Source organism: Sphaerisporangium rubeum, from assembly GCF_014207705.1.
Classification (GTDB): domain Bacteria; phylum Actinomycetota; class Actinomycetes; order Streptosporangiales; family Streptosporangiaceae; genus Sphaerisporangium; species Sphaerisporangium rubeum.
Genome location: NZ_JACHIU010000001.1, coordinates 631,543 through 1,092,915, shown reverse-complemented (window position 1 = coordinate 1,092,915; position 461,373 = coordinate 631,543). Strand labels below are relative to the sequence as shown.

Annotated in this window: 410 protein-coding genes, 1 tRNA gene and 6 pseudogenes (2 of these 417 cut by a window edge); 191 read left to right on the top strand and 226 right to left on the bottom strand. The window is 69.5% G+C overall.

Annotated features, from left to right (window positions below; genetic code table 11):
* From BJ992_RS04485 to BJ992_RS04465, 5 genes are all read right to left on the bottom strand, one after another.
* Positions 1-958 carry the 5' portion of a glucose-1-phosphate thymidylyltransferase gene (locus BJ992_RS04485; RefSeq protein WP_184978674.1) on the bottom strand. Its footprint begins 110 nt before the window's first position, so only the first 958 of its 1,068 coding nucleotides appear in the window; its start codon is at positions 956-958; the stop codon falls past the left edge of the window.
* Entirely contained in the window at positions 958-2,421 is a 1,464-nt protein-coding gene (locus tag BJ992_RS04480; RefSeq protein WP_184978673.1) for a sugar transferase, read from the bottom strand. The genes BJ992_RS04485 and BJ992_RS04480 overlap by 1 nt, the downstream gene beginning before the upstream one ends.
* Before the next feature lie 342 nt (positions 2,422-2,763).
* Complete coding sequence (locus tag BJ992_RS04475) at positions 2,764-3,114, bottom strand: hypothetical protein (RefSeq protein WP_184978672.1); 351 nt, start codon at positions 3,112-3,114, stop codon at positions 2,764-2,766.
* A gap of 46 nt (positions 3,115-3,160) precedes the next feature.
* Positions 3,161-3,778, bottom strand: coding sequence for a GntR family transcriptional regulator (locus BJ992_RS34125; protein WP_343072498.1), 618 nt, complete (start codon positions 3,776-3,778; stop codon positions 3,161-3,163).
* Positions 3,775-4,719, bottom strand: coding sequence for an EamA family transporter (locus BJ992_RS04465; RefSeq protein ID WP_184978671.1), 945 nt, complete (start codon positions 4,717-4,719; stop codon positions 3,775-3,777). The genes BJ992_RS34125 and BJ992_RS04465 overlap by 4 nt, the downstream gene beginning before the upstream one ends.
* Positions 4,720-4,888: 169 nt before the next feature.
* On the opposite strand from BJ992_RS04465, the gene BJ992_RS04460 reads away from it, so the two are divergent.
* The 4 genes from BJ992_RS04460 (at position 4,889) to BJ992_RS04445 (ending at position 8,508) form a co-directional block, all read left to right on the top strand.
* Positions 4,889-7,183, top strand: coding sequence for a sensor histidine kinase (locus BJ992_RS04460; protein ID WP_184978670.1), 2,295 nt, complete (start codon positions 4,889-4,891; stop codon positions 7,181-7,183).
* Entirely contained in the window at positions 7,180-7,548 is a 369-nt protein-coding gene (locus BJ992_RS04455; RefSeq protein WP_184978669.1) for a DUF742 domain-containing protein, read from the top strand. Before BJ992_RS04460 ends, BJ992_RS04455 begins: the two co-directional genes overlap by 4 nt.
* Before the next feature lie 256 nt (positions 7,549-7,804).
* A complete protein-coding gene (locus tag BJ992_RS04450) occupies positions 7,805-8,005 on the top strand; it encodes a DUF5999 family protein (protein ID WP_184978668.1) in 201 nt (66 codons plus the stop codon).
* Positions 8,006-8,007: 2 nt separating this feature from the next.
* Positions 8,008-8,508, top strand: coding sequence for an ATP-binding protein (locus BJ992_RS04445; RefSeq protein WP_184978667.1), 501 nt, complete (start codon positions 8,008-8,010; stop codon positions 8,506-8,508).
* A gap of 21 nt (positions 8,509-8,529) precedes the next feature.
* Here BJ992_RS04445 and BJ992_RS04440 read toward each other — a convergent pair whose 3' ends face one another.
* The 4 genes from BJ992_RS04440 to BJ992_RS04425 form a co-directional block, all read right to left on the bottom strand.
* A complete protein-coding gene (locus tag BJ992_RS04440) occupies positions 8,530-8,958 on the bottom strand; it encodes a VOC family protein (RefSeq protein WP_184978666.1) in 429 nt (142 codons plus the stop codon).
* Between the two features lie 47 nt (positions 8,959-9,005).
* Positions 9,006-9,533: a pyridoxamine 5'-phosphate oxidase family protein gene (locus BJ992_RS04435; RefSeq protein ID WP_184978665.1), complete on the bottom strand. Its 528-nt coding sequence runs from the start codon at positions 9,531-9,533 to the stop codon at positions 9,006-9,008.
* Between the two features lie 32 nt (positions 9,534-9,565).
* A complete protein-coding gene (locus tag BJ992_RS04430; protein WP_184978664.1) occupies positions 9,566-10,981 on the bottom strand; it encodes an MFS transporter in 1,416 nt (471 codons plus the stop codon).
* Positions 10,982-11,122: 141 nt separating this feature from the next.
* Entirely contained in the window at positions 11,123-12,427 is a 1,305-nt protein-coding gene (locus BJ992_RS04425; RefSeq protein WP_184978663.1) for a phenylacetate--CoA ligase family protein, read from the bottom strand.
* A 379-nt stretch (positions 12,428-12,806) separates the two neighbouring features.
* Between BJ992_RS04425 and BJ992_RS04420 the strand changes: the two genes are divergently transcribed.
* Together BJ992_RS04420 and BJ992_RS04415 are read left to right on the top strand one after the other, a co-directional pair.
* Positions 12,807-14,606: a glycoside hydrolase family 6 protein gene (locus BJ992_RS04420; RefSeq protein ID WP_184978662.1), complete on the top strand. Its 1,800-nt coding sequence runs from the start codon at positions 12,807-12,809 to the stop codon at positions 14,604-14,606.
* Between the two features lie 28 nt (positions 14,607-14,634).
* Positions 14,635-16,419, top strand: a complete 1,785-nt coding sequence (locus BJ992_RS04415) for a glycoside hydrolase family 6 protein (protein WP_184978661.1) — start codon at positions 14,635-14,637, stop codon at positions 16,417-16,419.
* A gap of 48 nt (positions 16,420-16,467) precedes the next feature.
* Here the strand turns inward: BJ992_RS04415 and BJ992_RS04410 are convergent, their stop codons facing one another.
* A complete protein-coding gene (locus tag BJ992_RS04410; protein ID WP_184978660.1) occupies positions 16,468-18,525 on the bottom strand; it encodes a glycosyl hydrolase family 28-related protein in 2,058 nt (685 codons plus the stop codon).
* A gap of 244 nt (positions 18,526-18,769) precedes the next feature.
* Here BJ992_RS04410 and BJ992_RS04405 point away from each other — a divergent pair, with 244 nt between their 5' ends.
* Together BJ992_RS04405 and BJ992_RS04400 are read left to right on the top strand one after the other, a co-directional pair.
* On the top strand, positions 18,770-19,279 hold the full coding sequence (locus BJ992_RS04405; protein ID WP_184978659.1) for a hypothetical protein: 510 nt from the start codon (positions 18,770-18,772) through the stop codon (positions 19,277-19,279).
* 250 nt (positions 19,280-19,529) lie between these two features.
* Positions 19,530-20,885, top strand: a complete 1,356-nt coding sequence (locus BJ992_RS04400; protein ID WP_343072497.1) for an extracellular solute-binding protein — start codon at positions 19,530-19,532, stop codon at positions 20,883-20,885.
* A gap of 67 nt (positions 20,886-20,952) precedes the next feature.
* On the opposite strand, the gene BJ992_RS04395 is transcribed toward BJ992_RS04400, so the two are convergent.
* Both BJ992_RS04395 and BJ992_RS04390 read right to left on the bottom strand, forming a co-directional pair.
* A complete protein-coding gene (locus tag BJ992_RS04395) occupies positions 20,953-22,335 on the bottom strand; it encodes a hypothetical protein (protein ID WP_184978658.1) in 1,383 nt (460 codons plus the stop codon).
* Between the two features lie 35 nt (positions 22,336-22,370).
* Entirely contained in the window at positions 22,371-23,684 is a 1,314-nt protein-coding gene (locus BJ992_RS04390; RefSeq protein WP_184978657.1) for a M23 family metallopeptidase, read from the bottom strand.
* A 231-nt stretch (positions 23,685-23,915) separates the two neighbouring features.
* Here BJ992_RS04390 and BJ992_RS04385 point away from each other — a divergent pair, with 231 nt between their 5' ends.
* A complete protein-coding gene (locus tag BJ992_RS04385; RefSeq protein ID WP_184978656.1) occupies positions 23,916-24,719 on the top strand; it encodes a helix-turn-helix domain-containing protein in 804 nt (267 codons plus the stop codon).
* Between the two features lie 10 nt (positions 24,720-24,729).
* Here BJ992_RS04385 and BJ992_RS04380 read toward each other — a convergent pair whose 3' ends face one another.
* The gene (locus BJ992_RS04380) at positions 24,730-25,236 is read right to left on the bottom strand and encodes a carboxymuconolactone decarboxylase family protein (RefSeq protein ID WP_184978655.1); all 507 of its coding nucleotides are present in this window, start codon (positions 25,234-25,236) and stop codon (positions 24,730-24,732) included.
* 28 nt (positions 25,237-25,264) lie between these two features.
* Positions 25,265-26,179 carry an RNA polymerase sigma factor SigJ gene (gene sigJ / locus BJ992_RS04375; RefSeq protein ID WP_184978654.1) on the bottom strand — a complete coding sequence of 305 codons (915 nt, stop codon included), beginning with the start codon at positions 26,177-26,179 and terminating at the stop codon, positions 25,265-25,267.
* Between the two features lie 153 nt (positions 26,180-26,332).
* On the opposite strand from sigJ, the gene BJ992_RS04370 reads away from it, so the two are divergent.
* Positions 26,333-26,713 (top strand): hypothetical protein, encoded by a 381-nt coding sequence (locus BJ992_RS04370; RefSeq protein WP_184978653.1) that lies wholly within the window; start codon positions 26,333-26,335, stop codon positions 26,711-26,713.
* On the opposite strand, the gene BJ992_RS04365 is transcribed toward BJ992_RS04370, so the two are convergent.
* Together BJ992_RS04365 and BJ992_RS04360 are read right to left on the bottom strand one after the other, a co-directional pair.
* Positions 26,697-27,626 carry a sigma-70 family RNA polymerase sigma factor gene (locus BJ992_RS04365; RefSeq protein ID WP_184978652.1) on the bottom strand — a complete coding sequence of 310 codons (930 nt, stop codon included), beginning with the start codon at positions 27,624-27,626 and terminating at the stop codon, positions 26,697-26,699. The two genes, BJ992_RS04370 and BJ992_RS04365, sit on opposite strands and share 17 nt — an antisense overlap.
* Before the next feature lie 10 nt (positions 27,627-27,636).
* Positions 27,637-28,812: an NAD(P)/FAD-dependent oxidoreductase gene (locus BJ992_RS04360; RefSeq protein ID WP_184978651.1), complete on the bottom strand. Its 1,176-nt coding sequence runs from the start codon at positions 28,810-28,812 to the stop codon at positions 27,637-27,639.
* Between the two features lie 199 nt (positions 28,813-29,011).
* Between BJ992_RS04360 and lgt the strand changes: the two genes are divergently transcribed.
* Positions 29,012-29,989 carry a prolipoprotein diacylglyceryl transferase gene (gene lgt, locus BJ992_RS04355; protein WP_184978650.1) on the top strand — a complete coding sequence of 326 codons (978 nt, stop codon included), beginning with the start codon at positions 29,012-29,014 and terminating at the stop codon, positions 29,987-29,989.
* 243 nt (positions 29,990-30,232) lie between these two features.
* A complete protein-coding gene (locus BJ992_RS04350; protein ID WP_184978649.1) occupies positions 30,233-30,538 on the top strand; it encodes a hypothetical protein in 306 nt (101 codons plus the stop codon).
* 221 nt (positions 30,539-30,759) lie between these two features.
* Here BJ992_RS04350 and BJ992_RS04345 read toward each other — a convergent pair whose 3' ends face one another.
* Positions 30,760-31,761 (bottom strand): SDR family NAD(P)-dependent oxidoreductase, encoded by a 1,002-nt coding sequence (locus tag BJ992_RS04345; RefSeq protein WP_184978648.1) that lies wholly within the window; start codon positions 31,759-31,761, stop codon positions 30,760-30,762.
* Positions 31,762-31,842: 81 nt separating this feature from the next.
* On the opposite strand from BJ992_RS04345, the gene BJ992_RS04340 reads away from it, so the two are divergent.
* From BJ992_RS04340 to BJ992_RS04330, 3 genes are read left to right on the top strand one after another with little or no spacing between them, the layout of a single operon-like run.
* Positions 31,843-32,742, top strand: a complete 900-nt coding sequence (locus tag BJ992_RS04340) for a phosphotransferase family protein (protein ID WP_184978647.1) — start codon at positions 31,843-31,845, stop codon at positions 32,740-32,742.
* Between the two features lie 12 nt (positions 32,743-32,754).
* Positions 32,755-32,910 (top strand): hypothetical protein, encoded by a 156-nt coding sequence (locus BJ992_RS32510; protein ID WP_184987573.1) that lies wholly within the window; start codon positions 32,755-32,757, stop codon positions 32,908-32,910.
* The gene (locus tag BJ992_RS04330; RefSeq protein WP_184978646.1) at positions 32,910-33,341 is read left to right on the top strand and encodes a GNAT family N-acetyltransferase; all 432 of its coding nucleotides are present in this window, start codon (positions 32,910-32,912) and stop codon (positions 33,339-33,341) included. The genes BJ992_RS32510 and BJ992_RS04330 overlap by 1 nt, the downstream gene beginning before the upstream one ends.
* A gap of 82 nt (positions 33,342-33,423) precedes the next feature.
* Here the strand turns inward: BJ992_RS04330 and BJ992_RS04325 are convergent, their stop codons facing one another.
* On the bottom strand, positions 33,424-34,422 hold the full coding sequence (locus tag BJ992_RS04325) for an RNA polymerase subunit sigma-70 (RefSeq protein WP_221474684.1): 999 nt from the start codon (positions 34,420-34,422) through the stop codon (positions 33,424-33,426).
* A gap of 136 nt (positions 34,423-34,558) precedes the next feature.
* Between BJ992_RS04325 and BJ992_RS04320 the strand changes: the two genes are divergently transcribed.
* Entirely contained in the window at positions 34,559-35,266 is a 708-nt protein-coding gene (locus tag BJ992_RS04320) for a DUF899 family protein (protein WP_184978645.1), read from the top strand.
* Positions 35,267-35,288: 22 nt separating this feature from the next.
* A complete protein-coding gene (locus BJ992_RS04315; protein WP_184978644.1) occupies positions 35,289-35,438 on the top strand; it encodes a hypothetical protein in 150 nt (49 codons plus the stop codon).
* A 128-nt stretch (positions 35,439-35,566) separates the two neighbouring features.
* Here BJ992_RS04315 and BJ992_RS04310 read toward each other — a convergent pair.
* From BJ992_RS04310 to BJ992_RS04300, 3 genes are all read right to left on the bottom strand, one after another.
* Positions 35,567-36,372 (bottom strand): IS5 family transposase gene (locus tag BJ992_RS04310; protein ID WP_425503720.1). Its coding sequence is split into 2 segments (ribosomal slippage): positions 35,567-36,024 and positions 36,024-36,372, totalling 807 coding nucleotides; the frame shifts between segments, so codons are not numbered across the junction.
* Between the two features lie 76 nt (positions 36,373-36,448).
* The gene (locus BJ992_RS04305; RefSeq protein ID WP_184978643.1) at positions 36,449-37,402 is read right to left on the bottom strand and encodes a hypothetical protein; all 954 of its coding nucleotides are present in this window, start codon (positions 37,400-37,402) and stop codon (positions 36,449-36,451) included.
* A gap of 295 nt (positions 37,403-37,697) precedes the next feature.
* Positions 37,698-38,531, bottom strand: coding sequence for a helix-turn-helix domain-containing protein (locus tag BJ992_RS04300; protein WP_184978642.1), 834 nt, complete (start codon positions 38,529-38,531; stop codon positions 37,698-37,700).
* A gap of 165 nt (positions 38,532-38,696) precedes the next feature.
* On the opposite strand from BJ992_RS04300, the gene BJ992_RS04295 reads away from it, so the two are divergent.
* On the top strand, positions 38,697-39,716 hold the full coding sequence (locus BJ992_RS04295; protein ID WP_184978641.1) for an aldo/keto reductase: 1,020 nt from the start codon (positions 38,697-38,699) through the stop codon (positions 39,714-39,716).
* A gap of 225 nt (positions 39,717-39,941) precedes the next feature.
* Here the strand turns inward: BJ992_RS04295 and BJ992_RS32080 are convergent, their stop codons facing one another.
* Entirely contained in the window at positions 39,942-40,196 is a 255-nt protein-coding gene (locus BJ992_RS32080; protein ID WP_221474683.1) for a hypothetical protein, read from the bottom strand.
* Positions 40,197-40,304: 108 nt separating this feature from the next.
* Positions 40,305-40,979: a TetR/AcrR family transcriptional regulator gene (locus BJ992_RS04285; protein ID WP_184978640.1), complete on the bottom strand. Its 675-nt coding sequence runs from the start codon at positions 40,977-40,979 to the stop codon at positions 40,305-40,307.
* A 379-nt stretch (positions 40,980-41,358) separates the two neighbouring features.
* Here BJ992_RS04285 and BJ992_RS04280 point away from each other — a divergent pair, with 379 nt between their 5' ends.
* From BJ992_RS04280 to BJ992_RS04265, 4 genes and pseudogenes are all read left to right on the top strand, one after another.
* Positions 41,359-41,847 carry a DUF6326 family protein gene (locus tag BJ992_RS04280; RefSeq protein ID WP_184978639.1) on the top strand — a complete coding sequence of 163 codons (489 nt, stop codon included), beginning with the start codon at positions 41,359-41,361 and terminating at the stop codon, positions 41,845-41,847.
* Between the two features lie 1,939 nt (positions 41,848-43,786).
* The gene (locus BJ992_RS04275; protein WP_184978638.1) at positions 43,787-45,868 is read left to right on the top strand and encodes a PQQ-dependent sugar dehydrogenase; all 2,082 of its coding nucleotides are present in this window, start codon (positions 43,787-43,789) and stop codon (positions 45,866-45,868) included.
* Positions 45,869-46,004: 136 nt separating this feature from the next.
* The gene (locus BJ992_RS04270; RefSeq protein ID WP_343072964.1) at positions 46,005-46,709 is read left to right on the top strand and encodes a replication initiator; all 705 of its coding nucleotides are present in this window, start codon (positions 46,005-46,007) and stop codon (positions 46,707-46,709) included.
* A gap of 621 nt (positions 46,710-47,330) precedes the next feature.
* Positions 47,331-47,995 (top strand): annotated as a pseudogene (locus BJ992_RS04265) (response regulator).
* A 137-nt stretch (positions 47,996-48,132) separates the two neighbouring features.
* On the opposite strand, the gene BJ992_RS04260 reads toward BJ992_RS04265, so the two are convergent.
* Positions 48,133-48,432: a helix-turn-helix domain-containing protein gene (locus tag BJ992_RS04260; protein ID WP_184978636.1), complete on the bottom strand. Its 300-nt coding sequence runs from the start codon at positions 48,430-48,432 to the stop codon at positions 48,133-48,135.
* Complete coding sequence (locus BJ992_RS04255) at positions 48,429-48,785, bottom strand: type II toxin-antitoxin system RelE/ParE family toxin (RefSeq protein ID WP_184978635.1); 357 nt, start codon at positions 48,783-48,785, stop codon at positions 48,429-48,431. Before BJ992_RS04255 ends, BJ992_RS04260 begins: the two co-directional genes overlap by 4 nt.
* Positions 48,786-49,239: 454 nt before the next feature.
* On the opposite strand from BJ992_RS04255, the gene BJ992_RS04250 reads away from it, so the two are divergent.
* The 3 genes from BJ992_RS04250 (at position 49,240) to BJ992_RS04240 (ending at position 52,506) form a co-directional block, all read left to right on the top strand.
* Positions 49,240-50,745 (top strand): serine hydrolase, encoded by a 1,506-nt coding sequence (locus BJ992_RS04250; protein WP_184978634.1) that lies wholly within the window; start codon positions 49,240-49,242, stop codon positions 50,743-50,745.
* A 70-nt stretch (positions 50,746-50,815) separates the two neighbouring features.
* Positions 50,816-51,856 carry a histidine kinase gene (locus BJ992_RS34120; RefSeq protein WP_184978633.1) on the top strand — a complete coding sequence of 347 codons (1,041 nt, stop codon included), beginning with the start codon at positions 50,816-50,818 and terminating at the stop codon, positions 51,854-51,856.
* A complete protein-coding gene (locus BJ992_RS04240) occupies positions 51,853-52,506 on the top strand; it encodes a response regulator (RefSeq protein WP_184978632.1) in 654 nt (217 codons plus the stop codon). Before BJ992_RS34120 ends, BJ992_RS04240 begins: the two co-directional genes overlap by 4 nt.
* Before the next feature lie 287 nt (positions 52,507-52,793).
* Here BJ992_RS04240 and BJ992_RS32500 read toward each other — a convergent pair.
* Positions 52,794-52,892: pseudogene (locus BJ992_RS32500) on the bottom strand (peptide-methionine (S)-S-oxide reductase MsrA); the annotation flags it as partial.
* Positions 52,893-52,930: 38 nt separating this feature from the next.
* Here BJ992_RS32500 and BJ992_RS04235 point away from each other — a divergent pair.
* On the top strand, positions 52,931-53,353 hold the full coding sequence (locus BJ992_RS04235) for a recombinase family protein (protein WP_184978631.1): 423 nt from the start codon (positions 52,931-52,933) through the stop codon (positions 53,351-53,353).
* Between the two features lie 480 nt (positions 53,354-53,833).
* The gene (locus tag BJ992_RS04230; RefSeq protein WP_184978630.1) at positions 53,834-55,192 is read left to right on the top strand and encodes a P-loop NTPase family protein; all 1,359 of its coding nucleotides are present in this window, start codon (positions 53,834-53,836) and stop codon (positions 55,190-55,192) included.
* Between the two features lie 782 nt (positions 55,193-55,974).
* Here the strand turns inward: BJ992_RS04230 and BJ992_RS04225 are convergent.
* A pseudogene (locus BJ992_RS04225) lies at positions 55,975-56,276 on the bottom strand (transposase); the annotation flags it as partial.
* Positions 56,277-56,764: 488 nt separating this feature from the next.
* Here BJ992_RS04225 and BJ992_RS04220 point away from each other — a divergent pair.
* From BJ992_RS04220 to BJ992_RS34115, 4 genes and pseudogenes are all read left to right on the top strand, one after another.
* The gene (locus BJ992_RS04220; RefSeq protein ID WP_184978629.1) at positions 56,765-57,244 is read left to right on the top strand and encodes a hypothetical protein; all 480 of its coding nucleotides are present in this window, start codon (positions 56,765-56,767) and stop codon (positions 57,242-57,244) included.
* A complete protein-coding gene (locus BJ992_RS04215) occupies positions 57,241-59,700 on the top strand; it encodes a M48 family metalloprotease (protein ID WP_184978628.1) in 2,460 nt (819 codons plus the stop codon). Before BJ992_RS04220 ends, BJ992_RS04215 begins: the two co-directional genes overlap by 4 nt.
* Positions 59,701-59,710: 10 nt before the next feature.
* Positions 59,711-59,893, top strand: a pseudogene (locus BJ992_RS34500) (transposase); the annotation flags it as partial.
* A 125-nt stretch (positions 59,894-60,018) separates the two neighbouring features.
* A complete protein-coding gene (locus BJ992_RS34115) occupies positions 60,019-60,342 on the top strand; it encodes a transposase (RefSeq protein ID WP_343072496.1) in 324 nt (107 codons plus the stop codon).
* Positions 60,343-60,548: 206 nt separating this feature from the next.
* On the opposite strand, the gene BJ992_RS34495 is transcribed toward BJ992_RS34115, so the two are convergent.
* Positions 60,549-61,013, bottom strand: a complete 465-nt coding sequence (locus BJ992_RS34495) for an ATP-binding protein (RefSeq protein WP_184978627.1) — start codon at positions 61,011-61,013, stop codon at positions 60,549-60,551.
* Complete coding sequence (locus BJ992_RS04200; RefSeq protein WP_184978626.1) at positions 61,010-61,348, bottom strand: hypothetical protein; 339 nt, start codon at positions 61,346-61,348, stop codon at positions 61,010-61,012. The genes BJ992_RS34495 and BJ992_RS04200 overlap by 4 nt, the downstream gene beginning before the upstream one ends.
* A 104-nt stretch (positions 61,349-61,452) precedes the next feature.
* On the opposite strand from BJ992_RS04200, the gene BJ992_RS04195 reads away from it, so the two are divergent.
* Positions 61,453-62,376, top strand: a complete 924-nt coding sequence (locus BJ992_RS04195; RefSeq protein WP_221474680.1) for a helix-turn-helix domain-containing protein — start codon at positions 61,453-61,455, stop codon at positions 62,374-62,376.
* Positions 62,373-62,618 (top strand): DUF397 domain-containing protein, encoded by a 246-nt coding sequence (locus BJ992_RS04190; protein WP_184978625.1) that lies wholly within the window; start codon positions 62,373-62,375, stop codon positions 62,616-62,618. Before BJ992_RS04195 ends, BJ992_RS04190 begins: the two co-directional genes overlap by 4 nt.
* Here the strand turns inward: BJ992_RS04190 and BJ992_RS04185 are convergent.
* A protein-coding gene (locus BJ992_RS04185; protein WP_184987567.1) for an IS3 family transposase occupies positions 62,566-63,791 on the bottom strand; the annotation gives its coding sequence in 2 pieces (ribosomal slippage) (positions 62,566-63,479 and positions 63,479-63,791; 1,227 coding nt in all). The two genes, BJ992_RS04190 and BJ992_RS04185, sit on opposite strands and share 53 nt — an antisense overlap.
* A gap of 447 nt (positions 63,792-64,238) precedes the next feature.
* Here BJ992_RS04185 and BJ992_RS04180 point away from each other — a divergent pair.
* Positions 64,239-65,801, top strand: a complete 1,563-nt coding sequence (locus tag BJ992_RS04180) for an ISL3 family transposase (RefSeq protein WP_343072495.1) — start codon at positions 64,239-64,241, stop codon at positions 65,799-65,801.
* Positions 65,802-66,041: 240 nt separating this feature from the next.
* Here the strand turns inward: BJ992_RS04180 and BJ992_RS04175 are convergent, their stop codons facing one another.
* The 3 genes from BJ992_RS04175 to BJ992_RS04165 form a co-directional block, all read right to left on the bottom strand.
* Positions 66,042-67,457 (bottom strand): replication initiator, encoded by a 1,416-nt coding sequence (locus BJ992_RS04175; protein WP_184978624.1) that lies wholly within the window; start codon positions 67,455-67,457, stop codon positions 66,042-66,044.
* Complete coding sequence (locus tag BJ992_RS04170) at positions 67,454-67,711, bottom strand: hypothetical protein (protein WP_184978623.1); 258 nt, start codon at positions 67,709-67,711, stop codon at positions 67,454-67,456. Before BJ992_RS04170 ends, BJ992_RS04175 begins: the two co-directional genes overlap by 4 nt.
* A 451-nt stretch (positions 67,712-68,162) precedes the next feature.
* A complete protein-coding gene (locus BJ992_RS04165) occupies positions 68,163-69,680 on the bottom strand; it encodes a recombinase family protein (protein WP_184978622.1) in 1,518 nt (505 codons plus the stop codon).
* 74 nt (positions 69,681-69,754) lie between these two features.
* Between BJ992_RS04165 and BJ992_RS04160 the strand changes: the two genes are divergently transcribed.
* The 7 genes from BJ992_RS04160 (at position 69,755) to BJ992_RS04130 (ending at position 77,127) form a co-directional block, all read left to right on the top strand.
* On the top strand, positions 69,755-70,879 hold the full coding sequence (locus tag BJ992_RS04160) for a recombinase family protein (protein WP_184978621.1): 1,125 nt from the start codon (positions 69,755-69,757) through the stop codon (positions 70,877-70,879).
* Positions 70,880-71,576: 697 nt separating this feature from the next.
* Positions 71,577-72,983: a replication initiator gene (locus tag BJ992_RS04155; RefSeq protein WP_184978620.1), complete on the top strand. Its 1,407-nt coding sequence runs from the start codon at positions 71,577-71,579 to the stop codon at positions 72,981-72,983.
* 153 nt (positions 72,984-73,136) lie between these two features.
* The gene (locus BJ992_RS04150) at positions 73,137-73,916 is read left to right on the top strand and encodes a helix-turn-helix domain-containing protein (RefSeq protein WP_221474678.1); all 780 of its coding nucleotides are present in this window, start codon (positions 73,137-73,139) and stop codon (positions 73,914-73,916) included.
* Positions 73,907-74,236, top strand: a complete 330-nt coding sequence (locus BJ992_RS04145; protein WP_184978618.1) for a PCC domain-containing protein — start codon at positions 73,907-73,909, stop codon at positions 74,234-74,236. The genes BJ992_RS04150 and BJ992_RS04145 overlap by 10 nt, the downstream gene beginning before the upstream one ends.
* 149 nt (positions 74,237-74,385) lie before the next feature.
* Positions 74,386-74,766 (top strand): hypothetical protein, encoded by a 381-nt coding sequence (locus BJ992_RS04140; RefSeq protein ID WP_184978617.1) that lies wholly within the window; start codon positions 74,386-74,388, stop codon positions 74,764-74,766.
* A 1,018-nt stretch (positions 74,767-75,784) separates the two neighbouring features.
* Positions 75,785-76,096 carry a hypothetical protein gene (locus BJ992_RS04135; RefSeq protein ID WP_184978616.1) on the top strand — a complete coding sequence of 104 codons (312 nt, stop codon included), beginning with the start codon at positions 75,785-75,787 and terminating at the stop codon, positions 76,094-76,096.
* Positions 76,097-76,107: 11 nt separating this feature from the next.
* Positions 76,108-77,127, top strand: coding sequence for a hypothetical protein (locus BJ992_RS04130; RefSeq protein ID WP_184978615.1), 1,020 nt, complete (start codon positions 76,108-76,110; stop codon positions 77,125-77,127).
* Between the two features lie 338 nt (positions 77,128-77,465).
* On the opposite strand, the gene msrA is transcribed toward BJ992_RS04130, so the two are convergent.
* On the bottom strand, positions 77,466-78,128 hold the full coding sequence (gene msrA, locus BJ992_RS04125; RefSeq protein WP_184978614.1) for a peptide-methionine (S)-S-oxide reductase MsrA: 663 nt from the start codon (positions 78,126-78,128) through the stop codon (positions 77,466-77,468).
* Between the two features lie 188 nt (positions 78,129-78,316).
* On the opposite strand from msrA, the gene rarD reads away from it, so the two are divergent.
* Positions 78,317-79,264, top strand: coding sequence for an EamA family transporter RarD (gene rarD, locus BJ992_RS04120; RefSeq protein ID WP_184978613.1), 948 nt, complete (start codon positions 78,317-78,319; stop codon positions 79,262-79,264).
* Between the two features lie 252 nt (positions 79,265-79,516).
* Here rarD and BJ992_RS04115 read toward each other — a convergent pair whose 3' ends face one another.
* The 17 genes from BJ992_RS04115 to BJ992_RS04035 form a co-directional block, all read right to left on the bottom strand.
* A complete protein-coding gene (locus tag BJ992_RS04115; protein WP_184978612.1) occupies positions 79,517-80,512 on the bottom strand; it encodes a polyprenyl synthetase family protein in 996 nt (331 codons plus the stop codon).
* Between the two features lie 7 nt (positions 80,513-80,519).
* Positions 80,520-82,079, bottom strand: a complete 1,560-nt coding sequence (nuoN, locus tag BJ992_RS04110; RefSeq protein ID WP_184978611.1) for an NADH-quinone oxidoreductase subunit NuoN — start codon at positions 82,077-82,079, stop codon at positions 80,520-80,522.
* Positions 82,076-83,605 carry an NADH-quinone oxidoreductase subunit M gene (locus BJ992_RS04105; RefSeq protein WP_184978610.1) on the bottom strand — a complete coding sequence of 510 codons (1,530 nt, stop codon included), beginning with the start codon at positions 83,603-83,605 and terminating at the stop codon, positions 82,076-82,078. The genes nuoN and BJ992_RS04105 overlap by 4 nt, the downstream gene beginning before the upstream one ends.
* Positions 83,605-85,476: an NADH-quinone oxidoreductase subunit L gene (gene nuoL, locus BJ992_RS04100; RefSeq protein ID WP_184987563.1), complete on the bottom strand. Its 1,872-nt coding sequence runs from the start codon at positions 85,474-85,476 to the stop codon at positions 83,605-83,607. The genes BJ992_RS04105 and nuoL overlap by 1 nt, the downstream gene beginning before the upstream one ends.
* 54 nt (positions 85,477-85,530) lie before the next feature.
* Entirely contained in the window at positions 85,531-85,827 is a 297-nt protein-coding gene (gene nuoK, locus BJ992_RS04095) for an NADH-quinone oxidoreductase subunit NuoK (RefSeq protein ID WP_184978609.1), read from the bottom strand.
* Positions 85,824-86,663: an NADH-quinone oxidoreductase subunit J gene (locus BJ992_RS04090; protein ID WP_184978608.1), complete on the bottom strand. Its 840-nt coding sequence runs from the start codon at positions 86,661-86,663 to the stop codon at positions 85,824-85,826. The genes nuoK and BJ992_RS04090 overlap by 4 nt, the downstream gene beginning before the upstream one ends.
* A complete protein-coding gene (gene nuoI / locus BJ992_RS04085; protein WP_343072494.1) occupies positions 86,656-87,171 on the bottom strand; it encodes an NADH-quinone oxidoreductase subunit NuoI in 516 nt (171 codons plus the stop codon). Before nuoI ends, BJ992_RS04090 begins: the two co-directional genes overlap by 8 nt.
* Positions 87,158-88,519 (bottom strand): NADH-quinone oxidoreductase subunit NuoH, encoded by a 1,362-nt coding sequence (gene nuoH / locus BJ992_RS04080; RefSeq protein WP_184978607.1) that lies wholly within the window; start codon positions 88,517-88,519, stop codon positions 87,158-87,160. The genes nuoI and nuoH overlap by 14 nt, the downstream gene beginning before the upstream one ends.
* Positions 88,516-90,927, bottom strand: a complete 2,412-nt coding sequence (locus tag BJ992_RS04075) for an NADH-quinone oxidoreductase subunit G (RefSeq protein ID WP_184978606.1) — start codon at positions 90,925-90,927, stop codon at positions 88,516-88,518. The genes nuoH and BJ992_RS04075 overlap by 4 nt, the downstream gene beginning before the upstream one ends.
* Positions 90,924-92,213 (bottom strand): NADH-quinone oxidoreductase subunit NuoF, encoded by a 1,290-nt coding sequence (gene nuoF / locus BJ992_RS04070; protein ID WP_184978605.1) that lies wholly within the window; start codon positions 92,211-92,213, stop codon positions 90,924-90,926. The genes BJ992_RS04075 and nuoF overlap by 4 nt, the downstream gene beginning before the upstream one ends.
* The gene (gene nuoE / locus BJ992_RS04065; protein WP_343072493.1) at positions 92,210-92,878 is read right to left on the bottom strand and encodes an NADH-quinone oxidoreductase subunit NuoE; all 669 of its coding nucleotides are present in this window, start codon (positions 92,876-92,878) and stop codon (positions 92,210-92,212) included. The genes nuoF and nuoE overlap by 4 nt, the downstream gene beginning before the upstream one ends.
* Positions 92,875-94,227, bottom strand: a complete 1,353-nt coding sequence (locus tag BJ992_RS04060) for an NADH-quinone oxidoreductase subunit D (protein ID WP_184978604.1) — start codon at positions 94,225-94,227, stop codon at positions 92,875-92,877. The genes nuoE and BJ992_RS04060 overlap by 4 nt, the downstream gene beginning before the upstream one ends.
* Positions 94,224-94,901 carry an NADH-quinone oxidoreductase subunit C gene (locus BJ992_RS04055; RefSeq protein WP_184978603.1) on the bottom strand — a complete coding sequence of 226 codons (678 nt, stop codon included), beginning with the start codon at positions 94,899-94,901 and terminating at the stop codon, positions 94,224-94,226. Before BJ992_RS04055 ends, BJ992_RS04060 begins: the two co-directional genes overlap by 4 nt.
* The gene (locus BJ992_RS04050) at positions 94,898-95,449 is read right to left on the bottom strand and encodes a NuoB/complex I 20 kDa subunit family protein (protein ID WP_184978602.1); all 552 of its coding nucleotides are present in this window, start codon (positions 95,447-95,449) and stop codon (positions 94,898-94,900) included. Before BJ992_RS04050 ends, BJ992_RS04055 begins: the two co-directional genes overlap by 4 nt.
* 39 nt (positions 95,450-95,488) lie before the next feature.
* Entirely contained in the window at positions 95,489-95,848 is a 360-nt protein-coding gene (locus tag BJ992_RS04045; protein ID WP_184978601.1) for an NADH-quinone oxidoreductase subunit A, read from the bottom strand.
* Positions 95,849-95,963: 115 nt separating this feature from the next.
* Positions 95,964-97,238: a geranylgeranyl reductase family protein gene (locus BJ992_RS04040; RefSeq protein WP_184978600.1), complete on the bottom strand. Its 1,275-nt coding sequence runs from the start codon at positions 97,236-97,238 to the stop codon at positions 95,964-95,966.
* Between the two features lie 127 nt (positions 97,239-97,365).
* Positions 97,366-98,109 carry a demethylmenaquinone methyltransferase gene (locus BJ992_RS04035; protein ID WP_184978599.1) on the bottom strand — a complete coding sequence of 248 codons (744 nt, stop codon included), beginning with the start codon at positions 98,107-98,109 and terminating at the stop codon, positions 97,366-97,368.
* Between the two features lie 97 nt (positions 98,110-98,206).
* Between BJ992_RS04035 and BJ992_RS04030 the strand changes: the two genes are divergently transcribed.
* Complete coding sequence (locus tag BJ992_RS04030; protein ID WP_343072492.1) at positions 98,207-99,454, top strand: hypothetical protein; 1,248 nt, start codon at positions 98,207-98,209, stop codon at positions 99,452-99,454.
* Here BJ992_RS04030 and BJ992_RS04025 read toward each other — a convergent pair.
* Positions 99,451-99,651 (bottom strand): DUF4229 domain-containing protein, encoded by a 201-nt coding sequence (locus BJ992_RS04025; protein WP_184978597.1) that lies wholly within the window; start codon positions 99,649-99,651, stop codon positions 99,451-99,453. The genes BJ992_RS04030 and BJ992_RS04025 overlap by 4 nt on opposite strands.
* Before the next feature lie 310 nt (positions 99,652-99,961).
* Between BJ992_RS04025 and BJ992_RS04020 the strand changes: the two genes are divergently transcribed.
* Positions 99,962-100,183 carry a BldC family transcriptional regulator gene (locus BJ992_RS04020; protein WP_184978596.1) on the top strand — a complete coding sequence of 74 codons (222 nt, stop codon included), beginning with the start codon at positions 99,962-99,964 and terminating at the stop codon, positions 100,181-100,183.
* Positions 100,184-100,385: 202 nt separating this feature from the next.
* On the opposite strand, the gene BJ992_RS04015 is transcribed toward BJ992_RS04020, so the two are convergent.
* Entirely contained in the window at positions 100,386-100,634 is a 249-nt protein-coding gene (locus BJ992_RS04015) for a hypothetical protein (protein ID WP_184978595.1), read from the bottom strand.
* Positions 100,635-100,644: 10 nt separating this feature from the next.
* Complete coding sequence (locus BJ992_RS04010; RefSeq protein ID WP_343072491.1) at positions 100,645-101,688, bottom strand: hypothetical protein; 1,044 nt, start codon at positions 101,686-101,688, stop codon at positions 100,645-100,647.
* Between the two features lie 114 nt (positions 101,689-101,802).
* Here BJ992_RS04010 and BJ992_RS04005 point away from each other — a divergent pair, with 114 nt between their 5' ends.
* Positions 101,803-102,108, top strand: coding sequence for a PLDc N-terminal domain-containing protein (locus BJ992_RS04005; RefSeq protein ID WP_246496516.1), 306 nt, complete (start codon positions 101,803-101,805; stop codon positions 102,106-102,108).
* 66 nt (positions 102,109-102,174) lie between these two features.
* Here the strand turns inward: BJ992_RS04005 and ccsB are convergent, their stop codons facing one another.
* The 6 genes from ccsB to BJ992_RS03975 all read right to left on the bottom strand — a co-directional run bounded on the left by ccsB (position 102,175) and on the right by BJ992_RS03975 (position 107,638).
* Positions 102,175-103,137: a c-type cytochrome biogenesis protein CcsB gene (gene ccsB / locus BJ992_RS04000; protein WP_184978593.1), complete on the bottom strand. Its 963-nt coding sequence runs from the start codon at positions 103,135-103,137 to the stop codon at positions 102,175-102,177.
* Entirely contained in the window at positions 103,127-104,686 is a 1,560-nt protein-coding gene (gene resB, locus BJ992_RS03995) for a cytochrome c biogenesis protein ResB (protein ID WP_184978592.1), read from the bottom strand. Before resB ends, ccsB begins: the two co-directional genes overlap by 11 nt.
* Complete coding sequence (locus BJ992_RS03990) at positions 104,686-105,420, bottom strand: cytochrome c biogenesis CcdA family protein (RefSeq protein ID WP_184978591.1); 735 nt, start codon at positions 105,418-105,420, stop codon at positions 104,686-104,688. Before BJ992_RS03990 ends, resB begins: the two co-directional genes overlap by 1 nt.
* Positions 105,410-105,985, bottom strand: coding sequence for a TlpA family protein disulfide reductase (locus BJ992_RS03985; RefSeq protein WP_343072490.1), 576 nt, complete (start codon positions 105,983-105,985; stop codon positions 105,410-105,412). Before BJ992_RS03985 ends, BJ992_RS03990 begins: the two co-directional genes overlap by 11 nt.
* A gap of 78 nt (positions 105,986-106,063) precedes the next feature.
* Positions 106,064-106,693 carry a histidine phosphatase family protein gene (locus BJ992_RS03980; RefSeq protein ID WP_184978590.1) on the bottom strand — a complete coding sequence of 210 codons (630 nt, stop codon included), beginning with the start codon at positions 106,691-106,693 and terminating at the stop codon, positions 106,064-106,066.
* A 12-nt stretch (positions 106,694-106,705) separates the two neighbouring features.
* A complete protein-coding gene (locus tag BJ992_RS03975) occupies positions 106,706-107,638 on the bottom strand; it encodes a LysR family transcriptional regulator (protein ID WP_184978589.1) in 933 nt (310 codons plus the stop codon).
* Between the two features lie 139 nt (positions 107,639-107,777).
* Here BJ992_RS03975 and BJ992_RS03970 point away from each other — a divergent pair, with 139 nt between their 5' ends.
* Complete coding sequence (locus BJ992_RS03970) at positions 107,778-108,410, top strand: DedA family protein (RefSeq protein ID WP_184978588.1); 633 nt, start codon at positions 107,778-107,780, stop codon at positions 108,408-108,410.
* On the opposite strand, the gene hemL is transcribed toward BJ992_RS03970, so the two are convergent.
* The 7 genes from hemL to BJ992_RS03935 form a co-directional block, all read right to left on the bottom strand.
* Positions 108,407-109,705: a glutamate-1-semialdehyde 2,1-aminomutase gene (hemL, locus tag BJ992_RS03965; protein ID WP_184978587.1), complete on the bottom strand. Its 1,299-nt coding sequence runs from the start codon at positions 109,703-109,705 to the stop codon at positions 108,407-108,409. The genes BJ992_RS03970 and hemL overlap by 4 nt on opposite strands.
* 54 nt (positions 109,706-109,759) lie before the next feature.
* Positions 109,760-110,413: a bifunctional DNA primase/polymerase gene (locus BJ992_RS03960; RefSeq protein WP_184978586.1), complete on the bottom strand. Its 654-nt coding sequence runs from the start codon at positions 110,411-110,413 to the stop codon at positions 109,760-109,762.
* A gap of 82 nt (positions 110,414-110,495) precedes the next feature.
* The gene (gene hemB / locus BJ992_RS03955) at positions 110,496-111,488 is read right to left on the bottom strand and encodes a porphobilinogen synthase (RefSeq protein WP_184978585.1); all 993 of its coding nucleotides are present in this window, start codon (positions 111,486-111,488) and stop codon (positions 110,496-110,498) included.
* A 66-nt stretch (positions 111,489-111,554) separates the two neighbouring features.
* A complete protein-coding gene (locus tag BJ992_RS03950; RefSeq protein WP_343072963.1) occupies positions 111,555-113,096 on the bottom strand; it encodes a bifunctional uroporphyrinogen-III C-methyltransferase/uroporphyrinogen-III synthase in 1,542 nt (513 codons plus the stop codon).
* An 86-nt stretch (positions 113,097-113,182) separates the two neighbouring features.
* A complete protein-coding gene (hemC, locus tag BJ992_RS03945) occupies positions 113,183-114,121 on the bottom strand; it encodes a hydroxymethylbilane synthase (protein ID WP_184978584.1) in 939 nt (312 codons plus the stop codon).
* The gene (locus tag BJ992_RS03940; protein ID WP_184978583.1) at positions 114,118-115,443 is read right to left on the bottom strand and encodes a glutamyl-tRNA reductase; all 1,326 of its coding nucleotides are present in this window, start codon (positions 115,441-115,443) and stop codon (positions 114,118-114,120) included. Before BJ992_RS03940 ends, hemC begins: the two co-directional genes overlap by 4 nt.
* A complete protein-coding gene (locus BJ992_RS03935; RefSeq protein ID WP_184978582.1) occupies positions 115,440-116,135 on the bottom strand; it encodes a redox-sensing transcriptional repressor Rex in 696 nt (231 codons plus the stop codon). The genes BJ992_RS03940 and BJ992_RS03935 overlap by 4 nt, the downstream gene beginning before the upstream one ends.
* Before the next feature lie 406 nt (positions 116,136-116,541).
* Between BJ992_RS03935 and BJ992_RS03930 the strand changes: the two genes are divergently transcribed.
* Positions 116,542-116,787, top strand: coding sequence for a glutaredoxin family protein (locus tag BJ992_RS03930; protein ID WP_184978581.1), 246 nt, complete (start codon positions 116,542-116,544; stop codon positions 116,785-116,787).
* A gap of 72 nt (positions 116,788-116,859) precedes the next feature.
* On the opposite strand, the gene BJ992_RS03925 is transcribed toward BJ992_RS03930, so the two are convergent.
* Positions 116,860-118,860 (bottom strand): antibiotic biosynthesis monooxygenase, encoded by a 2,001-nt coding sequence (locus BJ992_RS03925; RefSeq protein ID WP_184978580.1) that lies wholly within the window; start codon positions 118,858-118,860, stop codon positions 116,860-116,862.
* Positions 118,861-119,035: 175 nt separating this feature from the next.
* On the opposite strand from BJ992_RS03925, the gene BJ992_RS03920 reads away from it, so the two are divergent.
* The 3 genes from BJ992_RS03920 (at position 119,036) to BJ992_RS03910 (ending at position 121,416) form a co-directional block, all read left to right on the top strand.
* Positions 119,036-119,680, top strand: a complete 645-nt coding sequence (locus BJ992_RS03920) for a sigma-70 family RNA polymerase sigma factor (RefSeq protein WP_184978579.1) — start codon at positions 119,036-119,038, stop codon at positions 119,678-119,680.
* 84 nt (positions 119,681-119,764) lie between these two features.
* Positions 119,765-120,457: a DUF5667 domain-containing protein gene (locus BJ992_RS03915; protein ID WP_184978578.1), complete on the top strand. Its 693-nt coding sequence runs from the start codon at positions 119,765-119,767 to the stop codon at positions 120,455-120,457.
* A gap of 95 nt (positions 120,458-120,552) precedes the next feature.
* Positions 120,553-121,416, top strand: coding sequence for an HAD family hydrolase (locus tag BJ992_RS03910; RefSeq protein ID WP_184978577.1), 864 nt, complete (start codon positions 120,553-120,555; stop codon positions 121,414-121,416).
* Positions 121,417-121,492: 76 nt separating this feature from the next.
* On the opposite strand, the gene BJ992_RS03905 is transcribed toward BJ992_RS03910, so the two are convergent.
* From BJ992_RS03905 to BJ992_RS03855, 11 genes are all read right to left on the bottom strand, one after another.
* Complete coding sequence (locus tag BJ992_RS03905) at positions 121,493-122,446, bottom strand: lysophospholipid acyltransferase family protein (protein ID WP_425503641.1); 954 nt, start codon at positions 122,444-122,446, stop codon at positions 121,493-121,495.
* A complete protein-coding gene (locus tag BJ992_RS03900) occupies positions 122,443-123,483 on the bottom strand; it encodes an NAD-dependent epimerase/dehydratase family protein (protein WP_184978575.1) in 1,041 nt (346 codons plus the stop codon). The genes BJ992_RS03905 and BJ992_RS03900 overlap by 4 nt, the downstream gene beginning before the upstream one ends.
* A gap of 109 nt (positions 123,484-123,592) precedes the next feature.
* The gene (locus BJ992_RS03895) at positions 123,593-123,691 is read right to left on the bottom strand and encodes a 30S ribosomal protein bS22 (protein ID WP_018654693.1); all 99 of its coding nucleotides are present in this window, start codon (positions 123,689-123,691) and stop codon (positions 123,593-123,595) included.
* Positions 123,692-124,023: 332 nt separating this feature from the next.
* Positions 124,024-124,227 carry a helix-turn-helix domain-containing protein gene (locus BJ992_RS03890; RefSeq protein ID WP_030456159.1) on the bottom strand — a complete coding sequence of 68 codons (204 nt, stop codon included), beginning with the start codon at positions 124,225-124,227 and terminating at the stop codon, positions 124,024-124,026.
* 321 nt (positions 124,228-124,548) lie between these two features.
* Positions 124,549-125,340 carry a phosphatase gene (locus tag BJ992_RS03885; protein WP_184978574.1) on the bottom strand — a complete coding sequence of 264 codons (792 nt, stop codon included), beginning with the start codon at positions 125,338-125,340 and terminating at the stop codon, positions 124,549-124,551.
* A 93-nt stretch (positions 125,341-125,433) separates the two neighbouring features.
* Entirely contained in the window at positions 125,434-126,597 is a 1,164-nt protein-coding gene (locus BJ992_RS03880) for an arginase family protein (protein WP_184978573.1), read from the bottom strand.
* Between the two features lie 130 nt (positions 126,598-126,727).
* Entirely contained in the window at positions 126,728-127,912 is a 1,185-nt protein-coding gene (locus BJ992_RS03875) for an ABC transporter permease (protein ID WP_184978572.1), read from the bottom strand.
* Positions 127,909-128,700: an ABC transporter ATP-binding protein gene (locus tag BJ992_RS03870; RefSeq protein ID WP_343072489.1), complete on the bottom strand. Its 792-nt coding sequence runs from the start codon at positions 128,698-128,700 to the stop codon at positions 127,909-127,911. Before BJ992_RS03870 ends, BJ992_RS03875 begins: the two co-directional genes overlap by 4 nt.
* Complete coding sequence (locus BJ992_RS03865; RefSeq protein ID WP_184978571.1) at positions 128,697-130,109, bottom strand: permuted SH3 domain-containing protein; 1,413 nt, start codon at positions 130,107-130,109, stop codon at positions 128,697-128,699. The genes BJ992_RS03870 and BJ992_RS03865 overlap by 4 nt, the downstream gene beginning before the upstream one ends.
* 121 nt (positions 130,110-130,230) lie before the next feature.
* Positions 130,231-131,025 carry a pyrroline-5-carboxylate reductase gene (gene proC, locus BJ992_RS03860; RefSeq protein WP_184978570.1) on the bottom strand — a complete coding sequence of 265 codons (795 nt, stop codon included), beginning with the start codon at positions 131,023-131,025 and terminating at the stop codon, positions 130,231-130,233.
* Between the two features lie 53 nt (positions 131,026-131,078).
* The gene (locus BJ992_RS03855) at positions 131,079-131,960 is read right to left on the bottom strand and encodes a proline dehydrogenase family protein (protein WP_184978569.1); all 882 of its coding nucleotides are present in this window, start codon (positions 131,958-131,960) and stop codon (positions 131,079-131,081) included.
* Between the two features lie 158 nt (positions 131,961-132,118).
* Here BJ992_RS03855 and BJ992_RS03850 point away from each other — a divergent pair, with 158 nt between their 5' ends.
* The 6 genes and pseudogenes from BJ992_RS03850 to clpB all read left to right on the top strand — a co-directional run bounded on the left by BJ992_RS03850 (position 132,119) and on the right by clpB (position 139,524).
* Positions 132,119-132,565, top strand: a complete 447-nt coding sequence (locus BJ992_RS03850) for a hypothetical protein (RefSeq protein WP_184978568.1) — start codon at positions 132,119-132,121, stop codon at positions 132,563-132,565.
* Positions 132,566-132,765: 200 nt separating this feature from the next.
* Positions 132,766-134,643 carry a molecular chaperone DnaK gene (gene dnaK, locus BJ992_RS03845; RefSeq protein WP_184978567.1) on the top strand — a complete coding sequence of 626 codons (1,878 nt, stop codon included), beginning with the start codon at positions 132,766-132,768 and terminating at the stop codon, positions 134,641-134,643.
* Positions 134,640-135,284, top strand: a complete 645-nt coding sequence (gene grpE / locus BJ992_RS03840) for a nucleotide exchange factor GrpE (protein WP_184978566.1) — start codon at positions 134,640-134,642, stop codon at positions 135,282-135,284. The genes dnaK and grpE overlap by 4 nt, the downstream gene beginning before the upstream one ends.
* Before the next feature lie 35 nt (positions 135,285-135,319).
* Positions 135,320-136,492: a molecular chaperone DnaJ gene (gene dnaJ, locus BJ992_RS03835; RefSeq protein WP_184978565.1), complete on the top strand. Its 1,173-nt coding sequence runs from the start codon at positions 135,320-135,322 to the stop codon at positions 136,490-136,492.
* Between the two features lie 41 nt (positions 136,493-136,533).
* Positions 136,534-136,765 (top strand): annotated as a pseudogene (locus tag BJ992_RS03830) (heat shock protein transcriptional repressor HspR); the annotation flags it as partial.
* Positions 136,766-136,947: 182 nt separating this feature from the next.
* Complete coding sequence (gene clpB, locus BJ992_RS03825) at positions 136,948-139,524, top strand: ATP-dependent chaperone ClpB (protein WP_184978563.1); 2,577 nt, start codon at positions 136,948-136,950, stop codon at positions 139,522-139,524.
* A gap of 53 nt (positions 139,525-139,577) precedes the next feature.
* Here clpB and BJ992_RS03820 read toward each other — a convergent pair whose 3' ends face one another.
* A complete protein-coding gene (locus BJ992_RS03820; protein WP_184978562.1) occupies positions 139,578-140,933 on the bottom strand; it encodes an alpha/beta fold hydrolase in 1,356 nt (451 codons plus the stop codon).
* 138 nt (positions 140,934-141,071) lie between these two features.
* On the opposite strand from BJ992_RS03820, the gene BJ992_RS03815 reads away from it, so the two are divergent.
* Positions 141,072-143,351: a WD40 repeat domain-containing protein gene (locus BJ992_RS03815; protein ID WP_184978561.1), complete on the top strand. Its 2,280-nt coding sequence runs from the start codon at positions 141,072-141,074 to the stop codon at positions 143,349-143,351.
* A gap of 109 nt (positions 143,352-143,460) precedes the next feature.
* Positions 143,461-145,419, top strand: coding sequence for an ATP-binding protein (locus tag BJ992_RS03810; RefSeq protein WP_184978560.1), 1,959 nt, complete (start codon positions 143,461-143,463; stop codon positions 145,417-145,419).
* Between the two features lie 19 nt (positions 145,420-145,438).
* Here the strand turns inward: BJ992_RS03810 and BJ992_RS03805 are convergent, their stop codons facing one another.
* Positions 145,439-145,624: a DUF397 domain-containing protein gene (locus BJ992_RS03805; RefSeq protein ID WP_343072961.1), complete on the bottom strand. Its 186-nt coding sequence runs from the start codon at positions 145,622-145,624 to the stop codon at positions 145,439-145,441.
* Positions 145,625-145,626: 2 nt separating this feature from the next.
* Entirely contained in the window at positions 145,627-146,463 is an 837-nt protein-coding gene (locus BJ992_RS03800; protein ID WP_184978558.1) for a helix-turn-helix domain-containing protein, read from the bottom strand.
* A 220-nt stretch (positions 146,464-146,683) separates the two neighbouring features.
* Between BJ992_RS03800 and BJ992_RS03795 the strand changes: the two genes are divergently transcribed.
* From BJ992_RS03795 to BJ992_RS03780, 4 genes are all read left to right on the top strand, one after another.
* Positions 146,684-147,100: an ATP-binding protein gene (locus BJ992_RS03795; protein ID WP_184978557.1), complete on the top strand. Its 417-nt coding sequence runs from the start codon at positions 146,684-146,686 to the stop codon at positions 147,098-147,100.
* Positions 147,101-147,161: 61 nt separating this feature from the next.
* A complete protein-coding gene (locus BJ992_RS03790) occupies positions 147,162-147,743 on the top strand; it encodes a WD40 repeat domain-containing protein (RefSeq protein WP_184978556.1) in 582 nt (193 codons plus the stop codon).
* The gene (locus BJ992_RS03785; protein WP_184978555.1) at positions 147,743-150,034 is read left to right on the top strand and encodes a WD40 repeat domain-containing protein; all 2,292 of its coding nucleotides are present in this window, start codon (positions 147,743-147,745) and stop codon (positions 150,032-150,034) included. Before BJ992_RS03790 ends, BJ992_RS03785 begins: the two co-directional genes overlap by 1 nt.
* The gene (locus tag BJ992_RS03780; protein WP_184978554.1) at positions 150,034-152,298 is read left to right on the top strand and encodes a WD40 repeat domain-containing protein; all 2,265 of its coding nucleotides are present in this window, start codon (positions 150,034-150,036) and stop codon (positions 152,296-152,298) included. Before BJ992_RS03785 ends, BJ992_RS03780 begins: the two co-directional genes overlap by 1 nt.
* 10 nt (positions 152,299-152,308) lie before the next feature.
* Here BJ992_RS03780 and BJ992_RS03775 read toward each other — a convergent pair whose 3' ends face one another.
* Complete coding sequence (locus tag BJ992_RS03775; protein WP_184978553.1) at positions 152,309-152,830, bottom strand: hypothetical protein; 522 nt, start codon at positions 152,828-152,830, stop codon at positions 152,309-152,311.
* A gap of 155 nt (positions 152,831-152,985) precedes the next feature.
* On the opposite strand from BJ992_RS03775, the gene BJ992_RS03770 reads away from it, so the two are divergent.
* On the top strand, positions 152,986-153,294 hold the full coding sequence (locus tag BJ992_RS03770; RefSeq protein WP_184978552.1) for a hypothetical protein: 309 nt from the start codon (positions 152,986-152,988) through the stop codon (positions 153,292-153,294).
* Here BJ992_RS03770 and BJ992_RS03765 read toward each other — a convergent pair whose 3' ends face one another.
* The 3 genes from BJ992_RS03765 to BJ992_RS03755 form a co-directional block, all read right to left on the bottom strand.
* Positions 153,295-154,185 (bottom strand): alpha/beta fold hydrolase, encoded by an 891-nt coding sequence (locus BJ992_RS03765; protein WP_184978551.1) that lies wholly within the window; start codon positions 154,183-154,185, stop codon positions 153,295-153,297.
* Between the two features lie 92 nt (positions 154,186-154,277).
* A complete protein-coding gene (locus tag BJ992_RS03760) occupies positions 154,278-154,985 on the bottom strand; it encodes a TetR/AcrR family transcriptional regulator (RefSeq protein ID WP_425503640.1) in 708 nt (235 codons plus the stop codon).
* A 114-nt stretch (positions 154,986-155,099) separates the two neighbouring features.
* The gene (locus tag BJ992_RS03755; RefSeq protein ID WP_184987547.1) at positions 155,100-156,158 is read right to left on the bottom strand and encodes a CapA family protein; all 1,059 of its coding nucleotides are present in this window, start codon (positions 156,156-156,158) and stop codon (positions 155,100-155,102) included.
* Positions 156,159-156,624: 466 nt separating this feature from the next.
* Between BJ992_RS03755 and BJ992_RS03750 the strand changes: the two genes are divergently transcribed.
* Together BJ992_RS03750 and BJ992_RS03745 are read left to right on the top strand one after the other, a co-directional pair.
* The gene (locus tag BJ992_RS03750; protein ID WP_184978550.1) at positions 156,625-158,814 is read left to right on the top strand and encodes a molybdopterin-dependent oxidoreductase; all 2,190 of its coding nucleotides are present in this window, start codon (positions 156,625-156,627) and stop codon (positions 158,812-158,814) included.
* 80 nt (positions 158,815-158,894) lie between these two features.
* Positions 158,895-159,836 (top strand): Rieske (2Fe-2S) protein, encoded by a 942-nt coding sequence (locus BJ992_RS03745; RefSeq protein ID WP_343072487.1) that lies wholly within the window; start codon positions 158,895-158,897, stop codon positions 159,834-159,836.
* 3 nt (positions 159,837-159,839) lie between these two features.
* Here the strand turns inward: BJ992_RS03745 and BJ992_RS03740 are convergent, their stop codons facing one another.
* From BJ992_RS03740 to BJ992_RS03725, 4 genes are all read right to left on the bottom strand, one after another.
* Entirely contained in the window at positions 159,840-160,073 is a 234-nt protein-coding gene (locus BJ992_RS03740; RefSeq protein ID WP_184978549.1) for a hypothetical protein, read from the bottom strand.
* 30 nt (positions 160,074-160,103) lie between these two features.
* The gene (locus BJ992_RS03735) at positions 160,104-160,859 is read right to left on the bottom strand and encodes a sulfite exporter TauE/SafE family protein (RefSeq protein WP_221474676.1); all 756 of its coding nucleotides are present in this window, start codon (positions 160,857-160,859) and stop codon (positions 160,104-160,106) included.
* Between the two features lie 109 nt (positions 160,860-160,968).
* Positions 160,969-161,901 carry an SPFH domain-containing protein gene (locus BJ992_RS03730; RefSeq protein WP_184978547.1) on the bottom strand — a complete coding sequence of 311 codons (933 nt, stop codon included), beginning with the start codon at positions 161,899-161,901 and terminating at the stop codon, positions 160,969-160,971.
* An 84-nt stretch (positions 161,902-161,985) separates the two neighbouring features.
* On the bottom strand, positions 161,986-162,780 hold the full coding sequence (locus BJ992_RS03725) for an ABC transporter ATP-binding protein (RefSeq protein WP_184978546.1): 795 nt from the start codon (positions 162,778-162,780) through the stop codon (positions 161,986-161,988).
* A gap of 134 nt (positions 162,781-162,914) precedes the next feature.
* Between BJ992_RS03725 and BJ992_RS03720 the strand changes: the two genes are divergently transcribed.
* Positions 162,915-163,652 (top strand): hypothetical protein, encoded by a 738-nt coding sequence (locus tag BJ992_RS03720; protein ID WP_184978545.1) that lies wholly within the window; start codon positions 162,915-162,917, stop codon positions 163,650-163,652.
* Positions 163,653-163,773: 121 nt separating this feature from the next.
* Entirely contained in the window at positions 163,774-164,334 is a 561-nt protein-coding gene (cpt, locus tag BJ992_RS03715; protein WP_343072486.1) for a chloramphenicol phosphotransferase CPT, read from the top strand.
* A gap of 104 nt (positions 164,335-164,438) precedes the next feature.
* On the opposite strand, the gene BJ992_RS03710 is transcribed toward cpt, so the two are convergent.
* Complete coding sequence (locus tag BJ992_RS03710; RefSeq protein ID WP_184978544.1) at positions 164,439-165,071, bottom strand: response regulator; 633 nt, start codon at positions 165,069-165,071, stop codon at positions 164,439-164,441.
* Positions 165,068-166,198 (bottom strand): GAF domain-containing sensor histidine kinase, encoded by a 1,131-nt coding sequence (locus tag BJ992_RS03705; RefSeq protein WP_184987541.1) that lies wholly within the window; start codon positions 166,196-166,198, stop codon positions 165,068-165,070. Before BJ992_RS03705 ends, BJ992_RS03710 begins: the two co-directional genes overlap by 4 nt.
* Before the next feature lie 133 nt (positions 166,199-166,331).
* On the opposite strand from BJ992_RS03705, the gene BJ992_RS03700 reads away from it, so the two are divergent.
* The 3 genes from BJ992_RS03700 (at position 166,332) to BJ992_RS03690 (ending at position 168,652) form a co-directional block, all read left to right on the top strand.
* Positions 166,332-167,003, top strand: coding sequence for an SDR family oxidoreductase (locus BJ992_RS03700; protein WP_184978543.1), 672 nt, complete (start codon positions 166,332-166,334; stop codon positions 167,001-167,003).
* Positions 167,000-168,013 (top strand): S-adenosylmethionine:tRNA ribosyltransferase-isomerase, encoded by a 1,014-nt coding sequence (locus tag BJ992_RS03695; protein ID WP_184978542.1) that lies wholly within the window; start codon positions 167,000-167,002, stop codon positions 168,011-168,013. Before BJ992_RS03700 ends, BJ992_RS03695 begins: the two co-directional genes overlap by 4 nt.
* 84 nt (positions 168,014-168,097) lie before the next feature.
* A complete protein-coding gene (locus BJ992_RS03690; protein WP_184978541.1) occupies positions 168,098-168,652 on the top strand; it encodes a hypothetical protein in 555 nt (184 codons plus the stop codon).
* Positions 168,653-168,901: 249 nt separating this feature from the next.
* On the opposite strand, the gene BJ992_RS03685 is transcribed toward BJ992_RS03690, so the two are convergent.
* Together BJ992_RS03685 and BJ992_RS03680 are read right to left on the bottom strand one after the other, a co-directional pair.
* The gene (locus tag BJ992_RS03685; protein WP_184978540.1) at positions 168,902-169,774 is read right to left on the bottom strand and encodes a lysophospholipid acyltransferase family protein; all 873 of its coding nucleotides are present in this window, start codon (positions 169,772-169,774) and stop codon (positions 168,902-168,904) included.
* Positions 169,771-170,544, bottom strand: coding sequence for a GNAT family N-acetyltransferase (locus BJ992_RS03680; protein ID WP_184978539.1), 774 nt, complete (start codon positions 170,542-170,544; stop codon positions 169,771-169,773). Before BJ992_RS03680 ends, BJ992_RS03685 begins: the two co-directional genes overlap by 4 nt.
* Before the next feature lie 112 nt (positions 170,545-170,656).
* Here BJ992_RS03680 and serB point away from each other — a divergent pair, with 112 nt between their 5' ends.
* The gene (serB, locus tag BJ992_RS03675) at positions 170,657-171,871 is read left to right on the top strand and encodes a phosphoserine phosphatase SerB (protein WP_184987539.1); all 1,215 of its coding nucleotides are present in this window, start codon (positions 170,657-170,659) and stop codon (positions 171,869-171,871) included.
* Between the two features lie 304 nt (positions 171,872-172,175).
* Here serB and BJ992_RS03670 read toward each other — a convergent pair whose 3' ends face one another.
* The 4 genes from BJ992_RS03670 to BJ992_RS03655 all read right to left on the bottom strand — a co-directional run bounded on the left by BJ992_RS03670 (position 172,176) and on the right by BJ992_RS03655 (position 176,431).
* The gene (locus BJ992_RS03670) at positions 172,176-172,658 is read right to left on the bottom strand and encodes a histidine phosphatase family protein (RefSeq protein ID WP_184978538.1); all 483 of its coding nucleotides are present in this window, start codon (positions 172,656-172,658) and stop codon (positions 172,176-172,178) included.
* A gap of 147 nt (positions 172,659-172,805) precedes the next feature.
* A complete protein-coding gene (locus BJ992_RS03665) occupies positions 172,806-175,142 on the bottom strand; it encodes a sodium-translocating pyrophosphatase (RefSeq protein ID WP_184978537.1) in 2,337 nt (778 codons plus the stop codon).
* A gap of 468 nt (positions 175,143-175,610) precedes the next feature.
* A complete protein-coding gene (locus BJ992_RS03660) occupies positions 175,611-176,078 on the bottom strand; it encodes an ATP-binding protein (protein WP_184978536.1) in 468 nt (155 codons plus the stop codon).
* Between the two features lie 2 nt (positions 176,079-176,080).
* A complete protein-coding gene (locus BJ992_RS03655; RefSeq protein WP_114029683.1) occupies positions 176,081-176,431 on the bottom strand; it encodes an STAS domain-containing protein in 351 nt (116 codons plus the stop codon).
* Positions 176,432-176,586: 155 nt separating this feature from the next.
* Between BJ992_RS03655 and BJ992_RS03650 the strand changes: the two genes are divergently transcribed.
* Positions 176,587-178,905, top strand: a complete 2,319-nt coding sequence (locus BJ992_RS03650; protein ID WP_184978535.1) for a DEAD/DEAH box helicase — start codon at positions 176,587-176,589, stop codon at positions 178,903-178,905.
* Between the two features lie 470 nt (positions 178,906-179,375).
* Here the strand turns inward: BJ992_RS03650 and BJ992_RS32495 are convergent, their stop codons facing one another.
* Complete coding sequence (locus BJ992_RS32495; RefSeq protein WP_343072485.1) at positions 179,376-179,753, bottom strand: Rv3654c family TadE-like protein; 378 nt, start codon at positions 179,751-179,753, stop codon at positions 179,376-179,378.
* 84 nt (positions 179,754-179,837) lie between these two features.
* Here BJ992_RS32495 and BJ992_RS32490 point away from each other — a divergent pair, with 84 nt between their 5' ends.
* Positions 179,838-180,146 (top strand): hypothetical protein, encoded by a 309-nt coding sequence (locus BJ992_RS32490; protein ID WP_246496512.1) that lies wholly within the window; start codon positions 179,838-179,840, stop codon positions 180,144-180,146.
* An 80-nt stretch (positions 180,147-180,226) separates the two neighbouring features.
* On the opposite strand, the gene BJ992_RS03640 is transcribed toward BJ992_RS32490, so the two are convergent.
* From BJ992_RS03640 to BJ992_RS03610, 7 genes are all read right to left on the bottom strand, one after another.
* Complete coding sequence (locus tag BJ992_RS03640; protein WP_184978534.1) at positions 180,227-180,556, bottom strand: TadE family type IV pilus minor pilin; 330 nt, start codon at positions 180,554-180,556, stop codon at positions 180,227-180,229.
* Between the two features lie 632 nt (positions 180,557-181,188).
* A complete protein-coding gene (locus BJ992_RS34110) occupies positions 181,189-181,551 on the bottom strand; it encodes a DUF4244 domain-containing protein (protein WP_343072484.1) in 363 nt (120 codons plus the stop codon).
* Positions 181,552-182,282: 731 nt separating this feature from the next.
* Complete coding sequence (locus BJ992_RS32480) at positions 182,283-182,720, bottom strand: type II secretion system F family protein (protein WP_343072483.1); 438 nt, start codon at positions 182,718-182,720, stop codon at positions 182,283-182,285.
* 717 nt (positions 182,721-183,437) lie between these two features.
* Entirely contained in the window at positions 183,438-184,226 is a 789-nt protein-coding gene (locus BJ992_RS03625) for a type II secretion system F family protein (RefSeq protein WP_184978533.1), read from the bottom strand.
* A 145-nt stretch (positions 184,227-184,371) separates the two neighbouring features.
* Positions 184,372-185,526 (bottom strand): TadA family conjugal transfer-associated ATPase, encoded by a 1,155-nt coding sequence (locus BJ992_RS03620; protein ID WP_184978532.1) that lies wholly within the window; start codon positions 185,524-185,526, stop codon positions 184,372-184,374.
* Positions 185,523-186,578 carry a septum site-determining protein Ssd gene (gene ssd, locus BJ992_RS03615; RefSeq protein WP_184978531.1) on the bottom strand — a complete coding sequence of 352 codons (1,056 nt, stop codon included), beginning with the start codon at positions 186,576-186,578 and terminating at the stop codon, positions 185,523-185,525. The genes BJ992_RS03620 and ssd overlap by 4 nt, the downstream gene beginning before the upstream one ends.
* Before the next feature lie 1,644 nt (positions 186,579-188,222).
* Complete coding sequence (locus BJ992_RS03610; RefSeq protein ID WP_184978530.1) at positions 188,223-189,023, bottom strand: Fic family protein; 801 nt, start codon at positions 189,021-189,023, stop codon at positions 188,223-188,225.
* 480 nt (positions 189,024-189,503) lie between these two features.
* Between BJ992_RS03610 and acs the strand changes: the two genes are divergently transcribed.
* The 4 genes from acs to BJ992_RS03590 all read left to right on the top strand — a co-directional run bounded on the left by acs (position 189,504) and on the right by BJ992_RS03590 (position 193,512).
* A complete protein-coding gene (gene acs, locus BJ992_RS03605) occupies positions 189,504-191,480 on the top strand; it encodes an acetate--CoA ligase (RefSeq protein WP_184978529.1) in 1,977 nt (658 codons plus the stop codon).
* Positions 191,481-191,645: 165 nt separating this feature from the next.
* Positions 191,646-192,113: a phage holin family protein gene (locus BJ992_RS03600; protein WP_184978528.1), complete on the top strand. Its 468-nt coding sequence runs from the start codon at positions 191,646-191,648 to the stop codon at positions 192,111-192,113.
* Positions 192,110-193,033, top strand: coding sequence for an alpha/beta fold hydrolase (locus BJ992_RS03595; protein ID WP_343072482.1), 924 nt, complete (start codon positions 192,110-192,112; stop codon positions 193,031-193,033). The genes BJ992_RS03600 and BJ992_RS03595 overlap by 4 nt, the downstream gene beginning before the upstream one ends.
* The gene (locus tag BJ992_RS03590; protein WP_184978527.1) at positions 193,033-193,512 is read left to right on the top strand and encodes a DUF309 domain-containing protein; all 480 of its coding nucleotides are present in this window, start codon (positions 193,033-193,035) and stop codon (positions 193,510-193,512) included. Before BJ992_RS03595 ends, BJ992_RS03590 begins: the two co-directional genes overlap by 1 nt.
* Before the next feature lie 240 nt (positions 193,513-193,752).
* Here the strand turns inward: BJ992_RS03590 and BJ992_RS03585 are convergent, their stop codons facing one another.
* Positions 193,753-194,943 carry a MarP family serine protease gene (locus tag BJ992_RS03585; RefSeq protein ID WP_184978526.1) on the bottom strand — a complete coding sequence of 397 codons (1,191 nt, stop codon included), beginning with the start codon at positions 194,941-194,943 and terminating at the stop codon, positions 193,753-193,755.
* A gap of 61 nt (positions 194,944-195,004) precedes the next feature.
* Between BJ992_RS03585 and BJ992_RS03580 the strand changes: the two genes are divergently transcribed.
* Entirely contained in the window at positions 195,005-195,595 is a 591-nt protein-coding gene (locus BJ992_RS03580; RefSeq protein WP_184978525.1) for a HEAT repeat domain-containing protein, read from the top strand.
* 43 nt (positions 195,596-195,638) lie between these two features.
* Here the strand turns inward: BJ992_RS03580 and BJ992_RS03575 are convergent, their stop codons facing one another.
* From BJ992_RS03575 to BJ992_RS03535, 9 genes are all read right to left on the bottom strand, one after another.
* A complete protein-coding gene (locus BJ992_RS03575) occupies positions 195,639-196,286 on the bottom strand; it encodes an NUDIX hydrolase (RefSeq protein ID WP_184978524.1) in 648 nt (215 codons plus the stop codon).
* Between the two features lie 52 nt (positions 196,287-196,338).
* The gene (gene nth / locus BJ992_RS03570) at positions 196,339-197,067 is read right to left on the bottom strand and encodes an endonuclease III (protein ID WP_184987528.1); all 729 of its coding nucleotides are present in this window, start codon (positions 197,065-197,067) and stop codon (positions 196,339-196,341) included.
* A 107-nt stretch (positions 197,068-197,174) separates the two neighbouring features.
* Positions 197,175-197,990, bottom strand: a complete 816-nt coding sequence (locus BJ992_RS03565; protein ID WP_184978523.1) for a maleate cis-trans isomerase family protein — start codon at positions 197,988-197,990, stop codon at positions 197,175-197,177.
* Between the two features lie 28 nt (positions 197,991-198,018).
* Complete coding sequence (locus BJ992_RS03560) at positions 198,019-198,705, bottom strand: transglutaminase-like domain-containing protein (protein ID WP_184978522.1); 687 nt, start codon at positions 198,703-198,705, stop codon at positions 198,019-198,021.
* 25 nt (positions 198,706-198,730) lie between these two features.
* On the bottom strand, positions 198,731-199,885 hold the full coding sequence (locus BJ992_RS03555) for an acyl-CoA dehydrogenase family protein (protein WP_184978521.1): 1,155 nt from the start codon (positions 199,883-199,885) through the stop codon (positions 198,731-198,733).
* A 79-nt stretch (positions 199,886-199,964) separates the two neighbouring features.
* Positions 199,965-200,339, bottom strand: a complete 375-nt coding sequence (locus BJ992_RS03550; RefSeq protein WP_184978520.1) for an ectoine synthase — start codon at positions 200,337-200,339, stop codon at positions 199,965-199,967.
* Positions 200,340-200,435: 96 nt separating this feature from the next.
* On the bottom strand, positions 200,436-200,693 hold the full coding sequence (locus BJ992_RS03545) for an acyl carrier protein (RefSeq protein ID WP_184978519.1): 258 nt from the start codon (positions 200,691-200,693) through the stop codon (positions 200,436-200,438).
* On the bottom strand, positions 200,690-202,168 hold the full coding sequence (locus BJ992_RS03540) for an AMP-binding protein (RefSeq protein ID WP_184978518.1): 1,479 nt from the start codon (positions 202,166-202,168) through the stop codon (positions 200,690-200,692). The genes BJ992_RS03545 and BJ992_RS03540 overlap by 4 nt, the downstream gene beginning before the upstream one ends.
* A 455-nt stretch (positions 202,169-202,623) precedes the next feature.
* Positions 202,624-203,070 (bottom strand): MarR family winged helix-turn-helix transcriptional regulator, encoded by a 447-nt coding sequence (locus BJ992_RS03535; RefSeq protein ID WP_184978517.1) that lies wholly within the window; start codon positions 203,068-203,070, stop codon positions 202,624-202,626.
* A 104-nt stretch (positions 203,071-203,174) separates the two neighbouring features.
* Here BJ992_RS03535 and BJ992_RS03530 point away from each other — a divergent pair, with 104 nt between their 5' ends.
* The 5 genes from BJ992_RS03530 to BJ992_RS03510 all read left to right on the top strand — a co-directional run bounded on the left by BJ992_RS03530 (position 203,175) and on the right by BJ992_RS03510 (position 205,424).
* Entirely contained in the window at positions 203,175-203,360 is a 186-nt protein-coding gene (locus BJ992_RS03530; RefSeq protein ID WP_184978516.1) for a hypothetical protein, read from the top strand.
* A 69-nt stretch (positions 203,361-203,429) separates the two neighbouring features.
* Positions 203,430-203,912, top strand: a complete 483-nt coding sequence (locus BJ992_RS03525; RefSeq protein ID WP_184978515.1) for a nucleoside deaminase — start codon at positions 203,430-203,432, stop codon at positions 203,910-203,912.
* A 2-nt stretch (positions 203,913-203,914) separates the two neighbouring features.
* Complete coding sequence (locus BJ992_RS03520; protein WP_343072481.1) at positions 203,915-204,571, top strand: DsbA family oxidoreductase; 657 nt, start codon at positions 203,915-203,917, stop codon at positions 204,569-204,571.
* 79 nt (positions 204,572-204,650) lie between these two features.
* Positions 204,651-204,971: a DMT family transporter gene (locus BJ992_RS03515; RefSeq protein ID WP_184978514.1), complete on the top strand. Its 321-nt coding sequence runs from the start codon at positions 204,651-204,653 to the stop codon at positions 204,969-204,971.
* A gap of 45 nt (positions 204,972-205,016) precedes the next feature.
* Positions 205,017-205,424: a DMT family transporter gene (locus BJ992_RS03510; RefSeq protein ID WP_184978513.1), complete on the top strand. Its 408-nt coding sequence runs from the start codon at positions 205,017-205,019 to the stop codon at positions 205,422-205,424.
* A 154-nt stretch (positions 205,425-205,578) separates the two neighbouring features.
* On the opposite strand, the gene BJ992_RS03505 is transcribed toward BJ992_RS03510, so the two are convergent.
* Positions 205,579-206,442, bottom strand: a complete 864-nt coding sequence (locus tag BJ992_RS03505) for a LysR family transcriptional regulator (RefSeq protein WP_184978512.1) — start codon at positions 206,440-206,442, stop codon at positions 205,579-205,581.
* Positions 206,443-206,534: 92 nt separating this feature from the next.
* Between BJ992_RS03505 and BJ992_RS03500 the strand changes: the two genes are divergently transcribed.
* Positions 206,535-207,272 (top strand): SDR family oxidoreductase, encoded by a 738-nt coding sequence (locus BJ992_RS03500; protein WP_184978511.1) that lies wholly within the window; start codon positions 206,535-206,537, stop codon positions 207,270-207,272.
* Between the two features lie 27 nt (positions 207,273-207,299).
* Here the strand turns inward: BJ992_RS03500 and BJ992_RS03495 are convergent, their stop codons facing one another.
* The 7 genes from BJ992_RS03495 to BJ992_RS03465 form a co-directional block, all read right to left on the bottom strand.
* The gene (locus BJ992_RS03495) at positions 207,300-209,138 is read right to left on the bottom strand and encodes a condensation domain-containing protein (RefSeq protein ID WP_184978510.1); all 1,839 of its coding nucleotides are present in this window, start codon (positions 209,136-209,138) and stop codon (positions 207,300-207,302) included.
* Positions 209,139-209,273: 135 nt separating this feature from the next.
* Positions 209,274-209,678, bottom strand: coding sequence for a type II toxin-antitoxin system VapC family toxin (locus tag BJ992_RS03490; RefSeq protein ID WP_184978509.1), 405 nt, complete (start codon positions 209,676-209,678; stop codon positions 209,274-209,276).
* 23 nt (positions 209,679-209,701) lie between these two features.
* Positions 209,702-210,913 (bottom strand): fumarylacetoacetate hydrolase family protein, encoded by a 1,212-nt coding sequence (locus tag BJ992_RS03485; RefSeq protein ID WP_184978508.1) that lies wholly within the window; start codon positions 210,911-210,913, stop codon positions 209,702-209,704.
* Entirely contained in the window at positions 210,910-212,091 is a 1,182-nt protein-coding gene (locus tag BJ992_RS03480) for a mandelate racemase/muconate lactonizing enzyme family protein (RefSeq protein WP_184978507.1), read from the bottom strand. The genes BJ992_RS03485 and BJ992_RS03480 overlap by 4 nt, the downstream gene beginning before the upstream one ends.
* 10 nt (positions 212,092-212,101) lie before the next feature.
* Positions 212,102-212,932, bottom strand: a complete 831-nt coding sequence (locus BJ992_RS03475; protein WP_184978506.1) for a carbohydrate ABC transporter permease — start codon at positions 212,930-212,932, stop codon at positions 212,102-212,104.
* Complete coding sequence (locus tag BJ992_RS03470) at positions 212,932-213,876, bottom strand: carbohydrate ABC transporter permease (RefSeq protein ID WP_184978505.1); 945 nt, start codon at positions 213,874-213,876, stop codon at positions 212,932-212,934. The genes BJ992_RS03475 and BJ992_RS03470 overlap by 1 nt, the downstream gene beginning before the upstream one ends.
* 64 nt (positions 213,877-213,940) lie before the next feature.
* Positions 213,941-215,212 (bottom strand): ABC transporter substrate-binding protein, encoded by a 1,272-nt coding sequence (locus tag BJ992_RS03465; RefSeq protein ID WP_184978504.1) that lies wholly within the window; start codon positions 215,210-215,212, stop codon positions 213,941-213,943.
* Positions 215,213-215,358: 146 nt separating this feature from the next.
* Here BJ992_RS03465 and BJ992_RS03460 point away from each other — a divergent pair, with 146 nt between their 5' ends.
* The gene (locus BJ992_RS03460) at positions 215,359-216,141 is read left to right on the top strand and encodes an IclR family transcriptional regulator domain-containing protein (RefSeq protein ID WP_184978503.1); all 783 of its coding nucleotides are present in this window, start codon (positions 215,359-215,361) and stop codon (positions 216,139-216,141) included.
* 69 nt (positions 216,142-216,210) lie between these two features.
* Here BJ992_RS03460 and BJ992_RS03455 read toward each other — a convergent pair whose 3' ends face one another.
* Positions 216,211-217,809 (bottom strand): alpha/beta hydrolase-fold protein, encoded by a 1,599-nt coding sequence (locus tag BJ992_RS03455; RefSeq protein ID WP_184978502.1) that lies wholly within the window; start codon positions 217,807-217,809, stop codon positions 216,211-216,213.
* Between the two features lie 479 nt (positions 217,810-218,288).
* Here BJ992_RS03455 and BJ992_RS03450 point away from each other — a divergent pair, with 479 nt between their 5' ends.
* Positions 218,289-218,969, top strand: coding sequence for a Crp/Fnr family transcriptional regulator (locus BJ992_RS03450; RefSeq protein ID WP_184978501.1), 681 nt, complete (start codon positions 218,289-218,291; stop codon positions 218,967-218,969).
* Between the two features lie 6 nt (positions 218,970-218,975).
* On the opposite strand, the gene BJ992_RS03445 is transcribed toward BJ992_RS03450, so the two are convergent.
* From BJ992_RS03445 to sp36, 4 genes are read right to left on the bottom strand one after another with little or no spacing between them, the layout of a single operon-like run.
* Positions 218,976-219,893: an MBL fold metallo-hydrolase gene (locus BJ992_RS03445; RefSeq protein WP_184978500.1), complete on the bottom strand. Its 918-nt coding sequence runs from the start codon at positions 219,891-219,893 to the stop codon at positions 218,976-218,978.
* Positions 219,890-220,828, bottom strand: a complete 939-nt coding sequence (locus BJ992_RS03440) for an NUDIX hydrolase (RefSeq protein WP_184978499.1) — start codon at positions 220,826-220,828, stop codon at positions 219,890-219,892. Before BJ992_RS03440 ends, BJ992_RS03445 begins: the two co-directional genes overlap by 4 nt.
* A gap of 53 nt (positions 220,829-220,881) precedes the next feature.
* A complete protein-coding gene (locus BJ992_RS03435) occupies positions 220,882-221,343 on the bottom strand; it encodes an Atu1372/SO_1960 family protein (RefSeq protein WP_184978498.1) in 462 nt (153 codons plus the stop codon).
* Positions 221,340-221,495, bottom strand: coding sequence for a Sp36 family protein (gene sp36, locus BJ992_RS03430; RefSeq protein WP_184978497.1), 156 nt, complete (start codon positions 221,493-221,495; stop codon positions 221,340-221,342). Before sp36 ends, BJ992_RS03435 begins: the two co-directional genes overlap by 4 nt.
* A 124-nt stretch (positions 221,496-221,619) precedes the next feature.
* Between sp36 and bagA the strand changes: the two genes are divergently transcribed.
* Together bagA and bagB are read left to right on the top strand one after the other, a co-directional pair.
* Complete coding sequence (bagA, locus tag BJ992_RS03425; RefSeq protein WP_184978496.1) at positions 221,620-222,624, top strand: ATPase BagA; 1,005 nt, start codon at positions 221,620-221,622, stop codon at positions 222,622-222,624.
* Complete coding sequence (bagB, locus tag BJ992_RS03420) at positions 222,621-223,781, top strand: ATPase BagB (RefSeq protein WP_184978495.1); 1,161 nt, start codon at positions 222,621-222,623, stop codon at positions 223,779-223,781. The genes bagA and bagB overlap by 4 nt, the downstream gene beginning before the upstream one ends.
* Positions 223,782-223,870: 89 nt before the next feature.
* Here the strand turns inward: bagB and BJ992_RS03415 are convergent, their stop codons facing one another.
* A complete protein-coding gene (locus BJ992_RS03415) occupies positions 223,871-224,167 on the bottom strand; it encodes a WhiB family transcriptional regulator (protein WP_184978494.1) in 297 nt (98 codons plus the stop codon).
* A 268-nt stretch (positions 224,168-224,435) separates the two neighbouring features.
* On the opposite strand from BJ992_RS03415, the gene BJ992_RS03410 reads away from it, so the two are divergent.
* Positions 224,436-226,712 carry a transglycosylase domain-containing protein gene (locus BJ992_RS03410; RefSeq protein WP_343072480.1) on the top strand — a complete coding sequence of 759 codons (2,277 nt, stop codon included), beginning with the start codon at positions 224,436-224,438 and terminating at the stop codon, positions 226,710-226,712.
* A gap of 186 nt (positions 226,713-226,898) precedes the next feature.
* Here the strand turns inward: BJ992_RS03410 and BJ992_RS03405 are convergent, their stop codons facing one another.
* Positions 226,899-227,354, bottom strand: coding sequence for a GatB/YqeY domain-containing protein (locus BJ992_RS03405; RefSeq protein ID WP_184978493.1), 456 nt, complete (start codon positions 227,352-227,354; stop codon positions 226,899-226,901).
* 107 nt (positions 227,355-227,461) lie between these two features.
* Here BJ992_RS03405 and BJ992_RS03400 point away from each other — a divergent pair, with 107 nt between their 5' ends.
* The 3 genes from BJ992_RS03400 (at position 227,462) to BJ992_RS03390 (ending at position 229,440) form a co-directional block, all read left to right on the top strand.
* Positions 227,462-228,388, top strand: a complete 927-nt coding sequence (locus BJ992_RS03400) for a metallophosphoesterase (RefSeq protein ID WP_184978492.1) — start codon at positions 227,462-227,464, stop codon at positions 228,386-228,388.
* A 32-nt stretch (positions 228,389-228,420) separates the two neighbouring features.
* A tRNA-Pro gene (locus tag BJ992_RS03395) sits at positions 228,421-228,494 on the top strand.
* Positions 228,495-228,750: 256 nt separating this feature from the next.
* Complete coding sequence (locus tag BJ992_RS03390) at positions 228,751-229,440, top strand: alpha/beta fold hydrolase (protein WP_184978491.1); 690 nt, start codon at positions 228,751-228,753, stop codon at positions 229,438-229,440.
* Positions 229,441-229,574: 134 nt separating this feature from the next.
* Here BJ992_RS03390 and BJ992_RS03385 read toward each other — a convergent pair whose 3' ends face one another.
* Complete coding sequence (locus tag BJ992_RS03385) at positions 229,575-230,282, bottom strand: GntR family transcriptional regulator (RefSeq protein WP_221474674.1); 708 nt, start codon at positions 230,280-230,282, stop codon at positions 229,575-229,577.
* Between the two features lie 215 nt (positions 230,283-230,497).
* Here BJ992_RS03385 and BJ992_RS03380 point away from each other — a divergent pair, with 215 nt between their 5' ends.
* The 12 genes from BJ992_RS03380 to BJ992_RS03325 all read left to right on the top strand — a co-directional run bounded on the left by BJ992_RS03380 (position 230,498) and on the right by BJ992_RS03325 (position 243,791).
* Positions 230,498-231,298 (top strand): transketolase, encoded by an 801-nt coding sequence (locus BJ992_RS03380; protein WP_184978489.1) that lies wholly within the window; start codon positions 230,498-230,500, stop codon positions 231,296-231,298.
* A complete protein-coding gene (locus BJ992_RS03375; protein ID WP_184978488.1) occupies positions 231,291-232,295 on the top strand; it encodes a transketolase family protein in 1,005 nt (334 codons plus the stop codon). Before BJ992_RS03380 ends, BJ992_RS03375 begins: the two co-directional genes overlap by 8 nt.
* Positions 232,296-232,308: 13 nt before the next feature.
* Positions 232,309-233,601, top strand: a complete 1,293-nt coding sequence (locus tag BJ992_RS03370) for a M24 family metallopeptidase (RefSeq protein ID WP_221474673.1) — start codon at positions 232,309-232,311, stop codon at positions 233,599-233,601.
* A 25-nt stretch (positions 233,602-233,626) separates the two neighbouring features.
* The gene (locus BJ992_RS03365; RefSeq protein ID WP_184978487.1) at positions 233,627-234,502 is read left to right on the top strand and encodes an NAD(P)-dependent oxidoreductase; all 876 of its coding nucleotides are present in this window, start codon (positions 233,627-233,629) and stop codon (positions 234,500-234,502) included.
* Positions 234,503-234,723: 221 nt separating this feature from the next.
* Complete coding sequence (locus tag BJ992_RS03360) at positions 234,724-235,917, top strand: ABC transporter substrate-binding protein (protein WP_184978486.1); 1,194 nt, start codon at positions 234,724-234,726, stop codon at positions 235,915-235,917.
* Positions 235,918-235,984: 67 nt separating this feature from the next.
* The gene (locus tag BJ992_RS03355; RefSeq protein ID WP_184978485.1) at positions 235,985-236,881 is read left to right on the top strand and encodes an ABC transporter permease subunit; all 897 of its coding nucleotides are present in this window, start codon (positions 235,985-235,987) and stop codon (positions 236,879-236,881) included.
* Positions 236,878-237,834, top strand: a complete 957-nt coding sequence (locus BJ992_RS03350) for a branched-chain amino acid ABC transporter permease (protein ID WP_184978484.1) — start codon at positions 236,878-236,880, stop codon at positions 237,832-237,834. The genes BJ992_RS03355 and BJ992_RS03350 overlap by 4 nt, the downstream gene beginning before the upstream one ends.
* Positions 237,831-238,604 (top strand): ABC transporter ATP-binding protein, encoded by a 774-nt coding sequence (locus BJ992_RS03345; protein ID WP_184978483.1) that lies wholly within the window; start codon positions 237,831-237,833, stop codon positions 238,602-238,604. The genes BJ992_RS03350 and BJ992_RS03345 overlap by 4 nt, the downstream gene beginning before the upstream one ends.
* Entirely contained in the window at positions 238,601-239,317 is a 717-nt protein-coding gene (locus tag BJ992_RS03340; protein WP_221474672.1) for an ABC transporter ATP-binding protein, read from the top strand. The genes BJ992_RS03345 and BJ992_RS03340 overlap by 4 nt, the downstream gene beginning before the upstream one ends.
* A 12-nt stretch (positions 239,318-239,329) precedes the next feature.
* A complete protein-coding gene (locus BJ992_RS03335; protein ID WP_184978482.1) occupies positions 239,330-240,820 on the top strand; it encodes an LVIVD repeat-containing protein in 1,491 nt (496 codons plus the stop codon).
* Positions 240,817-242,439, top strand: a complete 1,623-nt coding sequence (locus tag BJ992_RS03330; RefSeq protein ID WP_184978481.1) for an amidohydrolase — start codon at positions 240,817-240,819, stop codon at positions 242,437-242,439. Before BJ992_RS03335 ends, BJ992_RS03330 begins: the two co-directional genes overlap by 4 nt.
* Positions 242,436-243,791, top strand: coding sequence for an amidohydrolase family protein (locus BJ992_RS03325; RefSeq protein WP_184978480.1), 1,356 nt, complete (start codon positions 242,436-242,438; stop codon positions 243,789-243,791). Before BJ992_RS03330 ends, BJ992_RS03325 begins: the two co-directional genes overlap by 4 nt.
* A gap of 65 nt (positions 243,792-243,856) precedes the next feature.
* Here the strand turns inward: BJ992_RS03325 and BJ992_RS03320 are convergent, their stop codons facing one another.
* Genes BJ992_RS03320 through BJ992_RS03295 form a run of 6 tightly spaced genes read right to left on the bottom strand, consistent with a single transcriptional unit; the run spans position 243,857 to position 248,819 of the window.
* Complete coding sequence (locus BJ992_RS03320) at positions 243,857-244,861, bottom strand: amidohydrolase family protein (RefSeq protein ID WP_184978479.1); 1,005 nt, start codon at positions 244,859-244,861, stop codon at positions 243,857-243,859.
* Entirely contained in the window at positions 244,858-245,400 is a 543-nt protein-coding gene (locus BJ992_RS03315) for a 3-hydroxyanthranilate 3,4-dioxygenase (protein WP_184978478.1), read from the bottom strand. Before BJ992_RS03315 ends, BJ992_RS03320 begins: the two co-directional genes overlap by 4 nt.
* The gene (locus BJ992_RS03310; protein ID WP_184978477.1) at positions 245,397-245,831 is read right to left on the bottom strand and encodes a Rid family hydrolase; all 435 of its coding nucleotides are present in this window, start codon (positions 245,829-245,831) and stop codon (positions 245,397-245,399) included. Before BJ992_RS03310 ends, BJ992_RS03315 begins: the two co-directional genes overlap by 4 nt.
* Positions 245,828-246,574 (bottom strand): fumarylacetoacetate hydrolase family protein, encoded by a 747-nt coding sequence (locus BJ992_RS03305; RefSeq protein WP_184978476.1) that lies wholly within the window; start codon positions 246,572-246,574, stop codon positions 245,828-245,830. The genes BJ992_RS03310 and BJ992_RS03305 overlap by 4 nt, the downstream gene beginning before the upstream one ends.
* Positions 246,571-247,377 (bottom strand): fumarylacetoacetate hydrolase family protein, encoded by an 807-nt coding sequence (locus BJ992_RS03300; RefSeq protein WP_184978475.1) that lies wholly within the window; start codon positions 247,375-247,377, stop codon positions 246,571-246,573. The genes BJ992_RS03305 and BJ992_RS03300 overlap by 4 nt, the downstream gene beginning before the upstream one ends.
* Positions 247,378-247,385: 8 nt before the next feature.
* Positions 247,386-248,819, bottom strand: a complete 1,434-nt coding sequence (locus BJ992_RS03295; protein WP_184978474.1) for a 2-hydroxymuconic semialdehyde dehydrogenase — start codon at positions 248,817-248,819, stop codon at positions 247,386-247,388.
* A gap of 201 nt (positions 248,820-249,020) precedes the next feature.
* Between BJ992_RS03295 and BJ992_RS03290 the strand changes: the two genes are divergently transcribed.
* Positions 249,021-249,965 (top strand): LysR substrate-binding domain-containing protein, encoded by a 945-nt coding sequence (locus BJ992_RS03290; protein ID WP_184978473.1) that lies wholly within the window; start codon positions 249,021-249,023, stop codon positions 249,963-249,965.
* A 1-nt stretch (position 249,966) separates the two neighbouring features.
* Here the strand turns inward: BJ992_RS03290 and BJ992_RS03285 are convergent, their stop codons facing one another.
* From BJ992_RS03285 to BJ992_RS03235, 11 genes and pseudogenes are all read right to left on the bottom strand, one after another.
* Positions 249,967-250,431, bottom strand: coding sequence for a helix-turn-helix domain-containing protein (locus BJ992_RS03285; protein ID WP_184978472.1), 465 nt, complete (start codon positions 250,429-250,431; stop codon positions 249,967-249,969).
* Between the two features lie 202 nt (positions 250,432-250,633).
* On the bottom strand, positions 250,634-252,004 hold the full coding sequence (locus BJ992_RS03280; protein WP_184978471.1) for a beta-1,3-glucanase family protein: 1,371 nt from the start codon (positions 252,002-252,004) through the stop codon (positions 250,634-250,636).
* Between the two features lie 204 nt (positions 252,005-252,208).
* Positions 252,209-252,745 (bottom strand): RBBP9/YdeN family alpha/beta hydrolase, encoded by a 537-nt coding sequence (locus BJ992_RS03275; protein ID WP_184978470.1) that lies wholly within the window; start codon positions 252,743-252,745, stop codon positions 252,209-252,211.
* Positions 252,746-252,748: 3 nt separating this feature from the next.
* Positions 252,749-254,449, bottom strand: a pseudogene (cmlS, locus tag BJ992_RS03270) (chloramphenicol-biosynthetic FADH2-dependent halogenase CmlS); the annotation flags it as partial.
* Positions 254,450-254,478: 29 nt separating this feature from the next.
* Complete coding sequence (locus BJ992_RS03265) at positions 254,479-255,111, bottom strand: LbetaH domain-containing protein (protein ID WP_184978468.1); 633 nt, start codon at positions 255,109-255,111, stop codon at positions 254,479-254,481.
* On the bottom strand, positions 255,108-256,466 hold the full coding sequence (locus BJ992_RS03260) for a long-chain fatty acid--CoA ligase (RefSeq protein ID WP_184978467.1): 1,359 nt from the start codon (positions 256,464-256,466) through the stop codon (positions 255,108-255,110). The genes BJ992_RS03265 and BJ992_RS03260 overlap by 4 nt, the downstream gene beginning before the upstream one ends.
* On the bottom strand, positions 256,467-257,153 hold the full coding sequence (locus tag BJ992_RS03255; RefSeq protein ID WP_221474670.1) for an SDR family NAD(P)-dependent oxidoreductase: 687 nt from the start codon (positions 257,151-257,153) through the stop codon (positions 256,467-256,469).
* 57 nt (positions 257,154-257,210) lie between these two features.
* Positions 257,211-257,552 carry a hypothetical protein gene (locus BJ992_RS03250; RefSeq protein WP_184978465.1) on the bottom strand — a complete coding sequence of 114 codons (342 nt, stop codon included), beginning with the start codon at positions 257,550-257,552 and terminating at the stop codon, positions 257,211-257,213.
* A 63-nt stretch (positions 257,553-257,615) separates the two neighbouring features.
* Entirely contained in the window at positions 257,616-258,896 is a 1,281-nt protein-coding gene (locus tag BJ992_RS03245; protein ID WP_184978464.1) for an MFS transporter, read from the bottom strand.
* Entirely contained in the window at positions 258,893-261,364 is a 2,472-nt protein-coding gene (locus tag BJ992_RS03240; protein ID WP_184978463.1) for an ATP-grasp domain-containing protein, read from the bottom strand. The genes BJ992_RS03245 and BJ992_RS03240 overlap by 4 nt, the downstream gene beginning before the upstream one ends.
* Before the next feature lie 65 nt (positions 261,365-261,429).
* Complete coding sequence (locus BJ992_RS03235; RefSeq protein WP_246496508.1) at positions 261,430-262,707, bottom strand: condensation domain-containing protein; 1,278 nt, start codon at positions 262,705-262,707, stop codon at positions 261,430-261,432.
* A 767-nt stretch (positions 262,708-263,474) separates the two neighbouring features.
* Between BJ992_RS03235 and BJ992_RS03230 the strand changes: the two genes are divergently transcribed.
* Positions 263,475-263,954, top strand: coding sequence for a hypothetical protein (locus BJ992_RS03230; RefSeq protein ID WP_184978461.1), 480 nt, complete (start codon positions 263,475-263,477; stop codon positions 263,952-263,954).
* 154 nt (positions 263,955-264,108) lie between these two features.
* The gene (locus BJ992_RS03225) at positions 264,109-265,332 is read left to right on the top strand and encodes an MFS transporter (RefSeq protein ID WP_184978460.1); all 1,224 of its coding nucleotides are present in this window, start codon (positions 264,109-264,111) and stop codon (positions 265,330-265,332) included.
* 39 nt (positions 265,333-265,371) lie between these two features.
* Here BJ992_RS03225 and BJ992_RS03220 read toward each other — a convergent pair whose 3' ends face one another.
* From BJ992_RS03220 to BJ992_RS03175, 10 genes are all read right to left on the bottom strand, one after another.
* Positions 265,372-266,751 (bottom strand): alkaline phosphatase family protein, encoded by a 1,380-nt coding sequence (locus BJ992_RS03220; RefSeq protein WP_425503639.1) that lies wholly within the window; start codon positions 266,749-266,751, stop codon positions 265,372-265,374.
* Positions 266,748-267,854: a metabolite traffic protein EboE gene (gene eboE / locus BJ992_RS03215; RefSeq protein WP_184978458.1), complete on the bottom strand. Its 1,107-nt coding sequence runs from the start codon at positions 267,852-267,854 to the stop codon at positions 266,748-266,750. The genes BJ992_RS03220 and eboE overlap by 4 nt, the downstream gene beginning before the upstream one ends.
* Entirely contained in the window at positions 267,854-268,705 is an 852-nt protein-coding gene (locus tag BJ992_RS03210; protein WP_184978457.1) for a TatD family hydrolase, read from the bottom strand. Before BJ992_RS03210 ends, eboE begins: the two co-directional genes overlap by 1 nt.
* Complete coding sequence (locus BJ992_RS03205; RefSeq protein ID WP_221474669.1) at positions 268,705-269,313, bottom strand: EboA domain-containing protein; 609 nt, start codon at positions 269,311-269,313, stop codon at positions 268,705-268,707. The genes BJ992_RS03210 and BJ992_RS03205 overlap by 1 nt, the downstream gene beginning before the upstream one ends.
* Positions 269,307-270,173 (bottom strand): TIM barrel protein, encoded by an 867-nt coding sequence (locus BJ992_RS03200; RefSeq protein ID WP_184978456.1) that lies wholly within the window; start codon positions 270,171-270,173, stop codon positions 269,307-269,309. Before BJ992_RS03200 ends, BJ992_RS03205 begins: the two co-directional genes overlap by 7 nt.
* Positions 270,170-271,036, bottom strand: coding sequence for an SCO3242 family prenyltransferase (locus BJ992_RS03195; protein ID WP_184978455.1), 867 nt, complete (start codon positions 271,034-271,036; stop codon positions 270,170-270,172). The genes BJ992_RS03200 and BJ992_RS03195 overlap by 4 nt, the downstream gene beginning before the upstream one ends.
* On the bottom strand, positions 271,029-272,168 hold the full coding sequence (locus BJ992_RS03190; RefSeq protein WP_184978454.1) for an inositol-3-phosphate synthase: 1,140 nt from the start codon (positions 272,166-272,168) through the stop codon (positions 271,029-271,031). The genes BJ992_RS03195 and BJ992_RS03190 overlap by 8 nt, the downstream gene beginning before the upstream one ends.
* A gap of 96 nt (positions 272,169-272,264) precedes the next feature.
* On the bottom strand, positions 272,265-273,971 hold the full coding sequence (locus tag BJ992_RS03185) for a ThuA domain-containing protein (protein WP_184978453.1): 1,707 nt from the start codon (positions 273,969-273,971) through the stop codon (positions 272,265-272,267).
* A 17-nt stretch (positions 273,972-273,988) separates the two neighbouring features.
* Positions 273,989-276,742 (bottom strand): PQQ-dependent sugar dehydrogenase, encoded by a 2,754-nt coding sequence (locus tag BJ992_RS03180; RefSeq protein WP_343072479.1) that lies wholly within the window; start codon positions 276,740-276,742, stop codon positions 273,989-273,991.
* Positions 276,743-277,298: 556 nt separating this feature from the next.
* A complete protein-coding gene (locus tag BJ992_RS03175) occupies positions 277,299-278,372 on the bottom strand; it encodes an ROK family protein (protein ID WP_343072478.1) in 1,074 nt (357 codons plus the stop codon).
* A gap of 743 nt (positions 278,373-279,115) precedes the next feature.
* Here BJ992_RS03175 and BJ992_RS03170 point away from each other — a divergent pair.
* The gene (locus tag BJ992_RS03170) at positions 279,116-280,375 is read left to right on the top strand and encodes an ROK family protein (protein WP_343072477.1); all 1,260 of its coding nucleotides are present in this window, start codon (positions 279,116-279,118) and stop codon (positions 280,373-280,375) included.
* A 78-nt stretch (positions 280,376-280,453) separates the two neighbouring features.
* On the opposite strand, the gene BJ992_RS03165 is transcribed toward BJ992_RS03170, so the two are convergent.
* Entirely contained in the window at positions 280,454-280,930 is a 477-nt protein-coding gene (locus BJ992_RS03165; RefSeq protein WP_184978450.1) for a hypothetical protein, read from the bottom strand.
* 200 nt (positions 280,931-281,130) lie between these two features.
* Positions 281,131-281,529 carry a winged helix-turn-helix transcriptional regulator gene (locus BJ992_RS03160; RefSeq protein ID WP_184978449.1) on the bottom strand — a complete coding sequence of 133 codons (399 nt, stop codon included), beginning with the start codon at positions 281,527-281,529 and terminating at the stop codon, positions 281,131-281,133.
* A 99-nt stretch (positions 281,530-281,628) separates the two neighbouring features.
* Here BJ992_RS03160 and BJ992_RS03155 point away from each other — a divergent pair, with 99 nt between their 5' ends.
* Positions 281,629-282,495, top strand: coding sequence for an SDR family oxidoreductase (locus BJ992_RS03155; protein ID WP_184978448.1), 867 nt, complete (start codon positions 281,629-281,631; stop codon positions 282,493-282,495).
* Between the two features lies 1 nt (position 282,496).
* Here BJ992_RS03155 and BJ992_RS03150 read toward each other — a convergent pair whose 3' ends face one another.
* Positions 282,497-283,141: a TOPRIM nucleotidyl transferase/hydrolase domain-containing protein gene (locus BJ992_RS03150; protein ID WP_343072960.1), complete on the bottom strand. Its 645-nt coding sequence runs from the start codon at positions 283,139-283,141 to the stop codon at positions 282,497-282,499.
* Positions 283,142-283,216: 75 nt separating this feature from the next.
* Here BJ992_RS03150 and BJ992_RS33600 point away from each other — a divergent pair, with 75 nt between their 5' ends.
* The 5 genes from BJ992_RS33600 to BJ992_RS03125 all read left to right on the top strand — a co-directional run bounded on the left by BJ992_RS33600 (position 283,217) and on the right by BJ992_RS03125 (position 286,333).
* Positions 283,217-283,615 (top strand): ATP-binding protein, encoded by a 399-nt coding sequence (locus BJ992_RS33600; protein ID WP_184978446.1) that lies wholly within the window; start codon positions 283,217-283,219, stop codon positions 283,613-283,615.
* A 55-nt stretch (positions 283,616-283,670) separates the two neighbouring features.
* Positions 283,671-284,921, top strand: a complete 1,251-nt coding sequence (locus tag BJ992_RS03140; RefSeq protein ID WP_184978445.1) for an AAA family ATPase — start codon at positions 283,671-283,673, stop codon at positions 284,919-284,921.
* 6 nt (positions 284,922-284,927) lie between these two features.
* On the top strand, positions 284,928-285,545 hold the full coding sequence (locus BJ992_RS03135) for an RloB family protein (protein WP_184978444.1): 618 nt from the start codon (positions 284,928-284,930) through the stop codon (positions 285,543-285,545).
* Between the two features lie 169 nt (positions 285,546-285,714).
* The gene (locus BJ992_RS03130; protein ID WP_343072476.1) at positions 285,715-286,137 is read left to right on the top strand and encodes a DUF433 domain-containing protein; all 423 of its coding nucleotides are present in this window, start codon (positions 285,715-285,717) and stop codon (positions 286,135-286,137) included.
* Positions 286,118-286,333 carry a hypothetical protein gene (locus tag BJ992_RS03125; RefSeq protein WP_184978442.1) on the top strand — a complete coding sequence of 72 codons (216 nt, stop codon included), beginning with the start codon at positions 286,118-286,120 and terminating at the stop codon, positions 286,331-286,333. Before BJ992_RS03130 ends, BJ992_RS03125 begins: the two co-directional genes overlap by 20 nt.
* Before the next feature lie 28 nt (positions 286,334-286,361).
* Here the strand turns inward: BJ992_RS03125 and BJ992_RS03120 are convergent, their stop codons facing one another.
* Both BJ992_RS03120 and BJ992_RS03115 read right to left on the bottom strand, forming a co-directional pair.
* Positions 286,362-286,904 carry a hypothetical protein gene (locus BJ992_RS03120; RefSeq protein ID WP_184978441.1) on the bottom strand — a complete coding sequence of 181 codons (543 nt, stop codon included), beginning with the start codon at positions 286,902-286,904 and terminating at the stop codon, positions 286,362-286,364.
* Between the two features lie 109 nt (positions 286,905-287,013).
* Entirely contained in the window at positions 287,014-292,275 is a 5,262-nt protein-coding gene (locus BJ992_RS03115; RefSeq protein WP_184978440.1) for a DUF4082 domain-containing protein, read from the bottom strand.
* Between the two features lie 363 nt (positions 292,276-292,638).
* Between BJ992_RS03115 and drmA the strand changes: the two genes are divergently transcribed.
* From drmA to BJ992_RS03080, 7 genes are all read left to right on the top strand, one after another.
* Positions 292,639-296,154: a DISARM system helicase DrmA gene (drmA, locus tag BJ992_RS03110; RefSeq protein WP_343072475.1), complete on the top strand. Its 3,516-nt coding sequence runs from the start codon at positions 292,639-292,641 to the stop codon at positions 296,152-296,154.
* Positions 296,151-297,995: a DrmB family protein gene (gene drmB, locus BJ992_RS03105; protein ID WP_184978438.1), complete on the top strand. Its 1,845-nt coding sequence runs from the start codon at positions 296,151-296,153 to the stop codon at positions 297,993-297,995. The genes drmA and drmB overlap by 4 nt, the downstream gene beginning before the upstream one ends.
* Positions 297,992-298,783 carry a DISARM system phospholipase D-like protein DrmC gene (drmC, locus tag BJ992_RS03100; protein ID WP_184978437.1) on the top strand — a complete coding sequence of 264 codons (792 nt, stop codon included), beginning with the start codon at positions 297,992-297,994 and terminating at the stop codon, positions 298,781-298,783. Before drmB ends, drmC begins: the two co-directional genes overlap by 4 nt.
* A gap of 329 nt (positions 298,784-299,112) precedes the next feature.
* Positions 299,113-300,615, top strand: coding sequence for a TIGR02677 family protein (locus tag BJ992_RS03095; RefSeq protein WP_221474667.1), 1,503 nt, complete (start codon positions 299,113-299,115; stop codon positions 300,613-300,615).
* Complete coding sequence (locus BJ992_RS03090) at positions 300,612-301,832, top strand: TIGR02678 family protein (protein ID WP_184978436.1); 1,221 nt, start codon at positions 300,612-300,614, stop codon at positions 301,830-301,832. The genes BJ992_RS03095 and BJ992_RS03090 overlap by 4 nt, the downstream gene beginning before the upstream one ends.
* Before the next feature lie 16 nt (positions 301,833-301,848).
* Positions 301,849-306,069 (top strand): TIGR02680 family protein, encoded by a 4,221-nt coding sequence (locus BJ992_RS03085; protein WP_184978435.1) that lies wholly within the window; start codon positions 301,849-301,851, stop codon positions 306,067-306,069.
* Complete coding sequence (locus BJ992_RS03080; protein WP_281390286.1) at positions 306,066-307,406, top strand: TIGR02679 family protein; 1,341 nt, start codon at positions 306,066-306,068, stop codon at positions 307,404-307,406. The genes BJ992_RS03085 and BJ992_RS03080 overlap by 4 nt, the downstream gene beginning before the upstream one ends.
* A gap of 103 nt (positions 307,407-307,509) precedes the next feature.
* Here the strand turns inward: BJ992_RS03080 and BJ992_RS03075 are convergent, their stop codons facing one another.
* From BJ992_RS03075 to BJ992_RS03055, 5 genes are all read right to left on the bottom strand, one after another.
* Complete coding sequence (locus BJ992_RS03075) at positions 307,510-308,487, bottom strand: radical SAM protein (RefSeq protein WP_184978433.1); 978 nt, start codon at positions 308,485-308,487, stop codon at positions 307,510-307,512.
* 20 nt (positions 308,488-308,507) lie between these two features.
* Positions 308,508-308,948: an HhH-GDP family DNA glycosylase gene (locus BJ992_RS03070; protein ID WP_184978432.1), complete on the bottom strand. Its 441-nt coding sequence runs from the start codon at positions 308,946-308,948 to the stop codon at positions 308,508-308,510.
* 43 nt (positions 308,949-308,991) lie between these two features.
* Positions 308,992-309,627, bottom strand: a complete 636-nt coding sequence (locus BJ992_RS03065; protein ID WP_184978431.1) for a dTMP kinase — start codon at positions 309,625-309,627, stop codon at positions 308,992-308,994.
* Between the two features lie 39 nt (positions 309,628-309,666).
* Positions 309,667-309,993, bottom strand: a complete 327-nt coding sequence (locus BJ992_RS03060; protein WP_184978430.1) for a MazG nucleotide pyrophosphohydrolase domain-containing protein — start codon at positions 309,991-309,993, stop codon at positions 309,667-309,669.
* 501 nt (positions 309,994-310,494) lie between these two features.
* Positions 310,495-311,976, bottom strand: coding sequence for a type I glutamate--ammonia ligase (locus tag BJ992_RS03055; protein WP_221474666.1), 1,482 nt, complete (start codon positions 311,974-311,976; stop codon positions 310,495-310,497).
* A gap of 35 nt (positions 311,977-312,011) precedes the next feature.
* On the opposite strand from BJ992_RS03055, the gene BJ992_RS03050 reads away from it, so the two are divergent.
* Positions 312,012-313,145, top strand: coding sequence for an amidohydrolase family protein (locus BJ992_RS03050; RefSeq protein WP_184987510.1), 1,134 nt, complete (start codon positions 312,012-312,014; stop codon positions 313,143-313,145).
* Between the two features lie 108 nt (positions 313,146-313,253).
* Entirely contained in the window at positions 313,254-313,391 is a 138-nt protein-coding gene (locus BJ992_RS03045) for a hypothetical protein (protein ID WP_184978429.1), read from the top strand.
* A 22-nt stretch (positions 313,392-313,413) separates the two neighbouring features.
* Here the strand turns inward: BJ992_RS03045 and BJ992_RS03040 are convergent, their stop codons facing one another.
* Genes BJ992_RS03040 through BJ992_RS03015 form a run of 6 tightly spaced genes read right to left on the bottom strand, consistent with a single transcriptional unit; the run spans position 313,414 to position 320,521 of the window.
* Positions 313,414-314,952: a class I adenylate-forming enzyme family protein gene (locus BJ992_RS03040; protein ID WP_184978428.1), complete on the bottom strand. Its 1,539-nt coding sequence runs from the start codon at positions 314,950-314,952 to the stop codon at positions 313,414-313,416.
* A 55-nt stretch (positions 314,953-315,007) separates the two neighbouring features.
* Positions 315,008-315,886 (bottom strand): ATP-binding cassette domain-containing protein, encoded by an 879-nt coding sequence (locus tag BJ992_RS03035; RefSeq protein ID WP_184987508.1) that lies wholly within the window; start codon positions 315,884-315,886, stop codon positions 315,008-315,010.
* Positions 315,886-316,830: an ABC transporter ATP-binding protein gene (locus BJ992_RS03030; protein WP_184978427.1), complete on the bottom strand. Its 945-nt coding sequence runs from the start codon at positions 316,828-316,830 to the stop codon at positions 315,886-315,888. The genes BJ992_RS03035 and BJ992_RS03030 overlap by 1 nt, the downstream gene beginning before the upstream one ends.
* The gene (locus BJ992_RS03025) at positions 316,827-317,711 is read right to left on the bottom strand and encodes an ABC transporter permease (RefSeq protein ID WP_184978426.1); all 885 of its coding nucleotides are present in this window, start codon (positions 317,709-317,711) and stop codon (positions 316,827-316,829) included. The genes BJ992_RS03030 and BJ992_RS03025 overlap by 4 nt, the downstream gene beginning before the upstream one ends.
* Positions 317,708-318,703 (bottom strand): ABC transporter permease subunit, encoded by a 996-nt coding sequence (locus tag BJ992_RS03020; RefSeq protein WP_184978425.1) that lies wholly within the window; start codon positions 318,701-318,703, stop codon positions 317,708-317,710. The genes BJ992_RS03025 and BJ992_RS03020 overlap by 4 nt, the downstream gene beginning before the upstream one ends.
* A gap of 57 nt (positions 318,704-318,760) precedes the next feature.
* Positions 318,761-320,521: an ABC transporter substrate-binding protein gene (locus tag BJ992_RS03015; protein WP_184978424.1), complete on the bottom strand. Its 1,761-nt coding sequence runs from the start codon at positions 320,519-320,521 to the stop codon at positions 318,761-318,763.
* Positions 320,522-321,089: 568 nt separating this feature from the next.
* Here BJ992_RS03015 and BJ992_RS03010 point away from each other — a divergent pair.
* From BJ992_RS03010 to BJ992_RS03000, 3 genes are all read left to right on the top strand, one after another.
* The gene (locus tag BJ992_RS03010; RefSeq protein ID WP_184978423.1) at positions 321,090-322,115 is read left to right on the top strand and encodes a substrate-binding domain-containing protein; all 1,026 of its coding nucleotides are present in this window, start codon (positions 321,090-321,092) and stop codon (positions 322,113-322,115) included.
* Positions 322,116-322,344: 229 nt separating this feature from the next.
* On the top strand, positions 322,345-322,680 hold the full coding sequence (locus BJ992_RS03005; RefSeq protein ID WP_184978422.1) for a hypothetical protein: 336 nt from the start codon (positions 322,345-322,347) through the stop codon (positions 322,678-322,680).
* Between the two features lie 105 nt (positions 322,681-322,785).
* Positions 322,786-323,673 carry a DUF4429 domain-containing protein gene (locus BJ992_RS03000; RefSeq protein ID WP_184978421.1) on the top strand — a complete coding sequence of 296 codons (888 nt, stop codon included), beginning with the start codon at positions 322,786-322,788 and terminating at the stop codon, positions 323,671-323,673.
* A gap of 65 nt (positions 323,674-323,738) precedes the next feature.
* Here the strand turns inward: BJ992_RS03000 and BJ992_RS02995 are convergent, their stop codons facing one another.
* The 3 genes from BJ992_RS02995 to BJ992_RS02985 all read right to left on the bottom strand — a co-directional run bounded on the left by BJ992_RS02995 (position 323,739) and on the right by BJ992_RS02985 (position 326,253).
* A complete protein-coding gene (locus tag BJ992_RS02995) occupies positions 323,739-324,239 on the bottom strand; it encodes an HNH endonuclease family protein (RefSeq protein WP_343072474.1) in 501 nt (166 codons plus the stop codon).
* A gap of 322 nt (positions 324,240-324,561) precedes the next feature.
* Entirely contained in the window at positions 324,562-325,374 is an 813-nt protein-coding gene (locus tag BJ992_RS02990; protein WP_184978420.1) for an alpha/beta fold hydrolase, read from the bottom strand.
* Between the two features lie 90 nt (positions 325,375-325,464).
* Positions 325,465-326,253, bottom strand: a complete 789-nt coding sequence (locus tag BJ992_RS02985; RefSeq protein ID WP_184978419.1) for a CPBP family intramembrane glutamic endopeptidase — start codon at positions 326,251-326,253, stop codon at positions 325,465-325,467.
* Between the two features lie 183 nt (positions 326,254-326,436).
* On the opposite strand from BJ992_RS02985, the gene BJ992_RS02980 reads away from it, so the two are divergent.
* The 10 genes from BJ992_RS02980 (at position 326,437) to BJ992_RS02935 (ending at position 338,507) form a co-directional block, all read left to right on the top strand.
* Positions 326,437-327,267, top strand: coding sequence for a glycosyltransferase family 2 protein (locus BJ992_RS02980; RefSeq protein ID WP_184978418.1), 831 nt, complete (start codon positions 326,437-326,439; stop codon positions 327,265-327,267).
* 147 nt (positions 327,268-327,414) lie between these two features.
* Entirely contained in the window at positions 327,415-329,055 is a 1,641-nt protein-coding gene (locus BJ992_RS02975) for a carbamoyltransferase family protein (RefSeq protein ID WP_184978417.1), read from the top strand.
* On the top strand, positions 329,052-330,008 hold the full coding sequence (locus BJ992_RS02970; RefSeq protein ID WP_343072473.1) for a glycosyltransferase family 2 protein: 957 nt from the start codon (positions 329,052-329,054) through the stop codon (positions 330,006-330,008). The genes BJ992_RS02975 and BJ992_RS02970 overlap by 4 nt, the downstream gene beginning before the upstream one ends.
* Positions 330,005-331,141: a glycosyltransferase family 9 protein gene (locus BJ992_RS02965; RefSeq protein ID WP_343072472.1), complete on the top strand. Its 1,137-nt coding sequence runs from the start codon at positions 330,005-330,007 to the stop codon at positions 331,139-331,141. Before BJ992_RS02970 ends, BJ992_RS02965 begins: the two co-directional genes overlap by 4 nt.
* Complete coding sequence (locus BJ992_RS02960) at positions 331,138-332,331, top strand: glycosyltransferase (RefSeq protein ID WP_184978415.1); 1,194 nt, start codon at positions 331,138-331,140, stop codon at positions 332,329-332,331. Before BJ992_RS02965 ends, BJ992_RS02960 begins: the two co-directional genes overlap by 4 nt.
* 5 nt (positions 332,332-332,336) lie before the next feature.
* Positions 332,337-332,888 (top strand): D-sedoheptulose-7-phosphate isomerase, encoded by a 552-nt coding sequence (locus BJ992_RS02955; RefSeq protein WP_184978414.1) that lies wholly within the window; start codon positions 332,337-332,339, stop codon positions 332,886-332,888.
* Positions 332,889-332,901: 13 nt separating this feature from the next.
* On the top strand, positions 332,902-334,248 hold the full coding sequence (rfaE2, locus tag BJ992_RS02950; protein ID WP_184978413.1) for a D-glycero-beta-D-manno-heptose 1-phosphate adenylyltransferase: 1,347 nt from the start codon (positions 332,902-332,904) through the stop codon (positions 334,246-334,248).
* 42 nt (positions 334,249-334,290) lie between these two features.
* Entirely contained in the window at positions 334,291-334,971 is a 681-nt protein-coding gene (locus BJ992_RS02945) for an SDR family oxidoreductase (RefSeq protein WP_184978412.1), read from the top strand.
* The gene (locus BJ992_RS02940) at positions 334,968-335,954 is read left to right on the top strand and encodes a UDP-glucuronic acid decarboxylase family protein (protein ID WP_343072471.1); all 987 of its coding nucleotides are present in this window, start codon (positions 334,968-334,970) and stop codon (positions 335,952-335,954) included. The genes BJ992_RS02945 and BJ992_RS02940 overlap by 4 nt, the downstream gene beginning before the upstream one ends.
* A 255-nt stretch (positions 335,955-336,209) precedes the next feature.
* A complete protein-coding gene (locus BJ992_RS02935) occupies positions 336,210-338,507 on the top strand; it encodes a rhamnogalacturonan lyase family protein (RefSeq protein ID WP_184978411.1) in 2,298 nt (765 codons plus the stop codon).
* 57 nt (positions 338,508-338,564) lie between these two features.
* Here the strand turns inward: BJ992_RS02935 and BJ992_RS02930 are convergent, their stop codons facing one another.
* From BJ992_RS02930 to BJ992_RS02920, 3 genes are all read right to left on the bottom strand, one after another.
* The gene (locus tag BJ992_RS02930) at positions 338,565-339,044 is read right to left on the bottom strand and encodes a PIN-like domain-containing protein (RefSeq protein ID WP_184978410.1); all 480 of its coding nucleotides are present in this window, start codon (positions 339,042-339,044) and stop codon (positions 338,565-338,567) included.
* On the bottom strand, positions 338,977-339,642 hold the full coding sequence (locus BJ992_RS02925) for a DUF433 domain-containing protein (protein WP_184978409.1): 666 nt from the start codon (positions 339,640-339,642) through the stop codon (positions 338,977-338,979). Before BJ992_RS02925 ends, BJ992_RS02930 begins: the two co-directional genes overlap by 68 nt.
* A 166-nt stretch (positions 339,643-339,808) precedes the next feature.
* Positions 339,809-340,273, bottom strand: coding sequence for an NUDIX domain-containing protein (locus BJ992_RS02920; RefSeq protein ID WP_184978408.1), 465 nt, complete (start codon positions 340,271-340,273; stop codon positions 339,809-339,811).
* A 170-nt stretch (positions 340,274-340,443) separates the two neighbouring features.
* On the opposite strand from BJ992_RS02920, the gene BJ992_RS02915 reads away from it, so the two are divergent.
* Positions 340,444-342,702, top strand: coding sequence for an MMPL family transporter (locus BJ992_RS02915; RefSeq protein WP_184978407.1), 2,259 nt, complete (start codon positions 340,444-340,446; stop codon positions 342,700-342,702).
* A 103-nt stretch (positions 342,703-342,805) separates the two neighbouring features.
* Here BJ992_RS02915 and BJ992_RS02910 read toward each other — a convergent pair whose 3' ends face one another.
* Together BJ992_RS02910 and BJ992_RS02905 are read right to left on the bottom strand one after the other, a co-directional pair.
* Positions 342,806-343,576 carry an MBL fold metallo-hydrolase gene (locus BJ992_RS02910; protein WP_184978406.1) on the bottom strand — a complete coding sequence of 257 codons (771 nt, stop codon included), beginning with the start codon at positions 343,574-343,576 and terminating at the stop codon, positions 342,806-342,808.
* A 98-nt stretch (positions 343,577-343,674) separates the two neighbouring features.
* Positions 343,675-344,310, bottom strand: a complete 636-nt coding sequence (locus BJ992_RS02905; protein WP_184978405.1) for an NAD(P)-dependent oxidoreductase — start codon at positions 344,308-344,310, stop codon at positions 343,675-343,677.
* Positions 344,311-344,411: 101 nt separating this feature from the next.
* Here BJ992_RS02905 and BJ992_RS02900 point away from each other — a divergent pair, with 101 nt between their 5' ends.
* The 5 genes from BJ992_RS02900 to BJ992_RS02880 all read left to right on the top strand — a co-directional run bounded on the left by BJ992_RS02900 (position 344,412) and on the right by BJ992_RS02880 (position 351,264).
* Positions 344,412-345,020, top strand: coding sequence for a TetR/AcrR family transcriptional regulator (locus tag BJ992_RS02900; protein WP_184978404.1), 609 nt, complete (start codon positions 344,412-344,414; stop codon positions 345,018-345,020).
* 145 nt (positions 345,021-345,165) lie between these two features.
* Positions 345,166-346,365, top strand: coding sequence for an acetyl-CoA C-acyltransferase (locus BJ992_RS02895; RefSeq protein ID WP_184978403.1), 1,200 nt, complete (start codon positions 345,166-345,168; stop codon positions 346,363-346,365).
* Complete coding sequence (locus BJ992_RS02890; RefSeq protein WP_184978402.1) at positions 346,362-348,452, top strand: 3-hydroxyacyl-CoA dehydrogenase NAD-binding domain-containing protein; 2,091 nt, start codon at positions 346,362-346,364, stop codon at positions 348,450-348,452. Before BJ992_RS02895 ends, BJ992_RS02890 begins: the two co-directional genes overlap by 4 nt.
* A gap of 84 nt (positions 348,453-348,536) precedes the next feature.
* Positions 348,537-349,358: a putative RNA methyltransferase gene (locus tag BJ992_RS02885; RefSeq protein ID WP_184978401.1), complete on the top strand. Its 822-nt coding sequence runs from the start codon at positions 348,537-348,539 to the stop codon at positions 349,356-349,358.
* Positions 349,359-349,473: 115 nt separating this feature from the next.
* Entirely contained in the window at positions 349,474-351,264 is a 1,791-nt protein-coding gene (locus tag BJ992_RS02880) for an alpha/beta hydrolase family protein (RefSeq protein ID WP_184978400.1), read from the top strand.
* Positions 351,265-351,268: 4 nt separating this feature from the next.
* Here the strand turns inward: BJ992_RS02880 and BJ992_RS02875 are convergent, their stop codons facing one another.
* Positions 351,269-352,837, bottom strand: a complete 1,569-nt coding sequence (locus BJ992_RS02875) for a PP2C family protein-serine/threonine phosphatase (RefSeq protein ID WP_184978399.1) — start codon at positions 352,835-352,837, stop codon at positions 351,269-351,271.
* 121 nt (positions 352,838-352,958) lie between these two features.
* Here BJ992_RS02875 and BJ992_RS02870 point away from each other — a divergent pair, with 121 nt between their 5' ends.
* Both BJ992_RS02870 and BJ992_RS02865 read left to right on the top strand, forming a co-directional pair.
* Positions 352,959-357,143 (top strand): HAMP domain-containing protein, encoded by a 4,185-nt coding sequence (locus tag BJ992_RS02870; protein ID WP_184978398.1) that lies wholly within the window; start codon positions 352,959-352,961, stop codon positions 357,141-357,143.
* Positions 357,143-357,769 carry a response regulator gene (locus BJ992_RS02865; RefSeq protein WP_184978397.1) on the top strand — a complete coding sequence of 209 codons (627 nt, stop codon included), beginning with the start codon at positions 357,143-357,145 and terminating at the stop codon, positions 357,767-357,769. Before BJ992_RS02870 ends, BJ992_RS02865 begins: the two co-directional genes overlap by 1 nt.
* Before the next feature lie 67 nt (positions 357,770-357,836).
* Here BJ992_RS02865 and BJ992_RS02860 read toward each other — a convergent pair whose 3' ends face one another.
* Together BJ992_RS02860 and BJ992_RS32460 are read right to left on the bottom strand one after the other, a co-directional pair.
* Positions 357,837-359,576 (bottom strand): HD domain-containing protein, encoded by a 1,740-nt coding sequence (locus BJ992_RS02860; protein ID WP_184978396.1) that lies wholly within the window; start codon positions 359,574-359,576, stop codon positions 357,837-357,839.
* A gap of 151 nt (positions 359,577-359,727) precedes the next feature.
* Positions 359,728-362,214 (bottom strand): NYN domain-containing protein, encoded by a 2,487-nt coding sequence (locus tag BJ992_RS32460; RefSeq protein WP_343072470.1) that lies wholly within the window; start codon positions 362,212-362,214, stop codon positions 359,728-359,730.
* Positions 362,215-362,447: 233 nt separating this feature from the next.
* Here BJ992_RS32460 and pyrE point away from each other — a divergent pair, with 233 nt between their 5' ends.
* Positions 362,448-362,984: an orotate phosphoribosyltransferase gene (gene pyrE / locus BJ992_RS02845; RefSeq protein WP_184978395.1), complete on the top strand. Its 537-nt coding sequence runs from the start codon at positions 362,448-362,450 to the stop codon at positions 362,982-362,984.
* Positions 362,985-363,017: 33 nt separating this feature from the next.
* Here the strand turns inward: pyrE and BJ992_RS02840 are convergent, their stop codons facing one another.
* A complete protein-coding gene (locus BJ992_RS02840) occupies positions 363,018-363,476 on the bottom strand; it encodes a DUF4115 domain-containing protein (RefSeq protein WP_184978394.1) in 459 nt (152 codons plus the stop codon).
* Between the two features lie 156 nt (positions 363,477-363,632).
* Positions 363,633-364,328, bottom strand: a complete 696-nt coding sequence (locus BJ992_RS02835; protein WP_184978393.1) for a DedA family protein — start codon at positions 364,326-364,328, stop codon at positions 363,633-363,635.
* Between the two features lie 227 nt (positions 364,329-364,555).
* Between BJ992_RS02835 and fbaA the strand changes: the two genes are divergently transcribed.
* The 11 genes from fbaA (at position 364,556) to tenA (ending at position 377,246) form a co-directional block, all read left to right on the top strand.
* On the top strand, positions 364,556-365,575 hold the full coding sequence (gene fbaA, locus BJ992_RS02830) for a class II fructose-bisphosphate aldolase (protein WP_184978392.1): 1,020 nt from the start codon (positions 364,556-364,558) through the stop codon (positions 365,573-365,575).
* Positions 365,576-366,288: 713 nt separating this feature from the next.
* On the top strand, positions 366,289-367,398 hold the full coding sequence (locus BJ992_RS02825) for a class I SAM-dependent methyltransferase (protein WP_184978391.1): 1,110 nt from the start codon (positions 366,289-366,291) through the stop codon (positions 367,396-367,398).
* Entirely contained in the window at positions 367,398-369,341 is a 1,944-nt protein-coding gene (locus tag BJ992_RS02820; protein WP_184978390.1) for a glycosyltransferase family 2 protein, read from the top strand. Before BJ992_RS02825 ends, BJ992_RS02820 begins: the two co-directional genes overlap by 1 nt.
* Positions 369,338-370,975 carry a glycosyltransferase gene (locus BJ992_RS02815; RefSeq protein WP_184978389.1) on the top strand — a complete coding sequence of 546 codons (1,638 nt, stop codon included), beginning with the start codon at positions 369,338-369,340 and terminating at the stop codon, positions 370,973-370,975. Before BJ992_RS02820 ends, BJ992_RS02815 begins: the two co-directional genes overlap by 4 nt.
* An 88-nt stretch (positions 370,976-371,063) precedes the next feature.
* Positions 371,064-371,483, top strand: a complete 420-nt coding sequence (locus BJ992_RS02810) for a DUF3151 domain-containing protein (protein WP_184978388.1) — start codon at positions 371,064-371,066, stop codon at positions 371,481-371,483.
* A gap of 102 nt (positions 371,484-371,585) precedes the next feature.
* Positions 371,586-372,869 (top strand): adenylosuccinate synthase, encoded by a 1,284-nt coding sequence (locus tag BJ992_RS02805; protein WP_184978387.1) that lies wholly within the window; start codon positions 371,586-371,588, stop codon positions 372,867-372,869.
* Positions 372,870-372,932: 63 nt separating this feature from the next.
* Positions 372,933-373,847 carry a glycerophosphodiester phosphodiesterase family protein gene (locus BJ992_RS02800; RefSeq protein ID WP_184978386.1) on the top strand — a complete coding sequence of 305 codons (915 nt, stop codon included), beginning with the start codon at positions 372,933-372,935 and terminating at the stop codon, positions 373,845-373,847.
* A 108-nt stretch (positions 373,848-373,955) separates the two neighbouring features.
* Positions 373,956-374,777 carry a hypothetical protein gene (locus tag BJ992_RS02795; protein ID WP_184978385.1) on the top strand — a complete coding sequence of 274 codons (822 nt, stop codon included), beginning with the start codon at positions 373,956-373,958 and terminating at the stop codon, positions 374,775-374,777.
* Positions 374,764-375,909 carry a helix-turn-helix domain-containing protein gene (locus tag BJ992_RS02790; protein WP_184978384.1) on the top strand — a complete coding sequence of 382 codons (1,146 nt, stop codon included), beginning with the start codon at positions 374,764-374,766 and terminating at the stop codon, positions 375,907-375,909. Before BJ992_RS02795 ends, BJ992_RS02790 begins: the two co-directional genes overlap by 14 nt.
* A gap of 64 nt (positions 375,910-375,973) precedes the next feature.
* Positions 375,974-376,465: a hypothetical protein gene (locus BJ992_RS02785; protein WP_184978383.1), complete on the top strand. Its 492-nt coding sequence runs from the start codon at positions 375,974-375,976 to the stop codon at positions 376,463-376,465.
* A 79-nt stretch (positions 376,466-376,544) separates the two neighbouring features.
* On the top strand, positions 376,545-377,246 hold the full coding sequence (tenA, locus tag BJ992_RS02780) for a thiaminase II (protein ID WP_184978382.1): 702 nt from the start codon (positions 376,545-376,547) through the stop codon (positions 377,244-377,246).
* 151 nt (positions 377,247-377,397) lie between these two features.
* On the opposite strand, the gene BJ992_RS02775 is transcribed toward tenA, so the two are convergent.
* Positions 377,398-378,528, bottom strand: coding sequence for a magnesium and cobalt transport protein CorA (locus BJ992_RS02775; protein ID WP_184978381.1), 1,131 nt, complete (start codon positions 378,526-378,528; stop codon positions 377,398-377,400).
* A gap of 332 nt (positions 378,529-378,860) precedes the next feature.
* Between BJ992_RS02775 and BJ992_RS02770 the strand changes: the two genes are divergently transcribed.
* The 7 genes from BJ992_RS02770 (at position 378,861) to BJ992_RS02740 (ending at position 386,868) form a co-directional block, all read left to right on the top strand.
* Positions 378,861-379,244 carry a metalloregulator ArsR/SmtB family transcription factor gene (locus BJ992_RS02770; protein ID WP_184978380.1) on the top strand — a complete coding sequence of 128 codons (384 nt, stop codon included), beginning with the start codon at positions 378,861-378,863 and terminating at the stop codon, positions 379,242-379,244.
* Entirely contained in the window at positions 379,241-379,885 is a 645-nt protein-coding gene (locus BJ992_RS02765; RefSeq protein ID WP_184978379.1) for an SRPBCC domain-containing protein, read from the top strand. Before BJ992_RS02770 ends, BJ992_RS02765 begins: the two co-directional genes overlap by 4 nt.
* A gap of 118 nt (positions 379,886-380,003) precedes the next feature.
* Positions 380,004-381,242, top strand: coding sequence for a phosphoribosylamine--glycine ligase (purD, locus tag BJ992_RS02760; RefSeq protein WP_184978378.1), 1,239 nt, complete (start codon positions 380,004-380,006; stop codon positions 381,240-381,242).
* Between the two features lie 91 nt (positions 381,243-381,333).
* Positions 381,334-382,503 carry a hypothetical protein gene (locus BJ992_RS02755; protein ID WP_184978377.1) on the top strand — a complete coding sequence of 390 codons (1,170 nt, stop codon included), beginning with the start codon at positions 381,334-381,336 and terminating at the stop codon, positions 382,501-382,503.
* A 173-nt stretch (positions 382,504-382,676) separates the two neighbouring features.
* Entirely contained in the window at positions 382,677-383,948 is a 1,272-nt protein-coding gene (gene murA, locus BJ992_RS02750) for a UDP-N-acetylglucosamine 1-carboxyvinyltransferase (protein ID WP_184978376.1), read from the top strand.
* Between the two features lie 441 nt (positions 383,949-384,389).
* The gene (locus BJ992_RS02745) at positions 384,390-385,622 is read left to right on the top strand and encodes a transcriptional regulator (protein ID WP_184987501.1); all 1,233 of its coding nucleotides are present in this window, start codon (positions 384,390-384,392) and stop codon (positions 385,620-385,622) included.
* Positions 385,623-385,923: 301 nt separating this feature from the next.
* Positions 385,924-386,868, top strand: a complete 945-nt coding sequence (locus BJ992_RS02740) for an EamA family transporter (RefSeq protein WP_184978375.1) — start codon at positions 385,924-385,926, stop codon at positions 386,866-386,868.
* Here the strand turns inward: BJ992_RS02740 and hisC are convergent.
* A complete protein-coding gene (gene hisC / locus BJ992_RS02735; RefSeq protein WP_184978374.1) occupies positions 386,855-387,916 on the bottom strand; it encodes a histidinol-phosphate transaminase in 1,062 nt (353 codons plus the stop codon). The two genes, BJ992_RS02740 and hisC, sit on opposite strands and share 14 nt — an antisense overlap.
* 95 nt (positions 387,917-388,011) lie before the next feature.
* Between hisC and BJ992_RS02730 the strand changes: the two genes are divergently transcribed.
* Complete coding sequence (locus BJ992_RS02730; protein WP_184978373.1) at positions 388,012-388,674, top strand: NUDIX hydrolase; 663 nt, start codon at positions 388,012-388,014, stop codon at positions 388,672-388,674.
* 8 nt (positions 388,675-388,682) lie between these two features.
* Here the strand turns inward: BJ992_RS02730 and BJ992_RS02725 are convergent, their stop codons facing one another.
* The 4 genes from BJ992_RS02725 to BJ992_RS02710 all read right to left on the bottom strand — a co-directional run bounded on the left by BJ992_RS02725 (position 388,683) and on the right by BJ992_RS02710 (position 394,759).
* Positions 388,683-390,497 carry a DUF4434 domain-containing protein gene (locus BJ992_RS02725; RefSeq protein WP_184978372.1) on the bottom strand — a complete coding sequence of 605 codons (1,815 nt, stop codon included), beginning with the start codon at positions 390,495-390,497 and terminating at the stop codon, positions 388,683-388,685.
* Positions 390,498-390,597: 100 nt separating this feature from the next.
* Positions 390,598-391,686, bottom strand: coding sequence for a glycosyltransferase (locus BJ992_RS02720; RefSeq protein ID WP_184978371.1), 1,089 nt, complete (start codon positions 391,684-391,686; stop codon positions 390,598-390,600).
* A gap of 16 nt (positions 391,687-391,702) precedes the next feature.
* Positions 391,703-392,968, bottom strand: a complete 1,266-nt coding sequence (locus tag BJ992_RS02715; protein ID WP_184978370.1) for a nucleotide sugar dehydrogenase — start codon at positions 392,966-392,968, stop codon at positions 391,703-391,705.
* A gap of 129 nt (positions 392,969-393,097) precedes the next feature.
* Positions 393,098-394,759 (bottom strand): glycosyltransferase, encoded by a 1,662-nt coding sequence (locus tag BJ992_RS02710; RefSeq protein ID WP_184978369.1) that lies wholly within the window; start codon positions 394,757-394,759, stop codon positions 393,098-393,100.
* Positions 394,760-394,835: 76 nt separating this feature from the next.
* Between BJ992_RS02710 and wecB the strand changes: the two genes are divergently transcribed.
* The 4 genes from wecB (at position 394,836) to BJ992_RS02690 (ending at position 401,941) form a co-directional block, all read left to right on the top strand.
* Positions 394,836-395,972: a non-hydrolyzing UDP-N-acetylglucosamine 2-epimerase gene (wecB, locus tag BJ992_RS02705; RefSeq protein ID WP_184978368.1), complete on the top strand. Its 1,137-nt coding sequence runs from the start codon at positions 394,836-394,838 to the stop codon at positions 395,970-395,972.
* A gap of 110 nt (positions 395,973-396,082) precedes the next feature.
* Entirely contained in the window at positions 396,083-398,161 is a 2,079-nt protein-coding gene (locus BJ992_RS02700) for a glycosyltransferase family protein (RefSeq protein ID WP_184978367.1), read from the top strand.
* A gap of 192 nt (positions 398,162-398,353) precedes the next feature.
* A complete protein-coding gene (locus tag BJ992_RS02695) occupies positions 398,354-399,874 on the top strand; it encodes an MFS transporter (protein WP_221474663.1) in 1,521 nt (506 codons plus the stop codon).
* A gap of 483 nt (positions 399,875-400,357) precedes the next feature.
* Entirely contained in the window at positions 400,358-401,941 is a 1,584-nt protein-coding gene (locus BJ992_RS02690; protein ID WP_184978366.1) for an ImmA/IrrE family metallo-endopeptidase, read from the top strand.
* A gap of 98 nt (positions 401,942-402,039) precedes the next feature.
* Here BJ992_RS02690 and BJ992_RS02685 read toward each other — a convergent pair whose 3' ends face one another.
* The 4 genes from BJ992_RS02685 to BJ992_RS02670 all read right to left on the bottom strand — a co-directional run bounded on the left by BJ992_RS02685 (position 402,040) and on the right by BJ992_RS02670 (position 405,165).
* A complete protein-coding gene (locus BJ992_RS02685) occupies positions 402,040-402,825 on the bottom strand; it encodes an isocitrate lyase/PEP mutase family protein (RefSeq protein ID WP_184978365.1) in 786 nt (261 codons plus the stop codon).
* Positions 402,822-403,310, bottom strand: coding sequence for a carboxymuconolactone decarboxylase family protein (locus BJ992_RS02680; RefSeq protein ID WP_184978364.1), 489 nt, complete (start codon positions 403,308-403,310; stop codon positions 402,822-402,824). The genes BJ992_RS02685 and BJ992_RS02680 overlap by 4 nt, the downstream gene beginning before the upstream one ends.
* Before the next feature lie 115 nt (positions 403,311-403,425).
* Positions 403,426-404,949 carry an SPFH domain-containing protein gene (locus BJ992_RS02675; RefSeq protein WP_184978363.1) on the bottom strand — a complete coding sequence of 508 codons (1,524 nt, stop codon included), beginning with the start codon at positions 404,947-404,949 and terminating at the stop codon, positions 403,426-403,428.
* A 36-nt stretch (positions 404,950-404,985) separates the two neighbouring features.
* Entirely contained in the window at positions 404,986-405,165 is a 180-nt protein-coding gene (locus BJ992_RS02670; protein ID WP_221475921.1) for a hypothetical protein, read from the bottom strand.
* A 379-nt stretch (positions 405,166-405,544) separates the two neighbouring features.
* Here BJ992_RS02670 and BJ992_RS02665 point away from each other — a divergent pair, with 379 nt between their 5' ends.
* Positions 405,545-407,458, top strand: a complete 1,914-nt coding sequence (locus BJ992_RS02665; RefSeq protein WP_184978361.1) for an NAD(P)-binding protein — start codon at positions 405,545-405,547, stop codon at positions 407,456-407,458.
* A 2-nt stretch (positions 407,459-407,460) separates the two neighbouring features.
* Here BJ992_RS02665 and BJ992_RS02660 read toward each other — a convergent pair whose 3' ends face one another.
* Both BJ992_RS02660 and BJ992_RS02655 read right to left on the bottom strand, forming a co-directional pair.
* Positions 407,461-408,525 carry an acyltransferase family protein gene (locus tag BJ992_RS02660; RefSeq protein ID WP_184978360.1) on the bottom strand — a complete coding sequence of 355 codons (1,065 nt, stop codon included), beginning with the start codon at positions 408,523-408,525 and terminating at the stop codon, positions 407,461-407,463.
* Positions 408,526-408,658: 133 nt separating this feature from the next.
* Positions 408,659-409,495, bottom strand: coding sequence for an SDR family NAD(P)-dependent oxidoreductase (locus BJ992_RS02655; RefSeq protein ID WP_184978359.1), 837 nt, complete (start codon positions 409,493-409,495; stop codon positions 408,659-408,661).
* A 108-nt stretch (positions 409,496-409,603) separates the two neighbouring features.
* Here BJ992_RS02655 and BJ992_RS02650 point away from each other — a divergent pair, with 108 nt between their 5' ends.
* The 5 genes from BJ992_RS02650 to BJ992_RS02630 all read left to right on the top strand — a co-directional run bounded on the left by BJ992_RS02650 (position 409,604) and on the right by BJ992_RS02630 (position 414,978).
* A complete protein-coding gene (locus BJ992_RS02650; RefSeq protein ID WP_184978358.1) occupies positions 409,604-412,273 on the top strand; it encodes a sensor histidine kinase in 2,670 nt (889 codons plus the stop codon).
* Entirely contained in the window at positions 412,270-412,674 is a 405-nt protein-coding gene (locus tag BJ992_RS02645) for a roadblock/LC7 domain-containing protein (protein WP_184978357.1), read from the top strand. The genes BJ992_RS02650 and BJ992_RS02645 overlap by 4 nt, the downstream gene beginning before the upstream one ends.
* Positions 412,671-413,045 (top strand): DUF742 domain-containing protein, encoded by a 375-nt coding sequence (locus BJ992_RS02640; protein ID WP_184978356.1) that lies wholly within the window; start codon positions 412,671-412,673, stop codon positions 413,043-413,045. The genes BJ992_RS02645 and BJ992_RS02640 overlap by 4 nt, the downstream gene beginning before the upstream one ends.
* Positions 413,026-413,598 (top strand): GTP-binding protein, encoded by a 573-nt coding sequence (locus BJ992_RS02635; protein ID WP_184978355.1) that lies wholly within the window; start codon positions 413,026-413,028, stop codon positions 413,596-413,598. The genes BJ992_RS02640 and BJ992_RS02635 overlap by 20 nt, the downstream gene beginning before the upstream one ends.
* 84 nt (positions 413,599-413,682) lie before the next feature.
* Positions 413,683-414,978 (top strand): sulfotransferase, encoded by a 1,296-nt coding sequence (locus tag BJ992_RS02630; protein WP_184978354.1) that lies wholly within the window; start codon positions 413,683-413,685, stop codon positions 414,976-414,978.
* 4 nt (positions 414,979-414,982) lie between these two features.
* Here BJ992_RS02630 and BJ992_RS02625 read toward each other — a convergent pair whose 3' ends face one another.
* The 6 genes from BJ992_RS02625 to xylA all read right to left on the bottom strand — a co-directional run bounded on the left by BJ992_RS02625 (position 414,983) and on the right by xylA (position 421,404).
* Complete coding sequence (locus tag BJ992_RS02625; protein ID WP_184978353.1) at positions 414,983-415,345, bottom strand: DUF742 domain-containing protein; 363 nt, start codon at positions 415,343-415,345, stop codon at positions 414,983-414,985.
* Positions 415,345-415,731 carry a roadblock/LC7 domain-containing protein gene (locus BJ992_RS02620; RefSeq protein ID WP_184987496.1) on the bottom strand — a complete coding sequence of 129 codons (387 nt, stop codon included), beginning with the start codon at positions 415,729-415,731 and terminating at the stop codon, positions 415,345-415,347. Before BJ992_RS02620 ends, BJ992_RS02625 begins: the two co-directional genes overlap by 1 nt.
* 2 nt (positions 415,732-415,733) lie before the next feature.
* The gene (locus BJ992_RS02615) at positions 415,734-417,833 is read right to left on the bottom strand and encodes a sensor histidine kinase (protein WP_184978352.1); all 2,100 of its coding nucleotides are present in this window, start codon (positions 417,831-417,833) and stop codon (positions 415,734-415,736) included.
* Positions 417,834-418,071: 238 nt separating this feature from the next.
* Entirely contained in the window at positions 418,072-418,623 is a 552-nt protein-coding gene (locus BJ992_RS02610) for a DUF998 domain-containing protein (RefSeq protein WP_184978351.1), read from the bottom strand.
* A 235-nt stretch (positions 418,624-418,858) separates the two neighbouring features.
* A complete protein-coding gene (gene xylB, locus BJ992_RS02605; RefSeq protein WP_184978350.1) occupies positions 418,859-420,256 on the bottom strand; it encodes a xylulokinase in 1,398 nt (465 codons plus the stop codon).
* The gene (gene xylA, locus BJ992_RS02600; RefSeq protein WP_184978349.1) at positions 420,253-421,404 is read right to left on the bottom strand and encodes a xylose isomerase; all 1,152 of its coding nucleotides are present in this window, start codon (positions 421,402-421,404) and stop codon (positions 420,253-420,255) included. The genes xylB and xylA overlap by 4 nt, the downstream gene beginning before the upstream one ends.
* A gap of 170 nt (positions 421,405-421,574) precedes the next feature.
* Here xylA and BJ992_RS02595 point away from each other — a divergent pair, with 170 nt between their 5' ends.
* Entirely contained in the window at positions 421,575-422,726 is a 1,152-nt protein-coding gene (locus BJ992_RS02595) for an ROK family transcriptional regulator (RefSeq protein WP_246496502.1), read from the top strand.
* 123 nt (positions 422,727-422,849) lie between these two features.
* Entirely contained in the window at positions 422,850-423,359 is a 510-nt protein-coding gene (locus BJ992_RS02590) for a VOC family protein (RefSeq protein ID WP_184978347.1), read from the top strand.
* Between the two features lie 114 nt (positions 423,360-423,473).
* On the opposite strand, the gene BJ992_RS02585 is transcribed toward BJ992_RS02590, so the two are convergent.
* The gene (locus BJ992_RS02585; protein WP_221474662.1) at positions 423,474-423,893 is read right to left on the bottom strand and encodes a hypothetical protein; all 420 of its coding nucleotides are present in this window, start codon (positions 423,891-423,893) and stop codon (positions 423,474-423,476) included.
* Between the two features lie 145 nt (positions 423,894-424,038).
* Here BJ992_RS02585 and BJ992_RS02580 point away from each other — a divergent pair, with 145 nt between their 5' ends.
* From BJ992_RS02580 to BJ992_RS02570, 3 genes are all read left to right on the top strand, one after another.
* Positions 424,039-424,752 carry a TetR/AcrR family transcriptional regulator gene (locus tag BJ992_RS02580; RefSeq protein ID WP_184978346.1) on the top strand — a complete coding sequence of 238 codons (714 nt, stop codon included), beginning with the start codon at positions 424,039-424,041 and terminating at the stop codon, positions 424,750-424,752.
* A 170-nt stretch (positions 424,753-424,922) separates the two neighbouring features.
* A complete protein-coding gene (locus BJ992_RS02575) occupies positions 424,923-425,243 on the top strand; it encodes a trypco2 family protein (protein WP_184978345.1) in 321 nt (106 codons plus the stop codon).
* Entirely contained in the window at positions 425,243-428,971 is a 3,729-nt protein-coding gene (locus tag BJ992_RS02570; protein ID WP_184978344.1) for a tetratricopeptide repeat protein, read from the top strand. Before BJ992_RS02575 ends, BJ992_RS02570 begins: the two co-directional genes overlap by 1 nt.
* Before the next feature lie 135 nt (positions 428,972-429,106).
* On the opposite strand, the gene BJ992_RS02565 is transcribed toward BJ992_RS02570, so the two are convergent.
* Together BJ992_RS02565 and BJ992_RS02560 are read right to left on the bottom strand one after the other, a co-directional pair.
* Positions 429,107-429,286, bottom strand: coding sequence for a DUF397 domain-containing protein (locus BJ992_RS02565; RefSeq protein WP_184978343.1), 180 nt, complete (start codon positions 429,284-429,286; stop codon positions 429,107-429,109).
* Positions 429,274-429,981: a helix-turn-helix domain-containing protein gene (locus BJ992_RS02560; protein WP_184978342.1), complete on the bottom strand. Its 708-nt coding sequence runs from the start codon at positions 429,979-429,981 to the stop codon at positions 429,274-429,276. The genes BJ992_RS02565 and BJ992_RS02560 overlap by 13 nt, the downstream gene beginning before the upstream one ends.
* A 55-nt stretch (positions 429,982-430,036) precedes the next feature.
* Here BJ992_RS02560 and BJ992_RS02555 point away from each other — a divergent pair, with 55 nt between their 5' ends.
* Together BJ992_RS02555 and BJ992_RS02550 are read left to right on the top strand one after the other, a co-directional pair.
* Positions 430,037-430,465, top strand: a complete 429-nt coding sequence (locus BJ992_RS02555) for an ATP-binding protein (RefSeq protein ID WP_343072469.1) — start codon at positions 430,037-430,039, stop codon at positions 430,463-430,465.
* A gap of 298 nt (positions 430,466-430,763) precedes the next feature.
* Positions 430,764-432,005 carry an IS256 family transposase gene (locus tag BJ992_RS02550; RefSeq protein WP_184987493.1) on the top strand — a complete coding sequence of 414 codons (1,242 nt, stop codon included), beginning with the start codon at positions 430,764-430,766 and terminating at the stop codon, positions 432,003-432,005.
* A gap of 137 nt (positions 432,006-432,142) precedes the next feature.
* Here BJ992_RS02550 and BJ992_RS02545 read toward each other — a convergent pair whose 3' ends face one another.
* The gene (locus BJ992_RS02545) at positions 432,143-432,850 is read right to left on the bottom strand and encodes a class I SAM-dependent methyltransferase (protein ID WP_184978340.1); all 708 of its coding nucleotides are present in this window, start codon (positions 432,848-432,850) and stop codon (positions 432,143-432,145) included.
* Positions 432,851-433,009: 159 nt separating this feature from the next.
* On the opposite strand from BJ992_RS02545, the gene BJ992_RS02540 reads away from it, so the two are divergent.
* The gene (locus BJ992_RS02540) at positions 433,010-433,591 is read left to right on the top strand and encodes a TetR/AcrR family transcriptional regulator (RefSeq protein ID WP_221474661.1); all 582 of its coding nucleotides are present in this window, start codon (positions 433,010-433,012) and stop codon (positions 433,589-433,591) included.
* 11 nt (positions 433,592-433,602) lie between these two features.
* Here BJ992_RS02540 and BJ992_RS33595 read toward each other — a convergent pair whose 3' ends face one another.
* The 4 genes from BJ992_RS33595 to BJ992_RS02525 form a co-directional block, all read right to left on the bottom strand.
* A complete protein-coding gene (locus BJ992_RS33595; RefSeq protein WP_281390274.1) occupies positions 433,603-433,725 on the bottom strand; it encodes a hypothetical protein in 123 nt (40 codons plus the stop codon).
* Between the two features lie 110 nt (positions 433,726-433,835).
* A complete protein-coding gene (locus tag BJ992_RS02535) occupies positions 433,836-434,957 on the bottom strand; it encodes a HesA/MoeB/ThiF family protein (RefSeq protein WP_221474660.1) in 1,122 nt (373 codons plus the stop codon).
* Between the two features lie 278 nt (positions 434,958-435,235).
* Positions 435,236-436,201: a phosphotransferase gene (locus BJ992_RS02530; RefSeq protein ID WP_184978339.1), complete on the bottom strand. Its 966-nt coding sequence runs from the start codon at positions 436,199-436,201 to the stop codon at positions 435,236-435,238.
* Between the two features lie 51 nt (positions 436,202-436,252).
* Complete coding sequence (locus BJ992_RS02525) at positions 436,253-437,065, bottom strand: hypothetical protein (RefSeq protein WP_184978338.1); 813 nt, start codon at positions 437,063-437,065, stop codon at positions 436,253-436,255.
* 286 nt (positions 437,066-437,351) lie between these two features.
* Here BJ992_RS02525 and BJ992_RS02520 point away from each other — a divergent pair, with 286 nt between their 5' ends.
* A complete protein-coding gene (locus BJ992_RS02520; protein ID WP_184978337.1) occupies positions 437,352-438,524 on the top strand; it encodes a M20 family metallopeptidase in 1,173 nt (390 codons plus the stop codon).
* Positions 438,525-438,611: 87 nt separating this feature from the next.
* Positions 438,612-439,712, top strand: coding sequence for an o-succinylbenzoate synthase (gene menC / locus BJ992_RS02515; RefSeq protein ID WP_184978336.1), 1,101 nt, complete (start codon positions 438,612-438,614; stop codon positions 439,710-439,712).
* Here menC and BJ992_RS02510 read toward each other — a convergent pair.
* Positions 439,702-441,030 (bottom strand): serine hydrolase, encoded by a 1,329-nt coding sequence (locus BJ992_RS02510; RefSeq protein WP_343072468.1) that lies wholly within the window; start codon positions 441,028-441,030, stop codon positions 439,702-439,704. The genes menC and BJ992_RS02510 overlap by 11 nt on opposite strands.
* 121 nt (positions 441,031-441,151) lie before the next feature.
* On the opposite strand from BJ992_RS02510, the gene BJ992_RS02505 reads away from it, so the two are divergent.
* Positions 441,152-441,724, top strand: coding sequence for a TetR family transcriptional regulator (locus tag BJ992_RS02505; RefSeq protein ID WP_184978334.1), 573 nt, complete (start codon positions 441,152-441,154; stop codon positions 441,722-441,724).
* A gap of 5 nt (positions 441,725-441,729) precedes the next feature.
* On the opposite strand, the gene BJ992_RS02500 is transcribed toward BJ992_RS02505, so the two are convergent.
* Both BJ992_RS02500 and BJ992_RS02495 read right to left on the bottom strand, forming a co-directional pair.
* Positions 441,730-442,452, bottom strand: coding sequence for an SRPBCC family protein (locus tag BJ992_RS02500; protein WP_184978333.1), 723 nt, complete (start codon positions 442,450-442,452; stop codon positions 441,730-441,732).
* A gap of 82 nt (positions 442,453-442,534) precedes the next feature.
* Positions 442,535-443,953 carry an amidase gene (locus BJ992_RS02495; RefSeq protein WP_184978332.1) on the bottom strand — a complete coding sequence of 473 codons (1,419 nt, stop codon included), beginning with the start codon at positions 443,951-443,953 and terminating at the stop codon, positions 442,535-442,537.
* Positions 443,954-444,111: 158 nt separating this feature from the next.
* On the opposite strand from BJ992_RS02495, the gene BJ992_RS02490 reads away from it, so the two are divergent.
* Positions 444,112-444,984: an LLM class F420-dependent oxidoreductase gene (locus BJ992_RS02490; protein WP_221474659.1), complete on the top strand. Its 873-nt coding sequence runs from the start codon at positions 444,112-444,114 to the stop codon at positions 444,982-444,984.
* 83 nt (positions 444,985-445,067) lie between these two features.
* Here BJ992_RS02490 and BJ992_RS02485 read toward each other — a convergent pair whose 3' ends face one another.
* Positions 445,068-446,582: an MFS transporter gene (locus BJ992_RS02485; protein WP_184978331.1), complete on the bottom strand. Its 1,515-nt coding sequence runs from the start codon at positions 446,580-446,582 to the stop codon at positions 445,068-445,070.
* A 112-nt stretch (positions 446,583-446,694) separates the two neighbouring features.
* Positions 446,695-447,345: a TetR family transcriptional regulator gene (locus tag BJ992_RS02480; protein WP_221474658.1), complete on the bottom strand. Its 651-nt coding sequence runs from the start codon at positions 447,343-447,345 to the stop codon at positions 446,695-446,697.
* Positions 447,346-447,520: 175 nt separating this feature from the next.
* On the opposite strand from BJ992_RS02480, the gene hypF reads away from it, so the two are divergent.
* The gene (gene hypF / locus BJ992_RS02475) at positions 447,521-449,758 is read left to right on the top strand and encodes a carbamoyltransferase HypF (protein WP_343072467.1); all 2,238 of its coding nucleotides are present in this window, start codon (positions 447,521-447,523) and stop codon (positions 449,756-449,758) included.
* A gap of 120 nt (positions 449,759-449,878) precedes the next feature.
* The gene (locus BJ992_RS02470; protein WP_184978328.1) at positions 449,879-451,147 is read left to right on the top strand and encodes a chymotrypsin family serine protease; all 1,269 of its coding nucleotides are present in this window, start codon (positions 449,879-449,881) and stop codon (positions 451,145-451,147) included.
* 47 nt (positions 451,148-451,194) lie between these two features.
* Here the strand turns inward: BJ992_RS02470 and BJ992_RS02465 are convergent, their stop codons facing one another.
* The 3 genes from BJ992_RS02465 to BJ992_RS02455 are packed head-to-tail and all read right to left on the bottom strand — an operon-like array spanning position 451,195 to position 454,422.
* Positions 451,195-451,665: a GNAT family N-acetyltransferase gene (locus BJ992_RS02465; RefSeq protein WP_343072466.1), complete on the bottom strand. Its 471-nt coding sequence runs from the start codon at positions 451,663-451,665 to the stop codon at positions 451,195-451,197.
* Between the two features lie 10 nt (positions 451,666-451,675).
* Positions 451,676-453,832 (bottom strand): alpha-galactosidase, encoded by a 2,157-nt coding sequence (locus BJ992_RS02460; RefSeq protein WP_184978327.1) that lies wholly within the window; start codon positions 453,830-453,832, stop codon positions 451,676-451,678.
* Positions 453,833-453,870: 38 nt separating this feature from the next.
* Positions 453,871-454,422 (bottom strand): DinB family protein, encoded by a 552-nt coding sequence (locus BJ992_RS02455; RefSeq protein WP_246496500.1) that lies wholly within the window; start codon positions 454,420-454,422, stop codon positions 453,871-453,873.
* Positions 454,423-454,798: 376 nt separating this feature from the next.
* Between BJ992_RS02455 and BJ992_RS02450 the strand changes: the two genes are divergently transcribed.
* Entirely contained in the window at positions 454,799-455,221 is a 423-nt protein-coding gene (locus BJ992_RS02450; protein ID WP_184978326.1) for a cellulose binding domain-containing protein, read from the top strand.
* 51 nt (positions 455,222-455,272) lie between these two features.
* Here BJ992_RS02450 and argG read toward each other — a convergent pair whose 3' ends face one another.
* A complete protein-coding gene (gene argG / locus BJ992_RS02445; RefSeq protein WP_184978325.1) occupies positions 455,273-456,730 on the bottom strand; it encodes an argininosuccinate synthase in 1,458 nt (485 codons plus the stop codon).
* Positions 456,731-456,962: 232 nt separating this feature from the next.
* Between argG and BJ992_RS02440 the strand changes: the two genes are divergently transcribed.
* Complete coding sequence (locus BJ992_RS02440) at positions 456,963-457,187, top strand: FitA-like ribbon-helix-helix domain-containing protein (protein WP_221474657.1); 225 nt, start codon at positions 456,963-456,965, stop codon at positions 457,185-457,187.
* A complete protein-coding gene (locus BJ992_RS02435) occupies positions 457,184-457,597 on the top strand; it encodes a type II toxin-antitoxin system VapC family toxin (RefSeq protein ID WP_184978324.1) in 414 nt (137 codons plus the stop codon). The genes BJ992_RS02440 and BJ992_RS02435 overlap by 4 nt, the downstream gene beginning before the upstream one ends.
* A gap of 151 nt (positions 457,598-457,748) precedes the next feature.
* On the opposite strand, the gene BJ992_RS02430 is transcribed toward BJ992_RS02435, so the two are convergent.
* The 3 genes in view from BJ992_RS02430 to BJ992_RS02420 are tightly spaced (at most 10 nt apart) and all read right to left on the bottom strand, a layout consistent with a single transcriptional unit that may run on beyond the window.
* Positions 457,749-459,080: a DUF4407 domain-containing protein gene (locus tag BJ992_RS02430; protein WP_184978323.1), complete on the bottom strand. Its 1,332-nt coding sequence runs from the start codon at positions 459,078-459,080 to the stop codon at positions 457,749-457,751.
* Positions 459,073-460,200 carry a hypothetical protein gene (locus tag BJ992_RS02425; protein ID WP_184978322.1) on the bottom strand — a complete coding sequence of 376 codons (1,128 nt, stop codon included), beginning with the start codon at positions 460,198-460,200 and terminating at the stop codon, positions 459,073-459,075. Before BJ992_RS02425 ends, BJ992_RS02430 begins: the two co-directional genes overlap by 8 nt.
* A 10-nt stretch (positions 460,201-460,210) precedes the next feature.
* Positions 460,211-461,373, bottom strand: partial view of an nSTAND3 domain-containing NTPase gene (locus BJ992_RS02420; protein ID WP_184978321.1) — the 3' portion only. The gene runs 826 nt beyond the window's last position; only the last 1,163 of its 1,989 coding nucleotides appear in the window; the start codon falls outside the window, past its right edge; the stop codon is at positions 460,211-460,213.

Sequence of the window (461,373 nt, the reverse complement as noted above, 5' to 3'; positions counted from 1 at the left end):
TGCGGCGCACCCCGATGATGGACGCGCGGCGCAGCAGGATCGAGTACTCGATCTCGCTGTCCACGATCTGACAATTTTCCGCGACCGAGGTGTAGGGCCCGACGTACGAGTCGCGCACCACCGCGCCGGCCCCGATGACCACCGGCCCGACCACACGCGACCGGACCACCTCGGCGCCGGTCTCGACCACGACCCGGCCGATGATCTCGCACTCGTCGCCGATGACGCCGTGCAGGCCGCGCTCCAGGCCGTCGAGCACCAGCCGGTTGACCTCCAGCATGTCGGTGACGTTGCCGGTGTCCTTCCAGTAACCGGAGATGACCGACGACTCCACGCGCCGGTCCTGGTCGATGAGCCACTGGATCGCGTCGGTGATCTCCAGCTCGCCGCGCCAGGACGGCTTGAGCGAGGCCACCGCGTCGTGGACGTCCGGGGTGAACAGGTAGACACCGACCAGCGCGAGGTCGCTCTTGGGCTCGATCGGCTTCTCCTCCAGCGCGACGACCCGGCCGCGCGCGTCGAGCTCGGCCACGCCGAACTGCCGGGGGTCGGCCACGCGGGTGAGCATGATCTGCGCGGCGGGACGCTCGGCGCGGAAGCGGTCCACGAGCGTCTCGATGCCGCCGACGATGAAGTTGTCGCCGAGGTACATCACGAAGTCGTCGTCACCGAGGTAGTCCCGCGCGATCAGCACGGCGTGGGCCAGGCCGAGCGGCGCGTCCTGCCGCAGGTAGGTGACCTCCAGGCCGAACGCCGAACCGTCGCCGACTGCGGACTCGATCTCCTCGTGGGTGTCGCCGACCACCATGCCGACCTCACGGACCCCGGCCGCCGCGATGGCTTCCAGGCCGTAGAACAGGACGGGCTTGTTCGCGACCGGCACGAGCTGTTTGGCCGATGTGTGGGTGATCGGCCGCAGCCGTGTGCCGGCCCCCCCGGCGAGCACAAGCGCCTTCACTAGTAGGCCCCTCCCCCGTGGACGACGGCCGACCAGGTCTTCCACAGGATCTGCAAATCCAGGATCAGGGACCAGTTCTCCACGTACCGCAGGTCCAGGCGGACCGACTCCTCCCAGCTCAGGTCGGAGCGTCCGCTCACCTGCCACAGGCCCGTCATGCCGGGCTTGACGACGAGGCGGCGGCGCACGTCGGTGCCGTACTGCTCGACCTCGTCGGGCAGGGGGGGACGGGGGCCGACCAGGGACATCTCACCACGAAGGACGTTGAGCAGCTGCGGCAGCTCGTCGAGCGAGTAGCGGCGCAGGAACCCGCCGACCTTGGTGATCCGTGGATCGTTCCGCATTTTGAACAGCACGCCGTCGAATTCGTTGTCGACCAGCAGGTCGACCTTCATTTTCTCCGCGTTCTGGACCATGGTGCGGAACTTGAAGACCTGGAAGGTCCTGCCGTCGCGGCCCACCCGGGTCTGGGTGAACAGCGCGGGGCCCTGGCTGGTGGCGCGGATCAGCACGGCGATGAAGAGCATCGGGAGGGCGAGCACCGCGAGCGCCGCCGTCGCCACGAGCCGGTCGAACAGGCTCTTGACGACCTGGCGGGTGCCGTCGAACTCGGGGTGCTCCACGTGCAGCAGCGGCATGCCGGCGACTGGCCTGATGCTGGTGCGCGGCCCGGCGACGTCCATGAGCGCCGGCGCGACGAACAGCTCGGTGCCTTTGGTCTCGATGCTCCAGGCCAGGCGGCGCAGCGCGGCGCCGTCGAGCTCGGGGCAGGCGAGCACGGCGACGGCGTCCGCGCTGACCTTGTCGGCCACGGCCGCGACGTCGGCGAAGTCGCCGTACACGGGGACGCCGTCGACGTCGAGCCCGTTGCCGGGGAACTGGCCGGGTGGCAGGCACGCCGCGACGACCCGCATGCCGTGGTAAGGCTGGCGCCTGAACTGCATGACCAGGTCGAGCACCGCGGTGCGGTGGCCGACGGCCACCACGCGGCGCAGGTACTCGCCCTCGATGCGCCGCCGGTGCAGCCGCTTGCGCATGCGGAACCGGAACACCAGCGTCAGCACGGTCGCGAGCGGCAGCATCGCCATGACGTAGCTGCGCGCGATCATGGTCTGGGTCGCGTACGCGCCGATGGCGACGGCGGCCGTGACACCCACCCCGCCGTTGAAGACCGCGCGGAACTCCTCGCTGCCCTCGCCGTGGCTCTTCTCGCGGTACACACCGGCGAGCGCCAAGGCGAACGGCCACGCCAGTGCGAGGCCGAAGCCGAACAGCAGCTCCGACCACGGGATGAAGGCCCCCACCCAGAGCCTGAATCCCATGACCGTCTCACAGGCGATCAAGGCGCACGCCATGTCACCCGCCAGAAGAGCCCGCATATAGGAACGTGTCCAAATGCTGGACGCCTTCAGCGGGCCCGCGTCGGGAAGCGTGAACACACGCTCCTCCAGCCCCACCCTCATGCCCACCCCTACCCTGCTCCTGCATCGTCGTGCAGATAACAGACGGCTGTCGCGTCACTTTGGTTGTCACGTTGCTCCGTAACAACACGGGCACGGGTACCCGTTCACATACTAAAGATCATCTTTACCGGACGAAATACCTGGGCAATGGCCACATTCGGCCTAGAACCTCTGGCCAACCTGCTTGACGGAACGGTCCAAATCTGTGTACTCGGCCCCCTGGCGTTACATGTCACGCCATCTCTGACATGCCGGTACGCCGGAGCGGCCTCGCTCGGCGTCGCTCCGCGTCGCTCGAAGGCCACGTGGCGCGGACGGCCCGGGCCACGACGAGTGCGCGGATCAGTCGTATTCGAGGTCCGGCAACGGCGACGGCGGGTCGGGACTGCGCCAGACCACGACGTAGCTGGAGTTCGCCGTCAGGAACGCCTCGCTCAGCCGGTCCAGGTCGAACTCCGGCAGGTAGCGGAGCCTGGCCAGGAAGGTCGCGTCCGTGGCGGACCGCGGCACGACGCAGCCCTGCCCGTCCCGGTCGAGCAGGACGATCAGGATGTCGGACTCGGTGACGCCGCCGACACGGACCTCGACCACGTCCTCCCACGCCAGGGCCTCGACGCTGCCGTCGGCGTAGTGGCGGGTGACGCCTTCTTCGGTGACGTACACATAGGAATCCGGCACAGAGTTGCCGCGCATGGGCGCGATTGTGACGACTCCCGAGCCATCCGTGCAAGAGAAGTGGCTAATCAGCACCCCAGGTGTGATCCAAATGGGCCGCCACGGCACGCCGCGCCACCTCGGCGGGACCGGTGGCGATGGCCCGCAGCAGCCCGAGGTGCTCGGCCACCAGCCGTTCCCTGTCCTGGTAGACGGTGCGCAGCCGCACCAGCCCGAGCCGGGTCTCGGCGGTCAACGTGGCGTACATGCGCTCCAGCCGCGGGCTGCCGACGGCGACGATCAGCGCCTCGTGCAGGGCCATGTGCTCGGCCACGACGTCGGCCCACGGCGCGTCAGGCGGCAGCGCGGCCATGCGCGACAGCGCGCGGTCGGCGGCGGGGACCCGGCTGCCGGCGAGGCTGGTCGCCATCAGGTTCTCCAGGGGACGCCGCACCAGCATCAGGTCAGCGAGGTCGGCGAGGGTGACCTCGGGGACGTACGCGCTGCGGTTGGGCTCGCGCCGCAGCAGTCCCTCGTGCACCAAGGCGGCCAGGGCCTCGCGGACGGTGGGCCGCGCGACGCCGTACCGGCCGGACAGCTCCTGCTCCGGCAGGGCCGTGCCGGGGGCGATCTCGCCGGAGAGCACCCGCCGGCGCAGGTCGGCGGCGAGGGCCTCGACCGTGGAGACAGGGCGGATCTTCACCTCGACGATTCTGCCTCTCCCCGAGCGCCGGTCGGTACCTGAGCGCGTCCGGGGACGGCCACCAGCACCAGTGCGGCGCCGAGGAGCACCAGGCCCGCCAGGGAGACAGGCGCGAGCCGTTCGTGGAGGAGCAGCACCCCGAGCAGCGCGGCCACCGCGGGCTCGGCGAGAGTCAGGGTGGCGGCGCGGGCCACCGGTGTGGCGCGCAGTCCTCTGCCGTACAGATAGGCGGCCAGCGCGGTGGTGACGCAGCCGAGGTAGCCGGCGGCGAGCAGGCCGTTCGGTTCGGCGAGCCAGCCGGTGCCCCGCCACAGCAGCACCGGCAGCATGATCACCGCCGCGCCGCCGAACAGCACCCCCATCACGGCGCCTGAGGGAGCGCCGCCGGTGATGGACCGCGCCGCGACGACGGCGTAGAAGGCGTACAGGAGACCACCGGTCAGCGCGAGCAGCACGCCGAGCGGCTCCGCGCCGGAGGCCTGGCCGCCGGAGACGAGGACCGCGCATCCGGTGACGGCGGCGGCCGTGGCGAGGGTCCAGCGGCGGCCCGGCCGCTCACGGTCCCGCGACCAGGTGAGCAGGCCGGTGAAGACGGGGCCGCTGCCGATGGCGACCACGGTCGCGATCGCCACACCGGTGCGGGTCACGGCGGCGAAGTAGCACAACTGGTACGCGGCGGCCGCGGCCGCCGCGGCGGTCATGCGCGCGGGGCCCGAGCGGATCACGGCGGCCACGTTGGCGAGGCCGGCGAGCACGGCCACCACCGCGCCGCCGACGACGAGGCGGGCCGCGGCGAGCGCGACGGGGTCGGCCGTGCCGCCGAGAGCCAGTGTTCCCGCGGTGCCGGCGGTCCCCCACAACACGGCCGCGGCGACCACGGCGACCGGGCCCGCGGCCGTTCCGCGCGCGGGGATCGGAGCGAGGGGTAGCACGGATGTCATGACATGGATTGTCTGACAACCAGACAGTTATTGCCACTGATTACGTTGACGATCCCACGCAAAATGAGCCGTTTCGTTGCTTCAGGGCACTACCTACGCACGATCCCCGTTGGTAATGTTTCGCCACCGATAACCCGCGTGTAACGATCCGGTTCCCCTGCGAGGTCATATGGGCGGGCAGAGTAGGTCCATCAAGTTCAAGATCCTGACCCTGGTGCTCGTGCCACTGGTCTCCCTCATCGGGATCTGGACGTTCGCCGCCACGATCACCACGCAGGACGGCTTACGGCTCCTGCGGATCAGGACCGTCTACGACAACGTCATCAACCCGGCCCGTGCGGTCACCGCGAACATCCAGCAGGAGCGCTATCTCTCGCTGCTTTACCTCGGATCCTCTTCCTCCGACCGCGGCGAACTCGACGAGCAACGCGCCAGGACCGACCGCTCCAGGGCCGCCTTCGAGCGGCTGGCCCTCACCGACGACGTCCGCGCGATCACCAGCCCTCCGCTGCTCGCGGCCGTGACCGACTTCGTCACCGTCACCCGGCGGCTCCCCGACATCCGCGCACGCGTCGACACGCGCAGCTTCACGCGCATGCTCGCGCTCGACGCCTACCGCCTCATGTCGGACGCGGTGACCCGCATCTACGACAAGAACCAGATCTCCGACGACCCCTCGCTCAGCGAGCCGACCCGGGCCCTCACCCTGCTCGCCCGCAGCCGCGAGCTGATGAACGAACAGGCCGGTCTCCTCGCCGCCGTCGTCGGGCTCGGCGCCATGACCGCCGAGGAGAAGACGTTCTTCACCTCGACGGTGACCAAGCGGCGGCTGCTGTACGACATGGGCTACCAGCTCCTGGACACCGAGCTGCGTAAGCCGTACATCACACTGCAGAGCACCCCGGCGTACACGCGATACGCCTCCATCGAGGACTCGGTCAACTACGAGGTCAAGCCCGGCCGGCCGCTGCCGGGGTCGTCGGCGACCTGGGGATCCACGATCCAGAGCCTCAACATCACCTTCGACCGGCAGGCCGGCATCGCGGCGCAGCAGGTCGCCGACCGCGCCGAGAGCCTCGCCGGCCGGACGCTGTGGCAGGTCGGCACCGTGGCTCTGCTCGGTCTGCTCGGCATCGGCCTGTCGCTGTACGTCTCGGTGCGGTTCGGCCGCCGCATCACCGCCGAGCTGGTCGATCTGCAGCGCGCCGCCTTGGAGCTGGCGCACCACCGGCTCCCCGAGGTCGTACGGCGGCTGCGGCGCGGCGAGGACGTCGACGTGGCGGCCGAGACGCCGCCGATCACCACGAGCGGCACGGCGGAGATCGAGAACGTCGGCCGCGCGTTCACCTCGGTGCAGTCCACCGCGATCGAGGCGGCGGTGGGGCAGGCCGAGATCCGCAAGGGTGTCGGCAAGGTGTTCCTCAACCTCGCGCGGCGCAACCAGTCGCTGCTGCACCGGCAGCTGACCATGCTGGACTCCCTGGAGCAGCGGGTGACCGAACCCGACCTGCTGGAGGACCTGTTCGGCATCGACCACCTCACCACACGCATGCGGCGGCACGCCGAAGGCCTGATCATCATGTCGGGTGCCGTGCCGGGCCGCGGCTGGCGGCACCCGGTGCCGCTTTACGACGTCGTGCGCGCCGCCGTGGAGGAGGTCGAGGACTATCTGCGGGTCCACATCACCATCCCGGAGGACACGGCGCTGAACGGCGCGGCCACCACGGACGTGATCCACCTGCTGGCCGAGCTGGTCGAGAACGCCACGATCTTCTCCCCGCCGCACACCCACGTGGAGGTCCGCGGCGAGGCGGTGGCCAGGGGCTTCGTCATCGAGATCGAGGACCGCGGCCTCGGGCTGAGCCAGGAGGAGGCTGCCGAGATCAACCACCGGCTGTCGGAGCCGCCGGAGTTCGACCTCGCCGACAGCGACCGGCTCGGGCTGTTCGTCGTCGGCCGCCTCGCGGCCCGGCGCGGCATCCGCGTCTCCCTGCGCAACTCGCCGTACGGCGGGACCACCGCGATCGTCCTGATCCCCGACGACCTGGTGACCCCGATCCCGGCGGGTGGCACGCAGAACGGGCAGTACCTCGTCGAGCAGATCACCGCGCTCGAACCCGGCGCGGGGGACGGCCCCCGGCAGGCCGGCGGCGAGGCCTACGTACCGGCGCACCGCGCGCCTGCGGAGGCCGCGTCCGGGGGCTTCTCCGAGAGCGAGACCCTCACCATCGGGGACGACGACGGCCCGGAGAGAAAACGCCGGGCCGGCCTGCCGCAGCGGGTGCGGCAGGCGAGCCTCGCACCGCAGCTCAGGGAGTCGGCGCAGCGGGCCGCCGCCGAACGCCGCACCGCCGCGAGCCTGGAGGAGCGGCAGGCGGAGGAGCCGCAGCCGTCACCTGACGTGTTCTCCTCATTCCGCGCGGGTTGGCAGCGCGCGCGTGACGGGCAGGGGGACGTCTCATGAGTCAAGGTGAGCGCTGGCTGGACGAGGACGCCGGGCCCCTGGTCCGTCCGTACACCGTCACGCGGGGCCGCACCCGGCCCACCGGCCCGGATTTCGACATGATGGCGCTGGTGACCGCCGTCCCCGGGACACGGCCGCGGCACGGGCTCGGTCCCGAGCACATGCGGCTGCTGCGCATGTGCGCCGAGCCGACGTCCGTGGTCGACCTGGCCTCCGACAGCGGCCTGCCGCTGACCGTGACCCGCGTGCTGCTCGGGGATCTGCGCGAACAGCGGCTCGTGTCCGTGCGCACGCCGGCCGGGGTGGCGTCACTGCCTCAGGAACGCATTCTGCGCGAGGTCATCCAGGGCCTGCGCGCCTTGTGATTCCCGCTTTGCCCGTGGGGGTGTCCGGTGCCTGCGCACCGGACACCCCTCCTGCTTTTCCAGCCTGCCGGAGGGTGGCTGAGCAGGGCCGGAGTCACCTGGCCAGCCCTCGGAGGTAAAGGTTTCGTACCCATTTGTGTGCTATGGGTAGCGAAATGGGTAGAAATCCCGTTAGTTGGTATTAGCCGGTCGAGACCGACTCAGAAGTTGGCAAAGACCGGCAGACGCGAAAGCGATCAGATCGAAGGTAACTCCCATGTGTCACCACGAACCTCAATGCCCGCCCGCGCACGCTGTGGACCACGAAGCGGCGTGCATGGTGGCCTTCCACCCCGAGCAGGGCTGGGGCTTGCTGTGCAACGGCGTGGTCGTCTTCGAGGACACTGGCGAGCTGATGCCGGACGGACGCAGCGTGCCGATCCACAAGGCGATGCCGGCCTACGGGCAGGCGGCGTGACCATGTCGGCCACGACGACCGCCACAGGACGGCTCACGACGCCGGCCCGGGTACATCTCGGGGGCCAGAGCCGGCCCGTGCAGCCGGTGCGCTCGGCGTGGCGCGACGGCACGCGTGCCTCCTGGGTGCTGGTCCCCGAACCCACCACGGTGCCGCGCATCCGCAAACGGGTGCGCAGGCAGCTCGCGGAATGGAATGTGCCCGGGTGCGGTGACACCGTCGAACTGCTGGTCAGCGAGACCGTGACCAACGCCATGCGCCACGCGTGGGGTGCGGTCCTCACCCTCACGATCGAGAACGGCACCTGCCGCTGCGAGGTACGCGACACCAACCCCGCCATGCCCGCCGTCTGCCACGCGCACGAAGGCGACGAAGGCGGCCGCGGCATCTACCTGATGGAAGCCCTCGCCGACCGCTGGGGAGCCCGCGCCGAACCCACCGGCAAGGTCGTCTGGTTCGAGGTCACCTGCCGCACCCCGGCACCGACCGACCACGACACCTGACCCCCGGCACCCCTGACGCACTCACCCGACGTCCACGGAGCCGTCCGCGTGGAAGGGGAAAGCCCCCCAGGCGATCTCCCACAGGTAGCCGTCCGGATCGGTGAAGTAGCCCGAGTAGCCTCCCCAGTGCGTGTCGGCCGCCGGTTTGACGATTTCGGCCCCGGCGCGGCGCGCCTGCTCCAGCACCTCGTCGACCTCGTGACGTTCTCGTACGTTGTGCGCGATGGTGATGCCGGTGAACGTCGAACGCGGCCCGTCCCACCCCGGCCCCACGTCGTCGGCGAGATCGGCGTAGGGATAGAGCGCCAGCACCACCCCCGAGGTGCGGAAGAACACGATCCCTTCCTCCGGTTCGCGGGTGGTCGGCAGCCCGAGACCGTCACGGTAGAACGCGTGCGACCGCCGGAGGTCGGACACCCCCAGTGTGATCAGTGAGATCCGAGGTTCCATCCCCCGAGTATGGCCACCGACGGCGACATTCCCGCGTGCGCGGCGGTTCAGGACGCGTTCGGCGCCACCTTGTCGGGGTCGCCGGCGTAGACGACCATCCAGTGGGGCTCCAGGCGGTAGTACACGACGTCGCCCCAGCCGGTGGGGGACTCGCCGTAGTGAGCGATCAGGTGGGCCTTGACCTCGTCCCAGGTGGGGTCGGCGGGGCCATCCTCGGGGTTGAGGAGGTGTGCGGTGCCGTGGGTGAAGACGCCGATCTCCTCGCCGCGCAGGTAGGCGGCGCTCACCGCGGGACGGGCTCGCAGGTGGCGGGCCTTGGCGGCGGTGGCGGAGGTGCCGAAGATCCACTTGCCGTGCAGGAAGTGGCCGTCGACGCCGCTGATCCGCGGCTCACCGCTCGCCGTCACGGTCGAGAGGGCCAGCGTGCACATGCCGTTGAGGATCTCGGTGAGCCGCCGCGCCGGGATGGTGCGCTCCCCGGGGGTGATGATCGATCTCAGGTGCGCGGTGGAACTCGCCAATGAGGCGTCGAGCAGGGCCTGGAGCCGGTCCAGCTCCGCTTCGGTCTCGAACATGCCACCCACTATGGCGGACGCCGCCGACAATCTCAGGAGGCCGGCGCGCGGCCGGCGCGTGCGGACAGCAGCCACGCGGCCGGCAGGGTCACCAGGACGGCGACCGCCACGCCGAGCATGGCGTAGGAACCGGCGGCGACCACCACCCCGGCGACCATGGTGCCGGTGGCGCCGCAGACGTTCATGATCAGGTCGGACAGGCCCTGCGCGGACGGCCGGTGGTCGATGCCGACCGACTCGCTGAGCAGCGCCGAGCCGGCGACCAGGCCGCAGGACCAGCCGGTGCCGAGCAGGAAAAGGCCGAGACTGAGCAGCGCGACGTCACCCGGCGCGGCCGAGGCGGCGATCGCGGCGGCGAGCAGGAGCTGGCACAACCCGATGACGAGGACGGGGATGGCGCCGGCGCGGTCGGCCAGCCAGCCGACCAGCGGCGAGAAGACGTACATGCCGGCGATGTGCGCGCTCAGCACGATCCCGATGATCGACAGACCGGCGTCGCCGTGGTCGAGATGGACCGGTGTCATCGACATGATCGACACCATGGCGGTGTGGCTCGCCGCGATGGCCACCAGCGCACGCCGCGCGTCCGGCGTCTCCCGCACGACCCGCCACGACCCGCGCAACGTCCGCTTCGGCCGTACCGCCGCGCCACCGCGGCCGTCCTGCGTACCGGGACCGTCCGCTGTGCCGAGACCCCCGGCGACGCCGCCGTCCGAGGCGCCGGAGCCGTCCGAGATGTGGGGGCCGGTCGAGATGCGAGGGCCGGTCGAGGTGCCGGTGTTTCCCGCGGTGCCACGGGCCACCAGGAGCGGGTCGGGACGTAGGCCGGCGACCACGATCACGGCGGCCACGGTGAACGTCACGGCGGCCAGCGCGAAGGGGCCCTCCTCACGGCCGAGTCCGAGCGCGACGGCGGCCTGCTCCGCCGGGCCCGCGAGGTTCGGGCCGGTCACCGACCCGATCGTCGCGGCCCAGACCACCAGGGAAAGATGACGTCCCGCGTACCCGGGTGGCGACAGATCGGTCGCCGAGTAACGCGCCGCGAGATTACCCGCGCTCGCTCCCCCGGCCAGCACCAGCCCGGCGAGCAGCAGCGGCCACGACCTGATGGCGATCGCCGCCACGCAGATCACGCAGCCGAGCACCGCCAGCCCGTACGCGAGCAGCAGCCCCGTCCGCCGTCCCGACCGGTTCGCGGCCTGCGCCGCGGGTATCGCGAGCAGCGCGGCCCCGAGCACCGTCGCCGTCCCGGCGAACCCGCTGATCGCCACCGACCCCGAGATGTCCGCCACCAGAAGGGAACTGACCGCCGCGCCGGTCGCCACCCCGATCCCGCCGGCGACCTGTGCCGCCGACAGCACCCCGAGCGTCCGCCGCTGGAGCCGCCGCAGGTCCGGCCGTTCGTTCTTGTGCGGGGCGACGGTGGCAGGCACGGAATCCGGGGTCACGAGTGAAGTGTGCCATCACTCCTGTTTTCCACCCCAACGGGTTTTCCGCCGGCCCGAGCCCCCGGCAACGGGTTTTCCGCCGACCTGGGCCCTCGGCAGTCGCGGACACGCCGCACCGTGACCCCGGATTCCGGCCCAGGGTCAGCAGCGCAGGACGGCCGCGTCCCAGTCCTCGTCCGGGCCGAACAGCCGGCGCGGCTTCATCGCGTCCAGACGGCCGGTCAGCAGCTCGGCCGGGACCAGCGTGCCAGGCGGGACCGGCTCCACCGTGGCGGGGACGTCCAGCAGCTCCTCGATGATCGCCAGCAGACCGCTCACCGCGTCCGCCGCGTGCTCATGCTCCACCTCGATCTGCACGACCAGCCGTTCGGGATGCGCCTTGGCCCGCCAGAACAGCACGCCGAGCCCGGCAGGCAGGCGGTAGACGGCCTCCTCGACCTGCCGCACCGACAGGCTCCGTCCCGCCACCTCGTTGCCGTGCGAGATCCGGCCGAGCACCCGGATGGTCGGCAGGTACCACCCGCACGCGCACTCGTCGTAGTGGATCTCCACGTGGTCGCCGAGGTCGTACCGGATCAGCGGCATGGCCTCCTGGTACAGCGGCGTCACCACGAGCTGCCCCGACCCCTCGCGCGCGAACGCACCGGTCTCCGCGTCGTACACCTCAGGCAGCAGCCGGTCGGCCCAGAAATGCATCACCCCCGCCGGACAGGTCCCGGCCACCGAGCCGACCTCCGTGGACCCGTACACGTCGAGCACCGGCGTGCCACCCCACACCTCGCTGATCCGCGCACGCCGTGCCGGGCTGAGCGGCTCACCGGCGGTGTAGAAGGCCCGTAAGGAAGGAAAGTCCGTCTCGGTGCGGTACCCGGCCAGCCTGGCCCCCGCGGCCCACACCAGCACCTCACTAGGCGTCGACCACGTCAGGGTGACGTCGAGGTCGTGCAGCGCACGAACCACGCGCGAGTACGGCGACGCGAGCGACCGGCAGTCGCTGGGGATCACCGTGGCCCCGACGGCGAGTCCCGCCTGGTGCGCGAGGTGACCGGCCATCACCAGCGCGTACGGGATGCGCACCAGCAAGGTGTCGTCCGCCGTCATCGGGATCGAGTTCCGCAGGAACCGGTCGACCAGCTCGTCCCACTCCTGCGCCGTGTAGTACGTCGGAGTGGGTGTCGCGGCGCCGCTGGTCCCGCTGGACTCGTGATAGGTGGCGAGTCGCGCCTTCGGCACCGCCAGCATGCCGAACGGATAACTGTCCCGCAGATCGTCCTTGGAGGTCATCGGCAACCCGTCGAGCTCCGTGACCGGCCGTCCCCCGAACCGCTCCCGATAGAACGGAGACCTGCCGACCTGCTCGAACACCATGTGAAGCTGCTTGTCCTGCGCCGCACGCAACTGGTCGAAACCCGTCCAGTACCCGGCCGCCGGCAGTTCCTCGCTCATGAGCCCCTCCTCACCGATCATCCGAATCTCTCACCGCGCAGCGAACCGCCACATCTCCCGTGATGCGCACCTGACCTCTCCCAAGCCCGTGACCGATGATGGGGACACCGCCACCGATGACCTGCCGCCGGGCTGAATCTTTCAATGGGTTGTGCACCGCCATCAGGTCGCCACACGGCGTTTGCCGAGGTTCCGAGTCGATTCGGTCAGGCCGTTGTCCCCTTTGTCGTCCATCACAGAAGGTGAGGGCCGGCGTCGTTCTGTACGCGTCGCCGGGGTGTGCCGCACCGTGAAGTCACCGGCGTCCGGACGGACGGTGCCGCGGCCGTCGGACGGGGACGGCGGACCATCGGTTCATCGATCATGGAGTTGATCGTCCATGGGGCTTGCTCAGACCCCGCGCAACCTCCTCACCGTCCTCATGGCCGCGGTGCTCGCGGCGGTGGGGCTCGTGGCCGGCACCTCTGTGCGTGCCGACGCCGCGGTGAGCTGCGAGGTCACGTACTCCACCACCACGTGGGGGTCGGGCTCCGGCGGTCTCACCGCGTCGATCGCCGTCAGGAACACCGGTGAACCCCTGCCGCGCTGGACGCTGACCTTCACGTTCCCGGGGAGCCAGCGGCTCACCCAGGGCTGGTCGGCGAACTGGACCCAGAACGGCCGTCGCGTCAGCGCGACGAGCCCGGCCTGGAGCGGCACCATCGCGACCGGCGGGTCGTTCACGATCGGCTTCAACGCCACCTGGACCGGGAGCAACCCGCCTCCGACGGACTTCGCGCTCAACGGCGTGCCATGCCGGATCATCCTGATCCCGAGCCCCACACCGACCCCCACACCGACACCGACACCGAGCCCCACACCGACACCGACACCGACACCGAGCCCGACGCCGACGCCGACGCCTGACGTGCCGGTCGACAATCCCTTCGCCGGGGTGGCGGGGTACGTCAACCAGGACTGGACGGCCAACGTCGAGAGCTCCGCCGTGGCGGCCGGCGGGTCCGCCGCCGACAGCATGCGGCGTCTGAAGTCGGTGTCCACGGCGGTCTGGCTGGACAGCATCGCCAAGGTCACCGGCGGCCCGGGAGTCACCCGAGGCCTCGCGGCGCACCTGGACGCCGCCGTGGCGCAGGGAGCCGGCTACGTCACACTGGTGCTGTACAACCTGCCGGACAAGGACTGCCTGAACCTCGTCTCCCCGGCCGAACTGCACTGGCAGGACAACGGCCTCAACCGGTACAGGACCGAGTTCGTCGACGCGATCACCGCCGTCGTCTCCCAGCCCAAGTACGCGCGGCTGCGTGTCGCCGCGATCGTCGAGCCCCGTTCGCTGGTCGACCTCATCACAGGGAACCACTACGTGTCGTGCGTCCAGGCCGGGCAGTCCGGCGCGTACACGCAAGGCATCCGGTACGCACTGGACCGCCTGTCGCCGCTGCCGAACGTCTACACCTACCTCGACGCCGGCCACGCGGGGTGGATCGGCTGGGACGCCAACTTCGGCGCGCTCGCCGACCTGATCGCGTCCGTGGTGCGGGACACCGCGGCGGGAGCGGCGAGCGTGGACGGCATCGCGACCAACGTCGCCGACTACGTCCCCACCGAGGAGCCCTACCTGACCGACCCGTACGCCATGATCGGCGGCTCCCCGGTCCGCTCGGCGAGGTTCTACGAATGGAACCCGTACTTCGACGAACGCGACTACGCGACGGCGATGCGCGGCGCGCTGATCCAGCGGGGCCTGTCCTCCGCCATCGGCGCGGTGATCGACACCTCACGCAACGGCTGGGGCGGGCCGGACCGTCCGGGCTCCCCCGGCGTCGGCGGCACCGTGGACGAGTACGTCGACGGCGGCCGCCTCGACCGGCGTCCCTACCGCTTCAGCTGGTGCAACCAGAAGGGTGCGGGCCTCGGCAGCCGGCCGGTCGCGAACCCGTTCCCCGGCGTCGACGCGCTGTTGTGGATCAAGCCGCCTGGCGAGTCGGACGGCGCCGGCGGCCCGCTGCTGCCCCCGGAGTCCGACCGCCTCGTGGACCGCATGTGCGACCCGTCCGCGAACAACCGGTTCAACCCCGCTGTGCCGACCAACGCGCTGCCGAACGCGCCGATGTACGGAGACTGGCACCACGACCAGTTCGCCGCACTGGTGGCCAACGCCTACCCCCCGGCTGCCGGCTGACCGGCCGCGCTTCAGGAGAGGATCCCGGATGGGTCCCTGGAACAGCCGCTCCCCGTGGTACCGCGTCCTGGTCCTGCCGGTGGCCTTCCTGCTCGCCGTCACCGGCCTGTCCGCCGCCGCGTCGGCCGCCGCGTCGTGCGAGGCCACCTACACCGTGCAGCAGTGGGGCACCACCGGTTCAGGTGGCTTCGTCGCCTCCTTGGCGGTGCGGAACACCGGCGACTCGCTATGGGGCTGGACGGTGGCCTTCACCTTCCCCGGGCCCCCGGGAAGCCAGACGATCCAGAACGGCTGGAACGCGCAGTGGATCCAGTCCGGCACCCAGGTGACGGCGCTGAGCCAGTCGTACACCCAGCCACCGAACCACGTCCTCAACGCCGGCGCGACCATGGTCCTCGGCTTCACCGCCACGTGGCAAGGCGCCAATCCCCACCCCACGGCCTTCACCCTCAACGGCGTGACCTGCCGCACCATCGTCACCGCCACCCCGACGCCGACCCCCACGCCGATCCCGACGCCGACCGTGAAGACCCCCGTCAACCCGTTCCTCGGCGGGACCGGCTACGTGAACCCCGACTGGACCGCCAACGCACTGCGGTCCGCCTCCATAGTGCGCTCCGGCACGGGGAACAACCAGCTCGAACTGCGCATCTACGCGGTGGCGGGCACCCCGACCGCCGTGTGGCTGGACCGCATCGCCAAGGTGACCGGCCCCTACAGCTCCCGGACGCTGGTGGACCACCTGGAAGGAGCCCTGCAGCAGCGTGCGACGTACGTGACCTTCGTGCTGTACGACCTGCCGTACCGCGACTGCACGAGCCCCGCAGGCGGGGGTGAGCTCGGATCACCCGACGGCCTCGGCAGGTACCGGGCCGAGTTCATCGACCCGATCACCGAGATCGTCTCCCGGCCCCGCTACCAGGGCCTGCGTGTCGTCTTCGTCGTCGAGCCGCGGTCGCTGGCCTCGCTGGCCGTCGCGCCGTTCCAGCCGACCGCGATGTGCCAGACGGCCGAGGCGAGCGGGGTCTACACCGACGGCATCCGGTACGCCGTGGACCGCCTCGGCCCGCTCCCCAACGTCTGGCTGTACCTGGACGCCGGGGTCTCCCACTGGATCGGCTACGACACGGTCTTCCCGGGCTTCGCCGACCGGATCGCCGCGACGGTGCGCGGCACCGCGCGCGGTATGTCGGCCGTGACCGGCTTCGCCCTCAACGTCGCCGACTACGTACCGCTGGACGAGACCTTCCTGCCGGACCCCTACCGCCTGGTCGGCGGACAACCGGTGCACAGCAGCAGGTTCTACGACCGGAACCCCGTCTTCGACGAGGGCGACTTCTCCACGGCGCTGCTCAACGCCATGACCAGCCGGGGTTTCCCCTCCTCGGTCGGCATGATCGTCGACACCTCACGCAACGGCTGGGGTGGGACCTACCGTCCGAGGGCACCCTCGACGTCGACCCAGGTCGACACGCATGTCGACCAGGCCAGGATCGACCGGCGCACCTACCGCCACAACTTCTGCAACCAGGCCGGCGCGGGTCTCGGCGAGCGGCCGAGACCCGTGTCCCCGAACAACTACCACGCCTTACTGTGGATCAAGCCACCCGGCGAGTCCGACGGTCTCAGCCGGCCACCCATCCTGGACGTGGACGACCCGAACGCGCGCTTCGACGTGATGTGCAGCCCCACGGCGTACGGCCGCATCAACCCCGCCGAGCGCACCGGAGCGCTCTACGAGGCCCCGGCACCGGGGCAGTGGCACCATGACCAGTTCACCATGCTGGTGACCAACGCCTATCCCCCGATCTGACCCCCGGCCGGGCCGCTCCGAGCGGCCCGGCCCCGCGTTCCGGCCTGATCACCAGGGGGACGGCGCGGGAGGCGGCACGACCGGGGGACGGTCGTCGCAGGTGATGGTGTTGGGAAGTTCCCACGGCGCGAGCCAGGGGCCGGTGGTGCCGCCGCCGTCGTTGCCGCCGCGGTCGACCAGGGTGAACTCCGAGCCTGCCGGGGTGAAGTGGAACGTCCCGCAGTTGTTGACGCCGACCGCGCCGACGTTGCGCGCGTCGACGTTCTCGAACGTCGCCGAGCCGGCCACGCGCGCGCTGACGACCGAGGTGCCGGTGCCGTCCACTCTGATGTCCTTGAAGTGGACGTCGGAGATGGAGTAGAGGTCCTTCACCGACCACTCGCTCACCAGCATGATCGCGTTGTAGGTGTTGTCGAGGAAGTGGTTGCCGACCACCTGCACGTCGGCCTCGATGTTCTTCTCCAGCGCGTAGAACCAGATGGCCCCGAGACCGATGTTCCAGTTCAGCTCGTACGTGCCGGCCCGCACCGTGGTGTTGTCCCTGATCCACAGGTGACCGGTGAACGGCTCGGCGCCGAAGCGTGAGCCGACCTGGATGCCGCTGCCCTCCCTGATCGGGTCGGCGACGAGATTGCCGGTCAGCGTGTTGTCGGTGCCGCCGTAGACGGCGATGCCGTTGGCGAGCACCGGTGTCTGCACGGTGTTGCGTGCGAAGGTGTTGCCGGTGTTCGCGGTCTTCTCCGACCACATGGCGAGGCCGTCGTCCCCGGTGTTGCGCACGAAGGTGCCGGACACGACCGAGTCGCGCACCCCGGTGTGGAAGTTGACGGCGTCGGCGATCTGGTCGACGATGACGGTGCCGATGATCCGCAGGTTCCGCATCGGGCCGTCGAACCACATGCCGGCCTTGGTGTGCCGGATGTGCAGGCCCTCGATGGTGGAGTCGCTCATCGCGCCGCCGACGCCGTTCACCTGGTCGGTGTCGACGCGCTCGCGCACGTCCCCTTCGATGGCGAAACCCGACAGGTGCACGTCGCGGCTGCCGCCGTCCGCGGCGTCCTTGCCGTAGAAGCCGACGCCGGTGTGCGTGGAGCCGTCCGGCGCGGGGACCGGCAGCGCGACCTCGCGGCCCTTGATGATCGTGTACCAGCTGCCGGCGCCTTCGATGGTGACGTCGTCCACGATGATGTGGCGGTTCACCTGGTAGGTGCCAGGCGGGATGTAGACCTTGAGCTTGTTGCGCTTGGCGAAGGCGATGGCCTTGTCGAACGCGCCGGCGGAGTCGCGCCTGCCGAGCGGGTCGGCGCCGAACAGCAGCACGTCGGCCGCGACCAGCCGGACGTGGGGTGCGCCGACGAGCTCGGAGTCGAGCAGGTCGATGACGGTCCACGCGGCGTTCGTGCCGGCCGGCGCGGTGAGGCGGACCCGGTCTCCGGCGCGGTAGGTCCTGCCGAGCGGCAGGCGCTGCTCGTCGTAGAAGTGGGACGGCCGGAACGGCTTGGTGATCACCGGCGTGGGGCTGGTGGCGGCCGGCACGCACTGGCACTCGGTGATCCACCAGTCGGGGTGCAGTAGACCGGCGTCGGGGTCGTTGCTGAAGGGGTACTGGTTGTACAGCCAGGAGTACCGCGACGTGAGGGTCATGACCTTCTTGCCGCCACCGTTCACGGTGACGTGCAGCGGCGCGTCGATGCCGCCGCCGCGCGGCGCGTCCGGCACGCTGTACCGCACGGTGATCGCGTTGGCCGCGCTCGGCAGGGTGAACTCGACGTACTGTCCCGGGGCCAGCCGTACCGCTCTGCGGCCGGACGCCTCCGACGGCAAGGTGTACGCGGTGCGGTCCGGGCCGATGACGGTGCCGTTCGTGGCGGCGTTCTCCGCCTCCTGCTCCAGGAAGGCGACATCGGCCCCGCGTCCCGCCACCAGCGACGGGTCGAGCGCGGCGCGGGTCACGACGGGGGCACGGCCGCGGTCGGCGACGGCGGGCCCCGGCGCGACACCGAGACCCGTGGCCGACACCACCACGACCGCTGCGATCGCCTTGGCGGTCCGCCACGGCGACCGGCCGGGCCCCCTCGCCACCGCGCTTGTGATCCTCCGTGACATCGGCTGCTCGTTTCTCTCGGGGGGTGAGCGGCCTCACGCCGTCGCGCAGGCAGGCTGTGAGGGTGAGGTGACATTAGGCGTGGAATACCGGATTCCACAAGGTTCTGCGAGAGACTTTCATAGATTTGCTATATAGATGCGGTTATCATCTACTTTTTTGCGAGCGCTGACGTAAGTGCTGCAAGACACCTGGCCGCGAGATCGGGCCTTGACGTGGACCGATCTTCGGGAGTAGCACGGGGTGATGCGCCACCGCCGGGGATCCGCCGCCGTCCTGATCTCGTCGCTGAGCCTCTGCGCCGTCACCGGTTGCACCTTCGAGCCGCCGCGCGAGAAGGCCGCGCCTTCCACGGGTGACCGGTCGTGCGCCGTGACCGAGGTCAGGAAGGATCCGCTTCCCGAGAAACTCGACCAGGGATTCAGCGACCCGTCGTCGCCGCCACCCTGGATGGGTGGAGGTGATTTCGCGGCCGTGCTTTTCTACGCCGATGGCGACGACCCCACCATCACCCCCGGCGGGAAGGCCGCTGACGGGGGGAACACGAAAATCCTGTGGCTGATACGTGCGGCCGACGGTCCGCTGACCGTGCGCGGCACCGAGGCGGTGGGACGCGGATCGTTCACCCAGGAAGTGACCCGGTCGGACGGCATCTCCTACCCCAGCATCGTCGTCGTGCCGTCCGCGGGCTGCTGGACGCTGGAGGCGTCGGTGAGCGGCCGGGTGGCGGGATCCATCACCGTTCCCGCGGCCTGAAGTCCTTTTCACCGGCATCTCCGATCGCTTTCGGCTCCTTACCGGGTCGCCTTGACGGCTGTGCATGACCCTTGACAGGCCTGTGCGCGGAAATCTAGATTGCGTGCCGCAAGGTCATTTAAAGTTCAATGAAAGTTTCATCGCACCGGATCAGAGGCGGACTCGCGCTGAGCCAGACTCGTCGCGCCGCTCCGCCGACAGGAGACGAGCCGCGGGCGAGCGGCCCCGGCGTTCGAGTACGGAGATCTGCGTGGAACCCAGGACGACGTCCCGCCGTACCTTTCTCGCCCTCTCGATGGGCCTCCCCGTAGGAGCCGTGCTCGCCGCCTGCGGCACCGGCGGGCCGGGTGACACCGGTGGTGGTGGCGGAGGCGGTGGCGGCGGCGGTGGCGGCGCCAAGGCCGGCTACTGGATCCTGACGGCGCAACCCGCGGAAGGCGTCCGCAGGGCCGTCATCGACCGGTTCAACAAGGCCAACCCCAACAGCCAGCTCGCGGTGACCGCGTTCCAGAACGACGCCTACAAGACGAAGATCAAGACGGCGATCGGCGCGGGCCAGGCCCCCACGCTGGTCTTCGGCTGGGGTGGTGGCACGCTGCGCAGCTACGTGCAGGCCGGCCAGGTGGACGACCTCACGCCGTGGCTCGACCAGAACCCCGCGGTCAAGGACCGGCTGTTCGACTCGGCGTTCCCCGCCGGCACCGTCGACGGGAAGATCTACGCGCTGCCGATCGAGCGGGTGCAGCCGATCGTCCTGTACTACAACCAGAAGGTCTTCGACCAGGTCGGGGTGCAGCCGCCGCAGTCGTGGGGCGACATCATGGACCTGGTGCCGAAGTTCAACGCCAAGGGCATCGCGCCGTTCTCGCTCGGCGGCCAGTCCCGGTGGACCAACATGATGTGGCTGGAGTTCCTCTTCGACCGCATCGGCGGCCCCGAGGTCTTCCAGGCCGTGTTCGACGGCGAGAAGAACTCCTGGTCCAACCCCGCCGCGCTCGACGCGCTGACCAAGGTGCAGGAGCTCGTCAAGGCCGACGGCTTCATCAAGGGCTTCTCCTCGATCACCGCGGACTCCAACGCCGACCAGGCGCTGCTGTACACCGGCAAGGCCGCCATGATGCTCCACGGAAGCTGGTCGTACGGCATCCAGAAGACCGAAGGCGGCGACTTCGTGTCCAGCGGCGGCCTCGGCTACATGAACTTCCCGCCGGTGGACGGCGGCAAGGGCGACCCGAGCAACACCGTCGGCAACCCCGCGCAGTACCTGTCGATCTACTCCAAGGCGACCCCCGAGCAGAAGGAGATCGCCAAGAAGTTCCTCGCCACCGGCCTGTCCACCGACGCCGAGGTCAAGGACTGGATCGCCACCGGCTCCGTCCCGATCGTCAAGGGCACCGAGAGCCAGCTGAGCGCCTCCCCGGACGCCGAATGGCTCAAGTTCGTGTACGACCTCGCCAGCAACGCCAAGACCTTCGCTCAGTCCTGGGACCAGGCCCTCAGCCCGACGGCCGCCGAGGTCCTCCTCGACAACATCTCCGGCCTGTTCCAGCTCTCCGTCTCGCCGCAGAAGTTCGCCGACAACATGAACGCCGTCATCGGCAAGTGACCCCCGGCTGACCAGATCGCGTACGGGCCGCGTCCTGAGCAGGACGCGGCCCGTAGCCCCCGTGGGTTCAGCGAGCGATGCCTTGGCTGTCCTTGCCGTCGCCGTCCCAGTCGCCGATCACCGGCAGGTCCGGGGTGTCGCCGTACGCCACCGAATGCGTCGTCTCGGTCCCCGACGTCACCGGACTGGTCCGCAGATAGAACCGGTTCCCCATCCGCACACCCACACCGTCCTTGCCGTCGCCGTCCCAATCACCCACAAACGCAACGGCATTGGGGTCGCCATACCTGAACGAGTACTGCGCCGCACCGGTCGAGGGGTCATTACTGATGTAGAACCACCCCGACCTCGGGTCATACGCACTGACGGTGTCCTTGCCGTCACCATCCCAGTCACCCGCGAGCGGAAGCATCGGCGAATCCCCATACGCCACCGACACCGTCGTCTCCGTCGCCGACGTCACCGGACTCGTCCGCATATAAAACCGGTTCCCCATCCGCACACCCACGTTGTCCTTGCCATCACCGTCCCAATCACCCACGAACGGCACCCCACCAGGATCGCCGTACCGGAACGTGTACTGCGCCGCACCACTCACCGGATTGTCACTGATGTAGAACTGACCCGTCGTCGGATCGAAGGTACTCACGGTGTCCTTGCCGTCACCGTCCCAATCCCCCGTGATCGGCACCATCGGCGAATTGCCATACGCGAACACCGGCCGCGTCGACGCACCCGAACCCTGATCATCGGTCAGATAGAAATCCAGCACCCCGTAGTCACCGGTGTTGTTCCACAACGCGTCGACGAGCAACTGCGCGTCGTGGACCTCGCGGCCGTAGGCGTCCGGGACCGCCGACACCTGCACGCGCTGGCAGATGGCGCCGATGTCGCCGCTCATCCACGAGTTGTTCGGATACTTGCGCAGCATCGCGTTGATGAACGCGTTGGTGGCGTACACCGGGTCGACCAACTGGGCCGGGGTGCCCCAGCCCTGGGAGGGCCGCTGCTGGAACAGCCCGAGGCTGTCGTGGTCGACGGCGGTCGTGTAGTTGTGCAGGGTGCTCTCGGTGATCGCCGTGGTCACCGCGATCACCGCGGCCCGCTTGTCGAGGCCGCGGCCCTTGACGGTGCGGGAGATGACCCTGGCGCATGAGACGTTGTACGCGTTCACGCTGCGGCCCATGCGGGGGCCGTTCATGGAGGGCCGCACCTGGTTGGCGACGGCGCCGTCCGCCGCGGTCTCCCCACCAGGCACGCATGCCGCGTAGGGGATGGCCGCCGCGAGCTCCGCGGGTACCGGGGGACCGGCCGGTCCTGGAACAGGAGGTGTGGGACCGGCGGCCAGGGCCGGAGGCGCACCGGCGACGAGGAGCCCGCCGGCGAGAGCGGCGAGTGCGATCAGCGGCCGGACTCGGACATGTAAACGTGATGAAGCAGGGGTCTTCACAGTTTCTCCAGGGGAATGCGCAGAGTCAGGGGATGTCAGCGAGCGATGCCTTGGCTGTCCTTGCCGTCGCCGTCCCAGTCGCCGATCACCGGCAGGTCCGGGGTGTCGCCGTACGCCACCGAATGCGTCGTCTCGGTCCCCGACGTCACCGGACTGGTCCGCAGATAGAACCGGTTCCCCATCCGCACACCCACACCGTCCTTGCCGTCGCCGTCCCAATCACCCACAAACGCAACGGCATTGGGGTCGCCATACCTGAACGAGTACTGCGCCGCACCGGTCGAGGGGTCATTACTGATGTAGAACCACCCCGACCTCGGGTCATACGCACTGACGGTGTCCTTGCCGTCACCATCCCAGTCACCCGCGAGCGGAAGCATCGGCGAATCCCCATACGCCACCGACACCGTCGTCTCCGTCGCCGACGTCACCGGACTCGTCCGCATATAAAACCGGTTCCCCATCCGCACACCCACGTTGTCCTTGCCATCACCGTCCCAATCACCCACGAACGGCACCCCACCAGGATCGCCGTACCGGAACGTGTACTGCGCCGCACCACTCACCGGATTGTCACTGATGTAGAACTGACCCGTCGTCGGATCGAAGGTACTCACGGTGTCCTTGCCGTCACCGTCCCAATCCCCCGTGATCGGCACCATCGGCGAATTGCCATACGCGAACACCGGCCGCGTCGACGCACCCGAACCCTGATCATCGGTCAGATAGAAATCCAGCACCCCGTGGTCCGGAGACCCCCCGCAGTTGCCGCTGGTGACGTTCCTGCTGGTCTGGTTGTTGGCGCCGCCGTAGGTGACGCCGTTGAACGTGGGCCTGACGCGCTCGGCGCCCTCGTAGCCCCAGGTCGCCTCTCCGTTGCCGTTGGCGTCGTACCCGAGCTCGAAATGCAGGTGCGGGTGGTTGTTGGACGTGGGGCCGGTGCGGCCGACCCTCCCGATCTGGGCCCCCTGCGCGACCCTGGCGCCGACCGCGACGGCCCGGGACTGCAGGTGCAGGTACGTGGTGAAGTAGCCGCCGCCGTGGTTGATCTGGATCACGTTGCCGGCGTTCTCGTGGTAGAAGGACTTGTTCACCGTCCCGGCGGCGGGTGCCACCAGCGAGGCCCCCTCTGTGCCGACCTGATCGGGCTCCTTGACCATGTCGAGCGCGGGTGCGTGGCCCCAGGTGTCCAGCCGCCACTGCTGGCCGCAGGGGAAGGGCAGTTGCAGGTTGGGGGCCGCGGCGGCGTGCGCGGGGAGGCCCGGCAGGCCGCAGACGAGCGCGGTGAGCGCCGCCGCGGTGGCGGCCCCGCGCCGTACGGAAGTCCGTACGGAAGGAAGGGAGGTCATGTCTCTCCTGACAGTTCGGTGATCTTCGTCGACTGACGATCATCACCGTGGCCGGGTGGCCGTCCCACAGCAAGAGGAATGGGACAACTCTGGGACCACGGGACAGATACCTACGTTGACCAGGGCAATCCCAGATGTGTTGGGACAAGCTGGGACAGATACCCCTGGTACGGATGGTGCTGCTGTTAATCTTCGGAATGTCGTACTCGGGTCAGGACTCGAGGAGTCGGGGTGTCAGAACAGCCTTCCGTCGAAGACTTGGCCGCCTATCTGCGTCACCTGAAGAACAAGACCGGCCGCAGTTACGACGCTCTCGCCAAACGCCTCGGCGTCGGCAAGTCCACCCTCCACCGCTACTGCTCCGGCGACAGCGTCCCCCCGCGTTTCACCCTCCTGGAACAGTTCGCCAAGGAATGCCAGGCGACCCGGCCCGAGCTCGTCGAGCTCCACCGGCTCTGGGTACAGGCCCAGACCACCGCCGAGCCCTCGGCTCAGGAACCCGGCGACGAACAGCCGGTCGAGACGCCGCCGCCGGCTCCTCCCGCGCCGGAGAAGGCCGCGCCGCGCAGACGCCTGTCACTGCCGAGCACGCCACGCACCTGGGGGGCACTGGCCACGTCGGCGGCCGTGGTCATCGCCGCGGTCCTCATCTGGCGGCCGGGACCGGACCCCCGGGCCGACGCCGACACCGCGCACTGCACCGGCCGCACCGGGGTCAGGCACGTGGACGAGCGACAGGCCGGTCACGTGTGGACCAGGGACTTCGTCTGCGTCAACCGGACCGACACCCCGCTGTACGCGGACGTGAGCGGCACCGCGCGGATCGCGACGCTGGACACCCCGAAGAGCTGGTTCGTCTGCTGGGACCTCGGCCGTGTCCAGGCCGACGGTGGCCGGGTCTGGTACTACACCCGAGGCGACCGCTCAGAACCCCTCCAGGAACGCTGGGAAGGGTGGGGCTTCGTGGCCGCCGAACACGTCACCGCCACCACCCATCCCATCCCGGACATGCCTCGCTGCACGGGCCTGCGGTGACCGGCCCGCGTCAGTCGCTGTAGTTCTGTCCCAGAGGCCTGCCGGGGATCGGCTTGGCGATGAGCGCGACGGGAATGAAGAAGCAGACCTGGGCTATCGCCAGTGTGAGCGTCCAGAGCGCCTTCTCGTCGTAGTGAGCGGCCGCTCGCGCGTACAGATCGTCCCCGACGCGCTCCCCCGACGGGTTCGGCAGGAGGACCGCGTCCACGAGTTCGAGCGCGACGCGTTCGGCGTCGGTGAAGTACGGCGCGTCCCGCCACGACGCCACGGCGGTGATGCGTTCCTCCGATTCCCCGGACTCGCGAAGGACGCCGGTGTGCCGGAGGGTGTGGTAGGTGCTGCCGACGATCTGGCCGGCCCGCAGATGCATCAGGGTGATGGTGGTCTGCGGAATCGCGCCGTTCCTCGTGGCCTTGTTCATCGCTCCGGCGAGCGTCCCCACCTCGGTGAAGAACCGCATGGGGTCCGGCAGCCGCGACCGCAGTCCGTCCTGCTCGATCGCCTTCGATGTGGTCATGGTCGTCCCTTCCGAAGATGTGAATGGCCTAGGCGGGTGAGCCCACCCCCCACAGCCGGAGCTTCTCGGGATTGCGCACCCCCCAGATGTGGGTGATCCGGTCCCCCGTGACGTGGAAGGCCAGCACCGTCACCGTGACGCCGTCACGCTGGGCCACCAGGCCCGGCCGGCCGTTGACCGTGCGCTCCAGGAACGTCAGACCGGAGATCCTGCCGAGGAGCCCGACGGCGTAACGCGCGACCTGCTCGCTGCCGACGACCGGCCGCGGCATGGCCTCGACCAGGCCGCCGCCGTCGCTGGTCACGACGGCGTCCGGGTCGAGGAGCCCGACGAGCGCCTCGATGTCCTTGGCCTCCCACGCCTGCTTGAACTCCCTGACCAGACCGGCCTGCCGCGCCACCGGAGCCGCCGGGGCCCGCGACTCACGGACGCGGCGACGGGCCGACGAGGCGAGCTGGCGGCACGCCACCGGCGTACGTCCGACGATGCGCGCCACCTCGGCGAACGGGTAGCGGAACACGTCGTGCAGGATGAACGCGACCCGCTCGGCCGGGGTCATCGACTCCAGCACGACCAGGAAAGCCATGTTGACCGACTCGTCCAGAGTGACCCGGTCGGCGGGATCGCCCCCGCCGGTCCACTCCGTACGCTCCGGCAACGGCTCCGGTACCCAGTCCCCCACGTAGCGCTCGCGCCGGGCCCGCGCGGAACCCAGCAGATCAAGGCAGATCCGGCTGGCCACCGTGGTCAGCCACGCACCGGGTGACTCGATGTCGTCGCGCCGCTCCGGTGCCATGGCGTACCAGCGCGCGTACGTCTCCTGCACCACGTCCTCGGCCTCGGCCAGGGACCCGAGCAGCCGGTACGCCAGGTTGATCAGCTGTACCCGCTCCCCGGTGACCGGGTCGCCTGCCGTGTCCTCTGGTCCAGATGTGGTGCTCATGACGTGGTCCGCTCCGTCGCCGCTCCTGCTGCCTTCACCGTGTCCGACGAAACAGCCTCACGAAATGTGAGCCCGGCGCCGCACCTCACATTTCCACCCCCGGACTCGTCGGACTACAGGAGACGACCCATCCCCGGCCCTTCAGGAACCTCCATGTACCTACGTGTCGTGATCCTCGTGCAGACCCTGGCCGTCTTCTCCGCTCCGGTGACCGCCGGCCTGCTGTTGACCTCCCCCGCCGGCCGTCCCCTGCACAGCGCCTCGGCGTACACGGTGTTCGCCGTGGCGGTGCTCCACCTCGTCACCGCGATCCTCCTGTGGCGTCCAGGCGGCGGCTCACCCCGGCCCATCCTGTACGCGGCCGGATTCCTGGCGCTCACCCTGGCCCAGGTCGCACTCGGCATCGCACACATGAAGGCCCTTCACATCCCCCTGGGTGTCCTGCTCTTCGGCATGAGCCTCCTCCACCTCGTCCGGCTCCCCTCCAGCCGAACCCTCACGTCGCACGCCGACCCGGTCACCACGCGTGGATGATCGGCGCGTCGTGCTCCCGCTCCGACCAGGCCGCGGCGAGACGACCGAGCCGCTCAGGGGAGGCCGTACCGTACGCGAAAGCGATCTTGCCGTCGCGCAGCACGAGCACCGACAGGCCCACCACCCGTGAGCCGAGCACCGCGACCAGCGCGGGAGAGCCGTTGACCACCCCGGCGTACAGCGCGGGTGAGCCGCCGATCCGCCGCCGCTTGCCGTCGCTCGGCCGAAGCGCACCCCGCGCCGCGACGGCGATCCGCTCCGGCGTGGGAAGCCGCAGCAGCGCACCCGCGACCCCCGCGCCGTCCGACACCCCCGTGGCGTCCTCGGTGAGCAGCGTGAGCAGCCGCTCCACCCGGCCGGAGGCGGCGGCGTCGAGAAAGGCCTCGACCACCCGGCGCACGCCGGCGTCGTCCACCACATCGCCGGCCGGCGCGGTGGCGACCCGCCGCCGGGCCCGGTGAAGGTGCTGCTGGCTGGCGGACTCGGTGATGTCGAGAATGCCGGCGATCTCGGCGTGGCTGTACGAGAACGCCTCGCGCAGCACGTACACGGCGCGCTCGTGCGGAGACAGACGTTCCATCAGGGTCAGGACGGCCAGGGACACCGACTCGCGCTGCTCGAAGGTGTCGGCGGGCCCGAGCATCGGGTCCCCCTCGAGCAGCGGTTCCGGCAGCCAGACCATGCGTTCGCGCCTCGCCTGCGCGGAGCGGAGCCGGTCGACGCACAGATTGGTGACGATCTTGGTGAGCCACGCCTCCGGCACCTTGATCCGGTCACGATCGGCCGCCTGCCACCGCAGGAAGGCATCCTGCACCGCGTCCTCCGCGTCGGCCGCCGAGCCGAGCAACCGGTACGCCAGCGAGGCCAACCGTTCCCGGTTGGCCTCGAACCGCTCGGTGGCGAGGCGCTCCACGCGGCCGACTCTAGGCCATGACCCGCTCGGCCGACGGGTCGCGAACCAACCGGCGCCTCCTGGCCGGCATGCCGAAGGTCGGATGCCCCGTGCTCCAGGCCGCGCCTTTGAGTATGCGGTCCTTGAGGCGCGCGGCCGCGGGACCCCGCAGGTACCACGACGCGGGCCGGACGTCGCCATCCACCATCTGGACGATCGCGTCACGCCGTCCGAGGCTGATGTGGTTGCCGTAGTACTTCAGCGGAGCGGTCGACCCCTCGCGTCCGGTCAGGCGACCGATGATCGCCGCGGTCGCGCGCATGCTCGTGAATCCCGCCGAGGCGCACGACATCGGCAAGGGCCGGCCGTTGTCGCCGATGACGTACACGCTGTCCCCCGCGGCGTACACATCGGGGTGCGAGACCGAGCGCATGGCGCCGTCCACGACGATCTGACCGGTCGCCGCGACCTCCAGTCCGCTTCCGGCCGCGATGGGGTGGACGGCGAACCCCCCGGCCCACACCGTCGCCTCGGCCGCGTAGACCGTGCCGTCGGCGCCGATCCCCCCGTCCGGCTCGACCCGGCAGATGTCGGTGTGCTCGTGCACGACGACACCCAGCCGGTCGAAAGCCCTCCGCAGATGCCGGCGGGCCCCCGGCGACATCCACCCGCCGACCTCACCACGCGCCGCCAGCGTCACCGCGAGTCGCGGCCGTGACTCGGCGATCTCGGTGACCGTCTCGATCCCCGTCAGCCCCCCACCCACGACCAGCACCCGCGCACCGCGGCCGAGTCCGTCCAGCCGCTCACGCAACCGCAGCGCCGCGTCCCTGCCGGTGACGTGGAACGCGTGCTCCACGACCCCAGGCACACCGCGGTCGGCCACCGTACTGCCGAGCGCGTAGAGAAGCGTGTCGTACGGGAGGAGTTCCCCATCCCCCAATGCGACGACCCCGCGTCCCACGTCGACCGCCTCGACCCGCGCCACCCGCAGCCGCACCCCACTGCCGGCGAACATCCCGGCCAGCGGCCGCTTCCTGAGCTCCTGCCCCGCCGCGAGCTGATGAAGACGCAGCCTCTCGACGAAGTCGGGCCCGTCGTTGACCAGGGTGACCTCGACCTGGCCGGGGTCGAGACGCCGGGCCAGGCTCCCCGCCGAGAAGGCCCCGGCGTACCCGGCGCCGAGAACGACGATCCGGTGCTTCATGGTCTTCCTCCTGTCCTGTTCTCACTCGACAATTGAGCGAGACAGCAGGCGAATCCCTGACAGCCCCGTGCTGTGAGGTAGGTCATACCGCCGGCCACCGATCCCGGCCGGGACGCGAACCGCCGGCGTCAGCACGAGGGTCCTTGCGAAGAGGTCACAAATGCGGCCAAAAGGCCCCACGTTCACTAATCTCACCCGCATGCCCTTAGCGTCGATCCCCAGCCCTTCCCAAGCGGTCTGGCACCTCGGCTTCATCCCGATCCGGGCCTACGCGTTGTGCTTCGTCGTCGCGATCGCCTTCGGCATCTGGCTCAGTGAACGCCGCTGGCGCGCACGCGGCGGCGAACAGGGCACGATCACCGACCTCGCCGTCCCCTCGGTGATCGCCGGCCTGATCGGCGCACGCCTCTACCACGTCATCACCGACTGGCAGAGCTACTTCGGCCCCCGCGCCATCCACGAGCCGTACCAGGTGCTGTTCATCTGGGAAGGCGGCCTCAGCATCTGGGGTGCGGTAGCCCTCGGCGGCGTAGGCATGTGGCTCGCCTGCCGCCGCCGCGGCGTGTACCTCGGCGCCGTGGCCGACACCGTGGCCCCCGCCACAGCGTTCGGCCAGGCCATCGCTCGCTGGGGCAACTGGTTCAACCAGGAACTGTACGGCAGCCCCACCACACTGCCCTGGGGCCTGGAGATCGACCAGGCCCACGGCGGTGCCCCAGGCGTCCTCTACCACCCGACATTCCTGTACGAATCCCTGTGGGACGCGGCCCTGGGCTTCGCACTGATCCTGGCCGGCAGAAAACTCACCCTGCACCACGGCCGCCTGTTCGCCGTCTACGTCGCCGGCTACACATTCGGACGTTTCTGGATCGAAGGCCTGAGAATCGACCCCGTAGGCGGAGTCGACCACGCCGTGACGTTCCTGGACCTGCGAATCAACCAGTGGACCTCGATCGTCCTGTTCATCGGCGCACTGGTCTACCTCTACCTGACCCGCGACAAGCAGAGCGACGACCTCACGGCTCCGGCCCCACCCCACGAACCCTCACCCGAGAGGGACGTACGAACCTCTCCCCCGGCCGAAGGCGACGTCCCCTCCGGCCGTGACACCAACGGCATCCACGCCACAGCTCTCGACGGATCCGTACACCCCACCCCACGTCCTCCGATCTTGTAATTTTCACACCTACATATTCTGAGCGGTCGTTCTTCCCGTGCCGCATCGCCGTCACACAATCGATCGGAGTGCGACGCATCGTCCCAGCTCACCCTGCGGATGGTGGCTGTCGTGTCACGCGTGTTCCCCACCACGAGAAAAGGCCGCCAGATTCTTGTGGCCGACCGGTCAATACCCCGCTGCATCGATCCACGTTAGATCAATATCGATCGATCACCCGCCGGTCCTCCCGTAAGGAGAAGCATGCGACAAGACATTCGGCTCCGCCGGCTCGGCCTCGCCTCAGCGGTCGTGGCGGCCGGCCTGGCCATCGCCCCCATGGCCGCGCACGCCGACGGTTACGACACTCCCCGCAGTGCCACCGCCATGGGGGCGGGCAGCACCTACGCCGAGGGGTTGGCGGCGGCCCAGCACTGGGCCCGGCAGGCGGTCCTCGCGGTCGGCCACGACTGCACAGCTGGGACCTACAACACGATGCTGACCTATTCTTCTCCGGGTGGCGGGACGTGGGTCTTCCGGTCCACCCACCAGGCGATGTGCGTCGACTGATCGAGATCCAGCGGATCGGCCGCACCGTCACCGCGGAGCCCTGAGCCGACAGGCCGAAACACGACACAGAGGACAGCCGACGGCCGAAGCCGCGCGGCCGAGTGATCACAGATGCCGGCCGAGCAGGTTCCAGTGCCGGCAGAACCAGAGGAGGGCGAGCAGTCCCGCCAGCACGACCGCCTGATGGACGCGCACCGGGACGCTCACGCACCGCCAGGCCCTCACGGTGGCGGCGATCGCGGCTCGTTTCCCGCTGATCGGCGGAACGGTGCGCGGCGGCCCCGACGATGCGGGGAAGCGGCGACATCCAGCCCGGTGAGGCGCGCCGAGAGTGTCCACAGACGGGCCGCCTCATCGCTGTGTCCGGGGCCGTCCCGCGAGACGCGGCAGTCGGCGCAGTAGTCACCGCCATGGTCGTCGAGCACAGGTGAGGTCGCGGCCCAGACCAGGGACGCCGCCCCCTGCTCAGGTGTTCGGAACAGACCCGGCGCCGGGTTTCCGTCGGCGTCGATCCAGCCGGCACCGACCATTTCGCCGGCCGTGAGGTGCCGCTGCAGAGAAGTGAGAACCCAGCCGGGGTTGACCGAGAAGGCGTGTACGCCACGCTCTCGTCCGACCCTGTCGAGGTGGCGGGCGAACAGGATGTTCGCGAGCTTGGACTGGCCGTAAGCAGCCCATTTGTCATAGTCACCAGCGAACCGCACGTCATCCCAGCGGATGCTCCACCCAGGGTCGTACCCGGAGGCGACCGCGACGACCCGGGCCCTGCCGACGGCCGTGAGAGCGGGCCACAACAGGTTCGTCAGCGCGTAATGACCCAGGTGGTTGGTCGCGAACTGCAGTTCCCAGCCCGGCCCCACCCGTGTCTCCGGACAGGCCATGACCCCCGCGTTGGCGATCAGTATGTCGAGACCGCCGTGACCGCGGCGGAACCCCTCGGCGAACGTCCGGACAGAGTCGAGATCAGCGAGGTCGAGCCTGTCGATCTCGACCCCTTCCACTCCGTCGAGTGCACGCCGTGCCACATCGGGCCGCCGGGCCGGCACGACCACCGAAGCCCCGGCTCCGGCGAGCGCACGGGTCGCCGCCAGCCCCAGCCCGGAGTACCCACCCGTGACCACCACGGTCCTGCCACTGAGATCGATACCGGCCAGAACCTCGTCGGCGGTGCTCGCAGCACCGGATCCGTCATCGTTCGCGCCGGTGATCGTGTGATCCGCCATGCCGCGAAGGCTAGGACGTGGACCGAACTCCAGGTCAACCACCGAGGCAACGAGGTTCGCCGGGACATTTAGAGTGCGGGGATGACCGACCACATCCTCGGAGCGCTGGCCCGGCACATGCCTGGGTACGAGATCAGGACCATCACGAGCCTCGGCGGCGGGTTGGACAACATCGCGTACGAGGTCAACAGTGAGATCGTCGTACGGCAGAGCAGAGACGAAGACCCGGCCTCACGGCAGGAGACGACCCGGCGTGAGGCGGCCCTGCTGACCGTCGTCAGTGAACTGTCCCCGCTGCCTGTACCGCGGCCGATCTTCGTGGACGACGGTGCGGGCATCCTCGCGTACGCCAAGCTGCCGGGTCTTCCGCTGAACCAGCGTCCGGTACCGGAACCCGTACGACTGGCCCCACCTCTGGGGCTCTTTCTCAGCCGGCTTCACGCGGCTCCGGCAGAACGGATGGCAGCGCTGGTGCCCCGCGACTCCTACCCGCTGGACGAACTGCTGGACGACGCCGAACGGGACTATCGCGACATCGCCCCGCACATCCCAGTACCCGCTCGCCGCCTCGTCGAGGACTTCCTCACCCGCACGGCTCCCCAAGGCCCTCAGTCGCTTGTCTTCTGCCACAACGACCTCGGCAGCGAGCACATCCTCGTCAACGTCGAGACCAGCACCGTCACCGGCGTCATCGACTGGACCGACGCGGCCATAGCCGATCCCGCCTATGAACTCGCCCTGATCTACCGCGACCTCGGCCCCGAGATCTTCGACCTGACACTGACCCACTACGACGGCCCTGTGGACGCGGCCGTCCATGAACGCGTCGTCTTCTACGCTCGATGCGCACTGCTGGAGGACATCGCACACGGCGTACGCACCGGCGCACAGCAGTACGCGGACGCCGGTCTGGCCCACCTCGACCGGACCTTCTCCTGGCCTCGAGGCGATGGCTTCCTCAGCAGATCGCGACGACCGTGAGCGAAGAACGCCATCGACTTCCTCTACCAGGAGTGGACGAACAAGGCGGCCGGTTTCGTCGGCCACGGCGCCGTCGGCGGCGCGTGTGCCATCGAGCACCTGCGCGGGGTGCTGAGCGAACCCCAGGTGGCGCACGTGCAGCAGCAACTCAGCCCGATAATGATCTGATGAACATCCGGATTCGACGATCCCAGCCAGGTACCGAGGCGGAGTTCGTAACGGGGCTGGAGTGGCTCTTCGACCCGCCCGGTAGCCGTCCTCCGGATTGGGACCGCGGCCGCGCCGTCAAGCGCACCGTCCAGGTCCTCGCGAGCGAGAACGCCGCACTGTTCGAAGCCCGCTCGCCTCAGGACCAGTTGGTCGGCGTTGCCAGCGTCTACCTGGACATCCTCTCGGTGCGCTTCGGTCGCCGGGCTTCGATCGAGGATCTCGCCGTGCACCCCGAATGGCGCCGCCAGGACGTGGGCGCAGAGCATGGCGCCGACTACGTCTTCCTGGAGTCCGGCATATCACGAACCGAGGCGCATCACTTCTACCTCCGCCAAGGTGCGAACCACGCGGCCGCAGCGTTCAGATGGACGGTCGGACACAATCGCTGACGGCCTTCGGTCATGAATCGCCCTATCCGCTGCTGCAGCGAATCGCATCCCCGGCACGACTCCGGATCGATCATGTCAACCATCACCCGAGGCCGCAGTGTCCAGCATCAACCGAGGTAGGACAGCGCAGACTCGGCCACTCAGCTTGAGACTTGCTCGTCCAGGGCTCGAGCGTGGCGGGCATGCTGAAGGCGGCGACGTGACGGGCACCGATGAAGGCGTTGCTCTCTACGATCTTCCCGTTCTCGATCCGGAGTACGTCGACGACCAACGCCTCGTAGTGCGGGCTGCCAGGCCGGCGGAGATAGTTGATCAGTGCCGGGCGTCCGTTGGCCGAGGTGGGGAACGTACGCCAGTCGAGCGGTCGGCCGAGGAACTCCGCGGCCGCGTCGATCCCGACGACCGGCGGCTCGGGCGGCATCGTGATCCGTACGTCCTCGGCGAGCAGTGCCCGGATCGTCTCCGGGTCCTTCGCGTTGGCGTAGCGGCGCAGGATCTCTTCGTCCTTACCGGTGAGCTGCGGGCGGCGCCAGTCCTTCGGGTCCGACGGAGCGCGCCGCCGGAGGGTGTGGCGGGCCCGCTGGAGGAGGCTGTTGACGGCCGCTACGGCGGTGTCGAGCGCGGCGGCGATCTCCTGCGGCGTCCAGCCGTAGACGTCGCGCAGCACGAAGGCCGCCCGCTGCCGCGGCGGCAGGTACATGAGCGCTGCGATCACGGCCAGCTCGACGGTCTCCCGGGCGGCGAGACCGGTCTGCGGATCGTCGGCCAGCAGTGCGTCGGGATAGGGACCGAGCTCGGTGGACCACTCCAGCGGATCACCGTACGGCACCGTCCGGTGACCGGCCGCCTTGCGGCTGTCGAGGAAGACGTTCGTGGCGATCCGGTAGAACCAGGTGCGCGCCGACGCCCGGCCCTCGAAGCGGTCGCGAGCCCGCCAGGCACGCAGGAAGGTCTCCTGCACCAGGTCGTCCGCGTCGGTGACGTTCCCGGCGAGGCGGTAGCAGTGGACGTGTAGCTCACGCCGGTGCTCGTCGAAGGCGCGCTGCAGCCAGACCGCCTGCTTGTCAGGCGAGTCGGACATGGGATTCCCCCGGGGCTGAGTGATCCTCACAACCGTACTGACGACCGCGGACCCATCCGTCATCGGTCACCGATGACGATCGCCGACTCGGTCGTCTGTACCTGTGACCGATCCCCACTCCACGAAGGAGACAGCCATGACGGCAACCCCCGCGTCCAGCGCCGCCGCACCCCCGGTCGTCGACCGGGAGACCTGGCTGCGCGAGCGTGACGAACTGCTGGTCCAGGAGAAGGCCCACACCCGCGAAGGAGACGCGATCGCAGCCGCTCGTCGTCGGCTGCCGATGACCTTGATGCCGACGGTGACGGTGCGGGGCCCTGGCGGGGACACCCCGCTGGTGGAGGTGTTCGAGGGCCGCCGGATGCTCATCGCCTACTTCCACATGTGGCACGACGGCAAACCGTACGAGCATCAGTGTGAGGGGTGCACCTTCTCGACCTGTCACATGCAGATGCTGGACTACCTGCACGCTCGGGACGTCACCTACACCGTGTTCTGCCAGGGTCCCTACGACGAAAGTGCCCCGTTCGCGGAGTTCATGGGCTACAGGTTCCCCTGGTACTCGGCGAAAGACTCCGACCCGGCTCTGGCCGACGGTCGTGACTTCGGGTTCATCGCGTGCTACCTGCGCGACGGCGAGAAGGTCTACGAGACCTACTGGACCACCGGGCGGGGCGTGGAGGCGTTGATGACCACCTACCACGCCCTGGACCTCACGGTGTACGGCCGACAGGAGAACTGGGAAAACTCGCCTGAAGGCCGGCCGCGGGTCACCGGGCACCCGTGGCGTCTCAACGGCCGCCCCACCGCGCAATGGTCACGCCCCGGCGTCGCACCGCGATGACGTCCTGACGATCGAGGTGACCATGCTCGGTCAGCCGATCAGGGCCAAGCACCAGTACGGCTCACGCTCAGGCATCGAGCGCGAGCCGTACAGCGAGATCCGCGGAAGCTACTCCTCGGTCGGAATCAAGCCCGTCGGACACGCGGCCGACTCGGACGGGTACTTAGCTTGACGTTGGTACCGCCTATGCCGCAGTAGCCGTTGGCGACCTTGTGGAGGTACTGGTGGTGGCAGGGATGCGCTTCGGGCAATAACTTGAGAGATGCCGCGTTCCTCCCGTCCCGGCCGGTCTTAGAGCACCTAACGCAATGAGGCGAGGCGTCGCCAGCAGATGAGTGCGCAGGCGAGCTTGAGGAAGGCTTCGTGGATGTCGGCGCGGATCTCCCAGCGGATGCGCAAGCGCCGGAAGGCGTGCAGCAGGGCGAAGGTCTGCTCGACGACCCACCGTTGTTTGCCCAGGCCGGAGCCATGCTCGGTGCCGCGTCGGGCGATCAGCGGGCGGATCTGCAGCTCGCGGACCAGGCGGCGGTACTTGTCGTGGTCGTAGCCGCGGTCGGCGAGTACCGCATCGGGGCGTTGCCGGGGGCGCCCGCGCTTGCCACGGACTTTGGGGATGGCGTCCAGCAGCGGGCGAAGCTGGGTGACATCATTGCGGTTGGCGCCGGTCAAGATGACGGCCAGCGGGACGCCGCCTGCATCGGTGATCAGATGGTGCTTGCTGCCGGCTCGCCCTCGGTCGACCGGGGACGGGCCGGTCTGCGGCCCCCTTTTAACGCCCTGATCTGCGAGGAATCCACCGCGGCGCGGGAGAGGTCGAGCGCGTCAGCGGCGCGCAGCCGATCGAGCAGCACTTCGTGCAGCCGCTGCCAGACGCCGGAGGCGTTCCACTCGGCCAGGCGCCGCCAGCAGGTCATGCCCGAGCCGAAGCCCAGTTCCTGAGGCAGGTGTTCCCAGGCGATCCCGGTGTGCAGCACGAACAAGATGCCCTGCAACGCCAGCCGATCATCCAGCCGCTTACGCCCCGGATGCCGGAACCGGCGCTGACGCTGAGGCAACAGCGGCTCGATCACCGCCCACAACTCGTCGCTGACCTCCCACGGCTTCAGCTTGGCCACCCGTGGTCCTCTCACTCGGCTACAGCGAGAGATCAAAGCACAACAAAGATCATTCTGTTAGGAGCTCTTAGCGCCTCGTCCAGATCCAGCCCCGGCTGTCCTCGTCGTAGGAGGGGTTGCCGCCGACCGCGAACACCTGATCGTCTCCAGGGACCCGGGCCAGGTCGAACACCGCCGGAGCTCTGTTGTCCCCGGGAGCCTCCTCATAGGTCCAGGACCGGCCGTCGAAGCGGAGCAGGATGCGATGGTCGTCGTAGTGGTAGTTGGACGCGCCGATCAACACCCCGCCGTGGCCGTCCGACGCCACGCTTCCGAACGAGTTCGCGCCTGCCGGGACGTCCACCAGGTTCCACCGGCCGCCGTCCCAGCGCATCAGTAGCGCGGCCTGACGACGCCCGGGCCGAAGGACCGAGCCGACCACCCAGATCTCCTGCGCCGACACCGCCACGATGTCGCGGAAATCAATCTTCGCGCCGTTCAGCGACAGTGGCAGGGGGATCGTCCTCCAGCGCCGTCCGTCCCAATGCTCGACCGCGGACCCGTCTTCGAAGCTGCCGGCCACTGCCCACAGGTCATCGGGGGCGACCGCGCCGAACCGGTTGATGCCGGCCTCCGAGGACCGGGGAGAGCGTACCTCGGACCAGCCTGCGGGAGACCAGCGCGCCAGGACGGGGCGGTAGGACGGGCTGTTCGATGTGCCGATGTTCTGGCTGCCGGCTACCCACACCGCCTCCGGCCCCGCGACCACGGCGTCCCTCAGGACGGTCGAGCGCGGCCAGCGCGGTCGTCCCCCGGCCGACCACCGGCGACCGTCCCAGCGCCACGCATCCCCGTCGTCGTCGAAGACCCAGACGTTGTCAGCGGACGTCCCGGACACCACTCTGGGACTGCGCAGGCCCTCCGGCGGACGTACGGGCTTCCAGGCGCGGCCGTCCCAGCGCATGAACGGGTCGTCCCCCATCTCACCCTTGTAGCCCACCGCCCAGGCCTGGCCGGGTGCGAGCGCGACGACACTCGTCATCGCCGCACCCCCTCCGGATGTTTCCGTCCAGACCTCCTCGGACGGAGACGGATCCACCGCCCCACCCGAAGCGCTGTGACTTGCCGTTCTCTCGCGGGCCGGAGAGGGCCGCAGGTCCCCGCCTCCGTCGCCCGAGCACGCCGCCGCCGCGCAGATGCTCAGCACCGCGATCACAGCCAGTCTCATAGTCACGATCGTCTCAGTCAGCTCGCCTGCTGACGGCCGTGTAGAGGCTCGGTCCCGATGACCCTGCCGGTGGCGACGCTCTCCGAGCATGTGTCCGTTCCGGTGCCCGTCAAGCCTGGACGCCGACGACCTCCAGCAGCCGCAGCCGCTCGGCGGTCTCGCTGCCCTCCGCCACGGTGAAGGCCATGATCCGCAGGTCGGTGCCGAGCGTCGCGAGGACGTCGCAGTCGAGGGTGAGTTCGCCGACGCTCGCGTGCCGGACCGTCTTGGTCAGGGGCTTGTGCACACCTACCACGCCGGAGCCCCACAGCGCCGCGAAGTCACCGCTGCGGGCACGGAGCTCATCGATCAGCGCGGCCAGTCCGGCGTCCTTCGGATAGCGAGCCGACGCCGCTCTCAGGTCGGACATGAAGGCGGCGCGGTGACCCGTCTCCCTGCTCACGGGCTCGGGGTATCCGGCGGGCGGCTCCACGAAGGACCACCACACCGCATTCCTCCCGAAGCCGCGTGACGCGGGCGGGTTGCCGAACACCGCGGCCCACAACCGGTTCCACGTGATGAGATTCCATGCGGCGTCGTACACGCTCAGCGGTGTGCCGGTCAGCCGATCCAGCAGGCGCTGGACGCCTGCCGGCACATGGTCGGAAATCTGCCCCGGACCCGGCACCGCCTGACCGGCGAGTACGAAAAGGTGCTCACGCTCCGCCGTCGTCAGCCGCAACGCACGAGCCAGCGCGGACAGTACCTGCGGGGACGGATTCGTCGACCTGCTCTGCTCGAGCCGCACGATGTAGTCGACGGACAAGCCGGCGAGCAGGGCGAGCTCCTCACGCCGTAGGCCTGGCGCGCGCCGGCGTCCGTCGTCCGGCAGGCCGGCCTCGGCCGGTTTCGTGCGATCCCGCCAGGCGTGCAGGGCCCTGCCGAGATCGGTGGATCCGGTCATCTCCCCAGTATGGGCAATCGGCCGCGTCCGGTCGTGGTACTCCGGGTCCACCGGCTGCGGCGGGTACTGGTCGATGCCCGCGGGTCCGCGGAAGGTGGACGTACCGGCCGACGGGCGGTGGCCGGCGGAGACCCCTCGCCGGCCGGGACCGAAAGAGGCACGTACATGAAGTATCGCAACCTAGGACGGACCGGGATCAAGGTCAGCCCCTACGCACTCGGCACGTTGATGTTCGCCAGCCAGATGGGCAACGACCCGGACGAGTCGGTCCGGATCATCCACAAGGCGGTGGACGCCGGGATCAACCTCATCGATACCGCCGACCGTTACGCCGACTCCGAGGACATCGTCGGGAAGGCCCTCAAGGGCCGCCGCGACGAGGTGGTCCTGGCCACCAAGGTCGGCATGCCCATGGGCGAGGACGTCAACCAGCGGGGTGCCTCCCGCCGCTGGATCACCACCGCCGTCGAGAACTCCCTGCGCCGGCTCGGCACCGACCACATCGACATTTATCAGCTCCAGCGGCCTGACCCGGACACCGACCTGGAGGAGACCCTTTCCGTTCTGACCGACCTCGTCCGGGCCGGCAAGGTGCGCGTGATCGGTTCCTCGACGGCCCCCGCCTCGTTGATCGTCCAGGCGCAGTGGGCCGCCGAACGCGCCGGCCTGCAGCGGTTCCGCACCGAGCAGCCGCCGTACTCGATCCTGAACCGCGGCATCGAACGGGAGGTCCTGCCGCTGGCACAGGAGTACGGCATGGGCGTCATGGTGTGGGGTCCATTCGGCCAGGGCCTGCTGACCGGCCGGGTGCGCAAGGGCGGTGAGAACGACCTCAAACGCGTCCAGTTCTCCCGCCACCTCACCGACGAGCGCCGCATCGACGTCGTCGAACAGCTCATCCCGCTCGCCGAGGAGGCCGGCCTGCCCATGACCCATCTGGCCATGGCGTTCGCCATCGCCCACCCAGGCGTCACCGCCGCGCTCCTCGGCCCGCGCACCATGGAACACCTCGACGACCTTCTGGCCGCGGCCGACGTCGAGCTGTCCGACGACATCCTCGACCGGATCGACAAGATCGTCCCGCCGGGCACCGAGGTCAGCGCGCTCGACCAGGAGTACAAGCCCCCGGCATTGCTCGACCCCGCTCTCCGACGTCGTCCCACCGGGCTCCGGTCGGCGGCCTGAGCCGCGCGGTCAAAAGTCGATGCCGGTCTGGGTCTGCTCGATCTGGCGGATCAGGGCCTGTTCGCGGGTATCGAGGCGGTTCAGAAGCCAGGTTCCGAGCTCGGGCGGGCGGGTGTCGGACCTGGTCATGTCCACCGCCAGGACGGCGTCGAAGAAGTAAGACGCCGGGACATCACGTCCGTCATCGCCAAGTACATCCGTGATTCGGAACTCGATGGGAGATGTTCATAGCCGCGGACCAGGCGCCGAGGGCGACCCGGCGGCGTTCTCGTGAGCTGAGGCCGCGAGCACGACGATCGCGATGACCAGCCCCAGCACGTCTACGGCCAGGCCTCGTTTGCGGCCCAGCACCTCCTTGGCGACATCCCGGCCGGTCGTTTCGGCGGGAGCCCCGGCCGCGACGTGGACGCTTTGGGTGTCCAGCACGACCAGGCTCGGGTCGGCTGATCGCTTCTTCTGCTCGCGCAGACGCCGGCGCAACAGGTCGTGGATCGTCTCGGCGGTGCCGTCGTCGCGCCATTTGGCGAATTAGTAGTACGTCGCGCCCTTGAGCGGCAGGTCATGGGGAAGATAGTCATGGATGGAGGCTCACGTAGGCACTCTCAGGGACTCGAGGGCGGCCAGGACGAGGTTGAGGCCGAAAATGAACTCCTCCGCCGGGTCGAAGCCGGCAGCGACGAGCGCCGCGGCGGACTCGTTGAGGTAGGGGAACTCGTCAGGAGAAAGCTGGGGCAGGAAGACGTCCTCGGCCATGTCCGCGAACTCATCGGCGGTGTCGAACGGCAGGCTGGCTTCCTGCAGTGCGAAACCGTAGACGTAGCTGTCGAGCAACCAGTGGGCGTGCGTCGCCATCAAGACCGGGAAGCCAGCCCTCCGCAGGCAGGCGGTGACCGCTTCGCGGTGGCGAAGGTTCGCGGGCCCCGGCGATGTCCGCGACTCCATCAGACCGATCGCCCACGGGTGGCGTGCGAGAACCTGTCGGGTGGATACCGCCCGCCGTCGCATCGCTGACTGCCAGTCGGACTCTTCAGGCGGGAGCTCGATCTCCTCGAACACTACGTCGATCATGGCGTCCAGCAACTCTTCCTTGCTCGCCACGTAGTAGTAGAGCGACATCGCGCCCGCGCCGAGCGCGCGAGCCAGCTGGCGCATGCTCAGCCCATCGACCCCATCGCGGTCGGCGAGCCGGACCGCCTCGACCACCACCCGCTTCTTGCTCAGCCCCGCGTCTGACGCGACCTGGCGTCGTTCCCTTGCAGACAACGGGTCTCCTCGCTCCCTCGAACGGCTTGACAATCGTTCAGCGTCCGGTCATGGTACAGCGTACTAATCGTAGTACAGCGTACGACGTACGATGTACGAACCAGCGAGAGTCGTAGCTCGGACGTGAGGAGGCTTCTGTGGGAATCGAACAGCGATCAAATGCCGGAGAACGCCTGGTGCCGGGGGCGAGTCCGGCCGCGGCGACGACGAAGCGGGCCGCCGACCAGCACCGCTACGGCCTGCCGTCAACGCTCGAGTCGTCCGAGGTCCGGGCTACCGCTGCCCGATCGAGGCGATGTGCTCGTCCAGGTGGGCGCGGCCTCGGTACATCCCTGCCGCTACTCCGGCGGAGGGACCGCTCCTCTCGAAAGAAGAACCGATGACCATCCGAACAAGAACCCCGAACCGGCTCGACAGCCCGCCGATCCCCGTGCAGGCCAAGCTCGCCGCCGCGTGGACCAGCTTCATGTTCCTCTACATCTACGTCGACTACTTCCACCTCCACAAACCCGGCGTCATCGACGACCTCCGCGCCGGCGTCGTCTTTGAGTTCGACATCAGCCCGACGTTGTTGACCATGATGCTCGCGTCCGTGGCGATCCCGGCCCTGATGGTGATGCTCTCCGTGACGCTGCCCGCCCAGGTGAACCGCGCCACGAACCTCGTCGTCGCATTGCTCTACATCCCCTACTCGGGGTTCAACGCGGCAGGGGAGTCCTGGGACTGGGCCCCCTTCTACGGCCTCTCCATCGGAATCGAGGTGCTGCTCCTGGCCTTCATCCTGCGCTCCGCCTGGACCTGGCCTCGAACCCCCGCCGTCCCAGCCGGTCCCGCGACGACCGCCCTTCGACAGGACCTCCGACAGTAGGTATCCGTGTGAAGGCCGTCGCCGCGGACAAGGGGCGACCGTGACCAGTTCAGTCGCGATATACGCAGAGAACCTGCTCACGAGCGGCCCGGTGTCCGCGCCAGCCGCGCCGGTAGGCCGAACGGCGGCTGACCGACCAGCAGACCTCATCCAACCAACCGCAACGACGAAAGGAGATTAGCTCGCTTAACGCACTCTTAGGGCTCTTGGGCCTCACAAACGCTTGTCGCGCGCAGGCGGCGTGGACCGGGACCGGCCGAAGGCCGCAGCCCGGCCCACCAGGCGCCCGGCGCGCGGCAGGTCACGAAGCGAGCTGCCCTTGACCATTAAGAGAAGCTCCTCGCTGAACATGGAGCCGGCCCAAGATCGAGTCCGGGCCCCTGCGGGATGACCTTGGGCCAGGGCGATAGAGAAGCTGCTGGTCTACGCCTCGTCGGGTCGTCAAGCCAATGGGACAGGAGACGCCGTTGCTCACGAACGTGTATCTATGTGACCCATGCGCAGAGCTGCGATCTACTGCCGGATCAGCCAGGACCGCAGTCCTCATCAGCCGCGAGCGCATTGCTGTATCCCGATAACGCTCGGGTTGCCACATACAAAGCGCTGCGCTCAATTGACGGACACCACATGGTTATGTGCAGCAAGGAGGTTGACGTCTAGCTCGCTGGTAACTTCCCTAGGCAGACGGCTGAGCGTCATCGCTGCGGCTTGAACATCAACGGGATCATCACTGCTCAGCAAACCGACTGCTTGATTTCGGACCCACTCTTGATCGACAAGTGTGGTGCCGCTTCCTTGGCCAGGTACAGTCCCTGGCCGCGCAGTGACGCAGATCCCATATTAGCCTCGAACCAGCTGAGAGGGTGGGCTAAGCCCGTCAAATCGTCGAGGTGGCTGCCGTTTTGATCCCCAATCCCTTGCATGCCAAAAATACCTCACGCTTGACCTCTGAGCGCTGACCGATGACCAGGTTGCGCGCGGTCGTGAGCGCATCTTGCCTGTTTGAAGCCACCTCACGCGGATCTTGGGCCACACCCACCAGTTTCTCAAGGCATGCCTCCTTCTCATCGCCAGGCAGTCAGACGCTGACCAAGTAGGGAGTCGGGAACCATACTGGTCCCCCTCAACGTATCCGGGAACGGGATCTGGCCGCGCCAGGATGCGGTCCCGTGCATGTTCCGCCCGTTCGCGTACGGATGGATGACCTGGTTCGAATTCAGAGCGAACAATGCCCGTCAGGTGGTATCCGTTCACGTCCAGTCGGATAGCTCGAGCGCGGAGTATCCTACGGTTCTCTTCCGTCAGCCATTCGTAGTCGTTGAATTCGTCCCGGTTAGAGGCTGCGCTCAGTAGCCGGTCCGGTGTGACTGCGTGTTCCCGCCCTCGTGCACCCGCTCCCTTCGCCGACCGCAGCGCGTGGATCATATCCGTCGCAATCTCGCGGTCCGGTCTGGTCCGGGCAGAGGGGTCCGGGGAGCGGGCGGGCGGTGAATGTTTCATCTCGGGAACGATGATCTTCAGGCGGCGCCGCATGTGACGTAGAGGCACCACCCGCGGCCGAGCCCCACGTCAAGGCGCGGTCACCCGCGTGAGGCGCCCCCATCGCCAAACCTGGCGTGCCGGCCGCCATCGGACGGCTTCGGTGAGCGGGCAATCCGATATGCCACATTCATCGGGAGTCGTGACAATATTTCTGACAGCATGTCAGAGAGGTGCTGTTCATTCTTGATGGGCTCTGTCGCACTTTGCTGGATCTGGTAGCGAATGGACCTCACGGGTGCGGTCGGCGGCGCCGTCCCCCCCGAGCCAGGGCCGCGCCGTCGCCGCAATGCGCCGACCGGCTTCTCAGTGGTGACCGCGCACCGCGGTCCCGCCGGCGCCGCGCGAGAGCCCTCCCCTGGCAACCCCCCTCGAACGACCCCGGTAAGGACTGATACGAATGTTCGCCTTAACCACCCGCGGACGGCCGTGGCCGCGCGCTCTGGCCGCCTTCGTGGCCGCGCTCGCCTCGGTGGCCGCCACGATCGTGGTGAGCTCGACGCCCGCGTCGGCGGCCACCTCGCCCGTGGTCGGCGTGGCGTCCGGCCGCTGCCTGACCGTGGCCGGCAACTCCACGACGCCAGGCGCCCGCGTCACCATCTACGACTGCAACGGGCAGGCGAGCCAGACGTGGACCTCCACCACGGCGGGAGAGCTCCGGGTGTACAGCTCCCCGAGGTGCCTGGACGTGGTCGGCCAGGACACCACGCCGCCGGCCACGCTGCAGATCTCCACCTGCACCGGGGCGGCCAGCCAGAAGTGGCGGATCAACTCCGACGGCAGCATCGTCGGCGTGCAGTCCGGCATGTGCCTGGACGTGAGCGGAGGCCGGACCACCAACAACACCCCGGTGCAGTTGTGGACGTGTAACGGGCAGAGCAACCAGAAGTGGACGACGTCCACCGGAAGCGCCGACACCCAGCCTCCGACGGTGCCGGGCAACCCGCGGGTGAGCGGCCTGGTATGCGACTCGGTCACGTTCGCGTGGAGCGCCTCCACCGACAACGTCGGAGTGGCGTTCTACGACGTCTACCACGACGGCCAGCTGATGAAGTCGGTGAGCGGGACCACCCTGTCCACCACCCTCACCGTGGTCCCCGGTTCGACGTGGGGTCTGTACGTCAACGCGCGCGACGCGGCGGGCAACGTCTCCCAGGCGAGCGCGACGGTCACGATCACGCCACCGCAGTGCCAGTCCGACACCCAGGCGCCCACCGCCCCGAGCCAGCTCACCGGCTCCGCGTCCGGCACCACGGTGACGTTGCGGTGGACCGCGGCCACCGACAACGTCGGGGTCCGCGCCTACCTCGTCTACCGCGGCGGTACGTTGGTGGGCACGGTCACCGGCAACCCGCCGGCCACCACCTTCATCGACAGCGGGCTGTCGGCGAACACGAGCTACCAGTACTACGTGGTGGCCCGCGACGCGCAGTCCAACGTCTCGTCGCGCAGCAACACCGCGACCGTGACCACCGGCGGGGGGTGCGCCGGCTCGGTGTGCGGGGTGACGCAGATCGCGACCGAGACCGACCTCCCGTGGGGTCTGCTCACGCTGCCCGACGGCACGATCCTCTACAGCCGCAGGGACGTCCACGACATCATCCACCTCGACCCGGCCACCGGGGCGAAGACCAACATCGGCACGGTGCCGAACGTCGACGACACCGACGGCGAGGGCGGCCTCATGGGGCTGGCCATCGCCCCCACCTTCGCCAGCGACCACTGGCTGTACATGATGCACACGACGTCGACCGACAACCGGATCGTCCGCATCAAGCTGGAGAACGACCGGCTCACCCTCAGTTCTGAGCAGATCCTGCTCACCGGGATCCTGCGCAACAAGTACCACAACGGCGGCCGCCTACGGTTCGGCCCGGACGGCAAGCTGTACGCCAGCACCGGCGACGCCCAGAACGGCGACAACGCGCAGAACCTGAACGGCCTCAACGGCAAGGTCCTGCGGCTCAACCCGGACGGCACCGTGCCGTCGGACAACCCGTTCGGCACCTATGTGTGGAGCTACGGGCACCGCAACCCGCAGGGGCTGGCGTTCGACTCGCAGGGCCGGCTGTGGGAGCAGGAGTTCGGCAACTCCATCATGGACGAGACCAACCTGATCACCAAGGGCGGCAACTACGGCTGGCCGGCGTGTGAGGGGACGACGGGCACCTGCGGCACCGCCGGGTACATCGCGCCCAAGCGCACCTACCCCGTGGCGGAGGGCTCCTGCTCCGGCATCGCCATCGTGAGCGACGTGATCTACATCGCCTGCGAGCGCGCCACCCGGCTGTACCGCGTGCCGATCAGCGGGAGCAGCCTGCCCAGCGCGCAGGTGTTCTTCAACGGCACCTACGGCCGGCTGCGCACTGTGGAGCCCGCTCCCGACGGCGGCCTGTGGCTGACCACCAGCACCCAGGGCGACAAGGACGGCATCCCGAACAACGGAAACGAGAAGATCTTCCACGTCACGCTCGGCTCCTAGCCGGCACGACGGCGCGGCCGGTGGTCTTCGCGGACACGCGGACCACCGGCCGTCCGGCCGTCCGGGCGCGGCCCGGTCCGCCGCGGCCGGTGCCGGGCCACAAGGGGCGCCGCCACGAGCTCAGGAGCCGCCGGGCCTGGTCCAGTTCCACGCCGTGATCCGCCTCGACGGACCGGACGGCCCCACCGACCGGCCCTCCGACTGGGCGGCCGTCCCCGTCCTCCAGGACGCCATCCGCGAGACGGCGGCATCCGTCTCGGTCCCGATCCCTGACGACGGCTCCTCTTTCGTCGGCCGGTGGGGAAGTCAGCTCGATGTGGACCCCATCTACGTGTCCACCACGCTGGAAAGCGTCGCAGACCAGCGGGTCGCGTCCTACATCGCCAAATACGCCACCAAAGGCGCCGAGTCTGCCGGGACGGTGGACCGCCGGATCCGTGACATCAGGTATGTGTCACGGCTGGAGGTCACCGAGCACGCGCGGCGCATGATCTACACGTGCTTCATCCTGGACCGCAAGCCGGAGTTCCGGCTGCTGCCCCTGCGACAGTGGGCTCACATCCTCGGCTACCGGGGCCACTTCTCCACCAAGAGCCGCTACTACTCCACCGCCCTGGGCGCCGTGCGACAGGCACGGGCCGACCACCAGGCCGAAGCCTCTCGGCAACGGCGCGGCCTCCCCGACCTCGACACCCGTCAGACGGTCACAGCCGGAGAGTGGCGGTACGTCGGCAGCGGGCACCGCGACGGAGAGCACTTCTGGGCCGAACTCGCGCGACAACAAATCTCAACCGCTCGCCGGATCGCACGCGAGCAAAAGCACTCGGAATCCGCGGGATAGGGTCGGCTGCCTCTGTGTGTAGTGGAGTGGCCGGCGCCAATGCAAAGCACCCCGCAGGGGCCGCGAAGCGGCCAGGGCCGGCGACGCCACCCCTTGTAGCGGTTCTCTTCCGGCGAAAATTCGCGGCTAGTGGTCAGGTGGTGATGGAGAGAAGGTCGTGGTCGCGGAAGAAATTCCTGTACCAGTTGCGAGACCCGCTGGAAGCATGTGACGGCCTTTGTCGATCGCACCGAGCGCGCGTCGGGGTGTTTTCAAGCAAGCGTCGCGGGTCCGCTTCTTCGGCTCCATCGTCACGACCAGCACCGTCCCGGCCACCCCCTGACACCGCCTCGGACATCACCCAACAAGCCCGGCCTCAGTCTCCCGTTGGTAAGCGGGGTTCAGGTCAGGTCCGAAGTGTGACGAGCCCGGGTCCGGAGGAGGAACGCCAGCCGGCAGACTATGACCGCGATACCGGCTCCGGACGTCACTGTCAGCAGCAGCGTGGGTGTCGGATAGAGATAGGCCGCCTGCAGCCAGGAGATGTCCCGACCCCGGTAGAGCAGGCTCACCAGTTGGTGGAGTTCGACAAGCAGAACCGACCGGCGGATTCGCCGTGCGCGTCACCCTCCCCTTCCCGACATGACCGGCGATGCACTCCGCGTCCTGCTCACAGACGACGAACCCCTCTACCGAGCCACCGTGCGCCGCCTGCTCGACGCCAGCCCTTGCGTCACCGTCGTCGCCGAAGCCGGCACCGGACGCGAGGCCGTGGCTCTCGCCGCCGACTTTTGTCCCGATCTCGTCCTTATGGACGTCCGCATGCCCGACATCGACGGCATTATGGCGACCGCACAGCTCACCGCCAGCCCGCACCCGCCCGGGTGCTCATCCTGACCACCTTCGACCTGGACGACCATGTCTACCGGGCGCTGCACGCCGGCGCCAGCGGCTTCCTCCTCAAGGACATAACACCTCCGCGGCTGCTCGACGCGATCCGTACGGTCGCCGCCGGCGAGGCGCTGCTCGCCCCCACCGTCACCCGCCGCCTCATCGCCGCCTTCACCAACCGACCGACTGCCACCCGGTCTCTCGACGGTGTGACACCCCGCGAACGCGAAGTCCTGACGCTGATCACCCACGGCCTGTCCAACAGCGAGATCCAGGCCACCCTGCACATCAGCCGGGCAACCCTCAAGACCCACGTCAGCCGACTGCTGACCAAACTCGACGCCCGTGACCGCGCCCACCTCGTTATCGCGGGTTATCAGGCAGGACTCGCCGAAGAATCACCGCTGAGCAGGTAACCAGCGGGCTCATCGATCAAGCCTCATCGACGGTCAGACCGATTGGACAGACCACGCCGGTGCCGCCGAGGCCCGCAGTAGCTTCCAAGGCTCTCGGCACGTGATAGCGGGCTTCCGGGCTTCGCTGGGACCCCAGTTCAGGCAGCGGGAGCCCGGGGCGTCAGCCGGACCTCGACATCCGCGTCCAAGGCACGCGCCAGGCGCTCCAGAACCGGCAACGTGGGGACGGTTCCGCCCGCTTCGAACCGAGCCACCGCTGACTGGGTCATGCCGGCCTTACGAGCCAAGTCGTTTTGGCTCCAGCCACGCTCCTCACGCATCGCACGCACCGTCTTGCCCAGTTCGTAGGCGAGACGTGTGGCTTCATAGGCCTCAGCCGCACCAGGCTCAGCCATCCGGCGATCCCTGAGCTCTCGCCAGCTTCCCTGCTCGCTCATACCGCTTCTTCTTCCTCGTCGACGGTGTGCGCCAGTTCGACACAGCGACGCATTGCTCGCCGAGTCCGCTCAACCTCACGGTGATCGCGTGATCGTGTCTTGTGGAACACGGTCAAGAGCACGATCCGGCGACGAGGTGCGATCCAGTAGGTGATGCGCACCGCGAACTCATCGAGATGAAACCGGAGCGCACGCAGCTTGCCGTCAAGCTGCTTCGTGTAGGGCTCCCCCAGCAGAGGGCCTTCCGCCGCCAGCAGATCGACATAGAACGCCACCCTGGCGAACGACGCCGAAGGCAGATCTTCAAGCCACTTCCGAACCTCTGGTTCCAGCTCTACGGTACCCCAGCTCATAGCGTTGATGCTATGAGCCCTGAGTCTGTCACGCCTTGCTTTCGCCTGAACACGATGAGCTTTCCGACGATGCGTGCGGCGGCCAAGCCAAACGACCGAATGCGGCTCAAGCCACAGAGGTCAGCCATGCCATACAACCAGGACTTGCAGGGTCATTGCTCACCGGGCGCCAAGCTCGACCGTCAGGAACACAGATGGGTCACCTAGCTGACGTTGGTTCCGCCTATGCCGCAGTAGCCGTTGGGGACCTTGTGGAGGTACTGCTGGTGGTAGCGGTTCGCCACAGGCAATAGATCTGCCGACGCGATGATCTCAACCCGAAAGCCTTCGGAGATCAGGAGCACAAAACGATGGCCTGACGAAAGTCAGGGGTGGGCCGTGTCCTTCGGGTCCTGTGACAGGAGAACGCGGTGCCTAGCGTGGCCGTCGTCAACGAGACGACGGGAGCGGCGTTGTGTGGAAGAGCAGAAGACGGTGGCTGGGCCTTGCGGCGGCCGCCGGGCTTGTGGTGCTGTCAGCGGACCCGGGGTTCGCGGCCACGGCGCCGGACGAGGCGTCCGTACGACGGGTAGTGTCCGGCTTCGCCGACAAGGCGGGCTATCCAGGCATCGCCGTCGCGATCACCAAGGGCGACCAGGTGCTGTACACGGGCGGGTACGGCCATGACTCGAGCGGCGCCTCGGTGACCGCGAAAACACCGATGCCCGGCGCGTCGGTCAGCAAATCGTTCACGGCGCTCGCAGTCATGCAGTTGGCCGAGGCGGGGAAGGTGACGCTGGACGCACCGGTACGCGACTACCTGCCGGATTTCCGGATCGCCGACCCGCGCGGGACGCGAATCACGGTACGCGAGTTGCTGAACCAGACCTCCGGAATCACCGACGGCACTTTTCGGGAGAAGAGCCTGCCGCAGCCGGTCTCGCCAGCTGCGGCCGTGGCGCGTGCGCGCGATGCGACGCTGGCCGCCGAACCCGGCACGAGGCATCACTACACGAACACTAACTACCACCTCGCGGCCCGCCTGGTGGAAGTCGTCACCGGCGAGCCGTTCGCGGACTATATGCGGCGTCACGTGTTCGAGCCGATCGGTATGCGCGCGACAACCACGATCAACCAGACTCCACGTGATCTCCCCAATACCATGCGCAAGGGATATGTCTATGCGTACGGCATGTCGATTCCCGCCGAAGAGCCGGCCCGGTTCGTCAACGGCTCCGACGGGGTGATCACCACGGCCGAGGACATGGCGCAATGGCTGATCACGCAGAACAACGGGGGCAAGGCCGCGAACGGGACCCGCTTGGTCTCGGCCACAAGCGTCACGGCCATGCACACGTCTTCCGACCGGCGGTGGACGTACGGCATGGGCTGGGACAACGACCAGAAAGGCCGAATCCATCACAGCGGCATCTGGTTCACCTACACCGCCGACCAGCTACTGCTCCCCGGCGGCTACGGCATCGCGGTCATGGGGAACAGCGGCATCGGCCTCGCCAACGAGGGGATCTACGCGCTGACGGACGAACTGGCCACCCTCGTGACCGGTGGCGAGCCACAAACAGGCGCCCCAGTGCGGCTCATCGTCGACCTGTCACTGGCCGGCCTCACCCTGGTGAGCGTGCTCCTCGGCGTTCGCAACCTGCGGCGTACGCGGCATTGGGCGAGCCGGCTCGCCAACCGGCCATCGTGGCGCCTCGCCCTACGGCTGGCGCCTCGGCTCGTCCCCCTCGCCCTGCTGATCAACCTTCCCGACCTGCTCGGTGGGCTCGTCGGAGGCGGACGGGACATCACCTTCCTCCAACTGTGCTATTACTCAGCGGCGCTGGTCGCCTGGTCCGCTGTCGCGACCGTGATGAACATCAGCGTGTTGGTCGCCCGCGTCGTCGCGCTGGTCCGTGCACGCCGCTCGCCCGAAGCTCCACCCGTACCGGAGGAATCCGCCCAACTTGCCACGAGATAGCGTCGGCGGCGTGATGAACCACAACCGTGGGTGGCCGACCAGATGGCCCGTACCACCGTGGGCGCTGGGCGTGATCGCGGCACTGCTGATCGTCATTGTTCTGTCCTCTGCCGAGCTGCCCGTGTGGGCATGGGCGGGTGCCCTACCGGCTCTCATCGCGGCCATGGCGCTCGCCGCCTCGTACCCGGTCATCTCCTTGGGGCTGTGCGCCGTGACGAGCGCTGGGACGGCGCTGGGTATGGCCGACGCCGTCCCGGTGTGGAGTACCGCTTTCGCCGGGGCGGTCTTCGTGCTCAGCCTGCTGGCCGGTCGGCGGACGCCCCAGCCGGCCCCCGTGCTGGGTGTGTTCGCCGCGGGGGCCGCGCTGAACCTTCTGCTTTCCCTGGCGGTGGGTGACACGTGGGGCACGGGCTTTCTGCTGCTGGGCCTGACCGTGATACTGCCGTGGACACTGGGCCGTTCCATACATCAGCAGGCCGAACTGATCGCGTTCACCGCCGAACGCGCCCGGATGCAGGAGCGCCACCGCATCGCCCGCGACATGCACGACACGCTCGGACACGAGCTGAGCCTGCTGGCGCTGCGCACCGGAGCACTGGAGGTGGCGCCCGAGCTCGACGAGCGGCACCGGACGACGGTGGCGGAGCTACGCGCCGGAGCCGGGCGGGCGACCGAACGACTGGCCGAGATCCTCACCCTGTTGCGCGACGACGAGCCCGCGCCCCTGCGACCAGTCAGGGAACGCGTCGAGGACATCGTCGAACGCTCAGTCCAGGCCGGCCTGCCCGTGACGCTGGAGTGGCGAGGCGAACGGCATCTGCCGCCGACAGTGGAGGTCGCCGTACGCCGCGTCGTCCAGGAGGCGCTGACCAACGCCGCGAAGCACGCGGCCGGAGCGGCCGTACAGGTGCGGCTGGCGACCTCGGACGGCACCACCGCGGTCACCGTCACCAATGCCCTGTCGGGGAACGCGCGGCGGGGCCGCGGCACGCGTACCGGCCTGTCAGGACTGCGGGAGCACGTCCGACTCGTGGGCGGAACCTTCCACGCTGGACCGAGTGAGCACGAGTTCGAGATCGCGGCCACGCTGCCCCACCGGGAAGAATCATGATCAGGATCCTGCTGGCCGACGACGACGAGCTGATCCGAGCCGGCGTACGCGCCATCCTCACCACCGACCCCGGCATCGACGTGATCGCCGAAGCCGGCGACGGTCGGGAGGCGATCGAGCTCACCCTGGCACACCGCCCGGACGTCGCCCTGCTCGACATCCGAATGCCCCGGTTGGACGGTCTGGCCGCCGGCGCCGAGATCTCCCGTGCGGCTCCGTCGGTCGCCGTCGCCATCCTCACCACCTTCGGCGAGGACGCCTACGTGGCCCGGGCACTCGACGAAGGTGCCCGCGGTTTCCTGCTCAAGTCAGGCAACCCCCGAGAGCTGATCGCCGGCGTCCATGCGGTCGCCGGGGGCGGCGCGTACTTGTCACCGAGGGTGGCCGCACGGGTCATCGGCGAACTACGTTCCTCGGGACTCAGCCGTGCGACGACCGCCCGCACCAGGACGGCGGCACTCACCGAACGGGAACGCGACGTGCTGGCCCTGCTGGGCGCCGGGTTGTCCAACGCCCAGATCGCCCGCCGACTGGGGCTCGTCGAGGGAACCGTAAAGGGTCACGTCAGCGCCATCCTCACCCGGCTCGACCTGCGAAACCGGGTCCAAGCGGCCGTCCTCGCCCACGAAGCAGGCCTCATCCCGGAGTGACCGACGTACCCGACCTGGCTCGTGCCGACCTCGGTCAGGAACGGTGGCTCCGCACCGTCTGCCGTACGGACGTCGTCGTCCAGCGATCATCTCAGCTTCAGGCGACCATGTCGTGAGCAGGTTTCCTGGCGCGAAACCAGACGCGGCTTGTCGTTGCTCCTCGCCCCCTGCCTAAGGGGCAGCGACTCACGATCTTGCCCAACGACTGATGTGCCGCCGGAAACGGCTCTGGCCCTCGATCGGGGACCGGCAAGCCGGGCGATCAAGGGCCGGTGGTGTTCGGAAGATCAGGCTTCACCAGCGGTCAGGCCGACCGGACAGGACACGCCTGTCCCGCCTATGCCGCAGTAGCCGTTGGGGACCTTGTGGAGGTACTGCTGGTGGTAGTAGTACTCCCAGGGCTGTAAATCTTGTGGAGGTGCTCATGGACCAGATTCCCCCGGCCGTTCCCGTCGTCTCCTACGCTCGCATCTCGGCGGATACACGGCGTGATGAACACGGTGTTCAGGACCAGCACGCGATCAACCGGCGGACAGCGGGGCGGCATGGCTGGGCCGTCGTGCATGAGTTCACGGACAACGACAAGTCAGCGGCAAAGGCTGACGTCGTGCGGGATGACTTCGAAACCATGCTGAGGGCGCTTCGCGTGGGGAAGCTGGTCGACGGCACGCCGGTTCGGGGTGTCGTGATCGTCGCCGATGATCGATTAACCCGCCGTCCTGGCGACTATGAGCGCTTCGTGGAAGCGTTCACGTACAACGACGGCTACGTCTTCGCGGACGCGAAGCAGATCAACAAGCCCTTCACTTCAGGCATGAAGAGAACGGCCTACGTTCTGGCCGCCTAGATCATTCCCCGCCCGACCAACGTGCTTGCTGAGCTGCGCATTCGTCCCGACCTCCCAAACTTCCAGCTATGGCCGATCTTGAGCCCGCCCCGATCCGGCGACGACTTTCTCTACAGGGTCAAGGGCGGTCCGCTTCACGGCCCGCCGGGCGCGCCGGCGGTCTGCGTGCCCGGCTGCGGCTCTTCGGCCGGTCCGGGCACGCACCGCCCCGCGCGCCCAGAAGCCGGCAGAGGGTCACTGAACGCCGTGACGATCACCCACTTCGCCTCGCCACAGTTGGCCAGCGATCGGCTGCTGTGAACCGTAGTGTCGAGCCGCCAGGCCGGACGTACGGCGCGGAGCAAGATGCGGCTTAGCATCGCTCGAAACCTGCCATGGCCCGGTCGCTGATGTCGATCAGGAAGAAAAACCACATAAGGTGCAAATCGTGGCGTGTGACGATCTTCCATGGGCGTGCGCATCCTGCCTTAGACTGAAGCCATGGCAGGGTCAGGAAATGTCAAGGTAGGACAAGTCTTCGTGGCAGGGGGTCTTCCCACGCTCACCTACATCAGCCGAGAGGAGTACAGGCTAGAACAGAAGATCCAGGACTACCTTGACGAGCGGCACCGAATTCTTTCGATATCTGGACCTACGAAGACCGGTAAAACGGTTTTGGTTAAGAGTGTTCTTGCGAGAGAGGACGCCATTTGGCTCTCCGGGGGGACGATATCATCCCTTGATGAACTGTGGTCGCTGATCGCGGATTACCTAGGACTCATCACGCAAGTGGAAACAACACAGACCTCCTCCGAGACGGATAGTCGCACAACGAAAGGCGAGTTGGGTGTTGGTGTACTGAAAGGGGCGAAGGAAGGTCAGTCGGCAACCTCCTACACCACGAGTGATCGCACCGCTAGAAGTAGATCCATCTCCTCGGTAGCCCGAGATGCCTTGCGGAGTGGCCTGCACTCTTTGGTGATTGATGACTTTCACTATATTGAGCCTGACGTTCAGCTTCAGATTGTGCGTGGGCTGAAGGACCTCGTCTTCGATGGCTTGCCGGTAATCGTCATAGCTGTTCCTCATCGAGCGTACGATGTTGTACGAGTCGAGAAGGAGATGACTGGCCGTGTCGAGCAGTTGGAGGTAGGTTTCTGGTCTAAAAACGAGCTGCTTGCGATCGCGCATAAGGGATTCGAAGCCCTAAATGTGCAAGATCCGAATGGTGAAGTTGCCGAGAGGTTGGCCGGCGAGAGCTTCTCAAGCCCGCACTTGATGCAGACATTTTGCCTGCACGTTTGCAAAGAGAATGGAGTGCGGGAACGGTCGCAAGAAGGCGCCATTATTACCGCCCCCATATGGGACGACTTCTTCGCGGCACGTGCATCGAATACCTCTCGAACAGCCTTCGATATGCTCGTGCAAGGTCCACGTCAGCGTACGGACCGGAAGGTGCGCACTCTTAAAAGCGGCACTGCAACGGATATCTACGGGGTTGTCCTTGCGGGTATTGCCCACACCGGCCCGCTTACTTCTGTGACATACGAAGCTCTACGCGCATCATTGCGCGAAATCCTGAGCAGTGAAGTGCCCCAACGGCAGGAGATCACTCGCGTCTTGGAAGAGATGTCGAAAATTGCGCGCGTACACATCGAGGGAGAGCCGGTCGTAGATTACGATGAGAGCCTTTCTAGGCTATACATCTCCGATCCCTTCTTTGCCTTCTTCCTCAGGTGGAGAGTGGATGCAGATGTGGACCCTAAGTCAGAGGAAGTTAAGGCTATAATAGCTGGCCAGGCGAACAATTCCGCTGTTGGTCAGCGTGTTCTATATTGGCGTACTCACGGCATGAATTGAGTCTCATGTTCTCAGGGGGATCGGCGATACAACAAATTGGTTCGCCACCACCTGCTCCATGATGAGCAGCGGTGGCTTTCCCCTAGGCCACGGAGCAAGGCTACGCTTAATCAGCCAGCGACCGATGTCTCGGCTCCTGAGTTCGGTGCAACCTCGCCAGAAGGACGGTGCGACCGGGACTATGACAGCTTGGTCATCTTCTAGATTTAAGATCACGATACGCCAGCGTGGGTTGAAGAGCCGATCTCGATCCGCTTTCGAGACTCGTAGTCCGTAGCCCGAGCCGTTGGGATGGTGGCTACCGTTGTTCCATCCAGTGACACGCATGGCGTTCTCCGTCCGCCGCCTGGTCTCAAGGTGCCATGCCAGCGGGAAGACGTACAGCAGGAAAGTACAGCAACAGGGCCGCCCAACACCTCACGCCGACGTCCGCCATCACACGCCGGAGCAGGGCGACTAGCTCTCTACGTCGTGACCAGCTCCCCGCACGCCGGATCACTGCGGCCCGTACACGACAATGCCCCGACCCTCGCAAGGTCAGGGATGGGCGCGCCTGTCAGTTGTGCCGAGCTGTCAATCTAAGACCGTGTCCTACGTGGTGAGCCGGGCAAACCGCTTGTAGCAGCACAGAGTTGCCGCGAGGCCGAGAAAGCCAGGTAGTTGCCGGAGTAGCGTTCGTAGCGGTTGATGGGACGGCCATGGCGAGGGTGGTGTGGAGTTCGGTCACCTCACTCCTTCATCCCCATGCCCCGCTAACGACCGTTCACCACGTAGGACACGGTCTAAGACGGTGACTCATTTGCGAGTCGGCGGTAGCAAATGAGGGCCGCAGCGAGGGCGACGAAGGACGCGAAATGGTCGGCCCGGCGCTCGTAGCGCCGGTGTGAGCGGCGACAGCCGGCCAGCCAGGAGACCGTCCGTTCGACGACCCACCGGTGACGCCCCAGGCGCTGGCTGGACTCGATCCCACGGCGGGCGAGGCGCGGGACGATGTCCCGGCCGCGCAGGAACGCGCGCAGGTGGGGATGGTCGTAGCCCTTGTCCCGTGGAGCTTCGCAGGTCGGCGCCGTCGCGGCCCGCGACGGGACATCGTCCGCCGCAGCCCCACCACCTGCGGGTTCTAGAGGCGATCCTGGCGCTGGCATAGCCGTTTGGGATGACGGGCTTGACGGCGACGCCCGAGAAGAACAGGCCTTCGACGATCTTCGCGCCGACTCTCGTCGGCCCATCGTGTGCGTCTGAGGGTGCCGGCGGCCTTCATCGCGCGAGCCCGTGCTTGCAGGCGCACACGATCAGCTGGCGCGGTCACGGGTGCCTATTTTGACAGCAGGCGATGTCCGATTTCTCCGATGATTGCCTGCTATTAGGACATGTGAACGGTGGTGGTGACAACTGAATGGGTGGGTGAGGCCCGTGATTTCACGAAATACTCTCTCTATCATGATTCACGGGATACTGTTCGAGCATGACTGAAGGAGGCTGGCTCCCGAGCATGGGTTCCTCAGGGCGGGATACGAGGGTCCGCTTCAGGGGGTGGGACATGGCCATCGATGCCATGAGGAGGAGGACTCGATGACCGAGTTACTGGCGGAGGACGCGCTGGTGACCGAGGTGGCCCGGGTAATGGTACAACGGGCCGCACCGAGTGAGGTGCCGATATTCGACCCGTTGTCCCGCGCGTATTTCGCCGACCGAAAACGCGCCCTGGCGGGTGACGACAAAGGCAGTGGGTTGCTGGGCTTCGGTGTGGCCGAGGTCGCCATGCTTGCCACCCCGATTCTTCTAGAGGCATCGCATGGGGTGGTGACCACCTTGATAGCCGAAGGTCTGTTACACCACACCAAATCGACCATCCGCCAGATACGCAGGCTCTTCGGCACCGACCAGGAGCCCGAGGACGAAGGACCTCTGCCACTGACCCCTGAACAGTGGGCAAGGGTAAGGGACATCGTCCGCGACACGGCTGTCAGCTTGGGCACACCCAAGACGAAGGCGGATCTACTGGCGAACGCGGTAGTGGGTCGCGCTCTACTCGGGGACACCCTCGAGTGAGTGCCTCCGCCACCCCGCTGATGCCGGAAGCTGGAGCACCGCAAACAGATAACACGGCACGGGTTCGATCACTGCTGCGAACACGCTCGGGAACCGGCATCCAGTTCACTCTCCTGATCGTCGCCATGTCCGCGATCAGTGCCCAATTGTTCATGATGCTTTACAGCAGGGTGCCTGAGCGGGGCGAGGACATCAATGCGACCACGCAACGATGCGTAAACGAGGCTGCGCTGATCCGCGGGCGACCCGCCGTGGGCCTCGACGATCTCCTCGATAGTCTGAGCCCTGCACGAGTTGGAGATCAGAGGGTCCTGGAGTACCTCGAACGCTGCATAATGCCGTCGAATCTGCGGTGGGCGGCCGGGGCCGGGCTGGGGCTGATGGCCGAATTCGTGTTCGCTATCCTGTTGTACGCACTGCATCCGCCATGGATCATCCGACGTTCCCGGCTGACTCCACTGAATCAGAACGAATCACCGGATCTCATCGGAGAACTCAACGATCTGTCTCGGCAGGCCGGACTGTCCCGCCCGCCTCGCTGGCTTCTGGCCCCCTATTCGGCCTCGGCAACGGGCCAGGTCTTCGGCACGTTTCTCCGTCATCAGGTACGTCTCGACGCAGGCTTGGTCACCCGCTTCATTGCCGACCGGCCAGGTTTCCGCGCAGTCGTTCTCCACGAGCTGGCTCATCTGCGTAACCGTGATGTGGGCAGGACCTACGCGACCATCGCTCTCTGGCGGGCATTCATCGTGACGGCAGTCGTTCCGTTCGCGGTGATGATGCTCCAGCCTGGGCTGGTCAACCTTCCGTGGAACTGGAAATGGAGCGTTCCGCTCCTGATCTCTGATCCCATCGACACCAGTTACTGGCTCACGCTGGTGGCTTCGACGGCGTTACTGATCTATATGATCCGCAATGCTATTTTCCGTACGCGCGAGGTTCACGCGGACGCGATGGCTGCGGCACTGGAGGGACAGGGTGAGATCCTCCCCCGTGTCATTGTTGCTCTGCCGCTGCCGTCGACGCGACGGTGGCGCACCTCGTTCAGCCCTCATCCCTGGCCCGGCGTGCGCCTCGCCACCATAAAGGACCCGGGGCGTTTGACGCGTATCCGTCTCTGGGAAATGGTCGGTGCCGGCCTTGCCGCAGGTCTGCTCACACGGTCACTGGGATTCGCCATATCCGTGGTGATGTTAGAGAAATCGTTGACGGCAACGATGCTGAGCGCTGTCCCAGCCGGGGCCCTCATGGCCGGCCTGCTCGCCGCGGGCCTGTACCGCGCGACCGCCGGTGCGACTCTGTGGCCAGGCCCGCATGCCTGGCTTGCCCCGGCCGCGATGCTCGCTGTCGGCTTCGTCATAGGAAACAGCCTTGAGCCGGCGGGCACATCCGACGGATGGGCACACTTCGGCTTGGCCTTCACCGCAGTCCGGACCTTGGCTACCGTTCTCCTGCTGCTCGTAGGTGGTCTTCTTTTGACGGGATGGATCATTTCCACCGCCCGCATTGTTGCGTCCGATCGGCGAGTGTCCAACATGACGATCGTCATCGCCGCCGTCACGGCCGCGCCCTGCTTCTCGATCTGGTTCGCCGTGGATCGGTCGGGCGGATTTTGGAAGGTCACTCCCGGGCCGGACCCGTTCCCGGGCGCTTCCATTGCATGGTATGCCAAATTGTCTCATTGGACCCAGTTCAGCAACAGCGCTCTATTGGGTCTGGAACTCGGGATACCCACCGTGGCGGCCGTCCTTACTCTATGGCTCGGGCCCATCCTGGTATCCCGTCACCAGTCCGCGAATATGCCCTTGCCTCGGATCGGTCGGGCGATGGCCGTGGGTTTCTGCGCGGGTCTGATCGTGGTTGCCCTCGGCGTGGGCTTGACTTTTTTGATGGATGGTGTTGTGGCTCCCGATGCCCGGGGATATATTCCTAGCGACGATCTGATTGACTCGGGGTCTCCGCCTTTTTTCGGCTTGATATGGAGAGACTCCTACACCATGGTTGCGACCCTAGGACTCGCCACCGCCGCTGCGGCGACATCGGTCGTCACGACACGCCTGCGCCCTGCACTCGTCCTGCTCTCCATCTCGACAGCCGGCATCATCGCGGTGCTGGGCAGAGCTCTCACCTGGACGACCGCCTTCTGCATCGACCTTTTCAACTTACCCGGAACGCAATGCCAGGCCCCTGTTCTCTCTGTCGGTAGTTACACCTCGGATTTACAGGTGATTCTCGCCAGAGGGCTCTTGGCCGCCATTCCCGCAACCCTGGTCGCTACCGGGATCGGCAGGATCCTTCGCCAGCATCGGACTGTTTTGCATGGAATTTCCGTCGAGCAACCTACGTATCAGACCGCCTGGCCGCGTCACATCACCGTCCTCGTTGCGTTGATCGTGCTGTCCCTTGTCCTTGCTGTCATCGTCAATATCCCTGCGAACATACGGTTCTGGATGTGACGCTTTCCCGGTGGGGCTCAAGCAACCGGAGTCGGCCCGCGGGACGCAGAACACGCCTGATGAAACGGTGTTCGCGGCCATCGTTTACGTCTTGGTGAGCGGATGCGCCTGGCGGGCCCTGCCGCCGTGTTTTGGGATATCGAAGTCCACCGTGCACCGCCGGTTTGTGATCTGGTCGCGGGCCGGTGTGTGGAGGAGGCTGCACCATGCCGTGCTCGACAGACTTGCTGCCGCCGACCTGCTGGATTTGTCTCGTGTCGTGCTGAACTTGGCCCACGTACGGGCGAAAAAGGGGGCGACGATACAGGACCGAGCCCGGTGGACCGGGGCAAGCCGGGTTCGAAGATGCACATCCTGTCCGACCGGTCCGGGCTGCCCCTGGTGGTCGGTGTCTCATCTGGTAACACCCACGACAGCGAGCGCCTCAAGCCCATGGTGACCGAACTCCAAATGAGACACCACCCTCGCCATGGCCGTCCCATCAAGCCCGGCAAGCTCCACGCGGATAAGGCGTATGACCGCGATGACCTGCGCCGGTGGCTACGCGGCAAGCGCATCGCCGTTCGTATCGCCCGCCGGGGAGTCGAGTCCAGTCAGCGATTAGGCCGGCATCGCTGGGTGATCGAACGGACCATGTCCTGACTGACCGGCTATCGACGACTCACCATCCGCTACGAACGCTACTCCGGCAACTACCTGGCTTTTCTCGGCCTCGCGGCAGCACTGTGCTGCTACAAGCGGTTTGCCCGGCTCACCACGTAGAACACGGTCTAAGTGTGCCGATGGAGCCGGCGGCAGCGCGGGGAGAATCGACCACGCCGCCGCCTGGCCGAGCAGCGGTTCTCCCGCTACACCATGGGGTCTGATCTGCGGGACATAGAGCTAGGAACGCGAGGGGTGAGCATTTCAAACCAGACAAGCCGACCGGTGGGGTCTTCCATCCATCCCCATTGATGGGACAGCTCTTGGATCAACCACAGACCGCGCCCGTTCTCCGCCATAGGGTCGGCTTGCGGGAGAATACGCGGGACGCTACCAGCTTTGGCCCCAGCATCGTTTATCGAGACGCGGATCATCCTCTGGTCCGCGAATACCCGTAGCCTAACGAAGCCTGGGAGTCGACCTGAGTCGGAATGCTTGATCGCATTAGTCATTAATTCGCTGGTCAGTATTTCTAGATCTTCTGGGATTGGGACTCCGACAAGGGTCAGTTGTGCGCAGACGTACTCACGTGCAAGTTGAACCGAGCTGGCACGGGCCAGCAACAGAACATTGCCGATCTGGTTCAACGGCTTGTCTGGCGACCGGTTCATTGGGCTAGTTCCCAAACTCGTTCGACGGCGTCAGGATCGCGGGTGCTCACGCGATGAGCACGACTCCGGCCCCAGGCGTAGAACCAGACTTGGTTAATTTGTACGACCATGATTTTTACCCTCTGCGAAGCGCGAGGGAACAAGAGCGTTACCGCGTTGTTCGTGGGGATGCTGAGCACCGTGCCGACGCCGCGCTTGTTCAGCTCCCAAGCCAGTCGTACGAGATGGGTGTACTGAATCTCCTTGATGGTGCGGGGTTCGCGTTTTGTCGTGGCGGAATCACCTCTCGTTCTCCTGAGCGGAGACGCCATTGCACCGGGGACCTTGTCGCCCATTGTTGACTCCCCAAAGTCGGGTGGGGATGGCCTCTTGCCGGTACCATGGTGCAGTCGTCAACCTGGAGATGGCAAGATGCCATCGACAAGTTTCCGATTTGCCCATGGTGGTCCCATGGGGTGATCTCGCACGGCACACTGCTGTCAGAGATGAGGTGATCGGGTTGACCATGGGGAGCAGTCCCACAGTGAGGCGGAGACGACTTGCCAGCGAGCTGCGCCGGATCCGGAAGGAGAAGGGCCTTACGGCCGAAGCTGTGGCCGACAGGCTCGAACTTGATCCGTCGTGGGTGAGTCGCATTGAGACCGGCCGGCGTGGAATCAGAGCGATCGACCTACGGGCATTGCTCGATGTGTACGAGATCCACGGGGACGCTCGGGACGAGCTTCTGACGTTGGCGCGACAGGCCCGGCAGCGTGGTTGGTGGCACACCTATGGGGACGTGGTTCCCGAATGGTTCCAAGTGTTCGTGGGGTTGGAGGCGGAAGCCGCCGAGGTGCGGAGCTACCACTCTGAGCTGATACCTGGGCTACTCCAGACGCCGGAGTACTACGGCGCGTTCCTGGCTACCGCTGCTACAGGGGCGAGTACTGAGGAGATCACTCGAAAGATCGACTTCCGGGTGGCCAGGCAGGAGCGGGTCACCGGGGACAACCCGCTCAAGCTGTGGGTGATTGTGAACGAAGCCGCTGTCCGGCGGCCTGTGGGTGGCGCGGACGTGATGCGTGCTCAACTGCAACACCTGATCGAGATGTCGCGTCGTCCGAACGTCACTCTTCAAGTGCTTCCGTTCAGCGCAGGGCCGCACCCCGCCATGGACGGAGGCTTCGTTTCCCTGGGCTTCCCCGAAGCACCAGACCCGGACGTGGTGTATCTGGAGAACCAGGTTGGTGCTGTGTATCTGGAAGAAAGAGTGGCAATTGACCGGTATAACCTGGTGTTCAACCACTTGCGAGCCAGAGCACTTGATCCGGATCAGACCCGGAACCTCCTCGCTCGTGTATCCACTGAAGGGTGGGGATCATGAACTCTGAAGCCGCAGGGACGGAGACTGGCCCGCCTCGCTTGCGCTGGCGCAAGAGCACCTACAGCAACAACGGGGGTGACTGCGTCGAGGTGGCATCCAACCTGCCCGGCATCATCGGAGTCAGGGACAGCAAGACCCCGACCGGCCCCGTAGTCACCGGGGCTTCCCCCATGAACGTGAACACCGATTTCAGGCGGCAGGCTTCAGGTTATCTGGCGTCTTCTCGTAGGCGATCGGGCTGAGCTGGCCGAGTTTGGAATGCCGCCGGACGGTGTTGTAGCGGGTGATCCAGCGGAAGACGGCCAGGCGGGCGGTGCGGGCGTCGGGCCAGTGGTGCGCGCCCTGCAACGTCTCGCGTTTCAGACTCGCGTTGAAGGACTCGGCGGCGGCGTTGTCGGCGCTGGTCCCGGCCGCGCCGCGCGAGCGGGTGACGCCGAGCCGGCTGCAGACCCGCGCGAACTCCCGCGAGCAGTACTGTGCCCCGTTGTCGCTGTGGAACACCGCGCCGTCCAGACGGCCGCCCCGGGTGTGCGCCGCGGCCTGCAGCGCGTCCACGACAAGCTCGGTGCGCATGTGATCGGCGATCGACCAGCCCGCCAGCCGGCGTGAGCACAAGTCCACCACGGTAGCCAGGTAGAGGAACCGGCCGCCACCGACGGGCAGGTAGGTGATGTCGCCGACGTAGCGGGTGTTCGGCAGCCCGGCGGAGAAGTCGCGCTGGATCAGGTCCGGCACGGGTGCCGCATCCGGCTCCGGGATGGTGGTGCGGACCTTTCTGCGCAGACGCAGCCCGGCGATGCCGTGCTCGCGCATCACCCGTTCCACCCGCTTGTGGTTGACCACGATCCCGGCCGCACGCAACTCGGCCGTCATCCGAGGCGAGCCGTAGGTGCCGTCATGCTCGGCATGAATCCTGCGTACCTGCTCGGCCAGCTGCTCATCGGCCTGGCGGCGGGCCAGCCGCGCCGCGGCGCCCTTCAACCATCGGTAGAAGCCCGAGCGTGACACCTGCAGCACCCGGCACAACCGCTTCACCCCGTAGAGCGCCTTGTGATCCTCAACGAACTGGAAGCGGTTCACCAGTTCGTCTCGCCCGCGAAAAGCTTGGCCGCCTTACGCAGAATGTCCCGCTCTTGCTCCAGCTCCCGGATCCGCGCCTTGAGCTGCTTGTTCTCCTGTTCCAGCACGTCGTCCGAGGGTAGGTGCCCGGCCGGCGTGTCCTTGCCGGTCCTGCCCCCGCCGGCCGCTCGTTGCCCGCCTTCACCCCGAGCCTGCGCGGCGCGTACCCACACCCGCAGCGTCTCGCGGCTGACCCCCAGATCCCGCGCGATCGACGTGATCGTCCGGTCCGGCCTCGACAGCACCAGCGCCACCGCGTCGGCCTTGAACTCGGCCGGATAGTTCTTCATCACCATCAGAGACATCTCTTCCCCTGGACCTCAAGATCCAGTCTCCAAGGTGTCCACGTTCAGGGGGAAAGGCCCACCGTCACCCCTGAGCCATGGTCGGCGTTCCTGCACTACATCAAGCAGGCTGACGCCATCTAGGCATCGCGTTGAGACGGTGATCAGCGTAAGAGCCCCTACTCCGGTGGGGGCTTTTGCGTGTTCGACAGGGATGCGCCTCCGGCGGGGGAATCAGGCTCCGGGAGCAGTGCAGGGGTTGCCGAAAGACCGTAGCGGGTTGCTGTGGAAGCCTGTCCGACCCGCTGCCGTCATCCAGGGCAAAGCCAAGCAGACCAGGGGCAGGGGTACCAGGTCGTTCCTCCAGTAGGGGTTCTGGTTCACTTTTGGTGATCGGGTGACGGTCGGTGATCAATGCTGTGATCATGTGTGCTGTGCGGTTTTGGCGATCTTGAGGTGATGTTTCCGCATCTGCGTGGGGTTTCCGTGGAGCGGGTCGATCGAATGCCCTCTGGCCTGCGGATAGTGGGGCGTACGGTCGGTCAGGGGGCGGCTTGTACGGCATGTGGCGTTCTGTCGTTGCGGGTGCATGGCCGCTACAGGCGCCGGCTGGGTGATCTGGCGGTGGGTGGCGAGCCCGCGGTGATCGAGCTGGAGGTACGGAGGTTCGTGTGCGTCAATCCGAGCTGCGGGCGCAAGATCTTCGCTGAGCAGGTGCCGGAGGTGACCTACCGGCACGGGCGGCGCAGTCTGCCGCTGACCATGGCCTTGGCGTCGATCGCGCTGGCTCTGGCCGGTCGTGCCGGGGCTCGTCTGGCCCGGGTGCTTGGGTCACCGGCCAGCAGGACGACACTGCTGCGGGTGATCCGCGCGTTGCCGGAGCCGCCTGTCACGGCGCCGGTGGTCCTGGGAGTCGATGACTTTTCACTGCGCCGTGGCAAGGTATACGGAACGGTCCTGGTGGACATGATGACCCGCCGCCCGATCGAACTGCTGATCGGCCGGGACGCTCACACGCTGGCCACGTGGCTGACCGCACACCCGGGAGTCGAGGTCATCTGCCGGGACCGGGCGAGCAGCTATGCCGAGGCCGCCCGTAGCGCGGCACCCCACGCGGTCCAGGTGGCCGACCGATGGCATGTCTGGCACAACCTCATCGAAGCCGTCGAGAAATGCGTCATCCAGCATCGCGCCTGCCTGCCCGAACCCTCCTCGGCAACCGCGAACGACCCCCAGCGGCCACCGGCACCGGCCGGCGGCGATGAACTACAGATGCAGACCCGGCTGAACACGCGGATCCGCGAGCGCTACGCGCTGGTTCAGGAACTACTCGCCCAGGGGCACGGCATCAAACCGATCGCACGCAGGCTCGGCCTTGCGCGAGGAACCGTGCAACGTTACGCCCGCGCGGCTACCGTCGACGACAAGCTGACCCAGGCCGCCCGGCCGAGCAACCTCGACAACTTCAAGCCCTACCTGCACGAACGCTTCACCGCAGGCGTCACCCGACCGATCCGGCTATTTGAGGAGATCCACGCCCAGGGCTACAACGGCAGCTACCACAACGTCCGCGACTACGTCCGCCGCCTGCGTACCTGGGCCCGGCACCACCCGGCGTCCGCGCCACCTCCACCGGTCCACACCGTGGTCACCTGGATCACGACCCACCCCGACAACCTCACACCCGACCACCAGCAAGCACTCGGCCAGATCCTGAGCAGATGCCCCGAGCTGACCGCACTCACCGGCCACGTCCGCCGCTTCGCCATCATGATGAGCAAACGCAACGGCACCCAGCTCACCCACTGGCTCACCCAGGCCGCAAACAGCGATCTCCCCGGCCTGAACTCCTTCATCCGCGGCATCGAACGAGACCACGCCGCAGTAACCGCCGGCCTCACCCTCCCCTGGAGTTCCGGCCCCGTCGAAGGCCACGTCAACAGAATCAAGATGCTCAAACGCCAGATGTTCGGCCGGGCCAACTTCGACCTACTCCGCCGCCGCGTCCTCTCCTCCACCTGAGCACCATCACACCCCGCAACCAACCACCAAAAACGAACCAGAACCCAGTAGGGGGCTCCACCTGGCACCCCTGCCCCTGGCCCGCTTGCCCCAAGGGGCGGGATGACGGCAGACGGGACGGACAGGCAGGCGGGTTGCTGTGGGTGGCCCACGTGCAAGACGGTGGGGCCGGCGGAACTCCCCCCCGATCACCATTCGGGTATCTACGGCATTCCGCCGGCCACGCCACTACGTCAGCGGTCAGTCCCCCTCACTCGCCGACTCCTGGCGTTGTTGCTCGCGTGCGATCCGGCGCGCCGTCGAGATGCGCTGTCGTGCCAGCTCAGCCCAGAAGTGTTCCCCGTAGCGATGTCCGCTGCCGACGTAGCGCCACTGTCCTGCTGTGACCGTCTCACGGGTACCAGGGTCCGGCAGGCCCCGCCGCTCACGGGACGCTTGCGCCTGATACTCGGCCCGAGCCTGACGCAGCGCGCCGAGGGTCGTGGAGTAATGACGGCTCTTGGTGGAGAAGTGGCCCCGGTAGCCGAGCATGTGAGCCCACTGCCGCAGCCGCAACGACCCGAACGCCGATTGGCCGTCCAGGACGAAGCACGTATAGATCATGCGCCGCGCGTGTTCGGTGACCTCCAGAGCGGATACGTATCTGACGTCACGGATCGGACGGTCCACCGTCCCCGCGGATTCGGCCCCTTTGGTGGCGTATTTGGCAATGTAGGACGCGACCCGCTGGTCCGCCACGCCTTCCAGGGTGCTGGACACATAGATGGGTTCCACGTCGAGCTGACTTCCCCATCGGCCGACGAACCCCGAGCCGTCCTCCGGGACCGGGACTGTGATGGACGCCGCCGTTTCCCTGATGGTGTCCTGAAGGGCCGGGACGGTCGTCCAGCCGGGGGGACGGTCGGCAGGGCCGTCCGGTCCGTCCAGGCGGATCACGGCGTGAAAGTGGACCAGGCCCCGCGCTTGATACTCGGCAACCTTGGCGTACGACAGCCTCATGCGCTTGCGCAGGGCCGCACGGGTGATGCCCAGCCGTCGCGCGAACGCGGCCGGAAGCGCTTGGGTGAACCGCCGCCACAGCTCACCGGCGTGCGCGTTCCACAGCACCGCGCCGACGTAGTCGTAACAGTCCACGCAGACCGGTTGCCCGACCTGGGGGTCATCTTCGCCGTGATGTGCCCGGCACCCTTGGGGCCGTCCGTGTTCGCACACGGGGTTGTCGCGGCGTGGCCGGCACGGCAGTGGCTTGCCGTTCTTTTCCCGCCGGACGTGGACCGCGCCGAACGACGGAGCGGTGAACGTGGCGAACACCCGAGGGTGAGCGCTGACGTCCTCCGGGACACCCTTGCCGCCACGCAGGCCGGACAGGATCAGGTGATAGGTGTCGTCCCGGTACACCTCGGCACACGCCGCACACCGGGAGGCACGACGGTTACCGCAGGCGGTGAGCAGGTACCCGGTTGGTTCATCGGCCGTCCGGTACACGTCCAGGACCTCTAACGCGTTGTCGAACGTGATCCGGTGACCTTGCAGCCGGATCGGTTCGGCACAGCCGCCAGTGGCGCGCACCATCTGTTGCCACCGGGGGAAGTCCGGCATGGCCGCACGCCGAGCAGCGGCGAAGACCTCAGGAGAGAAACCAGGGACGTCGCTCATGCGGCCGTCCCGTCCCGGTCAGGGGCCGGTTTCTCCACGTGTTCCGGACCTACTTCGACGCCGAAGACGACCGCGACACGTCGCCACTTGTCGGCGGACCATTGCGGCGACTCGGCAGCTTTGCGCTTGCCCCACTCCTGAGCAAGTGCGAGGTGTGGCACCAGTTCGTCGGGTACCAGTGGAGGACTCCTTTCGCCGAAGGGAGCCACCGTGGCACGGGACGGCGAAAGCACCATCGCGAGCATGCCGAACATGCGGCATGGGGTGACGATGATGCTTTCAGCGAGAGAAATATGGAGTGTTTAAAAGTATGTGCGCGATGATTTATAGACCGGTTGGCGCGCCAATTTTTTGGCCTACCACTGGGCCGGGTCCCTCCAGTGGAACGGCAACCATGTATTTAAGTTATATTTCCCGGTAGATTATTCGCGCCGAACAGTTCGCGGGCCGGTTTCTCGCTGTTCCTGTCTCTCGTGATCGGGTGACTTGGACGTCTTCAGGTGTACCACTTCAACAACGCATGGCACCAGGCGAGGGTTCCCCGGTCGGACACCGATTGGGATGTCCGCCGACGTCCGTCCGCGTCCTGGGACGTCCCTAGAAGTCCGGCCCCACACTTTCCATGACGGCAAAAAGCAAGAGGGTTGTCACCCCTCAGACAGAGGCGACAACCCTCGAAGCGTCCAGGACGTCTAGGACGTCTTGTCAGTCCTCACGCCACACCGGTTCCAGCAGGTCAGGGTTGAAGATCTTCTGACCTCTGCCGGCCGGACGGACGATCACCGTGTGCAAAGCCTCGCGGATGTAGGTCCTCTTCTGAGAGATCGGCAACCCGCCTTCCGCCTCAGGTAGGAACCACCGCCGCCGGATCTCCGCGACATCGGTGACGGCCCGCTTGCGGCGCAACTCGGCCGAGGCGGCGCTCTTGCTGACTTCTCCGCGCAGTCGTGCTATCTCCTGCTCCAGACCCGGAGCGAGCTTGAAGAACAACTCATTCCCGATGTGACCCGCGTTCCATTGCGCCATCAGCCCGTCCAAACGTTCTTGGGCCGCCTTGAGCCGTTCCTCCGCGTGCGGGTTGCCGCCTTCCTCGGGTTCGGTGAAAGTCGCCTCTTCGAGCTTCGCCAGAACGGCTTCGGTCACGAAGAGGTCAACCAGGTCTCCCCGCCGGCTGCAACGACCACAGCCACCCTCCGCCTTGCTCCGGCAGACGTACGCGTGGTGGCCCGCCCCTTTCTTCACGTTGACCCGCATGGGGGTGTTGCAGAGGCTTCCGTCTTCTTTGATGCGACCACAGCGAATGATGCCGGACAGGAGATAGGCCGGGTCACGGTAGTCGGCAGGGTGAGCCCTCCCGATCTGCATATCCCTCGTGATGAAGTGGCCCTTCCGCGCGTTGAAGACGGCACGGATCGCGTTCCATTCCTCCCGCGTGAGGATCGTCGCCCACCTGCCGACGATCGGCTCACCGTCCGTCCCGCGAACCAGTTCCCCGTCCAACTCCCGCAGGCCACAGGTGCGGGGGTTCATGAGCGCGACTTTGAGGGAGCGCACGCTCCAGTCGTTACCGAGCGACGTCTTCACGCCATGCCTCTGCCACTCGCGGGTGATCGAGTACATGGAACGTCCGCCGAGGAAGGCCCGCGCCGCCTGTCGAAGGAGTTCGGCCTCACGCTCGTTCAACGTCAGCCGGTCTTCGTTCCACCCGAAGGGACGCGGCCCGCCGGACGGGGTCCCCGCTTCGGCGCGAGCGCGATGCGAACGCCGTGCGCGGCGCTGCATCTTCCGTACCTCCATTTTGGAGATCACCGCCCCGAACAGTCCCATGCTTTCGACGTCTTCGCTGTACAGATCCTTGCTGCCCCTGGCATCGGCGAACACGCGGCCGTCCTGGAAGGTGAACGCGTCCACGAAGCGCTCATAGTCCCCTGGACGCCGCGCCAATCGGTCTTCCGCCACGATGACGACACCTTGGACAGGTGTGCCGTCCGGCAGCTTGCCGGCGCGCAGTGCGCGGACCATCGCTTCGAAACCGTCGCGGACGATGCCTTCCTTGGCAGCCGACTTGTCGTTGTCGGTGAACTCGTGGACTACTGTCCAGCCGCACCGTGCGGCCGTCTGGCGGTTGACCTTGTGCTGATCTTGAACACCGTGTTCGTCCCGTTTGGTGTCGGCCGAGATACGTGCGTACGAGACCACGGGGACGGGGGGATTCGTCGGCATCCTGCGCACCTCCTGTGGACATCATGCCTGAGATGCAGAACTAGAAGAACCTGTACAGCGAAGACGTCGAGAGCATGGGGCTCTTCGGGGTGGTCATCTCGAAGATGGAGGTCCGGAAGATGCAACGCCGCATGCGGAGTTCCCACCGGGCCCGCGCCGAGAGGGGCGAACCGGTCGGTGGGACTCGGCCGTTCGGCTGGCAGGCCGATCGCTTGACCTTGGACGCTGACGAAGCGCCGCTTCTCCGACAAGCGGCGATCGACTTCATCCGGGGACGTTCAATCCACTCGATTGTCGTTGAATGGCAACGCCGGGAGATCATGACGTCGCGCGGCAACCTCTGGACGTCGAGATCGCTGCGGTTGGCGCTGGACAACCCTCGCATGTGCGGCTGGCGTCAGCTCGGCGGGGAACTGGTCCGGGACACCAACGGTGATCCGGTCGTGGGGCGATGGGAGCCCGTCATCACCCCTGATCAGTGGTTGGCGATCAAGGCCATCATGGATGCCCGCCGGGGTCGTCAGGTCTACCCAGGTGGCAAGATCGGCGATATTCGTCCCCCCGACTTTACGGAATACCGGTACCTCCTCACCGGCATCCTCCGATGTGGACGTGTGAAGCCGGACGGCGCGACCTGCAACGCGTCCATGCGTGTCACCCACCAACGTGACTGCAAGCAGCACATCTACGTGTGCCCGGACAAGACGCAAGGCGGGTGCGGCGGCGTGGGCCGACGCGGTGACCTCGTTGACTTCTTCATTTCGGAACTGGTGCTCACGAAGATGGAGGAAGAGGCGACGTTCACCAGCTCCGACACGGTGACGGCGTGGCCTCGGGAGCAGGAATACCAGGACGCGAGGAACCGGCTAGAAGCGCTCACCCAGCAGTGGGAGGCGGGCCAGGTGACGAACGACCACTACTTCCGCTTGCTTCCTCGGCTGGAGAAGTCGATCGCTGATCTTCGCGCGGAGTCGGCCAGGTTCAAGGCGTCGAACGAGCGGCGGCAGGCTCGTGCGACAAAGGACACAGCGGAGATCCGTAAGCGCTGGTACATGCCGGAGGAAGAGGGCGGGTTGGCACTGTCCCAGAAGCGTGGCCACGTCAAAGAGGCGTTGCACGCGGTGGTCGTCCATCCGGCGGGCAAGGGACGGAAGAAGTTTGATCCGAACTTGCTCGTACCGATCTGGCGCGAGGAATGACCGGAAGACGTCCAGGACGTCTCGGGAGCCGTCAGCCTAACTCCGGGGTGATGGCTCCCTTACTTTGGGCCGGAAATACTCCTGCACAGACGGACGTCTACACACGCCTACAGACACGGAGGGACGTCCTGAGACCCGTGTGGTTTGTCGCATGAAAGGAACGCTGAGCTGCGCTTATCCGTTGTGAAGTGGTAGATGTAGAAGAGTCCGAGAGTCCCCCGATCCCGTCGAAGCAAGCGAGAAACCGGCCGCGACAGCAGACGCGAGCGCACGAAAGCCACCGGGCGAAAAGACATGATCAGCCGTTCCGCTGGAGGGTCCCGGCCCAGCGGTAGGCCTCAGAACTTGGCAGCGCTCACCGGTTAACCCGTCGCAGACAAACACTCCATGATCTCCTCTCGCTGAAAGCACCACCGCTCCACAGGCCGTCACCTGTCCTCGGCCTGCCGTGCGTTGGTGCTTTCGTCGTCTTCGGACGAGGCGGGTGGCTTCCGTCCGAGGAAAGGAGGCCCCTGCTGGTACCCGATGAACTGGGACCGTATGCCGCGCTTGCGGAGGAGTGGTGCAAGCGCAAAATCGCCGAGTCGCCCCGGTGGTCTGCGGACAAGTGGCGCCGCATCGCCACCATCCACGGGATGGAGTACGTCGATGACGTACCCGCCCCCGCCCCGTCCGCCGAGAGTGGGAGGGATGCCGCATGAGCGAGGCTCCCTCCTTCTCCCCCGAGGTCTTCGCGGCTGCTCGACGCGCATCCATGCCGGACTTCGCCCGCTGGCAACAGATGGTGCGCGCAACGGGAGGATGCGCCGAACCGATCCGGCTCCAGGGCCACCGGATCACGTTCGACTCCGCCCTAGAGATCCTGGACGTCTACCAGACGGCCGATGAACCGAGCGGATACCTGCTCACCGCCTGCGGCAACCGCCGTGCCTGCCGCTGCCCCGCCTGCTCGGAGACCTACCGCGACGACACCTACCACCTGATCCTCTCCGGCCTGCGGGGCGGCAAGGGTGTCCCCGAAGACGTGAGCGCCCACCCACGCGTCTTCGCCACCTTCACCGCCCCGTCCTTCGGCGCCGTCCACGCGCGTCGCGAACGGGACGGCAAGGCGCTGATGTGTCGGCCTAGGCGAGACAACCCGGTGTGCTCGCACGGACGGCCGGAAAGCTGCGGCGCACGGCATGAGGAAGATGATCCGCAGGTCGGGCAACCCGTCTGCGTGGACTGTTACGACTACGTCGGCGCCGTGCTGTGGAATGCGCACGCGGGTGAGCTGTGGCGGCGCTTCACCCAAGCACTCCCGGCCGCGTTCGCCCGGCGGCTGGGCATCACCCGTGCGGCACTGCGCAAGCGGATGCGGCTGTCGTACGCCAAGGTCGCCGAGTACCAGGCGCGGGGCCTGGTCCACTTTCACGCCGTGATCCGCCTCGACGGACCGGACGGCCCCACCGACCGTCCCCCCGACTGGGCCGCCGTCCCCATCCTCCAGGACGCCATACGCGAGACGGTGGCATCCGTCTCGGTCCCGGCGCCTGACGACGGCTCCTCCTTTGTCGGCCAGTGGGGAAGTCAGCTCGATGTGGACCCCATCTACGTGTCCACCACGCTTGAGGGTGTCGCAGACCAACGGGTCGCGTCCTACATCGCCAAATACGCCATCAAAGGCGCCGAGTCCGCCGGGACGGTGGACCGCCCGATCCGCGACATCAGGTATGTGTCAGGGCTGGAGGTCACCGAGCACGCCCGGCGCATGATCTACACGTGCTTCATCCTGGACCGCAAGCCGGAGTTCCGGCTGCTGCCCTTGCGGCAGTGGGCTCACATGCTCGGCTACCGGGGCCACTTCTCCACCAAGAGCCGCCACTACTCCACCACCTTGGGTGCCCTGCGGCAGGCACGGGCCGACCACCAGGCCGAAGCCTCTCGGCAACGGCGCGGCCTCCCAGACCTCGACACTCGTCAGACGGTCACAGCCGGAGAGTGGCGGTACGTCGGCAGCGGGCACCGCGACGGAGAGCACTTCTGGGCGGAACTCGCGCGGCAACAAATCTCCACCGCCCGCCGGATCGCACGCGAGCAACAGCACTCGGAATCCGCGGGATAGGGTCGGCCGCCTTCGTACGTAGTGGAGTGGCCGGCGCCAATGCGAAGCATCCCGAAGGGGCCGCGAAGCGGTTGGGGCCGGCGACGCCACCCTTTGCAGAGTGAGCACCCCGATCCCGAGGTCGTCAGAAGCTCCCAAGCGTACGATCGGGACGTGTCGATCGGACCCCTGATCAAAGACCTCCGTGAAGCGGCCGGACTCTCCCAATCGGAGCTTGCCGACGTCCTTTGCGATCTCTCCAGCAGGCCGACAGTCACCCGCGAAACGGTCTCACGCTGGGAGAACGGCAAGCGCAAACCAGCGTTCTGGCTCCCGTTCCTGGCCCTAGCGCTGAACGTCCCTCTGAGTGTCTTGGAGTTCGGGGAAGTGAGAAGACGTACGTTCGTCGTGGGCACCGCTCTCGGCGCGTTGAGCCCGATGATTCCGCCGACCACCAGAAACACCGCAGCAGAGATCGTGACATCGATCGCGAGCGGCGATCCCAGCCCCCTGGCCACCGTCCAGACCTCCCACGAAACCGACTTGCTCATCTCGCACTTCGCGTCACAGGACATGGCGACCGTGCGCCATCTTGTTCGGTGGCTCGATGAGGGCCCGCCCGTCCTGCGGGTCAACGCATGTGGGATCGTCGCGAAAACCTCGAAGCTCGATTTGATCGACTCCGCGACACACGCACTCCGGCGTGATGCGGAGGTTCGTGACCTCTACATGTGGGCTGTCGGCAAACGTGTAGGTGACAACCCGAAAGCCCTGATCAAAGAGCTGTACAACCCCAAGGACGCCGGGGCTCGCTGGTGCTCGGCGATGATGCTCCGTCAAGGCCCGGCCGAGTTGGTGACTCCGGCCCTCCGCGCCGCTCTACGATCTGAGCCGATCCCGGAGAACATCCGCACCATTGGCCTGATCCTGAACGGAGCTGATCCGTGCATCTGATTGAGATCAAGAACGCCGAACTGCTGGAGACGTTGCAGGCACGCGTCACCGAACTCGGCATCACGAACGGCGCGGTCGTCTCACTCATCGGCGCCGTCGACTCGTTCCGCATCTCCACCATGCCGGAAGACGACGCGACGAAAGACATCGTGACCGACTACGAATTCCCCGCCGAGATGAACGGCACCGGCGAGATCGTTGACGGCGTGCCGCACATCCACGCCGTGATGGCAGTACAGGGCGACAGAGGCATAGCAGGCCATCTCCACGCGGCCTCGGTGGGCACCTGGTTCGCCCGCGTCTACATTCAGCCCTTCTAGGAGAAATGTCGGCGAGTGGCCACCCTCCCTGGCCACTCCCCGAGCGCAGGTAGGGGCGTTCCCTGGGAATGTGCTTGCGGCGACCCCGAGACACTCCCGCTGCTGGCACAACAGATGCCCTGGAACGAGCACTGGGAGGAGTCGAAGCAATGGTCGCAGGCTGGAGGGTGGACCGCCGAGAGGAACAAGCCGAGCGTCACCGTACTTACCTGGCGAAACTGGTGCCCTTACTCGAAGAACAGGGCCTCTTCACCCTCATCACGAAGACGGTCAAACTGTCCGTGGCGGGCGGCGACTACAAGGCTTCCACGTCCATGCTGGACTTCTACCCTCCGGAATTGGACGTCTGGGGTGCCGACGGATCGCCCGTCACGACCATCGCCATTGACGATGGACGCGCCAGCGAAACCCCGTGCTACACCTACCGGCGGCGCGGTGGCGGCGCCCCGCAAGTGCTGTGCCCCATCGACGCCCCTGCCGACGGCGCACAGTCGGTAGCGGCGATGGCCAAGGCAGGACCCGAGCGGTAGGGCCCGGTTGCCGTGTATCCCTACATCCCCCACGATCCACCGGAAGATCAACGGCAAGCGAATCCGGATACCGTCAAGCGGGTCCGCTCGGCAGTGGCGGACATCGTAGAGAGCGAACGGCGACGGCGCCGAGCTGAGGGCCTGGTGCACTCCTGGGACCTCAACCGTGAGGACCTCGACAACGCGGCCGTCTCGTTGGGCATCCCCCCGGTGTCCGATGAGGAGTGGAGCACGATCCTGGCCGTACGCGGCAGGCCAGACCAACCACCCCCTGATCACATCGTGCTGGATGGGTGAGGGCGTAAGTAGTCCGGCACGATGGAGCCCCCCACCGGGGAAGCGATGGTGGGGGGCTCATCCATGCCGGGCAAGTTTGCTGCGGGCAGTTCCCCGGGCTCCCGATGGACCGGTGCGAAGCGCCGGGCCTTCGATCGCCCCCGACCCCGTGTGGAGACAAGCCGCCGCATGGCGATCGTAGAGCTGTACTGACGGATGCCTAGGGACGTCTGCCACCCTGCTAGCCAGTAGCTTGGCGGTCCCTCGCGTAGACGCTTCTCGCGGCGCAAGGCTGCTCACGTGCGGCGGTCGGTGCTCCCGGCCGGGAGGGCACCGGCCGCGCGGCGCGTTTCGTGTCACCTCAGCCATAGTCACTCGCTGCCGGCCACGGTCGGCGATACGCGAAGTCGGCGATCGTCACGGCCGTTGCCGGAAAAAAACCAATTGGTGGCGTGTTTGCTCGAATGTCTGATTGCAAAATAGGTCGTCGTACGTTGGAAAGTTGTGTCCCGTGGAGCAAGACGCTCACAGCCGTTCACACTCGCTCTAAGAATTCGAAACCTTTCTCGACACCCTTCGAGTTAATCGCACTAGCAAACAAGGCCAATGTGCCACGTGGTGCCACGTGCGGTAGAGGCCCTCCATCGCCGCGAACCCGCTGGAACTACAACATACGGCAACGTATCGATTGCCAGTCTGGCATACTCATGGCGTACTAGCGCGTCCTCTGGGGGTGCAGCGAATGAGTATCAAGGTCAGGCGTGGGGTTGCGGCGGCAGGGACAGTGGCAATCGCGGCCGCGGTGAATGTGGCCACTGGGATGCTCACCCAGCAGTGGGACCTGGCCTGGTGGATCGCGATCGCCGCACTCGTGGTGATCGGCGGGGTTATCCAGGCATGGTTGACCATTGCTGAGCCGACATCGCCTCCCATCCGGACTCAGAGCATTAGCAACACAAGAGTTAATGGGTCAGCGAAACAGATCATGAACGTTTCGGGGGAGCAGAGGGTGTCAGATTCCGATGTAGGCGGCGACCTGTCACAGAGCCAGTAACAGGAGCGGCAATGGCCTCCAGATGGCGACGTCCATCATTTCCTTGGTTCAGGGCTCACGGAAAAAGTAGAGAAGAGAAGACTCAAACGATCAAGCATTCGACCATTCATGGAAATGCTTATCAGACGATTATTAATTTGACATCTACCCGTTGGCCAAAACTTTCAATAGCGGCGGCAGTATTGATCTTAGCCTTAACAGTTGCTCTCGTTTACCCACGCGGTGGTGCATCAGAGGCCACTCCAACCCCATCTCCGATGCCAGGTGAGCAAAATGTGCAATTCACCATCGTCGACATCTCAGAGTCTGGTCCTCTTCAGTTAGCCACACCGGCCGATGTGCGACTGACTTCACAGCAAGTGCGATATCTGAAAGAGTGGTCATATACTAACGAAAATCCCCACGGATACGGAGATCGCATCCGCGGGGACCTTCAGGCTGTTGGTGCTGCAAGCGTTAACAAGCAGTATTTGACAATCAAGCTCGCAGGTCCGCGGAACCAGTCGATATCCATTGACGAGATACGACCCGTGAATATCAAGCGCACAAAGCCCCTCACTGGTGCCCTTGTGAATTTTCCGCCACAGGATGGCGGCGAAGCCCTCCAAATGATTCTCGACTTCGATGAAGCGCAACCTCAGGCTCGCGACAAGGCTGGCAAAGACTTCGAAGAGGCCAAACCAGGTGACATCTATTTCCGCAATCGAACCATTACTCTCAAGAATGGCTTCGAGGATACCGTTATTATAAAGTCGATCACCACGCGATGGTCCGTCAGCTTCGAGCTTCGTATTGACTATCGCATTTCCGGGAAGCCTAAACATTTAATACTAACAAACAATGGCAGGCCATTTGCCCTCACGGCGCTCAACTGCACCAGGCCCACCAAACTCATACCAGACGGCTGGATCGATGGACGCATTTCCTATCAGGATATCTGGGAACTTGGTAATACCACGATGACCCGCGCTTCCAATCCCGCCAATCATCCGGTCGGCTCCCCATACTGTCTGCCGCCAGATGCAAAATAGAACCTGTCTGGCCCTGTCACTTTAGAGTCCGAGCGAAACAGAACGGTGTTGATCAAATCACGGCCCTCAGCTTGACGCGCTCGTCGTCGTTGCTGTTCGTGCGTGCTTTGTATGTCTGCTGCAAGTTCTCTGGGAGTCGTCAGGTCGCGTGGGCGGCGGTGGCCACGACCGGCCGAAGAGCCGCAGCGCGGCCAGCGACGCCCGAGGCGCGGCAGACCGCCGCAGGCGGGCTGCCCTTGACCTTGTAGAGAAGATCCTCGCCGGAAATAGCGCTGGCCCAAGATCAGGGCCGGGCATGCCGGGTGATCCTGGGCCACGGTGATGGTGAAGCTGCTGGTCTACGCCTCGCCGGTGGTCAGGCCGATGGGGCAACTTACGCCGGTGCCGCCGATGCCGCAGTAGCCGTTTTTATTGCGGTGGAGGTACTGCTGGTGGTACTCCTCGGCTGGGAAGAACGGGGGGGCCGGGGTGATTTCTGTGGTGATCTGGTTGTGGCCGGCGTTGGTCAGGGACTGTTGGTAGGTGTCGCGGGTTGACTCTGCGGACTTTTGCTGGGTGTCGGAGTGGGTGTAGATGGTGCTGCGGTACTGGGTGCCTACGTCGTTGCCCTGGCGCATGCCTTGGGTGGGGTCGTGGGACTCCCAGAAGACCTTGAGGAGTTCCTCGTAGGTTACTTCGGCGGGGTTGTAGACGACTCGGACCACCTCGGCGTGGCCGGTCAGGCCGGAGCAGACCTCTTCGTAGGTGGGGTTGGGGGTGTGGCCGCCCTGGTAGCCGACCAAGGTTGTGACTACGCCTGGGGTTTGCCAGAACTTGCGCTCGGCGCCCCAGAAGCAGCCGAGGCCGAAGTCGGCGGTCTCGGTGCCTTCGGGGTAGGGCGGGGAGAGGGGGGTGCCTAGGACGGCGTGGCGGTCGGGGAGGGGGATGGGGGTCTCCCGGCCAGGGAGGGCTTCGGCGGGGGTGACCACGGACGTCTTGTGCTTGGCGAAGAGCCAACCCATTTGGGGACACCTCCGGTTGGGAGCAGGGTCTCGGGCCAGGGTCCTCGGGTCGAGGTCCCCTGGCGAGGGGTGCAGTTTGAGCAACCACGGGGTGGGGTGGGTTGTTCCCTGGGGTTAGCTTCGCTTAACTGTTGGGGGTGTTGTTGCTTATTTGTGGTTAAGGGGTGGGGCGGAGCATGATGGGGGGCATGTCTGACTCACGACGTGGTGTCCTGTTTGGTGTGGCTGCGTATGCCATGTGGGGGTTGTTTCCGTTGTACTGGCCGTTGTTGCGGCCTTCGGGGGCTGTGGAGATCCTGGCGCACCGGATCGTCTGGTCGCTTGTCGTGGTGGTCGGGGTGCTGGTGGTGCGGCGGCACTGGTCGTGGGTGAGGGGGATCGTGCGGCGGCCTCGGACGTTGCTGCTGCTCACGCTTGCGGCGGCGGCGGTCACGGTGAACTGGGGGGTGTACATCTACGCGGTGAACAGCGGGCATGTCGTGGAGAGTTCGCTGGGGTACTTCATCAATCCGCTGGTCAACGTGCTTTTTGGGGTTGTGGTGTTCGGGGAGCGGATGCGGGGGTGGCAGTGGGTCGCGGTGGGGCTCGGCGCGGTGGCGGTGGTGGTGCTGACGGTGGACTACGGGAGGTTGCCGTGGATCGCGTTGGTGCTGGCGGTGAGTTTCGGGACGTATGGGTTGCTGAAGAAGTCGGCGGGGGTGGGGGCGGCGGAGAGCATGGCGGTGGAGACGTTGGTGCTGCTCGGGCCGGCGTTGGGGTATCTAATTTTTCTGGGGGTTCAGGGTGACGGGACGTTCGGTGGGTTCGGGGTGGGGCATGCGGTGTTGCTGGCGGGGGCGGGGGTGGTGACGGCTGTGCCGTTGATGATGTTCACGGCGGCGGCGATCCGGGTGCCGCTCACTGTGCTGGGGCTTATGCAGTACATCGCGCCGATACTGCAGTTCCTGTGCGGGGTGCTGGTGGCGCGGGAGGTCATGCCGACGAGCCGGTGGGTCGGGTTCGCGGTGATCTGGCTGGCGCTCGCGGTGTTCACCTGGGATGGGTTGCGGCACGCGCGTGCGGTACGGCGTGCCGTGCCGCACGTGGATCGGGGCCGGCCTCTCGCTCAGCCTGAGCGGTCTGCCACGTTGGGGTGAACCGTGTGAGGGCCTGATGAAGGGTCGAGAGCGCGTGGGGTCTGGTGAGGTCGACTGGTCCGGCCGAAGGGTCTGCCTCATAGGAGAGAGACGTCGTGGTCAGAAGGAGCGGTCGGCCACATGGGCTGTGTGGGGACCGGGGGGCCTGGGTCGGAGGTCGGTCGGCCGCACAGACAGGGCACATGGGGCTGGTCAGAAGGAGCGGTCGGCCACGTTAGCGGTGCGGGGCCGGGTGGGTGGGGTGTGTGGGGGTCAGCCGGAGCGGTCTGCTACGTAGGTGCAGAGGGCTAGCAGGGCTTCTCGGGCTGGGATTTCTGGGAGGGTGAGGAGGTCTTGCCTTGCGCGGTCCACCCAGGCCATCAGTTCGGCTCTCGCCTGGGTCATGGCGGGGTCGGCGCGCAGGAGGGTTACGGCTTCCGCTACGTGTTCCTCGGGGACGGGGCCGCTGAGGAGGTCGTGGAGGCGAGGGTTCGCGGGGGGGTTCGCGGCCAGCGCGTACAGGACGGGGAGGGTGCGGATGCCTTCGCGGAGGTCGGTGCCGGGGGTTTTGCCGCTCTGGCCTGCCGAGGACGCCACGTCGAGGAGGTCGTCGCCCAGTTGCCAGGCCACGCCGATGGCTTCGCAGGCGCTGGTGAGGCGGTCGACTATCGGGTCGGGGGCTCCGGCGAGCATGGCGCCGAAGCGGCCGGCGGTGGCGATCAGGGAGCCGGTCTTGTCGGCCAAGACCTCGAGGTAGTGGGTGATGTCGTCGACGCCGGTGCGGGGGCCGATGGTCTCGCGGATCTGGCCGCGGACCAGGCGGGAGAAGGTGCGGGCCTGGATGCGGACGAGCTCGGGGCCGAGGTCGGCGAGGATCTCGGAGGCCTGCGCGAACAGGTAGTCGCCGGTGAGGATGGCGACGGTGTTGTCCCAGCGCGCGTTGGCGGACGGGGAGCCGCGGCGGACCGGGGCCTCGTCCATGACGTCGTCGTGGTAGAGGGTCGCGAGGTGGGTCAGTTCGATGACCACGGCCCCCGGCACGACGCCGGGGGCGCTCGGGTCGCCGAAGTGCGAGGCCAGCAGCACGATCATCGCGCGGAAGCGCTTGCCCCCCGCCTCGATGAGGTGCTTGGACGCCTCCGCGACGAAGGCGTCCTCACTGTCGGCGGAGGCCCGCAGCAGCTTCTCGACGGCGTCGAGACCGCTGGCGATGTCCGCTGCCAGTCCCTCGTCGATGAAAGGCAGGTCGACTACGGGCGGCGCGGCCATGAGACTCCTAACGAACGAACAACGACTGCGCGGCCGAGTGCGCCAGGTCGAGCACCGGCTGCGGGAAGACCCCGAGGACTACGGTAGCCGCCGCGGAAAGAGCCACCACAGCCGCGGTCCCCATGCTGGGGATCGCGATGGTCGGGCCCTCGGGTGCGGGGTCGCTGAAGAACATCAGCACGATGACGCGGACGTAGAAGAACGCCGCCATCGCCGAGGTGACGACACCCACGATGACCAGGGCCGTCGCGCCACCGGCCACGGCGGGGGCGAACACGGCGTACTTGCCGAAGAAGCCGGAGGTGAGCGGGATGCCGGCGAAGGCGAGCAGGAACAGCGCGAAGATGCCGGCCAGCGCCGGCGATCTCTTGCCGAGTCCGGCCCACCGGGACAGGTGCCCCGCCTCGCCGCCGGCGTCGCGGACCATGGTGACGACCGCGAAGGCGCCGACCGTGGCGAAGCCGTAGGCCACGAGGTAGAACAGGATGCCGCCGAGTGCCGCGGCGTTCTGCGCCAGTTTGCCGGTGGCGACGACCGCGACCAGCAGGAAGCCGGTGTGCGCGATCGAGGAGTACGCCAGCATGCGCTTGATGTCGGTCTGGGTGATCGCCAGGATGGCGCCGATCACCATCGTGAGGATGGCGACGGCCCACAGCACCGGCTGCCAGATCTGGTCGAGGTTGCCGAGGCCGACCCAGAACACCCGCAGCAGCGCGCCGAACGCGGCGATCAGCGTGCCGGACGCCATGAGCGCGGTGATCGGGGTGGGTGAGCCCTGGTACACGTCGGGCTTCCACGCCTGGAACGGCGCGGCGCCGACCTTGAACAGCAGGCCCACGCCGAGCATCGCGGCGCCGATGTACAGCAGGTTGTCCTGGCCGAGGTTCGCGCCGATGGCCTGCTCGATGCCGCCGAGGTCGACCGTGCCGGCGAAGCCGTACAGCAGCGCGGTGCCGTACAGGAAGAACGCCGAGGAGAAGGCGCCGAGCAGGAAGTACTTCATGGCCGCCTCCTGCGAGAGGAGACGGCGACGGCGCGCGAGGCCGCACAGCAGGTACAGCGGCAGCGACATGACCTCAAGGGCCACGAACATGATCAGCAGGTCGTTGGACGCGGGGAACAGCATCATGCCGCCGACCGCGAACAGGACGAGCGGGTAGATCTCGGTGTGCGCGCCGCCTTGGCTGATCGCCTGGTCCTCTTCGGCGCTGCCGGGGACGGCGGACGCCTGCGCGACGAAGTGGTCGTCGTCGTTGACGAGGAGGACACTGACGACGGCGAGCAGCAGGATGGCGCCCCACACGAACAGTGACGGCCCGTCGACCGCGACCGCTCCCATGGCGGCGGCCTCGCGCACCCCTTGCGTGCCCTGCCAGACGGTCAGCGCGAAAGCCCCGATGAGGGACAGCAGCGTGATCGGCATCTGGAGGGACTTGCGCAGGTAGCGCGGCGTGAACGCCTCCACGAGCACCCCGGCGATGGCCGCGCCGAACACCAGGAGCAGCGGGGACAGCGTCCCGTACTCGATCTTCGGCGCGGGGATGGGAGCGAGGGCGAGCAGGCTCATTCTCCTGGCCCCTTCTGGTCGGCAGCCGCGGGTATGGCCGGGGTGAACTGCGGCGCCTGCACACTGGTGAGCGTGTGCCGGACCGCGGGGTTGATCACGTCGAGCAGCGGCTTGGGGAAGAACCCGAAACCGATGAGCAGTGCGATGAGCGGCGCCACCACGAGCTTCTCGCGGAGGTTCAGGTCAGGCAGCCCGCGTACGGACTCGGCGGTGGGCCCACCCATCATGCGCTGGTACATCCACAGGATGTAGACGGCGGCGAGCACCATGCCGATCAGCGCGATGATCGCCGGTACGACGTACTGCTCGTAGGTGCCGATCAGCACGAGGAACTCGGAGACGAACGTCGACAGGCCCGGCAGCGACAGCGACGACAGGCCGGCGACGAGGAACGTGCCGGCGAGCACCGGCGCGACCTTCTGCACGCCGCCGTAGTCGGCGATGTACTGCGAACCGCGCCGGTGGATGAGGAAACCGGCGAGCAGGAACAGCGCTCCGGTGGAGAAGCCGTGGTTCACCATGTACAGCGTGGCGCCGGACTGCGCGTCGGCGGTCAGCGCGAACACACCCATCGTGATGAAGCCGAAGTGCGAGATGGAGGTGTAGGCGATGAGCCGCTTCATGTCGGTCTGGCCGATGGCCACGATCGCGCCGTACACGATGCCGACGACGCTCAGCGCGATGATCAGCGGTGTGAAGAACTTGGCGGCGTCGGGGAACAGCTCCAGGCAGAACCGCAGCATGCCGTAGGTGCCGACCTTGTCGAGCACGCCGACGAGCAGCACGGCCGCGCCGGCGGGTGCCTGCGCGGCGGCGTCCGGCAGCCAGGTGTGGAACGGCCACAGCGGGGCCTTCACGGCGAACGCGACGAAGAACCCGAGGAACAGCCACTTCTGGGTGTTCGGGTCGGTGATGGCGCCGATCAGCTCGGGCTGCAGGAACGTGCTCTTGGCGGCGAGGTGGTACAGCGCGATGACCGCGACCAGCATGAGCAGGCCGCCGAACAGCGAGTACAGCAGGAACTTGACCGCCGCGTACGACCGCTGCGCGCCGCCGTAGGACCCGATCATGAAGTACATCGGGATCAGCATGGCTTCGAAGAACACGTAGAACAGGAAGACGTCGGTCGCCGCGAAGACGCCGATCATCATCGCTTCGAGCACCAGGATGAGCGCGAAGTACGTCTTGACCGACCGCTTGGCGTCCGGCCGTTCGGCGTCGTGCCACGAGGCCAGGACCACGATCGGCACGAGCACCGCGGCCAGTGCGATGAGCACGAGCGCGATGCCGTCCACCGCGACGGCGTAGTGCACTCCGAACGCGGGGATCCAGTCGTGGACCTCGCTGAACTGCTGGCGCGCACCCGACGGGTCGAACTGTGCCGCCATGACGAGCGTGAGCACGAGCACGGCGAGCGACACCGCGAGCGTGAGCTGCTTGGCGAGCTTGTCGTTGCCTTTCGGCACCGCCGCGACCGCCAGCGCGCCCAGCACGGGCACGCCCATCAGGATTGAGAGCCAGGGCATCACAGGTTCCCTACGAAGAACAGTGCGCCGACCAGGAGAGCGGCACCGAAGAATATCGACAAGGCGTACGAGCGGACGAACCCGGTCTGCACGCGGCGCAGGCGGCCCGAGGTGCCGCCGATGGTCGCCGCGAGCCCGTTCACGAGGCCGTCGATGCCGCGGTTGTCGAAGAACACCGCGAGCCGGGTCAGCCACTGGCCGGGACGCATGAACAGCGCCTCGTTCAGCGCGTCACCGTACAGGTCGCGCCGCGCGAAGGTCGTGAGGAACGAGCCGCGTGGTGCGACCGCCGGCACCGGGGCCCGGCCGTACCGCATCCAGGCGTACGCGACGCCGACGGCGACCAGCGCCAGGGTGGCGAGGCCGGGGACGCTGAACGGGTGGAACACCGGCAGCTCCTCGGGACGGCCGACGGCCGGCGAGAGGAACTCCATGAACCGGTTGCCGACGATGAGGAACGCGCCGCCGAACACCGAGCCGATGGACAGCAGGATCAGCGGCCAGGTCATCACGGCAGGCGACTCGTGCGGGTGCGCGTCCTTCTCCCAGCGGCGTTCGCCGTGGAAGGTCATGAAGAACAGGCGCGACATGTAGAAGCCGGTGATGCCGGCGCCGATCACGGCGAGCCAGCCGAGGACGGGACTGTGCTCCATCGTGGCCTCGATGATGCCGTCCTTGGTCCAGTAGCCGGACAGCAGCGGGAAGCCGATGATCGCGAGGTAGCCGAGGCCGAACGTGATCCAGGTGATCTTCATGACCGAGGCCAGGCCGCCGTACTTGCGCATGTCGACCTCGTCGTTCATGGCGTGCATGACCGAACCGGCGCCGAGGAACATCGAGGCCTTGAAGAAGCCGTGCGCGATGAGGTGCGCGATGGCGAAGGCGTACCCGATGGGGCCGAGGCCCGCGGCGAGCATCATGTAGCCGATCTGCGACATCGTGGAGCCCGCGAGGGCCTTCTTGATGTCGTCCTTGGCGGTACCGATGATCGCACCGGCGAGCAGCGTGGCGACGCCGACGATGGTGACGACGAGCTGCGCGGTCGGCGCTCCCTCGAAGATCAGGCCGGAGCGGACCACCAGGTAGACGCCGGCGGTGACCATGGTGGCCGCGTGGATGAGCGCCGACACCGGGGTCGGACCCTCCATGGCGTCCAGAAGCCAGGACTGCAGGGGGAGCTGCGCGGACTTGCCGCAGGCGCCGACGAGCAGCGCGAGGCCGATCAGGGTCAGCGTGCCCTGCGACACCTGCGGGTCGCCGACGTGCTGGAACACCGGGCCGTACGCGACGGTGCCGAACGTCGTGAAGATCACGAAGATGCCGAGCGCGAGGCCCATGTCGCCGACGCGGTTGACCACGAAGGCCTTCTTGGCGGCGGTCGCGGCCGTCGGCTTGTGCTGCCAGAAGCCGATCAGCAGGTAGGACGCCAGGCCCACGCCTTCCCAGCCTATGTACAGGCCGAGGTAGTTGTCGGCCAGCACCAGCAGCAGCATCGCGGCGACGAAGAGGTTCAGGTAGCCGAAGAACCGCCGCCGGCCCGGGTCGTGGGCCATGTAGCCGATCGAGTAGATGTGGATCAGCGACCCGACCCCGGTGATCAGCAGCGCGAACGAGATCGACAGCGGGTCCAGCAGCAGACCCATGTTCACCTGGAGCGACGCGCCGGCCGGCAGGAAGTCGTACAGATGGACGACCCTGCGGCGCTGCTCGGCGCCGAGGCCGAGCAGCTCGAACAGCACGAGCACGGCGACCACGAACGACGCCAGCGACATGACGACGCCGAGCAGGTGACCCCATCGGTCGGTGCGGCGGCCCCCCAGCAGGAGGATCGCCGCGCCGAGCAACGGCAGGACGATCATCAGCCAGGACATCCCGATCACTCCGCCGGAGTGCTGGATGATCTCAGCGGGTTCCACGGCCACCTCTTAGTACTTCAGCAGGTTGACGTCGTCGACCGACGCGGACCTGCGGGTTCGGAAGATCGTCACGATGATCGCCAGACCCACGACGACCTCGGCCGCGGCCACGATCATCACGAAGAACGCGATCACCTGGCCCTCGAGGTTGCCATGCTGGCGCGCGAACGTGACGAAGGCCAGGTTGCAGGCGTTCAGCATCAGCTCGACGCACATGAACACCACGATGGCGTTGCGGCGCACCAGCACGCCGACGCCGCCGATGGCGAACAGCAGCGCCGAGAGCACCAGGTAGTGGGTGGTCACTTGCCTTCCTCCTCGACGACGTGACCCTCGACGGTCCGCGCCGCGGCGGGCCGCTCAGTCTCCACCGGGTCGGCCGCGCGCCGGGAACCGCCGGCGACGTTCCTGATCGCCTGCGCGAGCCGCGGGTCCTCAGGCAGGCGCCGGTCCTCGACGTCGTGCCGCGCGATGACGCGGTTGACCGACAGCTCCGACACCGTGCCGTCCGGCAGCAGGGCCGGCATGTCGATGGCGTTGTGCCTGGCGTACGTGCCGGGGCCCGGCAGCGGGGTCGGGTGGTCGCCGAGGAACCGCGCGCGCGACAGGTCCTTCTGCGTGGGCTTCGGCGTGGACCGCTCGCGGTGCGCCAGCACCATCGCGCCGAGCGCGGCGGTGATCAGCAGCGCGGAGGTGACCTCGAACGCGAAGACGTACCGGGTGAAGATCTGCGACGCCAGGCCCGGCACGTTGCCGCCGCTCTGCTGCACCGCGGTGGTCAGGCCGGTCGCGCCGCCGAACGCGACGTTGCCGAGCCCCGCCGCGAGCAGCACCGCGAAGCCGAGGCCTGCGATGAAGGCCCAGAACCGCTGGCCGCGGATCGTCTCGACCAGCGAGTCGGAGGAGTCCACGCCGACCAGCATCAGCACGAACAGGAAGAGCATCATGACCGCGCCGGTGTACACGATGATCTGCACCACGGCGAGGAACGGAGCGTCCTGGACGGCGTACAGCACGGCCAGCGAGAGCATGACGACACCCAGCATGAGGGCGGAGTAGACCGCCTTCCTGCTGAACACGAGCCCGAACGCGGCGGCCACCGCGACGACGGCGAGCACCCAGAACGTGATGGTCTCACCCATTGCTACGGCCCAACCGGTAGTAGTCCTCTTCGGTCTCGCCGAGGCGCATGGGGTGCGGCGGCGTCTCCATGCCGGGGCCGAGCGGCGCGAGCAGCATCTCCTTGGTGTAGATGAGGCTCTCACGGCTGGAGTTCGCGAGCTCGTACTCGTTGGTCATCGTGAGCGCGCGCGTGGGGCACGCCTCGATGCACAGCCCGCACAGGATGCAGCGCAGGTAGTTGATCTGGTACGTGCGGCCGTACCGCTCACCCGGCGAGTAACGCTCCTCGTCGGTGTTGTCGGCGCCTTCCACGAAGATGGCGTCGGCGGGACAGGCCCAGGCGCACAGCTCGCACCCGACGCACTTCTCCAGCCCGTCCGGCCACCTGTTCAGCTGGTGACGGCCGTGGAAACGCGGCGCGGTGGGCCGCTTCTCCTCCGGGTAGTTCGTCGTCACCGGCTTCTTGAACATGTGGTGGAAGGTCACGCCGAACCCCTTCACGGGGTTCAGGAAATCAGTTAGTCCCACTGGGGACCTCCTTGCGTCCGTTGACGCCGTGATAGTGGGGCAGGTCCAGCGCGGGGACCGGGAAGCCGCCCGCGGTGGGCTCCTCGCCGAGCTGCTCGAACTCGGCCCTGACCTCTTCGGCCTGGGCCTCCCTGCGGCGCTGGTTCGCCGTGTCGAACCAGAAGTAGATCGCCAGGCACGAGATCACGACGACGGCCGCGATGACCATCACGAGCGTGCGCTGCTCACCGGGGACGCGCAGAGCGCGGAAGCTGGCGACCAGCAGGATCCACGCGAGGTTCAGCGGGATCAGGACCTTCCAGCCGAAGGCCATGAGCTGGTCGTACCTGATGCGAGGCAGCGAGGCGCGCACCCAGATGAAGAACGAGAACACCAGCACGAGCTTGACGAAGAACCACAGCATCGGCCACCAGCCGGTGTTGGCGCCGTCCCACAGCGAGATCGGGAACGGTGCGCGCCAGCCGCCGAGGAACAGCGTGATGCTGAGCGCCGACACGGTGAAGATGTTGACGTACTCGGCCAGCATGAACATCGCGAACTTCAGCGACGAGGAGTACTCGGTGTGGAACCCGCCGACGAGCTCGCCCTCACCCTCGGGCAGGTCGAACGGCACGCGGTTGGTCTCACCGAGCATCGTGATCACGTAGATCAGGAACGACGGGATGAGCAGCACCGCGTACCAGGACGGCAGCGGGACGTCGAGCCCGAGCACGTGCCAGGTGCCGCCGGACGCCTGAGCGTTGACGATCTCGGACGTGGACAGCGTGCCGGCGAAGATGAACACCGCCACGAACGACAGACCCATCGCGATCTCGTACGAGATCACCTGCGCGGTGGAGCGCAGCCCGCCGAGCACGGCGTACGGCGAGCGCGAGCCCCAGCCGGCGAGCACGATGCCGTACACGCCGATCGAGGCCATGGCGAGCACCACGAGCACCGCGACCGGCAGGTCGGTGAGCTGCAGCGGCGTGCGCACCCCGAACATCGACACCATCGGCCCGAACGGGATGACGGCGAACGACAGGAAGGCGGGGACGGCGATGATGACCGGCGCCATCACGTAGATGACCTTGTCGACGGTGCGCGGGAGGATGTCCTCCTTGAGCCCCATCTTGATGCCGTCGGCGACCGACTGCAGCAGGCCGAACTTCCCGGCCCGGTTGGGGCCGTAGCGGTGCTGCATGCGCGAGATGAGCTTGCGCTCGGTCCACACGCCGAACAGCACACCCAGCATCAAGAACACGAAGATGAACAGCGCCTTGATGATGGAGATCCACAGCGGATCCTTGCCGAAGTCGGCCAGGGTGGGGCCGACCGGATCCGCCGGTGCGGCCAGCAAGAGTCTCATTCCGCGCTCCCGATCTCGACGACGTCCCCGGCCACCGCGCGAAGGTCCCGGGTCACCGAGCACCCGGGTGAGTTGGCCGGCACCCACACGACGCGGTCGGGCAGGTCGGCGACCCGCACCGGCAGGCCGACCGTACCGCCTTCCGCGGTGATCGTGACCTTACCGCCGTGCACCACGCCGATCTCGGCCGCGGTGGCCTCCGACAGCAGCGCCTCGACGGGCCGTGCGGTGCCGGCGAGGTACGGCTCACCGTCCTGCAGGCGGCCGGCGTCGATGAGCTGGTGCCACGTGGCGAGCACGGCCTGGCCGGCGCGCGGCGCGGGGTGCGCGCCGCCGCTGACGGCCGGGCCACCCGGCCGCGCGCCGCGCCACGCGCCGAGCGCGGCGAGCTCGCGGCGCGCGGCGGCGGTGTCGGGGAGGCCGAGGTGGACGTCCATGTGGTCGCTGATCGCGGCGATGGCGCCGAGGTCGCTCAGCACGCCGGGGACCTCGATGGCCCGCTCGAAGCTGCGGCCGCGGCCCTCCCAGTCGACGAACGTGCCGCTCTTCTCCGACACCGCGGCGATCGGCAGCACGACGTCGGCGCGGTCGGTGACGGCACTGGCCCGCATCTCCAGGGACACGATGAACGGGGTGTTCTCCAGGGCCGTGAGCGCGGCCTCGGGGTCGGGCAGGTCGTAGGGGTCGACGCCGCCGACGACCAGCGCGTCCAGCTCGCCGGTGAGCGCGGCGGCCAGGATGGCGGCGGTGTCGCGGCCGGGGGTGGCCGGGACGGTGGCGACGTTCCAGGCGCGGGCCACCTCGGCGCGCGCCGCCTCGTCGGTGACGGGACGGCCGATCGGCAGCAGGCCCGGCAGCGCGCCGGCCTCGACGGCGCCGCGCTCACCGGCGCGGCGCGGCACCCAGGCGAGGCGCGCGCCGGTGACGGCGGCCAGCCGGACGACGGCCGACAGCGCGCCACGTGAGGTGGCGAGCCGCTCGCCGACGAGGATGACGGCCCCCGGAGCGCGCAGCGCCTCGGCGGTGGGTGAGGACTCGGAGATCAGGTCGCCGATGGCCTCGGCCTCCGCGCCGGGGAGGGTGCGCACCAGCGTGCCTCCCATCTTGGCGAGGCTCTCGGTCGCGAACGGCGCGATGGAGGTGACCCGCAGACCGTGCTTGCGCCACGCCTTGCGCAGGCGCAGGAAGACGATCGGCGACTCCTCCTCGGGCTCGAACCCGGCGAGCAGCACGGCCGGGGCCTTCTCGATGTCGGCGTAGGAGACCTCGATGCCCTTGCCGGCGACGGCGTGCGCGAGGAAGTCGGCTTCCTCCTGCGTGTGCGCGCGTGCGCGGAAGTCGACGTCGTTGGTGCCGAGCGCGACGCGCGCGAACTTGGCGTACGCGTAGGCGTCCTCGACGGTGACGCGTCCGCCGACCAGCACACCGGCCCGGCCGCGGGCCCTCGCGAGCCCTTCGGCGGCGGCGCTGAGCGCCTCGGGCCAGGAGGCCGGCCGAAGGTGGCCGTCCTCGTCGCGGACCAGCGGGGTGCGCAGGCGGTCGGGCTCGGTGGCGTAGGAGAAGGCCCACCGGCCCTTGTCGCAGTTCCACTCCTCGTTGACCTGGGGGTCGTCACCGGCGAGGCGGCGGGTGACCCGGCCGCGGCGGTGGTCGGTGCGCAGGGAGCAGCCGCTCGCGCAGTGCTCGCAGGCGCTCGGCGTGGACACCAGGTCGAACGGCCGGGCCCGGAACCGGTAGGCCGCGCCGGTGAGCGCGCCGACGGGGCAGATCTGGATGGTGTTGCCGGAGTAGTACGACTGGAACGGCTCGCCGTCGGCGACGCCGACCTGCTCCTGAGCGCCGCGCTCGAAGAAGTCGATCAGCGGGTCGCCGGCGATCTCGTCGGAGAACCGGATGCACCGCGCGCACTGGACACACCGCTCACGGTCGAGCAGCACCTCGCTCGACAGCGGGATCGGCTTCTCGAAGGTGCGCTTGGCCTCGGTGAACCGCGACTCGCCCTGGCCGTTCGACATGGCCTGGTTCTGCAGAGGGCACTCGCCGCCCTTGTCGCAGACCGGGCAGTCGAGCGGGTGGTTCATCAGCAGCAGCTCCATCACGCCGCGCTGCGCCTTCTCGGCGACCGGCGAGGTGAGCTGGGTCTGCACCACCATGCCCTCGGTGCACACGATGGTGCAGGAGGCCGCGGGCTTCGGCATGCCCTCGATCGTGACCAGGCACTGGCGGCAGGCGCCGACCGGGTCGAGCAGGGGGTGGTCGCAGAAGCGCGGGATCTGGATGCCGAGCAGCTCGGCGGCCCTGATCAGCAGCGTGCCCTTGGGTACGGCGATCTGGAACCCGTCGATGGTGAGGTTCACCATCTCGACGGGCTGCTCGATCTGCCCCTCCGGCGTCGTCTGAACGGTCATGCGGTGGCCCCCCACACGGTGGACGCCGCCGGGTCGAACGGGCATCCGCCGATCTCGAAGTGCTTGAGGTATTCGTCGCGGAAGTGCTTCACCGACGAGTGGATCGGGCTGGTGGCGCCGTCACCGAGCGCGCAGAACGACCGGCCGAGGATGTTGTCGGCGATGTCGGTGATGGTCGTCAGGTCCTCTTCGGTGCCCTGCCCCTTCTCCAGCCGCCGCAGCACCTGCTTGAGCCAGTAGGTGCCCTCCCGGCAGGGGGTGCACTTGCCGCAGGACTCGTGCGCGTAGAACTCGGTCCACCGCAGGACGGTCCGCACCACGCAGGTCGTCTCGTCGAAGATCTGCAGGGCCCGGGTGCCGAGCATGGAGCCCTTGGCGCCGACCGACTCGAAGTCGAGCGGCACGTCGAGGTGCTCGTCGGTGAAGATCGGGGTGGAGGACCCGCCGGGGGTCCAGAACTTCAGCCGGTGGCCGGCCCGGACGCCGCCGGCCATGTCGAGCAGCTCGCGCAGCGTGATGCCGAGCGGCGCCTCGTACTGGCCGGGACGGGTGACGTGACCGCTGAGGGAGAAGATGCCGAAGCCCTTGGACCGCTCGGTCCCCATGCCGGCGAACCAGTCGGCGCCGTTGGCGACGATGCTCGGAACGCTCGCCACCGACTCGACGTTGTTGATGACGGTGGGACACGCGTACAGGCCCGCGACGGCGGGGAAGGGGGGCTTGAGGCGAGGTTGACCCCGGTAGCCCTCCAGCGAGTCCAGCAGCGCGGTCTCCTCACCGCAGATGTAGGCGCCGGCGCCGCTGTGCACCACCAGCTCCAGGTCGTACCCCGAGCCGAGGATGTCGGTGCCGAGGTAGCCCTTCTCGTACGCCTCGCGCACCGCCGCCTGCACCCGGCGCACGACGTGGAGGACCTCGCCGCGGATGTAGATGAAGGCCTGGTTGGCGCGGATGGCGTAGGAGGTGATGATGACACCCTCGACCAGCGAGTGGGGGTTGGCCATCATGAGCGGGATGTCCTTGCAGGTCCCCGGCTCGGACTCGTCGGCGTTGACCACCAGGTAGTGCGGCTTGCCGTCCCCTTGCGGGATGAAGCCCCACTTCATGCCGGTGGGGAACCCGGCGCCGCCGCGACCGCGCAGCCCGGAGTCCTTCACGGCCTTGATGATGGCGTCGGGGTCCATGCCGAGCGCCTTGCGCGCCGCCGCGTACTCGCCGTAGCCGTCGAGGGTGAAGGAGTCGGCCTGGTCCCAGTTGGCGGTGAGGACCGGCGTCAGCGTGGTCATTCCGAGGCCCCCTTCGGCGCCGTCCATCCGTTGGCCTTGGCGATCTTGAGACCTTCGAGCGAGGGGCCCGCCGCCGAGGGGCCGTCACCGGCCAGGCCGTCGGGGAGCCCGGCGAGCACCCGCGACGCCTCTTTGAACGTGCACAGGCGGCCGGGGCCGCGGGTCGGCCTGACCTCCTTGCCGGCGCGCAGGTCGTCGACGAGCTGCTTTGCCGACTCGGGGGTCTGGTTGTCGAAGAACTCCCAGTTGACCATCATGACCGGCGCGAAGTCGCAGGCGGCGTTGCACTCCAGCCGCTCCAGCGACACCCTGCCGTCGGCGGTGGTGTCGCCGTTGCCGGCGCCGGTGTGCTCGGTCAGCTCGTCCCAGATCTGGTCGCCACCCATGACGGCGCACAGCGCGTTGATGCAGACCCCGACGTGGTACTCACCGGCGGGCTTGCGCTTGTACATCGTGTAGAACGTCGACACGCCGACGACCTCGGCCTTGGTGAGGCCGAGCATCTCGGCGCAGAACTCCTGGCCCGCGTCGGAGACGTAGCCCTCCTCCGACTGCACCAGGTGGAGCAGCGGCAGCAGCGCCGAGCGGGGCCGCGGGTAACGGCCGATGATCTCTTTGGCGTCCCGTTCGAGACGCTCGCGGACTTCCGGCGAGTAGGTCGTCACCGGTCCACACCTCCCATGACCGGGTCGATGGACGCGACCGCGGCGATGACGTCGGCAACCATGCCGCCTTCGCAGGTGGCCGGCACGGCTTGCAGGTTCGTGAAGGACGGGTCGCGGAAGTGCACGCGGTACGGCCGGGTGCCGCCGTCGCTCACGACGTGCGCTCCGAGCTCGCCTCGCGGCGACTCCACCCCCACGTACGCCTGGCCGGCCGGGACGCGGAAGCCCTCGGTGACCAGCTTGAAGTGGTGGATGAGCGCCTCCATGGAGGAGCTCATGATGTGGGCGATGTGGTCGGGTGAGTTGCCGAGGCCGTCGGCGCCGAGCGCGAGCTGCGCGGGCCACCCGATCTTCTTGTCCTCGATCATGATGGGCTTGCCCTTGAGCTCCGAGCCCGCCAGCCGGTCGAGACACTGACCGATGATCTTGAGCGACTCCTCCATCTCGGCCACCCGCACGAGGTAGCGGCCGTAGACGTCGCAGGAGGTCTCGGTCGGCACGTCGAAGTCGTAGGTCTCGTAGCCGCTGTACGGCTGGGACTTGCGCAGGTCCCACGGCAGGCCGGCGGCCCGCAGCATGGGGCCGGTGATGCCGAGCGCCATGCAGCCGGTGAGGTCGAGGTAGGCGACGTCCTTGGTGCGGCGGACGTAGGCCGGGTTGGCGTCCAGGAGCTTGCGCATCTCCTTGATGCGGCCCGGCATGACCTTGAGGAACTCGCCGATCTTGTCGACGGCGCCTGCCGGGAGGTCCACCGAGACGCCGCCGGGCCGGACGTACGCCATGTTCATGCGCAGGCCGGTGATGTACTCGAACAGGTCGAGCACCATCTCGCGCTCACGGAAGCCGAACAGCATGGGGGTGGTGGCGCCGAGCTCCAGGCCGAAGGTCGCGATGGCCACCAGGTGGGAGCTGATGCGGTTGAGCTCCATCATCATGACGCGGATTGCCTGGGCCCGCGCCGGCACCCGGTCGGTGATGCCGAGCAGCCGCTCCACCGCCATGCAGTACGCCGTCTCGTTGAAGATCGGCGAGAGGTAGTCCATGCGGGTGACGAACGTGACCCCCTGGGTCCACGTCCGGTACTCCATGTTCTTCTCGATGCCGGTGTGGAGGTAGCCGATGACGGTGCGGGCCTCGGTGACGGTCTCGCCGTCCAGGGTGAGCACGAGCCGCAGCACGCCGTGGGTGGACGGGTGCTGGGGGCCCATGTTGATGACGAGGCGCTCCTCGGAGGACTCGGCGACCGCGCCGACGACCTGGTCCCAGTCCTGGCCGTTGACGTTGTAGACCCGGCCCTCGGTGGCGTCGTCGTCGCGGCGCTCGGTGTCGCCGTCGTGCACGGTGGTCATGCGTACGACCTCCTCTGGTCCGGCGCGGGGATGGTGGCGCCGCGGTACTCCACCGGGATGCCGCCGAGCGGGTAGTCCTTGCGCTGCGGGTGGCCGTCCCAGTCGTCCGGCATCTCGATGCGGGTCAGCGCGGGGTGGCCGTCGAAGACGATGCCGAAGAAGTCGTAGGTCTCGCGTTCGTGCCAGTCGTGGGTCGGGTAGATCGACACCGTGGACGGCACGTGCGGGTCGGCGTCGGGGCAGGCCACCTCGACGCGCACACGGCGGTTGAAGGTGATCGAGCACAGGTGGTAGACGGCACGCAGCTCGGCGCCGGTCTCCTCGGGGTAGTGCACGCCGGAGACGCCGAGCGACAGCTCGAAACGCAGCGCGGGGTCGTCGCGCAGGTGGCTCATGACCTCGGTCAGCCGCTCGCGCGCCACGTGCAGCGTGAGCTCGCCGCGGTCGACCACGACGCGCTCCACCATGCCGGAGAACGCGTCACCGGCGGCGGCCTCCAGCGCGTCGGCCACCTCGTCGAAGTAGCCGCCGTACGGCCGCACGCTCGACCGCTTCGGCGGCCGGCGCACCACGAGCCGGCCGTAGCCGGAAGTGTCGCCGGTGCCGGTCGCACCGAACATGCCGAGCCGCGCGACCGGCTCCTCCGGTACACCCGGCAGGTTGTCGCTGCTCATTTCGGGCTCCCCTGATCGATGAGCGGAAGAGACCGCAGAGCCTGCTGCTCCAGCTCCTCGATCTGCTTGGCGCGGTGCGCGCCGAACTTCATGTTCTGGATCTTGTCGTGCAGCTTCACGATGGAGTCGATCAGCATCTCGGGACGAGGCGGGCAGCCCGGCAGATAGATGTCCACCGGGACGACGTGGTCGACACCCTGCACGATCGCGTAGTTGTTGAACATGCCGCCGCTGGACGCGCAGACACCCATGGCGATGACCCACTTGGGCTCGGCCATCTGGTCGTAGATCTGGCGCAGCACCGGCGCCATCTTCTGCGACAGCCGGCCCGCCACGATCATCAGGTCGGCCTGGCGCGGCGAGGCGGAGGCCCGCTCCATGCCGAAGCGCGCCAGGTCGTGGTTCGGCCCGCCGGTCGCCATCAGCTCGATGGCGCAGCAGGCCAGGCCGAACGTCGCCGGCCAGACAGAGTTCTTGCGTGCCCAGCCCGCCGCCTGCTCAACCGTGGACAGGACGAACCCGCTCGGCAGTTTCTCTTCGAGACCCATGTCAGTGCTTCCTCCCGCGCGCCGAGGGCACGCCGCCTCTCAGTCCCAGTCCAGGCCGCGCCGACGCCACACGTAGGCGTACGCGACCAGGACGGCGACGATGAACAGCACCATCTCGATCAGACCGAAGACACCGAGATCGTCGAAGGCGACCGCCCACGGGTACAGGAAGATGATCTCGATGTCGAAGACGATGAAGAGCATGGCGGTGATCATGTACTTGAGCGGGAACCTGCCGCCGCCCACCGGCTGCGGTGTCGGCTCGATGCCGCACTCGTAGGCGTCGAGCTTGGCGCGGTTCCACCGCTTCGGCCCCGTGAAGGGGGCGATGCCGACGGAGAAGACCGCGAAGCCGAACGCGAGAACCGCCAGCACCACGATCGGGGCGTACAGTTCCATGGCTATCGGTCTCCTTCGTCTCTCGTCGTTCTGATGTGTCCGAGCGCGCGGGCGCCTCTCGGCCGGTTGCTGAGTCTAGGCACGGCGATCATCTGTCTTCGTCCCGGGTGTCTGGTCATGCCGGAGGCGTCACCTTCGACAGGGCGTTGATGAGCCGGTCCGACACGTCACCCCGCCGGTCCGTGAGATTAGCAAGGAGCTTCAGCGCGAACCGCATCAGAGTGGGGTGGGGCAGCCCGTGCCTTGTCAGGAAGCCCATCACGCCGGGCTTGCCGATGGCCTCGACGAACAGCCGGCCGAGGGTGAAGTAGCCGCCGTAGTGGTCCTTGAGCACCAGGGGGTAGGCGCGCAGCAGGCGCTCGCGCTGCGCGGGGGTCGCGGCGGCGAGCGCGGCGGCGACGGTGCGCGCCGCGATCCTGCCGGTCTCCATGGCGTACGCGATGCCCTCGCCGTTGAACGGGTTGATCATGCCGCCGGCGTCGCCGACGAGCACCAGGCCCTTGGTGTAGTGGGGTTGCCGGTTGAAGGCCATCGGCAGCGCGGCGCCGCGCACCGGGCCCGTCATGTTCTCCTCGGTGTAGCCCCACTCGGCCGGCATGTTCTTCACCCAGCGGCGCAGCAGGTCGCGGTAGTCGAGGTTCTGGAACGACTCGCTGGTGTTGAGCAGGCCGAGGCCGACGTTGCTCGTGCCGTCGCCGACGCCGAAGATCCAGCCGTACCCCGGCAGCAGCCGCGCGCGGCCGTCGTCGCCGGTGTCCCACAGCTCCAGCCACGACTCCAGGTAGTCGTCGTCGTGCCGGGGGCTGGTGAAGTAGGTGCGCACCGCGACACCCATCGGCCGGTCCTCGCGCCGGTGCAGGCCCATGGACAGCGACAGCCGGGTGGAGTTGCCGTCGGCGGCGACGACCAGGCGCGAGCGGTACGTCACCGGCTCGCCGTCGCGCTTGGCGGTCACGCCGATGATGTGGCCGCTGCGCAGGTCGAGCACCGGGCCGGTGACGTTGACGCCTTGCAGGAGCCTGGCTCCGGCGGCCTCGGCGCGGTCGGCGAGGATCTTGTCGAAGTCCAGGCGGGTGCGGACCAGCCCGAAATCGGGATAGCTGGACAACTCCGGCCACGGCAGTTCCAGGCGGTGACCGCCGCCGATCACGCGCAGGCCCTTGTTCCTGATCCAGCCGGGGGCGTCGATGTCGACCCCCATGTCGATCAGTTCCTTCACGGCGCGCGGCGTCAGACCGTCTCCGCAGACCTTTTCGCGGGGGAAACGGGTCTTCTCCAGCAGCAGCACGTCGAGGCCGGACCGCGCGAGGTGATAAGCCGTGGTCGAACCCGCTGGTCCTGCGCCGACGACGATGACGTCGGCGTCCAACGCGGGGGCTGACTCGCTCACGGGACCTGTCCTGTCCTGGGTGTTCGAGGGCCTTTGGGAAATCGGGGCCTTCGTGCCTTTGTGAACTACTTCACAAACTTGTCGGCGGAAGTCTAGCCCTTTTCCCCTGCCCTATGTCAGATGGAGCTTACCTACTCTGTGCGGCCGGTTTGACGGCTCGGTGGAGCGCGACGATCCCGAAGGAGAGATTGCGCCAGCGGACGCCTTCCCACCCGGCCTCGCCGATGATCCGCGCGAGCCCCGCCTGGCCCGGCCAGGCCCTGATCGACTCGGCCAGATAGACGTAGGAATCGGGGTTGGAGCTGACCGCGCGGGCCACCGGAGGCAGCAGTTTCATCAGGTACTGGGTGTACACGACGTCGAACGACCGGACCGTCGGCCGGGAGAACTCGCACACCACCAGCCGGCCGCCGGGACGGGTGACGCGGAGCATCTCGCCGAGCGCCTGCGCGGTGTCGTGGACGTTGCGCAGCCCGAACGAGATCGTGACGGCGTCGAACGTCTCGTCGGCGAATGGAAGTTTCAGCGCGTCGCCTCCGACGAAGGCCATGCGTCCCGTCCCGCCGGCCTCGGCGGACACACCGGAACCGCCGTGTCGCTCGGCACCCGCGCGCAACATGCCGAGAGAGAAGTCACACGCGATGGCACGCGCGCCGAGAGTGGTGAAGGCGTCGGTCGAGGTGCCCGTGCCGGCGGCCAGGTCGAGGACGAGCTCACCGGGGCCGGCGTCGACCGCCGCGGCGGTCGCCTTGCGCCACAGGCGGTCCTGCCCGAGGGACAGCACGTCGTTGACCAGGTCGTAGCGCCGGGCCGTGCGATCGAACATCGCCGCGATCTCCCGCGGCTGTTTGTCCAGCGATGCACGTGTCATGCGCACAGCTTAGTGGGACCAGGCGATCGACCCAAAGTGACCACATCGTCACGCTCCGTCTGCTAGGACTTGGCAAATGTTTACCGGAAAATCACCCGTGCGGCGGGTCCTTCCCGTCGCCGCGCTGCTCGCCGGAGCGTTGTCGCCGGTTCTGGCCGTCCCCGCGGACGCCGGCCTGGTCCCCCACGACCGCGTCGTCTCCACCGATCCGGTCGCCACCACACCGCACGTGCTCGACGGCATCGTCAACGCCTTCGCCGTGTACGGCCGCACCGTCGTCGTCGGCGGGTCCTTCAGCCGGGTGCGGGAGGCCGGCTCGGCGGCGAAGCTCCGGCGGAGCAACATCTTCGCGTTCGACCTGCTCACCGGCCGGGTGGACCGCCACTTCTCGCCGCGGCTCGACGGCGCGGTGTCCGCGCTCGCGGCCGGCCCCGACGCCACGGTGTACGCCGGCGGGTCGTTCTACGGGCCGGGCCGGGCCATGGGCCTGACGCGGCTGCGGCTCGCCGACGGGGCCCCTGTGCCGGGGTTCGCCGCGCCGGTGCGCGGCGGCGACGTCTCCACGCTGGTCCTGGCCGGTCCCCACCTGTACGTCGGCGGCGACTTCGCCGCGGTCGGCCGCTCCACGCGTCCGGCGCTCGCGCGGCTGGACGCCGCGACCGGCGCGGTGGACCCCGCGTTCACCGTCACGCCGGGAGGCGGGCTCGGCACGCTCAAGGTCCACGCCATGGCGGCGTACGGCCGTGTGCTCGCGGTCATCGGCTCGTTCACCACGCTCGACGGGCTGCGCCGGCCCCAGGTGGGCCTGATCGACGTCGGCGCACCCAAGCCGGCGGTGACCCCGTGGCGCACCGACGCGTATGCGGCCCGCTGCAGAGACGACTTCCCTTATTACGTGCGAGGTCTGGACTTCTCACCTGACGGCCGGTACTTCGTCGTGGTCACGACAGGCGGTGCCGGCGGCGCGCGCAAGCTCTGTGATTCGGCCGCCCGATTCGAAACCACGGCGCGTGACGCGGCGCGGCCGACATGGGTCAACCACACCGGCGGTGACTCGCTCTACTCGGTGGCCGTCACCGGTGCCGCGGTGTACGTCGGGGGGCACCAGCGATGGCTCGACAACCCACGCGGAAAGGACACCGCGGGTCCCGGCGCGGTGGCACGGCCCGGCATCGGCGCGATCGATCCGGTGACCGGCCGTGCGCTGCCGTGGAACCCCACACGTGAGCGCGGCATTGGGGTGAAAGCGTTCCTCGTCGACAAAGGCGGCCTTCTCGTCGGAAGTGACACCACGCGCCTCGGACACGAGTACCATGCCCGCGTCGGCATGTTCCCGCTCTTCTAGCCCTTGTGGCGCTCACTGATCTGCCGGCTCACCGCATCCCGCTGCTTGGACAGCAGCACGTAACTGGCTATGCCGCTGATCGCAAAGCTGATCACCAGCAGCCAGAGAGGGTTGTGGAGGCCGATCAGATAGAGCACACCGAGGGTGACCGCGAACAGTCCGAGGCGTGACGCGGTGTAAACGAGAATCGGTCGCACACGGTCGAGGTTACGCCACCCCGTGCTGGAGCGGTCTACCCCCGCCACCCCACGGAGAGCGATTTCGCAGGTGGAGCTTTACAGTGCTCGCTTCGCATCGGGAGCGAGCACTGCTAGTGTTCCCAACACGGCGCTTATGTAAAGAAACACCCACGAGCGCCCCAAAGAGGCTCTATCATATAACAAACGGGCAGTCAGCTGATAACAACCCGTGATCTTTCAAGCTAAATCGCGGATATATCAGATTTCGCTCGGCAAACTGGATACCTGTCCGCCCGCTTGGAGATGCGGGACGCGAGGGGGAGAGATTGTGGAGAGTAGCAGCGAGCGTCTGCTGACCCCTGGAGAGGTGGCCGCCCTCTTCCGGGTCGATCCAAAAACGGTGACGCGCTGGGCGGCGGCCGGTCGCATCAGCAGTATCCGTACCCCCGGAGGGCACCGGCGTTTCCGAGAGTCGGAGGTGCACGCCCTCCTGCGTGGCGAGGAAGTCCTCACGGCCGAACGGCCGAACGGCGACTCGCCGCGTGTCTGAACCGCCGGTCCCGGGGCCGCCGAGCACGATGCCCGGTGATCTCGATCCGGCCGTGTACCACCCGGTGATCCTGCGTGCCCCCCGGAAGCCGCAGGGTCACTGTTCTTTTTACGGATGTCCTTAACTGCTTTAAATGTGTATCAACTAATCCGGGGGCACGATTGCCCGCACCATCGGGCCCCCCTGATGCACTCCCCGCTCCTCAGCGGTCCGAGCCGGCCTGTGACTCCTTGAACGCGAGGAATTCACGCTCCAGTTCGTCGTTCCCCTCCCGCCACTGACGCCGGCGCTCGGCGTCCTGCTCCTCGGTGATCGACTCGGGGAGCCAGCGGTCGTAGTCGGGGTCGTTCGGCGCGACCTCCAGGTAGGCGTTGCCGATCAGGCGGCCGTCGCCGCTGGTCAGGGAACGCGGGATCCGCAACCTCCCGTCCGCGAGCCGGATGACGTACATGGCGGATCACCTAGATTCCGTAGCGCCTGTTGAAGAACAGCATGACGTTGAGCGCGGCGCGCGTGTCGCCGTTCAGCATGTCCACCAGCGCGGGACGCTGCCGTGAGGCGATGGCGGCGAAGGCGTCGGCGAAGAACTCCTTGCGGCCGAGACCACCGGGCTGCTTGTGGAACGTCGAGGCCAGCAACGGAGCGCACTCGTCGTACAGGGCCGCGAAATCCGGTGAGTCCGAAACCCACTCACCCGGCGGTGCGTCGATGTCGTCGAGCGCGTGACCGGTCTCGTGCATCATCACGTCCGGGGTCGGCGACGGCCGGTCCCCGACGACGATCTTGCGGTCGCCGTACGCGCCGGCGCAGATGTCCCACGTGGCCTTCCCCGAAGGCAGCGGCGCGCCTCGCAGGTAGCCCATGTCGTCCAGATCAGGCACGCCGCCGGGCCCGATGTAGATGCCGTCGAGCCCGACCGCCAGAAGCGACTTCAGCTTCTCGGGGAGGCGCGCGAGGCTGTCGACGGCACGCACGACGTCAGCGGACGGCGGGCCGTACGACGCGTCCCATTGACGGTGGAGTATGCGTTCCAAAGGGCCACAATGTAGTAACCCGTCGCCGCGGTCGGGAGTGTCGGGGGAATCGGGCTGCGCGAGCGGCCGGTCGTCGTCCAGTTCGAAGTCGCGCCAGATGTACTGGGGCCGGTCGACCACCGGCGCCGTGACCGCGCCGGGGACGTCCGCACGCGGCCGGTCACCCTGCCAGAACGACTCGGGCTGCCGGCCGTCCCTGCGGCCTGACCTGCGGTTGTCCCGGCGCTCCTGACGGTCTTTCCGACCGTCGGCCACGCTCTCACCGTGCCGCGGCTCGGGTGTCTCCTGACCCTCGCGAGGGGTCTCCTTGCGGTACGGAAGGCCCGCGGGGCCGCGCTGCCGCCAGCGTGATCCTCTGCGGTGGCGACCCTTGTCGCCGGAGTAGGCCGTCAAGGCGCCGGACGGCGTGCCGGGACGAGCGTGAGCATCGGCGGGGCACCTTTCCCTGCTGGTCTGGCGGTCATCGTCCACCGTACGACGCGGCACGGCGTGAAGCCATCGGTAATGTCCTACGGCGATGAATCCGGCCGTCGCGGATGTCGCCCCGAAATCACGATCTACCGCGGAATGGCTTACGCTGCGGACATGCCTAGCGTGCTTCTCGGCCTGGCGCTGTTGGCCTTCTGGCTCTACTGCCTGTTCGACGTCATCACGACCCCGGAGCAAGATGCAAGAAACCTGCCCAAGATGCTGTGGGTCCTCATCACCGTGCTGCTCCCCGGCATCGGCGGCCTGCTGTGGCTGCTGGTCGGCCGGCCGATCAGCGAGCAGACGGCACGGCGCAGGACCGCCGGCCCGAACCGGCCACGGCCGTCGTTCCCCCGAGGCCCGGACGACGACCCCGACTTCCTGCGCGACCTGGACCGCCGCCTGCGCCGCGAGGAAGACTGAGCCCCTCGCTCCCCCGCTTTAAGCCCTGTCCCGCCGTCTGAGGCCGCTTCTGAGCCCTGTTCCCGCTCAGGGCACCTGCGCGTACGAGTGCAGTCCCGACAGGAAGATGTTCACCCCGACCAGGTTGAACATCAGACATCCGAAGGCCACGAGCTGGACGATCGTCGCGGCCCTCCCCCGCCAGCCCGCCGTGGCGCGTGCGTGGAGATAGGCCGCGTACGCGATCCACGTGATGAACGACCACACCTCCTTGGGGTCCCAGCCCCAGTAGCGTCCCCACGCCTTGTCGGCCCACAGTGCACCCGCGATCACCGCGAACGTCCACACCGGGAAGGCGAAGACGATGGCCTTGTGCGCCACCGCCTCCAGCTCCGCGCGGGACGGCAGGCGCGAAGGGCCGTCCTTGCGTGCGAGGTACAGCACGCCGGAGAGCCCGGCGACGATGAACAGCCCGCTCGCGAGGATGGCGGCCGTGACGTGGATGGCGATCCAGTAGGAGTTCAGGGCCGGCACCACCGGCCCTGCCTGCACGTGGAGGTAGCGGACGGCGAACCCGAGCCCGAGCGCGGCCGCGAGCGTCACGAAGGCGCCGAGGAAGCGCACGGGCCTGCGGGTCTGCATGACGAGGAACGCGGTCACGGCGGCCAGGCAGATGGCCACCACGAACTCGTACATGTTGCCCCACGGCCAGCGGGCCACGGCCACGCCGCGGCCGACCACGGCGCCGAGGTTGGCGGCCCAGCCGAGCCAGGCGAGGGCCACCGCCACCGTGCCGGCCCTCGCGGCCCACGCCGGCGGCTCCGGACCCTCATCGGCGTCGTCGGTGCCGGCCGCCGGCCCGTCGCCGGCGTCCGCCTGTTCCGCTGTGCCGCCGACGGTGACCGGCACACGGGTCTCGGCGGGGACGGCGGCGCGCACCCGGCCGAAACCGAGGTCGAGCGCGTACGCGATCATCGCGAACACGTACAGCAGTACGGTCACCAGGATCAGCTGGTCGCTGAGCGTGGCGAGCCCCGGGTCAGTGGACATCCTTCACTCCTTGACGCGTGGCCGCCTCGCGGCCGTGCAGCCCGGAAAGGGCCGTGACGAGCTGGGAGAACTCCTCGGCGAACGCCGCGCCGCCACCCTCGGTGCGGGTCAGGCCGCCGGCCTCGGCCGGGCCTTCGCCGTCCTGCGGCACGCGCACCCAGACGCGGCGGCGGCGCACGGTGAGCGTCAGCACGAGGCCGAGCACGGCGAGCGACGCGGCGATCAGCGCGGGCACGCGGCCCGGGTCGTACGCGATCTGCAGGCTGATCCACTCGCGCACCCCGCCGAGCCGGATCGTGCCGGCGCCGCCGGGGAGGGTGAGCGACTCGCCGACGGCGAGAGGCTTGGTCTTGTCCCCCATCACCAGCGGCTTGAGCTTGGCGGTGTCGAGCCGGTACACCGACTGCGGCGCGCCGTCGCGCAGGCCGAGGTCGCCGGAGAACGCGAACACCTGGATCGCGGGGTTGGCCGCGCCGGGGAACACCGACACCCAGGACCCGTCGGCGGCCGGCACCGCGGTCGGCAGGAACCGCACGAGGAACCCGAGCTGCTCGGGCTCGGCGTCCGGCGCCTTGATCACGCACTCGGACAGGTAAGTGACCTGGTCCACCGGCAGGCACGGCACCGGCCCGTCGAACGCGACCTGTCCCTCGCCGTCGGTGACCTGGAACACGGGTGCGTACCCGTGGCCGAGCAGATAGGTCTGGGTGCCGTTCACTTCGAGCGGCTCGTTGACCTTGAGGTCGTACGGCCGCTCGGCCGCGCCGGGACGGTCGCTGACGCTCAGGCGCGCCGAGAAGTCCAGCGGCTGGCCGCGGCGCTCACCGGTGGCGACGTAGGTGGCCTGGAAGTCCTTCAGGGTGAAGGAGAACGGCTCAAGGGACTCGGCCGACACCCGCTGGCCGGGGATGTAGCGGTCGTACGCCGCGACGGTGTTGGCGAAGCCGTTGCCCTCGACGACCAGCACGTTGCCGCGGTAGCCGAACAGACCGCCGAGGCCGACGGCGAGCAGCAGGGCCAGCAGCGCGGCGTGGAACAGCAGGTTGCCGGTCTCGCGCAGGTAGCCCTTCTCCGCGGCCACCCAGCCGGGCCCGGTGACCGTGCGCCACCGCTTCCCGCGCAGCGCCGCGGCGTACTGCTCCACGGTCACCCCGGGGGTCTCCAGGGTCGCGTGACGCGGCAGCCGCGACAGGTTGCGCGGCGCGGCGGGAGGCGGCCGGCGTAGTTCCCGGTAGTGCGTGGCGGCGCGGGGCACCACGCAGCCGGCCAGGGAGAGGAACAGCAGCAGGTACGTCGCGGCGAACCACGGCGCGGTGTAGACGTCGAACAGCGACAGGCGGTCCAGCCAGCGCGCCGTACCGGGGCTGTCCTGGAAGTACCTGGCGACCTGGTCGGGGCTGATGGAGCGCTGCGGGAAGATCGAACCCGGCACCGACGCCAAGGCGAACAGGAACAGCAGGATCAGCGCGGTGCGCATCGAGGTGAGCAGACGCCAGCCCCAGCGCAGCCAGCCGACCACCCCGAGGCCCTTCGCTGTCGTGGTCGTCATCAGATCACCGGCTCGAATCCGCCGACCCAGCCCTGGATGGCGGCGATGAACTGCCCCCACAGGCCGGTCACCAGCAGCACGCCGACCAGCACCAGCATGCCGCCGCCGAGCCGGGTGATCAGCCGGCTGCGCGTGCGCACCACGGCGAAGGCGGTGAGCGCCTTGCGGTACAGCAGCGCCGCGAGCACGAACGGCAGGCCGAGGCCGAGCGCGTACGCCAGGGCCAGCAACGCGCCGCGCGCGGCGCTCGCCTGGTCCAGGGACAGGGTCAGCACAGTGGACAGGGTGGGGCCGATGCACGGGGTCCAGCCGAGGCCGAACACCACGCCGAGCAGCGGAGCCCCCGCGAGGCCGGCGGCGGGGAAACGGTGGACGCGGACGTCGCGCTGCAGCCCCGGCAGGAACCCGATGAACGCGAGGCCGAGCACGATGGTCAGCGCGCCGAGCACCCGGGTGATCACCTCGGCGTTGCCGAGAAGCAGGGACCCGACGCCGCCGAACAACGCGCCGCCGAGCACGAAGACGAGCGAGAAGCCGAGCACGAACAGCGCGCTGCCGGCGACCATGCGGCCTCTGCGCGGGTCGCCGCTCATGCCGGTGACGTACGACAGGTAGCCGGGGACCAGCGGCAGCACGCACGGCGACAGGAACGACACCAGGCCCGCGGCGACCGCCACCGGCACGGCCAGCAGCAGGGAGCCGGCCGCCACGGTGCCGGCGAGGTCAGCGCTCATCACTGACCTTGGTGACGGCGTCCATCAGGTCGGAGTACCTGACCTCGCCGAGCGCGCGCGCCGCCACCCTCCCCTGCCGGTCGATCACCAGGGTGGAGGGGATCGCGGCGGGGTTCACCATGCCGTGGAACGCCAGCGCGACCTTGCCGGGCTGGTCGAACAGGCTCGGGTATCCCGGCTTCTGTGTGCGCTGGAAGGCGAGGGCCTGCGCGCGGTCGTCCTTGAAGTCGACGCCGAGGAAGGTGACGCCTTTGTCCTTGGTCTTGGCTGCGACGTCCTTGAGCACCGGTGCCTCGCTGCGGCACGGGCCGCACCAGGAGGCCCAGAAGTTCAGCACGACCACCTGGCCCTTGTGGTCGGCGAGCCGGGCCCGCCGTCCCTCCAGGGTCTCGCCTTCGATGGCGGGGGCCGCGGTGCGCGCGCCGGCGTCGAAGATCTTCACAGCGCCGTCACCGGCGACGAACCGGGTGTCGCCGGACTGCGGCTGCGCCGACGGGTTACCCGCGCAGCCCGCGAGGACCACCATGACAAGCACGGCGATCAGGGCTCGTGACGTCGCGAACACGGCGGCGGGACTCCTTGCACTACAACCGGTAGAGCGCCTCAACCCTACCCATGGCGCGCGGTGCCCCGGAAATCGGGGCTAGCGGCCCTTGCCGCCGGGGGGCCTGAGCAAGGCGCCGGCGGGCTCGCTGTAGCCGACGCTGGTGAGGCGGTCGCCGTCGAAGGTGAAGCTCGTGACGCTGGCCAGTGCGCACTGGCGGCGGCGCGGGTCGTGCCAGAGGCGGCGGCGCTCGGCGGCCTGGCGGATGGTCCAGATGGGGAGCTGGTGGCTGACCAGCACGGCCTCGTGGCCGCGTGCCTCGGCGCGCACGTCGTCGATCGCGGCGCGCATGCGGCGCACGATCTCGACGTACGGCTCGCCCCAGGACGGCCTGCGCGGGTTCCACATGTGGCGGTAGTGCTTGGCCACGCGGAACATCGTGGTCATGGCGAGGCCTTCGAAGATGTTCTCGGCCTCCGTGAGGCGCTCGTCGGTGCGCACGGTCAGCCCGAGCGCGTCGGCGAGGGGGGCCGCCGTCTCCTGGGCCCGCTCCAGCGGTGAGCAGGACAGGTGGGTGATGTCACGGCCGGACAGTGCTTTGGCCACCACGTCGGCCATGGAGCGGCCGGTCTCCGAGAGGTGGTACCCGGGAAGACGGCCGTACAGCAGGCCTTCGGGGTTGTGCACCTCCGCGTGCCGGAGCAGGTGAACAACGGTGCTGACAGTCATATCGGACACAGCCTACTGGTCGGCGTGCGCCATGGCGCGACTCGACACCGGTTGCGGGCTCACCTCACGCAGCACCTCGACCGCGGCACGGATGGCGGGCCGCCGCGCCGCGTCGGTGCGCCACAGCGTGTAGAGGCGGCGGGTGGGCCGGGACCGGATCGGCAGGGCCCGCACGTCGTGCGGCAACGCCCCCCGGCCGAGGCGCGGCACGATCGTGCAGCCGAGACCGGCCGCGACCAGCGCGATCTGCGTCGGGTACTCGTCGGCCACGCAGGAGACGTCGGGCTCAACGGAGGCCGTGCGCAGCGTGAACATCAGCCAGTCGTGGCAGACGGTGCCGGGTGAGGAGCTGATCCACCGCTCGCCGTCCAGCTCGGCCAGATCGATGTCGCGCCGGCCGGCCAGCGGGTGGCCGGCCGGCAGCACCACGTCCACCACGTCGTCGAAGAGCGTGGCCCGCGACAGGCCGTCGGGGATCGCCATGGGCCGGTTGAGCCAGTCCTGCACGATCGCCAGGTCGAGCTCTCCGCGCGCCACCTCGCGGATCTGCCGGTCCGGCTCGCGTTCGTACAGCACCACGTCGAGGTCGGGGTGCCGCGCCTTGAGTTCCTTCATCGCGCGCGGCATGAGCCCGCGTGCCGCCGTTGGGAACGCCGCCACCGACAGGCGGCCCACCACGGCGCCTCTGAGCGCCTCGAAGTCGGCCTCGGCCGTCTCGACCAGCGCGAGGATGCGCTCGGCGTGCTGCGCGAGCACGCCTGCCGCGTCGGTGAGCCGCACGCCTCGTCCGCTGCGCTCCAGCAGCGTGGCCCCGGTCTCGCGCTCCAGTTTGGCGAGTTGCTGCGAGATGGCGGACGGCGTCACCATGAGCGCCTCCGCCGCCGCGCCGACCGAGCCGTAGGTGGCCACGGCGTGGAGTGCTTTGAGCCTGTGGAGATCGAGCATATAGCGATGCTAAACGCTGGAGCGATCAGGTGACAGTGATTCTGAAGCCGGTCTCTTCCCGCAGGTGGGGCCACCCCTACCGGATAAACGGGCACAAGCCTCATTCCTGGCATACAACATCATTCATAGTCTCTAGGGCATGACCGACTGGCTCGTTGGACTTATGGAAACCCTCGGAGCACCTGGGGCCGGCCTGGCCATCGCACTGGAGAACCTCTTCCCTCCCCTGCCGAGCGAAGTGATCCTGCCGCTGGCCGGCTTCACCGCCTCCCAAGGGGACATGGACCTGCTCGACGCCGTGGTGTGGACCACCGCCGGTTCCGTCGCGGGTGCACTGGCTCTCTACTGGATCGGCGCGATGCTCGGCCGCGACCGCACGCTGGCCCTCGCCGCGCGCATCCCCCTGTTGCAGGTCTCCGACATCGAACGATCCGAGGCGTGGTTCCTCAAGCACGGCCGCAAGACGGTGTTCTTCGGCCGCATGATCCCGATCTTCCGCAGCCTCATCTCCGTCCCCGCCGGCGTCGAACGCATGCATCTCGGGGTCTTCACGCTGCTGACCGGCATCGGGAGCCTGATCTGGAACACCGCCTTCATCCTCGCCGGATACGCGCTCGGCGAGAAGTGGTCCGTCGTCGAGACCTACGTCGGCACCGGCACCAACGTGGTGATCGGCCTGGTGGCGCTCGCCGTGCTGATCTTCGCCGGCCGCAGGCTCCGGCAGCGGCGCAAGGACCGGGCCGAGAGCGAGGAGGCCCTCGACCGAACCTAGGACAGCGCCGCGGCGGCGGCCTTGGCCGCCGCCGGCAGGGCCTCGGCGACCTGCGAGAGGGCCTCGTCGGTGTGCGCGGCGGACAGGAACCACGCCTCGTACGACGACGGGGGAAGGTAGACCCCCTGGTCGAGCATGCTGTGGAAGAAGGCGCGGTAGGCGGCGGTGCTCTGCGTCTGGGCCGTGGCGAAGTCGGTCACCGGGGTGGCGGTGAAGAACACCGAGAACAGGTTCCCTGCCGTCTGGAGGCGGTGGGGGACGCCGGCGGCGGTCAGGGCCTCGCTCGCGGCCCGGCCGACCAGCGACGCCGCGTCGTCCACACGGCGGTAGACGTCCGGGGTGCAGGCCCGCAGGGTCGCGAGGCCGGCGGCCACCGCCAGCGGGTTGCCGCTCAGCGTGCCGGCCTGGTAGACGGGGCCCTCCGGGGCCAGGCGCGACATGACCTCCGCACGTCCGCCGAAGGCCGCGGCGGGAAGGCCGCCACCCATGACCTTGCCGAACGTCATCAGGTCGGCCTCCACCGGATCGAGGCCGTACCAGCCGGACGGCGAGACACGGAAACCGGTCAGCACCTCGTCCACGATCAGCAGCGCGCCGTGGGTGGTGCACAGCTCGCGCAGCAGAGCGTTGAAGCCCGGCAGCGGCGGCACGACACCCATGTTGGCGGGACAGGCCTCGGTGATGACGCAGGCGATCTGGTCGCCGAACGCCGCGAAGGCCTCGGTGACCGCCTCGGGAGAGTTGTACGGCAGCACGATGGTGTCGGCGGCGGACGCGCCGGTCACCCCCGGCGTGTCCGGCAGGCCGAAGGTCACCACACCGGAACCCGCCGCGGCCAGCAGCGCGTCCACATGACCGTGGTAGCACCCGGCGAACTTCACGACGCGGGACCGGCCGGTGACGCCGCGCGCCAGCCGCACCGCGGACATGGTGGCCTCGGTGCCGGAGCTGACCAGCCGGACCCGCTCCACCGGGCCGACCCTGGACACGATCTCGGCGGCCAGCTCGACCTCACCGGGGGTGGCGGTGCCGAACGACGTGCCGCGTGACAACGCCGCGGTGAGCGCCTCGACGACGGCGGGGTGCCGGTGGCCGAGAATCATCGGGCCCCAGGAGCACACCAGGTCGACGTACCGGTTACCGTCCACGTCGGTGAGGTAGGGGCCGTCCCCGGACTCCATGAACCTCGGGGTCCCCCCGACGGCGCCGAACGCGCGGACCGGCGAGTTGACACCCCCCGGCACCAGGCCGCGCGCACGCTCGAACAGGCTCTCTGAGATCTCGGTACGGCTCACCCGTCCAGGGTAGTGCCGGCCCCGGCCGCCCCGGCGGCGAAGGGGGTGCCGCGCTCAGTCGATGGCGTCGGCCAGGTGGTCGAGCACATGAAGCGGGTCGGGGAGCGGATGCGGGGTGGGGGAACGCAGCCAGCGCGCCTGGGTGCCGTCCGGGAGGGTGGACGGCGGGCCGAGGACGTAGCTGTCGCGGCAGTGCCAGCGCAGGCCAGGAGTGTCCTCGATGGTCTCAGGCGCGTAGTCGAGGTGGCAGGACCACCACTCGTCCTCGTCCTCCGGAGCGCCTCGGGTGGCCACGAAGAAAAGAACCCGGTCGCCGTTGACGGCGACCGGGCCGGTCTCGAAGCCAGAGGCGTCCATCGCGGAGAGCGCGGTATGGCCGCCGGCGGCGGGGACGTCGAACACGTCGAACACCCGGCCGGTCGGCAAGATGATGTTGGCCTCAGGCGTCTGGTCCCACCAGCGCTCCAGCTGAGCGGTGTCGGTGGTCGCCATCATGCGCCACGCCGGGGACACCGGGTGCGCGCCGGGGTCGGGACAGCCCACACGGTCACAGGAACACGCGCGCCGGCCCTCGCGCAGCGGATGCGCGCCGGGGACCGCGGCCCAGCCCAGTGCGGCGTAGTCCAGCACCGAGGTGATCGTACGTGCCTTTCCATGCGCGCGGCCACGCCGTTTCGCCCTGCGTGCCGCCAGCGGTACCCCGACCATGACGTTTCCTCCCCACCCGGCCTTTCCCCGATGATGCCTGATGGCGCGTGCCCAAAGTGCGGCGACCCCCGGAAATGACCCGTCAGGATAGTCTTCTGGCCACTTCTGTGGCCCAGTAGGTCAGTATCAGGTCGGCCCCCGCGCGCCGGATCGCCGTCAGCGACTCCATGATCGCGCGTTCCCTGTCGATCCAGCCGTTGGCCGCCGCGGCCTCCACCATGGCGTACTCGCCGCTCACCTGGTAGGCCGCCACCGGCACGTCCACCGCGTCGCGCACCTGACGCAGGATGTCCAGATAGGCCAGCGCGGGCTTGACCATGACGGCGTCCGCGCCTTCGGCGAGGTCGAGCGCCACCTCGCGCAGCGCCTCACCCACCGGGCCCGCCGGGTCCTGCTGGTAGGAGCTGCGGTCGCCGAACTGCGGCGCGCACTCTGCGGCGTCCCGGAACGGGCCGTAGAACGCCGAGGCGTACTTGGCGGAGTACGCCAGGATCGGGATGTGGGGGAACCCGGCGCCGTCGAGCCCGGCGCGGATGGCGCGGACCTGGCCGTCCATCATGCCGCTCGGCGCGATCACATGGGCCCCGGCCCGCGCCTGCGCGACCGCGGCGGCGGCGTAGCGTTCCAGCGTGGCGTCGTTGTCGACCTCGCCGCCGGGGGTGAGGATGCCGCAGTGGCCGTGGTCGGTGAACTCGTCCAGGCAGGTGTCGGCCATCACGACCAGCGCGTCCCCGAGGTCGGACCGCAGGTCGGCCAGCGCGCGCTGCACGATGCCGTCGGGGTCGTCGGCCGCCGAGCCCCGCGCGTCCTTGACCGCGGGGATGCCGAACAGGATCACCCCGCCGACGCCGGCCTGCGCCGCCTCGTGCGCGGCCTTGCGTAGCGAGTCGCGCGTGTGCTGCACGACCCCCGGCATGGACCCGACCGGCTGCGGCTCGGTGACGTCCTCCTTGACGAACATCGGCAGCACCAGCTCCGCCGGGTGCAGCCGCGTGCCGGCCACCATGCGGCGCAGCGACGCCGTACGGCGCAGCCTGCGGGGCCGCGCCACGGGGAACTCCGCGTTCGGCATCATGTCTTCGCTGTCTCCCTTCGCCACCGCCGGCGGCCCGGACGGCGGACGCGGTGCCTGCCTCGGGCCCTACCTGGCGCGGCGGCGGGCCCCTCTGCGGGTCTGTGACGGCCGCCTCGGGACGTCCCCGGCGGCGAGAGCGGCCTGGCGCTGCTTGGCGCCGTAGTCGGCCAGCGCGGACGCCAGCGCGGACGCCGAGGGGCTGTCGGCCATGATGTCGACCCGCAGGCCGAACTCCTCGGCGGTCTTGGCGGTCTGCGGCCCGATGACGGCGATCACGGTGACGGTGTGCGGCTTGCCGGCGATGCCGACGAGGTTGCGCACCGTACTCGACGAGGTGAACAGCACCGCGTCGAAGCCGCCGCTCTTGATCGCCACCCGGATCGGCTCAGGCGGCGGCGCCGCGCGCACCGTGCGGTACGCCGTGACGTCGTCGCACTCCCAGCCGAGCTCGGTGAGCCCGGCGATCAGGGTTTCTGTGGCGATGTCCGCACGGGGCAGCAGCACCCGGTTGATCGGGTCGAGCATCGAGTCGTACGGCGGCCACTCGGCGAGCAGGCCCTCCGACGAGTGCTCTCCGACCGGCACGAGGTCGGGCTTCACACCGAAGCTGACCAGGGCCTTCGCGGTGGCCTCGCCGACCGCGGCGACCTTCAGCCCCGCGAACGCGCGCGCGTCGAGGCCGTACTCCTCGAACTTCTCCCTGATCGCCTTGACGGCGTTGGCCGAGGTGAACGCCACCCACTCGTACCGGCCGGTGACGAGACCCTTGATGGCCCGGTCCATCTGCTGCGGTGTGCGCGGCGGCTCCACCGAGATGGTCGGCACCTCCTCCGGCACCGCGCCGTACGACCGGAGCTGGTCCGACAGGCCGGCGGACTGCTCCTTGGTGCGCGGCACCAGCACCCGCCAGCCGAACAGGGGCTTGCTCTCGAACCACGACAGCTTGTCGCGGCCGGCGACGGCGTCGCCGACGACGATCACGGCGGGCTCGGCGATGCCGGCGTGCTTGAGGTCGGCGGCCAGCCGCGCGAGCGTGGACACGACGGTGTACTGCTCGGTGGTGGTGCCGTTCTGGGTGACCGCGACCGGCGTGGTGTCGGGCTTGCCGGACGCGACCAGGGCCTTGGCGACGGCGACCGCCGCCGAGACCCCGTTGTAGATCACCAGCGTGCCCTCGCAGGCGGCGTGCGGGGCCCAGTCGTCCACCTGGTCGGCGTCCACGACGCGGAACTCCGGCACACCGGTGGCCGGCGCGATGCCGGCGTACAACGGCACCGCGGTGGCCGGCGGCACACCTGGCACGATCTCGAACTCGATGTCGGCCTTGGCGCAGGCGGCGACCTCCTCGGCGACTGAGGAGAAGAACCCCGGGTCGCCGGGACACAGACGCACCACGCGGCACCCGGTCTTGGCCTCGCGCACGGCCTTCAACGACACCGCGCCGGCCTCGGCGGCGATGTCGACGACCTTGACGCCGGGACGGCAGCGGCCGAGCAGCCCGCCGTACGCCTCCTGGTCCAGCACCACGACGTCGGCACGGGACAGCAGGTCGGCGCCGCGGAGCGTCAGCAGGCCCTCGTCACCCGGGCCCGCGCCGACGAACGCCACGAAGCCCGTGACGCGCGCCTCGGCCGCACCGGAGTCCCCGGCGGCCCGCTCGGCGCCGGAGGTGTTACTGATCTGACTTCCGGAGCTCAATGGATCCGCTCCCCCATCAACGTGCCGGCTCCCTCAGCGATCATGGCGGCCGCGAGGTCGCGGCCGAGATCCATGGCTGCCGAGAGGTCGCCTGCGGTGGACTTGCGCACCGACCGCGTGCCATCGAGGGCCACCACGGCGGCGGTCAGGTTGAGAATGTGCCCGGCATCGGCGGCGAAGGCACCTACCGGTGCGCTGCACCCCGCCTCCAGAGCGGCGAGCACCGTGCGCTCCGCCGTCACGGCGGCGCGGGTGCGCGGGTCGTCGAGCGCGCCGAGCAGCTCGATCAGCTCGTCGTCGCCGGCCCGGCACTCGACCGCGAGCGCTCCCTGGCCAGGCGCGGGCAGCATGGCGTCCGGCTCGAACACCTCGGCGATCTCGGCCTCGCGGCCGATCCTGGTGAGGCCGGCCGAGGCGAGCACGACGGCGTGCAGCTCGCCGGAGGCGATCTTGCCGATCCGGGTGTCGGCGTTGCCGCGGATCGGGACGTACTCCAGATCGGGCCGCAGGGCCCTGAGCTGCGCCACACGGCGCGGCGAGCCGGTGCCGACCCGCGCGCCGGCGGCGAGGCCGGCGAGCTCACCCGGGCCGACGAGCGCGTCCCTCGGGTCGTCGCGCGGCGGCACGGCGGCGATCACGACGCGGGGGTCCGGCGTGGTCGGCAGGTCCTTGAGCGAGTGGACGGCGAAGTCGATCTCGCCGTCGATGAGCTTGTCGCGCAGCGCGCTGACGAACACGCCGGTGCCGCCGAGCTGGGACAGCTGGGCCTTGGTCACGTCGCCGAACGTCGTGACGCCGACCAGCTCGACGGTCGCGCCGGTCAGCGCGGTGAGCCGGTCGGCCACCATCTGCGACTGGGTCGTCGCCATCAGGCTGCGCCTGGTGCCGAGGCGCAGCACCCCACGCCTCGCGTAGGTGTGCTGGGTGACGGTCATGCGTCCTCCTCGCCGGCCCGACCGGGCGAGTCGGTCTCGATGTCCGCCACGTCGGCTCTGGTCACGGCCTCGGGCACCTTCGGGTTCAGGTCGAACAGCTCGCGCAGCGCCTCGGCATAATGATCGCCCGCCGGGGACGCCGCGAGCCGCTTGACACGCACGGTGGGCTCGTGCAACAGCTTCTCCACCACCCTGCGCATCGTCTGCGCGATCTCGCCACGCAGCCGGCCGTCGATCTCGGGCATCCGGGTGACCAGGCGTCCGAGCTCGATCTCGACCACGTCGGCGGCCTTGGCGCGCAGGGCCACCACGGTGGGGGTGACCCGCGCGGCGCGCTCGGCCTTGAGATACTCGCACACCTCCGTGGCCACGATCGAACGAACCGCCGCGACGTGGTCGCCGTCCTGGTCGCCGAGGCCGCGCATCGACTCGAGGTCGGCCAGCGTGACACCCGGCAGGTCGCGCACCGCCGGGTCGATGTCGTGCGGCAGCGCGAGGTCCAGCAGGAACAGCGGCCCGGTGTGACCGGAGCGCCGCACCATCTCGGCGGTGAGGACGACGTCGCCGGCGCCGGTGCAGGAGATCACGAGGTCGGCGCCGGCCAGCTCGCGGCCGACGTCCCCGAGTTCCACGGCCCGGCCGCCGACGCTCTGCGCGAGCCGCGCGGCCCGCTCGAACGTGCGGTTGGCGACCACGATGTCGGTGATCCCGGCCCGCGCGAGGGTGGCGACGGAAAGCGCGCTCATGGAGCCGGCGCCGACCACCAGTGCGCGCCTGCCGGTGAGCGGCCCGAGCACGTCCTGCGCGAGGGTGAGCCCGACGCCGACAAGGGAGGCCCCGGCGCGGTCGATGCCGGTCTCGGTGTGCGCGCGCTTACCGACGCGCAGCGCCTGCTGCGCCAGGTCGTTGAGCGTGCTGCCGGCGGTCCCCTGGTCCTGCGCGAGCCGCAGCGACTGCCGCACCTGGCCGAGTATCTGGCCCTCGCCGACCACCATGGAGTCGAGACCGCAGGCGACCGCGAACAGGTGCTCGACCACGCGGTCCTCGTAGTGGACGTACAGGTGGGGGGTGAGCTGCTCGACCGGTACGCCGGAGTGCGCGCTGAGCAGGTCGGTGACGGCGGTCACCCCGCCGTGGAAGCGGTCGACCTCGGCGTACACCTCGACCCTGTTGCACGTGGAGACGATCATCGTCTCGGACACGTGGACGTCGCCGAGCACGTCATGCAGCATCTTGACCAGCGCGTCACCGGTCATCGAGACGCGCTCCAGCAGCGCCACCGGTGCCGTCCGGTGGCTCAGGCCTATCGCGAGAAGACTCATGCGTCCATCGCCTCGGCCCAGTCCTCCGTCATGATGGGGCTCCCTGCTTCACGATCCGCTTTGCGCTGCTCGTGGAAGGCGAGGATCTGCAGCTCCGTCGAAAGATCGACTTTGCGTACGTCAACCCCGTCCGGGACGGTCAGCACAACAGGCGCAAAATTCAAAATACTCGTGATTCCGGCGGCGATGACCCGGTCGGCCACCTCCTGAGCCGCCGACGCCGGGGTGGCGATGACCACGATGGAGACCCCCCGGCGGCCGAGGACCTCCTCAAGGCGGTCGACGGGATCGACGGCCATGCCGACGAGACGCTCCCCCACCACCGCGGGGTCGGCGTCGAACAACGCGGCGACCCGGAAGCCCCGCGACACGAAACCCCCGTAGTTGGCGAGGGCCCTGCCGAGGTTTCCGAGGCCGACGATGGCGACGGCCCAGTCCTGGGTGAGACCGAGCTCACGGGAGATCTGGTAGATGAGGTACTGCACGTCGTAGCCGACGCCACGGGTGCCGTAGGACCCGAGATGCGACAGATCCTTGCGCAGCTTGGCGGAGTTGACCCCCGCGGCGAGCGCCAGGTCCTCGGAGCTGACGGTGGCGGTGCCGCGCTCCGACAGCCCGTTTAGTGCGCGCAGGTAGAGCGGCAGCCGCGCGACTGTCGCCTCGGGGATGCCACGTTCTCGCGCTTGCGACATGCGGCGGATCACTTTTGCCGGAACTCCAGGGGACGGCGGGGCGACCGGTGCGCCCCGGCCGCGCTCGCGATGGCGACGGATGACGAACAGCGGACGCAAATCCAGGTTAGTCCCTTTGTGAAGCGATGCACAAAGTGAGGGCTACGGACTCTGGGAGGCCTGGTCCGTCCGCCGGGGCCCCGGTCCCCGGCTCCACCCGCCGATCCACCGCGGCGTTTCCGCACGCCGGCGGCACCGCTTCCCCCGCACCGGCCAGCACGTTCCAACCGACTCACCACCGCCCATACCCGGTCAGATCTTGCTGCCCCGACCCTATGCCGCGGCCCCCCGGAAAGCTTCTTCAACGCTGCCGTCCTCACCGGACGAATCCGTGGAAAGCCTCGGACCCGGGGTTAAGCTGGGACCCATGGCACCGCAACATACGATCACCCTGCTCGGCAAGCCCGGCTGCCATCTCTGCGACGACGCCAGAACCGTCATCGCGCGCGTGGCCGGCGAGCTCGGCGTGCCATGGCAGGAGCGCGACATCACCGCGTCCGAGCAGGACATGCGCGACTACGGCGAGATGATCCCCGTGACACTGATCGACGGTGTGCAGCACGACTTCTGGCGCGTGGACGAGTCCCGCCTGCGCGCCGCGCTCTCCGCCTGACCCCCCCCGCACCAGGCCGCTTCCCACAGGTCCCCGTCCCGAACCTGCGGGGACCTGCCGACCGGCGAGCCGTCAGACCCGGTAGGCCGTCGGCAGCGGCACCACCTTGGCGGCGTTGAGGTTGAGCTCGATCACGTTGGCCGCCAGGACGTGCGCCACGCGCTCGCGCGCGAACCGCTCCATGTGGGGCTGGCGCTGGTGGTCGGTGTAGGCGACCTCGTCACGGTAGATCTCGTACACGATGCGCTGCAACGGCGCCGACTTCACCGCGTGGCAGATGAAGATCAACGTGTCGGGCTCGCTGCGCCGCACCTCCTCCACGGTCTCCTCGGCCAGGCGGTCGAACGCCTCCCCGGCGCCGTCGATCAGCGTGAAGACGGTGAGCAGGCCGTAGATGCGCGGCGAGGGCCGCACGGACCCCGCACCCGCGGGTGGCTCGGCGCGGTTGAGCGCCTCCTGGAGCTCGGCCCCGGCGAACAGCGCGCCGGTGGCGGGGAAGGCGACGTCCGGCGCGGAGCCCTGACCGGGGTGCTGCGCGCCGGAACCGTTCTGGCCGGCCGGGTCCTGCGCGTGCGCGCCACGGCCGTATTGCTCCTGCGCGTACGCGCCTTGGCCGTACTGCGCGGTGCGGTCCGGCGGCCCGCCGTACGACGCCGCGCCGTACTGCCCCTGGCCGAGCGGATCCTGCTCCATGAACGCACCGGTCGCGGGCCCGCCGAACAGGCCGTGGTCCCCACCGGGTGCGTCCGGCCCACCGGGTACGTCGGGCCCACCGGGGGCCCCTGGACCCGCGGGGCCACCTAGTGGTCCGCCGAATCCCTGGCCGGCGCGGCCGAATCCCTCACCCGGGCCGAAGGACTCCCCTGGACCGAAGGACTCCCCTGGACCGGTCCTCCCCGGCTCTCCCGGACCGAACCTCCCCCGCTCACCGGGACCCGCCGGCTCGCCGGGACCGAAACGTCCCTGCTCACCTGGCCCGGAGGACTCGCGGGGGTCGAACCACCCCGCCTCGCCGGGACCGCGCTCACCCGGCCGCCCCACCGGCGCGCCGTACGTGCCTTGCGGAGGCCGGCCATGCTGACCAGGCTGACCCGGCTGACCAGGCTGACCAGGCTGACCCGGCTGGCCGACGAAGCCGTCCGAGCCGTGCATCCGGGCCGCGTAGTCCACGTCCCCGTGGTCACCGGCCCGGTACTCGGCCACCAGGTCACCGAGGCCGGAGCGGCGCGGCGAAGGGTTCTGCCGCGGGGACTGCGGCGGCGGGACAGGGGAGGCCTGCGTCACCGGCATGGGGCCGGAGTCGAAGGACGCGGCAGGCGCGGCGCGGCGCGCGGACCGGCGCGCGCCGGCGTCGGGCCGGGGGTCCTCGCTCCACTCGTCGGAGTCGTCACGCTCCTCGTCGTACGGCGCGAGCGGCCGCGCGACGGCGTACCAGATGGCCCCCACCATCAGCGAGATCACCAGCGCCGCGAACACGCCGGGGATGGCGAAGCGCACCACTCCCACGAGGGCGAGACCGGTGGGGGCGAGCACCACTCCGGCGTGCATGTTGTCGGCGTCGAGATCGTCGCCGCCGCGCCAGCGCAGCACCGCGAGGATGAGGCACCCGATGAGGATCAGGTACGTCAGAGCGTGCGCGACGTTGAGCAGCGCGGTCGGGATGATCGTCCAGTGGGTGTCGCCGAGCGGCAGGGTCGTGCCGAACTTGTCCACCTGGCTGACCGGGTCGACCAGCAGGATCACTGTGGTGACGAGGGTGAAGGCGCTCCCGAGCAGCCAGGCCGCGAACTTGGCCGGCGTCTTGGCGGCGAGCATCTGGATCATGCCGATGGCGAGCCAGAACGGCGCGAGGAACGCGCCGGTGATCTGGTAGACGCGGAACGTCGCGGGGCCGAACCCGATGAGGTGGCCGATGGCGATCGACCCCAGCGCCAGGCAGAGTGCCGTGGTGGTCACGGTCCACGCGAGGAGCCATCCGCTCCGCTCGTCCCTGAGGCGTCCGACCAGGACGCCGGTGGTGATGGCGGCGAACAGCGCACCCGCGAAGGCGGTGACGGCTACGAGGGCTTCCATGATGCTTCCAACTCTGCCGGACATTCCCTCCGAACCGGTAGCCGATGTCCGATCTGTCGTGTGACTCCTGTTACGAGAGGTAGTTACTGAGGCAAAGTGGATTGTGTAATTAGACGTTGATTTCTAGAGTGGGCCAGCAGCACGCGCCTTCCCTTCCTTCCCCCAGGGACACCGGATGTCGAACACATGGTCGGTGGCCGGGCTTTCCCCTCCGGGCGCGGCGGGCAAGATGGACCGTGCCCGCGCCTCCGGCCACCTGGAACCCGCGGAGCTCGACGAGCTGCGCCGGGTGGTGCTGCGCGCCAAGACCGGCGACGCGGACGCCTTCGCCGCGCTGTACGACCGCTATGTCGATCTTGTCTTTCGCTACGTCTACTTCCGGGTCGGCTGCCACGCGCTGGCGGAGGACCTCACCAGTGAGACGTTCCTGCGCGCGCTGCGCCGCATCACCGAGTTCACCTGGCAGGGCAGGGACTTCGCCGCGTGGCTGGTGACCATCGCGCGCAACCTCGTCACCGACCACTACAAGTCCGGCCGCTACCGGCTGGAGGTCTCCACGGCCGAGGTGCTCGACACGCCGATGGACGGCGCGCACATCCCGGAGAACGCCGTGGTCGCCACCATGGTGAACGAGCGCATCCTGCGCGCGGTGCGCGACCTCAGCCCCGAGCAGCAGGAATGCGTGGTGCTTCGCTTCTTGCAGGGCATGACGCTGGCGGAGACGGCGCTGATCATGGGAAAGAAGAGCGGCGCGATCAAGGCGCTGCAGTTCCGCGCCGTCCGGGCCCTGGCCCGCGCGCTCCCCCACGACCTCGGCTGATCGGCGACCGGCCGTAACCTACCGCCCCCCGTTTCGTTGGGCAGGTAGCACCTATGGATCATCGGAGTGCGGCAGGGAGCATTCATGGGTAAGCGGGGGGGTTCGTGGTCGCCGTACGGCCTGTGGGCCGCCCTCACGCGGCGCGGACCTTCGGCGCGCGCGCTGACCGTCCGGCTGCGCCAGATCGGTGACGAGCCCCGTGAACCGTCCCCCGAGTTCCGGGCCAGGCTGCGCGGCCAGTTGCTCGCCGCGCACGGCACCGCCGGCGAGACCGGCCCCGAGCCCGCGGTCGGCGCGGGCCGGCGTCCGCCGCTGCTGCTGCGGCTGCGTCCCGCGGCCATGGTGGTATCGGTCACCGGCCTGATGGCCCTGACGGGATTGCAGACGTACGGCTCGGTGCCGGGTGACCACCTGTACCCCATCAAGCGGGCCGCCGAGGCGACGCTGCTCAGCCTGGCGCCGGACGACCTGGAGCGCGCGCAGCGCGAGCTGACCGCGGCGCATTCGCGCGCCACCGAGGCCGCGGCCCTGCTCGGGTACCCGGGGGACGACCGCGAGCGGTTCATCGGGCCGACCCTCGACGAGATGGCCGACACCACGCGGTCGGCGTTGCTGGCGTTGCGGCACGTCAAGCGCCGCGACACGCACACGCCGTCCATCAAGCGGTTCACCGAGCAGCAGCGCGACCTGGTGGCCCCGATGCTCCCCCAGCTCGGCGACGACGACAGGACGAAGGCCAGCGCCTACCTGGACATGATCGACGATCTCACGCCGTGATCTCGTGAACGCTCCGGAATGTGCGCCGGACGTCACGCCACGCTAACGCCGCGTACACCGGGCACACCCCCTGTCGCCGGTTAAGCTGAGGTGCTATGAGGCGGTTACTGCGACGGCGCACCGAGGCGGAGAAGGCCGGGGAAGTCGCGGCAGCCGCCGCGATCTCCACTCCTGTGGCGGACCCCGACCCCACGGCGGCGGCGTTCTTCGACGTCGACAACACGATGATGCGCGGCGCGTCGATCTACCACTTCGCCAGAGGTCTCGCCTCACGCGGGCTGTTCACCACGTCCGACCTGATGAGGTTCGCCATCGGCCAGGCGCTGTTCCGGGTGCGCGGCAACGAGAACCCCGAGCACATCGCGCGCGCCAAGCAGACGGCGCTGGCGTTCGTCGCCGGGCTCAAGGTCGAGGACGTCGTGCGCCTCGGCGAGGAGATCTACGACGAGGTCATGGCCGACCGCATCTGGGCCGGCACCCGCGCGCTCGCACAGGCTCACGTCGACGCGGGCCAGCGGGTCTGGCTGGTCACCGCCACCCCCGTCGAGCTGTCCCGGGTGATCGCGCAGCGCCTCGGCCTGACCGGCGCGCTCGGCACCGTCGCCGCGACCGAGAACGGCGTGTACACCGGCCACCTGGTGGGTGACCTGCTGCACGGCCCCGCCAAGGCCGAGGCGGTGAAGGCCCTGGCGCGCCGCGAGGGCCTGGACCTGACGCGCTGCACCGCCTACAGCGACTCGGCCAACGACCTGCCGCTGCTGCGGCTCGTCGGCCACCCCTACGCGATCAACCCCGACAGCGAGCTGCTCGAACACGCCAAGATGAACGGCTGGGCCGTGCGCGACTTCCGCACCGGCCGCCGCGCCACCATGATCGGCCTGCCGATCGCGGCGGGTGCCGGCGCGATCGCCGGCGGCGTCGCCGCGGCCATCGCGCTGCGCAGGCACTACCGCGGCTGACCCGCGCCGGTTCCCCTCCACGGGTCCGCCGGTCTCTCTAACGGCGGCCCCCCGTCGCGGGTCCGCCGGTCCCCCGTCACAGGAACGGCGGGAAGGCCGGCCCCCGTTGCAGGCGCAGCCGGTCGAGCTGCTGCTGGATCAGCTCACGCACCTGGTCGGTGAGGTTGAAGACCAGCATGGGATCGTCGGCCTCCTCCGGGTCGTAGGTGTCGGTGCGCACCGGCTCGTGGAAACGGATCATCCACTTGGACGGCAGCGGCACGAGGCCGAGCGGCCCGAACCACGGGAACAGCGGGGTGACCGGCAGGTACGGCAACCCGAGGAGCCTGGCCAGCGTGCGGAAGTCCCCGATCTTGGGGTAGATCTCCTCGGCGCCGACGATCGAGCACGGGATGATCGGCACCTGGGCCCTGATCGCCGAGGCCACGAACCCGCCACGGCCGAAGCGCTGCAGCTTGTACCGGTCACGGAACGGCTTCCCCACGCCGCGGAAGCCCTCGGGGAACACCCCGACCAGCTCTCCCTTGCGCATCAGGCGGTCGGCGTCCTCCGGACAGGCCAGGGTGTGGCCGGACTTGCGTGACAGGTGGCCGAGCACCGGGAGCTGGTAGACGAGGTCGGCGCCGAGCAGCCGCAGCGGCCGGCGCGCGGGGTGCTCGTCGTGCAGCGCGACCTGGAGCATGAGCGCGTCCACCGGCAACGTGCCGGAGTGGTTGGCGACCACCAGGGCCCCCGCGTCGTCCGGCACGTGTTCGAGCCCGGAGGTCTCGACGCGGAACCAGTGGCGGTACAGCGGCCGGATCAGTTCGAGCAGAACCTTGTCGTTGAGCTCGGGGTCGAAGCCGAACTCGTCGACCTCGTACTCCCCCGCGAGGCGCCGCCGCACGAAGGCCAGCAGGTCCGCCAGGCGGTCCTCGACCGAGCGGGTGTCCCCGCCGTCGCCGGCGCGCCGCCGCGCCGCCGTGATGGGGATCACCTGCGCGTCGCCGGGCTCCCCATGATGCTCACGCTCCGTATCACCCTGTCTCACCGTTTCCCGCCCCCGCCCCACAGTGTCCCCACGTTCCCCAGCAAGTCGATCACAGAGAGTGGCGCACCGGCAAACAGGCCACGCGAGTGGAGGAAGTCGTCGAACGCCGTCGCGGTGGTGAACTTCGGACGCCAGTCGAGCTCGGCGCACAACCGGTCGGCGTCCACGGCGCGGCCGTAGCTCATCAGCGCGATCTGCTCGGGGGAGAAGTCGACCCGGCCGAGGCCGCGCGCGACCTCGCCGAGCACGCGGAACGCCGCAGACGGCACCCGTACCGTAGGCCTGCCGCTGCGCCTCACGCACTGCGACAGCAGCATCACACCGTCACCGGTGACGTTGTACGTGCCGGGGTGGTCCTCGAGCGCCATGCGCCGCAGCACCTCGACGCCGTCGTCCTCGTGGACGAACTGCAGGCGCGGGTCGAAGCCGAACACGGCGGGGACGACCGGCTGGGTGAAGTAGCGCGTCAGCGGCGAGTCGACGCCGGGGCCCATGAAGTTGACGAACCGCAGGGTCGACACCGTGACGTCCGGCCGCCGCCGGGAGAAGCCGCGGACGTACGCCTCGACCTCGGTGGCGTCCTTGGCGTAGCCGGAGCTCGCCACCTCGGCCGGCTCGGCGTCCTCGGTGAACACCGCGGGAGCGTGCGGGGAGGACCCGTAGACCGCGGTCGTGGAGCGGACGACGACCCTGCGCACGGTGGGGGACCGCTGGCAGGCCGCGAGGAGCTGCATGGTGCCGATGACGTTGTGCTCCTTCATCGAGGAGCGCCCCGCGCTCCTGGAGGGAGCGGTCACCAGGCTCATGTGCACGACCGTGTCGATGTCGGCCGCGCCGATCACCCGCGCGATGTCCGGGCTGCGCAGATCAACCCGGACGAACTCGGTGCGGCCGAGCGTGGCCACGCCGTCCGCCGTCGCCGGCGGCACCGTGTCCACACCGATGACCCGGTCGATGCCGGGGTCGGCCGCGAGTGCGCTCGCCACGCGGGCTCCGATGTGCCGGGACACCCCGGTCACGAGCACGGTGCGTGTCATCGGCGCCTCGCAGGATCACGTGTGGTGGTTCGCGCACGCCCGGATGTGCCCGCGGTATGAACGCGTCACACCCGGCCCGCCGCTCTGCGTCGTCGTTCCGCGCCGCTTACTACTTCTTGTTACGCCGCTGGATGCGGGTCTTCTTGAGAAGCTTGCGGTGCTTCTTCTTCGCCATGCGCTTACGGCGCTTCTTGATCACAGAGCCCACGGGACCCCCAGGTGAAGGTAGGTTGGTCGAAAACGTGTGCCGCGGGACGCGCGCGACCCCCGACGCTCATGCCGAAACCGGCACGAAGCGCACGCGGGATCAACCGCTCGCCACGGAGCACACCGATCCAACAGCCTACCGGCGTTTCGCGGTCGATCGTTCCCGGGGGGAACACCGCGCCGCGACCCAGAGGCCGTACCCGGCGACCGGGGAGGGTGTGGGCGGCCGGCCGCCCACCCCGTTCCCGGCCAAGGTCACGTCCCTAGCGAAGCACGCGCCGGTCATGGAACCGTTTCCGGCGCGTGACGAGGTGATGTCGCTCACCGCGTCAGTCAACCCGCTTCGATGAACGCATCCCTGAGGTAGTCGTGCACCGCCTGCTCGGGCACTCTGAAGGAGCGGCCGACCCGGATGGCCGGGAGCTCCCCTGAGTGCACCAGCCGGTACACCGTCATCTTGGACACCCTCATGACCGTGGCCACTTCCGCCACGGTCAGGAACTTCACCTCGCTGAGAGGTCTTTCGCCTGCACCCATCGGACGCCTCTTCCGCACGTGTTTCCGGGTTATCCCCACTGGTGCCATTGCTCACGCACGTGTACTGCTGTCAGCGTAGAACGCGTCTCCGATCGCGCAAACCCCCTATTCCATCAGCCCTTGGAGACGGCTGCCACCGGAATCGGAAAAATCGCTGGCCAGCCGCCTGGTCAACCACTGATCCCGATGTTGTACACGGTTCCGTCACGTCCCATTAGAGCCGTCCAGGATCACAAAAAAGTTGGCAAACGGTCGACGCGCCTGCCCCAACGCACGCACCAAACCCGGCTTTTCGGACAGACCGAATCTCAGCGGAACGCCTCACAGACCACTCTGGACCCTCGCGACCAAATAGTCGTTCATCGGAACGTAGTAGCGCGGTAGCACGTTGTCATCAAGTGGCACGGTGACCGCGACCTTCCCCTCGGCCTCGCCGACGAACAATCCGGGGTCGTTGCTGTCGGCGAACCCGACGGTCTCCACCCCGGCCTCCCCGGCGGCGCCGGCCCAGCCGTGGTCGGCGATCACCAGGTCCGGCCGCTCGCCGCCGAGCTCCTCCAGCATCGCGCGCATCGGGGCCGGGTCGTGGGTGTGCACGAGCGCGCCGCCGTCGTCCAGCATCGCGACGTCGTCGAGGTACCGGATGCGCCGCCGCCTGCCGAGGCCCTTCCCCATGAACGACCGCTGCTCGGCCGGGGACAGCAGCGTCGCGCCACGCTCACGCGCGAGGCGCACCAGCGCGAGGTGAGTGGTGAGCAGGCCGGTGGGGTGGCCGGTGGCCACGATGATCCGCGGCGCGTCCCGCCTCAGCACCGCCGCGATGCGGCCGGCCATGGCGTCCAGAGCGTCGAGAGTGCGGTCGGCGTCGATGGTGTCCTGGCCGTACCGGTGCTCGGGGTCGGGGCTCACCCCGGCGGACTTGGCCATCAGAGCGAGGATGTCGCGGTAGGTCCAGTCGCCGTCGAGGGTGAGGCCGAACATGTAGTGGGGGTCACGTGCCGCGAGGGACCGGTAGTGGTCGAGGTTGTTCTCCCGGCTGGTCGCGATGTCCCCGGCGATCCTCGTCCGGATGAGATGCTCTCTCAGCTCGTCCCGCGAAGGCGCGGTCTGCATTGTTCGCTCCGTCCACTTTTCGGGTCATGGGCCGCGCACGACCCTCACTTGCGGTGGCCCCTCGGTCCGGCGCCCCACACGCCGACGGGGGCTCTAGGGCTGCGGGTCCAGCCCGTGGTAGGGGAAGACGGCCTTGCGCGTGGCGACGATGGCGCGGTCCACGGCGTCCGCCGGGTCGTAACCATCCGCGAAATCGGGAAATTCCGCGGTCCGTCCGTCGGTCATGGACGCCGGAGGCACCTCGCCGGTGCGGCGGTCCACCAGCTCGCGCCAGCTTCCCGGGGTCGCCGTCTCCGGGTCCAGCGGGGATCCCGCCGCCTCGGCGATCAGGTGGGTCCACGCGCGCGGCACCACCCGCACCAGTTCGTAGCCGCCGCCTCCGGTGGCGACCCACCGGCCGTGCGCGGTCTCGTGCGCCAGCGCGTGCAGCGCCTCGTACGTGCGCCGCTGGCCGTCGACGCTCAGCATCAGGTCGGCGAGCGGGTCCAGCGCGTGCGAGTCGCATCCCTGCTGCGTGACCAGCACGTCCGGCTGGAACTCCCGCAGCAGCGGCGGCACCACCGCGTGGAAGGCGCGCAGCCACCCCGCGTCGCCGGTCCCCGCCGGCAGCGCGACGTTGACCGACGTCCCCTCCGCGCCTGTCTCGTGCGGGAACCCGGTGCCGGGGAACAGGGTGCGAGGGCTCTCGTGCAGGCTGACGGTGAGCACCCTCGGGTCGTCGAGGAACACCGCCTGCACGCCGTCGCCGTGGTGGACGTCCACATCGACGTACGCGACACGGCGCGCACCCTGCGACAGCAGCCACGCGATCGCCACAGCGGGGTCGTTGTAGACGCAGAAGCCACTGGCGGCGGCCGGCATGGCGTGGTGCAGCCCTCCCGCGACGTTCAGCGCGTGCTCGGCCTCGCCGCTCCACACGGCGCGCGCCGCGGCGAGCGTGGCCCCGGTGATCAGCGCCGCCGCGTCGTGCACCCCGGCGAAGGCGGGGTTGTCCGCGGTGCCGAGCCCGATCGAGAGGTCGGGACGGCCGGTGGCCGAGACCTGCCGTACCGCCGCGATGTACGCGCGATCGTGCACCAGCGCGAGCTCGTCGTCGCCGGCCGGGGAGCACCCGGCCTGCTCGACCTTGTCGAGCACCCCGAGGTCGCGGGCGAGCGCCATGGTCAGCTCCACCCGCACCGGCGCCAAGGGGTGACCGGGGCCGAAGTCGTAGGCGACCAGCCCGTCGTCCCAGACGACCCTCACGGATCGGCTCACGCGCTCACCTCGCCTGTGACGAACCGCACGCCCCGGAGGCCGCGCCACCGCGGAACCCTCATGAACCCGACCGTATCGCACTCGGTCGCACCTGCTGAGACGCCGTCCACCCGGTGGTCGCGCGTCACACTCACTCGGCGCGCAGTGCGATCACCGGGTCGAGGCGCGCCGCGCGGCGGGCCGGCGCCACCCCGAAGAAGACGCCGACCGCCACCGAGACGCCGAAGGCCAAGGCGATCGACCACCACGTGACCGCGGCCGGCACCGGGGACACCGCCTGGATCAGCAGCGAGCCGCCGACCCCGAGCAGGATGCCGATCACACCGCCGATCGTGGTGAGCAGCACCGCCTCGATGAGGAACTGGCTCAGCACGTCGCGCTGCCGCGCGCCGAGCGCCTTGCGCAGGCCGATCTCCCTGGTGCGCTCCCGCACGCTGACCAGCATGATGTTGGACACCCCGACCCCGCCGACCAGCAGCGAGATGCCGGCGATGGCGGCGAGCACGCCGGTGAGCATGCCGAGCACGCTGCCGATGGTGCCGAGGAGCTGGGTCTGGGTGACCGCGCTGAACCGCTCACCGGGGTACCGCTCGGCGAGCCCCCGCACGACCCGCTGCCGCAGCGGCTCGATCTCCTCAGGCCCCGACGCGCCGACCGCGATGCCGTTGATGCGGCTCAGCCCGACCAGCCGCTGCGCCGTGGTGACCGGCACGTGCACCTCCTGGTCGCGCGCCACGCCGAACGTCGCGCCGACCGGCTCGTACAGGCCGATGACACGGAACCGCACACCGGCGACGGTGATCTGGCGGCCGATCGGGTCGACGTCCCTGAACAGCTTGTCGGCGACCTCCGAGCCGAGCACCGCGACGCGGCGGCGGGTGTCCACGTCGGTCGAGCTGAGGTACCGGCCGCGGCGCAGCGGCCGGTCGAAGATGTTCGGCATGTACTGGTCGGTCCCGGTGACCGTGGCGAACACCTCGGTACGGCCCACCCGCACCGACTCACCGGAGTTGACCGCGACGGTGACCTTGGCCGGGTCCCCCACCACGCGCCGCACGTACGCCACGTCCGCGAGGTCCAGCCTGCTCTGCGTCGGCGCCGCGCCGAGTCCGACCTGACCCGGCACCACCAGGATGATGTTGCTGCCGAGCCCGGCGATCTCCCCCTCCACCGCCTCCTTGGCCCCGGTGCCGATGGCCACGAGGATCACCACCGCCGACACCCCGATGACCACGCCGAACATGGTGAGCGCACTGCGCAGCCGGTTGACCCGCAGCGCCTCCAGCGCCATGCCGAACGCCTCGGCACCCCTCACCGCGCGTCCTCCTCGTCCCGTTCGATGAGACCGTCGCGCACGTGGATGCGGCGCCGCGCCTGCGCGGCGACCTCGGCCTCGTGGGTGACGAGCACGACGGCCACCCCGCGTTCGGCGTTGAGCCGCGCGAGGATGCCCATCACCTCCTCGCCGTTGCGGGTGTCGAGGTTCCCCGTCGGCTCGTCGGCCAGCACCACCTTGGGGTCGCCGACGAGCGCGCGTGCGATGGCGACCCGCTGCTGCTCGCCGCCGGACATCTGGGACGGCCGGTGGTCCATCCGATGACCGAGCCCCACCGACGTCAGCGCCTCCTGCGCGCGCCGCCGCCGTTCGGCGCGGCCCACCCCCCGGTACACCAGCGGCAGCGCCACGTTGTCCACCGCCGAGGTGCGGCCGAGCAGGTGGAACGACTGGAACACGAACCCGATCACCTGGTTGCGCAGGTCGGCGAGCCCGCCGTCGTCCAGCGTCGACACGTCCACGCCGTTCACCCGCAGCACCCCCGCCGTCGGCCGGTCCAGGCAGCCGAGCAGATGCATCAGCGTCGACTTCCCCGACCCCGACGGCCCGACGATCGCCACGAACTCCCCCGGCGAGATCCGCAGGCTCACCCCGCGCAACGCGTCGACCGACACCCCCTCCAGCCGGTACGACCGCGCCAGCTCCACCGCCTCGAACGCCGGGGCCCCCGCCACGGCCGTCGTCCCCCGGCCGTTCACGCCGCTCTCCCCGCGCAAGACGCCGCGGTGGGACGTCTCGCCGCCGTCGTCCCCCATGGCGCGCGTCACCCGGTCAGCTTCTGGCCGGGACGTACGGCGTCGGCGCCGCGTGTCACGACGCGCTCGCCGGTCGACAGGCCGCGGACGACCTCGACGGTGGCGTCCCCCTGAGCGCCGAGCTTCACCACCCGGCGCTCGGCGGTGCCGTCCCGCCTGACCACCCACACCACGGTGTCGCGGCCGCTGGTCACGATGCTCGCGGCCGGGACGGCGACGGCGTCCGGGGACTCGCGCACGGTCAGACGGACCACGGCGCTCATGCCGGGCTTGGGGTCGGGGGCCTCGCCTCCGTCGTCGAACACGCCGTCCCCGAGGGTGAGGCGCACCGGGTAGCTGACGCCGCCGGTGGTGCCCTCCTTGGGGGTCACGCCGACGCCGGTCACCTCGGCCTCGTAGGTGGCGCCGGTGACCGCGTCCAGCTCGACCTCGGCCTTCACGCCGCGCTTCACCAAAAGCACGTCGGTCTCGTCCACGTCGGCCGAGAGCGTGAGCTCCGTGACGTCCGTCACCGTCACGACGGCGTCGCCGGCCGACACCGGCACCCCTGCGGCGATGCCGCCGCCGGACCCCGAGCCACCCGAGGCCGACCCACCCGCGGCGGCCCCCGCCTGGCCCGCGACCTCAGGCGGCAGGGACCCGAGCAGCGAACCGAGCCCCGCGGACCCGCCACCCGGCGGCCCGCCGAGCGTCACCACCCCGCGGAACGGCGCCTTGATCACCAGCCCGTCCACCGTGGCCTGCGCGACCCGCGCCGCCACCTTGGCCTGGGACGCCGAGGCCGCCTGCAGCGACCCCATGGAGGACGCGAGCCCACCGAGGCCGGCGCCGATCTGACCGCTGACCTGCGCGAGCACCTGGTTGACCGACTGGACCAGCCCTTGGGTGATCTTGTTCAGCTCCGCGCGCTGGGCCCGGTGCCGCGCCTGCGCGCCGTCCACCGCCGCGACGAGCTGCTTGCGCAGTCCGGGGTCCTTGATCTTGCGCGCCGCGTCGCGTGCCTTCTGGAAGTCGCGCGCCACCTGCCGGTCCAGGCCGGAGGCTCCCGGCAATCCGGCGAAACCGACCCGTGGCGCGGGGACCGCGCCGCCGAACCTGACCGGTTTCGACGCCTGCCGCTCCGCCTTGCGCGCCTGCTTGAGCTGGTCCCGCGCCTGCGGCGAACTGATCCTGACGAGGATCTGCCCCTTGCGGACCGTCTCCCCGTCCCGTACGTAGACCTTGGCCACCGTCCCCGCGGCCGGCGAGCGCAGCGTCGCCGTGGCCCGGGCCGCGATCGTGGCCGGCGCCTCGACGACCTCGCTCACCGCCGACCGCGCCACCTCGGCGATCTGCACACGAGGCGCGTCGTCACTCGTGCAGCCGGACACCAGGAGAACGAGACCCATGAGAAGCGGGGGGAAACCGCGACGAATCGTCACTTGAGCAATCGTAGAAGCCCACCCTTCCGGCCCACCCGGCAACCTCCGTACCGGCCGGATCCGGCGGCGTCCCCTCGGGTGGCCCGGAGCGCGGCGGTACGCAGCCGCCGTACGAGACCGGTCAGCCGGCGGCGAGCTTGTTGCTGCGGTCCCTGGCGGCCTCGATGGCGGCGAGGAACGCGGCGCGCACGCTGTGGCGCTCCAGCTCGGCGATGGCCGCGATGGTGGTGCCACCCGGCGAGGTGACGGCCTCGCGGAGGATCACGGGGTGCTCGCCGGAGTCGCGCAGCATGATGGCGGCCCCCACGATGGACTGGGTGACCATGTCGAGCGCGGCGGCTCTCGGCATGCCGAGCAGGATGCCGGCGTCGACCATGGCCTCGACCAGGTAGAAGAAGTAGGCGGGGCCGCTGCCGGACAACGCGGTCGCGGCGTCCTGCTGGGACTCGGGGATGCGCAGCACCTTGCCGACCGGGGACAGCAGGCTCTCGGTCTGCTTGAGGTGGTCCTCGCCGGCGTGGGCCCCGGCGGAGATGACGCTCATCGCCTGGTCGACCAGCACCGGCGTGTTGGACATGACGCGCACCACCGGCACGTCGCCGCCGAGCCGCGACTCGACGAAGGCGGTGGTGATGCCGGCCGCCGCCGACACGACCAGCCGGCCGGCCGGCACGTGAGGGGCGATCTCGGTGAGCAGAGCCGCCATGTCCTGCGGCTTCACCGCCAGGATGAGCGTGTCGGCGGTCTTCGCGGCCTCGGCGTTGGACACCATGCGCACGCCGTACCGCTCGGCGAGCGACCGCGCGCGCTCCTCACGCCGTGCCGTCGCGACGATCTCGCCGGCCTCGACACCGGCACGCAGCAGCCCCGACAGCAGGGCCTCACCCATCTTGCCGGTCCCCAGAATCGCGATCATCGCGGCACCTCGCCTCAGCGTCTCTCCGAGCCCCCTCGCGGGTCCCTCGCAGCCTATCGGCTCACCGGCCGCCACCTCTGAGCGAACGGCAGCCCCTGGACGTAGGGGGCGAACGTGGACCAGCCGCCGCCGTACGGCACATGCACGCGCACGCGGCTCCCCGGCTGCCGGTCCAGCCCCGCGGGCCGCGGGCCTTGGGGGACGAGGAACTCGAACCCGTCGGGCTCGCGCTCGTTGAGCACGGCCAGCGCGGAGGCGATCTCGATGAGGCGCCGGTCGCGCGTGGAGATCACGGGGGTGCCGGAGCCCGCCATGAGGACGCGCAGACAGCGGACGTAGGAGAGGTCCGCCTCGTGCGCCGTCGCGTACGCCGGGGCACCCCATATGACCGGATCGCCTCCCCTGGTCAGCAGCACCCTGCCGGACGCCAGGGACCCGCAGATCTCCTCGGCGTCGTGCAGGGCCGCGTGGACCACGACCCCGAGCGAGGGATGCTCGGTCAGCAGCGCGGAGTGCAGGCCGAGCACGGGGTCGGCGGTGACGGCGTCGGCGTCCAGGGTGACGGTGGCCCCCGCCTCGGCCGCGACCTCGCAGACCCGGTCCGCGCCGCGCCGCGCCAGCCGCAGGTCCAGGCCGAGACCCATCATGGGGAGGCGCACGAGGATGTCGGCCCCTTTGGCGAGGCCGCGCCGGGTGAGCGCGTCGAGCAGCGCGAGCGTGTCCTTCACGGCGTCCTCGGCGTCGGCCTGGGTGCGCGCCGGCGGGCCGAGGCGGTCGACCGTGACCGGCAGGCCGTCGGCCGCGTATCCGGCCACCGCGGTCACGGCCTCCTCGGCGGTACGGCCGGCGCCGAACCCGGCGGGGCCGGCCGCTCTCACCACCCGCGCGACCCGGTCGCTCGCCGAGACGGCCTGCAGAACACGACGCAACACCATGGCACCTTCCCTTGACGGCGAAGAGGGAGGAGATCACCCTCAGCCTACGGGTCCGGCGCCGTCACAGTGCGACGGCGCGAGTGCCATACCGGCCCGCACAGGTTTCCGAACCCCCGCCTGACGGGGTACGTCAATAGGACATGCAATGGGACACGCGGATGATGACAGCGCTAATGGCGGCCGGATCCCTGCTGCTGACCCTGGGGTGCGGCAACGTGCCAGGTGACTCCTCGGCGGGCCCTCGTCCCGAGGACGACCAGCCCGTCTCGACGAACGCGGGCACCGGCACGCCGGCTCCTGGTGCGCAGGCCAGCCCGGTGCGTCCGCACGGCGGCACGGTGAACACGCACCGGGTCCCGTTCGAGCGGGCCGAACCCTCGGCGGACGGCCGTTCGCTCAAGGTCTACTGGTGGTCCGGCGTCGAGCCGTGCAACGTGCTCGACCGGGTGGAGGTCGCCGAGAACGCGGGTTCGGTGACCGTGACCCTGTGGGAGGGGACCACGGACCCGGACGCCATCTGCGTGCTGATGGCCGTGCACAAGGTCACGACGGTCGAGCTGACGTCCCCGCTGGACGGCCGCAGGGTCGTCGACGGCGCCAAGTGAGAACCTGTCTCACCTGGCCCTTCTCAAGGCCGGGCCCCATCGTCCTTGCGGACGAACCAGGTCCTCCTCGGGGGTGAAACCGGGGAATAGCTCTGCCGCACTCAAGGTTGAGCCCGATAGACTCAAGCTGTTTGACAAAGCAGCAAGCGAACCCGATGATTGAGTCACTCGGACTCAACTTTGACTACAAGGACGTACTCATGGCACGTGCGGTAGGTATCGACCTGGGGACGACCAACTCCGTCGTCTCGATCCTTGAGGGCGGTGAGCCCACGGTCATCGCCAACGCGCAGGGCTCGCGGACCACGCCGTCCGTGGTCGCCTTCGCGAAGAACGGCGAGGTCCTGGTCGGCGAGGTCGCCAAGCGCCAGGCCGTCACCAACGTCGACCGGACCATCCGCTCGGTCAAGCGCGAGATGGGCAGCAACTGGACCGTCGAGATCGACGGCAAGAAGTTCTCCCCCCAGCAGATCAGCGCCTTCGTCCTGCAGAAGCTCAAGACGGACGCCGAGGCGTACCTCGGTGAGAAGATCACCGACGCGGTGATCACCGTCCCGGCGTACTTCAACGACTCGCAGCGCCAGGCCACCAAGGAGGCCGGCCAGATCGCGGGTCTCAACGTCCTGCGCATCATCAACGAGCCGACCTCCGCCGCGCTCGCCTACGGCCTCGACAAGGACAAGGACCAGACCATCCTGGTCTTCGACCTCGGCGGCGGCACCTTCGACGTGTCCCTGCTCGACGTCGGCCAGGAGGACGGCCACGGCTTCGTCGAGGTCAAGGCCACCAGCGGCGACAACCACCTCGGTGGCGACGACTGGGACCAGCGCGTCGTCGACGAGCTCGTCACCCGGTTCAAGAACGCGCACGGCGTCGACCTGTCCAAGGACAAGATGGCCCTGCAGCGGCTGCGTGAGGCCGCCGAGAAGGCCAAGATCGAGCTGTCCGCGCAGACCGAGACCTCGGTCAACCTGCCTTACATCACCGCCTCCGCCGAGGGCCCGCTGCACCTTGAGGAGAAGCTCACCCGCGCCGAGTTCCAGCGCATCACCGCCGACCTGCTCGAGCGCTGCAAGGGCCCGTTCCACCAGGTCATCAAGGACGCCGGCATCAAGGTCGCCGACATCGCGCACGTCGTGCTCGTCGGCGGTTCCACCCGCATGCCGGCCGTCAGCGAGCTGGTGAAGGAGCTGACCGGCGGCAAGGAGCCCAACAAGGGTGTCAACCCCGACGAGGTCGTGGCCATCGGCGCCGCGCTCCAGGCCGGTGTCCTCAAGGGCGAGGTCAAGGACGTCCTGCTGCTGGACGTCACCCCGCTGAGCCTCGGCATCGAGACCAAGGGCGGCATCTTCACCAAGATCATCGAGCGGAACACCACCATCCCGACCAAGCGGTCCGAGGTGTTCACCACCGCCGAGGACAACCAGCCGTCGGTGCAGATCCAGGTGTTCCAGGGTGAGCGTGAGATCGCGGCCTACAACAAGAAGCTCGCGACGTTCGAGCTGACCGGCATCGCGCCGGCCCCGCGTGGCATCCCGCAGATCGAGGTCACCTTCGACATCGACGCCAACGGCATCGTCAACGTCGGCGCCAAGGACCTCGGCACCGGCAAGGAGCAGTCGATGACGATCACCGGCGGCTCCGCGCTGCCGAAGGACGACATCGAGCGCATGATGCGCGAGGCCGAGTCCTACGCCGACGAGGACAAGAAGCGCCGCGAGGAGGCCGAAACGCGCAACAACGCCGACTCGCTCGCCTACCAGACCGAGAAATTCCTCAACGAGAACGACGAGAAGATCCCGGCCGACGTCAAGACCGAGGTCCAGGAGTCTCTCGCCGAGCTCAAGAAGACCCTGGAGGGCACCGACTCGGCGGCCATCCGCGCCGCCGCGGAGAAGCTCGCCACGGTCAGCCAGAAGATGGGCTCGGCGATCTACGCTCAGTCGCAGGGCTCCCCCGAGGGTGCGCCGACCGGCGCGCCGACCGCGGACGGCCAGCAGGCGAAGGCCGACGACGACGTCGTCGACGCCGAGATCGTCGACGACGACCAGCCGAAGCGGGAGGGCGGTGCCGCGTGACGTCCCCGACTTCTGGGAGCGAGCACGAGGGCCTGGTGATCCGCGACAACCGCCGCATCGACCCCAAGACCGGTGAGGTGCGGGAAGGGGCGGGCAAGACGGCCGACCAGCCGTCCGCCGCCCCCGCGGAGGAGACCGGGCCGCAGGACGGCGTCGCCGTCCAGCAGCTCGCCGAGCGGACGGCCGACCTGCAGCGCCTGCAGGCCGAGTACGCCAACTACCGCAAGCGCGTGGAGCGCGACCGCGTCGTGGTCCGCGAGCAGGCGGTGGCCAACGTCCTCAGCGAGTTGCTGCCGGTGCTCGACGACATCGGCCGCGCGCGCGACCACGGCGAGCTCACCGGCGGTTTCGCCAAGGTGAGCGAAGCCCTCGAAAGCGCCGTCGGCAAGCTCGGCCTGGTCACCTTCGGCGCCAAGGGCGACCCGTTCGACCCGACCGTGCACGAGGCCCTGATGCACAGCTACTCGGCCGACGTCACCGAGCCGACCTGCGTGGAGATCCTCCAGCCTGGTTACCAGATCGGAGACCGCATCCTGCGTCCCGCGCGGGTCGCGGTCGCCGAGCCGGAGGAGCCGGCCCCGGCCACCGAGCGTTCCGCGTCCGACGCGGACGACGCGGCGGCCGAGCCCGAGGACAATTGAGCGAAGTCCCCTTTGGCACCGATGGGAAGCGATAGATGAGCACCAAGGACTACCTGGAAAAGGACTATTACGCGGTCCTTGGTGTGTCGAAGACCGCCACAGCCGACGAGATCAAGAAGGCCTACCGCAAGCTGGCCCGCAAGTACCACCCGGACGCCAACCAGGGCAGCACCGAGACCGAGGCGAAGTTCAAGCAGGTCTCGGAGGCCTACGACGTCCTGTCCGACGTCAAGCGGCGCAAGGAGTACGACGAGGCCCGAGCCCTGTTCGGGTCGGGCCTCGGCGGGTTCGCGGGAGCCGGCGCTCCCCGCGGCGGTGGTGGCGCGCCGTTCGACTTCGGTGACCTGTTCGGCGGCAGTGGCCAGGGCACAGGGGAGCGCATCGGCGACCTGTTCGGCGGGTTGTTCAACCGCGGCGGCCGGCCGACGAGCACCACCACCCGGCCGCGGCGCGGTCAGGACATCGAGTCCGAGGTCACCCTGTCGTTCGGCGAGTCGGTCGAAGGCACCACGGTGTCACTGCGGCTGACCAGCTCGTCGGCCTGTCCCGCCTGCTCCGGCACCGGCGCCAAGGCCGGCACCACCCCGCGGGTCTGCCCGACCTGCGAGGGCACCGGCGCCGCCAGCCGCAACCTCGGCAACTTCGCCTTCTCCGAGCCGTGCCGCGACTGCAAGGGCCGCGGGCTGCTCGTCGACGACCCCTGCCCCGTGTGCGAGGGCAGCGGCCGCGGCAAGAGCACCCGCACCCTGCAGGCCCGCATCCCGGCCGGGGTGGCCGACGGCCAGCGCATCAGGCTCAAGGCCAAAGGCGCACCCGGCGAGAACGGCGGGCCGGCCGGTGACCTGTACGTCCATATCCACGTCAAACCACACCCGGTTTTCGGCCGCTCCGGCGACAACCTGACGATCACCGTCCCGGTGACGTTCACCGAGGCCGCGCTCGGCTCGGAGATCAGGGTGCCGACACTGCACGGCATGCCGGTCACCCTCCGCCTGCCGGAGAGCACCCCGAACGGCCGCACCTTCCGGGTGCGGGGCCGGGGTGTCACCCGCAAGGACGGCACCAAGGGTGATCTGCTGGTCACCGTCGAGGTCTCGGTGCCGCAGCACCTCGACGACAAGGCGAAGTCCGCGCTCGAGGAGTTCCGCGCCGTGGCCGACGTCGAGGACGTGCGGGCCGAGTTGCTGAGACAGGCCGGAAGCGAGTAAGCCGAAGGGAGGCGACGCCGGTGGACGCCAGGTATTTCGATCTGTCCGACGACACACCCGTGTACGTCATCTCGGTGGCCGCTCAGCTCTCCGGTCTCCACCCACAGACCCTCCGGCAGTACGACCGTCTCGGCCTGGTCAGCCCGGGCCGGACGGCGGGCCGGGGCCGGCTCTACTCCACCCGCGACATCGTCCTGCTCCGTGAGGTCCAGCGCCTCTCCCAGGAGGAGGGCATCAACCTGGCCGGCATCAAGCGCATCCTCGCTCTGGAGACCGAGAACCTCCGCATGCGCGAGGAGCTCTCCCGCCTCAAGAGCGAGATGGCGATGATCCGCGCGCTGATCCAGTACCAGCTGCCGCCGGCCTGACATTCCCGCCGCTCGGCGGCGTCTCACATAGCATCCGGCGGGCCCCGTGATCCACCCGGTGGCCCGCCTTCGCGAGGAAGGTCGAACGTGGACTACAAGCTGACGCGCAAGAGCCAGGACGCGCTCTCCGCCGCCATCCGCCGCGCCGCCACCGAGGGCAACCCCGAGGTCGCGCCGGCGCACCTGTTCACCAGCCTGCTCGCGCAGAACGACGGCACCGCCGTCCACCTGCTTGAGGCGGTCGGCGCCGACTGGAAGAAGCTGCGCTCGGAGACCGAGACGCAGATCGAGGGCCTGCCGAAGGCGCAGGGTGCCACGGTGAGCGCGCCGAGCACGTCCCGGCCGTTGCTTGTGGTGCTGAACACCGCCGCCGCGCAGGCCAAGCAGCTCGACGACGAGTACGTCTCCACCGAGCACCTGCTGGTGGGGCTCGCCACCGACGGCGGCCCCGTCGCGGCGCTGCTCAAGGCCCAGGGTGCCACGCCGAAGGTCCTGCTGGACGCGTTCGACAAGGTCCGCGGCCACGCGCGGGTGACCAGCGAGAGCCCCGAGGACACCTACCGCGCGCTGGAGAAGTACGGCGTCGACCTCACCGAGCGCGCGCAGTCCGGCAAGCTGGACCCGGTGATCGGCCGGGACAACGAGATCCGCCGCGTGGTGCAGGTGCTCAGCCGGCGCACCAAGAACAACCCCGTGCTCATCGGCGAACCCGGCGTCGGCAAGACCGCCGTGGTCGAGGGCCTCGCGCAGCGCATCGTCGCCGGCGACGTGCCGGAGAGCCTGCGCGGCAAGAAGCTGATCTCGCTGGACCTCGGCGCCATGGTGGCCGGCGCCAAGTACCGCGGCGAGTTCGAGGAGCGCCTCAAGGCCGTGCTCACCGAGATCAAGGAGAGCGACGGCCAGGTCGTCACATTCATCGACGAGCTGCACACCGTGGTCGGCGCCGGCGCCGCCGAAGGCGCCATGGACGCCGGCAACATGCTGAAGCCCATGCTGGCCCGCGGCGAGCTGCGCATGATCGGCGCCACCACCCTCGACGAGTACCGCGAGCGCATCGAGAAGGACCCCGCGCTGGAGCGGCGCTTCCAGCAGGTCCTCGTCGGCGAGCCGAGCGTCGCCGACACCATCGCCATCCTGCGCGGCCTCAAGGGCCGTTACGAGGCCCACCACAAGGTGCAGATCTCCGACGGCGCTCTGGTCGCCGCGGCGTCGCTGTCCGACCGGTACATCACCGCGCGGTTCCTCCCCGACAAGGCCATCGACCTGGTGGACGAGGCCGCGAGCCGCCTGCGCATGGAGATCGACTCCCGTCCCGTCGAGATCGACGAGCTGCAGCGCGCCGTGGACCGGCTCAAGATGGAGGAACTGGCCCTCGCCAAGGAGACCGACGACGCGAGCGTGCAGCGGCTGGAGCGGCTGCGCAAGGAACTGGCCGACCGCCAGGAGGAGCTCGACGCGCTCGTCGTGCGGTGGCAGAAGGAGAAGACCTCGCTGAACCGCGTCGGCGAGCTGAAGAAGCAGCTCGACGACACCCGTTCGGCCGCCGAGCGCGCGCAGCGCGACGGCAGGTTCGAGGAGGCGTCACGGCTGCTGTACGCCGACGTGCCGCGCCTGGAGAAGGAGCTCGAGGAGGCCAACGCGCAGGCCCAGCCCGAGGACGCCATGGTCAAGGAGGAGGTCGGCGCCGACGACATCGCGCAGGTCATCTCCTCGTGGACCGGCATCCCCGCGGGCCGCCTGCTGGAAGGCGAGACCGCCAAGCTGCTGCGCATGGAGGACGAGCTCGGCCGCCGCCTCATCGGCCAGCGCGACGCCGTGCGCGCCGTCTCCGACGCCGTGCGCCGCGCACGCGCCGGCATCTCCGACCCCGACCGGCCCACCGGCTCGTTCCTGTTCCTCGGTCCCACCGGCGTCGGCAAGACCGAGCTGGCCAAGGCCCTCGCCGAGTTCCTGTTCGACGACGAACGCGCCATGACGCGCATCGACATGAGCGAGTACGGCGAGAAGCACAGCGTCGCGCGCCTGGTCGGCGCGCCTCCCGGCTACGTCGGCTACGAGGAGGGCGGCCAGCTCACCGAGGCCGTCCGCCGCCGTCCGTACACCGTCGTCCTGCTGGACGAGATCGAGAAGGCGCACCCCGAGGTCTTCGACATCCTGCTGCAGGTCCTCGACGACGGCCGCCTCACCGACGGCCAGGGCCGCACCGTCGACTTCCGCAACACCATCTTGATCCTGACCTCCAACATCGGCTCCCAGTTCCTCGTGGACCCGTCCATGGACTTCCCGGCCAAGCGCGACAAGGTGATGGCCCTGGTCCGCACGTCGTTCAAGCCGGAGTTCCTCAACCGCCTCGACGACGTCATCCTCTTCGACGCACTGGGCTCGGAGGAACTGACCCAGATCGTCGACCTCCAGGTCAACCGCCTCGCCTCTCGCCTGGCCGACCGCCGCCTCACCCTCACCGTCACCCCCGCGGCCAGGGACTGGCTGGCCCTCACCGGCTACGACCCGCTGTACGGCGCACGGCCCCTCCGCCGCCTCGTCCAGTCCGCCATAGGCGACAAACTCGCCAAGAACATCCTCAGCGGCCAGATCCACGACGGCGACAAGGTCACCGTCGACCTCGACGAAGCCGGCGACACACTGACGGTCTCCACCACCTGACCCGTCCCTCCGAACCCGCCTTCGGCCCTCGGCCGCAGGCGGGTTCGGTGCTGTCACGAAGGTGTGACCGCGACGACGACGTCGGTCACCGGGTCGACCGAGGTGGGGACGGCGGGTCTCACGGTGAGGCGCCAGGGGCCGGGGGACGGGAAGGTCACGGTTGTCTGGTAGGTGCCTTCGCCGAGGTTGCGCATGGCGGGGCCGGTGAGTCTCGCGGCGGTCTCGTCGTGTTCGGCGGTGACGGTCAGGGGGAGGCGGTCGGAGGCCGTGGTGACGGTCAGTGTCAGGGGGTCGCCGGTGATAGCCAGGTCGGGGACGGTCAGGGAGAGGACGTCCTCTGTGGTGGCCTGGTACTTGCGTACGGGGGTGGCGGTGAGGATGGCGTGGACCGCGTGGAGCAGGGGCTTGGCGGTGGCCAGCGCGGCGTGGCGGTCGCCGGAGAAGCGGACCTGGCCGTCGTCGGCGAACTCCGGGGGGACGCAGGCGAAGCGGGGGACGGTGCCGTCGCCGTGGGGGTTCTCGCCGTTCCAGGTGGACAGTGCCGTGACGCCGGAGGCGTCGTGGCGGAGGCTGAGGGTCGTGGGCTGGCGGTGGCCGCCGAAGGTCCACAGACCGTACGGGGCCGGGGGGTTGGCGGCGACGGCGTCCCTGATCTCCTGGTGGAAGGCGGCGCCGTGTTTCACCGCCTCTGTGGGGATGTCGGGGAGGCCGGTGTCGATCAGGCGGTGCATGTGGCCGTCGCCGAGGTCGACGCAGCGGTACGTCGGGAGCAGCTCGTGCGCGGAGGAGAAGGTCGCGACGACGTCCCGCAGTTCGTCCAGGAACCTGCCGAACCGGCCGAGGCGTGAGCGCAGCGCCGGGGCCAGGCCGAGGCTCAGCGCGGCGGCGGCCTTGGCGGCACCCTGGTGGGGGGTGCCGATCGTGACGAGGCCGCGCGCGATCTCGCGGCCGCCGAGGACCTCCAGGTAGTATCGCGCGATCAGACCACCCATGGAGTGGCAGACGAACACCGCCTTGGCGCCGGGAACGGTCTCACGCCATCGCAGCAGCTCGCGCTGCACGACGGCCTCCAGGCGGCACGCGTTGACGCGGCACGACAGGCGCCAGTCGTACGGGAACGCCACGAGGTTGCCGCGGGTGACGTCGAAGACCCTCTCCAGGTGGTCGAGCAGCCCGCCGTACCCGTCGATCCCCCAGAATCCGGGGATGACGTGCAGGCCCCGGACCAGCCCGGTCGCGGTGACCTCACCGGGGCCGTCGAGGCTCAGCGCGTCCGCCAGGCGGCCCGGCGGCAGGCCGTGGCGCATGGCGGCCAGCGAATGGTTCCAGATCTCACGGCCGTCTCGCGCCAAGACGCTGCCGAGAATGCCGGGAATGACTACGATCAGGTCGTCCATGCGCTCTGGCACGCTGTCTCCCCTTTGGTGGCGATTCCGTAGTCAGCCGGTGACAGGCAGGCCATCATGGTCTTCCCAGCCCGTCAAGCCGATTCGCACCCCGGAGGCCGTCCGGATCATGACACAACGCGTACGGACCGGCGCGCGCTGATGCGGGAAGCCGAGATCCACCGGAAGATCGCCGACGCGCTGCTCGCCACCGCGCCGGCGACCGGCGACGCCGTGGACTGGCAGTCCGCCGACCCCTACCTGCTGCGTCACCTGGCGGCGCACGCGGCACTCGGCGGCCGTCTGACCGAACTCGCGGCCGACGCCGGCTACCTGGCCCACGCCGACCAGGCACGGCTGCTGCCGGCGCTCGGCGTCACCGGCACCGACCTGCCGGCCCCGGCCCGCGCCTACCTGCGTGCCACGCACCACCTGCGCGACGCCACCCCGAGGGACCGGGCCGCCATCATGCACACCACCGCCGTCGAGGACGAACCCGACGCCGTCCGCGTGCTCTCCGGCCGTCCCGTCCGTCCGCTCACCGCGCGCTGGGCCTCGCACGCCAGGTCCGACTTCCACCGCACGCTCACCGGCCACACCGGCGCGGTGTACGCGCTCGCCGTCACCTCCCCGGGGGACGGGGTCCCGCTGCTGGCCAGCGCGGGATACGACGGCACCGTCCGCATCTGGGACCCGCTCACCGCCACCCATCACACGACGCTGCCCGGCCACACCGGCCCGGTCACCGCGCTCGCCTTCGCCACCCTGCCGGACGGCACCCTCGTGCTCGCCAGCGCGGGAACCGACCGCACCGTACGCGTGTGGGACCCCGCCACCACGGCCGACCTGCTGACGCTCACCGGCCACACCGGCCCGGTCAACGCCGTGGCGTTCGCTCCCCTGCCGGGTGGCGACCTCCTGCTCGCAAGCGCAGGGGACGACCGCACCGTACGGCTGTGGGACCTCGGCACCGCCACGCACCGCGTCATCTCCGACCACACCGCACGGGTCAACGCGCTCGCCTTCGCCGCGCTGCCGAACGGCGCCGCGCTGCTGGCGAGCGCCGGCGACGACCGCACCGTACGCGTGTGGGACCCCGCCACCGCGTCGCACCGCGTCACCCTCGTCGGCCACACCGCTCCGGTCAACGCGCTCGCCGTCACCGCGCCGGCCAACGGCGTGCCGCTGCTGGCGAGCGCTGGTGACGACTGCACCATCCGGGTCTGCAACCCCGCGCTCGCCACCCGGCGCACCACACTGCACCCGACGTTCACCGGGCACACCGGCCCCGTGCACGCGCTGGCGTTCCCCGCGCGCACGCTCGGCACCCCGGCGCTGGCCAGCGCCGGGGACGACCACACCATCGGCCTGTGGAACCCCACCACCACCGACCACACCGGCCTGAACGGCAGCACCGGCTCCGTGCGGGCCCTCGCGTACACCACCCTGCCGAACGGCGTCCCCCTGCTCGCCAGCGCCGGTCACGACTCCGGCGTCCGCCTGTGGAACCCCGCCGCCGCCAGCCGCACCACCACCTTCACCGGCGAGCACAACGCCGTGTACGCCATGACCCGCGTCTCCCTGCCGGGTGACACCACCCTCGTCGCGATCCCCGGCAACGGCCGTCCCATCCGTCTGTGCGACCCCGCGACCGGCACCCCGCACCGGTACCTGTCGGGCTTCGCCTCCTCGGTGTACGCGCTCACCACCTGCACCTGCCCCGACGGCACCCCGCTCCTCGCCGTCGGCGGCGGCGAGCGCACCGTCTGGATCTGGGAGCTCACCACCAGAGCCCCCCGTGCCGCGCTGGTCGGCGCCAACCGGACGGTCCGCGCGCTGGCCTTCACCACCCTCCCCGACGGCACGCCTCTGATCGCGACCGCAGGCGACGACCACCTCATCCAGTTGTGGGACCCCCGCGCCGTCACCGCCAGAGCCGCTCTCACCGGCCACCAGGGTCCCGTGTACGCGCTGAGCTTCGTCACGCTCCCCGACGGCACCCGCCTGCTGTCGAGCGCCGGCTACGACGGCACCCTCCGTCTGTGGGACCCCGTCACGACGACGTCACGTGCCGTCCTGAAGGCCCACGACGGCCCCGTCTACGCGCTCACCGCGGTGACCCTCCCCGACGGCGCCACCGTCCTCGCCACCGCGGGCCGCGACCAGACCGTCCGCCTCTGGAACCCCTCGACGGCCCGTCCCCGCGCCACCTTGACCGGACACACCCACATGATCCGCACCCTCGCCACCACCACCCTCCCCGACGGCACCCCCCTTCTCGCCAGCGCCGGCGACGACCACACCGTCCGCCTCTGGAACCCCACCACCCCGAGTCTCCTGGAGACGATGCCGCTCTCGGCCGTCGTCTACTCCCTCACCTTCACCACCTCCTACCTCCTCGCCGGCACCACGCGAGGCGTCACCACCTTCGACATCACCTGAGGCGCACCCATACAGGGCGGTTTGATGGCGGTTCCGTAGTCAGCCGGTGACCGCCGACGCCATCATGGTCTTTCCAGGTCCGTCCATCTCCCCGGGAGCGTCCCCGACCATGACAGAGGCACCGACCGGCGCGTTCATCGTCGTCGGCATGGCGGAGTACGACCACCACGACGACCTGGAACACGTCAAGCGCGTCGTCCCCGACCTGTGCGCGGCCCTCGCCTCCTGCAAACTCACGCAGCGGTTGCCGGCGCTCGCCGACGGCGGCACCCACCTGGACGTGACGACCGCTCTGCGCCTGCCGCCGGGAGAACAGCCGCCGGAGACACTGATCATCTACTGGGCCGGTCACGGGGTCCACACTCCCCACGGCGACTACCTGCTGGTCCGCGACTCACCGCGGGACGTCGAGGACGACAGCTTCGCGATCAGCGCGCGCCACCTGGCCGGCAAGGTCGCCGCCTGGCGGATCCGCCACGCCGTCGTCGTCATCGACGCCTGCTACTCCGGAAGCTCCGCTCAGGAGGTCGCCGACCTCCTCGGCAAGGCCTTCACCCAGCAGACGTTCCCCGACGGCGAACCCAACATCTCGATCATCGCGAGCTGCGGCCCCTTCGACCAGGTCCAGGACGGCTACTTCGCCGAACGCTTCGCCGCCGTCGTCCGGGACGGCGGCTCGTCCCGCGACTGGGCCCCCGGCAACGACTACGTCTACCCGTTCCAGATCGTCGACGAGATCAACGCCGAAGCGGCGAGGCTCGGCCACCCCCGGGCCCGTCACCGCGCCATAGGCAGCCCGCCGCGCCTCATCCCCAACCCCAAGGCGATGGCCCTCCCCACCGACGACGTCCACACCCAGGCCCGCCGCCAGCAACGCATCCTCGACACCGGCCTGCGCGACCACTTCCGCCGCGCCGCCGGCGGCATCGAGGTCGACAGCACCGGCTGGTTCTTCGCCGGCCGCACCCAGATCCTCAGCACCCTGCTCACCTGGCTCGACACCGACCACGCGTCCGGCCTGCGCGTCATCACCGGCAAACCCGGCTCAGGCAAGTCCGCCGTGCTCGGCCGCATAGCCACCCTCTCCCACCCCGCCTACCGCGACCTCGCCGAGCAGGAAGGCGCACTGGAAGGCGCCGCCCCCGGCACCATCCCCCGCGAAGGCCTCATCGACGTGGCCCTCCACGCGCGCAACAAGTCCCTCCACGACTGCTGGGACCTCCTGGCCTCCGGCCTCGACATCGCCCCACCCCCCGACGGCTGGCGCTCCAGCGCCGAACTCATCGACCGCGTGACGGCCCTCCACCGCCCCGTACGCATCATCATCGACGCCTTGGACGAGGCCCGCCGCGACGCCATCCTCGCCATAGCCACCGACCTCATCCGCCCCCTGGCCCGCCACCAGGACATCCGCGTCCTCGTAGGCACCCGCCCCAACGCTCCGTGGATGACCACCCCCACCACCCCCGGCCGCGGCCCCCTGACGAAACTCCTCGACCCCGAAGCCCAGCACACCGTGATCCTCGACACCGACCCTCAGACTCAGCAGGACATCGAGCAGTACGTGACCCGCCGCCTCACCCGCACCCCCACCTCCCCCTACGTCACCACCCCGGACGCCACCACCACCGCCACCGCGAAAGCCGTGGCCGAAGCCAGCGCCGGCGTCTTCCTCTTCGCCAGAATCGTCACCCGAGCCCTCCTCTCCCGCGAAACCCCGTTACGCCTAGGCACCGAGGAAGCCTCCAAAATGCTCTCCGGCGAGGTGGCCGACGTCTTCGCCGCCGACCTGGCCCGCTTCGGCGACGACGAACAAAAGGTCCGCGAGCTCCTCTCCCCCCTGGCCTGGGCCGAAGGCGCCGGCTTCCCCCGCCACCTCATCTGGCCCACCGTGGCCACGGCCCTCTCCCCCACCGGCACGACGTACACGACGGCGGACATCGACTGGCTCCTGGACATAGCCGGCTACCACGTCAGCGAGTCCAGCGAAGACGGCCAAGCCGTCTACCGCCTCTACCACCAGGCCTTCGCCGACTACTTCCGCGCCTTGGCCACCCAGGACTCCTGACGCACCCCGGAGGACAACCTCAACGCAACGCCTGACGCTTGAGGCCGGCTACGAAGGATCGCCATTCCGACGTCGTGGTGACGACGACAGGGCCATCAAGGACCTTACTGTCCCGGACACCGACCCATCCGGAGATGTTGTCGGCCACCTCGACGCATTGGGCACCATTTGAGCCAGATCGCGAGGACTTGCGCCACTGCGCCATGCTCAGGTCCATTGATGCATCACATCCTGAATCTTCTGAAGGGATACGTGCTCAGGGTAAGCCCATGCGCGTATCAGCTCATATCTACTCCACAGTGTGGAAACCACCTCCGACTCGGACGTAAGGAGTCCCTCGGCAGGTGAGTCGGCGTAGATGGTGTCAGGTTCGCCATTCGGCAGTTGCGCGATCATAAAGGCACCGAGGAGACCGGAGACGCATGCCGGGTCGACGACCTGAACCGTCACGTTGGGACGATCGGCGACCTCCATCAGGAAGGTCAGTTGCTCGCGCATCACCTCCGGCGAACCGATGCGGCGATGAAGCACACCCTCGTCCATCAAGGTCACGAAGAGCGGCGGGCTGGTGCGGTCCAGGACGGCCCGTCGTTGGAGGCGTGCGTGCATTCGCCGTTCCACCTCGTCGGGATCGACCTGTGGCTCTCTGCTCAACAGGCAACGAGCGTACGCCTCGGTTTGCAGAACGCCGGGGACCAGGAGGGGGTCCCAGCTTCGGATGACCTTGGCGCGAGGTTCGATCTCTTCGGGCCAGTCGAGCCACCAACGGGGGCCTTCGGGGTGGGAGAGGATCCGACGGTGCAGCATGGCGAAATAGCCCTTGTCGGACAAGCCGAAAACGCGGTCCAAGATAACGGCGTGGTCGCGATGAGGTCTGCGCGAACCCTGTTCCAGGCGGCTCACTTGAGTTTGCGTGCAGCCGAGACGTGCGGCGAGAGCGTCCTGGGAGAGGGACAGGGACTCTCGGAAACGACGCATCTCGGCGCCGAAGCGGGCCACGGGAGTCGCGATTTCACGCTTGGAAGGTGAGTCGGGGTCGCTCATGCTTCCTCCAGACGACAGAGAAAACGAATCACGGCGGAACGACGATGCCGAATCCATTCCTTGCCGAAACCGGGTCGGGTCCTGGTCCGACATGGATGGGCTTGCCATCGGACTGCTGTTTCGTTCTGCCGACGGCAATCTAAGCACAAGCCACCACCGAGGGTGGTCATGACATCACCATTCGTGATTCACCTACCAGACCACGAGGGACGGCGGCAGCATGACGTTGACAGGACCCCCTCTGAGCAAGTCGATCACCCTGATCGCGATCCTGGAGTCGGCAGGAACGGCACGGAGGTTCATCCGTGACGTGCTCGGGGACCGGTATCCCGCCGTGGAGGTGGTGGTGTTGCTGACGTCGGAGCTCATGGCGAACGCGGTGCGCCACTCGAGGTCGGGGTCGCGGGACGGGGGACAGGTCACGGTGACAGTGGAGGTCGGTGTGGGGGTGGTACGGGTGGATGTGGTGGATGAAGGATCGGAGCTGGAGGTGCCGGTGGTGGTGGACCGGGGGGATGTGTTCTGTGAAGGTGGTCGGGGGTTGTGGTTGGTGCGGGAGCTGGCTGCCGAGTGGGGGTGGGGGGATGGGGAGCAGGGGCGGCGTACGGTCTGGTTCCGCGTCGGCGCGCGGCGGTGAGGAAGGGATCCAGAGGAAGATCACTGAGGCGTTACCGGGGACCGTCACGGGTGGGTGGGAGATGGCGGATCCGTACGTGTCGCGGCATGTGGCGGTGCACGCGGCAGGCGCGAGGCGGCTCGGGGAACTGGTGAAGGACGCGGGGTTCGTCGTGAATGCGGAGCCGGGACGGCTGCTTGAGGTGCTCGGCGCGGTCGATCCGGCGGAGCATCCGCCGGTGCGGGTGTACTGGCGGACCGCGCATCATCTGCGGGACTGGGGAGCCGGGGACCGGGCGAACATCCTGCGGACCACGGCGCTGGAGGATGAACCGCACGCGGCGGCGCGGATCGCCGTACCGGAGGGGCCGCCGTTGACGGTGCGGTACGCGCGGCTGACGTCGTCACACGTCCACCGGACGCTGTACGGGCACACGGGGACTGTGTACGCGGTGGTGTTCCTCACGCTGGGGGATGGGACTGCGCAGCCGGCCGGCGGCGGCTACGACGGCACCATCCGCCTGTGGGACCCGCTGACCGGCCGCGCGATCTACACCCTGCCGGTGTCGGTCACGGTCCACGCCTTGGCGTTCAGCGGCGACCGGCTGGTGGCGGGTACGGCCCGGGGTCTGCTGGTGGTGGACTGCTCGTACGGGGGCCGCTGATGCGGGAGACCGAGGTCCAGGCGAAGATCACCGAAGCCCTGCTCGGCACGCTGACCGAGGACTCCTGGGTGGCGGCCGACCCTTATCTGCTGAGGCATCTGGCGGCGCACGCCGCGGCCGGGGGACGGCTCGGGGAACTGGCGGACGACACGGCGTTCCTGGTGCACGCGGATCCGGGCCGGCTGCTGGAGGCGCTCGGAGCGGTCGAGCCGGACGAGCATCCGGCGGCGCGTGTCTACTGGCGGGTGGCGCACCATCTGCGGGACGCGGAGACGACGGACCGGGAGAACATCTTGCGCACGACGGCGCTCCTGGACGAGCCAGAAGCGGTGGCGCGATTCGTGGCCGCACCGGACGACGCACTGAGGTTGAGATGGACCAACGTGCAGCCGTCTCATTTTCATCGCACGCTGTACGGACATACGGGGGTGATCAATGCGCTGGCCTTCGTCACCCTGGCGGACGGGATGGTGCTGCTGGCCAGCGGCGGCAACGACCATGACGTGAGGCTGTGGGACCCGGTCAGCGCGTCGCCGCACACCACGCTCACCGGCCACCACGGGCGGGTTAAGGCATTGGCCGCCGTCACACTGCCGGATGAGACGCGCCTGCTGGCCAGTGGGGGCTCAGACCACGCCGTACGGCTGTGGGACCTCGCCACCTTCAGCGTGCGCGACGACTTGATCGGGACGAAGACAAGGGTGTCCTCCCTGGCGTTCACCATGCTCCCGAGCGGCACATCCCTCTTGGCGGCAGGCGACATCCAGGGATTCATCCACCTATGGGACCCGGCCACCGGACAGAGCCGAGGCAAGCTCAAGGGGCACCGGGGCTCGGTGCTGAGCCTGGCCTTCACCACCTTGCCGGACGGCACGGTGCGGCTGGCCAGCGCGGGTACCGACCTCACCGTCCTTCTGTGGAACATGGCCGACGGTGATCATCTCACTCTCCGCGGCCATCGGCACTCGGTGTACGGTCTTACCTTCACCGTCGCAGCAAGCGGAGCACCGGTGCTGGTCTCCGGCGGCGCCAGTGGCGAGATCCGGCTCTGGGATCCTGTCGACGGCGCGCCTTTGGGTACCGTCAAGGCGCACAGCTCCTGGACGGATGTCGTCGCCGCCACCACGCTGCCAGGCGGCGATACGTTGACAGCGGTCACCGACATGAACCGAGTCGTAGTGCTTCGGGACCTGTCCTCCGGAAAGTCCGTCACCCTCATCGGCCATACGGGTTACGTGAAGGCCATGGTCTTCACCACCCTCCCCGGAGGCACGCCACTCCTGGCGACCGGTGGCTCGGACCACACCATCAGGTTGTGGGACCCGACCGTGGCGGCTCGCCAGAGCCGCCACATCGACCCGGACCCGGTATCCGCGCTCGCCTGCACCAAGACGTCCGACGGCATGCCGTTACTGGCTACCGGCGGTAGCACCGTCCAGATCCGGGATCCGGCCGGCGAGACCTCCCTGGCCACACTCCAAGGGCACAGCAGCCGCGTCTACGGGTTGGCCTTCACCACCCTCCCCGATGGCACTCATCTGCTGGCCAGTGGCGGCTACGACATGTCCGTCCGGATATGGAATCCGGTCTCCGGCGCACCCGGCCCCGTCCTTACCGGACACACCGGTTCTGTGGCTGCGGTGGCTTTCGTCACGCTGCGGGACCGCAGCGTCCTCCTCGCCAGCACCGGCTCGGAGAGCTACGTCGACTCCGACTCGATCACGCACCACGGCGTCGTCCGGCTGTGGGACCCCGTCGCCGGGGAGCCTCGCGGCATCCTCACCGGCCACGCAAACGCTCCGAAAGCATTGGCTGGCGGCACACTCCACGACGGCACCCCCCTGCTCGCCAGCGGCGGTCACGACCGGACCGTTCGCCTGTGGGACGTCACCACCAGCCGGTCTCGGCACATCCTGGACCGGCACCGAAACTCCGTCGATGCTCTCGCCTTCACCACCTTGCCTGACGGCTCACCGATCCTGGCCAGCGGCAGCCACGACCGCACCGTGCGCCTCTGGGACCCGCTCACCGGCGGCCTTCGCGCCACGCTCACCGGACACACGGGCTGGGTGACGGCCCTGGCCTTCACCACGCTTCCCGACGCCACCGTCGTCCTCGCCAGCGGCGGCTACGACGGCACGATCCGCCTGTGGGACGCCGTCTCCGGCCGTTCCGTCTACTCGCTTCCCGTCTCGGCGATCGTGAACGCTCTCGTGTTCGCCGGAGAGCGACTGGTGGCAGGTACGGCGCGGGGGCTCATGGTTCTGGACCACCTGCACGGAAGACGGTGATGCGGGAGACGGAGATCCAGGCGGCCATCACCGGTGCGCTGCTCGGCACGCTGACCGAGGACTCGTGGGTGGCGGCCGATCCTTACCTGCTCCGGCATCTGGCGGCGCATGCGGCGGCCGGGGAACTACTCGGAGAGCTGGCCGGGGACGCCGGGTTCATGGTGCACGCCGAGCCCGCGCGGTTGCTCGACGTGCTGGGGACGGTCAGTGCCGGGGCTCACCCGCTGGCGCGGGTGTACTGGCGGGCCGCGAACCATCTGCGGGACGCGGGGGTCGTCGAGCGGGCCGACATCCTGCGCACGGTCGCGGTGCAGGACGAGCCGGAGGCGGTCGGCGGGCTGCCGATGCCTGATGAGAGGCCTCTCGGCGTCCGGTGGGCCAAGGTGGCCCGTTCCGACTTCCACCGGACACTCATCGGGCACAAGGGGCCGGTCAACGCGCTGGCCTTCACGGCGCTGCCGGACGGGACGCCGTTGCTGGCGAGCGGTGGGGACGACCATGTCGTGCGGTTGTGGGATCCGGTCGGCGGAGCGCCGCACACCGTCCTCGCGCGGCACACAGGGCCGGTGAACGCCTTGGCGGCGCTGGAACTCGGCGACGGGCTGCGGCTCCTGGCCAGCGGAGGCGCGGACCGGCTGGTCCATCTGTGGGACCCGGCGACCGCCACACACGTCGGCTGCCTCGAAGGTCATGCCGGTGAGGTGCGCGCGCTGGCCGCCGTACCGCTGCCGGACGGCGACGTGCTGCTGGCGGCGGGGGACGGTGACGGGGTGGTCTGCCTGTGGGAGCCCTCGACGGGGTGGCTCCGCACCACGTTCAAAGGTCACTTCAGCCCGGTCCGCGCGCTGGACTTCACGGTGTTACCGGACGGCACGCCTCTGCTGGCCGTGGCGGGGAACACCGTGTGCCTGTGGGACATCGGGTCCGGTCACGGCACAGTCCTGAGAGATCACCTGCGCGCGGTGAACGCCGTGGCTTTCGTCGCATCGCCTGACGGGGCCGTCCGGCTGGCCAGCGCCGACACCGAGCGCGTCATCCTGCGGAACGCGATCACCACGGAGTACGACACAGAGTTGCCGCACGAGAACAGCTGGCTGCGTGCGCTGACGTTCACCACCCTGTCCGACGGCACCCCGATGATGGCCGGTGTCATCTGGAACAGTCACATCCGGGTGTGGGACCCGGAGATCAAGAAGCCGCGCGCGACCTTCGCCAAGCACACCGCTCGCGCGAAGGCCCTTGCCTTCGGCGGGCTGCCCGGCGGAGCCACAGTGCTGGCCAGCGCGGGTGCGGACCACACGATACGCCTGTGGGACCCGGTCATGCCGCACGGCCGCTCAGCCCATCAGGGGATCGCCACCGGCGTGAACGCGATCGCTTCCACCACCTTGCCCGGCGGCCCTGTGGTGGTGGCCGGCGCCGGCGAGGACGGAACCGTGCGGGTGTGGGAGGCGGCCACCGGCAGGCTGCGGACCACTCTGAGCAGCCACAACGGCAGGCTTACCGCGTTGGCCTTCATCGAACGTCCGGACGGCGCCGTACTGCTGGCCGGCGTCGGTTTCGACAACACCCTGCTCATCTGGGACGTGTGGTCAGGGGACCGTGTGGCCACCATGACCGCCAAGTGGGGGTCGCCACGGAAACCGGCACTGATGTCCCTGCCCGACGACACCGTGGTCGCGGTCGCCGGTCCCTACCCTCGGCAGGACACGCGGAAGAACCCCGGCACCGCGGACGGCGCTGAGCCTTGGAACCCGCGTGCGAGGACCGGTCACCTCACCCGGGACGATGTGCGCACGGTCACCTTTCTCGAGGCCGACCATGGCGCTCTCGTCCTCGCGAGCGAAGGGATCTACCGCACCCTGGCGCTGTGGGACCGTATCACCGCCGGACTCGGCCGCCATCTGACCGGTGTCACCGACTCGGTCGTCGTCGTCACCGGTCTCGACCTGCTGGTCAGCGCGGGCAAGGACTCGGCCGTACGGCTGTGGGACCTGCTCCACCCCGAACGGCGCGCCGTACTCACCGGACACACCGGCTGGGTGACGGCGCTGGCGTGTGCCTCGCTACCGGGAGGCAAGGTGGTGCTGGCCAGCGGAGGGTACGACGGCACCGTGCGGCTCTGGGATCCGGTGACCGCGCGAGCGTCGCACGTCATGCCGGTCGGTGCGGTCGTCCACGCGCTCACGTTCGCCGGGCCGATGCTGGTGGCCGGGACGGCGCGAGGGGTCGTCGTGTTCGATGTGGACGCGCGCCGGCTCTAGCGGCCTCGCGTCAGGCGAGCAGCGCGTCGAGGTCGTCCTCCGGGAGGCCGAGGTCCACGCGGATGCGGTACCGCGTGCGGAGCAGAGCCTCCCTTGTGTTGCCGGTTTCGGCGCCGGACAGGATGCCTTCTGTGGCCCAGTCGTGGGCCGCGGGGAGGTCGCCGTAGGCCAGGAGGGTTTCCGCCACGTGGAGAGCCGTGGAGGGGGAGACCGGGGGGTCGGACTTGATGGAGGTGATCAGGTCTCGGGCCTCGTCGGGGCGGTCGAGTTCGAAGAGGGTGTCGGCTATGCCGGCTCTGGGGTCCACGGGGACCTCGCCGCCGTCGTCCAGGGCTCGTTGGTAGCAGTCGAGGGCTCGGGCCGGTTGGCCGGCTTGGCGCCATTCCTCGGCGGCTAACACCAAGATGGCGGCGCGTGACACGTCGCCCGAGGTGTAACCGCGGGTCAGAGTGTCGAGCCGATCGGCGAGGGCGCCGTGGTCGTCGTTCAGGAGCGCCTGTTCTAGGAGCCGATCCAGCTGCTCTCGTGTCACATGTGCCACAAGGAGGAGATTACCGAGCGGCGCTCGACTTTTCCGGGCATTGCTTCGGTCGCGGGGGGTACATGTTCGCGTACGCTCCGCGTGGCGTTCCTGACAGGGGGGCATTTTCCCCTCGTCTGGACGCTCACCTGTTCGAGGGAGCTGCGATGGACATCTCTTGGCAGACCACCCTCGCTCTCGCTTGTGCCGCCGTCACCGCCGCGGTGCTCCCTGGGACGCTCGGGTACGCGACGGCGCGGCTCGAGGCGGCCGACCTGCAGCGTCAGGAGGTGGCGCGGTTGCGGGCCGAGCTGCAGGCGGCACGGCGGACGGTTCAGCAGGTGGCGGCGACGTGCGAGGCGGGGGGTGCGGAGGGCCCGCAGGTGTCGTCGCGGGGGGAAGAGGCCCGGGAACGGCCGCGCGGAGCGGGGGCCGGGGAACGGCCGCGGGGGTGGTTGTGGTGGTACGGGGAGTGATCAGCGGTTGAGGACGTCAAGGAGGCGTTCGGCGAAGGCGTTCGGGTGGGTGGTGGGGCCGTTGTGTCCGCCGGGGAAGACACGGGGGGTGGTGCCCAGGGCCATGGCGATGCGTTCGGCGCAGGTGCGGTCGAAGAAGCGGTCGGAGGTGTCATGGCCGACGGCGGGGATGATGGGGACGTGTGCGGCGACCAGGGTCGCGGGGGTCAGGACGCAGCGGCGCATGGCGGGGACGTCGTAGGTGAAGAAGTAGTGGAAGTTGGCGATGCGTTCCTTGGACAGGGGTGGCGGGAGGGTGGCGCCGGGTTCCCTGCTTTCTGTGGTGGCGCCGGTGATCTTGGCGAGTCTTTTGAAGGCCGCGGCCCAGCCTTCCTCCCGGTAGGTGTGCGTCAGGCTGTCGATCAGTTCTTCGGCGGCGATGCGTTCCTCGTCGGGGAGGAGGGTGAACGCGGGGGGTTCGTGGGTGACGAGGCGGCGGATCCAGCGGGGGTGGCGGACGGCGAGGACGAGGCCGAGGAGGCCGCCGAGGCTGGAGCCGAAGATCTGTACGGGTTCGCCGGCGAGGGCCATGAGCAGGTGGCAGGCGTCGTCGGCGTGGACGTCCATGGTGAGCGGCGCGGAGGGGTCGTCGAGGGTGCTGCGGGACAGGCCGCGCCGGTCGTAGGTGATGACCGTGTGGTGCTCGGCGAGGCGCCGCACCAGGTCGCCGGTGCGGCGCGCGTCGCCTTCGCCGCCTTGCGCCACGAGCAGCACCTGGCCGGTGCCGCGTGTCTCGTAGTACAGGCGCGCTCCAGGCACGCGCAGCGTCCCTGAGGTGACCGCGTCCATACCGGGGGACGTACCCATCCAGCGGCCGGTGGTGACGTCCGGCGTGGATCGGCGGGTGCGCACGGTGCCAACGCGACGTTGCCCCTCTGGCGGCCGGTGGTGAGGTTTGGCGTGGACGGTGGGGCCGCGCGAGTGCCGGAACGTGACGTGCCCCTCTAGCGGTCGGCGGTGACGGCCTCCAGGCCGGCGCGGCGCCTGGCGCGTTGCATGGACTTGAGCTGGCTCGAGAGGTATTCGCGGATGAGGCGTTTGGCTTCGTCGATCAGGGGCTGGGCCCCCTGGGGGTCGCGGCGGAACGCGAGGGCGAGCACGGCGCCACCGGCCTCGACGGCGACGGTGAGGGACAGGTCGAGCTCCTCGCTGTCGGCCATGCCGAAGTCGGCGAGCAGGAGCTCGCGTAAGCGCGCGGCGATGACCATGTTGTTCTCCGACGCGGAGTCGAGGAGGTTGAGGTCGACGGCGTCACCGAACCGCAGCGCGCGGAAACCTGGAACGGTCCTATGCATGTCGACGTACTCGTCGATGATGGCGTCCACGGCGTGCCACCAGCGGTCGTACTGCTCGATCATGAAGCGGCGGCCGACCCTGGCGATGAACAGCTCGACGTTGCGCTGGGTCAGCGCGACCGTGACGGCCCGTTTGTCGGGGAAGAACTGGTAGACCGAGCCGATCGCCACCGAGGCGCGCTCGGCGATGCGCGTGGTGGACAGCGCGTCGTAGCCCGCCTCGTCGAGCAGCTCGGCGCAGGCGTCGAGCATGCGCTCGACCCGGCGCGCGCTGCGGCGCTGTGCGGGGCGCCGGCGCAGGGGTTGCTGCTGGTCGTCGTCGCATTGGTCGGATCGCAGGGCTGTCACAGACTTCATATTGCCCCTTCATCGCCGTCAGGTCAGTGCTTCTGGATGGGTCGTCCGATTGCGGCACTGGTTTCGGTGCGGCAAATACTCACATAGCGGCACCATGGCACGTCATCCCCGGAATCAGGGGTCGGGGGACAGCCCGGCGCAGGACCGCAGACCCTTCCAGGAGGAGATGGCGGACTGGCGCGCCTGGCCGGTGAGCGGGACAGGGATGCCGCCGGTGATGCGGGCCGGGGTCCACTGGTCCTTGAGCACCTTGCGGCCCTGGATGGTGAGGGTGAGCACCCCGGTGGCGCCGGTCTGCGGGCCGGAGTTGTAGAAGACGAAGTTCCCCATGCCGTAGTTGACGTACCGGCCGCGCAGGTAGCCGCTGCCGAGCAGGATGTGCGCGTGGCCGCCGATGATGACGTCCGCGCCTGCGGCGATCAGCTTCGGCGCGAGGCTCCGCTGCGCCGGGTTGGGGCATCCTTGCAGTTCGGTGCCCCAGTGCAGGTGCACGATCACGGTGTCGGACGTCTTGCGCGCCTGGCGTACGGCCTGGATGAGCCGGTCCTCGTCCTTGGCGGACGCGAGGCCGCCTTGCGTGGACGTCGCGGTCCACGACTGGATGAACTCCGAGTCCAGCACCTGGGTGGCGCCGATGATCGCGACGCGGTTGCCGTTGACGGTGCGGCGGTACGGCTTGTAGGCCTCCGCGGCGTTTCTGCCGATGCCGACGACGGGGAACTTGGCGCGGCGGATCGCGGCGAGGGAGTCGCGCAGGCCGGACTGCATGTAGTCCATGCCGTGGTTGTTGGCCATGGAGGCGACGTCCACGCCGGCGGCCTTGAGCGCGGTGAGCGCGCTCGGCGGCGCGCGGAAGGTGAACTGCTTGCCTGGCGCGGGGGTGCCGCCGGTGGTGATGGCGGTCTCCAGGTTGATCATGGCGAGGTCGGCGCGCTTCAGCACCGAGGAGATGGGGCCGAGCGCGGTGCGGGGGTTGGCGAGCCGGCCCCGCAGGACGCCTTCGAAGTGGGTGTCGCCGCCGAAGGCGATGGTGAACGGCTTGGGCCGGGCCGCCTGCGGGGTGCGGGTGGCGCCTGCGGTGGCGGAGGAGCCGGAGCCCTTGTCACCGTCGGGTGACGCCGACTCGGCAGGGGAACATGCCGCGGCCGCGGCGACGACGGACGTCGCGAGCATGACGGCGGCGGTGCGGCGGGCCGGCCCTGGCAGGGTCGCGCTTCGCCGGGGGGAGGCGGGGGGCGGTATGGGTGGGCTGGGGTGACTTCTCATCGCTCCAGAGCATGCCATCTTCCACCTGTAGTTGGACACCGCCGCACGAGTGCGTAGCAAGTTCATCCAACGTGGAAGATCCCTTTACTCACGCCATTCGGGTCATGAGCCGGAAGTGGCCGGGCCGAAGGCTGCCACCTCCGGGCCCGGCGGGGGGATGGGACATGTGGGTGCCATCGAAAGGGCGGAGATGGCGTCTCCACGCTACCAAGCGTGGCCGCCGGTTCCACAAGACCGGCCGTGCGACGGTTCTCCGCAGCGGCTCCACGGTTCACGCGCTCGGCACCACAACGCACCACACGGATCCCACGGGCTTCACAGGCCGCGGCCGGACGGCGAAGATGAGTTCACCAAGCGAACTCAGGAGGCGTCCATGCGCACCGCTCACCGGACCTGCCCGCTGTGCGAGGCCGTCTGCGGCCTGACGATCACGCTGGACGACGGCGGCCGGGTGACGGGGGTGCGCGGCGACGACGCCGACCCGTTCAGCAAGGGCTTCGTCTGCCCCAAAGGCGCGAGCCTCGGCCGCCTGGACGAGGACCCCGACCGCCTGGACGTCCCCATGGTGCGCAGGGACGGCACGTGGCACGAGGTGAGCTGGGCCGAGGCGTTCGCGGCCGTGGAGCGTGGCCTCGCCGCCGTACCCGGGCCGTCGCGCGCCGTGTACCTCGGGAACCCGAACGCGCACACCATGGCGGGTTCGCTGTACGGCCCGGCGCTGGTCAGGTCGCTCGGCACGCGTCAGGTGTTCTCGGCGAGCACGGCCGACCAGATGCCGAAACACGTGTCGGCGGGGCTGATGTTCGGCGACCCGCTGGCCATCCCGGTCCCCGACCTGGACCGCACCGACTTCCTGCTGATGCTCGGCGCCAACCCCCTGGAGTCCAACGGGTCGCTGTGCACCGCGCCTGACTTCCCCGGCCGGCTCAAGGCGCTGCGTGCGCGCGGCGGCCGCCTGGTCGTGGTGGACCCGCGGCGCACCCGCACGGCGAAACTCGCCGACGAGCACCTGTTCGCACGGCCGGGGACCGACGCGCACCTGCTGATGGGCATGGTGCACACCTTGTTCGCCGAGAAGCTGACGGACGTGCGCGTGCCGGTGAGCGGCCTCGACGAGCTGGCGGACGCGGCGGCGGCCTTCACCCCCGAGGCCTGCGCGGCGGTGTGCAGGGTCCCCGCGGAGCGGATCGCGGGGCTGGCGCGTGAGCTGGCCGCCGCGCCGGCCGGCGCGGTGTACGGCAGGATCGGCACGTGCACCGTGGAGTTCGGCACGCTCGCGCAGTGGCTGGTGGACGTGCTCAACGTGCTCACCGGCAACCTCGACCGGCCAGGCGGCGCGATGTTCCCCTGCCCCGCCGTCGGCAGGCCGCGGCGGCGCAGGCCGTACACCACCGGACGCTGGCACAGCAGGGTGCGCGGTCTTCCCGAGGCGAACGGCGAACTGCCGGTGGCGACGCTGGCCGACGAGATCGAGACGCCGGGTGAGGGACAGATCAGGGCCCTGATCACAGTGGCGGGGAACCCGGTGCTGTCGGCGCCGGGAGGCGCGCGGCTGGACGAGGCCCTGAACCGGCTCGACCTCATGGTGAGCGTCGACCCGTACCTGAACGAGACCACGCGGCACGCGCACGTGATCCTGCCGCCGCCGCGGGTGCTCCAGTCGGGTCACTACGACTTCGCGCTGCTCGGTTTCGCGGTCCGCGACTACGCGCGGTACTCGCCGCCGGTGCTGCCGCTGCCGGACGGACGGCCGTCGGAGGCGGAGATCCTGGCCAGGCTCGCGATGATCGCGTCCGGACAGGGGGCCGGGGCCGACCCCGGCCTGGTGGACGAGCTGATCCTGGACCAGACGCTGCGCGCCGCCGTGGAGACGCCTGGCTCGCCGGTGGAGGGACGCGACCCCGCCGCGCTGCGGGCCGCGCTCGACGGGGCCACCGGCGCGGAGCTGCGGCTGGACGCCATGCTGCGGCTCGGGCCGTACGGCGCGTGGGGTGGACGGCTGCCGTACGGCGGTGACGCGCTGTCGCTGGCGACGCTGCGCGCGCACCCGCACGGGCTGGACCTCGGGCCGCTGCGGCCACGGCTCGCCGAGGTGCTGCGTACCGCGTCGGGGACGGTGGAGCTGGCCCCCGGGCCGATCCTGGCGGACGTGGCGCGGCTGCGGGAGGCGCTCACGCGGGAGGCGAGCCCGTTCGTGCTGATCGGCCGGCGGCACCTGCGGTCCAACAACAGCTGGATGCACAATGTGGCACCGCTGGTCGGCGGCAGCAACCGGTGCACGCTCCAGATCCACCCCGACGACGCCGCCGAGCTCGGGCTGGCGGGGACGGCGGTCGTGCGGTCCGCCACCGGGGAGCTGACCGTCGCGGTGGAGCCGACCGACACGATCATGCGCGGGGTGGTGAGCCTGCCGCACGGCTGGGGCCACGCCGGGACCACGCAGGCGGTGGCGGCCGGCCACGCCGGGGTGAGCGCCAACGTGCTGACCGACGCGTCCCGGGTGGACCCGCTGTCGGGTAACGCGGTGTTCAACGGGGTGCCGGTCACCCTCACCCCCGCCTGACCTGCCATGGGTAGCCTGAAGCGAAACTCCGTGTTTCCGTTGGGTCTCAGGGGTACGTCCCCTAGGCAGAGGGGGCGAAAGTGGAGGAAACTTCGAATTCGATCAACTCGCGGCGCCGGACGCTCCGGGAGACCCTGGGGCTCGGACGCAGGTCGCTGCCGGACGGGCTCACCGAGCGTCTGCAGCACCTGAGCGCACTGGACCGGGTCACCCAGGGCCTGGCCAAAGGCGTACGCCAGGTGCTACCGGCCGGCCATCCCCTGCGCGACCTGCTGCACGGTGTGCCGACCGGCCACCCGCTGCATCCGCCGCTCGCCACGGTCAGCCTGGGCTGCTGGACCGCCACGGCCGTGCTCGATGTCATCGACGCCGATCCCCGCGCCACCCGGGCCGTCCTCGCCACCGGCGTCATGAGCGCGCTGCCGACGGCCGCCGCGGGGATCGCCGACTGGTCGGTGCTGCACCGCGAGCAGCAACGGGTGGGCTTCGTCCACTCCTTGATCAACCTCGCCGCGCTCGGCCTGTACACCGGCTCGCTGTGGATGCGCGCGACCGGCCGCCACAACGCGGGCCGCACCATGGGCTTCCTCGGCCTGGCCGCCGCCGGAGTGGGGGGTTTCCTCGGGGGCCACCTGGCCTACCGCATGACCGCGGGCCCGTCCCACGCGGAGACGCTGACCCATCTGGTCCCGCTGGGGTGGCACGACCTGTGCCGCCTGTGGGACCTGCCTGACGGACGTCCCGTGACGCGCCGCCTCGGCTACATCCAGTTGTTCGTCCTGCGCCACGGCGCGCACGTGAAGGTCCTCGCCGACCACTGCTCCCACCTCGCGGGCCCGTTGCACCAGGGCAGGCTGGTCCTGGAGAAGGACGAGGCCTGTGTGGTGTGCCCCTGGCACGGCAGCGTCTTCCGCATCGAGGACGGCGCGGTGCTGCACGGCCCCGCCACCGCTCCGCAGCCGGCCTTCGAGGTCAACGTGCGGGGGGACGGCGTCGTGCAGGTGCGTCCCCGGCAGAGCTGACCGTCACTCCTCAGGGTCCTCGGCGTCCGCGGCGGGGTACTCGACGAGGGCCAGGATGCGGCTCGCCATGAAACGTGCGGTACGGACCGGGGTGCCGGTCCTGGTGACCTCGGTCACTTCGATCAGGCCCCGGCGGGTGGCCACGTCCACGCGGCGGCCGGCCTTGGTTGCGATCACTTCGTAGGTGCGCGGCGTGCCGCCTGCGTCGATGACGATCTCGACCCGGTCACCCTTCATGTCTGAGTAAATACCCACTTGGGGGTGCGGTTATCCGTACACCAGTTTGACAATCGCCACCACACCGACGACCACGATGACGGCACGCAGGAGGCGGGGGGACAGCCGGCGGCCGACGCGTGCGCCGAGGAATCCCCCCAGCGTCGAGCCCAGCGAGATCACCAGGACGGCCTGCCAGTCGACCGGCGCGATGAAGGCGAACAGGATGGCGGCCGAGGCGTTGACCAGCAGGGACAGCATGTTCTTCGCGGCGTTGACGCGCTGGAGGTGCTCGTCGAGGAAGATGCCGAGCAGCCCGATGAGGACCACTCCCTGCGCCGCGCCGAAGTAGCCGCCGTACACGCCGGCGGCGAGGACCCCGAGCCACAGCCAGATCCCGCCGTGCGGGTGCGCCGTCTCGCGGCGGCCGGCCACCCAGGCGTTCATCTTCGGCTGCAGGACCACCATGACGCACGCGATCGCGATCAGGACCGGCACGATCACCTGGAACGCCTTGGCCGGCAGGACGAGGAGCAGCAGGCCACCCGCCAGCGCACCGGCCACCGACGCCGAGCCGAGGCGCAGCAGGCGGTCACGTTGCCCCTTCAGTTCCTCGCGGTACCCGATGACCCCGGACACGCCGCCGGCGACCAGGCCGACGTTGTTGGAGACGTTGGCGACGATCGGCGGGTACCCCAGCGCGAGCAGGGTCGGGAACGTGATCAGTGATCCCGACCCGACCACGGCGTTGATCCCCCCCGCCGCGACCCCCGCCACCAGGGCCGCGACCACTTCCCAAGGCCCCAAAATTTCACCTTTCGTACGGCTTCGCCCGATATTAGGCGGACGTACCGTACCCATGAGACCTCAGGGACCCTGTCCGGTTCCTCCCCACCCCTTGGCGGGCCGAACCCGGTCAGCGGGCCGCGGGACCCTCGTCCTGCCGCACCGAGAACCGGCCGCCGAGGTCCGCACCGCCGTCCGTCCCACTGTGCGTCCCAGTGTGCGTCCCGCTGTGCGTCCGACCGTCCGTCCCGGCGGCCTCGGGAAAGTCCTGGAGATACCGGTACGCCAGCGACCGCTGCTCGGCATCCCCCTCCTGGATGGCGTGGAACACCATGGCGATGGCGTCGGCCTGCCCCTTGGCGCGCATGGCCCGTGCCTCCGCCTCCGCCTGCGCGCGCAGCACCGCGGCCTCCGCCTCGCCGCGCGCCTTGAGCACCGCGGCCTGCCGCTCACCCTCGGCGGTCAGGACGGCGGACTGCTTGCGTCCCTCGGCGCTCAGGATGGACGCGCGCTTCTCCCGCTCGGCGCGCATCTCCTTCTCCACCGCGTCCTGGACGAAGCCAGGCGGGTCGATCGACTTGAGCTCCACGCGGTCGATCCGGACACCCCACCGGCCGGTCACCTCGTCCAGCGCGGCGCGCAGCCTGGCGTTGATCTCGTCGCGCGAGGCGAGCGCGCGATCGAGGTCCATGCCGCCGACCACCTCACGCAGCGTGGTCACCGCAATCTGCTCCACGGCGGCGAGGAAGCCCGCGATCTCGTACGTGACGGCCCTCGGGTCGGTGACCTGGTAGTAGATCACCAGGTCGGCGGAGATCACCAGGTTGTCCGAGGTGTTCACCGGTCGCGGCGGGAAGGACACCACCTGCTCGCGAAGGTCCACGACGGTGCGCACACCGTCCGCGAACGGCACCACGACGTTGACGCCGGGTCCGAGCGTGCGGTGGTACCGGCCGAGGCGCTCGACGACGTACGCCTGTCCCTGCGGCACGATGCGAATCGCTCTATAAGCCGCGTAACCGGATAATGCCACCACAAAAGCGGCGACGATGAGCTGAGTCATAAGCTGCTCCGACCGGACGATTCACAAGTCCCCCGGCCGGAATGATATTTGGTCCGGGCTTTACCCGGCCGCCGGCCGCGCCGCTCAGCCCGGCAGCGCGCGTGCGTACCACCGGCCGTCCGCGCTGGTCTCCAGGCTCAGCGGCACGCCGAAGGTGCGGGACAGATTGTCCGCGGTCATCACGTACTCGATCGGCCCCTGCGCCACCACCGAGCCGTGCCGCAGCAGCAGCACGTGCGTGAACCCGCTCGGCACCTCCTCGACGTGGTGGGTCACCAGCACCATCGCCGGCGCTTTGGCGTCGTACGCCAGCGCGGACAGGCGCCGCACGAGATCCTCCCGGCCTCCGAGGTCCAGGCCGGCGGCCGGCTCGTCCAGGAGCAGCAACTCGGGGTCCGGCATCATCGCACGAGCGATCTGCACCCTTTTGCGCTCACCCTCCGACAGGGTGCCGAACTTGCGCCTGATCAGGTGAGCGCAGCCGAGCTGATCGATCAGCTCCACCGCGCGCGTCACGTCCCCCGACTCGTATTCCTCGTTGTAGCGGCCGAGGATGGCGTACGACGCCGTGAGAACCAGATCGATGACCTTCTCGTCCGACGGCACGCGCTCGGCGATCGACGCGCTCGCCAGCCCGATGCGGGGCCGCAGCTCGAACACGTCGGTCTTGCCGAGCGTCTCCCCGAGGATCTCGACCGAGCCGTCACTCGGGTACAGCAACGCCGCGGCGACCTGCAGCAGCGTCGTCTTCCCCGCGCCGTTGGGGCCGATCACGACCCAGCGCTCGTCCTCCTCGACGGTCCAGTCGATGCCCCGCAACAGAGCGGCGCCATCTCTGCGGACGGCGACATCCTGGAGCCGAAGCACCTGACCACCCATCCCGACTACCTCCTGACATGTCGATCCGGGCCCACGCGGGGTCACCGCGCTCGCCCGGCTCCACCCGGCGGGCCGCCCCGCCGGGTGTCCCTCGGGACCAAACCTATTGCAGCATCAGCGCATATCGTGGTCCGGTGCACCCCGATTCACCGATCTCCACCACCTTGGTAGCCTGGGGCAACGCCTGGCTCACCGGGCACGCCGGGCTGGACGACGCCGTCGACCGGCTGGAGCGCGCGGGGGGACCCCAGGTCGTCTCGTCAGGCGGCACCGAGGTGACGCTGCGGTCCTACCTCGCCGACCTGCGGGTGGAAGGCATGAGCGCGCTGCGCCTCTCCCTGCCCGCCTCCGGCGACCCTCTCGGCCTCACCGGGCCACCCCCGTTCACCATGGCCGCCGTCGAGGCCGGCGAGGCCGCCACCGCCGTGCTTCCCCAGCGCTGCGTCGGCCTCGTGCCGTCCCCCGACCGCCGCGGCTCCTCGTACGCCGGTGTCCGCTGGACCGCCATGGAGGCCAGCGTCACCCCTCCCGACGTCCCCGCGCTCCCCGAGGCCGAGCACGCGCTCACCACCGCGATGCGCTCGGCCACCGAGGCCCTGCTGACCGTGGAAGGCCCCGACCAGTCCCACCCGTCCCTCCCCCGTTCCGCCACCGAAGGCCTCGCCCCCGGCTACCCCGCCAGAGCCCACCGCGTCGCCGCGCTGACGGCCCGTCTCGCCGCCGCCGTCCGCTTCGCCAGGGAACGCGGCCTGAGCTCCACCCAGATCCACACCCGCGCCGAGGCCCTGCGCGACCTCGACCGCGCCATCCGCCGCGCCAGAGTCGCCGCGCACAACAGCGTCCTCGACCCCCGCCACTCCCCCCGTCCCTGATCGGCCCCGCCGTCCCTCGGGCCCCCGACGGCCCCGAGGGCCGGCGGCCACCTCGTTCAGACCAGGCGGCCTCGGAAAACGGCTTCTCAGCGTGGCGGCAGACCGTCTACGGTGTCGGACCGTGGCCACTCAGGTGATCGTGCTCAACGGCGGATCCAGCGCCGGCAAGTCCGAGATCGTCCGCCACCTTCAGGCCGTCCTCCCGCGACCATGGCTGGCCTTCGGCGTCGACTCACTCATCGAGGCGATGCCTGTGTCCATGCGAGCCTCCAGCGCAGGCATCGAGTTCGCCGACGACGGCGGCATCGACGTCGGCCCCGGCTTCATGGCCCTGCAGACGGCATGGATGCGGGGCATCGCCGCGATGGCCCACGCCGGAGCCCCCGTCATCATCGACGACGTCTTCCTCGGCGGCGCCGCCACCCAGCAACGCTGGAGAACAGCCCTGACCGGCCTGACCGTCCTGTGGACCGGCGTCCGCTGCGACAGCACGGTGGCCGCCGAACGCGAGAGGACCAGAGCCGACCGCATCCCCGGAATGGCCGTGTCGCAGGCCCGAATCGTCCACGAAGGCGTCCACTACGACGTGGAAGTCGACACCACCCACACCGACTCCCTCACCTGCGCCGAAACCATCGCCGACCACGTACAACCCCCCGACCGACCGCTCCCTCCCGAGTGACCGACCCAGGCCCACTCGCGAGCCCAACCGCACCTCGCCACACCGCCGGACCCTCCCCCGCCGTTGACCCTCCTCAAAGCGGGTAGGACAGGCTCATCGCGGCATCAGGCCAACCCGTGGCGGACGGCGTACAGCGCGGCCTGGGTGCGGTCCTGCACCCCCAGCTTCATGAGGACGTTGGACACGTGGGTCTTCACGGTCTTCTCGGCGACGACCAGTTCCCTCGCGATCTCACGGTTGGACCGGCCGGAGGCGATCAGGGCCAGCACCTCCCGCTCCCTGTCGGTGAGCACCGCGATGGACGGCGGCCCGGAGGAAGGGACGGCCGGGCCGGACAGCATCGCGTCGGCGGCCTCGGGGGCCAGCAGGACCTGGCCGCCGTGTACGGCGCGGACGGCCCGCACCAGCGCGTCGGGGTCGACGTCCTTGTAGAGGAACCCGGCGGCACCTGAGCGCATCGCGGGGGCCACGTCACCGCGGTCGCTGACCGACGTCAGCACGATCACCCGGGTCGGCGCTCCACGTCCGGCGAGTTCCCGCAGCGCGCCGAGGCCGTCGAGCACAGGCATCTTCAGGTCCAGCAGCAGCACGTCAGGGGCCAGGGAACCGACCAGCGAGACGGCCTCGGCCCCGTCACCCGCCTCCCCCACCACGTCCAGGTCGTCCTGTAACGCGAGAAAGGTCCGCAGGCCCTGACGCACCACGGGATGGTCGTCCGCGATCACCACCCGGATCACCGGGGCACCTCCAGCCGTACCAGGGTTCCCTCCCCGAGCGCCGACACGACCTTCAACGTGCCGTCGAGCACCTCCGCGCGGTCGCGCATGGACAGCAGCCCGAGCCCCCGCAACGTCGGCTCCTCCACCACGAACCCGTCGCCGTCGTCCCGTACCTCCAGCACCACGCACCCACCCGCGGTGGCCAGGGCCACGTGGATGGCGGACGCGCCGGCGTGCCGCAGCGCGTTGTGCAGCGCCTCCTGCGCGACCCGTAGCACCGTCACCTCGGTGTCCGGCCGGAGGTTCTCCACTTCGGACCCCTCGAACGTCATCGTCACGGAGGAGAGCCGGTCGAGCGACGCCACGTGCTTGCGGAGCGTCTCGGACAACCCGTGCCGGTCCAGCTCGGCGGGCCGCATCTCCACGATGACGGCACGCAGCTCGGCCAGCGCCTCACCCGCCAGCCGCCGGACCCGGTCGATCTCGGTGCGGGCCCGCTCCAGGTCGGCGTCCAGCAGTGTCGACGCCGCCTGCGCGGTGAGCCGCAGGGAGAACAGTTTCTGCGTCACCGCGTCGTGCAGCTCACGCGCCATCCGTGTCCGTTCCTCGGCGACGGTCAGCTCCCGCACGTACTCGTACAGCCGCGCGTTGGTCATCGCGATGGCCGCGTGCGCCGCGAACAACATCAACAGGCTCTCGTCCCGCTCGGTGAACCCACCGGGAGCCCGCTTGTTGGACAGGAACAGGATGCCGAGCACACTGTCGCCGTCCTTGACCGGCACCCCGATGAAGTCCTTCAGCACCGGATGCGCCGCCGGCCACCACCCGAACCTCGGATCCTCCCGGATGTCGGCGAGCCGCACCGGCGCCGCCTCCCGCAACAACGCCGCCAGCATGCCGTGCTGACGCGGCAACGGCCCGATCGCCTCCCACTGCCGGTCCGACACCCCTTCCGCGACGAACTCGGCGAACGACCCGTCGTCGTCCGGCACGCCGAGCGCCGCGTACCGAGCGTCGAGCAGGGTCCGCGCCGACCGCACGATCACCTGCAGCACCTCGCGCACCGACAGATGGCGCGTCACCGCGAGCACGGCCGAACTGACCGCGTGCAGCACCGCGTCACGCTCCCCCGCGCCGTACGGCATGTCCTCCACGCACCTCACTGTAGGCGTCGCGGCGGCAGGTGAACCGGGTCCGAGGTCCTAGGCCCATGTGCCGAGACCGGGTACGGCCCGCGGCCCGATGCCCCGCAGGCGGCCCGCTCCTACCGTCGAAGCCATGACGCGAGACGCACGAACAGCCCTGGTCACCGGAGCTTCACGGGGCCTCGGCCTGGCCTTGACCCGCGCTCTGGCCGCCGACGGCTGGCACCTGGTCATCACCGCACGGGGAGCGGACGAACTGGAGAAGGCGGCGCTGGAGACCGGCGCGACGGCGCTGGCCGGCGACGTCGCCGACCCCGCGCACCGAGCGCGGCTCGCGCAGGTCGTGAACGGGCTCGGGGGCCTCGACCTGCTGGTGAACAACGCGAGCACGCTCGGCGCCACACCGCTGCCGTCCCTGGCGGTCTATCCGCTCGACGCCTTCGACGACGCGCTGCGGCAGAACGTCGTCGCGCCGCTCGGCATGATCCAGGCCACGCTGCGGGGGCTGCGTGAGCGTGGCGGCGCGGTGGTCAACATCTCTTCCGACGCGGCGGTCGAGGCGTACGAGGGGTGGGGCGGGTACGGCGCCACCAAGGCGGCGCTTGAGCAGTTGTCCAAGGTGCTCGCCGCGGAGGAGCCCGGCGTCGCGGTGTGGTGGGTCGACCCCGGCGAGATGCGCACCCGCATGCTGGCCGACGCGATCGGCGAGGAGGAGGCCGCCGCGGCCGACGACCCCGAGCTGGTCGCCGCGTTCCTGGTCGACCTGGTGCGGGCCCGGCCGGACAGCGGCCGGGTGACCCGATGATCACCTTCGAGCTGCCCGCGGTCCGCGAGGCGCACGAACCCCCTGAGGCACGCGGCCCGTCCCGCGACGCCGTACGCCTGATGGTGTCGGGAAAGGACACCGGTGCCGTCACCCACCACGACTTCACCGAACTACCCGACCTGTTGCAGCCAGGCGACCTGCTGGTCGTCAACGACTCGGCCACCCTGCCGGCGGCGGTGCCGCTCGACCGCCTGACCGTGCACTTCTCCACCGAACGCGAGGACGGCCTGTGGCTCGTGGAGCTGCGCCGCCGCACCGGGGACACCACCGTGCCGTACGGCGGAGGCGAGCCGGGAGAGTGGCTTCCCATGCCGGGTGGCGCCACCCTGCGGCTCCTCGGCCGCGAGACACCGCGGCTGTGGCGTGCCACGCTCGACCGGGACGTACCAGGTTACCTGCGGGAACACGGCAAGCCCATCAGGTACTCGTACGTGTCGAGAGACTGGCCGCTCGCGGCGTACCAGACGGTGTTCGGGGTGCGGCCCGGCAGCGCCGAGATGCCGAGCGCGGGACGGCCGTTCAGCCCTGAGATCGTGACCGGCCTGGTCGCGCGGGGGGTGCTGATCGCGACCATCACCCTGCACACCGGGGTCGCGTCGCCGGAGAAGGACGAGCCGCCGTACGCCGAGCGCTTCTCGGTGCCGGCGCAGACGGCACGGCTGGTCAACCAGGCCGAAGGGAGGGTCGTCGCGGTCGGGACGACCGTGGTGCGCGCGCTGGAGAGCGCCGTGGCGCCGGGAGGACGGCGGGTCCGCGCGGCGCGGGGGTGGACGTCCAAGGTGGTGACGCCGCAGGAAGGCGTGCGGGTCGTCGACGGGCTGATCACAGGGTTGCACGAGCCGAGGTCCAGCCATCTGCTGATGCTCACGGCTATCGCTGGAGAGGAACTTTTGGCACGTTCCTACGAAGAAGCGATAGAAAACGCATATCTGTGGCATGAATTCGGCGATGTCCATATGATCATCCCCGACCAGACATCGTCAATATGATCGGCGGCCCCGTTTCCAGCCGATCTCCCCCCGAAATGGCGCCGCTGACCGCAGGACGCCATCATCCACTCAGGAGTCGACTCAATGCGACGGCACCTCTCCGTACTCGCCGCACTCACCCTGGCCGGCTCACTCGCCGCCTCCGCATTCGCCGTACCCGCCTCCGCGGCCCCCGCCGCGGCCCCCGTGAGCGTCAGCCACGCGATCGCCGCCCCCCAGTCCCCGCTCAAGACCACGGTGCTCTACAACAAATACGTGCGCCGCGGCGGTTCGTACACGTACACCATCAAGGCGAAGAACACCGGTGAATGGGCCACCGACCTCGCCGGCCTGTACGCGTTCCTGCCGAAGGGTGCCTCCAAGTACCGCGTGGTCAAGAAGTCCCGCTTCACCTGGTGCGACTTCGAAGGCCGCGAACTGCTCTGCGTCTTCGACACCCTCAAGCCCGGCGCCGGCACCACCATCAAGATCAAGGTCTGGCTCAAGCGCGCCACCAAGGGCAACCTCTACGGCGAGTTCGGCACCTTCTCGGTGGACGTCCCCGGCGGCGTCGACGCCACCGACCCCGAAGAGATCGAAAAGCTCGACCTCGCCCAGGACATCAAGTACATCCGCGTGAAGACCAAGGTCCTCCGCTGACCCCCGGTGCGCGGCCCCCATCGACACCAGGGGCCGCGCACCACCCCACTCCCCGACTCCATCCCCAAGCACCCCCGAGCACACCCACCTCACCCCCGAACACACCCACCTCACCCCGAGCACACCACGCCATCCCGGAGCACCACCCCGCCCCCGAGCACCGACACTCCCACCCCACCGTGACCGCCGGTTGTCCGGCGCCGACGCGGCGGGACGTGGTACGGCGAATCCGGCGCCGTCGTACGGCGCTCAAGCGGCCACCGGCACCTCGTGCACCCTCGGCAGGTCACCCGACACCGTGGCACGCGCGATCCCGGCCAGTTCACGCCGGGAGACCCCGGCCTCGTAGGCGAGCAGCGGGAACAGGGTCACCTCAACCTCAAGTTCCCGGGACGCCAGCACCCGGCCAAGGGACGCCAGCAAGGTGTCCTCCCCCACGAAGGCAGGCGCCGTGGCGAGCGCACCCCCGGCCTCGCCGTACCTCAGCGCGACCGGCCGAACGGGAACACCGGCGTCCACAGCGGCCTGGAAGAACGCCGGCCGGAACACCCCCGTCCCCCGTCCGCACCACGTGGTCCCCTCAGGGAAAGCGACCACAGACTCCCCCGACCGCAGCAGATCGGCCACTCTCCGCACAGTGGCGGGAAGCAGCGACAACCGTTCCCGGTCGATGAACACGGCGCCGCTGCCGGCCACGAGCGTCCGCAGCACCGGCCACCGCGCGATCTCACTCTTCGCGAGCGCCTTGCACGGCGTCACCGCCGCCACCACCAGCGGATCGAGCCACGACACATGGTTGGCGACGATCAGCGCGGGCCCGTCCTCAGCGACAGCCGCCGCACGAGGTGACCTGGCGCCGCCGAACACGGTGAACCCGTCCCGCACCCGCACCGTGATCCCGAGCACCCGCAGCAGCAGCCTCGCCTGCGCCATCGTGGCCGCGGCGAGCGATTCACCCCCGAGCCGCCGCGCCACCGCCATCCACGGCAGCGCCACGAGCACGACCGCCAGCACCCCGGCCACCCGGACCACCCGTCGCAGGGGCCCGGCCGTACGCGACGGCGGCGTCACGCACGCCGGCACGGTGCACGGCCCGGCCGGCAGCCACGTCCAGGCGCTCATCCCGTCACCCCGAGGAAGTGCCGCAGGTACCGCGTGTCCACCTCGGCCAGTGACAACAGGACGAAGAAGTCCGCCGTCCCGAAGTCGGGGTCGTACGCCGGGGCCCCGCAGATCCACGACCCGAGCCGCAGGTACCCCCGCAGCAGCGACGGGATCACGAACCGGTCCGGCCGCGGCACCCTGTCACCGGTCCACTCGTATCTCGGCCACACCCGGAACCGCTCGGGCCCGAGCGGGATCTTGTCGAGCACCCCGGCGGCCGTCATCCCGCCGTCGTCCAGGGGGATCGAGCAGCACCCGCCGAGCCAGCCGTACCCGCCGTCCACCATGTAGCGCGCGATCGCGGCCCACATGAGCCCCACCACCGCTCCACCCCGATGATCGGGATGCACACAGGTACGTCCGGCTTCGACCATGTTCGGTCGGATGTCTGCCAAGCCGGACAGGTCGAACTCGCCGTCGGAGTACAACCGGTCGGACCGGCCCGGCGCCAGCAGCCGGTACGTCCCGACCACCGTGTCGCCGTGCCGCACCAGAAGGTGGTCGCAGTAGGCGTCAAGCGGATCGACGTCGAGACCGGTGATCGGGGAGTCGAGGCGTGCCCCCATCTCCTCGGCGAACACCTGGTGGCGCAGGCGCTGCGCCTCCCGCATCTCCGCGGCGTTCCTCGCGAGCGTCACCGTGTACCGGCCGCGCGCGTCGGTCAGAACGCCTTGACCGTCACCGACGTCCGCGACCCCGCGGACGTCACCGGGAATGAGCTGGGTCATGGCATGCCCTCCTCCTCAGGCCCCCATGAAGACATGCGGAGATGGCCGTTCGCCGTCCGTATGGTGAACCGCGTGCGCGCTCACTCTGAGCGGTCGGTAGCGTTGTCCGGTGATGAAGCAGCGAACGCTTTTGATCACACTGAACGGCCCCGACCGGCCCGGGGTGACGTCGAGACTCTTCACCGTGCTCTCGGCGTTTCCCGTGGTGGTGGCCGACGCCGAGCAGGTCGTGATCCGTGGCAGGCTCACCCTCGGGGTCCTCGTCGCGTACGCCGGCGGCCCCCCGACCGGGACCGGCGGCACCATCGGCGCTCTGTGGAGCGCCGTGGAACGGCTGGCGGACGACCTCGGCATGGAGGTCGAGCTGTCCACCGGCACCGACGCCAAGGAGAAGCGCCGCCGCGGCCGCCTGCACGTCACCGTGCTCGGTGAGCCGCTGCTGCCGGCCGCCATGGCGGGTATCGCGGGCCGCATCGCGGCGGCCGGCGCCAACATCGACCGCATCGAGCGCCTCGCGCACGAGCCGGTCACCTGCATCGAGCTGGCCATCTCCGGCGCCGACCCCGACTCGCTGCGTACCGCGCTCGCGGCCGAGGCGGCGTTGCAGGAGGTCGACGTCGCGGTGCAGCGGTCGGGCCTGCACCGGCGGGCCAAGCGGCTCATCGTGATGGACGTCGACTCGACCCTGATCCAGGGTGAAGTGGTCGAGATGCTCGCCGCGCACGCCGGCTGCATGGACGAGGTCGAGAAGATCACCACTGCCGCCATGCGCGGGGAGCTGGACTTCGCCGCGTCCCTGCGGGAACGGGTGGCGCTGCTGGAAGGCCTCCCCGAGGAGGTCTTCGACCGGGTGCGCGCCGACGTCGTGCTCACCCCCGGTGCCCGCACCCTGGTCCGCACCCTCAAGCGGCTCGACTACCGCTTCGCCATCGTCAGCGGCGGTTTCACCCAGATCACCGACACCCTGGTGGCCGACCTCGGCATCGACTACTCCGCCGCCAACACCCTTGAGGTCGTCGACGGCAGACTCACCGGCCGCGTCGTCGGCGAGATCGTCGACCGTCCGGGCAAGGCCCGCGCTCTGGAACGCTTCGCCGCACAGGCCGGCATCCCCATCAGCCAGACCGTGGCCATCGGCGACGGCGCCAACGACCTCGACATGATCACCGCCGCCGGCCTCGGCATAGCCTTCAACGCCAAACCCGTACTCCGCCAGGCCGCCGACACCGCCGTCAACGTCCCCTACCTGGACGCCATCCTGTACCTCCTCGGCATCCCCCGAGACGAAATCCTCGCCGCCGACGCCGAAGACACCCAAACCCCCTGACCCCCGACCAGCCCCGCCACCTACCCACCAGACCCCCACCAAGCCGCAACACCACCCACCACGGCGCCACATACCCGCGAGATCGTCGAGCCGGAAACCACCCACCAAGGCGCCTCGTACCGACCAGACCACCGAACCGGAACACCACCCACCACGGCGCGGCGCCACCTACCCGCGAGATCGTCGAGCCGGAACACCACCCGCCGCGGTGCCACGTCCTCCGCACCCTGAGCGCTCCTGAACGGCGCCGCGACGGCGGGACGTGGTACGGCGAATCCAGCGCCGTCGTACGGTGGCCGGCCGGTCAGTCCTTCGGGTTCCAGCGGTGGGTCAGGCGGCCGTCACCTGGACCGAGATCGGGCCAGGCCTCTGTGGTCTCGATGACGGCGAACGCGCCGGGTGGGAACTTGTCCAGATCACGGGCCAAGGTGAGGCTGACGACCAGTTCGTGGACACCGGGGTTGTGGCCGACCAGCAGGAGAGTGGAGACCTCGTCACCGGTACGGCGGATCAGTTCGACCAGTTCGTCGGGGTAGGCCTCGTAGATGTCGGTCTCGATGTGGACCGGCGCGTCGGGAGACAGTTCCGCGAGCGCCAGTTCGGCCGTACGGCGGGTGCGCTCGGACGGCGAGCACAGCACGAGATCGGGTGAGAACCCGAGGGACTTCAGCGTGTCCCCGGCGCGGCCCGCGTCCCCCTCGCCTCGATCGGTCAGCGGCCGCTGCCGATCGGCCAGCCCGGGGACATGCGCGGCCTTGGCATGTCGCAGGACGATAAGGGTGTTCACCCGCCAACTATGCCCTACGAGAGACCGGGAAACGTGTACGGCGGACCGGCAAGAACCCCCGACGAACCCGGCATCCCCCAAACAACCTGGAAAAGACACCAGGCGCACGGCAGGATGCCGTGCGCCTGGTGTCTCAGTGAGAACCGGTCAGCTGGAAACCTTCTCCGGCTCGACCGGCGTCGCACCCGAGCCACCCGCGGGGGCGATGCTCGTGGAGCGCCGCTTGGACACCACGATGGCGGCCACGACGATCCCGACCGCGACCACGGTGACACCGATACGCAGCACGGCGTTGTCGGCGTACGTCACGACGGCCGGGGCGATGAGCAGCGCGACAAGGTTCATCACCTTGATCAGCGGGTTGATGGCCGGGCCCGCGGTGTCCTTGAACGGGTCGCCGACGGTGTCGCCGATGACGGTGGCGGAGTGGGCCTCGGAGCCCTTGCCGCCGTGGTGGCCGTCCTCGACGAGCTTCTTGGCGTTGTCCCACGCGCCACCGGAGTTGGCGAGGAACACGGCCATCAGCGTGCCGGCCGCGATGGCACCGGCGAGATAGGCGCCGAGCGGCGCGTACCCGAGGGCGAAACCGACCGCGATCGGCGTCATGACGGCGAGCAGACCTGGAGTGGCCAGTTCACGCAGCGAGTCGCGGGTGCAGATGTCCACGACTCTTCCGTAGTCCGGCAGTTCGGACCCGGTCATGATGCCGGGCTTGGTGCGGAACTGCTCGCGTACCTCGAACACCACACGGCCCGCGGCCCGGCCCACCGCGCTGATCGCCAGCCCGGAGAACAGGAACACCACCGCGGCGCCGATGATGAGACCCACCAGCACGTTCGGCGAGTCGACGCTCAGGTTGAACGAGGCGAACTGTCCCAGCGCGTTCTTGACGTCCGCGCTCGCCGTCGCGAGCTGTCCTTCGACCGCGGTGCGGAACGACCCGAACAACGCCGTGGCCGCGAGCACGGCCGTCGCGATCGCGATGCCCTTGGTGATCGCCTTGGTGGTGTTGCCGACCGCGTCGAGCGAGGTGAGGATGCGCGCACCCTCACCCTCGACGTCACCGGACATCTCGGCGATGCCCTGCGCGTTGTCGGAGACCGGCCCGAAGGTGTCCATCGAGACGATGACACCGACCGTGGTGAGCAGGCCGGTGCCGGCCAGGGCCACCGCGAACAGCGCCACGGTCACGTTGCCGAAGCCGAGCAGGAACGCGCCGTACACCGCGCCGCCGATGAGGAGCGCCGAGTACACCGCGGACTCCAGGCCGACGGCGATACCGGACAGGATGACCGTCGCCGGGCCCGTGAGCGAGCTCTCGCCGATCTCCCGCACGGGACGGCGGTTGGTCTCGGTGAAGTAGCCGGTGAGCACTTGGATGGCGCTGGCCAGCACCAGGCCGACCAGCACCGCGCCGATGGCGATCAGGCGGGGGTCGGAGTCGAGACCGGCGACGGTGGGGCTGACGCCGGACAGCTCGGAGAACGACGCCGGCAGGTAGGCGAACGCCGCGACGGCCACCAGGACGGCGGAGATGATCGCCGAGATGAAGAAGCCGCGGTTGATGGCGGCCATGCCGTTGCGGTCGCCGGCGCGAGGAGCGGTGGTGAAGATGCCGATGACGGCGGTGATGACACCGATCATCGGGACGATCAGCGGGAACACCAGGCCCTCGGTGCCGAAGGCGGCGCGGCCGAGGATGAGGCTGGCGACCAGCATGACGGCGTACGACTCGAACAGGTCGGCCGCCATGCCGGCGCAGTCGCCGACGTTGTCACCGACGTTGTCGGCGATCGTGGCGGCGTTGCGCGGGTCGTCCTCGGGGATGCCCTGCTCGACCTTGCCGACCAGGTCGGCGCCGACGTCGGCCGCCTTGGTGAAGATGCCGCCGCCGACACGCATGAACATCGCGAGCAGCGCCGCGCCGAAGCCGAAGCCCTCCAGGACGCTCGGCGCGTCACCCTTGTAGGCGAGCACCACGATGGCCGCGCCGAGCAGGCCGAGGCCGACGGTGAACATGCCGGCCACGCCGCCGGTGCGGAACGCGATCCGCATGGCGACCTTCTCGCCCTGCTCACGCGCCGCGGCGGCCACACGGACATTGCCTCGCACGGCGAGCCACATGCCCATGAAGCCGGTCAGCGCGGAGAACGCCGCGCCGACCACGAAGAACACAGACCGGCCGATCGCCACGCCGGTTGACTCAGCCGGCAGCAGGAACAGCAGGAAAGGGATGAGCACCACGAATATGGCAAGCGTCCGGAACTGCCGCGCGAGGTACGCCGCAGCTCCTTCTTGTACGGCACGCGAGATGTTCTGCATGCGCTCAGTGCCCTGACCGGCACCCAGCACCTCACGTACGAGACCGCCGGCGACGGCGAGCGCGAGTAGCGCCACCGCCGCGACCACGATCACGATGGTCAGGTGGGAACCGCTAAGGGATACCGCTGCGGCGTCGTCAGCGGCTAGATAAAGCCCAGACATCCGTCCTCCTCGGCCTGACGGGTAGGTCCGAGCTCGGACCGCGCTGCGAAATCGAGTCGGGGGGCGGCGCGCATCCGAGCTGGATTGGCAGTGCCGCTTCCGGTAGCGTCCGCAGACCTCCCGCAGGGCGTCGTCGATCTGCGGGGACAAAACCTTGGCCGGTGCGGGGAGTCTACGCAGGCATCAGCCAGATATGAAGCCTCTCCCCCCGGCCAATCGGGAACCCGCCGAGCAGGCAGTGGGGCTTTGCCCTGCAACAACGCGGTTTTCCCCACTCCGGCTCGCGCGACCTCCATGTTACGGCCAAGACTCTATTGCCGAAAAATTGCGTCCGAAAAAGCTGCGGACATACCGAAACACCCGGTCCGTGTGGACCGGGTGCTGGTGTGGGTAGCGAAGGAGCGCCGTCATCCGGGCATGACGAAAAGAACGGCGGGCTCGGGAAGACGTGCGGCCGGGCCCTTGGCCTCAGATGGCCGGAAGACCGGTGGCGGCGGGCCAGCTCATGCGGATCCGCAGCCCCTTGGCGCTCGGGTACACCTCGACGTCGTCCGCCAGGGCGGCGATGACCGCGATGCCGAAACCCGACATCAACGTGTCGGCCGGCAGAAGACTGGCGAGCGCCGTGCCGTTGACCGGGGTCGGCGTGCCGTCGTCGTCCTGGTAGGCCTGCTCGAGATCGTCACTCGGTGCCGAGTCGGTCACCGTGACCTCGAATCGGCCGGAGTCGTCGCGCAGCTCGATGCGGATCGGCTCACCCGGGCAGTGGACGCGGTGCGCCTCCACTGCCCGGGAGCAGGCCTCTCCGACGGCGAGCCGCACTTCGTCCAGTAGCGCCTCGGCCACACCGGTGCGGCGCGCTATGGCCGTGGCGACCAAGCGCGCCGTGCGGACGTGCGCCGGCAGGGCACTGAACGTCAGCTCGACGGTGGCCATGACTACTTGTCTCGGCCGTGAGCTTCCTTGGCCTCTTCGACCGAGGCGTAGATCCCGAAGACCTTGGTCAGCCCGGTGATCCGGAAGATCTTCAGGATGCGTTCCTGAGTGCAGACGAGCTCCAGGGAGCCGTCGTGCGCACGAACGCGCTTGAGCCCGCCGACCAGCACACCGAGTCCGGTGGAATCAAGGAAATCGACCTTCTCCATGTTGACCAGGAGGTGGAAGTTGCCCTTGTTCACGAGGTCGATCAGCAGCTCTCGCAGCCTCGGCGCGGTATAGACATCGATCTCACCCTCGACTTCCACGATGGTGAGCCGGTCTTCGGTGTGGTGGTCCAACTTCAGATCCACAGATCCTCCAGCGCCTTGCCTGCTGAGTCCACGACGAGGGGTCTGACATGCTGGGACCCCAAGTCCCGGCACGCAATACCCTGACGCGCGGCATTCAACCACGCCCCGTCTCCGTGTCTATACGAAATCACGACTCCGGGCGACTCTCCCCCAAGATGCCAAACTGGAAACCAGTGACTGCGACCACATCAGCCTCCCGCCGGGCCGAGCCGCTGCTCGGCCGGCTGCTCGCCGTGCGCTCGCGCCGGGAGCGTGTCACCCATGTCGAACACGTTCCCGCACGTCAGGCGGGTGATGCACGCTGGCCGGAGTGGGTCGGCGAACCGCTTGTCAGCCGTCTGCGAAATCTGGGGGTCGACGGCCTCTGGGACCACCAGACGGCCGCCGCCGACCTGGCCCATCGTGGCCAAAACGTGATCATCTCCACGGGTACCGCCTCGGGAAAATCTTTGGCCTACCTGGTGCCGGCCATGTCGGAGATCCTCACCGGCGGCAGTGTCCTGTACCTGACACCGACCAAGGCGCTCGCGGCGGACCAGTTGCGCGCCGTGCGGCGGCTCGACCTGCCGCAGGTGCGTGCGGCGACCTACGACGGGGACACTCCGGCCGAGGAACGGCAGTGGGTGCGGCGCAACGCCAACTATGTGCTGACCAACCCCGACATGCTGCACAGATCCATCCTTCCCCGGCATTCGGCGTGGACGTCGTTCTGGCGCCGGCTCAAGATCGTCGTAGTGGACGAGTGCCACGGGTACCGGGGGGTGTTCGGCTCGCACGTGGCGCAGATCCTGCGGCGGCTGCGCCGGATCTGCGCGAAATACGGCTCCCGTCCGGTGTTCGTGCTCGTGTCGGCCACCGTGAGCGACCCCGCGGCCGCCGCGATGCGCCTGACGGGCCTTGAGACGGCCGAGGTGACCACGGACGCCTCTCCCCGGGGTTCGACCACCTTCGCACTCTGGGAGCCGCCTCTGACGGACCTGCGCGGCGAGCGTGGCGCACCGGTACGGCGCACAGCGACCGCGGAGACCGCGGACCTGCTGTCCGACCTCGTGGTGGACGGCGTGCGCACCCTGGCGTTCGTACGGTCCCGGCGGGCCGCGGAGAGCGTGTCGCTGATCGCGCGGGACAACCTTGAGGAGATCTCCCCGGAACTTCCGGCTCAGGTGGCCGCCTACCGTGCCGGGTACCTCGCCGAGGACCGCCGGCGGCTTGAGAAGGCGCTGCGGGACGGCGAGATCATGGGCCTCGCCACCACCAACGCGCTGGAGCTCGGCATCGACGTGTCCGGCCTCGACGCCGTGCTGATCGCCGGCTGGCCCGGCACCCGCGCGTCCCTGTGGCAGCAGGCCGGCCGCGCGGGACGCGACGGCCAGGACGCGCTCGCCGTGCTGATCGCCAGGGACGACCCGCTGGACACCTACCTCGTGCACCACCCCGAGGCGCTCTTCGGCCGACCGGTGGAGGCGATCGTGCTGGACCCGGACAACCCCTACGTCCTCGGCCCCCACCTGTGCGCCGCCGCCGCGGAGGTCCCGCTCACCGAAGCGGACCTCGCGGTCTTCGGCCCGTCCGCCGCCGAGGTGCTGGACGGCCTCGTGGACCGTGGCATGCTCCGCCGTCGCGCGCAGGGCTGGTTCTGGACCCGCCGCGAACGCGCCGCCGACCTGGCCGACATCCGCGGCTCCGGCGCGTCTCCAGTGCAGATCGTGGAGACGGCCACCGGCCGCCTGCTCGGCACCGTGGACGAACCCTCCGCGCACAGTGCCGTCCACACCGGCGCCGTCCACCTCCACCAAGGCGACACCTACATCGTGGACGCTCTGGAACTGGACGCCGGAGTGGCCCTGGTCTCCCCCGCCACCCCCGACTACGCGACCTTCGCCCGCGACATCACCGACATCGCCGTACTGGAAAGCCTGCGCTCCCGCCCCCTCGGCCCCGGCGAGCTCCACTTCGGCACCGTGGAGGTGACCAGGCAGGTGGTCTCGTTCCTGAAGCGCCGCCAGCAGACCGGCGAAGTCCTCGGCGAAGAACCCCTCGATCTCCCGCCGCGCACCCTGACCACCCGCGCCGTCTGGTGGATCCTCCCCGACGAGGCCATAGCGCCTCTGCTCCTGAAGGGCCACGACCTCGCCGGCTCCGCACACGCCGCCGAACACGCCTCGATAGGCCTCCTCCCCCTCTTCGCGACCTGCGACCGCTGGGACATCGGCGGCGTGAGCACCGAACGCCACCCCGACACCAGCCTCATGACCGTCTTCGTCTACGACGGCCACGAAGGCGGCGCCGGCTTCGCCGAACGCGCCTACGCCAAAGCCGAATCCTGGCTCACCGCCACCCACCAGGCCATCCAGGCCTGCGAATGCCAAACAGGCTGCCCCAGCTGCATACAAAGCCCCAAATGCGGCAACGGCAACGACCCCCTCGACAAACAAGGCGCCAACCACCTTCTGAAGATCCTCCTGTCCCCTTGACGAGACCCACCGGCCCCGCCGTCCACCCGGACCCGGCAACCAGCGACCACTGCTGACCGAGCACCGTCACCAGGCGAACACGTGTCCATCAAATCTCCGACCGCTTCTGCGGGACACCGGCAACGTCGTCAATCTTGGGGAGCTCGGCGCAGCCGACAGAGATAGCCGGCGAACCCGGCCAGCATGGCGACGGTGTCCAGCAGGAGGTCCACCGCTTCGGGGCCAGGGTGGGGGCGGGTCCGGCGGCGGCCCGGACGTCCCAGGTGTGGTGGGTGAACTCGCTGACCCACACGACCACCTCCAGAGCCCTCACGACCCTTGTCTGAGTCCTCATGCCGTCCATGTAGACCAACGGCCATCCGCACGACCCACACGACCGTCCGCCAGAGCCCTCGCGACCGCCTTGCGGAGTCCTCAAGCCGTCCTGCCGGCACCTACAGCCGTCCACTCCAGAGGAGGGACCACCGACGTCAGCGAGGTCCGGCGCGGGCCTCGGCCGTCAGTGATCGCTGACCGAGGACGGGGATCGATAGCTTCACGCGCACCCGGACCTGGACGACACCGGTCCGGACGACGCAACCGCTCAAGGTGGCGTGATTGGCGACGGCGAGCGCGCGTGCACGACGGCACGCGAGAGCAGGGTCCGCCAGAGCGTGGACGGCACCGGCGAGTGCACTGAGGTCGGCGGCGGCCCCGGCTCGATGCCGCGCCACCCGGACCACCCCCGCCGCCACCATGACCCCCGCGACCAGCCCGACAAGCACCATCACACAGACCACCCAAACCGTCGCACCCCCCTCCTCGGCCCCCCTCCGCCAGGAACGCGACTCCCTCGAACAGCCGGCCACAGAACCGGCGAACCACACAGGCGCACGCCGATCACACCGTCCGCCAGGATGTGCTGCCACGCCTCCCAAGCCATTGATCCCGTGATGGACCACACGAACAAGAACCTCACCCGGCCGCCTGACACGGCACCCAAGACCGTCACCCAGGCGAGCCGCCGCAAGAAGGCGCCGGAGCCACCGCACAGCGTCCCACCGCCCCGGCGCCACAAGGAGGAACCCACAGTGACCAGGAAGCGACCCACCCCGGCACAAGCCACCGGCCCCAGCGACAGCGACAGCGACAGCGACAGCGACAGCGACAGCGACAGCGACATGCCACCAGCCGTCCCCGAGGCCCACCGACCTCAAAAGCCCACCGGACGAAGCGACGGACCTCAGCGAGCCCTCAACTGAACCCGCAGCTCTCCTCCCAGACAAGACACCGCGACCCAGAGGAATCCCCCACATCGCCACCGCACCCGGCAAGACGAAGCTCATGGAGCCCCCTCCTGAACTCCCGGCTCCGTCGCGGACGTGGCGTCGGCTCTGATGACGACCCCAGGGATGAGACCCGCTCCACCCGGTCGCATCGTGGCTGTGACGGTGACACGGCTGAGGTCCGCGTCCCGGGTGATCGCGACGGCGGCCCCGGCCGGAGCGGCTCGTCCGGTCACCTGGCGCACCACATCGAGCGACTCACCCCGGGCAGCAGCCCTGGCCCCCGCTCTAGCAGCGTCCACGCACTCAAGCTGGACCGCCACCGCCGCCACGGCCCACAGCGCGCCACCGAGCACCAGCGCCAGCACCGGCAGACCCACCGCCATCTCAGCGGTGACCGACCCCAGCTCGCCACGCTTACCCCGCGGCTCACAGGCACCGCCGGCAAGAAAGTGCCGAATGAACCGCACAGGCGAAACCTGCCAGGTCTCCCCGCCGTCCACAGAACCCGGCCGAGGAAGCCGATCGTCACCTCGCAGACGTCCAGACCGGTCAAAAGCCTGCCGAGCAACGACCGGCTTGCACCCACCGATCCTTCCTCCCAGGTCACGGCTACCACCGCCACGGAAGAAACCGGACACGCCGTGCCACCGGCAGGAGCCTGACCATCTCCCCCGCCACAGCACCCACCCGAGGACACCGACCGGCACCTTGGGGCACTCGGACTGGCCACGCTCCCGAAGATCAGCGACCGATTCCCACTGACGGCACTCTCGTCCCACTTCACAAGCACCACCGGCGCCGAAGAACCCGACTCGCCATGCCACCGACACCAGCCAGCTCGCTCCGGGAGGCGCAAAGCACGGCCCAGAATGTCTGCCGGCATCTTGCGGACGTCCCAGCCGGCCGCAAGCCTGCCGAACAACGACCGGCTGCCACTCAGTGCGCTCTCGTCCCGCGTCACAAGCATCACCGAGGCCGAAGAACCCGACTCGCCGTGTCGCCGGCAGCAGCCTGGTCATCCTGCGAGACGCAAAGCGCGGCCGAGGATGTCGGCCAGCATCTTGCGGATGTCCGGGCTGGTGACGATCTTGTAGAGGAGGCCCGCGAAGGCGCAGGCGGCGATGGTGCCGACGGCGTACTCGGCGGTGGACATGCCGGCCTCTCCGCGGCTTCGTGCGGCCAGGTAGACCGCCTGTCCGGAGCCTTTGAGCCACCTGCCCACCGCGCGGACCTGGCGCCTGGCTCGGCGGCACCCGGCGGCCATGGCTCGGAGGATGAGCAGCGTGCCGTAGACCTTCCTCAGCCGCCGTGCGGCGATGACGCTCGACGTCCCCGTGCTGAACGCGTGCCGTCCCTGTGAACAGATCCACCGACGCATGTGATCTCCTTGAAGAGCTTCCCGCCTGGACGGACCTTCCGTCCGGTGCGGCGAACGGGGCCATGCTCGCGCGATCCGCGCCTCCGATTCCGGCCTGAGTCTCGTTCTGTGGATAACTCGTCGAGCCCGTGCGACCAGCCCATTCCTGTCCTCAGGCCGAGCCGTAGTTCGACCGACCCCTTACCGGACATGGCTTGCACGGACCGACATTTCGCGGCGTTGAGGCTCAACTCATGCGGGTGCGGGCCGGGGTCGATGTCCACACCCGGCCCACTTATCCACAGGTACGTTCTCGACCGGCCGGCGGCCCACTGTGTGACGGAGTCGCGTGTGATCGGCTACACGGATGTCGGAGCCGTGACGGCCCGGGCCCGACCGGCCACCGGCGAGGAATCCGTCCATGGCGGGGAACCCGTCACCTTCGTGCCGGTCGGGTCGCGAGCATGACGGGGGTGCGCGTTTGGACGACCTCAGACGGCCTCGGACGGCCTCGGACGGCCTCGGACGGCCTCGGACGGCCTCGGACGGCCTCGGACGGCCTCGGACGATCCCGGACGATCCCGGACGGACTCGGACGGACTCGGACGGACTCGGACGGACGCTGAAAGGTTCAGGCGAACTCGGGCCGTGCCGGGCGGTGATGGCGCAGGATCAATCAGCTTCAGACGGACTCAGACGGATACTGAGAGGCTCAGGCGAGTTCGGTGGCGACGGATGGTGGTGGCGGAGGATCAATGGCCGAAGGCCTGGGTGGCCAGTCCGGCGACGATCGGGATGATTCCCAGGAAGACGAAGGCCGGCAGGAAACACAGGCCCAGGGGGGCTATCACCTGGATGCCGGCACGTCGTGCGGCGGCCGAGGATGCGGCGCGGGTCTCGCGGACGGTGTCGTCGGCGAGTCTGGTGAGGACGTCGGCCACAGGTGCGCCGCTCAGGGCCGCTCGGATCATCTCCCGTGCGAGGCTCGACAGGGCCGGGTCGTCACGTAAGACCGTCCATGCCTCTTCAGGGCCGGCGCCGAGCCTGAGCCTGCCTGTGACTGTGGAGAGAAGCGTCCCGACGGGGCCGTCGACCGCCTTGGCCGCGGCCTCCACGGCGCCTCCCACCGGCAGTCCGGCGCGCAGGCACGCGACCATGAGGTCCAGGGCGAACGGGAGGTCCGCCTGCACGCGTGCTCGCCTCCGCGCTTCCTGCGGTGACTCCCCCCGCCGGGCCATGGCCACTCTGACGAGCCCGGCGCACCCCCCGGCCACCGCCCCTGGCACCCCTCCCACCACCAGCGCCCCCACCAACACCGCACCCGCGACGACGGCCACCTCCCGGCCCCGGCCTGCCGTGGAGGCGCCACCGTCGCCACCAGCACGTCCGTCCGCCGAGCGAACAGCCGCATGGCCGCGCGTCGTCGGCCGCGCGGCCGCTCGACGTACCGGGGCTGCGTCGTGGCGTATCAGGGCCGCGTCGGAACCACCGCTTCCCGCGGCCTCGCGCGAGGAGGCGGCCCTGTGAGAGCCGAGGGCCAGGCGGGTGAGGCGGGTATGAGCGATAGTCGGCATCGACCAGGTCCAGACGGCCAGAGCGGCCAGGACGGCTGCGGCAACGGCTACGGCGGTCAATCGGGAGATCCTTAGGCGGTGTCGGTGGAGAGCGCGCGGAGAGTCAGACGGTGTCGGTCGAAAGCGCGCAGAGGGTCAGGCGGAGTCGGTGGCCAGCGCGCCTAGGGTCAGATGGTGTCGCGGTGGAGTGTGCGCAGAGGGTCAGGCGGAGTCGGTCGAAAGCGCGCCGAGGGTCAGATGGTGTCGCCGAGGAGTGTGCGCAGAGGGTCAGGCGGTGTTGGTGGCCAGCGCGCCGAGGGTCGGATGGTGTCGCGGTGGAGTGTGCGCGGAGGGTCAGGTGGTGTCGGTGGCCAGCGCGCGGAGAGTTAGGTGGTGGGTCCAGGTGAGGCCGGCGGTTGTGAGGGTCACGCCGAGGGACAGGCAGGCGAGGCCTGCGGGGGTGTGGAGCAGGAAGGCGAAGGGACGTAGGCCCAGGGCTGTGCCTAGGAGGAGACCCAAGGCGGGGAGTGCGGCCAGGAGGCGGGCTGTGGCTCGTGGGGCCGCCAGTTGGGACGCTACTTCGGCTCTGTGGGACGCGGAGTCGCGTAGGGCCGCGATCACGCGCTCCAGGAGAGCGGTGAGGCCGGTACCGACGGTGGGGCCGACCTGCCAGCAGGCCGCCAGGCGGCGGAGGCCCTCTGTGCCGTGCGGTGCGGCGGCGTCGGTCAGTGCGGCGGGAACGTCTCCGCCGTCGCGAGCGGCGGCGATCACGGGGTGGAGGAGCTCGGGGTCGGGGCAGTCGAGATCGGTCAGCGTGCGGGCCAAGGCGTCGCCTGGTGGCCGGCCTACAGCCAGCTCGGCGACGATGCCCTGGCACACGGCGATCGAAGCCTTCTGCCAGGCCGCGCGACGACGTGTGGCGCCGAATCGGCCGGTGAACTGCTCCCATCGCGCGTGGATCCGTCTTCCGGCGGGTCGGCGGCGCAGGAGCGTTCTCAGGTGCGCGCCTGGGTCACGCCATGAGGATGTGATCATGGCGCCGTCGCGGGACCGGTTCAGCGCACGCAGACGAGCGGCCGCCTCGCCGGCGGTACTCCACATGAGCGTCGCCGCCACGATGAGCCCCATGGCCGACCAGATCACCTTGGCCTCCTTTTCGGTCCGGACATAAATAGAGAAACCTCAAGCGTCACTCAGGTCACCCGTGTCCCGTCATCTCCGCCGGACATTCGCGAAATCGGACTGTCCGCACTTGCCGTGCACAACTCGTGTGGCGGGCTGTGGGGATTCATGGGTGTCTGGTCAGACGCGTGTGGAAGGCGTCGTGAGCGGGGCCCGGGACGGGAGAGCCTTGGGGTGGGAAGGTCAAGGCGGGGATGGGTTCGACCAGGCCGGAGGGGTGGCGTCGCAGCAGGCAGATCTGGGAGAGGCGGCGAGGGCCGCCGGTGGGGGTCCGGGTCATGTGGATCACGGCGTCCAGGGCCGCGGCGATCTGGCTGTGCACGGCCATTCTGGGGAGGCCGGCGGGGCCGGCGAGGGCTTCCAGGCGTGCGGGGACGTCTTCGGGGGTGTTGGCGTGCAGGGTGCCGCAGCCGCCGTCGTGGCCGGTGTTCATGGCGCTCAGGAGGTCGGTGACCTCCTCGCCTCGGACCTCGCCTACGACCAGGCGGTCGGGACGCATGCGGAGGGCTTGGCGGACCAGGTCGCGGAGGGTGACGGCTCCGGCCCCTTCCAGGTTGGGGGGTCTGGTCTCCAGGCGGACCACGTGAGGGTGGACGGGACGCAGCTCGGCGGAGTCCTCGACGAGGATCAGGCGTTCTCTCGGGTCGGCGGCGGAGAGGAGTGCGGACAACAGGGTCGTTTTTCCCGTGCCGGTGCCGCCGGTCACCAGGAAGGCCATGCGGGACGTGACCACGGCTCTCAGTGCGGCGGCGCCTGGGCCGGGGACCAGGTCTTCCAGGGTGAAGGACTGGCGGGGAGGCAGACGCAGGGACAGGCAGGTGCCGTCCGGGGCTATGGGAGGCAGGATGGCGTGGAGGCGCACGCCGCCGGACAGGCGTGCGTCGACGTACGGGCTGGCGTCGTCGAGGCGGCGGCCCGCGGCGCCGGCCAGGCGCTGGGCCAGGCGGCGCACCTCACCGTCGTCCGCGAAGGTCACCGGGGTGCGTCTGAGACCGAGCCCGTCGTCGACCCACACGTCACGGGGGCCGTTCACCAGGACGTCGGTGACCTCGGGCTCGGCGAGCAGGGGCTCCAGGGGGCCCGCTCCGATGAGGTCGGCTCTCAGCGCGCGGGCCACCGCGAGGATCTCCGCGTCGCCGAGGACCGCCTGCTCGGCACGAAGGGCCGCCGCGACCTGTGCGGCGGTCGGCTCGCCGCCCTCTCTCGCCAGGCGGAGACGTACGGCCTCCACGAGCTCCACCGGCACTGTGGCACGTCTCATGAGGGCTCCTCGGGGAGGCTGCCGGTCAGGAAGGCGTGGCAGAAACGGGCCAGCGGGGTCTGCGGGGTCAGCGGCGGCGCGAGGCCGCGATCGAGGTGGTCGGCGAGGTTGCGCTGGTCGGGGAGGAAACCGAGGTGAGGGGTGTCCAGTGAGCGGGTGATGATGTCGGGGGTGAGCGTGCCCGGACGGGTCACTGTGCGGACGCACTGGGTGTGTTTCTGGAGCTGCGGGAGGACCTGTGCGGCGGCGAGCACCCCTCGGACGTCTGAGGGGACGAGCAGGAGGGTCACGGCGGCGCGGGACAGCGCCTCGGCCGCGGCCGGCGTGAGGTGGCGGGGGACGTCGACGACGATGAGGTCGCAGCCTCTGTGGGCCGCGCCGAGGACCGCGCGCATCGCCTCAGGGGGGATGGCGGACGGTGCGCCTCGGTGGCCGGACAGGACGGTCAGGTCGCCGAAGGTCGGCAGAGCGTCTTGAAGCGCTGCGTAGCTGACCCTGCCCTCGCGCTCGGCGATGCCTGGCCAGCGGGCTCCCACGGCGTGCTCCTCGCCGAGGAGGACGTCGATGCCGCCGCCGAGGGGATCGGCGTCGACGAGGAGCGTGCGCATCTTCCTGCGTGCGGCGACCAGGGCCAGGCAGGTGGCGAGGACGCTGGCCCCTGAGCCGCCTCGGCCGCCGACGACGCAGACGGTCTCACCGGAACGGGTCTCCGGCTCGCATGCCTCTGCGAACTCCTCCACAAGCCGCCGTTCCGCCTCCGGGAGGGTGAGGACGGTGACGGCCCCGACCGCGACGCATCTGCGCCACACGGACGGGTCGTCGGCGCCGCGGGTGACGAGGAGCACTCCTTGCCTCGGGGGTGGACAGGTGGCGGCCAGCGTGTCGGCGACGTCCACCCCCACGACCACGAGAGGTGCATGCGTCCAGAACGGCCTGGCGTGTGCCGCCGCGTGGGCCACGTCGATCTCGACTCCGGCGGCGGCGGCGATCCGCAGGAGGTCGTCGAGCAGGTCCTGGTCATCGGTGATCACTAATGGACGGTGGGTGGTCATGCGGGGACTGTGCCGGGCCGGCGCGGTCGCCGCTTCGGCCGAATGGGGTTCTGTGGATAACTTGACCGTGTACGGCCAGAGCAGGCGAGAGCGACGCTCGCTGTGCGGTTCCCGACGGCGGGAAGGGAGAAAAAGGGCGACCCCCGCCGGGGGGGAGAGCGGGGGTCGCCTTACGGTCCGGCTCCGGGGGGGTAGAGCCGGCCCGTTTCCGAAGAAAGCTTTCAGCGAGGGCGGCAAGTTAGGGCAAAATCATTACCCGTACACCGGCGCCTCAGTCAGGTGGACACCAACGTATGGTGCCCGATGAACTGAACTTTCGTCGAGAAGCAATCTCTGATTTTCAGGGGTTTTTTTCTGCCGTAGCGGTGCGGCTACTGGAAGTGCCCGAAACAGGACGGAACGGCTCCGTTCCTCCGGAGTGATGGCGGGGACGGGCCCGGTATGACCGAGAGGTGCCTAGTAGAGCTATTCACTATGAGACGGCGGCCGGGACGGCTTCCGGCGGCGGCTGGGACGGCGGCAAGGGCTCCGTGAGGCGGAGGATCCGACACATGCCGGATGTCGATGCAGGTCAGAGGGGTCGGACCATCGCCGCTGAATCTGGTCACCCTACGCCGGGCCGATATGGCTGAAGGAATGCGTCGGCGATGAACCGCGTCCCGGCGGCAGGTGGCCGATTTGGGACGAGGGACCGCTGAGAGCTAGATCATCGGCGCAGATCGGGGACAGCGCCGGACTGTGCGGCCGTGAGTCACCAGGTCGGCATGTCCGGTGGGGTCCGGCCGCGAAGTTTTCACGACCAGGCGCGGCCGGGCCTCCGGCGACGGCCCCATGAACGGGAACATGGACGGCTGCCGGGTTGAGGCGGACTCGGTTCGGCGCACTCAGGAGGATCGACCGGTGTCACCGGCGGGTCCTGATCACGGCGCGTCGGTCCGCCATGACCGAGAGATGCCGGGTCCAGGTCCGGGATGAGCTGTGACTGGGGACGGCGACTGAAGGCCTCTGGTGGCGTTGGCTGTCGCCAGGCGATCCTTGCGAGCCGTCGGCGCAGGTCAGTGGTATCGGCGGGGGGATGGTGCGGGGATCCGTGATGCAGGAGTCGGCAAAGGTTTCGATGTAGGGGGTTCACATCCGGGTGGATCGGTCGTAGAAAGAAGACACGGACTGAATGTCCATGTACGCCTGCCGGGTACCCACGCGCGACCAGCCGCGGGAGGCGCGTCGTGGCGGGCTTGACCCGTGCCGACGAATAGAGGTGCACGCTTGGTAGCCCGGTGCGGCGTACAGGCGGCGGCGTCCCGTCCCAGGGACGCCGTTCGCATGTCGGAGACAGTTCCGCCAGCCTGACCCGTCCCCAAGCCTGACCCGTCCGACGACCTGCGGATGCCGGAGCCCGCCGGATACGCACGCGCGATCGGCTGCGGGAAGCGAGGCGTGACCGGCGGCGACAGCAGTCGATGGCGCGGCGAGACGCGCATAAGGACATCCGACACGGCGACGGCCGTGGACGAGGTGGGGTCCTGATGTCGGCCGGCGAAGCAGAGCGAGGCTCAAGATCCGGCAGAGGTACAGGCGGCGACGTGCCGCCGCACCGCCACAGTCACCCGGTCACCGTCCTGCCCCGGCCGCGGGTCGGAAGGGTCAGCCGCGTTGGAGGGCCTCGCAGATGGCGGTGGCTTCGCGTGCCCCTAGTTCTACGGCGGCGGCGCAGTGGCGTATCCAGGTGGCCACTCCGGTGGGGCCGCCTTCCAGGTAGTCGCGCAGGGCCTTGGTGTAGGCCTGTTCGGACTCGGCGTGGCCGACTTCCACGGCGATCAGTGACTTGGGGTCCAGGCCGAATTCGACGAGGGTCAGGCGTTCGGCGGCGCGTGCCACCAGGCCGTCGGCGGTGCCGAAGGGGCGGAGCGCCATGAGTTCGGCGTGGACGACGGCGGCGAGGACCAGTGCGGGGGTCGTGGAGGTGGTCGTGGCGACGAGGTCGGCCAGCATGGCGAGACGAGCCGCGGCGGTACGGGGGGACGGGGCCGGGGGGAGGGCCGTCGCGGCTTCGGCGGCGGGGTCGAGGTCGGTGGTTCTGGGACGGCCGAGCAGGGCCGGGTCGGTGGTGAGGTCGAGCGCGGCAAGGGAGTGGAGGCGGGCCAGGGCCTGCCGGGGTGCGATACGCCAGGTGGGGCTGAGTTTGCCGACTTCGGCGGAGGCGCGCAGGGCACCGAGGGCCGCGGGGGCCGTCGCGGCGCCGGCGCGCAGGTCGGCCAGCGACACGTCGGCGCCTTCGAGAGCGGCCGAGGCGCGGGCTCCGCGAAGGGCCGACTCCGCGGACACCTCGGGGCCGCGGCGGCGCAGCACACGGTGGCCGTACAGGCGGTCCACGGCCGCACGAGCGTCCTGTACGGCCTCGGCGACTCCAGGCAGGCCGGCGACGGCGGTCAGTGGGTCGTTCACGCCTCCCGACCATACCGGCGGGTGACACGGCCATCTCCGGGAAGGTGTCCATGCCGGGGCATCGCCGCGGCGACGGGGGTCGAGGACGTGTCCCCGATGGCGGAGGAAGCGGATGCCGGGTTCGGCGGGGAGGGTGGAGGGAGCGGGGGTGGCGGGGTGCAGACTTGGGGGGGCCGGTGTCGGCGAGCCGGTCAAGAGAGGGGTGGCCCGGGAGGCAATCCAAGCACCCGTTCGGCGCGTGGTTCATACCGTTCAACGGAACCGGTGAAAAGGTCACTTGCTCTCTGCGCATTTTTCGTCCGATATCATTTCCGCAACGAATACGCAGCGTTTGTGACTGTCTGTTAATGCCATTGTGAACATCGCCGCAGACCGTCCGGTCCCGCGCTCGCGGTGCCGGCCCCCTCTTGTCCCCGCCGCCGGAAGCCTGGTGGAGTGGGACCCGTACCAGTCCAGCCAGGCCATGTGAAGGAGTACGTAGTGGCCCCGGAGACCCCTGGTCGCCAGACCCAGAACACGCTGTCGAATCTGTTGCAGGAGAACCGCCGTTTCGAGCCTCCCGCCGAGCTGGCGTCGGACGCCAACGTCACGGCCGGAGCCTACGAGGAGGCCGCGGCCGACCGCATAGGTTTCTGGGAACGCGCGGCCGAGCGTCTCAGCTGGGGACGCCGCTGGGACACGGCGCTCGAGTGGAACGCGCCGTTCGCCAAGTGGTTCGTCGGCGGCACGCTCAACGTCGCCTACAACTGCGTCGACCGCCACGTCGAGGCGGGCCTCGGCGACAAGGTGGCGTACCACTGGGAGGGTGAGCCGGACGGCGACACCCGCACGCTGACGTACTCCGACCTGCTGCGCGAGGTGAGCAAGGCCGCGAACGCGCTGACCGAGCTCGGCGTCGGCAAGGGTGACCGTGTCGCCATCTACATGCCGATGATCCCCGAGCTGCCGATCGCGATGCTGGCCTGCGCGCGCATCGGCGCGATCCACTCGGTGGTGTTCGGCGGATTCTCGGCGAGCGCGCTGAGCGGCCGCATCAAGGACGCCGACGCCAAGCTCGTCATCACGGCCGACGGCGGTTACCGGCGTGGCGCGCCGAGTGCCCTGAAGCCCACCGTGGACGAGGCGGTCGCCGAGTGCCCCGGCATCGAGCATGTGCTCGTGGTGCGCCGCACCGGTGAGAAGGTCGCCGAGTCCGAGAAGGACATCTGGTGGCACGAACTGGTGGACCGGCAGAGCGACCGCCACGAGGCCGTGCCGCACGACGCCGAGGACCCGCTGTACATCCTGTACACCAGCGGCACGACCGGTAAGCCGAAGGGCATCCTGCACACCACCGGCGGCTACCTGACCCAGACGGCGTGGACCCACCACGCGGTCTTCGACCTCAAGCCGGACACCGACGTCTACTGGTGCACCGCCGACATCGGCTGGGTCACCGGCCACTCCTACATCGTGTACGGCCCGCTGGCCAACGGCGCCACGAGCGTGATCTACGAAGGCACACCGGACACGCCGCACCGCGGCCGGTTCTGGGAGGTCGTGCAGAAGTACGGCGTGACCATCCTGTACACCGCTCCGACCGCCATCCGGACGTTCATGAAGTGGGGGGACGACATCCCCGCCAAGTACGACATGTCGTCCCTGCGGGTGCTGGGCTCGGTCGGTGAGCCGATCAACCCCGAGGCGTACGTCTGGTACCGCGAGCACATCGGCGGCGACCGCTGCCCCGTTGTGGACACCTGGTGGCAGACCGAGACCGGCGCCATCATGATCAGCCCGCTGCCGGGGGTGACCGCCGCCAAGCCAGGTGCGGCGATGCGGCCGCTGCCGGGGATCGTCGCCGACGTGGTGGACGACCAGGGTGAGGCGGTGCCGGACGGCGGCGGCGGCTTCCTCGTCGTGCGTGAGCCGTGGCCGTCCATGCTGCGCGGCATCTGGGGTGACGACAAGCGGTACACCGACACCTACTGGTCGCGGTTCGAGGGGATGTACTTCCCCGGGGACGGCGCCAAGAAGGACGACGACGGCGACCTGTGGCTGCTCGGCCGGGTGGACGACGTCATGCTGGTGTCCGGTCACAACATCTCGACCACAGAGGTGGAGTCGGCGCTGGTGTCCCACCCGAAGGTCGCGGAGGCCGCCGTGGTGGGGGCGACCGACCCGATCACGGGGCAGGCCATCGTGGCGTTCACGATCCTGCGCGGCGGCGCCGACGAGGGCACCGACATCGCCAAGGAGCTGCGGGACCACGTGGCCAAGGCCCTCGGCCCGATCGCCAAGCCGCGGCAGATCCTGGTGGTGCCCGAGCTGCCGAAGACCCGGTCCGGCAAGATCATGCGCCGGCTGCTGCGTGACGTGGCGGAGAACCGCAGCATCGGCGACGTCACCACGCTCGCCGACAGCTCGGTGATGGACCTGATCTCGGCGAAGCTGCCGTCGGCCGCGTCGGACGACTGACGCGGGCCGGCACGAGGGTCACGAAGGGCGCGGATCCACGGCGATCCGTGCCCTTCGTGCTTCCTTCGACGGCATGGCCGTTATCGGCTTGTGCCGGGTAGGCGCGACGATGAGCATCATCACGCAGGATGAATGTGTTCCGAAGTCCCGATAGGAGATGACCATATGGCCGGTCCACCAGAGGAGGAGTCCCTCGGCGCGCTCGTCGCCCAGGCGAGCCAGCATGTGTCCACGCTGGTCCGCGCCGAGATCGAGCTGGCGAAGTCGGAGCTGAAGTTCAACGCCACCCGGGTCGGCACGGCGGTGGGCCTGTTCGCCGCGGCGGCGTTCATGCTGCATCTGTGCCTCATCCTGGCGTCGTTCGCGCTGGCGTACGGCCTGGTGCAGCTCGGCATGATGACGTGGCTGGCGTTCCTCATCGTGACCGTGATCTACGTCTTGGTCGCGGGGCTGCTGGCGTTCATCGGCTGGCGGCGGCTCAAGGGGCTCACCGGCATGAAACGCACCGCGAGGAGCCTGCGCACGATCAAGGACGGCACGCCTGATGAGGCGCTGCCCGCGCCGCAGACGGCCGGTCAGATCGGCGGCCACCGTACGCCGGTGCCGCCTGACACCGGATCCGTCAGGCCGTGAGCACGCCGGACGAGTCGGCGGCCCGGATCGAAGGGCCGTGGCGGCACCGGTCGATCCACGCGGGGAACGGCATGTTCCACGTGGTGGAGGCAGGTGAGGGGCCGCTGGTGCTGCTGCTGCACGGGTTCCCGCAGTTCTGGTGGACGTGGCGGCGCCAGCTCGTCACGCTGCCGGCGGCGGGGTACCGCGTCGTGGCGGTCGATCTGCGGGGGTACGGTGCCAGTGACAAGCCGCCGCGGGGGTACGACCTGCCGACGGTCGCGGGGAACGTCGCCGGGCTGATCAGAGCGCTCGGTGAGACGTGCGCGATCGTGGTGGGGCACGACTGGGGTGGCCTGGTCGCCTGGACCATGGGGGTGATGGACCCCAAGGTGGTGCGGCGGCTGGTCACGGTGTCGGCGCCGCATCCGCTGCGGCTGCGGCAGGCGATGCTGGCCGAGCCGCTCGGCCAGCTCAAGGCCAGCGGACACTTCCTGGGGTTCCAGCTTCCACTGCTGCCTGAGCGGCGGCTGACCGCGGACGGCGCCGCTCGAGTGGGACGGCTGCTTGAGGAATGGTCCGGCCCCGGGTGGCCCGACGAGGAGACGTCCCGGACGTACCGGGAGGTCTTCCGGATCCCCACGGTGGCGCACTGCGCGCTGGAGTACCACCGGTGGTTCGTGCGCTCACAGCCGCGGCCCGACGGGATCCGGTACCGGCGGCTGATGCGGTCGGAGATCGAGATGCCGACCTTGCAGCTGCATGGCGCTCTGGACACGTGCACGCTGCCGCGTACCGCACAGGGCTCCAGCCGGTACGTCGCCGCGCCTTACCGCTGGCGGCTGATCGAAGGGGTGGGCCACTTCCCCCATGAGGAACGGCCCGAGCTGTTCGACGCCGAACTGCTCGGCTGGCTGGACGACCCGGAGCCGGACCGCTGATGCCACCTGGACGTGACCGCGACCCCGCCGGCCGGCCGAGGAACGCACGACCACGTGACGCCTTCGGCCGGCCGCTCCCCATGGGCTCACCCGGGGTGGAACGCGTGCCGGACGACTACACGCCGGGTCCTGAGGAGGCGCTGGAGGCGGCGGCACGGTACCTGGCGGACGGTCGGCCGTTCCACGCGCACGAGGTGCTGGAGGCCCGCTGGAAGACCGGTCCTTCCGGTGAGCGTGATCTTTGGCAGGGACTGGCGCAGATCTGCGTGGGGCTCACCCACCTGCAGCGGGGGAACCTGCGGGGTGCGGCGGCGCTGCTTGACCGAGGCGCGGGACGTGTCGCCGGGTATCGGGACGCACCGGTCGACACAGGCCGGGTGGTCCGATTGGCTGGGGAGCTCACCGGGACGGAAAGTCCGGATCTCGGGAGGAAATTGGACGAGCTGGCCGCTCTGCTGCGGGAAGGCATCGGCTCCTGAAGGGTGGACCCGGTGACCCACCGCACGGCGGCGCCGAGTTCGCCGTACTGCGTCCCGCCGACCCGGCGCCGGGGGAGGAACGGTTCTACGGCGGAGAGAGTGGACGGTCTGCCGACAAGGCGGTCTGCCGGCAGGAACCGCCGGCCGACAGGAACCGCCGGCCGGCAAGAATCGCTTGTCGACAAGAACCACTCACCGGCAAGCTCGCCTGTCGGCAGGGACGGTCGGTCGGCTGGGGGGCTAGTCGCAGTCTTGGGTGTCTACTCGGGCTACGGCGGCGCTGCCTTCGTCGGCGTCGGGGCTTACCTCGGCGGCGGTCAGGGCGAAGCCGGTTTCCGGCTGGTCGGTGGCGGCGGCGAAGATGACGCCGTAGACCTGGCCGTTGGTGGTCAGGAGGGGGCCGCCGGAGTTGCCGGGTTGGACCAGGCCGCGGATGGAGTAGACCTCGCGGGTGACGGTTTTGCGGGAGTAGATGTCGGCGGCCTTGGCGTTCTGCTTGAGGCGGATGCGGGCCGGTTTGATGGTGAAGCCTTTGCCTTTGGGGAAGCCGGCGATGATGGCGTCGTCCTGGCCGTCGGCGGTGTAGTCGAACTTGAGCGGGCCGACGTCGAGGTCGGGGACGTACAGGATGGCGATGTCGCGGTCGGGGTTGTAGTGGACCACCCGCGCGTCGTGGCCGACACGGTTCTCGTCGGTGACGCGGAGGTCCTGGGTGACGCCGGCGACGACGTGAGCGTTGGTCATGACGCGGTGCGGCGCGTAGACGAAGCCGGTGCCCTCGATGCGTTTGCGGCAGGCCGGCGCGGTGCCCTGCACCTTGACGATGGCGCGGCGGGCCCGCTGGAGCTGCGGGCTCTTGACCACACTGGCGTCCGGTGGGGGGACGTCCACGAACTGGCCGCCGCCGATGGCGTTGAACACCTGCGGGAACTCCGAGGTGTCCACGAACTTCTTGAACGACAGCCGCCAGTCCTTGGCGGTGTCCGGCATCGCGGAGTCCACGGTCTGCAGCAGCAGTGACCCGTTGGTCTGCTGGCGCAGCCAGGGGAACGGCGCCACCGACAGCAGCGAACCGATCAGCCACGCGATGACCAGAACCGATAAAGCGCTGGTGAACGTGCCGCCGAGCGCGTCGACCGTGCGCGCGGGTTCCCAGGTGACGTGACTGCGCACGACGGCGCCGATCGTGGAGAACGCGAACTGGCCGATGACGGCGGTCAGGAACACGATCACGATGGCCAGCAGGGCCTGCTCGGTGGCCTGGCTCACGACGGCGTGCGCGATCGGCGGGGCGATGAGCACCCCGAGGAAACCTCCTCCGACGAAGCCGAGGAAGCTGAACGCCCCGATGATGAACCCCTGGCGGTAACCGGACACGGCAAAGGCAATCACGAGGACAATCAGGATGATATCGAGGAGATCGCCGCTCACGGTTCAACGGTATCCAGCGCGGCCACACGCCGTGCACCCGATGGCTCGATATCGTTGCGACATGGTATCGAGCGGGGGCTCCGGCGGATCACTCGCGAACGGGCCTCCAGGCCCGCGGACCGCGGGCCGTTCCACCGCCGGACCGGCCGGGCCGGAGGTCGGCGAGCTCATCGCGCGGGCCCTCGCCGACGACGACCCCGACGGCCAGGCACGCTGGTCCGCGGTGGCCCGCCTGCACGCGCGAGGGGACATCGAGACCTTCACCGCGGCGCGCCTGCTGTGCGCGAGCGACGTCCCCGCCGAGCGGGTCCTCGGCGTGGACATCCTCGGCGAGCTCGGCGGGCCGCTGCGGCCGTTCGCCGACAAGACGCTGGCGCTGCTGCGCCACCTCGCGGCCTGCGACTCCGACCTGCGGGTGCTGCACGCCGTGCTGATCGCGTTCGGCCACCTGCGCGACCCGCGGGCCATGCCGTCGGTGATCGATCTGTCGGAGCACCCCGACCCGTCGGTGCGGTACGGCGCGGCGTACGCCTTGTCGCGGGTGCTCGGCCGTCCCCCCGACCCGGCGGGCCTCGCCGCGCTGCGGCGCCTGGCCCGCGACCCCGACGACGACGTGGCCGACTGGGCCGCGCTCGGCCTGATCCTGTCCTAGCCCCGTTTCCGCGTATCGCCCGCGAAGACCTGGTTCATCGGGCCTAGCGCCGCGCCAGGCGGATCACTTCAGGTGGCAGGTCCTGCACCTGTGAGGCGTCCCAGGGGAGCGCGAACCCGGTGGCGGTGAGCACCGCGTCCAGGATGCCGGCGGTGAACCCCCACACGAGCATGCCGCGCACCCGGAAGGCGGGCCCCGCGCTGCCGCCGGGGAAACGCAGCCGCAGGCGGTTGGCGGGGTCGACGAGCTCGGCGACCGGCACTCTGGCCACCGACTCGACCTCGTCGGGGGAGGCGGCGTGCACGGCACAGGGGGTGTGCCACCAGCCGAGCACCGGCGTCACCCGGTTGTCGCTGCGGCCGAGGTACAGCTCGGGGAGCGTGCCGACGACCCGCACCCCGTGCCGGTCGAGCCCCGTCTCCTCCTCGGCCTCCCGCAGCGCCGCGCCGACCGGCCCGCCGTCGCCGGGGTCGATGCCGCCGCCGGGGAACGCGGGCTGTCCCGCGTGGTTGCGGCCGTTGGCGCTGCGCTGGATCAGCAGGATGTCCGGCCCGAGTGCCGACTCCCCGAACAGCAGCAGCACCGCCGCCGCGCGGCCCCTGCCGTCCGGTGGCCGCATCCACGGGGGGAGCGGATGCCGGTGGGGGTCCGTCGCCAGGTCGGTGAGCCAGCCGGGCACGGGAGCAGTCATGCGTACCTCCTCGCGGGAAGTCAACACCACCGGAACCCCGCTGCTTCCCCGCTCAGGAGAACGGCCCGGGACGTACCAGCTTGGCGGCCTGCGCGGGGTCGGTGGGCCCTTCACCGAAGGACGGGCACAGGTCCGCGAGCGGACAGACCCCGCACGCGGGCTTGCGCGCGTGGCAGACCCGCCGGCCGTGCCAGATGAGGTAGTGGGACAGCAGGGTCCATTCCTTCTTGGGGACCAGCTCCCCCACGATGTGCTCCACCTTGACCGGGTCGGTCTCCCCGGTCCACCCGAACCGCCGGGTGAGCCGGCCGAAATGCGTGTCCACCGTGATCCCCGGCACCCCGAAGGCGTTGCCGAGCACGACGTTCGCCGTCTTGCGGCCCACCCCCGGCAACGTGACCATCTGTTCCAGCGTCCGCGGCACCTCGCCACCGAACCTGTCCCGCAACGCCACCGACAACCCGATGATCGACTTGGTCTTGGCCCGGAAGAACCCCGTCGACTTGATGATCTCCTCGACGTCCTGCGGGTCCGCCGCCGCCAGATCGTCAGGCGTCGGGTACTTGGCGAACAACGCCGGCGTCACCATGTTGACCCGCACATCGGTCGTCTGCGCCGACATCACCGTGGCGATCAGCAACTCGAAAGCGTTGGTGAAGTTCAGCTCGCAGTGCGCGTCGGGATAGGTCTCGGCCAGGATCCGTGTGATCCGCCGTGCCCGCCGCACCAGCCCGAGCCGCGTCTCGCTCGCGAACCGCTTCGCCCTCGGTGTCACCTGCATCGCCATACGCGCCAGCGTACGGCCTCCCGCACCGTCACCGTCCGTCGAATCAGCCCGCCTGCCCAGGTGGTGTCCGTCCATCCGGGCAGGCGCCGCCGTCGAGTTCCTCACCCGGGCCGTTGTCCGCCACCGGGTGCCCTGCCGAACAGCCGTCCGTACCCGGTGATCTGCTGAGCGATTTCACCGGCACCGGCCAGGTGCAGAGCGTGCCAGAACAGGACCTGGTTGGCGGTCAGGACGGCGACGTCCAGTTCGCGCTCCAGCGCGTCGATGACGCCGACCGCGCGGATGCCGTTCCCGGCGACCAGGACGGCGTCGGGCCGGTGCTCGGCGACGATGGTGCGGATCCAAACGGACAGGGCCTGCGGAGTGATCAGCTTCTGGTTGCTCGGCAGGCCGCACGGACCGTGGTGGACGACCGTGAAGCCCTGCTCGGTGAAGTAGTCGGCGCCGAGGCCGGAGAGCCGATCGTCGAACCACGGCGGGTTCACGATCGCCAGCCTGTGCGCGCCGAGCACGTTGAGGCCGGTCACAGCCGCGGTGGTGGTACCCGTGAGCGGGATTCCCCGGGTGTGGCGCGCCAGCCGGTCGAACAGCGCCTTCTCACCGCTCGCCCCGAGGACGTAGGCGGAGCTGGTGAAGCCGAGCGCGATCGCGTCGAGCGGGGAGGCGGCCAGCAACTCCACCGCGTCGTCGATGTGCGGCGGCTCAACGAAGGCCCGCACCGGGTCGTGCGGGATCTTCGGGTCCATCTCGCCGCCGGCACGCATCGCGCCGAAATGGACACGCGAGCCGTGCAGGAACACGTCCTCGGGTGCCATCACCTGTAATTCGGACTCCGGGCCGACATCCGCGTGGGGTACGACCACGCCGATACGCGCTCTGGCCTCCCAGCCGTCCTTCTGTGCTCGGACGGTGTTCATCTGAGCGTCTCCTCCTCCTCGTCAGGGGTCAGGCGGACGCCTCGGCGGCCAGCGAGCCGCCGCGGACCGTGCGGGTGCCGCCGGCACTCAGGAAGCCGGGGTGTTTGCGACGCATGTTCTCCATCACGAACTCGTAGGGAACGTCGTCGAAGCCGCCGTGGTCGGCCAGGAACTCCATGCTTCGGCGACCCTGATCGTCAAAGGGGTGGTGGAGGCTGTCGGCGGTGCCGTCGAACTCCAGCGGCTTCATCCCGTAGAGGCGGCAGAGGATCTTGTTGAAGACGGGGGTGGCCTTGACCCATCTGCCGTCCAGGTAGACGGAGTTGAGACCGTGGAAGAAGACGTCCCCGCCGATGTGCGCACGTAGCCGGTCGGAGGCCAGGTGGTTGCGCACATCGCCGTAGTGGACGCGCGCCGGGATGCCCACCGCCCGGCAGGCCGCTGCGTACAGCGTCGACTTGTGCAGGCAGAAGCCCTCGCGGGTGGACGCGATGTGGCTGGCCCGCAGTCCCTCCGGGGAGAGGTCGGCTCCGTACACCTCGTACAAGACGTCGTCGCGGACGGCGTAGTAGAGCTCGACGGCCAGCCGGCGCTTGTCCGCGCCGCGGTCGGTGACCGCCTCGTCGACGAAGGACTGGACGGAGTCGCTCTCGTAGTCGAAGAAGGCGGTCGGCGCGGTGAGCCGGCGGAGATCGTCCGCAAGTGCCGCGTTCATGGTCATCCTTTCGTCAGCTTCGGGCTCACAGGCCGAGGAGGGAGGCGATACGGTTGCGCTGGATCTCGCTGGTACCGGAGTAGATGGTTCCGCCGATCGCGTTGCGGACGTCCCGCTCGATGCCGGTGGCGGTGAGATAGCCCTGGCCACCGAAGATCTGGACCGCGTCGAGCGCCGTGCGCTTGTTCGCCTCACTGACCACGATCTTGGTCGCGGCGATGTCGATCGCGGCGTCCTGGCCGGCCTCCACCTTGGCACCGGTGTCGGCGAGCCATTTGCGTGCGGTCTCCACAGCGATCTTCATGTCAGCGATCTTGTGGGAGACACCTTGGAAGGCACCGATCGGTGCGCCGAACTGCTGCCGGGACTTGGCGTACCCGATCACTCGCTCCAGACGATGCTCCATCTCGCCGAGCGTGAGGGAGAAGGAGAAGAGGATCTCCCGCTTCATCACATGGTCGAGGATCAGGAAACCGGCGCCCTCCTGGCCGATGCGCCGGGTGGCCGGCACGCGCATGCTCTCGAACGTCACCTCGCTGATCGGGGAGGTGCGCAGCCCCATCTTGCCGAGCGGCTCGCCGACACGGAGGCCAGGGGTGTCCCGTTCGACCAGGAACACGCTCAGGCCGAACGGACCGGGCTTGCCGGTCCGTACGTACAGCAGGAGGAGATCGGCGATCGGGGCATTGGTGATGAACAACTTGCCGCCGTCGATGACGTAGTCGTCGCCGTCCCGGGTCGCGGTGGTGGAGATGTTCAGTGCGTCGGAACCGTTGCCGGGCTCGGTGATGGCGTGCGCGGTGATCAGATCGCCGGTGACGATCCCCGGCAGGAACCGGGACTTGAGCTCCTCGGAGCCGAACGCTTGCAGCGGGACGCCGACGCTGACGATCTGCGTGGAGGCGGAGAAGCCGAGCCCGGCGTCACGGCAGGTGCGTCCGAGACCCTCAAGTGCGCGCATCGTGCCGGTCAGGGTGCCGCCGGAGCCGCCGTACCGCGTCTCGAACGGCACGGCGAGCAGCCCGGAGCGCTGGATCACCTTCCACTTCTCCCAGGGGAACTCCGCGCGAGCGTCCCACTCTTCGACATCTTGGTTGAGTTCGTCCGCCCAGGGAGCGGTGAGGGTGTACGGGTCCGGTTCGATGCCGGCGGTGCGCGGTGCCGGCGGTGTGGAACTCATATGTGTGCCGCCTTCCGGTGCGTCGCTGGTCGGGGCCGGGCCCGCACCGCTGCCGCGAGCGGGCCCGGAACGCGGAAGCTCAGTACTCGGAGAAGCTGTCGGGAGCAAGCCTGTGCCTCTCGTCGCCTCGCAGGGCCGGGCTGAACACGGAGACCAGCCTCAGATCCTCATAGTCGGAGGCCTCAAGGTAGTGAGCGTCGTGCTCATTGAGCGCGTACAAGGTGCCCTCGGTGATCTTGAAGCGTTCACCGGACAGGGTCACGACCTCACCGGAGCCTTCGATGCAGTAGCACGCCTCAAGGTGGTTGCGGTACTGCAGAGCACTCCTGGTGCCCTTGCGGACCAACGTCTCACACACGGTGAAGCCCATGCCGTCGGCCTCGACGAGCAGGCGGTGACTGGTGCCATTGCCCCACTCGACGGGGGCGATCTCGCTGGTGCTACGGACGATCATGGCAGTCTCCTTCTCAGATTCGGCTTGTTCCGGAAGATCTTGAAGAAGTTGCTCAGGGAGTGTCTTCCGGTCGTCAACGGAAACCCGGGGGGTGGCTCAGGCGGCGGCCTTCGTCGCGTTCTCGACGAACGCCGAAATGGCGCCGATGCTGCGGAAGCTGTCCGGAGTCAAAGGAATGTCGTCGGCCGGGATGGCGTAGGTCCTGGAAAGGTGCGCGACGACCCGGACCACCCCGAGACTGTCGACGACGCCGTTGTCGATGAGATCGAAGTCGGCGGTCAGGTCCGCCGTGTCCTCCCCGTCGAGGAACTCGGTGACGATATAGCCGCGAATTTCGTCGGCCAAGGAGTTCATGCGCGATTCTCCTTCTCTCGTGCGGCCTTGATGCGGTTGCGGTCGGGTTTTCCAGTGGATGTGCGCGGCAACGGGGTGTCACCCACGTGCACGGAGGACGGGATGGCATGGCGAGGCAGGCGCTCGGCACTGTGCGAGCGCAGTCGCAGCGAGGTGAGCGAGGTACCGGGCCGACGGGTCACCTGCGCGTGCAGCCGGTAGCCGGCCTCAGGGTCGGGGATCGCCACGACGGCCGCCTCGGCGACATCGGGGTGAGCCGCCAGGACGTTCTCGACCTCCTGCACGTTGGTCCGCACCCCGCGGACCTTGACCTGGAAGTCGGTACGGCCCCGCAGCCAGTACAGGCCATCGGTGTCCCGGGTGACGAGGTCGCCGGTGCGGTAGAAGATTTCGTCGCCGCCGTCGGGGGCAGGCACGAACACTCCTTCGTTGAGAGAGCGTTCGAGGTACCCCGAGGTCTGGAACGGCGTGCTCACGAGAAGTTCACCCGTGCCTGGACCGTCAAGGACCTTGCCCTCGGCGTCCAGCAGCAGGGCCCGCACCCCCGGCAGCGGCCGGCCGATGGGGGTCTGCTCACCGGCCTTCGCAGGGTCGGCGTCGTAGATGAAGCTGTCGTTGGTCTCGGTGCATCCGAAGACGTTGTGGAAGGAGGCGCCGGGGAAGGCCGTGCCGAGCCGCCGCAGCAGTGTCCGCGGCAGCACGTCACCGGTGAAGATCACCGTGCGGACCGCAGGATGGACCGCACCGTCCTCGGTGAGCAGCCGGTGCAGCATGGGGACGCCTTGGACGAAGGTGATCTCGTGCCGGATGACCAGGTCCCGCAGATGACGTGCGTCCACGCTGTATTCCGCCTCGACGAGAACGGCTCGGGCTCCCAGCCGCAGAGAAGTCCACACGTCGAGCAGGGAGAGGTCGAAGTTCAGGGGTGCGTGACTCAGCAGTGTGTCCTTCTCGGTGAGGCGGAACCGGTCGATCGCCCAGTCGGCGAACCGGTCGAAGGCGTCACCCGAGACAGGCACGATCTTCGGGGTACCGGTGGTACCGGAGGTGGTGAGCAGCAGTGGTGTGGTGGCGGGGTCCACGGTGTCGAAGTCTTGTGCCGCCTGCTCGTCCGGCACGACCGGGGTGATGTCCAGGGCCCCCTGGTCATCGATGGTCAGCATCTGGGAGCACCGAGCTTGCGCGGCGAGCGCCGCACGAGCGGTGGAACCCAGTTCGGGTGATGGCGCGAGGACCGCGTAGCCGGCCCGGAACGCACCGAGGATCAAGGCGATCGTCGCAGGCGTCTTGTGCGCGGGTACGTACAGCGGCTGCCTCCGGTCGAACCCGGAGTTGTGCAGGATGCCGGATAATTTCTCGGCGTCGCCGGCTAATCGGCGGTATGTCACCTGCTGGTCGCCACTGACCAGGGCCACCTGATCGGGCCGGTCTCTGGTGTGTGCGGCCAGCGCCTCCAAAAGGCGTGGTGATGGCACGGTTTCTCCTTCCTCCATCGGTCATGAAAGAAGTGATCGTGGCGGAGTCACACGACGCTCGGAGTCGTGCCAAGGCACTTCCGATGTCGGCCGCCACATGCTCGGTCACCGGCATCGCGCCTCTGTGATCGAGCCGTGCATAACTGTATCCAGAATCAATGCATAGTCAAGCATCTACTTTTCACAAATCGCAGATCCCCAGGTACATGAACGTGCAAGTTGATACCGACCGGCTCGATCGAAGTCGCAGCGGTCGCACGGCCGGACGTTCGCCACGGCCCCGAGAAGGTGTTCACACACCGTAAGGACGAGGTCACGCGAAAGGACGCGTCACGCGGAGCCAAGTGTTCACTCGGACGTGGCCGAAGTGCGCAAACACCGAAAGCCGTCCCCGTGGGACGGCTTTCGGCAGGCGGTTCGTTTCCAGGTGGCCCGGAGAGGGGGAAAGACGCCGCTCAGAGGGCTCCGCGCAGCGCCTGCACCGTGCCGGCGAGCTCCGGGGTGGCGCCGGCGGTGTTGAGCGCGGCACTGAGGACCTCGGAGTACGTACCACGCGCGTCGGCGTAGCATCGCTTGCCGGCATCGGTGATGACGGCGTAGACGCCGCGCTTGTCGTCGGGACACAGATCACGGAAGGCGAAGCCGGCCGAGAAGAGCCGGCCGACCAGCCGCGTCACCGAGCTCTGCCCGAGCCCGACCTTGTCGGCGAGATCCTGCATGCGCAACTCGCCGTCCTCGACCTGGATGAGGCACTCCAGGGCCCGGAATTCGGAGAGGCCTATTCCGTGCCTTCGCTGCAAGGCATGGGTGAGCTGACGTTCGACATGTGCGTGCAGGGCCAGGACCCTACCCCACACGGCCTGGTCGGATGAGGTGGTCGGCGCATGGGGGATCGTGGTCATGAAGCAGCTCCATCTGTGCGGTGCTATGGCATCAATATACATGCTCATGCAAGATTTGGCCTACCTGCTTGACTCGCTCGCCGACATGTGTCATGAGTATGAACATGCACGTACAAGCAATCAGTCTGCGTGTCGCAGCCGCGAGCGACGTGTACGCGTCCACGGCGACGCCGTGGCGGCTGAGCATGAGCGTCGGTGTTCGTCACCCCGTCTCGACCGGCCCCGGCGACGGCACGGTCACATCCGGCTCGACCGTTCTCCAGGAGGAGAACACCCTCCCTCCTGGCTGAGCTTGTCGGCCCCGAGCTTCGGCGGCTCTGTCCGGTGGAGCCGGACAGCGATCTGAGAGAGAAGTGAGGATGTTCCATCCCGAGAGCCAAGACAGCGAGCTGACCGAATACGTCCGTGAGGCGGTACGGATCAGCCGCGAGCACGTCTCCAAGGGCGGCATACCGTTCTCCGGTGTGGTGGTCCGGGACGGTCGTATCCTCGGCATCGGCTTCAACCGGGTACGCGAGGACAACGATCCCACCGCGCACGCCGAGGTGGTCGCATTGCGCCAGGCCACCGCCGAGCACGGCGCGCATGCCACCGCCGGGGCCACGCTGATCGCCTCTGGTGAGCCCTGCGCTCTGTGCTACATGGTCGCGCTGTACTTCGGCGTCAGCCACATCGTCCACGCGGCCGACCGCACGACGGCCGCTCGGTACGGCTTCGACTACTCGGGGTCGTACTCGATCTTCGCCGAGGACCCGGCGACCTGGCCGATCAAGGTCAGCTCGCTGCCGGTCCCGGAGGCGACCAAGCCGTTCGAGGATTTCCTCGCCAAGAACCGGAGGTGAACGTGACCGAGACGGAGAACAGCAGAGTCGGCATCAAAGTGTGGTCGGACTATGTCTGTCCGTTCTGCATGCTCGCCGAGGGCCCACTGCACGAAGCCACCTACGACCTCGACGTCGACATCGAGTGGATGCCGTTCGAGTTGCGGCCTCACCCGACTCCGACCTTGCGGCCGGAGGACGAGTACCTGCCGGCGATCTGGGAACGCGCGGTCTATCCCATGGCCCGCCGGATGGGGGTGGACATCACCTTGCCCACCATCTCGCCGCAGCCCTACACACGGCTGGCGTTCGAGGGCTACCAGTACGCCGCCGAGCACGGCAAGGCCGCAGAATACACCCCGCGTGTGCTGCGGGCCTTCTTCCAGGAGAACCGGGATATCGGTCAACTGGACGTCCTCGCCGACATCGCCGCGGAACTGGGCCTCGACGCGGCCGGGTTCACCGATGCGCTGGCTGCCGGGACCTACACGAAAGCACATCAGGAGGCGCTGCGGATCGCCAAGGCGCACCGCATCTCCGCCGTTCCCACGATCATCATCGGCGAGCGCCACCGCCTGGAAGGTGTCCCCACCGCGGCCCAGATCCGCACGGCTGTGCTCGACGCTCAGGCCGAGCCGGCGGTCACCCGAGGCGCCACCTGCGGCATCGCCGGGTGCTGACACGACCCGGCGTCCGACCGTGCGAATTCCATGACGAGCCGACCACGCAACCGGCCTCCATCGAACGAAAGGACTGACCATGCAGTGGCTCTACCTTGCCGTCGCGACCGTCTTCGAGATCACCGTCGCCATCGCGGCCGGTAAGGCCGAAGGCTTCAAGAACCGCAAGTGGACCATCGCGACCCTCGTCAGTGGCGCCATCGCGACCTACTTCCTCAGTCAGGCGCTGCTGACCTTCGACGTCGGCGTCGGCTACGCCATCTGGACGTCCGTCGCCGGTGTCGGCATCACCCTGCTCGGTGTGCTCCTGTTCGGCCAGCGCCTGAACTGGCGGAAGGCACTGGGCATCGTCGTCATCATCGCCGGGGTCGTCGGCCTCCAGCTCAGTGGTGTCGCCTAGAACCCCGCGAGCCCTTGACCGACCCGCACGAAAGGAATCACACACATGTCCGACAACGGCCGCTCATCAGCGAACTCCTGGCTCATGCTCCTTCTCGCCGGGGGATTCGAGGTCGGCTACGCACTCTCCGTCGGTGGCAGCCAGGGCTTCACTCGCCTGGAGTGGTCACTGGTCGCTGTCGTGTTCTTCCTGCTGACCCTCTGGGCACTGAGCGTCGCGCTGCGCACCATCGATGTCGGTATCGGCTATGCCGTCTGGGCAGGCATCGGCGCGGCCGGCGCGGCGCTGCTCGGTCCCGTCTTCTTCGACGAGACCCTCACCCCTGTCAAGGCCCTGTGGTTGGGCCTCATCATCGCCGGAGTGGTCTGGCTCAAGCTCGCCGACAGACCTGCGAACACCGAAAAGCCCGCGGCCGAGCGGCACGACGCCGAGAGGATCGTCGCCGCACGGTAGAGCCACAGTGCGGAACCGCGAGAAAGGCTCGGTCCCGGTGCCGGCGATTCGCACCGGGACCGAGCCGATCACCAACGGGCTCGGAGCCGCCGGACGGTGGGACCGAGACCTCGCCGAGCATCTCCTGGGTGCCGGTTTCCGCCAGGGCCGAGGATCACAGCCGTGTGGCCGTGCGGATCAGTGCGGCGAGTTCGATGGAGCGGCTGTGCGCGGGCCAGGTGATGTGGGTGACGACGGGGGGTGCGTCGGTCAGCGGGACGGCGGTGTGCTCGGCCCACAGCCAGGCGCGAGCGGACTCGGGGAAGACGGCCATGGTGCGTCCGAGAGCGATCAGCTGAGCCAGTTGCGTCTGGTCGTGGATCTCGGGCCCCGGGCCGGGTGGGTACGTGCCGTCGCGGGACCATCGAGCGAGTGGAAGATCGGGGACGTCGGCGATGTCGGCCAGGGTCAGTGTCCTGCGCGCGGCGAGGGGATGCGCGGCAGGCAGGATGGCGATCTGCCCCTCGGTCAGCAGTTCCTCGCTGTCGAAGCCGGTGAGGGAGTTGAACGGCGTGTGCATGAGCGCCACGTCGGCACGGCCGTCGCGCAGCATGTCTCCCTGCTCACACGTGCCGCTCGGCAGTACGTCGACCTCGGCGGCGCCGGGCTCGGCGGCGTAGGCGTCGAGAAGCTTCTGCAGGAGTTCATGGGACGCGCCGGCCTTCACGGCCAGCACCAGGCGGCCGCGGGGGCCGTCCGGACCGTCGGCGCCGGCGGCACGACGGGTACGGCGAGCGGCGGCGGTGGTGGCGGCCAGGGCCGCGCGGCCCTCGTGCAGCAGCACCTCTCCGGCGCCGGTCAGCGCGACACCTCGGCGGTTACGTTCCAGCAGGCGGACACCGAGGCGCCGCTCAAGCTGCTGGATCGCTCTGGACAGCGGCGGCTGAGCCATGCCGAGACGCTCGGCGGCACGGCCGAAGTGCAGTTCCTCCGCGACGGCGATGAAGTACCGCAGTTCGCGGGTCTCCAAGGTGTCCATGGCCACAACGTACCGGGTGATATCCGGCGGGTATGACAGGGAACTCCATCGGTGTTGGCTGCCTCGCTCGTCCGCGAGCGACCATCGACGGCATGAACGACACGAGGATCGCGCTGGTGACCGGCGCGAACAAGGGAATCGGCTACGAGATCGCGGCCGGTCTCGGCACCCTCGGGTACCGCGTGGTGGTGGGAGCCCGCGACGAGGCCCGGCGTGAGGCCGCCGTCGAGAAGCTGCGCGCGACCGGGGTGGACGCGTTCGGGGTGCCGTTGGACGTGACCGGCGACCAGAGCGTCACCGAAGCCGCGGAACTGATCGGACGGCGCGTCGGACGCCTGGACGTCCTGGTCAACAACGCCGGCATCTCAGGAGAGACAGGGCCGGGGTGGGTGCAGGACCCGGCCACGCTCGACCTCGACGTGGTGCGCGCGGTCGTGGAGACCAACGTCATCGGTGTCATCCGGGTGACCAACGCGATGCTGCCGCTGCTGCGGCGCTCGACGTCGCCACGCATCGTCAACATGTCCAGTTCTGTCGCCTCACTGACCCGGCAGGCGGACCCGGACATCGAGATCGGCCCCGTCATGGCGGCCTACGCGCCGTCGAAGTCCTTCCTCAACGCCGTCACCGTGCAGTACGCACGGCGGTTCGCCGGCACGAACATCTTGATCAACGCCGCCTGTCCTGGCCTGGTCGCGACCGACTTCACCGGCTTCCACGGACCGCGCACCCCTGAGCAAGGCGCGGCCATCGCGATCCGCCTCGCCACGCTGCCTGACGGCGGCCCGACCGGTTCCTTCTTCGAGGACGACGGCGTCATCCCCTGGTGACCCCGGCTCCTGTCGCCGAGGCGTCGTTCATGACGTAGGAGTCAGGGCCGGGGAGCGGGAGGTGCGGCCGGTGCCTTCTTCGAGCACTCGTGAGACGGTCCAGGAGGCGCGGCCGGGGGCCGGGTGGGGTGGGTCGGCGCAGCGGACGTACCAGTCGGGTGCGCGGACGTCGGTGCGTTCGTCGAGGGAGGCGGTGAGCTGGTGGTGCAGGTCCATGATGGAGCGGTCGGGGGCCACGGCGTAGGCGATCATGCGGTGGCCGCCTGAGCGGTCCACCTCGGTGTACAGGTCCGCAGGGGACGTGCCGACGACCGTCCGCCACAGGTCCCGGGTCGCGGCCAGGTCGGCGTGGCCGTCGCGGCACCGCACCCAGCCGGGGCCGCGGTCGGGGGGACGGATGCCGGTCACCTCGCTCAGGCGGCCGGCGGGGATGTCGCGGGAGGCGCCGGCGACCAGCAGTCTCTCCATGCCGCGCAGGATCTCGTCGATGGAGTGCACCGGCGTGTACGCGGTGTCGGCGAGGAGGCTGACGGCGCCGTGGACGCTCGTGTCGAGGACCATCAGCAAGATCTTGAGGTCGATCTGTATGCGGCTCTCCCCGGGGGTGAACACCGTCCGGGTCATGAGTTCCCGCAGGTCCGCCACCCCGTCGTCCTGCGGTGCGTACGGGTCGTCACGCAGGATGTTGAGGTAGGTGGCGACGTCGATGTGGCGGCCGATGGCGAGTTCCGCCGCTCGCCGCTCCACCCAGGCGGCCTTCTGGTCCCACTGGCAGTTCAACTGGGCCGACATGCTCGCCGAGACCGCCTCAAGGACGATCTGGTCGAACGACAGGCCGGTGAAGTCGAACGCGCACGGCACCGGCACGGTGAGGTTGCCGGCGTGGGTGCGCAGCGGTTCGTCGGTGCGGTTGCCGCAGAGGACCTGAATCATGGTGTTGGTACGGCCCGAGCGCTGACCGAGCACGACCGCCGCCGCGGCGAACAGCACCGTCTGCTTGGACATGCGCAACCGCCGGGCCAGCCGGGCCGCTCCTCGCATGGCGGCTTCCGACCGCATGATCCGTTCGATGTAGCGGGGGGTCTCCGGCTCTCGCCGCGGCAGGTCGAACATCGTCGGCGGGGCCGACCGGAACACCTTCCGTATGTACGCCATGGCGCGTTCGTTCTCGATCTGTCCCGCCGGCGACAGCTCGTGGATCGCCAGGTCGGCGGGCTGCCAGGCCGGCACCGGGTCCGGCGCGCCGCCTTCGAGCAACCGCATCAGCTCCTGCGCGACCACCGCGATCCCGTCGCTGTCGAGGCACAGGTGGCTGAAGGCGGCGGCCAGGAACATCGGCCGGCCCTCCGACAGGACCACCGCGAGCCGTATCGGCCATTCGCCTCCGGCGGCGATCGGGGGCTCGGGCCCGTCGCGGACGGCGCGCGCGTGCGCCGCGAACTGCGGTTCCCTCAGCCGGGGGACGACCTGCTCGAGGAACTCCAGGATCTGCTCCTGCGACGTCAGCTCCGGCGGGATCTCGTACAGCTCGACCGGGACCTCTCCTTCGGCCGACACCACCTGGTCGAGCCGGTCGCCACAAGCCGGGTAGTACGTCGTCCGCGCCGGGTCGTAGGTGGGGAGGTAGGCCGTCCGCAGCGTCTCGTAGCGGCGCAGTACCTCGCGGACGGCGTCCAGCGTCGCACGCAGGTCGCGGCCCTGCGGTATCGGCAGGACCTCGCACAGGTTGAAGAACCGGTCGTGTTCGCCGGTGTAGCGGATGGCCCGCCACATGTTCCACTGACCGCGCGTGGCCGGGGTGACCCGTGCCGTGAGCCCACGCAGTCGTAGTACCAGGGACGCGACCGGCCGCGCAGACTCACTCATCGTCGTACCGTCCTTCGACCGCCCCGGCCGGGTGCCACACGCGTGCGCCGCGTGGTCGCCGGGTCGCCATTCGTTACGCCATGGTCGGTCGCCGGGACGGTCCGCGGCACCTACCCGATTCCGGGGACAGGAGAGTTACGGCTCCCGCAGAACCTCGGTCAGGGACGCGGTCGTGACCAGCTTGCTCGCCGCCGCCGCGAGCTCGGTGTCGAACGTGACCAGTGCGTCCGCGTGGAGACGGGTCAGTGCGACGTACTCGGCCTGGTAGGTGTCCGGCCAGCCCAGCGTGTGGGCCACGTCCCAGGCCGTGGACTGGAGCACCCGGTCACCCAGCAGGCGGACACGCAGCGCGCGGATGCCGTCGAGGACCTTCTTCGCCGTACGCCTGTCGATCTCGCCGCGGCCCACCGAGCCGTACAGGATCGAAAGGGCCTGGGATCGAAGCAGGGCCGGCGCGAGCAGCGCGTGACCCGCCGGGATCACGGAACCGTCGGTCGCGAGCCGGATGGCCACCGGAGCGTCGATGACGAATCGTGTCATGCGAGCACCCTTCCACAGGTCGCCTACAGCAGTCCTCTGCGCATGAGGTTTCCCATGAGGTCACGGACGCCGAAGTCCCAGGGCTCGCAGTCCTCGGCGTGCTGGACGCGGTTGACCAGGGTGCCGAGCGCGGGGGAACTGATCCGCACGATGTCGCCGGCCTTGTGGGTGAAGCCCTCGCCGGGGTGGTCGCGGTCCTGGATGGGGGCGAACATCGTGCCGAGCATCAGGACGGCGCCGTCGGGGTACTGGTGGTGGGGGCCGATCAGTTGCCGTACCAGCGCCTCGGGGTCGCGCGACATCCGGGCCATCTCCGAGACGGCCTCCAGGCGGAAGCCGTCCACGCCGTCGATCTCCAGGCACACCGAGAGGCCGCGGACCCGTTCCAGGTCGAAGCGGTCGTCGAAGAGCCGGATGAGGGGGCCGAGCGCGCAGGAGGCGTTGTTGTCCTTGGCCTTCGGCAGCAGGAGCGCGGACCGGCCCTCGACGTCCCTGAGGTTGACGTCGTTGCCGAGGGTGGCCCCGACGACACGGCCGCTCGACTGGACGATGAGCGCCACCTCGGGCTCGGGGTTGTTCCAGGTGGAGGCCGCGAGCACGCCGACGGGTGCCGCGGTGCCGACGGCGGACAGGATCTGGCCCTTGGTGAAGATCTCGGCGTCCGGGCCGATGCCGACCTCCAGGTACTGGCTCCAGGCGCCTTCCGCCACCAGCAGGTTCTTCAGCCGTGCCGCCTCCTCCGAGCCCGGGGACAGGTCGTGCAGGTCGGCGCCGACGCCGGCGAGCATGCGGCGGCGGATCTCCGCCGCGAGCGCCATGTCGCCGCCGGCCTGCTCCTCGATGACGCGCTCGATCATCGAGACGGCGAACGTCACCCCGGCGGCCTTGAGCGCCTGCAGGTCGACCGGCGCGAGCAGCCAGGGCCGGGTGAGGTCCCGGTCCGCGGCGCCGGTGTTGGCGAGCACGTCCCTGAAGCGGCCGACGCGCCGGCCGTCGAGCCCCGCGACCACGGCGGCCGGGTCCGGCAGTTCGCAGATGTCGCGGACCGTGGGGAAGTCGGCGCTGATGTCGAAGACCTTCCCGTCGCGTACGACGACGGGTGACGGTCCTCCGGCGACGGGATCCCAGATCCGGCCGATCAGGACGCCGTGCGCGGCGTCGTCGGGCAGCGCGTCGGCGGCCGTCCCGAACCAGCCGGCTTCGGCGGCGAGGTCCTCGGACGGTGGCTGGATCATTTGCCGTCTCCCAGGTTGAAGAAGGACCGCTCGTCCGGAGGACGGATGTCGTAGACGGCGTCGCGGAACATCCGCATGGGATGGGGGGTGAAGGGGTGCCGTGCGATCGCGTCGAGATCGAGCTCGATGCCGAGGCCGGTGCCTTCGGGGACGAGGATGTCGCCGTCCTCGGTCAGCACGAGGCGCTCGTTCGTGATCTCCGGACGCCACGGGACGTCGGTCGCCATGATCTCCAGGTACCGGAAGTTGGGGAGGACCGCGCCGAGCTGCAGCGTCGCCGCGGTGCTCAGCGGGCCGCTCGGGTTGTGCGGCGCGAAACCGACGTAACCGGTCGCGGCGAGCGTCGATATGAAGGCCAGCTCGGCGATGCCGCCGGCGTGCGTCACGTCCGGTTGGACGAAGTCGACGGCCTGCCTGGCGATGGCCGGCGCGAAACCCTGCCGGCCGAACCAGCGCTCACCCGCGGCGATCGGGACCGGCGACGCGCGGCGGATGTCGACGAGTGCGTCGAGGTTGTCCGGCGGACAGGGTTCCTCGAACCACACCGGGTCGAACTGCGCGATCTCGCGCGCGATCTTGATGGCGTGGTTGACGTCGAACCGGCCGTGGCCCTCGACGAACAGCTCGACGTCGCGTCCGACGGCCGAGCGTACGGCGTCGATCTGCGCGAGCACGCGGTCCATCTGCCGTGTGGTGATCGTGAGGTCGTAGTTCTCGAAGGGGTCCCACTTCAGGCCGCGGAAGCCGCTGTCGACGGTCCTGCGCGCGGCGGCGGCGTAGTCCTCGGGGGTGACGGCGCCGGAGAACCAGCCGTTGGCGTACGCGCGGACCCGGTCGCGGGTGGCGCCGCCGAGCAGCCGGGAGACCGGCACGCCGAGCTCGCGCGCCGAGATGTCCCACAGGGCCATCTCCAGCGAGCTCAGCGCCGTCATGACGACCGGGCCGCCACGCCAGTACCAGTCCCTCGCCAGCTCGTACAAAATGCCGGAGATGCGGGTGGGGTCCATCCCGATCACGGCTTCCGCCACGTCGGCGAGCGCGCCTTGAACGGCGCGTTCCTTGCCTTCCAGCGTCGCCTCACCGAGGCCGGTGATCCCTTCGTCCGTCGAGACGCGGACGATCACCAGGTTGGTGCGGTAGAAGTCGACCACGAAGGTGTCGACCGAGGTGATCTTCATGTTTTCCGGCTCAGCCCTTCACCGCGCCGGCGGTCATGCCGGCCACCACATGTTTCTGCGCGAACAGGTAGAAGACCACGGCGGGGAACGTGAACATGAACGCGACCGCCATGACCGTCTGGATCGGGGTGCCGAGCTCGCCGATGAAGTTCGCGATGCCGACCGACGCCGGCTGCATTCCCGGAGTGAAGATGAACGTCACGGCGAACACGTACTCGTTCCAGGCGTGGAAGAACGCGATGACCGCGGTGGCGGCCAGCGACGGAGCGATCAGCGGCACGTTGATGCGGGTCAGCACGGTGAGCGGCCGTGCTCCGTCGACCCGCGCCGACTCCTCGAGCTCGCGCGGCAGGCCGTCGATCGCCCCCTTGAGGATGAGCGCCACGATCGGCAGCACGAACGCCGAGTTGACCAGGATGAGGCCGGTGAGGGAGTCGAGCAGGTCGAACCGCCGGAACAGCGAGAACAGCGGCACGACCATCAGGGCCTCGGGGAGCATCTGCGTGAACAGCAGCACGACGGTCACGACGACCTTGCCGCGGAACGAGAACCGCGACAACGCGTAGCCGAGCGGGATGCCGAGGCCGATCGACAGGACGGTCGTGCCGGCGGCGATCACCAGGCTGTTGCGCAGCCACGTCGTCGCCTTGCCTTCGGCCAGCGCGTCGATGAAGACCCCGAACTGCGAGAAGTCGGGGAGGAGCCGTGCTTTCTGGCCGAACAGCTCCGCGTTGTTCGTCAACGCGGTGACGAACATCCAGTACAGCGGGAAGACCGCGACGCCGAGCACGACGAGGACGGTGAGGATCCGCAGGGTCAGACCGATGCGGGGCGGTCTCATCAGCGGGCCCCCTTCTCGACGGCGCGGGCGACGAACCTGCTGCCGACGATGACGATGAGTGAGATGACGACGCCGACCATGCCGATGGCCGCCGCCGAGCCGAGTTGCTTGGAGTCGAACGCCTGCGAGTAGAGGTCGATGACCAGCGTCTCGGTCGCGCCGACCGGTCCTCCCTTCGTCATGAGCCAGATGAGCTCGAAGCGCCGGAGCGACCAGATGGTCATGAGGAGGGCCAGCAGTCCGATGGTCGGCTTGATGACCTGCCAGGTGACGGCGCGGAACGTCCACCATCGGCCGGCGCCGTCCACCGTCGCGGCCTCGGTGAGGTGCTGGGGCACCGACTGCAGCGCGGACAGCAGCACCACCGAGGTGAACGGGAACAGTTGCCAGATTGTGGTGGCGAGCACCGCGGGGAGCGCGTACCGCGGGCTGTCGAGGATCGCGCCACCGGGTACGCCGAGGCCCACCGTTTCGAGGAACCGGTTCACGATGCCGTAGTCGGGGTTGAACATCCAGATCGCGATCAGCGCGACCGCGATGCCGGGTGCGGCCCATGGGATCGTCACCAGGGCACGGGCCCACCCCCGGCCGCGGAAGCCCTTGTTGAGGAGCAGGGCGATCGCGAGGCCGGATCCCACGGCGCCGACGACGCAGACGATGACGTACACGAAGGTGATGAGCAGCGTGTGGCGGAAGCCCTCGTCACCGAAGATCCGGGTGTAGTTGTCGAGCCCCACCCAGGTGCTGCGCGTGGGGTTCAGCAGCGAGGTCCGCGTGAAGCTCAGGTAGATCTCCTGGGCCAGCGGAACGACCTGGAACACCACGATGAAGAGGGCCGCGGGGGCCAGGAAGAAATAGGGGGTCCATTTGCTCCCCAGCGGGCTGCCTCGACGCCGGGTCGCGGGTCGGGGGTCTGCGGTCTGCCGCTGTTCCAGCAGGGTCATCGCGTGGGTCCTTCAGAGATAGGACGCCGCCGGCGGGAGAGTTCTCGCCGGCGGCGTCGTCCGGTCAACCGACGACGTCCGTCGCCTGCTGCTGCGCGCGGTCCATCGCGGCCTTCAGGTCGGTCGTACCCTGGAGTGCCGCGATGACGTTCTGCACCACGACCTTGCGGATGTCCGGTGTCTTGGCCTCGAAGCCCTGGACGACGTGCGGCAGGCTCGTCTCGGTGAGCTCGTCGAACACCGTGAGGAACGGCGTCTTGTCGAGTTGCTCGGGGCTTCTCGTGGTGGTCGTCGCCACGCTGCTGGCGCCGAGGATCTCCTGGAGCTTCACCTGGTTGTCCGGCTCAAGGGCCCACTTGATGAACGTGGCCGCCGCCTCCTTGGCCGGGCTGGCCTCGTTGATGACGATGGGGGCGAGGATCGTGCCCTGCTTGCGCACGGGGAACGGGATGGGGGCGACGCTGAAGTTCAGGTCGGCGTTCTGACCGCGGGTGGCCGTCACGTAGCCGCCGTTGTTCAGCTCCATGCCGACCTTGCCCTCGGCGAACATGCGGCGGAACGTGGCCGCGTCCGCGCCGCGCGGGATCACCTTGGCGTCGTACAGGTCCTTGTACGCCTGCAGGCCCTTGAGGTTCTCCGGCGAGTTGATCGTCAGCTTCTGGCCGTCGGACCACGCGCCGCCGAAGCCGTAGACGTAGTTGAAGATGTCCTGCCAGACACCGGCCTCCTCGGCCTCGGTCTGCCGGAACGCCAGGCCGTAGGTGTCGCCCTTGGTCAGCTTCTTGGCGGTTTCGACGAACTCCTCGTAGGTCTTCGGGGGGGTCTTGATCAGGTCGGCGTTGTAGAACATCGCGTAGTTCGACGCCTCGAAGATGATGCCGTGACGCGTGCCGTCGTGGACCATGAACTGGTCCGGCTGCTTGAGCAGGTCGTACTTGCTCACGTCCACCAGGTCGTCGAGCGGTGCGATGAGGCCGGCGTCGGAGGCCGCCGCGAACTCCGGCATGTCGAAACGGATGAGGTCGGGCCCCTGACCGCTGCCCATCTGGGTCAGGATGGTCTGGCCGAATGTCGGGTAGGGCACCGCCGCCGGGGCGACCTGGATGGCGGTCTGGCTGCTGTTGAACTCCTCCAGCCACTTGGTGAGCGACGGGCCGCGGCCGGGGTCGCCGAGGGTCGAGGCGGCGAACGTCAGCTTCGTGACGCCGCCTCCTGAACTGCCGGCCGAAGCGCCTTCGGGTTCACTGTCGGAGCCGCAGCCGGTCAAGAGGGCGGCGGCCATACACGTGGCGCCGACCGCCGCGACCATGCTGCGGCGTACGCGATGCAGCCTCATTTTTTACTCCTGAGTAATTACCGGTTACTTCCCCGAAACCCGTGGATGGATTGCAACGATCGTAGCGACATGTGCAACGCTGTCAAGTAGCGATTGCACATCCCATGAGCTACATTGCACAATACGCAACGTAAGGAGGATGGTAAGTGGCACAAGCGATCCAACGCGCGATCAACCTGATCCGGTTGTCTGCGGAACATCCGCTGTCCCTCGCGGAAGCCTCGGACGTGCTCGGGGTGCACAAGTCCACAGCCCTCCGGATCCTCCAGACGCTGGAGGCCGCGCGATTCGTACGTAAGACAGGAGCCGGGACATACGTCTTCGGCAGTGGGCTCATCGAGCTGTCGGAGCTCGCGCTCGGCTCGATGGACCTGCGGCAGTTCGCATCCGGGCACCTGCGCCAGCTCCAGCGGCAGACGGGCCACACGGTGCACCTGGCCCAGCTGACCGGAGACGAGATCGTCTACGTCGACAAGGTGGACAGCCCCGCGTTCGACGCGGTCAAGCTGCCGTCCCGTATCGGCCGTGCCGTCTCGATCTACGCCAGCGCAGTGGGCAAGGTGATCCTCGCGTACCTCTCCCGCGAGGAGCGCGACCGCCTGCTCGCGCACGTGAGCTTCGAGCGGTACACGGCCACGACCTTCACCGACCGCGACTCCCTCGAAGCCGAGCTCACCCGCGTCGCCGAACGCGGGTGGGCCCTCGACGACGGCGAGCATGACGCCTATGTCATGTGCGTCGCCACACCGGTCAGGGACTCGCGCGGCAAGGTCATCGCCGCCGTGTCCCTCACCGCGATCGAGGTGATCGCCACCTTGGACCAGCTGAAGGAGAAGCTCCCCCTCCTGCTGGAGACCTCGGCACTGATCTCTCAGGAGCTCGGGTTCACACCCGAGCCCGTGGCCGTGCCGGCGCCGCCGGTGAGCTGAGCGCCTTGCCGTGGCGCCTCCGGTGGGAGGCGCCACGGCAAGGCCTGCCGAATCAGGTGTGCTCCGGGGTCAGCCGGCGTTGACCTGTGCGCTCTGCGAGGCGTTGAACAGCTTGTCACCCGGGTAGCGGGCCACCACGGGACCGTCGAGCAGCGCGCCGTCCACGGCCTGCCTGAAGGTCGCGACACCGTCCTTCTTGAGCGGCGCGGAGCCGAGCAGGGTGTCACCCGCGTAGAACTCCACCTTGCCGTCGGGGGAGGCGGTGTTCTGGGACACGGGGGTCACGGTCGCGGTCGCGGTGACCCTGACGTTGTGGGAGTTGCCTGCGGCGGCGGTGTCCACCTCGAGGCCCGTGGTGGTCGTGTGGAAGGCCAGGCTGCGGATGTAGAAGTTGAGCAGCGGACGCCAGACGTGCCAGGTGTGGACACCCGGGACGTTGTACTCGGTGACGTTCACGCCGGACGCCTTGAGCGCGGCGGCCCGCTGCTGCGAGCTCTGCGCGATGTTGCCGAGGCGGTCCTGCAGGCCGGTGCCGATGAAGATGCCGCCGGGCACCGCCTTCAGCCGGTCGAGCTGCGCCTGGTTGGCGGCCGGTCCGCCGGAGCTCCAGGCGGCGTGGTAGCCGAACAGGTCGGTGTTGTCGTACATGATGGTGAAGGCGCGGCTGCCGCCGGCGGAGAACCCGGCGAACGCGCGGTCCTGCGAGCGGGTGGACACGTTGTAGTTCTGCTCGACGAACGGGATGACGTTGTTGCGCAGTTCGTTGGCGAAGCCCTGGTTGCCGCCGGGCAGGCCGTTGAAGTCGGTCGACACGATGACCATCTGCTGGGCCTCACCGTCCCGGATGGCGTTCTCCAGGATGTGGTGCGCCACTCCCTGCATCGTCCACGCGGTCGAGTGGTCACCGGTGCCGTGGCTCAGGTAGAGCGTGGGGTACGGCGTGGCCCGGTCGGGGTCGTAGCCGTGGGGGGTGTAGACGACCAGGTCGTGCACACCGGCCGGGTTGGTCGACAGCGGCGAGGTGTACCGGCGCGGCTCGATCGTGCCGCGCTTGCCCTCCGGCGACTGGTAGTCGGTCTGGTAGGTGGGGAACTCCGCGCTCTCGGGCACGAAGATGCGGCTGCGCACCGCACCCGGCGCGCCGGGGTAGGGGGGCGGCACCTCCCAGCGGTTGACCGGGTCGTCGTACAGGGTGCAGCCCGTGGCCAGCGGACTCGTGCAGTTGTGCGTGAAGGCGTAGCGGTAGGTGCCGGCGGGCAGGGGGACCGTGGTCTCCCACACCCCGTCCTCACCCTTGGTCATCGCGATCGTGTGCCACGGAGTGGCGTGGATGTCACCGGGCTGCCACTGCGACGGCGGACGAGCGTCACCACAGTCGTTGCAGTTCACGTTCTCGGGCCGCGAGAAGAACCAGTCACCGTAGACATGGACGACGTTGACCCCCGCGGGGGCCTCGTAACGGAACTTCACCGCGTAACCGCTCGGCGGAGCGTCGGTCTTGACCACGGTCGGGCCGAGCGTCGACGGCGCGGTGGGCTCCGCCGCCGCCGGTACGGCCGGCGCGGCGGCCGCGAACCCGGCCGCGACGGTGAGGCCGACCAGGAGCGACCTCAGCCGGCTGCTCCGTGGGGACCTCGAAGAAGGTTGGGGACGAAATGCCAGAGGCATGCTGCTTTCCCTCCAGGGGGGACGAGAGGTGACCGGCCTTTCGGGCCGACCGTTTAACGCAGTTGCAACGATCGTAGAAACATATGCAACGTTGTCAATAGGCGATTGCACATTACGTTTCGGCCATTGCATTATGCGCAACGCCACCTCCCCATGGCCACACGGCCCGATCCGGGGCTCACAACGGCATCTGGCGGCATAAGGCCCGCTTACGACCCCGGTGAACGCTCCCACGGTGGACGCTCTCCGTACTGTCCACGTCAGGCATCGTTCGTAGGGATAGTCAGTGAATGTCCTGTTTCCGATAAAAAGCGCAGAAGTAACTAGTCTGACGGTTTTGTCCGTACACTGCGCTGAGAGGCTGACTACGACCGCAGGCGCGACCCCCTTGGTGCGGTACGTCACAATGTCTAGCAGCGAGCGCGACCCCAGGCGCGGCGCGCGGCCACCGGAGGCGGCCATGGAGCGAGGAGGGCACCGTGAACACCGACGACGTGCTGGGTAAGGCCCCTTTGTTCGCCGCGCTGGACCGTGAGGGTGCCGCGGCCCTCCGCACCGGGATCTCCGAGCTCGAACTGCACAAGGGGCAGATCCTGTTCAGCGAAGGCGAGACCGGGGACCGGCTGTACGTCGTGCTGGACGGCAAGATCAAGCTCATCCGCACCGCGTCCGACGGCCGCGAGAACCTGCTCAGCGTGCTCGGGCCCGGCGAGATGTTCGGCGAGCTGTCACTGTTCGACCCGCGGCCGCGCACGGCGAGCGCCATCGCGCTCACCGACGTCCGGCTGGCCGGTCTCGGCCACGACGACCTGCGGCCGTGGCTCAGCGGCCGGCCCGAGGTCGCGCTCCACCTGCTGCGCGCGCTGGCGCAGCGGCTGCGCCGCACCAACGACGTCATGGCCGACCTGGTCTTCACCGACGTCCCCGGCCGGGTCGGCAAGGCCCTGCTCGACCTCGCCGAACGCTTCGGCCAGCGCACCGACGAAGGGCTGCGGGTCCATCACGACCTCACCCAGGAGGAGCTCGCGCAGTACGTCGGCGCGTCCCGCGAGACGGTGAACAAGGCACTCGCCGACTTCGCGCAGCGCGGCTGGCTGCGCATCGAGGCCAAGGCGGTCGTCATCATGGACGCCGACCGCCTGCAGGCACGTTCCAGATGAGCCCGGTCAGGTCCGGTCGAGGTACGCGAGCTGCGCGCGTACCGACATCTCGGCGGCCGGCTTGAGGTCCTCGGGGAGACCCGCGTAGACCACCTCGACGATCTCGGCGGGGGTGGCCGCACCCGCCTTCCTGGCCTCGCGGATCTTGTCGAGCCGCGCGCGGCGGTGCGCTATGTAGGCGTCGAGCACGGCGACCGGATCGGCCAGCACCGGGCCGTGGCCCGGCAGCAGTGCCGTGGCCTCGGTGATCTCGGCGCTCGCCCGCAGGCGGTCGAGACTGCGCAGGTAGTCGGCGAGGTCGCCGTCCGGCGCGATCACGGTGGTCCCTCTGCCGAGCACCGTGTCACCGGTGAGCAGCGCGCCGTCGGCCGGCAGCCAGAAGCACAGCGAGTCGAACGAGTGGCCGGGGGTGCCGACCACACGCACCTCCAGCCCCGCGACGGTCAGCGCGTCGCCGTCACCGAGCCCCTCGTCGCCGAGCACGTGGCGGGGGTCCAGAGCCCGTACCGGCGCGTCCACCATCGCGGCGAACCGCTTGGCTCCGCCGCTGTGGTCGCTGTGTCCGTGGGTGAGCAGGATCGCCTGGACCCGCCGCTCACCGAGACGGCCGGCCACCCGGCGCAGATGCCGCTCGTCGTCCGGCCCCGGATCCACCACCACGACCGCGTCCGCCCCCGGCTCGGCGAGCACCCAGGTGTTCGTGCCGTCCAGCGTCATCGCCGACGCGTTGGGGGCCAGCACGTTGTCGGCTCGCGCGGTCCCGGAACCGTCCGGCCCGCCATCGGTGACCCGCAGCCCTCCAGGGCCACTCGCCGGTGGCGGTCCACCCTCGGGAGTGCGCACCGCACCAGGGCCGTCCGCCTGTTCCGGGTCGCCCCGGCCCACGCCGTCCGGGCCGTCGAGAGGGATGCGCAGGCCGCTCATGGCGCCAAGTAGTCGTGTCCGGGGAGGATCAGCCGCATCTCGCCGTCCACCTCGGCGGCGTGCGGCTGGAAGGTCTCGACCTTCCGGTCGCTCCCGAGAACGGCGGAAACGTTGTCATAACCAGCCATCTCGGACAGCGTACGGTACGTCGGCGGCATCAGGTTGATCTCCCCCGCCTTGGCCCGCTCGATGGCCCGCGCGGGACGCAGCCACTCGACCTGGTCGGCCTCACCACCGACATCCCTGGTGACCTGGCCCGGCGGCAGCGCGGCCACGAAGAACCGCGTGTCGAACCGCTTGAACTCGACCTCCGGCGTGATCCAGTGCCCCCACGGCCGCAGCAGGTCCGCTCTCAGCACCAGGCCGCGCCTGGCCAGGAAGGCCGCCATGGACAGCCGGCGGCCGATCAGATCGACCCGGTCGGCCTCCCAGTCGTCCCCCGAGGTGTCGGCCACCACGGTCCCCGCACTCGGCCCCGCCAGCAGCACTCCCGACTCCTCGAACGTCTCCCGCACCGCCGCGCACACCAGCCCCCGCGCCGTCACGACATCGGCCCCGAGCGCCTCGGCCCACCACCCCGGCTCCGGCCCGGCCCACGCGACATCATGATCGCCATCCCGCGGATCGACCGACCCCCCGGGAAACACATAGGCCCCTGCCGCGAACGCCATGCTCGCCTTCCGCCGGATCAGATACACCTCGACCCCACGCCCGGCCGACCCGGTGCCACGACCGGCCGACCCGGCATCACGCTCACCGGCCCGATCGCCGTGCGCACGTCCCGCGCCGGTCACGCCGGCGTCCTCGGCGCTCTGACACACGTCACGCAGAAGCACCACCGTGGCGGCGTCCCGGGCCGGGACAGGGGTGAGCTCACCCGCGAGGAGCGCGCGTGCGCGGTCGCCGAACTCTCCGGGCAGGGGGATGAAGTTCATGCCACCTCCTGGTGCGGCCGAACGAGCGCTCGGCCGGACCATGGTGTCACGTGTCAGCGGACCTCGGCGATGAGCTCCACCTCCACGGGGGTGTTCAGCGGCAGCTCCGCGACCCCGACGGCGCTGCGCGCGTGGCGGCCCGCCTCGCCGAAAATCTCGCCGAACAGCTCGCTGGCGCCGTTCACGACCTGCGGCTGACCGGTGAACCCCGGCGCGCTCGCGACGAACCCGACCACCTTGACGACGCGCACGACGCCGGAGAGCCCTCCCACGACCGACGCGGCGGCCGCGAGCGCGTTGAGCGCGCACACACGCGCCGCGCGCTTGGCGTCCTCGGGATCGACCTCGGCGCCGACCTTGCCGGTGAGCAGCAGCTTGCCCTCGACCATCGGCAACTGCCCCGAGACGTACACATGGTCGCCGGTGCGCACCGCCGGCACGTACGCCGCCAGCGGCGCCACCACCTCGGGCAGCGTGAGGCCGAGCTCGGCGAGCCGCTCCTCTGGAGTGCTCACTGCTTCTCCCGCTTCATGTAGGCGACGAGTTGCTCGGGGTTCGGCCCGGGGATCACCGAGACGAGCTCCCAGCCGTCCTGCCCCCAGTTGTCGAGGATCTGCTTGGTCGCGTGCGTGAGCAACGGCACCGTCACGTATTCGAAGCGCTTCATGGTGGCACTTTATCGGCGGGGACGGACCCGCATCGCCGTGCCTTCCGGTGCTGTGGACAACCTGTGCATCGGAGGTGACGGGCACCGAGGAATCGCCAAGTGACCGTTGGGTAGCCTCTCAGACGTGAGCGCTCGCGACACCGACTGGGACGGGGTACGACTGCACGTCGTCACCGGAAAAGGCGGCACCGGAAAGACCACGGTGGCCGCCGCGCTCGCGCTCGCCCTCGCGGCGGGCGGACGCAAAGTGCTGCTGGTCGAGGTCGAAGGCCGCCAAGGCATCGCGCAGGTGTTCGACACGCCGCCGCTGCCGTACGAAGAGCGCAAGATCGCCGTCGCGCCGGACGGCGGCGACGTGTACGCGCTGGCCATCGACCCCGAAGAGGCCATGCTCGAGTACATCGAGATGTTCTACGGGCTCAAACGGGCCGGCAAGGCCCTCACCAAGCTCGGCGTGATGGACTTCGCCACCACGATCGCGCCGGGCCTGCGCGACGTGCTGGTCACCGGCAAGACCACAGAGGCCGTGCGCCGCCGCGACAAGGCGGGCCGGCGGGTGTACGACGCCGTGGTGATGGACGCGCCACCCACCGGCCGCATCACCCGCTTCCTCAACGTCACCAACGAGGTCGCGGGCCTGGCCAGGATCGGACCGGTCCGGCACCACGCCGACCTGGTGCGCGGCGTCGTCGGCTCCCCGGAGACCGCCGTCCACTTCGTCAGCCTGCTTGAGGAGATGCCGGTGCAGGAGACGCTGGACGGCGTCGCCAACCTGCGCGAGGCCCGGCTGCCGGTCGGCGGCGTCTTCATCAACATGGTGCGCGCCGAGCTGCTGCCGGAGAACGTGCTCACCGCCGCCGCCGCGGACGACTTCGACCCCGCCGAGCTGGCCGTCGGCCTCAAGGCCGCCGGGCTGGCGGACGGCACCGCGGACGCCGCCGCGATCGCCGCGGCACTCGCCGAGGAGATCGAGGAGCACGCGCGGCGCACCCTGCTGGAACGGCGCGAACGCGAGTCGCTCGCCGAGGCGGGGGTCCCCCGCTACGAACTGCCGTTGCTCGCCGACGGCGCCGACCTCGCCGGGCTGTACGAACTCGCAGAAGCCATCCGTGACCAGGGAGCGGCATGACACCACGCCACTCGGGCCATTCCGACCTGCCGCGGCGCGTCTCGCCGGCCCTCGACATGGACGCGGTGCTCGACGACCCGAGCATCCGCATCGTCGTGTGCTGCGGCTCCGGCGGCGTCGGCAAGACCACCACGGCCGCCGCGCTCGGCCTGCGCGCCGCCGAGCGGGGACGCCGGGTCGTGGTGCTCACCGTGGACCCCGCGCGGCGGCTCGCGCAGTCGATGGGGCTGACCGAGCTCGACAACACCCCGAGGCCGGTCATCGGCGTCGACGGCCGCGGCGAGCTGCACGCCATGATGCTCGACATGAAGCGGACCTTCGACGAGATCATCGAGGCGCACGCCGACCCGATGCGGGCCCGGCAGATCCTGGAGAACCCGTTCTACCAGTCGCTGTCGTCGAGCTTCTCCGGCACGCAGGAGTACATGGCGATGGAGAAGCTCGGCCAGCTCCGGCGGACCGGCGACTGGGATCTGATCATCGTCGACACGCCGCCGTCCCGCTCGGCGCTGGACTTCCTCGACGCGCCGGACCGCCTCGGCAGGTTCCTCGACGGCCGCCTCATCAGGATCTTGATGGCGCCGGCCAAAGCCGGGGGACGCAGCGCGTTCAAACTGCTCAACGCCGGATTCGGACTGGTCGCCGGTGCGATGACCAAGATCCTCGGCGCACAGTTCCTCAAGGACATCCAGACGTTCGTCGGCGCGCTCGACGCGGTCTTCGGCGGGTTCCGCCAGCGGGCCGAGCAGACGTACAAGCTGCTCCAGGCTCCCGGCACGGCCTTCGTGGTGGTGGCCGCGCCGGAGCGGGACGCCATGCGAGAGGCCTCGTACTTCGTGGAACGCCTGGCCGAGGAAGGCATGCCCCTGGCCGGGCTGGTGATCAACCGGGTCCACGCGTCCCCGGCCCCTGCCCTCTCGGCCGCGCGAAGCGCCGCGGCCGCCGAGGACCTGGAGGCACGCGGCGGACACGAGCTCACGGCCGCCGTGCTGCGGCTGCACGCCGGCCGTATGCAACTCGCCGCGCGCGAGCACCGGGAACAGGAACATTTCGCGTCGGCACACCCCACTGTGCCGATCACCCAGGTGCTCGCGATGCCGGAGGATGTGCACGACCTGGACGGGCTGCGCAGGATCGGCGAACTCCTCACGGCGTGACGATCCGCGATGATCGTCATAGACAGGTGACGACTGGCGTCACACACTCGGGTCACGGGCCGGAGGCGACCCGCCTCGGCCCGCCGGACTCAGCCGGCGATCAACTCGTTGGTCCGCTCGTACTCTTCCTTGGCGAGCTCCAACAGGTCTCGCCACGATGTGACATCCGGCCGACGCCTGAGCAGCGCTCGCCGCTCACGCTCGGTCATGCCGCCCCAGACTCCGAACTCGATGCGATTGTCCAGAGCGTCCGCAAGACACTCCGTACGGACCGGGCATCCTCGGCAGATGAGCTTCGCCCTGTTCTGTGCGGCACCCTGCACGAACAACGCGTCAGGATCCGCACCTCGACAGGCGGCACGGGAGGTCCAATCCGTGATCCACATTTCGACCCCACTCCCCTATAGGTGGTCAGTCGTCACTTGGCGGCCGACGGGCGCGGGCGTCGAGCCTCCTTATTCAGTTGCCGCAGAGGAGAACGTACGCAACGAGACGATCGCCACGACAGACCCCGGGCGGGTCAATTTCCCACATGGTCATGTCAGGCCATGTGGCCGGGAATGACTAGTCCTCCCCCTCCCGGGGCACCTGCGAGTCACGCAGAATTGGACTTTGGGTACCTATTACGTCAGCAGTTCGGCATACCCTGGTCACGTGCAAGCTCACGGCAAAGGCCCGGTGTCGGTCATCTTCAACCTCGTGCGCCTCATCGGTGCCGCCGTCGCGGCGGGTGTGCTGATGGCGGCCATCGCGTTGCCCGCCGTCGGCGGCGCGGGATACAGCGTCAAAGGCGCCACGGACGCCTTGAACCTGAAGCCGGAAGATCTACAGGAACCTCCCCTGCCTGAGGTCACCGAGATCCGCGACGCCAAGAACAAGGTGATCGCGAAGTTCTACTACCAGAATCGCGAGTCCGTGCCCTTGTCGAAGGTCGCGCCGATCATGCGTGAAGCGATCATCGCCATCGAGGACTTCCGCTTTTACCAGCACGGCGCACTCGACCTTGAAGGCACCCTCCGCGCCGCCATGAAGAACTTCCAGCAAGGCGGCGTGTCGCAGGGCGGCTCGTCGATCACCCAGCAGTACGTCAAGCAGGTGCTGCTGAACAAGGCCGAGACCGACGAGGAGCGCCAGGCGGCACTCGCGCCGACCGTGCCGCGCAAGCTCAACGAGCTGCGGTACGCCTTGGCCGTCGAGGAGAAGTACACCAAGGACCAGATCCTGGAGCGGTACCTCAACATCGCCTACTTCGGCGCCAGCGCGTACGGCATCCAGGCCGCCTCCAAGCGCTTCTTCGACAAGCCGGCCTCCGAGCTCAACCTCGAACAGGCCGCCACGCTGGCCGGCGCCGTGCAGAACCCCAACGCCACCGACCCGAACCTCGGCAAGAAGTACCGCGCGGCGCTGCTGATGAGACGGAACACCGTTCTCGACCGCATGGCCGAGCTCAAGAAGATCACCCCGGAGCAGGCCGAGGAGGCCAAGGCCAAGAAGCTCGTCTTCAAGGACATCCCCATCCCCGGCGGCTGCGAGCAGAGCGACTACCCGTACTTCTGCCTGTACGTGCAGCAGGAGATCCTCAACGACAAGCAGTTCGGCAAGTCGCAGAAGGCCCGGCGTGAGTTCCTCAACCGCGGTGGCCTGACGATCAAGACCACTCTCGACACCAAGATGCAGAAGGCCGCCGACCAGGCCATCAAGAAGTGGGTGCACGCCTCCGACAAGCCCGTCGCGGCGCAGGCCCTCGTCGAGCCCGGCACCGGCGCCATCAAGGCCATGGCCGCCAGCCGCAAGTTCGGCAGCAGCAAGAAGAAGAACGAGTCCAACTACAACCTCGTGGCCGACGTCGCGCACGGCGGCGGCGCCGGTTTCCAGGCCGGGTCCACGTTCAAGGTCTTCACGCTCACCACGGCGCTCAAGGAAGGCATGAAGTTCGGGGACGGCATCGCCTCCGGCGCGACCTTCCGGGCCAACGGCTACGGCGACTTCAAGAACTGCAAGGGCCAAGGCGTCGGCGACCCCGGCTGGGACGTGCACAACTCCTCCGAGAGCAGCGGCGGCTTCAAGACCCTGCAGACCGGCACCTGGGGTTCGGTCAACACGTTCTTCCTGAAGCTCCAGCAGAAGGTCGGCCTGTGCGACGTGGTCAAGACCGCCAAGGACATGGGCATCCAGCGTGCCGACGGCCAGAAGCTGCGTGAGGTCGAGACCTTCACCCTCGGCGTCAACGAGATGGACCCGGTGACGGTCGCGAGCTCGTACGCCACGCTGGCGGCCCGCGGCCAGTACTGCGCGCCGATGGCGATCACCCAGATCACCGACCGGGACGGCAAGGCCACCACCTTCAAGCCGACCTGCAAGCAGGTGCTCGAAGAGGAGGTCGCGGACGCGGTCAACCACATCCTGTCCGGCGTCTTCACCAAGGGCACCATGTCCGGCGTCGGCGGCATCGGCCGGGACGCCGCGGGCAAGACCGGCACCACCGACGGCTCCATGACCGCGTGGTTCGCCGGCTACACCCCCGACCTCGCCTCCGCCGTCAGCCTCGGCGACCCCCGCGGCTCGGCCACCCACCCCCTGCGCGGCGTGACCATCGGCGGCACCACCTACGGCGAAGTGTTCGGCGCCACCATCTCCGGCCAGATCTGGAAGGCGACGATGCTGAAGGCCCTGTCCGGCATCGACCCGTCATCCTTCGTGTCCCCGGACATGGGCCGCTTCGGCGGCTGCTCCACCGGCTGCGCACCGAAGCCCCCGAAGGACAAGACCCCCGACGGCGGCCCGTTCTCCCCTGACAACCCGCCGGACCCCCGCGACCCCGCCAACCGGAACACCCCCGACAACCGCCCCCCTGGCCAAGGCGAAGCCGGCCCCGGCGGCGACGACACCCCCGCCACCCCCGCCGTCCCCTTGGTCCACCGCACCACATGACCACCCCGGGGCCGCCTGCCCGGCGGCCCCGCCTCACCCCCACCGGCGGCAGAAGCCCGCACGGCACCGCTCAGACCGGCCACCCGACCCCGCCTCCGACCAGGCGAACCGAAACCGGCGCCGACGCGGTGGGATGGTGTACGGCGAATCCGGCGCCGCTCCTACGGCGATCAGCCGGAAACCCTCTCAGCCCGCCAGCTTCCCCCGGACGGCCTGCGCCACCCGGCCGCCTTCGGCGCGGCCCGCGACCTTCGGGTTGAGGATCTTCATGACCTGGCCCATGGCCTTCGGCCCCTCGGCGCCGCTCTCGGCGATGGCCTCCTCCACGAGGCGGTTCAGCTCCTCGTCGCTGAGCTGCGCCGGCAGGTACGCCTCCAGCACGGCCTGCTCGTCCAGCTCGGCCTGCGCCTGCTCGGCCCGGCCGGCACCGGCGAACGCCTCCGACGCCTCGCGGCGCTTCTTGGCCTCCTTGGTCAGCACCTTGACGATCTCGTCGTCCGACAGCGCGCGGGCCTCCTTGCCAGCGACCTCCTCGGTGCTCACCGCGGCCAGGGCCATGCGCAACGTGCGGGTGCGGATCTCGTCCCGCGCCTTCATGGCGGTCGTCAGATCCGCCTTCAACGTGTCCTTCAGAGAAGTCATGACCCCCATCTTGCCGCCTCCGGCGAGGCCGGGGAGACCGTCGTCCGCAGACACCCGGATGCGGACGCGAGGAGGCGCGACAGCCCTGCCTCGGGCATGATGAACAGGTGAGGAAAGCTGCCGCGGTACCCCTGTCCCTCCTCGGCCTCGGCGTGGCCGGTCTCGGCTACGCGTCGGTGATCGAGCGCAACTGGTTCCGACTGCGCCGCTTCGACGTCCCGGTGCTCGACCCAGGGCAACGACCCGTGCGCATCCTCCAGATCACCGACCTCCACCTGACGCCGGGCCGCACCCGCCTGATCAACTGGGTCCGCTCCCTGGACGCGCTCAACCCCGACCTGGTCGTCAACACCGGCGACACCCTGGCCCACCCCGACGCCGTCCCCGCGTACCTCCGCGCCGTCGAGCCCCTCCTGGCCCGCCCCGGCCTGTTCGTCTACGGCTCCAACGACCTGTACGCCCCGAGGTGGAAGAACCCCGCACGCTACCTCTGGCGCACCTCCAGGACCGACCGCCGCCAGCACATCCCCAACCTCCCGTGGACCGAGCTCGGCGAGAGCATGACCTCCGCCGGCTGGCACGACATGAACAACACCACGACCCGCCTCAAGGTAGGCGACCTCGACGTCCACGTAGGCGGCCTCCACGACTCCCACATCAACCGGGACCGCTACGAGGACATAGCCGGCCCCGCGCCTGCGGACGCCGACCTCCGCCTAGGCGTCATGCACTCCCCCGAGCCGAGGAACCTCACCCTCTTCGCCAACGACGGCTACCAGCTCCTCCTCGCCGGCCACACCCACGGCGGCCAGCTCTGCGTCCCCTTCTACGGAGCCCTCGTCACCAACTGCGGCATCGACCGCAAACGCGTGAAGGGCCTGAGCCGCCACGACACCGCCTGGCTCCACGTCTCCGCCGGCCTCGGCACCTCCCCCACCGCCCCCGCCCGCTTCTCCTGCCCCCCCGAAGCCACCCTCCTCACCCTCCTCCCCCGCCGCCCCCAGCCGTACCCGACACCCACCAAAGTCCGCTAGACTCAGCGAAGCACAAGCAACCGCCTGTGCACCGGGGTGTAGCGCAGCTTGGCAGCGCGCTTCGTTCGGGACGAAGAGGCCGTGGGTTCAAATCCCGCCACCCCGACCCAGTGGGAAGGCCACTCGCGATCGCCGCGAGTGGCCTTTTTGGTCTCTGTGGCCGTGGCGTCACGGTTGTCCCCGGATCCGGCGCGCACGGTTCGAACCGTGCGGCTTCAGTTCTTGGTCAATGCTTATGCAGTGCCCGCTCCTACGCTTCCGAGGTGAACGGCGATGTGACCGGCCGGCGTGCGGGTGCCTGCGGGTGGCCGTCGAGGTTCCGGTCATGTCCGCGTCACTTCGGTATGCCGGGAGGAAGCATCATGAGTTCCGCTGCGGTCAACGTCGTGCTCGTGCACGGCGCTTTCGTCGACGGGTCGGGCTGGCAGGGGGTCTACGACCTGCTCACACAGGACGGTTACCGGGTCAGCGTGACCCAGAACCCCACGGTGACGCTGGAGGAGGACGCCGAGGTCGTCCGGCGGGTCCTGGACGTCCAGGACGGGCCCACCGTGCTCGTCGGCCATTCCTACGGCGGCGCGGTCATCAGTGAGGCCGGTACGCACCCGAAGGTGTCGGCGCTGGTCTACGTCACGGCGTTCGCCCCAGACAAGGGAGAGTCGGTGCAGACGCTCATCCCCGAACCGGCGCCGGGGTCTCCGCCGCCGCCGATCCTGCCGGTGAGCGAGGGGTTCCTGGCCATCGAACGTGACGCGTTCCACGGCGCCTTCGCCGGTGACCTGCCTGCCGGGCTGGCCGCGTTCATGGCCGACTCCCAGGTGCCCTGGGGCTTCGGCGCCGCCGGTGGCGTGGTCACCGAACCCGCCTGGCGCGTCAAGCCCACCTGGTACCTGATCGCCACCGAGGACCGGACGATCCCCCCGCCGCTCCAGCGCAGCATGGCCGAACGCGCCGGCGCCACCGTGACCGAGGCCACCGGCAGTCACGCCGTCTACATCTCCCGGCCGCAGGCCGTCGCCGATGTGATCAAGCAGGCCGCCACCGCCGGCTGACCCGGACGTCTCCCGGCAGGCGGTGACCAGTCCCGCCACCCCGGCTCGGAGTTCGCAGGTCGAGGGCCTGATCGCCGGAGACGGCGGTCAGGCCCTCGAATGTCCGTCCGCCACGTGAGTTCGGCCACGGCCCCCTAGCGGCGGCTGCGCTCGATGTGCTCGAGCATCACCTCATGGTGGTGCCGGATCGCGGCGCGGGTCGCCGCGTCGTCGCCCGCGGCCATGCCGTCCAGGATGGGCTTGTGGATGGCCATCTGCGCGTCGGCGTGGTCGGGGAGCAGCCAGTCGGGGATCAGGTCCCGGTTGACCCAGTCGTGGTACTCGTAGGAGATGACCGCGGTGTGGATGGCCTCGTAGATCGAGGTCAGGAACGGGTTGCCGGAGGTCCGCACGACCGCGGCGTGGAAGACCGTGTCGGCGGCGATCCACGCCGAGGTGCCGTGGGCCATGCTCTCCTTGAGCCGCTGCAACGCCGACCGCACCTCGGCCAGGTCGGTGTCCGGGTGGCGGAGACCTTCTGTCGCTCCCAGCGTCTCCAGCCACAGCCGCAGGTCGACCAGATGTGACAGGGACGGCTTGTCGAGGTCGAGCATCAGGTTGACCGAGGCGGCGATGCCTGACTCGGGGCGGCGCATCACGTACGCACCCGAGCCCTGCTTGATCTCGACCAGGCCCATCAGGGAGAGCGTGCGCAGAGCCTGGCTGACGATCGGCCTGCTGGCGCCGAACATCTCGGCGAGATGTCGCTCGGACGGCAGCCGCGCACCCTCGGCGATGTCCTTGGCGATGATGAGCTGCCGGATCTGCTCGGCGACGTCATCGGCCAGCCGGCTGGTCGACACGGTCCGTACGGCACCGAGCTGCACGACATCGCGAGGGCGTGAACCGGGTTCCTGTCCCGCCGGCGCCATGCGATTCCTCCAGTTCCGGGGGTCGTTTCCGTGAGACCTAGGACAGCGTACGCATGCCGTCGACCCGCCGGAAGGAGGGGTTGACGCGGCGTGCACTTCTGTGTTTCTACTAAAGCGGCATAGCCACTTTACCACTAGAGAGTAGCATGGACCTGAAACCCGAGTCACCCGCCGTGCTCGCCGACCGCATCCGCCTGCGCGCGGTGCGGATGGTGGCGGCGCACGGGCTTGGCTACCTAGGGCAGGCGCTGTCCTCGGCCGAGATCCTCGCGACCGTGTACAGCGGGGTGTACCGCCCCGGCCTGGACCGCATCGTGATCTCACCCGGCCACTACGTGATCGGGGCCTTCGCGGCCGCGGCCGAGTGCGGCCTGCTCGATCCGGCCACGCTCGCGACCTACGGCCACGACGGCTCGCACCTGGAGGCGATCGGCACGGAACGCTCGCCGTCGATCGACCTGACCTGCGGATCACTGGGACAGGGCCTGTCCGGTGCGGTCGGCTTCGCGCTCTCCGACCGTCTGCGGGGCCGGGCCGAGGCCCGCACGGTGGTGCTCGTCAGCGACGGCGAGCTGGAGGAGGGCCAGGTCTGGGAGGCGGCCATGTTCGCCGCGCACCACGGGCTGGACAACCTGATCGCCATCGTGGACGCCAACGACTCCCAGGTGGACGGGCCGGTCACGGAGATCACCACCATCGAGCCGATCGCCGGCAAGTGGCGAGCGTTCGGGTGGCACGCCGAGGACGTGGACGGCCACGACACCGAGGCGCTGGCGACCGCGCTCGACGCGGCCGTCGCCGCCGGCCGGCCCGCCGTCGTGATCGCCCGCACGTCCACCACCACCGGCTTGAGCTGCCTGCCGGACGGCACCGACGGTCACTTCGTCAAGCTCCCGCAGGAGCTGGCCGAACGGGCCGCCACCGAGTTGGAGGCCCGCCTTGCGTAGACCGCCGTATCCCACCGTCCTGAAGCCGTACGGCACCGCGCTGCTGGAGCTGGCCCGCGCCGACGAGCGGATCGTCTGCCTGTCGGGGGACCTGACCCGCCAGTGCGAGGTGGACCTGTTCCGCGACGAGCTGCCGGACCGCTTCGTCAATGTCGGCATGGCCGAGGCCAACATGATCGGCATCGCCGGAGCCCTGGCCAGGGCAGGACACGTGCCGTTCGTGCACACGTTCGGCGTCTTCGCCACGCGGCGGCCCTTCGACCAGATCGTCAACGCGGTCGCGTACCCGAACCTGCCGGTGCGCATCGTCGGCTTCATGCCAGGCGTCTCCAGCCCCGGCGGCCCCAGCCACCAGGCCGTCGAGGACGTGGCGCTGATGCGCGCGCTGCCCAACATGACGGTCGTCGACGCCGCCGACGCCACCGAGATCCGGCAGGTCGTACCGGCCATCCTGGACCACCCGGGACCGGTCTACCTGCGCCTCAAGCGCGGCGAGATCCCCGTCATCTTCGACGACGGGTACGAGTTCTCGCTGAGCCGCGCTCAGCGGCTGCACGGCGGCCGCGATGCGGTGATCATCGCCAACGGCATGATGCTGCCTGCCGCCGTGGTGGCCGCGGACGTGCTCGCCGACGCCGGGATCGACTGCGGCCTGCTGCATGTCCCCGTGGTCAAGCCGCTGGACGCCGCCACGGTGGTGGACGCCGCGGCCGGAGCGCGCGCCGTGGTGACCGCGGAGAACCATACGGTCGTCGGCGGTCTCGGCTCGGCCGTCGCCGAGGCGCTGGCCGAGGCGGGGTCGGGAGCGCGGCTGCGCCGGGTCGGCCTGCGCGACACCTTCGCCGAAGGCGCGCTGACCGCGCACCACCTCTTCCAGACCTACGACCTGACCACCCAGTCCATCATCGACGCGGTGTGGACGGCGCTCGGTCCCGGCGGCCCCACGCCGGTCGCGCCGACCAGTCCCGCCGCCGTCGGCGAGTACTCCCCCGTCTGAACCAGGAGGCCCTGTGACCAACTTCTACGCTCCCCCGGTGGGGACCGGCTCGATCGCCTCCCTGGGGGCCACCATGGGTGTCGACTGGGAGGAACGGGTCAACTTCGACCGGCTGCGCAGGGAACGCCTCGCGAAGGTGCAGGACGCGTTCGAGCGGTCCGACCTCGGAGCCCTGGTCCTGTTCGACATGAACAACATCCGCTACACGACCGGCACGCACATCGGGAACTGGGCCCGGGACAAACTTTTCCGGTGCGCACTGGTGATGCGCGGCCGCGACCCGATCCTGTGGGACATCGGCTCGGCCGCGCGCACCCACCAGCAGTACGCGCCGTGGTTCGGCAAGGACAGCTGGCAGGCGGGTCTGTCCAGCTGGCGTGGCTCGATCCCGGAGGAGGTCGGCGTCGAGCGCGGCAACGCGGCCAGGATCGCGCAGTTGCTTCGCGACCACGGCCTGGCCGGCGAGCCCATCGGCGCCGACGTGGTCGAGTTGCCGATGCTGCGCGCTCTGGAGGCGGCCGGGCTGTCCATCGTGGACGGCCACTCGTTCATGCAGGACGTCCGCGCGATCAAGACCGCCGACGAGATCGCCTTGCTGGACCACTCGGCCGGCCTGGTCGACGGGGCCTACGAGGAGCTGTTCCGCACCCTGCGGCCGGGGATCCGCGAGAACGACTGTGTGGCCCTGGTCAACCGCTACCTCTACGAGCACGGCTCAGAGGAGGTGGAGGCGGTCAACTCCATCTCAGGCGGCCGGTGCAGCCCGCACCCGCACGTCTTCTCCGACCGCCTGATCCGGCCCGGCGACACGGCGTACTTCGACATCATCCACTCGTTCAACGGCTACCGGACCTGCTACTACCGGACGTTCAACGTCGGCGGGGCCACCTCTGCGCAGGTGGCCGCCTACCGGGTGGCCAGGGAGTTCATGGACAACGCGATCGCCGAGATCCGTCCGGGGGCGACCTCGGCCGACGTGGTCCGGCACTTTCCCGCCGCTCAGGAATTCGGGTACGCCTCCGAGGAGGAGGCGTTCGGGCTCCAGTACTGCCACGGGCTCGGCCTGTCCAACTGGGAGCGGCCGCTGATGAGCCGTTACCACTCCTTCGAGCATCCGGTGACGCTGCACGAGGGGATGGTCTTCGCCATCGAGACGTACTGGCCGACGCCTGACGGCAGCGCGGCCGCGCGGATCGAGGAGGAGGTCGTGGTGACGGCGGACGGCTGCCAGTTGCTGACCCGGTTCCCCGCCGACCAGCTGTACGTGGCGGGTATCCGGTACACCCCAGGCGCCGACCTGCTGTGAGAGGAGAAAAGTGAGTGGAGGAACGATGACGGAGATCGGCTGGATCGGCGCGGGACGGATGGGTGCGGCGATGGCCGGCCGCCTGCTGGACGCCGGACGCGCGGTGCGCGTCTGGAACCGGACCCGGGCCAAGGCGGAGGCGCTGGTGCCGCGCGGCGCGACGGTCGCCGGCGAGGTGACCGACCTCGGCGGCTGCGACGTGGTGTTCGTCATGGTCTCGACCTCCGACGACCTGCGCGAGGTGCTGGCCCGCCTCTATTCGGGGGAGAACCTGCCCGGCACGGTGGTGGACTGCTCGACCGTCTCGGCCGAGGCGTCGGCGCGCGCACGTGCCGAGTCGGCCGCGCGCGGGGTGGGTTTCGTCGCGGCACCGGTGAGCGGGAACCCTCATGTGGTCGCGGCCGGTGGCGCGTCGCTGGTGGCGTCGGGTGATCGGGAGAGCTTCGACCGGGTCCGGCCGCTGCTGGAGACGATCGGCCAGACCGCGGTGTACGCGGGCCCCGGCGAGGTGAGCCGTCTGGTGAAGGTCTGCCACAACCTCTATCTGGGGATGATGGTGGAGTCGCTGGTCGAGGTGGTGACACTGGCCGAGAAGGGCGGCGTGGACCGGGCCGCGTTCCTGGAGTTCCTCAACGGCACGGTGCTCGCGTCCGAGTGGGTCCGCCGGCGTACGCCGGACCTGGTGGAACGGGACTGGCGGCCGACCTTCACGACCGAGCTGCTGCGCAAGGACTTCGATCTCGGGCTCGGTGCCGCGCGCACGCACGAGGTGCCGATGCCGGTGGCGAGTCTGGTGCATCAGCTCATCCAGGCCGCGATCGGCCAGGGCCACCGCGACGACGACTTCCTGGCCCTCTACGAGGTGCAGGCGGCCAACGCGGGTCTGCGGGACCAGCGGTAGCTACGGCTTGATAAAGAGCGGTTCCCGGTCTTGACACAGCCGGGCCATGTTCAGCAGTCTAAAAATTGGCTATGCCAGATGGCCACTAGGCCAAAAATACTCACCGTAGGGTTGCTACAAATCCTGCGAAACCAGTAGAAAACAGACATCGTTGCGAGCGCGGCCACCGGGTCGTCCGTATCGGGGGTCCGGCGGTGTCCACAGCGCAAGGAGTTGGCGGTATGACAGGCAGAGCAGCCATCACGGCGATCGCCGCCGCGCTCGCACTCACCCTCGCGGGCTGCGGCGGCAGCACGGTCGCGGGTGGCGGGACCACCGGGTCCACCGACAAGGACGATCCGGTCAAGATCGGGTTCATGGTGCCGAAGTCCGGCGTCTACGCCTCGATCGGCACCGACCTCGAGCGCGCGATGCAGATCTACCTCGACAAGCACGACGGAAAGCTCGGCGGCCGCGAGGTCGACCTCGTGACCGTGGACGAAGGCAGCACGCCGCAGACCGGCACGGCCGCCGCGCGGCGGCTCGTACAGCAGGAGCAGGTGGCCGCGGTCACCGGCATCGTGAACAGCGCGACCGCCGTCGGCGTGGCCACGGTCTTCTCGGACGCGAAGATCCCGGTGGTGTCCACCGGCCAGGTCTCCGACAACCCGTACTGGTGGCGGGTCGGCTGGACCAACCCGATGATGAACACCTCCATCGTCGACTACCTGGTGGCCCAGGCGAAGGACAAGCCGGTCTACCTGATCGGCGCCGACTACAAGCAGGGCCGCGACATCATCGAGGCCGTCAAGAGCGGGCTGGAATCCGGCGGGGTCAAGGTCGCCGGCACCACGTTCACGCCGTTCGGCACCACCCAGGACTACCAGCCCTACCTGTCGGAGATCCAGAAGAGCAAGGCCGCCGCGGTGTACGCGTTCTACGCCGGCGCGGAGGCCGCCAAGTTCGTCACTCAATACGCTCAGTTCGGCCTCAACACCAAGGCCACCCTCTACGGCAACCAGGCGCTGACCGAAGGCAACCTCGCCGCTCAGGGCCCGGCCGCCGCCGGGGTGCTGACCAACTCGATCTACAGCCCTCGCATCGACTCCCCCGCGAACAAGGAGTTCGTCGAGGCGTACGCCGCCAAGCACAAGGCCCAGCCCTCGGTGTACTCCGAGGCGCAATACGCCTCCGCCGCCGTCCTGGACAAGGCGATCGCGTCGATCGGCGGCGGCGCGGTCACCGGCGAGGCCATCAACGCGGCGCTCGGCCAGGTGGGAGACATCGAGACGCCACGCGGCACCTGGCGCTTCGACAGCTTCCAGGCACCCACCCAGACCATCTACCTGCGGCGGGCCACCGAGAACGGCGGCGTCATGACCGACGAGGTGATCGAGGTCCTCGGCGTCTACTCCAGCGACGGCAAGAAGTCCTGAAAGCGCCACAGGCGGCGCGTCCGGCACGGACGCGCCGCCACCCGGCATCCACCCCGAAGGGAGGAACGTGTCCGCGGCGACACAATGGTTCGACGCCAACCTCATCACGGTGATCAACGGACTGGCGTACGGGCTCCTGCTCTACACGCTGGCCATCGGCCTGTCACTCGTGTTCGGCATGCTCAACCTGCTGAATCTGGCGCACGGCACGTTTTTCCTGGCCGGCGCCTACGCCGCCGCCGTGCTGGTGGCTCCCGGCGGCGCGTGGCTGTCGTGGGTGCTGGCGCTCAGCGTCGCGCTGGCCCTCGGCGCCGTGGCCGGGGTCGGGCTGACCGCGGTCACCCGGCCGCTGGCCCGGCGCGGCCACATGGCCGAGGCGCTGCTCACCCTCGGCATCTCGATGGCCGGGTCCAGCCTGCTGCTCTGGGTCTTCGGCGCGGACGTGCGCTCGGTGCCCGCCCCGGCCGGCCTGGACGGCGGCGTCACGCTCTTCGGCGACCCCTACCCCGTGTACCGGCTGGTGCTGATCGGCTTCGGTCTGGTCATCGCCGTCCTGGCCGAGGTGATCCTGGAACGCACCATGACCGGCGCCGTCGTGCGGGCCATCGTCGCCGACGCCGACATCGTCCGCACGCTCGGCATCGACACCCGCAAGATCCTCTACGGCGTGCTCGCGGCCGGTTCCGCGCTGGCCGTGGTGGCCGGAGTCCTCGGCGGACCGCTGCTCGGCGCGGGGCCGGGACTGGACGGCCACGTCCTGCTCATCGCGCTGGTCGTGGTGGTCATCGGCGGAATGGGCTCGGCCCGCGGCGCGCTGATCGGCGGCCTGCTGATCGGCCAGGTGCAGACCCTCGGGACGGCCCTCGCGCCGGAGGTCGCTCCCTTCCTCATCTTCGGCGCGATGGCGCTCATCCTGGTCGTGCGTCCGCACGGCCTCCTCAACCGAGCGGAGGCGACCGCATGACCTTCCTCCAGCGCACGCCGGCGCGAGCGCTCGCCCCACCACTGCTCGTGCTGGTCGCCGCCGCGCCGCCGTTCCTGCTCGGCCCGTACGCCGTGTCCACCTTCACCCAGATCCTGGCCTTCTCCCTGATGGTGATGAGCATCGTCCTGCTGATGGGGATCGCCGGGATGCCGACCATCGGCCAGGCCGGATTCTTCGGTGTCGGCGGCTACGCGACCGGGTTGCTGGCCGACCGGCTGACCACCAGCGCACCCACGCTGCTGGTGATCGCGGCGGTGGCCGGGGGGCTGGTCGCCGCCGCCACCGGCTGGCTGCTCGTCCGGGTCAAAGGCACGTACCTGCTCATGCTCACCCTGGCCATCGGCGAACTGCTCGCCCTGGTGGCCATCGCCAGGGTCACCCTCACCGGCGGCTCCGACGGCCTCGCCAACATCCCCGTGCTCACGCTGTGGCCCGGCGCCGAGCTGCGGCACGTCGCCGTCGTGTACTGGTACATCGCCGGCGTCGTGCTCCTGATGGCGGCACTCATCGCGCTGATCATCCGCTCGCCGTTCGGCCGCGCGCTGCTCGGCGTACGCGACAACGAGCCGCGGATGCGGGCCCTCGGCTACAGCACCGGTCTCTACAAGTACGCGGCGTTCACCGCCAGCGGCGCGATCGCCGGCATCGCCGGTTCGCTGTGGGTGACCCAGACGCTGTTCATCTCCCCGTCCGACATGAGCTTCCACACCTCGGCGCTGGCGCTGCTCGCGCTGATCGTCGGCGGGTCGCAGAGCCTCTGGGGTGCGGTGGCCGGCTCCGCGCTGATCATCGTCGTGCAGAACATGCTGCCCATCTCCATGCAGGGTCTCGGCCCGTTCGTGCTCGGCGTGGTGCTCGTGGTGGTGGTCTACGCGCTGCCGGACGGCTTCGCCGGGATCCGCAACCCCCTGCGACGGAGGCACGCGACATGACCGCCGCACTCCAGGTGGACGGCCTCACGCGTGCGTACGGCGCGCTGCGCGCGGTCGACGACGTGACGCTGACCGTACGGGCCGGGGCCAGGCACGCGCTGATCGGCCCCAACGGCGCGGGCAAGTCCACGATGTTCAAGCTGCTCTCCGGCGAGATCCGCCCCACCGGTGGCCGGATCAGGTACTTCGGTGAGGACATCACCCGCCGCTCACAGCCGCGCCGGGCCCGGATGCGCATCGCGCAGACCTACCAGCACTCCAGCGTCTTCATGCCGTTGACGGTGGCCGAGAACGTCGCCCTCGCCGCGCAGCGGGTGCAGGGCATCGGCACCGTGTGGTGGCGCGGCGCCGGCCGCTACCCCGACCGGACCGCCGCGGCCCGCGAGGCGCTCGCCGCGGTCGGCCTGGCCGAGCGGAGCGGCGACCTGGTCTCCTCGCTCTCCCACGGCGAGCGACGGCAACTGGAACTGGCGCTGGCGCTGGCGGCGCGGCCCCGGCTGCTGCTGCTGGACGAGCCGACGGCCGGCATGTCGGCGACCGAGTCTGCCGACTTCGTCGAGCTGGTCAAGGCCCTCCCCGACGAGCTGACGGTGATCATCGTCGAGCACGACCTGGACGTCGTGTTCAGCCTGGCGACCGACATCTCCGTGCTGCACCACGGCCGCCTGCTGGCCACCGGCGCGCCGGCCGAGGTGTCGGCCGACCCGGCGGTCCAGGACGCGTACCTGTCGTGGTCGGCCACCGACGACGACCTGGAGGAGATCGAGTGAGCCCGCTGCTCGAGGTGCGCGGCCTGCGCGCCGGATACGACGGGAGCGCGGTGCTCCAGGGTGTCGACGTGGCCGTCGAGGAAGGCACCGTGCTCGCGGTGCTCGGCCGGAACGGGGTCGGCAAGTCGACCCTGGTCATGTCGGTGATCGGGCTGGTCCGCGCGTACGCGGGCAGCGTCACGTTCGCCGGACGTGACCTCACCGGCGCGCGGACCGACACCATCGCCGCCGCCGGGATCGCGCTGGTGCCCCAGGGCCGGCGGGTGTTCGGCCCGCTGACCGTCGAGGAGAACCTCCGCATCGCCGTACGCCGCAACCGGCCGGGACCCTGGACGCTGGAGCGGATCTACGAGGTGCTGCCGCGGCTCAAGGAACGCCGCGGCAACCGGGGTGACCAGCTCTCCGGCGGCGAGCAGCAGATGCTGGCCATCGGCAGAGCGCTGCTCACCAACCCGCGCCTGCTGCTGCTCGACGAGCCGTCCGACGGGCTCTCCCCGATGGTGGTGGCCCAGGTCGCCGACGTGGTCCGCGCACTGCGCGACGACGGCATCACCGTCCTGCTCGTCGAGCAGAACGTCCGCCTGGCCCTCGGCCTCGCCGACCACGTCGCGGTGATGGTCAAGGGGGAGATCGCCTGGCGCACCGATCCCGCCGGCTTCCGCGGCGACCGCGAACGCGTCCGCGCCTTGATGAGCGTGACCGGCCCACAGTAGAGGGGATGCACGTTGACCACGACCGACTACGGGTGGGACGAACAGCGCGGGCTCTTCGTCCACCCGGAGAGCACACCGTACGTGAACGGACCACGTCCGCTGCCGCAGAGCCTGGACCACCTGGAGGACCGCGAGTACGCCTCGAACATGACGGTGGAGGCCCGCTGGCCGACGGTCGTGCGGCTGACCCACACCTGGCAGAACGTCGTCGACATGGGTGGACGGCGCTACATGTTCCACTACTACCGGCAGGCGCTCAACGTCTACGACATCACCGACCCGACGGCTCGCGACCTGGTGCTGGAGAAGCGGTACGACCCGGATGAGGGTGAGTTCGGCGCGGCGGCGATCGCGTACAACGCGCGTCTCGGCGCCTGGATCATGGTGCAGTGCTTCGAGGTGCCGCGCACCTACGGTCCCGACTCCGACAAGTACGCCGATCCCGCCGTGCTGCCCCGGCTGATGTCGGTACCCGGCTTCCGCGGGTTCCGGGTCTACGAGCTGACGGGTCCCACCGAGTGGAAGCTGCTGGCCGAGGTGCCGACCGGCCCGGTCGACCCCGCCACCGGGATCCATCAGGGGTCCGGCGGCGTGGACACCCCCGTCTACGACGGCGGCCGGTACATGTTCATCGCCGCCGCCCCCGACGACACGTTCGTCAACCAGGAGTTCGCCACCTACCCGTACGCGCCGGCCCAGCTCGTCTACGACATGACGGACCCGGCGCACCCCGAGCTGGTGTCCACGTGGTGGGTACCCGGCCAGCGGATCGGCGAGACCGCCGCCTACCAGGCGTGGAGCCGGCACGGCAACCGGACATCCTGGATCGGCGCACGTGTGCCCATGTCGGTGCCGGTCCCCCTGGACCGCGGCGGCAGGTACGGCTACGCGGTCATGGGGGGCCTCGGCCTGCACGTGCTCGATCTCGCCGACCCGAGCCGGCCCCGGGTGGCCGGCGCGCTGGAGCTGCCGCACAGCTGGGCCGGCATCGAAGGCGACGTGGTGGACACCAGCCGGGTGACCGGCAGAGGCGTGGTGTTCGTGAACGGCGGCCCGATGAACGAGGACGGGTACGAGCCGTACAAGGACATCTATGTGGTCGACGTCCGGGACCCCACCGACCCGCGCATCGTGGCGACGTTCCCCCGGCCGCTCCCGCCACCCGGCGCGCCGTACCAGGACTTCGTGTTCCGCCGCGGCAAGTTCGGGCCGAAGAGGTTCGGGTCGAACGCTCACCCCGGCACGGCCGATCCCGATCTCACGCTGTACTCCTTCGGCAACGCCGGCGTCCAGATGTTCGACCTCACCGACATCCGCAACCCGGCGCAGGCCGGGTACTTCGTGCCCCGGATGACCGACGAGCTGGACAACCCGCGTTCCTACCTGGTGCCGACCGAGAGCATCTTCGTCGAGTGGGACCGCCGCCTGGTCTGGGCCTTCACCAACTCCGGGATGTACCTGCTGACCAGCCCGCTGCTGGGTGAGCCTCGGGTGGCGCGATGACGGCCGATCTGATCCTGGTCGACGGGGACATCACCACCAGCGCCGGCGGCCCCCGGGTGGCCGCGCTCGCCGTCCGCGCCGGCCGGGTGCTCGCGGCCGGGAGCACCGACGAGATCCGCCGGTACGCCGGCTCCGAGACCCGGGTGGTGGATCTCGGGGGACGGTGCGTGATCCCCGGCCTGGTGGACAACCACATCCATTTCGTCCGGGCCGGGCTCACCTGGAACGCGGAGCTGCGCTGGGAACGCTGTCCCAGCCTGGCCGAGGGCCTGCGCACGATCGCCGAGGCGGCGGTCTCACGGCCGCCGGGTGAGTGGGTGCTGGTGATCGGCGGCTGGCACGAACGCCAGTTCCCCGAAGGCCGGGGGCCGGGCCGCGCCGAACTGGACGCGGTCGCGCCGGAACGTCCGGTCTTCGTGCAGATGATGTACGACTGGGCCCAGGTCAACACCGCCGGCATGCGCGCCGCCGGCCTCACCCCCGAGACCGCGCACGCGGCCGGCCCGCACCTGTTCGAGTGGGACGACGAGGGCCGGCCGACCGGCCGGGTGCTGGGTATGGAGGGCTGCAAATGGCTCTACGCGCGGCTGCCCAAGGAGACGCTGGACGACCAGATCGCCTCCACCGCCAGGCTCTCCCGTGACCTCAACCGCTTCGCCGTGACCTCGCTGATCGACGGCGGCGGCGTGAACACCGGCCCTGACGTCTACCAGGCCGTGTACGAGGTGGACCGGCGCGGTGAGCTGACCGTCCGCACGTTCCTGACCGTGCACGCGTCGGCGCGTGGCCGCGAGGCCGAGGAGATCGCCGGATACCTGCGCTACGGCCGTCCCCGCCACGGCAGCGGCACGCTCCGGCTGCTCGGCTTCGGCGAGGTCGTCCTGTACGGCCTGCACGACCGGGTGCACACCCGCGTGGACGTGACCGACGCCGACCGGGCCGAACTGGTCCGTGTCTTCACCGACCTGGCGGCCGGCGGCTGGCCGGTGCAGATGCACGCGCACCGTCCCGAGGTGATCGAGACCGTCATCGCGGCCTGCGAGCAGGTGAACGCGAGGTACCCGCTGGCGCCGCTGCGCTGGGGCATCGTGCACGGCGAGATGATCGACGCCGCACAGGTGGGCCGCGTCCGCGCGCTCGGGCTCGGCGTGCTCACCCAGAGCCTGCTGCGGTTCCTCGGCGACCAGCTGGCAGGCGCGTTCGGCGCGGAACGGGTTCGCGACGCGCCGCCGCTGCGGGCTCTGCTGGACGCAGGGGTGCCGGTGAGCGCCGGCACCGACGCGATGCGCGGCGCGTCCTACGACCCGTTCACCTCGCTCCACTTCTACCTGACCGGCCGCACCATCGGCGGCGACCGGATCGTCGCGGACGAGAACCTGCTCGACCGTGACGAGGCGCTGCGCCTGTACACCCGTGGCAGCGCCTGGAACTGCTTCGCCGAGCGCGAGATCGGCGCGCTCGATCCGGGCTTCCGCGCCGACCTCGCGGTGCTCTCCGACGACTACTTCACCGTCGATGTGGACACGATTCTCACCTTGGAGTCGGAGCTGACCCTGCTCGGCGGCCGGCCCGTGCACGCGAGCGGCGAACTCGCCGCCATCCTGGAGGAGGGCCGATGAGCCGACTGCTGATCCGCGGCGGCCACGTGGTGACGATGGACCCCGCGCTCGGTGACGTCGACGGCGACGTCCTGGTGGTGGACGGACGGATCGCCGAGATCGGCCCCGGCCTGCCCGCCGACGACGCGGAGATCGTCGACGCGACCGGCACCGTCGTGCTTCCCGGCTTCGTCGACACCCACCGGCACACCTACCAGTCACTGGTCCGCGGACTGCTGCCGAGCTGCACGCTCGGCGAGTTCATGAGCACCATCTTCAACAGCGTCGCCCCGGCCTACACCCCCGAGCTGATGCGGCTCGGGAACTACGTCGGCGCCCTCGACGCGCTCGACGCCGGCATCACGACCATGGTCGACTGGTCGCCGAGCGAGACCCCCGACCACGCCGACGGCGCCATCGAGGGCCTGCGGCAGGCCGGCATCCGGGCCATGTACGCGCACGGCATGCCTGCCGGCGGCCAGTGGTGGTACCGCAGCGAGCTCGACCACCCGGCCGACGCGCGCCGGATCAGGGCCGAGCACTTCCCCTCCGACGACGGGCTGCTCACGATGGCGCTCGCGCTCCGCCAGCCCGGCAACGTGGTCGACGAGGTCGCCGTACGCGACTGGGGTCTCTCCCGCGAGCTCGATGTGCGCGTCTCGGTGCACACCGCGATGCGCTCCGGCGGCGCGACCGGCCACCCTGTCCGCACCCTGCACCGGCTCGGCCTGCTCGGCGAGAACACGACGTTCATCCACTGCACGACCACCGCCGACGACGAGATCGCCATGATCGCCGACTCCGGCGGCACGGTGTCGATCGCGCCGTACGTCGAGCTGGTGATGGGCCACGGCCTGCCGCGGATCACCGCGATGCTCGCTCACGGCGTGGCCCCCACGCTCAGCGTCGACACGGTCACCACCTCACCCGGCGACATGTTCACCCAGGTGCGGATGGCCCTCGCCCTCGGCCGCGCGGAAGCCCTGCCGGAGGACCCGGAGGCCCCCTTCACCCCGGCCCTCACCCACCGCGACGTCCTGCGCCTCGCCACCGTCGACGGCGCCAGAGCCTGCGGCCTCGGCGACCGCACCGGCTCCCTCACCCCCGGCAAGGCCGCCGACATCGTCCTGGTCCGGACCGACTCGATCCGCACCCTCCCCCTGCGCGACCCGGCGGCCACCGTCGTCACCTCGGCCGACCGGGCCGACGTCGACACCGTGCTGGTCGCCGGCGAGATCCGCAAGCGCGGCGGGGCCCTGGCCGGCGTCGACCTGCCCCGTCTCCGCGCGGAGGCGACGGCGGCTCACGAGGACATCCTGAGCCGGGCCGGGCTCACGTCACGCGCCACCGGCGAGAAGGAGACGAACTCATGAGCGTCCAGGCACCGGCCTTCTCATCGGCGGCCTGGCCGGGAACGGTCCGCGAGGTGACGTCCCGGTCACGCGAGCCCGAGGAATCTCCTCGCGTTGCCGCCGAGGATCGCGGCCCGTTCGGCGTCACCGAGGCCGGGGCAGTCGCGGACGACCGTGCCGGGGACCTGCTCGCCGAGCGGGAAGGGGAAGTCGGTGCCGAGCATGACCCGCTCGCTTCCCATCACCTCGACGAGCAGGCGAAGTGCGCGCGGGTCGAACACCGCCGAGTCGACGTAGAAGCGGTCGGTGTACGCCGAGGGTGGCTTGGGTGAGTCCTTCCGGACGATGTCGCGGTTGCGCCAGGCGTTGTCGGCACGGCCGAGCAGATAGGCGAAGCTGCCTCCTCCGTGGCAGAAGCACAGGCGCAGCGACGCGGGCAGCTTCTCGAACGCGCCGGACAGCATCAGCGACAGGATGCCGAGCTGGGTCTCCGCCGCCATGCCGACCAGCCACGGCAGCATGTACCCCGCCATGCGGTCGGGGGCCAGCATGTCCCACGGGTGGACGAGCACCGGCATGTCCTCGCCGGCGCAGTGGGTGAGGAACGCGACGATCTCCGGGTCGTGCAGGTCGCGCGGGCCCACATGGTTGCCGATGTGCACTCCTCGGTGTCCGGCGGCCTTGGCCTTGGTGACCGTCGCGCAGGCGGTTCCGAGGTCCTGCAGCGGGACCTGGCACAGGGGCAGCAGGCGGCCGGGATCCTCGGCGCAGTAGGCGAGGATGCGGTCGTTGACCATCTCACACCATTCGGCGGCGCGCCGCGGCTCGGCCGCGTACCCGAACATCAGCGGCGTGGACGAGACCACCTGCACGTCGACGCCGGAACGGTCCATCGCCGCCAGGCGCGCACCCGCGTCCCACAGTTCAGGCGTGACGGGACGGTAGTCGTCCTCGCCGCTCATCATCATGCCCTCACGCAGCCAGGGCTCGCCCGCGCCGGCGAGGAGCCGGCTCTCCTGTCGTGAGATGCGCGGGAAGACGTGGGTGTGGACATCGACGACCTGCGGGGAGACCGGAACGGCCCGGGTCATCGGACCACCGGTCGTAGGTGTTCGGGCCAGTCCTTGCCCGGATGCGTCGCCCCGCAGTGCGGACAGGCGCGGTCGCCGCCGTAGAACGCCTCGAACACGGGGGGCAGGTCCTCGACGATCGACTGGAGCTGGAGCTCGGCGCGGTGGACCAGCCGGTGGCACTCCACGCAGTACCACTCGAAGGCGTCCAGGTGGCCCTGCGGACGCGCGTACTCGACGACCAGGCCGATCGAGCCCGGCACCGGCCGCTGTGGGGAGTGCCGGACGTGCGGCGGCAGCAGGAAGACGTCACCCTCCCTGATGAGCATGTCCACGGGAGGCTTGCCTTCCTCCTCCATGACGCGCAGGACCATGTCGCCCTTGAGCTGGTAGAAGAACTCCTCGATCGGGTCGTCGTGGAAGTCGGTGCGCTGGTTGGGCCCGCCGACGACGGTGACCATCAGGTCGGCGTCCTTCCAGATCTGCACGTTGCCGACCGGCGGCTTGAGCAGGTCCCGGTTCTCGTCGATCCACTTGTGCAGGTTGAAGGGAGGAATCATGTGACGCTCCTTCGCGGGATGTAGGCGGTGCAGGCGATCTCGATGAGCAGGTGGGGGTGCGGGAGCTGGTGGACCGCGACGGTGGTGCGTGCGGGGCCGCTCTCGTCGAAGTACTGTCCGTAGACCTCGTTGTAGCCGCCGAAGTCGTTCATGTTCACCAGGTAGCCGGTCACGTTGACCACGTCCGTGAGGTCTCCACCCGCCGCCGCGAGCAGGTCACGGATGTTCTCGATGACCGCCTTGGTCTGCTCGCGTATGTCGAGGCTGGTCGTCCCCATGGCGTCCGCGGTCGCGCCGGCGAAGGAGCCGTCGGGACGGCGCGAGCTGGTGCCGGAGACGAACACGAAGTCGCCGGCCCTCCTGACGTGCGGGAACCTGCCGCGCGGTGCGGCCTTGCCCGTCACGAGCAGCGCGTCAGGGTCATCTGTCACGTCGTCACCTCCACCTGACCGAGCCCCGCGGCGCGGACGCGGACGTGCGCGCCGGCGGGAAGCGGGACGGCCGCCGTGGCGGCGCCGGCGAGGACGACCCAGCCCGGCCGTAGCTCGATCCCGGCGGCGGCGGCCAGGCGAGCGGCGGCGACCAGTGACCGCACCGGATCGCCGAGGATGGCCGCCGACGAGCCGCTCGCGACGGGACGGCCGTCGATCTCCAGGAGCAGGCCGACGTTGCGGACGTCCCGTGGCGCGTGCCAGGGACCGAGCCCGAAGCCGGCGGCTGAGGCGTTGTCCGCGATGACGTCCTCCAGCGCGAAGCTGAAGCCCTCATAGCGGGAGTCGAGCACCTCGTAGCCCACGGCGATCCCGCCGACGGCCGCCACCGCGTCGGCGGGGGTGCGCACCGGCCGGTCGAGCAGGAACGCGATCTCCGGCTCGATGCGCGGATGGATCAGGCCGGCGGTGTCCACCTTGGACTCGATCAGCATGGCGTCGGTGAGCCGGCCCCAGATGACGTCGTCGATGCCCATCTGGACCATCTTGGCGCGGCTGGTGAACCCCATCTTGACGCCGATGAGCGACTCACCGCGCGCCAGCCGCCGCTCGATCAGCGCTCGCTGCACCTCGTACGCGGCGGGTACGTCGAGTTCGGCGGTTCCGGTGAGCCGGGGAACGGCTCGACGGCGCGACGTCGCCTCGTCCAGGATCTCGGCGAACTGCTCCAGGCGCGGATTCACGCTTCCTCCTCCAGAGCGGGGCCTTCGTGGCCGGCGAACGCGACGCGCACGTCGCCGAGCCCGTCGATGCGCGCTTCGAACACGTCACCGGCCTCGGCCGGGACGACGGGGCCGAGCGCTCCGGTCAGCACGGTGTCCCCGGCTCGCAGCGGCTGGCCGGACCCGACCAGCGTGTCGGCCAGCCACACCACCGTGTGGAGGGGGTGGCCGAGGCAGTTCGCGCCGATCCCGGTCGACACCTGCTCGCCGCGCCGCTCGATGACCATCCCGGCCATCCGCAGATCGGCGTCACGCAGCGGCACCGGCCGGGTGCCGAGGACGTACCTGCCAGCCGAGGCGTTGTCGGCGACGGTGTCGGTGAAGGTGAGATCCCAGTCGCGGATGCGGCTGTCGGCGATCTCGATCGCCGGCAGCGCGAAGGCCGTCGCGCGGATCACGTCGGCCACCGTGTGCCGTTCGTACGTCAGGTCGCGTTCGAGCACGATCGCGACCTCCGCCTCCACGAGTGGCCGCAGAAGCGTGCCGGCCGGGATCTCCGCGCCGTCCGGCACGGCCATGTCGGCGAAGAGCACGCCGGAGTCCGGCGAGGCCGCGCCGAACCGCCGCTGCGCCGCGACGCTGGTGAGCCCGATCTTGCGACCGGCCGGCCGCCGCCTCTGTGCCAGCCACCGCTCGGTGACGAGGTTCTGCACGGCGTAGGCGTCGTCCACGCCGTCGATCAGGTCACGCACCGGTTCGCACGGACGGCCGGAGGCGTACGCCTCCAGCAGTCGCGCCGCGGCGGCCTGGTGGTTGTCTTTCACAGCGGGCCTCAAATCTTCACGCACACGTTGACGGGCTCGGAGAAGAAGTCGAGCGAGTACTCGCCTCCCTCACGGCCGATGCCGGACGCCTTCACACCTCCGAAAGGCGTACGGAGATCGCGCAGGTTCCAGCAGTTGACCCAGACGATCCCCGCCTCGACGCGCGGCGCCACGCGGTGCGCGCGCGACAGGTCGGTGGTCCACACCGTCGCGGCCAGGCCGTACCGGCTGTCGTTGGCCAGGCGGACGGCCTCGTCCTCGTCGTCGAACGGCGCCACGTGGCACACGGGCCCGAAGATCTCCTCCCGGACGGTCCTGGCGCTCTCCGGCAGCCCGGTGAGGATGGTCGGCTCGACGAAGAACCCGCCGTCGCGTTCGTCGCCGAAGACCGGCACGCCGCCGCCGGTGACGACCGTGGCCCCTTCCTCGACACCGAGGCGGTAGTAGGACAGGACCTTGTCGCGGTGCTCCGCCGAGATCATGGGCCCGTAGTCCGTCAGCGCGCGGGTGCGCTCGGCCAGTGCGGCGACGAACTCCTCGAAGACGGGCCGCTGCACGTAGACGCGCTCGGTGCACAGGCAGATCTGGCCCGAGTGGGTGAAGCTCGACCGCACGGTCCCCTCGACCGCCTCGGTGAGGTCGGCGTCGGCGAACACGAGCGCGGGATTCTTGCCGCCGAGCTCGAAGGAGACCGGGGTGACGTGGTCGGCCGCGTGGCGCATGATGGCGGCGCCGGTGGCGGACGCGCCGGTGAAGGCGATCGCGTCGACGCCGGGGTGGGAGGTGAGGTGCTCCCCCGCCGCGTCCGCGCCGTGTCCGTGGACGAGGTTGAAGACGCCGGCCGGCAGCCCGGCCTCGTCGATAACACCGGCGAGCAGGGTCGCGGTGGACGGCGTCTCCTCCGACGGCTTGGCCACGATCGTGTTCCCCGCGGCGAGCGCGGGTGCGACCTTCCAGGTGAGCAGGAGCAGCGGCAGGTTCCACGGGGAGATGATCGCGACGACGCCGAGGGGACGGCGGACCGTGTAGTTGAGCGCCTGGCCGCTGCCGCTCCACCCGGGGACGGTGGTGGGGTAGGCCCGTTCCGGACGGCCGTAGGCGAGGTCGGCGTAGGCGCGGAAGTTGCCGATCGCGCGCGGGATGTCCACCGTCGAGGCCAACTCGCGCGGCTTGCCGGTGTCGGCGACCTCCGCGTCGACGAACGCGTCGAAGCGGGCCTCGATGCCGTCGGCGATCCGGCGCAGGAACACGCACCGCTCCTCGACGGAGGTGCGTCCCCAGGGACCGGCGATCGCCGATCTCGCGGCCCGCACCGCCGCGTCCACGACGTCACGTGGCGCTTCGGGAACGACTCCCAGCCGGCTTCCGTCGATGGGTGAGATGAGCGGAAAGGCCGCTCCCGTCGTCGTGAAGACGCCGTTGACGTAGTGCGCGGGCTTCATGGCCGCCATTGTGCAGCGGTCTGACATAACAGTCTAATACCGCTCGTGTTGCTCGGTATAGCGATTCTGTTATGTCAAGCTGTTCGATCGTCACGCCTGAGCCGCATCCTCGCCGTCCACGGGCCGATCGGCGGCTCACCGTCACTCGCGTTGATATATCAAAGTAAGCAGTGAATTATCGGCTTATATGATGAGCCGGTGATGTCGCACGCGTTGGATCTGCTGAGCGGCCGCCTGAAGCTCAGGCACCTGGTGCTGGTGACGACGATCGCCGAGCAGGGCGGCGTCCTGCGCGCCGCCGAGCACCTGCGTCTGGCGCAGCCCGCCGTGACGCGCGGGCTGCGTGAGGTGGAGCAGATCCTCGGGGTCGAGCTCTTCCATCGCGGCCCGCGTGGGGTCACCCCCACCCTCTTCGGCGAGGCCTTCATCGACCACGCGCGGGCCGTACAGGCGGAACTGCGCCGCGCGGGTGCCCGGATCGCCGGCCTGGCGGACGGCGAGACCGGCACCGTCACCGTCGGCACCCTCCTGGCCGCGACCAACGTGCTGCTGCCCCGCTCGATCGCCGCGCTGAAGGCCGAGCGTCCCGGCATCACGGTGATCGTCGTGGAAGGCACCTTCGACTCACTCGTCCCCCGGCTGGCCGACGGCGGCGCCGACCTGATCCTCGGCCGGCTCAACCCCATAGAGAACCGGCCCGGTCTGCGCCAGATCCCCCTCTACGACGAACCCACCCTGCTGGTGGCCCGTGCCGGACATCCCGCTCGGCAGGCGCGCACGCTGCCGGAACTGCTCGGCCATCCATGGATCGTCCCGCTCGAACAGACCGCGCTGAGACACGAGCTCGAGCAGGTGTTCCGGCGCCACGGGCTGCCGATGCCGGAGAACCGTGTCGAGTGCACCTCCATCCTGACGATCCGCTCACTGCTCCTGGCGACCGACATGATCGCCGCGCTTCCCGCGCTGCTCGTCACGACCGACGACCGGCTGGCGGAACTGCCGGTGCCGCTCACGTCCGTACGACGCTCGGTCGGCGTGACACTGCCCGAGGCCCCCACCCTGACGCCTGCGGCCACAGTCATGCTCGACCACCTGCGGCGGCAGGCGGAACTGCTCCGCGGGGAACTGGATCGGCGTGGTTCGTGAGTCAGCGAGAGCCGGCGGCCGTCCACTGGAGGTCCATGAGTTCGTTCCGGACCTCCGGGGTGACCTCGTACGCCTCGCAGAGTGCGTCGAGTTCGCGGGCATTCGGCAGCAGCGTGCCGCGCTCGAAGCGGGAGAGCGTCTCTTGTGACAGGTCCGCTTGGGCCGCGGCTCGCTCCAGCGACATCCCCGACTCTTCCCGTGCGTCACGCAGGGACGTCGCCAGCCGCGCGGACTGGCCCGCCTGGCCGGCCGGCGCCGCCGCGACGGGGGCCACGGACACCGCCGGCGGCTCCGGTGAGCTCGGCCACAGGAAGATGATCCCCAAGATGACCAGCACCACCAGGACCGCCGCGCCGAGTCCGATGGCCGCCGCGGGGGACGGATTGCCTCGGAAGTGGTCCCGCACCATGGTCACACTGCCGTCACTCAACCTGCGCAGCTGCGGTCGCACACTGAATCTCGGCATGTCTGGAACGTACGAACCGTCGGCTCTTCGTCCCAGTCGCAGCGCGGAGACTTTCCCCTGTCTCCTCAGTGACAGAGGGTCCCGGACGAGGGCCGGGGGTGCGGAGTTCCGACGGCCGGAGCGGTCGCCGGCTCTTGTTCACCTGCCTGCCGATCACCGGGGAGGCGCCTCGCCTCCCCGGTGATCGGCGCGGAGACGGGGGTTACCAGCCCACGGCGATCAGCAGGTACTGGGGATTGGCGTGGGAGATGAAGGAGGACTGGTCGGCGTAGTCGTCATAGGGGAAGCCGTAGGCGCGTTTCCCGAGCGCGTGGTCGTGCCAGAACCTGGCGTAGTGGTTGGCGGGGGCCGCCTTGTAGTACTGGGACGGGTCGGACTGTTGCGCGTCGGAGAGGCCGGCGACGTGGCGGTTGAGCGCGGCGCACAGTTTGGGGGACTGTGAGAGGGGGCCGGCGCAGCCGGTCACCTGCGCGGTGGTGGCGTTGACGCCGTTCTGCGCGGCGTAGCCGGTGAAGTAGTTCGCGTACTGGCCCCCGGGCTGGAAGATCGCGGCGTTGCCCGGTGCGGGGATGCGGTACGGGGCCTGCACCTGGGCCAGGGGCTTGAACTCGGCGGGGACCTCATTGACGAACCGCTGGAACGTCGCCTCACGGGACTCGGCGAAGGTCGCGTAGTCCTCCCCCACGGCCACGTCGTAGCCGTCGCGCGCGTGCAGCCGCATGGCGAGCTTCAGGCCGAAGGCGTCCACGCGGGTGGTGTTGCCGTTGAACACCGCGGGGCCGACGGTGAACTCGATGAAGTCGTAGTACTGGCTGTTCGGCGAACCGACGTAGAAGTACATGCGGCCCGCGGTGTTGGCCGGCATGTCGAAGTACGGCTGTTCGGCGATCGAGCGCACCTGGCCGTTGTAGCTCCAGTAGACCTGCGAGTCCGGGTACCGGCCGTTGGTGCGGTTGAGGATCTTCAGCATGACGACGTTGCGCGCGGCGGGGATGGAGGAGGTGTCGCCCCAGAACGCGTCCGGCGGGGTCGGGGTCGGCGTCGGGCCGGTGCCGTCGGTGCGCACGGTGAGGCTCCACAGCGAGTAGCCGTAGACGGTGGCGCGGGTGGTGCCGTACACGCGCAGGTAGCGGCCGGAGCCGGTGACGCCGAGGGTCTGGGTGCCGCCGGTGCCGGTGGTCGTGGAGTAGATCGAGGTCCAGGAGCTACCGTTTCCCGACACCTCGATACGGAAGGCGCGCGCGTAGGCGGCCTCCCAGCTCAGCACGACCTGGCAGACGGACTGGACGGAGCCGAGGTCCACCTGGATCCACTGGGGGTCGGCGAACGCGCTCGACCAGCGCGTTCCGGCGTCGCCGTCCACGGCGGCCGAGGCGGGGAAGGTCGCGTTCTCGGTGGATGACGCGGTGGCGGGCCTGCCGAGCGCGGCGTCGGCCGTGCCGCAGGCGGCGGCGCGGGACGGGGCCGGCAGGACGACCATGCAGGTCAGCGCAAGGATCAGCGCGACGAGGGTGGGGAGGAGGGGGGACGAGCGGCCTTTCGTGCCGGGTGGGGGGACGGGGATCGGGGACATGTGCACGGCTTCTCCTCACGAGGGGGTGCGCCACTGGGTGGCGGCAGTGTGGAGAGCGCTCTCTCGCATGAGAGTGCACATGTCCGGACCGGGGTGTGTCAATGCCTGATTCAGCTTTTTTGACACACCCCGGCAGAGGCCAGGTCGCGCCGGCCCGGCGCATTCACGCCGGGATCGGAACGACGCGGCTCTGGGTTCGCCTGGTCAGCGGGGTAAGGCGCCGGTGAGCAGGTCCCAGCCCTCGGACCAGTCACCGAGGCCCGAGGCGGCGTTGATGTGACCCCTGGGGCCGACGTTCACCAAGGTGGCGCCGAGGATCGCGGCGGTCTCGGTGGCGTACGGCAGGGAGCCGTAGGGGTCGTCCTCGCTGGCGACCACGACCGACGCGAAGGGGAGACGCCGGGGTTCTGGGGTGCCGAACCCCACGGCCTGCGGGGGGAAGTTCGGACCGTGGACGTCCGGTACGGCGACCAGGAACGCGCCGGTGACGTCGTCGTCCTTGTGCCGCGCGGCCCATTCGGTGACCAGCGTGCAGCCGAGGCTGTGCGCGACGAGGAACTTCGGGCCCTGGACGGCACGCAGGGCCTCGTCGAGTTCGCGCACCCACACGTCACGCACCGGCGCGTCCCAGGAGCCGTGCTCCACCCAGACCGAGCCGGGGACGCGGGAGTGCCAGACGGCCTGCCAGTGGCCGGGGCCGGAGTTGTCGATGCCGGCGAGGAACACCAAGGTCGGGGACATGGGTCAGACCTCGTACTCGACGCCGACGCCGTCGAAACGGAGCCGGTCCTGGATGTGGACGCGTCTGTCGTGCTTGTCGTAGCCGCTGAGCAGGCCGGCCTCCATCAGGCGGATGACGATCTGCGAGCCGACCTCCTGCAGACCGGCGTCGTTGAGCTGTTTGATCAGCGTCTTGTAGCCGACGGCCTCCTTGGAGATGGCCTGGAAGATCTCCCGGTGCTCCTCCTCCACCGGGAACTTGATCATGTCGAGGCCGTCCTCGTTGGCCAGCACGTGCTTGCGTTCCAGGCGGAAGCTCAGTGGCTCGACCTTGTAGTACGGGTCGAGGCGCACCTCGTGACCGGTCCACTTGAGCCGGGTGATGCGGTTGAGCTGCTTGGTGAGGTCGCTGATCCAGCGGACCCGCGCGAAGGTGAGCTCCTTCTCCGAGAACTCGTCGCTCAGTTCCTTACGCTGGTGCCTGCCGATGGCGATCATCGTCGAGGCGCGGTCCCGGAAGTCGGCGACCGACGCGGACGGGTTCTCCGGGTCGTCCTGGACCAGCCGGTCGAACCACCGGCGGCGGGTCAGCCTGGCGTCGTCGGACTCGCTGATCCTGCGCCTGAGCCAGAACTCCGACTCCGGCTCGGTGAAGGAGGCGAAGGTGTAGAACGAGGCGAGGAACTCGTGGTACTGCTCGTAGGTCTCGCGGTAGCTGCGGTTGTACCACGCGTGCACGGCGTCGCGTTCGTCCTCGTGCCGAGCGATCCGGTCGATCGCGGACGCGGCGGACACCGCGGACTGCGTGGCGAGGTGCACGCCTTGAGAGAACAGCGGGTCGGTGAAGCACGCCGCGTCGCCGCACAGGAAGTACGGGCCGGCCGAGAACCACTCGGAGTCGTAGGACCAGTCGTGGACGATGCGCACCTCGTCGATCATCTCCGCGTCCCCGAGTATGGCGGTGGCGCGGACGGCCTTGGCGAGGTTCTCGCGGTAGAAGCGCTCGGGGCCGAGTTCCTTGACCTCGCTCGCCTTGGAGCGGTCGACCACCAGGCCGACGCTGTAGATGTCGCCTTTGAGGGGGATCATCCAGACCCAGCCGTCCTCGAAGGTGATCGAGAACGTGGTCCCCTTGAGGTCGCCCTCGAACGGCTCCTCGCACCTGAAGTAGGACCACACCGCGAAGTTCTTGTAGAACTCGTCGTAGCGGCGCACCTTGAGCTGCCGCGCCAGCGGGCTGCCGGCGCCGCCGGCGTCGATGACGAAGTCGCTCTCGACCGCGCGGGAGACGTCACCCTGCCGTACGACGAGTGAGACGTGGTCGCGGGCCGACACGTCCACCTCGGTCACGGCGGTGCCTTCGAAGACGGGGATGCCGCGTTCGCGTACCTCGTCCAGCAGGAGCGCGTCGAACTCCTCGCGCTTGACTTGAATGGCGTGGTCGAAGACCCATGAGGCGGTCTTCGGGGTGGAGAACGAGAACGTCCAGGGGGCCTGGTCCTGGCCCCACAGGAACGTCGCCGACGGCTTCTTCACGAAACCCGCGGCGTCGATCTTCTCCTGGAGTCCCAGCCGGTTGAGGATCGACAGCGTTCCCGGCAGGAACGACTCGCCGATCCGGTACCGGGGGAAGTGGCCCTTCTCGTACACCTCGACCTCGTGGCCGAGCTTGTGGAGCGTCAGTGCCGCCACACAGCCCGCGGGTCCCGCGCCGATCACGGTGACCTTGGCTCGCTTCATCAGTTGGACCTTCCTCAGGACGTCTTGATCGACTTGATGCGACTGGGGACCAGGTAGGAGTGGCCGCTCGGCGCGTCCTCGAACAGGGTGATGCCGGCCTGGAACCTGTTGCGGCTCCCGGTGTCCACCCCAGGTGCGACGGTGCAGCTCAGGCCGAAGAAGTTGTCGTCGCCGATCCGCACGCCGGCGCCGCAGTGGAAGTTCGGCGCGAAGAAGTTGTTGGAGCCGGCCCGCGAGTGGTGGCCGATGGAGCAGTGGTAGTGGACGACGTTGAAGCCGCCGAGCACCGCTTCCGCGCCGATGTAGCTGTCGGGGCCGATGATGTTGCCGGGGCCGAGGAGCTGGGCCGGATCGACCCTGGCGGCGGGGTGGACGACGTCGACGGCGTCCAGTCCGCGCTCGGTGATCAGGCCGTCGATCAGCTCGCGCCGCCGCACCGGGTCGGCGACGGCGAGCACGACGCGGGTGCCGGGCTCGGGTGCGGACTTCTCCAGCGCGGCGGCCGGTACGTGCACCGGCTCGTCCGCCACCGCGAGGTGGCCCGCCACGCGGCAGGAGTCGTGGCCGGCCGCCACGAGGTCGTCGAGGTAGCGGGTCACCTCGACCGCGAACGTCCCCGCTCCGATCACGACGAGACCGGTGCTCATGGCAGTGCCCTCTTCTTCTTGAACCGCTCGGAGACGGTGACCGAGTCGATCAGGTTGACCTTGGTGGGGATCTTGAACGGCTCGACCCTGCCGGTCAGGAACTCGGTCACGTGCCTGCGGACCTCGGCTCTGGTCATCTCGCCGCGCGGTTTGACGTCCACGCACACCGACTGGCCGGTGATGGCGTTCGGCCTGCCGTACACGACGCAGTCGTCGATGAGAGGGCTGCCGAGCAGGATGGACTCCAGTTCCAGCGGCAGCACCTTCTCGCCGCCGACGTTGATGAGCTCCTTGGCGCGACCCTTGACGGTCATGTAGCCGTCGGCGTTCTGCTCGACGAGGTCGCCGGTGCGGAACCAGCCGTCCTCGGTGAGCGCGTCGCTCGGGTAGTTGAGGTAGCCGAGGAACTGGGTGCGGCTCTTGAGCTGCAGCTCGCCGTCGACGACGCGGTACCGGACGTTGGCGTCGTCGATGCGGAAGTACGTGCTGCGTGAGGACTCGCTGGTGGTCGTCGAGATGCCGGTCTCGCTGGTGCCGAACGTCTGCAGCAGCCTGACCTTGGGGAACGCCGCGTTGACCCTGGTCAGCAGTTCCTGCGGCATCGGCTCGGTGCCGTAGGTGATCAGGCGCAGGCTGCTCAGGTCGTACTCGCGGTGGTAGCCGCCGATCATGATGAGGTTGAGGAACGTCGGGCTGGTCGGCAGCAGCCTGATCCGGTGCTTCTCGATGAGCGCGCAGATCTCGTCCGGCGTGCGGCGCTCCGGAACGATCGCGGTGCCCCCCATGCGCAGCACGCCGAGCAGCGAGTTGAGCCCGCCGATGTGGTCGAAGAGCAGGAACATCAGGATGTTCGCCGGACGGCCCGCGGCGCGGGTCCGTGTGCCGAGCTTCTCGGCCACGATGGCGTCGAGGTCGTGCAGGATCGCCTTGGGTTCGCCGGTGCTGCCGCTGCTCAGCAGGACGAGGCCGGACGTGCCGGCGGCGACGAGTGGGTCGTAGGCGCCGGCGGCCGGGATTCCGGGGATCTCCTCGATCCGCGCTCCGGCCGCCGTCCGCAGCACGAACCGCGGCGCGCAGGCCCTGGTGACGGTGGCGAGCACGGCGTCGGTGAGGGTCACCACGGGGACCAGCACGTTGCGGTCGATGTACAGCGCCAGCAGCGCGGCGATCGCCGTGAAGGAGAAGTCGCCGTTGAGCACCACGACGTCATGCGGCGCCACGCCGTGCTCGCGCAGGACCGTTCCGAGGCGCCGCGTCTCGTCCGCCAGTTGCCGGTAGCTGTACGTCGTGTCCTTCTCGACGACCGCGGCGCGGTCGCCGAGCTCGTCGAACCTCGCGAGTATCGCGTCCCGCATTCAGTGAACCCCCCCAAGAAAAAGCGTCTCCCCGGTGACGAACGAGGACTCCGGTGAGATCAGGAACTCGACCGGCCCGGTGATGTCGGCCATGGTGCACATGCGTTTGAACGTCTGCCGTCCGACCAGCGCGTCGATCTTCTCCTTCGGCACGGTCCTGGTGAGGACGGTGTGGACCGGCGGCAGGCCGATGCCGTTGACCCTGATGCCGAGGTCGGCGACCTCTTTGCTCATCACCCGCGTGAGCTGTTCGACGGCGCTCTTGCTGGCCGAGTAGACGAGCTGACCGGCGAGGGCCCACGGCACGGCGACGGTGGAGACGTTGAGTATCGCCGGGGACCCGCTGCTCTTCTGCAGCAGCTTGACGCTCTCGCGGCAGCAGTTGAGCACGGCGAAGAAGTTGACGTCGAAGATCCGCCGAGCGGCGTCCTCGGGGGTCATCATGAAGTGGTTCATGGTCGCCGTGCCGGCGTTGTTGACCACCGCGTCGAGGTACCCGTGCTCGCGCCGTACGGCCCGGCACATCGCCTTGATCCCCGCGCTGTCGGTGATGTCCACCTCGTGGTGGCGGTAGCCGGGATGGTCGATGGCGGACGGCCTGCGGCTGCACCCGACGACCTGGTGGCCGCGGCCGAGGAAGTGCTCGGCCAGGGCCTTGCCGATACCGGTCCGCGTACCGGTGATCATGATGATCATGGAGTGCCGCGACCCGCCCCGTCCGCCACTTCTCTGGTGGTCATCGGCTCAGCCGCCGAGCCGCACCGGCTCGGCGGCCGGCGCGTCCGCCTCGTCCCCGGCGAGCCGCATCTCCTCGTCGATGAAGTCGATCAGCCGCCGGACGCTGCTGAACGGGCTCACCCGGCGGGAGACGGCCTTCTCCGAGGTCAGCGAGATCTCGACGTCGTACTCGTCCTCCAGTTCCTCCTCCACCCGTGCCAGGAAGTTGACCAGGTGCATGGAGTCGAACACCCCCTGGTCGCCGTACAGCATCACGCCGAGCAGGTTCTCGGTCGGGATCTTCTCGGTCCTGCGTTCGTTGAGCTCCTCGACGACGCCGGTGATCAACCCGAGCAGTTGGTCGTGCATGACAATCGCCTTTCTGTGTGGGCCTGGACTTCGGACCGGCCTGAGCAGGCGCGGGCCCGCCGCTTACACCGCGGCGGCCTCGCCGGGCTCCGGTTGCCGCACCGGGTCCGGTTCGGCGTGCCGCAGCCTGGCGCCGACCACCGTGGCGGCGGCCGCGGCGAGCAGGAACAGGACGGCGAGGCCGACCATGCCGCCGGTGCGCAGGCTGAGGACCAGGGCCAGCAGCGCCGGGCCCGCGATGCCGACGGCGGCCCCGCCGAGCGCGAACACCGACAGGTACTCGGTGCGCAGCGCCGGCGGCGCGTGCCGGTACGACAGTTCCCAGCCGCCGACCGCCTGGAGCATCTCACCGCAGGTCAGCAGAATGGTGGCGACGACAAGCAGGGTGATCGTGAGCCAGGCCGCCGAGTACGACGAGGCCACGAGGACCAGGCTGGAGGCGGCGAGCGTGACACCGGCGCCGCGCAGGGCCCTGGTGCCGCCGCGTGAGTCGTTGACGCGTTTGGCGAAGTGCACCTGCAAGGCGATGGCCATCACCGTGTTCACCGTGATCAGCGCGCTGAGCAGGCCGGGAGGCGCGTCGGTGGACTGCACGAGCCACAGCGGCAGGCCGATGCCGAACAGCACGGTGTGCAGGAACAGCACGCCGTTCACGGTGGTCAACGCGAGGTAGCGTCCGTCGCGCAGGACCGGCAGCAAGCCGCTGTGCCAGCGGGCCGGCCGGTCCACGGGTGCGGTCACGTCGACGCGGAGCAGGCCGAACAGCCCGGCGGACGCGAGGCAGCACAACGCGCCGAGCAGCAGCATCGAGCGGAGCATCCAGATGCCGCCGAGGCTGAGGAACGGCGCGGCGGCCAGCGCGCCGAGGCACATGCCGACGTTGGACACCGAGCCGATGACCCCGAGCGACTTGGTCTGGTCACGGTCACCGGCGATGGCCCCGACCACGAGCTGCACCATGGGGAGCACCGGGCCCTGCGAGATCATGAAGAGCGAGGCGAAGAGGGTGAAGGTCCAGAAGTTGTCGGCGAAGGCCAATGCCGCGAGCCACGTGGCCCGCCAGACCTGGACCATGCGCAGCAGTTGCAGCGGCCCGAAGCGCCTGGCCAGCATGCTCACCGGCACGGTGGTGAGGAACCCGGCGAGCCCCGCGACGGTGAGGCCGGTGCCGACCTCGGCCGTGCTCAGCCCGACCCCCTTGACGAGGAAGACGGTGCCGCCGGCCAGGTACAGGCCGCTGCCGGTCGCGTAGATCACGACGGCGGCCACGGTGAGGCGGCCGTCCCGGTCCGGCAGGACGTAACTGCTCAGCAGGCGCCGCAGCGCGCTCCCCTTGGCGTTCACGCGGCCTCCCCTGCCGGCTCGATCTCCGAACGCACCAGCGCCGACGCCTCGTCCAGCGTCCGGCGGCAGTCATCGGGGGTGTCCCCGGTGACGATCACGGCCGCGAGGCGCGGCACCACGCCGCGCGGCGGCAGCAGCAGGCGGGTCCCCGGCGCGGCGAGCGGCACCACGTCCACCACGCCGGGTACGGCCGTGGCGGCGGACACGTCCAGCGAACCGACCACGCAGTCCCGTGGCGGGTACAGGAACCGCACCTCGGCGCAGACGTCGCGCGCCTGTCGCAGCTCGGGCCGCAGGCCGAGCGCGAGGTCCACCGCGACGGCGGTCAGGTCGACGCCGGTCGCCAGTTTGCCGAGGCGGGGGATGAAGTCGCCGCCGAGGCGGCCGTTCAGCTCGACCAGCCGCGGCCCGGCCGGGGTGAGGCGCACCTCGGCGTGGGTGACGCCGGTCCGCACGCCGAGCGCGCGGTGCGCCTCGGTCAGCAGGTCGGTGAGCTCATCGGCCCACGGCTCGTGCCGCCACGGCGAGACGAGGTGGCCGACCTCCTCGAAGAACGGGTCGAACCCCAGCCGTTTGCGTGCCACGTTCACCAGGCGCGCGTCGCCGTCGTGCACGGCGGCGTCGACACTGATCTCCGGCCCGGACAGGAACTCCTCGAGCAGCAGGCCGTCCAGGGGGTCCAGGCCCGGGTAGGCCGCCTCGGCCGCGTGGTGGTGGACGCGGCGCAGGTCGCCGGCGTCCTGCGCGATCACCACGCCGACGCTGCCGGCGAGCGACCGCGGCTTGACGACCACCGGGTAGCCGATGGCGTCCGCCGCGCGCAGCGCCTCGTCCTCGTCCCGCACGTGCGCGTACCGCACCGCGGGGAGACCGGCCTCGGCGAGCAGCCGGCGGGTCGCCAGCTTGTCGCGGCAGTTGCGCGCCGCGGCCGGCGACATGTGCGGCAGCCCGAGCCGCGCCGCGACGGCGGCGGTCGACTCCAGCAGCACCTCGTCCCAGGTGAAGACGCCGGTACGGCCCGGCGTGCCGGCGACGCACTCCCCCACGGCGCGGGTCAGCGCGTCCACGCCGGCGTCCGGGACACTGCGGTGGCCGGTCAGGTACGCCAGTTGCCAGGTGGGTTCGGCGAGGCCGGCCAGCGCCACCTCGCAGCGGGCCGCCGCGTCGGCGAACGCGTACTCCCGGTACGGCCGGCCGCCGCTGCCGACCACGACGACCCGCGCCGGAGCGTCCGGGTCGATGGGGGTGCAGCGGAAGTCGAACTCGTCGATCGTGCGGCGGATCGCCGCCTCCACCTCGGCGGTGTCCCGGCCACGGAACCGGAACCGCGCGCCGGAGTGCTCGTAACCGGGAAGGTCGGCCAGCGTGCGGCCCACCACCGGCACCCGCGAGGCGTACGGGCCGCCGTCCCCGCCGTCCAGGGGCCGGCCGTCGCCGCGCCGTCCCGCCGCGACGACCCGGCACGGCCGGGTCACCGGGGTCGGCACGAGCAGCCAGCCGCCGCGCTCGGTCCCGGCCGAGGCCAGGCACTCCCGCGGCAGGGGTTCCCCCATCTGGAGCGCGAACGCGGCGGCCATCAGGTCGACGCCGTGCACTTCCTTCCACACGAACGGGACCTCGGCGCCACCCGGCCGCGCACCGACCTCAAGGACCCGCAGCTCCGGTTGCTCAGGCGTCCCCGACAGGAACAGTTCCAGGTGGAACACCCACGGACCGGCGGACAACGCGCGCACGACACGCGCCGTGAACACGCCGACGGCCTCGGTCAGCCGGGGGTCGTCCAGCTCGACCGAGCCGAGCGCCGTCCCCTCGGTGAACTCCAGGCAGGTGTTGACGTAGCGGGACACCTGCCAGGCACCCAGACCCGATCCCGTGGCCACGCCGTCCACGTGCAGGATGTCGTGCGGCAGGTACGGCTGCACCAGCATCGGCATGTCACGCGGGAAGACGTACGCGTCGAGGTCCTCGGGTGAGCCGAGGCGGGTCACCCCGGCGCTGGCGGTGCCGCGCACCGGTTTCACCAGCACCGGCCAGCCGTGGGCCGCGGCGAACGCGGCCACCGCCGCGCGGTCCGGCGCGGGCTCGGTGGCCGGCACGGGGATCGCGGCCTCGGCGAGCCGCCGGGCCATGACCAGCTTGTCGCGGAACGGCGCGAGCTCCTCGGAGGTCTCGCCGGGGACGCCGAGCTCTCCCCGCAACTCGGCCACGATGTCGAGGTCGACCTCGTGGAGCGCGACGATCCGGTCCGGCCGGCCGCACTCCTCGATCAGCGAGGCCACGGCGGCCCGCACCTCCTTGCCGTCCTCGGTGCTCGGCACGGTCCGCACCGCCGCGGCCCGCTCCGGTAACGACCCGGCGGCGCGCGCGGTCGTCACGTAGCTGACGCGGCGCGCGCCGTGGTCGGTGTACGACGCGTAGTCGGCGTAACGGTCGGTCCACCGGTGGATGACGATGATGTGGCCTGGCAACGGGACCCCCAATGGTTCACAGGCGACGATCCGGCAGGGCCGCCGGGGTGAGCGCGGGTCGCGGCCTACTCCGGGCCCGCGGCGGCGACCAGGATGTCGCGCATGAGCAGGAGCAACCCGGTGACCTCGTCGTAACCGGTGCCGGTCGAGTTCTCGCGCAGGGTGCAGGTCAGTGCCTCTCCTGCCTGCACCTGCAGGTAGAGCGGAGCGCCGATGTTGCGTCCCACGGTGCCGGTGCGGATCTCCTCGTCCACGGAGGTGTGTTCCTCCTGGTAAGCGCCGAGGTAGTTGAAGAAGTAGCGGAAGAAGCCGCTGACCGATCCCGCGAAGGAGCCGTTCACCGAGCCGCGGTAGCCGTAGGCGCGGCCGGCCTCCAGCACGTCGTCCACGTTGTACGCGCTGTGCCGGTAGGACCGGACCGAGTCCCAGTGGACGCGGCGCACCAGCTCGCCGAAGTCCTCCCCGTCCCGTGGCTCGACCAGCAGCGGGACGATCTGGTTCTGCGCGGCGACCAGCGTCTCCCATCGCGGGTCGCTGCGGTTGTGCGCGTAGACGGCGACCAGCAGCCGGTCACGGCCGGTGCGGCGGTGCAGCGCCAGGCAGAACGCGGCGAGCGCGACCGACGGCAGCGAGACCTCCAGCCGGCCGGCGATCCGGCCGGCGGCGTCGGCCGCCTCTTTGGAGCCGAGCCTGGCCCAGCGGGTGGACAGGGGCCGCGGCCCGTCCGGCGCGTCCAGGCCGTGGTCCCGCTCCATCGGGGGTGCCTGCTCGAAGACGCCGGTCCAGAACCTGCGCGCGGCCGTGCGCCGCCGTTCCCTGGCCGCCGACCACTGCTCGGCGGCGAGGTCGCGGCCGTTCGGCGCGGGTTCGGTCAGGCGCAGTCCGTCCACCAGCAGCAGGAACTCCTGCCGCAACTGGTTGATGGCCCACGCGTCGACGGCGATGTGGTGGAAGCAGATGACCAGCAGGACCGGGGCTCCCCGCGCGGTGACGGCGCACGCGCGCCAGGGCCGGTCCTTGGCGAGCTCGAAGGCCTCGGCCCCGGCCCGCTCGGTGACCGCCTGCGCCACCTGGTCCGCGTCGCCGTCCGCCTCGACCGTGTCCAGGCGGACAGGCGCGGCCGGCCACACGGCCTGCACCAGGTCGTGCTCCCCGTCGGGCTCGTAGCGGGTGCGCAGTGACTCGTGACGATCCTCCAGCGCCGCGAGCGCCTCCTCGACCGAGGCGAGGCTCACGCCGTCGGGAACGGTCCATGTCTGTGGAAGGTTGCACGCCTCCGGTGACAGTCCCTGGATGGACCGCCACAGGGAGAGCTGCCCGAAGGTCAATGGAGCGCGAATCATCGCCGGTTGTACCACTACCTGAAACCTCACCGAAACAAAAAGGATTTGTATGACGTGCGTCCGGTGGTCCGGCCGCCCGGTTCTTCCTCGGCGAGGGCATCCCCATCGACGCCCAAAAGACAACAGGGGACTTTTAATCGAACAAATTCGCTTACCGCGTCGGTACCGCGTCGACGTTAGCGCAGTGATTGACGCGGCAACAGAATCTTCTCATCAGATGAGACGGACACAGCATCATCTTCAGCTCATTGGCTGACAATTTTCGCCTTCTGGCCGTATGTTCCCTCGACTTTCCCGCGAAGTGCGCATCGATACCGACATCCATCACCATTCCGGGCATCCGATATGTCGGTTATCGCACTATGCCGAACCAAGACCGCCGCCACTCAGAAAACTTTGACATCACATTCCACAGAATTCTGACGTGAACAGTCGTCAGGTCCGACCCGCCGAGCCGGCCGGAGAAGGACCGTGAAGCAGTGCCACCCGGAGGCGCGCGACACGCGTGGAGAACGTTTCTCACCGGGCCGGAACAGAGAATTCGATATGAAATTTCATTGCGATCGGCACATGTTTCGGACCGTGCTCCGTCGCCGGATCCGCTCGTCGCCGCCGGTCGCGGGAGGTGAAAGAACTCAGGGTGCGCGCTCGGTGTCCGACCGAAACACCGGTTTCTCACAAGGCCGCTGGACGGCCGGTGATCCCGGGGCCTATCTTCCGGTGGCGCTCCCTGCGTTCCACGCACATCCCGAGAGACGAGGTGCGAATTGCCAGCACGTCATGCGGCTCTCCGCGCGCTGAGATGGATCGCTGTGGCGATCTCGGTGCTCGCGGCCGGACTCCTTCCCGTCACCCCCGCGCACGCGACGTACGGCTCCGACCAGCCGGTGTACGTGCAGGTGAACTCGAACACCGGCCCCACCCAGGCGCTGGCCCGGCTCGACGGGACGGTGGCGTTCGACGACGGGAACACGAAGTTCAGGTACTCGCTGGCGATGTGCTGGCAGAGTGCGTATCCGTCGCCGAACCTGCAGATCGTCGTCAACGGCTCGACCTACCTCTGGGGGTCGTACGCCGGCACGACGTCCACTCCGGGGTGCCAGCAGGTGATCCTCTACTCCGCCGAGGTGACCCACGGCGGTGTGGTGGCCAATGTCCGTTTCGACGTGACGGCCGGGTGGTTCTACCCGGGTAACCAGTACAACTCACGGACCCGTTCCTGGACCGCCGACAATCCGTTCAACTGAGCACGTGAGCCGAGCACACCACCGTCGCGCGCGGTGGTGTGCTCGGGTACGGCGATGTGACGGTCGGGGTGTTCATCCGTTGAGTAGGTTTAAGTCCCGCTGAGCGACTCAGAATCGCACGGACTCGCACAAGACCGTGACGGAAGAGGCTCGGATGGGGCGTCGTACCGCGTTGGCGGGTTACCTGGCCGCCGAGGCGGTCTCGATCACCGGTAGCCGTATGTCGCTGGTGGCGTTGCCGTGGCTGGTGCTGACGACGACGGGAAGTGCGGCGCTGACGGGGGTCGTCGCGGCCCTGGAGACGGTTCCGTACGTGGTGGCGGGGAGTTTCGGGGCCCCGGTGGTGGACCGGATCGGCGCGCGGCGGGCTTCCGTGCTCGCCGACCTGGTGAGTTTCGCGGCGATGGTGGCGATCCCGTTCCTGTACCACCGGGGAATCGGGGTGCTCGGGGGCCTGGTCGTGGTCGTCGGGGCCGCGCGCGGGGTCAGTGACATCGCCAAACGGGTGTTGCTGCCGGCGGCGGTGGAGGGAAGCGGTCTTGAGCTGACGCGGGCCACGGCGCTGTACGACGGGGTGGCGCGGTTCGGCGCGCTGGTGGGAGGCCCGGTGGCCGGGGTGCTCATCGTGTGGCTGGGGGCTCCCGGGGTGATCCTGCTGGACGCGGTGTCGTTCCTGCTGTGCGCCGGGCTCATCGCGGGGACGGTGCGGACGCGGGGGGTGGCGGCCGAGCGGGAGCCGTACCTGACGGCGCTGGCGAACGGGGTCGACCACCTGCGGCGGGACCGGCTGATCCTCGCCATCGTGCTCATGATGTTCGCGATCAACCTGTTCGACACGGCGGCGCTGTCGGTCTACATCCCGGTCTGGGCCCGGCAGGTGGTGGGGTCGCCGGTCGCGCTCGGGCTGTGCAGCGGGGCCTTCGCGCTCGGGGCCCTGGCGGGGAACGCGGGACTGGTCGCGTACGCGCACCGCGTGCCGAAGCTCGCGGTGCTGACCGTGGGGTTCGTGGTGGGGGGAGCGCCGCGGTTCCTCGCGCTCGCGCTCAGCGACTCGGTGGTGTTCGTCACCGCGGTGATGTTCGTGGCGGGGCTGGGGCTCGCCGCGGCCAATCCGATCATCAGCGCGGTGATGTACGACCGGGTGCCGGAGCGCCTGCACGCGCGGGTGTTCGGCGTGGCGACGGGTGCGGCGTTCGCGGGGATGCCGCTCGGGAGTCTGCTCGCAGGACTGGGGATCGGAGTGCTGGGGTTCACGCCGCTGATCGTGCTCACGGCGGTGCTCTGTTTCGTCACCACGCTGGTGCCGCTCGTCGGCAGGAGAACCTGGCGGCAGATCGACGCTCCGCGGCCGCCGGAACTCCGGCCCGACGAGGCCTGAGTTCCGGCCGCCTTGGTCAGCTTCCGCGCCGGGCCCTGGTCACGACCGGCCGGTGAGGGACAACAGGAAGTCCTTCACGTCCGTGGCCGCGAACTCCGGCCGCGCCGCCGAAGGGTCCGAGCACAGCAGCACCGGAGCGTCGGCGGGGTCGGCGGGGAGGCGGCCGTGGGACCCCCGCACGGCGTGGGCTCCCGCGTCGAGGCCGACCACGCTCATCATGTAGCGCATGCCGAGCTTCTTGCGGGCCAGCGCGGTCGCCGCGCGGCGCTTGGCGGCCAGCGGCGCGGCGGGGTCGAAGAACAGCTCGGCGGGGTCGTAGCCGGGCTTGCGGTGGATCTCCACCAGTCGCGCGAAGTCGGGGGCCGCAGCGTCGTCCAGCCAGTAGTAGTAGGTGAACCACGCGTCGGGGTCGGCGACCAGGACCAGCTCACCGGAGCGCGGATGGTCCAGGCCGTTCGCGGCCTTGCCTTCCTCGTCGAGGACCTCGGCGACGCCTGGCAGCGCGGCGCACAGCTTGGCCACGGCCGGGATGTCCCCGGGGTCGCGCACGTAGACGTGCGCGATCTGGTGGTCGGCGACGGCGAAGGCCCGGGACGTCCAGGGGTCCAGGTACTCCATGCCGTCCTGGCGGTAGACCTTCAGCAGGCCCTCCGCGCGCAGGGCCCGGTTGATCCCCACCGGCCGGCTGACGTCGGTGATGCCGTACTCCGACAGCACGACCACGGTCGCGCCGCGCGCCGCGGCGGCGTCCAGCAGCGGCGCGAGCACCTCGTCCAGCTCGGCCGCCGCGGTGTCGGCCTCGGAACGCGAGGGGCCGAACCGCTGCAGGTCGTAGTCGAGGTGGGGGACGTAGACCAGGGTCAGGTCCGGGTTGTGCGTCGCCATGATCTGTTCGGCGGCACGGCAGATCCACCGGGACGACGGCATGGCGGCCGTCGGACCCCAGTAGGTGAACAGGGGGAACGGGCCGAGCGCGGCGGTCAGCTCGTCGTGCAGCTCGGGGGGGTCGGTGTAGCAGTCCGGTTCCTTGCGGCCGTCGGCGTAGTAGATGGGCCTCGGGGTGACCGTCCAGTCGACGTCGGCCCCCATGGCGTACCACCAGCAGATGTTGGCCACGGTGTAGCCGGGGTCGAGGCGGCGCACCGCGTCCCACAGTTTGTCGCCGCCGACGAGCGCGTTGTGCTGGCGCCACAGCAGCACCTCGCCGAGGTCGCGGAAGTACCACCCGTTGCCGACGATGCCGTGTCCCGCCGGGGTCTCACCGGTCAGGAACGTCGACTGGACCGAGCACGTGACGGCGGGGAGCACGGTGCCGAGCGGCGCCTGGAAACCCTGCTCGGCCACCTTGCGCAGCTTCGGCATGTGTTCGAGCAGCCGCGGCGTGAGACCGACGACATCGAGGACCACCAACGGACTCAACGGGCCACCTCCGTGGCGAGCAGGGAACGAGCGAAGGCCATCTCGGCCGCGATGCCGGCCGCCAGACCGGCGGCATCCTGGGGTCGTTGCTCCGGGGGGAGCACACCCCATGTGTAGGTCTCCACGTCGAAGTGGTCGCAGGCCGGTTCCGGCCCGGCGAGCAGTTCGCGTACGGCGGCCTGGAGCACCGGCGCCGTCGAGGTGAGCGGCGCGACCGGCTCGGCGTGCAGCGGCACGTGGTAGTGCACGCGCCACGGGCCCGGCAGCCCGCGTTCCAGCGCCTCGTCCAGGTCGTCGGCCGCGACGTCGAAGGCCGACCGGGTCTGGTGCAGGAACCGCGGCTCGGCGTACGACGCGAGCACGTCGCGGGCCGCCACCGGGTCGGCCGCCTCCAGGGCCGCCGAGAGCTGCACCTTGACCACCTGGAGCCCGGCGGCGCGCAGCCGGCCGAGCGCGGCGGCCGGGTCCTCCCAGGCGCAGGCCAGGTGCGCGAGGTCCAGGCACACGCCGAGCCATTCGGTGTCCACGCCGGACAGCAGCCCGGCGGCCTGCGTGGTGTTCTCGATGACGCAGCCGGGTTCCGGTTCGAAGGCCACGCGGATCGTGCGGCCGGTGGTCGCGGCGATCCCGGCGAGGCCGCGCGCCAGCTCGTCCAGGTTGCGGTACGCGGCGTCCGCGCGCTCGGCGTCCCACGGCTCGCGCCAGGCGAGCGGCAGCGTGGAGATCGAGCCGCGTGCGGCGTCGTCCGGCATGAGGTCGGCGAGCACGCGGGCCAGGTCCAGGGTGTAGGTGAGGCGTTCCCGCGTCGTCCAGTCGGGGTGGTAGACGGCGTGCTTGACGACGGGGGCCTGGAAGGCGCTGTAGGGGAAACCGTTGAGCGTCACCACTTCGAGGCCGCGCGCGTCCAGCTCGCGCCGCAGGCGGCGGCGCGCGTCCTGGTCGGCCGCCAGCTCGGCCGCCACCGGCGCCGCCAGCCACAACCCGAGGCCGAGCACGTCCGACTCCAGCCGTTCCCGCACGGGGACGGCGTAGGTGTCGAGCTGCGTGACGATGCCGGCCAGGTCCTCGGCGGGGTGCACGTTGGTGCAGTAACTCAGGTGCATCAGCTTCCGCCACGCAGGATCGAGTTGCCGGCGAACGTGGCGTCCCCGGTGCCGGTGTCGGACAGGTCGAGCCGTCCCGACTGGCTGTAGAACTCCACGGGGTTGCGCCACAGGACGAGGTCCACGTCGTCCTCGGTGTAGCCGTCGGCGAGCATCGCGTCGGCGGTCGTCCGGGTCAGCAGCGGGTCCGACCGGCCCCAGTCGGCGGCCGAGTTGACCAGCACCCGCTCCAGGCCGTACTCACGCATGATCTTCACCATGCGCGGCGGCGACATCTTGGTGTCGGGGTAGATCGAGAACCCCATCCACAGGCCGGCGTCCTTGGCGCGGGCCACGGTGACCTCGTTGAGGTGGTCCAGGACCACACGGCCGGGGTCGATGCCGGACTCGGCGATGACGTCGATGCTGCGCTCGACACCGCGCGCCTTCTCGCGGTGCGGGGTGTGCACCATCGCCGGCAGGTCGTGGTCGATGGCGAGCGCGAGCTGCGCGGCGAAGACCTCGTCTTCCTCCGGCGTCATCGAGTCGTACCCGACCTCGCCGACCGCGACCACGCCGTCCTTGGCCAGATAGCGCGGCAGCAGGTCGAGCACGGGACGACAGCGGGGGTCGTTCGCCTCCTTGGGGTTCAAGGCGATCGTGGCGTGATGTTTCACCCCGAACTGCGCGGCGCGGAACGGTTCCCAGCCGACCAGCGAGTCGAAGTAGTCGGTGAAGGAACCAGGGCCGGTGCGGGGCTGACCGAGCCAGAAGGCCGGCTCCACCACCGCCTTCACCCCGGCCGCCGCCATCTTCTCGTAGTCGTCGGTGGTGCGGGACGTCATGTGGATATGTGGATCGAAGATTCGCATCAGTTCTCCTTGGCGTGTTCCAGAACGGCGAGCGCGTCGGCGGGGACCTCACGGCCCGCCGCGCGGCGCTCCCGCGCGAAGGCGTCGAGCATCGCGGCGAGACTCGCGTCCGCGCGCTCGGTCACCCCGTGCACGTCGGCCAGCGGCACCCCCATGAACACGCACTTGAGGATCCCCTGCCGCCAGGCCGCGTCGTCGAGGCGGGTGGCGTACGGGCCGAGCGCCGCCGTGACGAGCCTGGTGTCGTTGGTGCGCAGCGCGTCGTGCAGCAGCGACACGGCCGTGTCGCCGACCGGCAGCAGCGGCAGCGCGCGCAGCACGGCGAGCTTCTCGGCGGCGTCGCCGTACCGGTAGACGTCGTCCACCTCGCCGGCGAGCACGTCCGGCGGCAGCGCGGCGAGCAGCAGGGTCCGCGCCGCCTCATCGACCGTCCAGCCCGGCACCCCCGGCAGCGGCCCGCGTCCGCAGCGTCTGCCGACCGCGGGGAACAGGCCGCCGAGCGCGCTCGGGTCGGCCGCCACGACGCCGAGGGCCCCGGCGAGCCACCCGTCCTCGGCGAGCGAGCCGTTGTCCGCCAGCGCGGCACGCAGGTCGTCAAGGGTCACCATCGGTCCTCGTCTCGGTCGTCGTGAGCGCCGGCCGCCTGCTTGGCCGCCTGGCGCAGGAAGTCGATGGAACGGGACGCCACCCCCGGCGCGTCGTGCGCGTGGCGTGGCAGTTCCACGGCCACCAGGCCGCGGTACCTGGCGGCGCTCAGCGCGGCGAGCACCGGCGGGAAGTCGATCTCACCGGTGCCGAACTCCAGGTGCTCGTGCACCCCGCGGCGCATGTCGTCGATCTGCACGTTCACCAGGTGGGCCGCGACCTCCTCGACGCACTCGGGGACCGGCAGCGGCTCCAGGCAGCGGCAGTGGCCGATGTCGAGCGTGATGCCGAAATGCGGCGGACAGCCGAGCGCGGCGTGCAGCCGGCGCCAGCCCTCGATGTCGGCGACCAGCATGCCGGGTTCCGGTTCGAACCCGAGCGTCACCCCGGCCAGCTCGGCGGTCTCCACGATCTCGGCGCACCCGCGCACCAGCCGTTCCCAGACGTCCGGCACGCCAGGCGGGGCCACCCCCGACCAGAACGACACCGCCTCGGCGCCGAGGTCGGCGCCGACGCGCACCGCGCGGCGCAGGTATTCGAGGCGGCGCGCCGGGTCGTCGTCCAGCAGCGTCGGCGCGTGCTTGCGCCACGGGTCCATGAGGTACCGCGCGCCGGTCTCGATCACCACCGACAGCCCGTGCCGGCCGAGCAGCGTCGCCACCTCGGCGGTGCGCTTGGCGAGGCCCGGCGCGAACGGGTCCAGGTGTCCGGTGTCGAGGGTCAGCGCGACGCCTTCGTACCCGAGGTCGGCCAGCACGGCCAGCGCCTCAGGCAGCCGGTGGTTGGTGAAGCCGTTGGTGCCGTACCCGAAGCGGACGGTCACGTCGGCGACACCACCTTGGCCAGCCGCCGGCCGAGCGGCGCCGCGGCGGCCACGGCGAGCCCCGCGACCGGCGACCCGGCGCGGGCCGTCAGCGCACCCTGCAGCAACGGCAGCCCCGTGATGCCGGCCCCGACGGCCGCGCGGATGCGGCCAGGCGAGGGGTCGGCGACGGCGTCCACCTGCGCGGCGCCGTACCGGGTGGCGTACCACAGGGCCAGCGCGGCGGCCGGTCCCGGCCGCCGTCCCGCCGCCGACGCGGCGACGGCGGCCGTACCGGCGAGCGTGACCTTGGGGAGCGTGGCGTTGGCGCCGCTGACCTCGCGCCGCGAGAGCTCGGTGACGGTGTAGGTGTGCGCGGCCACGGTGAGCGCCGCCGGGACCGCCTCCACCGTACGGCCGGGGGAGGCGCCGAGCAGCACGTCAAGCCCCCGGCACGCGGCCATCACGGCGGGCCCGAACGGTGTGTTCTTGGCCCGCAGGTCATAGGCCCACACGGCGCCGGCCAGCGGCAACGCGACCGCGGCGGCGCGGCGTCCCCCCGCGAGCAGCGCGAGCCCCGTGCCGACGGCGGTGAGCCCGGCCGCCACGCCGAGTGCCTGCCGCGCGGTGATCCTTCCGGACGGGATGGGCCGCTCGGGCCGCTCGACGGCGTCGAGCTCCCGGTCGGCCCAGTCGTTGGCGGCCATCCCGCCCCAGTACAGGCACACCGACGCCGCGATCAGGCCGGGGGTGGCCCGGCCGAGCGCACCGGACGCCGCGGCCCCGGCCACCGTGTCACCGGGGACCGACAGCGCGGCGGGAGCACGCACCAGTTCCGCGAGCGCTCGCCAGTCAGGCCCGCGCCGCTTGGTGCGCTCAAACATCGGACAGCCCCCGGACGAACCCGGTCAGCGCGGCCCACTGCTCGTGCAGCGCGTGCGGCACGTCCCCCAGCGGGTCCTTGAAGAAGAACGCCAGCTCGGTGAGCGGCCCGGACCGGCCGGCGGCGTGCGCGGCGGCGGTGAGCCGCGCGAGGTCCAGCACCAGCGGTGCGGCGAGCGCCGAGTCGCAGCCGTGCCAGGTGAAGTCCATCCGCATGGTGGTGCCGAGGAACCCCGAGAACGTGATGAGGTCCCACGCGGTCTTGAAGTCGCCGATGTCGTCGACGTACTGGATCAGGCTGGTGCCTTCCGGCCGGTACCCGAGGGTCTCCGACAGCACCCGCTGCTTGCTCGCGGTCTTGGCGGCGTTGGCCGCCGGGTCGGCGAGGGTGGCGCCGTCGCCGCCGCCGAGCAGGTTGGTCCCCGACCACGTGCGCACCCGCAGGTGGCGCATGGCGAACATCGGCGCGAGCACCGACTTCACCAGCGTCTCACCGGTCTTGCCGTCGTTCCCGGCGTACGGCACCCCGGCCTGGAGGGCCAGCTCGGCCAGCGCCGGCAGGCGGGTCCCGGTGGACGGCGTGAAGTCGACGAAGGGACAGCCCGCGGTGAAGGCGGCGTAGGCGTTCAGCGAGCTCGCCGGCAGCACCGTGTCGGTGGAGGCGAGGGCTTCGGCGAGGGACGCCGGGTCGGTGTGGCCGGGGTGCGGCGCCACGGCCGGCTCGGTGGAGGCGACGTTGACCACCACGACGCGTTCGAGGTCGTGCCGCCGCCGGAAGTCCTCGATGTCGGCGGCGATCAGGCGGGCCGTGTCGGCCTGCGTGCCGGCCACCGGCACCGGCCGCAGTTCCCGCTCCGCGGCGGCGAGCTCGTCGCCGAGCGCCGCGGTGATCCCGGCCGGCAGCACCCCGGCCGCCACCAGGGACTCGGCCTTCTTGACCAGTGGCGTGTCCGCCACGTCGTGGCCACCGAAGACGAGATCGGCGAGGGCGGGCAGAGCCGGGGAGCGCAGCTCGGGCAGCTCGGTGACGCACCCGAGCGGTTCGGCGAGCCCCGCTCTCAGCGCCGCCGCCCCGACGAGGCCGGTCACCGCGACCGATCCCCGCGCTCCGATCAACCAGATGCCGGTTGCCATGAAATCTCCCTTGCCTTTTTTTCTGTGCTGTGCGGTGGTCGCGACGGATCAGGCCGGGCCGGCCAGGAGGGGGGACCTCCCGGCCGGCCCGGTCGCTCAGCCGCCGTAGACCTCGAAGGTGAACAATGAGTAGCCGTACGGTGTCCCTCTGGCCGTGCCGTACATGCGTACGTACCGGGTGGAGGAACTCAGTCCGGTGATGTCGTCCTCACCGCCGTTTCCGCCGGTGACGGACCTGGCCGTCGACCACGAGGAGCCGTTGGCCGAGGTCTGGATCTGGTACGCCGTGGCGTACGCGGCCTCCCACACCAGCCGGACCCGGGTCACGGTGTACGTGGCACCGAGGTCCACCTGGATCCACTGGGGGTCTGCGAACGCGCTCGACCAGCGGGTCGACGCCGAGGCGTCCACCGCGTACGACGCCGGGTAGGCGGCCGACTCGGTGCTCGACGCCGTCGCCGGCCTGTTCAGCGCCAGGTTCGCCGCGGGGGGCTGCGAACCGAGCTCCTTGACGCGGACGTTGCGGAACGCGACCTGGTCGGCCGAGCTGTGGTTCTGCAGGCCGACGTAGCCGTCGAGGTTGCGGTTCGGGTCGGTGTTGGTGAAGTCGTTGATCAGCGAGCCGTTGAGGTACACGCGCAGCCGCTGACCCTCGACGAGGATCTCGAAGGTGTTCCACTCACCCGGCGGGTTCAGCGCGGCGTCACGTGCCGCGATGTCGGCCGACTTGAAGGAGTAGATCGAGCCGGTGGTGCGGTCCGCCGAGTCGGTGGCGTCGATCTGGATCTCGTACCCCTGGTTGACCGCGACGTTGGGGTCGCCGCCGGGGTTGGGGAAGCCGACGAACACCCCGGAGTTGCTGTCCCCGGTGACACGCCAGTCCGCCTTCAGTGAGTAGCCGGCGGCGTACTGCTTGGCGCTGTACCAGTACAGGCCCATGCCGCCGACGGAGGTGAGCGTCGCGTCGCTGTTGGTGAACGACCCGGGGCCGGACTGCGACCAGCCGGCGGTGGCGCCGTCGTAGATCGCGGTGTACCCGGTCTCGGGACGGCAGTCCGCCTTGGCGCGCTTGGCGGCGTACCGGATGCCGCCGAGGAGCTGGCTGCGGAACGCCGTCTCGCCGTACGACGCCTGGGTGTGGCCGAACCCGGTGTAGAACGACCGGCCGGCGTCGATGGTCTTGCACCACGTGATCGGGTGGTCGGACCCCATGGAACCGCCGGAGTAGGTGGACTCGGTCAGCGTCGCCAGCACCCGCGCCGTGGACCGCGGGTTGGTGCGGTAGTTGTACAGCTCGTCGGTGCGCGTCCACGTCTGCGGCAGGTGCGCCGTCGCCGGGTGCGCGCGGTTCTCGGTCCTGGAGCCGGCCTGCTGGATCGCCGGGTGGCTCGCGAAGTACGCGCCCACGAGCTGGCCGTAGAACGACCAGTCGTACTCGGTGTCGGCGGCGGCGTGCACACCCACGTAACCGCCGCCGCCTCGGACGTAGGACTCGAACGCGGTCTGCTGCGCCGCGTTGAGCACGTCCCCGGTCGTGTTGAGGAACACCACGGCCTCGTACTGCGCGAGGTTCCCCGTGGTGAACGCCGCGGCGTCCTCGGTGGCGGTCACCGTGAAGCTGTTGGCCGCGCCGAGCTGCTGGATCGCCTGGATGCCGGCCGGGATCGCGTCGTGCCGGAACCCGGCGGTCTTGGAGAACACCAGGACGTCGTACGGCGCGTCGGCGGCCAGGGCCGGTGCCGCGTGGAGCACGGACGCGGCGAGTGCCAGCGCGGCGCTCACGCCTGACAGGAGTCTGCGCATCGGTCCTCTCCGGGGGGTCACGACAGGGTCCACTTCTGGTTGGCGGCAGCGGTACAGGTCATCTGCTGTACCGGCGTGCTGTCCGCCGTGTTGCCGCCGGTCACGTCGAGGCACTTGCCGGAGTTCACACTGCGGATCGTCCCGTCGGCGTTGACGGTCCAATTCTGCGCGTTTGTACCGTTACAGGTATAGAGCTGGACTTTAGCGCCGTCTGCGGTGCTCGCGCCGGACACGTCCAGACATTTGCCGTACGCACGGAAGGTCTGGCCGCTTCTTGTCCAGGTCTGCGCGGCGGTGCCGTTGCAGGTGTAGATCTGGATCTGCGTGCCGTCGGCGGAGGCGGCGCCACGTACGTCCAGGCACTTGCCGCCGAGGCCCTTGATCGTCCCCGCCGCCGGCGCTGTGCCGGTGGTGAACGTGAAGCTGTCCAGGTCGAACAGCGCGCCGGTTCCGGAGCCGGCGAAGGTGACGTACAGCGACGTGCCGGTGGCGGCGGCGCCGTTCACCGCGCCGGTGACGTTGGTGAACGTTTCCCACGAACCGGTCGGCGTCACCGTCGCGGAGCCGAGCACGGTCCCCGTCGGGGAACCGGTGCGGATCTGCACCGTGCCGCCGGCACCGGCCGAGGAGACCCGTGCGCTGAACGACGTCACGTTGGTGAGGCGGTACGGGTCGAACTGGATCCAGTCGCCGTTGTGGATGTCACCGACGGTCCGGCCACCCTCGGCGGTGGTCTTGCTGAACAGGGTCACGCCGGACGCGGTCCGGTAGTGCTCGGCCTGGCGCTTCCTGAGCTGCAGGATGCTCTGCGACCTGCCGGTCAGGCCACCCTTGTCGGTGTAGGACGCGTCGAAGATCGGGAAGAGGTTCGCCGCGTCGTCGTGCTCACCGTCCGGCGGCAAAGTGATGCTTCCCGAGCAGCCGGTCTGCGAGGTGATGTGGTGCGCGTGCTGGTCGTGACCGATGACGTACGCCATCGTGACGCGCGAGCAGTCGATCTGGCCGTCCTCGGGGTCGGTGACGGTCACGCTCCACGGCACGGTGTCACCGAACGACGCGAGCTGTCCGGCCGGCGGCGCGTTGATCGTCACCGTCGGCACCGTGTTGCCGACCGTGATGGTGACGCTCGCGGTACCGGTGGCGCCTGCGGTGTCGCGCACCGTCAGTCGCGCGGTGTAGGTGCCGTTCGCGGTGTAGGTCTTGGTGGGGTTCGCCGCGGTCGAGGTGGTCTGGTCGCCGAAGTCCCACGCGTAGGTGATGGGGTCGCCGTCGGGGTCGCTGGAGCCGGCGGAGGAGAAGGTCACCGCGAGCGGCGCCGCGCCGGACGTCCTGCTGGCCGCCGCGACCGCGGTCGGGGCCCGGTTGCCGCCGCCGACGTAGTCGTACCGGTACAGGGCCGAGTTCGCGTCGCCGTTGAAGTACCCGGTGCCGTAGTCCAGCACGTACAGCGAGCCGTCGGGGCCGAAGGTCATGTCCATGACCTGCTTGCCGTTCCACGGGAACGTGTCGATCGTGCCGGGGGTGCCGTCACTGTTGACGTGGATCGGCTTGATCCAGCCGCGGCCGAACTCACCGGCGAAGTACATGCCGTCGAACGACTGCGGCCACTTGGTGGCCGAGGGGTTCGCGGCGTCGTACCGGTACACCGGGCCACCCATCGGCGACTCGCTGCCGCCGCCGAACGCCGACGGGGTGCCGGCGTCGCCGCCGTACCGTATCCAGGCCGCGCGCGCGGCCGGCAGGGTCTGCAGGCCGGTGTTGCGGAACGAGTTGTTCGTCGGGCCGCCGGCGCAGTTGAACTTCGCGCCGGTGCTGTTGGTCGCGAAGTTCCACTCGTTGTAGGTCTCGCTGGTGCTGTTGGAGCCGGTGCAGTACGGCCAGCCGTAGTTGCCGGGGCTCGTGATCCGGTTGAACTCCACCTGACCCGAGGGGCCGCGGCCGGAGTCGGTGGTGCCGGCGTCGGGGCCGTAGTCGCCGACGTAGACGACGCCGGTGGCCTTGTCGACGCTCAGGCGGAACGGGTTGCGGAAACCCATCGCGTAGATCTCGGGCCGGGTGTTCGCCGTTCCCGGCGCGAAGAGGTTGCCGGACGGGATCGAGTACGTCCCGTTGGCGTTCACCTTGATCCGGAGGATCTTGCCACGCAGGTCGTTGGTGTTGCCGGCGCTGCGCTGCGCGTCGTAGGCGGGGTTGCGCTCGGTGCGCTCGTCGAGCGGGGAGTAACCGGCGGACTCGAACGGGTTGGTGTCGTCCCCGGTGGACAGGTAGAGGTTCCCGGCCGCGTCGAAGTCGATGTCGCCGCCGACGTGGCAACAGATGCCGCGGTTGGCCGGCACGTCGAGGACGTTGACCTGGCTGCTCATGTTGACCGTGAAGTCGGCGTTGAGCGTGAAACGCGACAGCCGGTTGACGCCGGTCCAGGTGGTCCAGGTGGCGGACGTCCCGGTCGCCGGCGCGTCACCGGCGGGGGTGCTGAGCGGCGGCGCGTAGTACAGGTAGATGTACCGGTTGGTGGCGAACCCGGGGTCCACCCCGACGCCTTGCAGGCCTTCCTCGTCGTGCGAGTACACGCTGAGTTTCGCGATCTGCTTGGTGACACCGGTCGCGTCCGTACGCCGGAGTGTGCCGTCGCGTGCGGTGTGCAGGACCGACCGGTCCGGCAGCACGGCGAGTGACATCGGCTCCCCCGTCGCGCTCACGCCTTTGGCGAGGGTGACTTGCTGGAACTCGTTCGCGTTGACGGGGTGCGCCTGTGCCGGCGCGGCCGTCACGACCGTTGACGTGACAGCGGTGACGCTCGCTGCCACGAGGGATAAGGCTGCCCCGATCGCCCGCCATCGGCGGGGGTAGCGGTGCGGATTCATGTTGTCCCTTCCTGACTGATGTGCCAGGCAGGGCGCGCGCCGTCGCGCCGGAGCCATGGGGGGTGATCACGGCCACCGTCCCCGTCTCCACGCCGATTGGAAACGAGGGTGAAACATGGGCTGTGCTGAGCGACACAGTAGGAGCTTTTAGATTGCACTGTCCATACTTTTGGTGGCAGTGCCGATAGTTCTGCACCAATGGTGAGAAGCCTGTGGTGGGGCCGCCACAGCCGTCAGCGAGAGCAACGGTGAGCGGGACACCGCAAGGTGCCCCGCTCACCGCGCGGCGGAGTCGGTACCCACAGGGTGCCGGTACCGTCGGCACCCGGCGGCCTCCGCCGTAACGGTGAGCGGGGCCGGACCCGCGGGATGGTCGGCGTCCCTCCCGCGGGCCACGCTTTCCCCCTGAAACCGATCCGCACGGCGCCGGTGCGCAGGGGACGTCGCACCGGACGCCGCGCGGTCATGAGGCCGCCTCGGCGAACGCCAGATCGCTGGCGAGGAAGCCGGCCCCCGCCACACCCGCGCGTGGGCCGAGCTCCGACAGCACGACCGGCAGGTTGCCGGTGGCCAGCGGCAGTGAACGGCGATAGACCGCGCTGCGGATCTCCCCGAGCAGCACGTGACCGAGGCCGGTGAGGCCGCCGCCGATCACGATCATCGACGGGTTGATGAAGCTGACCAGACCGGCCAGCACGCTGCCGAGCCGGCCTCCGCCGTCCCGGATGAGCCGGGTCGCGATGGTGTCGCCACCGGCGGCGCACTCGGCCACGTCCCTCGCCGTCACCGTGCCTCTGGCGGCCAGCCGCTCGGCCAGCGCGAGCGACTGTCCCGAACGGCCGGCCGCCGTGGCGTCCCGCTCCAGCGCGATGCCGCTGAACAGGGCCTCCAGGCAGCCGATGTGACCACAGCTGCAGACCGGGTCGTCGGTCTCCACCTGGATGTGGCCGATGTCCCCCGCGCAGCCGTCCGGCCCCCGGTACAGCTCACCGCCGATGAAGATGCCGCAGCCGACACCGCTGCCGATCTTGACGAAGAGCACGTCGTCGGCCGAACGCGCGACACCGGCGTAGCGCTCCCCCATCGCCATGATGTTGACGTCGTTGTCGACGACCACCGGACAGCTGTGCTTGCGCGCCAGCAGTTCGCGTACCGGGTAACCGTCCCAGCCCGGCATGATCGGCGGGGACGCCGGCACACCGTCGCGGAAGCTCACCGGACCCGGCACGCCGATGCCGATGCCGCTCAGCCTCGCGTACGCGCCGTCCGACCGTAGTTCTGCCAAGATCGCGTCGACCCGGCCGAGCACGGTCTTCGGGCCCGACCTGATGTCGGCCGGCTCCCGGACGGCCGCGACCGGTTCCAGGCGGCCGTTGGTGATCTCAAGGTCGATCGAGGTGACGCCGAGGTCGATGCCGGCGAACCGGAGATCGGAGTGCAGCTCGACGAGAGTGGAGCGCCGTCCGCCGCGCGAGGCCGCCGATCCCGCCTCCTGGACGAGGTCACCGGCGATCAGGTGCTCGAGTTCCGCGACCACGCGCGACCGGGAGAGTGCGAGCCGGTCGCCGAGCTCCGCCCTTGACAGGGGTCCCTCATCGCGTAAAAGGCGGAGTATGCGGTGCTTCGGTCTCAAATCGCTGCACCTCTTGCACACTTTTGTCCGATGCGCGGCTTGTTACGATCGAACAGTAGAATGTTACGGACAGACTGTCTAGATGTTACGCCGCACGCTTCTTAACTTTTGTCTTGTCTAGGCGAAAGTTGCTAGTTGTCTGGTTTGTCGGACTTAGCAGTCAAACCAGGAACAGGCCCACGGCGGACGCCACGAGAACGACCCGGTCACCGGCGGCACCGGACTCCAACCACACCTCAGCCCCCGGACGCGCGGACCCGTGGCGGCGCGGCAGCCCGAAGCACCGAGCGCGGCCGTCCCGGCGCCGTCACGGCGAGACACGACACGTACCCGTAGCACTTTTCCCGCGAGAGTAGCCCCAATCTCTCACTTTGAACAGAAGTTCTGCCGATCCCAGCAAAACATTCGACCCACCACCCGACCCGGACACCACGCTGGATCCCACGTAACACCGGCGTTCAGCAGGCGTTACCACCAGATCGCCACACTCGACCCCGGAGCGTCACAGCCCCCCACAAGCCTCACTTTTTATTAATTCAACGAAAACATGCCGTAAATCGGTAGAAGCACTTCACAGGCGCGACGTGATCGCGGTACGTTCCACTGAAACGGCCGCACCGATCAGGCGCCGTGTCGAGGAGTGGTGGGTGAAGACGAACCGGCCGGAGACCCCGCACCAGGCGGCGCTGCTGCGCCTGCTGCAGGACGGACCACGCTCGCGGGCCGAGCTCGCGGACATCACCGCCGAACCCGCCACCCCCGCGGGTTCCCCCATGCCGACCTCCGGATCGGCCTACCCCCACTCGCGGCGCATGGCGCCGTGGCGCATGTCGAGATCGAAGCTCAACGCCGAACTCGACCGCCTCATGAAGATCGGCCTCATCGAGTCCGACGGCCTCGCGGCCTCCCGTGGTGGCCGCCGCTCCGGCCAGGTGCGCCTGTCGCGCGACATCCGCTTCGCCGGCATCGACATCGGCGCCACCTCCGTCGACGTGGCCGTGACCGACGGCGAGCTCACCGTGCTCGGCCACATGAGCGAGCCCTGCGACATCAGGTCCGGCCCGGCCCACGTACTCGACCGCGTGCTCACCCTTACCGCCAAACTCCGCGAACAGGGCCTGTTCACCCAGCTCCACGGCGCCGGCATCGGCGTACCCGGCCCCGTCAACTTCGCGGAAGGCGTCCCCGTCGTCCCCCCGATCATGCCGGGCTGGGACCGCTACCCCATGCGCGAGGCCATCAGCCACGAACTCGGCTGTCCCGCCATGCTCGACAACGACGTCAACATCATGGCACTCGGCGAACTGCACGCCGGCCTCGCCAGACAGGTCGACGACTTCCTCCTGGTCAAGATCGGCACCGGCATCGGCTGCGGCATAGTGGTGGACGGCAAGATCTACCGTGGCGTCTCAGGCAGCGCCGGCGACATCGGCCACATCCGCGTGGACGAACTCGGCCCCGTGTGCGCCTGCGGAAACACCGGCTGCCTGGAAGCCTACTTCGGCGGCGCCGCGCTGGCGGCCCAGGCCCAGATAGCGGCCCGCTCCGGCGCCTCCCCCTACCTGGCCGAACGCCTCGCCGCCACCGGCACCCTCACCGCCGAGGACGTCGCCTCCGCCGCCACCCAAGGCGACCCCGCCGCCATCCAACTCATCCGCGACGGCGGCCGCCGAGTAGGCCAGGTCCTCGCCGGCCTGGTGAGCTTCTTCAACCCCGGCCTGGTCATCATCGCCGGCGGAGTGGCCCGCCTCGGCCACGTCCTCCTGGCCGAGATACGAAGCGTCGTCTACCGCCGCTCCCTCCCCCTCGCCACCGGCAACCTCCCCATCATCCTCTCCGAACTGGAGGAATCCGCCGGCATAGTAGGCGCGGCCCGCCTCATCAGCGACCACGTCTACTCCGCCTGACCCCACCCGCGATGACCTCGTCGGCATGCGGAGGACGGGAACCTCCGTGGGAAAGCGCTTGGCTGTGCCTTCTGTGTGTCAGCTGACGATGCTGATGCCTGGCATGGGGCAGAGCATGTGGGGTTGGGGGGTGAAGTGTTTTTCGGCGGTCCAGGTGGCGGTCTTGCCTGGGGGGACGGTCACTCGGGTTTGTGCGTAGTCGAGGGTTGTGGCGTGCGTGGTGGTGAAGTGGACGATGATTTTGTAGGTCACGGGATGGTCGCCGGGGTTGGTGGCGGTGCCGGCGGCGGACCAGCCGCCGGGGATGGCGGCGCATTTGGTCTGGGTCACTCTGTCGCGGATGCCGGGGTTGTTGGCGATCTTGGTGGGGATGGGGTGCCGGGGGATGGCGGCGGGAGGGTTGGCCTGGGGGGTGGCGGGCTTGTCCGGTGGCGGGGTTGTGGTGGAGCAGGCTGTGAGGAGGGTGAGGGCGAGGAGTGCCACCAGGGTCGCCGTCAACTTCGAGGGTGCTGCTTCACTGATCACCGCAAGTGCTCCCGCCGCGTCGGTTGTCATGGGTCTCACCACCGGGGGAATACGGCGATCTTATTGCTTTCCCTGGTCAGAGGTGGTGAGCGTCGATCGGCGATTCCTTTGTCGAGGGTTGTGCGCTCGCTTGCCCCGAGGACGTACGCCGTGCCGGCGGGGACCGGGCCGGAAAAGCCACTCCGGCCGGGGTGAGAACTCCTCTTTCCACCAAGCGTGCGGGAAGGCTCTCAGCGTGCCTGCGGCTCGCGCCTCTGGTCGTACGCCTCGCGCGCGACCCCGATGGCGTCCACCTTGGCCTCCACCCAGCGCGCCAGCCCCCACACCTGCTCCGCGACCTCGCACCCCATCGGCGTGAGGGAGTAGTCGACACGAGGCGGGATGACCGGCCGCGCGTCCCGGTGGACGAACCCGTCGCGCTCCAGGGTCTGCAGGGTCTGGGCCAGCATCTTCTCGCTCACGCCGTCGATGTGCCTGCGCAGCTCACTGAACCGGAAGGACCGCTCGCGCAACGCGGCCAGCACCAGCACACCCCACCGGCTCGTCACGTGTTCGAGCACCAGCCGCGACGGACACGCGGCCCGGTTGACATCCGGCACCGGGGAGGACCCGTCCTCACTTACCTGCACAGCAGTACCTTACGCTGAAGTGGGTACTTACGAAAAGACCTGTGCCATCCCTAGGGTGAGCATGAGCGAACACTCACCACACCTTCATCGGGGGCAAGCATGGCCATAGTCATCACCGGCGCCACCGGCCACCTCGGCCGCCTGGTCATCACCCACCTGCTCGTCCGCGGCGTACCCGCCGACGACATCATCGCGATCGCACGCGACAAGGAGAAGGCCGCCGACCTGACCGCACGAGGAATACACGTCCACCTCGCCGACTACGACCACCCGGAAACCTTCACCGACGCCTTCCACCCCGGCGACCGTGTCCTGCTGATCTCGGCCCCCGTCCCCGGCAACCGCGCGGCACAACACCGAACAGTCATCGACGCCGCCGAAAAGGCCGACGTGGCACACCTCGCCTACACCAGCATCTTCGGCTCCCCCACCGCCGACTTCCTGTTGGCCCGCGAACACCAGGCCACCGAACAGTCGATCCTGGCCTCCGGCCTCCCCCACACCTTCCTGAGAAACAACTGGTACACCGAGATGTACCTGACCGACCTCCCCGGCCTCCTGGACCGCGGCGTCCTGATCTCCAACGCGCCGGAAGGCAGCCGCGTTGCCTCCGCTCCCCGCTCCGACTATGCCGAAGCCGCCGCCGTGGTCCTCACCACCGAAGGCCACCAAGCCAAGTCCTACGAACTAGGCGGCGACACCGCCTGGTCCTACGAGGAACTCACCGAAGAACTCACCCGCCAGTCCGGCCGAAAAGTCGTCCACACCTCACTCCCCGCCGCGGAACACAAGCAGATCCTGGTGAACGTAGGCCTCCCCGAACCCTTCGCCGAAGCCTTGGCCGACGCAGACGAAGCCATAGGCCGCGGCGCACTCTCCGCCACCCCCGGCGACCTCTCGACCCTCATCGGCCGACCCACCACCCCGATCCCCTCCGTCATCGCCACAGCCCTGACAGGTGCATAACTCAGGGACGGCAACGGCATTGAAGAATAGGAAGGGAGGCGAGCTCAGCAGCGAAGTCGACGGTCGCTTGCGGGAATGGTGGAGCGAAAAGGCAATCGGCGAACATCGCCGCATCAGCGTGTGCGGCAGCGGTCTTTCCGTCGAACAGGTCCGCGATCGCGGCTACAAGAGCCGTGGACCGATCCCTCACAGAGCTACCCCGCACGTGAAAATGCTGATCCAGCTCGGCCACCAAGCTCCCCGACTTCCAGGCAGGTGCCTGCTCGGTGTGCACACCGAGCCACTTCTCCAAGGCGCCGGCGAGACGAATGCCGCCGACGGTGGTGGAGCGCGGATCGTTGGCAGCGGCCCGTAGGGCCTGCCATGCCGCCTCGTCCCGGCAGGCTACCTTCTTGAGATCGTCACCTGTCCTGCCGTGCGCGTCACCGTCCCAGACCACCACGTGAGGAATCCGGAACAGCGACAGAGTCGTGGCGGCACGGTGCAGTTCGAACTTGCCGTGTGCGTCCAGCACCCCGACGTTGGCTCCGATCCCGTCCAGTAGGCCCATGGAACGCAGCCACATGAAGTACGCCAGGTCGCTATGGCCTTCCACGACGATCACACGGTCGGCGAAGAAGGCGGCGGCGGCGCGCTTCCCGTCCAGTTCGCTGAGCAGCCGGGCATGGCGCAGTTCCCGGGAACGGGCCGGCTTCTACTGCCGGAAACACTCATTGGACGCTTGGGTGTACCTGGAGCGCTCGTCGATGCGCGCGAGAGTGAGATCCACCGTCCGGGTAGGCAGGGAGGCGGCGGTCACCGTGTCACCGGAGCGGCGCAGCCCATAGTCCACACCGACTCCCCCACCATCACCGTCAAAGCCACCACCACCCCCACCGGCGACCTCCACATAGAAGTCACCGACAACGGCGCGGAAACCCTCCCCACCCTCCACCCCCAATCCCCCGACACCCCCTCCCTCTCCGGCCGAGGCATCCACCTCATCCGCACCCTCGCCACCCACTGGGGCTTCACCCAACAACCCGAGCAGTCCACCCTTTGGTTCGTCCTGTCCCCCTACGACGCGGTAGATCCCCATTCCACCGACACCACCGATGCGATCAGAGGCCTCCGCTCGTGAGAATCCGACGGAATCGCGCCTATGATGACGGCGAAGACGCAGGAAGGAGAGACAGTTGCTGATCCGCTTCGCAGTGTCGAACTTCCGCTCGATACTCGACCCCGTCGAACTCTCAATGGTCGCCATCGACCGAGACCGCCCCGCGGCCCGTCCAATGGCCCACCTGGGAGAAAGCCTCCTCCCCATAGCCGCCATCTACGGCCCGAACGCCTCCGGCAAGTCCAACGTCCTCGACGCGCTGTCATGGCTGGTGGCCGGCATTGAACTCTCGCATCGCTACTGGGATGACGAGATCCCCGTGGAGCCATTCGCCTTTTCTCGCGGCCAGGAACGTACGACGGAGTTCACGATTGACGCCGCCATATCCGGCATACGGCATGAATATACCGTAACACTAGACCGCCATGCCATACACCATGAGGCCCTATTTCACTACCCCAAGAAGAAGCGAAGGCTGGTATTCGAGAGAACCGGCAGCGCCATCAAATTTCAGAGAGGGTTCGGGAACCTATCCGGCGTACGCGGCCTGCTGTCGACACGCACCCTAGCGCTCTCGGCGGCTCGCCGTTTCGATGATCCGTTGATTTCGGATTTCACTCACGAACTACTCAATATCCAAGGACTATGGGCACAATTAGTGTCGGCAAGACGCGGCACTTTCACTCCCGATCATATCGAGCATGCTACACGCAATCTTTTCGCTGGCCTCTTCACTGATAACCAGACAACAATATCAAACGTTGAGAGAGCTAGACGCAGCCAAGCGATGGCTCTACTGAGGCTGGCTGATCTCGGAATCACCGGAGTGGCGGTTGGGCCACTTCATCTTGGATTTCCTCGCGATATCCGCCTCCTACATCAGGCCGAAGGCGAGGAGGATGTCGAACTAGACTTTCACATGGAATCAGAAGGAACGCAAAGGTGGTACTACCTGATAGGTCCCATTCTGAACGCTCTGAGGACTGGATCACTGTTGCTGTTCGACGAACTGGACGCGAGCCTGCATCCAACCTTGTGCACGGAGCTGATCCGACTTTTCCATGAACCTTCCACCAACCCCAAAGGCGCACAACTGATTTTCAGTTCGCACGACACCAGTCTACTCAACCACCTGAACCGAGATGAGGTCTGGTTGACTGAGAAGGGACCGGACGGTACGACCCGCCTAGGTGCACTTGCCGATTTCGCCGGCGAACGAGTACGCAGATCCCAGAACCTGGAGAAGGCGTACCTGCAAGGCCGTTTCGGCGCACTTCCTGAAGTAGACCGCGCCGAGTTCCTACGCGCTCTTGGACTGATCGGCTGATCCGGCATGCCATCACGCAGGACGGCGGCGAAAGGGCTCAAACGCACCACCGCGACCCGTCCGGAACGCAAGACGGTGGTCATATTCTGTGAGGGAAAAGCCTCTGAGCCGGACTACATCAGCGCATTGAAGCGCCTCCCCGCCATTCGAGCCAACACCGCGATAAACATAGAGATAGCCCCTGAATGGGGAGTTCCCCTTGAGCTGGTGAAGTGCGCGGTCGAGCGCAGCCAGGACGACGAGGTCGACGAATGCTGGTGCGTGTTCGACGTCGAATGGCCGCAGAACCACCCGAACCTCGCACCCGCCATCCGATTAGCCGAGAAGCACGGCATCCGTCTCGTCATATCGAACCCCTGCTTCGAGCTGTGGCTGATTCTGCACCACGAACGCCGGCACGCGTTCATGTCCACCAAGGACGCCGAACGCCGGAGCCGCGAACTCGACGGCAGGGAAGGAAAGCGCCTCGACGCCGACCGCTACATGGACCGACGCCACGTGGCGGCACGAAACGCCGCAGACCTCGCCGCACGCCATCAACGCGACGAAACCGCCTTCCCGCACGACAACCCCTCCACCAACATGCACGAATTACTCAAGGCGATAGAACCGAACTCCCCTTGAGCTGAAATCGACTTCCTTGCGATCGCGACCCGTCTCCGACGAGCCGAAAACGTCATACCGGGCCGAAGGGAGATCCGTGTCCTACAGTCCCCACCTCGCCGCGGCGCTGTCAGGTGCGACGCTCCGGCAGCTCGCTCACTGGCGCAGGCCCGCTCCAGGCCTTGAAGCCGTGCTGACGCCGCAGATCTCGCCTGTGCGTCCGGTCCTCTATTCCTTCGGCGACGTGGTAGCGATCAGTACCTTCGTCAGGCTGCGCGGCACGTCACCGCGGAAGGCGGACATCACCGTTCATCACTCGGTCGACGTCCTGCGGCCCTTCTATCGCGATGGCCGGCACATCCCCGATCTGCTCCGTCCACGCCGGCACGTGACCGTCGATCCGGCGGTCCGCGGCGGGGACCCCGTGATCGTCGGCACGCGCATCCCGTACGACGAGGTGACGGCCTTGTTGCGTGACGGCGTTCCGGCCGAGCGCGTCCGTGACTACTACCCGGCCGTCACGGCCCCGGCCGCGATCGACGCCGCCGACTTCGCCGATTACATCGACAGCTACGAGCCCTCCAGGGAAACGCGTGAGGCTGCTGCTGGATGAGAACGTCCCCATGCCGCTCCACCGGGTGCTCACCGCCTTCACCCGCAACCATGAGATCGATCATCTTCTTGAGCTGCCGGGCTGGTCGGGGACGCGTGACGAGAAGCCAGCGCCTGATCACATCGCGAGGAATCGTTCGGCACTGGGCCTCGCTTCGAGCACCGGCGAGGAAACGGCTCGTTGTGGATCTATCTAAACGGCATTGGAGGAGAACACCAGCGCTTTTATTCGTCTTCGGGAACTGCTGTATGCGTGGCTTGCACCCACTCCTCATCAACCGCGCCTTGGAACAGCGCCTCAGCAGTGATGATAGTGGCTAGAGCCCAATCCTCGTCCCACATTCCCTGTCCTGCCGGTGTGGCAGCGATCCAGCGTTCCACGCTCGCATAGTCAGGCACCGGATGAAATTCCCGATGGAATGGATCGAAGAAGGCGATGACCTGGCCTTTGTCAAGGTAGGTGACTCCTGGCGGTGCAGTGTCACTCCATTGCACGCTCAGGCATGGGCCGTGTTGAGCGAGCGCGAGCAGAGCTTCTCTGGTAGGGCAGCCATTTGGCTGGACGACGAGCGTCCCGTGGACGAGCCGCCCCGCGAATAAGCGGAACTCGTATAGATCGTCGAGATGGCCCGGTTGTGCATGCTCAGCTTGCATGTCGTAGGCAGCCAGCACGTCATGCAGCGATGTGGTCGTGCACCAGGTCAAGGTATCGGCGTAATCGAACTGCTCGTTGAACCACTCGAGATATTGCGCATCGATCATCGACACCGTCCGCCTTCCCTGTCCACAGCTTGGCTGTTCGCCAAGGCTAGCGGATCACCGACCTGCGGTCGTCCGCCGGCAGAGAGGCACCTGTCGGCAGACGACGCATGGTCGATCAGCTATCGCATTCAGGAAGAGGGTCTGGTCCGTCCGGTGCGGTGACGGTGGACGGAGGGGTTTGGCCCTTCGGAGTCACGTCCACCCAGAACGGGTCCCTTTCGAGAATACGATTCCAGATATACCAGTTCTTGAGTTTCGTGCCGGCGCTGCAGTTATCTGACCTCTCCACGATGGCCACAGAATAGTTGATGCCCGCGAACGCAGATCCCTGATGTGTGGAGGCGAAGGGATATTCGTCGCAGGAGGGAACTCTGATGCCGTTCGTCAAGAGCTTGTCGCATGCCTTGCTGGCGACTGCATAGTTTTGAGCTGCCACGCTCCCCGCTACCTTCCGATCGCTCGTGCTCCGAGTCAGACATCCGACCATACTCGCGCAACCACGATCAAAGACATTAAGCCTCCCCGGAATCCTCTTGGTTTGCCCAGGGAACTTAGGCTCCGTTTCCTGTGAATTGTAGAGAGCTTTCCAGATGTGCGCCGCCACCTGCTCGGATCGCTTTTCGTTGCCGTTCAGCGTCCAGGTCGGCCGCAAGCTCCAGGTGACGCAGCCAGCCGAGAAGTACTTGACCTGGGGTGAACTATCGCAGCGGAATTGCACCCGCTCGTCGTCCAGCAAACCGGTCCTCTTCTCGGGTTCGCTGGTCTGCGGGTAGTACACCGAGGGCTGGATGCCGCAATAACCAATATAATCGGGTGCGGAGAAGTTGGACTTAGGTGACGTGAGAGTTATTTGCCGGTCTTGTCCTAGCGTCCAGCCGACTGCCGTGCCGGAGATCCCGTTCGGTTTGTCAGAGGTGCAGGTATTGGTGTTATTGACATGCACGGAAATGGGACGAGAAGGGGCATCGGTACCGAAAGTCCCAGGGCTGAATCTGTCCACTCTGATCCAAACTTTCATCTGGCGACTGTCGGTGCCTGGCATACCTCGCGCCTCTGTTCTATTTGGGTATCCCACATACGTGTGCACCACGATGCTGATACGCGCGCTCCACAAGCCCGTTCGTATCTCGTTGATCTTTCTCTCTTCACCGATAATGCCGGCATAACAGACGTTGAAAGAATTTTTGTTCCATCGATAGGTCCAGTCAGAACTAGGACGGCTGTTCTGACAGTCTTCCTGGCTTATACGGTCATACGGGAATTCCCTACCTGCCGCCGCCTGGACGGCCTGTGCGTCGGATGACGCCGTTCGCATCAGTCCGGCGGCGTCTCCGATGGGGGTACTCATGTCGGCTTGGATTTGAGCGGCATTTTGGACGATGTTGTAGATGCGCACTTCGTCGATAATCCCGCTGAAGTATTCGCCCCAGAGGGTGTCACCGCCGATGTGGAGGGCTCCATCGTCAAGTTGAAGATCACCGCTGATGGCAGCTTCGCCAACCTGGTTGCCATTGACATACATGCGGGCGGTGGAGCCGTCATAGGTGGTCGCGATATGGCTCCATTGGTTGAGCGGCAGCTCTGTTGTCCCTTGGACTGTTTCTGCTGTCGCCCCTTCTGATAGGAACCCACCGGAGGGAGCTGTAATCACGGGTTCACCGGAGACGACCCAGCGTGTCAAGTCTGAGGCGAAGTTCACATCGACCCAGTAGTTGCCGCCACCGTAGGTGCTGATGGGGAACTGGGAGGATGTGCCGTAGGCGTAAACGCCGTTGCCGCCGTACACCTCCGTGGTGGCCGGGGCGTGCAGGGGAGGGCTGTCGGTGGCCGTGGCGAAGTAGTTGGCGTCGAACCCGTAGTGTCCGGCAGGGGCGAAGTAGGACGCCACATATGTCGTTCCTGAAGTCACCCGAACCGGTGCGGCGAAGCTGAGCGTCTGCCACCCGGATTCGGTCTCACCCGTGAACGTCCCGGTCGCCAGATTCTGCCCGGAGGCGGTCCACAGGTTCCCGACATGCTCCCCGGTGTTCCCCGGCCCCTTGTAGAACCGAACCCCCGTAATGAAACCAGGCTGGTCAACCGTGAACTTCACCCCCAACTCCAACGAGTCAGGATCGCTGGAGGCCACACTCCCCGGCACCGCCGCCGCACCGAACAGGTGCGTGGTGCTCACCGTTGGCAGAGCGGGATCGGGTTGGCCCTGGTTGGGAACGAACTCGACATCCACCCAGTAATTGCCTCCGCGATAACTGCCGGACGGCATCTGGGAGGATGCGCCGTAGGCGTAGACACCGTTGCCGCCATGGACCTCCGTGGTGGCCGGGGCGTGCAACGGAGGGCTGTCGGTGGCCGTACTGAAGAAATTGTCGTTGAACGAGTAGTGCCCGGCAGGAGCGAAGTAAGACGCTACATATGTCGTACCAGGAACCACCTGAACCGGCGCGGCGAAGGTAAGCGTCTGCCATCCCGACGCGGTCTCGTCAGCGAAGGTCCCAGTCGCCAGATTCTGCCCGGAGGCGGTCCACAGGTTCCCGACATGTTCTCCGGTGTTCCCCGGCCCCTTGTAGAACCGAACCCCCGTGATGAGGCCAGGCTGGTCGACGGTGAACTTCACCCCCAGCTCCAACGAGTCGGACTCATCGACCGCCGCAACCTCCGGGGTGGCCGTGCCGGCGAAAAGGTGTGCGGGGGCGCTCCCGGACACGTTGACCGCCTTGAAGACAGTCCTGACCCCGTGCGCGTCAGTGTGGGTGAACTGGGTGGGTGAATCCTCGACCACTTTGGACGCGTCGGCAGGGTCAGAGTCACGCTTGTAGATGCCGTCCGTCTGCCGGGTGTAGGTGAGCTGAGCGCCGTTCGTGCCGGTGAACAGCACATACCCATTGTCGGAGTGACTCTCGAATGTCATGCCCGACACCAGCGAGCTGCCGTTGGAAGCGTATAGCCCATAGGATGCGCCAGCTTTGTGATCTTTCGTCACCACGGCACGCCAGTCACCGGTGGCGGTGGGCTTGACCCATGCCGACAGGGTCGCCCCGTTCGTCAGATGCAGTGATTCGGCGTCGTTGACGGTGACCCAGCTAGAGGCACCATTGAACGACATTGCCTGCTCGTACTTGCCGGGGACCCAAATGGTGTCGCGTGCCTGACCGTTGTTGCTCTTGCTGGACGCGTCACCCACCGATGATCCGGTGCCCTCGTTCATGCCGTACGCCGCGACCAAGCCCGCAACCGGAGCAGTGGTTGTCGTGGTGAAGCTCCAAGTGTACGGGGCCGCCATGACGTTGCCTTCCACGTCCTTGGCGCCGCTGACCTCGGCCGTATAAGTGGCGGACAGGGCAAGCGCTTGCGCCGACACGAAGGTCATAGACGGGCCCTGGAAGGTCAGTTCGCCTTGTACCGGCGTCCCTGCGGCGTCTTTGAGAACGAACGTGGGGCTGGAGATGGGCTTGTCGAAAGTCACCCGTATGGCAGCTGAGGTCGGGACGTCTATGGCGTTGGCGGCAGGGTCGGTGGAGACGACCACCGGCCGGTCCGGCGTGTAGATCGCTTCATCTGGATCCAACTCCGCCAGCCAGTCTTCCCGACCCACCTCCTCTACAGGGTAAAAACCGAATCCGGAGTCCTGTACGAAGGCCTGCTTGGCATCCTCGCGCAGTGCGCGCGTCTGCTCCGCGCTGAGCTCAGGCAGGACTGGGTTGTCGGCCCGATCCACCAGATGCGCTTCGACTTCACCGGCGGTGGGAGGAGTGCCGTCAGTAGGGCCGGGAATGAAGAATCCTTGTATCTGTTCAATCGCAGGCTCGAAGTCGACGAGGAGTAGCGGCTGGTGACGCTGTCCCTCGCAGAGTATGCCGCCGTTGCAGATGGTGTATTCGGTGGTCCGGTAACGGCGCCAGTTGGTGATGTCGGACTCGTTGGCCGCGGCCAGCTGGAAGCCGTAGTTGGGCTGACCATCGGCCCAGGCTTGAGTGATGGCGTTGACTGAGTGGATAAGGTCCCACTCCTTCTTGGCCCAGCTGGCAGCGCCATTCGTGCAGTCCGGACTGTAGGCACCCGTTTCCGTGTTGGCACCGGTGGAGGTCACCGTCGGCTGGTTGTCCCAGGTCAGCGATCCAGGGGTCCAGCTGCTGGTGATCCGGCGGGCTGTGATGCCGGATCCGACGGGCTTCCCGCAGTCATTCGACAGGTGGTTCCACAACACCAGGTCGGCGTTTGTGACCGTGCCACCACGCAGTAAGGAGCCGGTGGGAATGTCCTCGAAGCGGATGTAGCTGCGCCAGCGGACCGCACCAGAGTTGGACTTGCCCGCCAGAATGCGATCCAAGAGTTGATTGTCACGGCTTGTGGGGTATGCGTCATTGTTGACGAAGGTGTCGGAGGCCACGGTGCCTTCCCACCAGGCGGAGGAGGCGGCGGTCACCATGACGGGGTAGGTGACGGCCGGGTCGGCCAGGTAGCCGGCGTCGGGGGTGAGCACCAAGGTAGAGCCGCCCTCGGTCTTGTCCAAGCTCGTGGTGGCCTGGCCAACCTTGCCCGCATCCGGTCCACTGCTGCCTTCAGCAGCTACCGCATCCAGCATCATCGTTGTGGAGATGTCAAGGACCTGCTCCTGCTTCCCCTTGCTGTTGTTCCTGATCAGCTCGGTCTTGCCAGAATCGGTCTTGAAAGCGAATCCTTCAGGCAGATCGACCGGTACCCGCAAAGTCAGTGGCTTGGCGGGCCGCTGCCGGATGACGATCTGCTGACGGAACCCAGTCGGGGTAGCCGTGACGACAAGATCGATGCCGTCCCCGTAGGCGGAGGTGTACTCCGCGCGACTGCCTGATAGGCGTGGAGCGGGAAGCTTCGCCGGGGCGAAGAGCTGGACCTTGGCGTCCTTGCCATCACGCTTGGCGGGCTCGGTGATGGCGGTCAGAAGGTCGGTCTTGCCGCCATTCGACAAGGCCAGCTCCGACTTTGCTGTCCGCGGCTTGACCATGTTGCCCTGCATGACCAACGTCGTGTCAATCGGCTCCCAGACATCGTTACGCATCACGCGAACGGGCTCGGTGGACATTTCCATGTGCAGGGTCTTGCCGTCAGGGTTGGCGAATATGGTCGAGTTCTCAGTGCGGTAGGCGGGGATCTCGATCCGCTTGTTCTGCTCTTTGGCCTCGGCTTTGGCGATCTCAACGGGGCTTGTGCCGGTCGCTCGCTGTGGCGTCAGAGGGGGTTTCTGCGGATCGGCGAGCGCGGGAGAGGTCAGCATCGACGCCAAGAAGACGATGGCCGTAATGACGGCAGTGACGCGCCGTATTCGCGCAGGCACGCCAGCATTTGCTCGTTGTAAATTCACTCCGGCCTTTCTGGTGGGAAGGCAAAACGGAGTGATCATCACATAAGATCTACGTGAAGTATAGATCGACGACCCCCGTGACCAGCGCGGGGGTCGACTGCCAAGTCCTGCCCCGACTCCTCATCCCCGCCGCCAACGCCGTCGATCACGTTCTCGCCTGGTTCCACCACCGGCGTCTCCACCGAACGAGAGTCCTAACTCAGCCACTACCGCAACCGCGGCCACGCCATCCAAAGAAATCTACGGATGTGATACATGGACCGACGCCACGCGGCGGCACGACACGCCGCAGACCTCGCCGAACGCCACCAACGCGACGGAATTGCCTTCCCCTCACAACAACCCTTCCGCGCTCAGCGATCGTGAAGCGGAATGTCGGCCGGGACGCCTAGAGTCGGGGCTGTGGCACAGGTAGCGGTGGGTGGGTCGGTGCTCGTGGCGCCGGACGCGGCGGTGATCCGGGACGAGTTGCAGCGGCTGGTCGTCGATGATCTGCATGGGCCGTACGGGGACGAGGTCGAGGAGTTCGACGAGGATCCGCTCGACCGTTATCTCCTTGGACGGCTGGCGCCGAGTGGCACGCAGGTGCCGCCGGAGGAGATGGACGAGTTGGCCGGCTCCGAGGCGGCGGCGCCTGGGGAGGGGGATCCGGAGCCGTCGGCGCCTAATGTGCCGAGTCTGGCGGCGTCGGCGCTCGGGTTCTCGTGTTTCGTGGCGGGGGACGTCGAGCGGCTGGCGGTGACCGGCAGGTGGGCCCGGCACGAACGGGCCCCGTCCGAGATGACGGGACGCAGGGTGTGGCGGCGGGTGCCGATGGCCGGCACGGGTGGGGTGACGTTGCGTGAAGGCAGGCTGGTGCCGGTGCATCTGCACGGCGACCTGCCTGAGGTCGTGGTCGAGGGCCGGGCTCTGCGGCACGGCGGCGGGTGGCTGGTGTCGTTGTTCCTGGTCAACACGCAGCGGTGGACACCGGAGCGGCGGGCCGACCGGTGGGTGTTCCAGGCGGCGCTGACGGTCACGGGGGTCGACGGCGCGCCGGTATTCCTGCCTCGGCCGCAACGCGAGTCGGGTGGGGACGACGGGGACCGGGCCGAGCAGCGGCGGCTGGCGATGGCGTACCGCATGACACCGGAGTTCGCGGTCGGTCACGGGGTCGCGGTGCAGTGGACCTGCGCGGACGGCGACCCGATGCGCGCGGTCGAGATCCGCTCGGCGGCCGTACCTGAGTACGAGATCCCGTTCACCGACGTGCCGGACGCCGGGAAGGACCCCGATCTGCCTGAGCTGGCCGATCTGGTGCTGGAGATGAAGCGGCTGGCGGAGCTGGCCGATGGGCCGGCGGAGGATCTGACGGCGCTCACGGCGGGGCTCGCGCCGCTGGTCACCGGGTACCGTGCCTGGATCGACCGGGCCGAGGAGTCCGCAGGCGACCCCGCGCGTCACCTGGCCGATTACCGGCCCGAGGTGCGGAGCACGCTCGCCGCGGCGCGCAGGGCCGCCGACCGGATCGAGCGCGGTGCGCGGCTGCTGCGCACGGACCCGGTCGCGCGGCGCGCGTTCGCGTTCGCGTTCGCCAACCACGCGATGCATTTGCAGCGGGTGCACACGCTGGCCGGAGGGCTGCGGCGCGCGGACGACCGGCTGTCGCTCGCGGAGGCCGTCGCGCGGGCCGAGCGGCAGGAGACGCCGCGCTGGCGGCCGTTCCAGCTCGCGTTCCTGCTGCTCAACCTGCCGTCGCTGGCCGATCCGCTGCATCCGGAGCGGTCCGCCGACCGGGACAAGGCGGTGGCCGACCTGCTGTGGTTCCCCACCGGTGGCGGTAAGACCGAGGCGTATCTCGGCCTGACGGCGTTCACGCTCGCCGCGCGGCGGCTGCAACCGGCGCTCGGCGGCCTGCGGGCCGACGACGGGGTGGCGGTGCTGATGCGGTACACACTGCGGCTGCTCACCATCCAGCAGTTCCAGCGGGCCGCGGCGTTGATCTGCGCGTGCGAGACGCTGCGGCGCGCCGACGAGGACGTGTGGGGCCGCACACCGTTCCGTGTCGGCCTGTGGGTGGGGGGCCGGGTGACCCCCAACACCACGGAGAAGGCCGCCGAGGCCGTCAAGGAGCTGCGCGGCGGCCGGGGGGTGCGCGGGTCGGGGGGGTCGCCGCACCAGCTCACGTCGTGTCCGTGGTGCGGCTCCACGATCGAGCCGGGTAAGGACATCCAGGTGGACGCCGTGCGGGGCCGCACGCTGATCCACTGTCCCGACGTGTTCTGTCCGTTCAGCGCGTGGACCGGTCAGCAGGAGGGGCTGCCGGTCCTGGTGGTCGACGAGGAGATCTACCGGCTGCTTCCCTCGCTGGTCATCGGTACCGTGGACAAGTTCGCGCAACTCGCCTGGAAGGGACAGACGGCGACGCTGTTCGGACGGCCCACGCTGCGCTGCGAACGGCACGGCCACCTGACCGACGACCTCGCGCGGACGGTGTGCGAGAGCCGTACCGGACACGTCGCCAAAGGCTCGGCGCCGGCGGCGCGGATCGTCCCGGCGGTGCGGCTGCGACCGCCTGACCTGATCGTCCAGGACGAGCTGCACCTGATCTCCGGGCCGCTCGGCTCGCTCACCGGGCTGTACGAGACGGCGGTGGACCGGCTCGCGTCCTTCGAAGGCAGGCCCGGTGAGCGGGTCAGGCCCAAGGTGATCGCGTCCACGGCGACGGTGCGGCGCGCGGCGCGGCAGATCGACGCGCTGTTCTACCGGCCCACCGAGGTGTTCCCGCCGCCGGGCCTCGACGCGGGGGACAACTTCTTCTCCAGGCGGCGGGACGTCTCGGTGCGGCCGGGACGCCGGTACGTCGGCATCTGCGCGCACGGTGTGCGCATCAGGTCCACGCTGATCCGGGTGTACGTCGCGGTGCTCGGCGCCGCGCAGAAGCTGCACGACACCTACGGCCACAACGAGGTCACCGACCCCTACATGACGCTGGTCGGCTACTTCAACAGCCTGCGGGACCTCGGCGGCATGCGGCGCCTCGTCGAGGACGACATCTCGACCCGGCTGGCCCGCGCCGACGAGCGGGGCCTCGCGCGCCGGTACGACCCCGCGCTGCGTGAGCTGACGTCGCGGCTGTCGTCCGGTGACATCCCCGAGGTCCTGGACGGGCTCGGCGTGCCGTTCACCGGCACACGTGCCAGAGGTGAGCGGCGGCCCATCGACGTGCTGCTCGCCACCAACATGATCGCGGTCGGGGTGGACGTGCCGCGCCTCGGAGTCATGGTGGTGGCCAACCAGCCGAAGTCCACCGCCGAGTACATCCAGGCGACCAGCCGGGTCGGCCGTGTCGCGCCGGGGCTGGTGTTCACCGTCTACAACTGGTCCCGGCCGCGTGACCTGTCGCACTACGAGACGTTCGGCCAGTTCCACGGCACCGTGTACCGGCATGTGGAGGCGCTGTCGGTGACGCCGTTCGCGCCGCGTGCCGTGGACCGTGGGCTCACGGGGCTGCTCGTCGCGCTGATCAGGGACCTGGAAGGCACCTACAACGCCAACGACGCGGCGCAGAGGTTCGACCGGCACAGTGAACTCGCCGACCACGTGGTGATGTTCCTCAAACGCCGGGCCGGTGAGGTGGCCAGCGACAGGGAGGTGGAGCGGCAGGTCGAGGACCAGCTTCTGTCCCGGCTCGACCACTGGGACCGCAGGCGCAGGGAACCCGGCACGCGGCTCGCGTACGCCAAGCCGCCACGCGCCGACGACGTGGTGGGGCTGCTGCGCAAACCCGAGGAAGGGCCGTGGGGGCTCGCCTCGTGTCCCACTTCGCTGCGTGACGTGGAGCCGGGTATCCGGCTGCTGCTGCTTCCCGACCCGGGGACCGGCGAGCTGCGGGACTTCGAGGCGGCCCCGGCGGCCGAGTCAGGAGACGACACGTGACGACGACCGCCTCGGGGCCGCTGCGGGTCGGTGAGCTGCGGCCGAGCCAGTTGCTGCACACCTACGGCGTGGGCTCGGTGCTCGACCTGCCGAACCTGTCGGTCACGGTGCTCGGGCTGGACTTCTGGGAACGGTCACGGTCGGCGGAGGTGACCGAGGACCGGCTGCTGGCCGCCGTGCGCGCCAGGCTCGGCGACCAGGTGGAGCACCTGCGCATGCCGCCGTACCTGCCGGAAACCGGGGACGTGTTCGACGAGTGGGCCCGTGTCGGGGTTCCGGTGACGCTGTTCCCCCAGTGGTTGCGGTGCTCCCGGGTCCAGTGCAACCGGCTGGCGCCGGCGTCGTCCGGTGTGTTCGAGCTGGTGCAGAACGCCTACCAGCCGGAGAAGACGCGGTACGTACACGGCTGCAAGGGACAAGGCGGAAGCCGGCCGGTGGCGGTGCCGGCGCGGTTCGTGCTGGCCTGCGAGAGCGGTCATCTGGACGACTTCCCGTGGGCCTTCTTCGTGCACCGGGGTGTCCTGCCACCCGCCGACGAGCCGCACACTTACCGGCTGCGGGAACGCGGCACGTCCGGCGAGGCGGCCAACGTCTACGTCGAGTGCTCCTGCGGGGTCAATGCGCGGGCCATGTCGGAGGCATACGGCGAAAAGGCCGAACGCAACCTCCCAGGATGCCGCGGCAGGCACCCGCATCTCGGCACCGCGGACGGCTGCACAACGGCTACCCGCACGCTCGCGCTCGGCGCCACCAACACGTGGTTCGCGATGCAGTTGCGGGTCTTCAGCCTGCCGCGTGCGCGTACCGGGCTCGACCAGATGGTGAAGCAGTACTGGGGTCAGCTCGAACTGCTCGCGTCGCTGGACGCCGGTGTGGCCAAGCAACTGATGCGGACCCAGTCGTGCTGGCCGGAGCTGGAGCAGTACGGCGCCGACGCGGTGTGGAAGGCGATCGTCCGGTACGCCGGCGTCCATGAGGGGGAGGCCGCCGCCGACCCGCTCGACCTGCGCGGCCCCGAGTGGCAGGCGTTCACCGCCGACACCGGCACCGAGTTGCGTGACTTCACCACCCGGCGCGGCAGGACACCGCCTGGCACGGGTGACTGGCTCGCCGGTGTCACGCTGGTGCCGCGGCTGCGCGAGGTGGCCGCGCTGTACGGCTTCACCCGCATCGACGCGCCGGAGTGGGGGGTGGTCGACGGCTCCGAACCCGGCCGTGCGCCGCTGTCGGTGGCGCCGCCGACGTGGGTGCCGTGTGCCGAGACCCGCGGCGAAGGCATCTTCCTCAGGTTCTCCGAGGAAAACCTGCGCCGCTGGGAGGAACGTCGCGAGGTCGAGCGGCGGGTCCGCCAACTGACCACCGCGCACGACACGTGGCGGCGGCAACGGCGCCTGCCGCCGGGTCGTTTCCCCGGCGCGCGTTACCTGCTGCTGCACACCTTCGCTCACGTCCTGATCAGGGAGTTCGCTCTGGAATGCGGCTACGGCGCCTCCGGCATCGGTGAGCGCGTCTACGCCGATCCCGACCGCGAGATGGCCGGTGTGCTGCTGTACACCGCCGCACCCGACAGCGAAGGCACCCTCGGCGGCCTGGTGTCGCTCGGCCACCACGACCGTCTCGGCACCTTGATCGAGCAGGCGCTGGACGCGGCACGCCTGTGCAGCTCCGACCCGCTGTGCGCCGGCCACGACCCGCGGACCCACGGCCGGCTGTACGGCGCCGCGTGCCACGCCTGCCTGTTCGCCGCCGAGACCTCCTGCGAACGCGGCAACCACTACCTCGACCGGTCTCTGCTCGTGGACACCATCCTCGGTGGCGGCGCCGGTTTCTTCCCGCCATGACCGGCCATCTCAGCCAGACGATCGCGGCCCTGGCCACGGACCTGCCGCTCTCCCATCTCAAGGCCTGGGTCACCCTTCTTCGGACCGCCGAAACCCCCGACGGTGTGCTCCCCCGCCTGATCGAGTCCCGTCCCTCCGCCTCGCCCCAGGCGATCCGCCTGGTGGACGCCTGGCGACGCCACGCACCTGAGGTATCCGGCTCCGGCGTGGCACTCGCCTTGGAGGCCGCCACTCGCGTCCACGTAACGGAGTCCGCGCGCCGTCCCTCCGTCGTGGTCAGCGGCCCCACCACCGAGGCCGTCCCCGTCCGCCTCACCGTCTCCGCCGTCACCGAGATCGTGCGCGCCGCCAAGGAATCGCTGCTGGTGGTGAGTTACGCCGCGTACGGCGTCCATGAGGTCGCGGAGGAACTCGCCGCCGCAGCGGATCGCGGCGTCCGCGTGGACCTCGTACTGGAGACGGCCGCCGAGGAAGGCGGCACCCTCAGAGGCCCCTCCAGCGCCGACGCCTTCCGATTACTCACCGGCAAGGCCACCTTCTGGACCTGGCCCCCCGCTCGCCGACCCCAAGGCGCCGCACTCCACGCCAAGCTCCTCGCCGCCGACACCACTACCGTCCTCCTCGGCAGCGCCAACCTCACCACCCGCGCTCTCATGTCCAACATCGAGATCGGCGTCATCCTCCGCGACCCCGCCACGGTGTCCCGCATCGTCACCCATCTGCGCGCCTTGATGCGGCCGGACGTAGGCCTCCTGGTAGCGACGGACCGGCCGCCGTTCTCAAGGTGACAGGGCCGGCGACCGAGTTCGGCACGCCAGATCGGACAGCCCCAAATGACATCGCCTAATAGATTTATTTCAGGATTTGTCCAAATTCAAGATTTATACCGTGACTGCGAGAGCACTTCACATTCCCCCGACCATCGCCGTCTCGAAAAGATTTTCGACGCGAGGCGTTCGGCGTCATTAGCCGGAAAAATGTCGTGAACGTGGTCTAGCTTGGTCCGAACAGTTCCGCATGCCAGCGGTTCGAGATCTTCTGCCGATGACAGGAGTAAAGCGGACAGGCCATTGGACAGGACGACACCGCAGGCTTACCCCCCGGTATACAGGCGCGATTGGATCTTTATCGATACGCCACCGCGGACAAGTGTGCTCATGAATACATCGCGCTCATGAGGATCTTCACCGACACCTTGCTCACAGATCTGTCCGCCGCGGAGGCCACCGCGTTGCTGGCCAAGGCCGGGGTCGTCATGATCGCGGACGACGTGGAGCAGCGGTGCAAGCAACTGGAGGCGTGGGGCAACCTCGTCCGGTCGGTGCGCGACGCGCGGGTCTCCACGGTCGCGGAATTGCTGCGCTCACGTTCCCGATATCAGGTCTCCAAACTCGGCGGCCGGGTCCATCGGCAGATCGAGGAACTGCTCTCCGCGACCGACGGCGCACGCGAGGTCGCCAGGGAACTGCTCGGCCGTACCGTCGAACTCCTCGACCGCATCCTGGCGCGGCTTGCCGAGCGACGGCGCATGGACAAGGAGGCGCTGGCCGCCGATGTGACGACCGTCTTCAACAACCAGCGGTTGTTCACCGAGAGCGTGCGGGACTTCTACAGCAATCTGCACGAGGTGCTCTCCCGCTACGATCTGGCGGGATCGGAGTACACGGAATTCAAGACCATGCTTCTGCAGTACGTCGATCTCATCACAGCCGATGTCGCCAGGCACGCGCCTGCGGTCGCCGATCGGGTCGAAAGGGTCATCACCGATCTCGACCGGCTTCTCGCGGCCCTCGCCACGCTCCCTCAGCTCACCGGCCCCGACGGGAGCCCCGCGGAGCGATCACCGGGCCGGACAGCCGCCGAATGGCACGACCTGCGTGCCTGGTACAGCGGCGGAGAAGGCCGCTCCGGACCGGCCCAGTTGCGGTCGGCCGCCGAACAGGCGCTCGGCCAGCTCCTCGCGAACGCCAAACGCATGCTGGCCGCCGCAGAGACCGGGGTCTCCCGCCGCAACGACTTCCTCCGGCTCGCCGCGTGGTTCGCCGAGGCCGAGACAGAGGAAGCGCACCGCATCTTCGCGGCGGCCTTCGGCGCCTACCCCTCCCGGCACCTGCTCATGGGGCCCGACGAGACGGGGGCCGACGTCGCACCGGCCACGTCGTGGTGGGAGACCGACCCCGTGGATGTGCCGGTGTCGCTGCGGGAACGCGGGGACCGGACCGCACGAGGCCGTACCGCACGGGTTCCCGACCCTGGTATCGATCGTGAGCGGCTGTTGGCGGAGGCACGCGAGGAGGCGGAACGCAAAGCGGGTGCGGCGGCCGAGCTTGTCGCAGTGGGTGATCTCAGCGACGCGCGGATCTCCCGAGCGGCCCGCGACCTGCTACTCGAGAAGCTCTCCGGCCTGCTCGCCATCGCACATGATCTGACCGGTCCGGTGACCTCATCGGACACCGATCTGCGCCTCACGCTGGTCGCCGTACCTCGGCCGGGTGGAGCGACCCGCATTCACTCCGATGACGGCCGGCTCGTAGTCCACGACATAAGCCTGCACGTCACACCACTCGACGGCTCCACCGATGTTCGAGCCGACGACGACCGGACGGGAACAGAGAGATGACCACCGCGGCCCATGATGCGGAGGAGCGGCGCCGGGCCGCCAGGGTGCTTCTCCAGCAGCCCGTGCTCACGGCGCATCGCCACCCTGAGCAGCTCGCGCTCGTACGCCGGCACGCCGGCACGCTCAAACAGGCCTTCGCACGCGTGCTCGGTTACGCTCTCGTCGTCGAATCCGGTTTCGCGCGCCTCACCAAGACGCCGCTCTCCGTCGATGCTCCTGTCCGGCCGGCTCGCCGCTCCTCCGGCGCCGAGTTCACGCCGCGGACCTACACCTATCTCTCGCTGGTCTGCGCCGGCCTGCTGCTGCGGGATGTGGGTGAGCAGATCCTGCTGTCACAGCTCGTCGCACAGATCCGGACCGACGCGGCCGCCACCGGACTCACGTTCGACGACACCCTCGCCGAACGCCGCGACCTCGTCACCGCGATCGAGCTTCTCGTGTCGTGGGGGGTGCTGAGCGAAACAGATGGAACCGTGGCGGCCTGGAGCGAGCGCCACGATGAGGCGCTGCTGTCCATCACCAGGGGATTGCTGCCTCACCTCATCAAACGACCACTGCATGATCTCGACTGGCCGAGCCTGATGTGGGCCGTGGATCCCGACACACCCGAGCAGCCCCGGATCACGTTGCGCCGCAAGCTGGTGGAGAACCCGGTGTCGCATCGGAGTGATCTCAGCGATGCCGAGCGCGACGTCCTGAGAAGGGAACGCAGGGAACTCACGCGTGTCCTCGACGAGATTTTCGGCCTCAGCCTGGAGGTCCGCGCTGAAGGTGCTCTGGCCTACGACACCGACGAAGAACTCACCGACATCGCGTTCCCCGGTACCGGGACGGTACGGCAGGCTTCGCTGCTTCTCATCGCCGCGCTCATCGACAGCCTCCAGCCGGACGCGGCCACCCAGTCGACCCTCGACGGCCGGACCTTACCCGGTGTGCTCGCCCCCTGGCCCGTCATCGACGACCGCCTCAGGAATCTCGCACGCGTCCACGCCAAGGCGTGGCGTGGCGACGTACTCGACGATCCCCGGCGGCTGCGCGACGACGTCGTCCACCTGCTGCGATCGGTGGGCCTGGTGACCGTCGTCACCGACGGCCTCATCGTCCATCCCGCCGCGGCCCGGTACCGTCCCGCGGTGCACACACCGGCCACGACACGCTCCAAGCAGCGTCTGAACGACGGTCCGCGGTACGTCCAAGAACTGCTGGTCGCCGACTGAGAACCGTGGAGAGGTCATGACCATCCTGAGCCGTGCACACACCGTTCCCCTGACCGGCGGTCCCGTTGGCGTCGAAATGACTCCGGCCAAGCATCATCCACATCGGTGGCGCCTTCATCGGGCCGGCGTCGTCAATGTCTGGTACTACTACGACACCGAGTTCGAGTTCTCCGGTGGAAGGATGGTGCTGCGAGGCACCAATGGCTCGGGGAAATCCCGTGCGCTTGAGATGCTTCTGCCGTTCCTCCTCGACGCCGACCGCCGCAAGATGGACGCCACCGGATCGGGCCGTGTCCGACTGGAAGACCTCATGCGGGTCGGCGGTGACGACCAGCAGAACCGGCTGGGATACCTGTGGCTCGAACTCATGCGCCATGGTGACGACACCACGGTGACGCAGGGTGGTGCGGCGCAGCGCGAACACATCACCCTTGGGGCATTGATTCGGTTCTCGAGGTCCGCAGGGGAAGCGAAGGCGTGGTACTTCACGACGCCGAACCGGGTGGGGCATGACCTTCATCTTCTCAGTGAGGACCGCGTTCCGTTGTCGCGGGATGATCTGGCGAGCCTGATCGGTGCGGATCGGATCACCGATTCGCCGGAGATTCATCGCGAGCGTGTCCGGACGGCCATCTTCGGATTGCCGGGTGACTCGGGAAAGGACCGTTTCGCCGGCCTGCTCCAGCTTCTGCGTACGCTACGGTCTCCCGACGTCGGCAACCGAATCGACGAAGGGAAGCTGCCGCAGATTCTGTCCGACGCGCTGCCGCCGCCGAGCGAGGCCGCACTGGGCCGGGCAGGTGAACGGCTCGACGAGCTCTCGGAGACACGAGACGCTCAGCAGCGCCTGGAAACAGCACACCGCGTGGTGGCCGCCTTCCTCGACACATACCGGCGTTACGCCGCAGGGGTTCTGAGCGAGACCGCCAAGGCCACCCAGGCCACCGCCGTAGCCGTGACAGAAGCCGAACGGGAGGCCGATGAAGCCCGCGACATACACCTGCGGCTGACCGAGGAGCACTCCCTGACCGAGGCACGCGTGGGAGAGCTGGCGGCCACCGAGGACGAGCTGAGCAGGACCGTGGAAGGCATCCGCGGGTCCAAGGAGTACGGCGACGCCAGAGACCTGGAGGACAGGGAGCAGACGGTCCGGGCTCTTGAGCGCGCCGCCGAGCTGGCCATCCAAGCCGCGAACACCGCCGGGGACAACGAGCACGCGAAGGTGAGAAAAGCCGACGAATGCGCCGCCGAGGCCGTGGAAGCGACCGGCGACGCCGTCGCCGGCATGGCAGAGGCACGCGACTGTTTGTCGCGAGCCGGCCTCCACGCATCCCTGCCTCACGTCGATTGCGTCCGAATCGACCAGCCGGGATCAGTGGAGGTGTCCAGGCCCACCCTGCACTCCGACCCGGAGCCGGTAACCCGGCCGGCACCCGTCCGCCTCGAAGTGACGCCTGAGGACCTCAGCGGGACCGTCGAGCAAGTGAAGTCGGTGGCGCAGGCGGCGCGGCAGCGGAACGTACACGCGGCAGCGCGGCTGGATCAGGCCCAGCGCCTTGACAAGCAGGCGCTCAGGGTGCGGACAGCCGACGATCGCGCCTCTGAGGCGGAGCAACGCCTCGCCGACCTACTGCAGGAGGTGGCAGAGAAGGAGCAGGCCAGGGACGAGGCCGGACTCGCCTTGGCGCGCTCATGGCGTGCGTGGCTGGATGCGGAGGCCACCAGAGAACTGCTGAGTGACGTCGACTGGCGCCGCACCGCGCTCAGAGCGGTACTGGAGAACGCCGACGTGCTCACCGGTGGCGACAGCGCCGATCTGCTCACCGAACTCGAGGATGTCGCCGCGCGGGCCTCCTCCCCGGTCCACGACGAGATCTCCCGCGAGCTTTACCTACTCGACATAGCGCAGGAGACCGAAGACAAGGAACGTCGAGAGCTGATGGCGGAGCGGACCGGGCTGCTCGCCGCGCACGACCCCGATCCCCCGGCGCCACACTGGACACGCGTACCGTCCGAGGGAGAGGTGCCACTGTGGCGCGCCGTGGACTTCGCTTCCCATCTCGACGCACCGCAACGTGCCGGCCTTGAAGCCGCCCTGCTCGCATCGGGACTGCTCACGGCCACGATCACCACCGATGGCGCTCTCATCGCCTCCGACGGACAGTTACTCCTGCGTCCTACCGGCCCCATGGCGACGTGCTCCCTGAATGAAGCGCTGACTCCAGACCCGACAAGCCGGCTATCCGCCGAGCAGGTCCGTGGCGTGCTCTCCAGGATCGCGCTGAACGATCGCAGTCACCCGACCTGGGTGGACACCGATGGAGCATGGGGCAACGGTCCTCTGGCCGGCCGCCACCGAGCGACGACGGCCCGGCACATCGGCGCAGCCACCCGAGCCGCCGCCAGAGCCGCACGAATCGCCGAGATCGACGAGTCACTCGCCATGCTGACCGCTTCCGCCGAGGCTCGCGTCGTCCAACAGTCGGCTCTGCTCGGCAAACGCCAGGAACTCGACGCGCTGGTGCGTTCCGCTCCGCGCGGTCATGCAGTGCGAACAGCCGAAGTCCTTGTCACGGCCGGCGAACGTCAGGCGAAGAAGGCCGAGGCGGAGGCACGCAAGGAACGGGGGGCCGCGGTAAGGCTCCGCCGTGAATGGACCGAAGCCCTTGCCGCACACCGGGACGCGTGTGCCGACTTCGGCCTGCCGGACTCGGCCGAGGAACTCGCCGCCGCACGTCACGCGCTTCAGGAATCCTTACATCTGTGCGAGAGCAGCGTCCGGTACCTCACTGAGGCACGGCGCAGGATACGCACCCACGTGACGGCCGTGGCGGAGTGCGAGGCCGCCCGCTTGAAACGACGCGAAGCCGAGGAGACAGCCGAGACACAATGGGTGACGTGGCAGGGGGAGGCCGCCGAACTTGCGGCGTTGAGCTCCAGCATCGGCGTCGAGGCCGAAACCGTGCGTAAGGAGCTGCGTGCGGCTGAGACGGAATTGACGGCGTGCCGTCGTGATCTGAAGGAAATGCGGACACGTGCATCCGGCCTCGCCGAGCGGAAAGGCACCGCTGAGGCTGAGGCGCGAATCGCGCGAGACACGGCCACACAGACCCGCCGCCTCCTCATCGAGGCGGCGGGAAAACTGACGACCCGGCTGGGGCTGCCGGGGCTGGCGGCATCCGCGACCGGACAGCCACGCTTCCAGCTCACGATCACGGAAAGCGATCCCGCGAGTGTCGAGGCCGGCGTCGCGGAGGTGCTTGCCGCGATCGGCCGAGATGGCCGACTCGCCGACGAGAATGTCCTGATTCGTGCTCAGCAGAACGCGGAACGTGAACTCTCCGGGGAGCTCGATGTCATCTCCACGGTGCAGGACGGTGTCAGGCTGATGGCGATCGCCGACGCCAACGGCCGGCGCTCGCTGCCGGAGGCCGCCGCCGATCTGGAGCACCGCAGAACCAAAGGCAAGAAAGCACTGACCGAGCGCGAGAGGAATATCTTCACCGAATTCGTGGTCGGCGGTGTCGCAGAGGAACTCCGGCAGCGACTCCGCCAGGCGGAAGCTCTGATCAAGGCGATGAACACGACCCTCGCGGATATCCGTACCAGCCACGGCATCGGAGTCCGGCTTCGCTGGAGTCTCGCCGAAGGCGTGGACGCGGATGTCACGAGGATCCGCGAACTGATCGCGATAGCCGACGATGTGCGGGCCCCAGATCTCACCGAGGAACTGACCGACCTTCTCAAGACCCGCGTCGAACGGCGTTTCGCGACAGATCCCACCGCGGGATACGCCGACCACTTGAAATCGGCCCTGGACTACCGCGCCTGGCATGAGGTGGTGGTCTTCATCACCGGACCGGAGCCGGGCCAGGAGCGGAAAATCAGCCGTCGCGCCAAGCTGAGTCAGGGGGAGACCCGCTTCGTGTCGTACGTGACGCTCTTCGGCGCCGCCGACGCGTACCTGTCGGGACTGCCTGACACGTCACGTGCTCTTCGGCTCATCCTGCTCGACGACGCCTTCGCCAAGGTCGACGATCCGACGATCGGCGAGCTGATGGGGTTGCTGGTCCGTCTCGACCTCGACTTCGCCATGACCGGCCACGCGTTGTGGGGCTTTTACGAGCAGGTTCCCGCATTGGACTGCTACGAGATCCGGCGCGGCGAAGGAACAGCCGCCGTGACCACACACATGCACTGGGACGGCCACAACCGTCACCTGCGAGCCGCACGATGAGCGGACCGACACGGCATCACCTGCCAGAGAAGACTCGAAAATATCTCGCCGACGCCTGCCTCGCACCGCTGTGGGCCGCGGTATGCACCAAGCTAGAACGCGGCAGGCTGGCCGTGACAGGCACCGTTCTCGTCACGTTGGACGAGCGCGGGGCCGACAGGCTTTCCGGCTTGCTCGGCAAGTCATTCTCCGCCGGACGGATCCGCGTCCCCCTCAACGAGCTCGACCTTGCCTTGCGATCATCTCCTGCCGCCGCCGGCCTGGTGACGGTCGTCGGACAGCTCACCGAAGGCGATCTCGTCGACCGCGTGGCGGCCAGAGAGACAGCGCGCGCCTCCTGGGCCGGCATCTGGGCCGCGTTGGACGCCGCTCTATCCGTGGCCGGAGTCGTGGACGCGGACTGGGCTCCGGCGTTCACCGAGGGGGTACGCCGCTCTGGACTGCTGACTCGGGCCGGTGTCGAAGCCGCCACGGTAGCGGTCGCGCAGTTCTCGGCCGTTCTGGCCGAATGCACGGCGTCGAGCGCGCTCTTCGCTGCGGCCGACACGACTCAGTCAAGCTGGGAACTGGCCGAGCTGGCCGGACGATGCGCCGGCGACGCACATGCCCTTGACGACGGACGCCTCGCGAGTTCGCTGATGCTCCGCGCAGCAGCCGCCGCCTCTGGCGTCCCCGCACCCGTGTCGGCTGAGGAACGCCGCAACCTATGGGCACGGCTCGGGGTGACGACGGATCTGCTGTCCAGCAGCGTGCTCAGCTGGTACCTGCGGCCACCTGGCCCCGACCCCTGGTCGGAGATGATGCGCGTTCGCGCCGGTCTGAAGCTCGTGACCCATCTGAGCCTGTACGAACTTCGCGGCGCCGCGAAGGACAAGCACCTGTCCGTCCCAGGGACACACGTCTTCGCCTGCGAGAACCCCCAGATCCTCCAGGCAGCCGCGCGGACCGAGGTGCCGGTCCCGCTGATCTGCTTCGCGGGTAACCCATCCGTAGCGGCCTTGACGACACTGCGACGACTCATCGACGGCGGCGTGACCGTGCACTACCACGGTGATTTCGACTGGCCTGGAGTCGCCATCACGGCACGCCTGCTCACGATCGGCGCGAAGCCATGGCGGATGAGCGCCGACGACTATTCGAACGCCGTGACCACCCGTCCACCGGACATGGTGCTCCCCTTGACCGGCACACCGGCCCCCACCCCCTGGGAGCCCGCTCTCGCGGATGTCATGAGCCGCCGGAACATCGCCATTCACGAGGAGACCGTTCTGCCGACGCTCCTCAACGACTTGCGCCTTCACGTCACCTGGAGCGGGGAGTCAGCGACCCGCACGTGAGTATGCCGAGTGATTGCCTCGCGACGACGATTAGATCCCGCGATTTTGTCCGGAACGATGCGCGGCCGACAGATGTGAAGTGGCTTCATCGAAGAACAATGACCTACCGCACGATCAACGTGCGCTCCAGATACTTGGCGAGGTGCTGTTGCTTGTAAGGGTAGCGTCTCCACAGTTCGGCGCTGCTCTGATCAGAAAGATCGCCTATGCGCTCCAAGCAGTTCGCCTGATCCCAAACAGGTGATGCGATCACTCGACCGTCGGGCTCGATAAGCCACGCGTGACCTTGGCCGATCTTCATCCAATCCGAGATCACTATACGGACCTTCCAGCCGTTCTTCTTCTTCTCGGCCGTAAGGAAATCGGCGAGCTCTTCCAACTCCGGTCCAGTGGCGAAATCCTCGAAGAAACCGGCACTCCGGCCCTTGGGGATCGGAGTGAGTATCTTCACCTTCTTGGCACCGAGCATATCGCCCTGCTGACAAATGTAATGTATGACATCACGGTTGCCTGGCCGGGGTGTCTTGAGAAGGTTGGACCCGTCGAGTTTTTCTTCAGGCATGTATACACAGATCACGGACAGCGGTATCCTGGCGAGGCGAAGATGCATAAGACCGTCGACAACGGCGTCGTACTGGCCACGAATCCGGTTATGCTGCCGCCGGGGGCCATCCACGGTAACGTCGACGTAATCGACCATACTTTTGAGGCGTAAAGCCTCTTCCCGGCCTATGCGTGTCGCATTAGTAGAAAGAACGATCAGCTCGAACTTCCTCTGGACATACTCCAGTATCTCCCAGAAGTATGGAGAGTCCATCGGCTCACCGCCGGACAAAATTATGCGACGCATGCCGACGAGCTTATCGATCTTCTCTTTGTGCTGGTCGAGTGAGCTACTGCTGATTCCCGGGGGCTCGGAGCAGTAGGTGCAACGGAGATTACACTCCCGCGTCAGTTGGTAGGTCGCACTCAACGGTCGGTCCATCGACGCGACGAGATCTTCGACGCCGAGCTCATCGTCCGTCTTGTAACACTGGTCATCATCATCGAAGTGCAGGTCTGGTAATAATCCTTCCGTCATCTTTCGACTCTCCTCTTTACCTAGTTGACCAGCAAGGGCTGGTGAACAGGATGATAGAGCGCGGCGAGACTGCCGCAAGACTTTATACTGTAGAAGCCGGAATCGGCACGCACTCTTATACCCAGGGCAACCGTTGCAACGAAGAGGGCGACACGCGCCTTGCCGGCCCCTATCCCTGGGAACCGCTGCAGTCGCGCGGTGAACTGCGAGGCAGTGACATCTGTCCAGATATTTCGCGCGTCTCCGTCATAATCGGCTGACACGATCTCTGCCGCTCGGTACGTATTTTCCGCCATCGCGAACTTGAAAGGGTGTATGGCAAAAGGGCTTGCGAATCGCTCGGTAAACACCGGCAACGGAAGCACCAGAATTTTGTCTGGACCCATCCCGCCAATTCGTGAGCTCAATTCATAGGGTGCACGCCATGCCCGCTCCGCTTTCATGCGCTGGTTGAACAGCACTCCAAGCAGAAATGCGAAGGCAGTAGGCTCATCAGTTATATCCTCAATAGGAAGTGGACTCGGGCCGCCCATTCCCTACCTCCTCCAACCGCTCCATTATCACCTTGGCCATGGTGTACGCGGTCTGCTCAGGAGCGACGTCGTCGTTGTTCTGTATGATGACCACCTGCACACCACAGCTCGCCATGTGACCTTTTACGACTCGCCATGAGCTGACCTCCCCGGCAAAGTCGCCAACACCGTCGAATCGCGTCAGGACGCCTCGGCGGCTACGACGTGAATCCAGGCTGGATTCGTCCGCCATCATAAATATGTTGATATCCGGTAATATAAAATCTGCGTTCAACTGCCGCACTTGATCGAATGACAAGCCATCCTGCACCTGAAAATGCATAGATGAAGCGATGTAACGATCAGTGATCACCACGTCTTCTGTACCAAGCGCAGGAACAATGATTTGCCTGAGGTGCTGGGCTCGGTCAGCAGCCAGCAGCTCCGCCAGGGCCAGACCGTTGTGCCGCTCTTCGTTCGTCAGATCAAAAGCGGGAGTCGGCTCCTTGGTGAGCAAGACCGAGTACCGTCGCTGACGTAGGAGCTGGACCACCAATGGAAGTACCGATGTCTTACCGGCATGCTTTGGACCGTCCACAGCGACGAACAAGCCCGTTGGCCCACTCATCGGGTCCCCTTAGCTGAGTATCAAAGATCTCGGCCTCGGCTACGCACCGGTGCTCCAAGTACGCAGCTTATTAATCTCCTCCTTGTCTCTGAAGGCGGTTTCCAGGTTTATGCCCAGTCTGTTGGAAAGCGCACACAGGTAGATGAGAATATCGGCCAGTTCCTCTTCGACCGTACCGACGTTGGACTTGCTGTCCATAGCCATTTTCTGCTGCTTACGCAGGGCCTTGAACAGCTCGCCGATCTCCTCGCCGAGCAGCAGCGCGGTTTGCTGTACGCTGTTTCCCGTGAAGCCGCGCTCTTCTTCCAGCTTTTGGACATAGTCCTGAATCGCATTGAGTCCCGGGTCGGCCCCCAACTGCAACATGAAGCCCGTCTCCTTGTCTACATCAGATCGGGGCCGTCTGCATGCTAACAAGAAATGGCATCCAAAGTAAAGCAACAATGCTTATACCTTGACTAATTACGCCAATCGGTGTAGCTCTTGCCGCCAGACAGACAAGCCACCAATTAATCTATTGAGGCGAACGTTTAGGACATACGCAGCAGAACTTTATTTCTGACCGTAACGACTCCCACCCCCAGAAATGTCGCGAACATAAGTTCGATCAGCACATGCCGAGATCACTGTGACAGTAGATTAGAGGAGTGGCGCTCGTAGCGCATGAGTATGTCCGATTGAACGTTTGATCACCGTTTGCGGCACATCATGGTTTCTAGCTACCCGTGTTCCGATCGTGTACCGGTGTCCGCATTAAGTCGTGAAAGTTTCACTTAGCCTCATACCTCGACAGCACCTACGCCACAGCGTCCATGTAGCCCATTCACAAGCTGTGGATAAACACACATCCAGGCAGGCGTGGTCGACTCAATGCCGCCAGCGGGTGCGGGACGCGATCTGCTCGGGGGTGGCGTCGGCGAACAAGGCGATTTCGCCGCGGCGAACGGTCGTGATGGTGTCGATGACGGCTTCGCCGAAGGCTTCGGTCAGGACGGGGTCGGCTTCGAACGATCGGAGTGCGGCGTCCAGGGTGGTCGGGAGGCGGGGCTGGTCGTCGAGGGTGGCCGGGTCGGTGGTCACGGGAGGGGGGAGGGGGGTCGTCTCTTTGAGGCCGGTTTGTGCGGTGGCGAGGAGGGCGGCGAGGATCAGGTGGGGGTTAGCGGATTGGTCTATGCATTTGATTTCTATGTTGGCGGCGGTGTGGTGTTCGCCTTCTGCGCCGGTTATGAGGCGTAGGGCGGCTTCGCGGTTCTCCAGGCCCCAGCAGGCGTAGGCGCCGGCCCAGTGGGAGGGGATGAGGCGGAGATAGCTCGCTACTGAGGGGGCACCTATGGCGAGGAGTGCGGGGAGGTGGGTGAGGATGCCGGCGGTGAAGGATTCGGCTTCTTTGGTCAGGCCGTGGGGGCCTTCGCCGGCGGTCATCAGGTTGGTGTCGTCGCGCCACAGACTCAGGTGCACATGGCCGCCATTTCCTACGCCGTCCGCGAGGACCTTGGGGGAGAACGAGGCGCGGAGGCCGTGGTCGAGGCTTATGGCGCGGATGGTTTCTCGGACCAAAATGGTGGTGTCGGCGGCGGCTATGGGGGTGTCTTTGGCTACGGAGATCTCGTACTGGCCGGCGGCGTATTCGGGGTGGATCTGCCGTACTTCAATGCCAGCGGCCGTTACGGCTTCCATGATGTCGCGCAGGTAGTCGGCGCGTTCGGTGAGGCGGGTCATGCCGTACGCGGGGCCGGTGCAGGCGGGGGTGAAGTCGTCGCCGTCCCCTATGGAGGCGGCCCATTCGACCTCGAAGGCGGCGCGTACGGTGAGGCCGTCGGCGGCGAGTTTGCTCACTTCGCGGCGGAGCAGGTGGCGTGCGTCCAGGGGGTGGGGGTCGCCGTGCTGGTCGTAGCGGTCGGCGGGGGACCAGGCCCAGCCGGGGAGGGCCGCCAGCGGGGTGAGGCGGTCGAGGTCGGGGTGGAGGCGCAGGTCGCCTACGGGGCCGCCGGCGAAGCGGCCCTGGACGGTGGAGTCGTCGAGCAGGAAGGTGTCGAAGACCGGGGACGCGCCGATGCCCCAGGCGGCGGCGTGCGGGAGGCGGTCCAAGGGGACGGCTTTGACGCGGGTGATGCCGCTGGTGTCGACCCAGGTGACGGCCACGCCGGTGACGCCTTTGGCGGCGAGGTCACGGGCCTTGTCGCGGGCCAGCGCGGCGCGGCGGTCACGTTCTGGTCGGTCCAGGCCGGCCGGCTCGGCGCGTTGGCCGCGTTCCTGACGGTCCATGGCGGCCGGTTCTGTGCGTTCGTCGCGTTCCTGGTGGTCCATGGGGGCCGGTGTGGCGCGGCGGTCGCGTTCTGGTCGGTCCATTTCGCTTCTTGTACATGATGGGTGGCGTGACGTCCATGAACTTGCTCGGGTGCGTGGCGGGGCTTCGGCTGGTGGATCACCACTGTCACGGGGTGGTGGGGGACGATGTGGGTCGTGCGGAGTTCGAGTCGCTGTTGACCGAGGCGGGTGAGGTGGCGGTGGGGACCACGGTGTTCGACTCGTTGGCGGGGCTGGCGGTGCGGCGGTGGTGTGCGCCGGTGCTGGGGCTGGCGGCGCATGTGTCCGCTGATGAGTACGTGGCGCGGCGGGGGGAGGTGGGGGGTGTCGAGGTGAATCGGCGGTTTCTGCGGGCCGCGGGGGTGGCGGAGCTGTGTGTGGACACCGGGTACGGGGGTGGACGGTTGCTTTCGCCGGCGCGGATGGGGGAGGTCGCGGAAGCACGAGCGCATGAGATCGTGCGGCTTGAGCAGGTGGCGGAGGAGGTGGCGGCGGAGCGGCCGTCGCCGGAGGAGTTCGGGGACGCGGTGCGTGCTCGGCTGACGGAGCGAGCCGAGCACGCGGTCGGGGTGAAGTCGGTGGCCGCTTATCGGGCCGGGCTGGCGTTGCCGGCCGCACGACCGTCCGGTGCGGAGGTGACGGCGGCGGCGCGGCGTTGGCTGTACTCGATCAATGACGACGCGGCGCCTCGGCTCGCCGACATGACGTTGCACGCGTTTCTCGCCTGGTGCGGGGTGGATCTCGGGCTGCCGGTGCAGTTCCACGTGGGGTACGGGGACGCGGACGCCGACCTCGGCCGCGGTGACCCGCTGCTGCTGACCGGCTGGTTGCGTGCCACGGCGGCGGCCGGTACGCCGGTCATGCTCCTGCACAATTACCCGTTCCACCGGAACGCCGCCTACCTGGCGCAGGTTTTCCCGCACGTGTATGTGGACGTCGGGCTCGCCACGCACAACGCGGGGTACCGGGCCGCCGCGGTGATCGCGGAGACGCTGGAGCTCGCGCCGTTCGGTAAGTTCCTGTTCTCCTCTGACGGGTTCGGGCTGCCTGAGCTGCATTATCTCGGCGCGTTGTGGTTCAGGCGCGGGCTGGACGCGTTCCTGCGGCCGGGGGTCGATGCGGGTGAGTGGACGTACGGCGACGCCGAGCGGATCGCGTACCTGACCGGCGCGGGGAACGCGAGGCGGGTGTACCGGCTCGACCAGGTCTGACCGCGCGGCCGGTGCGCGGCCCCCACCGGACAAGACCGGCATTTACCGCTTTCAATGCATTTAACGCTACCAATAGGACCGATTGACCATCGGATATTTATCGCTCTCGTGGACGCCATCACGGACGTGCGGATGTGCCGGACGTCCGGGCTGTCGGTCATCGCGTCGATCACCGACGCGCGGCGGGACCAGCTGGCCTTCGCGCGTGCTCTGGAGGTGAAAGAACGCAGCCGCACGACCATCTGACTGGAGCTCGGCGGTCCCTGTGTCAGAGACTGCCGAGCGCCTCTGGGCCGTACTGTGCCAGTAGCGCGCGTTTGTCGGGTTTGCCGCTGGGGGCCACCGGGACGTCGGTGACGGTCGTGATGGTCTTGGGGACGGAGTCGGCGCCGAGTTCGGCGCGGACCAGAGTGGTCAAGGCGGCGGGGTCGGGGGTCCGGCCGGGGACGGGGACGATGAAGGCGTGGACGGCTTCGCCGGTGCGGTCGTCGGGGGCCGCGGTGACGTACGCCTCTGCCACGGTGGGGTGGGTGGCGAGGAGGCGTTCGATGGGGCCGGCGTAGACGACGGAGGCGTGGACGAGGATGACGTCTCTGATGCGGCCGGAGAGGTAGAGGAGGCCGTCGGTGTCGAGGTGGCCGAGGTCGCGGGTGCGGAGCCAGCCGTCGTGGAGGACCTCCCGGGTCTCCTCCGGCTGGTTCCAGTAGGACGTCATGAGGTAGGGGCTGCGGACGTACAGTTCGCCGGTGTGGCCGGTGGGGAGGTCGCGGCCTTGCTCGTCGCGGACGCTGATCTCGACGGCGGGGTGCGCGAGGCCGGCGGAGGCGGTGGCGTTGGGGAAACGCGCGAGGTCGGCGGGGGTGAGCATGGAGATGAGGCTGCCTTCGGTCATGCCGTAGCCGTGGTAGACGACGGGGCCGAGGCGTTCCACGGCCTCGGCGAGGCGGTGTGGGGTGATCGGGGATCCGCCGACCATGACGACGCGCAGGCTGCTGGTGTCGGCTTTCTCCTCGCGGAGCACGTCGAGCATCTGGCACAGGCGGGGTGCGGCCATGACGGTGCCGGTGAGGCGGTGGCGTTCGATGGCGTACGGGTACAGGGGACGGCCGTCGTCGACCGGGATCACGGCGGTGCCGCCGCCGAGGACGCACAGCACCACATAGTCGAGGATCACCGAGGCGGCCAGGGTGCCGAACACCGCGAAGCGCTCGAAGGACGCGGCGACGACTGCGGCCATCGGGGTCCAGTTGCGGGGGTTCCACGACCAGTGCGCGGCCAGGCCGCGGTAGGTGAACGCGCAGCCTTTGGGGACGCCGGTGCTGCCGCTGGTGAAGGTCAGCAGTGCCACGTCGTCCATGCGGCCCATGCACTCGGTGACGCGGTCGGTGCACGTCAGCAGGTCGGCCGCGCCTTCGACGGGGCCGAGCGACAGCACCGCGGCGGGACCGGCGGCGGTGAACAGGTCCGGGGTGGCGGTCGAGGCGTCGGCGACGACGGCGTCGACCTCCATGCCGAGGACGTGCGCGAGCAGGCGAGGGGTGAGCCCGGGACGTACACAAAGGACGCGACAGCCTAAGAGGTGCGCGGCCATGTGTGCGGCGAACCCCTCCGGCGAGACGCCGGTGTACAGTGCGACGCCGCGACCCGGGCCGAGACCCTTGTCGCGCAGCGCGGCGGCGAGGCGTTCGATCAGGTCGAGCAGCTCGCCGCGTGAGACCAGCCGGTCCCCGTGCTCGAAGGCGATGTCGCCGGGTGCCTTCCGCAGTGACTCGAGGACGGGGTACGGGAACGGCGGGTCGTCGTGCATGTCCAGCTCCTTACGAATACGTGGGTCCGCTCCGTGCCGGAGCGGACCCACGATGTCAGGCCGCGGGACAGGACGGAAGGCGTGCGCACGCCACGAGATGACCTTCCTCGGCTTCGTGCAGCGCGCCGGTGGCGCCGCTCGCGTGGTACAGGCACGTGTCCACGGCGGCGGCGTCCTCCCAGGAGGCGTGCAGGCGGGGGACGGCGGACAGCAACTGGCGGGTGTAGGGGTGCAGGGGGTCGCCGAAGACCTTGCCGGTGAGCCCCGTCTCGACGATGGCGCCGCGGCGCAGGACGACGGTGCGTTCGGCCAGGTAGTTGCCGAGGGACAGGTCGTGGGTGATGTACAGGACGCCGAGGCCGCGGGTCTTGAGGTCGGCCAGCAGGTTGAGCACGTCGATGCGGGTGGAGGCGTCGAGCATGCTGGTGATCTCGTCGGCGACCAGGAGCTTGAGGTCGAGCAGCAGCGCTCTGGCGATGAGGAGACGCTGGAGCTGGCCGCCGCTGAGCTGGTGGGGGTACTTGTTCAGGACCTGGCCGGGGTTGAGCCGGACCGAGGTGAGGGCCTCCTCGACGCGCTGGTCCCACGCCTTGTCGGCCGGGTGGTACTGCTCCTTGATCATGCCGAAGACCCGGTCGGCCTTGAACACCGGGTTGTAGGAGCTGAACGGGTCCTGGAACACCCCTTGGACGTGCCGGTAGTAGTCCTTGCCGGGTTTCACGGGGGTGCCGTCGAAGGAGATGGTGCCGGACGTGACGGGGGTGAGGCCGAGGATCATGCGGCCGATGGTGCTCTTGCCGCTGCCGCTCTCCCCGATCAGGGACACGACCTCACCGGGCCGTACGTCGAAGCTGACCCCGCCGACGGCCGTCATCGTCTTGCCACCGAAGGCGCCTACTTTGTAGACCTTCGTGACGTCATCGAGTACGAGCATCATGCCTTCCAGCAGGCGACGAAGTGGTCGGGTTCGAGCTCTGTCACCGGCGGTTCCTCCTCGGCGCACTTGGCGAACGCGAGGGGGCACCGGTCGCGGAACCGGCAGCCGGAGGGGGGGTCGAGCAGCGAGGGGGGGCTGCCGGGGATGCCGGTCAGCTTCTTGTCGGCGTAGCGGACGCCGACCTCGGGGAGCGAGTTGATGAGGAGCTGGGTGTAGGGGTGTTTCGGTGCGTTGACGATGGTCCTCGCGGGGGCCTTCTCGGCGAGCCGGCCGGCGTACATCACCATGATCGTGTCGGCGATCTGGTACGTCAGCGAGATGTCGTGCGTGATGAAGATCATGCTCTTGACGAAGCCCGACCGGCGGAAGCCGACCAGCGCCTTGGCGACGGCCTTCTGCGTGGACACGTCCAGCGCCGAGGTGATCTCGTCCGCGATGAGCAGCGACGGGTTGAGCAGGGTCGAGATGACCATGACCATGCGCTGCTTCATGCCGCCGGACAGCTCGATCGGGTACCGGTCGAGCACCTCGTGCGACAGCTCCACCTGATCCAGGCGGGACAGCAGCTCGTCGCGGTCCAGCCTGGCGCCGCGCGACCTGACCAGCTCCGCCACCATCTTGCCGATCTTGCGGGTAGGGTTCATGGCGCTCATCGAGTACTGCGGGATGAGCGAGACGTGGTGGAAGCGGAAGGCGTTCATGCGCGCGTCGTCGCCGATGGGAAGCGTCTCGCCGTCCAGCTCGACGGTGCCGCCGACGTGCTTCATGCGGCCGTCCATGCGGATCAGGCTCTTGCCGAGCGTGGTCTTGCCGCACCCGGACTCGCCGGCGAGACCGAGGATCTCGTCGTCCCTGACGGAGAACGTGACGCCGTCCAGCGCCTTCACGTCGCCTTTCAGGGTCCGGTAGTAGACCTGGAGGTCGTTGACCGTGAGGCTCATGAATCCCTCAGCTTCGGGTTGAAGACCTCGTCGAGGCCGACGTTGGCGACGTACAGCGCGCCGACGATCGCGGTGATGCCGGCGCCTGGTGGGACGAACCACCACCACAGGCCGAGATGCAGCGCGCTCCACTGGTGCGCGTTCTGGAGCATCAGGCCGAGGGACACGCCTTCTGTGGGGCCGAGGCCGATGAAGTCGAGCGAGGACGCGATGAGGATGGAACCACCGAAGAGCAGGATGAACGTCATGAACAGGTAGGAGCTCATGTTCGGCGCGATCTCCCGCAGGATGATCTTCGGGGTGCGCACGCCGCTGAGCCTGGCCAGGTCGACGAACTCGCGGGTGCGCAGCGAGAACGTCTGGGCCCTGATGGCGCGCGCGGCCCACGGCCAGCTCGTCAGGCCGATGAACAGGGCCTGCACGCCGACGCTGCGGATGCCGAGGTAAGCGTTGATGATCAGCAGGACGGCCAGGGTCGGCAGCACGAGGATCACGTTGGTGAGCATGTTGAGGATCTCGTCGACCAGCCCGCCGCGGTAGCCCGCGAGGAAGCCGACGGCCATGCCGATGATCGCCGCGAGGCCGCCGCCGAGTACCCCCACGATGAACGTGGTGCGCAGGCCGTACACGAACTGGACCCAGATGTCCTGGCCGAAGGTGTTGGTGCCGAGCCAGTACTGCGACGACGGCGGCTGCATCGGCAGGCCGGAGTAGGCGTTCGGCGTGCCGGCGACCAGCAGGGGGCCGAAGATCCCGATCGCGAGCAGCACGAGGATGACGCCGAGACCGATGAGCAGTTTGACGTTGCGGAACGCGAAGTACAGCGCCTCGCGCCGTACGCTCGTCGCGCTTTGCGGCAGTGCGGTGTCGATGACGGTCATGCGGCGGCTCCCGCCATACCGGCCCGGGTGCGGGGGTCGACGACGACGTAGACGATGTCGATGATGAAGTTGGCGATCAGCACGCCGAGCACGATGAACAGGAACGTGCCCTGGAGCAGGAAGAAGTCCTGGTTCTGGATGGCTTTGAGAATCAGGCTGCCGAGGCCCGGGTAGGAGAAGACGATCTCGGTGACCAGCGCGCCGGCGACCAGCACGCCGAGTTGCAGCGCGAGGCCGGTGATCTGCGGCAGGACGGCGTTACGGAAGGCGTACCTGCGGATGAGCCGCTGTGGCGCGCCGAGCGCGGCCAGGTAGTTGGAGTAGTCCGACTCCAGCTCGTAAATGATCATGTTGCGCATGCCGATGGCCCAGCCGCCGAGCGCGACGAGGAACAGCGACGCGAACGGCAGGGCCCAGTGCAGCAGGAGGCTCCCGATGAACTCCAGCGACCACGTGGGCCTGAGCGAGAAGCCGTAGCCGCCGGCGACGGGGAAGATCCCCGCGACCACGCCGAGACCCCAGGCGAGGATCACCGCGATCCACATGTACGGCGTCGCGGTCAGCAGGTACCCCACCGGCAGCACCGTGTTGTCGAGCAGCTTGCGCCGCGCCGCGAACGCGCCGAGGCGGTTGCCGACGACCCAGCTGAGCAGCACCGCCGGGATCATCAGGCCGAGGGTGTACGGCACGGCGCCGAGGATGACCGTGGCGACCGGCGTCGGGAAGACCCACACACTGATGCCGAAGTCGCCTTGCAGCAGCGCGGCCCAGAAGTTGAGGTACTGCCGCCACAGGGGCTCGTCGAGCCCGAACAAGTTGGTGTAGTAGGCCCGCATGGCCTCCAGCGCCTCGGGCTGGCTCACCCGGGCCCTGGCCAGCATGCTGGCGACGGGATCACCGGGCATGAAGCGCGGGATCATCCAGTTCACCGTGACGGCGACGAAGAACGTCAGGCCGTAGATGAGCAGCTTTCTGCCGAAGTAGTGGCGCACGAGATCATCTCCAGAAAAGCCCCCTCCCGCCTGGCGGGAGGGGGCGAGGTCGTCCGGTCAGGGGTTCGCCGGCTGGAGCTGTGCGATGGTCTCGAACCCGCCGAGCTCCATCCAGTTGCGCCACGCCACCGGCGCGGTCTTCGGCGCGTTCGGCGCCGAGGACGGCCAGTTCTTCCAGACCGAGCTGCTGACCTGCGACCACAGGCCGTTGTACCAGAGCGGGATGATCGGCATCTCGTCCAGGTGGATCTTCTGGAGCTTGGAGATGACGGCTTTCATGCCTTCGACGTCGTCGGCCTTCACCTGGTCGAGCTCGTGCACCAGGTCCCAGGCCTCCTTGTTCTCGTACCGGCCGAAGTTGACCGTGTTCTGCACCTTCCTGATGGGGAGCTGGAAGATGTAGTCGTAGTACGTCCACGGGGTGCTGGACAGGCCGCGCTCGTTGTTGATGAGCAGGTCGAACTTGCCGCTGTTGCGCACTTCCACCAGAGCGTTGAAGTCGGGGAAGTCGGGGGTGACGTTGATCCCGGCGTCCTTGGCGCTGGCGGCGATGACCCGGATGGACTCCATCCAGTCGGTCCAGCCGGACGGCACGATCAGCTTGAGGTTGATCTTGGAGCCGTCCTTGTTCTCCACCAGGCCGTCGCCGTCGCGGTCGCGGTAGCCGGCGTCGGCGAGCAGCTTCTTGGCCTTGGCGGTGTCGAACGTGAAGCCGGACTGGCCGACCACGGACTGGTCGACGTACTGGTCCCACTGCGGCAGCAGGCCGGTCGGGCTGGACACCTTCACCAGGTTGCCGTACACACCCTCGATGATCTTCTTGGTGTCGACGGAGTACGCCAGCGCCTTGCGGAACTCGGGGTCGTCCATCGGCTTCTTGGTGGTGTTCGGCACGAGCCACGCCGTGTTGGCCGACAGCATGTACGGCGGCTCGGGGTAGAACGTCGAGACGCCGAAGTTCCCCTTGACGAGGTTCGCCGCGCCGGGGAGGAAGTTGTTGCTGAGGTCCAGGCCCTTCTGCAGCAGCAGGCCCATCGCGACCTCGTTGCTGGAGTTGACGATGTCGACGATGTACTTGGGCTTGGGGTCCATCCGCAGGGCCGTCTTGCCCCACCAGTCGTCGCGCTTGACCCAGATCACGCGGTCCTGGTCGTGGCTCATGTACTTGTAGGCGCCGGTGGCGACGGGGTTCTCGTTGACGCCGTCCAGCACGTCCTGCTCGGAGCGGTCCTTCCAGATGTGCTCAGGCACGATGGACCTGCTGTACAGGTTGAAGCTCCACTGCTGGTAGTTGGCCTTGGAGAAGCTGAACTTCACCGTCTGCGGGTCGACGGCCTCGACGGTGGTCAGGAAGTCCCAGATGTTGTGATACGGGATGGTCTCCATCTTGCCGAGCTCGAAGGTGTACTTCACGTCGGCCGAGGTGAACGGCTTGCCGTCCGACCAGGTGACGCCGGAGCGGAGTTTGACCTGGTAGGTCTTGTCGTCGACCCAGTCGCCGCTCTCGGCGAGCCAGGGGATGAGCTTGCCGGCGTTGGGGTCGAAGTGGAACAGGGTCTCGTACGCGAGGCCCTTGGTGCCGGTGGCCGAGTCCCATTCACGGATGGGGTTGAAGTTGGCCGGCGGGCCCCACTGGGTGCCGCTCATGTAGAGCGTCTCGTTGCGTGGCAGCGAATTCGGGTTCGCCGCCGCCGCTCCTGGCGCGCTGGCCGAGCCGGAGCCCTGGGGTGCGGGTGGCGTGGATCCGCCGCCGGTACACCCGGCGGCCACCACACCGGCGACGAGGAGCGGGATCAGGTACCGCGCTCGGTTTCGCATCGATTTCTCCTTCCTCCGCGAGCTGATCGCGGAGGGTTCCGAACAACCTTCAGGCTCCGATGGAGGGGGGATTGACGGGAGCGTGCTCCCTGGCGGGACGGGGTCCTGGTACGTGATCACGGTGACCCAGCGTGAGAGCGCTCTTGGGAGCGCTCCCATACGCGGGTCGCCGCTTGCTCGGTCAAGGATTCGATTGTCGTCACACCTCATCCCCGGACCGGGGACAGCCGGCCGGCCGTTGCCGTCGCGGCAGCTCAGGCAGCGGATGATGAACCGGATAAGTACCGTGAAAGTAAATTTCCTGTGTCCGGTGTGTCAATAGGCGTGACCCGTTTGAGACATCGTCCAGCCCCAGGGAGGTTTCCCGGGAAGCCCGTTCCGGACGCGGCGAGCCAGGGATTAGGCCCTAGTATTAATGGGGATGCGTGGTCGGTTTGTAGTTCTTTGCACGACTTCCTGGTCGACGGTCGATCACGCTCCGCCACGACACGGGGGACGTCGTCGCAGGGTGCGTAGTAAGGTGCGCGGCAGAACGCCGCAACATAACCGGTTCAGCCAGGGAGCGGACGTGAAACGACCGACGATCGCAGACATCGCGCGCCGGGCCGGGGTCTCCAAGGTCGCCGTCTCTTACGCGCTGAACGACCGTCCCGGCGTGTCCGAGTCCAAACGCGCCGCGATCAAGGCCATCGCCAAGGAGATCGGCTGGCGGCCCAACAGCGCCGCGCGCGCGCTCAACGGCGCGCAGGCGCGCACCGTCGGCCTCGTAGTGTGCAGGCCCGCGCGCGTCCTCGGCATGGAGCCGTTCTTCATGGAGCTGATCAGCGGCATCGAGGGTGAGCTGTCCGCGCGGTCGTTCGCCTTGATGCTCCAGGTCGTGGCCGACCACGAGCAGGAGATCGAGGCGTACCGCCGCTGGTGGGGCGAGGGCCGCATCGACGGCGCCATCCTGGTCGACCTCCACTTCGGCGACCCCCGGGTGGCCGAGCTGCGGGTGCTCGGCCTTCCCGCCGTCGTCGTCGGCCACCCGTCGGAGTCCGGCGGCCTGCTGCCGGTGTGGTCGGACGAGTCCCCCGCCGTCCACGAGGCCGTGCGGTACCTGTACGCGCTCGGCCACCGCAGGATCGCCAGGGTCGCCGGCCTGCCGCAGCTCGTGCACACCGTGCTGCGCGACCGCGCCTTCGACACCGTGTGCGGACAGCTCGGGCTGACCGGCCACACCGTCGTGCACACCGACTACACCGGTGAGGAAGGCGCGCGGGCCACCCGGCGGCTGATCAGCTCGCCGGACCGGCCCACCGCGATCGTGTACGACAACGACATCATGGCCGTCGCGGGGCTGTCGGTCGCACAGGAGATGCGGCTCGACGTACCCGGGGACCTGTCCATCGTGGCGTGGGACGACTCGCCGCTCTCCCAAGTGGTACGGCCCGCGCTGACCGCGCTCAGCCGGGACATCCCCGCCTACGGCGCGCACGCGGCGCGGCGGTTGATGAGCCTCATCGCGGGGGACGAGGTGGGAGGCTTCGAGGACGAGGCGGCGCGGCTGACCCCGCGGGGAAGCACGGCGCCGCCGCCTGTCGTGGCGCACTGAACGATGGCGATCTAAATGATGTTGGATTTTATCGGAATATGTGAGGCATTTCCGCGTACCTTAGTGGTGGGGCGAGGTTACTACCACGAGATCAAGGGAAGCTGCGACCTGGTTCGAGCTGGTCGATCAACCGCCGTAGGTGGCTGACCGCCGACACGCTCGCGAGGGCGTTCACAGCGGTGGCGACGGCCATGCGGCCGGCGACAGATGAACCATGGAAGAGGTCGTGATGACGAACGAGGTCACGGAAGGCAAGACCGCCGCGCGCGAGCTGGCGGCCCGGCTACCCGGCTGGATGGTCTGGTACGGCGAGCACACCCGCCGCTACTGGGCCACCCCGCGCTCCAAGGCCGCGGCGCGAGGCGTACTCGCCGAGGCGGACACCCCCGAGGAGCTCGTGGACGTCGTGCGTCACATGACCGACGGCACCCCGCTTCCCGAGCGCGCTCCGGAGCCGCAGGGTGTGCGTGAGATCCAGGGCTCGGAGACCATGCGTCCCTTCCCGGGCCACACCGAACCACGGCACAGCAGAGAGCCGGTCGGCGCGCGCACCGCACGCGACTGACGCCGTCCGCGTCCCGGCCCGTCACCGGACGGCCCGGTCCCACCGATCTCCGGCGCCGGGCCGCACACGAGCCCGGCGCGCGCGGACGGACAATAGGATCCCGGTATGGCGGAGGTCCTTGCACGAGACGGCATGTGGACGTTCGACGGTGAGACCGTGCGCGTGACCCCCTCACGGGACCGTCACGTCCACAAACTCCGGCAGTTGCTCGGCGAGCGGTCCATCCCTCTCGCCGCCATCGCCGGCATCGCGTACGAACCCGGCCGCAGGACAGGCAGGTTGCGGTTGCGGCTGCGTGACGGCGCCGACCCGTTCGTGACCGCCACGCAGGGCCGCATCCCCGACGCCGCCGACCCCTACCGGCTCGCCGTGGACGCCGGCCGTACCGGCGTGGCCGAATACTTCGCCGACGAGGTGCGCAACTCGCTGCTCATCGAGCAGGTCCCCGACACCCCGTGCGACTCCTGGCTGCTCCCCGGCCCCGCCGTCCCCCTGACCGCGGCCGCCGGCGACGGCTCGGCGACGTTCGACGGCGAACGCGTGCACCTCAACTGGAACTGGGCCACCGAGTCAGGCAAACGCTCCGCCGGCTCACAGGAGTTCTCCCTGCGCGACGTCGCCGGCGTGGACTGGACCCCCTCGGCCGGCCTGGAGAACGGCTTCGTCCGCTTCCGCCTGAAAGGTGCCCCCGACACCCGCCAGCCACCCAAGCACGACCCCCACTGCCTGGTCCTGTGGGGCCTGGAAAAGGAAACCCGCACCATAGCGATGCTCCTCACCGCCATGACGGCCCGCCTCCCCCACCCCTCCACCCCCGCCGACGCTCCCCGGCCCACCCCCGCCGCGCTCGAACCCCCCACCACCCCGTCCACCGGCGACGACCCCGACGCTCTCCTGCGCCGTCTGCGCGAACTCGGCGAACTCCACCGCGAAGGCGTGCTCACCGAGGAGGAGTTCACCACCGCCAAACAGTCCCTCCTCCGCCGCCTCTGACCCACCCGGCGACCCCCTCGTCGACCCCGGCGAACCGTCCAGCCGCCGTCGGCTCGACCGGCCGGTCAGCGGCACTGCCGCAGCATGACCCGCTTGTCCGTCGCGGTCACCGGCAGCCCGTACTTCAACGCGACCTGCGCGAAACGTGCGACGTACGCGCAACGCACTCGATGCGACGGCGGCAACCACGAGGCCGGCCCCGCACCTCCCTTCGCGACGTTGACCTCACGGGACACCGGCAGCAGGTTGAGCGGATCGTTGGCGATACGCAGCCGCTTGGCCATGGGCCACCACCGAGCTCCCATCCGCCACTCGTAGGCGAGCGGCACGACATGGTCCACCTGCACCCGATCGGCGTCCGACCTTCGCCACACGATGTCCCGCCGGGTATAGGGGTCGGTCAGCCGGAAGGCCACCACCACACACCCCGACCCGTCCCGCCACTCGACCTCCCGTCCGTCCCTGGCCAGCACGTCGTCCCGAGTACGGCACCCGTTGCGCGCGTAAGGCACCCCCCGCGCGTCATCGGCCCACTTCTCCCCGAAACGCGTACGGCTGTACCCCACCAGCGACCCCGACCTCCCGACTCGCAGCCTCCCGATGAGCGCACGCGCCGAAGCCCGATCCGACCGCGTGGTGACAGGCGACAACCCCCGTTTCGTGCCATCGGGATTGTCCAACGGCTTGGCCTGCTTCGACGGACGCGCCGCACCACCAGGCACATCCTTCCCATCGCCCTGCCCCGCGAGAGAGACCAGCACCGCCGCCACAGCGAAAACCCCGACGATCTCGCGAGCACCCAGCGCCGCCTCCCGAAGTCCTCACGCCGATGGCCCGCCAGTGTGATCCCCATAAAACCCGTCTTCGACACTAATGATCATGTGTCCGTCACCGGCCGCCGAGCACCTCGTGCAGGCGTTCGGCGAAGGCGCCGGCGTGGGGGATGTAGCCGACGTGGTCGCCGGGGAAGGGGGTGAGCGGGAGGTCGAGGTGGGTGGCGAGGCTGGTGGCGGCCTCGTACGGCATCTGGTGGTGGGAGGCGGTGCCGCCGGCGACGATCAGGGGGAGGGTGCGGAGGGCTTGGAGGTCGGGTTCGTAGCGGGGGAAAGTGGTCACCTCGTGCGCGAAGAAGAAGTCGAAGTTGCGGCGGATGCGGGTGATGATCTCCTGGACGTGGGGTGGGAGGTCGCCTTGGGGTTCCATGACGGGTCGCTGGCCCATCGCGCCGGCGAACTTGGCGGCGGCGGCGTCCACGCCATGGGTGAAGTAGGTCTCGCGTACGGCGTCCAGGAAGGTCAGCCAGTGGTCGCGGTCGGTCAGCAGGGTGACGGCGGGGGGCTCGTGGGCCACCAGGGTGCGGACCTGGCCGGGGTGGCGGGTTATCAGGTCGAGGCCCACCAGGGCTCCTGAGCTGCTGCCGAAGACGTATGCCGGGTGCTCGGTCACTTCGGTCAGAAGCAGGTGAGCGTCTTCGGCGTGGGTCTCCACCGTCTGGGGGCCGGGGGGCTCGGTCAGGGTGCTGCGGGAGTTTCCCCTGGGGTCGTACGCCACCACGGTGTAGCGGTCGGCCAGCAGGCGGGACAGGGCGGTGAAGCCGGCCGTGTCGCCGTTTCCGCCGGCGATGAGCAGGAGCACGGGGCCCGAGCCTTGGATCTCGTAGTAGAGGTGTGCTCCTGGCACGTCGAGTTTCGCGGTCTTCATGACGAGGTCACCCTTCCCGGATCGATTGCTGTCAATGTAGGTTGACACTCATGATCCTGTCAACCTACATTGACAGCCGCGCGGGAGGCGTCAGGGGAGCCAGCTCACGCGGCCCCGGAGGAGGCCGTAGCCGACGAAGGCGACGATGTCGATCAAGGTGTGTGCGACGATCAGAGGCATCGCGCGGCCCCAGCGCTGGTACAGGCGGCCGAAGAGCAGGCCCATGGCGAGGTTGCCGATGAAGCCGCCGAAGCCCTGGTACAGGTGGTAGGAGGCACGCAGGACGGCCGACAGCGCCACGGCGCGCCAGGGGGACCAGCCGAGACGGTCCAGGCGGTGCAGGAGATAGCCGGCGACGACGACCTCCTCGAGGACGCCGTTCTCGGCGGCGGCGAGGACCAGGACGGGGACGCGCCACCAGGTGTCGGGGAGGCGGTCGGGGACGACGTCGAGGTTGATGCCGGCCTGGTAGGCGAAAAGATAGAAGACCAGGCCGGTGCCGCCGACGACGGCGGCGAGCGCGGCGCCGCGCAGCAGGTCGCGGCCCGGTTCGCGGCGGTCGGCGCCGATGGTGCGCAGGGACTCGCCGGACCGCGCGAGCAGGTAGCCGACCAGCGCGACCGGGGCCAGGGAGATGACGATGCCGGTGAGCTGGTAGGCGAGGTCGAGCCAGGGCCGGCCGGGGGCCAGGGTGCCGACCAGGACGGCGCGCTGGGCCCCGAGCTCGCGAGGGGCCGTGAGCGACCCGATCAGGGATACCAAGGAACGCAGCGCGCTGGCGCCGAGCGACACCGCGAAGACGACGACGATCTCGGTGCCGACGAGCCGCGGCGTGAAGGGCCGCGCGTCCTCGGCGGTGTACGGCGAAGAGTCTCGCATGCCCCGCAGATTAGCCCCGCCACCTGTAGCCACGGCGTCAAGGGTGCGGAGGCGGGCCTGCTCGTGGGACCTCTGGCCACGCGGAGTCGGGGACGCCGACCCGTCCCGCGAGCCGGTGGCGGCGATCATGGGGTGCAAGGGGACGTCAAGTGACATGCAGGAGGCGTGCGGCATGCTTCGCGCATGACACCGCACGGGATCGTCTCCGTACCGCGAACCAAGCACATCCGTCGTACCGGCCACACCCCGGTCAGCGAGAGCCTGGCCATCGGTGTGACGGTCAGCGTGGTCGTCCCCGCCATGAACGAGGCCGCGAACCTGCCGCACGTGTTCGCCACCCTGCCGCCGTGGATCCACGAGGTGGTGCTGGTGGACGGCCACTCCACCGACGACACGGTGGCGGTGGCCCGCCGCCTGCGGCCGGGCCTGCGCGTCGTCACCCAGAGCCGCAGAGGCAAGGGGAACGCGCTCATCGAGGGGTTCGCCGCCGCGACCGGCGACATCATCGTCATGATCGACGCCGACGGCTCCACCGACGGCCGCGAGATCGTCCGGTTCGTCGCCACGCTGGTGGCAGGCGCCGACTTCGCCAAGGGCTCCAGGTACGCCTCCGGCGCCGGCTCCGACGACATCAGCCCCACCCGTTCCCTCGGCAACCGCGTGCTGACCACCCTGGCCAACCGCCTGTACCGCACCCGTTACACCGACCTGTGCTACGGCTACAACGCCTTCTGGTCGCGCCACCTCCCCGCGCTGGCCCTCGACTGCGACGGCTTCGAGATCGAGACCCTGATGAACATCCGCGCCGCGCGGGCCGGGCTGAAGGTCCACGAGGTGCCGAGCCACGAGCGCAGCCGCATCCACGGCGTCAGCAACCTGCACGCCGTCCGGGACGGCTGGCGCGTGCTCAAGACCCTGTTCCGCGAACGCGGCCGCGCCGCCACCCCGGCCGTCCCGCACCCCCGGCAGCCACTGGCCATCGACCAGGTTCCCGAGCACAGCGCCGCCTGCTGACAAATCAGGATTTGGACTGATCTTTGATCACTCACAGTGACTAAGTTCAAGATTCATGGCCTTTCTACCTCGTGGTATGCGCAAAGCGGCGTTTGGTGACGGCTTCTCTCGGTAACCAGACCATCGCAGCCTTACGGAGGTATGCCGATGCGGTTTCTCGGGATCAATGCCATATTTCACGACCCCGCGGCGGCGCTGGTCGTGGACGGGGAAGTCGTCGCGGCGGCGGAGGAGGAAAGGTTCAGCCGGCGTAAGCACGGCAAGCGACCGGTGGCCTTCTCCGCGTGGGAGTTGCCGGAGCAGGCGGCGGCGTGGTGTCTCCAGCGCGCGGGGCTGCGGGCCGAGGACCTGGACGGGGTGGCGTACTCGTACGACCCGGAGCTGGTGCGGCCGGGGACGGCGGGGCTGGACACGGGGTGGGAGGACCTGCGGACGACGTACGCGCGGCGCGCGCCGGCGTTCCTCGCGTCGGCGTTGCCGGGCCTGGACGGGGCCAAGGTGACGTTCGTGCCGCATCACGTGGCGCACGCGGCGTCGGCGGGGCTGGCGGCGCCGTACCGGCGGTCGGCGGTGCTGGTGTGCGACGGCCGGGGGGAGGCCGTGTCGCACCTCGCGGGGGTGTACCGGGACGGGGACCTCAGTGTGCTGGCGGCGCAGGAACTGCCGCACTCGCTCGGGCTGATGTACGAGGACGTGACGGCGCATCTGGGGTTCCAGCGGTCCAGCGACGAGTACAAGGTGATGGCGCTCGCGGCGTACGGCGAGCCGCGCCACCTCGGTGAGCTGCGAGAACTGATCTACACCACGGGTGACGGCGGGTTCCACGTGGAGCCGGTGGACTGGAGCGTTTACGCCAAGGCAGGCACCGGCGACGGCCGGTGGACGGCCGGACAGGCGGACCTCGCGGCCGGCGTGCAGCGGCGCCTGGAGGAGGTGCTGCTCGAACTGGCCGCATGGCTGCACGAGCGCACCGGCGAGCGGTGCCTGACGATGGCCGGCGGCGTGGCGCTCAACTGCGTGGCGAACACGCGACTGCTGCGCGAGGGGCCGTTCGAGCAGGTCTGGGTGCAGCCCGCGGCCGGGGACGCGGGGACGGCGCTCGGCGGCGCGCTGCACCTGGCGCGGCTGCACAGCGAGCCGGTGGCGCCGATGCCGGGGGCCGGCCTCGGTCGTGAGTGGACCGACGAGGAGCTCGCCGCGTGGCTGACCACCGCGGCCGTGCCGTTCCGGCGGCCCGCCGACCTCGCGGCGGCCGTCGCGGCCGAGCTCGCCGCGGACCGGATCGTCGCGTGGTTCCAGGGACGGTCGGAGTACGGCCCCCGCGCGCTCGGCCACCGGTCGCTGCTCGCGCACCCCGGCCGCGCCGCGAACACCGACCGGCTGAACGCGGTGAAGGGCCGCGAGCCGTTCCGGCCGGTGGCCCCCATGGTGCTCGCCGAACGCGCCGGCGAGGTGTTCGCACGCGGCCCCCTGCCGAGCCCGTACATGCTGTTCGTGCACGACGTGCGGCCCGGGTGGCGCGACCGCCTGCCGGCCGTGACGCACGTCGACGGCACGGCGCGCGCGCAGACCGTCGACCGCGCGGCCGAGCCGCTGCTGGCGCGGCTGCTCACGGAGTTCGAGGCACGCACCGGTCTGCCGGTGCTGGTCAACACCAGCCTGAACACGGCGGGACGGCCCATGGTGGACGACCCGCGCGACGCGCTCGAATGCTTCGGCTCCGCGCCGGTGGACCTGCTCGTGCTCGGGCCGTACCTGGTGCGCCGCGGGGAGGTGTGCTCCGCGTGATCACCGTCGTGATCCCCACCATCGGACGGCGCAGCCTGGCCCGCACACTGGCCGCGCTCGGATCCGCGACACCGATCATCGTGGTCGACGACCGGCCGAGGTTCTGCCCCGAACTGAAGGTCCCCGCGCACGCGCAGGTGCTGCGCACGGGGGGCCGCGGTCCCGCGGCGGCACGCAACGCGGGGTGGCGCGCGGCCCGCACCCTGTGGGTCGCGTTCCTGGACGACGACGTGGTGCCGCAACCGGGATGGCCGGCGGACCTCGCCGCCGACCTGGCGGGCCTGCCGCCGGACGTCGCCGGCAGCCAGGGCCGCCTGGTCGTGCCGCTGCCTGAGGGCCGTCGGCCGAACGACGCCGAACGCGGCACGGCCGGCCTGACCGGGGCCGTCTGGGTGACCGCCGACATGGCGTACCGGCGGGCCGCGCTGGAGCGGGCCGGCGGGTTCGACGAGCGGTTCCCCCGCGCGTACCGCGAGGACGCCGACCTCGCGCTGCGGCTGATGCGCCACGGGTACCGCCTGGTCAAGGGCCGCAGGGTGACGTGCCACCCGGCGCGGGACGACGGGTTCTGGACCAGTGTGCGCGCGCAGCGAGGCAACGCCGACGACGCGCTGATGCGCCGCGTGCACGGCCCCGGCTGGCGGGCCGCCGTCGGCGGCGCACCCGGCCGGCTGACCCGGCACGCCGCCACCACCACGCTCGGCGTGTTGTCGTGCGTGCTCGGCGCGGCCGCGGCGGCCGCACGCCGCGACGACGTCGGACGCAGGGCCGCGCGTGGCGCGCTGCTGGCCTCGGCCGGCTGGCTGGGCCTGACGGCCGAGTTCGCCTGGGCCAGGCTCGCACCGGGGCCCCGTACACCGGAGGAGGTGGTGCGGATGGCCGTCACCAGTGTCGTCATCCCCCCGCTGGCCTGCGTCCACCGCCTGCGCGGCGAGCTCCAGGTGCGCCGGTGACACGCGGATCGCCGGCGGATCCCGTGGGAACCGTGCTGGTGGCACGGCTCGACAACGCCGGTGACGTGCTGCTCGCCGGGCCGGCGATCCGGGCCGTGGCGGCGCGCGCCGCGCGGGTCGTGGCGCTGACCGGGCCGAACGGTACGGCCGCCGCGGGGCTGCTGCCGGGTGTGGACCAGGTGATCGAGTGGCGCGCGCCGTGGATCGACCCCGATCCGGTGCCGCTGACGCCGCGGCACACCGACGACCTGCTGTCCATGGTGCGGGACGTGGCGCCGGACCTGGCGGTGATCCTCACGTCGTTCCACCAGTCGTCGCTGCCGCTGGCCCTGCTGCTGCGCCTCGCCGGCGTGCCGAGGATCGCCGCCGTCAGCGAGGACTACCCCGGGTCGCTGCTCGACGTGCGGCACCTGGTGGACGAGACCGCCGACGTCCCGGAGGCGCTGCGCATGCTGGCCCTGGTCCGCGACGCGGGCTTCGAGCTTCCCGCGGGTGACGACGGTGCGCTCGACGTACGACGGCCCCTGCCGCCGGTGGAGCACCTGACCGGCCCGCCGGGGTACGTGGTCGCGCATCCCGGCACGTCGGCGCCGGCCCGGGCCTGGCCCGCCGATCACCACGCGCGCGCCGTGCGGGACCTGGTGCTCGGCGGCCTGCGTGTCGTCGTCACCGGGGACCCCGACGAGCAGGCCCTCACCGCGCGGGTCGCCGGAGCGTACGGCATGGACCTCGGCGGGGTGACGACGCTGCACGAGCTGGCGGCGGTGCTGGCAGGCGCGGCGGCGGTCGTCGTCGCCAACACCGGCCCCGCGCACCTGGCGGCGGCGGTCGGCACACCGGTGGTGAGCCTTTTCGCACCGGTCGTCCCGGCGGCGCGCTGGGCTCCGTACCAGGTGCCGGTGACGCTGCTCGGCGACCAGGACGCGCCGTGCCGCGGCACCCGGGTCCGTGTGTGTCCGGTGGCGGGCCATCCCTGCCTGTCGTCGGTGACCCCGGAGCGGGTGGTGGCGGCGGTGCGCGAGCTCATCGCGGTCTCGACCCCCGGCGCGCTGCGCCACGCGACCGCACCGGCGCTCGTCGACGCGGATGACGCGGACGACGCGGCCGAAGCGCTGCGGGAGGGGGTGCGATGAGGATCGCCATGGTGTCGGAGCACGCCGACCCGCTGGCCGCGATCGGCGGCGTGGACGCGGGTGGCCAGAACGTGCACGTCGCGGGGCTCGCCGTCGCGCTGGCGGCCCTCGGCCACGAGGTGACCGTGTACACGCGCAGGACGGCCCCCGGTCAGGACGTCCCGGTGCCGCTGGCGCCTGGCGCCGTGGTGGAGCACGTGCCGGCCGGGCCGCCTGAGCGGCTGCCGAAGGACGACCTGCCGCCGCACATGCCGGCCTTCGCCGCGTGGCTGGCCCGCCGGTGGTCGGCGGACCGGCCGGACGTGGCGCACGCGCACTTCTGGATGAGCGGCATGGCGGCGCTGCGTGCCGCCACCTGGCTCGGTGTGCCTGTGGTGCAGACGTTCCACGCGCTCGGCACCGTCAAGCGCCGCTGGCAGGGTGCCGCCGACACCAGCCCGCCGGAACGGCTCGCCGTGGAACGCGACATCGGCCGCCGGGCCGCGGCGGTCATCGCGACCTGCGCCGACGAGATACGCGAACTGGTCGCGATGGGGGTGCCACCGGAACGGATCACCGTGGTGCCGTGCGGCGTGGACCTCACGCTGTTCCGGCCGGACGGCCCGGCCGCGCGGGACGGCCGCGCCGCGCTGGTGCTGAGCATCGGCCGGCTCGTGCCACGCAAAGGTGTGGACACCATCATCGAGGCCCTGCCCCGGGTGCCGGACGCGCGGCTCGTCGTCGCCGGTGGCGAACCAGGCGACGCCGAGTGGCTGCGGCTGCGGTCCCTCGCGTCGGCGTCCGGCCTCGCCGGCCGGGTACGCCTCATCGGGGCCGTCCCCCGCCGCGACGTACCGGCGCTGATGCGGTCGGCGCAGGTCGTGGTGACCGTGCCGTGGTACGAGCCGTTCGGCATGGTGCCGGTCGAGGCCATGGCCTGCGGCGTGCCGGTGATCGCCTCGGCCGTCGGCGGCCACCTCGACACGGTGTCCGGCTGCGGCGTCCTCGTGCCGCCACGCCGGCCACGTGCCGTCGCCAGGGCCCTGCGCGACCTGCTCGCGGCCCCCGAACGGCGCGCGTCCATCGCACAGGCGGGGCTGCGCCGGGCCCGCGCGCGGTACGGCTGGCCGCAGGTCGCGGCACGGACCGAGTCGGTGTACCGGAGCCTCATCGGTGAGCGCACCGGCCGGCTCGCGACGGCGGAGGGGTGAGGCCCATGCATCCACATCTGGTGCGGCTCAGGGGAGCGCTCGCGGCGGTCAGCGTCGAGACGCCGCGCATCCACATGTGGGGCCGCAAGCTCGCGGCCGTACTCGCCGGCGGCGGACGCCTGCTGGCCTGCGGGAACGGCGGATCGGCCGCCGAGGCGCAGCACCTCACCGCCGAACTCGTCGGCCGGTTCCGCGCCGACCGCGATCCGTACGCCGCGATCCCCCTGCACGCCGACACCTCCACGGCGACGGCCATCGCCAACGACTTCGGCGCCGACGAGGTCTACGCGCGGCAGGTACGCGCGCACGGCAGGCCCGGTGACGTGCTGATCTGCCTGTCCACCAGCGGGTCCAGCGGCAACGTGCTCGCCGCCGCCGCGGCGGGCCGCACCGGAGGGCTGCTGACATGGGCCCTCACCGGGAAGGCGCCGAACCCGCTGGCCTCGCTGTGCGACGAGGCGGTGGCGGTGCCGTCCCGCGACACCGCCACCGTCCAGGAGGTCCACCTCGCCATGATCCACATGCTGTGCGACGTGATCGAGGAGTCGGTGGCGTGAGCGAGGAGGAGCCGTGAGCGGGCCGATCGTCGTGGTGGGGGACTCGCTGCTCGACGTGGACGTCGAAGGGGACGCCGAGCGGCTGTGCCCCGACGCTCCCGTGCCGGTGGTGCGCGGGCTGACCGAGCGGCGGCGGCCCGGCGGGGCCGGCCTCGCGGCGCTGCTCGCGGCCCGCGCCGGCGCGGAGGTCGTGCTGATCACGGCGCTCGGTGAGGACACCGCGGGCCGGTGCCTGCGTGGCCTGCTGGCGCAGTTCGCCGAGGTCGTACGGCTCCCCCTGCGCGGCGCCACCGCACGCAAGACGCGGGTGCGCGCCAGAGGCCAGACCATGCTCAGGGTGGACACCGGGGACGGCAAGGCGTGGTGCGGCCCCGAAGGCGGCCGGGCCGCGCGTGCGCTGCGGAACGCCGGCGCGGTGCTGGTGTCGGACTACGGCAGAGGCACCGTCGAAGCCGTGCGTGAACTGCTCGGATGCCTGACCATGCCGCTGGTGTGGGACCCGCACCCCGCCGGGTCGCTGCCGGTGCCGGGCTGCGCGCTGGTCACCCCGACCGAGAGGGAGGCCGGTGAGCTGTGCGCACGGCCGTACCCCCTGCCGGAGCTGGCGGCGCGCGGACTGGCCCGCGAGCTGCACGCGGCGGCGGTGGCGGTCACGCTCGGCGGCCACGGCGCGGTGCTCGCCACCGACCGGGGTCACACCGTCCGCGTGCCGTCCCCCTCCCCCGCCACCGGGTTCGACACGTGCGGCGCCGGCGACCGGTTCGCCGCCGCCGCGGTGGTGGCGCTGCGCGACGGCGCCGACGCCGAGGAGGCGGTGCGTGAGGCCGTCGCCGAGGCGACCCGTTTCGTGCGGGCCGGCGGCGCGGCCGCGATCCGCCTGCCGGAACCGGCGGCGCCTGACCTGCCGCGTACGGCGCCGGAGCTGGCCGCGCTGACCCGCGCCTCCGGCGGCACGCTGGTCGCGACCGGCGGATGCTTCGACCTGCTGCACGCCGGCCACGTCAGTCTGCTGCGCCAGGCACGGGCCCTCGGCGACGCGCTCATCGTGTGCGTCAACTCCGACGAGTCGGTGCGCCGGCTCAAGGGCCCCGGCCGGCCGGTGGTGGCCGAACGGGACCGGGTGGAGATCCTGCGGGCCCTCGGCTGCGTGGACGGCGTCGCGGTGTTCACCGAGGACACGCCGAACGTCCTGATCGAGACGCTTCGTCCGGACGTGTGGGTCAAAGGCGGCGACTACACGGGCCTGGAACTGCCGGAGGCGGAGGCCGTACGCCGCTGCGGAGGAGACGTCGTGGTGCTGCCGACCGTCCCCGGCCACTCGACGACCGGGCTCATCGCCGCCGCTCAGGCGGTGATGTGACTCTCACGGCTGTCCGACCGGCCCCCACCTACCTGAAGGAGCATGCGGATGATCGGGAACGTGCTGATCACCGGCGGTGCGGCCGGCCTCGGCAGGGCCACCGCGACCGCCGTCGTCAAGGCCGGCGGACGGCCGCTGGTCATCGACCTCGTCCCTGCCGACAACGGCGCGGACCACGTCGTCGCGGACGTCGGCGACCGCGAGCAGGTGGAGCTCGCGGTGCATGAGCTGGCGGCACGCGCCGGCGGGCTGGACGGCGTGGTGACCGCCGCCGGGATCGACCGGTGCGGACCGCTGGACCAGGTGCCGGCCGAGGAGTGGGAACGCGTCGTGCGGGTCAACCTGCTCGGCACCGTGTCCGTGGTACGGGCCGCGCTGCCGTACCTGGACGGCGGCCGGGTCGTGACGGTCGCCTCGACGCTCGGGCTGCGCGCGGTCGGCGACGCCACCGCGTACTGCGCGGCCAAGGCGGGGGTCGTCGGCTTCACCCGGGCCCTCGCCGCCGAGACGGCGGGCCGGATCGGGGTGACGCTGCTGGTGCCGGGTGGCATGCGGACCGGTTTCTTCGACGGCCGCGACGAGAAGTACCGGCCGGGTCCAGGCGCCGGGCTCAACCAGCCCGAGGACGTCGCGGCGGCCGTGGTGTTCGCGCTCGGCCAGCCGCCGGGGTGCGAGGTCCGCGAGCTGGTGATGTGTCCCGGCACAGAGACGTCCTGGCCGTGAGGCACGACCTGGACGGGATCGCGGTGGCCGCGCGGCGGGTCCTGGTGACCGGCGGCGCCGGGTTCATCGGGTCGCACCTGTGCGAACGGCTGCTCGGCGAAGGCGCGTCCGTCATCTGCATGGACAACTTCCTCACCGGGTCACCCGGCAACGTCGAGCACCTGCTCGGCCGGCCGGGGTTCCGGCTGGTGGAGTGCGACCTCACCGGGTACGTCCACGTGCCGGGCCCGGTGGACCTGGTGCTGCACTTCGCCTCGGCCGCCTCCCCTGCCGACTACCTGCGCCACCCCATCGCCACGCTCAAGGTCGGCAGCATCGGCACGCTGCACGCGCTCGGGCTCGCCAAGGAGAAAGGCGCGCGGTTCGTGCTGGCGTCCACGAGCGAGGTGTACGGCGACCCGCTCGAACACCCGCAGCGGGAGACGTACTGGGGGAACGTCAACCCCGTCGGGCCGCGCAGCGTGTACGACGAGGCCAAGCGGTTCGCCGAGTCGCTGACCACGGCGTACCGCAACTCGCACGGCGTGGACACCGCGATCGTGCGCATCTTCAACACCTACGGCCCCCGGATGCGGCCCCACGACGGCCGGGCCATCCCGACGTTCGTCCGGCAGGCCATTTACGGGGAACCGCTCACCGTCACCGGCGACGGCACGCAGACCAGGTCCATCTGCTACGTGGACGACACGGTGCGCGGCGTCCTGGCGCTCGCCGCGAGCGACTTCGCCGGCCCCGTGAACATCGGCAACCCGGCCGAGCTGTCGATGCTGACCCTGGCCGAGACGATCCGGCGTCTCACCGGGTCGGACTCGTCCGTCAAGTTCGTGGACCGGCCGGTGGACGACCCGGAGGTACGGCGTCCCGACACCGCGCTGGCGGCGGCCCGCCTCGGCTGGACACCGCAGGTCGACGTCACCAGCGGCCTGCGGCGCACCATCGCGTGGTTCGAACAACAACTCCTCGCGACCCGTCCCGCCTCCTGACCGTGCCACGCGTCCTGGCCACCGCACCCGTTCAGCCCGCTGAACGGCCGCTGTAAATTTCAGTTCCCGCAGGTGCGCGGCCTCGCGATCACTCCAGGTGAACCGCGAGGCCCGCGCCGTGGCGTGCGGCGGTCCATGGCGCCGTACCAGGGTTTCGTTTATGTTTCGCGCGGATCCACCCGGCTGGAAGACAGTGCCGTCCTTTCCGGCTCCCTCCGATCGACGCGTTTCGATTACGCCGCGGAAAGGACCGCCATGCGCGCGAGGTCCCCCGTCCGTCGAGCGGCGGCCGTCGCCGTCGCCTCCGCCGCCGCTCTCGCCGCCACGGTGACGTCGCTCACCGCCGACGCGGCCGCGGTGGCCTGCGAGGTGAACTACGCCATCTCCTCCCAGTGGGGTGGCGGTTTCGGCGCCAACGTGACCATCAACAACCTCGGCGACCCGGTGAACGGGTGGCGCCTCGGGTGGAGCTTCGGCGCCGGCCAGCAGGTCACGCAGGCGTGGAACGCCACCGTCACGCAGAGCGGCGCGCAGGTGACCGCCGCCGACGCCGGCTACAACGCGTCCATCCCGAACGGCGGCAACGTGTCGTTCGGCTTCAACGCCTCCTGGAACAACTCCAGCAACCCGATCCCCACGTCGTTCACCCTGAACGGCGTCACCTGCACCGGCGGCACCGGCCCCACCGCCACCCCCACACCGACCCCGACGGTCACCCCCACCGTGACGCCGACCGTCACCCCCACGGTCACCCCGACCCCGACGCCGACCCCCACACCGACGCCGACGCCGACCCCGAGCAACGGCCGCCAGGTCGAGCGGCTGGACCGCGGCCTGATCAGCGTGCGCTCCGGCAGCGGCAACCTCGTCTCGTGGCGGGTGCTCGGCACCGACCCCGCAGGCGTCGGCTTCAACCTCTACCGCGGCACCACCAAGGTCAACTCCTCCCCGCTCACCGGCGCCACGAGCTACCTGGACAACGGCGCCGCCGCCGACGCGTCGTACACCGTGCGGCCGGTCGTGAACGGCGCCGAGCAGTCCGCTTCGGAGTCGTCGCTGCGCTTCACCGGCGGCACCTACCTCGACGTGCCGATCCAGCCCCCCGGCGGCGGCACCTCACCCGACGGCGTGGCCTACACCTACAGCGCCAACGACGCGAGCGTAGGCGACCTCGACGGCGACGGCCGGTACGAGTTCATCCTCAAATGGGACCCCTCCAACGCCAAGGACAACTCGCAGTCCGGCTACACCGGCAACGTGTACGTGGACGCCTACCGGCTGAACGGCACGCGGCTGTGGCGCGTCGACCTCGGCCGCAACATCAGGGCCGGCGCGCACTACACCCAGTTCCAGGTGTACGACTACGACGGCGACGGCCGCGCCGAGGTCGCCATGAAGACCGCCGACGGCACCGTGGACGGCACCGGCCGCGTCATCGGCAGCTCGTCGGCCGACTACCGCAACTCCTCCGGCTACGTGCTGTCCGGCCCCGAGTACCTCACCATGTTCAACGGCCAGACCGGCGCCGCCATGTCCACGGTGAACTACGACCCGGCGCGCGGCACCGTCTCGTCCTGGGGCGACAACTACGGCAACCGCGTGGACCGCTTCCTCGCCGCCACCGCCTACCTGGACGGCCGCCGTCCGAGCCTCGTGATGGCCCGCGGCTACTACACCCGCACCGTCATCGTGGCCTGGGACTTCAGGAACGGTTCGCTGACCAGGCGCTGGGGCTTCGACTCCAACTCCTCAGGCAACAGCGGCTACGCCGGCCAAGGCAACCACAACCTGTCGGTGGCCGACGTCGACGCCGACGGCCGCGACGAGATCGTGTACGGCGCCATGTGCCTCGACGACACCGGCCGCGGCCTGTGGAACACCGGCAACGGCCACGGCGACGCCATGCACGTCGGCGACCTCGACCCGTCCCGCGCCGGCCTCGAGGTCTTCAAGGTCGACGAGGACGGCAGCAAACCCAGCTCCTGGATGGCCGACGCACGCACCGGCCAGATGATCTGGACCACCCCCGCCAACGGCGACAACGGCCGAGGCGTCTCCGGCGACATCTGGTCAGGCAGCCCCGGCGCCGAATCCTGGTCCGCCGCCGCCACCGGCCTCCTGGACACCCGAGGCCGCAACGTGGGCAACAAACCGGGCTCCACCAACTTCCTCATCTGGTGGGACGGCGACCCCGTCAGAGAACTCCTCGACCAGACCTACATCGCCAAGTACACCCCGAGCGGCGACACCCGCCTCCTCACCGCCTCAGGCGTCCACAGCAACAACGGCACGAAAGCCACCCCCAGCCTCTCGGCGGACCTCCTCGGAGACTGGCGCGAAGAGGTCGTCTGGCCCACCTCGGACAACCGCGCTCTGCGCGTCTACTCCACCACCACAACCACCGACCGCCGCATCACCACCCTCATGCACGACCCCCAATACCGAGTAGCCATCGCCTGGCAGAACACCGCCTACAACCAGCCCCCCCACCCCAGCTTCTTCATCGGCAACAACATGTCCGAACCCCCACGGCCGAACGTCTACACCCCCTGACCTCGGCCGAGGAGCCGTGCGAGGACGCGGCCAACCAGCGCCTCGCACGGCTCGGCATCAGGACCGCCGCCCCCTTTTCCTGGCGGCGGGCGGCTCATATGGCTCCGGCCCTCTCGGGGTGAGCCTCCACACTCCAGGCCCACGCCGGCTCGCATGGCCGCACATGATCGCGAGGTTCCGGTCGACCAAGTCGACTCGTTCGGCGACCTTGGACTCCGCGGGCAACAGGAAGACATGAACGCGCGCCTTCAGGTACGCCTGATACTCATGTTCCCGCTCGAAGATACGGATGTCGGTCGCGATCACGATCCAGCCTCGCCGGCCGACCAGCGGCAGCCAGACCTCGTCGTTCACGCCGAGAGCGTCGTCTCGGCTGCCGTGCAACTCGGCGGGAGTATGGACCTTGTAGCCCAGGCCGACGAGGAACCTCCGGACCCGGCGGGTGACGCTGTTCTCGTCCAGGTAGAACTCAGGCGGCGTGGCCCAGGAGGACGCGAGCGGCGATGCGGACGTCGGCGACGGTGATGCCGAGCTCATCGGCGATCACCTCGGGCTTCTCCTCGGCCTTCATCATGGCGGCGGCCTCGGCGACACGGGTTCGCGTGCCGGCGAAGTACGGTTGGCCGAAGAGTTTGTGCGGATCCACCACGACTTCGGATGGCAGGCACCGGTCCAGCCGGAGAACGGCGGGAAAGCCGTCCTTGTCGCGGATCACGTACTGCAGGTAGTCCGTGACGATCTCTCTGATCACTCCCTGACCCGTCCGGGCCTCGATCAGGCCCGCACCGGCGCGTGTCCGCGAGTAGTCCCACAGGACGTCGATGCCATCGGTGGCCAGTTCCGGGGCAAGAAGGACGTACTCCGTGCCGAACTCCTGCTGGAGCTTCCTGAGAGCAGGGCGGATCTTGTGGGGCTTCACCCCCGCCTCCCGTAGGGCCTTCAGGACATGGGCCTCCGCCATCGCGGCGAACGGGACGCTGGCCTGGCGCTCCACCTGCTTCGGCAGCACATGCAGCAGCGGCTCGCCTTGCTGGTAGCCACGAGCCCAGTGGTGGAACGTCTGCTGCGGGATCCCGAGGAAGCGGGCGGCGTCGCTCTGATTGAGCAGACCGGTGCTGGTTCTGAGGTCGTCCACGTCGCACACCTCCTCTCACTTGCCTTGTCATCTTTGCTCACCGCCTGGCGGCCCGGTCACTCGCCCCGCCATTACAGTCGTCACCGGTGAGGCTGCCTGAATCTCTGTGCATCAGTACCACCGGCCGAGGCCATACGCCGAGTAATCGAATGACTTCGCTGGAGCCTCAGGTGAGGTAGATCGTGGTCCCCTGGCTCCTCGCGGTCAGGGACGCGAGGAGGCGCCTGGCGAGGTGGGCCGGCAAAAGGTCGGCCGCCTCGGCAGGGGGGAAGAAGCGGTACTCGTCCAGTTCCTCCTCCTGGAGGATGATCTGTTCGCCGGTCGGGATCTGGCCGCAGTCGAACAGGAAGTGGATGAGCGGGATGGGGCGGTCGTCGTACGGCGCGACCCAGTGGACGACGAGCAGGCGGCCTACGGGGAGGGTGAGGCCGACCTCCTCGGTGACCTCGCGTGCGCAGGCCTGGTCGGGGGTTTCGTGTTCGTCCACGTGGCCGCCGGGCCAGCCCCAGTGGTCGCGGTAGTTGGGCTTCACGAGGAGTACGCGGCCCTCGGGGTCGGTGATGAGTGCGCCTGCGGCGGCGACGTTCTTGTTGAGGCGCGCGTAGAAGACGTCGGCCGGCAGATGGGTCATGGTCCGACGGTATCGCCGTCTCCCCCTAGGGAGGGTCCCGTACGTCTTCAGGTGGACGGTTCGTGGCGGGGCTACCCCTGAGGCAGTACCTGTGAATTGCCATTCGCGGCTGATGTATCCCCCATTCGGCGCTTCTACCTTCGAAGAAAAAACTGAGCTGGGGGAAGACAATGAGACGGCGGAGAAATCTGGCCGCCACCGTCGGTGGGTGGAGTGCCAGGCACCGGTGGTCGGCGATCTTGATCTGGGTGGCGTTCGTGGCGGTGGCGACCGTTGTGGGAGGTGCGGTCGGCACGGCGCAGATGAAGGGGTACGAGAGCGCGAACGGGGACTCGCGGGAGGCGGGGCGGATCCTCGACGGTGCGCGGTTCCCTGACGTCGCGGGTGAGGTCGTGCTGGTGCAGTCGGCCGGTGGGGGGCCGGTGGTGACCGACGCGCGGTTCCGTGCGGCCGTCACGAAGGTGAAGGACGCGGTGACCGCCACGGGGCAGGTCACCAATGTGCGGACGCCGTACGACGACCCGCCGTCGCCGGTGACGCCGGACAAGCACACCACGCTTGTGCAGTTCGACATGAAGGGTGAGGCCAAGACCGCGGGGGACCGGGTGAAACCGGTGTTGGACGCGGTCGCGGGGGTCGGGAAGAGCTTCCCCGAGCTGCGGATCGAACAGGCCGGTGGGGCGAGCGCGGACAAGCTCATCGGGGAGGCCATCGACAAGGACTTCGTGCGGGCCGAGCAGCTCTCGCTTCCTCTCACGTTCGGCATCCTGCTCGCGGCGTTCGGCGCGCTGCTCGCGGCGCTGGTGCCGCTGGCGCTCGCCATGACGGCCATCGTCGCCGCCACGGGGCTGCTGGCGCTGACCAGCCAGTTGCTGCACGTGGACGCGGCCACGCCGAACCTCATGCTGCTGATCGGTCTCGCGGTCGGTGTGGACTACTCGTTGTTCTACATCCGCAGGGAACGCGAGGAGCGCGCCAAGGGCCGGGACAAGCGGCGGGCCATCGAGATCGCGGCGGCCACGTCGGGACGCGCGGTGCTGATCTCGGGGATCACGGTGATCGTCGCGATGGCCGGCATGTTCCTCACCGGCAACGGGGTCTTCATGGGTTTCGCCGAAGGGACGATCCTCGTGGTGCTGGTGGCCATGGTGGGCTCGCTCACCGTGCTCCCCGCGCTGCTGTCCCTGATCGGCGACAAGATCAACGCCAGGCTGATCCACGGCACCGTGCGCGCGGTCACGCGGGGCCGGGTCACCTGGGAGCGCCGCCTCGGCCGCGGCGGCGAGGGCCGCCTGTGGACCGCCGTGCTGACCCCGGTGCTGCGCCACCCGCTGGTGTCCGTGGTGATCGCCGGCGGCCTGCTGCTCGCGCTCGCCATCCCGGCCTTCGGGCTGCGCACCGGCCCGCAGACCATCGACGACCTGCAGGGGAACTACGCCATCGCCGACACGTTCAAGCGGATCGACGCGGCGTTCCCCGGCGGCAACGCTCCGGCGGTCGTCGTGCTCAAGGCGGCGGACGTGACGACTCCTGAGGTGAAGAGCTCCATCGCGGCCTTCAAGGACCGTGCGATGGCCACCGGCCAGGCCAACGAGCCGTTCAACGTGGAGGTCAACCCCGACAAGACGGTGGCCCGCATCAGCATCGGCATCAAGGGTGAAGGCGCGACCGCCGAACAGGCCGTCCGCACACTGCGCGAGAAGGTCATCCCCGCGACACTGACCGGCGCCGGCGAGGTCCACGTCACCGGCGAGGTCGCCGGATCCATGGACTTCAACCGGCAACTCGCCAGGTCGATGCCGCTGGTGTTCGGCTTCGTCCTGCTGCTGGCCTTCCTGCTGCTGCTGGTGTCGTTCCGCTCCCTGGTGGTGGCCGTCAAGGCGATCCTGCTGAACCTGCTGTCGGTCGCGGCGGCGTACGGCGTGCTGGTGCTGGTCTTCCAGCGCGGCTACGGCGAAGGGCTGCTCGGCTTCACCTCGACCGGCGCCATCACCGACTGGCTGCCGCTGTTCCTCTTCGTCATCCTGTTCGGCCTGTCGATGGACTACCACGTCTTCATCCTCAGCCGCATCCGTGAGGCGTACGACCGCGGCATGCGCACCGAGGACGCCGTGGCGTTCGGCATCCGCAGCACCGCCGGCGTGGTCACCAGCGCGGCCCTCATCATGGTCGCCGTCTTCGCGACCTTCGCCACCTTGTCCCTGCTGACCTTCATGCAGATGGGTATCGGCCTGGCCGCCGCCATCCTCATCGACGCCACCGTCATCCGCGCCGTCCTGCTCCCCGCCACCATGAAACTCCTCGGTGACTGGAACTGGTACCTCCCCCGCTGGCTGACCTGGCTCCCCCAGCTCTCGCACGGCGACGAGGACGACGACGACCACCCCGACCCCGTCCCCTCCCACCGGGAACCCCTCCCGGTCGGCTGACAAGAGCGGCCCCGGGCCGGACGACGCCGTCCTCCCGGGGCTCCGCGACGGGGGCCGGACCGGTGTCACCTCCATGGGGAAGGTGACACCGGTCCGACATGTCTCACCCGAGCTCGGTGAACGGTTCCGCGAAGTGGGACGTGCCGATCGCGCCGCCTCTGGCCCGCACGCCGTCCAGGACGGCCCGCCTGCTCTCCACGGCCCGCTCGGAGTCCTCGTCGTGCGCGTACACGACCCGGGGGTTGACCACCTGCACGGGATGAACCACCAGATCCCCGGTCAGCGTCACGTTCCCCACCTCGACCACCTGGTGCCCCGGCGTGTGCCCCGGCGCCGGCGCCACGCGCACCCCCGGCATGACCGGCGCCGCACCGTTCACCGCGTCGATCAGCATCGTGAGCGGCCGCACCACCCGCTCCAGAGTGGGACTCGGCCCACCCCCCTCGATCCACTCGATCTCGGCCCGCTGGATCACATGCCGCGCGTTCGGAAAGACCGGCACCCCTTCCCCGATCGCCCCACTCGCGTGATCACTGTGCAGATGCGTGAGCACGACCGTGTCCACATCCCCTGGCGCCACCCCCACCCCCGCCAGCTCCTGTACCAGCCTCCCCGGCACCGGAGCCCACGTGGACGCCGGAGAATCGTTCCCCCCGATCCCCGCGTCCACCAGCACGACCCGGCCCGGCCCCCGCAACAGATAACACCGGAAGTGCAGAACCCACTCCCCGTCCCCCACGACGTCCCAGTCCTCCGCCGACCCCCCGGAGAACAGCTCCGTCAACGGCCGCCGCAACCCCGCCCCCAACGGCCCCACCGCGTCCAGAATCGGCGTGACCTCGACCCCGTCCACCAGCCTGGGCACGTACGACATGGAACCCCCACGGATCGGCGTACCGCCAGACTAGATCACGACGGACCCGGACAGGCGCGGGCTCCGCGGAGGTGGGCCCGCGCCTCGGGTGACGTGGGTCAGTAGGCGACGCCTACGGGTTGTTTGACGGTGGCGGGGTCTTCCAGAGCGGCGAGCATGGCGTGGGCCAGGTCGGCTCGGGAGAGGAAGTGGCCTCGTGGGACGTTGGAGCCTATTTCTCGGCGGTAGCGCTCTGTGAGGGGTTTGTCGGTGAGGCGGGGGGGCCGGATGACGGTCCATTCGGTGTTGCTGCGGCGGGCTTCTTCTTCCATGGCGGCGAGGTCGGCGTAGGGGTCGCGCAGGATGCGGCGGAGCAGGGGGTAGAGGACTGTTCGGTAGATGAGGCTCTCCCCTTCGGGGACGGGGCCCACGGGTGCGGCGCTGAGGAGGACCACTCGGCGGATGTCGCTCTGGTCCATGGCGCGGAGGATGACGCGGGTGGCGTTGGAGGCCACGCCGACGTCCTTGCGGGTGCGGGGGCCGATGGCGGAGATGACGGCTTCGCGGCCGGTGAGTGCGGGACGGAGAGGTGCGGGGGAGGTGAGGTCGGCGGTGATGACTTCCAGGGCCGAGTGGCTGATCGGGAGGCGTGCGGGGTCGCGGACTACGGCGGCGACCTCGTGGCCGGCGTCCAGGGCCTGGCGGACGATGTGCTGCCCTGTGCGACCGGTGCCGCCGAAGACGGTGATTTTCATACGTCGTCTCCCCGTGGTTGGTGAGTACTCACTTACATCCTAGGATGGGGACACGTCTGGCGTGTATCAAGGTTCTTACGGCGAAAGGCAGATTCCCGGCGATGCCACATGAGCGCAGCGGTGCCCTCACCCGGGCCCGCATCCTGGACGCGGCGGTCGAGCTCATGCGGACGCTCGGGCTGGCGCGGGTCACGACCAAGGAGATCGCCAAGGCGGCCGGGTGCTCCGAGGCGGCCCTTTACCGGCACTTCTCCGGCAAGGAGGAGTTGTTCGTGACGGTGCTGCAGGAGCGCATGCCGCCGTTCACGGCGTTGCTGGCCCGGCTGGCGGAGGACTCGGGGGAACGGACGCCGGTCGAGTGCCTGGTCGAGGTCGCGACGGTGGCCACGCGGTTCTACGAGGCCACCATGCCGGTCGCGTCGTCGCTGTTCGCGGAACCCGCCTTGCTGGAGCGGCACCGCGAGGGGATGCGCAAGATCGGCGCGGGGCCGCAGAAGCCGTTGGAGTTCCTCACCGATCTGCTGCGCACGATGCGGTCACGGGGGGTCTTCCGCGCGGACGCCGACGTGGAGTCGGCGGCGGCGCTGCTGCTCGGCGCCTGCTACCAGCGCGCCTTCCTCAGTCATTTCATGGGGCCCGAGGTGCACGAGCGCTCACTGGACGACTTCGCGGCGGGGCTGGCCGGCACGGTGCTGCGCGGCATCGCCTGACGGCCCGGCGAGCGGCCGAGGGCCGGGACCGGGTCGCGGCGTCGCGCGACGGGGCGGCGGGTAGGTCTCGCGGCGATGGCGTGGCATGATGTTACCCACGAGTAGCATCAAGCCGTGAAGCGGCTCGACAGCGAGGAGCCAGCCCGTGCCAACGTCTCGTGACGTCGTCTTCGTCGACGGCGTGCGCACACCGTTCGGGAGGTCCGGGCCGAAGGGCCTGTACGCCGAGACGCGCGCCGACGACCTGGCGGTGCGCGTCATCCGTGAACTCATGCGCCGCAACCCCGGCCTGCCGCCTGAGCGGGTGGACGAGGTCGCGATCGCGGCCACCACCCAGATCGGCGACCAGGGCCTCACCATCGGCCGGTCCGTCGCCGTGCTCGCCGGCCTGCCGAAGTCCGTGCCGGGGTACGCGATCGACCGCATGTGCGCGGGTGCGATGACGGCGGTCACCAACGTCGCAGGCGGCATCGCGTTCGGCGCGTACGACGTCGCCATCGCCGGTGGGGTCGAGCACATGGGACGCCACCCGATGGGTGAGGGGATCGACCCGAACCCGCGTTTCCTGTCGGAGAAGCTGGTGGACGGGTCGGCGCTGGTCATGGGGATGACGGCGGAGAACCTGCACGACCGCTACCCCGAGATCGGCAAGGAGCGCGCCGACGCCTACGCCGTCGCCTCGCAGGAGAAGGTCGCCAAGGCGTACGCCAACAACAAGATCCAGCCCGACCTGGTGCCGACGGCGATCCGCACCGGCGCGCTCGGCTGGGGCCTCGCCACCGAGGACGAGCCGCCGCGGCCCGGCACCACCATGGAGGGCCTGGCGTCGCTCAAGACGCCGTTCCGGCCGCACGGCCGGGTCACGGCGGGGAACGCGGCGGGGCTGAACGACGGGGCCACCGGGTGCGTGGTCGCCGCGGCCGACGTGGCGGCCGAGCTCGGCCTCACCGCGAAGATGCGGCTGGTGTCGTACGCCTTCGCCGGGGTGGATCCCGAGGTCATGGGGGTCGGGCCGATCCCGTCGACCGAGCGCGCGCTGCGCCTCGCCGGGCTGTCCATCGAGGACATGGGCCTGGTGGAGATCAACGAGGCGTTCGCCGTGCAGGTGCTCGCCTTCCTGTCGCACTTCGGGATCGCCGACGACGACCCGCGGGTCAACCCGTACGGCGGGGCCATCGCGTTCGGCCACCCGCTGGCCTCCTCGGGGGTGCGGCTGATGACGCAGCTCGCGCGCCAGTTCGGCGAGCGGCCCGACGTGCGGTACGGGCTGACCACGATGTGCGTCGGCATGGGAATGGGTGGGACGGTCGTCTGGGAGAACCTCGCCTGGGAGGGCGCCAAGTGAGCGGCATCACCGAGATCTTCGACGACGAGGTCGTCACCCACGCGCTGGTGCGCGACGTGAGGCTGCCGGACGGCGCCGGCACGATGGCGCTGATCACGCTGGACAACGGCTTCGACCACACCAAGCCGAGCACGTTCGGGCCGCGTGGCCTGACCGAGCTCGGCGCGGCGCTGGACGCGATCGAGGCGCGGGACGACATCGCCGCGGTCGGCGTCACCGGCAAGCCGTTCATCTTCGCGGTGGGTGCCGACCTCAAGGGTGCGGCGCTGGTGCGGGCCCGCGAGCAGGCCGAGGAGCTCGGCGCGCTCGGCCACGAGGTGTTCCGGCGGCTCGGCGAGATGGAGGTGCCGTCGTTCGCGTACGTCAACGGCGCGGCGATGGGAGGCGGCCTGGAGGTCGCGCTCCACTGCACCTACCGCACGATCTCCTCGGGGGTCACCGCGGTCGCGCTGCCTGAGTGCTTCCTCGGCCTGGTGCCGGGCTGGGGTGGCACGCAGCTGCTGCCGCGGCTGATCGGGCCCACCAACGCGCTCAAGCTGATCATCGACAACCCTCTGGCGCAGAACCGCATGATCGACGGCAGGGAGGCGTACCGGCTCGGCGTCGCCGACGCGATCTTCGACGCGGCCGACTTCCTGGAGGAGTCGCTGCGCTGGACGGCCCGGGTGCTGACCGGTGAGGCCGCCGTCGCGCGGCCGCCGTTCACCGCGGACGCCGACGCGTGGCAGGCCGCCGTGGACGCCGCGCGCGGCGCGCTCGACCTCAAGGTGCGCGGCGCGTCGCCGGCGCCGTACCGCGCTCTCGAGCTGATCGAGCAGGCGCGCACCGCGAGCAGGGACGAGGGTTTCGCGGCCGAGACGCGGGTGCTCGCCGACCTGCTGATGGGTGACGAGCTGCGCGCCGGGCTGTACTCGTTCGACCTGGTGCAGCGGCGGGCCAAGCGGCCCGCCGGCGCGCCGGACAAGGCGCTGGCGCGGCCGGTCACCAAGGTCGGCGTGGTCGGCGCGGGCCTGATGGCCTCACAGCTGGCGCTGCTGTTCGCGCGCCGCCTGGAGGTCCCGGTGGTGCTCACCGACCTGGACCGGACGCGGCTGGACAAAGGCGTGGCGTACGTCCACGACGAGATCGGCCGGCTGCTCGCCAAGGGCCGGATCGACGCCGACAAGGCGAACCGGTTGAAGGGCCTGGTCAGCGGATCGCTGACCAAGGACGCCTTCGCGGGGGCCGATCTGGTGATCGAGGCCGTCTTCGAGGACCTCAAGGTCAAGAAGCAGGTGTTCGCCGAGGTCGAGGACGTCGTCGGGCCCGAGTGCGTGCTCGCGACCAACACCTCCTCGCTGCCTGTCACCGCGATGGCGGCCGACCTGCGGCACCCCGAGCGGGTCGTGGGCCTGCACTTCTTCAACCCGGTGGCGGTGCTGCCGCTGCTGGAGATCGTGCGTGGCGACCGCACCGACGACGCCACGCTGGCCACGGCGTTCGCGGTCGGCAAGTCGCTGCGCAAGTCGAGCGTCCTGGTGAAGGACGCGCCGGCGTTCGTGGTGAACCGGCTGCTCGTCCGCCTCATGGGTGAGGTGATCGGCGCGGTCGACGAAGGCACGACCATCGAGGTGGCCGACCACGCGCTGGACGGCCTCGGCCTGCCGATGACACCGTTCACCCTGCTCCAGCTCGTCGGCCCGGCCGTCGCGCTGCATGTCGCGGAGACGCTGCACGAGGCGTTCCCGTCCCGGTTCCGGGTCTCGGACAACCTCGCCGAGCTGGTGAAGGCCGGCAAGCCGGGGGTGTACGCGGCGGACCTGAGCGTCGACCCCGAGGCGCGCGCGATCTTCGCAGGGTCCGGCACGGGGCCAGGCGCGGACGAGGTGCGCGACCGCGCGCTGCGGGCCCTCGCCGAGGAGATCCGGCTGATGCTGGACGAAGGCGTGGTCGCCGCGGCGCAGGACATCGACCTGTGCCTGATCCTCGGCGCCGGCTGGCCGTTCCACACCGGCGGCATCACGCCGTACCTGGACCGCACCGGTGTCTCCGCCGCGGTCAACGGCCGCGCGTTCCTCGACCCCGGGGTGGCCTCGGTCCCCGCCTGAGCACCGGCACGGCCCCTGTCCCGCGTGTCCGGACGCGGCAGGGGCCGGGCCGGGACCACCGCGCGGCCGGTGGATGATTGGGGCATGCTGGCCGACGTCATCGAGCACCTCGCCTGTCCGGTGTGCCGGGGGGACCTGACCCTCGCCGGCGGGACGGCGCGCTGCCTGAACGGCCACGCCTTCGACGTCGCGCGCCAGGGGTACGTGAGCCTGCGCACCGGCTCCGCGCCGGCCGGCACGGCCGACACCCCGGCCATGGTGGAGGCCCGCGCCGCGTTCCTCGGCGCCGGGCACTTCGCTCCGGTGGCGGCACGCCTGCGCGAGTTGGCCGAGTCGGCGCACGTCGTGCTGGACGCCGGGGCCGGCACCGGGTACCACCTGGCCACGGCGCTTCGGCCGGAGGCCGCCGGCATCGCGCTGGACATCTCCAAGCACGCGCTCAGGCGTGCCGCGCGGGCCCATCCCCGCATCGGGGCCGCGGTGGCCGATGTGTGGCGTCCGCTGCCGGTGAAGGACGCGAGAGCCGATCTGCTGCTCAACGTGTTCGCGCCGCGCAACGGGCCCGAGTTCGCCAGGGTGCTGGCCCCCGGCGGCACGCTGGCCGTCGTGACCCCGACGTCCCGCCACCTTTCGCCCCTGGTCGGCCGGCTCGGTCTGCTGTCGGTCGGCGAGGACAAGGAGCGGCGTCTCGGCGAGACGCTGTCCGGCCGGTTCACCGAGGCGGAGCACATGATCGAGGAGTACGAGATCTCGCTCGGCCACGAGGACGTGGAGGCCGCCGTCGCGATGGGGCCGAGCGCCTGGCACACTGACCCGGTGGCTCGGAAGATCGCGATATCCCGCCTGCCGGACGTGCTCGCCGTGAATGTGTCGTGCAGGATCTCGGTGTTCCGTAAGATCACCTGAACGCCAAGGAGTGAGATTTTCCCCGGCTTTGTAAGCCATCTTCCGTTTATAAGCGACATACTTGACGGCAACCCGCCGATCCCGACCGGGAGAGCGTGAGGGAGGGGCACCCTACATGAAGGCCGAGGAACGCTGGCAGGCCAGGTTCCGAGCGGCACGTATGACGCTGCCCATCTGGGCACGGCTGGCACCGGCCAGGGCCGTGTACCGCTGCAACATCTCCGGCACGTGGGAGATCCACGCCTGGGACCGTTCGGTCGGCTCCAGCCGCCAGGTCACCAGCCGTCCCCGCGGCACCTCGCACGCGGCGATCGACCCCACGGGGCAGTGGATCTGGTGGTTCGCCGACACCTACGGCGACGAGTACGGCATCTGGATGCGCCAGCCGTTCGGCGGCGGCGACGAGGTCCCGGCCCATCCCGACCTCGCTCCCGGCCACCCCACGGGGCTCGCGCTGTCGGCCACCGGCACGGCCGCCGTGGGCCGCAGCAGCCGCCACGGCTTCCAGGTGCTGCTGGCGCGGAGCCTGTCGGAGAAGCCGGCCGTGATCTACGAGTCGCGGGAGTTCGCGCAGGTCGCCGGCATGTCACTGGACGGCTCGCTGATCGCGATCAGCCACAGCGAGCACGGCGACTCACGCCACCCCGCGCTGCGGGTCCTGCGGCCGGACGGCCGGGTCGTGGCCGACCTGCACGACGGACCCGGCAAGGGCTTCTCCGGTGTGCGCTTCGCGCCGTCGGTCACCGACCGGCGCATCCTCGCGCTGCACGAGCGGCGTGGCCGCCGTGAGCCGCTGATCTGGGACCCGATGACCGGCGAGCAGCGCGAGATCTGGCTGCGGGTCCCCGGTGAGATCACCGCCGACTGGTACCACGACGGACGGGCCCTGCTGATCGGCCACAACAACCGCGCGCGCACCGAGCTGTTCCGCTACGACCTCGGCGGCGGCGACCTGACGCCGATCAGGACGCCGCACGGCGTGATCCACGACGCGCTGCCGCGTCCGGACGGCGTCGTCGAGTACTCCTGGTCGAGCGCCGCGCACCCGCCGGTGATCAGGTCGAGCGGCGACCACGTGGTGATGAACCAGTCGGGGCCGTCCGCGCCGCCGTCGGTCCCGCTGGAGGACGTGTTCGTGGAGGGCCCCGGCGGCCGCATCCACGCCTTGGTGTCCAGGCCCGAGACCCCGGCGACGCCGAACCCCACGGTGTTCCTGCTGCACGGCGGCCCCGCGGCGCAGGACGACGACTCCTTCCTGCCGAACGTCGCGGCGTGGGTCGACGCCGGCTTCACCGTGGTGCGGGTCAACTACCGCGGCTCCACGGGGTACGGCTCGGCGTGGCGGGACGCGCTGCGCGGCGACGTCGGCCACATCGAGCTCGCCGACGTGGCGGCGGTGCGCGACTGGGCCGTCGAGCAGGGTGGCGCGGACCCCGACCGGCTGATCCTCGCCGGCGCGTCGTGGGGTGGCTACCTGACGCTGCTCGGCCTCGGCACCATGCCGGACAAGTGGGCCGCCGGCATCGCGGCGGTCCCGATCGCCGACCACGCCGCGACGTACCGGGACGAGACCGAGGGCCTGCGCGCCTACCACCGCGCGCTGTTCGGCGGGTCGCCGCAGGAGGTGCCGGAGCGGTACGCGAGCTCCTCGCCGATCACCTACCTCGACGCCGTGGAGGCGCCGCTGCTCGTGCTGGCCGGCGAGAACGACCCGCGTTCGCCGATCGGCCAGATCGAGAAGTACCTGACCCGGCTGGAGGAGCGCAAGCACGACTTCGAGGTCTACCGGTACAACGCCGGCCACGGCACGCTGGTCATCGAGGAACGCATCAAGCAGATGACCATCCAGGTCGACTTCGCGCGCAAGCACACCGGCCTCGACAAAGGCGGCTCCGCACCGTTCTAGCCGGTCAGACGGGGTCTCGGCCTTCGGCGCGCAGCACCAGGATCGCGAGGTCGTCGGCGCTCGGCTCGGCCGCGAAGTCCTGCACGGCCCGGTGGATGCGCTCGGCGACCGCGCGGGCCGACAGGTCGACGCACTCGGCGAGGAGCTTCGGCAGGCCGCCGTCGTCGTCGAGCAGCCGTGAGCCCGACCTGCGCTCGGTGACGCCGTCGGTCACGCCGAGCAGCACGTCGCCAGGCGCGAGGACCACCCGCTCGGCCTCGAACTCGGCCTCGGGGAAGACCCCGAGCAGCGACTGAGCGGTCACCACGGCGTCCACCACCCCCGTCGGCCGCAGCCGCAGCGCCTCGGGGTGTCCCGCGGAGATCAGCGACAGCTCCAGGCCGTCGCCGGTTCGGGTGATCTCGCCGTGGAGAAGGGTGAGGAAGCGAGCGCGCTCCCCTTCTTCGAGGATGGCGCGGTTGAGCCGCGAGACGACCGCCGCCACGTCGTAGTTCTCGCGAGCGAGCAGGCGCAGCGTGTGACGCGCGAGGCCGGTGACGGCGGCGGCCTCGGGGCCGGTGCCGCAGACGTCGCCGATGGCGAACCGCCACGTGCCCTCACCGGTCGCGAACAGGTCGTAGAAGTCGCCGCCGACCTCGTTGGTCTCGCCGGCGGGCTCGTACACCACCGAGTAGTCCAGGCCGGGGGTGATCGCGGGGACGCCTGGCGGCAGCAGGCTGCGCTGGAGCGCGCGGTTGGCGTCGGCCTGTTGCGCGTACAGGCGCGCGTTGTCCATGGCGAGCGCCGCGCGGCGCGCGAGGTCCTCGGCGAGCTGCGCGATGTCGTCGGGGAACCTTCCTCCCCTGCCGAGGCACATGACGCCGAGACTGCGGCCCTTGGCCACCAGCGGGAACGCGAGCGACTGCCAGGCCGGCAACGAGATCGGCCGGGGACGCAGGTCGTCCGCCGGAGGGATGGCCGCGTCGGCGAGCTGCTCGCGCAGATCGTCGATCTCGGACTCGTCGGCGTGCCAGAGATAGGCCAGGGTCTGCTCACCGCCGCCGTTGTCGGCGGTGTAGACGGCGCACCAGGTCGCGAGGCGCGGCACCACGATCTGCGCGATCAGCGCGGGGACCATGCCGGGGTCGAGGGTGCCGGCGAGCAGGTCGCTGGCGTCGGCGAGGTAACCGAGCCAGCCGGGGCCGCGCAGGTGCGGCTCGGCGTCCATGCCTGCGTCCACCGGCCGCGGCGTGCGCTGCGGGAGGTCGAGCCTGGCCCACGTGGCGCGTTGTGTGCCGGTGAATGTGACACCCCATGTGGCCACGGGAACGGCAGGTGCGGCGGGAACTCGATCGTCGTCGGCCCGCTGCCGGAGCTCGATCTGGACGCTTCCCCCCTGATGTCCCCATAGAATCTCAAACGGAACATCCCCTACTTCCGACACGAATTCCTCGGTGAGCCGCTCGGCGTCCGCCAGGACAGGAGTGGCGGCCCACGCGGTCAGCACCTCCTGCGTGAACCGCTTGGCGTCGGGCAGGGCGGCCTTGCCCGCTACGAACGACGCGGCCAGCACACCTCGGGAAGAATTCGTCATCACACCGTGCATACCACAGATGGCCGCCACATGCGGTCGGCGGAGCAGGCGACCACATAGTGTCCTTCATGCCAGACTGGCACTACTCCATGTCCCGCCCGAACAGCGTGAAGGAGGCTTCATGAAAGGCACCGCGACACTCGCGGGGTCGGGTTCGGAGCGGTCTTACACCGAGTCCGATCTCCGGCCGTTGCTGGACACGCTCGTCGCGTGGCGAGACGGCGACTTCCGGCGGCGCGTCCCCCACGCGGCTCCCGGTGTCCTCAGCGAGGTCCGGCTGCTCATCAACGAGGTGGCCGACCGCCGCGAGCACCTCGCCAACGAGCTGCTGCGGGTGCGCAAGGAGGTCGTCAAGGAGGGACGGTTCGGCGTCCGCCTGACGCCGGGGCCCGGTGTGGGCTCCTGGGCCGAGAGCGTGCACTCGGTCAACGATCTCATCGACGCTCTGGTCGGCCCCGTGAGCGCCGCGGCCGACGTGCTCGACGCCGTGGCCCAGGGTGACCTGTCCCGCCGCATAGACATGGACCGTACGGCCAGAGGCGAGGTCCGCCGCCTCGGCAAGGCGATCAACGGCATGGTCGACCAGCTCGCGCTGTTCAGCTCCGAGGTCACCCGCGTGGCCCGCGAGGTCGGCTCGGAGGGCCAGCTCGGCGGCCGGGCCAACGTGCGCGGCATGTCGGGAAGCTGGCGCGACCTCACCGAGGCCGTGAACACCATGTCCAGCCGGGTCTCGGCCCAGGTCCGCGACATCGCCGTCGTCACCACGGCCGTCGCGCGCGGCGACCTGTCGCGCAAGGTCACCGTCGACGCCGTCGGCGAGATGCTGGAGCTCAAGAACACCGTCAACACCATGGTCGACCAGCTCTCGGCGTTCGCCGAGGAGGTCACCCGTGTGGCCCGTGAGGTCGGCACCGAGGGTGAGCTCGGCGGCCAGGCCCGCGTGCGCGGCGTCTCCGGTGTGTGGAAGGACCTCACCGACAACGTCAACGTCATGGCGTCCAACCTGACCAGCCAGGTGCGCAGCATCGCCACCGTGGCGACGGCGGTGGCGCAGGGCGACCTGTCCAAGAAGATCACCGCGGACGCGCAGGGTGAGGTGCTCCAGCTCAAGGAGACCCTCAACACCATGGTCGACCAGCTCTCGCTGTTCGCCGACGAGGTCACCCGCGTCGCGCGCGAGGTCGGCACCGAGGGCCAGCTCGGCGGACGCGCCGACGTCAAAGGCGTGTCGGGGGTCTGGAAGGACCTCACCGACAACGTCAACTCCATGGCCGCCAACCTGACCTACCAGGTGCGCAACATCGCGCAGGTCACCAAGGCCGTCGCCGGCGGCGACATGTCCAAGAAGATCGACGTGGACGCTCAGGGCGAGATGCTGGAGCTCAAGTCCACGATCAACACCATGGTCGACCAGCTCTCGCTCGTGGCCTCAGAGGTGAGCCGCGTGGCCCGCGAGGTCGGCTCCGAGGGCCAGCTCGGCGGCCAGGCCCAGGTGCACGGCGTGTCCGGGGTCTGGAAGGACCTCACCGACAACGTCAATTTCATGGCGAACAACCTGACCTCCCAGGTCCGTCAGATCGCGGCCGTCTCCACGGCCGTGGTGCAGGGAAACCTCTCCAAGAAGATCACCGTGGACGCGCAGGGCGAGATCCTGCAGCTCAAGGACACGGTGAACACCATGGTCGACCAGCTCTCGCTGTTCGCCGACGAGGTCACCCGCGTCGCGCGCGAGGTCGGCACCATGGGCCAGCTCGGCGGTCAGGCCCGCGTCCGCGGCGTGTCGGGGGTCTGGAAGGACCTCACCGACAATGTCAACTCCATGGCCACCAACCTCACCTACCAGGTGCGCAACATCGGCGAGGTCACCACCGCCGTCGCGCGCGGCGACCTGTCCCGCAAGATCGACGTGGACGCGCAGGGTGAGATCCTGGTGCTGAAGACCACCATCAACAAGATGGTGGACCAGCTCTCGTCGTTCGCCTCCGAGGTCACCCGCGTGGCCCGCGAGGTCGCCTCCGACGGCCGTCTCGGCGGCCAGGCCCGCGTCGAAGGCGTCGAAGGCACGTGGAAGCAGCTCACCCAGAGCGTCAACGAGCTGGCGAGCAACCTCACCACGCAGGTGCGCGCCATCGCCGAGGTCACCAGCGCCGTCGCGCGCGGCGACCTGACCCGGTCCATCAGCGTCCAGGCCCAGGGTGAGCTGGCCGACCTGAAGGACAACATCAACACGATGGTGTCCAACCTCGTCGCGACCACCAAGGCCAACCAGCAGCAGGACTGGCTGAAGTCCAACCTCGCGCGCGTCTCGCGGCTGATGCAGGGCCACCGCGACCTCATGGAGGTCGCCAAGCTGATCATGAGCGAGCTGACGCCACTGGTCACGGCGGCGCACGGCGCCTTCTACATGGTCACCGGGCCGCGGGACGGCCGCCTGCGCCTCATCGCCGGGTACGGCGTGCGGCCCGGCAGCCGGGCCAGGCAGACGTTCCACTTCGGCGAGGGCATCGTCGGCCAGGCCGCCGCCGAGGGCCGGCCCATCGTGCTCGACGACGTGCCGGCCGGCTTCCTCACCATCGACACCGGGCTCAGCAGCTCGACACCGGCCCAGATCGTCGTGCTTCCCGTGCTGTTCGAGGACCAGGTGCTCGGCGTGGTCGAGCTGGCCTCGATCGGCCGGTTCGACGACGTCCACCTGGCGTTCCTCAATCAGCTCGTCGAGACCATCGGTGTCACGATGAACACGATCATCGCCAACAGCCGTACCGAGGGCCTGCTCACCGAGTCCCAGCGCCTCACGACCGAGCTGCGTGAGCGGTCCGACGAGCTGCAGCGCCAGCAGGAGGAACTGCGCCGCTCCAACGCCGAGCTGGAGGACAAGGCGGCGCTGCTCGCCAAGCAGAACCGCGCCATCGAGATCCAGAACTTCCAGATCGAGCAGGCCCGCCGCACACTGGAGGAACGTGCCGAGCAGCTCGCCGTCTCCTCACGGTACAAGTCCGAGTTCCTCGCCAACATGTCCCACGAGCTGCGCACCCCGCTGAACAGCCTGCTGGTGCTCGCCAAGCTGCTCACCGAGAACAGCGAAGGCAACCTCACCTCGCAGCAGGTCGAGTTCGCGCGCACCATCCACGGGGCCGGGTCGGCGCTGCTCCAGCTCATCAACGACATCCTCGACCTGTCCAAGGTCGAGGCCGGTCGCATGGACGTCCACCCGCAGCAGCTGTCCATGCCGAAGCTCGTCGACTACGTCGAGGCGACGTTCGCGCCGCTGGCCAGGGACAAGGGCCTGTCGTTCAGCGTCGACGTCGGCCCCTCGGTGCCTGAGGAGCTGCTCACCGACGAGCAGCGCCTGCAGCAGGTGCTGCGCAACCTGCTGTCCAACGCGGTCAAGTTCACCCCCAAGGGTGAGGTGCGGCTGATCATCACCCGCGCCGGCGGCGAGGTGCCGTACATCGACGAGACGCTGCAACGCGCCGACGACATCCTGTCCTTCTCGGTCGTGGACACCGGCATCGGCATCGCCTCCGACAAACTGGACGTGATCTTCGAGGCGTTCCGGCAGGCCGACGGCACCACCAGCCGCAAGTACGGCGGCACCGGTCTCGGTCTGTCGATCTGCCGTGAGATCGCACGGCTGCTCGGCGGTGAGATCCACGCCACCAGCGAGCCCGGCCGCGGCAGCACGTTCACCCTCCACCTGCCGATCAACTACACCGGGCCGCTCGCGGACGGCGTCGGCGGCGCCGCGGTCAGCGTGCCGGAGGACAACAGCCGGCCGGTGGAGCCGGAGATCGCCGAGCCGGCCGCCGAGCCGGTGCTCAGCGAGGACCTGCACATGCCGTCGCTCAGCCTCGACTCCACGACCGAGCCGTGGCAGGGTGAGGACCCGCTGAACGGCGCCAAGGTGCTCATCGTCGACGACGACATCCGCAACGTCTTCGCGTTGACCAGCGTGCTGGAGCGGCACGGCGCCACCGTCGTGTACGCCGAGAACGGCCGCGAGGGCATCGAGCAGCTCGAACGCAACGAGGACGTCGCCCTCGTGCTGATGGACATCATGATGCCGGAGATGGACGGTTGGGCCACGACGTCCGCGATTCGCCGCATGCCGCAGTTCGTCGACTTGCCGATCATCGCGCTGACCGCCAAGGTTATGCACGGCGACCGGGAGAAGAGCATCTCGTCGGGTGCCTCGGACTACGTGCCGAAGCCGGTGGACGTCGACCGGTTGCTGGAACGCCTGCGTGGCTGGCTGACCCGCCACCACCGTGTGGGCTCAGGTGAGGCCAAGGAGGGCCGTGGTTGATGGCCGAGCGAGCGAAGATCCTTCTGGTCGACGATCGCGAGGAGAACCTGATCGCGCTTGAGGCCATCCTCAGTTCCCTCGATGTGGTGGCGGTCCGCGCGAAGTCCGGCGAGGAGGCGCTGAAGGCGCTGCTCGCCATCGACTTCGCGCTGATCCTGCTCGACGTGCGCATGCCGGGGATGGACGGGTTCGAGACCGCCGCGCACATCAAGCGCCGCGAGCGCACCCGCAACATCCCCATCATCTTCCTGACCGTGGTCGACAGCGCGCCGGACTACGCGTTCCGCGGGTACGCCGCCGGGGCCGTCGACTACCTCACCAAGCCGTTCGACCCGTGGGTGCTGCGGGCCAAGGTGTCGGTGTTCGTGGAGCTGTACAACATGAACACCCGTCTCGCCGAGCAGGCGGCTCTGCTGCGCGACCGCCTCGCCGTCGAACTGCCGGACGGCACCGGCACCGAGGTGCTGCCTGAGCTGTCCCGCAGGCTCACCTCCGTCGAGGACGAGCTGACCCGCGTCAAGGAGCTCGCCGCCAAGAACCAAGGTGCCACTCCGCTCACCGGTCCGCTCCGCGACCTGTCCGAACGGGTCACGCACCTGCGCGCGGGCTTCGACGCGCTGTCGTAGCGGCCCCGGCGCACCGTCCCGGCGTTCACGCCGGTGTGCGGCCCGTCGCCGGTTCGCCGAAGTGACGTCAGCTGTCCTGCGCCGGGTCCGTGGAACGGGAGTTCTCCTTGACGAGCCTCGCCACCAGATCGTCGAGGTCCACCTTGCCGGCGGTGACCGCGGCGTACAGGTCGTCGAGCTCGCGGTGACCGAGGTCTTCTGCGACGCTGCCGGACACCCCCAGGCACTCCAGGTCCAGCAGATCGAGGCCTTCGCCGGCGACCGCCTCGGCGACCACGCGGCGGCCCTTGTCCGCCGCGTCGTCCGGACCCTGGTTCGCCGCCAGGTGGCGGCGGATCAGCAGCCGCGCCGTCGGGGTGGTGGCCGCGTCCAGACCGGCCTCGGACGGTGAGGCGGTCTCGTCGGTGAGGATGTGCACCACCGCGCCGTTGTCCACGCGTGCGTGCAGCGGCACCAGCCTGCCGTTGATCAGCGCGCCGATGGCGTGGTCGCCGGTCTGCGGGCCGAGCGCGTACGCGAAGTCGATGGACGTCGCACCAGGAGGCAGCGGGATCAGCTCGCCTCCGGTGGTGAACGCGGCGATGCCGTCGGGCCGCAGGTCGCCGCGCAGCGACTCGAGGAAGTCCGCGGACGTCGCGTCGTTCTGCCAGGCGAGCAGGCGGCGCAGCCACTCCAGGTCGATGCGGCCCGCGACGTCGGCCCCCGGGCCGCGCGCCATCTCGTGCATGTGCGCGGCGAGACCCCGCTCGGCGACACGGTGCATGCGGCGGGTGCGGATGATGACGTCCATCACCGTGCGGCCGTCCGCGATGACCCGGGTGTGCAACGCGCGGTAGAGGTTGAACCGCGGCAGTGAGATGAAGTCCTTCAGCCGGCCCGGCACGGGGTTCATGCCGGCGTGCACGGCGCCGAGCGCGATGTAACAGTCGCGGTCCTCGCCGTCCACGAGCACGAGCAGGCGGAACTGGTCGGCGGGCTGCAACGTGTCGAGGCGGTCGCCGACGTCCAGGTGGACGGCCCACAGGTGACGCCGGTACAGCATCACGTCACCGGCGACCTTGTGCTCCTTGAGCGCGGCCCGCAGACGGTCCACGGCGGGCCGCAGCAGGGCACGGCCGGCGGCCTCGCGTGCGTCGAGCGCGGCCTTGATCTCACCGTGCGCCTCGGGCCGCAGCACCGAGAAGCACAGGTCGTCCATCTCGCGTTTCAGCTCGTACATGCCGAGGCGCTCGGCGAAGGGGATCAGCAGTTCCTGCGACTGGCGTGCGATGCGCTGCTGTTTGTGCGGCGGCTGGAAGCCGAGGGTGCGCAGGTTGTGCAGCCGGTCGGCCAGCTTGATGAGCAGCACCCGCAGGTCCGCCGCCGCGGCCAGCACCATCTTGCGGAACGTCTCGGCCTCGGCCCGCTCACCCCACTTGGAGCCGTCCAGCTTGGTCACGCCGTCCACCAGCACCGCGATCTCGTCGCCGAAGTCGGCGCGCAGCTCCGGCAAGGTGTACTCGGTGTCCTCGACGGTGTCGTGGAGCAACGCCGCCTGGAGTGTGGCGCTGTCCATGCCGCACTCGGCGAGGATCATCGTCACAGCGAGCGGATGGATGATGTACGGCTCGCCGGACTTGCGGACCTGGCCGCGGTGCGCCAGCTCCGCCACGTCGTACGCGCGCCGCACCGGCCCCGGCCGTGGCCGGGGGTACCCCGCGCGGTGCGCGCGCAGCACCATGCCGATGTCGACGTCGATGTCGACCTGATCGTCCACCCGTGCCGCACGCGACAACGGATCCCTGAGGGTCCGCGCACCGCGCCGCACGGAAGACCGCTCCTCACCCATGGGTACCCCCTCGCCGGTGTACCTGAGCTCCTCGAAGCACCGAAACTACGAACCTGCGCGCGCACCCCGCGTGCCGGCCGAGCCTGCCGGGTGGACGGCTCGCCGCGGCTCACGCGCGCTTGACGCCACGTTATCGCCGGGCACGCTCCAGGGCATCCCAGAAGCCCCGGCGCAACGCGTGGCGCACCTCGTCGTGCAGCAGGAAGTCGATCGGCAGCGACGACCCCTGCAGCAGACGTGCCTCCAGGTCCGACGGCATGCGGGGCTTGCGCGCCAGCACCGCCTCCAGCCAGAGCGCCGGCGCGTCCCGCGCGACCGACTCCCCGAAGTCGTGCCCTTCCTTGTGCGCGGCCTTCACGGCGTCCGCGAGCGTCGTGGTCCCCGGACTCTGCACCGGCACCGGCGCCGGCTGCGGCCCCGTGTACGGCCCGAGCTGCGCACCCGCGTACGGCGCGCCTCCCGCATGTCCGCCACCGCCGTGCCCCCCGAGCCCACCGGAACCACCGCCGTACGCTCCATGCGCTCCGGAACCACCGTCCTGTCCGCCGAACGAACCGGAACCACCGGCCTGTCCCCCATACGCACCGGAACCACCGCCGTGCGAACCGGAACCACCCGCTTGTCCTCCGTGCGCTTCGGAACCACCGTCCTGTCCGCCGAACGAACCGGAACCACCGGCCTGTCCCCCATACGCACCGGAACCACCGCCGTGCGAACCGGAACCACCACCGTGCCCCCCGAGTGAACCGGGACCACCGGCATGACCGCCAGGCCCGTACTGGCCCGGCGGCGACTGCGACGGCACCGGCGCCGGCATGGGTCCGGTGAGCGGACCAGGCGCCGGTACTCCCTGGTCGAAGCCACCCGAGTACCCCGAAGGCAACGCGGGCTGCGCTCCCCGCTGCCCCGGCCCGGCCGCGACGTCCCGCGGAGCCTCATGTCCCCCGCCTTGCCGAGCGGCTCCATGCGCTCCACCCACGCCAGGCACCTGATGGGCCCCCGCACCGGCCTGCGCCGTGCCTCCCCCCACCGCACCCCCGGCACCGGGTCCACCGGTGCCGCTCGACCCGGAGGCACCGCTCAGCCCGGCGGTGCCGCTGAGGCCCGCGGCGTGGCCACCCGCCGCCGCACCATGGTGGTTGCCGGCCCCGGGGACGTGACCACTGGCCCCGGGGGAACGAGCGGTCGTCCCCGCGGCGTGACCACCGCTACCCGCCGGACCTGTCGCCTTCACGTCACCGGTGCTGTGGGGAGCACCGCTCCCGTGCGAGACACCGGACCCCTGCGCGACACCGGTCCCGTGCGAGGTACCGCTCCCGTGCGAGACACCGGACCCCTGCGAGGTACCGGTCCCGTGCGAGGCGGCGAGCCCCTGCGATGTGCCGAGCCCCTGCGAGGCCGCGAGCCCTTGCGATGTGCCGATCGTCTGTGATGCACCGGACCCGTGAGCGGCACCCGGGTCGCCGCCTGCGGCGAGCGGGCCGCCACCTGTGGCGGAACCCCCTGCCGCGTGCGCGCCGCCGGCCGGAGCGCCTGCCGTGCCGAGACCACCGGCACCGAGACCACCGGTGCCGAGACCACCGGTGCCGAGGCCGTTCGCACCGGAGGACGCGCTCGCGTCGCCGGAGGCGGCGGCAGGTGGTGCGGCCGGTACGTCCCTCGCGTACGTGCCGGGGGAACCGGATGCGGGGGTGCTCTGCGGGTCCGGGGTGGGACCGTGCGGCCTCGCCTGGTCGCTGTGGCCGCTGTCGCCGCCTTGGCCGGACGCGGCCGTGCCGTAGGAGCCGGAGCTCTGGCCGTACGCGCCGCCGGGCCCGAAGGTGGTTGAGCCGTAGGACGGCTCACCGTGCGGAGCGCCGCCGTAGGCGCCGTCCGCCTCGGGACGGCCCGGCCGGCCCGCGGCCCCCTGGGGGGTCTGGCCGCCGGGACGACCGGTGGAGGAGGCCGAGCCGCTCGGGCCGGGGCCGAGTGCGCCTTGCTCGTAGGCGGGGGACCCGTGGGACGAGGGGGTGGACAGGCCGGAGGCGGGGGAACGGCCGTTGCCTTGTCCGTTGCCGTTGTCGGCCGGGCCCGCGACGTTGCCGGTCACCAGGTTGACGTACGGCCGCAGGTGGCCGCCGCCGATCTCGATGAGGTCGTCGCACTCCTGCTGCAGGGCCCGCGACACGGCCCAGTTGCCTTCGGCGGCGATGTGGATGACGGTGACCCGGATGCCGAGGTCCTGTGCGTCGCTGACGACCTGAGCGAGGTCCTCGTCGCCGCTCACGACCACGGCGTCGCAGATGGCGTTGTTGCGTGCGAGGGTCATCAGGTCGCGGTGCACCTGCGCGTCCACACCCTCGCGGCGGCCGGGACGTATGCGCGCGAGCCGCAGCTTGAGGCCGGGGATGTCGGCGAGCGCGTCGTGCTCCGGTGTGCGCCGGCCCTCGACCGTGGCCTCGTACCAGTAGCAGCGAAGTAACGGGAGGTCGGTGCGCTCACGCGACAACCTGGAAAGCAGTTGCAGCAACCCCGGGTAGTCCCAGGCGACGGCCTCGCGATGGCGGGTCCCATGCACGGCCATCGCGCCGTCCGCCAGCAGGTAGCCGGCGTCAACGAACAGCGCGCAGCGATCCACGCGACACCGCCCTTTCTACGTGGGTCAGGCCCGGTGGCAGCCGAAGCCCGGCCCTATCTCAGGGTAATGAAGCCTCTGATCGCGCGCGGGTGAATCCCGGCGATTCGGCCCGCGCATGACCATATCTATGGACGTCCACGCCGACCGTACCAGTTTGTCTTTTAGGACCGAGCTGGGGTGATAAGGAGGTCCCCGAACGGCCTTCGCGCGGCACCGTTCTCTAGGCTGGCACCATGAACGACCGCGCGAATCTGCTGGACGAAATCATCAAAAAGGGGGTCGTGCACGGCCGGGTCGTGCTGTCCTCCGGCCGTGAGGCCGACTGGTACGTGGACCTGCGCCGCATCACTTTGGACGGCACCGCGGCACCGCTCGTGGGCCGCGTGATGCTCGACCTGACCGAGGACCTCGGGTACGACGCCGTGGGTGGCCTGACGCTCGGCGCGGACCCGGTGGCCGCGGCGATGCTGCACGCGGCGGCGGCGCGCGGACGGCGTCTCGACGCGTTCGTGGTGCGCAAGGCCGGCAAGGCGCATGGTCTGCAGCGCCGCATCGAGGGGCCGGACGTCGCGGGCCGCCGCGTGCTCGCGGTGGAGGACACCTCGACCACCGGCGGCTCTGTGCTGACCGCGGTGGAGGCGCTGCGCGAGGCGGGGGCCGAGATCGTCGGCGTGGCGACCATCGTGGACCGCGGCGCGGCCGCCGCCATGGAGGCGACCGGCCTGCCGTACCGGACCGCGTACACCCTCGATGATCTCGGCCTGTCCTGAACGTTTCAGCGCCGGCCCCGCTCGCCGGCTCCGTCAGCCGGGTCGCTCGGCCGTGAAGGTCTGCCGCTCACCCGGTCCGCCGGGGTCGCGGGGCTTGCCGTTCACCTCGACGTACACGGTCGACGCGTCCCCGATGACGACGTCGAGCCGGGGCTGGTCGTAGGTCGCCTGCTGGCCGCGGGTGAGATCGCGGTCCTCCACGATGTCGCCGCCGCTGACCCGCACGAACAAGGGACAACTGTCGGCGCGGCACTCCACGAAGAGGGTGGGTGCCGCTCCGGCGGCCGGAGGCGCCGAGGATGCGCTCGCGGGTGAGGTGGACGGAGCGGCTGACGGCCCCGCGACCTCGGACGACACGACGGCGGCCGGTGGGTCGTCCGGCGCGGGTGCCTCGGTGTTGAGCGATCCGATCAGGGCGAACACGCCGAGCACGATGAGCGCCACGACCACGAGGACCGCGACGCCTGCCAGCAGCAGGCGGGCGAGTCCCATTGGGTCGGTGCGATGGCGTCCCACATATCGGAGGCTAACCCCTAGATGACGACATATGACCGTTCATCAGGACATTCGCCTGGCGGCCGGTCGTGCTCCGGGAGGTGACGGGACGGTTCGGGACCGATGCGTGCGGGGAGGTGATGGCGTCCCGGACTACATAGGAGAGGCGGGGTCGCGGTGGTGACGGCCGCGGGGCTCGGCCGGCGGGACGGCCTTCGACGCCTTGCGGCCCTTCATGATCTCGCGGACGATCGGGATGACCGACAGCAGGATGATCACCGCGGCGCCGGGCAGGATGTACCGGTCGACGTTGGGGATCGCGCTACCGGCGAAGTAGCCCACGAGCAGCAGCGACTCGGTCCACAGGACGCCGCCGACGACGTTCCACAGGAAGAACTTCGGCGCGGGCATGCCGAGCATGCCGGCCACCGGGTTGAGGAACGTGCGGACGATCGGGATGAACCGCGCGAGCACCACGGCCTTGGCCGGGCCGAACGTCTGGAAGTAGTGCTCGGCCTTCTCGACGTACTCACGCTTGAACAGCCGTGACTCGGGCCGGGAGAACAACCTCGGACCGGTCTTGGCGCCGATGTAGTGGCCGACCTGCGCGCCGACGATGGCGCAGAACGGCGCGCCGATCAGCAGCACGGCCAGCGGGAACGGCGCGTCGAGGCCGACGGAGGTCGCCACGGCGGCGGAGGCCCCCATGCCTGCGACGACCAGCAGGGAGTCACCGGGCAGGAAGAACCCGATGAGGAGCCCGGTCTCGGCGAAGATGATCGCCAGGATGCCGATGAGCCCGAAGGTGACGATCCACCATTGGGCGTCGAGAAGATTGGTGAGGTCCATCACGGACGAGACTATCCTGGCGAGCGGGTTCCGCGCGCGAACGGGTACGACGAGGTATATCGAGCGAGCGCCGGCCTCCGGCGTCACCGGTCACCACGGCACACCGGCCTTCAGGGCCGGGCCCGCGGTCCCGGGGCCGTCGCGTCCGCAATACTTGCTACCTGCCCCGTAATTGCTCGTCCTGGCCCGTGCGCGGCCATCAGATCCGTTCAGGGAGATGACTTCCGATGCCTATCGCGACCCCAGAGGTCTACGCCGAGATGCTCGACCGGGCCAAGGCCAATGGTTTCGCATACCCGGCGATCAACGTGACGTCCTCGCAGACGCTGAACGCCGCGCTCCGCGGCTTCGCTGAGGCCGAGAGCGACGGCATCATCCAGGTGTCGACCGGCGGCGCCGAGTACCTCTCCGGCCCGACCGTCAAGGACATGGTCACCGGGGCCCTGGCCCTGGCCGGCTACGCACGCGCCGTGGCCGACAAGTACCCGGTGCAGATCGCGCTCCACACCGACCACTGCCAGAAGGAGAAGCTCGCCGGGTTCGTGAACCCGCTGCTCGACCTCTCCCGTCAGCGTGTCGCCGAGGGTGGGGAGCCGATCTTCCAGTCCCACATGTGGGACGGCTCGGCGTGTCCGCTCGACGAGAACCTCGAGATCGCGCGCGACCTGCTGGAGAAGGCCCGCGAGGCCAAGGTCGTCCTCGAGGTCGAGATCGGCGTCGTCGGCGGCGAGGAGGACGGCGTCGTCGGCGAGATGAACGAGAAGCTCTACAGCACCCCGGAGGACGCTCTGGCGACCGCCGAGGCCCTCGGCGTCGGCGACCGCGGCCGCTACCTGCTCGCGGCGACCTTCGGCAACGTGCACGGCGTGTACAAGCCGGGCCACGTCAAGCTGCGTCCGAGCGTGCTCAAGGAGATCCAGGACGCCGTCGGCGCGCAGTACGGCGGCGAGAAGCCGTTCCACCTGGTCTTCCACGGCGGCTCCGGCTCGTCCCTCGACGAGATCCGCGAGGCCATCGCGTACGGCGTCGTGAAGATGAACATCGACACCGACACCCAGTACGCCTACACCCGCCCGGTCGCCGAGCACATGTTCCGCAAGTACGACGGCGTCCTCAAGGTCGACGGCAACGTGGGCAACAAGAAGGACTACGACCCCCGCGCCTGGGGCAAGGCCGCCGAGACCGGCATGGCCGCCAGGATCGCCCAGGCCTGCGACGACCTGCTCTCCGCCGGCAACAAGATGTGATCAAGCAACACCCCCGGCACAACCGCAGGTCCCACCGGTAAAACCACCGATATCCCAAGAAGGGGCAGGTCTGACGACCTGCCCCTTTCTTGTGAATTCCATGAGAGACCCCCAAAAAACCCCTAATAAACGGACTCCTGCCCCATTAGCCTCGCTAGCCTCATGGAAATGTCCGCCCCCTACCGAGCCACCCCATATCCCCCCACCCTCTCGGTAACCACCTCCCACCCCACACCCTCCTCCGCACTCGACCGGTGGTACGTCGCGGCGAAGGAGCGGCGAGTGGACCAGGAGACCGGCGCGGCCGGTCGAGCGCACCCATCCGGACGAGTCGCTTCCCGGATGGTGCACGAGGCGGCGAACGTGAACGTCATGGGGCCACAGCCGTGGACCGGCGAGCCGTCGGCAGTGCGCGTGGCGGCGGAACGCGGCTCAGCGAATCCGGCACCACCGTACGGTGCCCCCCGTACGGCGCCGAAGCGGCGGGACGTGGTACGGCGAATCCGGCGCCGCCGTACGGCGATCGACCGGCAGGTGCCTCGCCACCCTCGGCGGATCTCCGGCACCGTGGCACGAGCGATCCCGGCCAGGTCATGACCGGACGGCCGGCGTGTGGAGTGAGGATCTCGTGCCGAAGACGGCACGTCGCCGGCTGGATGCTCGTATCGTGAAATAACCCTTTGCCTGCGAAAACTCTCGAAGAAGGGGTGAAGATGCGGACACCACCTCCACGTCTGCTGCTGGCCGCGAGTGCGGCGGTGGCCGGGACAGCGGTGCTCGCGCTGGTGCCGCTGTCGGCGTCCGGGCTGCTCGAACCCCTCCAGGCGGTGCAACTCGCCGTGTCGATCGTGACGCTGGCGCTCGCGGCGGTCCTCGTTCTGTACGTCCGGCGCACGGACGGCAAGGCGCAGCGTGTCGACAACCGTGTCAAGCGCCAGGAGGCGGCGCTCAGCCGTGCCGGTTCCGACCTCGCGCGGGTCGCGGCGGCCCTGGACGGGCTGGCCGCGCGGCTCGACGAGAACGCGCGTGGACACGTCCGTGAGGTACTGACGGTGCTCGGTGAGGACCGGATGGAGCTGGCCGCTCAGTCCGACCGGCTCGCCGAGCTGGCCGCGGCCGTGAGCGGGCTGGACACCGCCGGCCGTGAGATCCGTACCGGGCTCGCCACGTTGACGTCCGCCACCCGCCAGAACTACTCGCAGCTCGAAGCCCTGGTGGACGTCCGTTCGCTCCTGCAGCCTCGCGCGCCTCTTCCCCCGCTGCGCGGCTGGGCCGCCTCCCCGGACGTCCTGCGTCTGCTGATCGAGAGGATCGCGACCACCCACCCGAAGACCATCCTCGAATGCGGCAGCGGCTCCTCGACGATCTGGCTGGCCTACGCGGCTCAGCGTTTCGCCGGCAACCACGTCATCGCGCTCGAACACGACGAGCGCTTCGCGGAGGCCACGCAGGCCCTGATCCTCGCGCACGGACTCCAGGACGTCGCCGAGGTGCGGCTCGCTCCGCTCACCGACTGGCACCCGGCCGCCGATCCCGACGAGGAGAGCATCCCCTGGTACGCCACGCGGGCTCTGAGCGATCTCCCGGAGATCGGGCTGGTGTTCGTGGACGGGCCGCCGGGTGCCACGGCGCCGGCGGTGCGGTACCCGGCGGTGCCTGCGCTGTTGCCGTACTGCTCGGCGGACGCGTGGATCGTGCTGGACGACGCGGACCGGCCGGCGGAGAAGGCGATCGTGGAGCGGTGGCTCGCGGAGTACCCGGAGCTGACTGCGGTGTCGCACAAGGCCGAGAAAGGCGCGGTCGTGTTGCGGCGGGGGCACTGATGCCGGTCACACCCGTGCCGGCCGAGGTGGCCGCGGAGCTCGGCAGGAGTGGGACGGTCGCGGTCGCGACGGCCGGGGTCGAGCGGGCCGAGCTGGACGAGTTGCTGCCGGGGGTGGCGTACGAGGCGGCGGACGTGGACGTCATGGGGCCGCGGCCGTGGGGCGGCGAGCCGTCGGCGGTGGCCGTGGTGGCGAGGACGCCGACGGATCTGCGGCGCGCGGTGGCGCTCGGGGACGCGTTGCCGGACGCGCGCGTGGTCGCGGTCATCGTGCTGGAGAGCCCGCAGTGGTGCGACGCGCCAGGGGTGCGTCTGTCACCGGGGCTCGGCCGCCGGTTCCTGCGTGACCTGGCGGTCTCCAGGCACGGCAGGAGCGGCTGGCGGGTCGGCACACGGTTCACGCGTCCCTGTCCGGCAGGGGAGGTCACCGCGGCCGTGGCCCGGGGTTTCGGCGCGCACCAGCTCGGCGGTTACGCGCTCCCCGCGGCGGGGCTCGCGGGAAGCGGCCTCGCCGCGTGGCGTCCGGGTGACCCCGGCGCACGTTTCAGCGACGTCCACGGGCCCGCGCCGGACCGCGCCGACGTCCCGGCCGCCGACCTGGCCGTCCGCGCCGCCGACGCCGCGCGGGACGCCACCGGGAAGACCGGGGAGTGGACCGACGAACGGGTCACGGTCGTCGACCGCGTCGCGGACCCCTCGTGGGCCCGTCTCGCCGGTCCCGGCGGCTACGACCTGCTGCGGGACGCCACGATCGACCCCGACGCCGTCCCCCCGGTGGACGAGCGCTCGGTCAACCCGCGCGGCTTCGTCAAGACACCCGAGCGGGGCTACGGCGTCCTCGGCCGCCACGACGGCGCCACGGTGATCCGCCTGGAGGACGACGTCCTGGTACGGCTCCCCGGCTCAGGCGCGGTGAGCGACGCCGACATCGGCAGGCTGCGCCGGCTGCGCGGCGTGCGCGTCACCTGGCACCACGCGCACGACGGCCCCGTCGCCGCCGCGCACACCGTGGCGTCCCTGGCCGCCGCCGGCGTCCCGATGCTGTGCGACCCGGTACCGGCCTGGGCCGCCACAGCCCTCGGACCGGCCCTGACCACGCTGCTCACCGGCGTGACGGAGGAGGATCTCGCCGACGACCTGCGCCGCGAGGAGCACAGTGTGCGGCTGCGCCGCGCCGCGCTGCGCACCCACGGCACCACCGCGCGCTGGCGCTCCCTCGCCGCGCGGTCAGGCGTCCCGCTGCCGAACGGCCCCACGATCTCGGTCGTCATGTGCACCCGCCGCGCCGCCATGGTGCCGTTCGCGCTCGGCCAGATCGCACGTCAGCGCGGCGCCGCCTTCGAGGTGATCCTCGGCCTGCACGGGGTGTCCGCCGCCGCGCCGGAGGTGCGGGACGCGGTGGCCGCGTTCGGCCACCCGATCACCGTGATGGAGGCGGACCAGGCGGCGCCGTTCGGCGCCGTGCTCAACCAGGCCGCCGGCCGCGCGAGCGGCTCGTTCATCGGCAAGTGGGACGACGACGACTGGTACGGCCCCGACCACCTGGCCGATCTGCTGCTGGCGCAGGCCTGCTCGGGGGCCGAGCTGACCGGTGCCGCCTCGGAGTTCTTCTACTTGCGGCAGATCGACGTGACGATACGCCGCCACTGGACGAGCGAGACCATGTCCGACCATGTGGCAGGCGGCGCGTTCATCGTGTCCCGCGAGGCGTTCGAGGCGCTCGGCGGCTTCCGGCCGGTGCCGCGCGCGGTGGACGTGCAGTTCTTCGAGGCGCTGCTGCGCGCCGGCGGCGCGATCTACCGGACCCACGGCCTCGGCTTCATGGCCAGGCGCGCCGCACGCGGACGGCACACCTGGCAGGAGCCGATCGGCTACTTCCTGGCCCGCGCCAAGGACCAGTGGCCGGGTTTCCGGCCGAGCGCCTTGATGGAGGCCGGGACGTGACCCGCAGAGAGGAGACGACAGTGTCGACGCGGACATCTGGGACGTCGGAGCGGACACCGAGGATCAGGCACAACGACTACGGCGTGCTCACACCGCCGGAGCCCGGCACGTGGCGTCCCCGTTTGTCGGTGAGCGTGGTGATCGCCGCGTACGGCCATCAGGACAAGCTCGACCTGACCCTCGCCGCGCTCGCCGCGCAGAGCTACCCGTCGCACCTGACCGAGGTGATCGTGGTGGACGACGGCACCGAGCCTTCGCTGCGCCTGCCGGAGATCGTGCCGGAGAACACGGTGCTGCTCACCACAGAGCCGGGCCGCCGCGGCCGTTCCGACGCGCGCAACGCCGGCCTGGCCCGCGCGACCGGTGACGTCGTGCACTGGCTGGACGCCGACATGGTGACCTTCCACGACGAGGTGGAGGAGCACATGCGCTGGCACCACCTCGCCGATCACCTGGTGGTGATGGGGTACGTCCGCTACGTCGACCACGGCCTCGGCGGCCCCACCCCGGCCGAGGTGCACGCCGCGGTGTCGGCCGGCGCGGCGGACAAGCTCTTCGACGAGGAGCACAGCGAGCCGCACGCCTGGATCGTGGACCTGGCCGAACGCACCGACGGCCTGCGCACCGCCGGGGACATGGCGTTCCGTGTGCACGTCACCAACGCCGCGTCGGTCAACGCGCGGCTGCTGCGCGAGGCGGGCCCCCTGGACACGAGCCTGGTGCTCGGCGAGGACACCGAGCTCGGCTACCGGCTCGCGCAGGCCGGCGCGGCGTTCGTGCTGGCCCCCGGTGCGCGCAGCCGCCACCTCGGGCTGTCCATGATGATGCGCGACAAGGAACGCGTCCGGCGGTACAACCACGCGCACGTGCCGGGCCTCGTCCCGCACATGCGGCGGCTGCGCACCCACCCGCGCCGCCAGTGGCAGGTGCCGTACGCCGAGGTCGTCGTGGCGGCCGCCGGCGCGTCGTACGAGGACGTGCGCGCCACGGTGGACGGCGTGCTCGCCGGGTCGCCGCACGACGTCGCGGTGACCCTGACCGGGCCGTGGGACGCCGCGCGCGAGGACAGGCGGAACCCGTTGCGCAGCACCCATCTGGACCTGGTGCTGCTTCGCGGCGAGTACCGCGGCGAGCCCCGTGTGCGGTTCGCCGCCACCGTGCCCCCCACCGCGGCCCCCGCGCCGTACCGGCTGGTGCTGCCGCCGGGCTGGGTGCCGGGCCCCGAGACGCTGCGCCGCCTGGTGGAACACGCCGCCAGGCACGGCCACGGCCTGGTGTCGGTGGCCCTGCACGAAGGTGACGACGCGGTGCTCGCCGCGCGCCTGGAGCACACCGGCGCCTTCGCGCGCGCGGCCCTGGTGCGCGAACCGGACGAGCCGCTGGACGCCGCCGTGCACGACGTGTCAGGCACGCACTGGATGGACGGCGCGTCACTGGGCTTCCTCCCCGCCGCCGAGGCCGAGCCGCCGAGACGCGGCACGACCGGCGACCCCGCGCTCACCAGGGAGATCGCCAGGCTGCGTGCCGAGAACACCCGCCTCGCCGAGGCCCTCGGTTCGCGCGTCGAGCCCCCGGCCACCGAGCCCCTGATCCCCCGGCCACGGGGCAGATGGTTCCGCGCCTCGCGGCAGTGATCGCGGCACGGCCGCGGATGTGGGTGATTTCCGCGCCACCGCCGATGTGGTCTGACCAGATGACCCGAAACTCAGGTAAGACTGAGCCATGGAACCGCACGAGAACCTCATGGCCGGCCCGCAGCCCACCCGTCTCCCCGACACCCCGGACGCACGGGAGGCGCTGGAGTCCGGCGCCAAGGCCAGTGACGTGGCCGCTCGCTTCCCCGCCTATTCCGCGGCCTGGGCTGCGCTCGCCGACGAGTCGTTCGCGGCGGGCCACGCCGTCACCTCATATGCCTTCGCGCGCACCGGCTACCACCGAGGCCTCGACCAGCTCCGCAGGTCCGGCTGGAAGGGGCACGGCCCGATTCCCTGGGAGCACGAGCCCAACCAGGGCTTCCTTCGCTGCCTGCACGCGCTCAGCCGTGCCGCGCAGGCCATCGGGGAGAAGGACGAAGCCGAGCGATGTGCGCAGTTCCTCCGGGACAGCAGCCCTTCGGCGGCGGAAGCCCTCGCCGCGACGTGACGTCGCGCTTGGGTGACATCGGCCCCCTCGGGTAGTCTCACTACGCAAGAGCCCCTGTCGCGCTTGCGCCAGGGGTTTCGTATTTGTCGTGGGAGTCAAAGGATGCCGGCTGTCGTTCTCGTAGGGGCCCAGTGGGGCGATGAGGGCAAGGGTAAGGCCACCGACCTTCTCGGCGGCGTGGTCGACTACGTCGTCCGCTACCAGGGCGGCAACAACGCCGGCCACACCGTCGTCATCGGCGACCAGAAGTACGCGCTGCACCTGCTACCCACCGGTGTGCTGTCGCCTGACGTGATCCCGGTGATCGGCAACGGCGTCGTCATCGACCCGGGGGTGCTGCTGTCGGAGATCGACGGGCTGCTGAAGCGCGGCATCTCGTGCGACCGGCTGCTGATCTCGGCGAGCGCGCACCTGATCATGCCTCACCACAAGGCGCTGGACAAGGTCACCGAGCGCTACCTCGGCAAGGCCCGCATCGGCACCACCGGCCGCGGCATCGGCCCCGCGTACGGCGACAAGATCGCGCGCATGGGGGTGCGGGTGCAGGACCTGCTCGACCCCGGCATCCTGCGGCAGAAGATCGAGGTCGCGCTGAACGAGAAGAACCAGGTGCTGACCAAGGTCTACAACCGGCGCGGCATCGACCCCGGCAGGGTGCTGGAGGAGTACCTGGCGTACGCCGAGCGGCTGAAGCCGTACATCGCCGACACCTCGCTGATCCTCAGCAAGGCGCTCGACGACGACAAGGTGGTGCTGCTCGAAGGCGGTCAGGGCACGCTGCTCGACATCGACCACGGCACCTACCCGTTCGTGACGTCGTCCTCGCCGACCTCAGGCGGCGCGTGCGCGGGGTCCGGCGTCCCGCCGACCCGGCTCACCCGCGTGATCGGCATCCTGAAGGCCTACACCACGCGCGTCGGCTCCGGTCCGTTCCCGACGGAGCTGACCGACGACATGGGTGAGTGGCTGCGCAGCACCGGCGGCGAGTACGGCACCACGACCGGCCGCGACCGCCGCTGCGGCTGGTTCGACGCGATCATCGCCAGGTACGCCACCCGCATCAACGGTCTCACCGACTTCTTCCTCACCAAGCTGGACGTGCTGACCGGCCTCGAACGCATCCCGGTCTGCGTGGCGTACGACGTCGACGGCACCCGGATCGACGAGATCCCGATGACGCAGACCGACTTCCACCACGCCAAGCCGATCTACGAGGAACTGCCTGGCTGGGACGAGGACATCACCGGCGCCAAGACGTTCGACGACCTGCCGAAGAACGCGCAGGACTACGTGCGGGCCCTTGAGGAGATGAGCGGCGCGCCGATCTCGGCCATCGGCGTCGGGCCGGGCCGCGACCAGACGCTTTCGCTGCGGCCGCTCGTCTGACGGTCTTGCCACCCGGCCCCGCATGGGCGATGTGGGGCCGGGTGACCGATAGAGTGCGCCGTTGTGCAGGTTGAGATTCACGGCCACCGGGGGGCACGGGGCCTGCGCCCGGAGAACACCCTTCCCGGCATGGCCTACACGCTGGAGCTCGGCGTCCACGCCATCGAGCTCGACGTCGCGCTGAGCGCCGACCGTCAGCTCGTGCTGACGCATGACCTCACGGTGTCGCAGGTCACGAGCGCCGACACCGGTCCCGTCACACCCGGCGACCCCGCCTACCCGTACGTCGGCAAACCCATCCGGTCACTCACGCTGCCGCAGCTGCGCACGCTGGACGTCGGCGTGCGCCACCCTCGCCGTCCCGACGACCCCTACGCGATCACCCAGACCCCGGTGCCGGGTGCCCGCATGCCGACCCTCGGCGCGGTGCTCGGCCTGATGGCCGCCTACGACGCCGGCGGGGTGCGGCTCAACGTCGAGCTCAAGTGCGACCCCACCCGGCCCGATGTGTCGGCCGACCCCGTGGAGCTCACCGAGCTGGTGGTGGCGGAGCTGGAGCGGCACGGCCGGCTCGCCGACACCGCCATCTTGAGCTTCGACTGGCGGGTGCTGCGGATCGCGCGCGACCTCGTGGCCACGCGGTACGCGCTCGTCGAGAAGGCGACGCTGCGGCCGGAGTGGCTGGGCCTGGATCATGTGGCCGACTTCGGCGGGGACATCGCGGCGGCCGCCGCGTCGATCGGCGCCACCACGCTGTCGCCGGACCGCGTCCTGGTGGACAGCGAGTTGATGACCCAGGCCGGCAAGGCCGGGCTGCCGGCGGTGGTGTGGACGGTCAACGACCCCGAGGAGGCGTCCCGCCTGATCGGCCTCGGCGTCGCCGGCGTCGTGACCGACTATCCCGACCGCATGCGCACGCTGTGGGCCGCGCGCGGGCTGCCTCTCCCCGATCCGGTGCGCTTCCCCGCACGCACCTGAGGTTTCGAACGAATTCGCGAAACGCGCGCGTCACAACATCAACTGGAGTGCTCGCGGGAGTATCGTGCGGAGAACTGAAGTGAAGTCCGCAGCCACCGGAGGTCGCTCATGCGGGGAACACAGGTGTCGCAGATGTCGGCCTGGGCCACCGAGCGCTTCGGCGAGCGCGCGGCACAGGTGCGGGGACAGCTCGCGGCGTCCCTGCTCGAGGCGTCCGGCAACGCGCAGGACGCGCAGAAGTCCTCGCGCAGCGGCAAGCGGTACGCCTACGGTTCCACGCTGATGGCCCGGCGCTACGAGGCGCTGCTCGACGGTTTCCGTGCCATGCCGGGCTTCCAGTCGGTGCGGCCGCACGGCTCGCCGCACCACCTGGTCGTGCTGGACGGCAACCTGTTCCTGCCGTTCCGCTACGCCGAGGACGACACCACGCCGATCAGCGAGGCCCGGGTCGGCGACGGCCGGGTGTCGGCGCTGGTGCGTGAGCTGTTCAACAGGTTCGGGCCCGCACCCTCCTACTACCAGGAGGTCCTCGACATCGCTACGGCCCTGCCGCAGGACGCCGACGCCGAGGCGGCCGAGCAGGCCGAGCTCGCGGCGGCACGGCCGGTGCTCGCGCAGCTGCCGGACGACACGCGGCTGATCCCGGTGGCGTACGCCGCCAACGCGCAGGCGGGCCTGCTGCGGCTCCACTGGGGTGAGGCGGAGCTCATCGACGACATGGGCCGGGTCCACTGGACGCACTGCGAGCAGATCCCGCTGCTCAGCGCGCTGCCGTGGGTCACGCCGGCCGCGTCCCCCGCGCAGCGGTTCGACGAGGGGGCCGAGCCGGGCCTGGACCTGACGCGGCGGCCCGCCGCCGAGCGGTCCCTGTTCCCGGTGGCCGGCTCAGGTGAGGTCACGTCCATCGCGGCCGCAGATGAACGGCCGTGACAGGCAGCCGTCCCCGCAGGCGGTGGCGGACGCCTTCGACCAGGCCAGGCTCACTCAGGCGCGGCGGCTCGCCGGGCTGACCAAAAAAGACCTCGCCGAGCGGATCGGCGTCACACCGGCCGCCGTGGGGCAGTACGAGACCGGCACCACCCATCCCCGGCCGCACCTGATCCCCCGGCTGGCCGACGAGCTCGACGTGCCGCTCGCGTTCTTCCTGACCGGCAGGCCGCACGGCAAACTGGACGGCTCGATGGCGCATTTCCGCAGCCTGCGGTCCACGCGTGCGCACCAGCGGGCCAAGGCGGTGGCGTTCGTCGAGCAGGTGTGGGAGCTGACCCACGCACTGGAGCTGCTGGTCCGGCTGCCTCGGGTGGATCTGCCGGGTTTCTCCGGCGGCGAGGTGCACTCAGGAGTGGAGCTGCCGCGTGAGCCCGCCGCCGCGGCCCGGGCCCTGCGCGCGCACTGGGGTCTCGGCACCGGCCCGGTCGCGCACCTCGTGCGGCACATGGAGGCGCACGGCATCGTCGTGGTCTTCCCGCCGCCGGACGAGGACGCCACCACCGTGGACGCCTTCTCCACCTCGCAGCTCCCCCGGCCCATCGTGGTGCTGACCGCCAACCGCTTCGACGACGTCCACCGCCACCGTTTCACCGCCGCGCACGAGCTCGGCCATCTCGTCCTGCACGGCGACACCGCCGCCGGCGACCCCCAGCAGGAACGCGAGGCCGACGCCTTCGCCGCCGAGTTCCTCACCCCCCGCGACAGCGTCCTCCCCGACCTTCCCCGCCGCCTCGACCTGCGCCGCCTCGCCGAGCTGCGCCAGATCTGGGGGGTCTCCGTCGACTCCCTGCTCTACCGCTGCCGCGAGGTGGGCCTGCTGTCCGACTCCTCCACGGCCCGGGCCTACCAGCGCCTCGCGGCCCTGCGCGACCAGCCGGGCTTCACCGCCGAACCCATCACCACCTACTCAGGCGAACACCCCGCCATGCTCCGCCAGGCCTTCGACCTGGCCCGCAGCGAAACCCCCCTGACCCTCCCCCGCCTGGCCACCCGCCTGGCCTGGCACCCCACCCGCGTCAGAGCCCTGCTCGGCCTCCCCGACCACCGTCCAGAGCTCCACCTCGTCCCCTGACCTCACCTACAGGCGTTCCGTCACATCAATGCGACTCCGACTGAATCGTCATACGATGCGGCGCATGCCATCGATTGGTCCTGTTGAGATCTTCATCCTCTTGGTCCTGGTCCTGGTCGTCGTGGTTCTCGGGGTGATCGTCGGGTTGACCGGGGTGCTACGCAAGGGGAGCGGCCGGAGGACCGGGGCCGTACCGGCGAACCTCGACCTGGAGCAGCTCGTCGTCCATCTGGTGCGGGAGCGGCGGCAGATCGAGGCGATCAAGGAGTTGCGGCGGCACACCGGGCTCGGGCTGGCGGACGCCAAGGCGGTGGTGGACGGGGTGGTGGTGGGCCGGCCGCTGTACGATCACCCGATCATGGCCAGGTACCGGCCGGTGCGGAACACGCCGCTGCCACCCCTCCCCGAGGACGCACCGCAGGACCTGCCGCCGGACCTCGCGACGCGGGTACGACGCCTCAAGGCCGCCGGTCGCGACGAGCAGGCGATCTTTCTCGTGCGCGGCGAGACCGGCATGGAGGAGCAGGAGGCACGCCTGTTCGTGGACAATTTGTAGGTCGACGCCGGCCGTACGTTCGTACGCGGACCAAGGGACCGCTGTCCGGTGGCCGCCTCCTGGTCAATACGGTGGACTCATGACCGTCGACGAGTCCACCACGTCCCCCGTGTCCGCGTCCGGGAGTTCGTTCAGCACCGAGCTGTGGCGGGCCATCGAGCCTGTGTACGCCGCGATCCTCTCCCATCCCTTCATCACCGGGCTGGCGGACGGCACGCTGCCGAAGGAGGCGTTCGGGTACTTCGTCGCGCAGGACTCGCATTACCTGAGGGACTACGCGCGTGCGCTCTCGGTGTGCGCGGCCAAGGCCCCCGACGAGGACGACGTGCGTGCGTTCGCGGGGGACGCGGTGGGGGCCGTGGCGGCCGAGCAGGAGATGCACGGCGCGTTCATGGCGGACCTCGGGGGTGTGACGGAGCACGACGCGCCGGTGGCGCCGACGACGCGCGCGTACACCAGTTATCTGCTCGCCACGGTGTACGGCGGGTCGTTCCTCGACGGGCTGGCCGCGGTGCTGCCCTGCTACTGGATCTACGCCAGGGTCGGCGAGGCGCTGCTCGAGCGGTCGTCCCCCGACCCGCTGTACCGCCGCTGGATCGACGCGTACGGGGACGAGGGCTTCCAGGCCGTGGTGCGGCGCGTGGTCGGCCTCACCGACCGCGCCGGCGCGGAGGCCACGGCCGCGCAGCGCGCGCGGGCCCTGGACCACTTCGTGACCACGGCGCGGTACGAGTGGATGTTCTGGGACGCCGCCTGGCGCCGCGAGACCTGGCCGGTGTGATCCGGTCCGCACCGGCCGGCACGGACCAGGACCGAACCGGTCCGTACCGGTCGGTCCGCATGACCGGCCTGGTACGACCTGGCCGTGCGCCGTTCCTCCCCGGGTGAGCGACGGCGGTCACGAGGTGTCTCAGGCAGCCGGGCCGGTCGGCTCACAGCCAGCTGTTGCGGCGGAAACCCCGGTACAGCAGGGAGCAGATCACCAGCATGGTGCCGATGACCACGGGGTAACCCCACATGGCCGTCAGGCCCGGCATGTGGGTGAAGTTCATGCCGTAGATGCCGGCGATCATGGTCGGCACCGAGATGATGGCGACCCACGCGGAGATCTTGCGCATGTCCTCGTTGGCCAGAGCGTTGGACCTGGCCAGCGCGGCCTGCAGGATCGAGTTGCACAGCTCGTTGGAGGACTCGACCTGCTCGCACACCCTGGCCAGGTGGTCGCCGACGTCGCGGAAGTAGTCGCGCATGTCGGAGGGGATCATGCGGCGCTGCGGCAGCGCGCTCAGCGGCGTGCGCAGCGGCGTGACGGCGCGCTTCATCTCGATCATCTCGCGCTTGAGCTGGTAGATGCGGCCGATGTCGCGTGAGCTGACGTCGGCGAAGACCGCCGCCTCGACCTCCTCCAGCTCGGCCTGCATCAGGTCCGCCACGCTCAGATAGCGGTCCACGACGTGGTCGGCGATGGCGTGCAGGACACCGGCCGGGCCGCGGGACAGCAGCTTGGGCTTGGCCTCCAGCCGGCCGCGCACCTCCGACAGCGAGCAGTGGCTGCCGTGGCGCACGGTGACCACGAAGTCGGAGCCGACGAAAAGCATGATCTCGCCGACGCCGATGATCTCGCTGGACGCGGTGAGCTCGTCGTGGTCGAGGAACGCCACGGTCTTCAGCACGACGAACAGCGAGTCGCCGTACCGCTCGGCCTTCGGCCGCTGGTGCGCCTTGACGGCGTCCTCGACGGCCAGGGGGTGCAGGCCGAACACCTCGGCCAGCCACTCGACCTCCGGCGCCTCGGGCTCGTGCAGGCCGACCCAGACGTACGCCTCGGGGGCTCCGACGGCGTTGTTGTGGTCTCTGACCAGGCTCACGGCCTCGGGGATGCCGGGGACGTCGACCCGCTTGCCGCCGATGTAGGCGCCGAACTCCACCAGGGAGTCGCTCGGCGGCACGCACCTCGGGTCGGGGACGTGGTGGCGCGGGGTCGTCGCGGCAGGCGCGCCGATGCGTACGTGCGTGGCACGGGGGTGGCGGTTGATCCGCTGGAAAAGCGTGGACGAGCGCATGTCGGTCCTTCCCGCCCGGCATAGCGGGAGCCGCACATGGCGGCGGACGTCACAGGGAGGTGACGTGATGAGGAGGTCTCAGCCGGGCACCGGATCGGAGTGGTCGGGGGTGCGCACGACGTACGTGCGCGAGCACGTACTGCTGGGATCACCAGATGTCATCCCGACTCACCTCCAATCAGCCGCAGACAGACCAAAGCCGACCTAACTTACCACGGCCCGGCTCCGCTCCCAGCTTACAACGGCCTTATGCCGTCTGATCATGCCTTTCGCGAGAACGGGTCATGATTAAGCCTTGGCTTATATAAGTGGCCTGTGATATCAATGGATTCGTGCACGCGTTCGATATTCTCGGCGACCCGGTGCGCCGCAGGATCCTTGAGGTGCTGGCCGGCGGCGAACTGACCTCCGGAGCGGTGTCGGAGGTCATGCGGCGCGAGTTCGGCATCTCACAGCCGGCCGTGTCCCAGCACCTGCGGGTGCTGCGTGACGCGGGTTTCGCGAGCGTACGACCCGAAGGCACCCGCCGCCTGTACACGGTGAACACCGAGGCGCTGCGCGAGGTCGACGCCTGGCTGGACAACTTCCGCCGCGCCGTGACGCCACCGCTGATGGCTCTCGACACCGAGATCGCCAGAGGCAGGCGCGAGCGGCGGCTGCGCGAGCCAGGCGCCGGCGAGAAAGACCGACGAAAAGGACAAGGGAGTTCCCCGTGATCGATACGACCGAGCAGATCAGCGCCGTCAAGCGCACCATCGGCAGCCGCACGCTGGACGCCGGAGAGGCCCGGGTGCTGACCGCGACCCAGACCTACGACGCTCCCGTCGAGGAGGTGTGGGACGCGCTCACGAACATCGAGCGCATCCCGCGCTGGTTCCTGCCGATCAGCGGCGAGCTGAAGGTCGGCGGCAGCTACCAGTTCGAAGGCAACGCCGGCGGCACCGTCGAGCGGTGCGACGCGCCGACGAGCTTCGCGGCCACCTGGGAGTTCGGCGGCCAGGTGAGCTGGATCGAGGTCACGCTCACCCCCGCACCCGGCGGCGGCACGACGTTCACCCTTGAGCACACCGCCGCCGTGGACGACGACATGTGGGTCCAGTTCGGCCCCGGCGCCGTCGGCATCGGCTGGGACATGGGGATACTCGGCCTCGCGGGACACCTCGGCACCGGCGCGTCCATCGAGCCCGGCAAGGCCGCCGAGGAGTGGCTCGCCTCCGACGACGGCAGGCGCTTCACCGCGCTCAGCAGCGCGAGCTGGGCCGACGCCAGCATCGCCGCCGGCACCGACGAGGCCGAGGCCCGCGCCGCCGCCGACCGCATCACCGCCATGTACACCGGCGCCGACCAGCAGGGCTGACGCCGCCACACCCGTCCGCGGGTCGCTCACGCGTCGTCCACAGGCCACCTGCGGCGTCGTCCACAGGGGTGACCACGGCCTGGAGGGCCTGGGGGCGGGTGGGCCGTAGACTCCGTGCGTGCGCGTACTAGTGATTGGATCCGGTGGCCGGGAGCACGCTCTGTGCCGTGCGCTGGCCCTGGACCCCGAGGTGTCCGAGCTCCACTGCGCTCCCGGCAACGCCGGCATCGCGTCGGTCGCCGCCGTCCACCCGGTGGTGGCGACCGACCCCGAGCAGGTGACGGCGCTCGTCTCACGGCTCGGCGCCGACCTGGTGGTCGTCGGGCCGGAGGCGCCGCTGGTCGCGGGGGTGGCCGACGCGGTGCGCGCCGCCGGTGTCGCGTGCTTCGGGCCGTCGGCCGAGGCGGCGCGCATCGAGGGCTCCAAGGCGTTCGCCAAGGACATCATGATCGCCGCCGGGGTGCCGACCGCCGGGTCCCGCGTGTGCGCCACCCCCGAGCAGGCCCGCGCCGCGCTCGAGGAGTTCGGCGCGCCGTACGTCGTCAAGGACGACGGCCTCGCGGCAGGCAAGGGGGTCGTCGTCACCTCCGACCTCGGCGAGGCGCTCGCGCACGCCGCCGCCTGTGAGCGCGTGGTCATCGAGGAGTACCTCGACGGCCCCGAGGTCTCCCTGTTCGCGCTCTGCGACGGCGCCACCGCCGTCCCCCTCCAGGCCGCACAGGACTTCAAGCGTGCTCTGGACGGCGACGCCGGCCCCAACACCGGCGGCATGGGGGCCTACACCCCGCTGCCGTGGGCCCCTGAGGGCCTGACCGGCCAGGTGATGGCCGAGATCGTCCTCCCCACCATCACCGAGCTCGCGCGCCGCGGCACGCCGTACACCGGCGTCCTGTACGCGGGGCTGGCCCTGACCGAGGCCGGCCCCAAGGTCATCGAGTTCAACGCGCGCTTCGGCGACCCCGAGACCCAGGTGGTGCTCGACCGCCTCGCGACCCCCCTGGCGTCGCTCCTGCACGCCTGCGCCACCGGCACCCTCGCGGCCCACCCCGCGCCGCGCCACAGCGAAGGCGCCGCCGTGACCGTCGTCCTCGCCGCCGAGAACTACCCGGCCTCCCCGGTGACCGGCGACGTCATCGAAGGCCTGGACGTCCCGCTGAAGGACGCCTACGTCCTGCACGCCGGCACCAGACCGGCCGACGGCCAGGTGGTCAGCGCCGGCGGCCGCGTGCTCAACGTCGTCGGCACCGGCCCCACCCTGAAGGACGCGCGCGCCGCCGCCTACGCCGCCTTGGCCCACATCCGCCTGCGCGGCTCCCACCACCGCACCGACATCGCCGCGGCCGCCGCCGGCGGCTGATCCCCGCTCACCTGCCGCCTTCCGCGCACGGGTAGCGCCGCGCGGGGAAGGCGCGATATGCCGGGGCAGAGGCGAGCTCTGGAGGACTGGGATGACAGCCGAACCGACGACGGACGCCGGCGACAAGGACGCGAGCACCGGGGACGCGAGCACCGGGAAAGGCGCGACCGCAGGCGCCGTCCCCGCGGCGCACACGGTCCGAGACGTCGCTCCCCCGGCGCACACGGCCGCGGAAGCCATGCGTGCGGAGCGGTCGGCTCCGGGGAACGGCATGTTCCGCTGGTCGGGGGTGTGGCGTGTCTACGTGTGGGCCAGGGGGGCCGAGATCCGGGCCGAGGCCGGCCGGGTGGCGGCCTTACGTCCGGGGGACGCGGAGGTCCCGGGGGTGCTGGCCGCCGTCGAGGAGCACGTGGACGTCGCGGAGGCGTACGCGAACGAGCGTCAGGGAACACGGCGGTGGCTGACGGGACAGGCCGTGGAAGGCGCGTGGTCCAACATCCACGGCGCGACGGTGCTGCTGTACGGGCTGCTGCCGGCGCGAGAGCTGGAGGGCCGCGCGCCTGAGGTGCTCGCGACGGGACGCGCGTACCTGGCGGCCGACGACGCGCGGGTGCAGCGGCTGGCGGCACGGGTGGCGGCGGGTGACGTCGGCGAGCAGGACCGGCCGCTGCTGCAGTCGGTGCTGCGTGCCGCCTACCAGGCGGCCGCGGTGGAGAGCGGACGGGTCCGCAGCTTCCGCAACATGCTGCTCGGCGGGGTCCTCATCCTCAGCCTGATCGTCTGCGGGCTGGTCGCGCTCGGCGCAGCCTTCCCGTCCTGGATCCCGATGTGCGGTCACGGCACCTTGCTCTCCATGCTGGGGCCGAACGCCACGTTGCCACAGGTGTGTCCCACCGGCGGCCCCGGGCCGAGCCACGGCGACGTGCCGCTGGTGGCGCTGCTCGGTGTGCTCGGCGCGGCGCTCGCCACCGCGGCGTCCCTGTCGACCCGGTCGGAGCTGTCCACCCGGTACTCCCTGGCGGTCGCGCAGAACCTGCTCAAGGCCCCCGCCGGTGTGGCGACCGCGATACTCGGCCTGCTGATACTCAACTCGGGGTTCGTGCCGGGCTTCACGGGGCTGAGCTCGCAGACGGCGATCCTGGTGTGGGCCATGGTGTTCGGCTACGCGCAGCAGATCGTGACGCGGTTCGTGGACCAGCGCGCCAACTCGCTGCTGCACGCCGCCTCCCCCGACGCTCCGGCCGGTCAATCGACTCGGTGACCGCCGATCGCGGCTGGAGCTGGTGCGCGGCGCCGGAGCGCGCCGGACGTACGGTCAAAGTGGCGAGCGCCTCCTGCGGAAACCACTACTGTGGGCGGATAACTTGGCCGCCGTCCGCTCGTCGGCGGGTCCAGCGTGGCCGCGCCGCTTTTCGATCCTAGGAGCCTCATCACATGGTTCGTTACCGCGTGCGCGGTGGCAACGCCTTGCGCGGAACCGCCTTCATCCAGGGAGCGAAGAACGCCGTGCTCCCCATGATCGGTGCGGCGCTGCTCGCCGCCGACGGCCGCACGGTCCTGCGCAACGTCCCCATCATCGAAGACGTGCGGCGGGCCGTCGAGCTGGCCCGCGCGGTCGGCGCCGACGTCCAGCTCCACGAGGCCGAGCGCACCCTGGTGATCGACGCGTCCAAGCTGACCAGCCCGGTGCTCCCCGCCGACATCGCGCGCCGTTTCCGCGGTTCTGTGCTGTTCGTGCCGGCGTTGCTGCACCGGCTCGGCGAGGCGGTCATCGAAGGTGTCGGCGGCTGCAATCTCGGCAGCCGCAACCTCGACTTCCACTACCTCGGCTACAAGCGGCTCGGCGCGATGGTCGACGAGGATGAGAGCGTCATCCACGTCAAGGCCGCCGGCCTGACCGGCGCGCAGCTCTATCTCGACACCCCCTCGCACACCGGCACCGAGAACCTCATCATGGCGGCGGCCCTGGCCAGGGGCACGACCGTCATCGAGAACGCCGCGCTCGAACCCGAGGTCCTCGACGTCATCGCCATGCTCACCCGCATGGGTGCCAAGATCAGCGGCGGCGGCACCGGCTTCATCACCGTCGAAGGCGTGGACGAGCTCACCGCGGTCGAGCACCGCGTGATGCCGGACCGGCTCGACGCCGGCGTGTTCGCCATGGCGGCGGCCATCACCGGCGGCGAGGTCAACCTCGTCGGCACGTCCCTGGAGCACCTCGGGGTGGTCCGGTGGAAGCTGGAGCAGATGGGTGTGGAGTTCGCCAGCGACGGCGCGGTGCTCAACGTGCGCCGGCACCGGCCGCTGCGGCCGATCAACGTCATCACCGACACCTACCCGGGTTTCGCCACCGACCTGCAGTCCCCGATCATGACGGTGGCGTGCCTCGCGGACGGCGCGAGCTATATTCACGAACGCATCTTCGACGGCCGTTTCGCGCTCGCGGGAGAGCTCAACAAAATGGGGGCCGGCATCGAGGTCGACGGCAGCCGTGCCGTCGTGCACGGCCCCACTCCGCTGACCGGAACGGAGGTAACGGCGCACGACCTTCGTTCCGGAATCGCGCTCGTGCTCGCCGGCCTCGCGGCCGAGGGTGAGACCGTCATCGCCCCCGGCTATCTCATCGACCGCGGCCACCATGACCTCGCGGTGCGCATGAAGGCCCTGGGTGGAGATGTGGTAAGAGAGATTTCCCCGAAGACGTGACTCCCCCCGTAAACCGCCTCTGACCTGTTCATATGACCGATCCGGCCATACCTTGTCGGCATGGCCGGCCGCTATTCCGGCAAATCCGGGCGTGACATTAGTGCCTTGGCGAGCGATCGTTCCAAAGAGGACTAGACCGGATGGGCGACGAACCCGAGCCGGGAGCGCCGTCGTTCACCTTTTCCGGTGACCGCGCGGCGGTCTGCCGGTGAGGGTGAATCGGCCGATTGAGTGGAGAGGCTGTCAGGCCGGACCAGGCCGGGTGGGACGCATGCGCACCCCCCGGTCCTTCGGTGTGGCGGCCTCGATCTGAGGTATGGCGGGATGGGACGAACATTGGTCGAGCGGACCGAAGACAGTTCGCGAGGGTCGCGGGTGGGCACGTCTGCCCCGGACCTCACGATCGGGGTGGTGGGACCACACGACCTCGTCGAACGAGTGATGCTCATGGGTCACGCGGCGGCTCCGGTCCCGTGCCGGTTGGTGGCCGCCGCGTATCGTGACGAACAGGAGGCGGCCGACAAGGTCGTGCGCCTCGGGCCGGGGGTGGACGCGTGCCTGTTCGCGAGCCCGGTGCCCTATGAGCTTGCCAGGCGTTCAGGGGTGCTCACGATACCGGCGACGTACGTCCACCTCGGCGGGCCCGCGCTGACGGCGGCGTTGGCCCGTGCGGCGCTGGACGAGCGCATCGACCCACGGCGGGTGAGCATCGACGTGCTGACCAGGGCGGAGGTCGAGGAGGCTTATGCCGATCTCGGCCTGCCTGCCACCGGTGTGCAGACACGGGAGGAGTCAGGGGCGACCGGCACGGTCGCGGGGTACCACGAGAGATTGATCCGGCAGGGTGCGACGACCGGCGCGCTCACTTGCCTGCCCGCGGTGGCCGACCGGCTGACCGCGGCAGGGGTGCCGACGGTGCGGATCCGTCCGACGTCGGCGGCCGTGCGCACGGCCCTGCACACGGCGGCGCTGCTCGGTGCGCACCACAGGTTGGAGGAGTCGCAGCTCACGGTGGTGCTGATCGAGGTGCCGACGTTACGTGAGCCCGTACGGCGGGCTGCTCCGAGGTATTGGCGTGACGAGCTCAGGTTGTCGCTGCACCGCCTGCTGGTCCAGGAAGCCAATCGGATCAACGCCGCCGTGTGGGCGATCGACGATCACAGCTACCTGGTGACGGCGACGCGGGGCTCGATGGCCGCGGCGACCGACGGTTTCCGGGTGCTGCCGTTCGCGGCGCGCATCCGCGACGACCTCGGCCTCGCCGTCGAGGTGGGGGTCGGCATGGGCCGTACCACGCATGACGCCGAGACACACGCGCGTGCGGCACTGGCGCGCACTCAGGCCGGCAAGCAGCCTCAGGGGTTCGCCGTGGACCGGGAGGGCCGCACTCTGGTGCCGGCGCCTCGCATGCCTCCGCAGGCCCCGGGCCAGGGCAGGCCGAAGGGTGTCGAGGTGCTCGCGCGGCTGGCGGCGAAGCTGGAAGGTGGGGACACGATCGTGGACGCGGAGAGCGCCGGGCGGATGCTCGGGGTGACTCCGCGTACGGCTCGACGGCTGCTGCGCACGCTGGTTGACGAGGGACTCGCGTGGCCGCTTCCGCCGAATCGAACTCCGCAACCGGGTCGTCCGCGCCAGCTCTACCGGCTGATCGTGGAGAAGCTCGGCCCGCGCTGACTCAGGGGACCGGGTGTGGCCGCTCCGGCGGTCCATCCGGTCCGCCGGAGCCCGGCCTTGTCCACAGCCTGTGGATAACCGGCGGTCTGTGGGGGACCGCTCAAGTGCCGGTTCAGATGCGCAAATGTGATGTTGAGCCACCCCTGACCGGTGGGTTATCCACACGATGTGGACAAATCTGTGCTACGCGCAGCGGCTCCTCCGGTCGCTGAGACGTCGCCTTCCACCGGTCGGGACATCACTATCTCAAGGGGTGAAATCACCGCCGTTCTGTCAGTGCGTCTCGATAGCGTCAGGAGTCATGAGGACAAACACTCATGACATCAGGGTATGGGCCGCACTGGCGGTCGTGTACGTGATCTGGGGCTCCACGTACCTCGCCATCATGATCGCGATCGAGACCATCCCGCCGTTCATCAGCGGTGGCATGCGCTTCGTCACGGCCGCCCTGGTGCTCGGAGCCGTGGTCCTCGCGCTCAAGGGCCGCCGGGCCTTCCGGATGACCCGGCGCGAGTTCCTCGGCGCGGCGCTGGTCGGCGTGCTGCTGCTCACCGCGGGCAACGGCATGGTCGCGGTGGCCGAGCAGTACATCACCTCCGGCCTCGCCGCGCTGCTCGTCGCCTCCGTGCCGCTGTGGCTGGTGGTGTTCCGCGTGCTCGCACGCGACCGGCCGCACCTGCTGACCGTCGCCGGGGTGCTCGTCGGTTTCTGCGGCGTCGCGGGCCTGTCCCTGGACGGCGGGGGCTCGGGAGGCGGCGTCGGCATCGTCATCCTGCTCGCCGCGTCCCTGTCGTGGTCGGTGGGGTCGTTCCTCTCGGGCCGTGTCCCCATGCCGAAGGACCAGTTCGCCGCGAGCTCCGTCGAGATGATCGTCGGCGGCGCCGGCATGCTCGTCATCGGCCTCACCGCCGGCGAGCGGCTGCACGTCGCCGAGGTCACCGCCGCGTCCTGGCTCGCCGTGGCCTACCTGGTGGTGGCCGGCTCACTGGTGGGCTTCACGTCGTACACCTGGCTGCTCGGCAACGCACCCATCTCGCTGGTGTCCACGTACGCCTACGTCAACCCCGTGGTCGCGGTGCTGCTCGGCTTCGTGGTGCTGCACGAGGCCGTCACCGCGCAGATGCTCGCCGGCGGCCTGGTGATCATCGTCGGCGTCGCTCTCGTGGTGTCCACAGAACGCCACAGGAAGCGGCCCGAGGCCCCGCCTGCCGCGGAACCCGGCGCGGCCGAGCTCAGCCGTTCCTGAAGTCCTCAGCGGCCGACAGCAGCGCGTCGTTCGCCTCAGGCGAGCCGATGGAAACCCGGGCCCCCTCGCCGGCGAACGGCCGCACCGCGACGCCGTCGGCGGCGCAACGCTCGGCGAACGCCATGGTGCGCTCGCCGAGGCGCAGCCACACGAAGTTGGCCTCGGTCGGCGGCACGGCCCACCCCTGGGCCAGCAGCCCGTCACGCACCCGGGTGCGCTCCTTGACCACGGCCTCCACACGCTCCAGCAGCTGCTCCTCGGCGGCCAGCGAGGCGACCGCCGCGGCCTGCGCCAGCGCGTTCACCGCGAACGGCACCATGGTCTTGCGCACCGCCTCGGCCACCGGCGGGTGACCGATGAGGTAGCCGACCCGCAGACCCGCGAGGCCGTACGCCTTGGAGAAGGTGCGCAGCACCGCGACGTTGGGCCGGTCGGCGTACAGCCGCAGCCCGTCGGGGACACCGGCGTCCCTGACGTACTCGTGGTAGGCCTCGTCCAGCACGACCAGCACGTCCTGCGGCACCGTGTCGAGGAACGCCACCAGCTCGTCGGTGCGGTTCACCGTGCCGGTCGGGTTGTTGGGGTTGCACACGAACACCAGCCGGGTGCGCGGCGTGACCGCCGCCGCCATCGCCTCGAGGTCGTGCGTCTCCTCGGCGAGCGGCACCCGGACCGACGTCACCCCGGCGAGGTCGGCGAGCAGCGGGTACGCCTCGAACGACCGCCACGCGTACACGACCTCGGCCCCCGGCTCGCCGACGGTCTCCAGAAGCTGCTGCGCCACGGTGACGGAACCCGCGCCGAGCGCCACGTGCTCCTGCGGCACGCCGTACCGCTCGGCCAGCGCCTCGGTGAGCCGCGTGCACGCCGGGTCGGGGTACCGGTGGATCTCGCGGGCCGCCGCGGCCACCGCCTCGACGACCGGCGGCAGCGGATCGTACGGACTCTCGTTCGACGACAGCTTGAACGACCGGCCGTCCGGAGCGACCACGGCCTTCCCCGGCCGGTACGCCGGCAGCTCATCCAGAATCCCTCGAAATCGCGGCATGCCCCAACCTTATGACGCCTCCCGGCCCGTGTGACCCGGCGCCGTGGACGCCGGAGTGCACGTGGCGGGGGGTCGCGCGGTGTAACGTGCCTGGCATGATCCCACGCATTCCCGTCAGCGTGGATCTCGTCGTCCTCACGGTGCGCCACCAGCAGCTCTGCGCACTGGTCTGGAAACGCGACCGCTCGCCGTACGAGGGCCACTGGGCCCTGTCCGGCGGCTTCATCCAACTGGAGGAGGACCTCCCCGCCGCGGCGGCCCGGGTGCTCGCCGAGCGCGCCGGCCTGCCGGGGGCCCCGGTGCATCTGGAGCAGCTGCGCACGTACGGCTACCCCGACCGCGACCCGCGCCAGCGGGTGCTGAGCGTCGCCTACCTCGGCCTGGCGCCGGACCTGCCGGCCCCGAGCGAGGCCCACATGAGCTGGCAGCCGGTGTCGTCACTGACCACGATGGCGTTCGACCACCGGCGCATCATGCTCGACGGCATCGAGCGGGCCGGCGCCAAGCTGGAGTACACCTCCCTCGGCGCGGCCTTCTGTCCCGCGGAGTTCACCGTGGCCGACCTGCGCCGGGTCTACGAGATCGTCTGGGGTCGTCCCCTGGACCCGCGCAACTTCCACCGCAAGGTCACCAAGGCCGACGGCTTCCTCGTCCCCACCGGCCGCACCACGACCCGCGACGGCGGCCGGCCCGCCATGCTGTACCGCCGGGGCCCGGCCGAGCTGCTCCACCCCCCGATGCTCCGCGTGGCGGGCTGACGGGGCCGTCAGGCCTCGCGGTGCAGGTACACCGGCGCGTTGCTCTTACGGCCGTCGCGCGAGGTCACCTCGATCTTGATCCAGGCGTCCTGCGGGACGGTGGACCAGTCGACCGGGACCCAGACCCGCTGCACGGCCGGCGGGAGGCCGGCGACGGGGGTGCGGTCGGTCCAGCCGACCTCGGCGGAGTCGGCGGTGCGCGGGGTGTCGTTGCCGTACCACGTGAGGCTGACGACGCCGTCGGCGAGGTTGTAGCCGCGGACCTCCACGCCTTGCTGGATGCCCCTGCTCATGGCCAGGGCCTGGATGGGGATCGGCCGGTCCCAGTCGGTGGAGACCTGGTCGGCGAGGGTCGGGGTGCCGCAGGTGAAGAAGCTGCTCCACTTGTAGCTGATGATCTTGGAGACGTAGGGGCCGACGAACGTCACGGCCGTGTCCAGGCGTTCCTTGTCGGTGACGCCGCGCTTGCCGCCGGCCTCGCAGGCGCCGTCCCCCTCGGGCTCGAACGCCTCGACGTTGGCCCACAGCTCCAGGTCCTCACCCTCGGCGCGCAGCTCGGCCAGCGCCTCGGACATGGCGCGGTAGTAGTCACGCGTGGAGCCGTAGTACGCGTCGCGGTACGTCGTGTCCCCCACGATGGGCCGCAGGCGCTCGTCCACCTTCTGCGCGCGCAGGTTCGGCCAGAACAGGCCGACCTTGCCGGTGCCGCGGCTGTCCTGCGGGGCCACGATGCCGACACCGGTGCGGGCCAGCGCCTTGAAACCCGACCGCACCTGCGCGGGGGTCGAGGTGAACTGCTTCTCCTTGCGTGCGTCCAGGTAGGGGCTGACCATGATGGGCTTGCCAGGCAGCTCCTGCTGCACGATGTCGTGCTGCTCGGCGTACACCTGCAGCGTCGCCACCACCGACGGGTCGGGCCAGTCGCGTATCTGTAACTCGAACGGCTGGTACACCCCGCCGAGCGACGCGCGGTCCTTGAAGCGGTCGCCGTAGTCCTGGAGCACCCGCCGGGTGAACGTCGTGAGCGTGCCGATGTGCCGGGGGTCGGCCTGCGTGGGCTCCACGCGGTCGCGCGGCGCGACGGGGAGCGCGGGGAACACCTTCATGGCGAACCGGTCGGCGAGGTCGAGGATCTCGGTCAGCGAGTCCTGCCTGGCGCCGTCCACGAGGATCAGGTGGTAGCCCTTGCCTTTGGAGGTGAAGTCGCAGGTCGCGTCGTCGGACCCGTCGTCCGGCGCGAGAATGCGGTAGAAGACCTCCTCGCCGACGGTGACGGTGTGTTCCATCTGCGGGCACCGGAACAGCCCGGGGCCGTACGCCTCGTCGGTGCGGAAGACGTACGTCCAGGTGATGCGGTTGCCGGGGTTGGCGGCCTTGAGCGCCGACTCGGCGGCCTGCACGCACGTCATGCCGTTCTCGCGGCACTTCTGGTAGCGCGGGTCGGGTTTGTCACCGGCGAGGTCGAGCACGCGGCCGTCGTCGTCCACCGGCCGGGCCTGCAGGCCGAAGCCGAGACGCACCACGGTGTCGCCGCCGACCCGGTGGATGGCCTGGAGCTGGCTGCGCCACGTGCAGTGGTCGGTGGTGGGGACCAGCCAGTAGCCGGTGACGGCGTACGGCGTCGGCGTGGTGGTGTCGAACGTGCCGCACGGGTCGCTGAAGACGGAGGACGCCGGGGTCGGACCGGTCGGGGTGGCCCGCGAGGAGGGACTGGTGGGGGTGGTCACCGCGGACGGTGACCCTGGGACATCGGGGAGGACGATCACGATCGCCGCGACGGCGGCCAGCAGAGCCGCTCCGAACAACAGAGTGAGCCCGCGCACCTTCAGGAGACTACCGTCCTTGAGTTGTGATCCGGATAAAGAGCGTGATCAGTGATTAAGAAGACACCGGCCGACGTTACGTTCCAGGGGCCGGCGAGGATCAGTCGCGCTCTCCCGCCCATGCCTCTAACTGGGCCACGAACCTGCGCGCGGAGTTGGGCCAGTGGTGGTTGGCGCGGGCCGCCGCGTAGCCGCGCGCACCGGCGGCGCGCCGCGCGGCGGGGTCGTCGCGCAGCCGCAGCACGGCGCGCACCACGGCCTGCGGGTCCCGCCACGGCACCACCACGCCGCTCTGGTAGCGCTCCACCAGCTCGACGGCGCGCGGCGACGGCGTGGTGATCACCGGGATGCCGTGCGCCATGTACTCCACGATCTTGGTCGGCATCGAGTGCCGGTAGTTCGGCTCGTCGTGCAGCAGCGACAGCCCGGCGAGCGCGCCGTCGAGCCGCTTGAGGGCCTCGTCGTTCGGCATGAAGTCGCGCCACTCCAGCACACCCCGCGCGACCGCGTCGTTGAGCATGGGCCTGCTCTGCGGGTCGGCGTAGCCGATGAGCTCGACGGCCACGCGGTGCGGCTGCAACAGCCGGCCGACCTCGACGGCCTCACGCACGCCGCGCGCCTCCGACAGCCACCCGAGGTACACCACGCGGTCGTCGGACGGCTCGCTCACGTGGTCGGGGACCCAGGTCTCGTTCGGCACCACCAGGTGCGCCTGGCTGAACCGGCCCGCGTACGCGGTCTCGGCGAGGATCAGGTGCAGGTGACGCTCGGCGGTGCCTTCGAGCATGCGCGCGAGGAACCGCGTCGGCGGCCGCAGGAACGACGGCAGCCACGGCTTGAGCGACAGCGTGGCGGGGGTGTCCTCGTGGACGTCCCACACCACCGGAGGCCGCCGGCCGACCCCCGTCACCGCGAGCAGCAGCTCGGGGTCGTGCACGATCACGAGGTCGACCTGGTCGCGCAGGCTCTTGAACAGCTTGCGCGCCGCGCGGATCGCGGTGATCCGCTTGCGCTCGGCCGCGCGCGGCAGGTCCACCCCGGTCACCCACGGACGCGGCACCACACCGCGCGCGGTGAACGGCGCCGCGTACGTCACGGCATGACCGGCGTCCACGAGCGCGCGGATCTGCCGGTGCAGGATCCGGGCGTCCTCGGGGTGGTGGACCACCGTCATGACGAGCACGTGCACGCAGCGACCCCGCTTCCTAGAGCCGCTCGACGCGTTCGCCCTCGGAGAGGACGCCACGGGTGTCGAGCAGGAGTACGGCGTGCTTCTCCACCATTTCCAGGTCGAACACCGAATGCTGCTGGAGCAGCACCGTCACGTCGGCCCGCTCCACCGCCTGCCGCAGGTCCTCCTCGCGCGGCACCGGCGTGCCGTCGACCGACCACTCCTTGACGTACGGGTCGACGAAGGACAGCTCGGCGCCGAACTCGCGGAACGCGCGCGCGACCGGCACGGCCGGCGTCTCGCGCTCGTCGGCGATGTCGGGCTTGTAGGTGACCCCGAGGAGCAGCACCTTGGAGCCGTTGACCGGCTTGCGCGCGCGGTTGAGCAGGCGCTGCACACGGGCCACGACGTAGGCCGGCATGCGCTCGTTGATCTCCTGGGCCAGCTCGACGAACCGGAACGGGTAGCCGAGCTTGCGCACCGAGTACGACAGGTAGGACGGGTCGACCGGGATGCAGTGGCCGCCGACGCCGGGTCCTGGGAGGAACTTCTGGAATCCGAACGGCTTGGTGGCCGCCGCCTCGATGGCCTCCCAGAGGTCCACGCCGAGCTCGTCGCAGAAGATCGCCATCTCGTTGACGAGCGCGATGTTGACGTGCCGGTAGGTGTTCTCCAGGAGCTTGGCCATCTCGGCCTCGCGGGTGCCGCTGACCGTGACGACCTGCTCGATGAAGCGCGCGTAGAACGCGGCGGCGCGGTCGCGGCAGGCCTCGGTGTAGCCGCCGACGACCTTCGGCGTGTTGCGCAGGCCGTACTTGGCGTTGCCGGGGTCGATGCGCTCAGGCGAGAACGCGAGGTGGTAGTCGGTCCCCGCGACCAGCCCGGAGGCCTCGTCGAGCACCGGCCGCACGACCTCGTCGGTGGTGCCGGGGTAGGTCGTCGACTCCAGCACGACCAGCGTGCCGCGCTGGAGGTGGCGGCCCACCGACGCGACGGCGCCGCGCACAGCGGACAGGTCGGGCCGGTGGTCCTCGTCGAGCGGCGTCGGCACGCAGATCACGATGGCGGCGCTGTCGGCGAGCACGGACTGGTCGAGGGTCGCGGTGAACCCGTTGACCAGCATGGAGTCCAGATCGGCGTCGCTCAGGTCGTCGATGTAGGACCGGCCGGCGGTCAGCGCGTCGACCTTGCGCGGGTCCACGTCGAGCCCGACCACGCGAAGGCCGGCCCCGGTGGCTTCCTTGGCCAGGGGCATGCCAACGTATCCGAGGCCGATGACCGCGAGATCGTATGTGCTCACGCCGCGACCTGAGGAAGTCCGAAAGAACACTGCATGGTGGCAAAGGCTATCTCAAGTCCGCACAGCTCACGTCTAATGCAATCGAACAGGTTACGTAGCGGCACCCTCGAACCGGTCATGGTACGACGATCACCGCGGCAAGGACTGGTAGATCGCACGATAACCCTCGGCGATACGGCTCCACGTCCGCTTGGCGGCGACCTCCGCGCGACCGGCCTCCCCCATCTCGGCCCGCCGCGCCGGGTCGTCCCGCAGCGCCGCGAGGGCCTTGGCGAGCGCGGCCGGGTCACCCGGCGGCACCAGCGCGCCGGCGCCGTCCGAGCCGACCAGCTCGGCCAGGGCCGGCAGGTCGCTGAGCACGACCGGCTTGCCGAGCGCCATGGCCTCGACCGGCTTGAGCGGCGTCACCAGCCGGCACACCCGCAGGTCCTCACGGGGGCAGGCGAAGATGTCGAGGGCCGCCTGCGCCTGCAGCGCCTCCTCAGGCCCCACCCGGCCCGGCAGCAGCGCGAGGTCGCCGAGGCCGAGCCGCTCTGCCTGGGCCAGCAGCGCGGGCCGTTCGGCGCCGTCGCCGACGATCAGCACGCGCACCGGCGTGCCGGCGTCACGCAGCAGCGCGGCGGCCGACAGCAGCGTGGCGAACCCCTCGTACCCGACGATGCTGGACACCGAGCCGACGACGATCTCGCCGGGGGTGATGCCGTACGCGGCACGGAAGGCGGCGCCGTCGTAGTCGGCGGTCAGCAGCGCGTCGTCCACGGCGTTCGGCGCGAGGAAGATCTTCTCTCTCGGCACGCCGCGCTCGGCGATCTCCACGGCCATGGTCTCGGCGAGCGTGACGACGGCGTCGGCGGAGCGCATGATGTGCGCCTCACGCTCACGCTGGAGCAGGTGCCGCTCGCTGCCGACCCGCGCGGGGTCACGCGAGGCCCAGGTCTCCTCGAGGAAGCCCCGCACCTCGTACACGACCGGCGTGCCGGTGCGTTCGCGCACGGCGAGCGCCACCGAGCCGTTGCGGTGGTCGGTGGCGGCGTGCAGCACCTGCGGACGCAGCGTGCGCACCAGCTCGGTGACCTCGCCGGCGCCGCGCACCATGCGGCCGCGGCTCTCGAACGGCACGTCGCCGCTCGGCAGCAGCCGGTGGTACGGCACGCCGTCGATCTCGTCGTACGGCTCGGCGTCGGCGTGACCCTGGAGCATCGGCCAGCCCCAGCTCGTCACCACGTGGGGGTCGAGCCCCACGGCGCGCTGCGCCGTCACGATGCGGTGGGTCCGCACGGTGTACCCGGCCTGGGTGTACGGCAGCGCGTTGGTGACGCAGTGCAGCACCCGGCCCTCGACGCGCTCGCCGACGATCACCTTGGACTTCGGCGGGATCGGCGCGGTGCCGATCGCGGCCTTCTCGCCTTCGTAGTAGGCGATCCTGCGGCGGATGAACGGCCAGCGCGCGTGCGGCGTGAGGACCTCGATGGCGCGGGTCATGCGGCCGCGCTCGAACTCGTTCTTCGCCGTCTCGAGCGGGCCGTTCGCCATGCGGCGCGCGAGCTTGCGCGCCGTCACCCGCGCGACCCGGGCCACCGGCCACGCCACCTTGCCGACGGCGGGCCGCAGCCGGGACGGCATGGCCTCGGCGGCGGCCTGCGCGACCCGCATGGGGTCGGACTTGACCTTGGTGACGAAGACCCGGGAGACGATGACCGGGTGCTGGATGAAGCCCTTCAGGAACCCTCCGACGCCGGCACGCGCCGCCTTCGGGGTGACCGGATCGGGCCGCCTAGCCTCGGAAATCACGCGGCGACCGTACCATAGGCTCCGCTTGGGCTAAGTTACCCATCTCATGTCGGTTCCTGGGGGAAAGGCAAGGTCAATGAGGGAAAACCCCCTCGTCCTGCACGTGCTCGGCGCTCGGCCGAACTTCGTCAAGGCGGCCCCCGTCGTGCGCGCTCTCGGCGAGCTCGGGATCCGTCAGGCCATCGTGCACACAGGGCAGCACTACGACGCCTTGATGTCCGACGTCTTCTTCGCCGACCTCGGCCTCCCCGAGCCGGTCGCCAACCTCGCCGTCGGCTCCGGCACGCACGCCAGGCAGACGGCGGCGCTGCTCACCGGCCTCGAGGACGTGGTCACCGAGCAGCGTCCCGACCTCGTGGTCGTGTACGGCGACGTCAACTCCACGCTCGCGGCGATCCTGGTGTGCGCCAAGCTGCACGTGCCGACCGCGCACGTCGAGGCGGGCCTGCGCTCGTTCGACCGCGAGATGCCTGAGGAGGTCAACCGCGTCGTCACCGACGCGCTCGCCGACATCCTCCTGGTGACCAGCCCCGACGGCCTGTCCCACCTGGCCGCGGAAGGCGTCGCCGCCGGCAAGGTGCACCTGGTCGGCAACCCCATGATCGACAGCTTGTTCGCCGCGCTGCCGAAGCTCGACCCCGCGCCGCCGCGCGAGCGCCTCGGCCTGCCGCAGCGGTACGCCGTGGCCACCTTGCACCGTCCCGCCAACGTGGACGACCCCGGGTCGGCGCGCGAGCTGGTCGACGGCGTGCTCGCGGTGGCCGAGCAGGTGCCGGTCGTCGTGCCGCTGCACCCGCGGGGCCGCACGCGGCTCGCCGAGGCGGGCCTGGTCACCGGCGGCAACCTCAAGATCGTCGACCCGCTCGGGTACGTCGAGTTCCTGTCCCTGGTGCGCGGCGCGGCCCTGGTCGTCACCGACTCAGGCGGCGTGCAGGAGGAGACGACCATGCTCGGCGTGCCGTGCCTCACCGTGCGGCCCAACACCGAGCGGCCGATCACCGTCACCCACGGCACCAACCGCCTGGTCACCCCGCAGTCCCTGCCGGCCGAGGCGTCCAAGGCGCTGGCCGACGGCGCGGCCATCCCGGCCGGCGAGCTGCCGCCGCTGTGGGACGGCAAGGCGGGCCCGCGCATCGCGCGCGTCATCGAGGCGTGGCTGCGTGCCGACAACCTCTCGCCGGCGTCGCAAGGCGTGCCGCCGCGCACGTCCTGACGGCCCGCGATCTGGGCATTTAGCCGGAAACCACCACTTTCATTCGGTGGAGGCCGTACGATCGGACGTCCCGCGACAGGTAGTCCGACGCTGAGGGAGCAAGGCGCACCATGGCCCCAAGTGACCAGAACAAGCCGGACGAGCCACGCTTCCAGCGGCTCGGCGCGGCCAACTGGCTCCCCGAGGAGCGCAAGGCCGTCGAGCGTTACGAGGACCGCATCCGCGAACTGGAGCGCCGCCTCGCCACCGCCGAGGCCAAGGCCGAGTACGCGCAGTGGCAGCTCGCCGCTACCAAGGCGCAGCGGCCCTACCGCGTGAGCACCGTGCTCGCCGGGGTGCGGCGTCCCGCGCGGCTGGTGCGCCTGCCGCGCGACCTGTCCAAGGCCATCAAGCCCGGCAAGGCGCCGAAGGCCCCGCCGACGGTCGCCGCGAGCAGCCTCACCATCGACGCCACGCTCGCCAACGCACCCGCCGTGCGCATCCCGCACCTGGAGTGGCCGACCGGTCCGGTGAACCGGCCCGACCTGAGGGTCGCCGTCATCCTGGACGACTTCTCGCGGCTGGCGTTCCGCTACGAGTGGGACCAGATCGAGTTCGGCCTCACCGACTGGCGCGAGATCTTCGCCGAGAACCGGCCCGACGTGCTGTTCTGCGAGTCGGCCTGGCACGGCAACCAGGGCCGCTGGCGCTACCAGATGACCGGCACCAACGCGCCGAAACAGGAACTGCGCGACCTCGTGGCGTGGTGCCGCGAGCAGGGCATCCCCACGGTCTTCTGGAACAAGGAGGACCCGCCGAACTTCGACTTCTTCATCGACACCGCCAAGCTGTTCGACCACGTGTACACGTGCGACGGCGACATGGTGCCGAAGTACCGCGAGATCCTCGGTCACGACCGCGTCGGCGTGCTGCAGTTCGCCGCGCAGCCCCGCGTGCACAACCCCGTGCAGACCAAGCAGGGCCGGCCGTACGACGTGGTGTTCGCCGGCATGTACTTCCGCGACAAGCATCCCGAGCGACGCGAGCAGATGGAGACGGTCATCGCGCCGGCGCGAGAGCTCGGCCTGCACATCTTCGCGCGCAACGACAAGGCCGGCGACAAGTACGCCTGGCCCGCCGAGTACCGTCCGCACATCGTCGGCGAGCTGCCGTACGAGCAGATGCTGGCCGCGTACAAGATGTACAAGGTCTTCCTCAATGTGAACTCGGTCATCGACTCGCCGACCATGTGCGCGCGGCGCGTGTTCGAGCTGTCGGCCTGCTCCACCACCGTGCTGTCGGGCTGGTCGCGCGCCATCGAGGAGACGTTCGGCCCGCTCATCCCGGTCGCGCACACCCAGGAGGAGGCCTACAACCAGGCCCTCTACCTGATCAACAGCCCCGAGCTGCGCGCCAGGCAGGCCCACCTCGCGATGCGTGAGGTCTTCGACAAGCACCTGTTCACCCACCGGGTCGACCAGATCCTCACCGACCTCGGCCGGCCGGTCACCACGCGCGCAAGAAGCGTGTCCGTCGTCCTGCCGACCAACCGCGCCGGCCAGCTCGAACACGCCATCACGCAGGTCGCCAGGCAGCGCCACCGTGACCTGGAGCTGATCCTGGTGCTGCACGGCCTGGACATCGACCCGGCCGTCGTGCGCGACAAGGCCCTCGCGGCCGGCGTCCCCGCAGTCACGGTGCTGACCGCCGACCCGTCGCTGACCCTTGGGGAGGTACTCAACCTCGGCATCGCGCGCGCCGAGGGCGACTTCATCGCCAAGATGGACGACGACAACCTGTACGGCGAGCACTACCTGTCCGACCTGCTGCGCGCCTTCGACTACTCCGAGGCCGAGGTCACCGGCAAGGGAGCGCACTACACCTACTTCCCCGCCGCCAACACCACGGTGATGCGCCTGCCGGGCCTGGAGCACCGCTACGCACACCTCGTGCAAGGCGCGACCATCCTCGCCAAGGCCGACGTGCTGCGCGCGTACGCGTTCGAGCCGGTCAACGCCGGCGAGGACACCCGCCTGGTGCGCCGCCTCAAGGAGGACGGCGTGCGCATCTACTCGGCCGACCGCTTCAACTTCGTCTACATGCGCGGCGCCGACGCCTCCGCGCACACCTGGAAGGCCCAGGACTACAAGCTGACCCGCAACGCGCAGTTCTGCTTCGTCGGTCATCCCGAGCAGCACGTGATGATCTGATCGCCGTAGGCAACCTTCTCCGAACATTGACCGGTTTCGTCGCCGTCTCGCGTAAATCGTGGCTTCTATCGGGAATGTGATGACCGACGCGACGGGTTGTCAACTCCAGGGTGAGTGTGCCACCCGTCGCGCCACCCGTTCGACGGACGCGTCCCGCCGGGACGCGCCAACTCCCGGGAGAAGGACCATGGCGTGACGACGGCCACCACCAATGACGTAGGACTGCGCTCGGAACGGGGCCCGGTGCTCGCCGCCGTGATGCTCTGCACCGGCCTCATCGCACTGGACAGCACCATCATCGCGACGGCCGTCCCGTCGATGGTGACCGACCTCGGGGGCTTCTCCCAGTTCCCCTGGTTGTTCTCGATCTACCTGCTCACCCAGGCCGTCACCGTGCCTCTGTACGGCAAGTTCGCCGACCAGTTCGGCCGCAGACCGGTGTTGTTCTTCGGCATCGCCGTCTTCCTGCTCGCCTCGGTCCTCTGTGGCCTCGCCTGGAGCATGCCGGCCCTCATCGTCTTCCGCGCGCTGCAAGGCATCGGCGCCGGCGCCATAGGGCCGATGAGCATCACCATCGTCGGCGACATGTACTCCGTCGAGGAACGCGCGCGGGTCCAGGGCTACCTCGCCAGCGTCTGGGCCATGTCCGCCGTCGTGGGACCCGCGCTCGGCGGCGTCTTCGCCGACTTCCTGAGCTGGCGCTGGATCTTCTTCATCAACATCCCCCTCGGCGCGATCGCCGCCTGGACCCTCGCGCGCCGTTTCAAGGAGAAGGTGACCCGCAGCTCGCACAAGATCGACTACCTGGGTGCCACACTCCTGATCACCGGCTCGTCCCTGATCATCCTCGGTCTCCTGGAAGGCGGCGTCGCCTGGGACTGGCTCTCACCCCCCAGCCTGGCCATCTTCACGACCGGCGCCATCCTGACGACGGCATTCGTCCTCGTGGAACGCCGCGCGGCAGAACCCATCCTCCCCCTGTGGGTCTTCGGCCGCCGCACCCTCACCGGCGGCAACCTGGTGGCCCTGAGCACCGGTGCCATCCTGATCGGCCTGACCTCCTACGTTCCCACCTACACCGAAGGCGTCCTCGGAACCGGCGCGCTCCTGGCGGGTTTCGCACTGGCCGCACTGAGCATCGGCTGGCCGTTGGCCTCGACCTTCTCCGGCCGCCTCTACATGCGCATCGGCTTCCGGGACACCGCCTTGATCGGCTCCGGCATCCTGGTGGCCGGCACCGCACTGTGCATCCTGCTCCTGACCGAACACGCGAAGGTCTGGCAAGTAGCCGCCGCCTGCTTCGTCGCCGGCGTAGGCCTCGGCCTCTCCGCCAGCCCCGTGATGGTCGCCGTCCAATCAGTGGTCGACTGGGACCGCCGCGGCGTGGTGACCGCCACCAACCTGTTCTGCCGCTCCCTCGGCAGCGCCGTAGGCGCCGCTCTCCTAGGCGCGATAGCCAACGCCACCCTCACCGACCGCTTCACCCACCCCCCGGCGGCCCTCGCAGGCAAACTCCCCGCCTCCCTCGACGCCACCGGCCTCGTCCTAGGCGCACAAGGCTCCGCCGCCACCAGCCCCACCGCCACCTACATCCGCAAAGCCCTGACCGAAGCCACCCACCACGTCTTCCTCACCCTCCTGGTCATCGCCGTCCTAGCCGTCCTGGCTCTCTTCCTCATGCCTCGCCGCACCGAACAACTGACCTTCGACTGAACGACACGGCCCCCACCGCCGCACTGCCCAGCCACGACCGGAAGCGGACACTGCTCCAGCGTCCGGCACGTTGCGTTGCACCGGTCACCATGCGCTCGGCACGATCGTCCCTGGTCGGCCGGACAGGTGAAGGGACGTCATGACGGAGAGCAACCTGGAGCCGTCCGGCCCAGACGTGGCCACTCCCCTGCGTTACGAACCGAACCCAAAGCACAAACCTGTCCCCAGTCCGGGACGGCACGGCTCGATATGTCCAGCGGATGCCAACGGTCCTGAGTTACTCGCTCAAAGTACTCTGGACGGCAGGAAGCGCTACGCGACAGACGGGCAACGCGCCTTCTGTGCTCAGCAGCACGCGGAAGGCAGGTGGCACGGCTATCCGATCGGCTGGGAAGAAGTGCCGGCACATGTGATCTCCGCATGGGTGGCCAACGAACAGGTCGACCGTAGAACGGTGCGCAGAGCCAGAAAGCGTCGTGAGCAATGACCATCACCTGGGACAGATTCGCCGGGACGACCGACACCTTCGCTTTCAGGGTGACATTCATGCCGGACCCGGACGAAGGTGTCGGCGCCACCCTGGAGGAGACCGCGTCCTGGGGTTCATTCCAGTTGTGGGTATGCGGCCAGAATCTATCGGCCCATGTCAGTCAGGGTACGTACGTACCTGCGACCCACTGGTACCTTCTCCCGTTCCTGGAGTGGCTGGCAGAGAACTGGAATCCCCTGTTCCATGAGGAGCGACTCCCGAACCGCAACTTGGACGAGCCCGCTGCCACCGCACTGATCTACACGCGGAACGCTCCGGCCCTGATCGGTGAGGCGGAGACCGTCGCATGGGAACAAGAATGGTACGAGTGGTACCAACGTCATGCTCTTCGCTCGGCGCGGGACGGCGGCCTCTTCCCCCATGTGGTGATCCGCCGGTTCAGAGACCTCATAGAAGTGAGTTGGCACGACGAACCTCTCACCGGCTCACCAGACGGCTACCGGCACAGTTCCGCCAGAGGCGTCGCCTACTTCCAGCCTGAAGCCGTGGCGGAACCTCTGTACGAGGTTCTGCGCGACGCGTCACGGCGTCTCACCGCACTGCACCCGGACAACAAACGACTGGCCAGACTGAGCCGGCAAGTCGACGAACTCGTACTTCCCGGCCAACATGACATGCGGCTGGACTGGCTGGCCGGACTACGAGCACAGCCTCCACTGCGGGCAAGACTCGAAGGCAGTCTTCCGGAAGCGGAGATGCGGTCACGCTGGACGGAGATCGTCAGAGAGCTGAGAGATCTCGGAAACGGCGAGGACGCCGACGCGGCCCTGGCGGTCGAGGAGTCCCATCTGGTGATCTCCGGCTCCTGTCACGCGGCATTGCTCTTCAGTTCGACGTCCCCGACGGTCACCAAAGAGGACGTCCGCACTCTCGCGGCGATCCTCATATCCCAGTTCTCCAAGAAGGACGTCATCAGTGCGACCCTGGAGAACCTGAGCGAGCAGACCACTCCAGATACGTCTCTGCAGGCTTGGGAGCAGGGGTACGAGCTGGCCGAACACGTTCACTCGAAGCTTGGCAACAGGTTCACACAAGGCTGGGTCGATGTCGCGGGCATCCTGCAAGAACTACAGGTCACACTTCTTTCGAGGAACCTTCACGACGACAACATAAGAGCGTGTTCTCTTGTCGGCCCCCATCACCGTCCCACCGTCGTCCACAACGAGGCGTCGCCCTATCAGAGCGTCACCGCCAAACGGTTCAGCATGGCGCACGAGCTGTGCCATCTACTGTTCGACAGATCACGGGGAAGCAAGCTCGCCATTGCCAGCGGCCCCTGGGCTCCCAAGATCATAGAACGCCGCGCGAACGCCTTCGCCGCGATGTTCCTCATGCCGACGAAACTCGTGCAGTCGGCCCTCGCAGACAACCCAGACCCCGTGCACGACCTGGACAGCGTCACCGCTTTCGCCACACGGTTGCAGGTCAGCCGGCATGCCGCCATCGAGCATCTGTACAACCTCACTCTCATGAGTGAGTTCGACCGGGACATGCTGCTGCGACAAGTACGCGACTGACGCGTCGATCTCCCCTCGCCTGGAGCAGGTCCTGTCTGAGCTGTCCTGATCGCCTGCCGGTTGCACTGTTTTCGAGCGCGACAGGGAGCCACTCGCGGCTACTCCTGCTTGTCGCGACGACTCCAGCCGTCTGGCGCTCCGTTCGAGGCGATGGCGGTGAGCAGGCTGGTCAAGTAGGTCTGGGTGGCGGTGTGGAGGCTGCCGCCGAAGCTGATGCGGGCTACGCCGAGGGTGGCGAGGTCGGGGATGGTCGGCATGCCTTGGGCCAGGTAGACGTTGACGGGTGCGGCGATCTCGGTGACCAGGGTCGCGATGGCGGTGGGGTCGGTGGCAAGGATCGGGTAGACGCAGTCGGCGCCGGCTCTGATGTAGCGGCGGCCGCGGTCCACCGCTTCGGCGAGGCGGGCTTCGGGGGTGCCGGTGCCGTGGATGAAGGTGTCGGCGCGTGCGTTGATGACCAGAGTGGGGTCGGCGGCGCGGACGGCCGCGAGGAAGTCTTCCTGCTTGGTGGGGTCGATCAGTTCGCCGGTGCGGGGGTCGGAGTCCTCCAGGTTGACGCCTACGGCTCCGGCCTCCGCGACCCGTTCGGCCAGTTCGGCGGGAGGGAGGCCGTAGCCGCGTTCCATGTCGGCGGTGACCGGGACGGGGACGGCGCGGGTGATCCTGGCGACGGCGGCGAGCATCTCGGCGACCGGGGTGTTCTCGCCGTCGTCGTAGCCGAGGGCCCGCGCCACGGCCGCGCTTCCCGTGGCGACCACGGGGAAGCCGGCCGCGACCACGGCGCGTGCGGAGGCGGCGTCCCAGGCGTTGGGGAGGACCAGGGGGTGGCCCGGGACGTGCAGGGATCGCAGCCGCGTGGCGGCGCCGCCGTTCGGCGTGCTCATCGGTGGCGCGCGGTGTAGTGACCCGGCTCCATGCGGGTGGAGACGGCTATGCGGTTCCACGCGTTGATGACGGTCACGGCCCACAGCAGTTTGGCCAGTTCGTCCTCGGTGAAGTGTTCGGTGGCGCGTGCGTAGACGTCGTCGGGGAGGCCGCCGTTCGCGATCAGGGTGACGGCCTCGGTGACCTCCAGTGCGGCGCGTTCCCTGGGGGTGAAGAACGGGGTCTCGCGCCAGGCCGGCAGGGTGTACAGGCGTTGCTCGGTCTCGCCGGCGGCTCTGGCGTCGATGGTGTGCATGTCCAGGCAGAAGGCGCAGCCGTTGATCTGGGAGGCGCGGGTCTTCACCAGTTCCAGCAGCGAGTGTTCGAGGCCGCTGGTCTCGACGGCGGCGTTCAGCTGACGCATCGCCTTGTAGATCTCCGGCGTGGCCCTGTCCAGCTTGACCCGCGCCGTCTCCGCCACTTCTCCTGTCGTCGCAGTGCTCATGCTCCTCACTTTAGGAGTGCCGCCGCGAGGGGTCCGCACAAGGGTGGGCCCGGTACGGACGGCGGCTCGCGCGTCCGTACCGGGCCCGGTGGAGCAAAAGGGCTCAAGCGGCAGGTCAGACCGTGTCGGCGGGGTGCTTGGCGGGGGGTTCTGTGCCGTTGAGGCTCGCCGGGGTGGCGTTGGCGAAGAGGGAACGCGCGAGGCCGAGGCCGGTGCCGCCGAGGGTGAGGGCCTTGGCGAGGAGTTCCTCGACGCCTTGCGCGCCGTTCAGGACGACCATGTGGTCGACGTTGCCGAGGGCCTTGGCGCCGGCTTCGACGATCTGGGGCCAGTTCTCGGCGAGCTGCTGTGCGATGACGGCTTCCTGGTTCTGGGCCAGGGCCTGCGCGCGGGCCTGGATGGCCTCGGCCTCGGCGAGGCCTCTGGCCTTCGCGGCTTCGGCTTCCGCCAGGCCGCGTGCGCGTGCGGCTTCGGCTTCGGCGAGGCCCTTGGCCTTGGCGCCTTCGGCGTCGGCCAGTGCGCGGGCCTTGTTGGCGGCGGCCTCGCCTTCACCGGTGGCGCGTGCGGCGCCGGCGGCGGCCTCGGCGCGCAGGCGCACCGACTCGGCGTCGGCGGCGGCGGCCTGCTTCACCTGGGACGCCTGGGCCACGGCGCGCAGCTCGGTCTCGCGGGCCTCGGCTTCGGCCTGTGCGATGCGCGCGTCCCGCTCGGCCTGCGACAGGGTGACGGTCTCGTACGCTCTGGCGTCGGCGGGCTTGCGGACCTGGGACTGGAGGCGCTGCTCCGACAGGTTGGCCTCCAGCTCGGCGGCCCTGGTCTCCTGGACGACGACCTCCTGCCTCGCGGTGGCCTCGGACAGAGGGCCGGCCTGGCGGGCCTTGGCGGCGGCCTGGTCGATCTCGGCCTGGTAGCCGGCCTGCTGGATCTGGGACTCGCGGACGGCGGCGGCCTTCTTGGCGGCGGCGGCCTGCTCGGCCTCGGTGGCCTCCTGGTCGCGCTGGGCCTCGGCGATGCGGGCCGAGGCGGCGATGCGCGCGGCGTGCGGCTTGCCGAGGTTGGTGATGTAGCCGGTCTCGTCGTCGATCTCCTGGATCTGCAGGGAGTCGACCACCAGGCCGAGCTTGCTCATCTCGTCGGCGGCGCTGCTGCGGGTCTCACCGGTGAGCCGCTCGCGGTTCAGGATGAGGTCCTCGACGGTGAGGTTGCCGATGATGGAGCGCAGGTGACCGGTGAACAGCTCGTGGATGGCGCCGCTCATGCTGTCCTGCTGGTCGAGGAACCGGCGGGCCGCGTTGGCGATCGAGGTGAAGTCGTCGCCGACCTTGTAGATGATCACGCCGCGGACCTGCACCGGGATGCCCTGCTGTGTCACGCAGTTCACTTGGAGGTTGGTGGCGCGGCTGTCCAGCCGCAGCCGCCGCGCCGTCTGGAACCCGGGGAGCACGGCGGTGCCCTTACCGGTCACGATCTTGAAGCCGAGGCTCTCGGCCAGTTCGTTCTTGCCGCGGGCCGCGAGCCCGGAGATGATCAGCGCTTCGTTCGGCTCGGCGACGCGCCACACGGCCTTGAAGAGAAAGATGACGATCAGCAGCAGGACGACGACACCGCCGGCCCAGAAGGCCAGCTCGGTGGTGGTCATGGGGACCTCCGGTCACGCTAAAGGGGGTGGGAGAAGTCAGACGATGGCGCGGGCCACGTAGATCGTCCGCGGCGGCGAGTACTCGACGACGACGACGATCGCTCCCGGTGGGATCTCCTCTTCAGGGATCGCCGGGTGTGCGTAGAAGGCCTCCACGCCCCCGCGTATCGGCACCATCACCTCACCCACAAGGCCCGGCCCGATTCTGCCGGTCACCCTGCCCTGTCTGCCGACCACCCGTGTGTCACCCCGTCGTCGAACGCATTCACCGCACGCGACATTACTCCGTTCGTCCCGTTTCATCAGCACGGTGAACAGAGCCGGCGGCCCCATCCCCGTTGCTCGGGCCACCCGCGCGCACTGCCTTCACCTCGCCCAACGGCCCAGCGAACCCCCGCGTTCCCTCCATCGGCCGACAAATATCACAAATCGCGAACATCGCCCCGTACAGGGGGTGCAATAAACGGAGAAAGAGTTCTTCCCGCCGCCGCGCTCCGCGACTTTCCGTTTTCCGGCCCGAGGTGATGATCGTGGAATGACGGCTCATTTCCCGCTTGGCGATGATCTTCCGGGAAGGCGGGCCCACGAGCTCGGGATGGACCGGCCGATCAGCCGGCGGGACTTCCTCGACGGGGTGGCGACCGCCGTCACCTGCGCCGCCGTCCCGTCCGCCACGGTTCCGGCGGCGCACGCGAGGACGGTGCCGCGCGCCAGGCATGCCGCCGCGCGCCAGGAGCGGCGGCACCCGGCGCGCGCGCAGGGCCTGCGCGGCGACACCCCGGACGCCGTCGCGGTGCCGCACGCGCTGCGCGACGGCCGGTTCTGGCGGCACGCCGGTACGCCTGAGGCCACCGGCGAGCACTACGACCTGGTCGTGGTCGGCGCCGGCATCAGCGGCGTCACCGCCGCCTACACCTGGACCAGGCGCCACCCAGGCGCGCGAGTGCTCGTATTGGAGAACCACGACGACATCGGCGGCCAGGCCCGCCGCAACGAGTTCCACCCCGCGGGCCGTGCGGGGCCGCTCGTCGCGCACGGCGGCTCAGGCGCGCTGTACGGCCCGCAGGCGTGGTCCCCCGAGGGCCGCGAACTGCTCGACGACCTCGGTGTGGTGCCGGGACGCGGCTGTGACACCGGCCTGTACGCGCGGCTCGGCATGCATGAGGCCGTGTTCTGCGACAGGGAGACCTTCGGCGCCGACCGGCTGGTGGTGCCGCGCTCCCGGCCGGCCGCCGAGTGGGTGGCGGAACTGCCGGTCGCCGAGCGGGCCAGGCAGGACCTCGTCATGCTGTTCGACGACCCGCCGGACTGGTTCCCCGGACTGCCGGACGACCACAAGAAGCGGCTGCTCGCCGGTCTGACCTACCAGGGTTTCCTGCGGGACGTGTGCCGCGCGCACCCCGACGTGGTGCGGTTCTGCCAGACCATGCCGAGCGCCACCTGGGCCTACGGCGCCGACGCGCTCGGCGCGCTGGACGCCTGGGCCCTGTCCGGCCCGTTCGCCTACCCGGGTTTCGCGGGGCTGCGCCTCACGCCGGAGCGGTCGCCGTACAACTCGCCGCGCGTGGCGGCGGGCCGGGCCGCGGGTCAGGCCGACGCGTACTGCTTCCCCGAAGGCAACCAGGCGCTCGTGCGGATGATGACCGCGCGCATGGTGCCGGGGTACGCCGCGGACGCGTCGGCGGAGCACGTCACCACCACGGCGTTCGACAACGCGGCGCTCGACCGGCCCGGCAACCGGGTGCGGGTGCGCCTGTCGAGCCCGGTCGTGCTGGTGCGCAACGACGGGCCGCCGGAGTCGGCGCGCGGCGCGACGGTGGGGTACTTCGACGGCGCGCGGGTGCGCACGGTGCGGGCCGACGGCGTGATCATGGCGTGCTGGCACGGCGTCATCCCGTACGTCGTGGACGAACTGCCGGCCGAGCAGAAGGAGGCGATGCGCCGGGCCGTGCGCCTGCCGGTGGTGCACGCGACGGCCCAGCTGCGGCACTGGCGGGCCTGGCGCGACGCCGGCGTGCACCGGGTGCGGTTCACCGGCGCGTACTGGGTGAGCGCCGAGCTGGCGCCGCCGGTGAGCACCGGCGGCTACCGCTGTCCCGCCGGTCCGGACGAGCCCGTCACCGCGCACCTGGTGCACACGCCGGCCACCCCCGGCACCGCGCCGGGGGACGCCGCCGCGGCGGGCCGGCGGGCCCTCGCGGGGACGCCGTACGCGGCGCTGGAGTTCGGCGTGCGCGAGCAGCTCGGCCGGCTGCTCGGCCCGTGGGGCTTCGACCCGGCGCGCGACATCGAGGGCCTGACCGTCAACCGCTGGGGCCACGGCCACTGGTGCGCCTACACGCGGCCCTGGGACGCCTTCCATCCCGGCGGCCCCACCCCCGCGCACACCGCGCGGCGCCGGTTCGGCCGGGTCGCCATGGCGGGCTCGGACGCCGTACCCGGCGGTGACGCGGACGCGGCCGTCAGCGCCGCCTGCCGCGCCGTGCGCGACCTGGAGAACGTGAGGTAATTTCAGGATCTCGGCCGCACGGGCCTGCGCAGCGCCGTGAAGGCCCACGAGGTGTCGGGTTCGACGGCCCAGTGGGTGAGGCGGCGCACCGGCGGCGTGCACAGCAGGGTGGCGACGGCCACACCGAGCAGGACGGCGATCACCACGCCCGCGTGGGTGCTCATCTCCTTGGCGTACACGTCGAAGACCTTCACGAAGAACCCGTGCAGCAGGTAGGCGTACATGGTGGCCGCGCCGAGGCCGGTGAACCACGTGCGGCGTGACGGGGTGACCGCGAGGAACGCGGCGAGGAGCACCGCGCCTGCCGTCAGCATGGCGAGCCGTGCCGCGCTGCCGGTGAGGTCCCCCACGCCGATGCGCGCGTTGCTGTGCCGCCAGCGGATCCATTCGGTCGCGACGTCGGTGTGCAGCGCGAACGCCAGCGCGAGCCCCGCGACGAGCACGACGGCACCCGCCACGCGCACGGCGGGCCGCTTGAGCAGGTCCAGGTGCGCGGGGGTCGTCATCAGGCCGAGCACGTAGAACGGCAGCAGGCCGAGGGTGCGGTTCATCGACAGCTCGTCCGGCAGCTCGCTCGTGCCGGACAGCAGCGACAGGCCGACGGCGACGGCGAGCGGCCACCTGAGCTGCAGCCACACCGGCGTCGACAACCGCCACAGGAACAGCGACATCAGGAACCACGTCAGGTAATACGGGTCGAGCAGGCTGATGTCGAGCTTGCCGTACAGGAAGTACCGCGGCAGCGAGTACGCCACCTCGAAGACGACGTACGGCACGGCGAGCCCGCTGATGAGCTTGCGCGCCTTGCCGGCGGAGAACGTGAAGTTCCGCGACAGGTGGCCGCTGAGCGCGATGAACAGCGGCATGTGGAACGTGTAGAGGAAGAAGTAGACGGCGTGCGCCTCGGGGACGTCCCTGAGGTCCTCGATGAGATGTCCGGTGACGACCAGGACGATGGCGAGGTACTTGGCGTTGTCCAGGAACGGATCGCGCTCACGGGACCGGCGCTGCTCGGCCGGGGCGGCGTGCGCGGGGGTCACGGCGGGCACGGCCTCGGAGGTGGTCATGAGCCCCGGACCCTAGTGCCGCCGATCGCGGACCAGGCGAACGCCGGGTGGCGTGCCGGCGAACAGCCCGCGACGGGCCGCGGGATTCCTCCGGTGGCGGCGGGTCAGGCGCCGCACGGACCGGGCCGTCGCGTCAGGCGGGGGTCTCCGGGGTCTCGGGGGGAAGGCCGGTCGCGGCGAGGCTCGCGGTCCACAGGGCCGCGGCGAGTGCGGGGTCCTCCATCTTGGCGGGGACGGCGGCCGGCCTGCCGTCGTCGTCGAAGTAGCGGCCGGAGTGGTCGGCGCCGTCGGCCGTGGTCGCCAGGCGGACCAGATTGGCCGCGCCTTGTTCCGGTGTCTTGAAGTAGCCGGGGATGAGCCCGTAGATCTTCATCAGTGTGGTGCCGGCGGCGAACCCGGTCTTGATGACGCCGGGGTGGAAGCAGGTGGCCGTCACGCCGCGCCTGGCCAGCTCGCCGGTGAACAGCGCGTTGGCCTGCTTGGTGTCGCCGTACTGCAACCACCCGAACCATCTGCGGGACTTGCGGTCGAGGTCGGTGGGGTCCAGCTTGCCGCTCTTGGCGGCCCTCGAGCTGGTGGTCACCACGCGGCCGGCCGACTCGGTGACGCGCTCGCGCAGCAGGTGGGTGAGCAGGAAACCGGACAGGTGGTTGACCTGCATCATCAGCTCGTGACCGTCCACGGTGGTCTCACGCCGCGGCGTCATGACCCCCGCGTTGTTGGCGAGCACGTCGATGCGTTCGTAGGTGCCGAGCAACGTGGCGGCCAGCGCTCTGACCTCGTCGAACGACGCGAAGTCCGCGGCGTGCGCGTCCGGCCGGCGGCCGGTGAGCGTCTCGATCCTGGCGGCGACGGAGTCAAGTCTGGCGCGGGAACGACCGACCAGGACGACGTCGTGACCCGCGCGTGCGATACCTTCGGCGGCTGCCGCGCCGATGCCGGCTGTGGCGCCTGTTATTACAGTAATCATTCGTCCTCCAGTACGCCGGAACCTTATCGGTGCTAGCCTTCTGAGCGATCTTCCGGAGGTGCATTCCCCCCAAATGCGGCAAGATCCTCCCGGCGCGCAGGAGTCACCATGAGTTCTGGAAAGCGGTCGATCCGCTTCAAGATCTTTTCATTGCTGCTCCTACCACTGCTTTCGTTAAGCGCGCTATGGGGCTTCGTCCTCAATCTGACCGTCGGGGACGGCCTGTCGCTGATGCGGGCCAACACCATCTACCAGAGCCTCGGACTCACTTCCACGGACCTGGGGCTCCAGGTTCAGGCCGAACGTTCCGTCTCCGCCACCGCGTCCGGGTCCGCGCCGCAGCAGCAGGACCGCATGGCGGCCCAGCGCCGCGCCACCGACGCCTCCCTCGCCAAGTTCCGCGCCGCCGCGTTGTCCGGCGACACGCGCAGCGCCTCGAACGACGCCACACGGGACGCGACGACGGCCCTGCTCAACGAGCTGGAGCAGCTTCCCGGCATCCGGGCCAACGTGGACAGCGGCCAGTCCACGCGCCTCGCCACCATCCAGGCGTACAACCAGATCATGGACGGCGTCTTCCGCCTGTACGACCGCATGGTCTCGGTCCCTGACCTGTCCATCTTCGAGCAGGCCGGCGCGATGCAGTCCATGGGCCAGGCCCGCGAGATCATCGCCAGGGAGAACGCGCTCGTCACCGCGGCCATCGCACGCGACGGCCTGTCCGACGCCGAGTACGAGGCGTTCGCCGAGTGGGTGGCCAACCGGCGCTTCCAGTACGCCAAGGGCATGGCGATGCTCGAACCGGACCTGCGCAAGCCGTACGAGGAGGTCTTCGCCTCCCCGACGTTCAAACGCTTCATCACGATGGAGCAGGACATCATCGACCGGGCCAGGGCCACCGGCCCGCTGCCTCCGTCGGTGAGCCGCTGGCAGGCCATCACCGACAACCTGTCCGCGATGCTCGACCAGGTCGGCAGCAAGGCCTCCGGCGCGCTGGCCGACCGCGCGCTGAGCGTCGCCACCGGCATCCTCCTGCGCATCGGCATCGCCGGCGGCCTCGGCCTGATCGCCGTGGTCGCGTCCATCGTCATCTCGGTGCGCTTCGGCCGCCGCCTCATCCGCGAGCTGGCCGACCTGCGCAACTCCGCGCGCGAGCTGGCCGGGGTACGCCTGCCGCGGGTCGTCGACCGCCTGCGCAAGGGTGAGGAGGTCGACGTCGAGGCCGAGGCCCCGCCGATCCCCGGTGGCGACTCCGCCGAGGTGCACGACGTCGCCGAGGCGTTCGGCTCGGTGCAGCGCACCGCCGTGCGGGCCGCCGTGGAGCAGGCCGACCTGCGCAGAGGCGTCAGCCAGGTGTTCCTCAACCTGGCGCGGCGCAAGCAGGGGCTGCTGCACCGGCAGCTGCGGCTGCTCGACACCATGCAGCGCCGCGCGTCCGACCCCGAGGCGCTGGAGGACCTGTTCCAGCTCGACCACCTCACCACGCGCATGCGCCGCCACGCGGAAAGCCTGATCATCCTGTCCGGCGCCGCTCCCGGCCGCGCGTGGCGCAAGCCCGTGCCGGTGATGGACGTGGTGCGCGCCGCGGTCGCCGAGGTGGAGGGCTACACACGGGTCAACGTGTTCCCCCTGCCGAACGCGTTCGTCGCCGGTGCGGCGGTCGCCGACATCATCCACCTGATCGCCGAGCTGATCGAGAACGCCACCGTGTTCTCGCCGCCGCGCACCCGCGTGCAGGTGCGCGGCGATTCGGTGGCCAACGGCTTCGTCGTCGAGATCGAGGACCGCGGCCTCGGTCTCAGCCCGGAGGAGTACGCCTCCATCAACCAGCGGCTCGCGCAGCCGCCGGAGTTCGACCTCGCCGACAGCGACCGTCTCGGCCTGTTCGTCGTGGGCCAGCTCGCCGCGCGCAACAACGTGAGCGTCGTGCTGCGCGCGTCCCCGTACGGCGGCACGACGGCCATCGTGCTCATCCCGCGCCAGATCGTGTCCGACGACGCCTCCCCCGCTCCGCTGCTCGTCGCCGACACCGGCCCCCGCCACGCACGCGGCCCGCTCCCCGTGCTGTCCGCCGCGGAGGCGACGGACACGGCAGGAACGGCGAGGACGGCGGACGCACCGGCCGCGGCAGGCGAGGTAGACAAACCGGCCGAGGAGTCACCCTCGCCGTACTTCACCCCCGCGCGGACCGGCGACAGCCCGTCGCTGACCGTCGTCCCGGGCCTGGTGAACAGCGACGACGGCCCCGCCACCGACCCCGCCATCACGGCGATCACCGACACCGGGCCACCGTCCACGGTGCCGCCGCAGCGGACCCCGGCACCCAAACCCAAGGCGGCCGGCACCCACGCCGGCCTTCCCCGCCGGGTGCGGCAGGCCAGCATGGCGCCGCAACTGCGGGACAACAAGCAGCAGGACAGCAGGACCCGGGAGGCCGCCACGCCTCTCGCCGCCCCGACCCCCTCCGCCGACACCGGCCCCACCGCCCCGGAACGCTCTCCCGACGAGACGCGCGCCATGTTCTCGGCCTTCCAGCAAGGCGGACGCCGCGGACGGCTGGAATCGGAACAGGATCCTGGTGAGAACTCCGCGGCACAGCACGACCGGCCGAATGAGCACCTGAGCAGGCACGACGGCGCGCAGACGCCGCCGGAGGCCGCGCGCGGCGAAGGCGAGGAGCCTTCGGAACGCGCGGACCGGCGTGACCCACAGCGCGGGCTGCGCGACCATAGTGAGGGCTACGTCCATCAGGCGACCGGCGAGAAGGGTGACGAATGACTGGCAATGTCTCGCCAAACGGCGAACTCAACTGGCTTCTGGACGATCTGATCAGCAGGGTCGCCGCCGTGCGCCAGGCCGTCATCCTGTCTACCGACGGCCTGGTCGTCGGGGCCTCCTCGGGCTTCGGCCGCGAGGACGCCGAGCACCTGTCGGCCGTCGCGTCCGGCTTCCAGAGCCTCGCGCGCGGCGCGGGCCGCCACTTCGGCGGCGGCGAGGTGCGGCAGACCATCGTCGAGATGGAGAGCGCGTTCCTGTTCGTGACCGCGGCCGGCACCGGCACGTGCCTCGCGGTGCTCAGCAGCGCCGACGCCGACGTGGGCCACATCGCCTACGAGATGGCCATGCTCGTCAAGCGGGTCGGCCAGCACATCTCCACCAACCCGCGGACGGCGCCATGACCCTCAGCGGAGAGCAGTGGCTGGACGAGGAGGCGGGCCCCGTCGTCCGTCCCTACGCGCTGATCCGTGGCCGCACCCGGTCGTCCGCCGACGATCTCGACCTGATCGCTATGGTCACCGCGACCGGTGCTCCGTACACTGGCGAGGCCGGTCTCGGGCCTGAGGAGCAGCGCATCCTCGACCTGTGCGAACGGCCGATGTCGGTCGCGGACATCGCCTCCGAGATCGACCTGCCGCTCGGCGTGGTCCGTGTGCTCCTCGGCGATCTCCACGACCACGGCATGATCGGCGTGCAGGCCCCCGCGCATCGGGGACCGCGGCCGAACGAGCGCCTTCTCAAGGAAGTGATCAATGGCTTACGAGCACTCTGAGGAGCCCGTCGCCCTCAAGATCCTGGTGGCGGGCGGCTTCGGCGTGGGGAAGACCACGCTGGTCGGGGCGATCAGCGAGATCCGTCCGCTGCGCACCGAAGAGGTGCTGTCCGACCGCGGCATCGGCGTCGACGACCTCGACGGGGTCGAGACCAAGACGACCACCACCGTGGCGATGGACTTCGGCCGCATCACCATCCGCGAGGGCCTCGTGGTGTACCTGTTCGGCACCCCCGGACAGGAGCGTTTCTGGTTCATGTGGGATGAGTTGTCCTACGGCGCGCTCGGCGCCGTCGTGCTCGCCGACACCCGCCGCCTCACCGACTGCTTCCCCTCGATCGACTACTTCGAGCAGCGCGGCACACCGTTCATCGTGGCCGTCAACTGCTTCGACGGCGCCGACCGCCACGAGGCCGAGGACGTGCGCATCGCGCTGGACCTCGACCCCGAGGTGCCGGTCATCATGTGTGACGTGCGCCGCCGCGCCTCCGCCAAGATCGTGCTCGTCACGCTCGTCGAGCACGCGCTGCACACACTCACCCCCGCCGGATAGGAACCCTCTCGGCCCCAGCTCCACCCGCACCCCCCTTCGCCGTCCGCACCGGCGACCCCCTCTCATCACCGGATCGGAGTCGCCGTGTACAAAGGCGTCCCTCAACCGCGAACCGAAGAACTGACCGAACGCGCCAGAGACTGGCAGAACCCCCGGCTGCCGATCGAGTTACGCACCGCCAACCTCGTCCTGCGGCCGTTCGGCTCGCGCCTGTGGCGGTTCGACCCCGAGGTACTCAAGGCCAAGGCCCGCAAGCGCACCGGCCTGACCGACTTCGGGGACCTCGCGCCGCTGGACGAGCCGTTGGAGCTCCTGTGCCGCGGCGTCAACGAGGTGACCGAGTTCCACCCTTTCGGCCGATTGTCGATGTACTCGACGATCCTGAGCGCGCTGTCGAACCGATTACGGCTGGAGGACCTCGCCAAGCGGCGGCCCGAGGCGTTCGAGCAGCCGGTCGAGGGCCCCATCGTCGTCGCCGGACTGGTGCGCAGCGGCACGAGTTTCCTGCAGCGCCTCATGGCCGAGGACCCCGGCCTGCGTTTCATCCCGTTCTGGGAGATGGTGAACCCGCTGCCGTTCGGGGACGCCGCCGAGCCGGTGCCTGATCCCGACCCGCGCATCGCGGCCGGCGCCAGGATCATCAGGTACATGCACCGGTCGTCCCCCGAGATGGTCAAGATGCACGAGATGGACAACGAGGCCGCGGAAGAAGAACTCGGCATCCTCGCCATGGGCTTCTGCTCGATGCAGTTCGAGGCGACGGCGCCGATGCTGCCGGACTACATGAAGTGGTACACCGGCACCGACCACACCGCCGGGTACGCCTACCTGCGGCGCGTGCTGCAGGCCATGGCCTGGATCCGGCCGACCGGCAGACGCTGGCTGCTGAAGTCGCCGCAGCACATGGAGCAGTTCAAGCCTCTCACCGCGGCGTTCCCCGACGCCACCGTCGTGCAGACCCATCGCGACCCCGTGCGCAGCGTGTTGTCCACCGGCAGCCTGCTGGCGTACTCGTACCGGCAGGCCTACGCGCACCCCAATCCCCACCTCGTGGGACGCCAGGCCGTCATCATGACAGAACGGCTGCTGCGCGGCGCCGTACGCGACCGCGACCCCGCCGACGACCGGTTCGTCGACGTCAAGTTCGCCGAGCTGAACGCCGATCCGATTGGAACGGTCCGCCGTATCTACGACCGGGCCGGTGCCGAGCTGACCCCCGAGGCGGAACGACGCCTGAAGGAATGGCTGCCGAAGAACGCGCGCGGCAAGCACGGTGAACATGTCTACACGGCCGCTGACCTCGGCCTGGACCCCGACGAACTACGGGAACGGTTCGCCTTCTACTACGAGCACTTCGACGTGCCGCACGAGTCCCTGTGAACGTCTAGAGGGTCTTGAGGCCGTCCAGGACCTCGCGCAGCAGGTCGGCGCGAGGCGTCGAGCCAGAAGGCTTCGGGGCCCTGGACCGGATCAGACCTTGGTCACGCAGGTCGGCGAGCAGCAGGCGCAGCACACCGAGCGGCAGGTCCAGGTCGGCGGCCACCTCGGCCACCGGCCTGGACCGGCGCACCAGGGTCAGCAGGCGCCGGTGCTCGGGCCCGAGGCCCGTGGCGGCCTCCGGCACCCCCACGCCGGTGGCCACGACCAGTGTCAGCAAGTCGAACGACGACGCCGGCGGCGGCGTCCTGCCGCCGGCCAGCGCGAACGGCCGGACCACCGGCACGTCGTCGATCCACTCGCCGTCCATCACACCGAACCACGCGGATGGGTCGTCAGATGCTGACCCATCCGGCCGACCAGCCGCGCCATCTCATACGCGATGAGACCCGCGTCGGCCTCCATGCCGCTCATCACCGCGAGGCAACTGCCGTTCCCCGCGGCCGTCACGAACAACAGCGCCGCCTCCATCTCCACGATGGTCTGCCGCACCGCGCCGCCGCCGAACCGCAGCCCCGCGCCTTTGGCGAGGCTCTGGAAGCCGGCGGCGACCGCCGACAGATGCTCGGAGTCCTCCCGGCTGAGGCCGCCTGACGCCGCCACACGCAGCCCGTCGTTGGACAGGATGATCGCGTGCCGGACCTCCGTCACCCGCGCCACGAAATCGTCGAGGAGCCAGTTCAGCTCGGTCGACATCGTCACATCCCCTCATCGTCTTCGTCGGTCCTGTCCCGCGGCCCCGTCCGCGTGAGATTCGTCAGCGCCGGCCCGGCGTCCGCGGGCTCCTCCGGGGTGTCCGGCCGCCTGAGCTGGGGTGCCAGGTGTGCCTGGCGCACGCGACGCGGCAGGGCCTTGCCGCTCGCACTCGTGATCCGCGTGACCCGCGCCTGCCCGGACGAGGCGACCTCACGCACGGCCGGCGCGGCGATCAGCGTGTCGGGGATCAGCACGATCGCGGTCGTGCCGCCGTACGGGGAGCCGCGCAGCTCCACCGCGATGCCGTGCCGCGCGGCGAGCCGTCCCGTGACGTGCAGGCCGAGCCGTTCGGTGACCGTCGCGTCGAACTCCGGCGGTCGCGACAGCCTCGCGTTGATCGCGTCCCGCTCCTGCGGGGTCAGGCCGGCCCCTCGGTCCTCCACCTCGACCGCGATGCCTCTGGCCGCCTCCTCGGCGCGCACGGACACCTCGCCGCGGGAGAACACGGTGGCGTTCTCGACCAGCTCGGCGAGCAGATGGATGACGTCGGCCGCCGCGCCGCCGCCGACCGCCACGTCAGGCATGGGGTACACGTGCACCCTGGTGTAGTCCTCGACCTCCGCGACCGCGGCGCGCAGCACGTCGGCCAGCGGCACCTCGCGCGCGAACGTACGGCCAGGCGACCCTCCCGACAGGATGACCAGGCCCTCGGCCTGCCGCCGCATGCGGGTGGTGAGGTGGTCCGCGCGGAACAGCTCACGCAGCGTCTCGGGGTCCTCGATGCGCCGCTGCATGCCGTCGAGCAGCTTGAGCTGACGTTGCAGCAACGTCTGGCTGCGCCGCGCGAGGTTGCGCAGCGCCGTGCCGGTCGCGTCGCGCAGCGTGGCCTGTTCCACCGCGGCCTCCACCGCCGTGCGCCGCACCGACGCGAACGCCGCACCGAGGTCACGCAGCTCCGTGGTGGTCCCGGTGACGCCGACCGGCGGGGCCTCGGCGTCCACGTCCACCTGCTCTCCTCGCCGCAGGCGGCCGATCACGCGTGGCAGCCGCACCCCGGCGAGCTCGGTCGCGGCGTCACGCAGCTCACCGATCTCCCTGGTCAGCCCGCGGCCCACCCGGAACGCCACGACGAGCGAGACGACGACGGCCACCAGCCCGAGCACCCCCGCGAGCCCCGCGCGCACGTACGTCGCGACCGCGGCGGGCTCGGCGCTCGCGGCCAGCGCGTCCCCCGTCCGCGTGAGCGTGACCTGGTAGGCGGCCTCGATGGCGTCGGCGGCCTCGCGCCACGCCGCGTGGGGGAACACACGGCCCTGGTCGGCGAGGATCTGCTCCTCCATGGTGACGAAGCGCTGGTAGGTCTGCGAACGTTCCAGCTCGTCGAACGGCGCACGCAACGTCTCGTCCAGGTCCGCCAGGCCTTGGGAGAACAGGAAGCGCCGGGTGGCGGCGAGCTGCGCGAACGAACGGTACTCGTCCGGTGAGAGCGCGCGTGAGCCGATCAGCACGCCGCTGACCAGGCCGCGTTCCCGCGACAGGAGGTCCTTGGCGTGGCCGAGCGCCGCCACGGCCCGCGACTGCCGGTACAGAGGCAGGTCGTCGGCGACCGTCATGCCGGCCACGAGCCGCTGCATGGCGTCGGGGAAGCGGCCGAACTCGACCGTCAGCGCGGCCTGGTCCAGCACACCGGCGTCGACGGCCGACCTGGCCGCGTCCAGCCGTCCCATCATCACGATCATCTTGTCGAACCTGGTCCGCATCACCGGGGTCGACAACTCGGCCTGCGCCGCGTCGCTCAGCGCCAGGTCACGGAACCTCGCGCGGACGTCGTCCACGATTTCACGCTGCCGTACCATCGCGTCCTTGCGCTCGGCCGACCTCGCGCCGAGCCATTCCGCCGTGAGGACATGCTCCCGCTGCATGGCGATGGCCACGTCGTCACCCGGTTTGGTGATGTTCGCATAGAGAGAGGCGACCGCGAACATGCTGGCCGACTCCTTCGTGGTCACGCTCGCCCCGAACACCCAGAGGGCCATCAGGGACAGCAGCGGGATCACGAGCAGTGCGGTGATCTTGAACCGGATGGATCTGCTCGTCGCCATGACACCTCATCGGTTCGCGGGTTCGGCCGGAGACCGGTTATCCGAGGGTGAAGATCGGCGACGAGATTAGCACTGGGAGTGGTGTTTCTTATGAGGCATTTGTGAAATAGCGCCAAATAGACCTATCTGTCATCGATGTCGCAAATTCGGCAAACCCCGCCACCAATAACCCTCGCACCCGCGGCCCACCGCAGGCCGGGGTCGCGCGCCACCGCGCGCGACCCCACCTCCGACCTCCCTACGCGAGGTCCCGCACCGCGACCCCCGCGGCTTCCGGCAGCACGACCCGCGCCTCGACCTCGTCGCCGACCCGCCGGCCCGCGTCCTCCCACGCCACCCGGGTCAGATGCGCCGCGACGAGCGCCAGCACCGCCGTCTCCACCCCGAGAAGCGTCCACTCGACAAGCCCGACAAGCACCCCGTGTCCCGGAAGCGACACATAAGTCAGTACGGCCAGCGACCCACCGGCCCCGAGCGCCAGCCACTCCAGCGGCCGGGCGATGGCACGCCACCGCTCGTCCTCGGCGAACCGCCGCGACATCAACGCCGCCGCACCCGCCATCGCCACCATCGCCACCAGCAGCGCCGCCTCGGCCACGCGGGTCCCCGGCACGAGCGACGCCACAACGGCCCCGACGCCGTAGACCGGCATCAGCCACTGAGCCCACCCGTCGACCGGCCCCCGCACGGCCCACATCCCGACCACGAGCACCAGCGACGACACCCCGAGCACCCCGAGCGCCGCCGCCGCGTGGCCCCCGTCCAGGGACGCGTACCGCGCGACAGACATGTCGGCCATCCCGGCAGGCCCACCGACCCGGCCGGCGACCAACGACAAAGAAGCACCGAGCACACCAACCCCCGCGATCAGGGGGTAAAGCCTTCTCAGGGGAACCATGCCTCAAGACTCCCCCAAAGAAGCCATCTAAGACATCCGTTTTATCCCTGACCCGACCCTGAGCCGACCCCTGACGGATGCGACCCGAGACCCCCTCGCCGGTCCCGGGTCGCACGCCTTCATGGGGTCAGGCCATGGCGGCGACCTCCGTGTAGCGTTCGCGCAGCCCAGGCACCCGATCGGCCTGGTAGGACTCCGGCTCGCCGGACTCCCAGGCGGGGGGCTCGGCGGTGCCGGCGAGGAGCCAGGCCGCCTGGCGGGCCGCGCCGTCGGCGACGTACTCCCCGGGTTCGGGGACCAGCACGGGCCGGCCGAACACCGACGGCGCGATGCGGCGTACGGCCTCCGACCGCGCGCCGCCACCGATGAGCAGCACACGGCTCGGCTCCAGGCCGATGGCGTCGAGGCCGTCCGCGAGGCCGCACAGCATGCCTTCGACCGCGGCCCGCGCCAGGTGCGCCGGCGTCGCGTTCGACAGCCTCAGCCCGTGCACGGACCCGGTGGCGTCCGGTTTGTTCGGCGTGCGCTCCCCCTCCAGGTACGGCACGAGCACGAGCCCGTCCGCGCCGGGAGGCGACTGCAACGCCAGGTCCGACAGCTCACCGACGCTCACCCCGAGCATGGCCGCCGCGGCGTCCAGCACCCGAGCGGCGTTCAACGTGCAGACCAGCGGCAGATACCGTCCGGTGGCGTCCGCGAACCCCGCGATCACCCCGGACGCGTCATGACTCGGCGCGTCCGAGCACGCGAACACCGTGCCGGACGTCCCGATCGACACGACCACGTCTCCGGGCCGCAGCCCGACCCCGAGCGCCGCCGCCATGTTGTCCCCGGTCCCCGGGGCCAGCCGTACCGACTCCGCTCCGGGGAACAGCGACCCGTCCACCACACCGGCCTGTCCCACCGGGTCGAGCACCCGAGGCACCAGCGGCGTGTGACCCAACGCCAGCTTGAGCAGATCGGTCCGGTACGTCCCGGTCGCCGGCGACCAGTATCCCGTCCCGGAGGCATCCCCCCGGTCGGTGGTCAGCGAGCCGATCTCCCCGGCCCCGGCCAGCCGCCACGTCAGCCAGTCGTGCGGCAACCCGACCGCTGCCGTACGGCGCGCGTTGTCGGGCTCGTGCTCGGCCAGCCACCGCAGCTTCGTCACCGTGAACGACGCCACCGGCACGCTGCTCACCGCGTCGGCCCACGCCTGCGCACCGCCGAGCTCGGTGATCAGCTCCTCGGCCGCACGCGCGGAACGGGTGTCGTTCCACAGCAACGCCTCACGGACGACCCCGCCGTCCTCGTCGAGGGCCACCATGCCGTGCTGCTGCGCGCCGACCGACAGGGCCGCCACACCGTCGAGCCCACCGGCCTCGGCGACGGCCTGACGCAGCGCCGTCCACCAGTGGTCGGGATGCACCGCGGTCCCCGGGGGATGGGGGGCCCGGCCCTCACGGACCAGTGCCCCCGTCTCCGCGTCCCGGACGACCACCTTGCAGCTCTGCGTCGATGAGTCGATCCCGGCGACCAGTGTCATCCGCGTACTCCGAGCAGGTGCTCGAGCGCGAGCTGGTTGAGGTGGGTGAAGTGGAACCCCCGCTCGGCCGCCTTGTCGATGTCGAAGTCGTCCTTGGCCAGGTCCGCGTACGTCTCACCAGGCGCGAGGGTCGGCTGCGCCAGCTCGGTCACGCGGGAGTCGGCGAGGGCCTGCTGCACCTCGGGGTCGGCGCGGAACGCGGCCGACTTGGCCTTCAGGATGAGGTACGTCCGCATGTTGGCGGCGGCCGACACCCACACGTCCTCGGGGTCCTCGGTGCGCAGCGGCTTGTAGTCGAAGTGCCGCGGCCCGTCGTACCCGCCGTTCTCCAGCAGGTCCACCAGGAAGAACGCGCTCTTCACGTCACCGTGACCGAAGACGAGGTCCTGGTCGTACTTCGGCCCGTGCTGGCCGTTCAGGTCGAGGTGGAAGAGCTTGCCGTGCCACAGGGCCTGCGCGATGCCGTGCACGAAGTTGAGCCCGGCCATCTGCTCGTGACCGACCTCGGGGTTGAGGCCGACCATCTCCGGGTGCTCCAGGTCGTTGATCAGCGCGAGCGCGTGGCCGATGGTCGGCAGCAGGATGTCGCCGCGCGGCTCGTTCGGCTTCGGCTCGAGCGCGAACCGGATGTCGTAGCCCTTGTCGATGACGTACTGGCACAGGAAGTCGAGCCCTTCCTTGTACCGGTCGAGCGCCGCCTTGACGTCCTTGGCGGCGTCGGACTCCGCACCCTCACGGCCACCCCAGCAGACGTACGTGGTGGCGCCGAGCTCCGCCGCGAGGTCCACGTTGCGGATGACCTTGCGCAGCGCGTACCGCCGCACGTCGCGGTCGTTGCTCGTGAACGCGCCGTCCTTGAACACCGGGTGGGTGAACAGGTTGGTGGTGGCCATGGGGACCTTGAGCCCCGTGCCCTCCAGGGCCTTCTTGAACGCCGCGACGGCCTTGTCCCGGTCCGGCTCGGTGGCAAGCAGGTCGTCGTCGTGGAAGGTGACGCCGTACGCGCCGAGCTCGGCGAGCCGGTTGACCGACTCCACCGGGTCGAGCGGAGGCCGGGAGGCGTCACCGAAGGGGTCGCGCGCCTGCCAGCCGACCGTCCACAGACCGAAGGTGAACTTGTCTTCTTTCTTGGGTGTGTACGCGTCCACTGTCTGGCATCTCCTGCTCGAACGTATTTAGTCTAGGTTGTGGACTAAATATCAGCCGCGCGGCGCGACAGGTCAAGAGGCAAGGGTCCGTGACTTCACGGAGAAGGGAGCCTGGTTGTGATCGGAGCCGGAGAGAACCCCTGATGGCGCAGGCCCTACGGCACGGAACGATGCGCGCGGGCAACCTCGCGCTCGTCCTCGGCGAACTCGACCGCCACGGCCCCCTGACCCGCGCCGCGCTCGCCGACGGCACCGGCCTGACCAAGACCACCGTGTCGAAGCTCGTCGGCGACCTCATCGACGCCGGCCTCGCGGTGGAGTCCGGCGCCGTCCGCGACGGCGAACGCGGCCGGCCCGGCACCGCCGTCCGCCTCAGCGGCCACCGCGTCGCCGCTCTCGGCCTGGAGATCAACGTCGACTACCTGGCCGCCTGCCTGGTGGACCTCACCCGCGAGATCCGCGTCACCCGCACCCACCCTGTGGACAACCGTTCCCTCCCCCCGTCCGAGGCCATAGCCCTCCTCCGCTCCCTCGCCACCACCGTCCTCACCGAGGCCGCAACCCTCGGCCTGACCATCGCCGGCGCCGTGGTGGCCCTCCCCGGCCCGGTGAACCCCGCCACCGGCGCCGTCCACCGCGCACCCAACCTCGGCTGGCACGACGTCGCCGTCACCGACATCCTCGACCTCCCCCTCCCCGTGACCGTCGACAACGAAGCCAACCTCGCCGCGCTCGGCGAACTGTGGTTCGGCCACGGCCCGTCCCTCGGAGACTTCCTCCACGTCTCCGGTGAGATCGGCATCGGCGCCGGCCTGGTCGTCGCCGGCGACCTTTTCCGCGGCGCACACGGCTTCGCCGGCGAACTCGGCCACGTCGTCGTCACCCCCGACGGCCCCCCTTGCCGCTGCGGCGGCTCCGGCTGCCTGGAACGCTACGCCGGCCAGGATGCCCTGCTGTCCAGCGGCCAGACCCTCAGCGACCTGGTGACCCGCCTCCAAGCCTCCGACCCCGAAGCCGTCACCGCCTGCACCCAAGCCGGCACCGCCTTAGGCATAGCCCTCACCACCGCCGTCAACCTCTTCGACCCCGACACCATCGTCCTCGGCGGCATCTACGCCCCCTTGTTCCCCTGGATCTCCACCCCCGCCGCCAGAACTCTCCACGACCGCCTCAACCAGATGCACCCCAAGGTCCCCACCTTGATCGTCTCCGCCGCCGGCACCAATGCCGCCCCCTTAGGCGCCGCCGGCTCAGTGATCCAACAGGTGATAGCCGACCCCATGCCCCACATCGAATCCCCCCTCACCACCCCCACCCCATGACCCGCTCCACTTCCCTCTGATCACGCGTCTCGACCAGTGCCCCACCTCCTCACCTCTCCTACGCACCCCGTGCATCCATCGACTAGATTTAGTTGAGAGTTGAACTACTTCCTGGGAGGACCCATGGCCGTCCGCCGCCTCAACCACGCCGTCCTCTACGTCCGCGACGTGGACCGCAGTGTCGCCTTCTACCAGGAAGCCCTGGGCTTCCGCGTAGTCATGTCCATGCCAGGCGCCGCCTTCCTCCAGGCCCCCGCCTCCCAGAACGACCACGACCTCGGCCTCTTCCAGATAGGCCCCCAAGCCACAGCCTCCCAAGCCGGCCGCGCCACGGTAGGCCTCTACCACCTCGCCTGGGAGGTCGAAACCCTCGACGACCTCCAGCGAACCGCCACCAAACTCACCGACCTAGGCGCACTGGCAGGCGCCTCCGACCACTCCACCACAAAGGCCCTCTACGCCAAGGACCCCGACGGCCTCGAATTCGAGGTCTCCTGGCTCGTCCCCGCAAGCCTCCTCACCGACGAAACCCTCGCCGGCCGCTCCAAGATCCGTCCTCTGGACATCCAAAAGGAGATCGCCCGCTACGGCGCCGACACCCCCGGCGGCATAGGAATCTCCGTCCCCGCGTGACGGACCCCGCCACCATCACTCGCGTCGGCGCCTGGTCTCCCCATCACCTTCATGCCGGGCCACCGGCGACCTGTTTCGCGGCAGGACGCCGCGGCCCGGCGGACCGTACGCCGTTCACCGGCCGGAGACGCCGGTCCGCCAGCTCGACCAGCCCCGGCACAGCACGTAGGCGATCACGGTCGTCACCGTGACGGCGAGATCGATGAAGGCGGTCATCGGTGCGTCCGGCATGTCCCACCTCGCGAACGCGTAGACGGTGATCGCGAGCTTCTGAGCGATCAGCAGTTCCCACAGGCCCCACTGCCGGCGCGGTTCGATGGCCAAGATGAACCACAGCCCGGCGAAGACGACGTAGGCGAACGTCCGCCACGCCTCGGTGATGACCCGGTCGTCCGACACGTTCAGCATGATCGAGATCGATCCCGCGAACGCGACGAGTGTCGCGATCCCGTCCATCCCCATCAGTACCCGTCCGACCCGGTCGGCCCAGGCAGCCGGCCGAGTGACGGCCGGAACGCCGACGTCAACGCTCATGAGAACTCCTCTTGTGGAAGGTGGACGTCGCGCCGACGCGCGAGCCGCAGGCAGCCCATCCGACAGCGACGCCGATTAGCTTCAGTTACGGTCATTAACCGTAGCGTCGATCCGTAGCCAAAGCAACGCCACTACACTTCGACTCATGTCCATGGACGCCGACACCGGCCACCTGTCCCGCCGCGAACGGCTCCGAAGGCAGACCACCGAGGAAATCAAGGAACGCGCCTTCGGACTGCTCGACAGCGGCGGTACCGACGAGGTGTCCATAGCCGCGGTGAGCAAGGCCATGGGCATGAGCCCCCCGGCCCTGTACCGCTACTTCTCGTCCCGCGAAGCCCTGCTGGACGCACTGGTGGTCGACGCCTACACCGACCTCGGCACCACCGTCGCCTCCGCCGCGACCACCGGACCAGCCGAGGACGCCCCAAGCAGGATCGCCGCGATCGTCCACGCCTGGCGCCACTGGGCCCTGACCCACCCACGCCGCTACGCGATGCTGTTCTCCGACCGCCCCTCCGCACAGGACCCACCAGAAGGCGTCACCGCGGTCAACCAAGCCATGCTCGTCCTCCTGGAAGCCCTCCAGGACCTCTCCCCCCCAGCCCCCGGCGACGCCACCCCCCTGGACGAGTCGTTGCTCCGCTGGCGGCACGCACTAGGCGCCTCCAGCCGAATCACCCCACCGGCCCTACGCCACGGCGTACTGACCTGGTCCCGGATCCACGGCCTCGTCTCCCTCGAGCTCGCCGGCGCCTTCACCGCCATGGGCCTGGACGCCGAGCTCCTGATCGCCACCGAGATCCAGGCCCTCATCCCGACAGCCGGCAACGGCACGGCCCCCGTCCGACGAGACTGACGTTCGAGAACTTCGAGAACTTCGAGAACGGGGACGGGCCTCATCCGAGCGTCCGGGGCCTTCACGCAACCATGAGGCCCCACACATGCCGGTTCGGTGATTGTCCCGGCACGAAGTGCGGAAGATCGGAGAGACTTGACGCGAAGGCTCGACATAGGCGGGGAGGAACTATGGCGGCGCGCATCGGACTTGCCGAAGCGATCGAGCAGTTACGCACTGAACTGGGAGAGGCGCAAGACGCCGGAGCCGACCAGCAACTCCGTTTCGAGGTCACCGAGGTGGAGGTGGAGTTCCTCGTCGAGCTTCGCAAGGAAGGCTCGGCCAAGGCGTCGTTCGGCGTTCTCGCGATCGGAGCTGAGGGAAATGCCGAAGGAAAGATCGCTCGCGGCTCGACCCACCGGTTGACACTCCGGCTGAACGTCATGGACGCGGCCCTCGGGAGCCGACATCTCGAATTCGCCGACGAAGAAGCACATCCCTGGGACGAGTGATGGACCCGGCCCGGCTGGCCGACATCCGCGCCGGCACCGACACCCTGGTGAAGAAGTGCGGCTCCGGCTATCTGATCGGCCCGCGTCTGGTCCTGACGGCCCGCCACGTCGTGGCAGATGATGCGGGAGACTTCCCCCGCATCCAGGTACGTCTGGGACATCCACGGCACACAGGCGCACAGACCAGCCCGATCCTGGCCAGGGTGTGCTGGCAGCATCCGGACCTGGACGTAGCGCTGCTCCGACTGGAACGACCCACCCAAGCAGGCACAGTCCGCTGGGGCCGTCTGACCGGCACCGAGCCGGTGACCTATTCCGGAATGGGCTTCCCCCGCTTCGCACGGTACGACGACACCGAGCGAGGCATCGAGCAACTAGGCGGCACGATCCGTCCCTGGTCCACCGGCCCAGGCGGCTGCCACGTACTGGACCAGGACGCCGCACCGGAACCGCACCACGGCCGATACCGCGACGACCCGGACCACCACAATGCCAAGCAAGAGGACCGCCTCTGGCCCGGCGCCTCCGGCACAGCGGTGCTGCACGGCGGGTTGGTCCTCGGCGTGATGATTCTCGATGACCGCCTCTTCGGCAACAAACGCCTGCACGCCAGACCCGTTCACGACTTCGTCACCGACGAGGAGTTCGCGAGCCTGGTCCGCGCGGACACCGGCATCTCACCGATCACAGAGCCGGTGGAACTGGCCGGCCTCACCGACGTGATCACCACCGACCTGCGAAAGGCCCCCGCCGAGACCCCCGGCTCACTGCTGGCCGCCGCGGCCGAGGTCGTCCGCTTCCACCCCCGACCCGACATGCTCGACCGCCTGACCACCTGGCGCGACGACCCCACTCTCCACTTCTCGGTAGCACTGATCACCGCGGAAGGCGGCCAAGGCAAGACCCGCCTGGCCCGGGAGTTCGCGCGCACCACGACCACAGGCAGCCAAGGCGAGACCCACCTCCCCCCTGAGTCACCCCACAACGTCACCAGGCCCGACTGGGCCGTCGCCTTCACCGTCAAACCCCCACCCCAGCCGCTCAGCGACGACCAGCACAGAACCCGAGCACACAGACTCGCCGACCGAGCCCGCACTCTGGCCACCCCCGTACTGGTCATCTGCGACTACGCCGAAGCCCACCCCGGTTTCGTCGACGCACTCATCGAAGCCCTGAGCACGGCGTCACCCACCCATCCCGTCCGGGTGCTGCTCCTGGCCCGCACCCCCGGAGCCTGGTGGACCGGTATCACCGACCTGCTAGGCGAACCCGCGGCACCCCACTGGCCGCTTCCCCCGCTGGGAGACACCGAGACCGACCGGCACGACCTGTACCGGGCCGCGGTCACCGACCTGGCCGAAGCCCTCCCGAACCTTCCTCAACCGGCCATCGGCCATCCACCACGACACCCCTGGCCCCGCCTGGCAGCGGACCTTTCCACCACCCCACCCACCCTGCCGTCCACCTCCGCCAACGCGCTCACCCTCCAGATGACCGCACTGCTCGACCTTCTCCACGCGGCCACCGGACAAGAACGCACCCTCACCACCCGCCCCGAACACCAACTGGTCGTCCACGAACGCGACTACCTCAAACGCGTAGCCGCCACTTGCGGACTCTTCGACCCCGGCGTCCTGTCCACCGCCACCTCCCCCCACGTACGTCACCGCCAGTCCTGGCACGCTCTGGAACGCTGCGTCGCGGCCTTGATCCTGCTGGGCCCCTGCGACACCTCCACCGCCAGATCCCTCGCCGCGCTGGCCACCCCGAGTCACCCCGGCCCTGGCCACACCGGCGACATCCTCTACTGGCTGGGCTCGCTGTACCCACCTCCGAACCAGAGCCTGGCCCTCGGCCACATCCAGCCCGACCGCCTGGCCGAGCACCTCCTCGGCGACATCCTCACCCCACCCCCCGCCGGCGAGCCCTTCCGACCCGACCACACCGGGCTACCCGCCGAGATCGCCGCCTTGGTCAACGACCTGGAAACCGCACAATCGTCCCTGTTCACCCTGATCCGCACCGCCACTCACCCTCCCTTCACCGACACGGTGACCAAAGCGATCACCGATGTGATCACCACCCACCCCGACCCGTTCGCCACAGCCGCTCCCCTGCTGGCCGTGGCCTCCGGACACCGTTCCCTCCTCCTCCCCGGCCTTCAGGCCCTCGCCACCGACAACCCAGAGGCCCTGAGCCACCAGATCTCCCTCGCCAATGACCTACTCCCCGACACCTCCATCAGCCTGGCCCGCTTCAACACGACCGTCACCGAGGTCCTCACCACCCTGTACCGCGACCTCACCGGCCTCGACCGCGACGCCTACCTACCCGGCCTGGCCGGCTCGCTGAACAACTACGGGATCCGGCTCGCGGACATCGGGCAGCACACCGAAGCGGTACCCGTCTCAGAAGAAGCCGTCCGCCTGAACCGCGAACTCACCCGGCTCAACCGCGACGTGCACCTACCCGACCTGGCCGGCTCGCTGAACAACCTCGCGAACAGGCTCGCGGAAACCGGACGACGCACCGAAGCGCTACCCGTCTCCGAAGAAGCCGTCCGCCTGAACCGCGAACTCACCCGACTCGACCGCGACACCTACCTCCCCGGCCTTGCGATGTCGCTGAACACCTACGCGACCGCGCTCGCGGAAACCGGACGAAGTATCGAAGCGGTACCCGTCTCCGAAGAAGCCGTCCGCCTACGCCGCGAACTCACCCTGCTCAACCGCGACGCCTACCTACCCAAGCTCGCCATCTCGCTGAACACCCACACGAATGTGCTCTCAGGAGTCGGCCGAAACGTAGAAGCGATACCCGTCTCCGAAGAAGCCGTCAGCCTCTACCGCCAACTGACCGAGATCAACAGCGACGCCTACCTGCCTGACCTGGCAATGGCGCTGCACAATCACGCGAACATACTCGCGCAAATCGGACGACACTCCGAAGCGCTACCCATCTCTGAAGAAGACGTCAACCTATCCCGCGAACTCACCCGGCTCAACCGCGACGCATACCTTCCCAGCCTGGCGCTGTCGCTGCACACCCAAGCGAACATACTCGCACAGATCGGACGACTCCCAGAAGCACTACTCATCTCCGAAGAAGCGCTCGACCTCTACCGCGAACTCACCCGGCTCAACCGCGACGCCTACCTACCCCACCTGGCAGGCTCACTGAACACCCACGCGAACGTACTCGCCTTAGTCGGACAACACCCCGAAGCGCTAAGCGTGTCGGAAGAATCCATCGGCATACGCCGCGAACTCCTCCGAACCAACCACAACGCCTACCTACCCGACCTGGCCAGTTCACTGAACAACCACGCGATCTCACTCGCGGAAGCCGGACACCAACTCGAAGCACTACGCATCTCCAAAGAAGCCGTCCGCCTTTACCGCAAACTCACCCGCCTCAACCGCAACGCCTACCTACCCGAACTGGTCAGGTCGCTTCGCAACCACGCGATCCGGCTCACGAGCGTCGGACTACGCCACGAAGCGAAAAGGATCTCCGAAGAGGTCACCCGCCTACGCCGCGAAGTCGCCAGACTCAACCGCAACGCCTACCTGGCGGACCACACGCAGAGCCTCATGATGAGGGCCGCTGAGCAGCTGCGAGATGCTTACGGGGAAGACGTCACCGCGTTCCGTGAAACGTTCCGCAAGATCACGGGTCAGGACATACCGGCCTGGCTTGAGGAAGCCCCTCCGAACCATGAGGAGTAACAGGGTCGCTTCAATCGGAGGTCCGACTCGGACAGAGCAGCCCGCAGAGCAGCTGTTCAAGGTTCGTGGGGACGGAGACCGACCACCGTGAGTCCGCCGGTTCCAGGCACCCTCCCCACGAGGTGAACCTCCTCGTCAGATACCTCTGAGAGCGGTGATGAATGCGCCGAACTCAACTGCCGGCACCACAAGGTGACCGATCGATGGGGCCTTGCTGTCACGGATGACCACATCGGTGGGAAGGGTGGCGATCTCGACGCAGTCCCCGCCGTTCGCCGAGCTGTAGGAAGACTTCTTCCAGTTCAGTTCTTCCATTGTCCGGCCATCCTTGTCATGAGGATCACAGATTCTTGCCGTGACAGAGCGTCAACGCGGAAGACGATCATAAAAGGACCGGTAAATCCCGCACACACCGTCGCGCGAGCGGGAACGATTTGTGTGATCACGTTCTCGCGTCGTGCCAGCTCTGAGAAGTGGACAAGCTGCCTGGCCATGACATCGGGACCCCCCACGTTCTGCGACAGGACGCTCTCAGCGATCAACGCGACGAACATAGGCGGTTCCTCGTCCCTGTGCAGGATCTTCTGTCGCTCCATGCGAGCATTGACCATCTCCACGACATCCGCCAGGTGGTTGGCCGCCTGCAAGATGGCCCTCGCGTAGTCCTCGGTCTGTAGGAGACCCGGTACCACCATCGGCTGGAACGACCACAGCGACGACGCTCTCCCCTCGATCTCCGTCCACCGTCCGAACCACTCCAGCGGTACGGAAGCCTTCACCAGATCCTCGCGGATGCGGACGAGGATGCCCCGTATGTCGAACATCTCGTCCAGCTTGGTCACGTGGTCCATCACAGGGGCCCGGTGGCCGGTCTCCCATTGACGGACCAGGACTTCGCTCACGTAGAACGCTTTGGCGAGCTCTGACCGGGATATTCCTTTTCCTTCACGGGCCCGGCGCAATTCCCGAGCAAGGAACATACGCGGCGTGCCGCCGTTGAGTGCCGTCATCTGCCGTCGCACCTCGTTTCAACGGACCGAAGGGGGTTTCAAATCACGTTGATCAATGGCTGATCCCGCGATGCCTCCGCTTGTCGGAAAAGCCACTGAACCGGACGTTCCAGTGGCTTCACGCGAACTACCCGGACGACCCGAATCGGTCGCGCTCGCGCGAGGATTCGTGACGGAAAGGCTCGGCAAGTGGCATCCGGCCGCCAACGACGTGACGCTGCTGGTGTCGGAACTGGTCACCAACGCCGTGGTGCACTCCAGGTCACGGAACGGCGGAACGGTGACGGTGATGATCGTCGATCGGGTGGGACACGTCCACGTCGAGGTCACCGACGAAGGCAGCGAGACGGCACCTGAGATCCGCGAGGACCTGCTCGCTGAAGGAGGACGCGGTCTGCTGCTCGTGCAGATGATCGCGCACCGCTGGGGTGTCTCCAGGGGCTGGTCCTGGCAGTCTGTCCGGTGCGAAGTGAACTACGGTTGACCGACACCGGCAGACACTCTTTTCCGAGGAACTCCACCACCCAGGGAAGATATCCAGCAGGAGCAGCCGGAAAGAGGTGAGCCCGGCAGGGCCGGGGGTGTGGGGGTGTCCCCCACATAGAACAGCCCTTGCGGCCTCCGCGCGAAGCGCCTCTTCGCAAGGACCGCGACGACGGCGGGTTGCGTCCACGGAGGTGGTGTACGAGTTTCTGCTGGTAGTCAGCGTGGCGTCGTGAAACGAGGACGGCCATCGCGTGATCCTTCAGGTCGGTGAACCAAGATCGAAGGAGATCGGTGCGATGGCCGTGAATGACAGTGTGGACCCTGCTGCCTGGCTGGCGGAGCAGCTTCGGACCCAGGATCCGGATCTGTTGCGATCCATGGTGCAGACCATGGCCGAGACGTTGATGTCGGCCGAGGCCGACTCGTTGTGCGGCGCCGGGTACGGCGAGCGCAGCAGCGAGCGGACCAACCGGCGCAACGGCTACCGGACGCGGGAGTGGGACACCCGCGCGGGAACCGTCGAGCTGGCGATCCCCAAGCTGCGGACCGGGTCCTACTTCCCCCATTGGCTGCTGGAGCGTCGCCGGCGGGCCGAACAGGCGCTGATCAGCGTGGTCGCGACCTCCTATCTGCTGGGAGTGTCGACCCGGCGGGTGGACAAGCTGGTGGAGCAACTGGGCATCAAGCACATATCCAAAAGCCAGGTCTCGGAGATGGCCAAGGTGCTGGACGGCCAGGTGGAGGCGTTCCGCACCCGGCCGCTGGACGCCGGCCCGTATGCGTTCGTGTGGCTGGACGCCCTCACCCAGAAGGTCCGAGAGGGCGGCCGGATCATCAATGTGCACGTGCTGGTCGCCACCGCGGTCAACAACAACGGCAACCGGGAGATCCTGGGGCTTGAGGTGACCTCGGCCGAGGACGGCGCCGGCTGGCTGACCTTCCTGCGCGGCCTGGTGGCCCGGGGACTGTCAGGAGTGCAGCTGGTGACCTCCGATGCCCACACCGGGCTGACGACCGCGGTCGCCGCCGCGTTGCCCGGCGCGTGCTGGCAGCGCTGCCGCACCCACTACCTGCGCAACCTCCTCACCTGCGTCCCCAAATCCGCGCAGCCGTGGGTGGCAACCCTGGTGCGCACCATCTTCGACCAGCCCACCGCCGAACAAGTACGCACCCAGCACGCCTGGGTCATCGACGCCTTGTCGGCCAAGTACCCCGCCGCCTGCGACCACCTGGACGCAGCACGCGAGGAACTCCTCGCCTTCGCTGCCTTCCCCCGGGAAACCTGGAGACAGATCTGGTCGAACAACCCCCAGGAACGACTGAACAAAGAGATCCGCCGCCGAACCGACGTCGTGGGCATCTTCCCCGACCGTGGTTCCATCGTCCGACTGATCGGCGCGGTACTGGCCGAACAAACCGACGAATGGACCGAGGCCCGCCGCTACATGGGACTGGACGTGCTGGCCAAAACCCGGCTCCGGCTGATTCCCGGCGACACACCCCAGCACAACCCACTCCCACAACCACTCACTGCTTAACCTGCAGAAACAGGATCACGCAGAGATCAACTCATACACCACTCCGCTGGACGTGACCCGACGGCGGAACGGTACTCACCTTCTTCAGCCCATCTAAGGTTCCACCTCCAGCGGGTCTGCGCGCACGTGCATCTGGATCAACGGGACGCCGTCTCCCGGTCTGTGGCGGGACGGACGGCGAGGAGGTGGAAAGCTGCTGGTTGGGTCTTGGTGATGGTGTCGATGTGGAAGCCGGCTTCTGTGGCGAGGGGTGGGAGGGATTCGCGGAGGCCGGTGCGCATGGCGTGGCCGAAGAAGGCGTTGAGCCAACGTTCTACGGGGTGGCCTTCCGCGGGGCGGAATTCGGCTATCAGGAGGCGTCCTCCGGGACGGAGGACTCGGAACATTTCCCGCAGGGATGCGGCGCGGGCCGTGGGGGCTATGTGGTGGAGGGCGAAGCTGGAGACGACCACGTCGTAGGACTTGTCGGGGAGGGGGATCTGCTGGGCTTCCGCGGTTACGTAGGTGCAGTTGGCGGCGGCGTGGCGGCGGGAGTAGTCGATCATGGCGGGGGCGGCGTCGAGGCCGGTGACCTGGCCTGAGGGGGTCACGCGGTCGGCTATCAGGCGGGTCAGGTAGCCGGTGCCGCAGCCTACGTCGAGGACGTGGTCGCCTGGGGTCATGCCTGCGCGGTCGATCATCTGGGTGTACAGGCGGCGGCGCCGGCCGGCCAGGATCAGCGAGATGAGGACCTCGTAGGCGCGGGGATGGTCGATCGTACCGGCACCGTGGTCGTGGTGACCGTGGTCGTGGTCGTGGCCTTGGTGGCTGTGGGTCTGGTGCTTGTGGTTGTGCTTGTGGGACATGGTTGCTCCTTGGATCGAGTTACGGAACAAAGTGTTCGTTTACGTATGCTCCGTTCGTTACCCTCGAAGGGTCAACCAGCAGATCAGCGCAGATGTGCCGTACCGGACAGGAGCCGGAAAGTGTACGAATACGACTGCTTGGAGAGTCCGGATCGTCGGGTGCGGCGGACTCGGCAGGCCATTCAGCGGGCTCTGGTCGAGTTGATCCTGGAGAAGGGGTACGAGGCGGTCACCGTCACCGATGTCATTGAGCGAGCGGATATCGGCAGGTCCACGTTCTATGCGCACTACACCAGCAAGCAGGAGGTGTTGTTCGGGAACCTCGACCGGTTCACGCGGTTCCTGCGGGAGGCGTCGGCGGGGTCGCCGGGGAAATTGTTCTCGTTCAGTCTGGCGATGTTCCAGCATGTGCACGAGCAGCGGACCTTGCTGCGTGCGCTGATCGGACGCCGAGGCGGGACGGTGGTGGTGGCGCACGCGGAGAAGGTGCTGGCGGGGATCGTGCGTGGGGAACTGGTGGCGTATCTGCCTGAGGGTGCGGAGCCGCCGCCGCAGCTCGACCTCGTCGTGACGGCGATCGTCGGCGCGTTCATGGCGCTGGTGCGTGACTGGGTGGAAGGGGATGCCGGCGTGGGGCCCGAGGCGTTGAACGACGCTTTTCTGGCCTTGGTGCTGCCTGGGGTGGAGGCGCTTTTGGCGCGGCCCCCGGTCGAGGAGCCACCGGGGGCCTTCGTTCTATAGGCGACGGGTGATCAGTTGGAGTTCCCGGAGCTGTCAGCGGCGGTCTCGGACTGGTCGAGTCTGCGGATGACGATCATCGCCCGCACCTCACCCTCCATCTCGGCGGGCTGGTTGTCGCGTTCCGCGAACTTCATGGCGCCACACTCCCCTTGCTGTAGCCGAGACCGGCGGAAGTCTGGTCGTCTGGTCGGCTCGGACGGCCTCGGCGGTGGTGGATCGATCCTCCGAGTACCGAGGCGGCAGGTCAAGCGGTATCACCGCGTGGATCACCACAAATATGACAGTCGGCCCGAGGCGGGTGGCTGATGTCGATGTGCTGGTCCGGTGCGATCAGGTTCACGCCGATCACGCGGCCGGGTGGGACGGGGGGTACGCCGGTGAGGCGCGCGATCACGAGGTGGGCCAGCAGGTGGCCGGACAGGCCCGCCGATGTGGCGAGCACACCGGGTCCGCCGAGGTCCACGGGGGTGCCGGGACGGCGTCTGGCTCCTTCGGTGGCGCTGTAGCACTCGTAGCACGTTCCACCGGGGCCGTACACGCCGACGGTGACCAGGGGGCCGCTGTAGCCGCCGCCGGCCCAGGGGATGCCGGCCCGTGCGCACACCCGGTTGGCCCACACGCGGAGGCGGTGACCGCCGGGTTCGTCGGCGCACAGAGCGAGCATGTCGGCGCCGCGGACGAGGCGGCCGAGCCTCGCGGCGCTCACCACGCGGGTACGGTCGCCGCTGACGGCCACGTCGGAGTTGACCTGGCGCAGGCGGCGGAGTGCGACGTCCACCTTGAACAGGCCGACGTCCGCTTCGGCGTACAGGACCTGGCGGCTGAGGTTGGACAGTTCGACGACGTCGGGGTCCACGCAGTGCAGGTGTCCGACGCCGGCGGCGGTGAGGGCCCAGGCCACGTGACTGCCGGTGCCGCCGAGGCCGACCACCACGACATGCGCGTTCTTCAGCGCGAGTTGCGCCTCCCAGCCGTGCGTGCGGGGGACGAGGTCGGCCCGGCGGAAGTAGGCGTGGTTCCTGCTGTACCGGTCGAGCTCGCGCGCCGTCAGGTCCCGCGGCGGTTCGGCGGCGGCGTCCTCGACGTAGCCGGAACGGATGAGCTGCCGTACCAGGGACTCCGCCTGCCGTGCCGACAGTTCGGGGAACAGCAGGTTCAGCCGTGCCACGATCTGCGGGACGGCGATGGTGCCGTCCATCAGGGTCAGCGCGGCCCACACCCAGCCACGCGGGTCGCTGATCTCGGCCGCGAGGCCGTAGATCTCACCGCCGACGCGCACCGTGCCGTCGGGGTACCGGTGCGGCCGGTGCTCAGGCTTCACCCGGGGACGCAGTATCGCAGGCGTCCCGTCCGCGTCGACGGTCAACGGCGTCGCCGCGATTGTCAGCGGGGGGTCATGAAGGCCGGCCGGTCCGGTACGACGCCGGGTCTGGTGACCGGCGCCGAAGGGGTCGCGCATGGAGTCCACAGCGTCGTGAGAACTTCATCCATCCTTCGAGCATTCACCTCCGAGGAGAATTATGCGGGGGGTTTGTTGGCGAATGCTGTATTTTTTTCTCGCAGCCAGGACCGGTTACGGGGCCGCTATTCGAGGTGGTTCGTAAAGGCAAGCTTATTTTCGGCTGACTAACGTCCGAAACTGTACTATTGGGTCATTGTCAGCCATTCGACGGTGCCGGTCAGCGCCGTCCATGACTGTTCCGCGTCGGCCGTGCCGTCGTGCGGTGAACGGAAATAGTCCAGGAAGAGAGAGACGTCCTCAAGGCTCCAGCGCAGCCGGTACAGCTCCAGCAGCGACGGGTCGGGGTGGCGGCCGGTGGCCTCGGCGTACCGGTCCAGGTCCTCGGGAGTCGTGGCGGCCAGCCACAGGTCGCGTTCCGGCGGCGCGAGGCCGACGGTGTCCCAGTCGACCAACGCCAGGCCGCCGGGTGCGCGGAGCACGTTGCCGGGGTGCGGCTCGCCATGGGTGACGACAGGCTCGCCGCGTACGCCTGCGGACCGGCGGTCGAACTCCTCCAGCCGGCGGCGCAGGCCCGTGCGGTGGCGGCTCAGCAGGTCTCGGACCGGTTCGGCGTACGGGCCGCCGTCCGAGGTCCGGCCGGTCTCGGCCAGGGCCCGCTCCAGGCCGGCGCGTTCTGACAGGGTCAGCGGCCTGGCCGGGGTGGACGGTGGGGGTGTGATGCCGTGCAGGGCCGCGAGCATGTCGATGACCGGGGTGCGTTCCTCAGGTGTGAGGCGCGTGCCGAAGTCGCCGGCCGTGCCGTCGGTGTACGGGAAGACGCTCACCGCGTATCGCTGTCCGAGGCGCACCGTCGTGTCCCCGGCGGCCGTGCGCAGTGGCGCCGTGACGAACGGCAGGCCGGTCTCGTGGCGCAGGGACCAGGCGGTGTCCATGGCGGCGTGCAGACCCGTGAACGCGGCGTCCGGTCCGTCGCCGCAGTGCGGCTTGTGCGGCAGGTCGGCCACGGTGACGAACCAGTCCGTACCGGCGATCCAGTGGTGGTCGCCGAAGCCCACCGGTGCGTATTCGACCGCGTCGGTGGTGATGCCCCATGCCTTCAGGGTGTCGAGCAGCGCTTTCTCGTCCACATCCAACGGTTGATCACGCACGGCGCCGACGGTACCGGGACGCGTGTCTGGAGGGAAACGATTTCCCGGGGGTCAGCCCGAGGCCTGTGCGGCCATGCGGTCGGTGTAGCGGAGTACGGCGGTGATCGTGCCGCTGACCAGGGCCAGGTCGGAGTTTCCTGGTGGGAACGAGTACGCCTCCACGTACGCGTGGCCCTTCGCGCCGCCTGCCCACAGCTCGGAGTCGGTGAAGACGTAGTAGCCGGTCCCGGTCTGCCGTGCCGGGCCCGATTCGGGGTACTGCTTCCTGAGCACCGCGAAACGCTCACGGGCCCGTTCGGCGGCGCGTGCCGGGGTGTCGTAGATCTCGATGTGCGCGTTCGGGCCGTCGAAGCCCTGGAAAGGGTCGTACTCGTCCGGCCAGGTCAGGTCCAGTGCCACGGCGTCGACCTTGTCGAGGGAGTCGGAGACGAGGACGTCCGAGAAGCCGAGCAGCGTGAGCGGTTCGGGAAGCCGTTCGGTGAACGGGCCACGTCTCACCAGGTCGGCCATGTAGGAGACGTTCACCCGGCCCGGCGCGTCGCCCTCGCCGACGATCACGGGGAGCAGTCCGGCCGTCGTGGCGAACGCCGTGACGAGCAGCCCCGTACGTGCTCGCCATGACGCCGGTATCCGGACGACGACGACCGCCGTCCCCGCGCTGGCGGCCAGCAGCATCGCCACACGGGTGAACCAGGCGCCCGCACCGGTGAGCAACAGGACGACCATGGCCAGCGAGAACGCGGCGACGAGGGCGGTGAGCAGCAGATGAGGCGTGAGCAGGACACCTCGCGCGGACGGCTCGGCCGGCGCGGGGGGTGCCTGGGCTGATGGTGCCGGGTCTGATGTGGTGCCGGGCTCCGCCACAGCGCCAATGTACTCCGGGAAATCGGCCCCGACATCGGGAGTTGTGCAGGGAAATTTCGGCTGAGACAGCGATCACGGCCGTTCTGGACTGGTGAGCCACCGTACGGCGGCGCCGGATTCGCCGTACCACGTCCCGCCGCGTCGGCGCCGGAGACGGAGAGGTGGGTGGCCGGAGTGGGGGAACGTGCGACCCGGCGCCGACGGGGCTTGCCATGCGCGGGGGAGGGAGAGGGTGGCGTACGGTCGGGGTACCTAGGGATGGAGGGTTTCGGTGGAGTTGGGGGAGATGCTTAGGGATCTTGAGGTTTTGGTGGGGTGTGAGTCGTTTTCTGCGGATCTTGCGGCGGTGGCGCGGAGTGCGGAGGTGGTCGGGGGGCTTGGGAGGCGGTTGCTGGGGGTGGAGGCGGAGACGGTTCTGATTGATGGGGTGTCCCATCTGCGGTGGTGTTTCGGGACGCCGAGAGTGTTGTTGCTCGGTCATCACGACACGGTGTGGCCTTTGGGGACGTTGGAGAGGAAGCCCTGGTCGGTGGTGGACGGGGTGGCTCGGGGGCCTGGGGTGTTCGACATGAAGGCGGGGTTGGTGCAGATGTTTCACGCGGTCGCCGGGCTGCCGTCCAGGGACGGGGTCTGTGTGCTGGTCACCGGGGACGAGGAGCTGGGGTCGCCTACCTCGCGGGGGCTGATCGAGGAGACGGCGCGTGAGTGCGTGGCGGCGTTCGTGATGGAGGCGAGTGCGGACGGCGGGACGTTGAAGGTCGCGCGTAAGGGGACGTCGAACTACGAGCTGGTGGTGCACGGCCGGGGGGCTCACGCGGGGCTGGAACCGGCCAAGGGGGTGAACGCGGCGGTGGAGCTGGCGCATCAGGTGCTGGCGCTGGACGGGCTCGCGGAGCGGGTGAACGGCGCGGGGATGGGGACCGGCGGCGGGTACGGAAATCCGAAGGCCGCTGAGAGGAACCCTGATCCGGGGACGGGGGCCGCTGAGGGGTACGGAGATTTGGGGCCGGTTACGGTGACTCCTACTGTGTTGTCGGCGGGGACGACCAGTAACACGGTGCCGGCGTCGGGACGGGTGGCGGTGGATGTGCGGGTGCCGACTGTGGCGGCGCAGCTCCGGGTGGATGAGCTGATCAGAGGGCTGAGGCCGCAGGTCGAAGGGACGCGGCTCGAAGTACTCGGCGGGCCGAACCGGCCGCCGCTTGAGCCGGGGTCCTCGGCAGAGTTGTTCGCTCTCGCGCAGCGGGTGGCGGCCGGGCTGGGGTTGCCGCCGTTGCGGGGTGCCGGGGTGGGGGGTGCGTCGGACGGGAACTTCACGGCCGGGGTGGGGTGTCCCACGCTGGACGGGCTCGGCGCGGTCGGCGGCGGTGCGCACGCCGAGAGCGAGCATGTCGTCGTCGCCGAGATGCCGAGGCGCGCGGCGCTGCTCAGGGGGCTGATCGAGGCGGTGTGCGCGTGACGGCGGCGTACCGTCGGGATGTGTGGCTCCGCGCAGGCGGGAGTTCCAGGTGAAGAGAGAGGCGGCTCGGGGGCCGTACGGTGAGATATGAAGATCACAGGGATTGAGTTGCGGCGGATCGCGCTGCCGTTGGTGGCGCCGTTCCGTACGTCGTTCGGCACCGAGACCATGCGGGACGTCCTGCTGTTGCGGGTGGTCACGCCGGGTGCCGAGGGGTGGGGTGAGTGTGTCGCCATGGAGGCGCCGCTGTACTCGGCGGAGTACGTGGACGGCGCCGTGGACGTGTTGCGGCGGTTCCTGATCCCCGCGTTGCCGGCGCACGCCGATCCCTACGCCGTCGAGCGAGCGCTGCGGCCGTTCAAGGGGCACCGCATGGCCAAGGCGGCGCTGGAGACGGCGGTCCTGGACGCGTGGCTGCGCGGCACGGGCCAGTCGCTCGGCACGTTCCTCGGAGCGGTGCGGACGCGGGTGGCGGCGGGGGTGTCGGTCGGCATCATGGACTCGATCCCGCGGCTGCTGGACGCGGTCGAGGGCTACCTCGACGAGGGGTACGTCCGGATCAAGCTGAAGATCGAGCCGGGCTGGGACGTGGAGCCGGTGCGTGCCGTACGTGAGCGGTTCGGGCCGGACGTGCCGTTGCAGGTGGACGCGAACGCCGCCTACACCCTCACCGAGGCGCCGCACCTGGCGAGGCTGGACGAGTTCGGCCTGCTGCTCATCGAGCAGCCGCTCGCCGAGGACGACATCGTGCAGCACGCGGCGCTGGCGAAGCGGCTGCGCACCCCGGTCTGCCTGGACGAGTCCATCGAGTCTGCCGCGCACGCCGCCGCGGCGATCTCGCTCGGCGCCTGCTCGGTGGTGAACGTCAAACCGGGCCGGGTCGGCGGCTACCTGGAGGCCAGGCGGGTGCACGACGTGTGCCGCGCGCACGGCGTCGCCGTGTGGTGCGGCGGCATGCTGGAGACCGGGGTGGGCCGTGCCGCGAACGTCGCGCTGGCCGCGCTCCCCGGGTTCTCGCTCCCCGGGGACACCTCCGCGTCGCGCCGTTACTACAAGACCGACATCACCGAACCGTTCGAGCTGCGGGACGGCCATCTGGACGTCCCCACCGGCCCCGGCATCGGCGTGGCGCCGATACCGGCGGCCCTGGACGAGGTGACGACCGGCACCGAGTGGATCAGCCGCTGACCTTCGGGGTGGCCCGCGCCGCCATGTGCAGGTAGGGCCGGCCACCCGGCAGTTCGTAGAAGACGGCGGACATCCAGTTGGGCCGGCCGTCCAGCCGTCCGACGAAGGTCGTGTCGTTCACCGGGACGAGCTCCATCTCGGTGGGTTCCTCGTAGCCGGCGAGCGCACCGGTGATCTCGTCGTGCAGGTGGAGCCGGCCGTCGCGCACGGTCAGCGTGAGCCGGTTGCCTTCGCGTTCGTACACCCCGGCGTACCGTGCGACGTCGGTCTCGTACGGCTCGGCGGGTGGGCCGAGCGGGGCCGGCACGGTCACCCCGGTCAGTTCGCCGAGCAGTTCGGTGATCAGGGCCCGCTGGAACGCCGAGGTGTACCCGCCGTTGGCCAGCACGCACACGATGGTGCCGGTGTCAGGCAGCATCCACAGCATGGCCGCCTGGCCGATGGTGTTGCCGCCGTGCGACAGGACCAGCCGCCGGTCCCACTGGTCGACGACCCAGCCGAGACCCCACTGCCTGCCGAGCGAGTACGGGTTCGGCACGTCCACCTGTGGTTCCCACATCACGCGTGGCGCGGCGAGCAGCCGGTCGCCGAGGTGCGCGGCGGCGAACGCCACCACGTCGGCGGCTCTGGCGCAGATGAGCCCGGCGGGGCCGCCGGAGCGCATGAGCCCCCACACGGGGGCCGGCGCGCCGTTGTGGTGGCCCATGGCGGCGCGGAAACGCAGCACGTCCTCAGGCAGGGTGCAGGTGTGCGTGAGGCCGAGCGGTTCGATGATCTGCTCGCGCAGCGCGGTGTCCCAGACCTTGCCGGTGACCTGCTCGATGACGTGGCCGGCGATGATGAAACCGGAGTTGCAGTACGAGTGGGTGGCGCCGAGCGGGTGGTTCTGCCGCAGGTTCACGCAGGCCGCGACGTACCGCGCGACGCAGTCGTCGCCGCGGCCGGTGTCGAGGAAAAGGTCGCCGTCGATGCCTGAGGTGTGGGTGAGCAGGTGCCGCACGGTCACGGCCTTGGAGACGTCGGGGTCGGCGACCCGGAAGTCCGGCAGGATGTCGGCCACCGGCATGTCGAGGGTGAGCCGGCCTTCCTCGACGAGCCGCATGATCTGGGTGGCGGTCCACACCTTGGTGACCGAGCCGATCTGGAAGAGCGAGTCGGGGGTCGCCTCGACACCGGTGGCCACGTTGAGCACGCCGGCGGCGTACTCGTGCACCTCGCCGCGGTGCAGGTAGGCGAGGGTGGCGCCGGGGACGCCGTATTCGGCGATCAGCTCACCGAGTCGTGCGTGCCACCGGCCGGGATCCACTGCTGTGGCCACTTCGTGGTTCCTTTCGCGAGGAAAGCCGGGATGTGAGCCCTCTGTCGGTACCCATCCCGCGCCGCCATGCACCTGCGGCACCGGGTAAACCGATCGGTTTCCAGCGGGTAGAATGCATCGGGTGGGAAGCAGGGACACCGCCACGGACACGGTACGCGAACGCATCCTCAGCACCGCCGGCGAGCTGTTCTACGCCGGCGGCATCTGCGCCACCGGCGTGGACCGCCTCAGCGAGGCCGCAGGAGTGTCCAAGCGCAGCCTCTACCAGCGGTTCGGCGGCAAGGACGCGCTGATCGCCGAGTACCTGTCGGCCAGTGGCACCGCCGTCACCGGCCGCCTGCTGCCACCGGAGGACGACGCCACCCCGCCGCGCGACCGCGTGCTCGCACTGTTCACGACCCTGTGCGAGCGCTCCCGCGAGCCGGGCTTCCGGGGCTGCCCCATGCTGAACGCCGCCGCCGAACTCCCCGACCCCGCGCACCCGGCCCGGGTCGTGGCCCTGGAGCAGAAGCTCCGCATGCGCGACTTCTTCTCCCGCCAGGCCGCCGCCATGGGTGCCGAGGACCCCGGCTCGCTCGCCGACCAGCTCCTCATGCTGTTCGACGGCGCCATGTCCTACGTCCTCGTGCGCGCCACCCCCGTACCCGAGAGCGTGGTCACCGCGGCCCGCGCGCTGCTCGACGCGCAGACCTGACGGGCTCATTCGGATGAGAGGCGGTGCCGCTCCCACCACGAGGCCCAGCGGGACTCCAGTGCGGCGAACGCGTCGTCGTCCATGCCGTACGTCGTCAGCAGCACGAGCACGCCACCCTCGGGCCGGTAGGAAGTGTGCTCCTGCTGGACGAACGCGGCGAGGCCGTCGCCGAGCTCCTCGGCGGTGAGCAGCAACTGGCCGGGACAGGTGGCCCACACCTCGCCGGTCAGGCGGCCCGCCGGGGTCTCCGCCTTGTACGGCGCACCGGGTTCGAGGGCCGCGACGGTGTGCAGGCCGAGCGCGTCGACGAGGATGCCGGGCTGCTCCAGGGTGCCTTCGAGGATCAGGGTGCGGCGCGGCGCGAGGTCGTGGCGCTCAACGGCGAACTTGAGCTGCTGCAGGAACGTGTACCAGCCGGCGGTGATCTCGTTGTAGTAGGTGTCCCACTCGGGGTCGGCGCCGATGGGGACGCGGCTCAGGCGCACCAGCGTGCCGTCCGGCGCCGGATGCAGGCTGAAGCGGTCGCCACCCTGGATGGCGAGCACATGCGCCGTGTCGTCCGCCGCGACATCGGTGACGTAGATGCTCTCGACCTCTTCGTCGAGCCCGTCGAAGTCCCAGCCGTGCCAGCGGCGGATCAGTGCGGGGTCGCGCAGCGCCTGCCACACGACCGGCGCGGGTGCCGCGATGGTGACCTCGATGACGGGCGGCGATGCTGCGTCGGTCATGACCGTCCTCCTGCCGGCTCGTGGGCTGCGCGTCCAGGATGGCGATGTCGGGCCAGTGTGCGCGCCTGCGTGGTCATTCCTATCAGTGGCCGCCGACATGCACAGGGGGTCTTCTGTCCCGCCACGGCATCTCGCGCTCCAGCCACGCGGCGACCTGGAACAACAGGTCCTCCCGGCCGTACGGCGCGACGAGCTGCACGCCGATCGGCAGGCCGTCGGCGCCGTGGCCGAGCGGCAGGCTGACGGCGGGCTGGCCGGAGACGTTGAACAGCGCGGTGAACGGAGCGTAGGCGAACAGCGTCTCGACCCAGCTCGTCACGGTGTGCTCGGGGTTGTCGTAGTCGAGGGTGCCGTGCGGGGCCGGGGACCGGGACAGCACCGGGGTGACCAGCAGGTCGTACTCGGTGAAGAACCTCCCCACCGACCGGGTCACGTGGTTCATCGCGTCCGCGGCGGCCGTCATCTCCACCAGGCGGTACGCACGGCCGAGGTCGAGGACCAGCCGGGACACGGCCTCCATCTCGGCGGGGTCGGGCTGCCGCGGCGCGACCAGATACAGGGAGCCGATGTGCGCCAGCCCTGCCACCAGGCTCCGCGTCATGGCGCCGGAGTCGACCTCGGGGCTCGCCTCGGTGACGTGGTGACCGGCGCTCTCCAGTACCCGCGCGGTCCGCACCGCCGCGGCGGCCACCTCGGGGTCGACCGGCACCCCCGACCAGGCCGTCGTGGTGACCGCGACCCGCAACGTGCCGGGGTCGCGGCCGATCTCGTCCGCGTACGGCCCGCGCGGCGGCGGCGCCACGTACTTGTCGCCGGGGGCCGGTCCCTGGACGGCGTCCAGCAGGTGCGCGGCGTCGCGTACGGTGCGGGTCAGCGCGAACTCGTACGTCATGCCGAGCCCCGGTTCCCCCGAGTCCGGCCCGCACGACACCCTGGCCCTGCTCGGCTTCAGCCCGACCAGTCCGCAGCAGGCGGCGGGGACCCGCAGGGACCCGGCGCCGTCCCCGCCGTGCGCCATCGGCACGGCACCGGAGGCGACCAGCGCGGCGGCGCCGCCGCTGGACCCGCCGACGCCTCGGGTGAGGTCCCACGGGTTGCGCGTGCGGCCGTACCGCGCCGACTCGGTGGCGAAACTGATCGCCATCTCCGGCACGGTCGTGACGCCGAGCGTGGACAGCCCCGCCATGCGGAACCGCGTCATCAGCTCGGTGTCCCGCTGCGCCACAGCGCCTTTGAGAGCCCGGCTCCCGATGGTGAACGGCACCCCCGCCGCCACCGGCCCGTGGTCCTTGAGGAGGAACGGCACCCCGGCGAACGGCCCGCCGTCCGCGTGCCACAGCGGCTCGTCGAACAGCGGCCCCACCAGGCCGTTGACCGCCGCGTCGGCCTCCGCCAGCGCCTCCCGCGCGGCCAGTTCGACTTCTTTCACGCTCACGGCGCCGGACCGGATCAGTTCGGCCAGCCCGAGAGCGTCATGGTGCGCGTACTCGTGGATCTCCATGGGGTTCTGTCCGTTCCGGCGCGGCGTTCGAGACCGGCCCCATGCTGCCGGAGCGCGGCCCGCGCCGTCGAGCCGATTACGCGGCCCCGCGGCAGGGTTGAGCGGCGCCGTACACGGAATGATGATCGGCGGATGAGTCGCAGAGGCACCAGGGAGCGATGATGCGGATCGGTGTGGTGTTCCCGCAGACCGAGCTCGGCGGGGACGCCGGGGCCGTGCGCGCGTACGGACAGGGGGTGGAGGAGCTCGGTTACCGGCATGTCATGGCGTACGACCACGTGGTCGGCGCGGACCCCGAGGCGCACAAGGGCTGGAGCGGCCCCTACGACCTGCACACGACCTTCCACGAGCCGATGGTCATGTTCGGATACCTGGCGGCGTTGACGTCGCTGGAGCTGGTGACCGGCATCATCATCCTGCCGCAGCGGCAGACGGTGCTGGTGGCCAAGCAGGCGGCCGAGGTCGACCTGCTCACCGGTGGCCGGTTCCGGCTCGGGGTCGGGCTCGGCTGGAACAAGGTCGAGTACGAGGCGCTCGGTGAGGACTTCACCACACGCGGCAGGCGCATGGAGGAACAGGTGGAGGTGCTGCGCCGCCTGTGGACCGAGCAGGCCGTGACGTTCGACGGCGCCTATCATCGCGTGACCGCGGCGGGCCTCGCGCCGGCGCCGGTCCAGCGTCCCGTGCCGCTGTGGTTCGGCGGCCAGTCCGAGAAGGCGTACCGCCGCGCGGGCCGGCTGGCCGACGGCTGGTTCCCCCAGATGGGGCCGGGCCCCGAGCTGGAGGAGGCCAAGGCCGTCGTCCACGGGGCCGCCGCGGAGGCCGGCCGCGACCCGGCCGCCATCGGCATGGAGGGCCGCGCGAACTGGACGGGGGACCCCGACGCCGTGCGGGACCTCGGCGAGCGGTGGCGTGCCGCCGGCGCGACCCACATGGCCGTCAACACGATGAAGGCGGGCCTGCGCACCGTGGACGACCACCTGGCGGCGCTGACCGTCGCCGCCGACGCGCTCGGCGTGCGGAAGGTCTGACGGACCGGAGCGGGCCCGGGTCCGAAGACGAGCGGCGGAAGGGCCCGCGTCCGGAAAGGACGCGGGCCCGTGACGAACCGTGGTCAGTGCGCGAGCACCGGAACCGGCGGAGCGTCGTCCACGCCGTCCTCGCCGGTCGCGGCCGCGTCACCCGGCTTGTGCGTGGAGATGAGCGCGACCACGACGGCGGCGGACACCAGCAGGATGCCGACGGCCCACCAGATCGCCGTGGCGTAGCCGTGCACCGCGGTCTCGTTGACGAACGCCGCCTGGCCGAGCGTGCGCAGCTCGGCGGCGTGCGTGGTGGCCCAGGTCGTCGCGGCGCCGGCGGCGACCGTGTTCAGCAGCGCGGTGCCGATGGCGCCGCCGACCTGCTGTGAGGTGTTGACCATCGCGGACGCCACCCCGGCGTCGCGGGGTTCCACCCCGGCGGTGGCGAGGCTCATCGCCGGCATGAACGCCGTCCCCATGCCGAGGCCGAGCAGGACCTGCGCGGGGAGGATCAGGCCGGCGTAGGAGCTGCCGGTCTCCATCTGGGTGAGGATGAGCATGCCGGCGGCGGCCACGAGGAAGCCCGGGGTCATGAGCCACCACGCGGGGACGCGGGTCATCAGGCGCGCGCCGATCTGCGTCGAGCCGATGATCATGCCGGCGACCATGGGGAGGAACGCGAACCCGGTGCGCACGGGGCTGTACCCCTTGACGACCTGCAGGTAGTAGGTGAGGAACAGGAACAGGCCGAACATCGCGATGATCGCCAGGCCGAGGGCCAGGTACACCCCGCCCCTGGCCCGGTCGGTGATCACGCGCAGCGGCAGCAACGGGTGCCGCACCCTGCTCTCGACCAGCACGAACGCGCCGAGCAGCACGACGGCCGCGGCGAACAATCCGATGGTGGCGCCTGCGGTCCAGCCGTCGGACTCGGCGCGGGTGAAGGCGTAGACCAGGGACACGAGGCCGAGGGTCGCGAGCACGACTCCGGGGATGTCGAGACCGCTGCGGTTGCGGGTGCCGGCGGGTTCGCGGATCACGAACAGCGCGCCGGCGACGGCGAACGCGGCGAACGGGATGTTCACGAAGAACGTCCAGCGCCAGTCGAGGTACTCGGTGAGGAATCCGCCGAGGATCAGGCCGACGGCGCTGCCGCCACCGGCGATGGCGCCGTACACGCCGAACGCTCTGGCGCGTTCGCGCGCCTCGGTGAACGTCACGGCGAGCAGGGACAACGCGGCCGGCGCGAGCAGCGCGCCGAAGGCACCCTGGAGGGCCCGCGCGCCGAGCAGCATGGCCTCGTTGGCGGCGACGCCGCCGATCGCGGAGGCCGCGGCGAAGCCGACGAGGCCCACGGTGAAGGCGCGCTTGCGTCCCCACAGGTCCGCGACGCGTCCGCCGAACAGCAGCAGACCGCCGAACGCCAAGGCGTACGCGGTGATGACCCACTGTCGGTTGGCGTCGGAGATGCCGAGATCGGCCTGCGCGGACGGCAGGGCTATGTTCACGATCGTCGCGTCGAGGACGACCATCAGCTGGGCCATGGCGATGAACAGAAGTGCTTTCCAGCGGCGGGGGTCCGGCAGGACCTGGGCCGTTTCAGGCATGCGTCAACTCACTAACGGTCGGAGAGGCGATCACCTGGCGATGGCCTGGTGATCGTGATGTCCGGGGACGACGCGGGGGGTGGGTCGACGGGGCGTCAGACGGCGGGGATTGTCAGGGGTGCGGCCGGAGGTCCTCGAAGGTCGCCCCGGGTCCCGGCAGGACCGAGCGCGCGGGTGCGCGCAGACCGTCGAGGAAGATGTCCAGATGACGCTCGGCGAACCTGCCGAGCGCCAGGCACCCTGTTCCTGGCAGGGGGCGGGTGAGCTGGGAGAGCGCGATCACGATGTCGCCGGGGGCGACGTCCGCACGGATGAGGCCCGCGGTGCGCGCGCGGTCCATGAGGGCCTGGACGGCCTGTTCGAGCCTGGTGCGCCTGACCACGAGTTCCTCCGCGATCGGCTGCCAGTCTCCGGACAGGGTCGTGCACAGGGCCCCGACGCGTTCGGCCGCGGCGCCGTGCACGAAGCGGCGCAGCGCCTGGAACGGGTCCGGGTCCGCCGCGGCCGACTCGGCCAGGTCGACGACCCGGTCGAGGACCTCCAGCACCACCTGGCGGTTGAGCTCCGCGCGGTCGGCGAAGTGCCGGTACATCGTGGCGTTCCCGACTCCGGCCCGCCGCGCGATCTGGTCGAGGGTCACCTCGGCTCCGTACTCCACGAACGCCTCACGCGCGGCGGCCACGATACGCTCACGGTTGCGCGACGCGTCCGCCCGCAACCGCGGCGCGCCGCCTCGCTTGGTGATCGTGCGCACGTCACTCACGATGATCCCCCTTCCCATCTGTCACACGAACCGGGGAGATTTTCCCCGTTTCCCGCGACACAGGCGTCAACCGCCGGTACGCCGCGGGTCATTCCCCGGCTTCGATGTGACCTGTGTCACAAAAATCCCGGCGCGGTCGCTTTCCGGCATGAGGGCCCGGTCGCACACTGGCCGGGTGATACGCGTCGACGTGCGGGTCGAGGGGGTCGTGCAGGGGGTCGGGTTCCGGCCGTTCGTGTACGGGCTCGCCACGCGGCTCGGGCTCGCGGGGGTGGTCGGCAACGACGCCGAAGGGGTGTTCGTCGAGGCGGAAGGGCCGAGGAACCGGGTCGAGGAGTTCCTGGTCGCGCTGCGGCGGGACGCGCCGGCGCTCGCGCGCGTCGAACGGGTCCGCGCGGTGGAAGGGGCCCCCCTCGGGGCCTCGGGGTTCGCCATCGCGCGCAGCGACACCTCGGGGGTACGGCGCGCGCTGGTGTCGCCGGACACGGCCACCTGTGACGACTGCCTGCGGGAGATGGCCGACCCGGCGGACAGGCGGTACCGGTACGCGTTCGTCAACTGCACCGCCTGCGGGCCGCGGTTCACCATCGTGCGCGGTGTGCCTTACGACCGGTCGCGCACCACGATGGCGGGCTTCGCCATGTGCGCGGCCTGCGCCGCCGAGTACCACGACCCCGCCGACCGGCGGTTCCACGCGCAGCCGACGTGCTGCCCCGGCTGCGGCCCCCGGCTGCGGCTGACGGCCGCGACCGGCGCCGGCCTGCCGGGTGACCCCGTGGCCGAGTGCGCCGCCGCACTGCGCGACGGCGGCGTGGCGGCGGTCAAAGGGCTCGGCGGGTACCACCTGGCGGTCCTGGCGTCCGACGAGGCGGCGGCGTCGGCGCTGCGGCGGCGCAAGCACCGCGAGGACAAGCCGTTCGCCGTGATGGTGGCCGACGCGCCACGCGCCACACTGCTGTGCGAGGTGGACGGGCTCGCCGCCGCGCTGCTGACCGGCCCCGGGCGGCCCGTCGTCCTGCTGCCGAGGCGGGACCGGGCCCCCGTGGCGCCGTCGGTCGCGCCAGGCGCGCCGCACCTCGGCCTCATGCTGCCGTACACCCCGCTGCACCACCTGCTGCTCGCGGCCACCGGCGAGCCGATCGTGCTGACCAGCGGCAACGTGTCGGACGAGCCGATCGCGCACGACGACGCCGACGCGTTCACGCGGCTCACCGGCGTCGCGGACGTGTTCCTCACCCACGACCGGCCCATCCACGTCCGCACCGACGACTCGGTGGTGCGGCCCTTCCGCGGCGGCTCCATGATGCTCCGCCGCTCGCGGGGCCATGTCCCCGAGCCGTTCACGCTGCCGTCCGGCGCGGCGCGGCCCGTGCTGGCGTGCGGCGCGGAGCTGAAGAACACGTTCTGCCTGGCCGAGGGCCGGCGTGCCTTCGTCTCGCACCACATCGGCGACCTGGAGAACCACGAGACGCTGCGCTCGTACACCGAAGGCATCGCGCATCTGTCGCGCCTGTTCGGCGTCGTCCCCGAGGTGGTGGCGCACGACCTGCACCCCGAGTACCTGTCCACCAAGCACGCCTTCGGCCTCGACGGCGTCGAACTGATCGGCGTGCAGCACCACCACGCGCACATCGCCTCCTGCCTCGCCGACAACGGCGAACAGGGCCCGGTGATCGGGGTCGCGTTCGACGGTCTCGGCCACGGCACCGACGGCACCCTGTGGGGTGGCGAGTTCCTGCTCGCCGGCCTCGCGGAAGCCGAACGGGCCGCGCACCTCGTCCCCGTGCCGATGCCAGGCGGCGCCGCCGCGATCCGGCAGCCGTGGCGCATGGCCGCCGCCTACCTCGACGCCGCGTACGACGGCCGTCCCCCCGAGGAGCTGGCGACGGACGACCGCTGGCACGACGTGCTCACCCTGGCCCGCACCGGCCTCGCCTCCCCCCTGACCTCCAGCGCCGGCCGCCTGTTCGACGCCGTCTCGGCCCTGCTCGGGGTACGGCACGCCGTCACCTACGAGGGCCAGGCCGCCGTCGAACTCGAACGACTCGCCGATCCCGCGGAACGCGGCACCTACCAGGCCACCGTCACCCCCGGAGGCGTCCGCGGCGCCGACCTGGTGCGCGCCGCCGCCGACGACCTGCTGTCCGGCGTCCCCCGCGAGGTGATCGCCGCGCGCTTCCACAACGCCGTCACCGGCCTCGTCGTGCGCCGCTGCGAAGCACTCAGGGAGACTTCGGGCCTGACCACCGTGGCCCTCTCCGGCGGCGTGTTCCAGAACATGCTGCTGCTCGACCGCACCGTGACCGGCCTGAGCGCCGCCGGTTTCCGCGTGCTCACCCACCGCCGGATCCCCGCGAACGACGGCGGCATCAGCCTCGGCCAGGCCGTGGTCGCCGCCGCGCGGGACCGTTAGCACCCGGGCCGCCGTTCCACAAGAGCAAACGGCACAGGACGCGCACGCATTTCGCCGCGGAACGCTCCGCGACGCTCCTGCTGTAATCGCCTCCGGTCCAACGAACGGGGGAACAAGGAAATGCAGAAGAAAGTGCGCTTATGCCTGGCGGTGCTGAGCGTGGTCTGTGCCGTCGTGCCGGCTCTCGGGGTGGGAGCCGCCGCGGCGCAGGTGTCCGGCGAGCCCGAGCCCACCCGGCGGGTCGCCACGGGGGACAAGCCGCCGGTCCGCGACGACACGGGGCCGCGAGACCCGGTGCCGGGGGGCTTCGCGGACTGGCGCGCGCTGTTCACCGAGCAGGCGCGGCTGAACGGGGTGGCCGACCGGCTGCTCGCGGTGTCCGAGGACGCCGAGGGGTACGCGGGGATCGTCGCCGACCCCGAGAACCACGAGGTGCGGCTCTACTGGCGGGGAACCGTGCCGCGGGCCGTCCAGGACGTCGTGACCGAAGGACGGCTGGCGGCGCCGGTGGCGGTGCTGCCGGCGGCCCACAGCCGCGCGCAGTTGCTGGAGGAGGTGGACAGGTGGGTCTCGTCCGGCCAGGTCACGGGGGCGGCTCCGCTGGCGGACGGCAGCGGACTGCGCCTGTCGGTCTCCGGCCAGGACACCGAGCCCGGTGAGCTGCACCGGCCTTCGGGGGCCACGGCGCCGATCACGCTGGAGAACGGGGAGACGTTCGAGCCCGCCTACAGCAGGCTGGACGACGTGCCGAGCTACTACGCGGGGGGCCGCACCAGGAACCTCACGACGGGGGCCGGCTGCACCTCGGGCTTCGCGGTCTGGGACCGGTACGACAACCGCGCGTTCCTCACCGCCGCGCACTGCGGCGAGCTGGGGAACCTGTTCTACGACGGCGGCGGCTTCACTCCGGCGAACTACATGGGCCCGGTGTCGGAGCGCATCTCCTACCGGGACGCCGCCGTCGTGCGGGCCGACGCCACCGCCGACATGTTCGACGGCGGACCCACCTCGTCGAGCAGCAACCGGGTGGTGGCGCTGTGGAAGGCGCACGTCGGCAACTTCGTGTGCAACTCCGGGTCCAGGCGCGGGGAGTACTGCCTGATCAAGGTGACCGAGACCGCCTGGAGCGGCACCTACACCAATGGTCAGTACGTCAAGCACATGGTCCGCGCCAAGAGCGTGGAGGGAGGCTGCGCCGTCGCGCACGGGGACAGCGGCGGCCCGGTGTTCTCCTACACCAACTGGTTCGACGAGGTGGCGGCGCAGGGCATCACCTCGGCCGTCGGCAGCCCGGTGTACTGCGGCGGGCTCGACGGCGGACGAGTGATCGTCTTCTCGCGGGTCTGGGACGTCGCACTGGCCTTCAACGCCTACGTGATGGTGCACTGACGACCGTCCTCGCGGCCGGGGGTCCACCCCCCGGCCGCGTTCGCGTGTCACAGCAGCCGCGTCATGTACACACTGTGCGGGTCGAGGCGGTAGTCGCCGAACGGGCCGCAGTACTCGAAGCCGTACTTCTCGTACAGGCGGCGGGCCGGCCGGAAATGTTCCGCCGAGCCCGTCTCCAGGCTGAGGCGGGTGAGGCCCATGCGTCTGGCCTCGGTGAGGATGTGGTCGAGGAGCAGCGACGCGACGCCGCCGCGTTTGCGCGCCGCGGTGGTGCGCATGGACTTGATCTCGGCGTGCTCGGCGTCGATGCGCATGAGCGCGCCGCAGCCGACCAGGGTGGGGCCGTCGAGCACGGACCAGAAGGTGACCTCGGGCCGACGCAGGTCGTCCAGGTCGAGCGCGTGCACGCTCTCCGGAGGGGACAGGGACCGCATCTCCTCCAGGTGCTCGGTCAGGAACCCGGCGATCCGCGGGCCGGACAGATCGTCCACCACGATCTCCATCTGTCCCCTTTCCACGTGCCGGATTCTAGTGAACGGCGACCACGCGCAGCAGCACCGAGCGGTCCACGTCCAGCGGCGGCGCCTCGACGCCGGCCAGGCGAAGCACCCGTCCCGGCAGGGTCACCCCGTCGCGCAGCCACGGCGGCAGCATGGCGCGCGGCGCGGGAGGCGTCCCCGGGTACACGGCGCGCACGTCGTAGACGCGATCGTCGTCGAGCCCCGGCAGCGTGACCCGTCCAGGCGGCCAGCCCGGCGGCCGTTCGACGACACTGAACGCGTACAGCGCCTCGGCGCGGTCACGTGCCACGACGCCTTCCAGCCGCAGCGCCGGGTCGGCGAGGTCGGCGTGCACCACGTCGCCGGTGTGCAGCAGGGTCCGGTGTTCCTTGTGGAACGCGACCCAGCGGGCCAGCGCCGCGCGGGTCTCCTCGTCGACGGCCAGCAGGTCGATCTCCAGGCCGAGGTGTCCCCACAGCGCCTTCTCGGCCCGGTAGTCCAGCGGGTGGACGCGGTGGGTGGTGTGCGACTCCTCCGCCGCGATGTGCGTCCCCTGCATCTCCGGCGGCACCAGCAACCCGGTCCAGCGCTGGATCTCCAGCCGTTCGTGCGGGTCGATGCAGTCGCTCGGCCACACCCGGTCGGCGTGCTCCAGCACACCGAGGTCGACCCGGCCGCCGCCGCTGGCGCACGATTCGATCTCCAGCCCCGGATGCGCGGCCTTCAGCGCGGCCATCAGCCGGTACGTTCGCTCCACCTGCCGCCGCACCCCCGGCCTGCCGTCCGGTGTGTGGCCGGCGTCGAGCAGGTACCGGTTGTGGTCCCACTTGACGTACGCGACGCCGAGCCTGCCGATGAGGGTGCTCATGCGCTCGAAGACGTACGCGTACGCCTCCGGGTGACCGAGGTCGAGCACATGCTGCTGGCGGGACGGCAGCCCGGGGCCGTGGCCCGCGTCGAACACCCACTCGGGGTGCGCGCGGGCCAGTCCGGAGTCCAGGCTGACCATCTCGGGTTCGAACCACAACCCGAACTCCATGCCGAGCGCACGCACCCGCGCGACCAGCGGCTCCAGCCCGTCCGGCCAGACTTCCGGGTCGACCGTCCAGTCGCCGAGCGAGGAGGTGTCGTCCCTGCGGCCGAGGAACCACCCGTCGTCCAGCACGAAACGCTCCGCGCCGATCCGCGCGCCGTGCTCGGCCAGTTCGGTGAGCACGCCGAGGTCGTGCCGGAAGTACACCGCCTCCCAGGTGTTGAGCACGACCGGACGCGGTGCGCGCGGGTGCTCGGGCCTGGCCCGCAGGTGCCGGTGGAACCGCGCCGCGAGCGCGTCCAGCCCCTCTCCCCACGAGCCGTACTGCCACGGGCTCGTGTGCGGCTCCCCCTCACCGAGCACCACCTCGCCGGGAAGCAGCAGCTCACCGGCCGCGAGGTGCCGCGTCCCCGCGGGGGTGCGTTCGGCGGCGAGCACCTGGCCGCCGCTCCACGCCAGGTGCGTCCCCCACACCATGCCGCTCCGGAACCCGAACCCCTGCTCGCCGGCGACCAGCAGCATGGTGTTCTCCAGCCCCGGCTTGCCGCCTCTGGACGCGCGCACCCACTCCCCGATGTGGAACGGCCGCCGCTGCGGCACCCGCTCCAGGGCCCAGCGGCCGGTCAGGTCGAGCACCTCGGCGGCGGCGGCCGGCACGGGGAGCGCCATCTCCAGGCTCCGCACGGTGTACGGCTCACCGGCCAGATTGGTGACGGTGGCCCGCTGGCGTACCAGCCCGCTCGCCGCGAGCACCTGGATCTCGATCTCCAGGGCCAGCCCGTACTCGGGGTCGCGCGCCGTGCTGCGCAGCACCGGCCCACCCGGCGCGTCCTCGTCGAGCCGGTGCGTCGCCTCCGCGAACCTCGGGGCCCAGCGGCGCGCGCCGGAGTCCCCGGTGAGCCCTGGACGGCCGAGCCAGCCCTCGGTGAGCTGCGGCAGCACCGGCACAGGCTGCGGGTAGGCGATGACGCTGTCCCAGATGGCGGGCTGTGCGGCCCGCGCCAGGTCGCGCAGGGCCGCGTCGCCGAGCGTGCCGAGGTCGGGGCCCCAGTGCAGGACGCGCGGCAGCCGTCCGCCGTCCACGGCCACGACGAGTCCGGTGCCGCCGGCCCGCAGATGAGCCGGCGCTGTGGAGTCTTCTTGTGTGGTCACGCCACCCTTTTTAGTGTGCCGCGGCCGGTCGGTCCGCCTCACCCCATGGTCTTGGCGCCGTCCAGGGACTCGCGGATGATGTCGGCGTGACCGGCGTGCTGAGCGGTCTCGGCGAGGATGTGCGTGAACACGCGGCGGATCGACCACCGCTTACCCGGCTCGAACCACGGCGCGTTCGGCAGCGGGTGCGTGGCGCCGAGGTCGGGAAGCGTCGCCACCAGTTCGTCCGTCCTGCGGGCCACCTCGTCGTACCGTTCGAGCACCTCGGCCAGCGTCTCGTGCGGCAGCAGGACGAACTGCTCACCCCAGTGCGCGAAGTCCTCCTCGGTCATGGCCGAGAAGTCCGGCATGGCCGCCGGTCCACGCGCCGCGAAGTCGGCCCAGTTGCGCTCGACCTGTGTGACGTGCTTGATCAGACCACCGAGGGTCAGTTCACTGGCGGTCGTCCGCTGCCGCGCCTGCTCGTCGCTGAGCTCCCGTGTGGTGAACCGCAGGAAGTGCCGCTGCTTGCCGAGCGCCTCCAGCAGGTCGGCCCGCTCCCCGTCGTCGTTCACCTGTCCCGCGTCGAGGATCTGGTCGCTCATGGTCATGATCTCCACCTTCCAGTGGCTCGTCGGTACGTGTTCCACGCTAGGGGGGACAGCGGCCACTTTCTGACCTGAATGACGTGGTGATCACACGTGTCTTCCGGGAACGGCAGGAAGGGCCGGCCTCGGGGGAGCGGAAGTTTCATACGGTGTCTCGGCAGGCCCGGCGAACGACTCGCTGGTCAGGAAATGTGGGCCTTTTCCTGGGGGTTCGCGTGGTGCGAGCCGAGCCGGCCGTTGCTTGACACCTCACAGCGGCTCGTATTGGCTCCGCATCACCGATTGTTAGCGCTAACGCGCATGTTCCGCATCTCCGTGCCGCATCGTACTGAGCGTTGTTACCGCTGACACCACAATGGAACGGGAGAGGGAACGTGTGATGCCGAGGTACACATCGATTGGCGGAGCGATCGCGCTCACGGCGCTCCTCGTTCTGACCACAGGCCACGCGGCGCTGAGCGCGAGCCACGCCGCCACCACCGCGAGCACGCCGCCGGCCCCCGTTCCCGGCACCTGCTCGGTGACGATCACGACGGTCAGCTCCTGGCCCGGGGGTTTCCAGTCCCTCGGGACGGTCCGCGCCGGCAGCTCGCCGATCAACGGCTGGACCGTGCGGTGGACCTGGCCCGGCAGCCAGACCTTCATCAACGTGTTCAGCGTCTCGTCCACGGTGTCCGGCCCCGACGTTACGCTGCGCAACGCGTCGTTCAACGGCGCACTGCCCGCGAACGGCGCCGCGTTGTTCGGCTTCACCGCCTACGGCACCGCGGCCACCCCGGTCGCGACCTGCACCAGCCCCTGACGACGGCGAAGGCGGACGTACCGGTACGTCCGCCTTCGTGGGGAGGGCCGCTCAGTCGGTGCCGAACTCGATGGCGGCGTGGTCCAGCAGTTCGTCGTCGGTAGGCACAGGGCCGATCTCGCCGCGGTCGGCGATGGCCTCCGCGCCGCCGGCGCTCATCGCGCCGATCAGGCCCGTCGCGGCGGCCTGCGCCGCGCCGATCAGTGCCGGCTGCTGACTGCCGATCATGCCGAGGCCGGCGTACTGCTCCAGCTTGGCACGGGTGTCGGCGATGTCGAGGTTGCGCATGGTGAGCTGGCCGATGCGGTCGACCGGCCCGAAGGCGGAGTCCTCGGTGCGCTCCATGGACAGCTTGTCCGGGTGGTAGCTGAACGCCGGGCCCCGGGTGTCGAGCACCGAGTAGTCCTCGCCGCGCCGCAGCCGCAGCGTCACCTCGCCGGTCACCGCCATGCCGACCCACCGCTGCAACGACTCACGCAGCATCAGTGCCTGCGGGTCGAGCCACCGGCCCTCGTACAGCAGCCGTCCGAGCTTGCGGCCCTCGACGTGGTACGCCGCCAGCGTGTCCTCGTTGTGGATCGCGTTGACCAGCCGCTCGTACGCCGCGTGCAGCAGCGCCATGCCAGGCGCCTCGTAGATGCCGCGGCTCTTGGCCTCGATGATGCGGTTCTCGATCTGGTCGGACATGCCGAGTCCGTGCCGGCCGCCGATGGCGTTGGCCTCCATGACCAGATCGACGGCGGAGTCGAACTCCTTGCCGTTGATCGTCACCGGCCGGCCCTGCTCGAACCCGACCGTGACGTCCTCGGCCGCGATCTCGACCGACGGGTCGAAGGACCGCACCCCCATGATCGGCTGGACGATCTCGATGCCGGTGTTCAGATGCTCAAGCGACTTGGCCTCGTGGGTCGCACCCCAGATGTTGGCGTCCGTCGAGTAGGCCTTCTCGGTGCTGTCCCGGTACGGCAGGGCCCGGGCCCCGAGCCACTCCGACATCTCCTTGCGGCCGCCGAGCTCGTGGACGAACTCGGCGTCCAGCCACGGCTTGTAGATGCGCAGCGACGGGTTGGCCAGCAGGCCGTACCGGTAGAACCGCTCGATGTCGTTGCCCTTGAAGGTCGACCCGTCCCCCCAGATCTGCACCCCGTCCTCGAGCATCTTGCGCACCAGCAGCGTGCCGGTGACGGCCCGGCCGAGCGGCGTCGTGTTGAAGTACGTCCGCCCCCCCGACCTGATGTGGAAGGCCCCGCACGCGAGCGCCGCGAGCCCTTCCTCGACGAGCGCCGCCCTGCAGTCGACCAGCCGCGCGACCTCGGCCCCGTACGCCGTGGCCCGTCCCGGCACCGAGCCGATGTCAGGCTCGTCGTACTGACCGATGTCAGCGGTGTAGGTGCACGGAACCGCACCCTTCTCGCGCATCCACGCGACCGCGACCGAGGTGTCGAGCCCTCCGGAGAAGGCGATCCCGACACGTTCACCGACAGGCAGTGAGGTGAGCACCTTGGACATGAGCAGAAGTATATTCACAACCGTGCATGTTCATGCAAGACCCTCCGGCACATCCCCCTCACCCCACGACCACCAGACCGCCGCCGACCTTCCACCAGCGGGTACGTCACTACCGGCCCTGCAAGACACCGGCGCATCACCACCCGCCCTCTACCTCATGCATGGCCGACCACCATGATTTGCATGCTCCAATCCTCATTTCTGCATGCAGTCAGCATGCTATGGTGCCTGTATGGGTACCATCCAGATCCGGGACGTCCCCGAAGACACGGAGTCGACGCTGAAAGCGCGAGCCGAGCATCAAGGTAAATCGCTGACCGCCTACGTCCGCGACCTTCTCAACGAGGAGGCGGCCACTCCTACACTGGACGAGGTGATGGCCAAGATCGCCACGGACGAACCGGTGCCGTACGACCCTGACTTCGTTCGCGAGACGATGCGCGAGGGTCGTCGTTGAGCCTGGTCGTCGACGCCTCGATCATCTTCCGGCTCCTGGCGAACGTGAAAGGTGACGATCTTCTCCGGCAAAGGCTGAGCCGAAGAGTGCACGCCCCGGCGTTGATCGACGTCGAGATCGCTTCGGTGGTACGCGGTCATGTGATCACCAGCAAGCCTGAGGTGCGCATCTCAGAGGAGCGGGCTCGGATCATGCTGGAACGCTTCTCCCAGCTCAAGATCGTCCGCCACCGAATGCAGCCTCTTCACCTACGCGTACTGGAGCTCCGGAACAATCTCACCTCGTACGACGGCATGTACGTCGCACTGGCGGAGCTGCTGAGGATCCCGCTGCTCACCGACGACGCCAAGTTCGCCGGCTCAACAGGACACCGAGCGGAGATTCACCGGTACCCGCCTCTTCTGGTGTAGGGCACCGACCTCCTTCCGAGCAGTGCGAGACATCGTCAAGGCGTCTCCCGAAGAGAGGCGCCTTGACGATGGACGAACATCCGCTGACTGACAGTGCCTACGTCAGAAGTACATCGCTCAGTCTGACGCGGCGAGGAAACACGCCCCGGCGTTACCGAGTGCCTGCCGAGCCGGCCATGAACTCCTTGGCCAGGCGGTCGATCTCCTCATCACGGCTGACCGCGTTGATGCGCTGGTCGAGGTCCATCTCGCGGCGTTCGCGCTTCAGGCGGAGATCCACCTCGTGGAGCCGGTTCTCGTACGTGCCGGTCGTCTCGCGGTCCTCCCACTTGAGCCTGGCCTGGTACCGGGATGCGCCGCTGCGGAGTTTCCCGGCGACCAGGCGGTCGTACTGCGTCCTGCCGTTGAGGACCTTGGAGATGATCGGCATGCAGTCGAGGAGCACGAAGATGATCCTCAGCAGCCAGTGCGCGAAGTTGACCATGCCGCTCTGGGCCGCCACGGTGCCGAGGGCCTCCCAGCGTTCGAGGATGCCGATCTCGCCGAACGCGGCCTCTTTCTCCTTGATCTTCTCCGCGATCTTCTGACTGATGGTCCCCGCACGGGTCGCCTCGGCCGCACCGCGCTTGGCGTCCATGTCGTTGATCTGCTTTTCCAGAGCGCTCACCTCGCGCTCGAGACCGGCGATGTCATGGGCCCGGTCGAACCGTGCCAGCTCCGCGCGGCGCGCCTTGCATTCGGGACCCACCCCGGCCCTGCCGGTGGTGCGGCCTTCGATCAGCACGCCGAAGCACTCCGACGCGGTGCGGTTCGACAGCTTCTCCAGATCGGCCTTCCACTGGTCCAGCCGCCGGTTCTTCTGCTCCAACGAGTCCTGCATCTGGCTGATCGTGGTCCCGACCGCCGCCGCCTGCTCGCCGCCGTCGAGGATCCAGCCGGAGCAGTCCAGGCCGGACGGCGGCGCGATCCCCGTACCAGGGTTGCACTGCTTGTAGCGGCTCTCCGCCTGGCTGATCTCCTGCGCCTGCTCCAGCTTGATCTGCTGGTCGAGCCGGTCCTGGAAGATCTTCAAGGTCAGCGGCTCGGCGATGAAGAGCCCGACGACGACGGCGAGCATCAACCGCAGCACGAAGGTCGACCATCGTGACCAGCCCTCGCTGTCGCCTTGCATGCTGGTGATGAGGAACCGGTCGATGTTGGCGACGCTGAGCCCCCACAGCAGTGCCGCCGACAGGACGACCAGATACGGCATCTCGGCCATGAGTGTCAGCGCGCCGGACATCGAGACGCTCGCGATGACCGCCGTACTGAGCACGATGCCGCCGAGGCTCGTGTACCGGGCCCGCTCCTGCGGGACGCTCGCGAGGATCTCCTCGTCCACCCCGGTGAGACGCCGCAGGACCGCGCCGGGGTACGGCCGGACGGCACGTTCACGCAGGACCGGCGCATCGATCAGCGTGGGCCGGTGGAGCACGTCAACCACGGACGTCCTCCTCCATGAACGTGTCGTCGTCCTGCGCCGTGATCAGCTCCGCGCGGTACTCCTGCCGCGCCGGCTGCTCGACCGCGCTGTACGATCGCTCCTCTCCCGCGGCCCTGTCGAAGGACGACAGGAGTTCCTTCCCGGTCGTCTCGTTGAACAGTCCCTGCTGGATCGCCGCGCGGACGACGTCGGCCCGCGCCTTCTCCCTGGCGACCCGCAGCTCGTGGTCCCGTTCGATCTCGCGCCGTACGTCGTGGTACTCACGGTCGCCGAGCGCGGCGACCCGGTCGGCGACCTGCTGGGTGCCGAGCCCGGGGAGGGTGGCGAAGTAGCCGTCGGCGGCGCCGGGGCCGCTGGTCAGGAAGTTGCGCACCTTGGTGGCGTCGGCGATCTGGTGGTCGAGGTCCGCCGACGACTCCTGGCGGGTGAAGTCGTTCTGGCCGCGGGACTTGTACTGCAGGTGTTCCTGCTCGTCGAGCTCGTAGTCACGTTCCAGTTTGCGCCGTTCGGTCTGCACGCCGTGCTCGCCGCGAATAGTGAAGATGCTGGTCTCGTACTGCTCCTTGCCGCGCGCGATGACCTCAGGCGGCGTCAGGTCGAGTCCGGCGAACCGTACGGTCATCCCCGGCAGGGCCGACGGCACGACGGTCGTGTAGGCCTTCACCTGCGCGTGGACCTTCGTCCACAGCTCGTGGGCCTCGTCGAGCTGGTGGTCGCGGCCGAGCTCGAACAGCTTGTGGTAGCCCTTGATGTACGTGACCAGGTGCTCCTCGGCGTTCGTCAGGCCGGACCTGACGACCTCGACCGGGTCGTCCACGGTGCACGCGAACATCACGGCGACGTGGAAGTAGTGGGCCCCCGCCGACCTGATGGCGACGTGCGCCGTCACCGGCTGATCCTTGGTCATGTCCACGACGCTGACGCTCTCGGCGTGCAGGATGTGCGGATCGTCGCCGTGCAATCGCCGGTCGCCGAGCACGAACGCGCCGTCGTACTCGAAGACGAGCCGCTGGTGGGGAAGCTGCCTCGGGAGGCTGCTGATCTGGCGGCGGGGCCTGCTGAGAAATCCGCTCTTGGCGACCGGGTCCAGTGCGACCTGGCTCACCACGGGGTACGTCATCGATGTCTTCCTAGATGGTCGAAGCAGATGCCGGGGTGAGGAACACCCGCAGCAGCGACATGAGGACCTCGAGCCGGCTGTCGTCGGTGTCCCGCGACAAGGCGTGGGCTCGCAGGTCGTGGGCCAGCAGCGGCCGTTCCCTCTCGGGGAGCGCCGCCACGAGGGCCGCGAACAGTGCGCGTACGCGTGCGCGGTCGGCGTGGTCCCGCTCGTCGAGCGCGCACACGGCGTCGTACAGCGAGGCCAGCGCCTCCCTGCGCAGTGGCCGGTTGACCAGGATGGAGGCCCACAGCCTGGCGAGCGGCGCCACGGCCTCCTGTCTGGTGCGCAGTTGCACGGTGACCGACGGGGTGGCCGACCCGTCGGCGTGGGCCGACAGCACCTTGAGGATCGAACGCTTCAGCGGATCGACGGCGCGGCCGATACGCCTGTCGTCGGCGATCTGCCGATCGAGCCAGTCCAGGACCGGCAGCGCGTTCCCCGTGGCCTCGGTCAGCGCCGTGAAGAGGCGGGCCAGCGCCGTCTGCGCGCGCGGCACGCCGTACCGGTAGTTCCTGATCTGGTACCACAGCAGCCGGACCGTCTCCAGCGGGAACCGGATGCCGAGCTCCCCCGAGCACGCGAGCGTCGCGGTGAACCGCAGCCGCGTGCTCGACGACCGGCCCCACCAGTTCACCGTGCGCAGCGCGTGCGGCCGGGTCGTCTCGTCCATGCACAGCCACGAGACGGCGAGCGCGGCGACCGCCTGGCTGCGCATGATGCCTTCGCCTTTGGCCCACGCGGTGAGGAAGGTCTTCTCCACGTACCGGTAGTCCGCGGCCTGGGCCAGGATGGCGACGCCTCTGGCGATCTCGAGCTGCACCGCCGGGTCGCGCCGCGCCGCGCTCTCGTGCAGCCACTCGGTCACCGGGTCCCAGACCCGCATGCCGTGTTGCCGGTACAGCTCCTGCATGGCGTACGTCCGGTGGCTCTCCACCCGGAAGCTGAGCAGGCCACCCGGCGTCACCGTGAACAGCGACCCGTCCGCGACCCGCATCATGCGCCGGCTCGGCATCAGGTCGTCCGCCGACACCGGCTCGGCGCCTTCGGACGCGAGACCCGCGGCGGCCTCGAGCCGCGCGTGCAGGCGTTCGAAGGTGCGTTCCGGCAGGCCGGCGGCGAACACCATGGCCG

What these genes read in the sequence shown, in the direction of transcription:
- BJ992_RS04480 (WP_184978673.1), bottom strand. Translation starts at nt 2,421, where the DNA reads ATGAGGGTGGGGCTGGAGGAGCGTGTGTTCACGCTTCCCGACGCGGGC.
- BJ992_RS04475 (WP_184978672.1), bottom strand. Translation starts at nt 3,114, where the DNA reads ATGCGCGGCAACTCTGTGCCGGATTCCTATGTGTACGTCACCGAAGAA.
- BJ992_RS04465 (WP_184978671.1), bottom strand. Translation starts at nt 4,719, where the DNA reads ATGACATCCGTGCTACCCCTCGCTCCGATCCCCGCGCGCGGAACGGCC.
- BJ992_RS04460 (WP_184978670.1), top strand. Translation starts at nt 4,889, where the DNA reads ATGGGCGGGCAGAGTAGGTCCATCAAGTTCAAGATCCTGACCCTGGTG.
- BJ992_RS04455 (WP_184978669.1), top strand. Translation starts at nt 7,180, where the DNA reads ATGAGTCAAGGTGAGCGCTGGCTGGACGAGGACGCCGGGCCCCTGGTC.
- BJ992_RS04450 (WP_184978668.1), top strand. Translation starts at nt 7,805, where the DNA reads ATGTGTCACCACGAACCTCAATGCCCGCCCGCGCACGCTGTGGACCAC.
- BJ992_RS04445 (WP_184978667.1), top strand. Translation starts at nt 8,008, where the DNA reads ATGTCGGCCACGACGACCGCCACAGGACGGCTCACGACGCCGGCCCGG.
- BJ992_RS04440 (WP_184978666.1), bottom strand. Translation starts at nt 8,958, where the DNA reads ATGGAACCTCGGATCTCACTGATCACACTGGGGGTGTCCGACCTCCGG.
- BJ992_RS04435 (WP_184978665.1), bottom strand. Translation starts at nt 9,533, where the DNA reads ATGTTCGAGACCGAAGCGGAGCTGGACCGGCTCCAGGCCCTGCTCGAC.
- BJ992_RS04425 (WP_184978663.1), bottom strand. Translation starts at nt 12,427, where the DNA reads ATGAGCGAGGAACTGCCGGCGGCCGGGTACTGGACGGGTTTCGACCAG.
- BJ992_RS04420 (WP_184978662.1), top strand. Translation starts at nt 12,807, where the DNA reads ATGGGGCTTGCTCAGACCCCGCGCAACCTCCTCACCGTCCTCATGGCC.
- BJ992_RS04415 (WP_184978661.1), top strand. Translation starts at nt 14,635, where the DNA reads ATGGGTCCCTGGAACAGCCGCTCCCCGTGGTACCGCGTCCTGGTCCTG.
- BJ992_RS04410 (WP_184978660.1), bottom strand. Translation starts at nt 18,525, where the DNA reads ATGTCACGGAGGATCACAAGCGCGGTGGCGAGGGGGCCCGGCCGGTCG.
- BJ992_RS04405 (WP_184978659.1), top strand. Translation starts at nt 18,770, where the DNA reads ATGCGCCACCGCCGGGGATCCGCCGCCGTCCTGATCTCGTCGCTGAGC.
- BJ992_RS04390 (WP_184978657.1), bottom strand. Translation starts at nt 23,684, where the DNA reads ATGACCTCCCTTCCTTCCGTACGGACTTCCGTACGGCGCGGGGCCGCC.
- BJ992_RS04380 (WP_184978655.1), bottom strand. Translation starts at nt 25,236, where the DNA reads ATGACCACATCGAAGGCGATCGAGCAGGACGGACTGCGGTCGCGGCTG.
- sigJ (WP_184978654.1), bottom strand. Translation starts at nt 26,179, where the DNA reads ATGAGCACCACATCTGGACCAGAGGACACGGCAGGCGACCCGGTCACC.
- BJ992_RS04370 (WP_184978653.1), top strand. Translation starts at nt 26,333, where the DNA reads ATGTACCTACGTGTCGTGATCCTCGTGCAGACCCTGGCCGTCTTCTCC.
- BJ992_RS04360 (WP_184978651.1), bottom strand. Translation starts at nt 28,812, where the DNA reads ATGAAGCACCGGATCGTCGTTCTCGGCGCCGGGTACGCCGGGGCCTTC.
- lgt (WP_184978650.1), top strand. Translation starts at nt 29,012, where the DNA reads ATGCCCTTAGCGTCGATCCCCAGCCCTTCCCAAGCGGTCTGGCACCTC.
- BJ992_RS04350 (WP_184978649.1), top strand. Translation starts at nt 30,233, where the DNA reads ATGCGACAAGACATTCGGCTCCGCCGGCTCGGCCTCGCCTCAGCGGTC.
- BJ992_RS04345 (WP_184978648.1), bottom strand. Translation starts at nt 31,761, where the DNA reads ATGGCGGATCACACGATCACCGGCGCGAACGATGACGGATCCGGTGCT.
- BJ992_RS04340 (WP_184978647.1), top strand. Translation starts at nt 31,843, where the DNA reads ATGACCGACCACATCCTCGGAGCGCTGGCCCGGCACATGCCTGGGTAC.
- BJ992_RS04330 (WP_184978646.1), top strand. Translation starts at nt 32,910, where the DNA reads ATGAACATCCGGATTCGACGATCCCAGCCAGGTACCGAGGCGGAGTTC.
- BJ992_RS04325 (WP_221474684.1), bottom strand. Translation starts at nt 34,422, where the DNA reads ATGTCCGACTCGCCTGACAAGCAGGCGGTCTGGCTGCAGCGCGCCTTC.
- BJ992_RS04320 (WP_184978645.1), top strand. Translation starts at nt 34,559, where the DNA reads ATGACGGCAACCCCCGCGTCCAGCGCCGCCGCACCCCCGGTCGTCGAC.
- BJ992_RS04315 (WP_184978644.1), top strand. Translation starts at nt 35,289, where the DNA reads ATGCTCGGTCAGCCGATCAGGGCCAAGCACCAGTACGGCTCACGCTCA.
- BJ992_RS04305 (WP_184978643.1), bottom strand. Translation starts at nt 37,402, where the DNA reads ATGACGAGTGTCGTCGCGCTCGCACCCGGCCAGGCCTGGGCGGTGGGC.
- BJ992_RS04300 (WP_184978642.1), bottom strand. Translation starts at nt 38,531, where the DNA reads ATGACCGGATCCACCGATCTCGGCAGGGCCCTGCACGCCTGGCGGGAT.
- BJ992_RS04295 (WP_184978641.1), top strand. Translation starts at nt 38,697, where the DNA reads ATGAAGTATCGCAACCTAGGACGGACCGGGATCAAGGTCAGCCCCTAC.
- BJ992_RS04280 (WP_184978639.1), top strand. Translation starts at nt 41,359, where the DNA reads ATGACCATCCGAACAAGAACCCCGAACCGGCTCGACAGCCCGCCGATC.
- BJ992_RS04275 (WP_184978638.1), top strand. Translation starts at nt 43,787, where the DNA reads ATGTTCGCCTTAACCACCCGCGGACGGCCGTGGCCGCGCGCTCTGGCC.
- BJ992_RS04260 (WP_184978636.1), bottom strand. Translation starts at nt 48,432, where the DNA reads ATGAGCGAGCAGGGAAGCTGGCGAGAGCTCAGGGATCGCCGGATGGCT.
- BJ992_RS04255 (WP_184978635.1), bottom strand. Translation starts at nt 48,785, where the DNA reads ATGAGCTGGGGTACCGTAGAGCTGGAACCAGAGGTTCGGAAGTGGCTT.
- BJ992_RS04240 (WP_184978632.1), top strand. Translation starts at nt 51,853, where the DNA reads ATGATCAGGATCCTGCTGGCCGACGACGACGAGCTGATCCGAGCCGGC.
- BJ992_RS04235 (WP_184978631.1), top strand. Translation starts at nt 52,931, where the DNA reads ATGGACCAGATTCCCCCGGCCGTTCCCGTCGTCTCCTACGCTCGCATC.
- BJ992_RS04230 (WP_184978630.1), top strand. Translation starts at nt 53,834, where the DNA reads ATGGCAGGGTCAGGAAATGTCAAGGTAGGACAAGTCTTCGTGGCAGGG.
- BJ992_RS04220 (WP_184978629.1), top strand. Translation starts at nt 56,765, where the DNA reads ATGACCGAGTTACTGGCGGAGGACGCGCTGGTGACCGAGGTGGCCCGG.
- BJ992_RS34495 (WP_184978627.1), bottom strand. Translation starts at nt 61,013, where the DNA reads ATGAACCGGTCGCCAGACAAGCCGTTGAACCAGATCGGCAATGTTCTG.
- BJ992_RS04200 (WP_184978626.1), bottom strand. Translation starts at nt 61,348, where the DNA reads ATGGGCGACAAGGTCCCCGGTGCAATGGCGTCTCCGCTCAGGAGAACG.
- BJ992_RS04195 (WP_221474680.1), top strand. Translation starts at nt 61,453, where the DNA reads ATGGTGGTCCCATGGGGTGATCTCGCACGGCACACTGCTGTCAGAGAT.
- BJ992_RS04190 (WP_184978625.1), top strand. Translation starts at nt 62,373, where the DNA reads ATGAACTCTGAAGCCGCAGGGACGGAGACTGGCCCGCCTCGCTTGCGC.
- BJ992_RS04180 (WP_343072495.1), top strand. Translation starts at nt 64,239, where the DNA reads ATGTTTCCGCATCTGCGTGGGGTTTCCGTGGAGCGGGTCGATCGAATG.
- BJ992_RS04175 (WP_184978624.1), bottom strand. Translation starts at nt 67,457, where the DNA reads ATGAGCGACGTCCCTGGTTTCTCTCCTGAGGTCTTCGCCGCTGCTCGG.
- BJ992_RS04170 (WP_184978623.1), bottom strand. Translation starts at nt 67,711, where the DNA reads ATGTTCGGCATGCTCGCGATGGTGCTTTCGCCGTCCCGTGCCACGGTG.
- BJ992_RS04165 (WP_184978622.1), bottom strand. Translation starts at nt 69,680, where the DNA reads ATGCCGACGAATCCCCCCGTCCCCGTGGTCTCGTACGCACGTATCTCG.
- BJ992_RS04160 (WP_184978621.1), top strand. Translation starts at nt 69,755, where the DNA reads ATGGGGCTCTTCGGGGTGGTCATCTCGAAGATGGAGGTCCGGAAGATG.
- BJ992_RS04155 (WP_184978620.1), top strand. Translation starts at nt 71,577, where the DNA reads ATGAGCGAGGCTCCCTCCTTCTCCCCCGAGGTCTTCGCGGCTGCTCGA.
- BJ992_RS04140 (WP_184978617.1), top strand. Translation starts at nt 74,386, where the DNA reads ATGGTCGCAGGCTGGAGGGTGGACCGCCGAGAGGAACAAGCCGAGCGT.
- BJ992_RS04135 (WP_184978616.1), top strand. Translation starts at nt 75,785, where the DNA reads ATGAGTATCAAGGTCAGGCGTGGGGTTGCGGCGGCAGGGACAGTGGCA.
- BJ992_RS04130 (WP_184978615.1), top strand. Translation starts at nt 76,108, where the DNA reads ATGGCCTCCAGATGGCGACGTCCATCATTTCCTTGGTTCAGGGCTCAC.
- msrA (WP_184978614.1), bottom strand. Translation starts at nt 78,128, where the DNA reads ATGGGTTGGCTCTTCGCCAAGCACAAGACGTCCGTGGTCACCCCCGCC.
- rarD (WP_184978613.1), top strand. Translation starts at nt 78,317, where the DNA reads ATGTCTGACTCACGACGTGGTGTCCTGTTTGGTGTGGCTGCGTATGCC.
- BJ992_RS04115 (WP_184978612.1), bottom strand. Translation starts at nt 80,512, where the DNA reads ATGGCCGCGCCGCCCGTAGTCGACCTGCCTTTCATCGACGAGGGACTG.
- nuoN (WP_184978611.1), bottom strand. Translation starts at nt 82,079, where the DNA reads ATGAGCCTGCTCGCCCTCGCTCCCATCCCCGCGCCGAAGATCGAGTAC.
- BJ992_RS04105 (WP_184978610.1), bottom strand. Translation starts at nt 83,605, where the DNA reads ATGCCCTGGCTCTCAATCCTGATGGGCGTGCCCGTGCTGGGCGCGCTG.
- nuoL (WP_184987563.1), bottom strand. Translation starts at nt 85,476, where the DNA reads ATGTCCTGGCTGATGATCGTCCTGCCGTTGCTCGGCGCGGCGATCCTC.
- BJ992_RS04090 (WP_184978608.1), bottom strand. Translation starts at nt 86,663, where the DNA reads ATGGGTGAGACCATCACGTTCTGGGTGCTCGCCGTCGTCGCGGTGGCC.
- nuoH (WP_184978607.1), bottom strand. Translation starts at nt 88,519, where the DNA reads ATGAGACTCTTGCTGGCCGCACCGGCGGATCCGGTCGGCCCCACCCTG.
- BJ992_RS04075 (WP_184978606.1), bottom strand. Translation starts at nt 90,927, where the DNA reads ATGACCGTTCAGACGACGCCGGAGGGGCAGATCGAGCAGCCCGTCGAG.
- nuoF (WP_184978605.1), bottom strand. Translation starts at nt 92,213, where the DNA reads ATGACCACGCTGACGCCGGTCCTCACCGCCAACTGGGACCAGGCCGAC.
- BJ992_RS04060 (WP_184978604.1), bottom strand. Translation starts at nt 94,227, where the DNA reads ATGACCACCGTGCACGACGGCGACACCGAGCGCCGCGACGACGACGCC.
- BJ992_RS04055 (WP_184978603.1), bottom strand. Translation starts at nt 94,901, where the DNA reads ATGAGCAGCGACAACCTGCCGGGTGTACCGGAGGAGCCGGTCGCGCGG.
- BJ992_RS04050 (WP_184978602.1), bottom strand. Translation starts at nt 95,449, where the DNA reads ATGGGTCTCGAAGAGAAACTGCCGAGCGGGTTCGTCCTGTCCACGGTT.
- BJ992_RS04045 (WP_184978601.1), bottom strand. Translation starts at nt 95,848, where the DNA reads ATGGAACTGTACGCCCCGATCGTGGTGCTGGCGGTTCTCGCGTTCGGC.
- BJ992_RS04035 (WP_184978599.1), bottom strand. Translation starts at nt 98,109, where the DNA reads ATGACACGTGCATCGCTGGACAAACAGCCGCGGGAGATCGCGGCGATG.
- BJ992_RS04015 (WP_184978595.1), bottom strand. Translation starts at nt 100,634, where the DNA reads ATGTACGTCATCCGGCTCGCGGACGGGAGGTTGCGGATCCCGCGTTCC.
- BJ992_RS04005 (WP_246496516.1), top strand. Translation starts at nt 101,803, where the DNA reads ATGCCTAGCGTGCTTCTCGGCCTGGCGCTGTTGGCCTTCTGGCTCTAC.
- ccsB (WP_184978593.1), bottom strand. Translation starts at nt 103,137, where the DNA reads ATGTCCACTGACCCGGGGCTCGCCACGCTCAGCGACCAGCTGATCCTG.
- resB (WP_184978592.1), bottom strand. Translation starts at nt 104,686, where the DNA reads ATGACGACCACGACAGCGAAGGGCCTCGGGGTGGTCGGCTGGCTGCGC.
- BJ992_RS03990 (WP_184978591.1), bottom strand. Translation starts at nt 105,420, where the DNA reads ATGAGCGCTGACCTCGCCGGCACCGTGGCGGCCGGCTCCCTGCTGCTG.
- BJ992_RS03980 (WP_184978590.1), bottom strand. Translation starts at nt 106,693, where the DNA reads ATGACTGTCAGCACCGTTGTTCACCTGCTCCGGCACGCGGAGGTGCAC.
- BJ992_RS03975 (WP_184978589.1), bottom strand. Translation starts at nt 107,638, where the DNA reads ATGCTCGATCTCCACAGGCTCAAAGCACTCCACGCCGTGGCCACCTAC.
- BJ992_RS03970 (WP_184978588.1), top strand. Translation starts at nt 107,778, where the DNA reads ATGACCGACTGGCTCGTTGGACTTATGGAAACCCTCGGAGCACCTGGG.
- BJ992_RS03960 (WP_184978586.1), bottom strand. Translation starts at nt 110,413, where the DNA reads ATGGTCGGGGTACCGCTGGCGGCACGCAGGGCGAAACGGCGTGGCCGC.
- hemB (WP_184978585.1), bottom strand. Translation starts at nt 111,488, where the DNA reads ATGATGCCGAACGCGGAGTTCCCCGTGGCGCGGCCCCGCAGGCTGCGC.
- hemC (WP_184978584.1), bottom strand. Translation starts at nt 114,121, where the DNA reads ATGACCGTCACCCAGCACACCTACGCGAGGCGTGGGGTGCTGCGCCTC.
- BJ992_RS03940 (WP_184978583.1), bottom strand. Translation starts at nt 115,443, where the DNA reads ATGAGTCTTCTCGCGATAGGCCTGAGCCACCGGACGGCACCGGTGGCG.
- BJ992_RS03935 (WP_184978582.1), bottom strand. Translation starts at nt 116,135, where the DNA reads ATGTCGCAAGCGCGAGAACGTGGCATCCCCGAGGCGACAGTCGCGCGG.
- BJ992_RS03930 (WP_184978581.1), top strand. Translation starts at nt 116,542, where the DNA reads ATGGCACCGCAACATACGATCACCCTGCTCGGCAAGCCCGGCTGCCAT.
- BJ992_RS03925 (WP_184978580.1), bottom strand. Translation starts at nt 118,860, where the DNA reads ATGGAAGCCCTCGTAGCCGTCACCGCCTTCGCGGGTGCGCTGTTCGCC.
- BJ992_RS03920 (WP_184978579.1), top strand. Translation starts at nt 119,036, where the DNA reads ATGTCGAACACATGGTCGGTGGCCGGGCTTTCCCCTCCGGGCGCGGCG.
- BJ992_RS03915 (WP_184978578.1), top strand. Translation starts at nt 119,765, where the DNA reads ATGGGTAAGCGGGGGGGTTCGTGGTCGCCGTACGGCCTGTGGGCCGCC.
- BJ992_RS03910 (WP_184978577.1), top strand. Translation starts at nt 120,553, where the DNA reads ATGAGGCGGTTACTGCGACGGCGCACCGAGGCGGAGAAGGCCGGGGAA.
- BJ992_RS03900 (WP_184978575.1), bottom strand. Translation starts at nt 123,483, where the DNA reads ATGACACGCACCGTGCTCGTGACCGGGGTGTCCCGGCACATCGGAGCC.
- BJ992_RS03890 (WP_030456159.1), bottom strand. Translation starts at nt 124,227, where the DNA reads ATGGGTGCAGGCGAAAGACCTCTCAGCGAGGTGAAGTTCCTGACCGTG.
- BJ992_RS03885 (WP_184978574.1), bottom strand. Translation starts at nt 125,340, where the DNA reads ATGCAGACCGCGCCTTCGCGGGACGAGCTGAGAGAGCATCTCATCCGG.
- proC (WP_184978570.1), bottom strand. Translation starts at nt 131,025, where the DNA reads ATGATCGCGATTCTGGGGACCGGCAAGATGGGTGAGGCCCTGCTGTCG.
- BJ992_RS03855 (WP_184978569.1), bottom strand. Translation starts at nt 131,960, where the DNA reads ATGGTGTTGCGTCGTGTTCTGCAGGCCGTCTCGGCGAGCGACCGGGTC.
- BJ992_RS03850 (WP_184978568.1), top strand. Translation starts at nt 132,119, where the DNA reads ATGATGACAGCGCTAATGGCGGCCGGATCCCTGCTGCTGACCCTGGGG.
- dnaK (WP_184978567.1), top strand. Translation starts at nt 132,766, where the DNA reads ATGGCACGTGCGGTAGGTATCGACCTGGGGACGACCAACTCCGTCGTC.
- dnaJ (WP_184978565.1), top strand. Translation starts at nt 135,320, where the DNA reads ATGAGCACCAAGGACTACCTGGAAAAGGACTATTACGCGGTCCTTGGT.
- BJ992_RS03815 (WP_184978561.1), top strand. Translation starts at nt 141,072, where the DNA reads ATGCGGGAAGCCGAGATCCACCGGAAGATCGCCGACGCGCTGCTCGCC.
- BJ992_RS03810 (WP_184978560.1), top strand. Translation starts at nt 143,461, where the DNA reads ATGACAGAGGCACCGACCGGCGCGTTCATCGTCGTCGGCATGGCGGAG.
- BJ992_RS03805 (WP_343072961.1), bottom strand. Translation starts at nt 145,624, where the DNA reads ATGGCGCAGTGGCGCAAGTCCTCGCGATCTGGCTCAAATGGTGCCCAA.
- BJ992_RS03800 (WP_184978558.1), bottom strand. Translation starts at nt 146,463, where the DNA reads ATGAGCGACCCCGACTCACCTTCCAAGCGTGAAATCGCGACTCCCGTG.
- BJ992_RS03795 (WP_184978557.1), top strand. Translation starts at nt 146,684, where the DNA reads ATGACGTTGACAGGACCCCCTCTGAGCAAGTCGATCACCCTGATCGCG.
- BJ992_RS03790 (WP_184978556.1), top strand. Translation starts at nt 147,162, where the DNA reads ATGGCGGATCCGTACGTGTCGCGGCATGTGGCGGTGCACGCGGCAGGC.
- BJ992_RS03785 (WP_184978555.1), top strand. Translation starts at nt 147,743, where the DNA reads ATGCGGGAGACCGAGGTCCAGGCGAAGATCACCGAAGCCCTGCTCGGC.
- BJ992_RS03780 (WP_184978554.1), top strand. Translation starts at nt 150,034, where the DNA reads ATGCGGGAGACGGAGATCCAGGCGGCCATCACCGGTGCGCTGCTCGGC.
- BJ992_RS03770 (WP_184978552.1), top strand. Translation starts at nt 152,986, where the DNA reads ATGGACATCTCTTGGCAGACCACCCTCGCTCTCGCTTGTGCCGCCGTC.
- BJ992_RS03760 (WP_425503640.1), bottom strand. Translation starts at nt 154,985, where the DNA reads ATGAAGTCTGTGACAGCCCTGCGATCCGACCAATGCGACGACGACCAG.
- BJ992_RS03755 (WP_184987547.1), bottom strand. Translation starts at nt 156,158, where the DNA reads ATGCTCGCGACGTCCGTCGTCGCCGCGGCCGCGGCATGTTCCCCTGCC.
- BJ992_RS03750 (WP_184978550.1), top strand. Translation starts at nt 156,625, where the DNA reads ATGCGCACCGCTCACCGGACCTGCCCGCTGTGCGAGGCCGTCTGCGGC.
- BJ992_RS03740 (WP_184978549.1), bottom strand. Translation starts at nt 160,073, where the DNA reads ATGAAGGGTGACCGGGTCGAGATCGTCATCGACGCAGGCGGCACGCCG.
- BJ992_RS03730 (WP_184978547.1), bottom strand. Translation starts at nt 161,901, where the DNA reads ATGACTCAGCTCATCGTCGCCGCTTTTGTGGTGGCATTATCCGGTTAC.
- BJ992_RS03725 (WP_184978546.1), bottom strand. Translation starts at nt 162,780, where the DNA reads ATGGGTGGTCAGGTGCTTCGGCTCCAGGATGTCGCCGTCCGCAGAGAT.
- BJ992_RS03705 (WP_184987541.1), bottom strand. Translation starts at nt 166,198, where the DNA reads ATGCCGTACGGCGCGGGGGAGCGTGACGCGGTGCTGCACGCGGTCAGT.
- BJ992_RS03700 (WP_184978543.1), top strand. Translation starts at nt 166,332, where the DNA reads ATGACGCGAGACGCACGAACAGCCCTGGTCACCGGAGCTTCACGGGGC.
- BJ992_RS03695 (WP_184978542.1), top strand. Translation starts at nt 167,000, where the DNA reads ATGATCACCTTCGAGCTGCCCGCGGTCCGCGAGGCGCACGAACCCCCT.
- BJ992_RS03690 (WP_184978541.1), top strand. Translation starts at nt 168,098, where the DNA reads ATGCGACGGCACCTCTCCGTACTCGCCGCACTCACCCTGGCCGGCTCA.
- BJ992_RS03685 (WP_184978540.1), bottom strand. Translation starts at nt 169,774, where the DNA reads ATGAGCGCCTGGACGTGGCTGCCGGCCGGGCCGTGCACCGTGCCGGCG.
- BJ992_RS03680 (WP_184978539.1), bottom strand. Translation starts at nt 170,544, where the DNA reads ATGACCCAGCTCATTCCCGGTGACGTCCGCGGGGTCGCGGACGTCGGT.
- serB (WP_184987539.1), top strand. Translation starts at nt 170,657, where the DNA reads ATGAAGCAGCGAACGCTTTTGATCACACTGAACGGCCCCGACCGGCCC.
- BJ992_RS03665 (WP_184978537.1), bottom strand. Translation starts at nt 175,142, where the DNA reads ATGTCTGGGCTTTATCTAGCCGCTGACGACGCCGCAGCGGTATCCCTT.
- BJ992_RS03660 (WP_184978536.1), bottom strand. Translation starts at nt 176,078, where the DNA reads ATGGCCACCGTCGAGCTGACGTTCAGTGCCCTGCCGGCGCACGTCCGC.
- BJ992_RS03650 (WP_184978535.1), top strand. Translation starts at nt 176,587, where the DNA reads ATGCCAAACTGGAAACCAGTGACTGCGACCACATCAGCCTCCCGCCGG.
- BJ992_RS32490 (WP_246496512.1), top strand. Translation starts at nt 179,838, where the DNA reads ATGGACCACACGAACAAGAACCTCACCCGGCCGCCTGACACGGCACCC.
- BJ992_RS03640 (WP_184978534.1), bottom strand. Translation starts at nt 180,556, where the DNA reads ATGGCGGTGGGTCTGCCGGTGCTGGCGCTGGTGCTCGGTGGCGCGCTG.
- BJ992_RS34110 (WP_343072484.1), bottom strand. Translation starts at nt 181,551, where the DNA reads ATGCGTCGGTGGATCTGTTCACAGGGACGGCACGCGTTCAGCACGGGG.
- BJ992_RS03620 (WP_184978532.1), bottom strand. Translation starts at nt 185,526, where the DNA reads ATGAGACGTGCCACAGTGCCGGTGGAGCTCGTGGAGGCCGTACGTCTC.
- ssd (WP_184978531.1), bottom strand. Translation starts at nt 186,578, where the DNA reads ATGACCACCCACCGTCCATTAGTGATCACCGATGACCAGGACCTGCTC.
- BJ992_RS03600 (WP_184978528.1), top strand. Translation starts at nt 191,646, where the DNA reads ATGGCCGGTCCACCAGAGGAGGAGTCCCTCGGCGCGCTCGTCGCCCAG.
- BJ992_RS03590 (WP_184978527.1), top strand. Translation starts at nt 193,033, where the DNA reads ATGCCACCTGGACGTGACCGCGACCCCGCCGGCCGGCCGAGGAACGCA.
- BJ992_RS03580 (WP_184978525.1), top strand. Translation starts at nt 195,005, where the DNA reads ATGGTATCGAGCGGGGGCTCCGGCGGATCACTCGCGAACGGGCCTCCA.
- BJ992_RS03575 (WP_184978524.1), bottom strand. Translation starts at nt 196,286, where the DNA reads ATGACTGCTCCCGTGCCCGGCTGGCTCACCGACCTGGCGACGGACCCC.
- nth (WP_184987528.1), bottom strand. Translation starts at nt 197,067, where the DNA reads ATGCAGGTGACACCGAGGGCGAAGCGGTTCGCGAGCGAGACGCGGCTC.
- BJ992_RS03565 (WP_184978523.1), bottom strand. Translation starts at nt 197,990, where the DNA reads ATGAACACCGTCCGAGCACAGAAGGACGGCTGGGAGGCCAGAGCGCGT.
- BJ992_RS03560 (WP_184978522.1), bottom strand. Translation starts at nt 198,705, where the DNA reads ATGAACGCGGCACTTGCGGACGATCTCCGCCGGCTCACCGCGCCGACC.
- BJ992_RS03555 (WP_184978521.1), bottom strand. Translation starts at nt 199,885, where the DNA reads ATGAGTTCCACACCGCCGGCACCGCGCACCGCCGGCATCGAACCGGAC.
- BJ992_RS03550 (WP_184978520.1), bottom strand. Translation starts at nt 200,339, where the DNA reads ATGATCGTCCGTAGCACCAGCGAGATCGCCCCCGTCGAGTGGGGCAAT.
- BJ992_RS03545 (WP_184978519.1), bottom strand. Translation starts at nt 200,693, where the DNA reads ATGAACTCCTTGGCCGACGAAATTCGCGGCTATATCGTCACCGAGTTC.
- BJ992_RS03535 (WP_184978517.1), bottom strand. Translation starts at nt 203,070, where the DNA reads ATGACCACGATCCCCCATGCGCCGACCACCTCATCCGACCAGGCCGTG.
- BJ992_RS03530 (WP_184978516.1), top strand. Translation starts at nt 203,175, where the DNA reads ATGCACGTACAAGCAATCAGTCTGCGTGTCGCAGCCGCGAGCGACGTG.
- BJ992_RS03525 (WP_184978515.1), top strand. Translation starts at nt 203,430, where the DNA reads ATGTTCCATCCCGAGAGCCAAGACAGCGAGCTGACCGAATACGTCCGT.
- BJ992_RS03515 (WP_184978514.1), top strand. Translation starts at nt 204,651, where the DNA reads ATGCAGTGGCTCTACCTTGCCGTCGCGACCGTCTTCGAGATCACCGTC.
- BJ992_RS03510 (WP_184978513.1), top strand. Translation starts at nt 205,017, where the DNA reads ATGTCCGACAACGGCCGCTCATCAGCGAACTCCTGGCTCATGCTCCTT.
- BJ992_RS03505 (WP_184978512.1), bottom strand. Translation starts at nt 206,442, where the DNA reads ATGGACACCTTGGAGACCCGCGAACTGCGGTACTTCATCGCCGTCGCG.
- BJ992_RS03500 (WP_184978511.1), top strand. Translation starts at nt 206,535, where the DNA reads ATGAACGACACGAGGATCGCGCTGGTGACCGGCGCGAACAAGGGAATC.
- BJ992_RS03495 (WP_184978510.1), bottom strand. Translation starts at nt 209,138, where the DNA reads ATGAGTGAGTCTGCGCGGCCGGTCGCGTCCCTGGTACTACGACTGCGT.
- BJ992_RS03490 (WP_184978509.1), bottom strand. Translation starts at nt 209,678, where the DNA reads ATGACACGATTCGTCATCGACGCTCCGGTGGCCATCCGGCTCGCGACC.
- BJ992_RS03485 (WP_184978508.1), bottom strand. Translation starts at nt 210,913, where the DNA reads ATGATCCAGCCACCGTCCGAGGACCTCGCCGCCGAAGCCGGCTGGTTC.
- BJ992_RS03480 (WP_184978507.1), bottom strand. Translation starts at nt 212,091, where the DNA reads ATGAAGATCACCTCGGTCGACACCTTCGTGGTCGACTTCTACCGCACC.
- BJ992_RS03475 (WP_184978506.1), bottom strand. Translation starts at nt 212,932, where the DNA reads ATGAGACCGCCCCGCATCGGTCTGACCCTGCGGATCCTCACCGTCCTC.
- BJ992_RS03470 (WP_184978505.1), bottom strand. Translation starts at nt 213,876, where the DNA reads ATGACCCTGCTGGAACAGCGGCAGACCGCAGACCCCCGACCCGCGACC.
- BJ992_RS03465 (WP_184978504.1), bottom strand. Translation starts at nt 215,212, where the DNA reads ATGAGGCTGCATCGCGTACGCCGCAGCATGGTCGCGGCGGTCGGCGCC.
- BJ992_RS03455 (WP_184978502.1), bottom strand. Translation starts at nt 217,809, where the DNA reads ATGCCTCTGGCATTTCGTCCCCAACCTTCTTCGAGGTCCCCACGGAGC.
- BJ992_RS03445 (WP_184978500.1), bottom strand. Translation starts at nt 219,893, where the DNA reads ATGAGCGGCCTGCGCATCCCTCTCGACGGCCCGGACGGCGTGGGCCGG.
- BJ992_RS03440 (WP_184978499.1), bottom strand. Translation starts at nt 220,828, where the DNA reads ATGAACTTCATCCCCCTGCCCGGAGAGTTCGGCGACCGCGCACGCGCG.
- sp36 (WP_184978497.1), bottom strand. Translation starts at nt 221,495, where the DNA reads ATGAAGCGCTTCGAATACGTGACGGTGCCGTTGCTCACGCACGCGACC.
- bagB (WP_184978495.1), top strand. Translation starts at nt 222,621, where the DNA reads ATGACACCACGCCACTCGGGCCATTCCGACCTGCCGCGGCGCGTCTCG.
- BJ992_RS03415 (WP_184978494.1), bottom strand. Translation starts at nt 224,167, where the DNA reads ATGTGGATCACGGATTGGACCTCCCGTGCCGCCTGTCGAGGTGCGGAT.
- BJ992_RS03405 (WP_184978493.1), bottom strand. Translation starts at nt 227,354, where the DNA reads ATGACTTCTCTGAAGGACACGTTGAAGGCGGATCTGACGACCGCCATG.
- BJ992_RS03390 (WP_184978491.1), top strand. Translation starts at nt 228,751, where the DNA reads ATGAGTTCCGCTGCGGTCAACGTCGTGCTCGTGCACGGCGCTTTCGTC.
- BJ992_RS03380 (WP_184978489.1), top strand. Translation starts at nt 230,498, where the DNA reads ATGGACCTGAAACCCGAGTCACCCGCCGTGCTCGCCGACCGCATCCGC.
- BJ992_RS03365 (WP_184978487.1), top strand. Translation starts at nt 233,627, where the DNA reads ATGACGGAGATCGGCTGGATCGGCGCGGGACGGATGGGTGCGGCGATG.
- BJ992_RS03360 (WP_184978486.1), top strand. Translation starts at nt 234,724, where the DNA reads ATGACAGGCAGAGCAGCCATCACGGCGATCGCCGCCGCGCTCGCACTC.
- BJ992_RS03350 (WP_184978484.1), top strand. Translation starts at nt 236,878, where the DNA reads ATGACCTTCCTCCAGCGCACGCCGGCGCGAGCGCTCGCCCCACCACTG.
- BJ992_RS03345 (WP_184978483.1), top strand. Translation starts at nt 237,831, where the DNA reads ATGACCGCCGCACTCCAGGTGGACGGCCTCACGCGTGCGTACGGCGCG.
- BJ992_RS03330 (WP_184978481.1), top strand. Translation starts at nt 240,817, where the DNA reads ATGACGGCCGATCTGATCCTGGTCGACGGGGACATCACCACCAGCGCC.
- BJ992_RS03325 (WP_184978480.1), top strand. Translation starts at nt 242,436, where the DNA reads ATGAGCCGACTGCTGATCCGCGGCGGCCACGTGGTGACGATGGACCCC.
- BJ992_RS03320 (WP_184978479.1), bottom strand. Translation starts at nt 244,861, where the DNA reads ATGACCCGGGCCGTTCCGGTCTCCCCGCAGGTCGTCGATGTCCACACC.
- BJ992_RS03315 (WP_184978478.1), bottom strand. Translation starts at nt 245,400, where the DNA reads ATGATTCCTCCCTTCAACCTGCACAAGTGGATCGACGAGAACCGGGAC.
- BJ992_RS03295 (WP_184978474.1), bottom strand. Translation starts at nt 248,819, where the DNA reads ATGAAGCCCGCGCACTACGTCAACGGCGTCTTCACGACGACGGGAGCG.
- BJ992_RS03290 (WP_184978473.1), top strand. Translation starts at nt 249,021, where the DNA reads ATGTCGCACGCGTTGGATCTGCTGAGCGGCCGCCTGAAGCTCAGGCAC.
- BJ992_RS03285 (WP_184978472.1), bottom strand. Translation starts at nt 250,431, where the DNA reads ATGCCGAGATTCAGTGTGCGACCGCAGCTGCGCAGGTTGAGTGACGGC.
- BJ992_RS03280 (WP_184978471.1), bottom strand. Translation starts at nt 252,004, where the DNA reads ATGTCCCCGATCCCCGTCCCCCCACCCGGCACGAAAGGCCGCTCGTCC.
- BJ992_RS03275 (WP_184978470.1), bottom strand. Translation starts at nt 252,745, where the DNA reads ATGTCCCCGACCTTGGTGTTCCTCGCCGGCATCGACAACTCCGGCCCC.
- BJ992_RS03265 (WP_184978468.1), bottom strand. Translation starts at nt 255,111, where the DNA reads ATGAGCACCGGTCTCGTCGTGATCGGAGCGGGGACGTTCGCGGTCGAG.
- BJ992_RS03260 (WP_184978467.1), bottom strand. Translation starts at nt 256,466, where the DNA reads ATGCGGGACGCGATACTCGCGAGGTTCGACGAGCTCGGCGACCGCGCC.
- BJ992_RS03255 (WP_221474670.1), bottom strand. Translation starts at nt 257,153, where the DNA reads ATGATCACCGGTACGCGGACCGGTATCGGCAAGGCCCTGGCCGAGCAC.
- BJ992_RS03250 (WP_184978465.1), bottom strand. Translation starts at nt 257,552, where the DNA reads ATGCACGACCAACTGCTCGGGTTGATCACCGGCGTCGTCGAGGAGCTC.
- BJ992_RS03235 (WP_246496508.1), bottom strand. Translation starts at nt 262,707, where the DNA reads ATGATTCGCGCTCCATTGACCTTCGGGCAGCTCTCCCTGTGGCGGTCC.
- BJ992_RS03225 (WP_184978460.1), top strand. Translation starts at nt 264,109, where the DNA reads ATGGGGCGTCGTACCGCGTTGGCGGGTTACCTGGCCGCCGAGGCGGTC.
- eboE (WP_184978458.1), bottom strand. Translation starts at nt 267,854, where the DNA reads ATGCACCTGAGTTACTGCACCAACGTGCACCCCGCCGAGGACCTGGCC.
- BJ992_RS03210 (WP_184978457.1), bottom strand. Translation starts at nt 268,705, where the DNA reads ATGCGAATCTTCGATCCACATATCCACATGACGTCCCGCACCACCGAC.
- BJ992_RS03205 (WP_221474669.1), bottom strand. Translation starts at nt 269,313, where the DNA reads ATGGTGACCCTTGACGACCTGCGTGCCGCGCTGGCGGACAACGGCTCG.
- BJ992_RS03195 (WP_184978455.1), bottom strand. Translation starts at nt 271,036, where the DNA reads ATGTTTGAGCGCACCAAGCGGCGCGGGCCTGACTGGCGAGCGCTCGCG.
- BJ992_RS03190 (WP_184978454.1), bottom strand. Translation starts at nt 272,168, where the DNA reads ATGGCAACCGGCATCTGGTTGATCGGAGCGCGGGGATCGGTCGCGGTG.
- BJ992_RS03185 (WP_184978453.1), bottom strand. Translation starts at nt 273,971, where the DNA reads ATGCGCAGACTCCTGTCAGGCGTGAGCGCCGCGCTGGCACTCGCCGCG.
- BJ992_RS03165 (WP_184978450.1), bottom strand. Translation starts at nt 280,930, where the DNA reads ATGACAACCGACGCGGCGGGAGCACTTGCGGTGATCAGTGAAGCAGCA.
- BJ992_RS03155 (WP_184978448.1), top strand. Translation starts at nt 281,629, where the DNA reads ATGGCCATAGTCATCACCGGCGCCACCGGCCACCTCGGCCGCCTGGTC.
- BJ992_RS03135 (WP_184978444.1), top strand. Translation starts at nt 284,928, where the DNA reads ATGCCATCACGCAGGACGGCGGCGAAAGGGCTCAAACGCACCACCGCG.
- BJ992_RS03115 (WP_184978440.1), bottom strand. Translation starts at nt 292,275, where the DNA reads ATGATCACTCCGTTTTGCCTTCCCACCAGAAAGGCCGGAGTGAATTTA.
- drmC (WP_184978437.1), top strand. Translation starts at nt 297,992, where the DNA reads ATGACCGGCCATCTCAGCCAGACGATCGCGGCCCTGGCCACGGACCTG.
- BJ992_RS03090 (WP_184978436.1), top strand. Translation starts at nt 300,612, where the DNA reads ATGACCACCGCGGCCCATGATGCGGAGGAGCGGCGCCGGGCCGCCAGG.
- BJ992_RS03085 (WP_184978435.1), top strand. Translation starts at nt 301,849, where the DNA reads ATGACCATCCTGAGCCGTGCACACACCGTTCCCCTGACCGGCGGTCCC.
- BJ992_RS03080 (WP_281390286.1), top strand. Translation starts at nt 306,066, where the DNA reads ATGAGCGGACCGACACGGCATCACCTGCCAGAGAAGACTCGAAAATAT.
- BJ992_RS03075 (WP_184978433.1), bottom strand. Translation starts at nt 308,487, where the DNA reads ATGACGGAAGGATTATTACCAGACCTGCACTTCGATGATGATGACCAG.
- BJ992_RS03065 (WP_184978431.1), bottom strand. Translation starts at nt 309,627, where the DNA reads ATGAGTGGGCCAACGGGCTTGTTCGTCGCTGTGGACGGTCCAAAGCAT.
- BJ992_RS03060 (WP_184978430.1), bottom strand. Translation starts at nt 309,993, where the DNA reads ATGTTGCAGTTGGGGGCCGACCCGGGACTCAATGCGATTCAGGACTAT.
- BJ992_RS03055 (WP_221474666.1), bottom strand. Translation starts at nt 311,976, where the DNA reads ATGGACCGACCAGAACGCGACCGCCGCGCCACACCGGCCCCCATGGAC.
- BJ992_RS03050 (WP_184987510.1), top strand. Translation starts at nt 312,012, where the DNA reads ATGAACTTGCTCGGGTGCGTGGCGGGGCTTCGGCTGGTGGATCACCAC.
- BJ992_RS03040 (WP_184978428.1), bottom strand. Translation starts at nt 314,952, where the DNA reads ATGCACGACGACCCGCCGTTCCCGTACCCCGTCCTCGAGTCACTGCGG.
- BJ992_RS03035 (WP_184987508.1), bottom strand. Translation starts at nt 315,886, where the DNA reads ATGCTCGTACTCGATGACGTCACGAAGGTCTACAAAGTAGGCGCCTTC.
- BJ992_RS03030 (WP_184978427.1), bottom strand. Translation starts at nt 316,830, where the DNA reads ATGAGCCTCACGGTCAACGACCTCCAGGTCTACTACCGGACCCTGAAA.
- BJ992_RS03025 (WP_184978426.1), bottom strand. Translation starts at nt 317,711, where the DNA reads ATGACCGTCATCGACACCGCACTGCCGCAAAGCGCGACGAGCGTACGG.
- BJ992_RS03015 (WP_184978424.1), bottom strand. Translation starts at nt 320,521, where the DNA reads ATGCGAAACCGAGCGCGGTACCTGATCCCGCTCCTCGTCGCCGGTGTG.
- BJ992_RS03005 (WP_184978422.1), top strand. Translation starts at nt 322,345, where the DNA reads ATGACGAACGAGGTCACGGAAGGCAAGACCGCCGCGCGCGAGCTGGCG.
- BJ992_RS03000 (WP_184978421.1), top strand. Translation starts at nt 322,786, where the DNA reads ATGGCGGAGGTCCTTGCACGAGACGGCATGTGGACGTTCGACGGTGAG.
- BJ992_RS02990 (WP_184978420.1), bottom strand. Translation starts at nt 325,374, where the DNA reads ATGAAGACCGCGAAACTCGACGTGCCAGGAGCACACCTCTACTACGAG.
- BJ992_RS02985 (WP_184978419.1), bottom strand. Translation starts at nt 326,253, where the DNA reads ATGCGAGACTCTTCGCCGTACACCGCCGAGGACGCGCGGCCCTTCACG.
- BJ992_RS02980 (WP_184978418.1), top strand. Translation starts at nt 326,437, where the DNA reads ATGACACCGCACGGGATCGTCTCCGTACCGCGAACCAAGCACATCCGT.
- BJ992_RS02975 (WP_184978417.1), top strand. Translation starts at nt 327,415, where the DNA reads ATGCGGTTTCTCGGGATCAATGCCATATTTCACGACCCCGCGGCGGCG.
- BJ992_RS02960 (WP_184978415.1), top strand. Translation starts at nt 331,138, where the DNA reads ATGAGGATCGCCATGGTGTCGGAGCACGCCGACCCGCTGGCCGCGATC.
- BJ992_RS02955 (WP_184978414.1), top strand. Translation starts at nt 332,337, where the DNA reads ATGCATCCACATCTGGTGCGGCTCAGGGGAGCGCTCGCGGCGGTCAGC.
- BJ992_RS02945 (WP_184978412.1), top strand. Translation starts at nt 334,291, where the DNA reads ATGCGGATGATCGGGAACGTGCTGATCACCGGCGGTGCGGCCGGCCTC.
- BJ992_RS02935 (WP_184978411.1), top strand. Translation starts at nt 336,210, where the DNA reads ATGCGCGCGAGGTCCCCCGTCCGTCGAGCGGCGGCCGTCGCCGTCGCC.
- BJ992_RS02930 (WP_184978410.1), bottom strand. Translation starts at nt 339,044, where the DNA reads ATGAGCTCGGCATCACCGTCGCCGACGTCCGCATCGCCGCTCGCGTCC.
- BJ992_RS02920 (WP_184978408.1), bottom strand. Translation starts at nt 340,273, where the DNA reads ATGACCCATCTGCCGGCCGACGTCTTCTACGCGCGCCTCAACAAGAAC.
- BJ992_RS02915 (WP_184978407.1), top strand. Translation starts at nt 340,444, where the DNA reads ATGAGACGGCGGAGAAATCTGGCCGCCACCGTCGGTGGGTGGAGTGCC.
- BJ992_RS02910 (WP_184978406.1), bottom strand. Translation starts at nt 343,576, where the DNA reads ATGTCGTACGTGCCCAGGCTGGTGGACGGGGTCGAGGTCACGCCGATT.
- BJ992_RS02905 (WP_184978405.1), bottom strand. Translation starts at nt 344,310, where the DNA reads ATGAAAATCACCGTCTTCGGCGGCACCGGTCGCACAGGGCAGCACATC.
- BJ992_RS02900 (WP_184978404.1), top strand. Translation starts at nt 344,412, where the DNA reads ATGCCACATGAGCGCAGCGGTGCCCTCACCCGGGCCCGCATCCTGGAC.
- BJ992_RS02885 (WP_184978401.1), top strand. Translation starts at nt 348,537, where the DNA reads ATGCTGGCCGACGTCATCGAGCACCTCGCCTGTCCGGTGTGCCGGGGG.
- BJ992_RS02880 (WP_184978400.1), top strand. Translation starts at nt 349,474, where the DNA reads ATGAAGGCCGAGGAACGCTGGCAGGCCAGGTTCCGAGCGGCACGTATG.
- BJ992_RS02875 (WP_184978399.1), bottom strand. Translation starts at nt 352,837, where the DNA reads ATGACGAATTCTTCCCGAGGTGTGCTGGCCGCGTCGTTCGTAGCGGGC.
- BJ992_RS02870 (WP_184978398.1), top strand. Translation starts at nt 352,959, where the DNA reads ATGAAAGGCACCGCGACACTCGCGGGGTCGGGTTCGGAGCGGTCTTAC.
- BJ992_RS02865 (WP_184978397.1), top strand. Translation starts at nt 357,143, where the DNA reads ATGGCCGAGCGAGCGAAGATCCTTCTGGTCGACGATCGCGAGGAGAAC.
- pyrE (WP_184978395.1), top strand. Translation starts at nt 362,448, where the DNA reads ATGAACGACCGCGCGAATCTGCTGGACGAAATCATCAAAAAGGGGGTC.
- BJ992_RS02840 (WP_184978394.1), bottom strand. Translation starts at nt 363,476, where the DNA reads ATGGGACTCGCCCGCCTGCTGCTGGCAGGCGTCGCGGTCCTCGTGGTC.
- BJ992_RS02835 (WP_184978393.1), bottom strand. Translation starts at nt 364,328, where the DNA reads ATGGACCTCACCAATCTTCTCGACGCCCAATGGTGGATCGTCACCTTC.
- fbaA (WP_184978392.1), top strand. Translation starts at nt 364,556, where the DNA reads ATGCCTATCGCGACCCCAGAGGTCTACGCCGAGATGCTCGACCGGGCC.
- BJ992_RS02825 (WP_184978391.1), top strand. Translation starts at nt 366,289, where the DNA reads ATGCGGACACCACCTCCACGTCTGCTGCTGGCCGCGAGTGCGGCGGTG.
- BJ992_RS02820 (WP_184978390.1), top strand. Translation starts at nt 367,398, where the DNA reads ATGCCGGTCACACCCGTGCCGGCCGAGGTGGCCGCGGAGCTCGGCAGG.
- BJ992_RS02810 (WP_184978388.1), top strand. Translation starts at nt 371,064, where the DNA reads ATGGAACCGCACGAGAACCTCATGGCCGGCCCGCAGCCCACCCGTCTC.
- BJ992_RS02805 (WP_184978387.1), top strand. Translation starts at nt 371,586, where the DNA reads ATGCCGGCTGTCGTTCTCGTAGGGGCCCAGTGGGGCGATGAGGGCAAG.
- BJ992_RS02795 (WP_184978385.1), top strand. Translation starts at nt 373,956, where the DNA reads ATGCGGGGAACACAGGTGTCGCAGATGTCGGCCTGGGCCACCGAGCGC.
- BJ992_RS02790 (WP_184978384.1), top strand. Translation starts at nt 374,764, where the DNA reads ATGAACGGCCGTGACAGGCAGCCGTCCCCGCAGGCGGTGGCGGACGCC.
- BJ992_RS02785 (WP_184978383.1), top strand. Translation starts at nt 375,974, where the DNA reads ATGCCATCGATTGGTCCTGTTGAGATCTTCATCCTCTTGGTCCTGGTC.
- tenA (WP_184978382.1), top strand. Translation starts at nt 376,545, where the DNA reads ATGACCGTCGACGAGTCCACCACGTCCCCCGTGTCCGCGTCCGGGAGT.
- BJ992_RS02775 (WP_184978381.1), bottom strand. Translation starts at nt 378,528, where the DNA reads ATGCGCTCGTCCACGCTTTTCCAGCGGATCAACCGCCACCCCCGTGCC.
- BJ992_RS02755 (WP_184978377.1), top strand. Translation starts at nt 381,334, where the DNA reads ATGACAGCCGAACCGACGACGGACGCCGGCGACAAGGACGCGAGCACC.
- murA (WP_184978376.1), top strand. Translation starts at nt 382,677, where the DNA reads ATGGTTCGTTACCGCGTGCGCGGTGGCAACGCCTTGCGCGGAACCGCC.
- BJ992_RS02745 (WP_184987501.1), top strand. Translation starts at nt 384,390, where the DNA reads ATGCTCATGGGTCACGCGGCGGCTCCGGTCCCGTGCCGGTTGGTGGCC.
- BJ992_RS02740 (WP_184978375.1), top strand. Translation starts at nt 385,924, where the DNA reads ATGAGGACAAACACTCATGACATCAGGGTATGGGCCGCACTGGCGGTC.
- hisC (WP_184978374.1), bottom strand. Translation starts at nt 387,916, where the DNA reads ATGCCGCGATTTCGAGGGATTCTGGATGAGCTGCCGGCGTACCGGCCG.
- BJ992_RS02730 (WP_184978373.1), top strand. Translation starts at nt 388,012, where the DNA reads ATGATCCCACGCATTCCCGTCAGCGTGGATCTCGTCGTCCTCACGGTG.
- wecB (WP_184978368.1), top strand. Translation starts at nt 394,836, where the DNA reads ATGAGGGAAAACCCCCTCGTCCTGCACGTGCTCGGCGCTCGGCCGAAC.
- BJ992_RS02700 (WP_184978367.1), top strand. Translation starts at nt 396,083, where the DNA reads ATGGCCCCAAGTGACCAGAACAAGCCGGACGAGCCACGCTTCCAGCGG.
- BJ992_RS02690 (WP_184978366.1), top strand. Translation starts at nt 400,358, where the DNA reads ATGACCATCACCTGGGACAGATTCGCCGGGACGACCGACACCTTCGCT.
- BJ992_RS02685 (WP_184978365.1), bottom strand. Translation starts at nt 402,825, where the DNA reads ATGAGCACGCCGAACGGCGGCGCCGCCACGCGGCTGCGATCCCTGCAC.
- BJ992_RS02680 (WP_184978364.1), bottom strand. Translation starts at nt 403,310, where the DNA reads ATGAGCACTGCGACGACAGGAGAAGTGGCGGAGACGGCGCGGGTCAAG.
- BJ992_RS02675 (WP_184978363.1), bottom strand. Translation starts at nt 404,949, where the DNA reads ATGACCACCACCGAGCTGGCCTTCTGGGCCGGCGGTGTCGTCGTCCTG.
- BJ992_RS02665 (WP_184978361.1), top strand. Translation starts at nt 405,545, where the DNA reads ATGGACCGGCCGATCAGCCGGCGGGACTTCCTCGACGGGGTGGCGACC.
- BJ992_RS02660 (WP_184978360.1), bottom strand. Translation starts at nt 408,525, where the DNA reads ATGACCACCTCCGAGGCCGTGCCCGCCGTGACCCCCGCGCACGCCGCC.
- BJ992_RS02655 (WP_184978359.1), bottom strand. Translation starts at nt 409,495, where the DNA reads ATGATTACTGTAATAACAGGCGCCACAGCCGGCATCGGCGCGGCAGCC.
- BJ992_RS02650 (WP_184978358.1), top strand. Translation starts at nt 409,604, where the DNA reads ATGAGTTCTGGAAAGCGGTCGATCCGCTTCAAGATCTTTTCATTGCTG.
- BJ992_RS02645 (WP_184978357.1), top strand. Translation starts at nt 412,270, where the DNA reads ATGACTGGCAATGTCTCGCCAAACGGCGAACTCAACTGGCTTCTGGAC.
- BJ992_RS02640 (WP_184978356.1), top strand. Translation starts at nt 412,671, where the DNA reads ATGACCCTCAGCGGAGAGCAGTGGCTGGACGAGGAGGCGGGCCCCGTC.
- BJ992_RS02635 (WP_184978355.1), top strand. Translation starts at nt 413,026, where the DNA reads ATGGCTTACGAGCACTCTGAGGAGCCCGTCGCCCTCAAGATCCTGGTG.
- BJ992_RS02625 (WP_184978353.1), bottom strand. Translation starts at nt 415,345, where the DNA reads ATGGACGGCGAGTGGATCGACGACGTGCCGGTGGTCCGGCCGTTCGCG.
- BJ992_RS02620 (WP_184987496.1), bottom strand. Translation starts at nt 415,731, where the DNA reads ATGTCGACCGAGCTGAACTGGCTCCTCGACGATTTCGTGGCGCGGGTG.
- BJ992_RS02615 (WP_184978352.1), bottom strand. Translation starts at nt 417,833, where the DNA reads ATGGCGACGAGCAGATCCATCCGGTTCAAGATCACCGCACTGCTCGTG.
- BJ992_RS02610 (WP_184978351.1), bottom strand. Translation starts at nt 418,623, where the DNA reads ATGTCTGTCGCGCGGTACGCGTCCCTGGACGGGGGCCACGCGGCGGCG.
- xylB (WP_184978350.1), bottom strand. Translation starts at nt 420,256, where the DNA reads ATGACACTGGTCGCCGGGATCGACTCATCGACGCAGAGCTGCAAGGTG.
- BJ992_RS02595 (WP_246496502.1), top strand. Translation starts at nt 421,575, where the DNA reads ATGCGCGCGGGCAACCTCGCGCTCGTCCTCGGCGAACTCGACCGCCAC.
- BJ992_RS02590 (WP_184978347.1), top strand. Translation starts at nt 422,850, where the DNA reads ATGGCCGTCCGCCGCCTCAACCACGCCGTCCTCTACGTCCGCGACGTG.
- BJ992_RS02585 (WP_221474662.1), bottom strand. Translation starts at nt 423,893, where the DNA reads ATGAGCGTTGACGTCGGCGTTCCGGCCGTCACTCGGCCGGCTGCCTGG.
- BJ992_RS02580 (WP_184978346.1), top strand. Translation starts at nt 424,039, where the DNA reads ATGTCCATGGACGCCGACACCGGCCACCTGTCCCGCCGCGAACGGCTC.
- BJ992_RS02575 (WP_184978345.1), top strand. Translation starts at nt 424,923, where the DNA reads ATGGCGGCGCGCATCGGACTTGCCGAAGCGATCGAGCAGTTACGCACT.
- BJ992_RS02570 (WP_184978344.1), top strand. Translation starts at nt 425,243, where the DNA reads ATGGACCCGGCCCGGCTGGCCGACATCCGCGCCGGCACCGACACCCTG.
- BJ992_RS02565 (WP_184978343.1), bottom strand. Translation starts at nt 429,286, where the DNA reads ATGGAAGAACTGAACTGGAAGAAGTCTTCCTACAGCTCGGCGAACGGC.
- BJ992_RS02560 (WP_184978342.1), bottom strand. Translation starts at nt 429,981, where the DNA reads ATGACGGCACTCAACGGCGGCACGCCGCGTATGTTCCTTGCTCGGGAA.
- BJ992_RS02555 (WP_343072469.1), top strand. Translation starts at nt 430,037, where the DNA reads ATGGCTGATCCCGCGATGCCTCCGCTTGTCGGAAAAGCCACTGAACCG.
- BJ992_RS02550 (WP_184987493.1), top strand. Translation starts at nt 430,764, where the DNA reads ATGGCCGTGAATGACAGTGTGGACCCTGCTGCCTGGCTGGCGGAGCAG.
- BJ992_RS02545 (WP_184978340.1), bottom strand. Translation starts at nt 432,850, where the DNA reads ATGTCCCACAAGCACAACCACAAGCACCAGACCCACAGCCACCAAGGC.
- BJ992_RS33595 (WP_281390274.1), bottom strand. Translation starts at nt 433,725, where the DNA reads ATGAAGTTCGCGGAACGCGACAACCAGCCCGCCGAGATGGAGGGTGAG.
- BJ992_RS02520 (WP_184978337.1), top strand. Translation starts at nt 437,352, where the DNA reads ATGCTTAGGGATCTTGAGGTTTTGGTGGGGTGTGAGTCGTTTTCTGCG.
- menC (WP_184978336.1), top strand. Translation starts at nt 438,612, where the DNA reads ATGAAGATCACAGGGATTGAGTTGCGGCGGATCGCGCTGCCGTTGGTG.
- BJ992_RS02500 (WP_184978333.1), bottom strand. Translation starts at nt 442,452, where the DNA reads ATGACCGACGCAGCATCGCCGCCCGTCATCGAGGTCACCATCGCGGCA.
- BJ992_RS02495 (WP_184978332.1), bottom strand. Translation starts at nt 443,953, where the DNA reads ATGGAGATCCACGAGTACGCGCACCATGACGCTCTCGGGCTGGCCGAA.
- BJ992_RS02490 (WP_221474659.1), top strand. Translation starts at nt 444,112, where the DNA reads ATGATGCGGATCGGTGTGGTGTTCCCGCAGACCGAGCTCGGCGGGGAC.
- BJ992_RS02485 (WP_184978331.1), bottom strand. Translation starts at nt 446,582, where the DNA reads ATGCCTGAAACGGCCCAGGTCCTGCCGGACCCCCGCCGCTGGAAAGCA.
- BJ992_RS02470 (WP_184978328.1), top strand. Translation starts at nt 449,879, where the DNA reads ATGCAGAAGAAAGTGCGCTTATGCCTGGCGGTGCTGAGCGTGGTCTGT.
- BJ992_RS02455 (WP_246496500.1), bottom strand. Translation starts at nt 454,422, where the DNA reads ATGACCATGAGCGACCAGATCCTCGACGCGGGACAGGTGAACGACGAC.
- BJ992_RS02450 (WP_184978326.1), top strand. Translation starts at nt 454,799, where the DNA reads ATGCCGAGGTACACATCGATTGGCGGAGCGATCGCGCTCACGGCGCTC.
- argG (WP_184978325.1), bottom strand. Translation starts at nt 456,730, where the DNA reads ATGTCCAAGGTGCTCACCTCACTGCCTGTCGGTGAACGTGTCGGGATC.
- BJ992_RS02440 (WP_221474657.1), top strand. Translation starts at nt 456,963, where the DNA reads ATGGGTACCATCCAGATCCGGGACGTCCCCGAAGACACGGAGTCGACG.
- BJ992_RS02425 (WP_184978322.1), bottom strand. Translation starts at nt 460,200, where the DNA reads ATGACGTACCCCGTGGTGAGCCAGGTCGCACTGGACCCGGTCGCCAAG.